The organism is Paenibacillus sp. GCM10027626 (genome assembly GCF_042676285.1).
GTDB lineage: Bacteria > Bacillota > Bacilli > Paenibacillales > Paenibacillaceae > Paenibacillus_Z.
In genome coordinates this window covers 1-461,373 of record NZ_JBHTHC010000001.1, presented here as the reverse complement: position 1 = coordinate 461,373, position 461,373 = coordinate 1, and the positions used below count along the sequence as shown (strand labels likewise).

Genomic DNA, 461,373 nt, shown 5'->3' with positions numbered 1-461,373 from the left:
GGTTACTTAGAATAATCTGCTGCATCTCCAGCATATCCTTTTCGGCATGCTCTTCTTTAATTTCCTTAATCTCGGTATGCAGCCGCTCCATTCGGTGATCGAGGGCGGTTGCTGTATCGGCGGCAATTTTCAGCTCCTCGGTCAGCTGGCTTGGCACGGCCCGGTCAAATTTGTAAAAGATTTTGTGCTCCAGGCTTGCCCAGAAATCCATCGCAATTGTGCGAATCTGCACCTCCACGCAAACCCGTTCCTGATGATCCGACATAAAGACCGGCACTTCAATCAACAAGTGAAGACTGCGGTAGCCGTTTGGCTTAGGATATTTGATATAATCCTTCACTTCTACAATTGTCAAATCATCATGATTGCTCAGCATCTCGCTCACACGATAAATATCCGAAATAAACGAGCAAGTAATACGCAGACCCGCTATATCTCTTATATTTTGACGTATGCCGGCAAGTGAAACTTCATAATTTTTCCGGTATAGCTTTTTCATGATGCTTTCCGGCGATTTCAAGCGGGACTTCGTATGCTCAATCGGATTATAATCATGCAGCAAATGGAATTCTTCCTTCAAAATCTCAACCTTGGTCTCCATCTCCTGGAGGGCAAATTTGTAGCTCATCATAAATCTTGTCAGCTTATGTCTGAAATTAGCCAATTGATCCAAACGCAATTCAGTGTTCATGCCCGTTCTCCGTTTCCTACTATGTATTGATGTGAAAAGTACATAACAAAAGGATAATACAAATGTTTGCCAGATGCAAACATACGCTCTGTCTGCGCAAAAAAAGCCCGGCAATGTTTATCAACGCGGGCAGCAACAAAATTTACGCCTGAACGGCCTTTTACTCAAGTTTTCTTGCAGAAAGCCATTCATCTTCGTCCAGGCCAAACAAAAAACAGGCTATTTGCGGCCTGCACCGCAAGCCGATCAAAGCAGTAAAGCCGCACAGCGCTCCAATAAGCGGCTCCAGCCAACCAATAAAAGTGACGTATAAAGACCAAAAAAACAATAATGACAAGTTTATTGTAATATAGTCCATTACTTTTTTCATAACGCATCACCCTGTAATAGTGTATGCCTCAGCGACCGTTTCTGCTCATCTCATCGTTTTGCGGAGAGGTGCCACCTCCTAAAATTGAAAAAGGACACCCCCGGGGTGCCCCCGGGGTGTCCTTTCTTCTTCCCCCTTTTCGCTTATTTGCCGGCAACTGCTTTCATCAGCATTTCTTTCCACGATCCGAACGAGCTTATGCTTTTAATAAAACTGTCCAGTTTGTCCACCGGAATATTTTTGAAGTCGAGCAAGCTGCTCACGTCAAACCCGCTTTTTTCAATAAATGTCTTCACGGAATCAAGCTTTGTATTGTTTGCGATAAAGGTATCAGTAATAATGTCGGCCAGATTCAGATTGTCCAGATCCAGCTTTCCGCCTGTGAGATCTCCTGCCATTTTGGCCAGCTTCCCGAAGTCCATCGTTTTCCCTCCCAAAGTATGTAACGAAAAATTAGCATCTATTAGCATACCATGGGACAGCAGCGAAGAACAGTTCTGAAAGTCGCGGTTTAAACAGGAATAAGGGTAAACTCGTACACTCCGGAATGAAGCTCGACAGTTACGCCTTCCCGCTCCGCCGAGCAGCCAGTGATGCCTTGCGGCAGGCTTGCAGCCGTACCGTTAACAGCATTCCAAATGGTGGCGCCTCCCTCGTAAATCTGCGCAAACTGCATCCCGCTTGCTAATCCAGGCTTAAATTGCGCCGTCATCCCGGCAGGCAGATTTAGACTCAGGCTGATCTCTCCCGATTGCCGGCGCTCCCACTTCACAGCCACTTTTCCGCGTACTGTTGCGATGCTCGCTTCGGCGAAGGTGAGCTCGCCAGTGAAATACGGACGAATTAACGCTTTGGCAAAACCGGGTGCCGCGGATTGAATACCAGCGACATACTCCTGCAATAGACGCGCAGGATAGCCGTTCCAGGCATGACAATGGGATTCGATATCGTCCCAACCCTCCCACATCGTCTTCGCGCCCTGTGCGATCATATAGCCCCAGCCCGGATATTCTTCTTTGCCGATCAGACGGAAGGCTGTCGCCGCATGCCCGTTTTCAAACATCATCCGCAGCAGCGGCAAGGATAATACGGTTTTGGCTTCCCAGTCTTTCGCAGCCGTATAATCGATTACGGCCTGACGGTCCTCTTCGCTTACAAGTCCTGAGAATACCGCCAGTCCATTCACACCCTGGTGCGCCGCGGCCGATTCCGAGCTGTCGCGGAACCGCTTTGCGCCCTCATCGAACAAATGGGTTAAAATGCTGCTGCGCAGCGCAGCGGCTTTTGCTGCATACTCCGCCCCATCCTGCTGGCGTCCGGTCTTGCGGGCAATCTCCGCCACAATCGTTATCGCTTGCCACAGCTTCACCTGCTGTACGGTCAAATATTCGCCGGCATGGTCGACAGTCGGATAAGGCCAGTCGCTTATATGCCAGCCCTTGCCGAGCGGCACTAGCCCGGTTTCCGCATTTTTCGTGCTATAGTAGTAATCAATCATCTCGCAGGCTGGCTTGTAGTTCATCTCCAGTAAGCGTTCATCCCCTGTTGCCATGTACACCTTCCACAGCAAGGTGGCAAAATGCAAATCCCATTCCGGAATTTGCAGATAAAAATCAGGATGCTCGTAGTTGGACGGAAAAACGAACGGGAATGTCCCGTCTTCCAGCTGTCCATCGGCAAAGTCGCTTAATGTTTTTTCTAGCACTTGCCGCGAACCGAAATTATAGAGCAGATTTTCAGCCTGCAAATCTGTATCCGCCAAATATTGCGCCTGCTCTCTGTGCGGACAATCGACCGGTTGACCGAGCGTATTGTTTTTCTGCGTCTGAATGCTCGCTGCGAACATATCGTTGAGCAGTTGGCTGGAGCACTGGAAGGCGCCTTCCTGCGTCATATTGGTGTAAGCAAGCTGGATGCCCAAATTTGCGCCTGCGGCAATCGTTTGCGGATAACCGGTCACTTCTATATAGCGGAATGCTTTGTAGGAGAAGTCCGGCGTCCACATCTCGCACTCATCGCCGCGCATCGTATATTGGTCAAAGTAATTACCGGAATACTCGTTGCAGACATTGTGCTTTACGCGGCCATGCTCGTCCAAGTCTTCGGAATAACGCAGCTGGACCGTTACGCCCGCTATTCCTTTGAGTGTGAGCCGCGGCCAGCCGGATACAATTTTTCCCGTATCGAAAACTTGCACGTACTCGCCCTCAGCGACAGACGCCGCAGGCACTTTCAGCTCAATCGGCGTAATGTCCTCCTCGACAGCGCCTTCCGGAATCGGCTGCCAGCACATCGGCCATTCATCTTGTCCGATAGCGGCCTTAACGGCAGCCGTACAGCGCTCAGCGGCAAAGCCCGCCGACAGCCACGCCGGGTCCAACATCCGCGCATCGTAATCTTCGATCGCCGACATGCGGCGATGTTGCTGATAGCGTGTAACCGGCCGATGCGGCATTTCCTTCAAAGCCTGCCACGACGTATCCGTTTTGACCAGCAGTTCCTTGGCTCCATCTGCATAAGTTACATGCAGTTGCAGGCGGAAGCCCGGCAAGCCGTTGACATAGTTTTGGCCGCTGCCTCCCAAATAGTGAGCGGCTGCTGCAATGCAGTTCATACCCTGGTTCAGTTCAGCCGCAACATCGTACGCGACGTAATATTTGCGCCGCTTGATCTCTGTCGGAGCCGGTGTTCCATTGCCGCTTAGACGTTTTCCGTTCAAATAAACTTTCATAAAGTTATGCGCGGAAGCAAACAGCTTCGCTTCGACTACTTCGCGCTCAAGGGCAAACTCTTTGCGCAAATAGGCAAAATCGTTGACGAAAAGCCGCTTCGTCCTCCAAATCCAATCGGCCTTCCAATCCGCTCTGTACAATCCCGTATCAAAATAATCCGCGGCAGATTCCGCATATTGGCCGCTCTCATCCCATACCGCCACTTTCCACCAGTAGCGCGTGCAGCTATTTAGCGGCAGGCCGCTATAGTCCAGGTGAACCATGGCGCCCGTTTTTTGGCCGCTGTCCCATAACCGGGAGCCGCCTTCCAGCAAATCCTGCTCTGTTAAGGCGATCCACACCCGCGATGCCGCCGGCATGCAGCCGCGCTCTTTGCTTTGCAGATCCCACGAAAAACGCAGTGACGGAACATCGAGCCCCAGCGGCCTGATCAAGCCATTTACTTGTATATTCGCAATTGTGAGCATGCTCTTCCTCCGTTGATAGGTGATTGTTACAAGCCAAATTGTTCTTGCTAATCCAAGGATAATACGCGGTTTAGCGCAAAAAAAGGGAGCGTTATGGTATATTTATAGGTGGATCGCATCCTTAATGGGGGATAAACTGTCACTATGTCAAAAACTACTTACCTGCTGGAGGGCAAGATCTACTGGCGAACAGATATGAAGCTCAGTATTACACGGGAAAGAGAGTTCTTTTCTTTGCCGCTTCATGTGCATGACTTTATTGAAATTCATTATGTCGCCGAAGGGCGTGGCCACCATTATATCGGCGAGGAATGTTTTGTCGTCGAGCAAAAGGATATTTTCGTTATACCGATTGGCACTGCGCATGTGTATCGGCCGCTCTCCCCGGAGTCGAAGGATGAGCTGATCGTATACAATTGTCTCATCGGGCCAGAAATGCTGACAAAGTTGCAAGAATCCTGGCCATTGCCCGATGAGCTGCACGGCCTGTTCGGCACGAGCAGCGGGCACAGCTACCGACGTTTCAAGGACAATGCCGGCGAAGTGCGGCGGATTATGGAGGGACTGCATAAGGAGCATATGCTGCGGCAGCCCGGTTACGAAACGTTCATGTGCGGGCATCTCCTCCATCTGCTGCTCACGCTTCATCGGCTGAACACTTGCGAAGGCGCGGCCTCTTTTGCCTACTCGGAAATCGGGGTTGTATTCGATTACATTGACCGTCACTTCGCCGAGGCGCTGACGCTCAAGGAGCTTGCGGACCTGATCCCGATCAGCGTCAGCCATCTGCAGCGTCTGTTCAAGACCGCTACCGGTCAGCCGTTCACTGAATATCTGCAAAATTTGCGGATCGAAAAAAGCTGCGACCTGCTGCTCCAGTCCAGTATGAGCGTTGCTGAAATCGCAGCCCGGGTCGGCTACAAAGATATTAAGTTTTTTCACGCGCTCTTCAAGAAGAAGACAGGCATGCCGCCGCATCAGTACCGGAAGCGTGAACGTGTACGGCTGGTATAGTAAAAGGGCAGCGACGCCACAACAGGTCCGCTGCCCTTCATATTTTATACCAATGCGGCTGGAATTGTAAGGAAGTATAGAGTAAAATAGTTGTATAAAAGTGAAACTTTGTTTCGTCTATCGAAACAAGCCAAAGGTCAGGTGAGTGTACAGTATGACTTATCAATTCTATGGGCTGGATCATGTTCAACTGGCAGCGCCAGAAGGCTGCGAAGCGGCGGCACGGCATTTTTTTGAGACGATTTTAGGCTGGAAAGAGATACCGAAACCTGAACAATTACAAAAGCGCGGCGGCATCTGGTTCCAATGCGGGATACACCAGGTCCACATCGGCGTCCAACAGGATTTCGTTCCAGCCGCTAAAGCTCATCCCGCCTTCCAGGTGCAAAATCTGGATGAGCTTCGCAGTAGACTGCTTCTGCAAAATGTGAACATAATAGACGATGAGGCTCGATCTGATGAAGGGATTAAACGCTTTTACGTTAACGATCCTTTCGGCAATCGGTTGGAGTTTTTAGAGTGGCAATAAATATAAAAGAAGAAGCGGCCTGACGCTTCTTCTTCATGTCGTTCGCACATTTATTTGATCTGCTTGCTTAGTTGCTCCACCTTTTCCTTCACAAGCCCTGTGACCTCTACTACTAGATCAATATCCATCCCTTTACGCAGCATATTGATGGCAGCTTTCCCCAGTCCTTGTTCTACGCCTTGCTCGAGTCCCTTTTCGAGTCCCTGCTCAAGTCCCTTTTCGAGTCCCTTTTCAAGTCCCTGCTCAAGTCCCTGCAAAATAGCTTGCTCCCGAATCCATTCCAAATTACGTTCCAGATTGGAGATCACGACACTCATTCCTTTCTTATAAATTTGTTCCACCATGTGCTGGACTTCAGCTTCCTCGCCTTTATTTTTCATCAATCTCCGCAAGATATGCTCAAACCAAGTGGCAAAAGCTTGGCGCTGCTCAACCGGAGTTTTATCAATGGTCGGAGCTAGTTTTTTAAACAAATCGACTAGTTCATCAACTTTCAAATGTGTATTTTGTTCAATAAGAAAAACTGTTCCGATCAAATTCGATAGCTTTTCCAAATCCTCTGTTGTGTACCGACAGACATCTAACAGAAAATATGAGAAATTCAATAAATGTTCGCCTTCAAATAAACCATCATCAGCTAAAATTCCACGGAATTCAAGAGGCACTGACCAAGAATCGCTTCCGTTATACAATACTAGCGGGACAATTACAGGTAATCTGAATCCCTTGCGCTCCTTCTCTGCGCGGGGCGTGTCTCGCATGATTTGCCGCCATATTTCCACTTGGTAAGAAAGTAAGCGCCATGGCATAAGCGTATCAACTGTTGATTGGAGTTCAATTAAAATATAGAAAATTACTTCACGGTCTCTAATTTTTACTCGGTAAACCAGATCCGCTTCTTTACCGCTGAAATCTTGCAAGATGTAAGACTTATCGACTTTTATAATATTTGCTTCATCGATCTGATCGACCCATCCCCGTTTAACAAAAGACCGTAGCAACTCAAGGAAGATTTGTTTGCTTGACAATAGATGCTTATAGCCGCGGTCATGTGGATGGCGGACAAATTCACTACGCCGTTTTCCCATCCCTGATCCTCCTAAGCAAATTTCATGTATAAGCTTTATTATACCATAACAAGCAATAATCACACATTTAATTCGAGCACAAATAAGCCTGCTAAGACTCAAGTCTCGGCAGGCTGTATTGCCCTCCTATAATATTCCATTTTGGCCGCCGTACATGAAAAAAAGTTGGTGGCTTACAGTCCGTCGAACTAACGAAACGGAGGAGGCTGTCGATTTTCTATGGACAACGTTTTTTGGTCGCAGGTGCAGGCAAATATGAGCCATGTGGACACAGGATCCGTTATTTGTCGAAATCCGGCTCATTCGGAGGCTTCGCGGACACACGATCCGTTATTTGCTGGTTTTGCCGGGTTTTCGTGATGTTTTGAGGCAAATAACGGAACCAAGGTCCGCCGCCCTGCCGTTTTGGCACATTTGTTCACAAATAACGGATCTACGGTCCGCTCAGGTCTCTCAGGTCTCTTGCCCACGTTTGCCAGTTTCGTCAGCCTCAGCCAAACATTATTTGAATTGCTTCAAAAATTGCACCGCTTTGGCAATATCCTCTTCCGGATTTGTCCCGACCTCGCGCTCAATCGTCAAATAGCCTTTGTAGCCGATATCTTGCAGCGCTTGGATGTAAGCAGGCCAGTCTACTTTGCCTTCGCCCAGCGGCACTTCGCGGAAGAATTCTCCGCCGGTAGCCATTTCAGCCAGCTTCTCATGGCTCAGCGGCTCGAAGCCCAGGGAGCCATAGATGATGCGCGGATCTACCTGATGCAGGCGGATGCCGTCTTTTGCATGTGTGTGCACGATGTAATCCTTCAAGTTATGCACGCCTACGACCGGGTCATCGCCAGTAACCATAACCATGTTGGCCGGGTCGAAATTGACTGACAAGCCGTTGGTGCTCAGCGTATCGAGGAAGCCCTTCAGATGTGCCGAAGTTTCCGGGCCGGTCTCAATGGCAAAGTAAGCATTTAAGCTTGTTGCATAGTTGCTCAGCTCTTCACACGCCGTTTGCATCGAATGATAGATCTCACCGTTCACATCGTCCGGCACGATACCGATATGAGTCGTAACGATGTTCGTCCCCAGCTCTACAGCGAGGTCGAGAATCCGTTTCGACTTTTCTATTTTCCAGGTATTTTCGTTTTTATCCTGGAAGCCGTGACCGGCCAAGTCGCCAACGAGTGCCGAAATCTCCAGCCCCAGTGATGCGATATAGTCTTTCAATTCTTTACGCTGAGCAGTGGACAGATTGTCTGGATCCATCTCGCCACTCACTGCATAGATTTGCACGCCATCTGCGCCTACTTTTTGCGCTTTAACAAGTCCTTCACGGACTCCTACTTTAAAGCTGTCAACGATAACACCGATTTTATTGGGAATCGCCATCTCTTATAACCTCCGCATACTTTGTAAATTATGAATAGCCTTCAACTGCAAGCAATGCCGCTTAACATAAAGATAAGCAGCATCGCAAGCTAATATTCTACACTTCGTCCCAGATGCGGCGGACATTTTCCAGGCCGATCTCGGAGCCGAGGCGGCAATCTTCCATACCTTCAAATTCGATGGACAAATAGCCGTCATATCCGGATTGCTTTACAGCGCGCAGTACGCCGCGCATATCGATATCGCCTTGTCCGGCGATGGCGCCGCGCAAGTAGTTGCCCGCTGTAGTCGGGAACCAGCCGCGGCCCGGATTTTCATTGGCCGGACGCAGGTAGAAGTCTTTAATATGCACCATGGAAGCGATCGGCAAGTTTTTCTTCGTAGCAGCGACAGACTCCTCGTCCGCACACATGAAGTTGCCGATATCAAGCGTTGTACGGAAGTTAGGACGGTTTACCGCATGGACCAGCGCTTGCACCCGGTCGCTCGCTTGAATGTAATAGCCGTGGTTTTCCACGCTGGTCGTAATGCCGTATTGAGCGGCATGATCCGCGATGCGGCGGCAGGCTTCAGCCAGCTTGGGCAGGTCTGCCATAAAATTGCTCACCGCTACATCAGGACGCGAAGCAACGTCGTGACGCATCAGCTTAACACCAAGCGCGGCAGCGTTGTCCACTTCTTTCATTACGCGGGCAATTTCTTTTTCATATTCTTCTTCGCTGTCTACAGCGAAGTTCGCACCAATGCAGTAATTGGACAGCTCAATGCCCACTTGCTCGGCATGATTGCGAATTTGCTTAATCATTTCAGGGTCCAAATCAAATCCAAACGGCACGATTTCAATATGCTCTCCGCCGTGCTCCTTCACCCAGGAGATGGCGTCGAAAATGGTCATTTCATTCGCTTGAATGGCGCGGGACAAACTGTAGGAGCTTAATCCGAGTTTCATCTTTGCTCTCATCCTTCCTTGCTGCCCGCTTGTAGACAGCAAATAAGTTATTCGCGGGAATCAAGGCGATAGGCAGCGCAAAACAGGTTTGCTTATCTGTATATCGCCTTTCACTTCCTTTTTTTAGATCGGTCTCAAAATTGGCTTAGTTAAAGTGCACTTCAGCGCCGGTTTGTGCAGATTCATAAATGCCGCGCAAAATTTTCATAATTTCCACGCCGTCTTCAACCGGGCTGATTGGCTCGCTGCCCGTTTTGATGCAGTTAACAAAATGATCGATTTCGCCTTGGAAGGCGCGCGCGAAGTCGAAGCCCTGGGCATCCACCTGCGGATCAATGTTAAGAATCGTGTTGTATTTTTCCGTGATGATGCTGATAGCAGGATCGACCTCCAGGCCGCCTTTCGTGCCGAACAGCTTAACCATCGCTTCATCTTTTTTCGCATGAAGCGTGAAGCTGACATCCACCATAATCGAAGATCCATTTTCGAAGCGGATCAGCGCATTCGTCATATCTTCTACTGTATTGAGCTCAGCGTTGTAGTCCGCCGCTTTATAGAAGGACAGATTTTCAATGTGGTTGCGGTTGCCCAGCTTTTTGTAAGTATTGCCGCTTACCGATTTTACTTTTGGACGGCCCATCAAGTACCAGCACAGGTCAATGACGTGCACGCCGATATCGATCAGCGGACCGCCGCCGGAACGCTCCACATCGGAAAACCATCCGCCCGGGTTGCCCAGACGACGGATCGAGGACGCTTTCGCATAATAGATTTCGCCTACATCGCCGTTTTGAATAAATTTGTTCAGCATTTGCGCATTAGGATCATAGCGGCGCACAAAGCCGACTTGCAAAATTTTGCCTGATGCACGAACAGCCTCTTGCAAATCAAGCGCTTCCTCAACCGTGCGGCAAAGCGGTTTTTCTACCAGCACATGCTTGCCGGCTTGTACAGCAGCTTTACTGATTGGGGCGTGCGTATTGTTCCATGTGCAAATGCTGACGGCAACGATTTCCGGATTGGCCAGCAATTCATTATAATCTGTATATACATGAGAAGCGCCGTATTTTTTAGCAGCAGCTTCAGCTCGTTCCTTGTTCAGATCGCAAATCGCAAAAATTTCGACCTCGTTGTTTCCTTTATAGGCGTTCAGATGCGCTTCAGAAATGGAACCTGCGCCGATGACGCCGATTTTCAAAGTACTCATTTCTTGTTATGCTCCTCTCTACTTTTAGACTTTATTGGTCTTATGTCTGTATTATAATAGTTAGGGGATGGAAAACCATGAATTACATTGCTATTGTTTTGTATTATTGTGCGCTTTGAGGTCATCGCCATTACGCTGCAGCCCTCACGAAATAGCCGGACAATCTCTTTAACCGACAACTCCTGTGCGCTCCACGCTTTCCACAAAATAGCGCTGAACAAAGGCGTATAGCACAATCAGGGGCAAAATGGCCAGCAATATTCCGGTATCGATCATTTGCGCGACTACGTTCGGATCCGGCTTGTAGTTCGGATCTCCCAGATATTGCGCGGCATAATAAGATGAAACATTGGGACCGAGAGAAGTAATTTCCGTAGACATCAGGTTCACCTGCCCCATAAACATAGAGCTGTAGAAGGTATCGTTCCATTGCCAGACGAAAGAGAACAACATGACAGTAATAAGCGGAGGCAGAGCATTAGGCAGCATAATAGAATAAAAGGTCCGAATCCCCCCTGCCCCGTCGATCAGCGCCGCTTCCTCGATTTCCTTCGGCATGCCGCGGAAAAACTGGCGAAAAATATAAATATACAGTCCCGATTTTAAGCCGTTGGCCGTAAGGGCCGTAATAATCGTTGGCCAGTACGTATTAATCAGATTGATGCCGCTGTTCCCGGAAAAGAGCCCCACAATCCCCAGCGGGTTAAAGTGGCGGAACTGCAAATACATCGGCACGATCAACGTTTGCGTAGGCACAAGAATGGTCAGAATCACCAGCATGAACAGTATTCCTTTGCCCTTGAACTCAAATCTGGCGAAACCGTAGCCAGCCAGCATGCAGGTGACGGTCTGGAGAATCATCGTCAGGGCGCTTAATGAAAACGTGTTCCGGAGGGTGGAGAAATAGTCCATCACATGGGCGGCCAGTTTGATGTTGTCCAGCGTGAAATGCTCCGGAATGAGGAATACGGTCGGGTTGTAAATATCTTCCTCGGCTTTGAAGGCAACCGACACTTTCAACAAAAGCGGATAAATGATGACAAAACAGATGCCGGCGACAAGCACAGTCCGAAAAACGATCCACAGCCATTCCTTCGGCTTGTTTTTCCACTTTAGCGCTCTCAGCTTGTAATCGATGCGCAGATGCGATGGCGTCACGGACGACTCCCCCTTTCTCTTCTTTGATGGGAATCTGGACAGATTCCTAGTTGTAGTAAAATACTTTACGCGACACAAAAATGCCAACGACGACCAGGATAACGGAAATGACGAGCGTGTACAGCCAGGCCATCGCCGAGCTCAAGCCGAAATTTTGCGCCTCGAAGGCGGTTGAAGTAATCGCGGCGGTCACCTGGCTGCCCGCGAATGAATCGATAATGGTATAGATGATATTCGTCAAAATGAGCGGGCTCACCATCGGCAGCGTAATTTTCCAGAAAATTTCGTAGCCTGTCGCCCCTTCCATCTTTGCTACTTCATACATGGAGCTTGGTATCGATTGCAGCGCGGCCAAAAAAATGAGGATCTGGACGCCGGAGCTGCTAATAATTTCATAGATTTGGCTGACAGCCCCGACGATGTACCCGATAAAAGCTTCCGGCATCCCCGATTCCAGGAGCATCGTCTTCAGCTTCATTCCAGCCATGAGCCCGGCTGCGCCTAGGGTCTCCCCATTTTCGGCCATGGCCGCCGTGTTCCCGTTCATCAATGTCAGCAAACCGGATAATTCGGCCGAAGAAATCGCTCCAGAAGCCAAAATGACTGGCAAAAAGAACAAAGCTCTGGCCAGCGCGCGCCCGCGGAACCTTTGATTGATCAGCACGGCGGAAAATAAACTGAAAAACAAAATCAGCGGAACATTAACCACCATATTCATGACCGATTCCGTCAAAATCCGGTTAAATGCCGGATTGATGTATAACGCTTCGACATAATTATGCCATCCGATAAAGTTAAGATCGAAGCCGGAAACGTTCACCTCCAGCTTGCTAAAACTGAAACGGATCGATTCCATGAAAGGAACCGCAAAAAGGATTACAAAGCCAAGAAGCCAAGGCATAATAAATAGCCATCCGAGCAGCGCTCTTCTCTTGGCCAGCGTCAGCTGCAGCCTGTTCACTGTTTCCCGCCTCCTACCGCGAAGTTCTCCGCACCGACCGAGATACCGTCTAGAGTAACAGCCTGTTTGCCATAATTCACGATGATCGATTTGCCGTTATCGTAAACCGTTCTGTACACATCGTCCCGCAGTTGCTCGTGACCGGTAATGCGCGCGCTGCGGACCTGGCTAAGCGCTCCGTCCAATTGTTCATACATATCAGCGGCGATCTCGAGCCAATCCGCATACTGCACCGAAAACCAGCGGTCGAACTCCGTAAATTTCAGTTTCGACGATGATTGGTAGGAAAACAAAAAGTGCAAACTGGCGCCGTACTCCAGATGCTTCAGCAGTTGCCGCCGCGGGTTCGAATCATCTGCCAAATTGACCGGCGAGCCCGCATAGTCGACAAAGCCATGCAGCACCATTTGATAAAACGGCACGCTTTCATCGGTAAGATTGAAGCCGCTGTCCTCCATCGGCACATCGACGACATGTCGGGCGTATGGAAGCGAGTAACCATTCCCTCCTGCCACAAGCAAATCAGGAATTGTGCCCGCCAGCTTCGTGAGTTCCTCCACGACCGTTTGCTTGGCGGCTTGGCGGTCCAGCACATTTTTTACCCAAAAATCCGAATTCAGCGCATCGCCTAAATCCCTTAAGGACAATCCGGCCATCCCGAGCGGTTCATAGCTGTCCAGAAACTGCTTCACATATTCGGGCAGTTTGGCGGGAGACAACAAATAATAGCTGCTTTTCGCAGCATCCTGCCTCATCCTGGCCAAATCGTAAGGGTTCCGCTCCGCCACTTCCCGCGTTACCAGACGGGCGGCGTCTTTGGACGGTTGAAATCCCCCGGAATTGTGAAACACATGTTGAAACGCGACATCAGGGTACAGTCCGCCCCCTTGCTTTTTCATGCGCAAGTCTAAATTTTGCATACCGGACTTGCCGCCCAGTTTACGGTCAAGCGCCACTTTGACAGGGATGGAATGATTGACGCCGCCGTTGAACCATCCAAGATAGCGCATTTGGATTGGGGCCGCATTTCGTTCATGCAGCTTATCGACGATCCGCTCCGCTTCTGCAAACGTCGTCATCGCCTCCAGATCCTCATACGGTACGCCGAGGAACGATTTTTTCTTTGGTATCGAACCAATCAAGTCGATATACAGCGGCATCGCTCCGTCAAGGCTGCGCTTCTGCAATCCGTAACGGTCGATCAGCACCTGACGATACTGGTCGGCCATACCTGATAAGTCTGCCTCCCCGCCGGCCATAAAACCGTACCTCACTGTGATGTCTCCCTGGTAACGGTCGGGCGAAACGATCGGCATACTTGACATATTTCGCCCGCTCGGCATCAAGACCGAATCGACCGTGCGCAACTTAAAACTGCTGTACACGTAATTGTAGCTATTTTTCTTGCCGCTGACGTCGGCACGGATGCTGGCGAGCGCATCGCCCTGTTCGATCATGCCGATCAGCGCTTGATCCCCTGATTTTATGCCAAATACGGGGAGACGTGCGGTTTGAATGATTGGCGGCTGTCTGCGCGCGCTGTTCGTCTGATCGAAGCCGTAAAGCGGCTGGAAGTACGGGTCCTCCTTGATTTTGCCGTTATTAAGCCGGATCAGGCTTCCCGAGCCGTCAGGAACGAATAGATAGCCCTCGTCCGACTCCCCGGCGGCTCCGAAATACATCAACATATCCAGACTAAGCAATTGGACCTTTTCCGATTCTGCAATCTCATCCGCCGGGATGGTCGCAAGCAGCTCGCCGCCGTCCAATATATATTCGATTGGCACGAAAAATCTCGGCTTCGCCGACGCCGCTTCGCCGCTTGCTCCATTTTCAGCGTTGTCGCGCTGCAAATCCTCTTCCGTATAACCGGCTTTCTGGAAGGCGGCGAGCACTTTGTTCAAGACGAGCACGCTGGAGAGCGCTTTGTCCATCCGTTCATATACGGCCTCCTCCTTCAGCAGTTCATATCGGCGTGTAATATACCGCTGCTCGCTCTCCTCCAGCTTGCTGAGGACGGCTGACTCCATTCGTTCCTTGCTGATCCGTTTCGGCAGCGCTTCGATTCCTTTGGACATGTCTCCAAGCGTATATTCGACCCTTAAACCTCGATCGATCGACAAAATTTGGAATTGCTTTTTCTCAATACTGTCGTTGAAGTTGAGCATCGTACCCTCGATCTTTTTCGTATCCAAATAGGTAAGGGCAAATTGGGATGAAAGCGCGCCTTTTTCATAAGGGGAAGCAAGACGATCCGCATCGCGCTCCCCGGGATTCGTCGACCACAGCTTGCCGCTCCGTTTGTCGCGGATAGCAACCTCCGTCGTCTCCGGGTTTATATACAGAGCCAGTGTCTCGTTCTGCGCGGCAAGCTCCATTCCTTCCACCCGATTCGCGCTGCCAGCCGTTAGCGGCCGAAAGGGCGTCCCCTTCGTCTTCACCTCAACCGCTGTACCTGCCGCCGCAGCGCTCGCTGAAGCAGCTGATTCTCCCTTCCCCTTGGCTCCGCCCGGGATGAGCCAAGGTCCAGCGACCGCGCTTGCCGCGATGATAACCGTTGCCGCCGCAAGGATGATTGAACGTTTCATTTCGCTCCCCCTAGTTTCTTAACGTATATTCCTTGTATAGATTAAAAACGAAGTCCGTCATTTGCTGAACAAGATTGATAAACAGCAAACCGAGGAAAATAATGATCCCCATCACCACAACCGTCAGCGCCATCGTAATTAACGTTTTGCTTACAGTAAATTGATGAACAGTCATCGTTCCAATAAATAGGAGCCATACAAACCAGATCACCGCAACGGTATGAAACAGGTAATAAAAGCTCGTTTCCTGCGGAGTCATGAAATTGCTGATGAGCGTGCTCGGCAAAAAAATCAATATCATGGGAAGGAGAGCGTAAGCCGTAGCCATCACAATATTGCGGAATGTTCCTTCGCCATCCATCAGCGTCGTCAGGGACCAATTCGAAACCGTCCATAATGCAAATGGGATAAGGACATATAGCATCTCATTGAGGCTGTTAAAGCTGCGCGGGTCTGCGAAATTGACCAAAAAACCGCTATACTGACGCATAATGATGATGGCTGCGACAAGCATCAGCAAAATTGAGAGCGCAACCTTCATCCTGCCTTTTCCTTCGTACTTCAGGTCCCAGTAGCCGTCGAATGGATGAAAGATCAAATGAAACGGAAACTTAAGAAAATCTTGCTTCACTTTGCGCCCCCCTCTCTTTTCTCCATTTTCGGATAAACCGGTAAGCGACCGCTGCAGCCGAAAGCAAAGTCAATGCTGTCAGCGCAACGCCAAAATATTCCCTGATCCATTCCTTCCGATACCGTTTGTAGGCAATGCCGTAATACTTCCGGTTCATGCCCAGCTCGAAATATTCCAGCGCTTCTTTATTTTTGCCTTCGCGCAGCAGCGCTTTGCCTATTCCGATGTAGGCGGCATCATAGTTCGCATTAAGCCGCAGCACCTCTTTCCAGATCTCGGCAGCTTCCCGGTCTTTGCCTTCATATTGGAGCGCAGTTGCCTGATTGACGGCCCGTCCGTAGTCGGTTGCTTCAAACGTATGTACCCGTCCGCCCATACGATCAAGCACAAACAACCGTTCGCGGAAAGCCTCGATAGCGGCCGGCGCTTTAAACGTCCCGGCCTGGGCGCCAAGCTGTCCGAAAACATGCAGCAGGTTGCCTTCCTGATCGTATGTGAACACGCGGCCGCGCCGGCTGTCGAGAGCGCTGTACATGCCGCTGCCCGTCACTTTGATATCAACAAAATAGCTCGGACCCTTGAGCGATCCGCTTAAATCATAACGGACATCCCCCTTGACCGGAAAATACCCGAATCGCTTGAGCGTATCCGCTCCGGAAGGATTTAGCCGTTTGATCGGTTCATCCGAGTACGGATCGACGTTGGTCGCATAGACGAACCCGCGGCTGTCGAGATCGAGGTTGGTGAACTCCGTCGGGACAAACAACACCATTTTGTCGCGCTGCGCTTTCGTGGAAATCATCTTCCAGAAATAATCGCCGGCATCGGGACGGACCCTGTTCGTTCCGATATACCCGATAAATTCGCCTTGATCGTCAAATTGCATAATCCCTTCAAATACGCCTTTGGCAACTACATATATGCGTTTGGCCTCATCGGCACCCACCTTGAGCGGCGCAAAAACGAAGCCGGGCGGAAGGACATCGGAAGCCGGCTTTTGAATGATCGTTTCCAGCTGCCCTTTCTCGTCCAGCACAACAACTCGCCCGTTGCCGGTATCGGCCACATAAAGTCCTCCTTCCGGCGTAACAAAGACGCCTCCGGGAGAATTGAAACTGTCTTTGGCCCCATTATGATCGAAGCCGGTCAAGACGTTCAGCAGCTTGCCCCCCCGATCCAGTACGATGATCCGATTGTTGCCGGTATCCGCCACATACAATCTGCCTTCCGCGTCCACGCACATATCCTGGGGTTCCTTAAAATCCCCGATGCCAAGCGAGCGGCCTGTAACCTCCCCTTTGGGTAAATAAGGCGCTGGTGACTTTACATCATTTTTCCAATAGTCGTAGTTGTAGCTTTCGTAAGGGGCTGAAACCCCAATTTCTGTGAAAAGAGGGCTCGAAAGGCCGGTCAGAAACATAGCAAGCAGCAGCCATACGATTCTTTTCTTCAACGCACCCATCCTCCTTAGTCCTTCATTCCTGACGTCGCCATCGTTTCGATGATCCGGCTCTGGAAGAAAACAAACAGAGTAATCGGTACGCTCATCAGCATCAACGCCACAGCGGCGCCAACGCCGGCCCGGGCAATTCCGCCCTGAATGATCTGTCCCAAGGCAAAGTTCAACGTTTTCAGCTGCTCGCTGTAAATAAACCCGTTTCCGTTCGTGCCCCAAAGCATCTGAAACAGCAAAATAATCAGCGTATACCATGCCGGCCTCACGTTGGGCATGACGACGGTCCAGAAAATCCGATACTCGCTGGCGCCGTCAATTTTGGCCGCCTCCAGCAGCGCATCCGGAATTTGCTCCATAAATTGCTTCATTAAATAGAGGCCTAGGGGAAAAGCGAAGGCAGGGATAATAACCGCCCAATAAGTGTCCACGAATCCAAGCCATGACATAATGATATAGTTCGGAACCGCCGTCACCTGCGACGTAAACATCAGCGCCAGTACGACGATCCCGAACATCGCCTTTTTGGCGGGAAAGCGATGCTTGGCAAGCGGATAAGCGGCCGCCGAGGCGAGGAGCACGTGGCCGACAACGCCCAGCCCTGTAATAAACAGCGTATTAAAAATATATCTGGTAAAAGGAACCCATGAGCCGGACACCAAATTGAATAAATCGCTAAAGTTATCCATTGTCGGGTTTCTGACGAAAAAACGCGGAGGAAACAGAAAAATTTCATCCAGCGGCTTAAAGGCATTGTTAATCGCATAAAGAAGGGGCAGTGCCATAAATCCCCCCATGACGGCAAGCAGTACAAATAAGGAAAGGCTGCCGTAAAACGAGCGGTTAACTCTTTTCTTCCTCATTCTGATGATCGCGGCTCTGCCCATTATGACGCACCTACCTTGCGGAGCATTTTTTGAATCAACAGGTTGACGCCGATCATCATGACAAATAAAATTGTCGCAATGGCTGATGCGTACCCCATTTCGAAGCGGATTGTGCCGTAATCGATCAAGTGCGTCACAACGGTTTGGGCCGCGTAGTTCACGCTCGGGAAACCGGCCATTTGAATGGACACATCGGCGACAGCGAAAGAGGTCGTAATTTGAATGACCGCACCGAACATCAGCTGCGGCTTCATCGACGGCAGCGTTATATACCAAAGCTCCTGCCAGCGGTTTCTGACTCCGTCCACCGCCCCGGCTTCATAAAGCGTTTTATCCACCGTCTGCAGGCCGGCGATGAAAGCAAGGAATCCCGTTCCCAAACTAAGCCATAGCTGCACAAGAATAATGATCGCCAGCATATATTTCTCTTCTTTCAGCCATAGCACTGGTTCTTGAAGAAACCCGAACTTGAGCAGGAAACCGTTTAAAATGCCATAGCGGTCGCCAGAAAAAATAGTTTGCCAAATAAAGTAAATGTTCCCTGAAATGGATGGCGCAAAAAAGATAAGTGTCATCAGTGAGCGCACTTTCGGTCCCAGATCGTTGATCATCCACGCGAACAGGAAACAAGCCAAATAACTGACCGGTCCGGTAATGACGGCAAATAATATCGTATTTTTCAAGGCGATCAGAAAAACGTCGTCATCGAGAAAAAGCCGAGTATAGTTTTGCCAGCCGATCCATCTCGGAAATTCCAGCAAATTAAAATAAGTGAAGCTGATGACGATTGAAATGACAACCGGCAGTACTGTAAACAGGCAAAACAAGACATAATATGGACTCATTAGCAAATAAGAATGCTTGTTCCGCTTTAAGTCCTGGAGGATACGGCGCCAAAGCGGCGGGCGAACCGGCAAGGCGGCTGCGGTTTCATGTACCTCATTCAACATCGGGGTACCGCGTTGCACATCGAAAGCCTCCCTTTATTATTCTGGTAAATTAAACTCATTGCGTTTGTGTTTCATTTCCGCTTTAATGTACTGCACCGATTCTTCCAGCGCCTCCCGTGGCTCGACTCCATTATTGATCACTGAATAAAAGGCATTGATCAGATGTCTTCCTGTGAAGTACCCGCCAGGCACCTCCGGAATACCCTGCACCCATTGGGACTGCTCAGACAATTGCTTATAATCCTCTACCGGCCACGGCAAACGGTTAAAGGCTTCCAGATTTGCCGTAGGATAACGGGCTGCGGCTCCCATAAGCCCTTCCATCTCGCGGCCGAATTTCGTTTGCACTGCTTCGCTCGTCCACCATTGCATAAAGGTCCACGCCGCCTCTTTGTCTTTCGCTTGCTTCATCATCATGACCGCGCTTCCCCCGCCCGGTACATCCCGCCGGATCGTGCCATCTTTGAGCCGTGTTCCCGGCACGGGAACAAAGCCCCATAAACCGCGAATTTCCGGGGCGAAAACGGCCAACTGGTTGTACATGGTGAAGTCGGCTATTCCGATCGGCATTTCTCCGGTGCGGAAACGGTTGGCAAAATCATATTCCGGCGTCAGCCGGTAATCTGTGTAATATTCCGTCCACTGCCGGAAAGCCCGCATTGACGTCTCCGAATCGAGCGCGGACAGCTTGCCGCCATCAGCGTAAAACTCGCCGTTGTTCTGCAGCAGCAGCATGGCGAACATCGCATTCGGCTCCAGATTTTGGCCAGCCATGCCCGGAGCGGAAGCAACCGGCTGCGGGAGGCCGAATTCCATATGCCTTTTGCCGAGCACAGGAATGAGGCCGGCAAGCTCCTGCCACGTCTGCGGCACTTGCTGTTCCAGTTCCTTCATAATATCTTTGCGGTAAAACAACATATTGTACGTTTGCGTTTCGGGCAGCGCATAGAAGCCTTTTTCGTATTGAAACGGCACCATTGCACTGCTGCGGAAACGCTTCGCCACCTCTTGAAATCCCGGGAAACCAGACAAATCCGCTACCGCCTGACGCATTGAGAAATTGACAGGTATGCTATTATCGACATTCATCGCAACATCCGGTCCCTCGCCTGACACGGTTGCCGGTAATAGGACATCCATCTGAATCAACTTCAAGTTAACCTTGATTCCCGTTTCTGGCGTAAAAGAATCATCCAACATGGATCGAATGACTTGCGCCTGATCGCGTCCGCTGCCGATCCATACAGTGATCGATTTAGATGCCGAACCGTCTGTCACTTTCCCGATTTCATCGTAATTAATCACAAAGGACATGAAAAACTGAATCAGCATATGCAGCAGCTTTGCCCAAAACGAGGCTCCCTTGGCCGGAAACTCATCTGAAGGCGATGCAATGTAAATGGAGTCGATCTCAAGCGGAAGCTCTTTCACGCTCAACATCCATGTGCCAAGCGCGCCGATATTCGCTTTGAATGAATCGAGTCTCTTATGAATCGTCTCGGGACGCTCGGTAAAATCGGCCAGCTGGTCGGCCAGCGTTTCCAGTACCGCCTGCTTGTCGCTTCGTTTGCCTGTTTGCTGTTCAAGCTCGATTGAAACCGCCTTCAATCTGTCGCTTTCTTCCTGGAACGTATCGAGCAGCCCAGGCAGCTTTTTCTCCAGCTGGTAGTCGCGCATCGGATCGGGAATAGAGCCCGTGATCATCAAAATACGGCGGTAGGCCTCATTCAATTGCAGCAAACTTTGCTCCGCTTTTCTGATGGAGGGTGCCATGTCGCCCAATGCGACTTCCAAACGCAAGACATGCTTGCCTTCAGTCAAGTGAAACAGATAAGGCTCTTCCGTTCTCCCGAGCACTTCGAGACGCCAATCGTTCCCGTAAGCAAACTTCAGGTTGGCGGCCTCCTTAAACGGGATTTCCCCATCTATACGCAAAATCCTAGTCGAGTTCAATCCTCTGAGCAGGTTCTGCTTCACATGCAATCCGATTTTGTACAAACCGGTTTTGGGTACATCAACATTCCATTCGATCCACTCGCCGGGCACGCGCCAGTTGTTGCCCCCAATGGTGTTGATCTTGATTTTGGCGGCATTATAGGGGGTCACGGCTGGACTGGAACGATCTGATAGCGGATATAACGTTGGGGATGAAGTTGCTAAAGGCCGCTCGCCTTGAATTTCCAGCATCGTTCCTTGTGCTGCATCCCGATCCTGCGGATCGTAAGAAGCTTTCAACTGTTCATATGGTAATGGGACATGAACCGGCAACAGCTTGATTTGCCCGATGACCATAGGCTCGCGCTGCGAGATGAGCGTTATCCGATGCCGCCCCTTGGAAAAGTAAAAGGCGAATGGCTCTTCATGAAAGCCTTGGGCGTCTTTCAAGACTTCCTCCTGCCAGGAAGGATGCTCGGCCTGCTCGGGCCGCAAGTCGTTGCCATTGTCATCCTGGGCAATGCTGTCGCGGGCATTGCCCCATACGCGGTGAAACTCAAGCTGAGCCGCTTCGGAAAAAGGCACTTCGCCGTCAATCAACAATGCCCGCTGTATCGATGAACTTTTTCCTTCCACGGGATAATATTGAATAGCGATCCGATACATTCCCTCCTGTTCCACCTCGGCATCCCAGAAGATGGAGCCTTGCTCCCCTGTCCTGACCGAAACGCCCGTTTGCCCTTCATAATCGGCAAGCTTCTCCGGCTGCATACCCTCCGCACCGCCATAATCTTCAGCTGGCAATAGCACTTGAGTGTCGGGACTTTCTTTGGCGGCGTGCTTCCGGAGGTAATCGTCGTAATTGCCGCCTTGAACCGCATCGTACATCACATCGTCAAGCTCAAACGATTCAGCTGCCGTATTGTTTGCCACATATGCGGCATGCGATTTGCCATATAAAGGAAGCAATGCGGTGAAAAGCATCACAACCGCGATCGAACCGACGATCAGGCTTTTTCCGATAAATCCTTTGCTGAACAACAACCGCTCTCCTCCCTTTGGCTCGTTTGCGGTTTTGCCGTCGCAGACCTGATTCCCGCGCCGGCAAAACCGCCAAGGAACCTCTCTGCATATCATTTGGCCTGCTTATACACCGTATCGATGGCGTCCTGCGCCTGCTGCTTATATTTTTCGATCGTCGAAGAAACCGATTTACGATCCTTAATCGTTTCATAAACGACGTTTCCGTACGGATATTTATCGATAGCATAGTAGAACTGCGGCGCTTTCTTCCCCGCTAACGACAGCAAAGTGTCGATGTCTTCCTGATGCTTGAACATTTTTTCCAGCCATGTTTGTCCAGGGTAGTCCTCCAGCTTCGGCAACGTTTTGATTTCCTCGTAAAGCTTGTAAACGATTTTCGGATCTTTGACGCCTTTTGGAATGAACCAGGAGCTTTCATAGCTCGGATATGTAAACTCCTTGCCTTGCGGTCCTTTCGGGAACGGTACAAGGCCAAAATCAAAATTGGTGTACTGGTTTGCCATCCAATCCCATGCATAGGCCATCGCCACATCGCCGTCGGCAAAAGCTCCGCTTTCGCTATAGTCGGTAAAATTGCCGGTTTTCGATTTCACTACTTTATCTTCATTATAAATTTTGTTCATAAATTCAAAGGCTTCCACCGTTTTCGGATCGTCAAGCGTCTGCTTCCCTGCGCTGGCATCCATAATTTGTCCGCCGTTGGAGGCGATTAAGAACAGTCCCATTTCATCTGTCCAGCCGGAAAGCCCCCAGGTGTCGTTCTTGCCGTCATTATTCGTATCTTGCGTGGCTTGTTTGGCGATTTCCAGCATTTTATCCCAAGTCCATTCGCCTTGGGCGACCACTTCATGCAAATCTGGCAGACCGAGCTTCTTGAACAGGTCGCGGTTGTATGCCAAGCCCCCGCCACCAGCGCTGACGGGAATGAAGGAATAATCGGCGCCAAGAATTTGCTCTCCCTTTGCGATAATTTCATTGCTCGTGTTGATGTCGTTTTCCGGTGACGTAAATTCCTCCGCCTTTAGCAATTGACCGTTCAGCGCTGCAGGAAGGGCCCAATTGTAGCCCAGCCAGACGATATCGGCAAACGGTTCTCCGGCAAGCACCGTAGTCGTAAACTTACTCAAATATTCCTCGCGCGGAACATTCAAAAACTCGAATTTTACATTATATTTTTTTTCAACTTCATCGATGCGCGCCAGCTCATCCTTCATTTCCGGCTGCGGCCTTTCATCCCACCAGGCGGCAATACGTATCGTGCGCCCGCCAAGATCGATCGCTGCTTCTTCCGGTTCCTTTTCATTGGAAACGGATTCCTTATTCTCGCTGCCCGATTTACCGGTATCGGCTGGCGAATTGTTATTTAATGACTTATTCCCGCCATTATTGCCGCTGCTGCAAGCAGCAAGTGTAGAAACAATGGCAAAAATCAGAGATACCGTTAAAAGCCCTTTCACTTTTTTCATGAGTGAACCTCCCTTTCAATCCCTTTTAATTGAATTACAGTATAACAGCATGATTTTCCCGTTTGCCTAAATAACGCTTGTTTTACGTTCAAGATTTAGCGCCTGATCGTGCAATTCGGTTGTAGCCGGCCTCACCTCCCTCGAGTAATATCCTCACATGCCGTTAGCGTTGCTACAACAGTGACACCTTCTCTTGATACAGCTTGTGAATCATTAGCGTAGCAGTCCCGATCACCACATTATCCTCACCGATTAAAGCGTTTATGATAAGCTCGTCTTCATAAGCCGGCGGAACGGTAAAGGTGCGAATATGCGCCCGAATGATTTGCATACATTTCGGGGATTGGAGATACCATCCATCCAAAACTACCTGATCCGGACTGATGAAATTAATGAGATCGGCAATGCCTTTGCCAATGAGAAACAACGATCGTTTCAACGCCTGCACCACCCACGGCACTCCCTGCTCATACAATTCCAGCGCATCAGCTATCGTTTCTGGAAGCGGCATATGGCCCCGTCTTAGCGCACGGTTGCGTATTTTGGCCAGACATCCCGGTGTGGACAGCATAGGATCGCGCATCGTTGTCACTTCCCCGGCCATTCCCCGGAATCCAGAGTAAATTTGGCCGTTCAAAATTAAACCAGCGCCAATCCCGTCGCGAATCGAAATATACAACACATTTTTCACATCAAATCGCGTTTTTAAGTAGTATTCCGCAAAAGCAGCGGCGTTCACATCGTTCACTACATGAATTGGGACATTGAAACGCTCGCTTAGCCGTTCTTTGAGATGGAAATTTTCCAGCTCCAAAAAGAGCGAATACGCAATTGTTCCGCTTGACTCTTCCACAATACCGGGCAGGGCAATGCCAATCCCTTTAATTCGTGAAAAGTCTGTCAATCCCGATTTTTCAATCAGCTGATGCAAGCTATGGACGATTACGTCGAATACCTGATCATTGCCTTTGACAGCAGGAAGATCCAAGCGCGCAATCGGCTCGCGGTAGAAATTGCAGAGCATGCAACTGACTTGTTTATTAGACAGGCTGATCGCGATGACAAATCCTTTGTTGCGGTTAATTTGCAGCGCAATCGCTCTCCTGCCTGCTCCGGTCGATGCTTTTTCGCCCGTTTCTTCAATAAAGCCTTCTGCAATCAGTTCCTCGACTAAAGAAGAGATCGTCGCAGGGCTTAAGTTTGTTGTTTTGGCGATTTCCGCCCGCGAAAGCGTAACTTCCCGATGCAACAGCCCGAGTATCGTCGAGCGATTGATCTCTTTCATCAAATGAACGTTGCCTCTAAGGTGCTTCATGAAATTCATCCCCCTCGACACTCTGAAATGTAAACACTTTCATGCCTTCTTTACCCGTATTATATTTGCCAATAATTAATTTGTACAGTAAATTAATTAAACTGAGAAATCGTTCCCTTTTCTGCTTCCCTCTGCTACTATTTAGACGTAGAATAGATTTATAACACTGCTTGATTTTACTATTGTGCGCTTTGAGGTGAAAATTTTGAAAAAGATACTGCCCTTCCGCGAACCGATGGACATGCCGGACCCGTATTTCCCGATCAAAATCCACCGTACCCCCTTTAATGAGTATGGCGCGATTTTGTTTCATCATCACTGGCATGAACATATTGAGTTTCTTTTCTTCATTGAAGGTGAAGCGATGATTGAATGCAATTCGGAGCAAATGCATGTAAAAGCCGGAGATTTAATCGTCTTGAACAGCACAGATTTGCACCACGGGATCAGCCTATCGGAAAATTTGTTCTATTATGCGATTATTGCAGATACCTCGCTCCTGCATAGTCATTCTGTCGACGCTGTTGAAATGAAATATATTACACCGATCACCCAAAACCGCATTTCTTTTCAAAACAAGATTTCCAAAGATAGCGATGTTAACGGCTGCATCTCTTCGTTAATTGAAGAATTTGAAAACCGTGAATTCGGCTACGAGTTGGCCGTCAAATCCTATTTGTACCGGCTGCTGACCATTTTGCTGCGCAAATATATCGTCAGATTGCTTGATCCGAGCGAATACCAGTTGCGGGTTAAAAATCTGGAACGCTTCGACCCGATCTATCAATATATTGAAGAAAATTATTCAAACAAAATCAATGTCGACGATCTGGCCAAGCAAATGAATATGAGCCGCTTCTACTTCAGCCGCCTCTTTAAAGAGTTGACCGGCAAAACGGTATCCGATTATGTCAACTTTGTACGGATCAACAAATCCGAATATTTGCTGCGCAACACCTCAATGAGCATTTCCGAAATCGCCCATGCGACCGGCTTCAACGACATCTATTATTTCAGCCGCCTGTTCAAAACGTATAAAAAGGTTGCCCCCTCCAAAATAAGAAGAGGTCCTGCGGATTTATAATCTGCAGGACCTGCTTGTTAACGATAATCACCCGCGGCACAGGAATGGTTCCCGAGCGTCGACGATCAAAGGCTAGCGGCTTGAGCTTAGATTATACGCTGTAGCCTCCAGCCGTAAATTGTTATATTAATGTTATTTTTACATTTTCTTTTATTTTTCCTAATCTTTTTAAAACATCGTCCACTCGGCTTCCTTTGATGATGATCTGACCGATCCGATCTGTCCCAACCTTGAACTTACGGATTGTTTCTCCGATTTCGTAATCAAACGAAACCTGAATGATGTCTTCCGAAGGCTCATTACTATTCAGCTGCTGTACAATCACTCCGTCCCTCTCGGCGATGAGCAGCTCGCATGCACATGGCGTAGAAGAATGCAGCGGAAAGACCGGGTTCATATGCAGCGCCGCCCTTATCATCTGTTCATAGTAATCGAAGCCGTAATAGGTGGACACAAGTTCAGGCAAGCATGTCGCTCCTGCCCTTCCCCCAATCTCCAGTACATACACATGTTGATCTTTCAAAATAAAATCTGCGTTAATCGCGCAGTTATTCAATCGTAAAGCATGAATGCTCTGATCTAATTGAAATTGAATATCTGCAGTTACTTGATCAGGCAACTCATAGGGTACGTAATGACCGACCGGCACTCCGGCGTCTCCATAAAACATAATATCGCCATGCGGCATCATAAACTGAATTTTGTTATCGTAAACGAATGCCTGCGCTCCAAACTCGGTCCCTTCAATAAACTCCTCGACGATAAAAAAATTCAACTTCGTTACTTTCCTAACTTCGTCAAATGCATAATCCACTTGTGCAGCATCCGAGACCCTTACAATTCCTTTGCTTGCTCCGCTGTCTACCGCTTTAAAGATCAGAGGCGGCGACAAGGTTTTGAAGGCGTGATAAGCCTCCTCTTTCGTACTCACTTTTACAAATTTCGCCGTTCTTACGCCTTGCTCCATAAAAGCCTGTTTCATTTCCCATTTATTTGACGAGAGCTGAGCAGACTCATAACTTATTCCGCTCAGCCCGAGTGTATCTGCAACTTTACCAATCGATCTGACCGCCACATCTGTACCTGTCGTACATATTCCATCAATTTGCTCCATCCGGGCGATTTCCACAATTTTATCTGCGTTCGTTGTATCCTCATAATATACCTTATCTGCCGCAGCAAAGCCCGGGTAGTTTCCTTGTCGGCTTATGACAACGACCTTCAATCCCATTTGTTTCGCTGTTTTGATTAATGGCAGCTGAGAGATACCCGCCCCCAATATCATTAGCTTTTTCATGGCTTAAACTCCCTAATGCGGCTAATGATCCGATCGAGATCTGCATCCGTTACATTCGGATGAATGGGCAGGGTAAGAATTCTTTTCCATATTTCAGAGGATACTGGGACAATTGCTTTTAAATGAATATAGCAGGGGTGAAGATGGCAGGGGTAGTAATGAACACCTGAAGCGATATTATGTTCCTGCAGATGGGTAATCATGCGATCTCTGTGGCTGGCTTCACGAAATTTGATTTGGAACAAGTGCCAAGCGCTGTGGGCATACGGAAGCTCCGGCGGAAGCTCCAACCATTTCAGATCCTTCAGCTCCGCTTTGTAACGCTTGGCAATTTCTCTGCGCCTCCCGTTCAACTGATCCAGTTTTTTCAACTGTACGATGCCCATTGCCGCTTGTACATCGTTCATATGATATTTGTATCCGATTTGATCGACAAAATATTGCCATGCATAAACTTTTTCATGCGTCGTTCGCATCCACGTGTCACGGGAAATTCCGACCCACCGTTTCTCCCGAAGTTTCCTATTCATCCACTCTGCATTGCAGGTAATCGCTCCTCCTTCCCCGGTTGTCAAATTTTTGACAGCATGGAAGCTGAAGCAGGTCACTTCACTGACCGATCCGATACGCCGGCCCTTATATTCCGCACCGCAGGCATGGGCGGCATCCTCCACGACCTTGATTCCTTTCGCTTGCGCCAATTCATGGATCGCGTCCATATCGCAAGGGTGACCGGCCATATGGACAGCAATGATCGCTTTCGTCTTATCCGTAATCTTACGCTCAATGTCCGCTACCGAAATATTCATCGTATCTGGTTCAATATCGGCAAAAACCGGTGTGGCGCCCACATAGCTGACGGCGTGGACAGAGGATACGAAGGTCATTGACGGCACAATGACTTCGTCTCCCGGTCCAATACCCAGAATTTCCAATGCCAAATGAAGCGCAGCAGTTGCCGAATTGAGCCCAACCGCGAAACGGGTGCCCGCAAAATTGGCAAATTCGCGTTCAAACTGCTCTGTCTTCGGTCCGAGGCCAAGCCATCCGGAACGCAAAACTTCCGTTACGGCATCAATTTCCTCCTGACCGATACTCGGCTGTAGAACAGGTATTAGTTTATGCTCCAAGTATAATTTCCCCTTTCTTTGTCCAGCACAATGCTATTCAGACATAAAAATTTGTGTTCGCCATCGATCGGCGCAAACTTCCACCGAAAAGTTTTCCCTTGCCGTTCTTTCCCCATTTTCGACAATTTTCTGCCGCAGCTCCGGTTGTTCGATTAACTCCACCATCGCCTCGTACCAGTCTTCCGCCGTTCCCGAAGCAAGCAATCCGTTTTCTTTGTGCTTGACCCAGTCCTCATAGGCCGGAGCAGTGGAATAAATGCCCGGAATCCGGCAAGCGGCATATTCGCGAAACTTATTATTCGTCTTGCAATCGTGCAGCAGCGAATGCTCCAAAGGAGCCAGACCGATATCCCACTTTGACCGAAAAAGACGTTTCAGAAAGCTGGCATAATCCGCATCATGCTCCTTAAATGATACTTGCCGTTTACCTGCAAGTTCTTCTGGAACATAACCGAAAAACTCAATTCTGATTTTATCTCCATAGGTTTGAATGATACCGCTGAGCGCTTGAATAACCGGATCAAAGGCAGCTTGCTTTCTGCCTCCTTCATAACCGATTACAATTTTATCCGCATGCTTCCTGTCCTTCTCCAACCCGGAAATCAAAGAAAAATCTACGCTTCCCGGGAAATTAACCACTTTATTCAGACTAAAATGCGTCTCCAAATGTTTAGCAAAAAATCCCGAGGCGACTTTCACGATATGAGCGTTTTTCAAAAATTTCACATACGTTTTTCGCTTGTTTGGCTCATGATAATATCTCCCCATATCAGAAGCGGGAGACATCGCCATAAAATGGTCGTCGATGACATAGACCGTCTTTTTTCCCATCTCGCGGGCCAGTTCAAGACATTTATAGGCTTCAGATTGAACCGTGCGAAAAAAGATGACAATATCTGCTGCGGCAAGTCTCGATAAGTGCACGTCATCATCAGGCCTGACATCAAATCGGCAAACGCCGCTTTTCTGCAAATGACGGAGCGGTTGCTCTATTCCGATCTTATAAGAAGGAATTCGATCTGAGCCGATGACGAGTACGTTTATATCCCCTCTTCCACCCATTGTTCGTTTCTCCTTCCAGCCTACGATTTAAAAATGAATTTCTTCCAGTTGTCCATGCAAGTATGCAAAGAAAAGTGCTGTCTTGCCGCCATTTCCGCATTTTCCCTAATCCGCAGCCGCATCGCCGGATTTTCAATCATCGCTTTGATTCCTTCGTACCATCCTTTTTCGGTATGGGGAACGAGGTAGCCTGTTTCGCCTTGGGCAACCCAAGAAGCATAAACGGGAGAATTGGAATAGATGCCGGGAATTCGGCAAGCTCCGTATTCGCGAAGTTTGTTATTCGTTTTGCTCTTGTTAAACGAATTGTTGTCAAGAGGAGCAATGCCGATGTCCCAATTGCAGCGAATTAGCTTTTTCATGAATTCTTTATACTCCATGCCCCCTTCTTCATATTTAACGCTAGGATGATCGGCTAACGAAGCGGGGACATAGCCGAAAAATTCCAGCCGGACAAATCCGCCATAGTAATCGAGTATCTTGTTCAGAGCCGGAATAACAGGAGCAAAATCCTCCTCTTTATTTCCTCCTTCATAGCCGATTACAATTTGTTCATCATCCCGGTCACTTTGCTTCTGTTCATCAAGCCAATCAAAATCGACGCTGGCCGGGAAATAAACAACATTTTTATTAAACCGGTCATGAATATAGGCGCCAAGTTCAGGAGCGTCCACTTTAACGATGTGCGCGGTTTGTAAAAACTTGATGAAAGTCTCCCTGCGGACCGGGTCGGAATAATACTCGCCGACTGGCGTTGTCGGCTTAATCTCCAGGAAATTGTCATCGATGACATAGACAGTCCGTTTTCCAAGCTTCTGTGCGAGTTCCAGCAGCATAAAGGCTGCAGGTTCGACATTGCGTACAAAAATAATCGTATCTGCCGCCGCTATCATCTCATGGCTGACGTCATCTTCCAGCTTCACATCATAGCGCAAATTCTCGCGTTTTTTCAGGCCATCTAATGGTTGAATGACGCCGATCTCAAGCGATGGAATGATGCCGGCCGAGATGACAAGAACATCCGCAGCCGGATGTTCGGGTACTGGGACCGCCGCAGCTGCGGCGGTTTCTGCCCTCTTCGCAGCATCGGCGCGTCCTTTCTCGAAGCCGTCCTGCTTTCCTCGCTCAAAACCGTCTATATGACCCTTCCGGTATGCGCTTAGCCGAATAGAACGCCGCTTTTTGCTTTTCCTGGATCGACTTTTTTTCCTTAAAGGCATCACCTATCAATCTCCTTTATATGCGTCTTGATGGCCAGCTTCCATACCCGCGGCATAGCCGACGTTAAATCCTTCATTGTAAGCTGCATCAAACCCCGCATCATAAGCTTCATTGTAGGAACCGGTTTTTTGGACCGGCGTTCTTTGGACACCTCTGCGGCCTATCCGTCTCTTCCCTCTTCTAATCTTCGTTAACGCTCTTCTGCCTTTTGTCGTCTTTCCGCGTAATTTTGACGACTTAGCGCCGCTTCTTTTACGTTTGATCATGGCTCACGCCTCCTAAAAGTTTTCGCAACAAAGCTTGCTTGTGGAGCCTAAATATTATCAGCCTTGATTACTGGAGGGGAGATAAGGGGAGGACCCTCCTTATATTTATGCAGCTCCTGCTCCGCGACATGCCGCGCTTCATAATGGTCAAGTTTCCAGAATGATAATGCGTGCTTATTGATGAACCGGCGCATCTTTCCCCCTTTATACTGACAAACTGCGCCGTCTGGCAGTCTAATAAGCCTGCCTTCGGCATCCAAGTGATCCCCTGAAGATGCATAAAGCGCGTTTATCCGGCGCTTCACTTCCTCGACTGGGATGGCTTCGCCGAGCTGCCAATTGTGCAAGTCGACCTGGGAAACGCGAACAGCTTGAACGCCTCCGCTGCCATTTATCGGGTAACGATTTCCGTTTTCCAGCCAATAGACTTCCGGTCCCGGTCCCCGCACAATTACACAAGTTGGATAAAAATCGCTTGTTCGATAACCTTTCTTGTTTCTTTGCCATGCAAGAGATAGCATTCCATGAGGATCAGCCCATTTATTGGCATAAAATGCAAGATTCTTTTCATACACCTGATCGAATCCGCCATTTAACGATTTCATGCTCACGCTGCCATAATGATGAATAAAAGTATCTTTAGCGATGACCAGTTGCAAGCCCAGAAGCCGGGCACGCAGCCCGTAGTCGTCATCTTCACAGTTGCCGATCTCAAACCCTTCGTCAAAATAACCTAATCGCCTGAAATCTTCACGCCGGAGCAGCATGCAAAATCCGGTTAACCTTGATGTGGGGGTCCAACGGCTAGTGTTGGATCGATTGTACGCTTCTGAGAATTTCTGCATTTCTGCTATATCCGAATAGTTGGTTTCAATTAATTGTTCCCCGCTAATGTAATTCGTCACAGGACCGACAATTCCGAATTGCGGATTGCTATGCAAGCAGGTTAGCAAGTTGGAGAGCCAGTGAGGCGTTACTACTGAATCATTGTTCAAGATCAGCAATGTTGTCCCCCTCGCCAACATAAGCCCTTGATTTACAGCGCCCGCAAATCCTAAATTTTCTTTATTCACCCAGTAGCGGATTGTGCGAGTAGCTTGAAGATACGCCGCTGTTCCGTCATCTGAAGCGTTGTCGATCACGATCAATTCGTAAGGCTCCAGGGTATGCTTGGTAATACTTTCAATGCACTCTTGTAGATACTCTAACTGATTGTAAGTTGGTATAATAATACTCGTGCCTGCAAATGGGGTTGAAAATCTGGCTGCTCCCGCATCTCGCCCGGCACTGAAACCATCCTCGTATCCCTTGTTATAACCTTTGGCAAATCCGTCATTGTACCCGTCTCTTCGATACGCCATCTTACTCATAAGGTTGACTCTCCATTCACGAATGAATCGGCTAGATGTCCGAAGTCAATCGCAACTTTGCCGAGCTCGGAAGCAATCCGTTGTACGATGACGACGGCAGGAATGCCCGCGCCGACAAGCGCGATATCAAAATTGCGAACCGCGATTTCCCTCATTACTCTCGCGATATCATGCATGCCTTCCACAGGGGCAACAACGCCCGTCACATCAATGCCGCTGTTTACCAGAACATAGGAAAGCCCGGGAGCTGAATTGCCCACAACCAGAACACGGCGGTTTGCAAGCATGCCTCGGAACAAGCCTGCCGTATGCAGCTCATAGTTGATTGTCGATAAAGTGAGCCGCAATTGCCGATAATCGATGCCATGGGCTTTGAATACGGCAAAAGCAAGGGGTTGAAAGTTGGGCAGTCTTAATTTGGGGATGCCTACAATATCCGCTTTTCGTATCGCTTCTACCAATTGATCTCTCGCGGCAAGATCGGGCAGTTGAATGCCGGCATAATTGAGAAAATGGCCTTCTTTCCGGATTTGTTCCATACTCATCACCACATCCTGAGCCAGCGTCAACAACTCTCCGTCTCCCAGACGAGTAACCGATAATGGCGCTCCCGTATCCAAAGCAATCATGATTTCTCCGTTCACTTCCGGTGCGCCAAGAAGTGTATGGAACCGGGAATGCATTGCCGCTATCCCGGCTTCAATAATTTGGTGCACCGAAATCTCGGGAAGTATATCCATATCGGGAAGAATGGAGTCTACGATCCCCTCTCCTCCATCATAAAGCCCCTTTTTGTAATCGAGATCAGAGGTTTTATTCCGGGCTTCCCTGACTACAGGTACTGTTTGGACCGGTTGGGGAGATTGGGCCGGTTGGGGAGATTGGGCCATTTTCAATAAGGCATCGTCATAGCCGGCGTCGTAACCCTGATTATATGAAACTGCCGCTTGAGCCATCGTCTTCTGCAGATTTGAACGCTTGGCCAGCGGCTTTTTGAGCGACATCCTTCTTCTTTTGGGAGAACCACGTCTATAATTGCGTCGCCGCCGAATGGTAACCACCCCATCTCAGTTAAATCAATATATTCTTTAGAAAAGGTTAGGAAACAGGTATAACCATCCATTTTTCTTGAATCGTCAAGGAAAAATAATGCTTAGCATAGTGTTCAAACGTTTATGATAGGTATGATCCCGTCTCGTTCTGCTCATTCCGTTCAAAGCGATCTTCTGTCTCTCTTCTTCATGCTGCAAGTAATAATCAATCTTCTCGATCAGTTCATCGTGAGAGACGTATGTGCCGATTTCCTTACCGGGGACATATACATTGCTCATATCCTGACGAATATCCGACAGCTGAAGCGTCGCGCAGCCGGATATTTCAAAGGTGCGGGGATTGACGGAAAGCGCCTCTATTCTTCTGCCGTTTGAATTGATTGTGTAGTCATCGACAGAACGATGAAGATTGATTACAATTTTGGCGCCATTATAATAATTTGCTGTATCTTCAGGGGTCATCCAGTCGCCGAGCTTGATTTTATCGGATAACAGGGAATAGTTTTGCAGCCGATCCCACCACCAGCCTGCGATTACTACTTTTCGATTCATCAGAATAGGGGCCAGGCGATCGATTAACTCGACACGATTCCAAAAAGCTGTACCAATAAAACAAATATCGGATTGATAGGAAGCCGGCACATGTTTCGGATGAAATACATTCGGATTGACGGCGAATGGGAGATAGTAAACATGCTCACAGCCTAACTTGCGGTAAAAAGGCACACAATTTAATTCAAGCGTAAAAATGTAATCGTATCGGGGCGCTATCGAAATGGTCCAGTCTGTATAATAAGGATCGTCGGTAAACCAGACAGCGGTTTTAATTCCGCTCTGCCGCAGCTGGTTGACTTGATCGGCAGGCAAAACCACTCCGTTCAGCACGAGCACAAGATCCGGTTGAAATTTCCCGGCCAATGCGGCGACATCTTCAGAAGGATTGGCAACCGTTACCGCCCGAACCAAACCTCTCAAACCGTCTATCACCGCCTCATCGAGCGCCGGATACGGAACGCCGATGCCTGCCGTGACGTAGAGGATATGGATATCCTTAACAGGCTCTGCGGCCACAGATTGTCCGCGCATGACGGCATCGCAGAATCCCATCCGGTATCCATCAATGTGTCCCGCCCGAAATCCTGCTTCATGTCCCGCTTTCCTCGCCATTTCATCATCCAACATTAGCGGCCTATTCATTTGGACGGCCCGCCCAACAGTCGGCTGCTTGCTTGATAAAGAGACCGGAATGTACCTGCATCCGTCCACCAGCCGTCCAAAATATCATAGGCAAGCTGCCCCTTGGCCGCATAAACATTATTTACGTCCGTAATCTCCAGCTCGCCGCGGCCCGATGGCTTGATCGACCGAATGATATCAAACACGCCGGCATCATACATGTAAATGCCCGTTACACAATAATCGGATTTCGGTTGTAGCGGTTTTTCTTCAATCAGCAATATTTTCTCTTCCTTTAAAATTGGAACTCCATATCTCCGCGGGTCATGAACTTTCTTCAGAAGTACCCGGGCACCCTCCGCCTGTTTTTGAAAAGACTGGACGAATGCTGCCAAAGAATCCTCGAATAAATTGTCTCCTAAAAGAACAACGAACTTTTCATCTGCTTTGATCAACGGTTCGGCAAGAGACAAAGCTTGAGCGATCCCGCCCGCTTCCTCCTGAATTTTATAAGTGATGTTAACCCCCCATTCCTGCCCGCTCCCCAGCAGCTCCGTATACATGCCTGCAGAATGTTTGCCGATGACGATAAGCAGCTCTTCTATGCCAGCCTTCCGGAACTTTTCCAAGCCGTGACAGATCATCGGAACCTTTCCGACAGGAAGCAGATGTTTGTTTATTATTTTTGTTAACGGATAAAGTCTTGTGCCTGTGCCTCCGGCCAGTATGACGCCCTTCATATAACCATCCTTCCTTTCTGCAAAATCCCCCTAAACATAGTTGATCGGGTCGATCCCCCATTTATCAATAAATTTATGCCGATTGCTCTCAACGAGTTGCTTTACAATACCCTCGTCCTGGCGGTTGAAGCTGGCACTGCCATGATGAAAAACGAATACATCCCCCGCTATCCTCAGCGTATACCCCGCGTTCCTCGCTCGATAACAGTAGTCGTCGTCTTCGAAATGACCGGGAGAAAAGCGTTCGTCCAATAGTCCGATTCGCTCCATTACCTCTCGCTTGAACAGGAAGCATAACCCGACGACCCGATTCGCTTGCCGCCACTTTTTAGCATCCGACTTATTCAGCTGTTCAGCCATTTCCTCCAAATTAGTATAAGGCATATCAATCTGCTGCTGGCCGCTTGCATAATTGGTCAGCGGTCCGACAATGCCGATCTCAGCCCGGCTATAAAGACATTTCAACATGTTTTTTAGCCAGTTACGCGAAACGATGACATCGTTATTTAATAACAGAAGCGAGTCGCCGGAGGCAATTTTCAGCCCCATGTTGCAAGCGGCAGGAAAGCCGGAATTGCCCGCCAGCGAAATGAAGGTAACCCCCTCCTGCCGGCACAGGTCGACTGTACCGTCGGTTGAACCGTTATCGACGACAATGATTTCATGCGGTTCATTCGTATGCCGTTTGATCGAATACAAGCAATCTTTGAGCAGGTCTTTCCCATTATAAGTCGGGATAATAATACTCGTCTTTTTCATACCGTCCACCTTCTAATGCTAGGTTAGCTGCCGATTTCTGATTCGGTCTGGAAACGACATCCGCGGCCCTCTCATATCAAAAGCCGTTTTCAGCGCTTCAATATGATCGCCGATGATCAGTTCAGAGACGGCATTACTCCGCCCAACATTTCGCTTCCGCTGCCGGTTTGTTGATATTACGTCCACACTGGCCGGCGAATTTATTTTCAACCCTTGCTGAATGGCAAGCACCTGCGCTTTTGGAGGTACGGCCAGATTGGCATATCCGATTAATTGTGCGGCTTGTTTCTTCATCGCATGCGGGATTGCGGTAAGCGAATTAGCACCGAGATCCGCTCTGGCCATCGAGCGGTTTATAAATTCCTTCACTATTGTCACATCGTCTCTATTGGAGAATAGACCGATGTAGGGGGAAATATTGTTTAAGGCAATATCCGCCCCTTGCCCGATAGCAGCAATGAAAGGTAAGAGATGCTCAGCGAATACCGGAAAATCGCCATCAAGGAAAAGTAATATTTCGGATTCGGCCAACTTTGCCCCGATCGCTCTCCCGACATCGTGTCCTAAAGCATGGTGGTAATGGACAATTGTCGCCCGGGACTGATTTCGGAGCATTTCGAAACTTTCGTCCGTAGATCCATTGACGATAAAAATCATTTCATGCAATGGCAGTCGATGCAGCTGTTCGAGCACACTTGGAATGGTGTCTTTCTCATTCATGACGGTAACAATTGCCGCTACTGTTTTGTCTGTCGGCAGCAACACCCCGTTTCCGAAATATCCTCCTGCATGCTTGCAATATCCTTCTATAAACTTCGCGGCAGCAGTATGGTAAGCATTCCATGGCAGATGTTTATTGGAATGGTACCAGCGGTTCCAGAGCGCATTCACTTTCCTGAACGGATCGGTTTCTTCCGTCTTTGGCGTTCCTTCGGCAGATGCGGCAAGATAGCCAGCCGTGTAAGCTCTCGCACTCCAAAAGTCAGCCGCTCCGGCTGAAGGCTTCTTGAACTTCCGAGTCCCAAATTTGCGGCCATTTCGATTGATGAACGATTTTTTTTTGTTTGACGCTGCTCTTACCATTCGTCTTGGCTTCCTATTCACTTTTCCATCACCACACGCTCTCTCTGTTTCGCCCAAGATCGGACCGGTTTCCCCGTATATCGGACTTCGAGATCACCCAGTCCAGCGCCTCCAGATGGTCGCCGACTATCAATTTTTCAAGCGGATCGTTGCCCTTTGTTCTGCCTCTTCTCGGGTTTCTCCTACCCACATCCACATAGTGGATACCGCGCACATTCAACCCGCTATATACGGCTATAGCATGAGCTTTCGGAGGGACAGCCAAGTTTTCGGCTCCTATCAAATCTCTCGCTTGACGGCTCATCGCATGCGGAATTGTTGTCAAGGAAGTGCCTTTGAGGGCGGGATTCGAGACGAATAAATTTAGCGTATGCTTGGCAAGCACAACACTGTGAACATGGTGCCTGCCGATCGGCCCCAAATACTTGTTCAATGCCACGTCTACGCCGCCTTCCACGGCTTTCGTCAAAGGTACAAAATCCCGGGTCGGAATCACAATATCGGCATCCGTAAACAGTAAAATGTCGCCCTTGGCCTCTTTGGCACCGACGCTTCGGCCCACGTCGTGGCCTAAGGGATGCGCAAAGCGGATCACTTTAGCCCCGATTTTCTGCGCCAGCTCCGCCGTTCCGTCCGTAGAACCGTTGGCGACGACGATGACCTCCGTCTCGGGATGTACCCGATACGCTTGACGAATGACGGCCGCGATCGTTCTCCTTTCGTTCATAGCAGGGATGATAACAGAAACCTTGGGGGCTGCTGCGTTTCTAATCCTGAACAAGTATCCCCTCGCCTTCTTTCTATTTCGAGGACTCGCATAACCTCGTCTCGGCATGTTTCTCACCTGCCTAGTAAAATTTAATAAAGATTGCTACTTTTATTCTATGTATAAGTCGTTTAACTGCAACGGCATTCGTACCCGAAGGATAGATGTCTAACCCTGGTAAAAAAAAAGGATGAGCAGAATTCAACCGCTGCTAATCCTCTTTATTACTATTACTGGCCATGTTCAAGAAAATGAACGCTCCGCTGCTCCTGCAATCCGCTCCCCAATCGTACAACCCGGGCTTTGCCTTCATACCCTCGGGTCATTCCCCGCGTATCGTATACCAGACGCGCATGGTCAAGAATCAATTGAAGCGGCAGCTGAGAATGGTCTGTAACGATGACTACGCAATCCGCAACCGCCAAATTCTGTGCGCTCAGCTCCTCGCTTTTCAACCGACAGTCGCCGATCGTCACTTCTGGAACATACGGATCATGATACAAAACTGTGGCTCCTTCCTGCATAAACAAAGTCATCAGATTCAAAGCGCTTGATTCGCGCACATCGTCGATATTTCGTTTGTAGGATACTCCGATTACTAGGATAGATTTCCCTGCAAGAGTAGCGTCACCGAGGCAATCCTTTACTCGCTCCACAATATAATTCGGCATCGATAGATTGATAGCTTGGGAATACTCGATAAATTTGCTATTTGCTCCGCGACGGTTTGCACTCCATTGCAAATAAAGAGGATCAACGGGAATGCAATGACCTCCGACCCCTGGTCCGGGATAAAATGCCGAGAATCCGTATGGCTTTGTTTTGGCTGCTGTAATGACTTCCCAAATATCAATATTTAACTGATCGCATAGCATGGCAAATTCATTGATAAATGAAATGTTTACGAATCGGTACGAATTTTCCAGTAATTTTGTCAATTCTGCGGCTTCCGGCGAAGAAACCGGGATCACTTCTGAAAACACCGTAGCGTACAATTCTAATATTTTATCCGTACATTGTTCGGTTATCCCGCTGACAACTTTCGGTATTATTTCCATCGTATAATTCGGGTTTCCCGGATTGATACGTTCAGGAGAATAGCCTAAATAAATATCATTACCGACCTTCAGCCCGCCTTGTTCGAGCAGCGGCATCAGGACTTCTCTTGTCGTTCCGGGATACGTCGAGCTTTCAAGAATAATAAGCTGCCCTTGTCTAAGTACTTTACTTAAAGCGGCCCCAACTTGCAGCAGATACGATAAATCCGGCGTATGATTGGCAGTTAATGGAGTAGGTACACATAAAATAACGGCTTCTGCTTCTGTCAATCGGGCGTAATTTGATGTGGCGATCAGCTTTTTCCCGGTGATTGAGATGTGTACGGCTTCATCGGAAACATCAGGCAAATAGCTTTTTTTGCTGTGCAATGTTTTTATTTTTTGCTCGTTTACATCCACTCCTATTACCGAATAGCCTTGCTGAATGAATGCAAGGGCCAAAGGCAGCCCTACGTAGCCTAAGCCAATAACGCCTATCACACGACTCATGGTCTATCTTCACCTCAACCTTTCCATTCTAAATGAAATCATAGTGATATCTTATGCTGATATAAACCGTTTGGAGTGGATACAACCAACAATTTTCAGATTAAAATGGAAAAATAGACATCGGGCCATATCATGTCAGGCGGTTAAAGACTTTTATATATGGATTCCAATTCCAAGACAAGCTGGCGGGAGTCATAATACTTTTCAATATATTCTCTTCCGGAAATACCAATTTCTCTTCTTAACTCCGGTTTTTTAACCAGCTTCTTCAACACATCGTAAAATGTGTCTTTATTGGCGTTGACGATGGCAAGTCCGGGAGGATAACGTTTAATCATACTGTCCCGGACGTAACATATGACCGGTTTTCCAAGCGCCATCCCTTCAAGGCTTACAACCCCGAAAGAACCTTGCAATAGTTGATCGACGATAATGTCAGCTTTTTGGTATTCCTTGATCGCCTCTTTATGGCTTACATTCGTAATAATTTTGAAATCAAAGTCGAGCCCTTTCCTGCGCAGCCGTTCGATCCCTTGAATGACATATTCCGTCCCCTTCAAATAGTCATTGGTTGGAGCATGAATAATTAAAGGCTTTCGATTGTTCGCAGACGGAGGAGAGAAGGGAAATTTATCCAATGTAATAAACTGCCTCAGAAGGTGGATATGCTTATAGCGGCCTTCTATATAGGAGAGCAGTTCATGGTCGGCAACGATCGCATGATCGATATATTGCGATAATTCTTTTAATTTCTTGACGATTTCCCGTTCCTCTCTTCTTCTCCCGCCTTTTACGCGTACCCCTGCGCTTCCTTCAGCTTTAGCGATGGAAAGCATCCGAACATCGGATCCGCGGTGCTGGACCACCAGCTTTTTTCCGCGCTTTTTGAGATATTCCAGGTCAGAACGGTCTTTATAAAACGTTTGGCCGAAATGAAAATGGAAAACATCGTATTTCTCACATGCTTCCTTCAGAAACTTCTCTCGCAGCTTCTTTCGCTCTCTTCCAGAATGTTTCTCTAAATGAAGGCACAAGTCATAATTCTGATTTCGATCACGAAAATGGCATGCAGTGGCATCTATGCCGATATCGCGAAGGGCAGCGCACATTTCAATCATTTGCCTGCCGACCGGCAGATGAAGCACTCTCATTGTTCACCCTCCTTACATTTTCATTAGTTTCTGTAAGCCTACTCTCCGGACAAATCCCGTTTCCACAACTTTTTTAGTAATTAAAGAATTCATGCCTTGCCCGAGATCAAATGCCACCTTACCGAGATGGTCGGCAATGTATGTTGCAAGAATTACAGCGTTAACGCCAGCTGTTATTAAGGCCAAATCAAATTCGACCCGATCAAGCATCCGCTTAACCTCACTCATTTCGTCAAAAGAATGCAGCGGGATGCAAGCCACAATGTTAAACGGAAATCTTTTCCCCCATCTGCGTTCCAAAGCTTCCTTCACCTTCTCCGCGTTACTCCCGATCAGGACAATTCTGCGATTTCGCAGCATTTTTTTAAACTTTACTTTTTGATTTAAGGGGATAACCCGGCGTATTAATGTTTCGAATACAAAACGGGGCTTAATTCCATAGGCTCGAAACACTTTCTGTACCATATTTCCAGCATAAATATTACGAAGACAAATATTATATCCGACAATATCCGCTTTCCTTACCGCCTCTACCATCTCATCACGAAGCTTCACGTTCGGAAAAGTGAAGCCTCTGTTAACTTTTCCGCTGTTTGTTGTGATTGCTTCTCTATGCCGCATGAACCGTCTCTCTGACAGGACAGTATACTGGGCCATAACATAACTTTCCGTAGACCCAACGGAAACAACAGATAGAGGGGTTTTCTCATCCAGAGCCCGAATGATGCGATCCATTAGCTCTCCGCTGTTTAATACCTTGGCCTTCATTCCTTTTCTCCTTTTAGGTTAAATAAAACATGTAACCAGTCACCCATTGCCCGATTGACTGTCCAATTATTACTGATGTTTTCCCTGCAGCCTTTTTTGATTTCAAAATAGGCTTCCCGATTTTTTACTAGATAATCGATTTTTTCAATAAAATGCTTGGGCTTATCAGTGTCCAGAATAAGCGACCTTGCCTTCTCATGAGCTACTGTCTTGACGTAACCGACGTTAGTGGAAAGCACGGGAACTCCGCAAGCGTAAGCCTCTAAAGCAGGATTAGGCGCGCCCTCGTTCGCTGATGTAACAAGCAGCAAATCCAGTTCGTTATAGAAAGCGGGCATATCGTTGACAGATCGTTGCCCTCTTGTAGATTCCACAAATCTAATATTAGGATTATTTTTATACGCCTCGACAATTGGTAGATAGAGCGTTTGGTAGTTTTTTACCTTTCTCTCTTTATTGCCAACCCAACCGATCGTAAATTTTGCGTTCCGTTCTAGATCCTTCTTCTTTGCAGGTTTGAAAATATTTGTTTCTACGAAGGGAGGAATATATCGAATATCTCGATCAGACGCTATTTTTTTTAAGACTTTAGTCAATTTCAGATTGAACGCTCCCAGTATTCCGATTCTTCTAATTACGTTTTTTACAAAGGCTTCATCGACTATCACGCGATCGCGCCATTCGCGAAACGTATCTTTATTGCGGGAGAAAAAATTATAACCGCCAACTTGGGATGAATCGACCCTAACGTCCCGCTCCAGAAGTTTGGACGAAATCTCCAATCCCATCGCAGAGATGACCCCATATGTGCGATTGATTTTGGAAGCCCCTTCTGTCTTAATTAACTTTCTCATATCATGCAATGAGATGATTTGCAAATTCGGGTGATACTTTTGTATAATCCGGGCCCTATTTCCGAGAACCCACCATTCCAAGTCATAAACGAGGAGATGCTTCTTCATACAATCTCACCCACATCGGTGCATTGGAATGTTGATCCAGCTTTTTTTCCCAGCCCAAATATCTCTTGATACAGTCGACAAATTGCCGCACCCTTATTTCTGTCGTATGATGGGCTCGCGTCATTTTGTAGCCGCGACGGGCAATCGCTCTTCTCTCGTCTTTTTGCTTTAAGTAATACTTTGCCTTCTCGTAATAATCTTTCTCATTGATCTGCACAAATGTTTTTTTGTGAACAAACCCGAGATCCGTTAATTCCTGGGAACCGGTTGCCAATAACAATGTTTTACAAGCCGTTACTTCGTAGTATTTGGCGATCGGGTAATCGTGAACGCAGCTATCGGTAAAAAAAACTTTGGCCCGGTTAATTTCCTTAGCATATCTTTTGCCAATTAACGCAGTATTTCTGTCCTTGCTGCTAAAATATCGATAGCCAGGGTGCATGTGACGAACAAACCCTTTTACTCCTGCCATCTCACGCGCAATAGTTGCCCTTAAAGGATAGTGAGCTTTGCTTACCGCACCCATTAATAAGTAATCAATGGTTCGCTCTAAACCGTAATGTTTAAAAACCGGCGTATATACATGATGAGGAAACCAGACAAGCTTCTTGACAAACTCCGGATAAAAGCGCAAGAAAGCGTCCCGGTATATCGAGAAAATAAGATCGATTTTATTGTCCGTCACAAATTTACCGAAACCGGGATTACCGTGAAGGTCTACGGCTAGCACCCCCTTCGGAATGCCGATACTATCCAAACCGGTGATCACGAGCGATTTTGTCTGCTTCATGTCATCAAAGAAAATAAAATCAGGCGTAAACCCGCTCTTCTTAATTATTTCATCGATTGGCCCGCTCTTGGATACATATGCGACCCGCACATCCGGCAGCTTACTTAATTCGGACTTGAAATATTCCCAATTTTCTTTCACATAATGGGTCTGATCGCCTGTAAAATACAATATTTTCAACTTTCTATTTTCCATGCCTTCCCTCTTCCCTGATCAAATTGCTGTCAACGTTCTTCATATAGTCTCATCCATAGCGGTTTATTGGAACTTTTATGAAGCTTTTCTTTCCATCCCAAGTACCTCTTAATTAAATTGACAAATTGGCGAGCGCGAATGGATGTCGTATGATGGGCTCGAACCATCTTATAGCCGCGATAGGCAATTTCTTCCCTTCGTTTCGTCCGTTCCAAATAATACTTCGCTCGATCTTTGAAATTATTTTTGTCAATTTCTATAAATGTCTTTCGATGTACAAACCCCAGGTCAGTTAATTCAGGCGAACCGGCGCCAACAACTAGTGTGTTGCACGCGGCCACTTCAAAGTATTTGGCAATGGGATAACGATACTTGCTGCCATCGGTAAAAAATAGTTTGGAGCAGTTTATTTCGCGAGCGAAATTTTTACCGATCAATGCCTTTTTCTTTTCTTTTTCACTAAAATACCTATATCCCGGGTGCTTATGGTAGACGAATCCTTTGGTTCGTTTCATCGTGCGCAAGATTTTAGATCGAAGCGGGTATAAATCGCCGCTTACCGCACCCATCAATAAATAATCGATTTGTTTTGGTTGCTTGTAATCTTTAAAGACAGGCGTGTATACATGATGGGGCAGCCAGACGAACTTCTCGGCGAACTCTGGGAAGAAATGAAAAAACGCATCCCGGTAAACGCTGAAAATTAGATCAATTTTATTTTTATTGACAAATTCCCTGAAGAAATCCGGACAGCTTTGAAGATCTATCGTTAGCACACCCTTGGGAATAGAAACCTGATCCAGGCCGGTTACGGCAATCGTTTTTGCCTTTTTAATATCACCGAAAAAAATAAAATCGGGAGTAAAGCCGATTTGATGAATAATATCTTTAATGTCTCCTCCTTGACGGACGTATGCGACCTGTAAATTCGGCATTTTGTTTAACGCGGAATTGAAATATTCCCAATTCTCCTTAACCCAATTGGTCTGATCGACGCTAATATAGAGTATTTTCAGTTTATTTTTGCTCATTGATCCAACCTTCCTCTATTCATTACGTCCAGTAAACCACTGCACGGTCCTCTTTAATCCTTCCTCAAAATCAATATGCGGTTTATAACCTATTAATTGTTCTGCGCATCGAATGTCGGCAAGCGAGTGTTTGACATCCCCTCGCGGTTCAGCATCATAAACCGGAAGCATAGGTTTGTTTAACATCGTTCCGATTTTTTCTGCGACCTCGTTTAGCGTGATCCTTTTCCCGCAGCCTATATTAATCGATTCCCCTTGTACTCTCGGCGCATTCGCAGCGAGCAGATTTGCCGATACGACATTGTCAACATACGTAAAATCACGAGATTTTAAGCCATCGCCATGAATAGTTGGAGGAATATCCCTCATGATTGAGGTAATGAACTTGGGGATGACTGCAGCATATTCAGCATTGGGGTCCTGTCTCGGACCGAATACATTAAAGTAGCGCAGAGATACGGTTTCTAAACCATAAATGCGGCTGAACACTTTGCAGTATAATTCCCCTGCATATTTACTTATAGCATAAGGAGATATTGGATTAGCTTCCATCGTTTCCGTTTTAGGCAGTATCTCCGAGTCCCCATAGACCGAGGAAGAAGCGGCATAAACGACTCTTCTGACCCCTTGGGCAACCGCAGTGTGCAGCACCTGCAACGTACCGTTTACATTGTTAAAATTACTTTTAAGCGGGTTGCGGATCGATTTTGGAACAGAAGGGATCGCTCCTTGGTGAAAGACGACCTCCACACCATCCATCACCTGATTTAGCACGTCCAGGTCCGTTATGCTCCCTTCCACGAATTCGATGTCTGAACGTATTTCTAGTAAATTTTCAATTTTTCCAGTTAGTAAATTATCCAGTACCTTAATCCGGTGCCCGTCTTTTACTAGGCGGTTCGCCAGATGAGAGCCAATAAACCCGGCTCCTCCGGTTATAAGATAAGTTCCCAATATACGTCTCCTCCAAGCCCACTCTCTATTATTTCATTCCAGTTTTATCTTATGCTGTTACTAATGATTTGGTATAGGTACAGACCTGTGGGTAAACGTGGTGTCTGAAAAACTTTTTACGGCATAAACTGTCATGGAGTGATTCCGATGATTCCGATGCCTATCTTCTAGTTGCGAGGTGAAAAAGTGAATTCTTTTTCTTATTTGGAATATGCCGAGTTAGTTCAAAACATTATAGCTTCCCGTCAGTATATGGATTTTAGCGAAGTAAAGCGGGATACAAGAGACTTTATCATTTTGCGGCATGATGTGGAATTTTCGATAGAAAGGGCTCATAAAATGGCGATTCTAGAGAGTATGTTAGGCATACGCTCTAGTTATTTGTTTCAAGTTCGGAATGATGCGTATAATTTATTTTCCACAAGAAATATTCAGGCTGTTCAGAGCATTCACCAGCTCGGCCATTATATCGGCCTTCATGTGCATTTGGGCATGCTGGAGAGTAAGGATCAGCTCCAAAATTTTATTATTCAAGATGTAGAGATGATGGAAAAAATGCTGCGCATTCCGATTGACCGTTTTTCCTATCACCGTCCGTCCAAAGCAATTTTATCACTTCGATTAAAAATTCGAGGTCTGATCAATACCTATGACGATTTATATTTCGAATTTAGAGAGAACGATGTGTTTGATGATTTAACCATAAAATATATAGCCGATTCCAGGCATCAATGGAAGTACGGTTATCCTGACCGGACAATGATAAAGTCACAACCGAAAATTCAGCTTCTTATCCACCCAGATGAATGGAGCATCCCCGGTTACGACTCAAAAAAAAATTTTCAAATGCTCCGGCATGAGAAAAAGATTGAATTTATTAACACATTAAAAACGGAATGTGACCATTTCGATCAAAGTACTCAATTTAACGGAGGACGATGACATGGTCTATAAAGTCGTCATTTTTGGAAACAAATCAACAACGACACAATTTATTGAGTATATTCACCATCAACTCATACCTATTGACCTGATCGTTTCAGTAGACAAAACCAAATATGAACATTCGATATCAGGTTTCAACAATGTTGTTGAATTCGCTCAAAGTCTGAGCATTCCGGTGCTGGTTGTTAACGACTACTCGTTATGCAGCTTGGAATGCAAAGATTTTTTTTCATCTAACGAATTCGATCTTGGAATATCCGTAGGCTGGCAGAGGCTGATCCCGCAAGCTGTACTAAACCGCTTTCGCACAGGGGTATTCGGATTTCATGGCAGTCCGGGTCATCTTCCATACGGAAGAGGCCGCTCTCCCTTGAACTGGTCTGTCATCAAAGGGCATACCCGGTTTCTCAATAACCTCTTTATGTACAACGAGGAGGCGGATAAAGGAGGTATTCATTCCACTAAAGCATTTGAAATTAATGAATTCGATACGATGGAATCCTTGCAGTACAAGACCGTTCTCGTCGGATTGGAGCAGGTTGCCGGGTTGATTAAGGATTACCGCAATCAGTCGATTTGCTTGGAACCGCAAAGATCAAATTTATCGACCTGGTACCCAAAACGAACGGTTGCAGACGGTAAAATATCACTGCTTTCCTCAACTAGGGAAATTTATAATTTAGTCCGAGGGGTATCCCGTCCCTTTCCCGGCGCTTTCTTGTATTCTGCCGATCAAAAGAAATTAACGATATGGGAAGCTGTCCCTTTCGATGCGTTTATAGATACTTCAAAATATTTAGTAGGAGAAATTATCGCTACTTTTGGAACCCAATTTATTATCAAAACCGTCGACGGCTCAATTTTAGTGAAAAAATATGAATATCCTGGGGTAGTTAAAAAAAATATTTTGTTTCATTAGCGCTTGTTCAATTATTTGTTCAGGAGGTGAGCGTTTGTGAAGATGCTCGTTACAGGCGGGGCTGGGTTCATAGGATCTTATCTTGTAAAAAAGCTGATTGAGGCGAAACATACGGTCATTACGTTAGATAATCTTCTTACGGGCAATGTTAATAATCTTGAAGAAGTGATGCATCATCCAAACCATACATTTGTTCAAGGCTCTGTGCTCGATCGTGAATTGCTGAGACGCATCATTGACCAATGCGATGTAGTCTATCACCTTGCAGCAGTACTAGGCATCAAAAATATTGTAGAAAACCCGCTAAGAATACTAGAGGAAAATATCGAGGGTTCGAAGAACGTATTTGGGCTCGCATATCAGCGTAGCTGTAAGGTAGTTTTCGCTTCGACTTCTGAGGTTTATGGCAAGAACGATAATCTGCCCTTTCATGAAAACTCCGACAGGCTGCTGGGGCCGCCTACTGTCCACCGATGGAGCTATGCAACTGCCAAAGCAGTTGAGGAGCATTTGTGCTTTGCCTATGCAGACAAAGGACTTCCTGTCACGGTAGTTCGCTATTTTAACGCTTACGGTCCAAGAGCGACGTCGACCCAATACGGAGGGGTCATTCCGAAATTTGTTACAGCCGCTTTGAAGGGGCTCCCCATTACAATACATGGGGACGGTAATCAAACGCGCTCTTTTACGTTTGTTGAAGATACAGTGCGCGGCACCTTTTTATGCCAAGACGCTAAACATAACGGTCAAGCTTTTAATATCGGCATTGACGAGGTCATTTCCATTAAAGAGCTTGCAGAAAAAATAAAAAAGATTACAGTCTCAAGCTCCCCTATTGTATATATTCCCCATTCGGATGTTTACGGAGAAAACTTTGAGGATACCCCAAATCGGATCCCTGATTTGACGAAATCCCGCACGATCTTAAAATATTCGCCTGCAATTGGACTGGACGAAGGCTTGAGAAAAACCGTGGCCTGGTATAAAGCTGAAATGGATGAAAGAAAGGGAGAGCGTTGACTATTGTTGAGCCGAAGGGAGGTAATATTGATGAAATCTCAGGTAACCGTCTTGATACCTTTTTATAACGCTGGAAGATATTTAAAAGAGGCTATCGAATCTGTCTTTATGCAAACCTATACCAACTGGGAATTGATTCTTATTGATGATTATTCTACAGACCAGTATTGGCCGGTAATCAAACGCTATTTAGACGACAACCGCGTTACACTGCTTCGCCATACAACTAATATGGGCCAGTCCAAGAGCTTGAATACAGGTCTGAAGTATGTTAAAACGCCTTTTGTCATACAACTTGATGCAGATGATTTATTTTATCCTTACACGTTGGAAGTGATGGTAAAAGAAGCGCTGCTCCAACCGAAGAATATAGGAGCACTCTCAGGCAATGCATTTATTTTTAATCAAAATAAAGCGGGCGAAATCGTGCGGACAGAAATTCGCAAAGGTCGATCCTACGATGAAAAATATGATTTCTTGTTAACAAACAGAACATTAATGCCTCGCTTTTACAGAACATCGGCACTGCAAAAAATTAACGGTTGGCCGACTGATGATCCTTACGGGGGGCGGTATCGCGAGGATATGAGGATCCTCTACCGGCTTATTGAGCATTATGATTTTCATTGGATAGACGAATTGTTATATCAGCATCGCAGGCATCAAACCAACCACACGCGGCAAGTAAAAAAGTACTCAGAACTTGTTGAATGGAGTGTTCGCGATGCTCTGAAACGCTGGGGAGATCATTATTCGCCTGTCTTTATAACAATAAGCGATGGATGGAAGAGGGTATCTCATCTGGAACCTAAAAAGTAGCTAGCATAAGGAGAGTATTTCCAATGAACAATAGTCTCGTTACCGTTGTCGTTCCTTCATACAATAAACAAAAATTCATTAAGAATACTTTGAATTCCATATCTATGCAGACTTATAAAAACTGGAAACTTCTCATCATAGACGATGCCTCTACAGATGGAACAGTCCGTATTATTAAAGGAATGATCGATCCGGCAAGATCAAAGCTGATCGAATTAAAAAAAAATAAAGGGATTTGTCATGTGTTAAACACAGCACTTGAACACATCGATACGAAATATTTTGTACAAGTTGACGGTGACGATTGGATAGAGCCGCATACTATAGAAGTAATGCTGAGGAAAATGGAAAACGAGTCAGAAAATACAGCAATGGCCTATGCAAATACCGTTCATTGGATTCATAAGGATGGTGTCGATCGCTTCAACGAATTGAGAAGAAGAAAAGCCTTCAAAGACAGGTATGATTTTATCACTTATGATTCCATGGTGCAGCCGAGGTTTTATCGTACGGACTGCGTTCGCGATTTAGGCGGCTGGGAGATGGACGATCCAAGCAAGGGAAGAATACTGGAGGATCGCCGCATGATGCTGAGGCTTCTCGATAAATATTCACTGCGTCATGTCGACAAGTATTTGTATCATTTGAGAAAAACGGGGGGAAATCTGAGCTCGGATAAGAATGCCCCGGATTACTCTATTGTGATTAAGTATTTTACTGATCGAGCCCTGCTTAGATGGGGAAATAAATACAAGGCAAAGTACAGCCTTTCCCCTTCATTATGGCCAAAGATAGAATTAGAGCGAAATTAGAACGTATAGAGCAAATAAACAACCTCTTGTACCAACATATGAGGTTGTTTTTTGCTTTTCGTACGGTTTGAATTGTTTTTCACGTAAAGGAAACGATATAAAAGAGAATTACACCTAGATTTCATTTTACGAAAAAGGTTGTGTAAGGGGTAATGATGTTACAAAACAACAAATTCCAACGTTTAAACGACGCCTTTGAAATCGGTCTGTATGCCATTTGCGGCTTATCCGCCATTTATTTTATCTTTCAAAAAGTATACGCTAAAAGCTTTCAGGCTATCTTGATCATTTCTGTCTTGCTTCTCATTCGAGGACTGGTCAAATGGAAGAAAAGCGAGTTATTCCCTGCTCTTCGTTTTTCGATCTTGTTTTTCATTATGTTAACTATGCTGCTCGCTAACTTATTCGGTTTATATGGTGTCATACCGTATTTAGATAAAGCAGAGCATCTTCTCTCCGGCGTCATTCTTTGTTTCGTCGGGTTGTTGGTGCTTAGAAAAATGATTCGAACCCAAGGAATATCCGCTTTCCCTTCTCCCATTGCGATCTGGTTTGCCTTGTTTTTTGCGGTAGCTATGGCAGGATGCTGGGAAATTTACGAGTTCGCCACCGACTTCCTGTTCGGGCTCACAAGCCAGAATGGCCTGATCGATACGATGATGGATATTATTTGCGGAACCGTGGGGGCGGCGGGTACAGCTCTTTACCTGGGCTATAAAGCGAAGAGACATCCGCTGTCCGTTCTTTATCCCAACGAAACCCGTCCGTGAGTATCCGACCGTTCTTAACTAGCAAATCGATGATTTGGCGGGAAGAGGCTTATGGCCTGAACATGCCTCTTCCCTATTTTCACGAAAATCGATCAACTTTGTCGCTCTAAATCCCTGCCCAGACGTCCTTGGCATACCGCCCTTCGGTTTGCAGGCCGTCCATCCATAATCCCGCCTCTTGCTCACTGACTCCGTGTATTTCTGCATACGATCTTTGCAGCGTCGCCTCTACATCGGGAGCCATTTTGCTGCCGTCTCCGCAAACATAGAGATGTCCGCCCCGATCCAATACTTCGATTAATTCTTGCGCTTGTCGCTCCATTAAATGCTGGACATACGTCTTCGGCTGCCCTTCCAGCCGGGAAAATGCCGTACGGACGTTAACGAGTCCCTCCTGTTCATACAGCTCAAGTTCTTCGCGGTAGATATAATCATCTTCGTTGCGGCAGCCGAAATACAGATACGCGGCTCCAAGCTGCTTTCCTTCCTTCTTCATTGCGCGGCGCGCTTGAAGAAACCCGCGGAAGGGAGCAATTCCGGTGCCCGGACCGACCATAACGATTGGCGTTTCCGGATCGTCCGGAAGTTGGAAACCCGACTCCGGCGTACGGACGAACAGGAGAACGGCATCGCCTGTCTGCCGCTCCGCCAAGTAGTTGGAGGCTACTCCCCGATACTCGCCTTGTCCGCTCCACGCAGGACCGCGCACAACGCCTACGGTAATGCTGGCCTGTTCCGGTTGTACGCGTGGTGAACTGGAGATCGAATAATACCTTGCTTTCAAGGGGGGCAACAGCTCCAAAAACCGTTCGAACGGCATTTCACAGGCTTCATATTTCTCCAGCAAATCGAGCATCGCAATCCGCTTGCGCAGGACGTTCGCCTTGTAGGCCTCCTCTTCTAACAATGCCTCCAATTCATGCTTATGAGGGGGGCATACGGTAAAGGCCGCAAGTTCTCGCAGTTGGGCGCGCGTCGCAGCTTCTTGCAAATCGACACTGTGGCTCAACAGATCGTATAAACTGACGGGACGATCCAGCGGCAGATGCGCCGCACTGCGTCCGGTCGCATTCAGGATGAGATGATCATTGCCTTCCAGTCCAAAACGGCGCAAGACACGCTCTACAAGTTCAATCCGATTTCGGGGGAGAATCCCCATGTGATCCCCCTCATGATACGTAACCCCTTGCGGGAGCGCGATTTCGATATGCCGGGTGCTGCGCCCGCTGTCTTCCCGCTGCAGCTCGCGATTGTCCGTCACCTTCGCATGAAACGCTTCATAACTTTGAGCAAGCGGCGTACCAGCTAATCCGCTTACGAATTGAACCGTAAGGGTGCTCGTTTCTTTTTCCGCCCTTTGATTCATTTCCAAGCCTAGTGCGGTCATCACCTCCGGCCACATTCGATCGCGCCATATATCTACCTGCTGCTCGAAATCGCCGCTCGCATCCCCCTCTCCATGCGGAGAAAGACGTGCCGCCCCCTTGGAAGCCAGCATCGTGTCAATGAGCCGGGGAATTTTCTGATATGTGCTTCCCCAATTATGATCCCCACAGCCAAAGACCGCGTAGCGCACACCTTCTAATGTACCGGGCTCGGCTTCCTGCAGCCATTCTACGAATTGGCGCGCATTGCTTGGCGGCTGGCCGTTGTAGGATGCCGAAACGATAAATACGGCGCCCTCTGTGGGGAGTTTGCCCACTCGATCATTGAGCGGAGCCACCTCGCTGCGAAAGCCTTGATAACGGGCCTCGTCGGCAAGTCCCCGGGCAATTCCCTCAGCCGTGCCGAGGTTGGAGCCATAGAGCACCAAGAGAGGTGTATTATGGGCTGCCGCCGGATTCACAGCAGCTTGTTCCGCTGCTTGCTGAGCAAGTCTTTTTGCCGGTGCCGCTGCCCCCGTACCCGTGAAAACATAACCGGCTTGTCCGCTGCGGGCGCGAACTCGCATTTTGAAGCCGTCGGGCTTAAGGGTGAGGGTTTCCTTTACCTTTAATTGATAATTGTCATGATCAATAATCTCAAAGTGCTTTAAAACCAACCCAAGTACAAGAGTCGCTTCTTGCAGGGCAAATTGCTGCCCGATGCACGCCCGCTGGCCGTTTCCGAAAGGTTTGTAGGCATGATGAGGAATCTGGCTCGGGTCGGCGAATCGTTCCGGACGAAATTCCTCCACATCCTCCCCCCAAACCGCAGTGTCGCGGTGGAGCTTGGATATCAAAACATTAACGCTCTGCCCCTTTTGCAAAGGATATTGGCCGGCCAGCATCGTATCTTCCTTCGCATATAGGGCAAACGCCGGAGCTGTCGGCCACAGGCGCAGCGATTCATTGAGAATCATGCGGATATACGCAAGTTCCCGCACCTGAGTATAGGACGGAATCGGATCTGTAAGAACGCGATCCGCCTCCTCATATGCCTTTTGCAGTTTATCCGGATTTTTCAGGAGAAAATACAGGGCAAAGGACAGCAACCCACTCGTTGTTTCGTGTCCGGCAATGAGAAAGGTGATGATCTGATAGCGAATATTTTCATCGTCCAGAGCTTGTCCGGTATCGGGATCTTTGCCGTTCAGCATACGAGCTAATAAGTCGACCCCGTCCTGTTCGCCTTGCGCTTTACGCTCGGCAATAATTTTGTCTACCAATGAGAATAAGGCTTGAATATCGTGCTGATATTGCCGTTTGGTAATGACCATCAGTCTTTCTTGGATGCCAAGACGTTGAAGCTGATTCATCGCTTCGTTCAGCGCCCGAACCATGCTAGTAATAAAAGGGTGTGGTTGTTCGCGATAAAAACTGTTAAAACGGTAGTTGAAGCCGCATAATCCGATCGTATCCAGCGTAAGACGAGTCATATCACCGGGTACGTCCACACTCTCATCGGGATTCAGCCGCGACCACTTTTGAATAAGCTGCACCGCGAGATCGGTCATCATATCGTGATATCCTCGCATCGCCGTCTGACTGAAACTTGGAAGAAGAATATTGTGAGCCTTCTTCCAGTTCGGCTCTTGTGTTTCGCTCGTAAACAATCCGTCCCCGGTGAAGGCTCTTACTTTCTGTAAAGGCGCCCAGACCTCCTTGTCAAATCGGGATTCGTCGCAAGCGTCGGCCACTAACTCGTGACCGGAGATAAATAGCTCGCTTCTTCCCGGCAAATCCAGGCGAAAGATGGGGCCGTACTCATAGGACAACTTCACCAATGATTGCACGGGCTCCTCAAGATTTAATTGAGGCAGGTTGCCCAGCGGTCCGAACGTTTTAGGCTGCGGTATCGAGATTGACATGACTTCTAATCCTCCTTGAGCAGTAAAAAATTTGAATCGGCTTCACACCGGTTTAGTATTGGAGAATTTCCCTTAAACTATCCCAATTTCTCATGGATCCGACCGCCATCCCCCGGCTAAATACTTATTTTCGCTTGTTGGGATAACTTATTATTTATGCTTTACATATATTATCTATAAGGTGAAACTCATACTTTCTTATATTTTTAAAAAGGCGGTGGCAGCAATGAAAACGAAGGAGAGTAAAATATTGTCCGAGCGTGATTTACAGTCGATTCGGCATTGGATTTCACGAATGAAAATTTTTCGGCACTTGGGGGAAGAAAAGAAAAAGGTCGTGGCGGAAAAAGCTTTGCACCTGAATTACAAAATGATTGGCAGCGGCAAGACCAGGATCGTATACGATCTGGGCAACGGGTATGTAGTCAAAGTAGCTCTTTCCAAAAGGGGACTGACTAGCAATTGGAAGGAGTATGATCTCTATAATCGCTGTTCTAGCAAGTTGCGTAAGCATCTTTGTCCTGTTATTGAGTATGGCAAAGGATGGATTATTATGAAAAACGTAAAGCGAATGGCAGCGCTGACGGAAAAATACGAGCGAAAACTGCCAAGACTTAGAAGAAGGTTCTCGAGAGAAGGGATTACAGCCCGCAGCCTTCGCAGTAAAAATCTGGCCTTGTCCAAAGCCGATAAAAGAATCATCGTCATTGACTACGGCAGCTTTCGATATGATGGAAGCTAACATATACGATATCAGCTCTCCTTTGATTGTAGACTGCCACGCTCAATTTCCCGTGCATAGCAGTCTACAGTCATCTGGTGTTCACTAAGGCAAGCTTCCTCCTCAATGCAATCCGAGCTCCTTGCCCCAGATGTTGATTTTCTCCAAATAACCTTCCAACAAAAAGGCCGATTTCTGCCCCTCTATGGCCCATTGAAGCTGCAGATATAAGCTGCGTTCCAATACCCGCTGCAAATAAGCCATTTTGTATAATCTGATTGGATCACCATTAAATTGGATACCGTATTTGCTCATTTCTGCGGCATATAAATGTGCGCATCGTTGGATGACGGCTTCCTCCTCATTTCTCCAGTCTTTCCGGTAAGCAAAAAATACACCCATCAAATTGAACATATCGAACCAGCAAGGAGCAAAGCGGGCACCTTCCCAATCGATGAATTTGATATTCCAGTTCTCATCGCCCACATTGCTGCAGCCGATGTTCGGCGTTTGCAGATCGTTGTGAATAATACTTTTCCCCGCTTGAATGAGTTCCAGAAAATAAATCGGTCCCTTCTTCAATATGCTGCGCAACCGGTCATAGCTGGATTCCAGCCGCTGTTTTATTTCAGGCCGCTCCTCTGATTTATCCAAGTATTCCAACGTTCCCTTCTGCATCTTCTGACGTTCCAGGGAAGTTGCTTCCGAATCATATCGAGGCAGCCAGTCAGCAAATGTGTCCCAATGGTTGTAGAAGTTATCATTATAGGTTTGGGCGTGAAGCTTGGCCAAGGAGGGGATAATGCGGTCGAAATGATCCGGCGTAAAGATAATTTGCCCCTTTAATTGCGGGACAAACTCCATAAAAACCCAGATATCATCGCCGTTTATTCCTTCTTCAATCAAAAATATGCTGGGCATCAAGTCCGGCAGAATGCCGCTTGCTTTCCGGTACATGTTTAACTCAGTAAGATCCTGATTGGCAACAGGCCCTTTAAATATCTTAAGAACAATCGGGACAGACTGCTTATTCGCAAATATTTCGAGCCTCCAGATTGCGCTTTTGACCGTTTCTTTCAAGCATTCCATATCCCGGTCGTTTAATGTAACGGATGAACCGAATTTAGCGGTAAGTTTATCGGCGCATTGAAGCTCACGCCATTTCAAACTAATCTCATTAAGGGGAGGGTTATCTTTTAAAGCTTTCGCATCCTCAAGCCCTTTTGCAAATCCGTCTTTCTTCCCCTTTTCAAATCCATCTGCCCGGCCTTTCTCGTAACCGTTCGGATCGTATGCATTTGTCATATTCCGTAATCCTCCACTCAAGGTTCCTTCTGTATCTTATGTAGCAATCCGCAAACGTGACATAAAAAAACCAAGAGCATTTGATCTCATGGTCCATAAGTAAATCGCTTATATCAAACCAACTTGCTTCCCCAATATTTCTATTTTTTTTAAGTAAATTTTCAACAGCTTTGCTTCCTTCTTGCCGGTGACGGCCCATTTTAACTGCAAATACATGCCTCTTTCAAGGATGCGTTTCAAAAAGGCCATCCGGTATAACGTCAAGGGCTCGGTTTTGAACTCAACGCCGTTCTTTTTCATCTCATCGGCATACAAACGAACGGCGCGGCGGGTGATGGCCTCTTCTTTATCTGCCCACTCTCTCCTATACGCCAAAAATACCCCGACTAAATTGACGAGATCAAACCAGCAAGGAGCAAACTTCGCGCCTTCCCAATCGATAAATTTAACCTGCCACTTGCGCTCCTTCAAATTGTGACAGGCCATATTGGCTGTATGCAAATCGCCATGAATGATGCTGAGTCCAGCCTTGCTTACCTCCGGGAAGTATCCCGGCCCTTTTTTCAACAGCTCTCGCAGTCTGGAATAATATGGTTGAACAATCGCCTTGAGCTTGGGCTTTTTCATCGCTTCATCAAGATAATGAAGTGTTAATTTGTTTGTTTCGATTCGTTCTGTAAGCATTCTCGGCGAATCAAAGCGGGGAAGCCAATCCGCAAATATTTTTTCGTGCTGCTCAAACTTTTCGTTCATCGTCGCGGCATGAAGCTTCGCCAGCGCAGGTATGATTTTGTCAAAATGATCGGGATTGTAGTGCACCCGCCCTTTGACAGCTTCGATATACTCCATGAACACCCATAAGTCATGACCGTTGACATTACGCTTAGTCAGATATATTTTCGGCATGAACGGCTGCAGAACTTTCCTTGCTCTGCGATATATGTTTTTTTCTACTGTGCTTTCCGGGCGGGATTTCCTTAATTGCTTCGATATTTTAAGAATAACGGGCATGCTTGTTTGACCGGACTTGATCTCCAGCTTCCAAATGCTGCTTTTATACGAGTCCTTCAAACATTCCATTTTGCGATGGTTTAGTGACACCTCTCCGTTTAATACGTGCTTGAATGTGTCTGCAAAATTCATTTTCCGCCATTTTCTGCGAATGAATCTTTTGGTGATGACTTTTACGCGGCCCATTCGTCCTCATCCCCCTTTCTGCCTTTGTACTATCTTATGTTGAAACAGGTAGCATGATATAGTTCATACACCCTTCGAGACAAACATACCTATCCTCAACGGGCGTATCAGATCGTATAAAAAAAACCGCGAACACTAGCTCGCGGCTTTACTTTCAAACGCTATTATGCACTGCAGCCCTCACACTCAAAGTACGAATCGCCGGAGCCCTCTTTCACTTCGAGCACCTCGCCGACCGTAATATCGTCCAGCTCCGTAAACTCAAAATCGGCAATCTTCTCGTGTACCTTGACGCGCGCTTCCTCCTCCGTTGCCGCCGACCAGCTGAATTCGCCCTTTTTGCCAGTCGATTTCACTTCAAATGCAAACAAATAACGTGCCATCTATGAACAGCCTCCTCGATATTGCAATAATAAGTCACTCTGCTCTACTATTCTACCATAACTCTTTATTCCTCGAACAGCTTCTCGCCGCGCTGCAATCTCCAGGCAATCCGCACCGTATGCGGAAGCTCTCTGGCCGTTGGCGCATGGGCCGCCAAATAGCGCGTACAGGCAAGCAGCATCGTTTCCCTGGCTTCCGCCGCAAAGGCATCCTCGCGCTGCAGCCAATCCTCATACTCCATTACGGCCGCTTCATACATCTGGAAAGTATGAAATTCCGCATCCTCGCGCAGCAAGGCATGGCCTAACGCACTCCACAGCGCGTCATCGTCACCGCCCGCCTCCCGATAATCAGCGACCCACTGAGCGGCCGGCGCAACTTGCTGGCGCTGATCGAGCAGATCCAGCAGTTCTTCGGTATCGTTTGGCTTCGAAGCCGAATCCGGGGACAGCTTCGGCCGCGCAGCGGCAGGCACATTGAGAAACCGGTCCAAATATACGCGCATCGCCCCATGAAAAACAGCCCGCACCAGCAGCGGCTCATCCGAATGCTTCAGACTTTCATGAACAGCATGTGCGTAAGTAAAGGTGTGAAGGACAGCGATCCAGTCCGCAAAATCATTTTGCGTATGAAAACGGACAATGCGCTCAGCCGCGGCCACAGCGACCAGCTGAGCCATATGAGCCGGGGCTGTTCCGGCCAGCAGCGCTTCCTTTATGACCGCGATCGTTTGCAGCGGCTGATCGCCGAGCAGTTGCGCGATCAGTTCCTGCTCATCCGGCGGCGGCGCCTTATGCCCGCTATCCCCTTGAGTCAGTTCAGCGACTGCCTGGAGCACCGGCTCAACCAGATTGATCGGCGTTTGCCACTGATGCAGCTCCTCGCTGCGCGCGGCGCCGCCCATCATCGGCACTAATGCTGCCAGTACATCGCCAGTGTACTGTTCGTCTATGAACTGCAGCGCCTCGAATGCTTTATTATGAAAATCGAATGTATGTCCGCCATCCAGATAAAAATGATCCGTAGCAGCGATCAGCATCATATCGGCAAGCTTCTCCACTGAAACACCCTGCCGCACAGCTGTCAGCAGCACCTTCTCCGCTCCTTGCGTATCCCGCACTTCGATGCAGCTGCGATACCACTGGGCCAGTCGCGCCATCGGCAAATTCGCATCCGGCAGCGCGCCAAGCAAATGGCGGGCTGAACGGCCGGAACTGTTGCGCGCGACATGAACAAGTCCCTGATAGAGCGCAAGCATGCGGCCTTTTTGATCCAGCCGTGGCGCGATCCGCGCCATCGCGGTCAGTATCGTCAGCCCGGAATTCCAGCCGCTGCCATAACGCACCCCATGCAGAATGCCGATGCTGGCAATTTCCGCGACCGGCACATTTGCCTCTAATAGGCCGACAAGCGCTTTTGCGATTACGATGCCGATATTTTGCTGCAGCCCTTCCATTAACCGTTCTTTATAGCGCTGAATACCCGCAGGGGTACGCGGCCTGACATGCACCCAAACCTCGCCCTCTTCAACTTTGACCTCATAAGACGGTACATCGTCAGCCCACGGATCGAGCGTCCCTCCGCTGCAAATATCGAACCGGGCATGGTGCCAGTGACAGGTCAATATGCCATCGCACAAGCTGCCCATATGAAGCGGAAAGCCCATATGCGGACAGCGGTTATCCACCGCATAGACGCGATCCTCATAATAAAATACCGCAATCCCGCCTTTGATGATCGTCTGGCCTTTCGCTTTGATCGACTGTAAACTTCCAGCTGAAATCCATGCTGTTTGTTCCTCCATCATCCTGCCTCCTTCATCTTATTCGATGTCCTCCAGCAGTGCCTATATGTAAATCTATTCCACAGCAAAGCCTGTTTTCCTGCGGCAAAACAGCAAAAGACTACAAGGTATTTTCCACGCAGTCTCTCGCTCTATCAATTACCATTCGGCAAACGAGCCATCCTCATAATAAAGCCGCGGCGTATCCCAATCACCGCCAAACCCCCGTTCCGCCAGCGCTTCCTCATTGACCTCAATGCCAAGCCCTGGCCCTTGCGGCACTGCAATATACCCATCCTGAATGACAAAAGGCTGCTGCAAGTACCCTTCTCCCAAATCCCAGCGCTCCGCCAGCGAAGGGTGCTCTTGAATAAGGAAATTCGGCGTGCAGGCATCAAGCTGGAGACAGGAGGCAAGGGAAATCGGCCCAAGCGGATTATGAGGCGCAATCGATCCGTAATACATTTCGGCCATCGCCGCGATCTTTTTCGCTTCAAAAATGCCCCCGGCGTGACACAGATCAGGCTGTACAATCGAGATCGCCTGCTTCTCCAGTGCTTCGCGGAAGCCCCAGCGCGTAAACAGCCGTTCACCGGCGGCAATTGGCACAGAAGTGGCGCCCGCAATCCGCACCATTGCCTCGATATTGTCAGGCAAACAGGGCTCTTCAATAAACATCGGATAATACGGCTCAAAAGCTTGCGCCAGGCGGATCGCCATCGCCGGACTGACGCGCCCGTGAAAATCGATTGCAATGTCAATTCCGCTGCCGACCGCTTGCCTTATTGCCGCGAGCCTTTTAACCTGGCTTTCCACGAATGCCAGTGTGTCGACTTGACGTACAGGTGCATCCACTCCGATCTTGATCGCGCTGAATCCGGCAGCGACACGGCGCTCCGCATTAGCAGCGCATTCCTCCGGCGTCGTGCCGCCGCTATGACAATACATGCGTATTTTTTCGCGACAGCGCCCGCCAAGCATTTCGTAGACAGGCATGCCGTAATATTTGCCTTTTATGTCCCATAACGCTTGCTCTATGCCGCTTATTGCACTTACAAGCACAGGGCCGCCGCGGTAGAAGCTGCTGCGGTACATCACCTGCCAGTGATGCTCGATTCGGAGCGGATCCTCCCCAATCAGGTACCGCTCCAGCTCCTTTACCGCTGCCGCCACCGTCAGCGCCCTGCCTTCGACAATCGGCTCGCCCCATCCGGCTATTCCTTCATCCGTCTCGATTTTCAGAAACAACCAGCGCGGCTTCACATGAAATAGTTGCATCGCTGTTATTTTCATATCCGCACTCCTCCTTACCTGATGGTTAACCACGATCTGCCCAGACTGGCAGCAGCGCGCCGCCATCCATTTCCAGCGTTGTCCCCGTTATATAACCGGCGCCCTCCGAGGCCAGAAAGACGACAGCTTCGCCGATTTCCCCCGGTGAAGCAAATCTGCCGAGCGGGATACGGGCGGAAATGCTGTCGATAGCCCTATTTACCTGCTGCACCGGTGCTGCATCAAGCCGTTCTATCCTTGTATAACCTGGGGCAATGCCGGCCACGCGAATGCCGTGGACCGCAAGCTCCAGCGCCATATTTTTCGTCAGCTTGTTCACTGCCGCCTTCGCGGCCGCATAGACGGTTGCATGATTCCAGCAGCCGCTGGCATGATTCGAGCTGATTTGAATGATCGTACCCGCGATTCCCTGCTCCACCATTAGCCGCGCTGCGTATTGCGAGCAAAAATAGAGCCCCTTCAAATCCGTGTTCATCACCTCGTCGAACAACGCCGGCGTCGTTTCCAAAAAAGGCTTCATGCGTGTAATTCCGGAATTGTTGACATGAACGTCCAGCCGCTCGAAGCTTGCTTCGAACTGGGCAAACAATGAGGCTACGCCCTCCATTGACGAAATGTCAGCCTGCAGCAGCTCAGCCCGGCCGCCGGCCGCCTCCGCCTCGCGGACAGTGTCCGCAGCCATCGCTTTGCTTGTGTGATAATGCACGCCGACATCGTATCCCGCCTGCGCCAGCTTAACTGCAATCCCCTTGCCGATGCCCCTTCCGGCACCTGTTACCAAAGCTACCTTTCGGCCCATAGGCTTTAAGCCCCTTCCGGCAAAAAATATCACCTGCAGCTATCCCTTCAAACCTGTAAATGAGACCCCGCGTTCAATAAGCTTTTGGCACGAAATAATAATGATCATTAGCGGCACAGTTGCTGCCACAAGGCTGGACATAATAACATTGGCCCCCATGCTCTGCCGGTTCTGGAAATCATTGAGCGCGACAGTAAACGTCCAGACGGAAGGCGAGCGGGCAATGACAAGCGGCCACAAAAATTCATTCCACACCGCAATAAAGGTCATGACCGAGACAACTGTAAAGATCGGAGCCGACATCGGGACGATAAGCCGCCAATAAATGCGAAACTCCGAAGCGCCGTCAATCCGGGCCGCCTGCATAAGCTCGCCGGGCAGTTGCTCAAAGAAGCCTTTAAATAAAAATATGACAACCCCCCAGGCGGTATGCGGCAATATAATGCCCCAAAGCGTATTGACGAGGTTCAGCTTCTCCATCGTCAAATAGAGCGGAACGAGAATGGCAATTTCCGGTATCATGATGGTGGCGACAAAAAATAACGTAAGTCCAACCCCTACCTTGCCGCGGACAAGATGCGCGAGTGCAAACCCTGCCGTGCCGCCAATCAGCAGATGGCTTAAGATAGACCCTGCCGTCACAATGACACTATTCAGCAAGAAATGAGGAAAACCGTACGAGCCGGCCGTCCCGTTCGCAAACTGCGCCAGCACGAAGTAATTGTCAAATAAGCGCTTCCAATCTTTATGCTCGCTAATCGCCGCTACCTGTCCGGCAATCAGATTAGAATCATCCATTTGCTGCTTCACTATAGCTGACAGCTCTTGCAGCTGCTCCGGCAACTGCAGCGTACTCTCGTATGGGACCGCTTGCTCATACCATTCAAATTGCGTAAATTCCCGCTCGCGAATAATCGCCAGCTTCAAGCGCATCATCGCATCCGTAAAGAGCTGCGTCGGCACAATCTCCGGCCGGCCAACGGTAAATTTATAGGAAGGCATTGCGGCCGTATAGACCTTTTTCCCATTTTTAACTCCTGTTACGACAAGCTCGCCGATCGCTTCGTTTTGCATTTTTTTCCACGTAAACCAAATTGCCTTCATCGCATCCAGTTCGTAATCTTCGGCCGCAGCCAAATCCGTACCGTCATAATTCAGCGTAACTTCGACTTGTCTTGGCATCTCGGGAATCCAGGTGGGCGGAAACCGATAGATGGAAATATTGTCCTTCATGGACGAACTGATCATCCAGATCAGCGGAATGACTGATACGATGATGAACAATGCTGCAACAGCGTATGATACTGTTTTCACGGCAATTTCTCCGCGTTCCCTAATTTTTTTACGGGCAGCCATCTACTCCCCTCCTCTTCTGCGAATTTATCAATCGGACTTGGAAAAGCGAATTTGCAAATACGTAATAAAGGCGATAATCACAAACATCACGAGTGAAATTGCGCCAGCAACGCCAAAGCGGAACTCTTTGAAGGAGCTGTTGAACACGAGCATGGACAATGTTCGCGTCGAGTTGGCCGGTCCTCCGCCTGTCATAATGTACATCGGATCAAAGCTGAGAAACACGCCGGAAATAAAGGCGATAAACTGAATGCCGATGATAAACTTCAAGCTCGGAAATACGATGGCTGACATTCTTCGCCATGGGCCGGCTCCATCAATCTTCGCAGCCTCGACATTTTCATTCGGGATGCCCTGCAGCGCCGAGTAATAGATCAGCATGCTCATGCCCGTGCCGAACATGGCAGGAATGACGATCGCCCATTTGGCCATCGCCGGATCGTTAAGCCAGCCGTATGGCCCGAGCCCAACATGCTCCAGCAAAAAGTTAAGCAGGCCATAATCGGGATTGTACAGCCACTTCCACAGCAAATAGCCGGCTACAGAGGGGACGGCCGTCGGCAGCAAGTAAAGGACGCGAATTGTCTTATTCGCCACACGCACCTCATTAAGCAGAATCGCCTGTACAATAGGCACCCAAAAGGTCAGTACAAAGTAAATAATAAAAAAAGCGAACGTATTTTTCAGGCCATTCCAGAACTCCGATGAATGAAACAAATAGCTGAAGTTATCCAGCCCGACGAAGGTGCCTGGCGGGTTAACCACCTTATAATCAAAAAAGCTCATATATACCGCTTGCAATAACGGATAATATTTAAATAACAGGAAACAAACGACAGACGGTGCTAAAAAAAATATCGGGGTCCAGCGAATCTTTAGCTTTTTGCCCCTGCCTACTGCGTACTTCGTCTTCGCCTCGAGAACGGACTTCACATTTGTCCCCCTCCTTTCGAGCAGCATGCAAGGGAAGCGGCTTCTTGGAGACTCGGCTCCCTTGCATGCGGCATATTCCTACTTTAATGCGGCATTATACGCATCGACGACCTCTTTTTGCGCTGCAGCCTGCGCTTTTTCCAGTAAATCCTTTACATCCGATTTCTCATCGGTCAGCGCTTGCTGCACCGCCTTCACCACATACGGCGTCAGCCGTTCTTTCAAAAAGTATTCCAAACGGGCGTCCCCTGCCGCCTTCTTCACGCCGGCAACAAGATCGGCCGGCACATTCTCCGTATATTGACTTGGATCAATATCCTTCCGCACAGACAGCAAATTCGGGAAAATGCCGTTATCGGACTGAAATTGATAAAGCCGCTCCTGCACATCCTTGGACATCATAAAGGTAATGTACTTCCATGCAGCTTCCTGTCTCTCTTTCGATGTTTTCGGATTAATAATCCAGTATGCGCCGCCGATTTGTGACGGGCCTTTGCCCGAAGGGCCGACCGGATACGGGGCAAAGCCGAGATGATTCAAATCCAGACCGTTCGCGGCATAGCCGCCAAAGCTGCTGGAGGAGCCATTCGTCATCGCCGCCCGTCCTTGATACAGATCGTTCATATTATCCTGATAGCTTTGCAGCACATTGCTTTGCACGATTTTATGCGTCCACTTCAAATCTTTGTAATACTGCAGCGCCTTCACGGTCGCATCATTCGTAAAAGTAAGCGTCACTTTGCCGTTATCGTCAACCTCCGTCAGATCGCCTCCGGCCTGCCATACATAATATTCAAACCACCAATCCGCCCACTCCATACCGAGCAGCGTCAAGGCATATTGTTTGTTGGTCTGGTCGGTCAGCTGTTTGCCCATCGTCACCATCTCATCCCAGTTGGCCGGCGGCTTATTCGGGTCCAGCCCCGCCTTTTCAAAAAGTTTTTTGTTCCAGAGCAGACCGGTCACATACATATCGTTTGGCAGGCCATACAGCCTGCCGTCAATTGTGGCTGCCTGCAAGGAAGAAGCAATAAATTGATCCTTATCGGCATATGCATTCCAAAAGTCGGTAATATCCAGTGCCAGTCCTTGCCCGACCCAGTCGCCGATAATCGGAAAATGCGCCGCATGATAGGCATCCGGGCCGTTGCCGCCCGCCATCGCGGTCACAAATACTTCACGGTCGTTCGTCCCTTGCGGCATTTGCTCATGAGTGACTTTAATGTTCGGGTTGGCCGCATCAAACTCTTGAAAAAACTGCTCGCGCAGCGCCTTAATCGGATCATCCGGCTGCGGGGCATCCCAGATGGTTAACTCAACCAGCTTGCCGTTCTCCTGATTCGAGCCGCCAGCAGGAGGCGCTTGATTAACCGGCGTGTTTCCTTCCTGCGAAGCAGGCGTGGAGCCGGTAGTTCCTCCCCCGCTTGAACATGCGGACAGCAGCATGGCCATCGTCAAAGCAGCGGAACATATCATTTTTTTGCGAGCAACATTATGCAACAATTTCGAATCCCTCCTCATTCATCGAACGGCCCTTGTTTTGGTCGCCCTTGTATTGTTACATCGTCAGTATATCCGCCATTGACAACGCTTTCTATGTAAAATTGTAACTTGTGTTTAGCAAAATTTTAACCTCTATCCCCAGCGTATTCTTCTGATCGCAAAAACGTGGTACATTATACCATAACTAATCTTTCTTATATTTTGAGAAGAAACAGCTGTTGCTGGCAATAAAATTCGGGAGGGCTGCATAATGCGTTTTCGTAATAAAATGATCCTCTCTTTCTTCATTGTCATCAGTCTCGCCTCTGTCATTATGGGTTTCTCTTATTATCGAATGATGAGCGACGAGCTGCAGGCATCCACGCTGCAAGGTCTGAACCGCCTTATTGAGCAGACCGCCGATACGCTCGACCTTCACCTGAAAACGGTCAGCATGATCGGGCTCGGTTATTTTTCCGATATTTCTTTGCAAAAGTTTTTGGATACGCCTCCAACCTTTGAGGATCAGCAATATTACAACAACAAGCTTGAAGGGCAGCGGATTCAAAACCCGCTCATTTCTTCCGTGACGATCGCCCGCTTAAATGGCGAGCAGTTTTCCAGCGTCTACTATCAGAAGCCCGAGCTGAGAGCTTTAATGAAACAAGAGCTGCAGCGCGTCGGCGAGCTGGCGCACAAGCTTGAGGGCACGCCATTGTGGGCGGTCTCGCTGACGACAACGAGAAGCTCGCTTTCTCCTGTCAGTACGATCAGCTATGTGCAGCAGCTGCGGCGGATAACGGCAAGCGCGCAGCACCCCGTCGGCCTGCTGAAGATTGATGTCAACCCGGCGGTTCTCACCAATGCGCTGAAAGGTCTGCATGACGAGGAAGGCAGCACTTACTATATCACAGATAAAGCGGGCAGCATTATTTTTGCTGAAAATAGCGAGCTAATCGGCAGCTCCATCGCCGATCAGCCTTTATTTCACGAGTATTTGCAGTCGCTGGGGCGGCACCCTAACCATTTTTCCTTCGCGGAAAATAACGAGCAGTATATCGGCTTCTATCGTCAGCTGGCCAATGCGGACTGGCTCATCTTCGGCCGCGCCCCGCTGCAGCGGATTTCCGACAAAGTAAACAGCTACGGGCAGACGGTGCTGCTGATCGCGCTGCTGAGCTTCTTTATAGCCATGCTGATCGGTTCGGCGATTGCGGCAAGCGTAACCCGCCCGCTCAAGCTGCTAAACAAAAAAATGAAGCAGGTCGAAATGGGCGATTTCCACGCTGTGATCCAAGTGAAAGGGAAAGATGAGTTTTCTACCATCCAGTACAGCTTCAACAAAATGACGACAGAAATTCGCGCGCTGATTACTAAAGTTTATGAAACGGAGCTGCTTAAAAAAGAAGCCGAATTGAAAGCGCTGCAATCGCAAATCAATCCGCATTTTCTATACAATACGCTCGGTACGATTGACAGTATGGCCTCCATTAACGGGGAGCCGCGCATCGGCTACATATGCCGTGCACTAGGAGGCATGCTGCGCTATAACTTGAATGGCGGGAGTACCGCCACTATTCAGGAGGAAGTGACCCATCTTGAGCAATATTTATCGATCTACCGGCTGCGCTTTGCCAGTCAGTTTCAATATACGATTGAAGTCGAGGAGCGGCTCAAGCAACTGACCGTCCCCAAGTTTCTATTGCAGCCGCTTGTCGAGAATGCAATCATCCATGGTCTGGAGCAAAAGATCGGCCCCAAAGAGCTGAGCCTAGCGATTTGTAGCCATGACAACGGCCGGCAGCTGAAGTTCGACATTACAGATAACGGCGCCGGTATGGAGGCGGAAATACGCGATCAGCTGCAGCAGCGTTTGGCAGGCGGGTCCGACTATGCTGAACGGGCGGGAGCAAGACCAATGATCGGTCTAATGAATGTATTTAAGCGAATCGAAATTTATGCCGGGTGCAAGCCGCAAGTAACCATAATGAGCGAGCCGCGGTGCGGAACCTGCATCCAATTTACCATTCCGAAGTTAATAACGGGAGGCGATCGCCATGAAGCTGATGATCATTGAAGACGAGCCGCTAATGCGTCAAGGTATTATTAGCAAGATCGATTGGGAAGCCCTGCAGCTCACCCTTTCTTGTGAGGCTTCCGACGGATTCGAGGCTTTGCGTTTGCTCACCGAATATCAGCCGGATATTGTGCTTACCGATGTGCGCATGCCCGGCATGACAGGATTGCAGTTTATTGGCGAGGCGCGCAGCCGCTATCCTGCCCTGAAGTTCATTATAATAAGCGGATATGACGAGTTTGAATATGTAAGAGAGGCGCTGCAGCATCATGTAAAAGACTATTTGCTTAAGCCGGTTGACCCTGATAAGCTGAATGATTTGTTGACGGAAGTGTGCGCCGAGCTGCGTGCAGAGCGCGAGTCAGCCAGCTATTATGCCTATTTGGAGGAAATAGGCAAGCTCTACCCGCTTTGCGATCTGCGGCCGGATGATCATCGCCATACCCGCTTTTTGCTTGAGCCTCAGCTCAAGCTCGCGCAAGTTCCGGCGGAGCTGCTTGGCTGGCCGCTCTACTGCACTGCAACGGCCAAAATCGCCACAACAATGAACGATGAGAAGGAGCTGGCCTTGGCCAGGTTTTCAGTCCATAATGTCATTCAAAACGGGCTGCTCGCCGACTGCGGCCGCGAGCCGGCTGCTGATGTTGTCGTATTTAATCATATTTATAAACGCGAGGAAGTCGTGGTGCTGATCGGATGTGAGCACAGTGCAATGCTGCAGGAAATTAGCGATCAACTGGAGCGATTGCTGGAATGGGTAAAGGCACGGCTAAAAATCAATCTCTCTATCGGGATCGGCGGCATGAAGGAATCCCCTTATCACTTGGCGCAATCCTACGCAGAAGCGGGTAAAAGATTGAAAAACCGCCTGCTAGCCGGTGACGGCAAACTATTCGGTAGAAGCGAGATTACGGGCGGGCACCAGCCCGCTCCATTCACCGCCTTGCACGAGCCGGCCAAACAAACACTTGTTGCCATGCTTGAGGAAGGGAAAGCAGCCGACTTCGCAGATACAGTTATCCAGCTGATGAAGACGGCGCTATCGCCGGCCTGCTGCTACGAGCATATCGAATATTTTTACACCGAGGTCATTCATCTGCTGCGGTCGTACAGCCGGGAGCGCGGAGTACGGCTGCCGGCTGCCTTTTTGATAGCGCCGCTGACCGATTTGGAGGAGGCCGCCGACTGGACCGGGCTGCAGGCGATTTTGCTGAATCAGCTGCAGAAGCTGGCCGATTTGACGACAGACCGTTTTGGCGACCGGTCATCAGACGCCATCATTAAATCTGTCCGGGAGTATGTTGACGATCACTATGCTGCCGATCTTAATTTGCAATGGGTTGCTGACACTTACTATATACACCCGAATTATTTTTCCAAGCGTTTCAAGCAAACGACTGGCAGCAGCTTTAGCGATTACATCACCTCAGTGCGGATGAAGCGTGCCAAAGAGCTGCTTGCAACGACTTCATGCAAAATCAATATCGTTGCTCAGATGGTTGGCTATGACGATCAAAATTATTTTTGTCATGTCTTTCGCAAAGCCGTTGGCGTAAGCCCCAGCAATTACCGTAAAGAACGGGAAATTGCCGATTGAAGCTGCGGCTTGTAAAGCCGCGAGCCGACCGAGCGCCGAATCCGGCGTTCGGATCGCCTTCAGGCTATCGCCCGGTTATTACGGAGCCGTCTGCATTTTCACCTTTGGCCGCTCCCAGTATTGTTCATTGCCCGGCAAATCATCGAACCATTCCGCATCATCCGGACAATCCAGCACCATAAATTTTCCGTAGTTGTCGTCACGCGACTGATGGTACTTTAAATAGGCTTTTCCGTCCTCGATCGCCAGCACCTCGATTTTGCCTGATGTATGACTCATCGATAGCCTTACACGCTTGCCCAAGCCGGAGGTTCTTGCTTTGGCCTTCTCTACGATGCGATACACTTCTTTCAACGGGAGCACAAAGTCTCTGTTGCCGGCAACCGGCCGGTTAATAAAGAAATAATAGGGAGTAACACCGGCCCACGACAGGCGGTCCAGCAGTTCGCCAAGCACAGCGGGATCATCATTAATGCCTTTCAGCACAGGCGTCTGGTTGACGACAATAGCGCCTGCGTCATGCAGCGCTTTAAAGCCTCTTTTTGCTTCTGGGGTAATTTCACGCGGATGATTAATATGGGCCATGACATAGATGCGCTTTTCTTCATTGGAGTAGGTTCGGATCATTTCGAGCAATGCATCGTCATTGTAGATGCGCATTGGGTTAAAGACAGGAATTTTGGAGCCTAGACGGATAATTTGGACATGATCAATTTCGCGGAGACGCTGGATAATGGCGGTGAGCTTGGCCGTCCCAAGTATGAGACTGTCGCCCCCTGTTAACAGCACATTATTAATTTCCGGGTGTTTGGATATATATTCCAAACCTTGCGTTACATCGGACATCGCTTCCTTCACATCATTGCGGAACAAACGTTTGCGGAAGCAGTAGCGGCAGTAGGCGCCGCAAACCTCGGAGACGATGAGCAGAGCGGTTGTCCGGTACTTATGCTGGCAGCCCGGCACAACATAGTTGGTCTCTTCATCTGACGCGTCCCATCGCCCGTATTCCTTCAGCTCGCCTTCATTCGGAATGACTAGCTTTCTAATCGGATCATGCGGATCGTCCCAGTCGATCAATCCCAAGTAGTAATCATTGACTCGGAACACGAATTTATCAGTGATCGGCTTAAGCCTTTCACGCTCGCTCTCCGGCAGCATGGTCACCTGGTTAATGTTCGTCAAATATTTGGCCTTCTGCATCGTACCCTCTCCTTGTACTCAGATTGGTTGAAACGATGGAGGCCCAGCTCTTGCATCGGATGCCCGTCAAAGTCAGCAGGGGTGAGAAAAACTTCGATCGAAGTTCTTCGAGGATGAGCGGCATGCAGGTTTGCCAAACAAACCCGCTTCGAAAACATGAGACCGCTTTATTGCCAATAAGAATGCTCCATCCCTAAATTTTGGAACGATATACATCCTTTGTGGTCAATAAAGAACAAAAAAGACCCTTGTACAAGGGTCTCTACTGTCATGAAGGCAGTCTCGCACCAGTATTGATTAGACCCATCCATTGCTGACGAGGTTAGCTGACGGACTCGGGTAGATGGTACCCTACATTCACTTCCATGAATGATTCGCCCCAATTGAACTGGTTCCCCCGCTTCTCGAATATTGTGCATATCCGAAAATTAAGCATGGATCCATTTTAATGCATTTTCGCCCGAAAAGTCAAATCGGGCTGTCAGCCTCCTCATAAGGCTTGAGCTTCAGTCCCTCTCCCCGTTCGTTGAGCCTGCCGGCCAGCGCGTCCGCGAGCAGCCGCCGCCGCCAGTTCAGCTCAGTAAGCAGATGCTCGTAGCCTACCCACAAAGTATGCAGGACCGCGCGGGACACTTGACCGACATGCTCCTCGTAAAGCCTCAGCATCTGCTCGGCCTCTGCTTCCCATTGCGGCATTTTCTGCGCCAAAATCTCCGCAATTTTGGCCTGATCACCATAGGATGCGAAAATGAGCGCAATAAACATCGGATGATTGAGGTGCGGCTCTCCCTCCATCTGCTCTAGCAGCAGTCGATGAAACAGCTCTTTTCCCGCATCCGTAATTCGATAGATGGTCTTGTCGGGCCTGCTCCCGCTGCTAATTACTTCGACAGAGGCAATGTAGCCGTCCTTTTTCAATTGATCGATCGCATAATAAAATGTGCCATACTGGATTTTTACGTATTTATGCATTTGCCGGTCCTTCATTTCCCGCACAATTTCGTATGGATAGCTATCCCCTTCCATCAGGAGCCCCAGTATGGCCAGCTTGATAGACATGGCGGTTCACCTCTTCATTTTGCTGCACGTTGCTTGTCATCATTTTAGCATTTCCAAGCAAAATAACAAACAAAATTGCCAGCACGCTCAGCGGTATCATCCACAGAAACACATCTGTAAGCGATGAAGACATCGCTTTCGCCAATTGCTGCAGCAAATCGGGCGGCAGCTGTTCCCTTCCTGCCAGCTGCAAAATGTCTTGCGGCTTGAAGCCGGCAGGAAGATGGGCTTCTGCAAAATATTGCGCCATTCTTGTTGCCTGCAAGCTGCCGAACACCGCGATTCCTAATGTATTACCCAAAGTTTGAGAAAAACGGACGAGGGAATTGACGACTCCCCGTTGCTGGTAGCCAATGTTATGCTGTGCGGCGATGGAGGAAATCGGAAAAGAGGCCCCTATCGCCAAACCGAGAAGAATCATGCAAAGCGTGATTAATCCCCGGCCGCTGTCGACGTTCAGTATGCTCAACAATACCGCGGATGAGACTAAAAAAGCTGCCGACACAAGCATAATGGCGCGGTATGAGAAACGTCTTGCCAAAGTGCCGCCAAGGAAGCTGCTGACAACGACAGCGATCATCATCGGCGTCAGCACCAGTCCCGCATTGGTAGCCGTTCCGCCAATTACCCCTTGTATAAACATCGGGATCAAGGATGCTCCCGTCATTAAAGCCGCCCCGTAAAAAAATCCGATCCCGAGACTTGCTGTAAACAAACGATTTTTGAAAAGCGGCAGCGGCACGATCGGATCGCGATTATAATGTTCGATTATAACAAAAAGGATCAGCAGCAAAGCGGCTCCCGCAAACAGCGACAGCACAAGCGGTGATTGCCAGGAATATTCCTGCCCGCCGAGCTCCAGCGCAAACATGACGGCCAGCACCGCAGCCAGCAATGTTATGGTGCCCAGCCAATCCACCGCTCGTTTGGCGCGTTCAATTTTCTCATGATAGCAGCGCAGCACGAGCCAAAATGCAATCAGCCCAAGAGGCAAATTAATGTAAAAGATCCAGCGCCAATGCAGATGATCGGTAAAAAAGGCGCCAGCCAGCGGCCCGAACACACTGGATAAGCCGAAAACAGCGCCAAACAGCCCCTGTACCTTGCCTCTTTTCTCCTTGGGAAACAGGTCAAAAATAATTACAAAAATAACCGGCATCAAGGCTCCGCCCCCAACCCCCTGCACAGCCCGGTAAATAATCAGCTCCGTCATCGTCCCTGCCGTCCCGCAAAGCGCGGAGCCAATAATAAACAATGCCAGGCCAAGCAAAAAGAACAGCTTGCGCCCGTACATATCGGACAGTTTGCCGAACATCGGCATCCCGGCTGCCGAAGCGATCAAATATGCTGAAAATACCCATACATATTGCTCCAGTCCGCCCAATTTCGAGACAATGGTCGGCACGGCCGTCGCCAAGATCGTCTGATCGAGCGAAACCAGCAGCAAAGCCAGCATAAGCCCGACAATGGTCGGTTTAATGGCTGTAGACTTTTCCTTTTGCTGAACAAACAAGCTCACCACTCCCTATTCAAATTAGAATAATAACTATAGTATATTCAAATTAGAATAGTGTCAAGGCGTTTTCTAACCTGTCTCGTCATGGTATCATAATGAACAAGATGAACTAGCACCACCCTGAGTCGCAGATTGCGAGGGAAGGAATTTTAGCTCATGACTTTTTTGCTGACAGATTCATTTATTAAAGAGAGCTGCGGCCAGCTTGCCTACAATAAAGGGAAAAACCTTTATCGAACCGGAAAAACAGCCTTGATTCACGGCAGTCAAGTGACGAATGACTATACGTTTGATGTTTTCGATGATACTGGCCGCAACCATATTCATATTGCTTTGAACAGCGATTCGGTCAGCGCTAGCTGTCCCTGCTCCCTGCTGCTCGCATTCGACAAGCATTGCAAGCATGTAGCTGCCGCGCTGTTTTCCTTGCGGGAAATGCTGCAAAACGACAGCTTGCCTGCGGCCGAACAGGCAGAAAAGACTAACACAGGCGACGATGCGCTGTTAAACGATATTGTTAAGCTTTTTAGTCCGCAGCGTATGCTGCCAAGCGCGGCCGGCACTTTTTTCGAACAGCGCGCCATGCTGACCGTAGCCTGGGTCTGCAAGCCTGTTCTGCAAAACTACCGCGAGCAAATGTTCGCGCTGGAGTTGAAGATCGGTCTGAAGCGGCTCTATTCCGTTTCCGATGCAAGCGGCTTTTTGCGGCGGCTCCAGCGGCGCGAATCCTGTTATTTTGCCAAGAGCTTCACGTATGAGCCGGAGCTTCACTGCTTCCATCCAGATGACGATGCGATTTTGGCCAAGCTTTGCGAGCTGCTGCAGCAGGATCGGCTCTACTCGCAGGACGCTCAGTCCCGGTACGCCAATTGGGGACTGACGGAACGGCAGCTGCCCATCTCCCCCGCTGCATGGCCCGAGCTGCTGCCGCTGCTGTTGAAAGCGCCGTCTATCCGTCTTGAGGAAGAACATGCTGTCTACGATGGATTACGTCTGTCAACCGAACCTTTGCCTTTGCGCTTCGAATTTGATCATGCGGATTCGGTCTCGGTCCCTGATTCGAGCCGCTATATGCTCGCAGTATCCGGCATGGAGCAAATAACCGTCATGGAAGCTTATAATACAGTAATAAGCAACGGACAATTGCAGCAATTGCCTGCCGAGCAATGCAAGCGGCTCTATGAATTGAAGCGCATGCTCGCCGCTGGAGAGCGAGACCGCCTGCTCATAAGCGGGCAGATGATCGGCGCTTTTATCGAAAAGGTCGTTCCGGGCCTGCTCAAGCTTGGCCGCGTAGAGATTTCCAAAGCTGTATCGGCAAAGATCGTTCAGGCCCCGCTCAAAGCCAAGCTTTTCCTTGACCGGGTTAAAGAGCGGCTGCTTGCCGCCCTCGAGTTTCATTATGGGGCAATCGTCATAAATCCGCTGGAGAGCGGCGATTCGCCCAAGCACGGCGAAGGGCGTATTTTAATACGCGACGATGAAGGGGAAAATACGATAATCCGTCTGATGGAGCAGCTCCCTTTCACCAAGACGGAGAGCGGCTACTTTTTGCATGACGAAGCGGCAGAATTTGAATTTTTGCACACGATTATTCCCCAGCTCGAAAAGCTGCTGACTGTCTATGCAACAACGGCAGTCAAGGAACGGCTCTACGTGGGGCCGCCGCCAATCAGCATCAAGGTAGAAGTCGATGAGCGGACGGATTGGCTTGAGCTGCGCTTCAACATGGAGGAAATTAGCGAAGCCGAAATTCGCCGCCTGCTGCAAGCGATTGAGGTCAAACGCAGATATTACCGGCTGCCGAGCGGCGCCTTGCTCCCGCTGGAAGGAGACGAGCTGCAGCATATCATCCGCCTGCTGAACGATATCGGCATTCGTGCTCTAGATGTTGCCGGCGCGACGATGCGGCTGCCGATCCGGCACGCGCTGGCGCTTAATCCCGGCCAGCAGTACGGACAAACTGCGCAGCTAAGCAGAAACTTGCGCCGCCTGCTGCATGACCTGCATAATCCGGACAATCTGGACTTTCCGCTGCCCGCTCCATTCGACAGCGTTTTGCGCGATTATCAAAAATACGGCTACCAATGGCTGCGCACATTAGCACACTACCATTTTGGAGGTATTTTGGCCGATGACATGGGGCTCGGCAAAACGGTGCAAAGCATCGCTTTTCTTGCCGCTATGCAGGAAGAAATACGCGAAGCCAGGCAGCCGGCTCTAATCGTCGCGCCTTCCTCCCTAATCTACAACTGGCGGGAAGAATTGCAAAAATTCGCGCCGGGGCTGCATGCAGTTGTTATAGATGGCAGTAAAGCGGAACGAACCCGCAGCTGGCTCGCCGCGGCAAGCGCCGATATTATCATTACGTCTTATCCGCTGCTGCGAAAGGACATCAAATCATGCATGAATATGTCTTTTCATACGCTTCTGCTGGATGAGGCGCAGATGTTTAAAAACGATATGACCCAAACAGCGAAGGCAGTCAAGCTGCTGCAAGCAAAATACCGCTTTGCGCTAACCGGAACGCCCATCGAAAATGCCCTGACTGAGCTATGGTCTATCTATGACGCCGTATTTCCGGGGCTTTTCCCTGGAAGGCGGGAATTTGGCGAGTTGTCGCGCGAGACGATTGCCAAGCAGATACGCCCCTTCCTGCTGCGCCGGCTAAAACGCGATGTACTGAAGGAGCTGCCGGAAAAAATCGAATCGACGCAGACGATGCCGCTGCTGCCAGAGCAAAAAAAGCTGTACATTGCTTATCTTGCTAAGCTGCGGCAGGAAACGTTGAAGCATCTCGATGACGACGACTACCAGCAAAACCGGCTCAAAATTTTGGCCGGTCTTACCCGCCTCAGACAGCTCTGCTGCCATCCTGCGCTTTTCGTTGACGGTTACAAAGGAAGTTCAGCCAAATTCGAGCAATTGATGGAGCTGCTCGAGGAATGCCGGGGCAGCGGGCGGCGCGTGCTGCTTTTCTCGCAATTTACAGAGATGTTAAACATAATCAGAAGAGAATTGGGGCAGCGCGGATATCCGTTCTTTTATTTAGACGGGCAAACTCCATCTCCTGAGCGAGTCAAGCTCTGCCACCGCTTTAATAATGGGGAACGGGATTTATTTCTCATTTCATTGAAGGCCGGGGGGACAGGTCTTAATTTGACCGGCGCGGACACGGTTATCCTCTACGATTTGTGGTGGAATCCTGCCGTCGAGCAGCAAGCGGAGGATCGCGCTCATCGGATCGGCCAGCAAAAACGGGTGCAAATCGTCCGGCTGATCGCCAAAGATACAGTCGAGGAAAAAATGTATGCATTGCAGCAGCGGAAAAAAGGGCTGATCGACGAGGTGATCGAACCCGGGCATACCGCCTTGTCTGCTTTATCGGAGCAGGATATTCGCGAACTGCTTGCGCTGCAGAACTGAACTGAACCCAAAAAGACTCCGCGGCCATCCTTTCCCATGCCAGGCGCAATTACTGCTGCCGCTTGGCACGAGGCAAGGCTCGTGGAGTCTTTTTTGATTTACTATTTTACATCCGGCAAACTTCTTTGGGGCAATTTTCACAATGGCATACATCGCGCAGATATTGTACATTCTTAATAACAATATGGCCGTTTTCAAATTCAACGACCTCATCCTTTTTCAGATCGCTCAGCATCCGGTTCACGCTTTCCCGCGTAGCGCCGATCATATCGGCCATCTCCGTATTATTGACCTTCAGATCGATGTGAATATTTCCGTTCTCGTGGGTAATGCCATACGAATTGCTGAGACGGATAAGCAGCGAGCATAGTGCGCCTGTCTTGCCGAACATCATTAAATCCCGGAATTTCGTCTGGGTTAGACGATGCATTAAGCCCATCCATTTCATAAACTCAACAGCCAGATCGCCATGCTGCCACAGGAGAACTTCCAAATCTTTTCTTTGGATAACACCTACCTTGCCATCTTCTGTCATTTCCGCACTAAAGCTATGCGTCGATTCCTGGAAAGGGTCCATTTGCCCGATCAAATCGCCATGCTGATGCAAATACATCGTCAGCGTCCGGCCATTATCCGAAGCCTTGGTCGTCCGTACCCGGCCCTCGATGATATAATACAATTTGTCTGCAGAATCACCTTCCCAGAACAAATAGCTTCCTTTCTCCATATTGCGCGTATACATAATGCTCTCCAGCTTTTCAAAGCTTTCCTGCGATAATACTGGCACAAGACCTTCCGCCCGATCTGGCACAGCCGACATTATTCATCCCCGCTTCCATTCCGTAATCTTCCTATTTATATACTACCTTTCAACGGCAAAAAAAGGTATCGGGGACTTCACTGAACTTTCTTCTGTGAAGTCCCCGATTCCCGTGTGATCTTTGTCACATCTGTGACAAGGAGCCGGCCTTTTGCGCCGCCGAGATAATTTGTCCCGCCCGCATCACCTGCTCCTCTGTAGGAGCGGGTACACCCTCAAGCGGATAAGAGCGGCCGAGCTGCTGCCATTTATATACGCCCATTCGATGATAAGGAAGCAGTTCGAATTTTACAACATTGTCCATACGGCCAATCATCGCGCCGAGCTGCTGCAGGTCAGCCGCATCATCGGTCACCCCCGGTACAAGCACATGGCGGATCCATGTCGGCTTATTCAGACGCTGAAGCAGCTGGGCAAAGCGGAGAATGCGGTCGTTGGGCTGACTTGTAAGCCGCTGATGCTTGTCACGGTCGATTATCTTGAGATCCAGCAAGACGAGATCCGTATATGACAAGAGCTGGGCTGCATGCTCCGGCTCGCAAAACCCCGAGCTGTCGATCGCGGTGTGCAGTCCAAAGCGTTCCTTGCAGGCTGCAAATAATTGAGCGACAAAGGGAGCCTGCAAGGTCGGCTCACCGCCCGTTACTGTAATTCCTCCGCCTGAATTGCGGTAATAAGGCAAGTAAGGCTCGATCTCTGCCAGCACGTCCTCTACCGTCATATGACGGCCAGTACTTGTATCCCATGTATCCGGATTATGGCAATACTGACATTGCAAGGCGCATCCCTGCATAAACAGTACGAAGCGGATACCCGGCCCGTCGACGGTACCGAATGTTTCTATAGAATGAATTCTGCCTTTCATCGGGTCACGCTCCCCCCATTCTCGCAGCAAGACGGCTGCACTTGCCTTAAATCGAGCCGTGGAAGGTCCGATTAATGACGTCCAACTGCTGCTCCCTCGTCAATTTAATAAAATTAACTGCATATCCGGATACGCGGATCGTCAACTGTGGATATTTTTCCGGATGCTCCATAGCATCGAGCAGCTGCTGGCGATCAAAGACATTAACATTAAGATGATGTCCGCCGCTTTGCGTATAGCCGTCGAGCATCGCTGACAAATTGTTGTAACGGTCGTCCGGTTCTTTGCCGAGCGCTCTCGGAATGATCGAGAACGTATTCGAGATGCCGTCAAGGCTGTGCTCATATGGAAGCTTGGCGACAGACGTCAGCGAAGCGAGCGCCCCTTTGCGGTCGCGGCCATGCATCGGATTGGCTCCCGGTGCGAACGGCTCGCCCGCTTTGCGCCCGTCAGGCGTGCTGCCTGTCTTTTTGCCATATACCACATTCGAAGTAATGGTAAGGATCGACATGGTCGGTATCGCATTCCGATATGGCTTGTGCTTGCGCAGCTTGTGCATAAATCCTTCCGCCAGATCAACCGCCAGCATGTCAACGCGATCGTCATTGTTGCCGTACTGCGGATATTCTCCCTCGATCTCAAAATCGACCGCTATCCCCTGCTCATTGCGAATCGGACGAACCTTCGCATAACGGATTGCGCTCAAGCTGTCCGCTACGACAGACAATCCGGCGATGCCGCAGGCCATTGTCCGCACGATATCCCGATCATGCAGCGCCATCTCAATTCGCTCATAGCAATATTTATCGTGCGAATATTTACGTGATGGACAGTCACGGACGATAATGGAAAATTATCAGTAACGGCGCGGGTTTCTGGATTTTTTCGTTGGACATCGACGGACGACGAAAAACAAGGTTTGACACGTTTTTTGTGGGTATCTTGTGGGGAATGTGGGGAAGGGATTATCGCAGGCGCTGCTATTTATGAAGATGAAGCAATATGGATAAACTTAAAGCTCCCAGCCTTTTAATTAGTTGGGAGCTTTAAGTTTATTCTAAGTTCATTGCCATTTTACGGTCCAACAACATGATGCTTTCTGCATACCCATCTTCATCAAACATCGCTGAAAATTGATATGTGTGCTCCATCTCTTCTGGTTTTTGAAAACTTTTTAAATCAGATTCGCTCAGGAACTTTTTCTCATTTTCATTAAAAGCATAGTCTAAATTCTTATTTGTTAATTCAACTGCATGTTTTTTTCCATACAGCCTTTTAATATCTTCTTTCAGCATTCCAGACTCTGCACCACGTATAGCCTTATATACTCCCTTTGAATCTTTATCTAAAGAAATCCCAGCGGCCATATCACCTCTATACCAAATATTAGCTCCTTGATCATATGTAAATAAATTAGCGGAGACCGACTTCTCCCCTTCTCCCAACACCTTCTCGACCTCTGCCCGATCCATTCCATAACACACTTTGGCCTGTTCATCATCCACCTTGACAATGCACATGTCATCTTTTGTGAATGCATCTCCGCCGCCGCTGCTACATCCAGCCATTACCACGATGAATAGAACCATTGACAACAATCTTTTCAGCATTACCTTTTCCCCTTCCACGAATTATCGAGTTGCAACCATTTTACTCTATTAATTGGGATCTGGCGATATGTGGAAGGAGAAGAATAAAAAATCCCCGGATCACATCCGAGACTCAATGTTTACTATTCGCTTAAAATCGATCCACTCATCTCCGGATTCAGCCTGCAGCAGTATCTTGCCGCGGCGCTCATCCACCCTGACGACATACCCCGTTATTTGCTCATCCTCGTACTCATCAAAAAGTGTGACTGTTATCTCTGACTTACACTCCATCGACTCGCCTATCTTGTACACAATGTCTTCAACCTCTTGACTATCCAGTTGAGGCTGTCTGCGCTTCTTTAAGTCGTCCCGGTGCTTGTTCATTGCCTGTTTATGCTCTGGAAGTATCATGCGGCTGCTCTCCCAAAACATATTGCTTCCTGGTGTAAGTTTGTTCATCAATATCCCTCCGTGCGAACGTTTGATCTTATTATATACACAAACATGCGTTTGCGTTCAAGAGGATTTTTTTATGAACAAAAAGAAAAAGCCCCGCCAGCACACGCCAGCGGGGCTTTGTTTTATTTATTTGCAATCAGAATTGTATTAAGCCACAGAAGCTCAGACGCCGTTAGCGTGCCTTTCTCGGCCTTGTCCACCCACGCCTTATCGCTAATCACTTTACGATCCAGCATGCCCTGCAGAGCCTTGACCAGCGTTTCACGCTGATACTTTGATAGTTCCAATTTGTCGTCCTCCTTCTCATTTACATTGTCGCTCGGTTTTATACGAGCCATCGCAGCAGCTTCCTGTGCGGCGGTAGGCCGCTGACCAGCACGAAGCTGAACCGTCGTCAGCCCGAACAACATCTCAAAGTGCGGATAATCCTTAAACGATGTCCAATCCCCGCCCCATGCAAAGCCGAGCTGCTTCGCAATCCCCACGACAGTCATCCAGTCGTTATTAACCGTCCAAGATACATTCTTTCCGTCTGGCAGCAGCAGTGCGAAATCGACAGCTAGGCCGAAATTATGATTGCTGTATCCGCCGCGCGCATTTGTGACAATGCTTCCCGGCTTTGTTCGACCTTGCGCATAGAGTGCGTCTTGCTCCGCGATAGATCGGTATCCCTGCGCAATCAGGATCGGCACGCCCGCGGCGAAAGATCGTTCGATCAACTGCTCGGTTGCCGCTTTAACGACCTTATTCAGCCCTTCAAGCCGCTTGGACGACTTTGCTTTGACTTCTGAGAGGGTAATCATTCGCTTTCCCTCTTTCTGATCTGTTTGACGACCTGGTGTCCATAAACGGAGAAGGAACCGCACAAGATGCCCTGTACAACCGAGTTAGCGCTCCAACCGATGCTTAATCCTGACAATACGATCGCGACGGCAGTAACGATATAAACAATTAAATAGTCCGGAACGCGCGGCGTTTGTTTAACCATTAACCCCACTGACATGCATACAAGTACAATCCCCATCAACCTTGCATCGATATAATCCGGTAATACAAAATCCATAATAAAAGCCCTCCTTTGTTTTATTGGCCGTGCTCCAGCCGATCAAGGCGCTTGTGAGCCTGCTTGACTGATTCTTCCGCCCTTGTAACGCGTTCTGCCAGCGCGTCAAACCTTTGACCCTGTACGCGCTGCTCAATTCGTATTTCCTCTATACCATGCTTGATATACTCCATGTCCGACTGCAGCCTAGCATCCCGGCCCGCATCCTGGGCCGTATCCTGTCGGACTGTGCGGGACCGGCCAAGCCAGCCCAGCACGATGCCAGAGATCGCCGCGGCAACGGATATGATAGCGGTAATAGTAGCTGTATCCATGATCCACCCCCAACAATATAAAAGGCCCCGCAATGTGCGGAGCCATAAATCAATTATTAAGCAGCCAGCGGCTTGCCGTCAGTATCCAGATCCATGACAGCCAGCTCAGCTTTAACAGCCGGCTGCAGGTTGGCTGGTACTTGCTCATATTTTTTAGCGCCTTTGACAATCAACGTAACGTATACAGTGACCATAGTGTTTTCACCTCCTCTCAAGAAAAACAAAAGCAGCCGAATGATGAGATTAAACACCATTGGCTGCTACCTTTAATTGATCTATTTCGGCTTGCATTTGCTCGATTGTTGCTTGCTGATCCAAAAGCAATTCGTATAACTCGGCTGTCGCCAACAATGCATTAGTAACCTCGGTTTCCTTTTGCTCGTAAACTTCCGCTAATCCTAACATTGCCACAGTCGATTCTTCTTCCAGGGCTTCAATCCGCTGCTGCTCAGGCGTCTTTGGTACGGGCGGTCTTGCATTCCATTCTGCATCAAGTTCTGCCTGAGATCGTTCCACCATTTTGCCTTGAACAATCTTATAGCGATACTGGCCGCGATCGTTGTAGAGCTGATAGCAGAAATGCCGGTCAGATTCATTCGGCAGCAAAATGTCATCTACGTCCGGCAGCTCAAACCCGGTTGTATAGCCGTATATGACGATGCCGTTTGTATCAGTCCGTACATAGTGTTGATATCCTCCCATGTCGTTCACCTCCATCATAGCTCAGCATCAGCCGTCCAATGAAAATAATAAGAGGCTGCCTGTCCGGGGGATAAACCGGTTCTTCTCACGCCAGAACCTCTAGAATTTTGAAATGGATAGTTTCCGTTCTCTACAGAAACAAGTTGGAATGTAGAACCATCTATAAAACTACCCACAGTGTTTACCGTACCTGCTTCGGCATAATACGTAATCGTCGGAGCTACTCTTTTCCTTACAGCAAACTGGAAACCAAAATCGGCAACGCCATTACTATCAGCTATCCCTGTTCCAATAGTTTCTCCTTTTAGTGTACTTGTTCCCGGCCTAACCTCTACATCATAACTTTTCTCATAATACCGCTGACACATTGCCAGTTCTTCCGCAAACGTCCGCGGCTGAAATGGTAGAGCAGCTTCACCTGCGCTGACTTGAACTTGAATAATGTCCACCTGTCCTGGTCCGCCAAACCCTTCTTGTGTTGTTGCACCAACGTCTGCCGCATTCGACGTGCCCCAAGCAACTTGAAGAGCAATGCGTAAACGGTCATCACCATTACTACCGAAAATTTTGCCGTCATATGGACCTTGATTAAAAGTAACTGAGTACCTTACCCAATTGGATGTAAGCGTGAAATTTTGCCCGCGTATAGTATTTGGCGCGGACGGCGATCCACCTGTACCATAAGATTGCTGTAAAAACACCCCGATACGCTTATTAGGTATGTTAGTCCTAGCAAAAAAGCTTACCGTGACTTGTGTATTTTTATCTCTTGCTGATAAATATCGGATGCCATTTTCAATGTGCTGATTAAGAGAATGATATACATTTTGACCTAAATTTGATCCGGGTCCATCCCAACCAAGGCGGTAGAAATATCGACTATTTGCCACAGGTGATGACTCTTCGCGTGTATGGGTGATCGCTGGCAACGTCCCGCCATCAGCGTGAGCCATGAAGTAAAAACGATCCGCGGTGTAAGCTCCCATGGCTTCACTCAATATGAATCTGACACCACGCTGCCATATATCAAAATTCCCATTAATGATCGCCTGACGTGCCATGCCATCCGTTACCGCATTATCAACCGTATCCTTGCGAGCAACATGATCCGGATCGATCGGAGCGCCTACTTTAAACTGTCCGTTAGCATCTCGGATAGGCATACGGTTAGCTGTTGCGGCTGCTGTCGCTCCGTGAACACTGGTGAAGCTTTTGTGTGCGTCTAAATTGTCGGAGACGTCCGTAAGTACCGTCTTTATCTCCTTGATCGTCATGGCCGGCAGCGTGCGCCAGGACGACTCTCCTGTAATTGACTTGATCATGTTGGCCAGCCAGCCGAGCAATGTTGAAAGCTTGCCTTTGTCACTTGTTGGCGCCGCAGTGTCGCTGATCGTGCGATCGCCAATCTTGGAGTCGATTACGCTGCCGTCAGGGTGGTCTAGTACCGCTTTAGTGCGGTGTTCGTTCAGATCTTCCTTTGTAGCAAAGACCAGCGATTCGTCGATGATCGCACTGACATTTGTTGCATTGCCCACAATCGTATTGATGTTGTAGATTTGTTCAACAACATCTGGTCCTCCCGTAGGCGGGATATATTCTGCTCCTGCGCCCGCATTCGCATAACAGTACAAGATTTCCCCTTCGTCAGGATCTTTCGCAAATAAGCCCATCTCCCGCAAATAAAATCCGGTTGAAATCCCTTGGTTCGTCAATTTTGTGCTGACAACCGCCCGACCGCCCGGCCTTGTTTTTAGGTCTGTAATTTCAAGGGTCTTTTTAGGGCTTATCAGTCCTGTCAAATCGGCAATACTTTGACTGCCGAGATTGCCATCCCCTACTGCAACGCGAGTGTATTGCAAAGGTGTGCCGATCTGAGCCTTAGCTTGTAGAGCCCGGCCTTTGTTCGTTATATAAAATCCTCCGAGTGCTCCCATTACGTCACCTGCTCACATGTAATTATTGATGCTTTATGAATCGCATTGCCAAAATAAAGGGGCATGTCGTCATACTTTGAAATTTCAATCGCCTCTAACCAGCTGCTCAACCTCTTAGCAGAATTAATCGCGGCAAGAAACTCTTGTGCTCTGGTTGTTGTAGCTTCTGGATCTGATGTCGTTACTTTGAAATATCCGGGCTGCCCTCCGTACTCATACCACTCTGTGACGCTCCCGCTGCCGAATACAGTCGTAATTAATTCCTCTACTGCGGTCGGCGTCCCCTTGATGCGATGCCAGCGCTGAGCGTTATTTACAATTTCACGCTTTTGCTCTAATGGCAGTTCGGGATTGTAAAAGTCGGTATGCTGCTGCCAGGCCAGTTCATCGACCCACGCTTCCGGCAAAGTGTCGATGTTATACATGATGGCCACTTGCGGGATCAGTTCGGTCACGCGGCGGAGTTGTAAGTCAATCGATTCCGCCGCCGCGCGAACCTTTTCATCTTCTCGAAGGTTGGGCGGTACAAGATCGATAAGCCGGACTGCACCTATATCAATCATTCTCTAACCCTCCGTAATCGACCGTAATTTCATCCGCAACGGCCACGTCCGTATCCTCTACCACGGTGTACGTAGGCGATGATACCGCAACTCTCCGCGCTCCTGCATTCATGATGCGGCGGATCAGCTCGGATGGCATGACATCCCTGCCGATCTTTGTTTTCTCCCAGATAACATAATCATTAACGGCCTGCTGCACGGCAGCTTGTATCTGCGTGGCCTCCGTTGCATTTGCCGCATCGATCCAGTAGGTCAGATTGATATCGTAATTGACAACGTTTGGAGCCAATACCGTTACCTTGTCCGTAAGCGGACGCCGGTCCCTTGCATTAAGTGCCTCATATACGGCCTCAAGGATTTCCTGCGATGGAAGCTCACCGTCCCTCATTAGCACCCTGACTTCGACCTCAACGGGAGACGGCGACCATACCTTAACGTTCGCAATGCCGGGATGCGCGGAACGAGCCCAATACTCATAAGCGCCGTCCGGTCCCGCCGTTGAAAACTTCTCCGGCGAAATATAAATGCGCTCCCGATACGGATCATCTTCCTCTGTGTTGGCGCCACCTGATGTTTCGGTTATGTTTTCTACATGATCGATATACGGCAGCGGATCAACCAAGATGTCGATTTGTCCAGGCAAGTACCCATTACCGATTATCCCGGTCTCCAGGCACTCTATCGGTATATCGATATGCAGCACGCCAACAGGTATCTCTGCCACCTTAGATGTAACAAAAAACAGGTCGTTACCAGGGCTCACTCTCGTGCCGGCTGGGATTGTCCTCACGGTCGTTTGTAGTGCTGAAAGGTGAAATCGCTGAGTAGTAAGGGCCGGCGTCGCCTGTAGGCGCGGCGTGAAGCTGGATGCCCCGATATGGTCCAGTATCGGACCTCTCGCATAGCGCAACAGGTTTTGCAAGGCGGTGTCATTGATCAGCACCCGTTGTTGTATGATCATGTCGCAAATCGAATATAAAAAAAGCCGTACCGGATCGCCCGGAAACAGCTTCGTTTTGGCTATGGCTTCATAAACCGTAATCACTTCGTTTTTAATCTTTTCCGGATCCGTATCAACAAGCTGCAGCGGCGGTAAATCATAAATCGTATTCAAATCTCTACCCCCTCCCGCAATGTATATTTGACTGTAGGCACCAATTGCCCCTCATCGTTATCTTGCTCATACTCGATGCTTACAACCTCGACGCGGGGCTCAAAATCATTGATTGCATTAAAAACTACCTCTGTCATCCTTGCCTGGGCGATCGGCGACGGGGCGTCAAGGCCACTGGCATCAAGACCAAAGCCGCGATCCAGCGGAACCGTGTTACGAATCGTTGTTATGATTGTTCGTACATTCTGATGGATGGCTTCAAGCCCGGTAGCTCCGAAAATGATGCCTTTCTGCTTTGTCGTTGCTGTATATTCCAATGTCCTCCCCCCCCTATGCGTATTCTTTCATTGTCACGTCGGCTCCACCCACAAGCAGCCGCCCTTGCCCGTCAAAATAGTCCCAGGTCTCCCCAACAGACTCTATATACCATTTATTTGTACTTAACGGCCTTCCACCTATGATTAAACTTTCGACCGTCCCCCTGTCACACATGAGCATCAGACTGGACAGTTCCTTGCGTGGATTCATCAGATAACGAACATCAAACCGCATTGTAAAGGAGATTTCCGTTTGTCCGGGGCCGAGAAATTCAGATTTCGGCGTATGGAGGTGAATATCGTGCAGCGCCCATCTTGCGGTTGTGGAGCGTTTGAAATTGTCAAATGTGCGAATCTTCTTAGCTGATGCTAAAAAAATCAACTTACCAAAACTACCTATCATCAATCATCACCTACCGTTCCAAGCCAGAAGCCTGTTTCCAATCCGTTTCCGAGGAACAGGCAAAGCACCTGCTCGCCTACAGCCGGCATTTTTATTGACGCCCCTTCGATTGGAGGGATAACAAGTTGTAGCCAGTCCGACACTTGGTCGTCACGGTCCGGGAACGTTGCACGTATCATCTGCTGCCCCGTATCAACTGATGAGACGAAGCCAACTCGAATCACATTTTGAACTAATCCCATTAGTATCCCAACACCTTTCGCAGCTCAATTTGCGTTGTGGCGTTTCCGCCACCCGCTGTATGCTTGGCTGACTCCACGTAATATTTACCATCGAAGCCGCCGAAGCCAGCCACGTTAACAGTCACTCCTTGAGCTAATCTATAATCGCCCATTAGCGTGATACTGCCCCGCTGTGCTTCTTTGTTTTTGTTGCGCAATGCGTTGCGTGCTTTCCGGATCGCTTCCGCTTCGGATGCAACACGCTCATTTATTTTAAGCACCGGCCCTTTAATTCCCGGCGCGTGGAATGTCCCTTTAATTGTCCGCTTCTTCTTTTTTGTCGTTGTCGTGTACGACACTTGGCACGACGCGTAAGTGGAGCCAATGGTTTGCAAATCAAAAGAATATGAGATGATATTCCCGGAGCCGCGCTTAATTGTGGCCACAGCCTTCTGAGACTCGAAATACCGATCATCAAAGACGACAAGCGTTTTGTTGGTTATTTTTAAGCTCAGCCCTTCTTTGTCACAAGTGGATGAGAGAAACGATAAATCCGTTTCTTCCGTCTGGTCCAGCCGGTCATAGCTGATGTCATCGGTACTAAACATCAATTTGTAACCGGCTGCGGCTGCGATCCGGGAGGCAATCTGCTTCAGCGTGACCTTTTCCCATGACTTTGTTCGCCGCTCACCTTTGATGCTGGAATTTCCGGGGTATGAAAGCGCCTGTATGGTCAACTCATCCGGCGGCCCTTTGAACGATAGTCCATCTACCTCAAATGTGCCGCATTTGACGACATTCTTGGTATTAGGCTTCAGCCAATTGTGATAAACGATTTCTACTTTGATATCGTCACCCTTTTTGGGTATCCAAGCCCCCCGCCACTTGTTGTCCCGGTCATCAAGCGTAATGCTTAAATCGTCGGCGTTGCCGTTCCCGTTGTCGGTATAGGTCAGGGAAGACAAAAAAGGCGCGATATCCCGAGAGATATTCACGCCTTTATAGATTAATTTTATTTCAGCTCGTCTCGGGTCCAATTCATTCACCAGCCTTCCACGGCGGCAAGTCTGCGGCCGGCTGCGGCTGCACGTCTGGAGTCTTAAGCAGGACGCCGGATGAAAAGAACACGGTACGGATATGGGCAGGATTTAAATCCATTAGAGCGGTCATTTGTGATGCATCGCCATACAATTTATAGCTGATTCCGTCCCATGTGTCACCTTGAATTGTTACATACTCACCCATTAAAACTCAACCGCCTTTCCTGCCGCATCATCTCCCTGAAACGGCGCTCAAAATCATCCTGCGCCCTACTGAGAGCTTGTGCCAATCGACTTTCCACATCTGATCCTCCGCCCTGTACAGTGATTTGTGGGGCAAATGTGACGTTGTAAGAGCTGCTGCTATCATTACTCGAAGAGCGACCAATTAACCTATTCGCCACGTCGAGCAACGATTGAGATCGCGGTTTGTTGTCGATCGGAATCGCGATTTCTGGCCCAGCTTCCCCAAATATGGATGGTTTCGTTGCAATACCGCCATCAGCGTATTGCTCAAAGCCATTTGTGGCAATGTTGTTTAGTTGATTTTTTCTTTCAGAGAAGGTTGGCATTTCTCCGATTTGTTGCCATATAACAGATATATTGACCGTTTTGTCGATCTCTTTTCCCAGGAGATTATTTGTCTCGCTCAGCTGAAGAATCTTTTCCTGGAACATTCTCTTTTCTTCCTCGCCCATGTACTGGTATTTGGCTATAAGCTCATCTACCGGGGCGCCCATGTCCAATTCAATCAAATCCTTTTGATTCTTGACGACCCCCGCTACGGTTTCCTCGACTTTTGCAATCTCTCCATTTGTCTCCTGCCAATTTTCACGATATTTCTCCATGTCCTTTTGGAAATTGGCTAGTTCTCCACCCAGACCCGCCCCTCCACTACCGTGGAAGGTTTTCCCTGTAGCCGCTTGGATCTCATTAAATAAATCGTTAAATCTTTTCTCTTTTTCAGCCTCAGATTTCGAGGTATGAAGAATGTTCTGGTGCTTATCACTATAGCCTTTAAATTCATAAAACTTCTCCCTTGATTCCAAAAAAGCCGCATTGTATTCTTGTTGTTTTTCTTTCAGTTTGCCATACTCTTCTATCAACCTCGGGAGGTCTTGTTGCTGCTGGATCGTTTGCGATTCAAGGGCACGCTTTTTCTCCTCCACCTCGTAGCCCTTTAACTTGCTGATTTGGTCTAGTTGTGTACGGAAGCTATCGCTTTTGGCGTCCTCCGCTCTCAAGATGTCCGGATTAAGATCAATTAATTCTCTTTCGACATCTGCCAACTTTCGGCGGGCTTCTGTTAATTGAGCTGCAGGCGTTTTGGCGTCTTTAATTTTTGCTGTAAGCCGGTCATATTCCGTTATAAGGTCGTCTACTCGCTTTTTCCCCTCAACAGCGGTCTTATAATCACCTAAGGTTTTATCGAAAGTTTTGTGCATGTTGAGTAGCTCTTGCCTTGCCTTCTCTTGATGCTTTCGGTATAACCACCAGCCGCCTGCCAAAGCGCCCACACCTAATAGCACAGCTCCGACTGGATTGGCTAGCGCCCCAATAGCTGGCCCAACCAAGCTTGCCGATCTCGCCACGAGTCCCATGCTTGAGGCGGCAGTTTTTCCAGCCTTCCCGAAAGAGAATAATCCCTTTGTCGTCTTCCCGATTTTGGCTGCCGGAACACCCAGCGCAGTAGCTGCTAACATACTGGAGCCGCCGTTAAATGACAGGGCTTCTTTCCCGAGTCCCTTAATGCCGCTCCAAAGCAGGCTGCCGGCTTCTTTGCCGATCTTGGACACTAACGCCCTGCCATCGCTTTCCCACCACTTCGATAGTGGCTCGCCGATAAGCTTATTCCAGGATAGCTTAATTTTGCCGAAGAAATCTGCATTCTTCCATTCTGGTCCGGCCATGAGCTTATCTAGTTGCCCCATGGCCTTCGGAATCCAGTTGGCAAGATTGTCAGCGAATCGCCGAATTGTTGGAGCCAACCTTTCGCCGATGCTGATTTTCGCACTCTCAACAGCTGATTCAAGTAACTTCATGGAGCCTGTAAAAGTATCCATTTGAGTGTTGGCCATTTCCATGAGCGCGCCATCTGCAGCTGTTACTTCTTTTTTCAGATTGCCGTACTCGTTGCCCAATCCATCCAGGATGCCGGTGAAAGTTTTGAGATGCTCCTTACCTGCGATCATTGAGATGTACTGCGCCTTTTGGGCGTCGGTCATCGGATCAATCTTGGCTTTCACTTCCCGGAAAACATTTTCCAAGCCTTTGAAATTCCCTTTTGCGTCAAAAGCAGATATTTTCAGCTTTTTCATCGCTTTACCAGATTGCCCCAGACCCGATGTTAGGTTTGTGACAATGGCATTCATCGCCGTACCGGCTTCCGTTCCTTTGAACCCCCTGTTTGCAAGGGTGCCGAGGAGCGATGTCGCTTCTTCCAGCGGGACATTAAATGTTTTGAATGTACCACCAGCAATCAAGAAACCATCCATCAACTGTTCAACGCTAGTATTAGAGCGGCGGGATGTTTGAGCCACTTTATCGAGATAGGCCGGCAAATCCTTAACCCCAAGTCCAAGAGCTGCCATCGAGTCAGTGGCCAAATCTGATGCACGTCCCAAGTCCATTGCTCCGGCTTCTGAGAGCCTCAACACTGGCTCAATACCCGCTAACATCTGCTCAGTGTTCCAGCCAGCAAGCGCAAGGTATTGGAGCCCGTCAGCGGCTTCACTGGCGGTCTTAGACGTTCGCTCCCCCATTTCCCTTGCCTTGGCGGATAGCTTTGCGAAATCCTCTCCAGTCGTGCCTGATACAGCCTTTACGTTAGCCATCGACTGTTCAAAGTTAGCATAGGTCTGCACAATGTCTTTACCGAAACTGACAACCTTGCCCACGGCAAAAGCGCCGGCGAGAGCCCCGCCAGCGACTTTTAGAGAACTTACCATTTTTGAGCCCGCGGTTTGAGTCAGGCTGAATGCCTTCCTTGTTTTCGAAAGGTCATCCCGCATATGTTGGGTCATGTTGGGACGACCTTTTACACCGTTTAGGCCTTTCAGTTGCTGCTGCAATTCCTTGAAATCTTTGGACGCGCCAGAAAAGGTTTTGGCGAATGAAGATTCCATGTCAGCACCAAGCTTAAATTTTATTTCATAATTTTTTGCCATAATGCTACTTCGCCCCTTTCCCGCGTACCTCGCCGGCAACATCTGCCCACTCAACTAACTCTCTGAGCGGTAACGACAGAAAGTAAGGGATTGGCGTATGCAGTTCTTTAGCAAGCTTGGCTGCAAGCTGCATTATTGTTCGCCCGAAGCTTGCTCCGTTTCCTCGGCTCCCACCAAATCCCCATCGAGCAAAAAACGCTGCACCCGGAAGGATACAGCGTTGAAATCTGCCGCTTTTAGTTTCAAGAAGAGATCAACCGGGTGCTTAGATGCAGCGGCCGCTACCAGTGCCTGGTACTCCTTGTATAACTCCTTATACAGCGTGCCTCCCTGAATACCAGGGCCGGACAAAAACTGCCGATCGATGTCCACGATATCGGCACCGGAAAGAGATTCGAAATCAAGATTAATTACCTCTACTTTCACGCCGTCAAATTCAATCGGGGTTAACAGTTTGTATCTCATTGGTAGATCCTCCTACATTCCAAGTTGTTTACGGATTTTTTCCATCAAGTCCTTGCCGTTTACGCGATACACAAAATTAAGCTTGTCAATTTCGACAACTACTTTGCCATCCTGCCAAATCTTGATGTAAGTCACCTCAAGCTCAGTGCTTGTTTCTGTTGCTGCGGCCGGCGCAAAATTGCCGAGCGTGACATTTTTGGCCATAGCTTTGACGGTCACGCGAATGCCCACCGAATCGATTTGCCCGTTCGTAGGGTTGTAGACTTGTTGCGCACCACGGAAATCAAGCGTATTTGCGTCTTGTAAAAGCTCAATCGCTTCGCGGCTGACTGTCCGCCAATTAAGTGTGCAGGTCATACTGCCGAAATGCCCAATAGTGGGAGATTCAATTTCCCCGCCAAGTCCAGCACCCGACAACGTATCGGTTTTTGGTTCGAGGTTGGGTAAAACGATATCTGAATTCCCAAGCCATTGGCTTCCATTTCGAAATACAGTGAAGTTGTTTAATTTATCTGGAATTTGTCTCATTGGCTATCCCTCCCTTTAGGCCCCGAATACTGCAGCCAGGTATTTTGCATCGTACTCGACAATAAAATCGATCTCGCGGGCCGGGCTTGGCGGCGTTGCGTAAACATGGAATTTCACTTTTCCATCCATCAGATCAACTTCTGGATTCTCGGATTCGTTAAATTCCACCCGTCCGCCCAGTAGATAGCCCTGCGCAGCCAAACCGTTGAACCATTGGTTCAGGCTGTCTGTAATCGTTGCAGTGAGACGACGATCGCCCGGAGCATCTACTTTAGACCAATACGTGAGAATGATCGTGTTTTTGATCCAAGTCATCATCCTGCGTACCGGAATGAAGCTGTCTTTAGGGTCTGTGATAGCTGGGTATGCTCCGGTACGGTTGCCCCAAGCCTTCCAGCCTCCGATGAAGTTGAGCGCAGTGACAATGCCCTGTCCGTTGAGGTAAGCGGCCTGATCGGGGCCCAGGAACACCTCTGTGCCATCTTGAAGCACCGCACCGGTAGCCTGCAAGTTTTGATTCGATGGCGATACATACGGGATGTCGTCGTTTGCTGCATCCGTAACCGCCATAATGCCGGCCAGTTGCGTCGAAAGGTGATACTGCTTGTCACCTAGCAGCACTTTTGGATAACCGGCAATCTGCAGCGGAGATGTATAGTTGTTGTCGTTTTTCCATGCCGGCGCCTCTGTGTAGCTCTTTACTTTGTCTGTTGGGATATCCGTTAGCGAGATGGATTCAAAATGGCCGTTGATATTGCTCACCTTGGCTGTCATGACTGCAGCAACGCTCGGATCTGTCGAATAGCCTGGCGCCAGCACCATGCCCGGGACAAATCGGAAGCGCGGAAAGATTTGATCGATCAGTTCCAGGCCGGTATAGTTGCCATCCTTATCGACGCCACCAATGACGTCAGCTGCCGTGACCGCTGACGGGTCGAGCTTGTCGTATTCGACTGACAATGAAGATGTGTTTGCTGGAATCGTTCCGGCCGCAATGCGCTGAATGACCAGATTGCCATCATTGTCAAAATTCGCTTCGTAATCTTTTCCTTTTTCATAGGTTGATGCTTCGTCATCCGACTTTACAATCAATGTACTTGCAATAATCCCCTGTGCCTTCACCGTCGCTACGTCTTTAACAAGCGATACCTTGTCAGCCGGCACGGCCTTCTTCTGTTTACCTGGGTCCAGAACGTTGACCAGGACAACAGGAGAGGCTTCAAAGAGGGAGAAATGAGAGTTCATAAATTCGCATAGCGTAAAGCTCCAGTCATTCGAATAGCCGAATGCTTCTACCGCCTCGCCATAAGTAAAGCAGAGAATTGGTTTATTGACCGGAGCTGCTTCGAGCTTGGTCAGGTTAATGGGAGCTGTACCAAAAACAACCGGTACAATCGCCGCCGAAACGGCTGGAACTACCGCTGACGACACCTCTTGCGTGTAGACGCCATGTTTATATGCCATTAAGCTTCACCTTGCCTTTCAATCAATTTCTGGGCTGCTGCATGCTCAATCGTGCCGGGTGTGCTCACTCGCGCCAGGACTGCCGTGAATACTTCAATAGGGACGATCAAGCGCGAAATATCGGGATTGCTTTTAACAATGTCGTCCAAGTATGAGGGAATGCCCTCTTTAAACACCCGGAAACGAGAAAGTCGGCCACCAGGAAGATTGGGGCCGACATAGATCAGCTGCTGCTGCGTTTTTGTAGTTTCAGGAGTTTTGGCAGTTTCTTTTGCCTTAATCGCTGGTTTTTCGCCAGCTTCCTTGTTCTTTACTTCTTTATCAGACAGGCCATCTGTCGCCATAAAGGTCTACCCCCTCGTTGTTTTGTTGTGTTGCGCTCTGCACAGTCCAAATGGTTTGGGCCTCCCCTACCCACAGCGGGTAAGGTTGTTCTTCCGGGATGCTCCATTTGTACGGGCGCTCAATCCTGAATTTACGATCGATAATCCCTTCCCTAAACAATGCAGTGCGCACATGCTCCATCAGGTTGAGCAGGTCATAGGCGCCGTCCGGATGGATGGGATCATCGTTTGGTTTTATCAGGCGGTGACCGCTATACACACCAAAGGCCAGATCAATCCTGACGGTAGAGTACAGCGCCGCGCTCGGGTCATCAACGGGGTCATCACCATTTACGATGCGGGCCGTAATAAAAGGAAAATCGATATCTTCCCGCCGCGCGTCCTTAAATGGTAAATACCAATCGAATACAGTTGGCGGGACATATCCGCCCGCCGACGATTGAGCTGCAGCATAATCTGCAACAGTTTTACGTAAGAATTCACATAGTGCTCTTAAAAGCAGTGCTGCTGTCACGTTTATTTAAACCTCCCTAAAACGCGGTTAATTTCATGATCCAAGCGCTTATTCATGCCCTCGCTTGCTACCCGATTTAAACTCTCGGCTACGCCGTCATCACCAAGCATGATTGGGACGGCCGGGCCGTAAAGCTCTTTGATCGGATTCCTCTTCTTCGATACCCGCTTGAAAACACCAATATGTCCACTTTTCATTCCCGCGACAAAAGCGCCCGGAATCGCTTTACCACCACTCCGCTTTACTGATGCATTCAGCACATTGGGGCGGCGTTTAGGAGGCTTGGACGGGCGCGTTTTGAAGCGTATCAACGGGATATTTGGGCCTTTTGAAGTTAACAAGAGCTGCAACGTGGATGATTCTGTTTTTGTTACCTTGATGTTCCCATACTTTTTAACATCACTTGCCTTGATATCGTAAGTCTTTCGGATTTCTTTGGAGGCAGCTGTTTTCACTTGCTGACCTACGCGATTAAGCGCAGAACCAAAGGCTTTGGGAATATTCTTTTGGACAAAGTTCAGTCCGATCGTCGCTTGCTTGATCTGCTTGGAATCGATCGATATTTTCATGATTCATTCGCCTCGATGGTGATCTCCAATATACCCATAGCGGATGAAACCTTTGCTACGATATAGGGATAGCTCTTATGAGCAGAGTCGCCCCAAAATAGGGGTTGCCCCTCATCCGGAATGAATCCTAAATCAGCTTCCCGGATAAAGAAGGTTATGGCTGATTGAAATACGCCGGCCGCGTCCGTACCAGCCCGGCCAACCGTATAAAGCCGATCGCGTTCGTTTATCAGGTCATAGTCAATGACAACATCGTATTTTTCGCCATCAATGAATTTCGGCTCACCAAACTCATCCATGTTGATAAAAACCTTGAGATTGTCTTGGGCGACATGATCTTTAAACTTCATTATCGTCAGCCTGGTCGTAAAACTCGGTATATTGCTGGATGCGCTCCTCGGCATTGCTGGCCGGCTCAATCCCAAGCTCTTGCAGCAGCTCTTTTTGTTCGTCGGCCTTCAGCTTTGCAAATTCCTCAACCGAAGGGAGTTCTACTTCTACCTCATCAGGAAGCTCGCTTAAAGGCTCAACCTTTGTTACAAAACCTTTGGACAGCAAGCCCTTTACCTCATGCAGCTCCGCATCAAAAAAGGAGCCCTTTGGAATCAAGGCTCCTTCGTGTTTAACGTATCCTTGCAAGACTTTAAATTGCATGGGTGCTCCTCCTATTTCTGCTTAGTGTTAATGACTGCCCAGGCAGCAACATCCAGCGGTTTCGGAATTGGGCGGGATTTGAGCATTAATTTCTTCACGTCGTCGTCACGGTTGATAGAGACTTTAGGGACGCGAATCGCTTCATAGGTTACAAAATTGTTGGAGTCCTCTGGAATTTGAGTAATGGCACCGTACAAAATCTCACCAAGATCGCGAGAGCCCACAATAACCACATCAGGGTCAATGTATGGCTTGAGTTTTTCGTCAGTATCATCCCAATACCAAGCATCATATTGGAACAGATCAATGCCAGGCTTGCGCAGACGACCGAGATAAGTGTATCCGTTGCCGTTTTTCAAGTTTTCCTGCGGTGCGATGCTGCCGAAATCTGCACGCCGGAAGTCCATGAGCTTCAGAATCGTTTCGTCTTGTAAGAACTCGTCAGCAGCATTCGATCCCAACAACGCAATTGAAGGATCATAGCCGGCCATCCTGACCATTGCGGCTGCATCTTGAAGATCACCAAGCATTTTAGGATTCGCTTGATCCCACTGGCTTGCACCTGTCAGATTGATAATGTTCTCAAATCCATAATCCACCGTGTCCGTCCGAACTTTAGTAGCGGTATCATCTACATAACCTGTAAGAGTTACTTTTCCAGTTTGCAGCAATTCGGCGGACATGACTTCTTCACGACGAGTGATCATGTCATCCAACTCGTTATAATCTCGTTGCATCAATGCCAACGCTCGATCTTCTGGTGTCATCGGGCTGTTAAATACCTGCTCCCCAAACTGGCGGGATTGGAGCAAGTCGACATCAATAGGACGAGAGATATTGATAAATGGAGCAGTGTAAATTTTCGTTTGGAATCCATCACGTTTAACGTTAATAGACCGCGATCCCTCGGCAACCAACGGAGCCACACGCTGACGATTTTTATAAAAATCCATCAAAACATGCTTCGTTGGAAATGTCTCGACACCAGGGAAAAACGTGTCCCGGATCCAAGTTGTGACCGGCAGGCGCTTGGAAAATGGCTGCATTGTGGACTGCGGATCATAAATGTTGATGTTTCCACCTGTTACGGAGGCTGAGTTTTGCGGCGAGCTAACTGCACCGCGAGCGCGGTTGACAAGCTGGCTTTGTTTAATTTTCATAGTTTTAATTCACTCCCTCTTAATAATCTGTTCTGTAGTGGATATTCAACTGGCGCAGCTCATCTTTGTGTGCAGATACCTCATCGCCTTCCGCCACATAAAGCGCTGAATAGTTGAAAATACCTGTTTTGTACACAACAACATCGAGCTCTGAATCATTGTCGGTATCGATCGTTTCCGCCGCCAGAACAAAAGAAGCCTTAGCCGTTGCATCCACCAGCTTATAGGTGTCATCTGCCGCCTTGCCCAGCAGAGCGCCTTTACGCAGGACACCTTGACCTGATGCCAGCTTAACGGACGTTGTTAGTGCTGAAACCTCTGTGCCGGCGAAAAAAGATTGGTTATCAATGCTGCCAAAATCGGTTTTAATTTCGCTCATGATTTGTGTTACCCCCTTGTCATGTTTTGGCGACGCCCAGCCTGCCCTGCTGCTGCAAAAGATGCGTAGATAGCATTGACGTCTTTAAGGTTTTCGAGATCGTATTCTTTATCGCTACCCTGCTGCTGTGCTTGAGCCTGAACATCATCAGTACCGGCTGCTTTGTTAGCCTGCACCGATTGCTCAAACAAGTTTGAATTGAGCATTTTGCCTTCTTTCATCGCTTTGAAAGCCAGTTGTTCGGCAGTCATTGGGTTCTCGCCATATTTGGCTTCGTTAACCAGTTCCGGATCGATATTGGCCGAGATTTCGTCGATCGCTTTCAAACGCGAACGCTCTTGAACAGCCGCGTCAATTGTTGGTGCTGATGCTTGCGGTGTCGCCGCCGGTGCTGGCGTTGTGTTCGCCTGTGGCGAAGCTGGTGCCGGCTGCTGTTGCTGTTGTTGCTGTTGTTGCTGCTGATTGTTTGGATCTTGGTTTTGTCCTGCCATTGTGTTACTCACTCCTTGATTTTTCAGATTTACAAACTCATTTCGAATTTTGGAAATAACCTTATGAGGGATCATTTCCGCGGAGATCGAAGCCACCGCACTGAGTTGGCCATCTTCATCAAACATGATTTCGTCAATAAACCCTTTTTCTTTCGCTTCTTGAGCATTCATCCAGGTTTCGCGATTCATCAGTGCAGTTAATTCGCTCTGTTGCAGCCCAGTCTTCAAACGGTAGGCATTCGCTATGGATGAATCAACAGATTTTAAGAATTCTGCTGTATGCTGATGATCACGCTTATCCCCTTCTGTCCACGTCGAAGCATTATGAATCATAAATTGCCCTGTCGGAGACATCACGATTTTGTTACCGCCCATTGCCGCAACGGTGGCAGCGCTGGCAGCCACACCTACGATCTTCACAGTGACATTAGCCGCATGCTCTTTCAAAGCGGTATAGATTTCAGAGCCTGAGAACACGTCACCGCCACCAGAATTGATAACGACCTCCAATTCATCGCCATTGGCTGCTGCTATCGCCTGTGTTACCTTCTTAGGGCTTGTTGCATCGATTTCGAATAGGTCATAAATCCATTGGTAATCATTCGGGATGATCGCTCCGCGAATCTCAATCTTGGTTGGCATTTGTTTCTTCACCCCCTCTCGCCGTGGTGACCGTTTGTGCCGGTCCTGGTGGCAGATTATTCAGCATTTCCCGCTCGCGGCGCAGCACCTCGATGTTCGAATCCCAATCCATGCCGGTCAGCTCGCTTGTCTCCTTCTCGTGCGTGCTAAACCCGCGGTCGATACGCTTGATCGCTGCATCCACCTCTTTGATCGGGTCGATTTGTCCCGGGCTCGGTCCTACCCAAAGGGCTTGGCTCCACAATTTGCGTTTAATCGGATCATTGAGGAAGCCTGGAGCTTTAATCCGACCTGTTGCCACCGCTTCAAACAGCCATGTCTCATAGACCGGCTGGCAGAAGTCATGAGCAAACCAGTCCCGGCGATCGCGAAAAGCCCTCCACGCTTGCAGCAGGGCCGCGCGGCTGGCGCTGTAGCTTGAATTGAATACACTTAGCAGCACTTCATACGGCATGTCTAGTGAAGACCCTGCGAGTTGTGCCATGGCCTTTGTGAACGAATCAAATCCTGATACCGGATGTTTCGGATCGCCAAAATCGACGCTTTCCCCTTCGCCCAGGACGTTGATAGTTCCTGGTCCCATCTCATAGCTGGCTAGTCGATCTTCCGGAGACAATCCTTGAACCTGATCTTCGTCCGCAATGGACTGACCAAGCGGCATTTCATTTTTAGGGCCGTCTACCGTGATAAAGGCTGTGAAAAAGCTATTGATAATCGCCGCGGCAATCTCAGCTTCCGCATAACGGTTCATCTGCTTCACTTGCTCAATGACAGGCGCCAGATACGGCACGCCGCGGTATTGTTCGGCTCGCTCAGCGTCCATAATAAACATGACATTCGGAAGCCCGCTGACGGGATTGTGTGCAGCCACACGAGCCCAATCGATCGGCTTCCTCGTTGGTAGGAATGAATTAGGATGTTTGTTGCTGATCCAATATGCCACTACTTTGCCGGACTCGTCTGTTTCCACGCCATTTTGGATAGTACCACCGTTTGTAAGATCAACATACTCCGTATAGCCGTCCCCAAAAGCGGCAAAGACCGGTGAATAGCCGTTAAATCGGTCAGGGTTACAAAGCCGATCTGCTTCGAGTAGATGCAGCCGCAGCCGGTACGGATTGAGCCCTGTCGGTCTATCCACGTATTTGGTAACGGAAAGCGAGTCTCCATTGAGCAGCCAGCCGGTTAGCATAATGCGCTGCGAGTCATAAAAGTCTTTCAGCCCGGTATTATCGACCTTTGACGTTGCCCAAAGCTCAAACTCAAACTCCGTCTTTTCTTCCCACTCCTTCGCCGCCTCCGGCGTGATACCGAGCATGCGATGATTGAGTTGACTTTTAAGCGAGAGTCCGGAGCCGAGCACATTGGATTGATTCTTTTTGATTGCCCCGGCCGCGATCCCGCCCGACATATACAAATCACGGCTGCGCTCTCGGAGCAGCTGAACATTATTGCCGATATCCTCCTGCGGGCTCCGGCTGGTACTGTCCCATCCCTGCATTGATTTCTTTTTTCGACTGGCGCCGCTGTGCGAATAGCCGCTGTTCGTAAATTGGCGCATAATCGAGAGTTTCGCGCGTGCCGCTTCACGCTTCAAAGCTCGCTGCGGCGATACAAAAGCGATCGTTTTGTCGATGAAATTCACAAGTCATATCACCCCTTTCAGGGCCCCTACGTTATACACGCGGAGGCCAATTCCATTGCCCGCCTGCATCACCTTGCTTGACATTCAAATTGAAAAATTGTCCTGTTGGATTTAGCACGCACAAATGAACAGTCTCATCATCTACAACACCTGTAATAATGGCCGCCCGTGGCTCACTCTTAAACTCCCCGCCTGGAGTACCGTAGCTTTGATAATGCACAATTCTGCCTACTGATGGTTGTTGACTCATTATGTTTTCCTCCCTATAAATCCCGCGGTATAATCCGGAATGTTTTTCTTTTATTTGGTCCGATACAGTTTTCTAATGCATTTTCCAGCTCGTCCTTGCGGTTCTCAAGATCCTTAATCTCTTCTTTGATGTACTTAAGGTCACCGCGTTTAAGGAAGCGCGTACCGATCCGGTATTCTTGCGCACCGGACAATATGGCTTCTTCCGCCTTGTAATAGGAATCCAGACGTTTCAGCACCACATCAAGCTGCTTTTGCCATCGATCACGCTGCTTTGGATCGCATGCCACGATAATCACCTACCATATGCTTGATTTCTTCGTAAACTTCCGCTTTGTCACTTTCTTGGACGGTACAGGAGGCGGCGAATTAACGGGTACATCCAAATTAGGGTTCAAAATTTCGAGTGCAGCCGTATTGTACACGCGAAGGTCAAACGGTTCATTTCGATCCCGTACTTTAACCCACTGAAAATAAGTCACGCCCATTTTCTTCTTGCGTTCCTTCTTCTCTGCCGTGAGTCCTCGGAAGTAATCCAGGTTATAATTACCACCCAAGGGAAAATGACAATAGCCCGGCTGTCCTGGTTCGGCCTGCAGGCTGGCAAATACTTTCGCCTTACCCTCATCAACGCCCAAACGAAAAAGGACTGCCCTTTCTCGGGGAGTCCTTGAATGTCCATTTAGTAGCGGCACGTATTGGCCGTTAATCGATCCTTGCCCTTTGATTGCATAGATGCGCCGCGTCTCACGAGCAGCGCAAAAGCGGTAAACCTCTGTTGTAAAGTGGCCGCCAGAGTCAACGCATGTGATTGCTATGTTGAACGCTTGACCGTCTTGATTACTCCATGTGCGGGCTAAGAACGCGTCAAGGTCATTCCATATTTGAGCGTAACGCGGATTACCGTGAATGACATGATAAGAGATGCCCCATGACTCCTTGCCCGCTCCCCAGCCGATGACCTCGATTTCAAAGCGGTTGTCCTGGACGTCTACGGCAGCCGTCAGAATCCGTACTTCATCCGGTACATCGGCCGGATAGGATTCACAGCGCTCCATTAGCTGTTCTTCTTCCAGCTTTTCGCCTTCTGCCTCCCACGTCTCACCCAGGACGGTGTTCGTCCAAACCTTGAGAGTTTCAGCGCCGTCACGTTTAGCAACGAGAAATGCTTTCACGATATCCCGCCAAGTTGACCACGGGCTAATAAGTCGGTTGAGATGAAATCCACGACGGGACGAATGTTTTTTCTGGGCTATCCATTTACCTTCGCCGCGCTTCCATTCACGCTCATCATGCAAGCACCCGCAATACTTGCATGCATGCTGTGTGCTGTTTACAACAAATTCACCTGAGTGAGTTTTCTCATATTCGAACTTTATGCGTCCCCACTCGATCGGCTGCAGCTCCTCACAGCTCGGACAGGGTAAATTCCACTGTTCCATCGTGCTGTCATTGTACAACTGTTCGATGCGTGAAGCATCTTTTATGGTTGGCGTGGACACAAATACATGCTTGCGGTTGTAAAAGGTTTCCGTCCGCTGCATGGCCAGCATTATTGGATCGCCTTCGTCGCCGGCAGACACTGGATAACGATCTACCTCATCACAGAGCAATATACGGATTGGGCGGCTGGATAACCCTGCCGCAGAGTTAGCCCCTACAATGGCAATGTAACCGCCAGGAAAACTTTTCTCGGCTATGGTGTTTCCGCTATCCCTGCTCTTTGCTTCGCTAACTTTTTCTTTTAGAACAGGTGAGGCATCAATCATGGTTGAAAGCCGCTTCTTCGAGAAGTAATCAATCAGCTTCTCGTTTGGCAGCATGAGCATGATCGGCGCCGGATCGTAATCGATGTGAAATCCGAGCATGTTGAGCAGGAACTCAGATTTCCCGAGCTGGGCAGACGCCATTATGGCAACTTCTACCGTCTCGAAATTATTAATAGAATCCATAATTTCGCGTTGGAACGGTGCCCGATCAGTCCGCCACGGTCCCGGCTCCGCGCTTGTTTCTGATGTAAGGATGCGGTTTTCATCTGCCCATTGCGATATCGTAAGCTCAGGCAGCGGCTCCCAGAGCTTGATTAGCTTGCGAAATAAACGCTCAGAATGTGGAGCAACCATCAATCAGCCGGCTCCGGTTTATCAGGTTCATATTCAGTCAGTCCGCTCAATGCTGCGTTTATCTCGCGTCTAATAGATGTCTCAATAAAACCCGTTGACTCGTTTTCCAATTGCGGCGCCAACCTCGTTGGGATCGCCTGTAACTTCGATTTGACAGACAAAATCATATTCGCCACAAACTTTTCGACATCTTCGGTTTTGTGAAGATCGCCTCGTAATAGACTAAGCTCAAGAGCTGCCCGCTCCTTCTTCAACCGCTCATGTTCTGTCTTCTCATCTATAAAGCGCGGCTTGTTGTCCTCTTCCTTGCCGCCGCTCACATGTTCAATATAAGCCTGTACAGCGTCGCCAAGAATATACTTACCTCGGCCAACCAGTTTCAAAACACCATCTCGCGTTAGTTGACGGATCCATTGCGGAGTCTTGCCGACAACTGCGCCAAGCTCGCTGGTCAACACTTCTTTTTCATGCAAAGCAACCTCTTTTGCTTTCGCTTGTTTTTTCGGCAACTCCATCACCTCAACTTTCGTTTTGATCGCATTTTATTTGATAATGTTTTTTTATCGACTTAATTCGAAGCGATAAATCAAAAAAGCCCTCCTGCCAGACAACCCAGCCGGAAAGCGAAAGGATTTTTTGAAAATGTAAACTAGCCCTATTTCGGGGTCGCGAGCCCCCTCACTGAAAAATTGACCCCCGGAAGGACCCGTGTTCGCATTTTTGTTCGCATCGCACCATCCGTTTTCAACCTTGACAAACATTTCTCAATTCTATTCAAATGGCAATTGTGGCAGGATTTGCGGCTTTAATTCTCTCTTAATCACTTCATAACCATGTCGAGCTTTCTTCCCGCCAAACGAAATCATTGAATATGATTGATTGAAGTAACAGTTTTCGATACATTTTGTTGTTGGATATTCTGTTCAAGTGTCATAACATAATGTCTGAACGATTTATCTTTTTCGAATAAAAAATACAGCTTGATCATTCCCCACAAAGTAGGAGACGAAAATCTATAGATACCTTTTTGCATATACCATCGATTGTCCTGTTTCCAAAACATTTACTATCATCCTCCTTTGAAGGAAACAAAAAAGCCACTCCTTTAAGAGTGACCAATTCCAAGCCATCGTAAATCACGTTCACGTTCCAGTCTACCTTTTTCGAATTCGAAAGCTTCTCTGGTTGTCATGGCGGTTGTTCTGGCAAGTTCTTTTATTCTTTCACGAAAACAGTTCAAATCAATTTCTGTCCCGTCTCCCTCTCGCAACTTATTTTCTCTCATCACAAAATAATTTATGTCACATTCTAACTTGGTACTCTCTCTGACCCATGATAATAGATGAACATTTGACACCACACCCAATTGCATTAATATCATTCCTCTCTATATGCGTTATTCATGAAAACTCGCAATGGAGTGACCGCTTATATACGTATACAGTTACTAAGTGCTAGTCCTTTAAAACCCTACAAATATCAGTGGATCAAATACGACGTACTAACGCTACGCTCGTACTTAAAAGCATACGTACTTTGCAACTAGAGAGCATTAAAGGCAAGACCATTATACAAAGATTATCGCAAATCCTCCAAATTCGATTAAAGACGAATACATAGAGAGATTGGTAAACATTCGTTCCGATTCTCTCTAATTCTCTGATTACCTCAGTTTCTAGCTTTTGAGTGCAGAAATCAAAGCGTTAAGAGTCGTTGCAACTTCTTCCATTGTTGCTGTTGCTGGATCCGCAATCGGTGTCAACGCCGCAACCTCCGGTTTATTTTTGGTGCGCTCGTTGATAGCTCCGGCCAGTACCGCAGCCGTAATAGCCCGGGCCGTTGCGGCCGTTCCTGCTGTTGCTTCGGCAGCTGTGATAGCCGTCAGATTCTGGCTGCTGGTCCCGGCACCTATCGCCGTACGCGCAACCGCCTGATCTGCTGCCGTCAGGACACTACGGCCAACAGCAGATGCATCGGATATTTGCGCTGCGGTGTGTGTATGAGATTCCGGCGGGAAAGTATTTGGTTTACCAGTCACTCGGGACCAGGCAACAGCGTCAGCTGCAAGCTTTTCTTCTGTTACAGCTCCATCAGCAAGCTTCGCTGTATTTATTGATCCATCCGGTACATCGCCTCCACCGCCGCCCACTATCATTACAGGAAGTGGGTCTTGCTCGGTCACTTTTACAACTTGGCCATTCTTCCAAATCTCATTTACGGACATGCCTTCAACTCCTCCCCTTATTTAGAACTCCAGAAACCTAATCACTCTAGCAGGCATCATGTCACACGGCGTATAAAAGTGTGATCCAATCAACGTTAGTACGCTTGGAAATCCTACAGCTAATCCGAGCGCGCCAACTCGCGTCATATCATCCTTTTTGATCTTGATGATAGTCGTAGGGCTGATCCAAGCTCCGACATAGACATATTCGTCCGTACATATTAGCGAGTAGCAGTTGGACTCGCCCAGTTCTGCCGTGTATACAGATAATTTTTGCATTGTCGTCGGATCAACTTTCGCAACTTTAACTCCAGCGCTAGTGGGAGTAGCAGCGTCTCCGGGTACAGGGGCTATCCCCATGTACAGGTACTGTCCATCCGTTTTTATCGCCCGTCCTTGATCTTCCCCGGTGTCAAATACAAGAGTCTTTATATCTGCCATTCGGTCGGGATCAATCTTTACAAGTCGCGCTGGAGACGTTCCGCAAGCGGCGTACAAGTATCCTCCGCAAAGAGTCATTCCATATATCCTGTCATCTCCGGGAGAGAGTACTAAGCTTCCGATACGCTCCATTGTCTTTCCATGCGGGTCGATTTTTACAATCTTCCCCGGCCCCGTATCGCATCCGACGTACAGATACTTTCCGTCGTATACCAATGCGCGTACTTGTTTGTCGGTAATTGCTTCATCCTTGCCCTCCAAAACGTCGATTATTTTCAGCGTTTTGGTATCAATGCGCGTTAACATGTATGGGTTAGTGAAGCTGCCGTGAATGAGAATATCTCCGGGCAAGCACATCAAAGCGTTAATGCGAGTTTCATCCTGCAAGGTTCCGGAAGGAAGTGTCAGGCTGCCTTCTCGTTGCAATGTGTGAATATTAATCTTCACAATCACTGCTGGAGTAAGATTTAGTCCAACATAGATATGATCTTTTCCGTCATAAGCCATTGCAGTCCCGTAGTTCTCACCCTCATGTAATCTTGTGATTTGTGACAATTGGTCACTTCTATAGGATGACTCCCTAATTATTTGCTTTCTAATTACGCCCATCGCGCATGCTTCCTCCCATAAAAGTCCCCTAATATCAGCGATTTCCGCAAGCTTTTCGAGTATGTCTGCGGACAATTTAGCTGCCGTAACAGCGCCGTCGGCAAGCTTGGATGTTGTAATCGAACCGTCCGGAATTCCTCCGCCGCTGCCACCGCCTATGACTACAACCGGAAGCGGATTATCCATTGTCACTTTGACTGGTCGTTTATCGGATTCGTCCCACACTTCATTAACAGACATCTCAATCCCCCTATGTTTATTCTTTTTCTTGTTCCTCTATTACGACTGTCGCGTTATAGATCAGCACTCGCTTGCCGTTTATATCAAACTTTACTTTATTGCCGTACTCGTTAACCTCAACGTCAAACTTGCCGCTGTATGTCTTGATGACATTGCCGTTCTGGTCGTAGACTTCTGCTTTCCGATCAAGCCCGTTAATATTTGAACCAATATCCTTAACAGCCCGATCCCAGCTTTCACATCCGGACAAAACAAAAATAACCGCTGCCGCGGCTGCAATTAGCATTATTCGTTTCATAGTAAACTCACTCCTTTGGCAAAATAAAAAGCCGCTCGATTGAGCGACTCAATAGGCAACAGGCGGCAATAAGCCGCGGTGAATCGGGTAAAAGCGAACAGCGGGAATCGAACCCGCGTCATTGGAGTGGAAATCCAAGGCACCACCTCTATACCATGTCCGCATAATAAGCAAGAGGCGCTCTCGGCAGCGCCCCTCACTCAAGCTCACGAAACTACACGTCAAAAACAATCTGCATAACGAGGCAAGGATCGGTATATTTGAGTATGCGAGTTTACTCGCTCCTTGCTTGTACGCGGCCGCGGGCCATTCTCCCACGAATCGCCTGACGGCTTTGCTTTTCCGACTCAAACGGCTGAACATTTACCAGGTTGTCAACCCCTACGACCATTAAGGTAGTTCAGTAAACCTTGTGCTACGCGTTCTCTTCCGCCACCGCACGGCGCCCTGCAATGTGTGAATTTGAATGATGTTATTTTTGGTGCTGGTGCCACCAGCCAGAGCAGGGCAGGATATCACAAAAATACTACACGTCTCCTGAGGCCCGCAGTTCGATTTTAAGGCGCTGGCAATCCAGACGGTTGGATTGAGCGATCTACATATGGAACGCCTGTCAAATCGAAAATACGAGCGCCTGTCAACGTTTTGAATGGACAACTAGGCAGGAGCTTTGCACCGAAAATATTTTTGCCAATTTCAAGGCGCCGGCTGTTATTCTGAGCGTTCACGCTCAATCGGTGTCCTGTCTCAATGTCCTTACACTTATAGGTGGCGCTTGCAGGTCAAAAAACCGCACTTTACAATAAAAAACAGTACAAAACATACTTATTCTTGATTATTCTTTACTAAACCAGCAATATCTTCTTTGATGTAGTCAGCAGCTCCGATGATTGCCTGCAAATCTCCAGCATTAAGATAATTTGTACTTATCTCACCATCAAGCGGGCTGCCTCCGCTAGTTTCTGATGTGGATATAATCAAAAACTCAAACCCTGCTTGGATATAGGCTTTGTACTTCGTCTCCACCCTATCCTTATCAACATAAGGCGTGAACTGGTGCTTGGTAACGGCTATGATTTTGGCATAACTTATTTTCTCCAGTCGCTTATTTACAGCATCCCGCAGCACCTGCGGACAATCGGTTAATTCAATACTCATGATTCATCATCCTTCCTACGCTTGCGAATCTCCAGTATTATGTTTAATGTCATTACCGCGGCGAACAGTCCAACAAACCATAGAATACATGTCCCCATACGCTACCTCTTTCGCCGCGGCCGGCAAACTATCCGGCATTTGCCCGCATCGCTATCTTCGTCGATCCGGAACCATACGTCAGTACCAAACATAAGCATCGGGACGATCAGATTTCCATATACCGCATAATCCAGGTGCTTAACCTGTTTTAGTGCACTCATGACCTCTTATACCTCCCAGAAGGCCCCAAAGGGCCTGTGTTATTTGAGGGGAGCGCTAGGCTCCCTGTGTTGGTAACGCAAAGTCATAGACCTCCAACCCGTTAACGCCGCTTATCTTGCGCAACGTGATGCGTTTACGGTGTATTAGGTTGTTTATCCGCATTTCCTCGTCTGTTAACGAGTAGATGCGATCAACCATGTATATTGAACCAAACTGCTCGACTTGCTGATTAAGTTTGTACATATTCATCCACGCTCCCAATGTTTAATATTTGAATCGTCTATGTTAAGATTGGGAGGAGGGAGCGGCTAACTCCCTCCGTTAACTTACTTGTGCTTACGTTGTTGCTGCATCTTAGCGTGCAGGTCGTAAGCGCGTTGCTCGTCATCAGAGAGTTGGAACCTCTCGATGATCTTCGAGCTTTCTTCCCGGAACACTTCCCGAGTCATGCGCCCCAGTCCCAACTGATCGCGCAACACTCGCAGGTAGTGTTCTCTTTTTTGCATTTTTTCAAATGCTCTTCGAGTTGCCTTATCCATTGTTTCCACCCTTTCTGAAAGCTCATCTTTAACTTTCTAAATATATTATAGCATTTCATGAAGATATATGCAATACTTTTCTTTGACATTTTAAAGATTTGCTTTTATACTAGTGGTAAATAATTCGCGAAGGGAAAGATGTATTATGCCGTTCTCGTTTAAGCCTCTCTGGGTAAAATTGGCTCAGGAAGAAATGACCAAAGAAGAATTAAGACAGGCTCTAGGGTTATCGTCAGCAACAATTGCAAAGATGGGGAAAGGGGAAAATGTATCACTTGATGTTATCGATAAGATTTGTTCGCATTTCAATGTGCAGCCTAATGACATTATGGAGCATAAAAAAGAGCAGGAGGGATGACCTCGCTGCTCCTATTCAAAACAACGTCCCCTGCCATCCTGCCGTAACCTTGGCATGTGCCCGCTGTACATACTTATCAACCGCCCCCTTGCTGATCCCGAGCATGTCCGCAATATACGAATGCGGGAAGCACTGTCCGAACGACAGAGTAAAGCACTCGCGCTCTTGTGGGCTTAATATATCCAAGACCTCCCGCAGCCTGTGCGCCTCGTCGTCCGTCAGGCTCGACGGGCTGGCTGCTTTGGTCTGCTGCATGTATGATTGCATCTTGAGCGGATCCATTAGCTTTTCCCGTTGGTATGCTGCTCGGCGCTCGATGCCCCGTTTGTTACCTGGTCGGCGCCCGGTGTGCATCCACATGATTGCAAAATTGATATCCGATATCATGCCGCGGAGTAAGTGAGCGTCCGCCCCGTGTTCTCCGCATTCTTTCAACGCCTGGCGCAGCTGCCAATACGTTTTACGATAAGCCTGCTTAAGTTCCCGGATGTCGGCCAGATAGCCGCGCTCATCTAGCTCTGGCATGCGGTATTTTTTATCACCCACTTTGTCACGCCCCTTTTGTGGGAGGGCTCCGAAGAGCCCCGCTAAATCTATTTAAGTAAAAGTGCTGCGATGCTCCAGCAGATCAGGCAAATTGCCCAGCTGACTACAAGCGCCCAATTGATTCGCATTACCAGTTATCCGGATCTTGCCCAACTCCGGCCATTGGATCAGATTCGTCGTCTTCCAACTTTTCTGGATCGTCGTGTTCCTCTTCCGCCGCGGCGCCAGCTTCCTCCGTCGTCATTTGATCTTGGTCTTTGTCGTCTGATTCTTTTTCCTCAGCTTTTGTAAGTGATTTCGTAATCACCTCATCAGCTGCCTTCGACCTGTTTTCTCTCCACTCATTCCATTTTGCAGCCAGCGGAGCCACTCGCTTGCTATATTCCTCCAGAACTTCGGCCAATTTTCCGCTTGAAAGTTCAAGATCAGAAGCAATACGAAGATAACTTTCACCAGACGCATTCCGATTCAAGATATCCGAAAAGTCATATTCAAGGTCTTCGAAGCGCGGCGCCAGTCCGCTCATGATAAACTCATTGACTACTTCCCGAGATATTTCTGCTTCCTCTTCGATAATTTGAGGTTTCTCTGGTGGAAGTCCCAAATCCATTTCGGCCTGCTCACCCTCAACCTTATATTCACTGACAACGCCCTGATCATCGACTTTGTAGCTGATTACCGGTTCATTAGTCTTTGCATTGCGCTGAATCCGGTAGCTTATCACTTGTGCGTCAAGGCCGAGATTTACATCCTGGTCAATCATCTCGGCAATCGCGTCTAATTCTCCAGCACTCATTCGAACTGATGATTCAAATACAAGAACTTTCTTTCCACCTTTTCTCAGATCAACTTTCAGAAGCTTAGCTTTGATATTTGCAAACATTTATAATTGCTCCTCTCGAATTTGGGTTTTATTTCGCCGTTCCCCTTTTGTTCCGAGAACGTCCGTTTGGTTCAATGGGTGCAGCTACCCGCCAGATCGCCGGTGGCGTCTGTTTTATTTGTTTTCTATTTCATCAGCCAGCTGGTTAACTCTATCAATCCAGCGATCAAAACTTTCTTTACCCGGGCCGATCTGGCCGACACATTCCGGCCGCAGCGGGCATCCGCCGCAGTTCGATTTGTAGTTTTGCTCGCAGATAGATTTGGCTGTCGATGTGAGTTGTTTATACTCCATCGCTTATCTCCACAAACCGCTTTGTACCGTCAGGCAGGCAACCATGGAACATCTCAAACGGTCTCGCCCATAACTGGCCGTATTTGTCCTGATAAATCACCAGTTGCTCTGATGTCTCTGAATGCCAGGCGACGTTTATCACTGTGTACTCGCCGCCTTTATAGTGCCTGTACCGCATCAGATCACCTTCCCGCCGTGCCTTACGTCCCTAGTTGCGTTGTAGGCCATCTTTTCGGCAATCGCTTTGTCGAGATCGATGCCGTTATCTTCGCTGATATACCATACTGTCATTAATACACCGATTAGACATTCTTGTGAGTACCCGGGATGATATTCCCTGAATGCTTTACTTGAATCTGATAATTGCTCATGGACAAAAGATAATTGACCTGGAAGGCTGCTATCAGCAAACCAGTCCTCCGTTTCGTTTTTCAAATGTTCGAAACCTTTTTCTATCTCAGGTTTAAAAACTTCATCCCAATCTTCCTGCATTGCTCCACCCCATCCATACTTGCCAGCGATGTCAAAGATACGAATACAGATGTCGGCCAACTCGGAAGGGATGCCGCAGGGCTTGTATTCGGGAGTGACTTGATAACCAGCATGGTAAGCTACGCGGTCATTGTCACTCTCCTTCTCATACCAAACCTCATCCGGCTTCTTCCTATTCCGGAAGTCCTCCAGCGCTTCGCTGACCTCCGAATGCACCAGTGCGATCAGTTCACCATATGTGCGTTCTTCCTGCCACCAGCCTTTTGATACGGCGTTCTTGTGAGCTGCTCCGACCAATTCAATGATTTTCATTCGTTTATTCCTCACCTTCGTTATATTCATTAATCAAATTCGTTTCTAAGTGAAAATGAGTGCGATCCTCTAAACGATCAATTCGAGCATCCACGTAATCAACAAAAAAGTGAGTGCCTGACAAAGTAATCTGTTGCGCGTAATGATTGATTTCAATGGTATCCACTAACACCAATGCATTATCCGCCTCAGTTTGTCTGAAAAACCGTTGATCAGGCTCTAATTTGATAACGATGCTTTCAAAGTTTGTTTGATTATTCATCGTTTGCCTCCACCTCATCAGGATAATTAATGCCGGGAACATCAAGTCCAAGCATGTCAAGCGTTCGCACGATAGTGATAATTTCCGTTTCCCGCACAGGAGCAATCGAAGAAACTATACTGCTTTTGTGTAAATCATCGAAATACTTCTGTAGCTTGGCGATATTTTCGATGTTTACTTTCAAGTTCGCAGTCTCTCCACTCATAAACCCGCTCATCCCTCCTTTGGCTTTGACACCCAGGCAAATGCCATGCCGATCCTGCCGTTAAAATCCTCTCGGACATAAGCCGCACCTTTCGGCACATATTCGCTCGGGTATATCCGCAAAAGTCCGTAGCTGGTATCAACAGACTCTTTTTCGGCCATACGAGACTGACGACTAACAAAAAGTTTGAAATCTTCAACTCGTAGGCCGGATTTGATATGTGGCTCCAGCGCATCGTGAATCATCTGCATGGCTAATGGATTCATTTCTGATCGCTCCAAGTTACCCGTTTTTGAATGGCTCGACATTAACTATTTTGAAAAAATTCGGTTCATATCCAAATTCCTGCATCCACTCATTGACGACTTTTGTCAGCCGTTCGGATAAAATTTTCTCATGCTCCGACTTAACATCCCGCAAATAATCCTCCGCCGGTTCTCCGCATTCGTCATATATATTTTCGCCGATATCATCCAACACCCGATCGGCGTCGACCGTTACGAACGTCGGGTATGGCTCAATCTGCCCAACATACAGCGTTTCGTAGTCTTCCGGCAGATAATAAGATTTTCCTTCAGTGATCGCTTCCTCTTTCGTGTCATGGTACGATCCAGTTCCCCAAGTACCATCATCTGTATGATTAAACATCCATTGTCCAGCTTTCAATGCCGTTCCCTCCCATTCATTTCAGTCTCTACGCCCTGCGTACAGGAGTAGTGCCTTTGCTTTTAAACGGCGTTGTAGTTTTTTCAGCAACTGGCACATATTCACTTGCTGGCATCCACATCCATTTCCCGAAGCTCTCATCGAATAACAAGAATTGAGTCAATCCATTTTCAAGCTGCTGAACAGCATATACCGTTCGAACAACTGTGTGGTTAAACGACAGATGTACTTTAAACACTCGCTTTTCCTCCTCCTCATGCCTTTCAATTTTGTTCAATCGCGCAAATTCACCATGGTATTTAATAGCAGCTGCGTTGTAAGCTAAAGCAGCCTCTTCCTTAGTAGGGAAACAACCAAGATGAATAGATTTCCTATTCACTCTTATAAGCGCCCTCCAAGATGGATTTTTAGCAGTCTTGTTAAGAAAAACACCCTTGTAACCTGACAAACCATTTCTTCCAGCGGAGTTCATTGCATTCTGTCCACGCGTTGCAAACCTCAGATTGCTTTTTCGATTATCTAGCCTATTGCCGTTAATGTGGTCGATGAACTGGTTTTCTCTGGCCTGCATTATCTCCCGATGCATGAGAATCTTCCAAATCTCACCCTTGCTTCTATCTCCAAGCCTATAAGCATAGCCATACTGTGACTTGTTCCAGGAATATTTAGACAGCAATTCATAATCGTCGTCGTCAACTAGGCATATTTCTCCTTTGCCTAGAATCAATTCCCTCACTGGTCTCACCACCTATTCATTTTGATACCTTGCCTTTAATTTTCATTTTAGAATCTCGGGAAAGCAGCTCCATAATGTCGGCGTCCCCGTTTTCATATGAATCCAACTCATAAGCAAGTCGTTTTTCGTCTGTATCGCATTCTGGTGGATAATAATCGTTCGGCACATCAAGTTCTATCTCGATGGTAACTGTGATTCTAGCTTTCATACGGACACCGCCTATTCATTTTGTTACTTCTTCGAGAATTCGCCATGCGTTAGACGGTCCAGATGAGGACTCGATAACAACGGTAACGCCTGAAACAATGAGACTAGAAAACGTGTAAGTACTCCCCTCTCGCATTACCAAGAACCACTTTTTCGATATATCCATGGCATGCCCCCCCCTATTCATTGAATTACTTTGCCTGAAGATGTGTATAAAGTATCGGATAGGTATTCACCTGTTCCCGTCGACTCTTCCGATCCGCAGCTAGGGCATACCTGAAAATTGGGTTCTTCTGGGATTGCAAAGTGGTATTCACAAGTTTCGCAGATCATAACAGCCCACTTCATAGCCATTTTTCGAACACCGCCCTATTCTGCATTAATCGTTACGATAAACCGCCCATAACCCGCATCCTCGACATGCTCTTCAGTTTGGCAGATCGGGCAAACGGTAGCTGAATGATCAATTTCCTCGTAATCTTCAACCGCAAACTGAGCAAAGCAATAAGTGCATTCGTACAAGTGCATCATTAGTGGCGGTTCTATATCACTTTCACCATGACGCAAAGGCCATTCAGACGGCGATTTTTTACGCTCTCGCGAAATTAAGGTGATGCAAGAACGTTTGGTAATTCCGAGCTGATTTGCTATATCTGCCGGACTCATCCCACTCATAAACAGAGTGTGCAACTGCTCCCGATCGACTTTCTTTTGCATTTCACTCTACCCTTTCTGCTTCTTCGTTCAATTCCCTGATGCACTGGCGGCAGACCGCTTTGCCGTTCCACTGCTGCAGGAAATTGGCGTTCTGCCGGCAGCCGCAGACAAAACACGCTTGCAGGCCGACCACAACGGGCCGTTGTTTAGTTGCTTTCATCTTTCGAACCCTCGCATATTGTTTCAATGTACTGCCTGATCTCTCTAACCTCTTGCAAAAGCTCTCGCAGCGTTGAAGCAGTCGAAGCCATGATTTTGAGCTTTAGAAAGTGCTTGAGCGCATATTCAATCCCTGTGAAATAACCGATCGTTTTGAAAATTTCGCGCTCCTTGCCTTCTGGTCCAACTGTGGTAGCTCCGGTATATTCTTTCAAGATGAACTGCAGCGCATCTGATTCCAGATAAATATTGCCTTCAATTTGGACTTTCATAGACTGACTCCTTTCAAAATAGTTTTTGCTGTACCGCCGCCGTCCGGCGCTCGGCTATATCAATGTACTGTTTGCCGATTTCGATAATCGTACATTCCCGACCAAGGGCATGCGCGACCTTCAATGTTGTGCCGGATCCTCCGAACGGATCGAGCACTTCACCACCTGGCGGCGCGCCGGCCAATATACAAGGCTCAATCAGTTTTTCGGGGAATGTGGCAAAATGTGCTTCCGGGAATGGCTGGGTGGCCACTGTCCAAACGCTGCGCTTGTTCCTCATGCCGTTATACTCAATATCCTCCCGATCTGGGCGGTGCTGATGCGGTTGCCCGGGCGGCGGTGATTCTTTAACAGCTCGAGCAAAAGAATTGGCTTTGATCCGCCCGCGCCTCCTTGTTTCTGCATCTGTCCCATGCCCGAACCCAACTCCGGTACCGACTCGAAAATTCCCGCGGGCTTTTCGCTTCCCGCCTGCCTGGTTGTCAATTGTTTCATTTCCTGTGTAGGATCCGCCCCGGAATCCGTTTGCCCACTCGTCTTGTGCGCCAGGTTCCTTGATCGCCTCTTTGTCGTAGTAATAGCGCTCTGACTTTGACAGTAGAAACATGTACTCGTGGGCTTTAGTCGGCCTGTCTTGGACGCTTTCCGGCATTGGATTCGGCTTGCTCCAAATGTTGTCCATCCTCAGATACCAGCCGTCAGCCTGAAGAGCAAATGCGACGCGCCAAGGAATGCCTATCAAGTCTTTGACCTTGATTCCTGATATCGCTGTCCTTGCTACACTTTGACCCCTTCTGTCAGAATCCCAGCCTGCTACATCTGATTTAGAGCTATGTGTTTTATATCCGGTAGTTGCATAGGCATCGCCAAAATTCATCCAAAGAGTTCCGTCCAGCCTCAACACACGCCATACTTCCCGAAAGACAAGCACAGTATGAGCGACAAACATTTCAGGGGTAGGCTCCAGACCGAGGCAGCCGGTCCATGCGGGCACGGTGACAGGCGGCAGACCGGGCATAGGCGTGTAATTCACTTCCGGCCAGTCGCTCGGCGGGATGCCGTAATCTCTCAGCCCCCAGTATGGCGGGGAAGTTACGCAAGTGTAGAAGCGTTCCGTCTCCAACTTCTGCATAACAAGCCGGCAGTCGCCTTGTAAAATCAATTTGGCATCACACCTTTCCACTGCAACAAAGCCAATCCTCTCCGTTTGCTAGTGCCAATCGACCGCCACCCAGCAGCCTTAAAGCAACATCCTGGGTTTACACTCCGAATCTTTCTAGCATCGACATAAGTAATAATGCCATCAGGTGGCGGCTCTCCCCACTCTTTCACCGTCGCGTAAGTGGCTGCCACAACAAGGTCACTGCTCAGATGCGGGCTCTCATTGCGGAATATAGTACACTCCCATGCCCGCAGCCCGTCGTCCCTGATGCCATCCCACGTTACCCATACGGCATCACCCCAAGCGGTCCGAAGCACCAGGTTCCGCCCAGGCCTACAAAACATATCAGCACCAGGTGTCTGCCGGCTGTAATGTCGGTCGGCCAGTAGGCGGCAAGACCGGTCTCCCTTATGTGTGACAAGCCATGGGCCATACTGCTGAAGATCGAGCATGAGTTGATTCATACAGTTTCACCTGCATTTCGATTTCTAATGACAACCAATATCGCCTCTGGCCGCACCCCATAGCGCCCGCCGTACCACTCCGCGAACTCTTGATCGGTGTAATCTCCGTAAATGCTCCGCAGCTCCAGGATGCTTTTACGGACGTTGACGGCCAGATTTATCTCGTTATGCCGCCTGGAGTATTTACGATAGCGGTAGTCAATGTCTTTGTTTCTGCTAAATTCGGCCATCACTCTATCACCGGGAACTCATCCCATGTTCGCCCGTCCAGCATGCGGCCGGTTATTTTTTTGCCAATTTTCCAAACCCAAGTTTCGTCGTCAAATTGATATTGGTTCCGTTCATCGATTGCCTTTATCCCTACCCAAGAGGCGCCAGGATTACTCCACTCCCCCCACTGCTTGAAGTGAAACGCAACTCCTGCAGCCTGACATTGATCCCGCAAGCTACGCGCCCAGTCCGGATGCATCGGCCGAGCGCCGGGGCCGCTCTCGCCGCCAGTTATTACCCATTGAATATGCTCGTTTGTCGGCTCTGCATCTGGATATCCGTGGATATTGTCCGGGTCGTAGTAGGTAGGAACCCATCCAGGAGTCATAAGCCACATCGAAAGGTTGACCGGGCCTAACAACGGCTCGCAACTCAAGAACCGGACCGCCGCAGGCGTTTGAAGCAGCAGCGGAATCCTTTCATCCGCAGCCTTCTGGTTCTCCACGCTCACACCGAGCCAGACGTTTTTTAATGGCCAGCCTGGTTTGTCCGTTGCTCCGCACTTATTCCGGTTATGAACGTAGTAATTAGCTAGTTCGTCACCAGTTAGCAATTCAGCAGCATGACTCAGTACAGCAGCTGGGCCTCTTGTTTCTAATCCTTGTAAATAGTTCTTCATGCGCTCGGGCCGCTTGGTCAGTACTTGAAATGTATGCCTTGGTGCCAGTGCCATTACAGCAAATACTTTGTCAATGTAATCATCTGGCACATCCTTATGAAACAGATCGCTCATGCTGTTGACGAATATCCGGCGCGGCCGCTGCCACCGTATCGGTTGATCCAGCTTTTCCGGTCGAAGTGTTACTTTGAAGCCAGTTTCAAAATAGTGCCCTAGCGTCCCCTCGAATCGCTCTGTGAAGGACTTGGCATAGCAGTTACGACAGCCCTCGCTGACCTTACTGCAGCCTGTGACCGGATTCCACGTAGCGTCTGTCCATTCGATTTTCGTTTTATCACTCATCGCGGGTATACCTTCCTTTCCTTGTTCTGCATCCTGGCATGCCGTTGCTTCCTCCGGCGTACCAGCTCGGCCTCAGCGGCCTGCCGATCAGCTAACGATGCAAATTTGTCATCGTGCAGGATTACGCGCAGTTCGTAAAGCTTCGCTTTTCGCCAATTCATTCGGATCACTTCTCCCACCGGCCTATTCTGGTCAAATCGGTCATAAATCTTTGCTCATCAAACTGGATAGTTGAAGAATGATAAATCCAGATGCGTTCCCTGAGCATGAAGCTTCCCTTTAGAAAAATCACTGAACCTGTAAAATAGGCGTAATGTTCATCCCTTTCGGTTTGGTAGATGATATTGCCCTTCATCTTGAAATGATTACGGATACGGGTGACAAGGTCTTCCCATTCCTTCTCGGCAAAACTTGTTTCTTCTGTCTTGTACCAATCCATCGCATCATAGTCAGTGGTATCATCTGGATCGGTTGTACTGACTCTCTCCCGATGTTTTCTTTCTAATTGCTGTTTGTAGGTAAGTAATGCTTCTTGATAAATACGAACGTGATAGAAATACCCGTTCCCCTCTGCATTCGGCTTATAGATTTGCATTTACTCAACATCTCCCTTTTAGAACAATGTTTCTTGCTTCTCCTCAGCCGCCGCCTTCGCTTCCTCGCGGGCCTTCTTTCTTTCCCTAGCCTTCTTCTTCTTCTCCTTCGCGATTTCAGGGTGCAGTATAGCTATCAATACTTCTTTCTGATAGCTCGGGTAGTCATTCACAAATGTCTCGCCCTTGTTGACCCGCCAAATCGCTTCGGCTATTCTTGCCAGCACATAAGCGTCAGCGATGTTAAAGGTTGGCGGCTGATCGCCCCAATGAGCCTCTACGGCCGCCTGAACACGCCGCTTCACCTCATCGCCTTTAAGCCTACGCTTCTTACCTGGTCGGTCCGGATCGGGACCATACTCAGAAACATCAACAAAGTTTTTGAGCTGATTCGGCGTGGCAACTTCAAAACTGCCAATTCTCCGATCTGTAGCAAGCCTTGCTGCCCAGTTAAATCCGCTTGAAACCTTGTTTGTGTCGAATGCCTCCATAGCAAAACCTTCGATGCAAACATTGTCGTCTTCCCGCAGGTGGGCATAGACAGAGTTGAAAATCATGTTTATCCGGCGGGGGGCAGTATCGCCTTTTCCCTTAATCTCTTTCCAGCCGATGAGCTTTCCGTCTGGATCGAGGGCGACGATGCCCGTTGTTGTTGCCGGGTCGATCCCCACGTGTCGCATTGCTCTGTCTCTCCTCCTTCAGTTTTTTATAGTCAATCTCCCAATAGCAGTAAATCTCTGCTATCACCCTGCCGGCATCGTCATAGATAACCTCCCATGGATCTCCATCAAAATACGGATCGTACCGGCCGGGCCTCATGCCTTCCGGCTCCAGGGTATGAGCGGGGCAATCTTTTGATAAATCGGACGCGCGTCTATATGGTTCGAAGTTATTTTTTTGGAATAATAGCGTCTGGTTTCTTCCCAAATCACATCCAAGTGCATACTGCATAGCGGCACAAGCGCAAACGTGCCAGTTTTTTGTTTACCACATTCCGGGTAATTACATCGGTGCTTTTGCATCGCGGTTATCCTCCTCTCGATTCACGTTCCCTTCGTTTGTAGTCAAGGACTTGGGCTGCCACGTAATCATAGGTGCGCATTAGTTTGTCGCGTTCAGCACCTTCTAGCAGCGGATCCCCTTCAACCTGATCCAACTCGGCAGCCTTTGCGACCAGCCATTTTAGTGAGGCCTGATACTGCTCCTCATTTTCGATTCTTCTGCCATTGGTTTTTGCGCTCAGTTCTAACCACTTCCTTTTTCTCTAGCTCCTTGTAGCGCTGCAGCCAGCCCTGGAAGAGATAGCGGAATTTATTAGTTCCGATGTTGCGGCCTTTGGCAAAAACGGACTGGATAACCTTACCGCCTTGCTCTGTATCGTCCGGATCGTGCCAGAGGAATTCGACAACGTCCGCATCCTGCTCAATGCTGCCGGACTCTTTCAGGTGGGATAGTTTCGGCTCCTCCGAATTTTCGCTATCCCTTGTCATCTGCGATAGCAGGATAAAGCAGCAATTCATCTGCCTTGCAATCTGCTTCGCTGTCTGAGTTACCCGGCCTATTGCTTGGTCACGGCGCTCCCCACTCTTTTGTGGGATGTTCATGATTTGGAGGTAATCCACGATAATTGCTGCGATTTTCCCATGTTTCTTCTTCAAGCGCCGGACAGTCGAGCGCACTTCTTCGATTGTGACGGCAGCTTTGTCTTGGATATAAATAGGCAATGTTTTCAGTTCTTCATAGGCGTTAATGATTTTTGTACGTTCTTCAATGGTGAAGCCTTCTTCGCCGCCTTTGTTAATGATTCGGTTGTAGCTGACTCCAGACAGATTAGAAATTATGCGGTCAATCAATTCTCGGCGCCCCATCTCCTGCGAGAATATTGCAACCACTCCAGCATTCTTTAGATCAACCAGTATCCGATCGATCTCAGTTCGCTGTCTGGCGATTCCCACGCCCAACTGAAGTGCCTTAGCTGTCTTTCCTACCGATGGACGCCCGGCGATGATGTAAAGCCATCCCCGCCATACCTGCGCCCATTTATCAAACTGGTCGAAACCACTCAGCATCTTCTCCGGCTGTTCCTCTAAATGATCCATGTAGTCGGCTTCCATTTCCTCGAAGCTCATCATGCCTGACACTTCTTGCGGCCGCAGTTCATCGACCATTTCTTCAATTGTTGAAAAATACTCCTCATCGCTTTCGAAGTTATCTCGGGATAGCTCCGATATCTGCCTGCCGATTTCTTCCCCACGCCGTCCAAGCGCCTTGGAGCGAACAATATTGGCGTAATGGACGACACTTGAAGCAGTGGGACAACTGCGCTCTAACTCCATGATGTATTGAATGCTGCCCAGGTCTTCGAGACGGTTACGCCGCTTGTAATGCTCTGTAACCGTCACAATGTCTACAGGATTGTTGGAACGGTATAAGTAAAGCATGACCTTGTAAATGAGCTGGTGACGCTCAAAGGCAAAATCTCTCGGCTCCAAGAACCCGATATCGTCCAGACAGTCAGGCTTGATGAAGATTGCTCCTAAAACAGATTGCTCAGCCTGCAGATCATGGCTGTATTCAACTCCAGTCGAATTCATCCGGATCGTTCCCCTCCTGAACCCATTGTTGGAACGCTACCTCTTTATCCCTTGACTCGATAGCAGCATCGCGAGCTATCTTTGGAGACTGGTTTAAATACTTATCGAAATTCGTCGGTCTGAAAAGCGTATCCGGCCTGAGATACTCAAACATTTTAGGATCGTCGAGCCAATGACTGCATTTTGTATCGATTACGTAAACAAAGTCTTCATAGGTACGTCCTTCATTCAAACGACCGTTAATTAGCTCTCTTGTCGTCTTCACTTTCGAACTATATTTCTTCCCGGTTTTTTCGTTCAAATAATTGATAATTTCGTCGTGAATCCCTTTCTTTAAGGTTTTCTTTAAAACCTTTCTTTCTTGGCCGGCTAATTCGCCGGGGCTACGATGCGGTTGTACCGTCTTTTTAGCCGGGGAAAGACCGTCTAATTCGCCGGGGAAAGAAATCTCATCTTGTACCGTCTTTTTAGCCGGGTCTACGTCTATCCAAGAATCGTAATCTTTGTTAAATGTCAAAATCCGCGACCTCCTTCCAACTGACTCAGAAACGACATGAACTACATTTTTTTGAATTAGAACTTTCAATTCCCGTTCGATCTGACGCTCGTTTATGTCCGTAGCTTCGGCAATATACGAGACAGAAAAATCCGAGCTTTTCCGGCCGAAACCGTATGTGTATCGCCAAATGACAAGGATGATTCGGAACTGAGTACCGTTAAATTTAAACCGCGGGACCTGTTCCATCAGCTCATTAGCGATCTTGGTGTATTTATCCGGTTGCGGATTCGCCATTCACCTCACCCATTCTTTTATTCTTGCTGCCGATCTTCTGCCAGGACTTCACGAGCTTCGACAACGAGCACAGCCGCCAAGGAATCTAATGGAATGCCGCTGGATGTTTCGTAATGCTTCAGTCGCTCCTCGAATCGTTCCCGGAGCTTATCCTCTGTCGTTGGCTCCTCTTCGACCGTGTAGCCGTTGACAATGGCGGGGAGCAGGGTATCTGATGTCTGGAAACTGTGGACAATCTTTAAATCATCAATAGTTCCTTTAGAATAATCACGCCAAAGCATTGTCGTTATATTGGAGTAAGCAATGATTCCATAATCGGATATTCCTATATTTCTCAGGCGTTCTAAGGCATCTGCCAATTCCCTCGGCAGCTTGACCTTCTTGCCTTCGCGTTCTTTCTCCAGTGCGATATTCAAACGCCGGATGCCGTCATTTGCTATAGCCAGCTCTTGACTCAGCTCGCCTTTCTCCCGCTGAAGCTGAGCGATGTTTTCTGCCATACGATCAGCAATTTCCTTACCAGCCTTCTCCAGATCCTTGATGTGCTCCATCATGAACCCGACTACTTCTTTCGGAAATGACTTAGTTCCAGGCATAGATAGCACGTTCTCTATTTTTCTCCGATAGTGATTTGTCATTTTTTCCATCGTTCCACAACCTTTCATCGATTTGCCACATGGACGACGGCGCCCGTCAGCCCTTGTATTTCGCGTTTAAATAGTGCTTCATCGCTGTTTGTGTCACTCAGATGCAGCAACCAAATCTCCTTGACGCTGCTCATGTCATTGGCTCGAAAGAAGTCTTTCACGTTCTCCAGACTGAAATGCGATCGAAGCAGCCGACGTTTCATCCCGGGCGGTACGAGTCCGGCCGCAATATTACTGTCAAGGATCGCAGTCGAGTAGTTGCATTCAACCATAATGTAATTTAGTCCGCTGAACCTGTACTGGATGTAATAGGTATCCGTCGCAAACAGCAGCTTCTCGCCTGCTTGATTCGCCATTAAGAATCCAAGCGGCTCCTCGACATCATGCTCAACCTTGAAAGGCAGGATCGTCCATGTGCCGATAGTAAACTGCTTGCCGGCTTGGATTGGGATCGCCCTATGTCCGGCCAACCCGGCTGCCGCAAACGTTCCCTCTGAAGCGTAAATGTCGATGCCAGCCCGCATAACATCGGCTGCGCCTTTGCAATGGTCAGTGTGTTCATGTGAGATCAAGCAAGCCGCTATATCGGCTGTTTGAAAGTTAAGAGCCCGCCGAATATCCTTGAATCGGATACCGCATTCCAGTAGCAGCCCGGTCTTGCCGTCCGTTACGTGATAGGCGTTACCGGCGCTGCTGGAGCCAATCGGTGAAATAGCGATCATTACCAGTCTTCGCTTTCTGTGGCCTGCGGCTGAGTTTTCTGCTGCGTTGGCTGCTTATCTTGCGGCTGTTCCAGATCCGCCGGCGGCATATCTACTGGCTGCTCACCTTGCGGCGCTTCTGCTGCCGGCTGGCTTGGCGGGATCGGCTCAATATCAATGAAATCCCGATTCGCATTCTCATTAATCTCCTGACGGACTTCATAAGCGGTATCGTCCGTTGCATCAGAGTGAAGCATTTCAACATACGCGCTACCGAAATCTTTCGGAATCTTCTTGACGATGTTGTTCCGAATTTTCCGGATGATCATCGACTCGCGGCTTTGGAACTCCATCCATGCTGGGCTAATCCATTTCTGTAATTCCGGATCGTCCAGTGCTGCCAATCCTAGTCCAGCAGCCTTCTTCAAGAACTCTGCTTTCTTCTCGGCAATCTTCTTGGATTGCTCGGCGTTGGCGTCATAACGGGTTTTGCCAGCCGGTAGAACGCCGAACGTTTCATTCATCATGTTATTGCTAATGTGAGCAATGAGGTTTTTCGCTACATCGTCACGCTCGCCAATAAAATATTGAATGCTCTTGTCTTTGAAGATGATAGGATAGACGATCCGGACAACCTCGCCCTTGCCCTTTGGCGTCCATTTTGGCGGCGACATTTCCAGTCCGCTGAATGTTGGATATTCGAAATCATCGCCTTCTCGCACCAGCCAATATGGGCGGACCTGGTCAACGTTCCGGCCGAAATTGCTGAGGATCGCGTCGTTGCCATCACCCTCGATGCCCATTTCAATCTGCTTTTTCCAAACGTCTTTCCCGTCAACCTTCACCTTTACGTTCCGTGTTTGGAAGTATACTTCCCGCGGGCTTGCAGAAGCATTCAGTTTCAATGCGGCGACCTGCAGCAGCGTCGATGTCAGATTGTTTTTGTCGAGGTTTGGGTCATTAAAGGAAATACCTTTTGCATCCAGAACCCCATTGATAGCTGAGAGAGCGTTCATAACGCATTGCTTTGCGTACTGATCCATATTGATGCCATTTCCAGTTAATTGACTCTGGATCATCGGAAGAAACGTATCGTTAACTTTTGTCAGTCCTGTGGAATAGGTTGTTTGGTTACTCAAGGTTGTCGCCTCCAGATTTAATTTAGTTGTTTGCTACCCGCAATTGCTTATCATCTTTGCTAACGATCAGCCTAATCTGCTGCCCGGCCGTCTCGGCCAGCTGCGTCACTGCCTCGGCGTTGTCGATAAAGATCGGAGCTGCAAGGCCATAATGCTCTGACAGCGTATTGATAATGTCCAAGCCGGCATTGATCTGAGCAGCCCTGTTAAGGCCGTTGCCATAAGGGACCAGGTTCGGGCCGTATAGCGTTTCGCACACTTCGTTGACCGCGCCGTTCACCTGCGTTTCGAAGAGCTTGAATCGAACTGATTTGAATTTCGCATTAATCCTATCTTCCAGCATACGGACTTTGGTACGAATGAACTCTTCTGTCAGATGCAGCTGCATTTCAAGCCCCTCGTATTCCCTTGCCAATTGCTTTTCCTGATCCTTCAGCGCTTCGATACGGGCTTTGCCTGCTCGCACCTGCTCAAACCTAGCAAGATTGCGCTCCAGCGCCTCTGCTTCCGTCCTGAGCTTCGCAAGCTCCATCCGGGACGATTCCAACACTCCGGCAGCGGACGACCGCAGTTCCCGAATCTCTTGCTCTACATCCGATCGCTCCTGCAGCTTGGCTATGTAGGCCGGATCGGTGTCAACGTCTTGTAAAGATACTTGTAAATTTTTAATTATTTCATCTGTCGCGGCAGCTACCGATTGAGCGGACAATAACGCTTCACGATCAACCTTCAGCCTTTCGGTGAGATTGGAAATTTCCTTCTCCCACTCATCAGCTTGGGCTTTCATACCCCGTCCCATTGTCTGGATGTGCTCAAGCTGCTCAGATCGCTGCGAATTAAACTGTTGCTGTGCCTTTTCGATTGAAGCAGCAACCTCATCTTCCGGCAACGCCTGGCCGCATGTTGGGCAGGAGTCGCTGCAGTTGTGGGCAAACTCCCTTTCCTTAACAGCCTTCAAATCGGCTCGGAGCTTATTCCGGCCCTCTACATTCTCAGCCACCTGACGCTGCAGAGACTCGATTTGCCGTTCTGTGCGCTTGATCCGGTCTTCAATTTCAGCCGCCTGCCCTCGCTCTTTTGATAGCACTTGGCGTCGTGCTGCAATTTTCTCAATCCCGCCAGCTTGAATGGTGTTCTTCAGTTGCAGCAACTCGCCCTCGATCTCACGTAGCCGATTTGTTTTAACTGAGATTTCACCGCCCGACTGGATGCGCGTCCGCTCGGCATCTTTTCCTTGGATGCGGCCCCGGAGCGCTTCGAGTTGCTGTTGTGCAGTCTGCTCATCGATCCCGCCTGTGGCCGGCATGCCCCTCTGCACTTCGGATATGCGGACCGGGATGTCAGCCAGCTCCTTATTGACGCGAGTCTGATCGGCTTTGATTTTGTCCCGGTGACGGTCCAGCGTACGGCCTTCCATTAGGCCGGGAAGCGCAGAAAGAGCATCATTGCTCTCAATGACTTCCTGATCCGTCACATCGCCACAAACCTCCAGCAGCAACTGGCGCCGCTTCTTCCAGTCCAACTGCTCGTTGAAATAATGCGGGCTGGTCAGAAGCTTGAATTTGTCCTCGTCGATGATCCGGGCAATCTCGGCGTTGTATTCGCCCTTATTGAGCGGAGCGCCGTCGATAAAATAATCTGTTTTGTGTCCGGTAAACTCGGCCGTTGCAGTTCCGCGCTTCTTCGTCCACTTTTCGGAAAACACCTTCCTGAGCGTTCGGCGTTGGCCGTTGATCAACAGCAAGCCCTCGACTTCGTGTTCCACGCCACTTAAGGGATTGCCGGACTCGTCGAGCGTCTTAATCCATTTCTCCGGCTGCGCCTTATCCCGGCTGTCCTTGTCAAATAGGAGCCAGTAAAAGCCGTCAAAAAGCGTTGTCTTGCCGGCAGCATTGTCGCCGTACACATCTGTGTCCGCTCCGTCTGCCTGCAGGTTAAAAGATATGAGTCCTTTGAAATAGCTGAATTTTAAAGAAAACAGTTCGATGCGGTCCATTGATTGCTTTACCCCCTTGCCGTGAAAGCTTGGAACGGCGTGCCTTTAGCTTTTGCCAGGCGCTTGCGCTCCCTGCGAGTAATAATGCGGCCGTACTCCGCTTTGATCGCCTCCGACACTGCCGACAGACCAAGCTTGCCAGGCTCATACGGCGTTTTCTCAGACTTTGCTGCCTTCAGCTGCCTGCGTGATTTAAAGATAGCGAACTCCTTTGCGGCTGCTGATTGCTTGGCACAACGGAATGCTTGTTTTTTATCTTTGAACATGGGTGATTACCTCCGATTTATATTTTTCTAGTAGTTCTCCTGAGAAACAGGCGCCCTTTACCGGACCGCCACGCTTTACACGCCATCCGGCGCTACAACTTGCATCACCGTTACCGCCCCGCTGGCATTCAGAGCAAGCGACGAACATCATGCCCCGGGAATCAGGCTTGCTATGTTTTGGTTTCATGGAACCTCCTACTGCATTACCTTAATCAAGTCATTAAGCTCGCTCTCACGGTCTGCCAGCAGTGATTTAACAAGTTGTAACACCATATCGTGCAGCCGGGTGCCTTCCCGATCCCATTCATTTGAATGGAGAACGAATGTTTCATTATGAGTTACTGGTACTCTGACTGTGATAGATTCCGGAAGTTTCTTTCCGTCACGGACAACTGCTGTTTTTTTGGATTCCGTCCATTCGATCATTTTCCGCAGGGACTTAATTTCACCGTGCAGTTCCCCAGCTCTTTTGGCGATTGCGATCTTTTGATTAATCAAATCTTCGATTGAATGCATTGAATCGGCTCCCTCCTTAAATAATGAAAGTTTCCGGCTTGCTATCCTTCAAATCCTCCGCAACACATCGGAAGCTGCAGTAAACATCCTCGCCAGCTTTATATACGTTCTGGCCGGCATGGATTGGCGCCTGACAGCTGCTATTGCAGCATTCGTCGATTTGTTCAGAGCGATCATCGTTCATACCCACCACGGCTCCCAAGTGCCGTTTTTCCACATTTGAACAAAACGCTCGAATGTAACGCCGTGTTTCTCATACAAGTTATGATGAACAAAGTAACTGCCCAACCGATCCAAGATTTCATCAGGCATGCACGCTCGCCTCCGTTTCTGTCAGGATGCGGGCAGTCATCGGGCGAATGCTTTCCTGGGCCCGAAAATCAGCAAGTAGTTGAGCAAGCTCTCGACCTTTGAAGACTCTGTCGCTTACAAGTACCGGTCCGGATGTGAGCCCTATAACTGCCAGCATGGCACCAAAGTTTATGTCCCCTTCTCTCATTGCGATTGCTCCTTTCTTAATCGATAAGTACAAGCAAAAACGAATGATCCATGTTACCGCGCGTGAAATCGACCAGTATCCAGCCTTGCTCAAGCAGAGCGTTTACTATAGCTTCATCCTTTGTCTTTTTGATCTGCTTGACTTCTGAGAGGTTATATCCTTCCACTCGCCTTCCTCCTCTCTCTCCACTGCCGGAGGGGAATGGTAGCCGCATGCTGCAGCTATGATAAGGACGGCTACCGTTATGCCGGCTATGCGTAGTCGGTTACGTTTGCGCATCCTATCAAGCCTCCAATAGTTTATTTACAATCCGCTTTGTTGCTGATACAGACAAGATGCAGCTTACTTTCAGATACATCCCATTCGACGCGAAAATGTAATGTGGCACGCCCGGAAACACGAAACTTCCAGTAAGCGTAATTTTCATGGTTCAGACTCCTTTCAGATTGTTATTTGAGCGTTGGCAGCCTCGATCTCCATTAGCAGGTTGTTCGGGGCTGACCACCGATCGATGTAATCCAGCGCCCGATCAAGATCCTTGCGAGCTGTGTTGCACATCGAATTGACTGTGAAGTATTCTTTAAAATCGTTCCAGAGTGCGGAATAAACCTTTCCTCGTAAGCTGCTGTCCCGATACGCTGCCGATAACTTACCGCCAATGATTTGCAGGACTCTCCTGTTAGCGAACTGCTTGAGCGTCTGCTGCTGGCCGTAATCGACCGTTGTGTTGTTCTCCAACTGCTCGACTCGCTGCTCTACCTCTTGGCTGCGCTTGTCGATAATAAATATTGCCTGCATTTCTTTGCTCAAGGAAGCGAATGGAGCAGCTTCAAGGGTAGAGCGCATGCGGTGGAACTCTGAAATGTACTGCTCTTTAAACTCCGTCGCCTTGTGGCCTGTATATCCCATTGCCAACAAAGCGAAGCCTTGCTCTGTCAGGATGTACTTGGGCAACTCTTTGTTCTGCTCCGTCCTGTAAGAGGAGAGCACAAAATGGTGCTGTCTAAATTCTTCACTGCATCCCAGCAGTCTAATATCCTGCATCACTCGTTTATGCTCTTTCGCGAATGATGCGGCCACTGTCAGGCTGTCCGTTACCGTCTTGCCGTTTTCGATGAATACAAGTTTGGTCATCTGTTCATTTCTCCTTTCACATTGATTTTTCCAACTGTTCAATTTGCCGACAGATATCATGCTGCCACTCAACATCGTTCATCGCATAAGCGATCTTTAAAAGTTGATGGAGCTCATCGTGCTTGCGGACGATCTTTGCATTGATGCGAATGCAGTGTTCGACTTCTTTCTGCTCTTGCATCGGAAGTTGCTGCCAGTTTCCGATCCTCAAAGCCTTCTCTGTCAACTCTGCAAGCCGGCGATGCACCGGGTGAATCCCAATACCAATTTGCACTGTAATCACCTCGAATCGATAAGTGTCCGGAGTGATGTTATTCCCCTCCGTCTATCAACCGCTGCTCGTATTCCAGCAGCCACTCGCGCCGGATACGGTGTTCCTGACCTTCCTTATAGCTGCGAAGCTCCCCCGCCTTAATACGACGCCTTACAGTCCGCGTACAGCGCCGCAGATATTGGGCGGATTCGAGCAGAGTAAGAACGGGCGGGAGTTCTGTTGGTGATTGATTCATGCCATTCCCTCTCTTTCTATTTAGTTTTCAAATGGATAGAATCTTGCAGATGTGTTTGATGTGTTCCTGAGCTTTTGGCCCATCTTTCCGACCGCGAATAATATCCGATAGATAAGCATTCGAGATGCCAACTATTTCGGCTAACTCTTTTTGACTCATCTTCCGTCTAAATAACTCCGAACGTACTTTCATGCCCAAATTTTCATTCATGTCAACACCTCGCTTTATTTTCGATTGACGTCGCAATGCCGTTGTAAGCTCTCATTGCCCCTGATGATCGATTACTGATTGTTGATTCGCCACACAACCTCCCATAGTATTTTTTAAGCTAATTTGTTAGCTGATTATTGACAATAAGTATCCAATAGTATACTATTTAGTCATAGCTAAATAAGACTTTGAAAAGCCTGTAAACATTACATTTCACCCGTTCCCCAACGTTAAAAATGTATTTGAATAGGTCATATTTTTAATGTCTTTTTAGCCAACAAATTAGCTTATGTGAACATAATAATACAGTTGGATACCCATGTCAACCAAAAAGTATCCATTTGTATAATTTGTTTACCTAAGCAAGTGAAGGGTTGGTACTATGCTTTTTAATAGAGTTAAGGAATTATCTGAAAAGCGCGGAGAAAATATGAAGGTTGTGGCTCAAAAATTAGGCTTTAGTGAAAATGCTTTTTATAAATGGAAAACACAAAGCCCAAAGTCAGAAACATTAGAAAAAGTAGCAGACTATTTCAACGTATCAGTTGATTACCTGCTTGGTCGCACAGATGATCCGGATACACTAAAGCCGTACTACGCTCTAACTGAAAAAGATGAACGCGACATTGCTTTACAGCTTGAAACGATGATGAGCAACCTGAAGTCAGAAGCGCAATATAATTTCATGGGTGAACCGATGGATGATGAAGATCGTGAACTGCTTCGCATTTCATTAGAAAACACCATTCGCATGTCAAAGGAGATGGCGAAGAAAAAGTTCACACCAAAAAAATACCGAAAATGATATTCCGGGGGCATCGAGATGGAGAAAAAGAAAGCTCGGGAACTCATTCTTACCCACGGAACCAATTCACCTTTAGAGATCGCAGCGCAGAAGAATTACAAGGTTCTGTACGAAGACTTAGGAAAAAACACTTGGGGTTACTTTACTCGCATCAACCGAATACCTTGCATTCACATCAATAACCGCCTTAATTATGAGATTACCATTTTCGCTGGTGCTCATGAGTTGGGGCATGGGATTCTTCATCCAGGAGTTAACACGCCGTTCCTAAGGAGCAATACACTCTTCTCAGTGGACAAGCTGGAACGGCAGGCGAACCGGTTCGCGATCCATCTAATGATTGGCCTCAACGAACCGGAACCTGGTGAGACGAAGCGGCAATTTCTGATCCGCTGTGGCATACCTGAATTATTTCATGATTTCTATTAAACTTTGCGCTTTCCAGTCGCAAGGCTGTTCATTATACGCATTAAACCAAACATATATTCTCGTTTGAGGAGATGAGTAAAACAATGGTCATTGATTTGCAGGCTTACAAGGACAATAAGGCACGTACCCCAAAACCAGCAGTACGCCGAATCCCAGTATTTGAAAGGGTATTCGTGAAAGACGGCAAACTGATCGGGGAGACTGCGAAAGGAACTCAATTGATAATAAAGGATTATGCGAAGGAGGATTCAAATGGCGAAAAAGGAGACTGCTAACGAGAAGAAAAAGAAGAAGCTCCCGCCTGGAGTCCGGGAACGGGGTGGCCGTTATACGTATCGGTATAGCGTCGAGGTTGTTGTGGAAGGTAAAGTAAAGAGGAAACAGAAAGAAACACCGTCATATCCAACGGCCAAAGAGGCCTATGACGCCGGCATTCTGATCGCCGCGGACAAGCAGCGCGGCAAACTGGTCGATGAGAAGAATATAACGTTTGGAGTCTGGAAAGAAAAATGGTTAAAGTCTTATGAGGCCGAACGGGATCCGAGGAAGTATACACAGCGCGGTCGTGAAACAGCCTTGAAATCACTTGAGGGCTATGTAGGGGAAAACAAACGATTGAAAGACATAACAGTTGATGACTATCAGGAATGGTTACTTGAGCTAAAACGAGAGGGGAAAAAGCAGAATACTATTAGACAATACCATGCTGGCGCTAGGATGATGTTTGCCGACGCAGTACGTAAAAACATCATTGCTGAAAGTCCAGCTGAGAAATCCGTTTTACCGGTATTTAAACAAACGCTTGAGGAAATTGAATCCGGAGAGTTTGATGTTCCAAAGTTCTTGGAGCAAAAAGAATTGAAACACTTTCTCCAATTGGTTAGGTTCCGTGGCGAACCGCAAGAATATGCCATATTTGTAACCCTCGCTTACACAGGGATCAGGATCGGAGAACTAATGGCTTTAAAAGTATCCGATTTTAACGAAAAAGAACGTACATTATCAATAACAAAAACACTTACCATCTTATCAAGCGTCAAAAATTATCACCTCGGGCCACCAAAAAGCAAATCGTCCATTCGAAAAGTATCAATTGGTGAAACGGTTATTAAAGCGTTAAAAGCTCAGTTAGCTTGGAGGAACCAAAAAACAAATGATAAGAGGGTCAAGCATGATTCAGATTTTATTTTCTGGAGCCCTAAATACCCTGGATACCCTCTTCGACCAGACGGGATTTGGAGACGTTTCAAGCTGCTTGCCGCGCTCGCTGAACTACCTGATAGTCTTACTCCCCACAGCTTACGACATACGCACGTCTCACTTCTAGCTGCAGGAGGGGAGCAACTGGCAGTAATACAAGAAAGGCTTGGTCACAGGGACGACGGGATTACAAAACGAATCTACCTCCATGTAACAAAGGAACAACAAAAACTTGTGCCTGATCGGTTCGAGAAAATCATGAATTAATATTTTGTGGGTAACTTGTGGGTAAACACATTCCGTTACATAGCCCATTCCGCGTAATTACGCCACTCTTAAAAAGATCAAATATTTATCGTGCATGTAGTGGATAACATTCAGCGTATTCATGTATAAACGTGCGAGCCAATCCTGCACCGTCTCAAATTTTGCCATTACTTCGTCATAGTCGAGTATTTCGGAAGTAATTGGCGCCATTGCCGGGCCAACCTGAACGCCCAGTTTCTCGTCGATCCCGCCATTGATGGCATAAAGCAGCACTTTGGCCATATTGGCGCGAGCACCGAAAAATTGCATCTGCTTGCCGATGCGCATCGCCGATACACAGCAAGCAATACCGTAATCATCGCCAAAATGCGGGCGCATCAGATCGTCGTTTTCATACTGAATGGAGCTTGTTTCCGCTGATACTTTGGCGCAATATTTTTTGAATTTTTCTGGCAAAGCTGAAGACCACAGCACCGTTAAATTCGGCTCGGGCGCAGGCCCCAGATTGTATAACGTATGCAAAAAGCGGAACGAATTGCGCGTTACTCTTGTCTTGCCATTCAGTCCCATACCGCCCACAGCTTCTGTCACCCATGTCGGATCGCCGCTGAACAACTCATTATAGTCCGGCGTCCGCAGGAATTTGACCAGCCGCAGCTTCATGACAAAATGATCGACTAATTGCTGCGCCTCCGCTTCGGTAATCGTCCCTTCCTCCAGGTCGCGCTCAATATAAATATCGAGGAAGCTCGATACCCGTCCAAGACTCATTGCAGCGCCATTCTGCTCTTTTATCGCCGCCAGATAGGCGAAATATAGCCATTGGATCGCTTCTTGCGCATTATGCGCCGGCCCGGCGATGTCGTAACCGTAAGAAGCGGCCATCTGCTTAAGCTCCTGCAAGCTGCGGATTTGCTCGGACAGTTCCTCACGAAGCCTCATCACGTCTTCGGTCATCGCATCAACCTCAAGCAGCAGCAATTCTTCCTTCTTGGCCAAAATAAGCCGGTCGACGCCATACAGCGCTACACGGCGATAGTCGCCGATGATGCGGCCGCGGCCGTAAGCATCCGGCAGGCCGGTAATAATGCCGGCACGGCGCGCCGTACGCATTTCGGTTGTATAAGCATCGAATACGCCTTGGTTATGCGTCTTGCGAATTTCGGTAAATAGCCGCTCCATTTCCTCCGGCAGCTTGTAGCCATAAGCCTCGCATGCATCGACAGCCATTCTGATGCCGCCGAACGGCTGGACAGAACGCCGCAGCGGCGCATCGGTCTGCAAGCCGACAATTTGTTCAAGCTGCTTGTCGATATAGCCTGGCTGATGAGAAGTAATCGTCGATACTGTATCAACATCAATATCAAGCACGCCGCCTTTTTCCCGCTCCTGCCGCATTAATTCGAGAACTTGCTGCCACAGCGCTTCCGTCTCCGGCGTCGGCCCGGACAAAAATTGTTCGTCCCCGTCATAAGGTGTAATATTGCGCTCAATAAAACTGTTCACGTCGATTCCCTTTTGCCATGCCCCTGCCGTAAACCCGCGCCAAGGAGCGCCTGCTTTTTTCTCTCCCATTACGTCTGCTTGATTGATTGCCATTGTGAATGCACCTCCGTTATGTCTTCATCATACTGCGCTACCGCATGCCGGACTATGACATCCGTCACTTTTTCGATCAAGGTCTGAAAATCGGTATTGTGCATGGTCTCACTTTTTACTGCGATTAGTCTAACTAGCGGACCCGATATCTGCAAGCAATCGGTTATAATCCTCTTCATTATGAATGCCCGTCACAAATTTCGGGTCAATCCACCGCTGCCTGAAGTAAGATTCCGGCAAGCCGCGCCAACTTAGCAACTGCAGCAGTTCCGTGATCTGCGATCTGCCTGCATCAAGCAGTTGGCCGATCGTCTCCGAGCAGCGCTTATCATAAATGCCATGTAGTAAATCATCAATCGTGCCTGTCTGCGGCAAAACGGCGTCACAGCCTGTCCGCCGCTTCTCCTCTACCATCAGCTCTGCCGCAGCGGCGGATATACAAGGCATATGACAGCCAACAATCCATACATCGTCATGTTTAGCCAAGGCGAGTCCGGCATGCATGCCGCTAAGCGGCCCTTTGACCGGAAAGTAATCGGTAATGATCCGTACAGAACGGTCGACGATACGCAGCAGTGAAGAAGGATCGGTGGTCACAATTGTAATATCGTCACAGCATTTGCCCAATTGCTGCAATTGCCGTTCTAGAAATGTCTCATCCCCCAGCTTGAGCAACGCCCTGTTTGCCCCATTCATGCCACGGTTCTCCCCGCCTGCCAATAAAACGCCTGATAGCATGGCGATTCGCCCCCTCTAACGACAGCCCTTTCATAAAGCGCCGCGTGTTTTTGCTTCATTCTGTAACTAGCATAATAACAAAAGTCATTGGGCGGCTATGATGTAGGTCACAGTGGAGAAGAAACGGCTGGCTCGTCCCTGTAGCGAAACAAACTGCCTTGGCAAACATCCGTATCGAGTTCACTACGACTAGCCCCAGAATGTTGCATAACGTACACAATTTTCGCCAAAACCGCCTACCTGACCGCAAAATTGTGCATTTCATACAACATTTCCTTCGCAATGTGAAGATAAGCCAAACGCCACTCCTCGTGGCGCTTCAGACAAAAAGCACGCCAGCTTTCCCAAGCGGGAGAAGCGTGACGCGCTTCAAAATCGTATAAGCCGCTTCAATTAATTAGCCGTAACCGTAACGCGGTCAAATTTCGCGCGTCCGTTCTCATTATCTTTCGGGTTGCTGAAGGCAAGGCCGATATGAACATTTTCGTCCATTGCCAGCTCAACCTCCCAAGCCTTCGTCCAATTCTGGCCATTGCCCGACCAGTAACCTGTGAACAAATTCCCACTTCGTTTCAATTTTAACCATTTAGGCACCTTCACGCCTTCGAACATTTCGATCTGCGTATTGCGCTTCTCCTGCTCGCGGTACTGGAAGCCGGCCCCATTGTCCGGATCCGGCGTCAGCAGCATATCAACATGCTTGGCATAGGAGGACAGCGATTCGCGGATCATGACGCCGGCCTTCACCCATTCGCCGGCATTGCTGATTTCCTTGACGCGTGCGACGATCGTGCCGTCTCCCTGCAGCGGCCGGCTCACGTAATAGAAGCTGTCCGCCCGTCCCCATATATCCGATTCGCTACTACGAATGGTGAACGTCCCTGTTGAATTTTGATAACTGGACGATCCGGTACTATTGCGGAAAATCGTTCCCTGCCATTGGCCCGGCAGCACCGCAGCGGCATCGGCTGTATGATCCGGCTGCGGCTCGTCATTTGTCGGCCAGTTGCGCCGCGCCTTAATCACTTGCAACTGCTCTTCCTCCCATTTTCCGTAAACGAAGAAGGACAAGTGCGTGACATCCGGGAACTGCTCTTTAATGCCGCCATACACCTCTTGATACTCTTCATCAAGCCAGTCGTCATCGAGCGTTGGAATGATCGCTGCCTGCGGGCCAAGCTTGGCTCTCGTCTGGCCAAGAATTCCATCCTGTTCATATACCCACTCCGGATCGAAATCCCAATCGTCGAAATAAGCCATCGGCGCGATAAAATCAACATCATCCTTAAACTTGGCTACATCCTGTCCCACCTCGACGAATTCCGGCGGCAAAATGTACACGCCCAGCTCTGCAACCGGTTTAATTTGTTTCATCCCGGTACGCACATCGTGAACATACTGGCCGATTTGCTCGGTCCGCCACTTGTTCCATTGTCTGCGCGCTGCGTTGTCCGTTTCCAAATCAATATTGAGCGGATCGATCCCGTAAGCCGTCATATATTTCGTCCGCGTGAACGTACTCATATCCATATTGTAGTTGTCAAAGCGCAGCCAGTCGAGCACAACCCCGTCCACATCATAATTCGCGACGACCTCGTTAATGATGGAGCGCTGGTAGGCCTGCACGCCGGGATGGAGCGGATTGACGAAATATTCGCTATTGCCGGAGCCTGTAAATGGTACGACAGCGCCGTTAACGAGCGCTTGCATTTGCCAGTCCGGATCCTTGAGCGCGGCTGCCTGATCATGGAATTGCGGAATCCAGGCGCGCACTTTAATGCCGCGGGCATGCGCCTCTGCAATGACAGCAGCCAGCGCGTCGAAATTTTCGTAGCCCGGGGCGATCGGGGCAATTGCGCTCTGATAGAAGACAGAGCCGGACGGCACCTCGTCGTCCTCATCCTGCTTGACGTTCAAATTAATGACTGCCACATCGTTAGCTTGCGCCATATTCATAAACTGCACGACATCGCTGGCGCTCACAAATTGATTGACCGTGCGCACAATAATTTCCGTGCTGAACGGCTGCTGTTCGCCATTCTTGCCCTCTCCAGCCGCCCCCGCTGTACTGTAAGCGGGAAGCAGCAGCGCGCATATGAACAACAGCAACGTCCATCTTCTTAGGCTGATTTTCATCTTTTCACCCCTTCTATGGATTAGACGCCAAGCCAGGCTTAGGCTGCGCGCCTTAATTCCCATTCATTTTTTTCAAATTCGCTTGCCATCTTTCTGTCTTGTACTCCAGCAATTTCTGATAACCGGCCTTCTCGGCTTCTTCTCCCGCCTTGTCGATCAAGGCGATGACTTCCTGCTCGTTTTTGGCATATAAAATTTTTGCCCGCAGCTGATCCAAAATATTGGCGACCCGCTGGTCGATAATCCCTTCCTCTGATTCTGGGAGCGGATTAATATTGCTGAATTGCGTAATATCAAACGAGGTTTTCCATGCCACATTCGTCTGGGATACGGTTGCCCAATCCCGCTGCCCTTCCGGCAGGATCAGCTCATTTTCCGCCTTGGAGCCGTCAATGAAGGCTGTATTGCCTACCCACTGGAACTCATTCCAAACCGCCATATCCTTCGTGCGCTGCTCAACATCGGTTTTATATTTATCGGTGTAGACCGGCGCTCCTTTTTCATTCGTACCCTGCCAATACAAGCCTTCCGGACCCCAGAAAATGATCCGCTGTCCTTCCTCGCCGGTCTGCCAGTCCAAAAATGCGAATATGCCTTCCGGATTTTCCGCGCTCGTCGTAATAACCGCCACATTCCAGCCTAATGAATCGAACTCGTTGACCCACACTTTCTTCGGGTCGACACCTTCCTTATGCAGCGGCCAAATCATCGTATAGCCGCCTTCCGGATCTTTCGCCTTAAGCAGCGTGTTCGCCTCCGTACCGATGACCGTCGTGTTGAATGCGCCCAGCACAGCAACGTTGCCGCTGTTTACTTTTTCTTTGACCTGATCGAGCGTTTGTGTTAGCGCATCCTGGGTAATCAGCTTTTCGCTGAAAAACTTGTTCGCCATTACCATCGCTTCCCGGAACACCGGATCGGCAAAAATCGAGGTCAGCTTATCGCCTTGCGGCATATAGCCGCTCAGCATGTAACCTACCGGATGGTCCTCGGCCATGCCGGCATAGAAGAAATCAATGCCCTGCCCGGCCATTCCTACTTCATAAGGGATGACCTTCGGGTATTTCTCCTTGACCAGCTTCAAATAAGCGTAAAGATCATCGAACGTTTCCAGCTTCGGAGAGCCCAATTCATTATAAATTTTGTTGTTGATTGCATAGCCGCCGTTGCCCATCGGATCTTTCGTATACCAGTTCGGGAACTGATACAATTTGCCATCTTCCGAACGCAGCATATTCAACGTTTTTTCGCCGGCCCATTTTTTCAAGTTCGGATACTTATCCAGATATTCATCAAGCGGAACGAGCTTGCCTGCCTTGCGCAGCTTCTCAATATCGTTCCCCCGGTCCGACCAGATGACGTCCGGCAGCTTGTTGGAGGCGATCATCGTATTGAACTTTTGCAGCGCGGCGCCGCCGGCTTGAACCGCTTCGACCGTCACCTTCTTGTTATCCTGAATCCATTTCGTCGCAGCGTCCTGCCCCCAAGGATACATTGTGTACCAATCATAATTACCGTAGAACGAAAATTTGAGCGGCGTTTCGCCAAATACAAACCCGCTGGCTCCTTCCTGCTTCCCCGTCTGCTCCCCGCCGTTTGACGGATTGCCGCCATTCCCGCTGCAAGCTGACAACAGCAAGCCGGTACCGAGCAGCAGCGCAAGCGCTGTTCGTTTCTTCTTCATTCTTTTCCCCTCCCGATTCTTCACTAATCCTGTAATGCTATATTAAAGCAAGGATGCTTTAACACCAATATCTCTTACTCTTTAATAGAGCCGATCAATAACCCTTTAGTAAAATACTTTTGCAGAAATGGATAGATCGCCAAAATCGGGATCGTCGCCACGAGCATCGTCGCCCTTGTAAGCGATTTGGTCGTCACCTGCTGCATGCTGGACAGTTGGTGCTGTGCCGCGGCATTGGTCTGCATCAGCTGCTCGGACATAATGTTCGAGCTCAAAATCTGCTGCAAAATCGTTTGGATCGGCAGCAGCCGTTCATCCGAAATGTAAATGCTGGCGGTAAACCAGTCATTCCAATGCCCTACCGCAGTGAACAGCGATAAGGTAGCAATAACAGGCCCCGAGATCGGAATAACGATTTTGAAAAAGGTGCCCCAATTCCCGCAGCCCTCAATGCGCGCCGATTCCTCCAGCCCTTCCGGCAGCTCCAGAAAAAAAGTGCGAAAGATAATCATATTCCAGACGCTGATCAGGCCCGGGATAATCATCACCCAAAAGCTGTCCATCAGCCCCAGCTCCCGGTTAACCAGAAAGCTCGGAATAAGCCCGCCGCTGAAATACATGGTGGCGATACAAAAAATCATGTAAAACTTGCGGAACAGCAGCTGGCGCTTGGACATGGCATAGGCAAACACGGAAGTAAGCAAAATGGAGGACAGCGTCCCGACTACTGTTCGCAGCACGGAGATGAAAAAGCCGTTCATCAGCCTTTTATCCTGAAATACCACCTCGTAATTGCTCCATGTGAATTCCCTTGGCCAAAAAGCGACCCCGCCCTTCGCCGTATCGGCTCCCGCATTGAATGAAATGACGATCGAGTTCCAGAACGGGTACAGCATCATAAACGTCGAGACTAGCAAAATAAAGTAAATAGCCGTCATGAACAAACGGTCCGGCACACTATGGCGCATTCATCGCTCACCTGCGTTTCACTTAAAATTTTTACCAGAGACTTCTGCCCATCTTGCGGGCGATGGCGTTGGCAATCGTCAGCAGACCGACACTCAGCACCGCCTTGAACAAGCCAACCGCTGTGGCATACGAGAAGCGCGAGCTTTTAATGCCGACGCGATAGACGTACGTATCTATAACATCGGAAACTTCCTGCAGCACCGGGTTTTTGGCAAGCAGCAATATATCCTCGAATCCCGCACTGAGGATATTTCCCACATCCAGAATCATAAAGATGACGATAACGCCGGTAATACCGGGCAGCGTAATATAGAAAATTTGCTTGAACCTGCTCGCCCCGTCGATCGCTGCCGCTTCATAAATGTCGGGATTGATGCCGGCTATAGCCGCGAGGTACACAATCGCAGAAAACCCGACTTCCTTCCATATCCCTGTCGAAATCAGGATAGCCCAAAAATATTCCGGTACCGACAAGAAATTGATCGGTTCACCGATTGCCCCCAGCTTTTGGAGCAGCATATTGAGACTGCCGTTATCGGTTGCCAGCATCGACATCACCAAGCCGGACACGATGACCCAGGAGAGAAAATGCGGCAAATAGCTGACTGTCTGAAATACTCTTTTGAAGCCCATATGACCGATTTCGTTCAGCATTAAAGCCAAAATAATCGGCGCCGGGAAGCCGACCAGCAACCGCAAAAAGCTAATCACGAGCGTGTTGCGCATTACATACCAGAACTCGGGAGATTCAAAAAAGATCTCGAAATGCTTGACTCCGACCCACTGGCTTTGAAAGAAGCCGTTAAAAATATCATAATCCTGAAAGGCCATCAGAACGCCATACATCGGAATGTAAGAGAAGACAAGTATTAACAGCAGGGCCGGGATTGCCATCAATTGCAAGTCAAGCTGCTTTATAAACTGTTGTCCGAGCGAGCGTTGTTTTTTTCGCTGAATTATTTTCACTGCCTCATTCCCCCACTTCTGATGCGATCGATCGCTGCGATAAACTAAGTGTAAGGGTTGCACGAATTAGAAAAAACTGAAGTATTCAATGAAAAGTGTACATTTTCCATGCTCTTTTAACCGGAGATAACAAATAAGATTGCCACCCACCTCACCGCTATGTTCTAATAAAAGAAGATCATTGTTCAATTGAAATCGGGTGCCTGGAGTGAAAAGCTATGTACAAAGTTTTGCTCGCTGATGATGAAATATTGGATATTCGGGGAATGCAAACTTTTATCCCCTGGGAGCAGCTGAATATGGAGGTCGTAGCTGCTGTTAATAGCGGCTTCGCCGCACTCGATTATATGAATGAGCACCCTGTCGATATCCTCATCACTGATATTCGCATGCCCAACATGTCAGGCCTGGAGCTGACGCGCATGGCGATCGAGCTTAATCCTGAATTGAAAACGATTTTTATAAGCGGATATGAAGACTTTCATTATGTCAAGCAAGCCCTTCAGCTTAATGCCAAAAGCTATGTGCTCAAACCGATCGATGACGATGAGCTGATCGCAGCGCTGGAATCGATCAAGAGCGACCTGGAACGGCAGGCCAGGCTGTCCAAAATCGAAACTGGCTATAAGCTGAGCGGCTCCGTCCTCAAAAATGAGTACCTCTTGCAGTTGCTTCAAGGGACGGTGCCGGCAGAGACGCTCCGCACATTAGAGCAGGATTACGGCGTCTCGCTGGCGCATCGCACGCTGCGGGTCGTCATTATCGAGCTGGACGATCTCGCCTGGAAATTAAGCTCCATGTCCGAGCAGGGACAGGATGCGCTTATTGCCGCAGTCTGCGAGGCGATTGCGCAGCAATGCGAGCTGCATGGCATTCGCACCCTTTGCAGGATTTCTCCCCACCGGCTGGCCTTTATTCTGGAGCACCGGCCCCAGCGCGATATCCCCCTGCTGTCGCAATTCATCGGCCAGATTAAACTGCAATTTCCTTTTACCATTACGATCGGGCTGGGAAGTCCGGTAACTGCCCCCAGGCAGATTGCCGAATCGTATCAGGAGGCCAAAAGCGCGCTGGATTATAAGATGCTGAGCGGGAAGAGCAAAATTATTTCCTTTGATGAACTACAGAAAGACAATGTGAAGGAAGTCAACGATCTGGACATGGCGCTCGATGCCCTGTTTCTGGCGATGTCCCAATATGAGCTTGTGCGCATTCACGATGAGCTGGAGACGCTATTCGCCCTGATCCGCAATATGAAATCAAAGGCAACCGTTTACAATTTCGCGATCCAAATTATTTCCGGCTTGGATGCCTACTTGAACGGCTTGAATGAAAACCTGTTTAAGCTGCTGAATGAGCATGGGGAAAATATCGACATTTTGTTCAAGCTGGAGACAATTGACGATATTCAGGCCTGGCTGCGCAAACGGGTTTTCGAAATATCGGAAATTTTACAGCAGAAAAAACAGAAAAAGAACAGCAAGCTGATCGAATCGGTCTGCGCCTATGTAGAACAACGGCTGAGTGAAAATATTACGCTGCGGGATGTCGGCAACTATTTCTCCTTTTCGCCAAACTATCTCGGTCTGCTGTTTAAAGAAGGAACGGGGAGCAACTTCAGCGATTATGTTATTGAGCGCCGCATGGAGCTTGCCCGCAAGCTTTTGCAGGAGCCGCAAATGAAAATTTTCGAAATCGCCGATCATGTCGGCTATAAGAGCTTGACCTACTTCAGCCGGCAATTCAAAGACAAATACGGGATGTCTCCCGGGGAATACCGCAAGAAATGCTAAGCTGATTATGAATTTTGTAAAGAGAGAAAGAGAGCGGGAGCGGCGATGCGAGGCAAACGACATTTTCCTTTTGGTTATAAGCTGATGATTTCTTATGTGTTGCTGCTGATCGTTCCTGTCGCGCTTGTGGGAAGCATCGCCTATACGACCTTCGTGCAATCGATCAGAGAGCAGACGCGGGCGAATATCGCGGGAACGCTGCAGCAAATACAAGACAATATTACGTATCGGATCGAGGATACCGAGCGGATATCGGGTTTGCTCTATTACGACCGGACGCTCGCCGATTACTTGCGGCGCTACGAGGAAGGATGGTACAGCTACGAAGCGACGACCAAATATTTAATTCCGAAGCTGCAAAATACAATCAATGCAACCGACCGCAACATCGCCCTTGCTGCTTATGTGCAAAATAACGCGCTGCCCGAGATCCATTACACGCATAACGATACCGATCCGCTGCTCGCCAAAGGTAAGCTCTACGAGCTGTATCATCTGGATCGCATCAAGGAAAAACCATGGTACGTGAGCTTGCCTGAGGAACAATACGGCATTACGATGGTTTGGAAGCAGATCGAAGAGGATCAGCAGTTCGGCAATATTTCCTTGCTGCGGCGAATGGTAGATACGAATGACCCGACCAACATCACCCAGATGGGCATGATGCGGATTACAGTCAAAATCGCCGATCTGCTGCAAAGCGTAGACTATCAAAAAATCCGCGAAGGAAGCACGCTCATCATTACAGATGCGCAGCAGGCTGTGCTGCACTACTCCAGCGGCGACCCGGCCTTCCGGCCCGAGCAGCGGAGCAGCTTGATCGCGAAAGGCCATCTGCATATTGAGCATGAGCAGGTCATTCCCGGGCTCGGCTGGAAGCTCTCGGCGCTTATTCCAAGCGATGCGCTGGAGCGGGACGCCAACCGGATTCGCAATCTTACTATTATCATTTGCCTGATCAGCATCGTCTTGTTCAGCTTCGTCGGCATCTTTTTGTCCCGATATTTTGCCAAGCGCGTCACGAAGATCGTAGCGGTGCTCGATGCCTTTCGCGGAGGGGAGTTCCACAAACGGTTCCACTACAGGGGCAATGACGAATTCAATCATATCGCCTCCGCCCTTAACGAGATGGGCGAAAATATGAATCAATTGATTCATGAGGTTTACGTGACAAATTTGCATAAGAAGGAAGCTGAGCTGGAATCGCTGCAGGCGCAAATTAATCCCCATTTTCTTTACAATACGCTGTCCTCCATCAATCGGCTGGCCCAATTGGGCGAAACCGACAAATTAAGGTTCATGGTGAAAGGGCTCGCCAAATTTTATCGGCTGACTCTGAATGAAGGGCGGACGATGATCCCAATCGGGAAGGAACTGCAGCAGGCCAACACTTACATGGACATCCAGAAGATCAAATACGAGGAGCGGCTCAGCGCAAGTTACGATATCGACGAGCGGATTATCGGGTATGACACGGTCAAATTGATCCTGCAGCCTTTTATCGAAAATGTGCTGGAGCATGCCTGGTACGGGGATCGTATCCATATTCGGATAACCGGCCGCCTGGAGGAAGATTGTATCGAATTCAAAGTTATTGACGATGGGGTCGGCATAAGCCAGGAGACGATCGGACAAATTTTTCATCCGCACGGCATGAAGCTGGGCTACGGCATTCGGAATGTCGATCAGCGGATTAAGCTGCATTTTGGCGAGCAGTACGGGGTCACCATTCATAGCCGCCTGGGCATCGGCACTACTGTAAAGATTACGATTCCTGTCTATCGGCATATGGACAATCAGGCTGATTAGATCATGTGATTTCATCGCTTTATGTCCACTATCCCCTTTGCTCAGCTGGGCCAAAAAAGTCAGAGGGAACGGCCGCTATGGCCGCAAATCGCCTTAATACAGCAGGCAGCAACTGCCTTACTGATCAAAGGGGATAATGGCTATAATCGTTGCCAGCGTTACAAGCCAAAGCAACTGAGTAAAAGGGATAGTAGTTATAAGTGGCCAACCAAGAGACAGGCGGACAGAGAACCTATTATTTATAAATTTTGTATGAATTACACTAATTTTGGCGGAAATTTGTCGCAAATAGAGGATCTACGGTCCACCACCTCGCCGTTTTAGCACGTTTGTTCATATCAACGGAACCACGGTACCTGGTCTTAAATGGCTTCAACGGCTCCAATAAAAAAGAGCTACATCGCAAGGCCATAGCTCTCATCATTGCATTGATCATATGTGTAGTGAGGGAGTAGCAAGCAGCAATATACCGCACCCTAAAATAGAAATGGACGAACGACAACCCCGGCTCTACTGCGCCCAATGGTTCCCCTCATCATTCAAGGCTCGGTGGTATGCGTTGAGCAGCCGATCCAGCTCTTGTGACTTTTCTAAAACCTCCTTGTCCCGTATCCCAAAAAGCCTCGCCCGTTCGTTCAATTCCGCACGTGTCTCTTCGATTTTTTCTCGCAGTTTGTGAACTCCTTTCATAGCTCAATCCCTCTCCATCATATTGAATAGGGAATTTCGCTTGCCCAAGCTCTCCCACATTTACAAATTATAATGACGGGATTCCATCAGTTCGGGGAAAAAGAATCCCTGTGCACCTAACGCTTCCGGCGTTTGGTTTCACGCCGTTGTAGGATAATAAGAGTCGTTACCACAATAACAGCGAATATCACCAGGCCAACTCTTCCTTCTACAGACATCTGTAAAATGGCGTTAAAAACCACATCTTCCCTCCTAAAGAGCAAATGTTATGAATGTATAAGAATCCTAGATCATCACCCAAAATGTGAGCATGATATAGCAAGATAGACCCATGTATACGAGTGCCAGCCCCCCATAGCACCATAGCTTCCAGTACCAGGCAAGCGGTTCTTCTTCGACCTCGATCCAAACGGTTCGCGGACGTGGGGGAATCTTGTAATGGAAGCATTTACGGATCGGATGCTTTGACCTCCCATCGTTTTGCCGCACTCCTTTTCCCCCCTTCCCCGCCATACCATCCCCTTTTTATCTAATAAGATATAGATGAAACTATCACCTAAATCGTAGCTCTCTTGTTAAGTCGGAATGCAAATGAACGACGCAAACTGATGAATATCATTTTAGAAATGTTTCGCTAAAACGAACCATTGATCACGATAGCCGCTCGGTTACTTGACGTTACGGCAATAGATCTCCAAAATATCAGCCATTTCACGGCAAACGATATGACATGAAAAATTGCATGAACTAGATTCACTTGCTATCAGCATCTGCTTCATTATACAAAATCATACATATATATACAACAGTTTTTGTGCCATATATAGAAAGTTTTAATTTTTAATAAGCCACATATATACCTGAATACTTTTCAAGTGTTTGTATACACTGATAGGTACAAAGGTATGGTGTGGCTAAATGGAAAAAAATACGTTACTAACGACTGGCGATCGGATTCGCTATTTTCGAAAGTTGAAAGGCTTAACACAAGAGCAGCTTGCAGAGATTGTCGGTACAAACTTTTCTTACATTGGAAAGATTGAGCGTGGACAACACGATGTACGTCTGCAAACACTTGAGAAACTAGCTCAAGCTCTTGATGTACCTTTATCCTCTTTCTTTATGGATTCAGCTATCAATGATGAATTAGTTCAAAATGACCTGCTTGTAGAAGCTGTTGTGATCCTGATGAAACAAACAGAAACGGATCAAAAAAAGGCAGTGGATATTTTGAATGTCTTGTTCAGGACTTAAACAATTGAAAATATGAAAAAAAGCACCCATTCTTCAAAGAGGCCACTGAAGAACTTGTGCTTTTTTCTTTATCGGTTCTTACGAATCACAAAAAGACATCCGTTTCCCGTTTTTCTGGAACGAATGTCTTCTTTTTTGGCCCAAGACTACTGTATTATTTGGCAATTCTTAATCCGTTAACTTTAAGATCCGCTTTAAATTTACGGCGAATATCGTCATCGCACCTTGCAATTGCATGCCAAGCAGACCCGGGGATATAGCGACATCATCCCCGTGCCCATGTTTCAGTTCGCTGTTCTTTGCTTCAATCTTGTAGCGCTCCTTGGATTTTGCTTTGAAATATTCCGTTTCCTGAAACACCACCTGCTCCGTGTGTTCTTTGGATTTAATTGTAACGGAATAGGTTTTACTCTTGGCTCCTTCTTTGTAGCAGCCTTCCTTGAGCGGACATCGCTTGCATTGCTCTACATCAAAATAGTAAGTATCCTGCTGGTTTTGACCCATTCCCTTCTTGCCTTGCCGAGCCTTTCGAATGGCCATGTGACCAGCTGGGCATACGTACATGCCGGCATCCTTGTTGAACAAAAATTCGTCTTCTTTCTTTCGTGCACCTTGTGTAATGAGGGGATTGAGTTTGGCGACAAGTTCAATCTCGTTCGTTTTCGCGTACGTAATGTTATCTTTCTCAGAGTAGGCCGTATCTCCAATGACCGTTTTGACCTGCATGCCAGCTGCTTGGCTTTTTTCGATGAGCGTCTGCAGTTGTTTTCCGTCATTTTTCTCGCCCGTTGTTATGACAGCTGCTGTAATGATGCGCTCCTCGGTCATCGCCAAATGTGTTTTGTAGCCAAAGAAGGCGGAGTCTGCGCTCTTATGCCCCACGCGTGCGTCCGGGTCTGCTGCCAAGCGAAGTTGCTCGACGTCATCCGCTATGGTCTCCTTCAGCAGATTAAGCGGCTCTAGAATTTTTGGCACTTGTGCAATGCCACTCTCGTTTTCAATGAAGTTGACGAGTTTTTGACAATACTCGATTTCGTCTTCGAGTACGTTAGTTGTATTCTTTGCCGGCATTTTGGCTTTGACGGATTCATCCGTGGTGTAAACGACTTTTCGCAATTTCCGTGCACGGTCTTGTAGAATTTCTTGGGGCGTTTTCTGGTTGTAGCGCGCTTTCGTATGCGTCGCGTCAACAATGATGGAGTTGCTCTTCAAGATATTCTGCTCAATAGCAAGGGCTACCGTTTTACCAATGAGCATGTCCAACAGGTTGATGTCTTTCAACCGCAGTTTGCGGAATTTGGTCAGAGAGCTCGGATCGATGACCGGGTCCTCTGGCGCCATGCCGAGGAAGTATTTGAACGACAGGTCATACTTGGAGCGCTCAACAATGTCGACATCAGATCGTTCAAAAATAGCTTTCAGCAGCAAATATTTAAACATGCGAATGGGATCAATTGCGTTACGTCCATTGTCCAAACAATATTTTGCTTCCAGTTCCTCATATATGAAAGTGAAGTCCACCAGTTCGTTGATTTGACGAAGCATATTGTCCTTAGGCACGACGATGTCATACAGAGCCGTGTAAGGACTTAGAACAAAGGTTTGTTGTTGCCGAATCATCCGCTCTCACTCGCTTTTCGTGATGACTCTATTATAAAGCAAAAAAGGTACAGATTCTTCAATTTGTTGAAGGACTGTACCTTTTTCTAAGAGATGGACTTTTTCAGTGGCCTCTTCTTCAAATGGCCGCTTTTCATTTCTCCTTCTTTTTACTATTCATGCAGTACGATAACTTCCAAAGCAAGACAAATCGAGGTTGTCAGTTATATAGGCGACTTCAGGTTCTTGTCCCCCATGTAAATCCTTCCCCTCATACAACCATCTTCAGAGATGCATAGGAGTTTCCCCAACGTCTTTTTTCCTTCTAGGCTCGTAATACTTAGTTATTGGTATCTTCTTGTCCTATAATAAATAGACAACTCTCTCCATTTTGGATATACCAAAGACATAATCCGAAAGCATCAGTCGAAAGCAGCTCCAGGCAGAAATGTCCGGGGCTGCTTCGTTTTTAGTTTCTTGCCTTGCTTTTTCTTTTAAACACTTGTTACCTATCCTTCATTTTGACCAGCTAAGCAGCTTTGTGTGAAAATGAAGTTCAGCGGAGATCGTTTAGAACCAGAGCGGAGCCGCCTAAACGATGGCGGCTCCTTCTCTTACACCTATTTGGAGTTAAATAGCTTCTCTAACGCCTCACGTTGAGGTTCTCGAATATGGATCACAGGTCGAATAGCTTTGGCCATTTTTTCGGCTTCTTCAATCGAAGATGCCTTTCCCAATGTGATGAGGGTGCCAATGGCCACTGCTCCGGTGCGACCCTTGCCGCCTCCACAGTGAAACCCAACCTTTTTTCCAATACGGTATGTTTCAACAACTTGGTCAATGGCCTGACGGAATAAATCTTCTTGCGGAGATTCAGCATGGTCACCAATCCCAACCTTGATCCAGGTTACATTTGAGTCCGGATAGGCGCACTCCGTAGCTTCTTCCCGAAGATCTACGATGACATCGCAGTGTTCGACAGTAACCATATCCTTAACATCTACCGCTCCGCCTATGAAAATTCGATCTTCCACTAATGTGTGATAAGTCTTTGTCATTTTGTTCTCCTTTATTTCTTCCGGAATGAAGTAAACTCTACCGGCATTGGAGCCGCAGGCGAAGCGCAGCAAAGCGATAAGTCACGCGGATCGCCAGCAGACTCAAATTCCGAGTCCTCTTTCGTATGAAAAATTTCCCAAGCATTCCCGTCTGGATCATAAACCCAAACTTTGTCTTGCACAGCATAGCAGCAAGTCGTGTTCATCTCATCAATGAGCAGCAGTCCTGATTGTCGCAGACGTTCTCCCATTGCCAGAACTTCTTCCGTATTGTTCACTTGGAAACCCAAATGATTCAGTACGCCTTTTTTTTCGAAGGACCTGACATTTAACGAAAAATGCAAAGCCGGTTCATCTAACTCAAATTTCGCATAATTGTCTTTCACCTTTGTAGGTTCAACACCAAAGAAGCTCCGGTAAAAAGTTAATGATTTCTCTATATCGGTACAATTTACAGCAACGTGCATTCTTTTAATCATGTCGGCGTCGCCTCCTCTCTTAGATCCCAATTCCAGCCCTAAACCTGCCGCGGTGATGGCCTGGCGATATTTATGGTCTTGAACTTGCCGGTTTGCCGGAATGGATACCCTGGATCTCTTATTTCCCTTCGGTTGCAAATCGTTTGATACGTTCTTCAATCTCGTCCCGCACACGCCGGAAGACACCCCATTTTTCCTCTTCTGTTCCGGTTGCCTTGGCTGGATCATCAAACCCCCAATGGTATCGGGTAACACGATGCGGGGTAATCGGGCATTTGTCGTTTGCGTCACCACAAAGGGTAATCACATAATCGGCTTTATTCAAAATTTCCGGGTCGATTACATCCGACGTTTGCTTGGAGATGTCAATCCCTTTTTCCGCCATTGCTTTGACTGCATTCGGATTCAGACCATGTGCTTCAATTCCAGCGCTATATACCTCGTATTGATCACCAAGATGTTGTTTCCCGAATCCTTCTGCCATTTGACTGCGGCAAGAATTACCGGTGCATAAGAAGTAAACGATTTGTTTGTTAGCTGACATGATGACTCCTCCTGTTTATGTTAGGATGGTTTCTTTGAAAAATACTTTTGTTGAAATCGGAGAGCGACATTGACCAATGCAATCATCACAGGCACTTCCACAAGAGGCCCGATCACGGCCGCAAATGCTGCGCCGGAATGAATACCAAACACCCCAACAGCAACGGCAATCGCCAGCTCGAAGTTATTCCCGGATGCAGTAAAAGCCAGTGTAGATGTAACGGGATAACCAGCTCCAGCTTTTTTGCCCATAAAAAACGAGATCAGAAACATGACGACAAAGTAAATCAGCAAAGGGATCGCGATCCTCACGACATCTAAAGGCAATTGAATAATCATTTCACCTTTGAGCGAGAACATGACGATAATCGTAAACAATAACGCGATCAGTGTAATGGGACTGATCTTTGGAATAAAGACCGTTTCATACCAGGACTTTCCCTTTGCTTTTACAAGCGAATAACGTGTAATCATCCCGGCCAGAAACGGTATTCCAAGATAAATAAACACACTTTTGGCGACTTCCGCCATCGTAATGTCCACAACGACCCCTTCCAAGCCAAACCATCCCGGTAAGATCGTTACAAAGACATAGGTGTAAACGGAATAAAACAAAACTTGAAAGATCGAGTTGAAAGCCACGAGTCCCGCCGCGTACTCCGTATCCCCTTTACACAAATCATTCCAAACGATAACCATTGCAATACAACGGGCTAGACCGATCATAATAAGACCGACCATGTATTCCGGGTAATCCCGAAGAAAAATAATGGCTAAGATAAACATTAAGATCGGACCAATGAGCCAGTTTTGAATCAATGAAAGGGTTAACACCTTCCCATTTCGGAAGACACGGCCAATTTCTTCGTATCGTACCTTCGCCAGCGGCGGATACATCATCAAAATGAGACCTATCGCAATGGGTATCGATGTGGTCCCGACTTGCAATTCATTCAAACCGTCAACAAATTGAGGAAATACAAAGCCAAGCCCAATTCCGATCGCCATAGCAACAAAAATCCATAACGTCAAATAGCGATCCAGAAAAGATAGTCGCTTTCTCCCTTGTTTACTCACTTGTTGTTCCCCCTTCTACTCACATATGACCGTTAGTCCTTGTTCTTCCAATTTCCGCAGCTCCTCGGATATATCCGGCAAATTGGATAAGGCATACCCAATTTCCTCTAACCGTTTCTCGTTGATTGAATAGAACACCCATTGTCCCTTTCGTGTTTCACGAACCAATTCAGCCATTTTCAGGCGGGCTACATGTTTAGAAATAGCGGGTTGGGATATGTTAAAGATGGGAACCAGTTCGCATACGCAGCAATCGCGATTACGAAGCAAAGAAAGGATTTTCAACCTTGTCGGATCGGCAAGAGCTTTAAAAATATCCGCTAACTTTTCAAATTCCAATGTCATTCCTATCACCTCACTCCCAAAACCTTATAACCATATTGTTATTTGTGTATGAAAAAAAGTCAATACCGAAAATGAGCCTTTACGCATCTTTTACAATAGCAACCCACTTTACTCTGCATAAAGCCCTATTCCTCCGTTATTATATTTCATAGTTGATCATTATGATACTTGCAATTTGCAAATGATTATTGTATAACTGTTTCATGAGGTGAAGCACCATGGAAAATGTACGTGAACTCATTCAAATCATGACTCGTCGATTTGGTTTTCTGAATAAAAGTTGCTGTTCTGCAGGCGGCTGCGACATCTCCTTAATTCAAAGCCATATTCTTTATGAGATCGATCACCAGCATAAGCCTTCCATCCAACAAGTCGCCGAGGCATTAGGTACCGACATAACGACGTTTAGCCGACAGGTGCAATCGTTAATCAAGATGAAATTAGTGAAAAAAACGCCTGATCCAGATGACCGGAGGGTGAATATCCTCTCTTTAACGACGGAAGGCAAATATGTTGCAGCGTCGATCGACCAGCAAATGAACGCTTATTTAAGTGAAATCTTCTCGCATATGAACGATTCTGAAAAAGATACCGTTATCCGCTCGATCAAGCTGCTAAATGCAGCGATGGAGAAATCGGGTCAATGCTGTACTACCCCTTTGGGGTAATCTTTTTCATTAATACTTGCAATTTGCAAATAATTGTAGGAGGGGTTAGATGACAGAGGATTTTGATGCAATTGTCATTGGTGGTGGGCAAGCCGGTCTTGCTTCCGGATATTACTTGAAGAAGAACAGGCTGCAATTTTTGATCCTGGAGGCAGGCGAACAGGCATCGGGTTCCTGGCCATATTATTACGATAGTCTAAAACTTTTTTCACCAGCACGTTTGTCATCGTTGCCAGGCATGAGGATACCTGGAGCGAGAACCCATTACCCGCTTAGAAATGAAGTGATTCAGTATCTAAACGATTATGCCCGGCGCTTTGACTTTCCCATCCGAACGAATCAGAAGGTTACTACCGTAGAAACAAATGAAAACGGCTTTTCGATCCGAACACGAACGGGAGACGTATTCCAAACGCGAACGATCATCAATGCGACAGGTTCCTTTCATAATCCTTATATACCAGAAATAAATGGAAGAGAACTCTTTCAAGGGGATATCCTCCACTCTTCTGTGTATCGCAATCCGGATCGTTATAAAGGGCAAAGGGTAGTTATCGTCGGTCGTGGAAATTCTGCTGTGCAAATTGCGGTAGAGCTTGCGGACAGCAGCCATACTTCTTTAGCCGTACTTCAGCCCGTTCAGCTTATGAAGCCAAAAGTGTTGGGGATTGATTTGCATTTCTGGATTAGAAACTTAGGCTTTGACACCTTTCCATTCTGGCGATTCGGTAAAAAACCACCAAGTCCGAGTACCGTTGTCGATTTGAATGATTACAGAGCAAGATTAGAGTCTGGTAAACCGGATCAACGGACGATGTTCACTTCATTTTACACCAATGGCGTCGTCTGGCCAGACGGAACGAAAGAACCGGTAGAAACTATCATCTTTGCGACCGGGTATCGTCCGGATCTCTCCTACCTTCACCCGATCGGGGCGCTGGACACCGAAGGAAAACCGATACAAACAGCAGGTATAAGCTTTTCCGTTCCAGGACTGTATTATGTCGGGTTGGAAGGACAACGTTCCTTTGCTTCCGCTACATTAAGGGGGGTGGGGCCAGACGCGAATTACGTTGTTCGCAAACTTTTGCGTTTCCTGAAAACAGTGCGAGCAAACTGACAACCGTTTCAACTTCTCTTCAGTGCGTAAGTGCATGAGCGTACATCAGCCGATAACAAGCTCAATCCATTTCCTCATAAGTGAACAGTGTAAGTATCATCATTTAAAATAAAGGAGAGATTCTTGTGAAGAATCAAGTTAGTCATGACCAAATTCGCCAAAATGTTCGGAGTCGATACAAAGAAATCGCGATACAGGAAGGCGAGCCGAATTCGTGCTGTCCTCCTGCTCCAAGCTGTTGTGGGTCGGCTCATGATATTTCAGCCCAAATGGGCTATTCATCTGAAGAATTAACAGCTGTTCCGGATGGCGCAAATCTTGGTTTAGGTTGCGGTAATCCACAAGCGATAGCCGAATTGAAACCGGGAGAAGTTGTATTGGATCTGGGCAGCGGCGGTGGTTTCGATTGTTTTCTCGCGTCCCGTCAGGTTGGGGAAACCGGTCAAGTCATTGGGGTCGATATGACACCGGAAATGGTTAGCCGCGCACGATCGAACGCCATCAAAGGAGGGTTTACAAATACGAATTTTCGGCTAGGAGAGATCGAGCATTTACCCGTTCCAGATCAAACGGTGAATGTCATTATTTCCAACTGCGTAATCAATCTTTCACCGGATAAGCAGCAAGTTTTTCATGAAGCGTTCCGTGTCATGCGCCCTGGTGGACGTCTGGCCATTTCAGATGTCGTAACGACAACAGAGCTGCCGGCGGAAATAAAAAACGACCTGGATGTGTTATATTCGGGGTGTATATCCGGGGCCTCGTCCGTTTATGAATTAAAAACGATGCTAAAGCAAAGTGGATTTAAGGATGTGGTGGTCGAGCCGAAAGAGGAATCGAGGACGTTCTTCAAAGATTGGGTTCCTGGATCGAAGGTGGAGGATTATATTGCCTCTGCCGTTATAAAAGCAATCAAACCATAATCGCACGAGTAACAAAGCCCTTATTGAAAGGGCTTTGTTATCTATTATATGGATGCTACATTTAATGCAGTGATAATCTTATGTTCATTGGGATAGTATTAATGGGCCCTTAATACATTAAGTGGAATGAATACTACAGGTACGAGCAAGTGCTTCGAACCAGAAGCACTGGTCCTGTCTAGTTCGCTAATAGACAATCCTCTTAAGTCCCCTAATCGAACTCGTGCTCAAGTATTGAATACTGCAAAGAATCATGCCATTTCCCTTTATGAAACATATGCTCGCGCAAATGGCCCTCGTAGGTCATACCGATTTTTTTCATTACGCCGGCTGATCCAATATTTTCCGGACGGCATGTTGCATAGATTCGATGCAGTCCCAGCTCCAAAAATCCAAATCGCAGCATTGCTGCAGCCGCTTCCGAGGCATAGCCTTGTCCCCAATATTCAGGATGAAAGCAGTAACCAACCTCCCCTTGCAAACCTGAAGCATGGATACCGACGCCGCCGATCAGCTTGCCATTCGCCCTCAATGTTACCGCCAATTCGAAGCCGACTCGCGGAGACTGCCGCTGCATCCCGATCATTCGTTCAATGTACTCTTTTGTTTCTGCTAACGTGTTGGGGCCCCATATCATATGTTCAGTGACTAAAGGATCGGATGCATAGGCATGAACACTATCGCAATCATTGACCTCAAAATCACGTATCAGCAGCCGTTCTGTCAAAAGTTTCATACCCATATCATCCACCTTTCGCAATTACCAATTTTTCTCACCACCAAGTTTGAACCATTATAGTTTCCACCTGTACATTTGTCAATCCTTATTGCGCATCCTCATTTCGCAAATCCTTATTGCGCAAAACAAAAAAACGACCAGCCACTACCGTCCAACACGGGTTAGCAGGTCGTCCACCATTCACGAAAACAAATAATCGATATCCGTCAAAATTTCCTCGGCCAGCGGGAACAAAAATTCTTCCTCCATATGAAAATGCCCCTGCAAAATGAGGCAGGCTTGCGTCAAATGATCGGCCGCCCGCTTGAGCACATCGAAGAAATCATAATAACTGTCTGCAGCGTTGCCGCTGCCATCCTGCTGCAGGTCAGCCAGAATGGAGCAGCTTAGCTCCATAAAGGAATCAAAAAATTGCAATGCCAGCTCATGATCCTTCTCCAGCACCCACATTGAAGGCATCATCGTCGGCTCCATACGGCGTTTGAAGTAATGCATGACAGCCGGAAACAGCTCCTCATCCTCCCACTTGGCATGCTGCTCCAAATCAGCCAGCAAACCGGCAGTCTCAAGGCGCAGTTCCTCCAGCAGCTGCAGACGATTGCCGCGTGAAGTTGCAGTTGCCAGATCAAGGCTGCGTTCATGCAGCCGATGTACTTGCTCCTTCAACCGGTCATGCTCTGCCTTTAATCGGCTTACCATCATCATAAATGTGCTCGAGCGCGCGGAATCGAACGGCTCCAGGCGTTTATCTGCTATGTTCATCATGGCCCTCATCCTTTCACAAGCGTGACCTTTATCGCTATCCTGTACTTCATCTCTCTCTAAGACGACTGTACAATAAAAAGCGAATGATCTCTGTGAAAAGAATCACACTTTGCCGAAGCTCATTGTCTTGGCAAGGTGAAGCGTATTGTTGTTCCGCGCCCTTCCTCCGATTCCACCTCAAAGCGGCCGCCTACAATTCTGGCCCGCTCCTCCATACTTTGCAGACCGATGCCGCGCGGCTTCACAGCCATCGCAAATCCGCTGCCGCGGTCGCAAATGCTCGTCGTAATCGCTGTTTCCGTCTGCAGAATCGCGACTTCCGCCTCGTCAACATCGGCATATTTGGCAATATTGGTGAGCGCCTCCTGAATGATTCGATAAATAGCTGTCTCCGCCTCTCCTCTCAATCGCTGCCGCAAATTGCAATCCAGGCGCACCTTGATGCCGTAATGCGAGCTAAAGTTCTCGATATAAGAGCGTATAGCCGGCACGACCCCAAGATCGTCCAGTACAGACGGCCGCAGTTCCCATGCCAAGCCTCTAACTTCCTCAATCAGCTGCACAGTCTGGTCGCGCAACAGCGCCAGATGGTCGCCGCCTGTCGCGGGCATCGCAATGATGCGATCCAGCTGAATCAGAAAAGAATACAGGCTCTGGCCGATGCCGTCATGCAAATCGCGGGAAATCCGCCGCCGCTCATCCTCCTGAATTTGCATGACTTTGGCCATCAGCATTTCCAAATCCTCGCGCGCTTGCTTCAATGCGGTCACTTCGTTGCGTATAGCTAAGAATTGGTATGGATTTCCGTCATCGCCAAGAAACGGAACGATCGTTGTATGTACCCAATAATAAGTGCCGTCCTTGGCGCGATTTTTAATATCCCCCGTCCACACTTTGCCTGACCGGATTGTATTCCACAAGCCTCTCATAAAGGCTTTGTCATGATAACCGGAATTAATGATACGGTGATCCCGGCCAAGCAGCTCCTCACGAGGATACTTCGAGACCTGGCAAAACTTGTCATTCACATATATTATTTTACCGCGTGGGTCGGTTACTGCAACAATCGACGATTCGTCCAAAGCATATTTGACATCGGTCAGCTGCTTGAGCGAGCGCTTGAGCTCATCGCGATAGCTCTGATCTGTAATCTGCTCATCCAGCCTTGCCAGCAAAGAAGTGATGAGCGGACCGGCACTGCCCGAATCCGTCATATCCCAAGAATTACTCAAAATTAAGCAGCCCCTTTTTTGCAGCGTACTTGACCAGATCCGGACGGGAACGGAGACCGAGCTTTTCCATGACATTGCCCTTATGTGTCTCCACTGTTTTGACGCTAATAACGAGCTGCTCGGCTATTTCCTTATTGCCGTAGCCCTTGGCGGCCAAAGACAAAATTTCCTTCTCCCTGACAGTCAACGTCTCGTATAAATCTGTACTTTCACCATTGCTTAGCCGCTCCAAATATTCGATCATCAATCGCTTCGTGGCAGTAGGATGCAAATAGGCATTGCCGGCAGCGACGGTACGAATGGCATTCACCAGCTCTTCATGGGGAGCGCTCTTCAGTACATACCCGGACGCACCTGCCTGTATCGCGCGGAACAAATATTCCTCATCGTCATGCATCGTCAAAATAAGCACAGCAATTTCCGGCAGCCTTTGCTGCAGCTCACGGGAAGCCGTTAGACCGTCTTTGCCATGAGGCATGCTCAAATCCATGAGAACTACATCGGGCAGCAATTGCTCGGATAAGCGGATTGCTTCCTCACCCTCGGACGCTTCGCCAATGACCGTCATATCATCTCTTGCATCTAGTAGCAGCTTTAGTCCGGATCGAACTACAGCATGGTCATCCACAATGACGATCCTAATCAAAGCTTCACCATCCTTGTCTTGTTCAGCTCCCCCTATTATACCAAATTGCCGCTGTACGTTGAACAGCTCAATCCGTAAGGAAGTAAGGTATAAGGGACGAAGGCAAATTCTGCCTGAGCAAGAGGATAATTAGAACAGAAATTGACAAAATAACGATTGAAGTAATTACTTAATAAGGAGATGTTAAAGAGTTGGGAACAAAAAGAGTGGCTGTTATTACTGGCTCAGGCCAAGGGATAGGCAAGGGAATCGCGCAGCGTTTAGCAAAGGACGGTTTTGCGGTTGTATTAAGCGACCGGGATGAGAAGGTGCTGCAAGCAACGGTACAGGAATTCAAGAGTCAAAATATTGAGGTCGCCTCCTTTATCGGCGATGTGTCGAGGCAAGAAGATCAAACTGCGCTCGTACAAGCAGCCGTAGATCATTTCGGCAGCATCAATGTCTTCATCAATAATGCCGGCATCGAGCAAGTAGCGCCAATTGCCAATATTAAGCCTGCCGAGCTGGAGAAGCTGTTTCAGGTCAACGTATTTGGCGTTGTTTATGGCATTCAGGCGGCTGCTGCACAAATGCAAAAGCAAGGAACAGGCGGCAAAATCATTAATGCCTGCAGCATTGCCGGCCATCAAGCTTTTACGATGCTTGCCGCCTACTCTGCAACTAAATTTGCCGTTCGCGCCTTTACTCAGGCGGCTGCGCAAGAATATGCCAAGGACAAAATTACATGCAACGCTTACTGTCCGGGCATCGTCGGGACTGGCATGTGGGAGCGGATTGATGCCGGCATGGTTGAGTATATGGGCTTGAAGAAGGGAGAAGCATTTGAAAAGTTTGCCGAAGGGATTGCACTAGGACGCACCCAGGAGCCCGCGGATGTAGCAAACTTTGTTTCCTATCTCGCCTCCCCGGATTCTGATTATATGACCGGCCAATCGGTTATGATCGACGGCGGAATCGTCTACAATTAAACAACGAAAAGGGGCTGTCCAAAATGGTTCGAACCATTCGGAAAGCCCCTTTTCCCTTATCCTTTTATCCCTGAAAGCGTCACACCTTCAATAATATATCGCTGCCCGATCAAATAGACGAGCAGCACTGGCAGCAGGGCGATCGAGGCGCCGGCCATCATCAGCGTCCAGTCGGTCGCATACATTCCGCGATACAAATTCAGCATCATCGGAACGGTAAAGGTTTCCGGGCTGTTCAGAAAAATAAGCGGATAGAAAAAGCTGTTCCACATCCCAAGGAAGGTGAATATGGCCAGCGCCGATAATGCCGGCTTGACGAGCGGCAGCATAATGCGGGTGTAGATCGTCCATCTGCCCGCACCATCGATAATTGCCGCCTCCTCCATATCCTTCGGTATTCCTTTGAAAAACTGCCGCAGCAGAAAGACGCCAAACGCATTGAGCAGTGCAGCCGGAACGATTAATGCCAGATGTGTATCCAGCCAGCCGATCATTTTCATAATGAGATACAACGGAATGATCGTCACCTGTCCGGGCACCATCATCGTCGCCAGAAACAAAACGAACAGCGGCTCCCGGAACGGGAAGCGGATTTTGGCGAAGGCATAAGCTGCCATCGAGCATGTAATTAGCTGTGCTGCCACAACGATCACATTGATATACAGGCTGTTCAAGTAAGCTTGCCCAAATGGCAGCGCCGTTAGCGATTCCTTGAAGTTCGACCAGACGAACGGATCGGGAATCCATTTGGGCGGCACGATGAACACCTGGGACAAATCCTTCAATGCGCTCAGCACCATCCACACAAATGGCAGCGCCATCAAACAAGCGCCGGCGGCAAGTACGAGATGGAGCATAATTGCTGCCGGGATATTTTTTCGTTTAGCAGTCGCGGTCCGCATCAGCGCCCCTCCTAGTCCTCATAATGCACCCATCGCTTGGACATACCCATCTGGAATAAGGTGACAGATAAGATCAAGATAAACAAAATAACGGCCGAAGCGGTGCTTGCTCCAAAGGTAAAATCAACAAAGGCTGATTCATAAATGTGAAAAACCATCGTATAGCTCGCCTTCGCCGGTCCACCCGAAGTCATAATAAACGATTGGTCAAACACCTGGAACGAGCCGATTATCGAAATAATGGTAATAAAAAAGGTCGTTGGCGACAGCAGCGGAATTGTAATATGCTTGATCTGCTGCCACTTGCTAGCCCCGTCAATTTGCGCTGCCTCGTAATAAGTAGAAGATATGCCCTGCAATCCGGCGAGAAAAAGCACCATGCTGTTGCCAAGCCCCATCCAAACACTTAACAGCGCAATCGACGGCATCACATATCGCGTATCTGTCAGCCAGCTCGGCCCATCAATGCCGAACCACTGCTTCAAGTACAGATTGATCAGCCCGAAGTCAGCGTTGAACATCCACATAAAGACGACAGCAACGGCAACAGACATCGTAATATGCGGCATGAAATAGATCAGACGGTAAAACACCTTTCCTCTTACTTTATTGAGCCCGATGGCGACGAGCATCGATAAAACGATGCCCGTCGGTACGGTAAGAACGGTGTAATAGAATGTGTTTACAACCGCTTTGCGAAAATTTTCATTTTGAAACTGGTCGGCAAAATTGCGAAGCCCGATAAAGGTTTTGTCCCCGAAGCCGTCCCAGCTCATCAGGCTGAGCACGAAGGCGGAGATTAACGGTATGAGCGAGAAAAGAATGAGGCCGATCATTTGCGGGGCAATAAAGAGATATCCCCATATTGCGTCCGCCCGCTTCATACTTATTTTCCCCGCTGCAGCAGGCTTCGTCTTGGCAGCTGTCGTCTCTTGCATCCTTTCGGATGGTTTAATATCCATCGCCATCCGCCTCTCTGTTCATTTATTTTTTGTTATAGTTGTCAATTTTTTTGTTCGACAGCTCTTCAATATCCTTCATCGCTTTATCGAGATCTTCATTTTTCAGCCACAGCGCCTCAAAACGGTCGGTAATATCTTTGCTCAAGCCCGGAATGCCGGCTTCGGACGGGGTGAGCGCGTAGCCGATTTCACGCGCGTCAAGGAAAAGCTGCGCATGCTCCGGCAGGTTGCCTTCCATCACAACCTCATCTGCGCCAGATACGGACGGAACTGCGTTGCCGCCTCCCTGCAGACGGTATACCTGGCCTTCCTTGCTGACAAATTCGGATAAGAACGTATAGGCGGCTTCTTTATTTTTGGATGCCTTATTCATGACCATATAAGCTGTCGGTATGCCAGCCGGCTCTATTTTCTTGCCCGTGTTAGTCGGCCAAGTTACAACATCGTACTCAAGTTTGGCGTTTTTCTTGAATAGCGGCAAATACCAGCGGCCTGCCCCGACGAAGCCTACCTGATTGGACATAAACATTGCATCACCGCCTTGCCCTTTTGGCAGCGTACCGGAGAACGTAATATTTTTCTGCTTGACATTGTCATATAAGAAACGGAAGGCTTCCATTGCCTTTTCATTTGAATATACGACAGAACGCCCATTCTCATCATAGACCTGCCCGCCATTTGACGTTACCCAGCTATGGGTTGACGCCCAGCCGTTATCTAGCACGTAGCCGTACTTGCCGCTTTCGCGGATTTTGTTTGTCATCGTCTGGAAGGCTTCCCAAGTCCATTTTCCTTGCGCCTGCAGCTCGGCAGGCGACTCTTCAATTCCGGCATCCTTCAGCACTTTCTTGTTATACCAGAGCACCATCGGATTACAATCGACCGTCACCCCGAACACATGACCGTCACGTACCGAAGCGCCCCACAGACCTTCGAAGAAATCCTCTTTTTTGATTACACTGTCCGGCGTATCCATGAGCGGCGTCAGCTCCTCGATACTGCCGTTCTCAATGAGCTTGACCATTGTAGCATCACCTGAATAGAAAATGTCCGGCGCCGTTCCGCCGCTTAGCTGCGTCAATATTTTTTGCTCATATTCGCCGGGGATCGGGATCAGCTCCGCTTCTATATCCGGGTGCTTCGCATTGAAATCCTTCGTAAATTCCTGAAATCTTGTCAGCTCGCCAGGATTGCCCCAGGTCGCCCATTTGATTTTAACTTTCTCCCCTTTCGGTGCAGGTGCAGGTGCGGGATCATTTCCCTTCCCTTCATTTTGCTTATTTTGTCCGCTGTTCGAACCGCCCTCCTTGCCACTGTTGCCATTTGAACTGCAAGCCTGCAATACAGAAGCTACGATGAGTACCATTACTAAAACGAGTAATGAACCTTTAATTTTCTTCATCTTCAACGCCTCCTCAATAGTGGTCAAATGACTGTTGTAAACGCTTTTATTATAAAATGACTGAATATCACATTTACAGGGATTATATTCTTTTTTTGTGTTATGTTTTCAGATGTTTTGGTTCGTTAATCAACCTCGCGCTGCCATAACCCTTGAAATTCTGCCGGCGAGCAGCCGACTATTTTTTTAAATTGCTTGCTGAAATGTTTGACATCATTAAAGCCGGATTGCTCGGCAACTTCATACACTTTGAGAGAGGACGTTTGCAGCAATTGCTTGGCCCGATTGACCCTAAGCGCAATAATGTAATCGATGAAATTTTGTCCCGTCACTCGCTTGAACATCTCGCTGAAATAATTGCGGCTGACATTTGCTTTATCCGCCGCTTGCTGCAGCGTAATTGGCGAAGTGAAATGGGCATCGATATAAGCTGTCGCCTGCTGAATTAGACGCTGATGCAGCGTAGTATCCGGTTTGCCGCCACCGCTCCCGAGAGAGAGATTGCGCTTTTTATACCATTCTACGATTTGCTGATTTTCCCGCTCCTCCTTCAGCTTGGCACGCATTTGACGCAAAATGGCCAGCAGCGCTTCCTCCTCAAGCATCGGCTTCAAAATATAATCGGACGCGCCCAGCCGCACTCCTTCCCGCACATATTCAAAATCACTGTGGCAGCTTAGCAGCAGCACTTTAATCCAAGGGCATTTTTCTTTGGCGATACGCGTTAGTTCCAGACCGTCCATCACCGGCATAGCAATATCGGTAATTAGAATGTCAACCTCGCCCTCGTCGACCCAGCGCATCGCCTTCTCGCCATTAGAGGCTTCGCCTACGAGCTCAAAGCCGCTGGCATCCCAATCGATCACTGCGCGCAGACCCATTCTGGCCATTTTCTCGTCATCAACCAGCAGTACTTTGCACATATTGTTCTCCTTTCGCAAGCGACAGTGTAATGCTGACTTCTGTTCCGACTCCCGGCTCGCTCTTTACGCGCAGCCCATAAGCCGCTCCATAATACAGCTGAACCATCTGATGAACATGGCGGACGCCTATGTTCGTCATGCCGCGCTTGCCGCAATCCTGCTCGCTGGCCAGCAGCTCGCTCACCCGCTCAGGCTCGATGCCGATGCCATCATCTTTAATGCGGATGACAAGATCAGCCCCCTGCTGCTCAACCGTCAACGTAATCTTCCCTTCCGCATCCTTCGGCGCTATTCCGTGGAAGATCGCATTTTCAACAATCGGCTGCAGCAGCATGCGCGGAATCAGCACTCCCATCAACGACTCCGGACATTGAATCTCGAGTACGATCGGATTATCATAGCGGTACTCCTGAATCAGCATATACTTGCGCAGCAGCTGCAGCTCATCGCTCAGCTTCATAAATACGCCATTGCGTCCCAGACTGCCTTCCAATAGCTGAACAAGCGCGGTAACAGCAAGATCGACATCGCTGGTCCGATTCAACTTCGCCATCCAGCGAATCGAATTGAGCGTATTGTACATAAAATGCGGATTGATCTGATAGCGCAGTGCCCGTACCTCAGCCTTTTTCTTCTCCTTCTCCTCCTCGGCAATCCGGTGAATAAGCTGATCGATTTTACCCAGCATTTTATTGAAGCTCCGGCCGAGCTGGCCTATTTCATTGCGGCCGATATTCATGCTGCGCACGCTCAAATCGCCTGCCTCGCCCTTGCGCATTAGCCGGCATAGCTGAACAAGCGGATTGCCGATCTTGCGGGTGACAAAATAACCCATGCCGAGCGCCGCCGCAATACAGCATAAGGCAATCCAGATTGTAAAGTTGCGGATGGAAGCCGAATCGGCGGTCAACTCCTCCAGCGGTACGAGCCCCACCACATGCCAGCCATTGTCCAGCCGGGACGGTATCATTAAGGTCGTGTTATTTTCTCGATGCATCTGCGGCTCGTCATCAGGAGAGGAATTAGTCGACCGCCGGCCGTACTGCTGCGGATCCGGGTGGTAAAAATAACGATTGTCGTCGTCAACAATATAAACGTAGCCAGTGTCGCCAAATTGGACGCGATCCAGTTCAGCAATCAAACTATCCCCCAATATCTCAAATACCATCACGCCAATAACTTTCCCGCTCTCCCAGCTTCGTATCGCCCGCCCAAGTGCGAATATCGGAAAGCCGGTATCAGTATTTTTTACATAGGAGCTGGCAGATAAGCCGAACCAGACTGTGTTCCCATTTGCCTCCAGTATCGCTTTGTACCAGGCGGAATCCCATTGATTGAGGACAGCCATTAAAGAGTCTGCACTGAATACAGAATATTTGCGATTTACGTCAAAAATGTAAATATCTAGTATTTCCGGCGAGTTGATCATAATGGACGTAAGCATCTCCCGCCCCTCCTGCACCTCTTTCGTTTTTTCATACAAACTGCCGCTTGGCTTTTCCAATATTTCATGAATGACCCGGTTGCTAAGCACCATCATGGAGGAGTCGTCGAGCTTTTTGAACAATAAATTTAACTTGTCGCTTACTTGCGTAATGGTGAGTGAGGCCACTTTTCCCACTTGCTCCTCTACAATTTTGGACGATTTGTTGTACGAGAGGAAGCCCATGACCAGGACCGGCAGCGTCATCCCAATAAAGCAGAACAGAAATAACTGCACGACAATCGAATGAAATTTTGTGAAACGCAACATCATGTCTCCCTTCATATATAGTAGCGGCTGAAGCGGCTGCAGCAGCTTACTATGTATTGTATCTCCACCTGATAACGCTTTCAATTGGTTAATTAAAACAACGTACAGAAGCCGAAAAATCGGAAAATAACACACCAAAAACCCCATTTCTCGCTCTTGGCGTGAATGGGGTTTAAGCTTACTGCTATCTATATGCAGTTGTTCTTGTTCCAATCTACGAATAACTACCGCAGCAGTTCTCTTATATCGACGTCACCGTTCTCCATCTCATAGATAGGTGCGTTCTCATACAAGGATTGACGGACATCCATTATAGGCAAGCGGGGATCGACGTAAAAGGTAGTTCCGCTGTAGGAGCACCGATCAAAATCGAATTGCTCGGAAGTAATAATAAGAATACAGTTAATAAACGAACAGCCGATAAAATGATACCCGTCAAACACAATCGTTTCATTTTCAAACACTTGATCCATTACACACAACATCTTAATCATTCAGCTCCTATCTGCAAACGCGAGATAAAGCAAATAGTAGCATATGAAAAATGCGGTGTTTGTCACAATGTGCCAGTCGGACACAACTATTTATCGACATTTCGTCTAGTCGCGGAGCACTGTAATGCCGGCAGGAACTTGCAGATCGGCCTTAAGCTCCCCAGAAGAATTGACCTTCCAGCTGACGGCGATCGGACCATACGGCGTGTTCACGGTGCCTTGACAAGCAGTCAGCTTGCCGGCTGCATGCGGGGCAAAACGGATTTTCCCGAAGCCGGCCTCAAGCGGCTGCACGCCCAGCACATACTCCGTCATCCATTTGACAGGCGTGCTCGACCATGCATGACAAAGACTGATCCGATAAGATTTATAGCCGCTATAAGTCGTTAAGGCATCATGAAAATCATTAGAGCCTTCAATATCCTGCGTGTAGCTTTCCCAAAATGTTGTCGCACCGCGCTCGATCATTCCGCCCCATACATGGGCAATTACCTCATAAGCCCGATCATGCATGCCAAATTTGGAGTAGCATTCAGCGAGCGTAAAAGCTGACAAAGGGGTATACGGATCCCGCAATTCATAGGACTGCAAAAACGCAAGCGCCTTTTCTTCACTTACATAATTACTAATTATCCCGAGTGTTTTCGTGGCCAGCTGATGGCTCTCCGCCATAAATGCGGCTTCATCGAGCTGCGGCAGCGGCCAATTATACGTTATATCCAGCTCCGGGACTGCCGCAACCAGCCGCTCAACATCTTTGCGGGTCAATTTCAAAATCGCCTGCAGTGCCGTATGCTTTTCCTCGTCGGTAAGCGGCGCCCACTCGATCAAAACCCATTTGTCGATAACAAGGCCGCCGCTTTCCTGATCGATGTTGGCTTCCACCCAGCTGATATGGCGGGCTAACGGCTCCTTCATCTCCAGAACAAAAGATTTGTCGCCTGTGTAGAAATAATACTCACATACCGCTTTGATCCACCAAAGCGTATATTCGCAAATACTGTTCATCCATTCGCCGTACGGCGTCCCTACGCCCAGCTCGCGCACCGCCCGCTGAAGCGCCGCATAATCATCCCACAAATAATAGCCCGACCGCGCCGCCAAATAAAAATCGAAGGTCCAATTGAGACGGTCGCGCTTAATGCCATCCCACAAACCGGTCTGATGACAGATTTTGCTTGTATGAGCCGAAGTATCATAAATTTGACCTAACAACGGCGGCGTCGTTTCAATTGTACCGATCTGATTCAGCTCGACATGCACCGACTCAAACCGGATTGATAACTGAAACTGCTCGCCGGCACGGCCAAGAAAATAGCAACGCACATAACGCAAACCTTGAGGCAAAGTCCAAAATGTCTCTCCCGGCCCGACTTCGAACCATTCAGTAATTTGCCCGTCGTAGTGCTCAAGCTCATGCAGCGATTCACCGCCATTCCATAGCAGCTTCACCGGAACAGTTCCTCGATTGGCAACAACTAAACGGGTATTATACTCTTTATATAAATCGAGCGTACATGACGGAAGGCGCTGACAATCAAGCGCTTGCTGCACACGGCGCATTTCCTTCCACTCATTTTGTTTCCGCAAATGATAAAACAGCTCCAGCTGCTTCGCCTTCGGCTGCGGCAAATCATAATCCCCTTGCAGCTCGCCTTGCGCTGTAAGGCGCCCGTCCGCTAAGTCAACCGTCATTTTTGAGACAGCAAGCGATTGCAGTTCTGTTATCGGGTAAGCCGCAATATCGCCGTATCCGCCTTTGACGAACCATTCCGGAGAAGCCGCTAATTCGCCAAAAGGCTCCTCGCCCAATCGGCAAATTACTGCAGCGGGACGGTCGTCCGCAGACCAGCTATTATCCGTTGCCAGCCAGCCATCGGCTGCGCTTAAATAAGCAATCAAGCCAACCCGCCGCTGCCATAAATATTTATTGACGCTGACGATGGGGACAATCGCGCTGCAGTTCATTTCGATTTCCAGCATATATTGGCCCGCCGGCAGCACCGATGGAAAGTCCTCAAGCTTCTGGAATGCCGCCGCATTATTAGCATCTTCAGCAACGATGGAAATTTGCTTGCCATTCAGCCGGATGGCTGCTGCTCCTGTAAAAGCTGCGTAAAGCGCTACATCTGTCCACTGCTCATGAAGTTCAAACACTTTGCTGATCGTCGTTTGTAATTGCCCTTCCCGTTGTTCGTGCCAAATCCATTGTGGAACGCTGCGTTCCTTCGCTGTTGTTACTGCAGACATTTTCTCGCCCCTATACATGATGATATTTTATTAGCAAAACAAAGCTTTCTTGCGCATTAAAACGTTTTTATAAAAACGTTTTAATTACCTGTTATCCTCATCCTACAACGATTATTCCTCCCTGACAACCCCCTTTATAAAAAGAGTGAAACATGATACCCTTATTAATGTAGATCGAGTGGATTCGCTAATCTCCCATCGGCAGCTTATGCATGCAGACATGTCATGCCAAGCTTGGATATGCCGATAGTAAACAAAGTACGGTGATTAAATTTATGTTCGAGAAAGTCAGCGACCAAGAGTTATTTACAATGTATTTTAAAAGCATCGGTGGAGGTATAGACCGCAACTTCATACGGTTGCTGGAAGAAGAGCTAAATTGCAGGAAGTTGTTAGAACGAGGAAAGCGGGAGTTGAAACCATTGAAAAGTTTCGGAAATTCAGAATTGGATTTTTCCCAACTCGTCAAGTATTCGCTGGACACCATTTTCGTGCTGCAGGACGAGGTTGTTATTTACGTCAATCAGGCGGCATTCGATCTTCTTGGCTTGAAGTATCCTGACCAAATTATTGGAGTGAGCTTTCAATCCTTTTTACCCCCCACTTTTCATAGCGCTTTCATCGAGAGGCTGGAACGTGTATGGCAGGGCGAAGTTACTGAAATCATGGAGCAAAAAATGTTCAAAGCGGACGGCGAGACAATCGATGTCGAAATTATGGCCGCGCCATATAAACTGGAGGACCATAACCTGGCACAAATCCGTGTACGGGATATTACGAAGAGAAAAAACACCGAAAACAGACTCTACAACTTAGAAAAACTCTCCTCCATCGGCCAAATGGCTGCAGGCATCGCCCATGAAGTCCGCAACCCCCTTACGACTGTCAAAGGCTTTTTTCAATTGCTGCAAAAGGAAATCAATCATTCCTATTTTCCCATCATCGTAGAAGAGCTCGACAATGCGATCAAAACATTAAACAATCTGCTGCAGGTCTCTAAGCCCGACTTTGATAATGAAAGCAACAGCTCGATCAATCTGTGCTCCGAGCTGGATTCTCTTATATTTCTCTTTCAAGAAAAGCTGTATAATGTCACCGTTACGAAAGACTTTCAAAATAGCGAGCGGGAAATTGTCGGCAAAAAAAATCTGCTGTTAAAAGCGTTCTTCAACCTGATTAAAAATGCAGTCGAGGCCATTGAAGGCAAAGGTGAAATTATAGTTGCGCATTTCTACAAGCGCGGCCGAATTCATATTAAAATTCAGGATACCGGCATCGGAATCCCGAAGGAGCAGCTGCGTATTTTGGGAACTCCCTTTTTTTCTACGAAAGCCGATGGGACAGGTATGGGACTGACTCAAGTATTCACGACAATTCATGAGCATGGCGGCCACATCTATGTCGAAAGCGAACTCGGCAAAGGCACGGTCTTCTATATCGAGTTGCCGTGCAATATATAACCCTTATGCGCTCGATGGCAGAAAGAAACCGGGCGAACTGTTTGACCGCCCGGTTTGGAATATATGAAAGTGAGATTAAAGCACGCGGCGAGCCGTAATATAACGCTTTGAATAAGAGCTGAGGTTGCTGACGATAACGCCGTTTACTTTAGATCCGATTGTATTGTGTATGAATTTTCCGTTTCCGATGTAGATGCCTACATGATTGACCTGCCCCGGCTTGCTGACGCTAAAGAAAACGAGATCGCCCTTTCGCAAATTGCTTTTGCTGACAAACTTCCCTTGCTTGCTTTGCGCCTTCGAGCCCCAAGTCAGTTTTACGCCATGCTTGGCAAATACATATTTGGTAAAGGAAGAACAGTCAAATATGTATTTGGATGGATTGTTGACGCCAAATTTATATTTCACTTTCCCTTTCAGTGCTTGCGCAGTCGAAATGATTCCAGCTGCCTTAGCACTGGTTGAGGTCGCAGCATAAGTTTCCTTTGGCGCAACAATTGCATTCGCCGACAGAATAACGCCAAAACATACCGTTGCTGCAATAATTTTCTTCAAGCTGATCGTTCTCATGATGTGAGAAATCCTCCTCGCACTGGGTGTAGGCCCAGTATAGCATGGCGATTCCCTCCAATTGATAAATATAAGAAAACCCTAATAATCCAATAGTTGGAAATCAATCGACATAAAGTCTGTTTTTTCGACTTTTATCGACGATTGCTAGGACAATCCTCACTTTGACAGTCTTTGCTCTCTACTTGACATCGTTCATTTTGCCTGTTCAAGCTAAAACGAAACGTTAGAAAATTTTTATTTTCTAAACAATGCGGTTACTCTCTATTCTTCAACACGAACTTCCGCCGCTTTGACATGACCGGGCAACTGCTCGTAGGTCCCCATCTCCCTAATGATCGGATAAATTTCCTGCAGAGCCTGCTTGCTCAGTTTGCCGATTGTTGAAACTTTCACCATATCTTTTGATGTAATGCCGGAAAAGGCTCTGGCAAAATGATTTGTCGGCAAGACGGCAGTAATGCCAATGCCGTAGTTGGCTGCCGAAAACGGAGTATATTCGCCAATCAGAATTTCGCCGGCGTTGCGAACAAGCGACAGCACTCGCTCCTCCGTTTCTTTATGGCATGAAACCATTAAATGTTCTGGTGCAAACCAATTGATAAAGCCGCAAGCGAGCTCGACATCGGCTGCGACTATAATTGCTCCTTTACCTGCTGGACTAAAGACATTGCGCAAATAGTGCTTTCTTGTCCCTTCGACCTCATCGATACAGCGCATAAGCTCACGTTCGACATCAGCTGCCAGGCAGCTGGATGTTGTCACCAAAATGGACGAAGAATCCGGACCATGCTCCCCTTCATTGATCAAATCATAAGCAACCCTTCGCGGATCAGCACTGTCATCAGCAAAAACAATGCTTTCCGTCGGGCCGATACCAAGCACACTCTTTTTGCCACAGGTCATAGCGACACTCATAGCCGCAGCGATTCCGCCGGGCCCAGGGCCAAAAATGCCATCCGTCTCAGGGATCGACTCTGTTCCTTGAGCAAAACCGGCAATAATAGCAACACCATTACCAATGACAAATTGATCCGCTCCTGCCATTGCAGCGGCTGCAACTGTTCCCGGGTCACCCAAGCCATTTTCCGCTGGCGGCATGCCGACTACAATTTTTTTCACACCTGCTACTTTAGCAGCTGTAACCAACATAATCGCCGTGGACAGCAGCGGCCCTTTCCGTGCCGGTATCCAAATCCCGACTGAATCCAGCGAAGTCACCTTCTCCCCAATCATCGTTCCTGGCCTCAACTCGGTTTCCCACGTTTTTGGCAGCAGTGCCCTATTTGCAGCCTGCACGTTTTCTATTGCTTGCCGGGCAGCTGCTCGCAGCGATGAGGACAGTCCAGCGACGCTTTGCTCAATATAATTGCCCGGAAGAACAAGCTCTTCCACGATCACCTGATCATGTTGCTTGGTCAGCCTTCTGACCGCTTCATCTCTGTCCATTTTTTGTAAAGCAGAGATTCTTTAAATGTTTAATGTTTACTCTAAAAGCTTTATACTGTAAATATATCGGATTGGAGGTTGGATCACGTTGAGCAACAATGAAACTGCGCCGCTAAAATATCCATTTGACTGCTTGACGGATTTCGTGTTTGTTCCCGAAGAAGAAATCCTTCCATCAGACATTATCCTTATCCCTGGCGGAAGTCATACGATACCGATGACGATAGCATCGGAATATTATCATAAGGGCCTTGCGCCTTACCTGCTGCCTTCCGGCGGATATAATTCAAAAATCAGAAAATCAGAGTGGTCATTTTTGAGGGACATCGCCCTTACGTTGGGAGTTCCGGAAGACAGGATTCTCAAAGAAGACCAAGCAAAAAATACATTTGATAATGCAAGAAACTCTTTGAAGGTTATCATGGAAAGGAAGCTTGAAGTAAAACGCGCTATAATTGTTTGTAAAGCGTATTTCTCGCGGAGAGCGTTGATGACCTATCAGGCCATTTTTCCGCCAAGTGTAACTTTTCTCGTCAAACAAGATGAATCAACCATCAATAAACATAACTGGTACTATGATGAAGCCGGCATTAAAACGGTTATGACTGAAGCAGAAAAAATAGCGAAATATTTCGGCCGCCATATTCCGCGCTGGGTGAAACAGGGGAGGCAGAGCGAATAAGCATCAGCGGCGGTCTGGTGCTTTCAGATCTTGCTCTTATTCCGCAGCCTCCACATGCGCCAGCGTCCTCCCCTGAACTTAGGAGCGCTCCACTTTGCCGAACGTAATTTTCATATTTGCAGCATAGGTTAACAAAGATTCACTGTTAAATTGCTGTGACAGCAGCAGCTCATTGTCATACTGTACACCAGCTTCCTCCGGCGTCGCTCCACGGGCTATGAGCTGGTCGATGAATATCTCGCGATCACCTGGAGCGTCTGCATAACCGCTTTTACGCAAATCGTCATAGAGCTTATGTTTTTCCTCTTGCTCCATGCGAGGATACAAAACATTCACCTTGTCCGATACTCTGCACTGGATTTCCGTTAATCCCAGCTGACTCATATAGAGCGGAAGCTTCAGGCCGATGTTGCCGTCCTTTCCGCTCCGCGCGGCATCCAACTCGTACAGCTTCTGAAGCAGCCCTAGCTGGACATGCTGCGATTGCTCAAATCCATGCAAGTAAAAATTCGCTGCATTGCCAATCCAATGCGGTTCAAAGGCAGCCACCTTGCCGCCGTCCGTAACACAATCGATCATCTTTTGCAAAATATCTAGCGGGTTAGAAACGTGAAGCAAAAAAGCGTGGCACACAGCCAGATCATACTTGCGATCCAGTTGAAGCTGTTGAATATCCCCTTGTATGAACGAGGCTTCATATGGCAGTCTTGCAAACAGCTGCCTAGCCTCCGCAAGTAATTTATTGCCTAGATCAAGTCCGGTATAGGTTGATCCCTGAGGCAGCAGCGGCAGCAGCTTTAACCCCAAGTAACCATATCCGCAGCCAAAATCGACAATATGCACCGGAGCTTCTATCTTCCAAACCATTTTTACTAAAAATTCGAGGTAGTCATCATTATAAAACAAGTCTCTGGAGTTGCGCAGATATTCGATCCGCGTATCCCAGTAATATTCGTCCATTGTTTTTTCCCTCCTCCCGTCAAAATGTTACGCCGTCCATATCCGCCGGATATAAGGGACAGTCTCAGCAAAGGCTAGCTGATAAATATCTGGATTCGAGAGTGCTTCCCATTCAGCAAACCCGATCCGTTCATCAAAATGCTTGAGCACCAGTGAAATCAAATTGCCATGTGATACGATGACGACATTGTTATATCTGCTGTTCAGCACTTCCATGACGACACTGACCGCGCGGCTCATCGCCGCCCTGCCGGATTCCCCGCCTTCATAGCATAACTCCAGATCATCATAGGTTTTGCGCAGCATCTCACGCCAATTTGGATCATTGTGTCCGCACAATGCTCTCTCCATTAATCGATTATCCGTCACAATTTCAATATCGAGCTGGGCCGCCAATGAGGCAATTGTACGATAAGCCCTTTCATAAGGACTTGAAATGATATAATCGATATTTTTATCCATTAAAAGCCCGGTCAATCTTTCGGCTTGCTGCCTGCCGGCAGCCGTTAAGCGGGCATCAGGAGCTTGCCCCTCTGCTTCGCAATGGCGAACGATGAACACATTTTTCATTAGCGCTTCCCCTCTCCGGTATTCGCTGTCGATAAGGAAAATATAATTACATAGGATTCCCTGTCTATTATATAATGAAGGAAATGAATGGTAGTGGGGAGATAATGTATGAGCTACAACGGATCGCAGTTTTACAATAACTCTGCCAATCTGGAGAAATATCTCGAACGACGATCAACGCTGGACAATGCGAATGACACTCTAGAAAAGCCCGTCATATGTGAGCTTATTGGCGATGTCAGCGGCAGCAGAATTTTAGATATAGGCTGCGGAGACGGCAAATTTGCGCTGGAGCTTTTTGATGCCGGTTGTGATGAATATGTCGGTATTGATGGCGCTGAGACGATGTTTCAACTCGCCGTCAGTACTGTAAACGGCTATAATGCCACTATTGTTCATACAACGATAGAACACTGGACTTACCCTGCCGCCGCTTTTGACCTCGTACTTTCCAGACTGGCCGTTCATTACGTCGAAGACATCAGCAGCCTGTTTCGCCAAATTCATCAGTCGTTGATACCCGGCGGAAGGTTTATATTTTCCATAGAGCATCCTGTTATCACTTCGACACTGCAGCCGACCGGAATGCGCATGGACTGGGTTGTCGATCATTATTTTAGCGAAGGTTACCGTGAACAGCACTGGCTGGGAGGAATCGTTCATAAGTTTCATCGCCCAATCGAAGCGTATTATCGCGCATTGCAAGAAGCAGGATTTACCATTGATCATTTGAGAGAATCCGCACCTCAGCGTCAGCATTTTGCATGTGAAGAAACGTATCAGCGCAGATTGAGAATACCGCTGTTTTTGATACTGGGGGCTAAGAAGGAATAAAAGTGCTGCCGGTGCGCGCATGTGATAGCCGGCCGAATAATCGTCGCAAGGTTTCGCGGACCGTGGGAGGCTGTCTATTCTTGAGCGGACCGTAGATCCGTTATCTGTGAACAAACAGGTCGAAAAGGTCTGTCCGCGGACCGTGGTTCCGTTATTCGCCTAAAATCACCGTGAAATTCAGGCAAAAACCGCAAATAACGGATTCTCTGTCCGCGAAAACTTCCAATCCCTGTTTTTCGAGCAAATAAGGGATCGTAGGTCCGCATAGCCAGCTTCACATCGGGAGAAGTACTATCCCATGTAACCTATCATTAATTTTTCAATATACTAAGATATGCCTTCCATGGCCCTACATCCTCCTGGTACCGCTTAGCCATCACCCGCACGATCTGAGAGATATGGGTTAAATCGTGAACTGCCCATGTGGCGAGCAGCTCTTTCAGCTTCACTTCGCCAAACTCCGGGTGCAAGCCTGTCAATTCCAAATGCCGTTCAGGATCAATCAACGTCTTGAGCTTCGTCAAATTTTGCTCCCTGATCGAGATAAACTCCTTTAAGCTTTGTTCGAAGGAGCGTTCAGCCTGCTCATTCAAATGAGCATAACGGTCAAATGGCGGAAAAGGTTTGCTTGTGCCCACTTGAATTATATGTTCCAGCCGCGGCAGCCAATTCGTTCTTTCCGCTTCGATCAAATGATCGATCACTTCCGCAGCATTCCACGTGCCTTCTCCCTCATTGCATTGCACCCAGCCCTCAGACAGATCCGACAGAAAGTATTCCAAAGTGCGCGGTGTGCGCCCCAATAGTTCAATAGCCTCATTAATATTAAAATTCATGCTTATGCTTCCTCCTCTATTGGCATATGGATTCGCTTGACCCCAGTGAGCTTAAGATAGTCAAAGCTAAGCTTGTAGATGTCAGGCATATCTAATTGTCTCCAAAAGGCAAAATCAAATTTTCGGTCGAAGCTGTTCATAATTAACGCCATTAAATTACCATGCGTCCCAACTACAATATTCTCGCCAGCAAAGCGTTGCAATGTTTTCTCTAGCGCCCTGACCCCTCTGTTCTGAGCCGCGTTACTGGATTCTCCGCCCTCCCACTTAAAGGAAAAGTCCTCCCATACTTTAGCTATGGCTGTCTCAAAATCATCAATAGGCTTGCCAGACAATAATCGCTCTCTGAAATCTTTCTCTATCAGGATATCAGCAGACATGATTTCTGCTAAACCTTCGATCGTTTGAATTGCCCTTTTGTATGGACTTGAAATGAACACGTTAACATTTTCGTTTTTTAACGCTTTAGCAACTTTTCTCGCACCTTCTTGCCCATGCTCAGACAATGGCCGATTTAATTCATCTGCAGTATAAATAGAATGAGCATGACGTACAAAATATAGATTTGTAAGCAACAGATCACCTGCCTATCCTATGTCAATTCCATTTTATTGTAGCAGATGCTCACGACGTTGAGCAAAAGCTCGTTAGGATACTTTCACAACTTGTGTTTTTGCGACGATATCATAAAGTGACTGTTTCTTTTTAGTAAAGATAGCAGTTAGAATATATGTAAATATGCTCGTGTAGATAAGTCCACCAATGAGGTAGTAGCGGAATGGCATTTCTCCATCACCGATATCAACTAGTCGATAAACAAGGTAATGCGACATTTCCCACGGGAGAAACTTTATAACATTTCGGAAGATGGCGCGTAGCACCGTAATCGAGTTCCCCTTCTCATCTACGGTCTTGATTCCTACTTTCCTTTTTCCAAACGATTGTCCGCCAAGCACTGAGTCGCAAATGATAAAATAGATCGTGATTGGCAAAGTGACAATGAGAAAACTTGCAAACTGGGCTACAATAAGAGACTTTTGAAAAATATGTTGCAAAGAGGGAGACAGAAATAGGCTCAGAATAACGAGGAATACTAAATATATAAAAATCAGCAGATAATCGATCAAAAATGCTTTTAAACGAAGTAGAAATGTCGCATTTATCTTCGTATCTTTGTCAGCTTTTTGCATCATCCACTCAACCTCCCTATTTTTTCCCGACAATTATCTATTACAACAAACTTTCTAACAGTTCAATATTAATTTCTTTGATATTTTCCACGATACAATCCGCTTGACTCAGATCCTGATGGCCGGAATTTTCATTGATGTAACCAATGCATTTCATTCCAGCCGCTTTAGCTGCTTTGATCCCATTTCTGGAATCTTCAAGTACGATGCACGCTCCCGCTTGCGTCTCTAGCATTTCAGCCGATTTCAAATAGATATCCGGTGCAGGCTTGCCATGCTCTACTTCTTCCCCGCTAATAATAGAGTGAAAATACGATTTTACATTAAATTTATCCAATACAGCTTCGATAAAAGAGCGAGGCGATGAGGAGGCCAGCCCGATCCGCTTGTTCTTTTGCTTCAAAAGTTCCAGTAACGCCACAATCCCCTCTATAGGTTGTTCGTCAGATTCCTTTAGCAGCGTCAGCTTTGTTTGTACTTGCAGATTGATGATCTCTTCCACTGATGCGCCTATCGCATACTTTTCTTTTAGCCTCGTCCACATCTCAGGATTGGTCATCCCGACATACTGCTCCAGTTCGGCTGTACTAATGTCAAATCCGAGTGTATTCATCACATATTTGTCCACTTTGAAATGAAGCGGCTCGCTGTCAATAATGACGCCATCCATATCAAAAATAAAAGCTGTAAACATTAGGTTATCCTCCATATTCATGGATTACTATATTTGAATTTAATATTGCCATGCCTTTCGCCAAAATGTTCTATCTCCTCCACCGTTTGCGTCCCGATCAATATATCGGCCATTATGCCGTTGGAACGGAACCAGCCCAGCCTGCGTTCCTGCTCGTTGAAGAAAAGCGCACAAAACGGGTGGTAATACGTATTAAGTGCCTGGAAAGTACTTTCAAATTGTTGTTCCGCAAGCTTTCTCGCTTGCAACGAAGAAACCAACTCCCCTTTTAATCGCCCTTTGGCGGAATGCTTCATGTGACTGATGGCAAAAATCGCCGCTGTAATCATGACGTTTTCGCAAAAAGATTCCATATTAGGTTCCCAGTACCATGCTCCATCGTCCATAAACATAATTTGTCTCTTTACCGCTGATAACCCAAAGGGAGCTTTTTTTCTCATCCGATAGACGATATTTCCATCAGAGACATGGATCTCGTCAATCGGCAAGTACCGGTCTTTCTTTTTCGAATCTCTGTCGGTCGTCAACAGCGGATCGTTGCCTACGATACGATAATATACGCACAATTCAGCCGGCAATGGAATTCCCAACCTTTCCTCCGCGGCCTCGATTTGCTCTTCCGTGCAGCCATAAGAAACATCGCCGCCATGAACGATATTGCTTAATGTCATCAACCATTGCTCCATGTTCCGGATTTCTTCTTCAGATGCTCCGTGATTTTGCACCAATTGCGGCGCTTTGCCGTCCTTGCCTTCATTCAACACTTCGGTTAAGTAATACGTGCCGTGAAATTGCTTTTTGCCGCAATTATCCACCGTATATGTACCCATTTGCTTAGCATCTGTCATGCAAATTCCTCCTCGCCTTTCATGCGCCTGTAAAAAGTGGGCTTCGTCATACAATGAAATGAAACGTCTTAATACTGTAATTTTAGTACATTTTGCGACGAGATGGAAAGTTGTTCATACTAGCACACGAAGCGCCCCTCTGTTCTCAACAGAAGAGGCGCTTTGCGATCCGGCTATCAGATTAATCGGAAGTTACAACAAAATCATCAATCCAGAACTTAATGTTGTCTGCTCTAAAGCCTGATGCGCCGGCTCTGGTTATCGGCTGTCCCCACCAGGACTGCCAGCCGGGCACCGAATTGTAATAGCCCTTGGAAATATGAGTGCTTAACGTCTCGCCGTTCGCCGCGGTGCCATTGTTATTATCCAGCCATGAAGCGATTAATATATTGTCCCGCCATAGCTGGATTTGCACGGTTCCGCCTGGCTTGTTAACCACTTTCGCTTTAAAATTGTATAACGTAGTTGAATCGTGCGTCAGATTCGGCAAGCCGTGACCGGCCCATGTAATGGCCTGCTGGCCTGCCCCCCAGATCGGCTGTTCATTGTCTGTTACAAGTGAATAGTAGACACCTTTGTTCGAAACAAGATTGGACGGTCCAGACCAGCCTTCAGCAGGCACTTTGCGCTTGGCCACAACGGCGTTGTTCGTTCTGTCAAACTGTAAGACATATAAATTGTATTGCGTCTGGTATCTGAGCCATAAATCTACCGCATCGCTTGATTCAACCGTGTAGCCATCCTGTCCGAAAGGAGCAGAACGGTATTTCCAAGTAACCGTTGCGTCGCCGATATCGAAGTTACGCGTATTCGTACGGAAAAACCAGCGATCTCCCCACTCATTCGGCTTCCCCGAATAACCCCAGCCGTTGTCAGCGACAAATTTGCCAGTGTCCGCCTCCCATAAGGCTGACGGGTTGCCTGGGCCTGATGTGCCCCCATTAGGAAAAGGAGCCCATGAATAAGTCGTATTGTCTGTAATGATCTGTCCGCTCACATAGCTGGAAAAGTCATCCTGGACGAGAATAGTACCTGTCGTTGGATCTGGGTCTGGATCAGGCCCCGGCGTAGTGCCGCCGTCAGCCGTCCACGCCTGCACTTCTACATAGTAGCCGTAAGCATTTGAAGTGCTTCCATTCGTATACAGTCTGATATACCTCGCATTCACAGCAGGGAAAGCAATTGTTTTCCCGCTGCTCGTCTCGGCATATTCCGCATCGCTTCCCGCACCTTGACCGGCACTGTTGTCCGTATCATTGTTGAATACGGTCGATTTCGCTGCAAAGCTGGCATCGTTGGATAGCTGCACGATGACGTCATGGAACGTTCTTCCATCGCCATAGTAATGCCATAGATTAACTTTGTCAATGTCATAGCTCGCTCCAAAATCAATTTGTATCCAGGTAACGCCCGTTGCGACTGACGTGTAATGTGTCGTGGAGGTGTCGCCATCTGTTGTATACGAGGCGCCGTTTATCGCTCCGCTGCAGATCGGCAGCTTGCCTGCCGCTACATTGGTGCTTGCTGCTGTAGCGATCGTTGAAAAATTAAAAAGCAATATTGAAAGCAATGAGATAATGACCGGAATTGCCAAATGCTTCATCTTTTTATCCATGAACCTTTCAACTCCTCAGCTATCAATTTTCACCAGCGAAATGGACGGACGCACTCTTTGTACCACGCATGGAAAGTCGGACTTTAAGGTTAGGCATCAAACCGATATAGTCGAGAATGTTCGCGAGTGCCCCTTGCTGACCGAAACGATTCGCATCCGCATGATTGGTCATATACATCAGCTCGGGCATATTGCCGGCTGCGATGACCAAATTTAAAGTTTCCTGCAGTTTTCCTGACGGAAGCTGCACATCGAGTGTAACGCCTGTCTTTTCTTTGTACATCTCCCAATGAGCCAATCCTTCTTGTAGGGCCATGTTGGATGGGTCTCGGTCAACATCGTAAACGTTTGCTCCTTAAGCGGCTGTTCCTGTTCAGCAGGCGACGTTTCCGCCTGTGGGTTGGATGCCTTCAGCGGCTCTGCATCATCTCCTTCCCCCTTTTACTTGTTAACCCTTAACGGCGATAATACAGCTATATTAAGCAAATTTCCCCAAATGTTACATTGCTTTTTTTCAAGGAATCTATCCCAATCACGGAAAGTGGAATATTTGTCGATCCAGTCATATAATTGCATATCGGCCTCATATTGAGCGCGCTTTCATTTCATCCTGAAGTCGGTTATAATCTGTATATCGTTTCCAGTATTGCTTTATCCTGCTGCCCATTCGAGGCATATCCCACAGTTAAAATAAGGCGGTGCATGATGCTGAATCTTCTTTCCATCACCGATAAGTCAAAATCTTTGCTTATTCGTCTCCTTGCAAGCTTCCTGCTTATCATCTCTTTACTCGCCTCATTCAGCTATTTATCGTTTAACAATTTCCAAAAAAATATATATCATGAAATCGTCAAATATAATGAATTGAATCTTAAAAATACGGTAGACAACTACGAAAACTATTTGGTCTTAATGCGGAATATATTGCTGGGCCAATCCTTCAACAGCAAAATCATTATGCTAAGCAACAATAACGAACCGGACTATATTATGGCCGAGCAGGTTCGCAAGGAACTGGGCGCTTTAGTGGCTGCGGGTTCTTTGCCTAATTATACATACAGCAGCGGCTACGAGAAGCTGGGCGATTATTACTATTTCTACAAAAAAGGCACGGCTTCCAATTTAACCTATCTGAATATCGTCCCGCTCAACCATATTTCCTCGCAAATTTTTCATCTCAAAATGATTTTCATCACGCTGCTTGTCGTTTCCGTCATCATTAGCTTTATCACTTCAGTGTGGTTCTCAGTCAAATTCAACAATCCGAACAAAAAAATTATGGAGACGAATCAAAATTCCCGCTCTGCCGCGCCATTGCAAAGCACCATTAAGGAGTTTGACTTTATAAGCAGCAAAATCTTGGATATTTTGCTTACGAGCCGTGCCATTCAAGAAGATCTTGCTACCAAAAATTCATTAGTCAAATACTACGCTTATATCAATAAACTGAAAAAGATACATACCAGCCTGCACGATATGAATGAGCTGCATTTCGCGGATAAGCCTTTCGTACTTGTTTTGGTTAAATTACACTTCAGATCCGCTTCCAGTGGTTTGTCGGAGACTAATGAAGAGCGAATAAGCTATTATTTCCGGGAATTTATTCATTGCCTGTTTTCTGAGCATTTCAAGAATACGCATACCTTTCAAATCGAAAAAGATCAAATTTTGACCATCCAGTTTTTAGAGGAGCAAGCCGATGTGATGTTTATTCTGCAGCAGATGAAGCAAGTGTTTGATATTGATAAAAATTATTGTACAGCCACGATTGCAGTGAGCCCAGTGGAAAACGACTCCTCGCAGCTGACGATGGCTTACCAGCAAGCGCTGCGGCTTCTGGAACAGCGCCGTCTGATAGACGAGGCGCAAATTATTACAGTATTGGAAGTCAGGCCTGCGAATAGCGAATGGACGGCTGCACAGGAGCAGGAATTTCTTACCAAGCTGCATTGCGGAAATGCAGTGGCCACTGCCGGCATGCTGTTCCGCCTACTGGATCAAATGCTGGAAAAGGAAGCTTCAGCCGCGCAAGTTTATGCTTTTGCCGATATGATTATAGCTAAAGTGGTGAAGGCGGTTCCCGCACTGCAGCTGAAAAGCGAAGAGCGGTTTAAGCAGATTGGCGGGCAAATTGAGAGCTGCCACACACCAGAGGAACTGAAAAAGCTGCTTGAAGCTTTCATTAACATGGCCTCGGACAAAATTGCCGAACGAGAGCCGGAGCATGATCATATTATCCATTTTGTTACCAGTTATTTGAAAGATCATTTGGATGCCGATATATCCCTTGATTTGCTGGCTAAAAAATTGAACATTACCCGCGGCTATCTCTCGACCTATTTTAAAGAAAAAACCGGGAGCAATTACTTGGAATATGTTAACAGTCTCCGGGTTGATCGCGCCAAGCTGCTGCTGCAGGATTATACTTTGCATGTGAAAAAAATCGCCGAAAAGATCGGATATACCAATGTAAACTCCTTCATCCGCATGTTCAAAAAATATACCGGCATCACCCCTGGCGAGTATCGAAAAAAATATTCAGCTTAAACTGAAAAAAGCTGGTTCCTGCATTGTGCGGAGACCAGCTTTTTTTTGACGTTATTTATCTATAGTTACAAAATGCTGCGGATTTGCCCGGATATGTTTACTGATGAATTGCAGACTATCCGGCACGATTGCATGAAATCGCTCGAACAATAAGCTCATCGTTTGCGACAGCTCCCGATCTTGGTCCAGATCTTTAAGCTCCGCATCGCCATAATGGACACCTAGTCTGCCGTTTCTGACATCAATCGCTTCTTTGGTATCCTCAAGCAAGATCAGCATCGATTGATCGTCAAAAAATTGCAAGCTGCCCAATACCCCAGTCCAATAGCCTGGAGTAGCCAGCAGGTAGGATATCCAGGCGTAATATTCCGCTGCCGAATGTTTGGCATGATCATACAGCACTCTGAACATCAACAATGCCTGCTGGCCTTTGTTCAGCCCCGATATTGCTTTTTGTTTGACCGCGAACTCTTTGCCGCGAATTTGCAGAATCGTCGGTTCGACGCATATCCAGCCAAGCCTTTCATCATCCAAAGAATCGAATTGTTCTTTACTTATTGTTACTAATGTCATCTAGTCACTCCTTTTTTTGACTAACATGAATGTCAATTATAAAGGTAAAAAAAATTAAACGCGCATAATCGCTATATCATATCCATAAAACAAATGCTCGTCAATAACGATTCAAACTCGTTGTGCTGGTATACAATCAGCAGCTCACTAGAGAGTACGTCCTGGATTTATATGAAGCGATTAATGAATGACAACAAATAGTTGCACAGTGTAGCTTGATCAGGTACGATGACGATATGGCACATTACAGCCGGTCATCTTTACTAACACCGCATAAATTTCAAAGACAGCGCTTAAATACCCTTTTTCAGAAAATTTATCTCTGTATATCGAGTTCCCGGACGATTGCCGGTTATCTTAAATATAGGGGGATGTAACATGAACCGGGATTTTTATAAATCGAAGCTGTTGCTGAAATATATTTTCTCCTACATACTCATCTTCTTCGTCCCGCTAGCAGTGCTCGCCTTTTTTATTTATCAGAACGCTGTCAACAATTTGCGCAGTGAAATCGAACAGTCTAATACTAACCAATTAAATCAAGTCAAGCTGACGATCGATGCGCGCATGACCGAGCTGCGCGATATCGCAACGCGAATTGCACTGGATGAACAACTGACGCCTTTTATGGTGCGGCATCCATACTATACCCGCGAAGCAATCCAGGCACTGGACAAATATAAGGCGAATAGCGCTATTCTGGACGAGATATTCTTATACTTCCGCGGTGATCATGTCATATATTCCTCACGGGGATTGACAAATCTGGATGTGCTGTTTGGTCAAACTTACTTCTTCAAAGACTGGAGTCAACAGCATATAGTAAAAGACTTGAATGAACTCGACAACCCGATCGTTCGTCCGGCGGAGTCAGTCAACACGAATACGCATATCAAAAAATCTTTGCTGGCCTACCTTGTTCCTATTGCGCCGAACACCTCCTATCCGTATGGAAGCGTTTTATATTTGATGGATGAGTCCAAAGTTACTGGGATGATGGATTCCATCTTGAACGACTTCAATGGCAACAGCTATATTTTTGACCAGGACGGACAAATACTGGCGCGCAATCATCGAGGCGCTTCTATTCCCGCTGATGAAACACAGGTTTTGGCGGAGTTGGGAGCCGGCAGCCATAATTTGATTTTGAATAAAATCCCCCATTCCGTCGTCGCTGTCAAATCAGCTTTCAATGGTTGGACCTATGTAACCGCAATGCCGAGCGATCAGTTTTTCGGACGCATTTTCCATATCCGCTCCTTTTTCCTGTATGCGTTCGCCGTTGTCGTTCTGGCTGGCGTTTTGGCAGCCGTCTTCCTTGCTCGCAGGCAATATCATCCGATTCATCGTTTGCTGGAGTTCGCGAGGCTGAACATCACCGCTTCTCCGCCAGCCCGGACGAGAAAACATGACGAACTGGAATGGATACGGCAAATGTTGCATGAATATAGCACTAGAGCCGATATCCAGGAGCCTTATGCACGCAACCAGTTTCTGCTCATGCTCTTAAAATACGGAGCACATAAAAAGCCGGAATCGGAGCGGATGATGAAGCTGTTCGGCATCGAACTGACCGGCAGTCATTTCGTCATTGCAGTAGCGCTGGATGAATATGCGGGCATGCAGCATTCACTTGATGTCCGCCAAAACATGATTCAGTCGTTGACCGAAGCAAGCTTCCCTGAGTATCAGTGCTATGTTTACGGTGTTGAACTGCCGCATACGGACCAGTTGGCGCTTATCGTCAACATGAATGAAGACAGGGAAAGCAGCCAGCCGCCAGACGGCCGAATGGAGCAGATCGCCGAGAAGCTGCGTCTTCTTGTGATCGAAACTTCGCAGCTCATTCCATCATTCGGAATCAGCAACTCCTACAGAAGTCCGGAAATGCTGAATCAAGCCTACATCGAAGCGATGTCCGCACTGGAATGCCGCATGACGCATGGGAAAGGCAGCACAACCTATTTCGAACAACTGTCCCGGCCATCGAATGATGACTTTTGGATACCGAAGGACGCGATGCTCAAACTTGTTCAAAGCTTGAAGCATGGCAATGACCACGTTGCTGTCAGAATGATTGAAACGATTTTCGCTAATGTAAGAATGCAAGCGCTGTCCATCCCGCTCTTGCGCTGCATTTGTTTCGATATTTTGAACACGATGCTCAAATCTGCAGCCGATCTTGGCATGGATGAATTCATTCACGATATTCCAAACTTGACTTCTTTTGAAACGCTCGAAACGTTGGAACAGCAGCTGTGCACAATGGCAAGCGAAATTTGCAAGCAGTCGGCACAAAATATGGAGTCCGCACAGCATTCGCTGCTGGACGAAATCGTCTCTTATGTCGATGAGGGATATACGGATCACCACCTCAGTCTGGAACAAACCGCGCAGAAATACGCCATCTCCGTTTCATACTTGAGCCGCTGCTTCAAGGAAAAGACCGGCAGCAGCTTCTCCCAGTATATATGGCAGCGCCGCATGAAGGAGGTTATCCGGCAGCTGCTGACGACCGACGACCCGTTGAAAGACATCATCGTGCGGGTTGGCTATATCGATACACCGAACTTTATCCGCAAATTCAAAAAAGAAACCGGATATACGCCCGGCCAGTACCGTAAGCTGCATGCCGCCAACCTCTCTGACAACGAGGCTTAACCTGCGCGCCACCGGCAAACAGGGCTGCCCCGAAAGCCGTATATATGCAACTTTCGGAGCAGCCCTCCGCTTCTTTATTATGAGTTATTGCCGCTCCATTTGTCGTAGGCCGCCTGGTAGATTGCTGCAATTTGCTCGCCGCCCATTTTTTTGCATGTTTCTATATATTTATCCCAGTTGGCCAGCGGCTCTTGTCCGGTTACAAACTTCGCTTCCATCTGTTCCACATATTTATCCAGATCGGAACGGATACTCGATATTTTCGCCTGCTCCTCTTGTGTCAAATAAACGCTCGGAAAAGGCACTTTAGCGATTGGCACAATTTTTTCTTCTGTCTCTTTTCTCACCCAGTCGTCAAATTCGCTGATCAAGCCGCGGCTGACATCCGCATTGCTGACTTTCGGCACTACGACGCCATAATCCGGGGTCAGCGTCGCCCGATACTCTTCGCGGTCGCCTCCTCCCGGGACGTCCAGCCATTTCTTCGTACGATCCTCTTTGTTCACAAACTCCCAAAGGATACCTTCCGGACCGTAGCTAAGCATTTCGGCTCCTTCTGTAGAGTAAAAATAATCGATCCAGCGAATGGTTTCTTCCGGGTACTTGTTGTTGCTTGTAATCGCAAAAGCGCCTTTGGCAAGGCCCGGATGTTTCGCGGCTACCGCCGGAACGTCGCTGTTAACAGGTGCATATAACGGATCAGTCATACTTGGTTCGCTGCCCATTATAAAATAGGCATGATAACTGCCGAACAAGCCTACCTGGTTGTTTTTCCCTTTTGCCGTCTTCTGCTCGTCCGTTTGCGAGAATGTTTCTTTATCCAGCAGCCCCTCGCTCCACAATTTATTCAGGAAAGTCAAATATTCCTTATAGCCAGGCTCCATTGGCGTGTAGTGAACTTTGCCTTCCTTGTCGGCATAAATAACTTCATTGTAAATCCCCCAGGACCCAAGAAGCCACATTCGCAAATCGTTCAGCTTTACAGAAGTGAGCGGAATTTCATCCTGCTTGCCATTGCCGTTCGGATCCTCCTCTTTGACACGCTTCAAGTACGTATACAATTCGTCCACAGTCGACGGTATTTTGTCCATGCCGAGCGCTTTCAAAAATTTTCCATTATACCACAACGGGCTCCGATACCAGACCGCACTCAGGTCTATGCCTGGCAAAGTATAAATATGGCCGTCCAACGTCGTGATCGACTTGCGGATATCCGGATGTTCATCAAAAATTTTCTTCAAATTGGGAGCGTAATTATCGATCAGACCCTCCAGCGGAATCAGCACGCCTTGCCCGCCGTAGTTGACTTCATCCGATGAGGAAAACTGTCCTGAAAAGAAAACATCCGGATAGTCGCCGCTGCCTAATACAAGATTTCTTTTCGTGTCATAACTGTCAATTGGAGCGTTGCGAAATTCGAATTGGATGCCGCTCAGTTCTTCCATCTTTTTAAAAAACGGCATATCTTCCCAATTTTGAATGCCGACATCTTGCCCCAGCATCGTCAGCGTAATCGGTTCTTTTACGATCGGGAAGCCTTCTTTGTTCAAACTATTGTTGTCTGGTTCTTCGCCAGCCTTGGCCCTGTTCTCGCTTTTGTTCTTGTTCTGATTGTTGCCGCCGGTTTCGGCAGACGGATCAGCAGAATTGCTGCCGCTGCTGCAAGCGGACAGCGAGGCGGAAATCATCGCCAAAGACAATAGAAGACCCCATTGTTTTTTCAGTTTTTTCATTTGTATATCCTCCCCTTATATTTTTCCTCAACCTTTGACCGATCCGATCATAACCCCTTGCACAAAATATCGCTGCAGGAACGGATAGACCACGATGACCGGCAGTGACGAGACGATAATAACCGCATATTTGACCAGGGCCGCAATATCCGCTTTGTTGTTCAGCGCGGAGGCGACAGAGGCGCTTACCGCCGCTCCTGTTGTCTCGGCCGTCATTTGCTGCAAGACAAGGATTTGGCGCAAAATCAATTGCAGTGGGTATTTGCTCTCTTCATTCAAATAGATCAATGCGCCGAAGTAACTGTTCCAGTGGCCTACCCCATAAAATAAAGCCATCACAGCAATAATCGGAGCAGACAGCGGCAATACAATCTTGACAAATATCCCTGAATTTGTGCAACCGTCGATATGCGCCGCCTCTTGCAGCTCCTGTGGTATCGTCGATTGAAAAAATGTTCGCGCTACGATAATGTTCCAGACGGAAGCTGCTCCCGGCAAAATAAGCGCCCACATCGTGTTGACCAGCCCCAAAGCTTTCGTCAGCAAATAGCCCGGCACAAGTCCGCCGCCAAAAAACATTGTGAACAGGAACATCGCCATAAAGAAGCTCCGGCCTTTAAAATCTTTTCGGCTGAGCGCATAAGCGGCCGGTAAAGTTGCCGCCAGATTGACCGCCGTGCCTGCCAGCGTATAAATGATTGTATTTTTATATCCGGACCATATTTTTGCATTATCAAATACCCTCAAGTAGCCTTCGAACGTAATGCCTCTCGGCCATAGCCACATTTCTCCCGAACCGACCAGCTTCGGATCGCTGATTGATGCGCTGACAATATAAATGATCGGATAGGCTACAATTACGAAGGCCAGCAAGAGATAAGCATAGTTGCAAGCCATAAAAATTTTGTCCGCCTTGGTTTCTTTCACGAGTCCAGCCACACCCCCATTCTTCTACCATAAACTTGTTTCACTTGTGCGTCGCGCAATCCGGTTAACGACAACGAGCAAGACGGCATTCACTACAGAGTTGAACAGTCCGACAGCAGTGGAAAAGCTGTACTGCGCATCGACAAGGCCGGCACGGTATACAAAGGTCGAGATGACGTCCGACGATCCCATGTTCAGCGGATTTTGCAGAAGCAGTATTTTTTCAAAGCCTACTCCCAAAATGCTGCCCATGTTCAAAATAAGCAAAATCGTAATCGTAGGCACGATAGTCGGAATGTTAATATGCCATATGCGTCGAAAACGATTCGCTCCATCCATAACGGCCGCTTCATGCAGCTGCGGATCAACGCTGGACAAGGCAGCCAAATAGATGATCGTTCCCCAGCCCGTCCCTTGCCAGACGCCGGACAGCACATACATCGTTTTGAACCATGCCGGATCTGTCAAAAAGTCAGGCGCATTGATGCCCAGTGCTGTTAACAGATGAATGACAATCCCCGAAGAAGGCGATAAAAATGTAATAATCATGCCGGCCATGACCACGACAGAAATAAAATGCGGCGCGTATGTTACTGTCTGTACGGTTCTTTTGAAAAAACCATCCTTGACTTCATTAAAAGCCAGCGCCAAAATAATGGGGAGCGGAAAACCGATCGCCAACTCATACAAGGAAATGCTCAGCGTGTTCCATAACAGGTCCCAAAAATAATAAGAGTTGAAAAATCGTTCGAAATGGTCAAATCCTGCCCACGGACTGCCCAATATTCCTTTGACCGGAATAAAATTTTTGAATGCAATCTGCACTCCATACATAGGACCGTAATGAAAAATGAGATAGTAAAAAAATGCAGGCGCAATAAACAAGTATAGCTCCCAATTTTGCAGCGCTTTTCTCCAGCCGCTATTCTTATTGATGAGCAGCTTCGGCTGGATCGAAGCAACGCTCGGCTTATTTTTTTGCATCGTGTCCCCCCTTCTTTTTAACAGTGGTTTGTCAACGCTTACATTTACAATGTTAGTCAAACTTCCATTCTCGCGTAAATATGTCGATTCTGGATTGTCATGTTCGCAACGCGCTACCCCGTATAACTGCTTAAGTCAGGAGATTTAGACAATACTGAAAAAGATATCTGACACATCGGCAAATTGGTAAAATTTACTCTTATCAGGCGGTGTGAAGAAGAATGACAATTGCATATTGAGCATACTGTTTGATAGCCAAGTGGGGCTACAGACGAAATATTAGAGAACATCAATAGAGGATTTAGAGGAGATTACTCTTTTCTGTTTATGTCAAACTCATCAGCTTCAGAAACAGATATGAAGCTATGAAGTCTTGGATAGAAGAAGGTCTACATGTAACTGCCGTTATCCCAAACAATGATTTGATCGCGGTCGGGGTGATTGCCGCGGCGAATGTTCCTATAGAACTGTCGTTTATCGGTTTCGATGATACTGTAGCAGCTGCTTTTCAACAACCCGCCACTAACTACCATTAAGTTATTAAAGCAGCAGGAAGGTATGATGGCGGTAGATATGCTGCTTGATTCTATTAATGAAAAACCAAGCGAGTTGAGACGTTTGGAGACAGAGCTTGTCATTAGAAAATCTGTGTGATTGTTACCAGTTAATGACTCGAACTGCAAAGGTCATGATATCCATAATGACTTGAAGATGAAGATTAAGAGTCTTCTATCCTTATCATGCTTTATTCATGATTAGCATGGGATTTGTCGGTTAACACGATGAATGTCATACCTACCGATACAATCATAATTACAAGCCCTCCGAGTAGACCTAGCATTCTGGGTGACATGATTTCCAGCATAAATCCCGCACTTAGCATCGTAACGCCCATGATGGTGTTATACATAGCGGACATCAGGCCGAAGAATCGTCCCTGAAACCGGCCTGGAACGGCTTGCATGAGCAACGTATGATTACAAGCATTCGCAACGGAGGAACATAACGCTGAACATAGCAATAGGATTATCGCCAGCCCAAAGTTTGGAACCTGACTCATGCCCATATGCAGGACACCTTCCAATATGAAGCCGGTGACAACAGCGATCTTCATATTGTCCATAAACCGAGCCGTCACGCTCGATCCGATCACCATCCCGAACCCTAGCGAGCCATACATCAGTCCAATCCCAAGATCACCTTGTTCGTATACTTGCACCGCATATACACTAAGCAAAATATTAAACACGCCATATCCGATCGGCCACATCATCGAACCCATCATCATCGCACGCACGAATCGTGAGGAACGCCATACAGTAAGCCATTCTTTCCAGGTTTTAGATAATTGAGAACTGCGCTTCTTTGTTGAATGTTGTTGTCCAGTGTCCCCAAAATGAGATTCAGGAAACACGATAGCACCCAGCAAGAACGCAGATAGGACAAACGATACAGCATTAACAATAAAAGAAAACGTCGTACCGACGAACGCCGCCACAACACCTCCGGTGATGGAACCTAGAATCAGCACTAATCCAACCATGCGTTCTTCAAGCCCATTGACGGAGAGCAACCGCTCTTTTGATACAAGGATGGGAATAGACGATGTACGCGTAGGGGCGTAAATGGCTTCGCCTGCTGAGAGAAAGAAAGAACTGACATAGACAATCCAGATGTCGGATGCCTGGTGCACGAATAAGAAAGATAATGCAACAAATGCACGGATGAGATCCGAGAGTACCATGATTTTTTTGCGAGAAAATCGATCAGCAAGCATGCCACCTAAAGGACCAAACACGAGATTTGGAATCAGGCGCACGGCAAAGGTAATTCCAACCGCCATTCCTGAACCTGTCAGGGATAAAATGAGACTTAACGATGCGACTTGAGAGAAGCGATCTCCTAAGCCGTTGACGAGACCCGCCAAGAATAACTGGCGATAGCCCTTTTCCTGTTTTAATAACGAGCTCCGAGAGTTCAAGTTAGTCTACTCCTTTTGATTCGAAATTAAACAATGGTCGTCGTGTCATTGGAATCGGTATCGCATTTAGTCCAGCTTAAAGCTGCCATAATGATCAACATAGACGGATGAAACGTTACATTCGCCTGCATTCTCACAGGCAATAATCGGTCCATAAGCTGGATATCCCAGCTCATCGTCTTCGAATAAATAATGTCACCGTCGATCTGCTTCATTTTTAACAATTCAAGAACCAGAAGTTTTAGTGTGGTGACTGATTACTAGTTAACGGCTTAAACTGCATAGGTCATGTGATATGATATAGTGAATGTAACCATTATATGGAGGTGGGTACAAATGTTTTTTGACCAATCACCCTTTGAAGTTAAGCTCGAATGGGGACAAAAAGGAGCACGAATCGCATCTGACCGTGGAGATATTGTAATCATCGTTGATGTCCTCAGCTTTTCTTCTACCGTCGTGACTGCCGTAGAGTATGGCGCAGAAATATATCCCTACCCTCCGCCAATTAACGATGATGCTAAAGCATATGCAGACCGGATTGGAGCAAAAATGGTTTGGGGGAGGGCAGAGTCCATCAAATATGACGGCCACTCGTTATCCCCTCTTTCGTTTACAGCTTCAGACAAAGGTCAAAAATTTATAATGTGCTCATTAAACGGTGCAGCTTGCAGTCGGATCGCTTCCAAGGTTCCTGCTTTACTCGTTGGCTGTCCTCTTAATGCAACTGCTGTTGTCAATAAAGCTAACTACTTGAGAACGAAGTTAAAGTCCGATATTACTGTAATAGCGTGCGGAGAAAAATGGCCGGATGCCGCAGACAGTGAATACCAGTTACGTCCCGGCATCGAAGATTACTTGGGAGCCGGGATGATACTGGCCAAGTTAAATGGAAGCAAGTCTTCTGAAGCAGAAGTCTGTATCGGAGCTTATGAATATTCAAAAAACAAACTGGCCGAGCTTATATGGGATTCAACCAGCGGCCGTGAACTGCGCGAGCGTGGGTACGGTCAAGATGTCATTCATTGCTCTCAAGTGGATTACTCTGCTATCGTCCCTGTTCTTTGTGGCGACAGTTTTGCAAATGCTTAGTTTAGGAGTCACGCTCGCGTGCGCCGCGGCGCCGCTTCTATATATAGGTTCCGCGGACCGCAGATCCGTTATCTGTGACTCCAAAGCGTGACAAAATTCCGGCAAAAATCGAAAATAACGAATCCTGTGTCCGCCAAACGTCGCAGCTGCTTGTTTTTTGGCGAAATAGCGGTATGTCCACATACCTTTTTGGCAGTCGCTTGAAAGGGCTTATCCCTTTAACTCTTCCCTTAGCGCTGCAAATAAACTAAAATAGCTTCCAACACATGTTCATAGTAGGCTTGCTCATGCGGAACAAAGCGATCTTTTCCGGCATTTTCGCTAAAAAACACCTTTTCTCCGGCCTCATCGATTACGAATCCTTCTACCCTTACTTCCTCTTGAACATGATTCCAAAGTGCAAAAAAATCTTTAAGATTAACCCGTATCATCCCTGCTACTTCTTCCTTTTGCAGCGTAAAATCATCGAAAGTCAATGTGTTATTGGTTTCATATAGAAAAACGTGAGCTAATTCTTTATCTCTGATTTCTTCACTTAGGACACAATAATTCATGACACCTAATGACACGAGATCATTTATCGTTACATCAATACCAATTTCTTCTCTTACTTCCCTGACGCCATCTGCTATCGTCTCATGCGCTAAAATATGTCCGGCGGCGGTAATATCATATAACGAGGGATAGTCTTTTTTTAAATCGCTGCGAATCTGTAAAAAAATGTAGGCCTCGCCTGCTTCTCTAGAAATGAACCAGCAGTGAAATGTTTCATGCCAGTAGCCAGCTTTATGCACTTCACTTCTAGTGGCTGTACCTATGGGCCGATGATTTTCATCAAAAATTTGTAGCAATTCATTTTCCACTTGTTCTTTTTCCCCTCACTTGATACTCCGTGATGTTCAGCGATACTTAATCGCGTCTTAAACGTTATCTTTTAACGCAGTCAAGAGAGCTCCTCCCACCGGGCCCACATTTCCGGCGGATTCAGCTCATAGATGTCATTCTCCCGAAACATGAACTGATGCATGATAAACTCCCGGCGGATCGTCGCAAAATCATCATGGAAACGCTTGATGAATTCATTAATTTCCCGCTCGCTGTACTTCCGCCCTTTTTCCAGCTTCAATACGATATGTTCCAGCACAATAAGCTTCTTCTTCAATTGGGCGGGTATATTTTTCAATCGGCCCTCTGTAGTAAAGAAATTTTTAACGACAGACTCCTTGATCTGTTTAAAGCTATTATCCAAATCGCTTGACCCTCCTTCGTTTGACCGGTAAATAAGCTGAACTGCGGCGTTGGCGTTATTTTTAATGAAATAGTCATTTAAGGAAAAATAAATCGTATTTTTATCTCTGCGCTCGTTGATTAGACTAGCTTGTCGCAATTTCGCAGCATGATGCGTGATGGTTGCAGGTGTTATTCCCAGCTTTTCAGCCAGAACCTGTCCATTCAGTTCCCCTTCGGCAAGCAAAATTAACATCTTAATTCTCGTCGGATCCGCAAGCGCCTTATGATAATTGACCACCTTATCCAACTGCATAATTTCCCACTCCTTAAATTAGATAATAATCTAATTAGTTGAATATCTAATTAGATGTTAATGCAACAGGAGCAAATTGTCAACTCTTTTGAACAATGCAAAAAAGAAACAAAAAAGACCAGAGCAACAGCTCTGATCGAGTATCCGTAATCCTAGATCTGCAGTATAATTAGTCAAAAACAGGTTAAGAAGGGATATAACCATGAAAGTAATAACATTATGCGGTTCTACAAAATTCAAAAAGCAATTTGAACAAGCTAATGCGTATCTTACTCTTCAAGGAAATGTAGTTATCGGATTAGCCTTCTTTGAACAAAGTGAAGGTTTTCAAATCACGCACGAACAAGCTGAATTACTCGGGAACATTCATTTTAAAAAAATTGATCTCTCAGATGAAATCTTCATTATCGATGTTGATGGCTACATAGGCAATAGTACAAGGAAAGAAATCGAATATGCAAAAAAGAAGGGTAAGGCAATCCGCTATTATTCAGATGGGGAAATTCCAGCCGAGTTTTCAGTAGTCCCCCCTCATTCTTGTTAGAGGCACAGGCCTGTTGATTAGTCAACAGGCCTGGCCGCTACTCCCTTCTCTTGTATAGGAGCCGGCACATACTTAAAAAGCAGCCGCAGCAGCGGCGGGATCGCAAACATAATAAAAAATGTGCGGAACAGCTGATAACCCGTTACGATCGACAAATCGGCGTTAATTTCATGGGCAAGCAGCCCCATCTGATCCGATCCGCCAGGTGCAAGACTAAGCAGACTTGTCGATGGCGAAATAGCAGACTCCAGGGCGGTCAAAATTCCGCTTAACCCCCAAGCCCCCAGCATAAGCAGAAAACCGCTTAAAATGGCTAGTACAAGTATACGAACCTTGCCGTTCATTCCCTCCGGTTTCAACATCAGCCCCACATAAACGCCCAGCATCAGCTGCGCAGCTTGCAGAAGTATCGGCGGAAGCGCGGCTGCCTCCAATCCAGCGGCATGCAAAATGGCGGTTCCGATCACAGGGCCGAGCAAAAATGCGGTCGGCAGTTTGATTCTGCTCCCTCCGATCGCGCAGACGATGCAAACTAAAGCATAAATGATCATACTTGGTGTCAAGCCGCTCCAGGCGGACGCTTGAGCGGGCAGCTCGGCATAGGAAGCAGCAGCGTGTGTTTCGCCAAAGATCGGACTAAAAATAAGGAACGGCACACTTGCAATAATAATCATTAGCCTAATGACCTGGGTGACTGTCACAACCATAAGATTGATTTCTTTGGTCTCCTCAGCAAGGGTAAGCACTTGCGTCATCCCCCCAGGCACGCTAGCCAGAAGCGCCGTTCTGTAATCGGTTTTCGCCATCTTGGACATAACAAAGGCGATCAAGCCGCAAAGCAGCAAAAGCAAAACTGTCATTAGCAGCATATAGGGCAGCTGGCGGGCCATCTCCTTTAAGGCTGCTGCCGTCATCGATAGGCCAATTGTGTAACCTACCACGATCATCCCGGTATTTCTAATTTGTGTTGGCCATATGAATCGTTGTTTCACCTTGTGCGGCATAATAGCCACTGCCAGCATCGGGCCTAGCAGCCAAGGGATCGGCGCATGCAGCAGCCTTAGTACGTAAGCACCGATAATAGCCACCGCAAGCGTGAGTAAAATACCGGATATTTTTTTAGTCACCATGAGCTTATCCCCATTCTTTACGGACGATTGCGAAATGTGACAATGCCTTGATATTCGTTCAGACTAGTACAGGAGATCTCCAGCTCGCTTACTTCCGTTACTTTTTTCTGTGCTGCAGCTATAAATTTGTCTACTTTTTCAAATAACAATTTGCCTGCAATCCCCAGCTCCTTCGTTCTGTAATGCATCGGAATGGCAATGGCGGGCTGCAGCTGTTTCATCACTTCGGCAGCTTCAGCACCGTTAATCGTTTTGCCCCCTCCTGTCGGCACCATCAAAACATCGATCTTGCCGATTGCCTCCTTCTGCTCTGCTGTAAGCAGATGGCCCAGATCACCGCTATGACAAACGGTCATTTCATCAGCTTGGATGACAAATACAATATTTTCTCCCCGCTTCGCGCCGTTTTGCTTGTCATGATAGGTTTTGACGCCATGAATCGTCACATCATTCTTGTTGTAAACTTCCGGACGATTGACAAGCAAAAAATCCCCCGATGCCGCTTGAAGCTGGTTATGATCCCGATGATCATGCGTCACGATCACAATGTCAGCCTCAACAACAGGCATATGGTATCCGAGCAAGCGATGGAAAGGATCAATCAGTATGCGCGTTCCTCCTTGGGTCGTAAGCAAAAAACTGGATTGGCCGTACCACTTTATTTTCATCTCAATCACTCCTCCATATAATATGTGCTATTTTTTGCTCAATTTAGAACAAAAAAATTTAATCAATTAAATCAGCAAGCGTGTAATTCCCCAGCACCTGATATACTTTTGTATTTATGTCTGTCATCAGCTTCTGGAACGATTCATTGACCTTCTGGCCAAACAGATGATTGCCTGTCGTATCAAGCATCCGATCCCAAATCGGTTCTTTATCATGCAAGGAGCTATAGATCTTAGCCAACGTAATTTGATCAGGCGCATACATGAGCTGATACCCGCCCGATCTGCCTTGCTTAACCTCGATAATTGCCGCTTCTGCCAATTGGGATAATATTTTGCGGAGCGACGTAGGCTCGCACCGGATTTGCTCTGCAATCTCGGCACTTGAGTATTGCTCCTCCGAATTTGAAGCCAATACAATCAATGCTTGAAGACCAAAGCCAAAACGCTTTAGTTGCGCCATTGCAGCTGCAATCCTCCTGCTTTTAATTTTAATATGTGCAAATTATAGCACATATAATGCGTGATGTATACCCCATTTTTGGCATGTAAACGCGGGCGAAGCGGACCTGTGCGGACCCTGGTTCCGTTATCTGTGAACAAACGTGCCAAAATGGCGGAGGCGTGGACCGTGGTTCCGTTATTGCCCTCATATTGGCCGCGAAAATCAGGCAAAATCCGCAATTAACGAATTCTGTGTCCGCCAAAACTTCCAATCGACTGTTTTCGAGCCAATAACGGATCCTAGGTCCATATGCTACAAAGCTCCCGCCCGGCTGACTGCTCAAAACCGTCGCTTTGGCCTCATTTTGCTATTTTTTTACTGGCTTTTTCGTCAAGTTAATATGATCCAAATCATTGTCTTTATTAAAAATAAAGGAGAGCACGTAATCTCCGCGATTATAGACTACCTTCTTTTGCACCAGCTTGCCGTTTTTGATCGTAGTCGTTGCATTCGGCGCTCCCCAATGTTTCTTCAGCATACTGAGGGTAATGCCGCCGATATTAGTCTGCCGCTCCACATTTGTGCCAAAATACCGTATTTCGCTTATCCGGCCCGACTTGTTGTATGCAATAGCGTAGCCAGGATGCCCCATTTCCGCATGATACACATCGAATCCGCCGGCATTTTTGGCAGGTTCCTCCGGCTCGCCGATTTTTTCTATTACATCCTTACGTGTGCTTACGCCTACAGTCAGCCCTTCCACTGAACCGGGAAATTGCCCTTTCAATGCCGGTTTATAGAAGCTGTTCAACGTTTTCAGCGCTAAGGCCTTGGCAGTTGCATCCTCAGACTTGCTGACAGCAGCCGCCGCTGCCGCATCCGCCTGAACAGCGATGCCGGACATCCCCGCTGTACTAACCGCAATAACAGCTGCAATTGTTACATAACGTGCTGATTTTCTCAACGGTTGAAAAACATTCATTTTGCATCCTCCTCAGTTGTCCGTCCACAATGCTTTTGACGAAGCAAATCTTGAAAAAGTTGCTGCACGACCATTTCACCAATTAAGGATTCGGATATGCCGCTCTAAGAAACTCCACCGACTGATTAATTAATTTCCTCAAAACATCAACATCGATGTCTGCAACTTTATTGATGTAGACGCATGCTTTTCCTGCTGTATGTTTCCCTAGCTCCTGCAATAACGCCTCCCGCTCCGTATCACCCGTCGCAAAATACAGGCTGACCTTGGCCTTCCGAGGTGAAAAACCAACTAGCGGCGCATCCCCTTCGTGACCGGATTCATATTTATAGTGATACGAACCGAAACCAATTATGCTTGGCCCCCACATTTTCGCAGAATATCCCGTCGTTTCAGTAAAGATGTCCAACAGCTTATAGGCGTCTTCACGCTTTTTCGGATTTTCGACCTGTTCAATAAATTCAATTACACTGTGGTCATTTTCCTTTGTTTTCAGCTCATACATTAGTGAACGCTCCTTCTTCCCTCCGGCTAAGACAATTCGTCTGTATAGATCCTCCTGTAAGACTCCCGATATTCAGTCCCCTCACCTTCAAGCACACAAACGACGTAGTCCCCGTACTCCTCTTGATACTGAAAATGAACATTTGATCCGCTATTTAAAAAGGCAATAATTGTGTCATAGCCTGTACATATTTCAATCATCTGCAGCCCAATTTGTTCTGCGTATGTTTTAAAATTCCCCCAGAAATTAATTTCAGTTCCCTTGAGAATGTCCTCTTTGCTTTGATTATTGTGATTGCCCACAAACTTTACATTTTCCCCGATCAATTTCTGATCATCATCATAAAAGACTTCTAACAGCCAATTTTTAAAATTAAAACCTAAAATCGTACCAGATATTCCGCTGTGACTTTCTTTGCTGCTGCATTTCAGTAGTAAATCATTAAAGGTGTCACCTCCATTACCTGGAAGATTAAAAAATCCGCCATGTTTTAAATAGTTGGCCAAGGAAATATTCATGCTTTCCATCTCAATAATGAAAGGCTCTAAAAGAGCTGCATTCATGATCCTTTTGTTCCCGAACCTGCTGGTGATCTCACTGATCAAAAAATCATCATGGTCCTTGGAGAAATGAAAAGCTACACGCAATCCGTTGCTTAATGTAGCTCTGATACTGTTTTTCGTTTGAGTGGTTTTACTGATCTTCAAGCTCTGTGCCGTAGCATAGCTCTCAAAATTACTCCAAAAATTCACATCGCAGCTTTTCAATATCTTATCCTTGCTGGAGATTCGTCCAAGCCGACTAAAATCAAGTCGTGATCCATAGTAATGATTATTGTGATATATAATGGTCAAGTCGCATTGTTGAAATTCAAAATCCAATCTTATCCCTTTCTCGCTTCTGCTGCTAGCATGACAGGCCAGCAATAACTCGTTAAAGGTCAATGGTTTATTTTCAGGTATTTCCGTAAAGCCGCCATACTTCATAAAATCATTCAGCTTATGAAAGCTGTTCAATTTTTCTTTGGATCGAATACGTAACACCTCTATCGCTAAGGCAAGTCTCAAAATAATTATACACCATCGTCATGGAAGAATATAATCCTCATGTTTGATTTGTCTTGCTATGTGGTAGAATGTAGAAAATAATATCAAGATCGGAGTGTGACAAGCTTGCAAGGACATAATTCGTTCGTCATTCAAAGTGACGCCCCCTATTCCTTGAATTTTTTAGTCTATATTCAAAATGCATTTTTGAACAGCAGGAATGAAAGAGGTGATCATCCAAAATTCCCTTATACCGATGTATCGCAATGGGCATTAATTGAGGAGGAGCTGTTTTTAAGGCGATTTCAAGAAGTATGGGAACAAGTCATATACCGCCTCTCTAATAATGATGATTTTACCCATGAGGGAAATTTGGCGATGAATACGTACATAAAATGTTTGTTTCAGAACAATGAAGATGGTGAAAGAGGTTATGACGAAAGCAGCAAATCCTTTAGAGCCTGGTGGGGCAGTATGGCGGGACAGATCGCTGTTGAACGCTTAATTGGAGATCATATTTATGAGGATATTTACCAAAAGCTGTCCGCTACCATCAAAGAAGACAAGCGTTTGCGGATCAGGTTGGTATACGATAAATTTTCTTTAGCTACATTAAATACTTTGCCTTGGCACGCGGTGCTTCCAATAGAAGATGTCTTTCTTTATAAGAAGAAAGACACCGTATCATTGCTATTAAGTTGTTGCGGCCATTGACCATGTTCCGCCACTTCGCCTTTCTTAGAGTTTGAACATGGGGTAAATCCATACTGCCAATACAAAAACCAACAGAATTACCAATAATACTCCACGAGCTGTCCAAAACGCTTCCCAAAAAGTCAACTCCTTGAGTTTCTTTCCGGTCCGTCGAAAAGGATAAAAGCTCATCAGTAAGACCTCCAATCTCTTTAAATCTACATTATAAATTTTTATTTTTGTACACGGACATTGATAGGCACCAAGATAAAAGCAATAAAATAAAACTAACACTAAGCACCCATAGCAAAACTGATATGCTATCCGAATTCAGCAGATTGAGAAGGGATGAGCCCATGTCCACATTTGTCCATTCCAATATTCGTATCGCAAACAATCCGATGCCCCCGAGCGAGAAGATAACGATTAAGTCGAGTACTTGTACAAGACGTGAACCTGTAGCGAAAAATAGCGGAAAATAGATAGCGTAAAACACGAAAAGGATCAGAATGGTCATAATCATTGACTGCGTACTGAACCAAGGCAATTCCTGAACAGGCAGCACAAACCCGGCCAGCCAACGCCACAATGAAGTGAGTAAAAACGAAATGCACATAAACATAATAATTCCCACATATTTGGAAGTCACAATATCACTTCTTCGCAACGGGAAAGAAGCGAGCATACGGCCATTATTATTTTTTTCATCCGACTTGCTCGCTACCACAATCAGAAAATGACTGAATATCGCGGCGGGGACGGACAACGGCAATCCTTCAAATGCGCCGAGAATAAAAAAGAAGAAGCCGACAAACACGAACCCGAGCGCAATAAACTTCTTTTGAATTCGAATATCTTTCACAAGCAGTTGAACCATCTATTTCTCCTCCCTCGTGTAGAAAAGGATATCGTCCAGAGACGGCTTCTCAACAATTACCTGATTGCCAAAAGCTTCTTCAGAATAGCTTGCTTTGGCGACCAACGCTTCAAATCCCAATGCACTTTGCTGTAAGCCCAGAAAAGTGTTTTCAAAACGGGTTGTTCGCAACCATTCTGAAGGCCCCTTCACCAACACATAAGAATCAATCAGTTCTTCCTTGCTTCCGCAAAATCTAAGTTGTCCGCGGCGAATATAGACAATGTAATCCGCGATGCGTTCCAAATCCGTACTGATATGAGTTGAGAAAAGAACGGATCGCGTTCCTTCGTGAATATATTCGCTTAATATGGACAGCACTTCTCTTCGGAAGACCGGGTCCAGCCCCGATGTCGGCTCATCCATGATCAGCAAGTCGGGTTCATGCGCCAAGGCAGCGGCTAACGCGAATTTTGTTTTCATCCCTTTCGATAAATCGCGAACTATTCGGCGTGCAGGCAGTTGAAAATCATCTAAATACTTCCTAAACGCCGTCTCATTCCAACTAGGATAGAACGATGAGACGATTTTCTTCATCTCATTTAAAGTCAGATGATTGTAGAAGAAATCCTCATCATAAACGAAGCCGATTCGACGTTTAATGTCCCGTTCCTTGTTCCGATAGGATTGATCAAAAACTAGAACCTCTCCGGAATCGGGTCGAATCAGGTTCATTATGGAGCGAATCAATGTCGTTTTGCCCGATCCGTTCGGACCGATCAACCCGGTAATATACCCGCTATGAATAGGAAAGTTCAAATTTTTAAGGGTAAACTCTCCGTTTCGTTTAAAGAATTGGCGGAACTCAATGACATTCATGACTCGTTCTCCTCCCCGTACAAGATTGTGATCAAATTGAATAAATCTTTTCTTGTTAAACCAATATTACGGCTATCTTTGATTGTTAATCTGATCTGGTCTTCCAAAGCGCGGTATTTAATCTCCCGTATCGACTCCTTGTTGTTGCCTGAAACAAACGTCCCCTTGCCGGAAACGGAAGTTACCAACCCTTCCTGCTCCAATTCGTCATAGGCCCGTTTCGTCGTGATGACGCTAATCTTTAAGCTTTGGGCAAGATTACGAATTGAAGGTAAAAGTTCTCCGTCTTGAAGCTGTCCAGTTAAAATTTGATTTTTAATTTGTTCTTTGAGTTGCAAATAAATCGGTTCTCCTGATGTAAGGGATACGGAGAGATGCATGTTTTCCCTCCTTCCATCGGTGTATATATCGTATATTAACAGTATATATGTTTAATAAAATGCTTTCAAGTCCTATTTTCATGGCTATAGGAAATGTTCGGCATGTTCAGTAACGAAAAAGAGCATCCCACTAAGGACGCTCTTCTGAATCTCGAATATGCGGACATTCAATTACTGTTCATGCAGCTCTTGCAGCTTTAGCTTACTATAATGTTGACATATGCGCTTCAGTTCGTCCCGCACTTCCATCAAAGCAAATCCCGCCCAATTTTGTCCTCTCCATGCCAGCGGATTATTAATTTCTTTCTCCCCCGCAGCCAGCCCAATACCCCAGATTTCATCGTGTAGGCTAACGGCCACCAGCACTTTATCGCCGGTCTGCAATAAAATATGCATCAGCTTCTCATTCTGAAGAAACTTGGCCAAATTGCCATTCAAAGCGACTGAGTAGCGCTTGTTTGCCCATTTTTCTTCCGTATAACATTCTTCATCAAAAAGCCTTGCTTTCTCAGCCGCCAAATATTGCTCTATAGAGGCGAAAGCATCTGTCTCCATTTCAAACTCCGCTTCCCACCCGTGACTCAAACAAGCTTCTGCAATAGGGCCGCCGCTGCCAGACTGCAATTCTCCAAAAAATAAATACTCCATATTCTCATTGTTCCGCCGCTTCTCCTTCAGCCGCGCTAACGTATAAACCGGCATTCCATCCTGGTTCCAGAGAAGATCTCCCTCATCATCATAATGATCATCATCAACATAAGGTTTCTCGTACCAGCCAAGCCAGCCCTTCGGGGGAGGAAACATATCGCGAAACTTATTTTTGTCCTCAGCGCTTAAAGCAGAGAACCATTCTCCGAATTGAGTCTTATAATGCTCGCCAAATCCCATTCTCCAGCCGATGCTGTATCTGCTAATAAACGGATACATAAACCATAGAGGAGCCATCGGATTGTCAATATCATATGAATTGTTCAATTTGCTTCCTCCTTTGCCAGCCATTCATTAATTCCTCATATTCCACAATTGTATCATCGAGAGATAGGAATTCACAATTCAAGTTGAAGGTCCGTCAGCTTTTCCATTACTAAGAAAAGAAAGGATATATACTTTCGCTGCCGAATATATTCAATTCCAATAAGTTAGCGGGAAGGTGCCCCTATATGAACATAAAGTTTCGCCATATTGCACGAGCACTTATCATTGATAATGATCAGATTTTAATTGCTCGCATGAAAGGAGCACATTCATTTTTGCCAGGGGGTGGCATTGAACTTGGAGAAGGAGCGCAGACTGCTCTGATAAGAGAAATAAAAGAAGAGTTAGGTGTTAGTTCTTGTGATATCATCCGTTTTCTTGGGGTCATTGAGTATGGTCGAGAAGAAGAAAATGATTATTACCATGAGATAACCCACTTATTCGAAATTAGAAGCAAAGAATTAACTTCGAATGCAATCCCGCTTTCCTTAGAATCGCATCTTGAATTCTATTGGCTTGAGCCTACTGCGGACAATCTTAAGAATAATAACGTCTTGCCCGAATTATTACATAAAATGATTCCCCAACTTTTTAGTGAAAACAAACCACTCTGGGTCAGCAATATGTGAGTTATCTGAAGGAGGGGCGCCTGCAAAGCGGTTTCGTCTAACGGAAGCCACGGACCTTATTTCGTCAATTACCTTCCTTTTTGAAATCTAACGGAAGTGAGTGATCTTAATTCGACGTTCTCTTGCGAAATCGGGCTCATCATCATCAAATAGGGGCTCACAGTTCCGTTACAATTTCAAATCGGTCGAATTTTCGCAAATAGCGGCTGTGGTATCCGTTAGATTAGGATACTATTAAAAAAGAGGGGCTGCACCCCTCTTCATTGGTTAATTGCAAACCTGGACAACCGGCAGCCCTCTAATTCTTTCATCTGCACTTGATCGACAATCTCATTTGCGGCCAAGCGGCTAATTACAGGTGCAAGTGTGATAGCGGAATGCATGACCGACAGATAAAGACCCTTGATCCCATCATGAAATCCAACGATCGGGTAACCGTCCGCGGGCATGGGCCTCATTCCTACCTGGATACTTTCCAGCTGCAAATGCTCTCCGCCTGACAAATCTTGGCGAAGCGCTTCGAAGGCCCGTTTCGCGATGGCTTCCGGGCCATTTTCTTCCGACTCGTCGATATAATCCTCCGCCGCTATTAAAATATCATCGGTTAGTTGTCTTGCTTCAAACCGGGAGTTGGAGATCAAAGTCCGGATTAGCTTTGCTGGCGATTTCATACGAACGATGATGCATGGCGAAGGAGCTACGGGAACCTCGACGCCTAATGGCTTGCAAAGCTCAGGCACAGCTGCGCCCGCTGCCAATACAATCACATCCGCCTCGATAAACCCATTCGAGGTGTGGACACCAACAGCCTTATCACCCTCTTGTTTGATTAGTGAAACTTTGGTATTAAAAAGTAGAGTCGCTCCATTTTCAGCAGCTTTTTTTAGCAGCAGTTTGGTTGTCCATACAGGATCAACAGCAGCTTCATCAAAAGCAAAGAGCGCTTCCTCCGGATACTCCTTCAAATTAGGTTCCAATTCCATGAGCTGCTGCCGATTTATTTTTTTAATATGTGGTCTCTCTATATTTGCCAGAACGTCCCATATAAGTGCACCGTGCCAGTTTACTTTTAAATCAGGCAGCTCTTTTTCCAATTCGCGATATTCCGCTAATGTCGCATCATATAAATGCCGAAAATGCTGCAAAACCCGTCCCGACGGATTTATCCAAGCGAATGATTTTTCTGTCACTTCACAAGCTACTGCCTCATTACTCTCAATTACGGCAACATCCTGATTTCGCATTGACAAGTAATAAGCCATGGTTGCGCCAACAAATCCTGCGCCGACAATTACAATCTTTCGTTTTTTACTCATTTACACTCCCCTTAAATGTGCAGCCACCACACGCCCGCGCACTCCGGAACGGTCTTAAGTTGTTCCTGCTTCACCCTGTCTGCTAATGCATCGCCAAAGAAAAATCGGGTCAGTTCTTCAGCCTGCTCCGTATTTTCGAAAGTATAATCCATACGAATCCATTTATACGAAAAATGATATTCTTCCTGCAGCCGCTTATAGTAATTTTTAAGAATAGCCGGCGGATTAGGCTGCTTCTCGCCTGTTCCCATCGTTTCAAATATAATAATCGTTCCGCCAGGCCGCAGCACCCGCTTCATTTCCGCAATCGCCGCATTCAGGTTGCCTTCTCCATCCTCCACTTCATCATTGGCCAGATAGGCAATCGTCCAGCCCGCTACTACAAGATCAGCACTGGCATTCTCCAGCGGCAGCTTGCGATGCTCGGCCACGATCGTCCGCCAATTGCCAAGCCCCAGCTCTTTTAGCCGCTTCGCATTGACTTCCAGCATTCCAGCCGATTCATCTATAGCTATGATTGATCTTGCCTTTGAGGCCAGCACTGCTGTCAGCCTGCCTGTTCCGGCACCGACATCGACAATGTCAAGTCCTGTTGTTGGTCTAACTTCCTCAATAACATCATGAAGCAGCGGCTGTTTGGAAATAAGCAAATGATATTTTTCCGCTTCCTCTATATAAATTCGTGCATGATCCGGCATGTTCATTCTCTCCTTTACGCTATGGCCCAAACCCATTGTACCATATGTTGGAATATGAGCGAACTGCCCAAGTATGGTATTCGTGCCCTCCCTATTGCTCATTCCAATAAAATGGGTGTATTATGAATACAAACAGACCCAATGCCAAAGATAATCAATGACTTTTTTCAATAATCCCTTAAATTTAAAGGAGACTAATGCCGATGGACCAGATTGACAAAAATATTTTGCACCATCTCCAGACTCAAGCCAGAATTTCTATGACCGAGCTTGGCAAAAGCGTCGGATTATCCCAGCCGGCCGTTACGGAAAGAGTAAAGAGGATGGAGGAAAAGGGAATTATCGAGCACTATCGCACCATCGTCTCTCCTGAAAAAATCGGGAAGCGCACCATCGCCTATATGCTTTTTCATACCAGGGCTTGTTACGAATTCCTTGACTTTATCCGCGAATCTCCGGAAGTGGTCGAATGTCATCGCATTAGCGGGGAGTATAACTATTTGCTGAAAATCATGACCGATTCCACGCGTTCTCTTGAAGATTTTGGCATTCAGTGTGATAAATATGGGACCTATACAATATTAATCGTGCTGTCATCACCCATTGAACATAAATCTCTCCTTCCTATGCTCGAGGGTGAAGACATGCTTGCCGATTCCAAATAATTCTTGATCATTCTTCTGTTATTCGGGAAACCCGTGTTCTTTGGAACGCCAACTGACGAGCAAGGCAAGAAGCAGCAATATCAATAATATCCAAGGGAAAGTGGACGTGCCCAACGTTTCGAGCAGAATGCCGCCGATTATACCGCCGCCGCCAATCGCCAGGTTCCATGCCGTTACCAGCATCGATTGGGCTACATCGGCGTTATCTCCGGCGGCTTCGGCAATCGCCGTCTGCAGCAGCGTCCCCGCGCCCCCGTAAGTTAGCCCCCACAAGGCAACAGCTAAATAGATAAGAATCGGCTGTCCGCTCCCGATGCCTAGCAAAGCCGATGCAACCGCGAACACAGCCAGACTAATCAAGACAAGACGCCGCAGCCAACGGTCGATCAGCAATCCGGTTAACCAAATGCCAGCGACCGATGTAATGCCGAATATGAGCAATGCCAGGTCAACTCGTTCACCCAGTCCGATACGGGCAAGGAACGGTGCAATATAGGTGTAAAGAATACTATGCGCCAGCACCCAGACCAACACGATAAACAGTACCGCGCGCACTCCCGGTGTAATAAACACTCTATGCAGCGGAAGACGTTTGTCGGCTGCCTGACCGGATAAGTCTGGCAGCTTCCAGAGCACCAAGACGGCAAGCGCCAGTGCTAGCAAAGAGATGATCCAAAAGACCGCCCGCCAGCCTACAAGGGCGCCAAGGAATGTTCCGGCCGGTACGCCTAGCGACAAAGCGAGGGGTGCGCCTGCCATCGCCACCGCCATAGCCTGTCCCTTTAGCGATTCATGAACCATTCGCCGGGCATATCCTGCTGTCATTCCCCATAAGACACCTGCAGATACGCCCGCCAGGAAGCGTGCAGCCAAAGTGAGGATATAGGAGGATGATAACGCAGTAATTGTGTTGAACACAAAAAAGCCAATAATACACATTAGCAGCAATGGCCGGCGCCGCCACCCGCGCGTCGCAGAGATCAACGGAATTGCGGCTGCCAAAGAGCCGATCGCGTACAATGTAACGAATTGACCGACAAGGGCCTCAGAAATTCCCAACCCTTCGCTAATCTGGGGCAGCAATCCGGCTGGAAGTGTCTCCGTCAAGATACAAATAAACCCGGCCATCGCCAAAAGCAGCAAGCCAGCCCATGGCAGACGATCCGTTGCAGCATTGTCAGCGACACGCTGTATTGAAGTTAAGTTTTCGTTCATTCTGTAAACTCCTCTTATTTGTGATTTAGGATCAGCTGATCCGCCATCTGGCGATTGTTTCGCATGCTAGAGTTAGTTTACAGAATCCATTCCCTATTTTACATGGATCATTATAAGTTTTGTTGTAGAATTTGCTTTATAATCATTTTATTTATTGCTTTTTACTTTTAAAATAAAACTATGCATCCCCTCATGATACAGGCCGCGGATCATTTATTCGAATTTATTTCCGGAGTCGATAAAGCCTCCAGTCCCCAGACTGAACCCGCTTTAAGCCCTTCGCCTTTTCATCCGGGTACACATAGACAAACGCCTTAGCCCTTCCTTCATCCATATAGACCGTTTCCACAACCCGCAAGTAATCGTTATCCTGTTCTGCGCCGTGATAGTCCTCCAATTCATCAAGCTGGCGCAATGTATCGGGCGTAACCCGGTATAGCTCACCATACACCTTGCTGCCGTGCGCTAATGTCATGGCCGGGTAACCAAGTCCCGTATCGTACAAAATGCCCTCGACATAGCAATAATCGGCGAGCTGCTCAGCATCGGCCAAGAAGCCGAAGTTGTCTTCATCCTTTCGCAAGCTTCCATAGACAAACACAGTGGGATTTTCATTAATCATTGCACTTAAATGCTCCTTCTTAAAATTTCAAAACGGTTTGAACTCCAAATTTTTCAAAACCGCGTTGTTCGCAATTAGCGCTTCCCCATCAAAGGTTGTCAATAATACTTTATCTAAATTGGCGTTTATGCCCCATCCCACAGGCCTTGAAACAGGTATGTCACTTTCGTGGAGAACATTCAATAAGTGATATTGAAAGCGAATATCAGGCTTGGAGCATTTGTTCCATACTTTTAATACATAGCTCTCATTGGCAGAGTTAAGCTTTATGACTTCAGCTTCAAAGCCTTGATCCATTGGATGCGTGCTTAAGGCTGCTTCCCGCTTTAATAAAGCATCCAGCGTTTCAGTTCTATCTATCCAGTCCACATTGCCGATAGAGGTTTCCAATCATTGCTCTTCCTTCCGTATGGTTATTCATTAATTATAGAATCCATTGCCTTTTTTAGTTCTTTTGGTTTTTGAGTACCGATCACCACGGTTTGATTTCTTAATTTCAACTGCAGTCCTTGTTTCCCATTCATAATGTAAGCCGTTTCACCATTAAAATTAACACGAATCCCCCAACCGCCAAAACGGTTTAATGGATTGTAAATGATTGGTTCATAGTGTGTTATATCCTTATACAAAAACTGCCTGTATTGCGCGTGAAAAGGAATAAATCGAATATAAAGACCATCACCACGAACTTCAATTATCAGTTTTATCAATCTAAGCATAATGATCGGAAAAGCAATCCCAAAAAGAAACCAAAGAGCAACCAAAACCGCATCTGGAGCGGGTTTACTGCCGAATGGAATCCCGAGAATAATTTGTTGAATGAAGCCATACCACATAAAAACCGTAACCAGTAAGACCAACAGCCACCACAAAAATTGTCGTGGTCTTTGAACTTCTCTATATATCACTTTAGTTTGATTTTTTATTTCTGCCACTCCTTATGATCGAATATTTTTTGACACATTCCATTTATTAATTATATATCATTTCATTCTTTCTCAATAACAACAAAGTTTAATGAAACAGCCTTTTGAGAAAAAACGGCTGACGACGTCCTTATTGCGGAACAAGGTTTTTCTTCTATCACCGGAGTTCGGGGGGCAAAAGCTCTGAAGGAGGGTCGCCTGCAAATCGATTTCATCTAGACGGAAGCCACGGACCTTATTTCGCCAATTCCTTTCCTTTTTGAAATCTGACGGAAGTGAGCGCTCTTAATTCGACGTTTTCTTGAGAAATCGGGCTCATCATCATCAAATAGGGGCTCACAGTTCCGTTACAATTTTAGATCGGCCGAATTTGCAAAAATAGCGGCCGTGACATCCGTTAGCATTCGCTCATCACGAACCTAGCGGACCCGAGCGGACCGTGGATCCGTTATCTGTGAACAAAACAGCAAAACGGCATCCTCGCGGACCGTAGATCCGTTATATGCCTCAAATCACCGCTAAACTCCAGCAAAATCGGCTAATAACGGATCGTGTGTCCGCGAAACCTCGAATGAGCCGGGGTTCGACAAAATAGCGGATCGTAGGTCCACATGACCCTCCGGTTGCCCGCTTCCCCGGAAAAAATCGCTGTCCGCAGAAAATCGACAGCCTGCACAGTTCCGTTACAATTTTAGATCGGTCGAATTTGCGAAAATAGCGGCCGTGACATCCGTCTAGATTAGGCAACACTAGCCTAGAGTTTATTAACTCTATACGATTCAAAAAAACGGCCTCTCCACAAAATCAATGTGGATCGGCCGTTAACTCTTTCTATTTTAGCGCTTCAAGCCCAACTAAACCTAAATCGGCAATATCGATGTTGCCATCGCCATTCAAATCCATATGACGATTGCTATCATTCACTTCAGCACCTATATACTTAGCCAGCATAATCAGATCATCTTTATCAACCCGGCCATCCTTATTAATATCTGCCGCTGACCCGGCAGTACCGATGCGGATCGTCAAGCTGGTATCCGTACCAAGGTGATGCGTAACGCCTGTGACGTCTCCGTCAATACGTATCGTCTCTGATTCTCCTAACAGCGTTAACTTTGCATCTGGATTGTTCTTTTTGGCTACCAACTGAATATGCGCCGCTGCCAGATTGCCGTCAAAGCTGCTGTCCTTCACTTGTGTACCGACAATCGTAACATCGCTGCCATTCGCAGACCAGGTCACAAGCCCTTCTGCATTCCATTGCTCGGACCCCGTAATACCTTTAATTTCCCATTGCGCGGGATCAATTTTGAGCTTTGCCTTAAACCCGTACAGCTTATTGGCCTTATCAAGCTCAAGATTAACGGTAATTGGCTTATTCAATTCAGCCGCATCAGGTCCCGTTAGTTTTAATTGTCCGGCATGCTCATATTTCTCACCTGAGACAGCGATCATTTGTAAGCTTCCCATGTCAGTGGCGTCCGCGAAGTAAATATTTTCATTTCCGTCCGCATCCTCGGCAAGCGTCATAAATTTCACTTCCATACTCTTTTCAAACAGACGAACAAATTCCATGTTTTTGGGATTTACTACGGTAATGCGATCGGCTAAATCGATGTACAACAGACCGTCTTTTCCCCAATGAGGATGGTATGGGCGCCACATGCCATACGTGCTGCTAATATCCGGATAAATCAACTTATAATCGATAATATCATAGTTAGTCGGATCCATTTTAAACAGAATGCCATTTACTCCGCCCCAAATGTTGCCATCCGGTCCGACAGTCAGACCGCTAATCATCGCTGGATTGTTTAGACCTGGAATATTGGGGGTAAATTCGGCCACTTTGCTTTTTTTGGCAACATCCCATACAAACATTTTCGCGGACCTTTCCGTAGCTGTTACGCCAAGACCGCCATGTATCGTTGTCGAACCATAAATAAGACCGTCTTTATAAGCGAGACCTACGATGCTTTGATTCTGCACAATGTTGCGAAATACCTCATGCTCTCTTGTAGCCGGATCATAGATCGTAAGCGCGCCACCCAGCTCGCCATAGCCTGGAATAGTCCCCATCATAATTTTATCTTCCATGACTTTCATAATATAAGGACGATCCTGCTTTTCGCCAATTGTAAACACCTTCGAAGCAACCGGCGTGCTGAGCGTCGTATCAATTTTATAAACATGACCGCCAGGATACATGCCTAAATACATATCCTTGCCATACGCCACCATACCTTCGGCCTGCTCCATCACCAGATTTTTTCTTTCGGAGGTGCGCGGGTTATATACTGCCCCTAATCCTGCAGGATAAGCAGACATATACAGATTGCCGTCCGGCCCCGCTTCAATATTATGAATCGGACTCGGTGCGCCTTCCAGGACGGACAGCCTGGTCATTACCGTTTTGGCATCTACATTAAAAATCACAATATCTCCGTTAGCCTTCATCGAAACTAACGATTTGCCCTCATAGCCTTCAAGATCATCAAACTCTACCCAAGCCGCTCCCCTTAATGAGGTTCCATAAGGAATAAGCGGAGTAGCTTCGAAAGTCACAAGATCCAATTCCGTCAAATGTCCATTCGCAGGGATATACACTTTGTTGTCGCGGGTAACTAATTGGGCGAAGCTGAATACACCGGCTCCTGTCCCGCCATTCGCTGTATCTTTGCCGATCATATGATCGAGCCAGGTTTGCGTTTTCAAGTCATAGATCAGCAGCTTATAAAGCTCGCCTGTAAATTTCACGAACAGATAATCGCCAACTACAGACATATCATAGGCAAAAGGCACTTGTGCCGCCGGAACGCCGAGCAATTCAGGCACTTTAGCGGCAATGCTCTGTTTAAAACCTTTAGTAGCGTCCGTCACACCAAGCTTAATAACATCACCTACCGTACCAATCCCTGCATAAATATATCCATCGTGATACGCAATAGAACGAACGTATTCCTGACCGGCAACCATCGTTCCGTAGTCCGTAAATTTTTTGGCAACCGGATCGTATTTGAACACCTTGCCCGACTGGAACGTGCCGCCATACACATTCCCTTGGTCATCTGTCGTCAAGCTCCAGATCGACTTTTCGCCCGGAATCGGCTCGCCCAGCTCGACAAGCTCATGCGTCTTCGGCGAATATTGCCACAAAATCCCCCTCGTTTCTCCGGAAGTGCGGATGCCGCCAATATATACCGTTCCGTCGGGAGCAATGACATGGGCCCAGGCTTGCTGTGTCCTTGACATTGGCAAGCTATAGAGCAGCTTATTCGTTTTAATATCAACGACCTGGAACAATGCCAGCTCCGCATTGACTGTCGTGTAAAAAACCGGGCGGCCGTCTTCTTCACCTACAACCGCACCTGCAATTTCTGCCTTTATAATCGGTGTATCGATCTTTTGCGGTTCTCCAAATACTCGTCCCTTGAAAGTAATACGGTTATCTTGGCTCGCATTTACTCCCTGTGGAGCAGTTGTAAGGACGAGTGAAGCGATTAAGCTGCATATAAGCGCGAGCAGCATACACCTTTTTCGTATGTTACGCATCGTAAACCTCCTATTGAAATGGATGTTAGTAAGCGGCCAGCGCCTGGGCAAGCAGACCGACATCAACGATATCGATCTTCCCATCGCCATTCAAATCATAGTATTTGGTTTCGCTGTCCAGCTCCGCCTCGACATGCTTGGCTACGAGCAGCAGATCGACAAGGTTGACGACACCGTCATGATTTACATCTTCCATGTACTCCATAATCGAAATACGGGCTCTTAAATCATTCGGGAAGGTTTTACTTTCCACTGCACCATCTTTATAGGTTTTTAAGATAGAGCCAGCCTTAAGTGCTAGAATCGTGTTTCCCTTATTGCCCTTTACCTTGAATGTCACATTGACAATACCAATATTTCCGTTTACAACCTCATTTCCTTTTCTCGTTGCTTGAATGGCAAGCACCCCATCAGTAACATTAGAAGTTAAAGTTGTATTTTCATTTGTGCCGAAATCCGGGTGAACAGCCGCTTCGACAAATTCAAACGCCTGGGCGTCAAAGGCCAGCTTCAAATCAGCCCCAGTAAGGAAGGCTGCATTTTCTGCGCCTAATTGTACTGTAAATGTTTGATTTTTTACAACATTTTCCGGAACGGCGATATCAAGCTTCATTAGTTCGCGCTCATAAGTGAACATAAAATCGTCGTAATAAACAATGCCTTTATTGTAGCGGTTGACCAAGGCAAACACTTTGGCATATTTGGTGTCGGCAGGAGCGAGCCCTTTTACTTCCGCTTTATACCATTCGTTAATTGGCGCTCTGTAATGCTGCAGGACGTCTTCTCCCACTCTAACATTTTGTTCATTGAAAAAGCGAAGCAGCAAAGTTGCTCCCGTAGTATCGGGGTCCTCAATATTCATCATCGCTGAAGCGGTATACGCCACGCCTGGCTTAACGGCCAAAGGCATGCTTTCAAGAACAACGTCCTGATCGTCGGCCAAATCGGTAATTTTCAGACTATATTTCCCTGCATACACTTTTTGGGACGACCGCTCATACTTCGCCGTCGCCGTAGGGGCGCTCCACGCTCGCCAGCCTTGGATCGTTCCATCGCTCATCAAGTTTCGCTCGAAGCCCGCATTCGGAACAGGGATACTTACGACTTCCTTGAAGCCGTCAGAAGCAATCACCTTTTCGGACAAATCTTCTTCCCCTTCTTCTTCGACAGACGTATCCGATCTGTAAGTAAGCGTAAAATCATCGAAATACGTATCCCCTACCCAAACAGGTGTAATGGAAGCCGATACGGTCACATATTTTGTTCCTGCCGGCGCTTCCAGCTCGAGACTCAGCGCAACAAATTCCGCAAATTTATTGGTCGTAGAGTAATCCGCCCGATTTTTCTCTTTCGCTTTAACCTCTTCTCCATTTGCATCGTAAAAATTCATATAAATCGATCCGCCTCTGGTGCCAGAAACTGCTGCCTTAGGATCATTCGGAGAAATCTGCACCGTGGCCTTATAAAACTTACCGGCAGCCGCTTCATACTTATCGCTTGTAATGAGAACCGATTCTGTATTGGAGTAATCCTTCAAATGCAAACTGTAATTTCCTGATTTCACCTGTTCACTGCTTACCTGGTGAGAGACGTTCGCCGATGGCGTGTAAGCTACATTCCAGCCCGGAATTTTTCCGTCCTCGCCCACCTCATCTTCAAAGCCCGGGTTGACCATCGCGATCTCGGCTTGCTGTACCGGATTATCCTGCGCCGAAACCGGGATGGCCGGCATGCCCGCTATCATTGCTGAGAGCAATAACGTGACGACAGCGAATATAGCAATTCTTCTTCTCATTATCTTCACATCGGCTCACTCCTTATTGTCGTTCGATCAGCCGCAGCAACATGACAGCCGCGTCTGCCCGTTTTGCACTTGCTTGCGGCTGCAGCGTATTTTTGCCAACGCCTTTAATTAGCCCGCTTGCCTTCGCCTTGTAAACGGCCTCCTTAGCCCATTTGCTAATAGCAGCATCATCGGCAAATTTGGCTGCGGCTGCCGCTTCCTCATTGAGCAGCCCGGCATTGACCAGCATGACCGCCATCGCCTCACGGGTCAGTATGCCGTTCGGGTTGAATTTGGAGCCGTCGCCTTGAACAATTCCCGCTTTTTTCGCAGCATAGACTTCCCCTGCATACCATGCTTTGGCATCGACATCGGCAAACGAACCCGCTTCACTGCCAATCGGCTTCAGGTCAAGAATACGAACCAGCAGCGCAACGAATTCTGCTCTGGTAATCTCTTTATCAGGCGAGAACTTATCTTCGCTCGTGCCGAACATATAATGCATGGCAGTAAGCGTTTCAATGGCATGCTTCGCTTCTTGATAAACCTTTCCTATATCTTTGAAATGGACGGAGTATTCCATAACGGCGTACATCCCCGGCTCATTGGCAACAAGTTCAAACTTCCCATCCAGCCGCTTGGCCTGGCGCACATAGTCCCATGAAGAAGTCTGTTCATTCCACATATATACACCAAGCTTATGGACTTCTTTACGGTTCGCATCATAATAAAGCGATAGATGCAGCTTTCCTGCCGGTTGAGAAATGGCGGCGGCCTCTCCATTCGCTTTCAAGACTTGAAGCTGAAGTCTGGAAACAAAGGTATAATGCTTGCCGGTCTTTTCTCCCGCTTGTGTGGTCACAGCTGATAAATGGAGCACAGTCGACTGATCTTGCAGTAGTACATCTGATGAAATAATTGCTGAACCTTGAGCTCTTTCAAGTACAAGGGCCATTTTATGCTGATCCAGCAGCTTAGCTTGCTCAGCAGTAATATGTAGCGCGGAATAACCGTTATCAGAAAGCTGCACATGAACACCCTTGCTTGCCGGCAAATTCAAATGATTGCCTGCCGCGAGTGCCGCAAGGTTTTCCAGCGCTTGCACAGCTTTCATCAGGGAATTGTTTTCAAACAAGTTGGCTTGGGCCGATGAATCAGCCGTTGTCAATACACTATTTTCTAACTGTCGCTGCAGTTCCTCAGCCAGTTCCTGCAGTTTTTTCATTTCAAGCTCTGTAAATTTCGCCGTACCACCGGAGAGAAGAGTCTTTAATTGCGCCAGCGCTTGTTCAGTATTGCCGGAAGCAAGCCTTTTCTCCAGCTCCTTTAGCTCTTGCTCGACACTGGGACTTCCAGTTGACGGTTCAGGAAATATAATTGTGGACGGGTTAACAATTTGTATCGTTAAAGCCTCTCCAGCAATCATAGCCAGCTCCGCCAAATCCTTAAGGTCATGTTCATTCATAAAACTTTTACTCGAAACAGCTTTAAGCCCCTGAATGGTAAGACTCGCTTCGCCAGCGCTTTGTGCCGTAAATTTCAACTGTGCTATTGTCAACACGGAGAGCGGCGTATTTGAGGAAGAAACACCCTCGCGTAATAGCGGCAGCAAAATTGTTCCTTTGCCAGGATCCGTTTTGATTCCGCCAAAATCATTATAATTTCCTTTAGCACTTGCGCTCTTTAATTCCAGCTTTGATTGATCATACTTAACTTCAAATTGAACGCCATATAAATCGGTAACATCGCGAACAACGACATTAACTGTAACCTCATTCCCTTTCGTTACGGATTGATCATCATACTCCAAACGGATTGTTGCCGGCTTTGTCTCTGCAGTCTCTTTTGCAAGCGCATACATCGGCATGTTTAAGATGAGACAAAAAATGAAAAGCGGCATTATTAGTCGCTTATATTTCATGCTGTCATTCTCCTCTCCCCACTAAAATTAAACTCACCATCTGACTCTCAAGAAGAAACGGCTGACGCCGTCCCTTGCGCGAGGCAAGTTTCTTCCCTTAGAAATATAAGCTGTGTATAAGGTGAAACTTATACTTTCTTATATTTTAACAGATGATGATACCATCCCTTTTCAACAAGTAACGATCTAGATAAGTAACATATTTTCCTTTGGCACAATATAAATATTGGCTTTCCCCCTCCTCTATGCACTTAAAAATCATATTCTCCTTATTTATTTCATTTTTCCTGTTGCTTATCTAGTTCATAGCTGATTATAATCGAACAAAGAAGAAACTGTCAATGAGAATCGGATGCGCTTTCACGATATCCCTTTTTGCGCTATGATATGTTCATCGTCACCGATAACTTTATGATATAATTAACCATTGAAGGATTATTTTTCAATCGAGGTGTTTGGAGAATGAATACAAGACCGAAGCGTTCTACTTTCCGGAATCGCTATGAGGATATGATGATCACATTAAGAAATGAAATAATAACGAATATATGGGAAGAGGGAAGCTACCTGCCCTCCGAGTCCGATCTCGCCGATCGGTTCGAACTCAGTAAAAATTCAGTACGTAAAGGCTTGGAGCTTTTAGCTCGTGAAAATTTCATAGAAAAAATCCCCAGAGTAGGAAATCGCATTTTAAAATCTCCTGCAGGGGTCACTATAAAGTTTGGCTATTATCCATCTTTAATGGAGGAAGCACAACTGAGCGAATTGGTGGACGAATTTCACAAACAGCATCCTCTAATCCGTATCAATATGATTCCTATGCCTTATAATCATACAAAACCAACGATGAAAGACTACATGGAATCTGACAACATCGATGTCATGTCCATTAACAACCAAAACATTGAGCTATTTACGAGCACGGACGCCCCGCCAAGCATGCTGGAGCCTCAGGAAGAGAAAGAAGGCATTTATCCGATTCTAACGGAGCCCTTTATGCATGATGGCAAGCTATACGTCCAGCCCTTCATGTTCTCGCCAGTCATTCTATGCTACAATAAAAAACATTTTTCCGAAAATAATGTGCCGGAGCCGGACAGCAGCTGGACATGGGATACCGTCAAAAAGGCTGCCCATCAATTATCAACCGGTAACGACAGATACGGCTTTTTCTTTCATTTGCTGTCAGACAACCGGTGGCCCATCTTTTTATTACAAAACAATTTTGTCTTTAAGCGCGGAAAAGAAAAAAGCAGCAGTCTGGAGCTGGATAAAGCAGCGCTTAAAGACAGCTTCCAAACTTTAATTGATATAAGCGAGGAAGTCTTTCCACCGTTCCTGTCAGAAAGCGATGACGATGTAGACATGCTATTTCGCAGGCAAAAAGTATCGATGATTATGACATCGTACTTTCTGCTGAATATGATTGAGGACGTCGATTTCTCATATGATATTTCACCTTTGCCGTACCAAGGAACTCCCAAAACTTTGATCATTGTAATCGGACTCGCGATTAACAAAAATTCCAAGCACAAGCAAGCCGCGCAAACCTTTATTAATTACATGCTGTCTCATGAAGTTCAGCTTAAATTAAGACAAAACACACTGAGTCTTCCTAGTCTGAAAAGCGCGGCCGAATGGAACGGGCCTGTCAATGTTAAACAGCCGGAGCGCTATTTTATTTTTCGCGAAACGTTCCCTACATTCCGATATCACACCGATCTTAATGTAACCTTTTCGGAGCTCGAGGAAATCCGGCAAAATATGAAGCTCTACCTATCTAAAATGGGAGAATTGCAGATGCTTTCGTAACGGTGTGAGCTAACTAGTGAGAGGGCTGCGCGGTCCGCGAGTCTGCGGTCTGCGCCGGTGATCAAGCGGACACACGATCCCTTATTTGCTCGAAAAACAGGCGGTTGTAAGGTTTCGCGGACAGAGAATCCGTTATTTGCGAGTTGTGCCTGATTTTCAAGGCGATTTGAGGCAAATAACGGAACCAGAGTCCGCGAAACCATCGTTTGGGCTGTTTTGTTCACAGATAGAGGATCTACGATCCGGCAAGCTGCACAACAAGGCGCCGCTAGCCAAGAATCTGCTTCCAGAGATGATCTGCGCGGCGGCAAGCAGTTTCTCGTGCCGGAACAAAGGTGACTGGAAAATGATGGTTTACAAGTATTTTCGAAGTAAATATTAGCATATATCCAAAATGAATAAAGATCGCTCCCCCAAAGTACGATCTAACATTTTAGAAACTTAATTAGTAATCCAAAACCTTTTTACAACATTACCGTTACCCTCCGTAAAGCTTGTGTCCGGCATGCCGCCATTTTTTAATATTGTTTTCTCTGAAGCGATATTACTTTCATCACACACTACTAGAATTTTCCCAATTCCAAGTTCTTTTGTTTTTTCCAATGCCATAGAAAGCAGCTTAGTCGCATAACCTTTACGCCTCTCGGCAGGACGAATCCCGTATCCGATATGACCGCCACAATTAAATAATTTCTCATTCAAGCTATGTCTGATATTTACTGCCCCGACGACCCTTTTGCTGGCGGTTACCAGCCAAAAGGTCGAGCTCGGCACCCAATTCTCTGAGAGAGCTTCCTGATTTTCACTTTCAAGCAAAAATTGAAGCATACCCTCAAAATCAGACGGGTCCTTGCTCACTACCCAGGGAACAATCAATTCCCCACTCGTCTTCCATTCCTCATAGAAATCAAGGTATTCAGCTTGATACTCGATACTAGGCTTTACCAAAAAGACCGTTTCCACAAACGCTCCCCCCAATGATCGTGTTCAAAATAAAGAGGCTGCCCCGCGAGTCATTTTATTAATAAAGCCTCCGTTCCACTATAAACGCAGAACTGGAGGCTTCATTCCACTAATGCGGGACGCGGGACTTCCCGTCAATGATTTCTTTTATAATAGGTGACCGCCAGCGCAAGTGCAAGCACCGAGCCTTTTACAATATCCATCGCGTAATAAGGAACAGACAGCATAACAAGCCCATTGGACAAAATGCCGATTAATACTGCACCGGCAAACATGCCAAGCGCGTTAGGCTTGCCTGCGCCAAAAACCGAATAACCGATAAATGCCGCTGCCACTGCATCCATCAAATAAGGCGCTCCAGCGTTCACCTCTGCGCTCATGACGCGCGCGCCAAGCATAATGCCGCCAATTCCGGCAAATAACGCTGAAATCAAGTAGGCGGTCAAGCGGTATTTGCTGACGGGAATGCCGGACAGCTTAGCGGCCTCTGCATTGCCGCCAATCATATACATATAGCGGCCATGCTTCGTATAGGTCAAAAACAGATGAACCAGCGTAACAACGACAAGCATGATCGCAATAATCCATGGCGCTTGTCCAAGCTTGCCAAACAATTTGGGAATGACGCCTTCAGCAAAATCTCCGTTCGGCATAATCATATTTTGCGAAATGGTAGCGCCTCTCGTATACGTCAATGCTACCCCTTGAAAGATAAACATGGTCGCAAGCGTCATTAACATATCCTGAATTTTAAAGAAAATGACGAGGCACGCATTAATTAACCCGACGATCAGACAAACGGCCAGCGAAACAAGAATGCTTAATCCGACCTGCTGCCCGTGCCAGACAAACATCGAAATGACAACCGCATTCGCCAGCGACGCCGTCGATCCGACTGACAGGTCGAAGCCGCCGACAGCAAGCGAGACGGTGAGGCCAATTGCAATAATCGTAACTATGGAAATGGAACGTAAAATATTAATTACATTCGAGCCGCTTAAAAAATTGTCTGTAGCTGTCCCAAAGACGGCAATTAATAAAAGGATCGTAATTAAAGTACCGTATTTATAAAAAAATTGAAAAAAGCTATTCCCGCTTTTAGAAGCTTCAGCTTTTATTACCTTAGCAGCACTCACGCCATCAAGCCCCCCGTACTATATAACAGTATCTCTTCTTCGTTTGTTGCTTTTGTGTCCAGCTCTTTCAAAATTTTGCCGTCATACATGACATAAATGCGATCCGTTATGCCGATCAGCTCCGACATTTCGCTGGACGCATACAAAATACATTTGCCTCGGCTGGCAAGCTCGGCTACCAGCTCATAAATATCGCGCTTTGCCCCGACATCGACGCCTTTGGTCGGCTCATCAAACAAATAGATGTCTGCGTCTACGAGCAGCCATTTGCCGATCGCTATTTTTTGCTGATTGCCGCCTGACAAATTTTTCAGCTTAGCCTCCTGATTCGGCGTTTTCACACCAAGGCTCGCGATGATCTGGTTTGCTGCAAGCTTTTCTTTAGCTGCGCTCAGCCATGTCCCCCATTTGGTATAACGGGACAGCGCAGCAACAGACAAATTGACGACTACCGACTCCTCTACAAAAATCCCTTCACGCCGCCTTTCTTCCGGCACCAGTGCGATGCCGCTGCGAACGGCTTGGTGGGGCGATGCGATGCGCAGCTTTTTTCCATTTACATAAATATCGCCCGCGGAAGCAGGCGTTGCGCCGAACAATGTACGGCACAGCTCTGTTTTCCCCGCACCAACAAGCCCTCCCAAACCGACAATTTCGCCCCGGCGGATATTAAAATTAATTTCCCTCAGCTTGCTTCTATCGTGTAAATGACGCGCTTCGAAACCTACTTCTCCAATAACAGGCTCTCTGTCCGGGAACTGGCCCTCAAGCTTTGCGCCCAGCATATGCTCCACAACTTGCTGCTGTGCAACATTGGCAATGGCTTCGCGCACAACAAGCTGCCCATCGCGCATAATTGTAATGTCCTCACAGATCTCATAAAGCTCCGGCAGACGGTGCGAAATGAAAATAATGCCTACTCCTTGCGACTTCAACAGCCGCACCAGCCGAAAAAGCTGTTCGGTTTCACTATGGCTCAGCGGCGCTGTCGGCTCGTCCAATATTAAAAAGCGGCATTGCAGCGAAACAGAACGGGCAATGAGCACCATCTGCTTTTCCGCCAGCGTCAAATCTTGAACAAGCTTGCTCGTGGAAACGTTAACCTCCATCCGATCCAGTATCGCCCTTGCCTCCAGATGGAGCTGCTTCCAGCCGACCAATTGCTTGCCCTTCATCCCATGAACCATCTGCTCCAGCATAATATTTTCACCAACGCTCAGGTTGGGAATAAGCGCAGTATCGACCTCTTGATAAACGACCTGTATCCCCTGTTCCTTGGCCGCTTTGGGCGAGCGGATTTGGACCGGCTTGTTATCGATTAAAATTTCGCCTGTATAATGATCATGAGCGCCGGCCAGCACCTTCATCAGCGTTGATTTTCCGGCGCCGTTCGCCCCGATTAAAGCATGCGCCCGGCCTGCCTCGCTATAGAAATCAACATTTTTCAGCGCCTGCACGCCAGGAAAGGAGATGGAGATGTCTCTCATCTCTAAAGTGCCTGCTGCTGTTTCCTTCATTTGTATTTTCTCCCCTCTTAACAGGATGAGCGCCCTCATCCTAGGATAAAGGCGCTGCATTTTTAAGTGATATAGAATTTATAAACTTTTAGCTGATAAATTCTAAGTATCACCCTGAGAAACGCACCCGTCTAATTAAAGACGGTGGAACCGTTTCTTCTTGGGATGCACTTTATTTGGCATTGGCAGCTTTCAAAGCTTTCATCCAATCCTCTTCAAACGCGTCAGTCGTTCCCCAGCCTTTAATAATATCCGGCAAGGTCGCCAGATTGACAGTCTCGCTAGCACCTTTCAAGCTTTCTTGGGTAATAAGCGATGCTTCCAGGTTATAGGTTGCCGGCGTCTCTTCTCCTGCCAGTTTTTTCGCGAGCAGCCTTGCATCTACTGCGCCTATCATCTTTGCATCAACCGCCGCTGTCGCTACCCAAGGGCTGTTCTCTTCCTGAATAGTTTGCAGATCCGCGTTGGATACATCAATGCCGTAAATTTTAATTTCCGTCCGCCCCGCTTCTACTAATGCTCTGGCAGCGCCAATCGCAAAAGCGTCCCATGATGCATAAATGGCGTCAATTTCACCCTTCGGATATTTCGTCAGCATTGCCGCAACCGCATTTTGCGTTTCTACTGAAGTATTTTCAGAAGCGACGCCAAAACGCTCCAGTTCCTTCAGCCCGGGATATTTGACCAGCGTGTCCTTATATACCGCATTACGGCGAACCATCGGCGGGAAGCCGTCTACCCATAAGTATATAATGTTGGCTACCTCGCCCTGCTCTTTCACAAGCTGATCCAATGCATACTGGGCAAGTGCTTCATCATCCTGCGATGTCAGCGTTACGCCCGGAATATCAGCCAGTTCGCCAACAGAGTCAAACGCAACGACCTCAATGCCTTTATCGCGCAGCTTTTTCACAGCCGCTACTGTTGCCGGATCATCACCATGAGAAATAATGACGCCATCTACATTGCTGTCAGCAGCCTGCTCAAGCGCATCAAGAAATTTGGCCGTATCATTTTGCGCCGAAAAAGTATCTACTTTGAAGCCAAGCGCTTCACCCTCTTGCTTTGCGCCCGCCAAAAATTGTGCCGTATGATCATCCCCGCCGATTTTGCGGATAACCTTTATATTAATTTGCTCCTTCTCTGCGATCCGGGCCGGCAAATTTTCAACTTTCTTTTTAACATTTTCTTCTTTTGCTCCGCAGCCGGCGATTAGCACAGCCACCGCTAATACTAGCATCATTGTCGTTTGAAATTTTAATCGTGATTTGGTTCGTATCATTCGTGTTCTCCCCCTCTAGTTCTAGCAATAACAAAAACCGTTAATACCAAGTGATTTTATAGGAATTGATCTCGCGCGTCAATAGCTTTTGCAAAAATTTAATCCTATTTGCTCCTTTCATGCCTCTTTTGCCCGCGGCTGCAGCCCCAAAAGAAAGACGCCAGGGCGATGTTCCCCAGCGTCTAAACTTTCATTTTCGCCTGAAAAGCTCTTAATTGGGACGCTCGATAGAAAATAGTTTTCCTAACGTAGAATAATAGCTTCCCGCCATTCGGCTAACCGGATTTAATTGTATGGGGTCGATATGCCCCTCCTTATAAAGCTCCTCATCAAAATGAAAACGAACCACTCTCGCAATCAGCAAATCGCAGGCAGGAGTTTCAGCCGATCCGCCAAGCGGAATCGCTTGCTCCAGCTCACATTCCATGCGAATCCTCGCTTCGCTTACACCGGGTACAGAGATCATATCGCTGACGACCGGAGTCAAGCCTGCCAGCGCGACTTCACTTTCATGCGGAGGCAGGCTTGCCGCTGTTTGATTGACGGCTGCAATCAATTTCTCGTCTACGATATGCACGACAAGCTCCCCTTTTTCGAGCGCATTCCTCGCCGTATCCTTCCTGCTTCCTTTATTGCGCTGCACCGCGATCGAAAGCAGCGGCGGATTGCTGGAGACGATCGAAAAATAACTGAACGGAGCCGCGTTCAGCACCCCCTCAGGGGATAGCGTCGTTACAAAAGCGATCGGTCTTGGAATAATGCTGCCAATAAGCAGCTTATAAATCTCCCTATCGCTCTTCTGCGCCGGATCGATGACGATCATAACGATTGCTCCTTTAGCCAGGCAGCAGCAGCTTCCACTTCAGATGCCGTCAGCTGATGCCCGCGCCGTTCCCAGTGAACCGTTACACTAGCGCCTGCTTTATCAAGCAGCTGCTGCAGTTCTTCCGTTTCTGCCGCCGCGCATATCGGATCATTCTCACCGGCGCCAATAAAAACAGGCGTGCCTGTTAAATCGGGGAGCTCAATCCCCCGCCGCGGAACCATCGGATGATGAAGAATAGCACCCTTCAATGCATCGCTGTAATGAAAAAGCAAACTGCCTGCCAGATTGGCTCCATTGGAATAACCGACAGCGATTAACCGGCTGCGGTCAAAAGAATACTGAGCCGCGGCCTGCTGCAGAAACTGATAAACCTCCGCAGTTCGGAAAATCAGATCCTCCTCGTCGAACACCCCTTCCGCCAGCCGTCTAAAAAATCGGGGCATGCCGTTCTCCAAAACATTTCCCCGCAAGCTTAAAACAGACGATTCGGGGGAAATGATCCTTGCCAGCGGCAGCAAATCATGTTCAGTGCCACCGGTTCCATGAAGCAAGACGAGAGTTGGCGCCTCTGGGCGGGAGCCTTGCTTAAAAAGATGTCTCAAATCCGATCCTCCTCCAATACTCTGACTTGAATGGCAGTCAAATTCGCCTCAATCTGGGAACGGTACGGCTCAAACCACTCCGGCAGCATTAAATGATGGCCCAGTTCTGCCGGCTCTTCATCGCGGGCAAAGCCTGGAGGATCTGTCGCAATTTCAAACAAAATACCTCCGCCTTCGCGAAAATAAATCGCATTAAAATATTGCCGGTCAATAATATCCGTCGGTTCAAAGCCATGCCGCGCCGCCAGGCTGCGCCACTCGGCATGCTCCGTGAAATCTTTGGCGCGCCAAGCGATATGATGCACGGTACCGGCACCTCCCGCACCGTGTGCCATGTCGGCATGCGGTACATCAATGATGTTGCCAAGCTCGCCAGTCGCTTGGTAGCGCGTATATTCCTGATCCTCGCCCGTTTTTTTCAAGCCAAGCGTGCTTTCAAGCGCTTGTCGTGTTTGTGCCGCATTTGTACTGAACAGAACGGCGCCGCCAAAACCTTTAATCGCCTTTTCCCGTGGAATGCCGCCGAACGCCCACTCGCTCTCGGCCCCTTCCTCTCGCTCGACGAGCTCCAGTTGCAGCCCTTCATTGTCTGTAAATTGCAAATATTTTTCCGCAAACCGGGTTTGCATCTTGGTGGAAATGCCAAATTTCTGTAAGCGATCTTCCCAAAATCCGAGCGCTCCCGGCGGAACGACATAAGTGGTTACACCGACTTGGCCGCCGCCAACCCGGCCTTTGCGCGAGGTAGGCCATGGGAAAAAGGTGATAATCGTTCCGGGGCTTCCCGCCTGATCACCAAAATAAAGATGATAAACTTCTGGAGCATCAAAATTGATCGTTTTTTTAACCAGCCGTAAACCTAACACTCCTGCATAAAAATCGACATTCGCCTGCGGATCTCTGGCAAAAGCGGTAATATGATGAATACCTGATGTTTGTAAAGACATAAATCCTCTCTCCTTTTATGGTTCAAAATGAAAATATATGAAACAGACCCGAACGGAGTCCGCGAAACCTCGCTTTGATGGGCGAAGCGGCCCAGAGCGAACCGTCGATCCGTTACCGGTGAACAAATGTGCCTCAAGACCCTCGCCTACAAAGCATTCAAAGCCATGGATTTTCTGCTAAGGATAGCTTTTCCTTACACTTACCTCATGATTCATATTTCTGTTAGTTGATCAGAGAATCGAGGGAATAAGCGCCTGCTCCAATCATAGCGACACCTATGACTACGACAAGCAGCACAAGCGGATATTCGAAACCGTTAGCTGTCGACCAAAGCCCATTGCGAATGTGAACCTTCACAATAGCTCCGAGCATTGCCAGGGTCAGCAAAAGTGCAGCCAGTGGAGTCAACAGTCCTAGGGCGAACAGAATCCCGCCGATAAACTCCATTAATCCGGCCAGAACAGCCATTAATACTCCCGGCTTAATGCCAATGGATTCCATCCAGCCCCCGGTTCCTTTAGGTCCATAACCGCCAAACCAGCCAAATAGTTTCTGCGCGCCATGACCGATAAATAAAAGCCCAACCACCAAACGTATAATTAACAAACCTGCAGCCATCATAATAATAAACACTCCTTCATTAATTCAAATTATAAATTCTTAATTTTAAGATAAAATACAAAAATTTTTGGACTCCAATTTTTATTCTACTACTTTTATTTTTGAAACCCAGATCGTAACTGATCATTAATTCTGCCAGACATTAGCTCATTCCTCCTCTTAAATCTTTAATTTAAATATCTTGAATTAAAGATAATATAAAAATTCTTCTTTGTCAACTGCGAAAATAAGTAAACGGATGCGGCCAATTGTATTTTGCATTATCGACAAATTTCCTCCATACTAGACATGAATAAAAGATTTTGGAGGTCACGATTGATGGGACAAACGGATGCGGCAAGGGAAGAATGGTGCCGGCTCTTTGAAACCGCAGTCAAGTTTAAGAAGCTTGCATGTTGGAGTTGGATGTCAAATGACGATTATTTCGTCGTAACTGATCCGGAGACCGGCGAGATCGGCTATTGCGTCGTATTAGGGGGCGGCGGAATCGACTACGGCTTGAACGTGTATCTCGGGGCGAATGCAGGACTTTTCTTGCAGGCAATAAACGATAGCTTTGACGGGGTATTTGCTGATGATAACGATGAGCTATTGTTCAGCACGAAAGCGATCTCTTTGAACTTTGAGGATCGGGGAGCGCTGGATAAGAAAGATTTGAGCCTCATCCGTGAGCTCGGCTACAAATTTCGCGGCTCCGGGGAATGGCCGCTATTCCGCAGTTATGAACCAGGTCTTTCCCCGTGGGGCTTGAATGGGCAGCAGGTAAGATTTCTCACGGTGGCACTGGAGCAGGCTATCCATGTCGGTGAACGCTTTCGCGAGAATCCCGATATGTACTTCGAGCATGACGAGGCGGATGATGGAGTCGGCGAGAAACGTCTGCATCGCGTTCCGAAAGTCAATGAAAACGGCATCGTTTGGCGGGATGAATGGCTTCCCTGGCACATGAGCGGGAGTTTACCTGAGCCCTATACATATACAGATGAAATCCGCCTCCAAAAATTGAAAAACTTAAAGAAATCGAAAGAAGTTTGGGAAACCGACTTCCAATATGCCCCCGTCCTGTTTGGCGAGAGAGGGGAACGTGCGTTATACCCTCGCCTTTGCCTATGGGTGGAGCAAGAAACGGGCATGATTATGACTGCTGAATTAATGGATAGCGCAGACTGCCGGAAGCAATACGTGGAACAGCTTCTTGACTTGCTGGGGCAAGCCGAATACAGGCCTGCGCGAATCTTGACCGGCTCGAACAAAGCATTCCTCGCATTGAAGAATAGTGCGAAGAAGCTCGGCATCCCTCTCCTCTTTAACCCCCACCTTGATGCCTTGCTGGAAGCGAAAGAGGCGATCATCGAAAGTCTGTAAGGCTTTGCAATAGCGAAACGAGGACAGGAAGCTCCGAATTAAATCATGAGATCGTAGCCCGCGGCTGGTTTTTTACGAACGAAATGTACTAACGGGAAATCGTCTGGGACGAGCATCACGGTTCGGTAGAGGAGATCGCGAAGAGAATCATTTCGTTTTATGTGGCGAGGCTTTTTTGTGTAAGGAAAGAAGACGTACAACAAAAGCGGCACTCAGCTCGAGCTGAGTGCCGCTTTTTCTATCCATAAATAGATGTGCTCAGCTCAAATTCCTTGACCTTGTTGCGCAGATGAATCTCGCGGGCAAGCCGGGCTTCCAGCGATTTCCCCCTATGTGCGGGCCGATTCTTCCTTCGCCATCGAGCGGATATAGAAATAGCCCGGCACCGAACAAAGGAGAAACGTAAAAAACGCAATGGCGGAGGCTTGCTCGCGCTCGCCGAACACGCCGAAAACTTGCTGCATCGCCACGCCGAGCATTTGCGGAGCATTCTCGCCTATGAGGAACGGCGCAGTGAATGATCCGATGACGCCCATGAAAACAAACGTAAACGCGACCAAAAACGTTTTGTAAGACAAAGGCAAAATGAACCGGAAAAAGATGCTTAACCGGCCTGCCCCGACGTCCTTGGCGCTTTCGATGACCGAGTTCGGAATGCCGGCGATCGCGGAGCTGAGCAGCATCGTCGCGAACGGAATGTTGAACCACAGGTTCGCAATAATGAGCCCTTTCGGATCAAATATAATCCTTGGCAGCTCCAGGCCGAGCGGAAGCAGCAGACGCGCCAGCCAGCCATGGTTGCCGAGCAAATTCATGAGACCGTAAGTCGCGATGACGCCCGGAATAAACATCGGAATCATGTAGGTCTTGCGGATCCATTCGACGATCCTGCCCGAGCTGAAGCGCAGGTACAGCGCCATCGCATAACTGATTGCCAATACGAGCGCGCAGGAGACGATTGTGATTTTGAGCGTATACACGATGTTTGCGCGCATCCCAATGTCCGTGAACAGCGCTTGGTAGCGGCTGAAATCGTAACCGCCCGATTCGCTCTGCAAGCTTGCGATAAAGGACTGCGCAATAGGCAACACGACGATGACAAGCAGGAGCAGGAAGGCGGGGCCGACAAGCGTCAGCCCCAAAATCGCTTGTTTGGTGTTTTTGTTCATTGGGCAGCGACTTCGCTTTGCCAGCGTTTGTTAATTTCGTTACCCAAATCGCCAAGGTTGAACGCACGGAAGCCATCCGCTACCCCGCTGAACTTATTCTGAACGTCTTGGGACATGTGCGAAAGCTCGATGCCCGGAAATCCGTTCATTTTATTTACGATAACCTCTTGCGCTTCCGGGGAAAGAACGAAGTTGAGGAATTGATAGACCGCTTCCTTCTTCTCGGACAGCTTGTTCACCATCAAATAAGTCGGCCCGCCGTTAAAGCCCGGCGTAATTTGCTGCAGCTTCACACTTTCTGGCAGCAGCTTCTCGTTCAATTGCTGAAGCGCCATATCGGACCAAGCCGGAATCATATCAACCTCGCCGTTTTGGAGCAAATCGAGCGTGCCTTGATTTTTTTTCGGATAGATGCCTTTGCCGTACACGTAGTTCCCCAGATCCTTAAGCACCGTAAAGCCTTTATCCCATTCGGACATGATCGACGGGTCGCTGTTATGAATCGCTTCTTCCGGCAAGCCGTTATAAAGCACCGTCGTGACGAACGAGCTGCCCGCTCCCCCTGTGGACGGATCGTTATAGGCGAATTTGCCGGGATTGCTGCGGATCCACTCCAGCAGTTCGTCCAGCGTCTTCGGCGGGTTAGCCACCTTCTCACTGTTGTAGGCAAGCACGACCGCAGAGGAACGGTAAGGAATAGCCATTTGGTTCACATCCTGCATCGTCTTCCCTTCGACATTCGCCAAGTTTTTGATCGCGTCGGTCGAAAGCGTCTCCCATACGTCGTCTTTGCCGCCCTGGGTTACGACGTTAATCCCATCCTCGTACAAATCGATGCTGCCGGAGCCTTTCCCGGCTTTCTTCGCCGCGAGAATACGATCGTACGTCGGCTGCGCGCCCGTGCCGGACGGAAGGTAAACCGCCTGCACGTCGATTTCCGGATTATCCTTCTTGAACATCGGGATCAGCGTATCCCACAAATCTTTGACGTTCTGCGAGCCGGAGAAATAGAAGCTGAATGTGACCGGGTCCGCGGCGACGGCTGCCGGCGAATCAGCTTTTTTGTTTTCGCTTTGTGTCCCGCAGCCAGTCAACGCCACTAAAGAAACGGTTACTGCGCAAGCAATTTTCATCAGTTTTTTCAAGGTTTCTCTTCCTCCCGAATGATCTCTTTTTTTGTCAAGCGCATGGATAAGCTAACGTTTTGGAATAGTCGACTTGCACTTGCTGTCCGACGGCCAATTCACGGACCGCTTCCTTCGGTTGGAAGCTTCTGACCGTGAAGCCGTCCTCCAGCTCGATCGAAATCTCCGCATAATGCCCAAGCACCATCATCTGTTTGATGACTCCTTGCAGCCCTTTCCCGCTCTTCTGCTCAAAATGGATCAACACGTCCTCGGGTCTTGCGGCGACCATCACCTTGCCGGCCAATCCTTTTGGGTTCGGGAAATCGCTTCGTCCCGCCCGAATGACGTTTTGCTCGGCCACCCCCTCCATGAAGTTCATTTTGCCGATAAATTCGGCCACATACAGCGTCTCCGGCTCATCGTAAATATGCCTCGGGTTTCCGACCTGCTCGATATGACCGTGGTTCATGACGACGATTCGGTCGGACAGCGCAAGCGCCTCTTCCTGGTCATGGGTGACGAATACCATCGTTAGCCCTGTCTGCGACTGAATTTCCCGCAATTCCTGCCGCATCTCCTGCCTCAGCTTCGCGTCGAGCGCGGAGAACGGCTCGTCGAGCAGCAGCACCGCCGGCTTAAGCAGGAGCGACCGCGCAAGCGCGACGCGCTGCTGCTGCCCTCCCGAAAGCTGGCTCGGAAGCTTCTTCTCAGCGCCGGGCAGCCTTACTAAGCGAAGTGCGGCAGCTACAGCCTCGCGTATTTCCGCTTTTTGCATCTTGCGTATATGAAGGCCGAATGCCAAATTGTCAAATACGGACATGTGCGGCCATAAATTGTAGCTTTGAAACACCATGGAAGTCGGCCGTTTCTCCGGGGGAAGCTTTACAACGCTCTGTCCCTCGATCAAAATATCCCCGGAGTCCGGTTCCAGAAATCCGCCGATGCTTCGCAGCACCGTCGTCTTGCCGCAGCCTGAAGGGCCGAGCAGCGTAACAAGCTCGCCTTTGGCGACATCCAGGTTGATCCCAGTCACGCCTTCGCCCGTTTTATATCGTTTGGAAAGATTTTGTATGGAAAGTTGCATGCTACTGTTTACCTCCGATTCCGGATTGTTCGGTTTACTTGACTTGGAATCCGCTCGCGAGCACATCCGCGCTCACTAGTCGCTGCGCCGCAAGAAGCAGAATAAGGGTCGGCGCCGTCAAAATGATCGAGAATACGGCACCCGCGCTGGCGGGAAAATCCGAAACAATCGAATACATGACGATCGGCATCGTCTTGTAATCCGGTATGCCCACAAGGAACGTGCCTTGCGCCTCGTCCAGCGAGTTGAGAAACGTGAAGACGGAGGCGACGAGAATGCCCGGCATCGCCATCGGAAGCGTAATGCTGCGGAAGACGCGGAACGGAGAAGCGCCTACGTCTCTCGCGGATTCTTCCTGCGCGGCGTGCACGTTGCGGAAAGCCGCCGTCGGGATCCAGGTCATAAACATCAGAACGTTAATCATATGAATCAGCACGACGCCCAATAACGTGTTCATCAGGCCGAGCCGATAGAAAAGAACGGCGATGGCTACGTACAACCCCATCTTGGGAAAGGCGTGCGTCAATAGAAACGAAAACAGGAACACTTTTTTGAACGGAAACCGGATACGGGCAAATGCATAAGCCGCGGGTATGCAAAGCACGATCGACAAGGCGGTTACCAAAGCAGCGATTAAGAAAGACAAGCCGATGGACGCAGCGATATCCTCCTTGCTCAAGACGAAGCTCCACCACTTCAGCGACCATTGCTGCGGCAAAGCATCGGGATAGGACCACCCGCCGCTAAACGCCAGAACGGCGAGATTCAGCAGAGGTCCGGCGAAAAAAACGGCAAATACGGTCAATAAAATAAACTCGACAATTCTGCGAATGCCGACCGCACGGAAGTACCACAACACGATTCGTTTCTCCTTTCGTCATGAACGGCGAGCCGTTATATATTCTCGTTTCGTAGATTGCCTCACGATCAGCTCGCTCGGGTATCTGTTAAGCTTAGGCACGTTCTGCTCCTTGCGGATCAGCCTGTCAAGCAAATCGACCGCGTCCCTGCCCATACTCGCCGTGTCGATTTGAACCGTCGTCAGCCCGGGCGCGTACATCGCTGCGTAATCGATATTGTCGAAACCCATGACGGAGGCTTGTCCCGGAACGGCAATCGAATGCTCCAGCAGCGCCTTCATCGCCCCGAGAGCCAGCATGTCATTCGTGGCCACTAAAGCACCGCTTCTTCCTCCAGAGAACCAAGCCAAATGCTCCTTCATCAGCGCGTATCCTTGCTCGAAAGTCGATTCCCGGGACGAGACGATATCCAGCGTCTCTGCTCCCCCAAGCTGCTGCAAGCCGCGTTTGAACCCTTCCAAGCGAAGGTTATGGCTGCGATGCTCCTGAGGCCCCGCGATTATGAGAAAATGCCGGTGGCCAAGCCCGCACAGATGTGAAGCCGCCTTAGCCCCTCCCTCCTCGTCGTCGCTGACGAGATGAACGACCTCCGGATCGTCCGTAGATCCATTGACCATCAGGTACGGCACGTTAAACTTCTTCACGTAATCGATGACGTTTTTGCGCAGGCGGCTGATCAGAATGAGACCGTCCACCCGCTGCTCGAGCAAATAATCGGTCGAACGAAGCGACATTTCTCGGTCCGTCTTCAGAAAAATCGAGTAGCCTTTCGCTTCGGCTTGCATTAGGACAGCGTCGATGAGCTTGCTGTACAGCGGGTGGGAGACGATCGGCAACGTCTCGCGAAAGACGATGACGCCGATATTATGGGTCCGCTGCGACACCATCGCCCGCGCCACGGCGCTAGGCTTGTATTGCAGTTGCTCCACGATCTTCATAACGCGCTCCCGAACTTCGGGACTTGCATACCCGTTCCCGGATATGACGCGCGACGCGGTCGATCTGGACACGCCTGCCAGAGCCGCGATCTCTTTGATGTTATATCCCATTTACGGACGGATCTCCCTATTCCAATTTGACTTCACCGCCTGAACAATATCGACGGCCCGCGTCGTAATCGAACTTACGCCCAGTTCTGCGCAGCGCCTCATCTCCTCCGCTTCATCGACGGTCCAGACGTACAAGAGCAATCCGGCGGCTTCGGCGATTTCCTTCATTCTGCCGCTTAGAACAGGGTACGGCACGTTCAGACCGAAGCACCCGGCATCGAGCGCTTCTTTGCACGCCCGGCTCACCGCTTCCTCGTATGCCATCGTTCGAAAATGTTGCACATTCACGTTGAGGAGCTTCCGCAGTTCGGGCACCACGCTCTTCGCCTTAAGCGCACGCTCATACAAGCAGCCGGTCATAAAAACGCGATCAGCCATATCGGTCCGTCTAATAAGACGGGAGACCGGCTCAAGCGCCTCGTCCGTTTTCATATCCAGATTAATCATCGCAGCAGAGCCTTTGACAAGCATCAGCAGCTCCTCAAGAGCGGCAACTGGCGTTTCGGTATGCTCTTGCAGCTCCCGATAGGTCATGCCGGAGAGGCTTGCCGTCTCTCCCTTCGCCGTTCGGATTTCGTCGTCATGGCTAAGGACGAGTATTCCGTCTTTGGTCGCACGTATATCGTCTTCGATAATATCGACGCCGAGCGCTAACGCGACGCGTCCGGACGCCATTGAATTATCTGGCGTTCCCATGCATCCCGTATGCGCGGTAATCAGCGGAAATTCATTCATACCCTGCCTCCCGGTCAAAATAAATGGCGTTCGTAAAAGCGATCAACGCATGTACACCGCGTACGTTTCCCCAAAGCTCGGCTCTGATCCAAACAGGGCGCTTCTCGCTTGATCCAAGCCCGATTTCGTAATGGTTGTCCTCCGCTCCGATGCTCATTTCGGCGAGGCCTCCTTCGCTGCCGTTGACAACGAGCCGGTACGACTGGGCCGGAAGCTGCCACATCCCTTCCCGGACGGAAAACGAGACGCGAACACGAGAGGTATAGCACTCCTTTTTGTCGGGATGGCCTGCGGGAACCGCGGCGCCAAGCCCATAAGCTGCTTCTCCCGCTTCGCTGCATACCTCCATCGTGACGAGTGGGCCGATCGTGACGGCGACCCGGCCTTCTTTCAGGGCGTTCACCGCCGATTCCTGTATGGAAGCAGATTCTTCTTCCCTCAGCCCAAGATAGGTAACGGACAAGGGGTCCTCCGTTTCCTCATGGCGATGCCAATCACGCCCGGAAGTGGCCGCGATGCGTACTCCTTCGTTCAGAAGTTTCGTCCATAATGCAAAAGCCCGTTGGTTATCCTGCTTCACCGGCGCAAAGGTCGTCGACCACACCTCGATATAATCGAAATCGTTCCAGTCGCGAATATTGAATTCCCAGAAACAGCCCGTACAGACGGGCGTACCGATCCGGAACGGATGAGCTAAACCGGCGACCCCTCCTTGTTCATGCACCCCCGCTACACTGGCATGAATCGTGTTCGGCTCCGCTTTCCGCCAATCGACGAATGTTTCCAAGCCGACGGTTACCATATGCCCGTAAAATGTCGTCCACTCCATCCCCGGAAGTACGGCAATGCCCGTTTCCTTTTCGACTTCCTCTTTCCCTTGCAAGCCCGACATCGTGTTATGGTCGGTCAATGCGATACAGTCGAAGCCGAGCCGTTTTGCTCCCAAAGCAAGCTCGAGCAGCGTTTGTTTACCGTCGCTATGGACCGTATGGGTGTGAAGCTCGCAAGCCAGCCATTTCATTCGGAATCCTCCTCGTCCGCCCAAACCCGGAGCCGGTACGTGCAGCTTTCCGTCACGACGGAATGGACGCTGATCGTGACGGCCCACTCCCCCGTGCCGATCGGCCCCTTCATCAAGCCGGGAGAAGCTTCCTCTGCGGCAAGGAATAGCCGCTGGACCGAATCGTGCCGGTGGCATGCGCCTCGATAGCCGTCTGGTGCGTCCACGGATACGGTCAATAAATTCGAAAGCGTCGTATCGCGCTCCAAATGACGTCGTGCCGCAGCTCTTCGCTCGGGTTCAAAGTAGCGATCGATGCATGCCGCCATGAACTCCTTAGCGCGCTCCCCGTCCGCAAGCAGCTTCGGGGAATACGAAAATTCAATGTGAAGCTTGGATTTCGGCCGCAAGAGCTCGAACTTGCTGCTCGTATGTTTACTTGTATCGAGAGGCGATAAGGTTTGCATCTTATCGATCAGCATCGTCGATCATATCCTTTCCTCTTGAGTGTGGGAACGATCTCAGATGGGATCGTTCTCACATCTCCAATGTACATCCGAAATGTTCGACTTTTGTTATCCGGGTTAAAATATTTTGTAAATGGTCGCTGCTGAAATCGAAATAAAAAGCTTGAGACATCAGTAACAAACAATGCTTTTTTAGTCATGGTCGAAGCCAAGCGGACATGCTGCAACAAGTCACCTGCGCCCAGCAAACCGGGTTGGCCCGCTTCGAGTTAAATCATGAGCTCGCAGCCGCGGCTAGTTTTTCGGTGAAAAAAGAAAGCGAAAAAAAAGCGGCAGCTCGAGCGAGTGCCGCTTTTTCTAACAGTTAAAACTTTATTCGTCCCGCAATGTATGCCTTCACCTCGGCGATCGGCATGCGCTTCTGCAGTCGGATACGGTCCATTTGATACCGAGCGACAGAGACCACGCCAATATTCGACCACTTGGGATCTTCACCCGGCTTGCAGAAAATTTCCAGCTCCAACTGTTCAAAATTCGCCGTGCCGTGGCTATCGCGGCTACCTGTGAGAAAAACGCCTGACGGCGTCCTTAGTACTATCGCCGGCAGCGCTGGCCAGTGGTTTGAGCCCCGAAAAAGCGGCAAGCCGCCCAAGCGATTTCCTCTACCGGAAGTCACAGACGTTATTTCGCTAATTACCCTTATTTTTGGACGGAAATGAGCGATCTTAATTCGACGTTTTCTTGCGAAAGCGGGCTTCTCATCATCAAATAGCGGCGCACAGTTCCGTTACAATTTCAGATCGGTCAAATTTGCGAAAATAGCGGCCGTGACTTCCGTTAGCCTCGTTCGTTCTTCATGGACAGAATCGGACCCGAGAGGACCGTGGATCCGTTATCTGTGAACAAACGTGCAAAAACGTCTCGCTTGCAGATCGTCTGTCCACTTGGCTTAAGAAAACACTTCACCCTAGGCCGCACCAGCAGAAATTTTATAAATTCTGAGATGTCGTTAGAAAAAGGCATAAAGCCCTTCTTCAAAATATCTATACTCTTCAATGGTAATTATCTTTTCCCCATAACCATCAAAAAAAGCGTTATGGTCTTCAATTGCCTGGAATATATTGGGTTTCAATCTGATAGCTAAGGATACATCATAACGCGGGTCTCCATAAGCTCCACCGCTCCAATCAATAATGCCCGATATTTTCCTCTCACGAACCAAAACATTGTCTATCGTAAAATCACCATGAATGAGAACTTGCTCAAGATCATCCGGCCTGTTATTTTTTAATTTCTCAAGTAATGCAAAATTGCCATCAACCTTATAGTGTTCCAAATTATATTCAGCCTGTTTGATCATTTGATCAAGCCATTTACCGCCATACTTAAGTTCAATTGGACAAGACGTTGCATGGAGTTCTCTTAAATTTCTTCCAAAATCAGAAATTATTTCGGACCTTACCGCGGAGTCATTTTCACGAGTGAGAACGTTTCGTAAGGTTTCCCCTTGCAAGAACTCCATTAGCAGCCAACATTCAATACTTTCATTTTCTTCTATCTGAACAAATTGATAGGCCTTAGGGACGGGAAGATGGGTTTGAGACAAACAATCTAAAATGTATGACTCTCTTTTCAACCACTCTGAAAATTGCTTCCCCCTCGTTCTCTTTAAGACAACGAGCCCTTTTTCACAATCAATGATTCCGACATCAGAGGTATGGCCCTGCCGCGGGAAAGTAATATTGTTTATAATCCCTAGCTTTTTCATTACCTCGCGCGGAATTTCCTGATAAGATATTGGCATCGTCCTAATCCTCAATCTCCCACTCTGGATTCCAAACTACTTCCCATAAATGCCCGTCCGGATCTAAGAAGTGGCCCGAGTAGCCTCCCCAAAAAGCATCATGCGCGGGGTCCGTTATTACGGCTCCTGCCTTTTGGGCTTGTTCCATAATTTTATCCACCTCTTCTTTACTGCCTACATTGTGACCAATCGTTATTTCCGTCGAACTCGGCGATGTCAGAGGAACCTTTGCTTCATGGGCCAGATCCCGGCGATTCCAGATCGCCAGTTTTACCCCTGCTTGCAAATCGAAAAAAGCAACCGCCCCATGTTCGAACTCTTTGCCAACTATCCCTTGTGTCGGCAAGCCCAGTCCATCACGGTAAAAGCTCAACGATCTTTCCAAATCGTCTACACCTAATGTAAGTACTGAAATGCGCGGTTTCATCATTAAATCATCTCCATAAATTTTTTATTTTCCCTTATCACAGATGATCCCATCTTTAAGTTAATTAGTATAGTAAAAAACGGACTTATTCAGTCCGTTTTCGGCAGCTGCGTCGGCAATAAGCCGTAGAAGCGTTTGAAGCTCTTAATAAAATGCGATTGATCATAATAGCCGTATTTCATCGCAATCGCGGCGAAACTGTAAGTTGCGCTATTGTGCAGCTCTTGCAGCATGCTTTGAAATTTGACAATGGATGCGATTTCCTTTGGACTTACACCCAGCTCGCGCTCGAAGGTTCTTCTGATGTGCCTTTCACTGAAACTCAGCTTGTCCGCCAGCGCCGACACTGAAAGAGTCCCATTACTGGCATACAGGTACTGCATGCCGGCATGCAGCAGCTGATTAGCGGGTTCGTCGTTTTTGGAGAGCAAACGAAGGAATGTACGGTCTGCAACGCCGATCATATCGCGATCGGTTGACGCCAACAGAATCTCTTCAATCATCTCCAGCGCTTCGGCTCCCCAAACTTCCTCCAGAAAGAGACGATGACCGATAAAAGCGGTAACTGGACACTTTAGCAGCGTCTGCGCCTTTTCCGCATAAAAACGGATGCCAAATAGAGATTGCGGCTCCGAAAGGCTTATTTCGTCATAACGGGTCATTAAGCCTTCGATAAACGCGGCCCTCCAGGGAGACGGGGAGTATCGGTCGATAATAATGTCTACGCAGCCGTCCGGTATGACCCGGTTCACTGCGGATACACGCGACTCTATTGTCCAATAACAGGCAATATATGCAGCCAGCTTCTCGCAAGGCGGGTATTCCCGATAGCTGAATCCTGTATGAAGCATATTACGCTCAAGTCTAGGCGGTTGCAGTGGTCGGTATCGCAGCATCATACTTGCACATCCTTTAAGTTCCCGGTTACGCTATATTCCGATATGTTGAGCGCCACATTGATGTTGAATTGCAAATCAATTGTCTGCTCATGAAATATTATTGTATAAGTGACCACGTATGGAGTTTCGATGTAGAAAAGAGTAAGTTGCAACGTCATTTCATCTTGCCATGAAGCAAAAGTAACCACCTCTTGAAGATGCAAGGATAAATCTTTGTGGAACACATCCTTAGCATGCACCGCTTTCGTAAAATTAAAGGGCAAAATGTTGTCGCGATCATCGCCATAAAAAGCTTGAAGTTCCAAATGTTCTGCCTTCAAATGAAAAGATAGTTTTTTAAGTCCGCGAGGATTTTCATTCATGACATAACTACAAGTATTTTCGATTGGCAGGTTTTCGGGTACAGGGTTAAGCGCAGGAACAGCATTAGGAAAATTAGATAATAGATTACGCAGTTCGAAATGGTCTTCAGGAGAGTAAAAAACATTGCTGTCTAATTGGTCGAAAATATGCTCATAAATTAAATCTAAAAGTGTCTGCAATGACTTCATATTTTTGAAGCTTGAGGTTGCCGCAATGACGATCTTTTCTTTTGGGACTACAAAACATAATTGACCAAAAGCGCCATCTCCCCGATAACAGCCGCGGCGGCACAAATGAAATTGGTACCCGTAACCTTGTGCTGAATCTATTCTCTCCGCTCCTGCCCGATTATCACTTTGTTCTGTTGTTGCCAACCGAATGTATTGCTCGGAAACAATTCTCTTCCCTTCATAGACTCCTTTGTTCAAGAGCATAAGACCAAATTTGGCTATTCCTTCGGTTGATATGCTCAATCCCATTCCGCCTGCAGTAATGCCTAGGGGGCAAGTTTCCCATGATGGCCTTGGTATCCCTAAAGGTTCAAATAATCTAGGCATTAAAAAATCAACCATGTTTTGACCTGTCACTTGTTCAATAATTGCAGACAACATATAGGTAGCATGGGTGCTGTAACGATAGTAACTTCCCGGTTCATGTTCAACATCTAATGATAAAAAAGTCTTCACCCAATCCTGTTCCTTCGCCACGGCAGCATAAATATTATCATGATGTCCTGCGTTCATCGATAACAGATGATGTACAGTCATTTTAGCTAAGTTTGGAGAAATATTTCCCGGCAATTTTTCAGGAAAAAATGATATGACCTTATCATCTAAATCTAGGAATCCATTATCCCATGCAATTCCTGCAGCAATGGAAGTAAAGCTTTTGCTCAGCGAATATAATAGCTGCGGATGATCTTTACGATACGGCGGGCGCCAAAATTGGGCTGTAACTTTGCCATCTTGCAGCAAAATAAAGCTGTTTACTTCCAATTTTAACTGCTCGATTCGTGTGAAAAACTCTACTAATGCCTTCGAAGAGAGTCTGTGATTTTCAGGAATATCCATTTGTAACTCCAAAGTCTAGACCTCCTGCTGGATCATCTGAAGTTAACTAATTCTATAATTCACCTCCGTTTACCTCCTTCCCGTTTGCTTTTACTCCATTCGCCATCCAGCAAAAAAAATAGCTCCCATAGAAACAGGAGCTAATCTTTTATCATTTTCCTTTGCCATACAATTCTCGATATAATTCCCTCACCTTGAGAACATGCTCGTCAGTTACGCCCTCCCATTTGAGACCGATATCCGGAACCGGATTACCCATCCCCAAATATCCGTCCAGTTCCAAATCAACGCTGAACTTGTAAAAATCGCGAATCGCTTCATTCTTTACTTCCAGATCCAATCCCTCTTTGCCAATCGTAACATCGCCAATATGACAGATCGGGTAACCTTCGCGTTTCCACTTTATCATGAGTTCTTTAGATATCGCTTTTTTCTCTTCGGTTTCGGGCGATTCGCTTTCACAAACCCAATAGTTCCAGGGGACAAGCCACCAGTTTTTCTCTGGCAAAATATCTGGATAGATAAATGTCTCATACCCATAAGAATGAATAACGACGCCGACGACTCCCTTATATCCGATTTCGTCCAATACTTCGCGAACCGATTTCAGATTGGTTTCGTAATAGTAACGCAGCATCTCACGCGCCTCGTCAGACCATATAAAGCTTGGTTCAAGACCGATTCTTCTACAATGCTCGGCCGCTTCTGGGCTGTAGTGATATTGATCCGGCACCTGTTTCCCTTGCTCATTCGCCCAAGCCGGGTAAAGTGCCTCCACTGCTGCAGATTTCGCCCCTTCAAACTCCAGAAACAAATAATCGATGCCGGGGAATTCGGTTAACAACTCTTTGATAATTTCCTTCATTCTTGTTTGATACTCAGGCGCTGTGAAGTCAGCAATGCGATTCGGTCCGTCGGTTAGCGCGCAGTTTCTCAGATCCCACTCATCAATGGACAATTCACTTTCCCAAGTATTCTCCTCATAGGTCAAAAATTGGAGCATGGCACCTACTGAAATCCCATTGCTATGAAGATGAGAGATCATCTTTCTTCCCCATTCATTGTTCGTTTTCACATTTGATGACTCAGGGTGATTGTAAAGATATGGGAGATTGGATTTTATCCCGTTCGTATACCATTTCGTATAAAAGGTAAAATGATTAAATTCAATATCTTCTCGCAACTCATCGATCATCCTGATCACAGTTTCTTCATCCTGTTTCCAAAACTTGCTTACATGATCCTGACTGGGTACCCAATGATCCATAAAACCTCTCAACATCGCTCGCACCTCTTCCAATTATCGTTGTGTTTTCTTCCACTTCGCCGTCAGTTCTCTAACGAGCCTGGACATCGGCTCATTGCCTTCCTTCGTCAAGATAAAGCCTTCTTCGATCCGATTCGATCCGTTCGGGTGTCCGAACAAACTGATGTCCGTATTTACAGTCATTCCTTCCTCAAACAGACCTGTCGTACTCTCATTCGGATAGGGCATCTCAGCCTCAGCTACGCCGCAGCCATGCAATGGCGGATACAAATCATAGGCATCTATACCTTGCTCGCGAAAATAACTTTTGACCGCACCGACCATATCGCCCTGGCGAACGCCCGGCCGAATCATAGGCAGCGCCCGATCGTTTGCTTCAATTAAATAGTTGATAAATTCCCGCTGCTCCGGACTGCTCTCTCCGACAACGAATGGAAAATTAATCGTGGCCACATAGCCTTCAAATTGCACGGCCAAAGCTGCCATCAGCATATCGCCGTTTTCTACCTTTTTGCGCGTCGGCCTCCCGATAATCGTATTTACTCTTGCCCCGCTGGATACCAGGCAAAAAGGAACATTCTCCGCCCCTTCGCGCATACATACATAGTAAGCCGCCGCCGCAATTTCCAGTTCGGTAGCGCCAACGTTCGCCGCTTCCATGAGCGCTCTGTAGCCTTCATCCGCAATACGAGCGGCCTCCTTCAAACAATGAATTTCGTATGCGGATTTTTTTAACCGCAGCGCAAACAGCAGCTCATTGGCATCGACGATTTCCACATCTGCCGCATTGGCGGCGATCGATTCGTACACCTGCTTCGCCATCGCGTCCATGCCTGCAATACCAAGGCGTATCAGCCCATACTTTTCTTTCAGCTCGTGAATCACTTTCTTGAAATCCGTATATTGTGCATGCGGATATTCAATCTCATCAGGAACCGTTACACAATTGAAGTCCGGAATCAAACGAATATCGGACCAGATTGACATTTCATGGCACACGAGTTCCCCTTCGGGCGCAGCCAGCACGATCGGGTCTCCGGCCATAGCCACGATTACTGCACCGCGCTCGAAGATCGGCCAATAATTGCTTATATAACGTAAATTTTCTTTGCGATATTCATCCCCGTAGATCAAGCAAGCATCAATTCCCCGCTCCTTCATCAAAGTTCTCAGCTTATCTACTCGCTCCGCAAACTCTAGCTCCAATTTATTGTTCATTTGATCGTTTCCTCCATCATCATGATCCCGAAGCATCGCGGCCCCGAAAACCCAGATTTAAATGATTGACATCCGAAATCAATCCTGGGACTGTCGTATTAAGCAGCAGCGCTTCTCCGTATTTCACGCCAACCTGAGCGCCCCTCGTTAGCGCGCGTCCTTCAATTTGCTGCAACGCATCCGACACGACAGCATCGCACTGCGAAGCATAAGCACGCATAGCTGCAACCTTGTCCTCATAAGTATCCGTTATATCAACAACGAAAGAGTTTTGCGGCATGAGCTGAATGACTTCGAAATGATAGAGCCCAGAAGCTTTCCAAGGCTGCCCAAGCTCCAACGAGCAAGACCATCCCGCCTGCCAAAACGCCTCTTCCGTAATGGAAGCCACCGCTTTGTGCGTACGGTATTCATTCCAATAGTGGGTGAATACGACGTCAGGGCGATACGTGCGAATTGCTTTAATGCACATCTTATAAGTGACATCGTCTTCCGGTATCGCAAAATCTCCATAATCATAAGCTTCATAATGCGATATGCCGAGAATTTTCCCGACCTCTTCGCGCTCTTTGCGGCGTATATCGACGATCCGGTTTTTGTCTTCCAGCCGGGTGTAGCCTTCATTGCCGTTTGCAAACATGAGAACCGAAACTTCAGTGCCTTGGTTCGTTAATTTTTTGATCGTTCCGCCAATTCCGAGCACCTCGTCATCAGGATGACAGCATATCACTAAAGCGCGTTGTATTTTCATCTCACAATTCTCCTAATCAAATTCATTTATCCTTTGACACTGCCCAGAACAATGCCTTTCATAAAATACTTTTGTAAAAAAGGATAGACCAACAGGATCGGCAGGGAGCCGACAAATATTTGCGCAGCTTTGCTTGTACGCTCATTCACTTCAGCCAGCGCACCCAAGTCGCTTCCTATGGTAAGCATCAATTCCCGATTGATTACAACCGTATACAAATAGCTTTGCAGCGGATAGCGCTCCGGAGCGTTCATCAGAATCAGACCGTCAAACCAAGTATTCCAATGGCTAACTGTCGCGAACAAGGCAATTGTCGCCAGTCCCGGCAATGATAGCGGCACGAATATTTTCCACAAAATCGTCCATTCCCCGGCACCGTCAATATTGGCTGCTTCATGCAGTTCCTTCGGCAATCCGCGAAAAAAGTTCAGCAGCAATACAACATTAAATACAGGAACTGCTCCCGGCAAGATAAGCGCCCAAATCGAGTTTAGCAGCCCATACGCGTGGATCGTCATATACCAGGGAATCAGTCCGCCGTTGAACAAAATAGTGAAAATGAAGAACCAGGCATAGACGCTTCGAAAGCGAAAAGCGCTTGTTTCCTTCGCTAACGGATAGGCGGACAAGACTGTCAGCAGCATGTTGACGCTCACGCCCAGAATGACGCGCTCCAAAGTAATTCCGATCGACCGCAAAAACTCCGGCTTGCTCAGCACGAATTTATATGAACTGATCGTGAAGTCGACTGGCCACAGTTTGACGAATCCGCCTGCCGCCGCACTGCTGGAGCTTAAAGATACTGCTAAAATGTGAACAATCGGCAACAAGCACAGCAGCGATATCCCGCTTAGAAAAATATAATTAAAAACGACAAAGAGCTTCCGACTCGGCGAGTAAGCTGTATGCATGATTACGATTCACCTCCTCAGAAGATGCGGTAATTCGCTAGACGATAGGCGAGAAAATAAGATAAGGAAATTAACACAAGCGAGACAAGCGATTTGAAAATGCCGACTGCCGTCGCCAAGCCGTATTGCGCTTCGATCAAACCGAGGCGGTAGACGAATGTATCGATAATGTCCCCGCTTTCATATACTTGCGGACTGTATAAATTAAATACCTGCTCAAAGCCCGCATTAAGCGTATTTCCAAGACTGAGCGTGGCAAGCAAAATAATAATTGGCAGCATGCCCGGTAATGTCACATGTATCGTTTGTTTGAAACGATTTGCGCCGTCGACGATCGCGGCTTCGTAAAGTGCAGGGTTGATCGCTGTCAAAGCTGCCAAATAAACGATCGTATTAAATCCAAATTCTTTCCATAAATCCGAAAAAACAAGCACATAAGGAAACCAACGGTTGTCTCCAAGAAAATAGATGGGCGAGATGCCAAACCAGCCGAGAAATTGATTGACAATTCCTTTCATAGACAAAATATCGATTAATATGCCGCCCAAAATGATCCACGATAAAAAATGCGGCAAATAGATAAGGGTCTGTATACCGCGCTTAAAAAACGCTTTGCGAACTTCATTGAGCAATAAAGCAACTAGAATAGGCACAATTAATCCCGCTACAATTTTCATCGATGCAATAAAGATCGTATTCCACAAAATCTGCATCGTATTCGGCAAGTTAAGCAGATAATGGAAATTGTCAAGTCCAATCCACTTGGAGCTGAAGATGCCTTTAGCAGGAATAAACTTTTGAAACCCGATAACGATTCCAAACATAGGTACATAACTAAACAAAACGAGTACAAGCACCGCGGGAAGCAGCATCAGATGAAGTGAGGTTTCTCGTTTCCACCGGGACTGCCGATTCACTCCAGCCTGATTACTCATGTTGGCCATTCGGATCATCCCCTCCTAATTAACGGCACAAACTGACAATATGCGGGGAAGGAGGGAATAATCGTCTTCACTTCCCCCGTGATTCACCAGTTTACTTATTATCGTTGTACCACTCATTTACTTCCTTTGTAATTTGGGTGCCGCCCAGTTTCATCCAGTTTTCCACGAAAGTATCAAACTCCTCAATCGGAGCTCCCATAATGATCCTTGTAATCGCTTCCTGTTCAAGCGTCTTTAACGACTCACTCTTCTCAATCCATGTTTTTGTCGAAGTGCCCGCAAATTCATTTCGGATCAACCGATTATCGGCAATATAATTGCTAATCACTTCGTAAGAGGAGCCTTTGTCGCCAAATACTCTGTCGTACCCCCAATTTGACGCTTCTTTTCCTGTTTCACGGTAGGTCTTGATCCGCTCATAAATATCTTTATCTTCTGCATTCAGGGAGGAAACGTCAGCTTCACCTTTCAGCACTTTCGCAATATTAATGTGTTGATCCATGTTTTTTCGGTAAGGCCATAATGTAAACGGCGCATATTTGAATGTCTCGATACCATTATTTACGAAGTAAATGCCTGGCTCTGACTTTTCACCCCAGCCCTTCTCCACGTATAAATTAACCATCTTGATTCCCGCTTCAGGATTCGGCGTGTCTTTTCTGACGACCAAATAATTGTTTACAGCAAAACCTAATTGTTTCGTCAGAGCCGGTTTATCGTCGATCGAAACGATCGGATACGGATTCCAATCTGCATTCGGATCATTAGCCTTACTCTCGTTAAGCGGCCAGAGTGAGTTGGACATTGTACCGTATATCAGGCCCGCCTTCCCGGAAGCCATCCATTCCGATGCTTTCACCGCATCTTTGACTCCGAATTCTTTGTCGATATAGCCTGCCTTATACATCTCCTGCAATTTAAGCAGCGCCGCTTTCATCTCCGGTTGAATATTGCCATAAACCAGCTGACCGGAGTCGTCTTTAATCCAAATGCTAGGGTAGGCATGATACCCATTGAAAAATCCTTCCAAATCGGCAACCCCAGCTGTCAAATCCTTGTGAATCACTAGACCGACCGTATCGTTCTGATTATTTCCATCAGGATCTTGCGTTGCAAACGCTTCAGCTATTCGAAGGACATCATCCATCGTTTGCGGAACAGGCAAATTCAGTTTTTCCAGCCAGTCCGTGCGAATCCATAGCATCTGGGCGTTATCGATCGTTGATGTCGCTGCCGGAATCCCCATAAGCTTGCCATCGATCATGGCAGACTCGAGCGCCCGGGGACCGTCTTGCGTCATGATCTTCTTCGTTAACGGCGAAGCATATTTATCGTAAGCTTCGGTCAAATCCATAATCAAGCCGGCTTCAGCCAGCTGCTCCATCTGGGTTGCTGTCACAGTCATAAACTGCGGAATGTCTCCCGATGAGATGGCCAAATTCGTTTTTTGTGCGCCTTGATCGCTGTTTACGACCCAGTCATATTTCAACTTGATGCCAAGTTCGTTTTCATATGCTCTTGTCCATACATTGTTGCTAATATCGTCGCCTTCAGCATATTTATAAGCAGTGCTCACGACGCGTACACTCGTAATTTCGATCGGAGGATCGTACTTGCCGAGCGGATCTTCATTTTCGCTGCCGGAATTCTCAGCAGGCGGCTTCCCTGAGTTTTCCGAGTTTTTGGAGCCTGTAGACGGTGCTGCTTGCTTCCCATCCTCCTTATTGTCCGCGCATGCTGACAGAATCAGGATCAGGATGAGAATGATAGCCAGACTAAACCTGTTCTTCTTCATAGTGTCATCTCCTTGCCTTGGCTGTTGTAAGCTTACAATCAAATTATAGTCAGCCCGCAATCAAGCCGCCATCGCACAATTTATACAATATGCGACTTATTTAAACGCAAATTCGGCTGACAGGTTACAATGGCCGTTTTTCCCGGTATTCCTGCGGTGTCATTCCTTCATTGCGTTTAAACAAACGAGCAAAATAAGTCGGGGATTCAAATCCGACACTGCGGGCGATATCGTGAATTTTGGCATTCGTTTCAATCAACGCTTGTTTGGCTTTCTTGAGCCTAACTTCGTTAATATAATCAACCAATCCGGTCCCGGTCGATTGCTTATAAAGCCGGGATAAATAAACAGGATTCAAATAAACGATTTCGGATAAGCGATTCAATGACAGCTCTTTATCGATATTCTCTTCGATATATTGTTGCAAAATATGAACCACTTGATGAGTGTGTTGACACTGTTCAATTTCTTTCTCGCGAATTAACGCCGCCGCAATCCGAATAAATTCATCCAGTACGTGCGTATAGGGGCGATTGACTTCGAATTGCTCAAACATGGTCATCTTCAGCGTAATCGTGTTCGTCTCCCAACGATTCATAAAGGAGATCAGATTGGAAGCGATCGAAAAATAGATTTCCGTAAATAAAGAAGGATCATACGACGCGTCAAGGCATTCCTTGAGGCGGGAAATCATATCTGCGAACTGCTCATGCTGGGCAGCGCTCGAAAACTCAATATCCGCGATTTTCTGCAGCAAATTTCTGGCGACGCGATGATGATGATTCGTATTTGTCTTCTCCGCACCGTGCAAAGACATTTCCGCCGTCAAAATCATTTCATTGCCGGGAATCCGCATCAGCAGCTTGCGCAAACTTTCGAAATGAAGATGCAATTCATGCCAGATAACAGGCTGATGCCCGATTGAAAAAGAAACGCTCAGCTTGAGTAAGCGGCCAATGACCGGCTGCACTGCTTCCAGTATGCCTTTAACAAAAGTGATGACCCGCTCCCAGCGGCGTTCTGCCGCATCTTCATCGCTCTCCTGTCCGTCGTCAGCCGGTTGCACGAACACGGCGAAATAAGATTTATCCACAGCGGCGAATTGGAAGTTATGGTGATTGAAAAATTCAGCCAAAATATTTTCAACGGCATGCGTCATTAACGCCCGGTCAGACTTACTTTCGTAATGCCCCCAATCGTCGATACGGCCTATTACCGGAAGCACATTCGCCGAAACGTCCATGCTGACCTGCATGTCTTGAAAGGCCGCGGCCGATATCATATGACGCGGAACCGTACCATCATGAATGCTTGTCAAATAATCTTTGCGCAGCAAAGGGAGAGCCAGATGCATCTGCTTTTTTGCCCGTTCGATCAAATCTTTATATCCCTGATCTTCCTCCAAGCTTACTAGCGCTTTACGAACGCCGGCGATAATTTTATCGTCCTCTTCCGTCTTCAGAATAAAATCCGCGCTGCCATTACGAATGGCTGTCTGGGCATAATGGAAGTCATTATGGCTCGTCAAAAAAATAAATTTGCTATGCGGCCAAAGCCGGCCGGTTTCCTTCTGCAATTGAAATCCATCGATTTTCGGCATCCCAATATCGCTTATTACGATATCTATTCGCATTCCCTCCATCAGCTTCAAGGCTTCCTTGCCCGAATAAGCCCGGTAAACCTCCAAATTGGACATATACTGCTCTTGAAATAGTTCGAACATACCGTCAACAATAACCGGTTCGTCGTCTACAATCAGTAATCTGTACATCATCTTCTGTTCCTCTCCTTTACTTATCCTTATCTATAGGTATCATTAATTCAGCCTTGAGACCTCCCAGGGCGCTGCGGGAAAATTTCAACCCTCCCCGCTCCTTATAATGGATTTGCACTCTCCGGTGGACATTGAACAGGCCCAGCCCCTCCTTGAGATTATTGTTTATGGTCAAACTATGTTGAAGCTTGAACAATTGATCTTCGCTCAAACTCGTTCCGCTGTCCTCAACGGCAATCATTAGCATTGAACGATCCTGTTCCTCATAAAAAGACACCTTAATCCTCCCTTCCTCGTCTTCATCGGCCAAACCGTGTTTATAGCAATTTTCCAGCAATGGCTGTACAATCAGCCGCGGAACGATCTGTTCATTCCAACATTCAGGCAGCTTCGGAAAATCAACATGGATGCGCCGGCCGAAGCGAACGTTCTGGATGTCAACATAAGAGCGCACAAAGCTGATCTCCTCGATAAGCGGCACTTCCTGGACGCCGTCGCGCGTTATGAACTGGAAGTAATGCCCTAATGATTTCGTAAAGGCCATCACTTGGTCCAACTTCTCCATCTTGGCCATGCGATAAAGCGTAAAGAAACTGTTATACAAAAAATGCGGATTGATCTGCAATTGCAGCTGTCTTAATTCCGAAAGCTGGATGCGGTACTTCTGCTCATAAACTTCATGAATCAGCACCCTTACTCGCTCGATCATCTTATTGAACTGCAGGTACAGATAGGAAAATTCATCTTGAAATTTGTACTGTATTTCGCCATCCAGTTTCCCTTTCTCTACCTGTTTGAAAGCTCTGACCAGCGTACGCAGCGGCTGATGAATCAATTGATAAATCGCATATGAGAATACGGCGATGATGACTAGAGATAAGGAAGATAACCACCAAATTCCGCTGCGATACTTTTGCAGTGGCCCCAGCACAACCTCTTCCGGCACATACGTTAAAATCATTGAATCAAGACGTGCAGACTTTTCGAAGATAACAATATATTTTTCCCCTTCCCATTCCATATACCTGATGCCGGAATCTTCCGCGTTGTTGTCATATAACTTATAGGCTAGTTCGGCCAGCACAGGCTGCATATCCGCATCCGTCATATTAACGATCTGCCATCTCTTCTTATGATCGATCATGATCGATCCGCCTTGCACGCTTTCCCCGAACAAACCGATGGCTGATTTGATTTCGGCCTTATCCACCTCGACACCGATCACATATTGCGTACCTCCCTGAACGGCAATCTCAGGATAAGGAAGACTGATGTATAACTTATCTCCTTGCTGAATAAAAGGCGATGCAAGACGGTCCGTCGGCGTGGAGAGTGCGTTGAACAATTCGCCGTCAATAGATCCAATCGTTTGATCCGTAGATAAAGTGCGCCCGATCGATGCAATCGATATATGAACATTGCGAATATAAGGACTTGAAGCTTTCAATACCCTAATGCGATTAAGCAGGCTGGTCAGCGCCTTATTCCTTTCAATATCGGTTATAATCGAATTGAAATCGCTCAGCTGCCGTAAGTACTCGTCATTGGCATACTCCTGCTGCAAACGGATCGTCCTCGTGAAATCGGTTTCAAGCACATACAAATAAAAATGGACGCGTTCCCGCATCGATTTCGTGATCTCGCTCCTGACGTTATCCGCGCTCGACTCGTTCAACTGCAGACTTAGCGCGTAGATCGGAATGAGCACAAGCAAAAAGGTAACAACCAGCTTCGGATAGATGGACAACGGTATTTTCCCTAACAATGCACCCATTTCAGCACCTCTTCATTTTATAAGCTTAGTCCTAAGTATTATCGATCTGCCAGACTTTGTCTACTATGCTTATGAAATAGCCAGTGCCCCATGGTCAAGCCCCAGCCGGCCTCGAAATCATAAAGGCGAATGTCCAATGCTTGGGTGACTTTCCCATAGCTCAGAACCATATGTAAAGCAATCTTACAGTTTACTCGAAAAGGGGAGTTGTGGTACTTTTAAGAGGATTTGAAATACTGATTGGATTCCAAAAAACAGACATTAATTTACTTATTTTGGAATTATTGCCTAGTGGGGGGGGGAGAACCAGCAACTGAACGACAAAGCGCAATTGGCTCAAATAATGGAAATCAAACCGATTTTCAGCGGAGGGCGTCGGGTAGGATAGGCTCCTCGCGGAGCCATTTCCCTTTGCGTAACTCGTTACTCTAAAATTTTCTTTGGTTTAGCGGCCAATATTATTATTCCTGTGATAATAAAGAATATATTTGGTATGGCCGCAAACAACGAAATAAAACAGCTCGCGACTGATAATATAATTAGCATCCATCCTACAAGCTTCTGATTCCGATTGCTTTTCAATAAATAGATAGCCAGTATCCCTAATACAAGACCAATGATTCCAGGTAGAACAAACATCGTCCATGCTTGACTCAACTGATCAAGTGTATAATCATTTTGGCTTTTACTCCAGTTATCATCCAAATATTTCAGAAAAACTTCATTATCTTTGAGGTAAAAAAAAACAAGCCCTGTTCCTATCATGAGAACATTCCCTATAACTCCAATAATATTTAATACATTTTCTACAATTCGTTTCATACGACTATCCCCTTCTGATATACGTTGTACGTTGATAATAATGGTCAAGCTACTTCAAAATCATGAATTCTATTCTGTATAGATAATCGGATAGATTATCGGCCCCTGCGCCCTCCGGACCACGCCAAGAAGGGGCAGGAACCACAACACGGGGGCACATGACCGGCACATGGTCGGGTCAGCCGGTGCGGCGGGAGCGGGCCAGAGTTATCCCAGCGAGGAATATGCTAGTCAGCCCCAACACGATGGCAATGATGGCTCCGACTCGCCCGTCACCTGTGCCGGGACCACCAGGGAATATGGTCACATGCACACCAGCGTAGGTTATGACGATCAGCCCCGCCACCATGGCCACGATGGCCCCACGCCGCCCGCTGCCGGTGCCGAAACGACCGGCGGAGCGGGCCAGAGACAGCCCGGCGAGGATCGCGCTGATCAACCCCAACACCGCGTCCGTCGTGGCCCAGAGTCGCCCGGAGGTTAATTCGTATCCGACATTACCATTGATCATTTCAGCAGAAGCAATCGTTGGCACAAATAGAAAAGAACAAAATACTACGAATAAAACTAGCTTCATTTTCATTGGTTAATTCCTCCTTTATTGTTTTTGCATCACACATAATCCGCAGTTCCTTCCATTTTCAAAAATTACGTTGCCCTGAATCCAATCCTCCAGATTAATTATTCTTCTTGTTCTTCTCGGCTGCTTCTCACCTTTCACAGCCAGTTTACATTGCAAATGTCGAGAACTTATGCAGATCTTCCACTCTTTGCGTGGATTTCTTTAAGATCCACCAAATCACGGTATTGGCATCAGATATAACTGTCGACTTTTCGTCGCTGAGCGCCTTCATCCGGGCATCATAAGCCATCCGCGCCGCGGCATCCTGACTTAAAAATTCCAGCGTATCCATCGCTTTTTTCAGCATCGGTTCATTCATCGTCAACACCTCCCAGTTGGATTTGTCCACCTAATTTGACACAGTCATTGCCATTATATATTGACGCAAAAGTGAATAGTGTGTATATTATGTATATACGGTAGTCACTCTATTGACAACAGCGAGGTGATAGACCCTGAAAATAATAATATCCAACGCATCGAACGATCCGATTTACATACAGATCATGAACCAGATTAGACAGAGTATCCTGAGCGGTGATTTGCGTGCAGGCGACAGCCTCCCCTCCATCAGGCAGCTGGCCAAGGATTTGCAAGTTAGTGTCATTACAACCAAGCGCGTGTATGAGGAGTTGGAGAAAGAGAAGCTAATCGACTCAGTCGTAGGCAAGGGTTGTTTCGTATCAGGAGCAAATAAAGACTTTATTCGGGAGCAGCGCATGAAACGTTTAGAAGAGAAAATGATAGAAATCATTCAAGAAAGCAAAGAATTAAGCATGAGCCAACAAGATTTAATCGATCATCTAACTTTATTGTTCGAGGAGGAACAGACACCATGAATGCCATAGAATTACGAAATCTAACGAAAACATACCCTGAATTTACTGTTGACAATGTATCTTTGGATGTGAAACAAGGCTACATTACCGGACTCATTGGTCCGAATGGCGTTGGTAAAAGCACCTTGATCAAGATGATGCTCGGCATGATTCGTCCTGACTCCGGGAGCGTCAAAATACTAGGCTGCGATATGCCTAAAGAAGAAGTTGACATTAAGCAGCGCATCGGCATTGTGTCGGATGACTGCTTCTATTACGAGCATCTTGCGATTCGTGACACGATGAAGATGATCGGACCTTTCTACAAGAAATGGAACGAGAAGAAGTTTAACAGCTATCTAGAACAATTTGAGTTGTCCCCCAAGAAGAAGATACAAGAGTTATCCAAGGGTATGAAAGTCAAGTTTTCTCTTGCGGTCGCCTTATCGCATGAGGCTGAGCTCTTAATTATGGATGAACCTACCTCTGGACTTGATCCTGTGTTTAGAAGGGAAATGCTTGATCTGCTTGCGGATATGATGCAGGACGAGAGCAACTCGATTGTCTTCTCGACCCATATCACAACAGATTTAGATCGAATTGCTGACTACATTGCTTTCATCAATCGCGGAAAACTTGTATTCAATGAAACGAAAGATGAAGTGCTCGAGAGATACGCAATCGTCAAAGGCGACTCACAACTGCTCGATTCAGATGTTCGAAACAAATTTGTCGGGATTCGCGAAACAGCTGTTGGTTTTGAGGGATTGGTAGATAACAGGCAGGAGGCTGAACGGTTGTTTGGGAATTATGTTGTTTTTGACAAACCATCCTTAGAAGACATCATGTATTTCACCGCCAAGGGAGGACGCATTCATGCTTAACTTGCTTCGTAAAGACTTCGTCGCTTTAAAAAGCACACTATGGATGAGTATCCTGTATCTTGCTGTCTTTAGTGTCGCTTTTATACCAAAACTTTCATCGTCTATTCACCTTGTGGGGATCTATACAGCTTTCGCCTTACTTAATCACGGTACGATGATAGATATCAAGAACAATAACCATCATTTTCTGGTCACGCTGCCCATTAAGCGCAAACATATTGTGCAAGCCAAATACATAGCTGCCATCATCTATACCCTTTTTGGAGTCCTTGCTTCTTACGGGATTCACTGGCTCGTTAAACTAACAATCCTAGAGCTTAATAAGCCAGACTATTCGGTCATGGACATTCTGGTTCCAGTAGGCATAGTGCTTGTTCTAACTTCCGTCTATTTGCCGCTTTTTTACACACTTAGTAAAAAAGGAACCGCTATTATCAATATCGTATTCTTGATCATACTACTTGCTCTGGCGCAGCCTACAGCTATGCTTATGAATATGGTGAATGAGAATGGTTTTAGCATTGACCAAGTGTTTTTGCTTATCCTGATCCCTATCGTGCTATTATTCATTGCTTCCTACTACTTAACTATAAATCTGTTTACTAGAAAGGACTTGTAAGGGTCGCACAGGTAAACACTAACATGCTAACGCTCTGCATAAAAGGTGTATAGCAAAAAAACGCTATAAACCTTTTATACAGGGTCTATTGGAATGTCCCCCTTATGCTTCTTTCACGGATCCTGGAAAATTTCATCCCAACGTTCAAACAACAAGTTGGCTGATGATCTTATCCGCGGCGTAGGACGCCATAGTAAACGAAAGCGGCGTTGGACGCGCTTTGGGCAATCTTTTTTATTATTCAACCCATTCGATTACTACTAAGTTATCAACTTTTTTTCCATCTGAACTCCATATAATAACATTACGGCCTTTGCTGAATACTTCACTTTTCTGTGAAATAAAATCAGAATATGTTATTTGCTCATAACGTTGATGTTCGCCAGAAATTGTACTAAAAAAGTAGTCTATTTTATCATAGCAAACATATAGGCGACTGTCGGATGTTATTTCAAATTCCATAAGTGTTCTCTGTTCTGATGCACTTTGAATACTTTTTTCAACCGTCAGTATAGAATCCTTTGATTCGACAAACTTTCCGCTAAGATAAAATGGGGTTTCAATAAATCCCTGAACAAGTTCTCCGTTTTCCACAGTAGTTTCCTTTGGAGATATTAAAAATAAATCTGTATTGTTAACAAGTAAAATACCAAAGGCAATGCTTCCTGAAATAATTACCAAGGTTGTCATAGAAGCAAGAAATGATAAATTTGATTTTGACTTTTTCTTCATAGCGATAAATAGCATATATCCGATTATAGTCCCGAATGTATTAAAAATTAAATCATCAATATCAGTGCTTCCCAGGCCAAAAATATACTGGATTATTTCGATGGACGCGCTAAAGATAATGCCACCTAAAATAACATTTCTGCTTTCTCTTTTTAAAATAACTGGCAGTATTAATCCAAAAGGAATGAAAATAACAATATTTCCAATAACATTTTCCAATATTCGTGTTATTGAAACGTTACTACTAATCATTTCAAAAATTGATTTGAAAGGAATGATACTTACTGTTCGCTCGCTTGCGCCTATGGCAGCAAACAAATTATAGATGCTTGCTTGTTTAAAAAGTGTAATGCGAAGCAAAAAAATAATATAAAGTGTGAAAAGTCCATATATGCAATAACGCAATACTTTTTCTTTTGTACTACTTTTATTATTCATAATTCCTTCCTCCATTTGTAGGGTCCCACATAAAAACGGTTCGTTTTATTTAGTGATTGTACTAAATAAAAGCAAACCGTTGATTTTTTATTCTTTTCGAGAATCTTATTTTTTTCTTATCCTACTTCTTAATTATTGATAGGCAAGGTAAGAGTAAAAGCAGTAGTTTCTTCAAAACTTTCTGCGGAGATTGCTCCATTGTGCATTCTCATAATTTCCTTTGCAATTGCTAATCCTAGCCCCGCACCGCTTTTACCAGAGTTTCCGGATTCATCGGTGCGATAAAATTTATCAAATATACGCTCCAACTTATCATTCGGTATGGTTTCTCCACGATTTTTAATGTTTGCAGTTATATGCTCACTTGATTTCTGCACAATAACATCAATAATGCCTTGGGGGAAGCTATATGTAATTGCGTTTTTTAGGACATTGTTAAAGACTCTTGCAATTTTTTCGGCATCAACAAAAACGAATAAATGATCGGGGATATCCAAATTGAGCTGAAGCTCTTTTTGTTGCAGTAATGGGTAGAATTCATCAGATATTTGCTCAATTAAAAAGCATAAATCAACTTCCTTTTTAACTACTGCCTTGTCTGATAGACTGTAACGTGTTATATCAAAAAATTCATCAATCAAGTTTTCAAATTTCAATACTTTTTCAAATGCTATCTTTATGAACTTGTTCCGTTGTTCTGATGGCATATCCGGCGATTCACATAAAAGGCTTAAATATCCGACAACGGAAGCAAGAGGCGTTCTTATATCATGAGCAAGATAGGTGAGAGTGTCAGATTTTTTTTGAGCCTCTATTTCCATTAAGTGTTGTTGCTCTCTATTTTTCGTTTTTATAAGATTGAGCCGGTTTTGCAAATCGGAAAACTCTGCAGGCAATAAAATATCGTCTGCTGAATTGTCTAAAATACAGTCCAGACTGTCCATTATTTTCATAATTTTTCGTGAAGAATTCCATTCGATCCCAATCCATATCAGAAATTGTGAAATTGCAATAACAAATAAGATAACGCCCGGTTCGTAGCCATGAATGAAATAAGCTATATTACGGCCCAGCATTTTTTCAAGAATGATATAAAAATTGTCTGGATACGCAATCTTTACAATAAAATAGCTGATTGCAAAAACAACGAATGCGGCAATTGCCCCTACTAAATGCCGTAGCCATAATGTTTGTTTGTATTTCTTTGAAAATTTCTTATTCAATGATATATCCCACTCCCCATATAGTTTTTATAAATTTTGGATTTTCTACAGAATCGTTTAGTTTCTCTCGTATATGTCTAATTTGAACCATAACTGTGTTTCTACTATTTTTGAAGTATTTCTCCCCCCATATTTGCTGAAAGAGTTCATCCGCACTAAAAACTGTTCCTCTGTTTTTGCACAAAAGCCATAATATAGAGAATTCCAAGGGAGTCAGCTTAATTTTTTTACCATTTAAATTACATTCATGAGATGTTTTATTAAGAAAGAGGCCTGTAACCATAAGGGTTTCTGATGTATTGCTTTCTTTTCCGTCATAAAGCTGTACTCGTCTTAATTGAGCCTTTACACGCGCCACTAATTCAACTGGCAAAAAGGGTTTAGTAACATAATCATCTGCCCCCAGGGATAGTCCAGTAACACGGTCGATACCTTCTATTCTGGATGTAAGTATAATTATAGGATAAGTGTATTTCTCTCGAATGAACTTGCACAATTCAAATCCATTTCCATCTGGCAACATAACATCTATAATAGCTAAGTCAAAGCTTTCGTTTTTAATAAGCATAAGGGCATCCTGTGAAGAATAGCATTTGGATACTTGAAAATTTTCATTTTGCAGAAACAACTCTATTAAATCGGTAATTTCCTTTTCATCATCAATTATTAATATTCTGTTCATATGATATCACTCTTTCTTTTTTTGACTTCCTCATATCGAAATATATTCCAAATGGCTAATCCTCCTGTATTCATACAATAATATTATATACGGTCAACGGAATGATTGCTTTATTGAATATATCAGACTTGGTATCTAACGGCGCGCAGAATAGTGGATTCCACGTTGACTCGAAGGATATATTTATTACATCAGGCGTTACACTTAATAGATTATCCTCCCCGAAAATGGGCATAAAAAAAGCTCTCCGTCAGGAGAGCGGGCGCATGAACAGCGCAGCACGGGTGAATTATCGTTCGTGCTCCCGCTGGATGCAATAAAGCAACAAGAGAAACGAGAACAATGGACAATTTAGACGGATTTAATAGAGTTAACACCGAAAAAGTAGCAGCCCAAATCCAGCAAGGGATAGCATCAGTGTTTTGGGCGCCCCTAAATTAAGGATTTCCAGCCTTATTGTCTTCGTAGCAACACTATAGCCTCGACATGTCCCGTCTGCGGAAACATGTCCACCGGCTGCACCCACTCGATATGGTAGCCGCCGTGGAGCAGTGTCGTGCAATCCTTCGCCAAAGTCGACGGATTGCACGATACATACACGAGCCGCCGCGGCTTCGCGCGCACGATCGCCTGCAGCAGCGGCTGCTCGCAGCCTGTCCGCGGCGGATCGACGACGACGACGTCTGGCTTGATGCCGCGGCCCACCCATTCCGGCAGCAGCTGCTCGGCGCGCCCTTCGTAGAAGCTCGCATTGTCGATCCCGCTGATGCGCGCATTTTCCCGCGCATCGCGCACTGCTTCGCCGATCAGCTCGATACCGCGCACCTCCCGGGCATGCGGAGCGAGCCACAGGCCAATCGTTCCCGTGCCGCAGTAAGCGTCCACGACCAGCTCCGATCCGCTTAACGCAGCCGCCTCCTCTACCACCCCATACAGCTTGACCGTCTGCTGCGGATTGAGCTGAAAAAATGCACGCGGCGACAAGGCGAAGCGGATATTGCCGAGCGTTTCTTCCAGGCGTTCCTTGCCCCAAAGCACAATTGTTTTGTCGCCGAAAATAAGCGATGACTGCCCTTTGTGAATGTTTTGGGCGATTGTTACGACCATCGGCAGCGCCTCCCGAACCCGCTGCACAAAGCGCCGCGAATCCGGCAGCTTGTCCGCCGCAGTAATGAGCGTCAGCTGTACTTGCCCGCTCGCTTCGCTGATCCGCGCGACGACAGTCCGTACCACCCCTGTACGCGCACGCTCATTATAGATCGGAATGTCCAGCTCAGCCAAAATCGTTTTGACCTCGCTGATGACGCGGTTGATTACCGGATGCTGCACCGTACAGCCGCTAATATCGATCAGGCTGTGGGAGCCTGCCGCATAGAGTCCAGTGACAATTTTGCCGCCTTCGCGCCCCGCCTGCAGCTGCGCTTTATTGCGATATCCCCAAGGCTCAGCCATCCCGATAATCGGTCGCAGCGGCAGCTCTTCAAGCCCCGTATAGCGGCGAAACGCCTCGCGCACGAGCTCCTCCTTGGCCTCCAATTGCCCCTCATAAGTGATGTGCTGCAATTGACAGCCGCCACAGACAGCATAAACCGGGCATTGCGGCTGCTGACGGTGCGGCGAGCGCTTCTCAATCTCCACGATCTCGGCCGTGAGGAAGCCTTTTTCAACTTTGGACACACGCGCCTTGATGACCTCATTCGGCAACGCGCCGTCGATAAAGACCGCTTTGCGCTTGAAGTAGCCCACTCCCTCGCCGTTAATGCCGATCCGCTTGATCGTAACGACGATCCGTGCGCCAACCTTGATTTCTTCAGCCGAAGCCGGGCTCGCAGCGGCACCTGCTGCCGAACCCGGCCTCCTCCTGTCCCGTTTGTTCCAGTCTTTTACACTCCGTTTCTTCTCTTGCTGCTGCCGCGGCTTCTGCCCTTCCTGCATCATTAGCTGATCTCGCTCCGTTTCCACCATTTATTTCTTTCACTATATCACAAGTAACGAGCGATCCCCAACTAGGAAGGTACATTTCTGCATAACTATACTTCTACTGCAGGACGGGCGCTGCGCACTTTTTTCTCCTTCGGCAAAAAGATCGTCAATAAGCCCAGCAGCGGCAAATACGCACAGCAGCGAATAACGAAATCGATACTGGTCGCATCCGCCATATTGCCAAGGATTGCCGAACCGACGCCGCCAAGGCCAAAGGCAAGCCCGAAGAAAATGCCGGACACAAGGCCGACCTGACCGGGCAATAGCTCATTGGCGTATACCATAATAACGGAAAAGGATGAAGCCAGAATGGCCCCGGCAAGAAAAATCCAGACGATCGACAAAGCCAGATTCGAGTAAGGAACAAGCAGCGCAAACGGCGCCGTGCCCAAAATCGAGAACCAAATCAGCGCGATGCGGCTGAAACGATCGGCCAGCCAGCCGCCCACCAGCAGGCCGACGACATTGGCTGCCAGGAAGACGAACAAAATGATTTGCGCTTGCTCCATTGTGACGCCGAAACGCTCAATCGCAAAGAAGGAATAATAGCTGCTGATTGCTGCTACATACAAGTTTTTGGAGAAGACGAGAATCATCAGGATCGTAATCGCCAGCCAGACCCGGCCTTTGGACAAGCCGGTATAGGGCGATGTTACCTTTTTCCCTTTATTTGTATCGCTTGCATCCGCAAGCTGGCCATTATACCATTTGGCAACATAAAATTGAGCGGCAAACCCGATCGCAATGACGATCGAAAGCCATACAAGACCGCGGTGCCCGGTTGCAACGAACCAGAAGGCCGTCAAGATTGGCGCAATTGCCTGCCCCATAAAGCCGCCGAATTGGAAGATTGACGAAGCCGCCCCTTTTTTATCTCCTGCCGCCAGAAAAGAGACGCGCGACGATTCGGGATGAAACACCGCCGAGCCAAGACCGATCAGCATGACAGCCAGCATGACGATCCAGAAGCGGTCCGCATAGGCCAAAATTACGACGCCCAGCATAGTAAACAGCATCCCGATCGGCAGCATCATCGGCTTGGGCCGGTTGTCGGTATAAATGCCTATAGCCGGCTGCATAATGGCTGCGGTCAAATTAATCATAAGTGAAATAAGGCCAATTTGCGCAAAACTTAGCGATAAGGATGATTTTAAAATCGGAAAAAGCGAAGGGACAATAAATTGAATCGTATCATTCAATAAATGCACCATGCTCACTGTAATTAAAATGGGATAAATCGTTTTCGCCGCAAATGACGACGATTGAATGGTGTTTTGCTTTGTTGACATGTTGATTACGCTCCTTCTCTCTGTATCGTTTCTCTCCTGAAACAAGTATTTGAATGCAATATATTGCATATTATATTCTGGCACTGACAAAAAAAGCAATCTCTTTTTTTGGGCTTAAGAAAAACGCCTGGCGGCGTTCTTGGTACTATCGCCAAGTTTTTTCTTCTAACACTGGAGTTCAGGGGGCAAAAGCTCTGAAGGAGGGTCGCCTGCAAAGCGGTTCCGTCTAACGGAAGCCACGGACCCTATTTCGTCAATTACCTTCCTTTTTAAAATCTAACGGAAGTAAGCGATCTTAATTCAACGTTTTCTTGCCAAATCGGGCTCATCATCATCAAATAGGGGCTCACAGTTCCGTTACAATTACAAATCGGTCGAATTTTCACAATTAGCGGCTGTGGCATCCGTTAGCATTCGTTCATCACGAACGAAGCGACCCCGAGCGGACCGTGGATCCGTTATCTGTGAACAAACCTGCAAAACGGCTTCCTCGCGGACCGTAGCTCCGTTATTGGTCTCAAAACGCCGCGAAAACCCGGCAAAACCAGCAAATAACGGATCCTGTGTCCGCGAAACCTATGAATTGGCCGTTATTCGACAAAATAACGGATCGTGTGTCCGCATGCCCACAGTGGCCCGCTTCTGCAGCAAAAATCGTTGTCCACAATTAATCGCCAGCCGCCCCAGGTTCGTTATACCCGGAGCAAGCCGATTTTTCGGCTAATAGCGTGTTTGAGGTTCGTTAGCCCTAATCGTCAACATAGGGAGCGTGATGATGCCGCGCAGTAACATGGGGGAGCAACGAACTGCATTTTATTTTGTTAGTTACTGGGGATTAGCAGACGATTTGTTTCATTGCTTTCAACCGGCAGATGCGATATATTAAAGTTTAAAATATTGCTAGAGGATGAATTGAAATGCCCATTCCTACTAATTACGAGACGCCGGTGCGCACCTCGGCCAAAGATCGCGCCTTATCCCAGCTGCAAAAATGGATTATCGACGGTACGCTGCAGCCGGATGAGAAGCTGAACGATGCCGAGCTTGCAGCTGCGCTAGGCGTTAGCCGCACACCGGTGCGCGAGGCGCTGCAATTGCTGGAAGTCCAAGGCCTGGTGCAGATGTATCCAGGCAAAGATACGCGGGTCACAACCATTGACAAAGAAATGATTGGCAAGCTATATGCTACACTTGGCGCCCTGCATGCCCTCGCGGCCGAAACAGCCGCTCAGCTTATCGAACCCGGGCAAATTGAGCAGCTGCGCGAGCTGAACGCCGCTTTTGCGCGCGCGATCAAAGCGAAAGATATTTATCAGGCGCTGGAGTATGATGAGGAGTTCCACAACTTAATTGTCGAGCTGTCCGATAATCCCTATACGGTATCCTTCTGCTCGTCCCTGCAAATGCATATCCGCCGCTTCAAATTCGTCTTTCTCAAGCAGCCGCTCGGCCAGACGATGGCAGCGGCCGAGGAGCATGAGCAAATTATCGATGCATTGGAAAAACGCGATGCCCAGGCGGCCTCCCGGCTTATAAAGCAAAATCTTTCCCGGCCGTTGGAAGAGTACAACAAGCTGCCATAACGGCAACAAACCTCCTGAAGGAAGGGCAATAAAGCCTTTCTTTAGGAGGTTCGCTCATTTTTAACCTGATTTTTTCAGTTGTCGGTTATACAAATTGCTGTAAAACCCGCCCCGCGCCAGCAGCTCTTCATGCGAGCCTTGCTCAAGTAAACGTCCTTCCTTCAACACTAAAATTTTGTCGGCCTGACGAATCGTATTCAGACGATGCGCAATAACAAAGCTCGTTCGGCCCTGCATCAGCCGCTGCAGCCCCTCTTGAATTTTGATCTCCGTCACCGTATCGATACTGCTGGTCGCCTCATCCAGAACCAGAATGGAAGGATTGGCGAGAATCGCCCGCGCGATCGCCAGCAGCTGCTTTTGTCCTTGACTGATGCCGCTGCCGCCTGCAAGCAGCTTTTTGTCATAGCCTTCTTTGAATCTGGCGATAAACGAATGGGCATTGGCCAATCTGGCCGCCTCCTCAATTTCCTCGTCCGTGGCATCCAAGCGGCCGTAACGGATATTTTCGCGGATCGTGCCCTCGAATAAGAAGGAATCCTGCAGCACAAAGGCCATCTGCGAGCGCAAGCTTTCTCGCTGAATCTGAGAAATCGGATGACCGTCGATCAGTATTTCGCCGCTGTTCGGATTATAGAAGCGGGAGATGAGCTGAATTAAGGTCGTTTTGCCGGCTCCTGTTGGTCCGACAAGGGCGATCATCTCTCCCGGTTTCGCCTCAAAGCTAATATCCTCCAGCGTATCGCCACCCTCTTCATAGGAAAAGGAAACCCGGTCGAAGCGAACCGCGCCGGCAATCGAGGACAGCTTCTTCGCTCGCCGTTCGTCCCTCACTTCAATCTCTTCATCCAGCACCTCGAACACGCGCTCCGCGCCGGCGATGGCCGATAGCAAGGTGTTCCATTGGTTGGCCAGGTCATTCAACGGGCGGGTAAATTGCCGCGAATATTCGACGAAAATGATAATCACACCGACTGTGACCGTGCCCGAGCCTGTAATCGCCAAAACGCCGCCGACGCCGGCAACAATGGCGAAGCTAAGGTTGTTCAGGCTGTTCATCAGCTTCGGAATGAAGCCGGAGATCGTCTGTGCCCAGAAGCCCGACTGTCTAATCTGTTCATTGCGGGCTGTAAAGTCGCGCATGACGCGCTCCTCCTGCGAAAAAGCTTTAATGACGCGCTGACCGGACAACGTCTCCTCGATATAGCCGTTCAAATCGCCCAAATTGCGCTGCCGCTCCTTGAAAAGCGGCCCCGTGCGGCGCGTAATCCAGCGCATCCCGCCAGCCATTAACGGCACAATCAGAAAAGTAAGCAGCGTCAGCAGCGGGCTGAGCCACAGCATCACGGTCAAGGTGCCGATCAAGGTGAGTACGCTCGAAAAGATTTGAATCGCCGAGCTGTTCAGCGTTGCGCTTACATTTTCAATGTCATTCGTTAGCCGGCTCATTATTTCGCCCTGCTGTCTCTTGCCGAAGAATGGAATCGGCAAACGATGCAAATGAGTGAACAAATCCGTGCGCATGCGGTACACCGTTTTCTGGGCAATGCCGATCATCCAAATATTTTGTAGCCAGGATGTAAGTGAGAAAAAAATATAAGTCATCGACAAACCGAGCAAAAATTGGCCCCATGCCCGGCCGCCTTCCCCTTCCAAATAGTCGTCAATCGCAACACCGACCAGATAGGGGCCGAGCAGCGCCAGCCCGGAGCTGACCATGACCATCAACAGGACGGCGATGAGTCTTTTTTTATAGACTGCCAGATAGCTCCACATTCGTTTCATTGTGACGTTAACGTTTTTGGCTCTTGCTTTCTTTTTCCGCTCTGTCTGCTGCTTGCCTGCTTCTGGCAGCTTGGGAGCTGGATGCTGAAAAGGTTCAAGAAGTGCTTTGAGCATGCATGGCCTCCTCTCCATACTGCGACTGATAAATTTTCCGGTACAATGCGGACTCCTTCATCAGAGCAGCATGACTGCCCTGCGCGATCAATTGCCCTTCATCCAACAGCAGGATGAGGTCGGAGGATACGGTAGAGCTGATTTTCTGCGTAATCATAATGGTCGTGCAGGAAAGCCCATCGAGCTCCGCGAGCAGCGCCGCTTCTGTCCTTACATCTAAGGCGCTTGTGCTATCATCCAAAATAAGAATCGCCGGCCGCCTGACAAGTGCGCGCGCAATTGATAACCGCTGCTTCTGTCCCCCAGACAGGTTAACCCCGCGCTGACCGAGCATCGTATTGTAACCATCCGGCAAACGTTCAATCGTCTCGTGGATTTGCGCTTGCTTCGCCGCGGTGACGATTTGCTCCATGCTGGCATTCTCCATCCCCCAGGCAATATTATCCCGCACTGATCCGGTAAAGAGCAGCACCTCCTGCGGCACATAGCCGATTGACTCCCGCAGCCGCCCAATATCCCATTTATCCGCATCGATGCCGTCGACCTTCATTGCTCCCTCATCCTCGACATAGAGCCGGGTGATTAGCTGCACGAGCGACGATTTCCCTGCTCCGGTCGCCCCCATAATCGCCACGCGCTGACCCGCTGCCACCCGGAACGATATGCGCTCGAGCGCCTTGCTGTCGCCGCCTGGATAGCTGAAGCTGACATTTTGAAACTCCACTGTCCCTTTTACCGCAACGGCTGCTTTGGCTGACGGCTGCTTGATCAGATCACTGCCCTCGGTCTCCATGACATCCTGTATCCGTGCAGCTGAAGCGCGCGCCCTTGATAAGGTCGCGACAATCCAGGAGAAAGCGGATAAAGCCCCTACTGTGCGGAGCGAGTAATTTACGACGGCTACGGTCTGCCCGACTGTTGCATCGCCGGAAGCGATATCGATTCGGCCAAACCAGAGGACGGCAATAATGCCGGCATTAATGATCAGCATGATGAACGGCATCGTCGTCTCGGTAAGACGCAACGCCGAGATCGTCCCTTGCATCAGCCCGGCTGCCGAGCGCGAAAACCGCTCAATTTCGTGCCCCATCCGTACAAATACGCGAATGAGACGGATCCCGGTTAAATTTTCCTGAATGACGCCATTGACCCGATCAAGCTGCAGCTGCACACTTTTGAACAGCTTCGCCGACTGCTTCATCACCATGATGACGAACACGAGCAGCAGCGGAACTGTCAACGTAAGCAGCAGACCGAGCTTAAAATGAACGACCAACGCCATAATGATGCTGCCCGTCACAACGAGCGGGACGCGCGTCGCAAAGCGCAAGCTCATAAACACCATATCTTGCACCTGGGTTACATCTCCCGTCAGCCTCGTAATGAGCGAGGAGGCGGCAAAGCGGTTGAAGACCGGATAAGTAAACGATTGCACGCGTGCATACAGCTTCTCCCGCAGATCGTAACCGAAGCCCTGACTTGCATGTGAGGCAAAAAAGGAGCTGGCGATCCCGCATACAAAGGCCACTACAGCGCTTCCAGTAAGCACGCCGCCCCACAGCCAGACGACCTGCAGATTCTCCTCGCCTATGCCGTCATCGATAATTTTGGAGATCATCATCGGCTGGGTCAGCTCCACTGCGAGCTCAACAAGCATCATAAACAGCGCGGCAACCGCCGCGATGCGATACTTTTTCAAATAGGCGAACACAATGGCCAACAAGCTTCCTCCTTTCTGCTGAAAAGCAATTATTTTGTGAACAGCTATTTCCCCATTATACCAACAAGACGAAAAAAAAGCCCGCCAAGGCGGACTTTAATTCAGGCCAATCAGTGGCCCATCATCATACTGGATTCTGCCGCATCCTGTTCGGGACCGGCTTGCGGCTTTGCTGCCGGTTTGCGCAGCAAAAATGTCAGCAGCAATCCGGCAACTGCAATACATGAGGCGACTAAAAACGTATCCCCGTAAGAAAGGACAGCAACCTGCAGCGGATTGCCCGCCTGTTCCGGGTCGGCAGCATGGACAGTCATACGGGAGGTCAAATAACCCGTCAAGCCGGCAATCGCAAACGACACGACAATTTGCTGCGCAGCCGCTGTAAGCGGCGTTACCCGGCTTACCAATTGCCGCGGCGCCGAATTAAGCACATGCGTGTTGAGCGGCATCATGGACAGCCCCATGCCCATGCCCATCATGATCAGGCAAAGTATAATTTGACCGTTGGCCGTATCGGAGGTAATGCCGGAAAGCATATACAGCGCTGCAGTAATGACCGTTAGGCCGGCCATCGCCAGCGGCTTGGCGCCGAATTTATCGAACAGTTTGCCGCCAATCGGCATCGCCACACCGGATGCGAGTGCTTGCGGAAGCAGCAGCAATCCAGTTTCGAGTGGAGTAAGACCGCGAATATTTTGCAAATAAAGCGGAATGAGCAGCATCGCTCCGAACAAGGCGATTTGCGTGACCCACAACAGCAAAATGCCGCGGGTAAAATCCGTTGAACCGAATACGCGCAGCTCCAGCAGCGGATACTTCTGCCGCAGCTCAACGATAATAAAGACAATAAGCGCTGCACCGCCAACCGCCAAACCGGTTATAGTCGAGGCTGAGGTCCAGCTCTCACTTCCTTCACTTACGCCATACACAAGCATCGCAAAGGCAATCGGCGCAAGGATCATCCCCCACAAATCGAGACGCACCGCTTCCTGTCCTGATCCGCCTGGCAAAAACTTCAGCCCCAGCCATACCGCTACGAGACCAACCGGGACATTAATGAGAAAAATCCAGTGCCAGGTCGCATATTGCACAAGATAACCTGACAATACCGGGCCGAGTGCCGGTGCGAGCAGCATCGGAATGCCAAGCATGCCCATAATGCTGCCGCGGCGCTCAGGCGGTGCCAGCTTGAACACCATCGCCATCCCGATCGGCGCGACCATACCGCCGCCAAGACCTTGAATGATACGGTACAGCACGAGCTGCTCCGGGGTTTGCGCAAGCGAACATAGTACCGAACCGAGCGTGAACAACACGATTGTGAGTACAAAAATCCGTTTGGCTCCGAATTTATCTGTCATCCATCCAGCAAGCGGAATTACCGCGGACAGTGCCAGTGTGTAGCCTGTAATCGTCCATTGAATCGTCTGCAAGCTCGTCTCAAAATACTTCACAAGCTCAGGTACCGCAACATTGACGACCGTTCCGTCAAGAATAACCATGATCATACCGGCAATAATCGCCATCATTGGCGGTATAATTTTTTTCAGCGAAAATGTTTCCTCTGACGAATCGCCGCCAGTCAAAGCAGGCTTCTGCATCCGTGAAATCTCCTCTCGTTTTCTCTGTCTTCGTCACATTGCACTATTATATAACGGAAATATGAACCGAATATGTACTGACTTATCGAATATTATTTATCGTTTATCATTAATTTTATATTGATTTTCGAATAAAACGATGCTAAACTCATGAGCAACAACGCAAAAAGGAGTTTTGTTTATGAAGAGTCGCACAGCACAACCGCCGGCAGCTTCCCCCGGCCGCAAAACCTTTCACGGCCTGTACCGTTTGCTGCAAGTTCTGTTCTGGGGAGGCGCAATTGTATTTATAGCATTTTTTATTCGCGATTTATGGATTAGTCTGAAGCCTGAATCCGCCTTCTCTGCGGAAAAAGGCATTGCCCATTGGGCTTTTACCGTTCACTTATCTGATACAATGAAAACGTCGGTGCTTGTGCCCTTTACTCTTTTTCAGCCAATTAATCCATCCATGTTCAGTCCGAAGGCTGCCTATGTCGTATCGCAATTAACCGTAATCATAACCGGATTTGCCACTTACCTCTATTCGATCTGGCAAATTCGCCATATAATAGGATCGATCAGGAATGGCGAAACGCCCTTTCAATCCGTTAACGTGCTGCGGTTGAAAAGGCTTGGCATTGTCCTTATTTTGCACGCTGTATTTTCCAAGCTGATCTTGAACATCCTGTGCTGGCTGCTCGTCAATCATATTTTCTCAATTAATCTCGGGGGCATTTCACTAATCGGGATATTGACCGGAATGCTCGTCCTCGTCATCGCCGAAGTGTTCCGGCACGGCGTCCTTTTGCAAGAAGAGCACGATACTACTATTTAACCGGGAGGCCATCCAATGCCGATCATTATCCGTCTCGACCGCGTGTTGGCCGACAAAAAAATGCGACTGAACGACCTTGCCGATCGAGTCGGCATCTCCAATGTCAATCTGTCCAATTTAAAAACAGGCAAAGTGAAAGCGATCCGCTTCTCGACCTTGGAGGCGATCTGTCATATTCTTGATTGTCAGCCGGGCGATATACTTGAATATGTTTCCGATGGGGTGGCGCCGAGCGATGATGCACAGACATGAGAACATTCATATGGATAGAGAGGTTGTGTTCGAGGAAAAGATTGCGGTTTTTCGCGAACATGAAATGCATACGCATGATGCTCTGGAGATTAGTGTCCTGCTGGAAAACGAGGCGATCTACCGGCTGGCCAGCCGCGATTACTTAGGCAAACCGGGCGATGTATTCATCTTTCGTCCCTTTGAGCCGCACTGGACGCTGATGAAAAATCCGGACCGCCCTGTCGGCTGGACGATGATTTTGTTCTCTCCTTCCTTTGTTCGCGCTATTCCCGGAGGCTATAAGCTGCTTGCCCCTTTTTATGCAATGGATTTATTTCAGCCGCTCATCGCGGGCAGCAGCTCCTATGCGCGGGAAATCCATCAGGCAGCCCGCCTCGGGCTGCAGGAAGAGAACAATCGCATACCAGGCTGGCAAGCAGTACAGCATGCGATGCTCGTCCAGGTGCTGGCAGCGATTTACCGCTGTTATCTGGAGAGCCGCGCTCAAGCCGATCCCGCTGACAGCGAGCTCGAAGACGGCATCATTCGCGTCATCGAGCATCTGCTGCGCCATTATGCCGAGTCAGTAGACGGTTCGTTGTTGATTAGCTTGTCTGGAGTCGGCAAAACGAAGTTTTATCAAACCTTTCAGGCGATTACCGGGCTGTCGCCCAACGATTTTATTACGTATCTCCGCCTGCAGCATGCCGCTCACCTGCTCAAGTTCAGCCAGCAGCCGATCACCGAGCTTGCCTTCGAATGCGGCTTCAACTCTATCAGCTACTTCAACCGCGTATTTAAACAAAACAAGGGCGTTTCTCCCCGAGAGTACCGGGGGGCAGCCCAGCGCTAAAAGCAGCAGGGGCGATTATAAGGCTGATGTCACGCTCCCGCTTTGCGCGGTGCAAGCAGCTCCCGATCCGACAGCAGCTTGCCTGTCGATGCGTAACGACAGGAATAAGCGGCTGCCTGGAAGGCAAAGGCGCGGCGCGGCTGGTCTGTCCGGTTTTCCTTGCTATGGTGCAGCGTCTCGCGATGAAAAATAACCGCATCACCAGGCTGCATCGGCTGGCACGGAATGCCATTTGCCGGCTCCGCGGCGCGGCGATGCTCCGAGCCTGCAGCATTCAAATCCGGCTGGCGGCCCAGCAGATGAGATCCGGGCGCGATCCACAGGCCGGCATTTTCCTGTGTAATCTCATCCAGTGCAATGAACACATTCAGCATATGGCCGAGCACATGTGTATATTGATTGTCCTGATGCCACTCCAGCCCTTTGCCGTACGGCGGCACTACGGCATACATCCCGAGCCACAGCCGGACGCCATCGCTTAAAATCCCTTCCAGCGTCTCGACAATTTCCGGATGCTGCATCATCTTCACCGTCTCAGGAAATTGCCCGGCATGCTCGTCAAAGTGGGTAAAGCCGCTTGATTTCCATTCGCCAGCCTTCGTTTTGGCATCCTGCCGGTTTGCGAACGCTTCGTGCTCGCGGTTAAGCGCATCGACCGTTTGCCTGTCGATAAATTTCGGCGCATAAATATAGCCTTCTGTATAGAAGGTTTCCACATCTTTTTCCGATAACTTAAATTGCGACATCGTCCTTGCCATCGTCATCTTCCTCTTCCTCCTTATAGCTGCCAATCTACTTGTAGTATAGAGTGAAGAGAACACGCCCGCTTCCTGGAGAAGAAGAAAAAGTTGCACTTTTGTTCGCGGGACTATTGTAATTTCTTGGCGTAGCAATCTCTTGGCAGCCCGCCGTACATCGTTCGCGAAAATTGATAGGTGAAGCCGCAAGCCTCCAAATTGCGCAAGCTCGCTTTATTTTCCGGATGAACGGTAGAGTATAAATGCAAGCAGCCGTATTGGCGTGCAACCTGCTCTCTATGCTCATGGAATTTCCGCTGCAGGCCATTTCCGCGCGCCGATTCATGCACAACAGTGCCATCAAGCGATGCTACACGCAGCAGCTCATGCTGCGGCACACCGAACGAAGCGCCCAAATTATTTTCGCCAATGCCGGGAAAAATGATCGCAGAGTAGGCCACCAGCCGTTCATTCATAAAAGCGCCATACATTTCGCCCCGGTGGCTGATCAAAGCATGCAAATAATTGGCATCGTCGCCCGCATACAAGACCCGGTCCGGCAGCCTTGAGGCTACATCCTCGATAAAAGAGCACACAGCTTCCACGGCGTCGTGGCCCAGTCTGCGAATTTCAATTGTCATTTCTGTCAATCCTTTCAATGAATAAATAACAACAGCAAGCTTGCAATAAAAATGATAAAATAAAGAGTAATAGACGGGTTGACTTCATCAAACCCACAGCGGATGTACGCTGAATTCAACTCACAATGATGAAAGGCGGAACATTTATATGCGCGAACCATTTCTCATTCAGCCTACCACCTATACTGCCTTTGAGAATGAAACAGATATGATCGAGCAATGCAAACAGTGGGGATTGCTTTCCGAGAAAGCTGTCCGTGCCAAAACATTTTACTACAAAGGAAGCGGCATGAACACGCCCTGCACAATAATCGGCATCGCCGACCCGATAACAGCCGTGATCACGCTTGAGGATGGACGCGAGCATTGCATTCATCCTTCTTATTTGAAAGAAATGCAGGCATCGGCCTATGGACAAAAACAAACCAGCTTCCAAGCTGCTGCTGAAGACCAGATTGACAACGATGCTCCGGCAAGCCCGGCTGCTGAAGTGCCTGCAGTAGCGCCCAAACCCGCAGCTAATGACGCTCCATCCGCTACGGCTATTATCGCTCCGTCCGCTGCCGCTGCTCCTGAGCCCAAGCCGGCTGCAGCGCCCAAAAAAGCGCGAATTCCGAAGCTGCAATTGCCGGAAGGCAAAGTGAAAATGACAGCAACGGTCAAGGAGTTCACGACTGTGCCGAATCATTTTGCCGATCAGGATGATGAAGTCGTCGTATACGAAGCCGTCTCCATACTTGAGCCCGAGCCGCTGGAAGTTGGCGATGCGTGGTCCAGCTTTAGCGCCACCTTGAAAAAGCTTGAACTGCAGGAAGGCGATGTGCTCGTATTTGACTGCAAAATCGTCGCCAAAAAGCTGACCCGTCATCCGGTACCGTACAAAATCAACAATCCGGCAAAAATTCAAAAGCAAGAGCAAAACTGAATAATTTTATAATGACCGCTGGCACTTCTGGTGCCGGCGGTTTCATACCGACAAAAAAAAGCTGCCCCAGTTAAACAAACAGGACAGCCCGGTTCATTTTCAATTCGTATCTCCCACATAGCGTCTCGAATAGTCGCCGTTCATAAGCGCCTTGACCAGCCCGGCTGGATAGAGCCGAATTTGATCAAGCTGCCGCAGCTCAATCCATTCAACCCCCACCTGATCCTCATCGGGATTGCTGCTTCGCCACTCGCTTGCTTCAATCTCTTCCCCGTCGAGCTCGCACTCAAAGTAAAACTCGACCTGATGAAGGTCGCCATCCCACTTGGCAAACTGATGATTTTTGGCAATGTATTCCCGCACAAACAGCAAATCCTTTACGATTACCTTGCAGCCGACTTCTTCCATACATTCACGGACTACAGCATCCTTCAGCTCTTCCCCCTTTTCCTGACCGCCGCCCGGAAACAAATAAAAATATCCGTCCCGATCCTCATTTTTCGTCAATAGCACTTTATGATCGTGAATAATGACTGCTTTGGCCGAATTGCGAATCGGTCGTCCATTGCTTTCCATCTTCTCCTTCTACTCCCTTCGTTATTGATCTCTGACTCAATATAACATTAACGAGGGGCGTTGTCGTCAACCCAAGGCTTAATTGACTGACAACCTGTCAATTTATTTCTCCTCCAGGCCGACTTGCACCGGCACCTCGCTTCGCTTCACTTCCTGCCAATAGGTAACGCCGCGCAGCGGTGCGTCATACAGCATAATAATCGCGCCTTGATTCAGCTTTATGCCTGTTGTGAAAGATAACGTCTTCTCTTTCCCCTGCTCGCTGTAGGCCGTTACTTTATACTCGTAACGGTTGTTTTGATCCTGCTTTGCTTCTGTCTGACTAATCCGGGTGTAGTATACCGTCTTTCCTGCCGGATGATCCGGCCTTAGCTGGTCCGGGTTGTAGAAATAGATAGCTGCTGCTATAGCAACTGTCCCAATAACTGCGGTAATTGCGAGTATTTTTTTCATAAAAGTAACCTCCTTCAATAAAATCATTTATGCGATAACGTCCGTTGATTTCAGTTTGCGAATAGCTGCAACGGAAACGATAAATAAAAATATAACGTTCATTACGACGAACAGGCCGCTTTCCGAGGCGCTCAGCGGTTCCTGGCTTAATGCGCCCATTCCGATCGTCAGCAGCGAATACGGAAAAAACATGCCTGCCTTGGCGACATACATGCCCAATCCGACAAACACGGCACAAATGCTGATGCCAATGGGTACAGCAAAGCTGCGAATACGCAGCGACAGCCATAACTGAATCGCAGCAATCGTTATCGATGCCAGCCACCCTCTGGCGACCCAGCCGGCGATTTCCCCAGGCAGCGGGAACGATAGACCGAACAGCAGGCCCGCTCCGGCATAGAGCGCTGTAAAAAACAAATGCACAACTAACAGCAGCAGCGTCACGACGACAAGCTTGGCGATAAATACAAAGGATACAGGCAGCGGCGCCGTCATGACCGCGTTCCAATTTTTATTCACATGCTCCAGCCGGCATACAAACGCGCAGCATATCGCAATTAATACCGGCAAGAAAAATTCGCCGTAGAACAGACAGACCTGGGTCCATAGACTGTACCAGCCATTTTGCAATGCTTGCTGGTTGAAATAGTAGTTGACGGAACCGATCATGACGCCAATGAGCGGTAGTATGAACAATATAAGCCACATGCGGGTACGGCGCAGCTTCAGCCATTCGGCGCGTATACATCTCGTTAGCATAAGAGACCCTCCTTCACCTTATACATCCTGCCGGGAAACATGAAGCATCCCCGCTGCATAGCATACCAGCCCTGCCGCTATTACGATGATGAGCAATTGGCCATCTATCTGCCGGCCGATAATATGCATCGTCTCCTGCTCGTAGCTGTATGCTACCGGACTAAGACCGGTATAGTAAGTCCAAATAAAGATACGGCGTACAAATAGCGGAAACATATCGGCCGTCATGCCGATAAACCCGCCGATCATCCCGAGACACAGACCGAAGGCTTGATTTTTGACCGCTAATGCAAGCCATTGCTGCAAAGCCAGCACGACCATCGACGTCAGCAGCGTGCCGGCGACAAACCTTAGCAGCAGCATAGCCGGCAGCACTTGTTCAAAGCCGTTCACAAGGCCAAAGCTGGCGATTCCAGCCGTTTGCACGACTATGGCCAGCAGCATGAGCAAGCAGGCACATCCATATTTCGCCCCATAGATATGGCCGCGTTTGACGGATGCCGCCAGCAGCATTTTCCATGTATCCCCTTTGTGCTCCATATCGCACACCCGCGAGGCAACGACTGCGGCAATAATCGGGAGGAAAAGACCATTCATCGAAGAGACGGTCACTAGTACGATCTCCCAGCCTGCACTGTCCGGATTGCGGGAAAGCGACATCGTCACGGAAATGAATGCCCATGCCAGTTCCACCGCGAGAAACAGGAGGATCATCGGAATAATACGCTTTCTCCGCAGCTTGTAAAATTCGAGCCCGATCCATTTCATCAGAGGCTTTTCTCCTTTCCCGTCAGTTCAAGAAAGATGCTCTCCAGGCTTTGCTTATGCTCCTCAATGCGAACGACATCGATGCCTGCCTGCACGAGCAAACGGTTGGCCCGGGCCGCCTCGCTGTCTGTCATGCCATTGAAATGCATGGCCGGCTGCTTGCCGATTATGCCGGCCAGCGGCACGATGCCGCTGTCAAACAACAGCCGCGCCGCTGCTGCATCATTCATCGTGCGAATCGAAATCGCGGATTGCTTCTTGCTGCGCAGCTCCTCCATGCTGCCCTGGAACAACAGCTTGCCATTGCCTATAATACCGACCGAGGTGGCGATTTGCTCGATTTCGGACAACAGATGGCTGGAGATCAGCACCGTAATGCCGTAACGCTGCGGCAGCGACCGGATCAGCTCGCGAATTTCGCCGATACCGGCCGGATCGAGACCGTTCGTCGGCTCATCGAGAATAAGCAGTCGCGGAAATGCGATCAGCGCCATAGCAATTCCGAGCCGCTGCTTCATGCCAAGCGAATATTGCCCGACCTTTTTATCCTTATGCTTGTCCAGACGGACAATCTGCAGCGCCTCCATTACATTTTTATCCGGTACGTTGCGTAGCTGCTGCATGATGCGCATATTTTCCAGACCTGTCAGATGTCCGTAATAAGAAGGCGATTCGATCAGTGAACCGGTCTCCTGCAAAATTTTTCGGCGATTGCTGTTTAACGCTTTGCCGAATATGGCAATCTGTCCCGATGTCGGTTTCGCCAGTCCGAGCAGCATTTTCAGCGTAGTCGATTTCCCCGCTCCATTCGGCCCGAGGAAGCCGTATACTTCACCTTCGTAAACGGTGAGATTGACATGGTTAACCCGATATTCGCCATCATATCGTTTGCATAAATCTCGGGTAGCTACAATTGTGTTCATCCGCTCGCTCCTATCTTTGTTTGTTTGCATCCGCCTTCAGTTTCTCACCGTTACCCTACAGCCCCCTGAAGGCTGCCTTACGCTAACCTTAAATATGGGCAGCTGGGCAAAGACAGACTGAAATAACGGCAGTTAAATTGGTATAATGGATGAAGGAGGGAGTTATCATGGTGGAGGATATGAAGTTTCGCAAACTGTTAATCGTAGACGATGAACCGGAAATCCGCAATATGATCGACAGCTATTTGCGCAAGGAAGGCTTCTCGCGCATTTTTCATGCCGCAAGCTGCAAAGAAGCAATGGCTGTTTGTCTCTCTGATAAGCCTGATATCGCGATCTTTGACATTATGCTGCCGGATGGCGACGGGTTTGAATTGTTGACAGCGGTACGCCGGCACTCTAATATGCCGGTGCTCTTCCTTTCTGCCAGAGGAGAAGATGAGGATCGGCTGCTGGGGCTTGGTTTGGGGGCTGATGACTATATGGTGAAGCCGTTTTTGCCCCGGGAGCTGGCCCTGCGTCTGCTTATGATTTTGCGCCGGGTGTATGCCGTCCCTGTGATGGAGAAGCAGCCGATCTTCTCCCTTGGACAATGTACCGTTGATCTTGAAGGAGCGGTCGTGCGCAGCGAACGGGGAGAACAGCCTTTTACGGCGAAAGAGCATGCGCTACTGCTCAAGCTCTATGAAAACAGGGGGAAAATTGTGACGAGCGATGCTCTGTGCCAGGCGGTATGGGGAGATGACTATTATGGCTATGAAAATACATTAATGGTGCATATTCGCCGCATCAGGGAAAAAATCGAGGCAACGCCTTCTTCGCCTGTTTCGCTGCTTACCGTCCGCGGATTGGGTTACAAGCTGGCGAAGGAGGAATCGTAGCATTGAAAGGAACGGTTCGCGTTATCCGCCGTTTTGTCGGCGCATCCCTCATGATTTCCATTTTGCTGCTGCTGGTGAACATCGTCGTGCTGGGCATCTTTGTGTTCAAGGGGATGGACAGCGGAGAGCCGCCTGTCAAAGTGATCAAGCAGGTTGCGGCAGGGCTGCAATATAACGCGAACAGCAACAGCTATCAACTGTCGCCAGCAGCCGGGCAATTGCTGACCGACAACGGCGCCTGGGCCATGCTGCTCAATGAGCAGGGACAAGTCGTGTGGAACGAGGCGCTGCCTGCAGCGCTGAACCGCTCCTATACGCTGGTTGAGGTGGCGCAGTTTTCACGCCATTATTTGCAGCATTATCCGGTGTTCATCTGGGAACATCAGGCAGGACTCTTCGTCATGGGCTACCCGCCGGACAGTCTCGCCAAATATCCGCTCATTTTCACGGTCAGTTGGCTGCAAGACTTGCCGTTTCGCTCCATAGCCCTATTGATCGGCAATCTTATGCTCGCGCTGCTGCTGTCGCTTTGGATCGGCGCACGGCTTAGCAAATCCGTTACGCCGCTTGCTGCCGGCATCCACGCTTTAGCTGAGGAGCGTCAGGTCAATGTCGAGCCCAAAGGCGTATTAAGCGATCTGGCCAGTAGCATTAATCATACGTCACATCTGCTCCAGCATAAAAACAATTCACTGAAGGCAAGAGACGAAGCCCGCTCCAACTGGATCGCCGGCATTTCCCACGATATTCGCACCCCGTTATCGATCATGATGGGCTATGCCAGCGAACTGGAGGAAACAGTGTCCCTTGCGCCGGAGCAGCAGCGAAAAGCAGCAATTATCCGAACACAAGGCGAAAAGCTGCGTTCCCTTGTCCAGGATCTCAATCTCGTCTCCATGCTCGAATATGAAATGCAGCCTTTGCAGCGCAAACCGCTGCGCCTGTCGGCATTAGCCAGGCAATCGGCATCCGACTTTTTGAACAACGGGCTTGAAGAACCGTTTACTTTAACATTGGATATTCAGGACGAACAGCTCTTCGTACACGCCGATGAGAAGCTGCTGCTGCGGGCCATCGCCAATCTCATCAACAACAGTATGGCCCATAATGAGCAAGGCTGCCATATTATGCTGCAGGTGACGCCTGCACTGGACGATGACGAGTGCCGTCTTATTGTGGCAGATAACGGGAAAGGCATTGCCGCCGAAGAGCTGCCGGATTTATTGGAGCTTCCCTATGCCTCTACAAGAAAACGGAAGCTTGCCCACGGTCACGGGCTGGGCTTGCCGATGGTCGCCAGAATTGCCAAGGCGCATCAAGGCAGGCTGATTTTGACCAGCGATGCAGGCAGCGGCTTTAGTGCCGAGATGATCCTGCCTCGCGCCAGAGAAATACCGAATATCCGGATCAATTCAGATGATGATGTAGCCCGTGTAAGCCAGTAATATCCCTAATATGTAGCTGCCGAACAAATTGATGCCCAGCGGCAGCCATTTTTTTTGGCGCAGCAGCTGAATGTTTTCTACATTAAAGGTCGAAAACGTCGTATATGCTCCCATAAATCCGACGCCGAGCAGCAAGTAAGCCGAACCGCCGCTTCCCAGTGCCGCCAGCATCCCAAGAGCAAATGACCCGGACAAATTTATGACCATAATGACATAGGCGCTTGCAGCAGCCATTTGTTTTTTGACCCACAAGACGATCCCGTAGCGGGCGGCCGCACCGCAAAATCCGCCAAGCGCCACTAGCATTAGTGAAACCATCATAGCCGTGCCGCCTTTCCCGTCCGGTTCAGCCTGTCGGCTGCGCTAAATCCGAGCCAGGCAAACAACAATCCGCCAATCATGCTCATCAGCGTATAAAGCAGCGCTAAACCAGGCATGCCGTCTCTCATCAGTCCGATTGTCTCCACACTAAACGTAGAAAAAGTCGTAAACGAGCCGATCAAGCCGGTTCCAATGCCTAACCGCCAGCCTTCCGCCAGCCTAAGCCGATCCGCTAAATAGGCAGAAAACAGACTGAGCAGCAGACAGCCGGCCAAATTAATGAGCAGCGTCCCCCATGGAAACGGTGCCGCAAGCCAGTCCCGCATGCCAATGCCGATCAAGTAGCGCAAGCTGGCGCCGAGCATACCGAACAAGCCGACAATCATTATATTTTTCACAGCTGTGCACCTCCTGCCCCGAAATGAATTCATGGTACCAAAAAGGGCAGCAGGCGTCAACTTCAAACATTTTTTCACTTAATTAAAATTTCGGCCCACAAAATGCTGCACATTAATCGGCAGCTGATTCAAAATTTCTACACGATCGCCGTACTTGCCTAATGTTTTCTCCACAACGACATAATCCAAGCCCGGAATGACAATATCGTTCCATTGATTGCCTACCCCGCGCACCGCTACATCAAGCATGGTCACGATTTGTTCGCCCAGCGGCTCGTGCGAGTTCAACGTTATGGCGCCATAAAACTCCTGACATTCCGTATAGCCTGCATTATGCGTGCCGGTGTATGGCTTTTGCTTGGCCAAGTTGACCGGGCGGCCGATTCGCCTGGCCACTTCTTCCTCCCGGCTGGTAAAGTAGTCGACCAGCGCCTGTTCCTGCAGCTTTGCAGGCAATTTGTTGAGCGCCACATGCTTGTAGGCATCCAATCCGACTTTGAACGCTTCTTCGACAAAATCGATCCAAAACCGCTGATCCGGTGTAATATCGCGCGGATTTTTAACACAGACAACCGATGCCCGCTCACAGGCCGTCAAGCCGTCCCTCTTCGGCGCAACCCCGATATGGACAATATCTCCCTCCCGGATTTGGCGATTCAGCGCTTTGCCGATCAAGGTCCGGTTGGCAACGCCCGATGTGACCATAATGTCGAAGCCCATTTCTTCTACGCCCAGCTCATAGGCTATTGCGTAGCCCCACTGCGCAACCTGCGTTTCGTACATTCCCGGCCGCAGCACTGACAGCATCCCTTCCAGCATGACGCTCGCCAATTGGCTCGCTTCCTTAATAAGCTTCATCTCGGCGTCGGACTTCTCATATTTGATCTTGTAATAAAGCTCCTGGGCATCAACGATACGTTCTTCGCCGCCAGCATACTCGCGCAAAAATTCAAACATGCTGACAGGCAGCACTTCACGCGGAGTAAGCAGGCCGATCCGTTCCGGCTTTCCGCCGGCAGCTTTTTCAATGACATCCTCTACCCGCACCGCATCAATCGGATAATCCTCATCCGCCAGCTTGAGCATTTCAACCTTGTGCACTTCGCAGCCAGAACGATCCGCAAGCTGCTCGGCGATGTATCCGCCCTCAAGTCCGGCAAGAATAAAGAAGCCGTTTTTGCCGATGACGCCGGCAACCGGTTCAATGGAAATATTCGTATTGCCGCCCAAGTAAGGAACATCGCCATTGTAATGCTCATCGGAATAAACGACTGCACAACTCAGACCGGCCGCCTCCAGCGCATTGGCCACCTTCTGTCTGCGCGCTTGAAACTCTTCCTTGCTGATCCGAAATTGCTTGTCGAATTGCGGCGCATCCTGCAGCACCCCGGCAATAATTTCCGCTTCCCTTTTCCACTCTGTCATTCTGAACATCATCGGTACCTCTCCCGTCTGCTGGCATATTAGGCCAGTTTTTTCTTTTGTCTGCTGTAGTAATCCATCCAGACAGCGAATACAAGAATCGCGCCCTTCACAATGAATTGCCAATACGTATCCAAATTCATAATGCTCATGCCGTTATCCAGACTGGCCATGACAAGTGCGCCAATAATAGCTCCGGCGATCGTTCCCGTGCCGCCCATCAAGCTCGTGCCGCCGATAACACAAGCGGCTATGGCGTCGAGCTCATACGTATTGCCGGCATTCATCGTAGCCGCATTCAGTCTCGCCGTCAGAATAAGACCGGCGATAGCCGCTAACGTGTTGCACAATATAAACACCAGCAGCAATCTTCTTTTGATCGGAATACCTGACAGCCTTGCCGCCTCGGCATTGCCGCCAATAGCATAAATATGCCGGCCAAATACGGTGCTTTTGGCAATGAATGTAAAGAGCAGCGCGATACAAATAACAAACACAAATGGCACCGGGATGCCCAAGTATTGGTTCATTAACAGAACAAAGCCCAGAATGAACACGGTGTAGCCGATTGCTTTGATGATGTTGACCGATACAGGCTCCACTTGAAAGCCATACCGCATTCGCGACGCGCGCTTGCGGATCATCCCGGCAATGGCCAGCAGGACGGCGACTGCACCGAGCGTCATTCCGAGCGCAGGCGTGACATAAGCTGTGCCGATCGCCTTAAAGTCAGGCGACAGGCCGGCTACCGTCTGGCTGCCGCTAATGCCGAGCAAAATTCCCCGGTAAATCAGCATCCCGCCTAACGTTACAATGAAGGCCGGCACCGCCCGGTAAGCGACCATCCACCCTTGAAACAAGCCGATGACAGCCCCTAATGCGACTACGATAATAATTACGGGAATGGTGTTCCAGTCATACCACACATTGAGGATCGCGCTGACGCCGCCGGTCAAGCCGACAATCGAGCCGACCGACAAATCGATATGTCCGGCGACGATGACGAGCACCATTCCTATGGCAAGTACAGAGGTGACCGACATTTGCAAAAATAAATTCGATAAATTTCGCGGCGTCAAAAAAGAATCGTTCAATATGGTGAACAGCAGCCAGATCAGCACAAGCGCACCAATCATCGTATAGGCTCGCATATCGAGCTTGAGCCATTGCAGGCGTCTGTCAGCCTTGACCTCGCGCTGCTCCACGCCAGCTATTTTTGTATTCATTTTACAGCTTACCTCCTCCCCCGCCTGTAGCCGCGGTCATAATCCGTTCTTGCGTCGCTTCTGCATGCGCAAACTCTGCGGTGCATTTCCCTTCACTCAGCACCAAGATGCGATGACTCATCCCAAGCACTTCCGGCAGCTCAGAGGAAATCATAATGATGGCCACTCCTTCGCGAATCAGCTCATTCATAATGTTGTAAATTTCAAATTTCGCTCCGACATCGATGCCGCGTGTCGGCTCATCCAGAATAAGCACTTTAGGTCTTGTCATCAGCCATTTGCCAATGACCACCTTTTGCTGGTTGCCCCCGCTTAAAGTGCCGACTGTCGTCTCGATCGAGTTGGCCTTCACGCGCAATGACTGAAAATAAGACTGCACTGAACGCACCTCTTGATTCGTATCGACGATCCCCCAGCTTGAGAGCGCCTTCAAACTTGATAAAGCAATATTTTGCTGAATGCTCATGCCCAGAACGAGCCCGTACTTTTTACGGTCCTCGGAGACGAGCGCAAGGCCCGCTTCTGTCGCTTGCCCGGTGCTGCGAATGCGCACCGGGCGGCCCTCGATTTCCACCTCTCCGGTTGCCCCGGAGCCATAAGCGCCAAACAATCCCATCACCAGCTCAGTGCGGCCAGCGCCCATTAGACCGGCAATTCCTAATATCTCCCCTCGCCGCACATGAAAAGATACGTTATCCACCTGCTTTTTGCCCGGGCGATCCGGATCGAGCACCGAAAAATTGCGCACCTGCAGCACGATATCGCCAAGCTGCGGTTCGATGCGAGGAAAACGTTCCTTCAGCTCCCGTCCGACCATTAAAGAAATGACCCGATCCTCATTCAGAGCGGCAGCGCGCTCGGTAGCAACCGTGCAGCCATCGCGCAAAATGGTAATCGTATCGGCGATCTCGAACACTTCGTTCAATTTATGCGAAATGTAGATGCAGCTGACGCCACGCTGCCGAAAATCTTGCAAAATCGCCAGTAAAATATCTACTTCTGTCTCCGTCAAAGCTGCAGTCGGCTCATCCAGAATGAGAATGCTGGCCTTTTTGGATAACGCCTTCGCGATTTCCACAAGCTGCTGCTGCCCGACACCGAGCGAGCCGGTAATCGTGTCCGGACTAACGCCCTTTAGCCCCACTTCAGCCAGCCAGCGCTCACTCTCCTTATAGACGCGATCCCACTCGACCATTCCATATTTGACCGGCTCATTGCCGAGAAACAGATTTTCAGCCACGGTCATTTCTTTCACGAGCGCCAGTTCCTGATAGATGATGGCGATTCCTGCCTGCTCCGCATCTTTAATATGCTGAAACTGCTTCAGTTGGCCGTTAATTCGAATTTCTCCCTCATAGGTTCCTGCAGGATAAAGACCGCTCAACACCTTCATCAACGTCGATTTGCCGGCGCCGTTCTCGCCGCAGAGCGCGTGAATTTCCCCTTTCTCAACCTTAAACGTTACTTCATCGAGCGCCTTCACTCCGGGAAACTGCTTCGTGATTTGCCGCATCTCCAGCGCTTCAGCCATCAGAAAAGCCTCCTTACTTTACATTTTTGTAAACATCGGCTTTGGAGTGGAACTCATCGGCAATTACGGTGGCATCGATGTTGTCCTTGTCAACCGATATCGGCTCAAGCAACAGCGTCGGCACGTCGATTTTCCCGTTATTCGTCGTCGAATTTGTCTCGATTTTCTCATCTTTTGCTAATTTGATGGCTAATTCGGCAGCTGTGGACGCCAAGTTTTTGATCGGCGTATAGATCGTCATCGTCTGGGTGCCTTCTACAATACGTTGACAAGCAGCCAGCTCGGCATCCTGACCGGACACCGGAATTTTGCCGGCGAGATTTTGCGCTGTCAGCGCCTGAATGGCGCCGCCAGCCGTACCGTCATTGGTGGCAATAACCGCATCAATCGCATTTTTGTTCGCGGTCAGCGCATTTTCCATGTTGGCCATGGCCACCGCCGGGCTCCAGTCCTTCGTCCACTGATCAAAAACAATTTGAATATCTCCCTTGTCTACGAGCGGCTGCAAAATATTCATTTGTCCTTCTTTGTACAAATGAGCGCTATAATCGGTATCCGCGCCTTCGATAAGCACATATTTGCCTTTCGGCACTCGCTCGACAATCGCCTTCGCCTGCATCTCCCCGATCATGATGCTGTCGAAGGAAATGTACAGATCGACATCCGAATTTTTGATGACGCGATCGTACGCCACTACTTTTACGTCAGCTGCATGTGCCTTCTCAACAATTGCGGCAGCCGCTTCAGAATTGTGAGGGATGACAACCAGCACGTCGACTCCCTGGCTAATCAGGTTTTCCGCTTGGGCAATTTGTTTGGCATCATCGCTGTTAGCCGACTGTACAAGCACCTCTGCCCCAAGCTCTTCCGCCTTTTCCACAAAATAATCGCGATCGCGTTGCCAGCGCTCCTCCTGCAGCGTATCCATCGAAAAGCCGATTTTCAGTTTCTTGTCGGCGCCACCCTCACTCTTTCCAGTTTGCTTAGATGTCTTGCTGGCCGCTCCGTTGCCGCTCTGTTCGCCTGTCGTGCACGCTGTCACTGCCAGCAGGAGCACTAACGCTGCAGCTAAAAGATTAAATGCTTTCATATAAATCCCCCTTCCCTCAAACATCGTGTAGTTTTGGATTGCCTCTTTACTGTAACAGGGATCTCCAAGATGTGTACGCGCTTTCAATAGTACTTTTTTGCGAACGCTAGCATTTTTTAGCGCCCGACCTTGTTACGGTATTCAGTAGGGGAGATTCCGCAGTGCCGCTTAAACGCCCTGCTAAAATAATTCGGATCGTGATAACCGACCTCAATCGCGATTTGCTTCAAGCTTTTATCCGGATCTTGGATGAGTTGTTTCGCTTTGTTCATCCGGCATTCGGTCAAAAATTCAATATAGTTCACGCCGAACCGTTCTTTAAACAGCTTGCTCACATAGTACGGACTGCGCTGCACATGCTCAGCTATCGCTTCCAATGACACTGTCTTATGTGCGTTGTGCTGTACATATTGCCTCATCGTTTGATACAAGTCAGACTCCTCTTCTGGACTCGCCGCCCGGCAGCATTCCATCATCGACCCATATTTCAGCCCGGCGATGTCTTCATGTTCATAAAAACAATGACCGGACGGCAAATCCGGATTTACAGAAGCAAGCAGCGCTTCCTGATAAGATTGCATGATCGTATTAAGTGAAGGCTGCATCCGGCCGATTCCCACAAACGCTTTGTATTGCCCCCGCTGCGCGCCAAACAGCTGCAGCAGCAGCCGCACAGCCGAGGCTGCCTGCGAGCGCCATGACTGTCCTTTTTCTGCAAACATAATGATCGGAATTTGCCTTCCGGACATGGCGCCGACCCAACCTTGATGATCCCGAAGAAAACGCGCTTTTATCCGTCTATATAACTGATCAGCCTCTTGCTTCTCTTCTTCAGCCTCTCCTTTCCAAGCAACCGAAACGACCATCACAAAGGCTTGCTCTGTATAACGCTTGCCAAACCAGGTAAGCAGCTCTTCCCGCTGCACTTCATGGACATGACCAAACAGCAGCTGAGCCACAAGATCAGCCTCGACAATTGGGTAAAGCTGCTTATGCCGCCGCTGCTGCGCTTGATCGGCCTGCACGCGCTCTAGGACTTGCCGGACAGTCGCAACAATCGCCGCAGGTTTGCTTGGCTTCAGTATATAGTCTCTCACTTCCATTTGCAGAGCTTGCCGGGCATAATCGAAAGTGTCGTAAGCGGACACGATAATAATCGCCAGCTGCGGCTGCGTTTCGCGAATTTGCCGAATAGCCGCCAGGCCGTCCAGGCCGGGCATTTGTATATCCATTAGTACCAGATCGGGCTGGAGATCCTTTGTCAGTTCGACTGCCTGGCGGCCATTTTCCGCTTCCCCGACGATTTCTACATCCGGCAGCTCTTGCTCCAGTATGCGGCGCAAGGCCATCCGCTCAATTTGTTCGTCATCGGCAATTAATAGTCTCATCATTGCGAATGCTCCTCCTTATTTTTCGGCAGCAGCAGCCGAATACAGGTCCCGCCTGATCGCCGCTGTGCAATCTCAATGACATCCTGCCTGCTGTAAAATAGCCGCAAGCGGCGAATGACATTGGCAATGCCGATACCGGTCGAATGTCCTTTATACGGACGCGGCTTGCTCTCCTGCGGCTCTTCTTGATCGTGAAGCAGCGCCGCGACGGTCTCGGGAGCTATGCCCGGGCCAGTATCCGAAATTTCTACGATAACCTGCAGCGGCTGATCGCGAATTTCCACTTTGATCGCACCGCCCCCCTCAAAAGGTTCAATCGCATGAATGCAGGCATTTTCCACAAATGGCTGCAGCGTCATTCCCGGCACGGCAAAATCAAGCGCCTGCTCATCGAAAAGCAGCGAATACTGAACGCGCTCGCCGAATCTCGCCTGCTGTATGGCAAAATAGTCCTCCAAGCCGCTTAGCTCACTTCGCAAAGTCACTGCCGTATCAAGTGTTTTCAAATTGTAACGCAGCAGTCCGGACACCGCTACAATCAGGTCGCTCGTCTCCTGCGCCCCCTCCAAAAAAGCCTTTTTCGACAAAATATTTAATGTGTTAAACAAAAAATGCGGATTAATTTGATTTTGCAGACTTTTCAGCTCACTTTCTTTCAGCAGCAGCTTGTGCGCCTGCAAATCCCGCTCAATCTGCGCTTTTACCCTCATCTCATCAATGAAGCTGCGAATATTGCTGCGCATGCGATCGATCGTATCCGCCAAAAATTGAATTTCGTCATTTGTTCGCACTTGGATGTTGCGATCAAAATTGCCGCGGGCAATTTCCCTTGCGGCAACTGTCAGCTGCAACAGCGGTCCTGTAATATTACTGGAAAATTTATAGAATAGGAGCAGCACCATAAACAACGTCACCGCCACTGTTCCAAAGCTCATCATTCTTAGCTTGCTGCTCTGCCGAATCATATTCTCATAAAAGGAATTATAGGTCGTCAGCTCACGGCTGAGCAGGGATAAGGTCGTTTCTGAGATGTAATTCGATATTTTAGCCGCTTCCTCTAGATGCATCTCCGCAATTGTACTCTGCTTTTGCCTAAATGCAGACATCGTCAGCTCCATTTCCTCCATCTGACTAGTCATCATCCGATCATAATTTTTTAAGAGAATGGCATTATCGGCATTTTGCAGCTCCGGCAGCTGCGCTTGAGCGGCAGCAATCGCTTTACTCGTTGCCTCGATACCTGATTCTGCGCCAATATCCGGATCGCTCAATAATTTGTTCAAATCTGCAATCGCTTGTTTACTTAGCTGTGACAGCTGATTCATCAGCATATAGCGCTGTAAAATATGATTGTAGTTTTCAACTGTTTTCTGATTGGAGTAGCTCATCAGCAGCCAGACGAGCAGCATAATAATCCAAATAACTGCAAGCAAAAAGATGATTTTTTTACGGATTGAGTTCATCGCTGTTCGCCTCGCGTCATCATTTTGACAGGTGTGTAGTAGTTCAGAGCGAGCGGCACCGTTCGCCCTTCCAGCCAATCGAGCAGCAGCTGAACGCTTTTGGCGCCGATCTGCTGCGGATGCTGCTGCAGCATCGCCGAGATCAGACCGTCCTGCAGCCCCTTTGTCATCTCCGGACTTTCATCAAACACATAAATCGCAAAGTCTTGCAGTCGCCCCCTAGTTTTTACGATTTTCATAATGCTGCTGCCCGCCTCCGCCGTAAGTCCGATAAATGTCCGACATTCCGGATATTGATTGAGCAGTTCATTTGTTTCATAATCGCTTAAATTGCCCTTTACTTCTTTATAGGCAATCTTTTTGAGTTCCATATCCGGGTGTTTGGCAAACGCCTCCTTTAGCCCTTGTTTACGCAATTGCTGAAAATTTGCCGCTTTGCTTCCATTCACAATCGCTACCATTCCTGTCCCCTTCAGATCAGTTGCAATTCGCTCGCCAAGCGTAACACCTTCCCGAAAATGGTCAGCGCCCACATATGTTTTGCGCAAACTATCCGGTGCATCAGTCACGACTGTTATTACGGGGATACCTTTTTGCGATGCCTTGCTTACCATTTGCACAAACTCAGGCGTGTCCTCTCCCTGCACAATAATGCCGTCCACTTTGGCGGCAATCGACATATCCATTTGCTTCAAATATTCACTGCTGCTTGCCGGAAAGGGCTCACGAAAATCGATGGCGATCCCCTGCTTCGCCGCGGCCCCCGCCACTCCCTTCCTTACTTCATGCCAGAATGGACTTCCCGCATCGCCCGAAATAAAAACGAGTCGAGATCCATTCGTCTGTAAGGAGACTTCCTGACGCGGAACAATGACCGAGTAGCCCTGAAGCGCCTGCCACGTAATGTGAACAAATAGCAGCAAAGCTGCTGCGCTGCCGGCAACTAACGCCGTTAAAATTATTTTTTTCAACTGGCTGCTCCTTTCTTTTTCTTCATGAATGCGGTTTCATTTATTATGCTTGAAAACCTATTCTAGTCAGGATACAAAAAAACCTCCACTCAGCTGCAGAGGCTTAACTTACATTAGTATTCGTTTTTCCAATTGCGCGCACCATAAGCAATCCTGACAATGCCGCGAGCAGCAAATGAATCCCCGGCTGCACAATGATGGTGACAAAAAGAGGCCCGTCTAGTCCGTACCACTCGTACCAGTTTATAGTCGGAATCAACACAAGGGCCATCAGCATGACCGTTGGCAGCAGCAGATGCCATTTAATTTGCCAAGATCGATTCATGAGAGCATATAACGCCCGCCACTCCATTAAAGCACCAAATAGAAATCCCCATATATTCAATTTAGTAAAAGATACATGTGGAAACATCGTCTGCCGTGCAGATTTCTGAAGTTCAACATACGTCTGACTCATCAGTACAAGTAACACTCCCATGCCGATAATAACAAACCCGGCAAAGACCGCTTTTTTCAATTTAACACCTCCATCTATTACCATATTAACAGAATACTTGTTTTATTGTGTGTAAATAAGTGTGTTTCTCGCTTTATCTCCATTATCCCATCGCCTCAGTTTAACAATCCACTTGAAAACAGGAACAAATGTTTGATATAATAGGAACGTTAGTTCCCATTTCTCTGAAGTAAGAAAGGATTGTAAACTATGAGTATATCCTACGAGCAATTTTGCCAGCGCTTCAGTACCGAGAAAGAATGCGTTTCTGCTTTGTATCAGTTAAAATGGCCAAACGGCTTTCACTGCCCGCGCTGTCAGTCTGCCTCGTATACGCTTATTTCGACGCGCCGGCTTCCACTTTACGAATGCCGCTCCTGCTTGCACCAAACTTCATTAATCTGCGGTACCGTTATGGAAGGCAGCCGCACCCTGCTGCAAAAGTGGTTCCGTGCGATCTTCCTCATTGCCTCACCTTCCAGCGCAATCAATGCCGTTAAACTCGCCGAAATCATCGAGGTCACCTATAAAACCGCATGGCTCATCCTGCATAAGCTCCGGCATGCTATTGGCCACCACAATGCTAATCAGCTCCTGGAAGGCATCATCAAAATCAATGCCACCACATATGGCAAGCCTTACAATCCAACGATCTTCCGCCATCCACAGGAGCATCCTTTGCTTGGCGGCGCGTCCATCAATGCGCAAGGCGCCATCACCCATCTCAAAATCCAGCAAGTCGAGGAGCGCTTTTTAGCTCCGAACAGTAGCCATGTCCTGCCTGCAGGCGTTGCCCATTTTCAAGAGCACTGCGTCGTGCCGAATCCTGTCGATGTCGTTTCCTTCACTGGAAAACGGGCGAAGCTGCTTTATCAGCCGCTCATTCAGCTTTGTAAAGAAGCTTACTATTGGCTCAATGATACGTTTCATGGCATTGGCGGCAAACATTTGCAGGCTTATTTGCACGAGTTTTGCTTTACCGTCAATTACGCTCTCCAGCAGCAATGCCCTTTCACGCAGCTTTGTCAATTAAGCGCAACGACAGCTCGCATTACCTATAAACGACTGACTCACAAAAATACGTCTGCCGCTGCCAAGCAACCTCTCGCCGCATAGAAAAGATGTTTTCCAGAAAAGCTTGGTTTATTTGAGCTGCTTGCAATTCGCTAACACAACTTTTTCAAACAAAAATCCCCTCAACTGAGTCAAGGGGATAATGGGACAGGGGGGCCAGTCGCACAATCTTAGCCACTGAGTCGTGGGGATAGTGCCCATAAGAGGCAAATCCTCAATTCCACTGCCATTTATGCGTTTAACCCTCCCTTTCGAGCCCATATTTGCATCCAAAAACACCTGAGCTAACGGGATAACGCACATAAGGAGCAAAACCACCACTACATCCCAATATAAAAGGGGATCAGTGCTATAAATTACTCACTAATCCCCTTATAAGCCGCAATAAACAACGACGGCTCCGAATCTACCGGGTAACTAAATACACCGCGGCTCGTATGCAAATATAAAAAGCCTCCGGCATCGCCACCCATGCGCCGAAACGACACATCCAGCACCTCGCGCAGCTCGAACCGCCGATGCCTTGTCTCAATCCGATCCTTATAAAGCTGCATCGTACGCAGCTCCTTGACGGTACGTTGCCCGCTAATATCGATCTCCCGCCGGATTTTGTAATAACACTGCTCTGCAATAATATGCATGCCTTATTCGGCTGCTGCTTCCTTAATGGTTACAGTCACTGGCGACCATTCGCCTATAACCGTCTGTCCGTGGACGGACACGCTGCCTTCCGGCGACAAATCCTTTTCCGTCATAATCCCGAGCGCGATCGTAAAAGCATTAAACTTAACCGGCACTTCCCGTTCCCGGCGCACTTCTTCGCCATTCAAATAAAAACCAACCTCATCCTTAGCACGGTTGTACGTAATCTGGTACGTGTTAAACTCCCTCGGCTTGAAATTAGTATCTTCTTTAAAAATACTGAAATAACGCGTCTTATCCGTCTCTGGCACTTTGACGCCCGGAAATGGCAGAACAGCGTATACACTTGCATACTTGTCATTGCCGGCAAAAAAATCAAGAGCCGCACCTGTCGAAAAGTCGAGTAAATTCCAGGAGACATAGCCGTCGTACAAGTCCCCCTCAGCCGTGTTTTGCGTTCTAGCGCGAATCTGCACTTCAAAGCTGACTTCTCCTTGCTCCGGTACCTTTACATCCTCAACCGAAAAATACATATGCTTCGCATTATCCAAAATTTGAATTTTATCATGCTGCCGGCTTAACGGCGCCCGTACATACAAAATACCGTTTCGTACGATTACGACCGCTTCCGGTTCGCGATACGACCAGAATGAACCGTCTGGCAGCGGAAAGCCGCCTATCTTCCATACTTCGCCCTCTGACAAAATCGTATGAAAATCTCCAAATACTTTTTGCTGGTCCATTATACATGCCTTCCTTTCAGTTCCCTTAAGAAACTATGAATGTAAAATAAAACCCTGGATGAGCAAAGCGATTGCCATTAAGCCCCCGCAACGAATCGATGCTTGCAACGATGCTCCCATAAGCGGCAAATATGCGGCCGAAGGATTCGTCTCCTTCAAAGTCGCATAAACACGGTAAAGCGGATAAGCTGTCAACAAGGCAATTAATGCATACCACGGCAGCACATCAGCAATAGCACAGACGACAAGCGACAAATAAGCGAGTACAGCTAAAAACTTTGAAAAGGATAGCGCCCTTTTCTCTCCCCAGACGACAACCAGCGTATTTTTCCCCGCCTTCTTGTCGGCCTGCCAATGTAAAAAATGATGATTAAACAGAATTAATGTCGTTAACAATCCGATCGGGAGCGACAAGAGCAGCGGCCGGTAGCCAAACTGCTGCACTTGTACGTAATAAGTTCCCATCACAGGCAGCACACCAAAGGAAAGCAAAATTGCGATTTCGCTATAGCCCTTGCCGCGATAGCCGAATTTTAACGGAGGGGCGACATAAAAATAAGCAATAAGACCGCCTAGTCCGCCAAAAATAAGCGCCCACCAGCCGCTCAGCAGACTAAGCGCAATACCGCAGCCGGCAGCGATCGCCAGCATCAGCCAGGTTGCCGCGGCAAACAGCCGCTGACTCATGACGCCGCCAGCCAAAAAACCAGAGTTTGTCGAGATAGCATCTACGGTCTCTTTCGCCGCCTCGTCAACCCCATTGCGGTAATCCCATAGATCGTTAATCATATTGGAAAATAAATGCGCCGCGGCTGAGCCGAGCAGCGTAATTAGAAACAATCCGGGATAAAAGACACCGTTCCATGCGAATGCGCCCAAGCCGCCTAGTACGACTGGGATCGCCATGACTGGCAATACGCGAAAGCGGGAAGCCTTCATCCACAATTTAAGCTTGTCCATCCATCGATACCCTTTCCCTTCAGCTTATACAACATTTTCATATCATATCCTTATATTATAGATCATACCGCAAGCAGACGGGTATACCTATTTGCCAGTTTCGACAAATCGCCACACTTCTACACCACAAATAAAAAGCCCGTACACAAGATGCAGACCTTTCCTGCTTCCTGTATACGAGCTGTCTAAACCGATTAACTTTCTACGAGTCGTACAGTTGCCGTCGAAGATGAGAGCGAGTTGACTGCCGCTTTAACCCCGTCTGCAACTGATAAAACATACACGCGGTACGTAACGTTGTATGTTAGCGGCGCGCCATTGACATCAACACTGCCGCTAGTCAGCAAAGCTGCGCGCGAAGAGCGCTGCACTTCCGTATAATTGCCTTGCTTGTAATATTCAGTGGCTTTGCTTTCCGACAAGCCATACGCCGGCTCCGGTACAAGCAGAACCGCATAATGCGCAACGCCTGTATCGTTGCTACTTGCAAAATTTACAGAAACCGTCATCGTTTGCCCTACCTGAGAAGCTGAGACATTTTGCACCTCAGGCGCCGCGGTTCCTGACAAATAAAATACATCCGATGGCGCGGACAACGCATTGAGCGAGCTATTTTTAGCTATAGCAAGGACAAAAGCGCGATAGCCGCCGGCTCCATTATTGCTATAACCGATCGTATAGCCTTGGCTATCCAGCGTTGAAGAAGTCAGACGCTGAGTTAGCGTTCTGCCGTCTTTATCTACCTTAGTAGTGTAGCCATAAGACAAAGCCCGCGTCGCCTCCGCCAATCCGAAAGAACCTGCCAAATGATTAGGTACAACGATAATGCGATACTCCAGTATATCCGATTCTGAGCTTGAGCGGCTGAAGCTTACCTCCAGATCGCTGCCGTCCCCTTTACTTCCTTTGAGCGCCACTTTGACATTGCTTGGCGCGCTAACAGCGGAAGATTGCTTTAACGTAATTTCGGATGAAGGAGCCGACAGTACATTTGATCCGTAGTACCCTCCATCGCGAACTGAAAGGACAAACACTTTGTACCGTTCATCGTTTTTAATCAGCGAGCCATTCACATCGCGCGTATACTGCGTTAAAGTTGTACTAATATTTTCGCCTTTTTTGTAGACGACCATATAATTGTTCGGATTGTCGATCGCATTGGCGTTCGACACCTTAAAGCTGCTGGCATTGCTCGATTTCACTACAAAAATGCGATAATGATTGATCTGGCTTTCATCGGCTGCTCTCGTAAACGTTACGAGCATGTCGCGGCCATCGTTATAGTCGCTAACATCCGCCGCTTGCACATTTGTTGCAACCGCTCTGCCGGTATTATCCGACAATGTAATCTCATTCGAGTAATCGGACAGCAAATTGTTGTTGTTCTGCCCCGTATTGCTGACCGCCATAACAAAGACGCGATAGCTGACGCCGTTGCGAATTGTGGAGCCATTTACATCACTGGCGCTGGACGACAGCGTCGTCGTAATATTGCTGCCTGTTTTATTTACTTTCGTATAATTGCTCGAGCCAATTGCATTAGCATTCGACAGCTTGAAGCTATCCGCATTGCTGGATTTCACCACGAAAATCCGATAGTGGTTTACACTGCCTTCATCGGCCGAACGATTGAATGAAACCTGCAAATCCTGGCCATTGCCATAATCGTTGACATCGTATACACTCGTAATCTTTGGAGTGTTCGCTCCGCCGACAGAAAGCGTAATTTGCGATGAAGGCGCAGACAGCAGATTCGGATAACTGGAACTATTGCTGGCAACAGCCATAACAAATACCCGATAGCCCACACCATTCGAGATATAATTGCCATTCACATCCTTCGCCGAGCTGGTGAAGGTAAGACTTTGATTGCTTCCATTTTTGGAAACCTGCGTGTAGCGATCTGACGACAACTTATTGGCATCACTCACACTAAACTTGCTGTAATCCGCTTCTCTTACTACAAACAGACGGTAATAAGCAACATTCGTCTCATCCTGTACCTTGTTGAACGAAACGAACAGATCCCGGCCGTCGCCATAATTGTTAACATCAGCAATGCCGGTGACGAGCGGCGCCATTTGTGAGTAATTGCCAAGCGTTACAGAAGCCGAGCCGGACGACAGACGATTCGCTGTGCTTGAACTGTTAGTCACCGCAAGCACAAAGGCTGTGTACGGAACGCCATTTTTGATCCAATCCCCGTTCACATCGCGCGAGGAGGAGCTGAATTGCGTCGATAACGTGCTGCTGCTTGACTTATATACTGTATTATAATAACTGCTGGAAACATCATTTGCAGCGTTCAGATCAAACTTGCCAGCATCCTTGGTCTTCACAATCATTACCCGGTAGTTGGAAATGTTGCTGTCGTTGGCCGCTTTCGTAAAGCTGACCGCCAGATCCCGGCCATCCCCATAATCACTTACATCGCTGATCACTACATTTGTTGCGCTGTTTGTCGAATCAGCCTGACGCACCACAGCCGACGGCTGCGACAATGCATAGCTGTCTGCGCCTACAGTGAGGACAAATACGCGATAGCTTTGATCCGCGCGCAGCGTCGCTCCATCAACATCGCGGGCATAAGCGCCCATAGTCGTAATCTTTCCTGCAGTGTATGGCTGGACTGTCGTATAATTCGCCGAGCTTACCGATTGGGCCTTCGCCAGATTAAAGCTGGCTGCAGCGTTCTCCTTCACGGCCAAAATGCGATATTCCTTCACATTATCCTGATTGCTCGGAGGTGCGAACATTACCCTCCAGTCTCGGCCGTCGCCGTACTGATAATCTGCAATGACATTGACATACTGGGCTGCTCCTACCTCTCTCTGCTTGAAAGTAGTAATGAGCACGCTATTCAATTTCTTGCTCCACTCCACCTTCTCGCCGAGTGATTCACTTACAAAACGAATCGGCACCATCGTACGACCGTTGATCGCTCTCGCATAAGCGTCAAGCGCAACCGTCTCGTCATTAATCGTTGCCGTTTTGGCGCCGATCTTTAGTACGATGGTCACATTGCCTTTTACAGCCTTTACTGTCTGCGCTTTTTGATTCCAGTAGACCACCGCATCCAATGCTTCGAATATCCCCCGCAGCGGCACAAATACACTGCCATTAATGGCCACAGGCGGCTGATCCGTCGCTAATGTCTCGCCGTCGATCACAATTTTGATCGCCGATGCGGCACTGGCGGGCGGAAGAAGCAACATGCTGAACAACATCACAGACGCAACGATTGTGGCTAGAACTTTCTTCACTTCATTCATCCTCCTATAATTTTCACTTGCACAGCTGATACTTTGACGCAACAGACAGGCCAAATGTTTCTCTCATCGATATGAAATTAGCAAAAAATTTACCGCAGCAGACGATAAAAGCCTCCGAAACGAAATTAAGCCGCTTCGGAGGCCGAGGCCGTTCACCATCAATGCTCGTCTGTCAAACTGCTTTCCTTCAAAATAACGTCATGAGCGCCGCCTTCGACTAGGCTTGTTGCCGATACTAGCGTAATGCGCGCATTGCGCTGCAGCTCGGCAATCGTCTTGGAGCCGATGTTGCACATCGTTGACTTGATTTTGCCGAGCGTTTTATCCAAGTTCTCACGCAAGCTGCCAGCGTAAGGCACATAGGAATCGACGCCTTCCTCAAATAACAGCCCGGATTTGCCGCCCGTATCGTAACGCTCCCAGTTGCGCGCACGGTTCGAGCCTTCGCCCCAGAACTCCTTCACAAAGTTGTTGCCGACCTTCAGCTTGCGGGTCGGGCTCTCATCAAAACGGGCAAAATAGCGGCCCATCATGACAAAATCGGCGCCCATCGCCAATGCAAGCGTAATATGATAGTCGTGTACGATACCGCCGTCCGAGCAGATTGGCACATAAATACCAGTCTCGCGATAATATTGCTCCCGCGCTTCCGCAACCTCAATGACAGCCGAGGCTTGTCCGCGGCCGATCCCTTTTTGCTCGCGCGTAATACAGATTGAACCGCCGCCAATGCCCACTTTAACGAAATCAGCGCCTGCTTCTACCAGATACAAGAAGCCTTCGCGATCAACGACATTGCCCGCGCCGATCTTGACATCGAAGTTCGCTTTCACATATTCAATCGTCTCGCGCTGCCACTCACTATAACCGTCCGAGGAGTCAATGACGAGCACATCGACGCCAGCCTCTACAAGCGCCGGCACGCGTTCCTTGTAGTCTTTGCTGTTGATGCCTGCACCTGCGATGTAGCTTTTGTTCGCATCAAGCAATTCATACGGATATGCTTTATGTGCGTCGTAATCCTTGCGGAATACCAGGTAGTCTAATCTTCCTTCTTCATCAACGACAGGCAGACAGTTAAGCTTATGCTCCCAGATCAAATCGTTCGCTTCAGAAAGCGTAATGCCCGAGCGGCCAAAAACAAGCGAGTCAAACGGCGTCATAAAGCTGCTGATCTGCTTGTCGCGCGGATCGCGGCTCAGACGGTAGTCGCGGCTTGTCACAATGCCGAGCAGCTTGCCGTTCGGCGTACCGTCGTGCGTAATCGCTACAGTGGAATGACCGTTCTTTGCTTTCAGATCCAAAACATCCTGCAGCGTATGTTCAGGCGTTAAATTGGAGCGGCTCACGACAAAACCGGCTTTATAGCTTTTTACTTTGCGCACCATCTTGGCCTGCTCCGCAATCGGCTGCGATCCGAAAATAAACGAAATGCCGCCACAGCGCGCCAATGCGACAGCCATATTGTTATCCGATACCGACTGCATAACGGCAGAAGAGAACGGAATGTTGAGCGAGTAAGCAGGTTTCTCGCCCTTACTGAACTTTACAAGCGGCGTCACCAGACTGACATTTGCTGGCGTATTCTCCTTCGTCGTTAAATTCGGAATAAGTAAATACTCGCTGAATGTTCTAGACGGTTCATTGTAATACGTGGCCATAATCTTGCCTCTCCCTGCCCTTCGAATTGGGTAAATTTTTTCAATTCTATCATTCGAAAGCTGAATTGGTCAATGGCAAAATCTTTTTTATTCCGTAAAACAAAAACAACCGGCCTATCCTTTCACCGCTGCGCCGCTTTCCTGTCCATTCCTTTTCCTTGCCGCGCCAAAGCCTTGACGGCCAAGAAACAGCGCGGAGAGCAGCTGCGATTTGGAGAAAATCCAGGCGAACCCCAGCGGAACAACAACTCCAATGACAGTGAACCAGAAAACCCCGTACTCCATGCCGACCCCATACTTCAACAAAATATTGACCGGTATGTGCAAATACATAATCGTAATCGTTACAGTGCCTAAAAAAGCCAGAACATCAGTTGCCTTCCAGCGGGAAATCCAATAACAAATTTGCAGCACTGCAAGCACACAGGCCAGCGGGACAAGCAGATCGATCAACGGCTGCGTGTATACCTTCATCTTCATATCCAGCTGGAATTTCCAAACCCCGCTCTCGTACAAGCCGGCCGCGAGCGCGGCAATTAACAGCGCCGGAGCAAAGGCTCTGCCAGACTGCAGCCATCTGGAGAGCAAAGCTTTACAAGAATAGCCGATAAAAAAGTACACAATCGCCATTAAGGCTACATCCGCATTCCAGGGAATATCCCATTTGGCCAGCGGACTCATACTGACAAGATGCGCCAGCACGTAGCAGACGAATACAGCTTTCCATTGAACAGAAAAAGAAAAGCGCGTTAAAAAGCCCATCAGCAAGTGAACAAGCAAAAGACAAGTAATAAACCAAAATACCCCGTACCAGCCGCCTAAAACCGTTCCGCCATAAATCAGCAGCAGCATATCATTCGGCACCGACATGGGGTCCCTTAAGCGAACAGCGACAAGCAGCGCTATACAGATGCCGTATGCAAAGTACGGCACCATAAAATAGCGGATTCTGGCAAGCGCCCACTGCGTATACCGCTCCCGAGGCACCTCCTTGAACAGCAGGCCGCTAACCAGAAAAAACAACGGCATGCGAAACCAGCCTAAATAATAATCGATCACTTCATTGCCGGAATGCCCCATTACGACTAGAATGATGCTGAGACCGCGGGCAACATCAATCCATTTCTTTCTTTCAGTCACAAATTCCCTCCTAGCCTGTTGTTAAAATAGAATGCACCATTAACATAAACGAACGGACGAAGGAGGAACATAGGCGAATACGTTCAAATACATAGGTCTTGTGATTGAAATCAGCTTCTGCGAATAGAGGCACGCGAAAAAACACCCTGAACCAATCGGGCAAAAGACCGATGTCTGGGTGTTTTTTACTGGTTTGTGCGGACTGGGATTAGGCCGTCTCCTCCGCAGTCTTCTCCTCATTGCGCAGCAGATGAAGCGCGGTCTGCAGTTTATCGATATAGGCCGGATCGCCGCTGGTGCACATAAATTTTACCTGTCCGCTGCCTCCTCCTTCGGCGATGCCGTAACGGCTGAGCAGGGCAGTCAAACGGCGTATCGTGCCTGCACTTCCATCAACGATCTGAATGTGCGACGGCAGCAGCTCGCGCAGCAGCTTTGTATAAAAAGGATAATGCGTACAGCCAAGCACAACGATGCCGTACTCATCTAAATTATACGATGAAAGCTTCTCCATAAAATATTGCTCCATAATATGACGATCAAACTGCAGCGCCTCGCAATAATAAACAAGCTCAGGAAGCGGCAATGAATCGACGATGCCTTGCTCATCTACCCGCGATACAAGCGCATAATACTTTGGCTGCTGCAAGGTGAGCTGCGTTGCGAATACAAGCACCCGCTTGCCCGTCGCCCGATTCATCTCCACAGCGGGCTTAACCGCCGGCTCCATGCCGACGATCGGTATCGAATAGCGCTCGCGCAGTTCAGCGACCGCAATACTTGTAGCCGTATTGCAGGCAATAACCAAAGCATCGAGATGCTCCGTCATCATCGACTCGACAGTCTGCATAATAAAGTTCCTTACATCTTCCTTCGACTTTGTTCCATAAGGGACATGAAGTGTGTCCGCCATATAAAGATAATCCTGGGTTGGGAGACGTCGGAGCGCTTCTGCCAATACGGTCAGGCCACCGATCCCTGAATCAAAAAAGCCGATTGTCATGTGTCAACGTATCCTATCATATGTAATTATAGTATTATCCATTTGTCATTTTACCACACTAATGGCCTGATCACGCTATCAAATTTTCGCCAGTGCAAAATTATGAAAAAAAAGGGGTCGCGAGCGCGATGCGCACCCGTAACCCATATATGCTTTACAAAATCGGCTAACGCCCGACCGCCGCCTCGCGGGCTGATTTTTCCGGCGCTTTGCGGCGCGGCAGCAGCGGCACCATAATGATTCCAATAATGGCAATAATAAACAAAACGACAAATACATCATGCAGCGCACTTACGAGGATATCGCGCAATGAACTTTGTACTTCGGCAGGCAGGGCGCCTGCCGCGTCCGGATTAATCAGCTGGTTCATCTGGTCGACATTTAAACCGGCAGCCGCTTCCTTCCCGTCATTCATCGCCTTCGATACCTGTGAATTAAAATAAGTGCCGAAAACCGCGACGCCGATCGTTTGGCCTAATGTCCGGAAAAACATATTGGACGCCGTGGCCGTGCCGCGCAGCTGCCAACCCACCGCGGATTGCACCGTCACTGTACAAAGTGTAAAGACGATGCCAAAGCCGATGCCGAGCAGCGCGGATACCGCATAAAAGTGAATCGTGGACGACACCTTCCCGATAAAGAGCAGCCAGCCGGCGCTTACCGTCAATACCGCCATCCCAAGCAGCGTGCTGACTCTCGCTCCCCGCTTCATCATCAGCTTCCCGCAGTAAAAAGAGCCCAGCATCCACGTGATCGACATCGGCATAATGACGATGCCTGAAATCGTAGCGCCATAGCCTGATACGCCTTGAATCCACATCGGAATGTAAACCATCAGTCCGATCAGCAAGGCGCTTATCAGCAAGCTGACCGCATTGGAGGCCGAAATGCCTTCAATCGTAAACAGCTTTAGCGGCAGCAGCGGCTCCTTCGCCTTCGTTTCAATCCAAACAAATAATCTGATAATGACAACCGCCGCCACAACCAGCGAAATGACAAGCGGCGACGTCCAGCCGCCGTCCTCTCCGCCTTTTTGCAGCGCAAAGAGCAATGCCAGCATGCCGACCATAAACGTAATGGTTCCCCAATAATCGATTGGCTGCTTTTTCTTCACCAATGATTCATGAAGCGACATGCCGATCATGATCATCGCAATCCCGCCAAACGGAATATTCATATAGAATATCCAGTGCCATGTCATCTGATCAACAAAAAAACCGCCGACGAGCGGGCCGGCAACGCCGGCGATCGCCCACATCGTACTGATCAGCCCGATCATCTTTGCCCGCTTCTCGTGCGGATAAATATCCGCCATGATCGTAGACGTAATCGGGAGTATGGCTCCTGCCCCGATTCCCTGCACGGCGCGAAAAACAATCAACTGCTCCATCGTTTGCGCTAATCCGCATAACGACGAGCCGATAAGAAAAATGACCGTTCCGATCATAAATATACGCTTCCGGCCATACAGGTCGGACAACTTGCCGAATACCGGAACGGTGACCGCCGATACGAGCAGGTAGACGGCAAACACCCAATTCATTAATTTGATCCCCTGCAGGTCGCTTACAATTTTCGGCATTGCCGTACTGACAACCGTACCTTCGATAGCCGTCAGAAAAGTCGCAACAAGCAGCGCAAGCGTCACCACTCGCGTGTTCGTCTGTTTAGCTTGAATCGTTCCCACCCCTTCAAACAGCTTTCGCGCGCCCTTAATTAACTTAACATACACTAAAGTATAGTAACATACATATGGGCAATTGAGAACAAAAATAACGCCTTGCCGCCGCTTCTAAGCATGATCAGCAAGACGTATTTTAACGGAGCTGTGTTTTGTCCGCTTCTCTAAAAGCGGATATGCTGAAACTTGACCTTCCAGCGATCGAGCCTTTTGCGCAATGCGCTGCGATTGTCCGGCTGCAGCTCGACGCCCGCTAATTGCGCAATGCGCTCCGCCGTCTCGCTGACCGTCCACTTCTCGGTATCGAGCCACGTGGCAAAGAGCGGATCGGATAATGCCGCGACACAGCGGTCAATCTGCTGCGCAGGCCAGGACTTGCTGCCGTCTCCGCGGCTGCGCAATCTGCCGAGCAGCGTCTCCCTGGACGCCCCCAGCACAAAATGATGCAGCGCAATGCCTTTGCGGCGCGGCTCGCCAATAAGCTCATCAAAATATTGCGGATGGACAACCGTCATCGGAATAATGACAATGCCGTCAAAATGCTGCGTGATATAAGACAGCATCTCCGTATTGATTTGCCGCCACATCGCGTAGTCCTGAAAGTCATCCTTCGCCAGTGTCGAAGGCAGATTTCGTCTGATATAAAAGCCGGCATTTTCAGGGTCGAACACGATCGATCCCGGCAATCTGTAGTGCAATTCGTAGGCGGTCTGCGTCTTGCCCGCCCCGAACGCTCCGTTGATCCAAATCATCATTATGCTTCACCTACACCTCAAGCGGGCCAAATACTGGCAGCGGTATCCCCTTCTCGTCGCGAATATTGACCGTCGGGTTGAGGCCGCGGCCGTGCCATAATTGCACATCAAGCGGAGCAGGCTGCTCCGGCTTTACCACAATGGATACACCATCCGCTCCAAGATGAGCGGTCAATGGCAATCTCTCGCTTTCTTGCATTAGCGTGAGCGAAAATACGCGATCAACTGCGCGCAATTTTCCGTTGCAGCCGCTCAACTGCAGCGTAAGCTCCGTGCGCGTCTCGTTCCACACAGCTTTTTGCAGCCGCGGGCCGCTGCTGTCCGCCGCTGCGCCATGAACAAGCCGCAACGCCGCCGCGGCCATCCGTTCTCCAATGTCCCGCAGCGAGCCGGCATCCGGGTGTATGACATCTGCAAGCACCGCATCGATTGTCGGCACCATTTCAGCGCGTCCCAGCACGTTTTCCAAGCGCAGCTGATCATCTTGAACCCTATTCCACGGTTCCTCCGCAGGCCAACCCATAACAACAGAAATTTGCGCATATATAAACGGCAGCTCCGGATCGTTCAAATCCTGCCGCAATCGTTCCACCCATTTGAGCGTCTTGTCATAATATTGCTCAGCTGTCGGCATATCGACAGTATCGCTCTCGCCTTGATACCAGAGACAGCCCTTTACCTTGCCGCCGGCCGCATGAATGACCCGAAGCATCGCGCCATACAATGAACGGCCGCCTTCACCCGCTAGCGCCGCGTCCCATTGATCCATCGATGTTCCGCCATGCGCCGTCATAAGCAGGCCAACGGGTATCCCGGTATGCTGCAGCAGCTTTTTGCCGAATGAAAGGCCAAGCCCCGCACCCTGCACCCGGTCACGCCGGGCAGCAGCAATGTATTGCCCGCGCCGCTCCTCAGTCATCTCCATTCCTTCCGGGAATCCCATCCAATGAACCGGGTCATTCGATTCAGCCAGCCAACAGAGCGGCTCTTCGGCCATAGCCCAGCGATCCCCCAAGTAGAAGCAGCTGACTCCCTCGCAAGGCGTGTCAACATCGATCAATCGGCCGCAGCCCTCCATATTGGACTGACCTGCCAGAATCCATAAATCCCCTACAAAAACCGGCCCGATTTGTCCTTCGGCAAGAACAACTGCCTGTTCAGCTACTAGACGGGCATGAATCGTGTGCTTGCCGACCGGAACAGAAGATAGCGTTACCTCCAGCCCGCCATCTTGGCCCTGCTCCACAGCAGTCCATGCGCTGCCGGACCTTCGGATTTCCAGACGGCCCTGCAAGCCTTCGGGAATCACTACCCGGAAAGTCAAATTTGCCGTATCGTCAGCTTGGCGCTGATAGACGCGGTGCGGCTCCAAGCCTGTTATTATTAAAGCTTGCTTCTCCATAGCGGCTGCTCCCTCAATTCGCAATAATTTGAGGCGAACTTGTCATCGCCTCTTAGTGGAAATAGTTTCAACATTTTGCGCTCATTTCCCTGCTGACTACCATGAGTATATTACATATCGTAGAGGAAATCAGAATAATTTTCTGTCCAGCTATGGCATGACGAAAATGACGGTTTCCAGCTTAGTGGGACTGCTGCTTCCCCCTTTAGGCTCTTTACTGACCGCGATATTATCGGACACCCCGATTTGCGTTTCCTTCACATACAGATGCGCTCTGCCGTCATGAATTTGAAACAGCCCCATGCTGATGGGACGATTGTTGCGTACCGTCCACGCCTGATAGTCGAGGCGGTCATAGGCCGGCGGCTTCTCCAGCAAAATAAACGCTTCTTTCGTCTGGCTGTTGATCCAGATGTAGCCGTTATTCAACGCTTCATTCATAATCCGGTACGATACCGTTGCCGGATTTTGCATAATGGTCACCGCTTGCGGCTCATGCTCTTCAATAAAGCTTTCCAAAGGATCGGCTCTCTCCTCCGAGATTTTATTCAAGCCGATGAGCAGGATCAACACCAATGCGCCTGCCGCCGCGATCGTCCCAATCGTTCTGCCGCGGGGAATCCGCCTCATCAAGCGCACTTTTCGCACCTCTCTGCGCAAGGACTGCTGCAGCTTAGCATCCGGGTATGCCTCCCCGGTCCGTTTATCGTCCGCCAGCAGCAGCTCCCATTCTTCTGCTAACTTCTGACAGACTCTGCATACGGCTAAATGTCCGCTCATCTTCAAAGACGTCTGCTCGTCCGCCGACTTAAGTATATAATCAGCCCACTGCTCTTCCGTATAACAATTCATGATTTCTCCCTCCTCTCATCTGTCCAGCCTCGTTTTTCCATTTCTTTGCGTAAATGATTCAAGCCGTATCTGACCCATGATTTGACTGTTCCCAGCGGAACCTGCCAGCTGTCCGACATCTCCTGATGGGTTCGATTATTAAAAAAGGATGAGGTTACCGCCCGCTGTTGTGCGGCTGGCAGCCGCCCCATCGCTTCGTGCAATGCCTCACGCTGCATTTTTTGCACCACCTGCTCTACAGGGCTGGCCGCATGCGCCGCCGTCTCTGCATCCGCCCGTTCCTCTCCGGTCGGAGTGATTACAACTTTTCCGGTACGCCGCAGCCGGTCCAGACATCTGCTCCTAGTCATTACAGCCAGCCATGCTTCTATGGAGCCTCTCGTCTGGTCATAAAGCTTGCGGCGATGGAGAATTTCGACAAACAGATCGTGACAAATGTCCTCCGCTTCCATCCGCTCGCCCAGCATCCGTAAAGCAATCTTCATGACGAAAGGAGCATAGCGTTCATAAAAGCGGTCAAAAGCCGGCACCGAACCGTCCAGCATTTGCTGCAAACATGCAATCATCTCGTCCTGCCTCTCCATTTTCCCCCTCCTCTCCGAACTTTCTATTACCATTTGTTTTACCAGAAATTCCTGCTTGAAGAAACAAAAAAATTTTTCTGCTTCAGTAAATCCAAGCGCAGTTGATAAACGTATCCTTGATGACTGCGCCGTCATAAGGCCGCTTACATTCACTATTTCAAGGAGGGGATTTGCATGCGTCAAGCATGCCGCAACGGGGGCATCACACTATTGTTATTCTCAATCATACTGATGGTCAGTGGAGGGCTGCTGCCCCAACAATCTTACGCCGCAGCAGCGGTCGAGCTCTTTACCCCCTATACGGATTTGTCCGCGCCTCCGGGGGATTCGATCAATTACAGCATTGATTTGATTAACCGCACCGACTCCACGCAAAATTTACAAATTTCGCTCGATACAGGCGGCCATGACTGGAAATATGAGCTGACTGCAGGCGGCCGCGCTATCCGCAGCCTGGCTGTAAAGCCCGGAGCAGAACAATCGATTAATTTGCAAATCGACATCCCGCTTAAAGTAAACAAGGGCAGCTATACCTTTACGGTAATTGCCAAAGGAGCAGCATCGCTGCCACTGACGATCAACGTGAATGAGCAAGGCACTTTCGCCAGCGAGCTGACGACCGATCAGCCTAATATAGAGGGCCATGCCGATTCCACCTTCACCTTCAGCACTACGCTTCGCAACCGCACTGGGGAGCAGCAAACGTACGCGCTCGCCGCTGCTGCGCCGGCCGGCTGGGATGTGCGCTTCAAATCCGGAAGCAACAACGTCACCTCCGTTACGGTAGAGCCGAATGCTACCCAGTCTATCGAAATTGAGGCTGTTCCCGCGGAAAACGCCAAAGCGGACACTTACAAAATTCCGATCCGTGCAGCAAACAACTCGACCTCGGCCGAGGCGACAGTCGAAGCGGTCATAACCGGTTCGTACGGGGTCAAGCTCACTACTGCAGACGAGCGTCTCAGTACAGATGTAACCGCCGGCTCGACGCGTACCCTTGATCTGGTCGTCGCAAACACAGGTACTGCCGAGCTGCAGGATGTAAATCTGTCCTCGCAGACACCGGCCGATTGGGAGGTTACCTTTGAGCCTTCCTCCGTCCGATCGATTGCACCGGGAAAAAGCGCGCAAGTTAAAGCGACTATCAAGGCGAGCAAGGAAGCGCTGCCGGGCGATTATGCGCTCAATCTATCGGCATCGACTTCCCAGAAATCGTCAAGCGCCGCCATTCGCGTCGCTGTCGAGTCCTCTGTCCTGTGGGGCTGGATCGGCGTTCTGATCATCGTCGTTGTCATCGGCATCATCGCATTTCTATTCCGCAAGTATGGGAGGCGGTAATGGTGGAAACAGCTTCGCGCGAACAGACGGATCCAATCATTGACCTGCGCGGACTAACGAAGCGATACGGCGAGCATCTGGCTGTCAACCAACTCGATCTTTCCGTGTTCCGCGGGGAGATATTCGGCTTGCTCGGCCCTAATGGAGCCGGAAAAACGACCACCATTCTCATGATGCTCGGCTTGACCGAGCCTTCCGGAGGCACAGCGCGCGTATGCGGGCTGAACCCTGTGCGCGATCCGCTGCTGATCAAGCGCAAGGTCGGCTATATGCCGGACGACGTCGGGTTTTACGAGGACCGGAGCGGGCTTGACAATCTGCTGTTCACCGCTCGGCTTAATCGCCTGCCTGAACGTTTGGCGCGCGAGCGGGCGGCCGAATTGCTGGAAAAAGTCGGACTGTCCGATGTAGCCAACAAAAAAGCCGGCACGTATTCCCGCGGGATGAGACAGCGCTTGGGACTTGCAGATGTATTAATAAAGCAGCCTGAAGTCATCATCCTCGACGAACCTACGCTCGGCATCGACCCGGAGGGCGTCCGCGAGCTGCTGCAGCTCATTTCGGATCTGAGCCGGCTGGGCGGATTGACTGTCCTGTTGTCTTCCCATCACTTGCATCAGGTACAGCAAATATGCGATAGGGTCGGTTTGTTCGTCCAAGGCGAGCTAATTGCGAGCGGCGATATTGAAACCTTGTCCCGGGAGCTCGACCAAGAGGGTATTTTGACGCTGGAAATGGAAGTATCAGGTTGGGATGAGAAGCTTGCAGCAAGCATAAGGGCGATGGAAGGAATCGGTGAGGTGCAAGTCCGGGAAGCAGGGCAGCCGTTCGGCATCCATACAGTCACGATCAGAAGTTCGCAGCAGACCATTACGCCGGACATCGTTCAGCTGCTTGTACAATCGGGTGCGCAGCTGCACCAGCTTCGCCAGCAGCAGTACGGGCTTGATGACATTTATCATCGCTTTTTCCAAGGAGGTGGACAGCGTCATGTTTAAAGCCTTCAGCTTGCCCGCGTTTTTCACAAAGCCGGACAAGGAACGGCTTCCGAGCCCGTTTTGGACCATCGTTCAAAAGGAAATCGGCGACCATATGCGCAGCTGGCGCTTCGGCATTTTGCTGTTTATTATCGCGCTCGCCTGTATAGGCTCCGTCTATGCTGCTGTCGTTGCCCTGCAAGCGAATGCCGCGGCGCCTGACAGCGACAATTCCTTTCTCTTTCTAAAAATGTTCACCGCATCTGACGGCACACTGCCAAACTTCATCACCTTTGTCAGCTTTCTCGGGCCGCTGATGGGGATCGCGCTAGCCTTTGATGCTGTAAATACAGAACGAAACAAAGGGACGCTGAGCCGGCTCATTTCTCAGCCGATCTATCGCGACGATTTCATTACCGCCAAATTTACGGGGGCTTTGCTGCTGATTAGCGTCTCGATCCTTTCGCTTGGCCTGCTCGTTATGGGGCTCGGTCTCGTCACCATCGGCTATCCGCCTACGCCTGAACAGTTTTGGCGCGTCCTTCTGTTTTTGATTGCCGCTATTATTTATATCAGCTTTTGGTTAGCGCTGTCGCTGCTGTTCTCGATTCGCTTTCGCCAAGCCGCAACATCGGCGCTGTCAGGCATTGCAGTATGGATTTTTTTCACCGTTTTTTACGATATGATTTTAAATCTCATTGCGAAAGCGCTAGTGCCGCAAGGGAGTGCCAGCGATGCTCAGCAGCTGATGCAGTATCAGCAGTTGCTGATAGGGCTAAACCGCCTCTCGCCGGCGCAATTATTTTCGGAAATTACAACAACCTTGCTAACCCCGGAAGTGCGCTCGCTTGGGCCGATGACGATGAAGCAGGTCATTGGCGCCATTCCGAGCCCGCTGCCGCTCGGCCAGAGCCTTCTGCTCATATGGCCGCAGCTAACCGGGCTGTTGGCTGCAACGCTGATCTGCTTTGCCATTTCCTACGTGCTGTTTATGCGCCAGGAAATACGTTCCAGATAACAATCAACCTCCAGAATTTGCGGATGATGCCGCTTATTTCTGGAGGGTTTTTTTCGACCTGAGCCAGGTCATCGCCAGGGCCAGCGCCAGACACAATCGTCCGCTACTTGCTGACAAATGTGATACTCCTTTCCTCAAAGGCCTTATTCGCATAAGCTTGCGCCACGCCCTGAGCTTTTATTTCGTCCCTGCTTACGCTTTTGTAACGCAGATTTGTCTTGAAAGGTTCATGAAAGGGAAAAACATGAACAGCTACAGTTTGCTCATTTTCCCAGCTTGCCATAACTGGCTTGCCGGCCGCAAAATGAAATCGATCCGAGCCGATTAAGCCGCTTCTATACCAGGGATGCTCATTCTCCTTATCCACGCCGGGTTCATTAAGGCAAACGTACAGCGACAAATGATCGCAAAACTGCAGTATCTGCAAATGAAACTGCAGCTCCTCTGCCTGGTGCGGAGCGGATCTGCACAGCTCCTCCTGCAACTCCGCTTGCCGCAAACGTTCTTTACCGATAAAGGCCCGAATGGCCGGGTGCGGCTCCGGTTCGAGCAATGCAGTAAAATGCATGCTGCACAGTAAAGCGGCATAGCGGCTGTGCTGGGCTACTTCCTCGATCCCTTTACCGTAGTAGGTCAGCTTAGGCAGCAAGGGATAGTCCATGAACGAAAAAACAGTTCCGGTACGATCATTCCAGATCGGCTGATCGTCCAACTCAATCCAGCCGCGGTCATGCTCATAAGCCGCATAAATTAGCTCTTCCCGGCGGGCGGCGCCAGCGAGCCACTCGTCCTTCCAATGTTTGGCAAGCTCGCCGGACAGAAAACCATGGTTGTGTTGGGGAATAAATATTAGCTCATTATGCTTCTCGCGGATAATCATGCTTCCACTCCTTTCCTGCTCACCCCTTATTGTAAACCTTCCGATCAGCAAAAAGAAGAGGCAGCCCCTGCGCTCGTCACAACAGTGACTTGCCCGGACTGCCTCTCTCGCTCTTATTCCCCGGCACTAAAGCCCTGAATCGTAAACAACCGGTTCGCAGGCGTCTGCCAATTGATGGCTACATTAAGCGCATCTGCGACAACATCGTTGCGGGATACGATATCCGGATGCTCCCATGATCCTGCCGAGAGCCGAATATGATCCGTACCCCGGCTGAACAGGGCATCGCCGTTTTTGAGCATCCGCACCTGCGTAGCCGGGTCAATCTCCAACCCGTCGCCCGCTACAGTTCCGGTTTTATCGAACATGCAGACGAGCTGCAAATAAATATTCGGCGTCTCCTCCGAAACGACACGTAAGGCAACTCCATCCTCCAGCATCGTCAAACGTACCATAATCGGCAAAATTTGAACATGCGTTTTGGCCCGCAGATGATTGGGCATATCCGCATATCTGCCGTTCAATCCTTCGGTATGCGCCCGCGGCAGCGGAGCAAAATAGCAGCCCTCCAGCTCAATGTCGAGCTCATATTCCGAACGCACGGCAGTTTTGCGAATGGTCGGGAAAGCAATGCCTGCTACCCCGAACCATCCCGCCGTCAGCTTGAGTCCGATCATTCTTGCCGCTCCATATTGAATGGCCAGCAGATTCGTCTGGCCGGCCATCGCCGTCACGCTTAATTTGCCGTTCCGGTGCCGCAGCACGGAAGCGCCATGCGGAAATCGTTCACGCTGGCCCAAATATGGAATTTGAGTCGGAACAGCCGTCTTCACCCCTTCGCCCAGCAGCACCGTGTAACGATCGCTCAGTGCCGGAGGGTCGTGCAGCTCCATTCGTTCCTCCTCCAGCAGCCAATAGGCCAGCGCAAGCCAGCCCTTCGCCGAAGACAGCTCTGTAATCGCAGCAAGTGCCGCCAGCTGATCATCCTTGTAATAGGAGGCCATAAGATGGCTGGCTATATAATAGGTGTCTCTGAACCTTTGCACGGTGCCCAAATCTTGCCGGCCGGAATAATCCGTTACAATGGTATGATCATCGTGCAGCATATATCGCATCATAAGCAGATTGTGACGAATCGCTTCTAGTATCGGTTCATGGCCAAAAATCGTGCCGGCATGATAAAAATGCATCGCAATCTCGCCGTTATAAAATGCATTGCTTCGTTCCGTCCATTCCCCGTCGGCCGTCAAATCAAGACCTTCATCGATATATTGAAAAGCCCGCTGGCGATAGCGTTCATCCCCGCCGGTAAATTCATACATCTTGGCCAGCGCGCCGGCCATAACCCAGCGATGGTTGGGCGTATGGATGCCCCCGGTCAGCAAGCATGGCTCCGCCCGCTTCAGGAAAAGCGCCAGCGCGTCTTTTACCTCTCTCAGGCAAGCCGTGTCCGGTCCGAAACGGTCTGCCAGCTGATAGAGCACGGCAATCGCATGAACGGCAAACGCAGTATCCGGCGGAGAATCAATATTGCAATTGGCAAGCGATATGCAGCCGCTCGCATGCTGCGAGGCCAGCATGCCGGCAGCACCCATGCGCAGCTCCTCCTCGAGCGCTTTACTCGCATAATAGCTGGAATGGCGATTACAGTATAGCGGCAATAAATTGCCGATCGTCCCCCGGCCGGGCCGTTCTTCCAGCTTCCCCGTTGCGCTCGCGGCAGCACGGGCCGCATAGTGCTTTTCAAACTCATTTGTAACCGTTTGCAAACTGTCGTTTCGTTGCGATTTCATTGTCTCTTCACCCGCCTCTGGCATTTTAGTTGATGACTGTCTCACATTATAGGTTGTTAGCTTCAGCCGCTCCATTATAAAATTTTGTCCTTATATTAGCTTTCTTGACGATCGTCCATCGTACATTGACAGTGTCTGCAGGAATGGTTAAGGTAATAATTACATTACATAACCATATTTACACCTTTAAGGAGGCCTCCTATGGAACAAGATACTTTAGCCATGTTCCGTGCGCTGACCGAGATGCACGGCGCGCCGGGCTATGAAGACGAAGTCAGGCGCTTTATGCGCTCCGAGCTTGAGAAGCACACCTCCGAGCTTGTCATGGACCGGCTCGGCAGCCTGTTCGGAGTGCTTCGCGGAGACAGCAGCGGCCCGAAAGTTATGGTCAACGGCCATATGGATGAAGTGGGCTTTATGGTAACGGCCATCATGGATAATGGCATGCTCAAGTTTAAGCCACTAGGCGGATGGTGGAGCCAGGTGCTGCTCGCGCAGCGGGTAGAAATCAATGCCAAGCAGGGCAAAATTATCGGTGTCATTGGCTCTACTCCACCCCATCTGCTTGATGAAGCGCAGCGCAGCAAGCCAATCGACATTGCTGCTATGTTTATCGATATTGGAGCAGATAACAAAGAGCATGCCATCGCGATGGGCGTCCAGCCAGGTCAATCGATCGTTCCGGTATGCCCGTTCACACCGCTTGCCGGGGGCAAAAAAATACTTGCCAAAGCCTGGGACAATCGCTTCGGCGTGGGACTTGCGCTCGAATTAGTGAAAGATTTGAAAAATGAGAAGCTCCCGAACATTTTATATGCAGGCGCAACCGTTCAGGAGGAGGTTGGACTGCGCGGCGCCCAAACAGCCTCTGCGCTTATCCAGCCCGATATTTGCTATACGCTGGATGCGGGCCCGGCCAACGATACGGGCGGCGACAAATATGCGTTCGGCCGGATCGGCGAAGGCACGCTCATCCGCATTTTGGACAGCTCTATCGTGCCGAACCGCAGATTGACCGAATTTATTCTGGACATCGCCCATACCCACCGCATTCCGTATCAATACTTTGTGTCGCCAGGCGCGACAGACGCCGGGCGCGTCCATCTGTATGGACAAGGCGTTCCTACAGCTGCTCTAGGTCTGAGCGCGCGCTATATCCATACAGCAGCCTCGATGATTCATACCGATGATTATGCCGCTGCCAAGCAGCTGCTGGTCGAGTTGGTCAAGCAGTCGGACCGCAGCCTGCTGCAAACATTAACTTCATTCGAATAACTTTATAGAAACAGCGTGACCGGCATGGAGCCGGATTGCGCTGTTTTTTTATTTTTTTGAGCCGCATATCTATATTAGCCCGTATAATAATAAATAGAAGAAGCTACAGGCTGTGGAGGTTCAATGTTATGGATAACAATCGCGCATGGTACAACCGCTTCAAACTATTTTTTCTCAACAACCGCTTCGTCCTATTTCTGCTAGTCCTGTTGCTGATCGGTGTGAATATTTTTGTACTGACGAAAATCTCGTTCGTCTTCACGCCGTTCGTCGTCCTCGTGCAGACACTTCTGCTGCCGCTGCTGCTTACTGGCGTCGTTTATTATTTGCTTAACCCGCTAGTTGATTTTCTCGAAAGGAAGGGCATTAAACGCGTTTTTGCAATTCTTTCACTCTATTTGCTGCTAATTGCTATTATCGCGCTAATCGTGCTGGCAGTAGTACCGCTTATCCGCGAGCAAATCAACGGATTGCTCGAGAACTTGCCGGCCTACGGTATAGAAGTCGAACGGCAGTTCCGTGAATTGATCGGCAGCAAGTTTTTCAATGAAGTACAGTCTGCTTTGGGTGTAGAGAGTATTGATATTACTGCTAATATCAGCAAATGGGCGACCGCTTTATTGCAGAACACCTGGACGCGGCTAGGAGGAATATTGGGTGCTGTTACCGAAGTTGTGCTCGCCGTCGTCACTGTGCCTTTCGTGCTGTTCTACTTGCTTAAGGATGGCAAGAAGCTGTCGGGCTTCATATTATCCTTTATTCCCAATGCGCTGCGCGCCGAGACCGGAACCATCCTGAAAGAAACGAATCACCAGATCAGCTCCTATATCCGCGGACAAATTATTGTCAGCTTTTGTATAGGAACGCTCCTTTATATCGGTTATTTGATTATCGGACTGGATTATTCGCTTGTTCTCGCAATCACAGCAGCATGCACCAGCGTAGTTCCGTACCTTGGTCCGGCGATCGCCATTACACCCGCACTAATTGTTGCCTCAGTAACCTCGCCGGCCATGCTGTTGAAAATGATCGCAATCTGGACAATTGTTCAGCTGATTGAAGGCAAATTCATATCGCCGCAAATTATGGGCAAAACACTGCGCATTCATCCGGTCACAATCATTTTCGTCATCCTGACCGCAGGCAAGCTCTTCGGCATCTTTGGCATTATTCTTGCAGTCCCGGGTTACGCCGTGCTCAAGGTCGTTGTGTCACATATTTTTCAATGGTTCAAAATTCGCTCCAGACTTTACGAAACTGAAAGTACAAATAGGTAGAAAAGCCGTCTTCTCCGCAGCTGCGACTGCTGGGAAGACGGCTTTTCATTTGGCAAGCTATTTGGCTGTGCTCAGACTGTCTAAAAACTGATGAATAAATTCGGTATCGCTAAGCTGCCGCTGCACATCCTCCGACCATCGGTTCCCCTCAAGCAAGCGCCAAAGCTCTTTGCCATAGAGCGCCTCTATTTGCCGGCGCTCTACAGTATAGGCAGCATTTTCGAATTGATAGCGGATTGTCTGCAAATTGCCGATCAAGGCAAAGTTGGCCGTTGAATTATAGAGCAGCGCTTGCTCGACAAGCTCCTGTCCAATTGATGCCGCATCGCTCGCAAACTTAATGTTAATTGCCAGCCGTTCAGAATCTAATGAATAAGTGCGGTCAACATAACCGAGCGGCAGCTCGCTATTTAGCCTCGTAATATTCGCAGCATTTCCCATATTATCATGTCGATATTTCAGTACTTCCTCGATATGATGCGTCTTCGGCAGGCGCTGCTCCTTGGCTAATTGCTGCTCGCGCGATTCTACACCGGGTGCAATGCCAAGCTCAATCAAGATGAGACCGATTAAACCGCAGGTAAATAGCGCAATTATGACAATATTGACTCGCTTCATAGGATCCATCGTCTTCATTTCTCCTCATTTTGACTGAATAACCGGCAAGCTTTATAAATGAGACAAGCAGTTTAGGTCAAGTTATTTTCGTGCAGAAAGCCAGGCTGATATTTGCTGTGCAGCTTGAACGCCGGCATGACGAATATAGAAATGGGCTTGTGCCCCGCCGGAGGCAAGAGCTACACGGAAAGTAGCCAGCCTCCGTCGGACCTGGAACGGCGATTGCGTCACCTGATGCCATTGAATGCGCTGTTTCGGCATTAGAGCCGTTTGTCTTGTAAAACCGCCCATACGCACTGCAAGCTGGTTGTCATCGAGCGACCAGCCGGCCTGACGGAAGCGGAGCACGCTCCACCAGGCCGCGATTAGCGGCAGCAGAAGCGAGAGCCAGCCCCAGTGATCCGGTATGAAAACGATCGGGGCAATGATGACGAGCAGCGATACAGTGACCGGTATCAGCAAATAATTGCGCAACGCGCGCCGCTCGATCGTATGCCACTTTGCGGGCGTAATCGCTTGCGGGACAAACCGGCTTAAAAATGCTTCGACCTCGGAAGTTTTTATAACCGGAAACAGCAGTCCGGTCTTGCCGTCCTTCCCGCCGTAACCTGCCGTAACGACTCGAATGCAGACATATCCGAAGGGACGGCGCAGTATATTTTCTACGAGATGAACGGCTTGAATCCGCTCAAGCGCAATTGTAATATGCTTGCGCTCCAGCAGCCCTTTTTCAATGACCAACTTGTCATCCTTTAGTGTCAACGTGTAATTGTACTCTGTCATCACGGTGGCTATAAACGCGGTCACCCATGCAAGCAGCAGGACGATCACCGCAACCCAAATCCCCCATGTCGGGCCAAAAAAGCGCTGCATAAAGCCCCACAAGTCTATTCCCTTCAGCAGCTTATCCAGCTGCGAAAAAACGGTACCGAACACAGCAAGCACGATCCCGATCTGCCCGGAAGTTGAGCTGTAAACGAGCAGATCTTTGAGCGGGATTACAGACCTGACCTGGTCCGCCGCCGCTTCCAACTTATGAGCAGCCGGCGTTTCGGCTGCAGGATCAGCGGTCTGTCCGTTCAGCCGCTCATCCATCTCATTCGCCGGCTTCTGAGCTGCTGCCATCCGCGGCAGGACAAGCTCTGCCCGAATTTGTTCCGCCTGCCCGGCCGCAATCGCCGACAATATCGCTTCCGGCTTTTTGCCTCCTGCCGTTTCAACTTGCAGCTTAACTAGTCCGAATGGGCGATGAAAGAGCCCGGCGCTTGTATCGACCGATTGGACACGATCGCGGGATATCCATATTTTTTTCCGGACCCAGACGCCATGCTCCACCTTTAATGCCCCGTTTTCAATCATATAGCCGAAACGGAGCCACTGCAGCAAGCCCATTACTATAAGCAAAACAGCAAAAAATGTGATCATTGCGACAAGCCAAACAAAATTAACCTCTCCGCGAAAAACAGTTGTGACCAGAAAGGCGATTAACGGATAGACCAGATCTTTGGCTGATTTCACTATAAAAAACAGAATGGAAATGGGATGAAGACGGCGCAGCTGCTGCAAGGATTGTTCATCAGATCTCTTCATCGGACAACCTCGCCAAGTGTGCTATTCGCTGCCGTACCTCTTCCGCAGTCCGCTCAGTCAATGCCGGGATTTCATGGCTTCCGGCTGCGGTGGAAAAGGTGACAGACGCCAGGCCAAAAGCGCGCATTAGCGGCCCTTGCTTCGAGTCGACATGCTGAATGCGAATCATCGGAATTAACGTCCGCTTGCGCACAATAATGCCGTGCCGCAACGAAATTTCATGCTCGGTAACCAAATAGCGCCATTGCCTGTAACGAATCGGCGGAATAACGCCAATCTCAAAATAAGCTCCTATAACAGCTGCCAGCGCTGCTGCTATTACAATCCAAATCGGCCAATCGAACCGCCACGTGAGGACGAGCAGTACAATGACAATTACGGCATATACGCCTGCGGAAATCCATCCTGATAGCCGCCACACCCGCAAAGCTCGTTCGTCTATTTTGTGCAGCTGCGCCTCGTCGCTAGTATTTTGTTCATAGTCAAGCTTCACCGGTATCCCTCCAGACTGCTCTTTATATTTATCTTTTGTTACAATAGCATATCTCAGCAAGTATGTTAACTGTCTGGAGAGGTAAAAAAATACTCCCCCACCTCGCGCTTTGCAAATGCAAAACGTGAAATGAAGGAGTTTTTTACATCGTTATTTCAATCCGCTTGGACCATACAGTTTCGTCAAGCTTAATTGCCACGCCTTGCTCCTGCCTGTATTCCGCCAGATCGGCCTCAATGCCATTGATGGTCATTTTGCTTACACCGGTCATTTTTCCTTGCGGATTGTAGACTGTAATGTGGAATTGCGCATTGCCAAACCGGTAATTAACCGAATATTCCGGCCAGCTCCGCGGAATGCACGGACGAATAAACAGCTGATCGGCCCGTCTTGTGACGCCGAGAATCGATTCGAGGCCTACCTGATACATCCAGCCCGATGCTCCGGTGTACCATGTCCAGCCCGCATGCCCCTTCAATGGGTCCGTTGTATAGACGTCGGCAGACATGACATAGGGCTCGCCTGCATAACGCTGAACCTCGCCCGCTGTTCTTGTATGTGTGATCGGATTGAGCATATGGAACAGCTCGAAAGCTTTATCGCCCTCCTCAAGCTCGGACCATGCAGCGATGCTCCACAGCACCCCATGCGTATATTGGCCGCCATTCTCCCGCAATCCAGGCGGGTAGCCTTGAATATATCCGGGGCTTGGATCCGACTGATCAAAAGGCGGCGTCAGTAAAGCAACGACGCCCAGACTGCGGTCGACCAGCTCACGATCAAAGGACTGCATCGCCGTTCTGACTTTATCCGGCTCGCCTGCCCCGGATAAGGCAGACCATGATTGGGCAATAGCGTCGATGCGGCACTCGGCTCCTGCTGCGCTGCCGAGCCACTCGCCGCTATCGTGGAAGGCCCGCCGATACCATTGTCCATCCCAGCCGTGCACATTAATCGCCTCAGCGACCTTGGCCCGTTCGGCGCGGTAGCGCTCTGCCCGCTCCAGCTCTCCCCTCTGCTCGCAAATCGAAGCAAACCGCTGCAAAATATCGCTCAAGAACCACCCTAACCATACACTTTCACCGCGGCCCTCAATGCCGACGCGGCTCATCCCGTCATTCCAGTCTCCGCAGCCAAATAACGGCAGGCCATGCTCGCCATAAGTGAGACTGCGCTCGATTACGCGGATGCAATGCTCATAGACCGGCCCCGAATGGCCTGATTGCACCGTGGCTTCATACCGTTCTTGCTCCCCGTCCTGCAGCGTTTCGCTCGTCAAGTAAGGGGCAAGCTCGTCCAGAATGGAATGATCGCCTGTATGCTCTACATACCTGGACACGGCGTACGGCAGCCACAGCAGATCATCCGAGAAGCGAGTGCGGATACCGCGCGCTGTCTCTTCATGCCACCAGTGCTGTACATCGCCTTCCACGTATTGATGCGAAGCGTGAAGCAAAATTTGCGCTCTCGTAATGTCCGGCTTGCTGTGCAGCATTGCAAGCGAATCCTGGAGCTGATCGCGGAAGCCATAGGCGCCTCCGGCCTGATAGAAGGCGGTGCGGGCCCACATCCGGCAGGCGAGCGTCTGATACAGCAGCCAATTGTTCAACATCAAATCCATTTCACGGCTCGGCGTCGCTACTTGCACCTGCTCAAGCGCAGCTGTCCAAAACTGCTGCAGCTCTTTAAAAGCACTCTCGCATGCGTCATAGGTGCGATAGCGGTTGACCAGCCGGCCCGCTTCATCAGGCGATGCGGCGCAGCCAAGCAAAATATAAACCGTACGCGACGCTCCCGGAGCAAGCTCAACGGTCGTCCGAATCGCCCCGCAGCCGTCAGACTGCGTGCCGGCCTGGTTCGAGAGGTTCGCCCTCCCCATTGCATCAGGACGCTCAATGGCGCCGCCGCGCCCGATAAATTCGCCGCGGTCGGAAGAATACGACACCTCCCCAAGCTCTTCAGATGCGCCAAAGGCCAGAAAAGCTGTCGCTTCCCGGAACGTATCCTGAAAACCGTTGCGGGCCATCAAAATCTGCTCCCCCGTCCACTCCGTTACAAGAAACGCGGCATTGCCTTCACGGCGAACGCCCAGCACCCATTCCGCGTAATAGGTAAATGATACTGTGCGCGCCGCCGAGCCGTAGTTCGTCAGCTCGAGCCGCATCAATTTGACCGGATCATGGAGCGGAACATACATTGTCAGCTGCTGCTGCAGGTCGTTAAAGGCTTGACTGAACCGGCTATAACCGCGGCCGTGCACCACCTGATATGCCGGAAACTCCCCGCCTCTGGCCATCGCGAACGGCCAGTAGGCGCCGCTGCTCTCGTCGCGAAGGTAGCAGACTTCACCAGGCTTGTCCAAGGCTGTATCGTTAGACCATGGCGTCAGTTTGCACTCGCGGCTGTTGCGCCACCAGGTATAGCCCGTTCCAAGCTCCGACACAAATGTGCCAAAGACCGGATTGGCCATTACATTTATCCATGGCGCGGGCAAATAACGCTTTGCCTCTACCGCGATCGCATATTCTTTCCCGCTTGGCTTGAAGCCCCCCCAGCCGTTAAAAAACAACAGCGACTTCTCGTCCAGCTTGACCTGCTGGCCGCTTTCAAGCGGCATCCGTGCCGGCATGGCCGCCGGCTCAGCAAGAATCCGCTCAGGAAACGCCACACGCAGCTGCGCCTTCAAGCTTGGACCATCTGCGCGCAATATTGCTTTTGACACTGCAGTGAATAAATCCCGCTCCTCCACAGATAGCCGGTCCAGCGGTAGTAAGACCACTGTTCCCGCGTAATGGTCATGCTGGCTTGAAATCTGCTCTCGCGTTCGCTGCAGCGCATCATGCAATTCCTGCTGATAGCTATCATTGGAGGCAATCAGCACGACCAAATCAAATGCAATACCCATCCGGCGCAAATATTGATGGCCCTGCAGCAGCTGCGTTACGAACGGCATCCCTGTCGCATCGGCAATTCTCACCTGAATAATCGGCCGTTCGCCGGATATTCCGTGCGCCCATAACCCCGGCTGCCCTTGCTTGTTCTTCCTCAAACTGACTTGCTGCTCCCTGCTGAGCGGCGCCGCATATAAAACTCTTCCTGCGAGCCGCTGGAATAATACTGCATCGGCAGAACTGATATTGAGATGCCGCTGTTCAATCTTGTTGCGCGTCCAGCTGGACTGAAATGCGCGTTCAATTTGATAGCTCTGCGACAGGCCCCGGGCCATTGCGAGCGCGTCGTCGCGGCTATAGGCAGCCCCGGTAATCATATACAGCTGCACCGATGCTCCCGGCGCTACAGATATCCGTCTGCGCATTATAAGTGCCGGATCGGCGACTGCGCCGGTTATTCCCTGAAGACGGCTGCCGATGCCTTGCGGCTCTGCCATCGTATTGCCGCGCCCGATGAAGCGGCTTCTGCTCGTTTCAAACTCTGCCGGACCCACCGCTCTGCCATCCACAGAGAGCGCATGGACAGCCCACATTGGCCGATCGCTGCTTTCGCGCGGACGTCTGCGCGCCAGCAATGTTTCTTGCTCCCGCACATATTCGGTCTCGATAAACAGCTTGCTGAACGCTTGATGCGACTCGTCTGCAACAGGGCTGGTCAGCACTACTTCCACATATGTTGTTACCTCCAGCAAACGTTCCTTGCTGCCGCCATTGGTTAGCGTCAGCCGCCTGATCTCCGCCCGAAAGTCAGCAGGTACACTAATCTCCAGCTTCGTTCTTATATCGCCGTCTTTGCGTGTAAACTGCGCTTTTTCTAATGTAAATTCGATATGCTGCTCATCCGGCGCGCTTTTGCATGGCTGGTAGGAAGGCGACCACAAGCGGTCTGCATCCAGGTCGCGGATATACAGGAAGCTCCCCCATTGATCCATCACCGGGTCCTCGCGCCAGCGCGTAACGGCAATTCCATCCATCATATTGAAGCCGCCCCCGCTGTTTGTCACCACTGAAGAAAAGCTGTCATTTCCATAAACAGCTACCTCAGGCAGAAGCGTCTTGGCCGAACTGAAATCGCGCAACGGCGCTGTCGGCTCATGCACGGCCGAACGAACATGCGGACGCTGCACCAGCCGCTTGATAACCGAAGCGCTTCTTGCCGGAATGCGTTCCTTCAGCAGCAGCTCTGCGGCCTCGACCCGTTTATCGGCATGGAAGCGATCGTACATTTTTTTCGGCAGCAATAGATTGGCCAGCGTCAGCAAGCTCATTCCTTGATGATGCGCCATATAACTGCGAATCGTTTTATACTTGTGTTCTGCTGGCATTCGGGCGGCAGTGAAATCAATCGCCTCATAAAATCCATATTGGCCGCGCGCGCCAAGCTCCTCCATCTGCTCCAGGGCAGACATGCCTTCCTCAACCGCATAAGGGAGCGACATGATCGCCGCATAGGGAGAGAGCACAAGATCCTCTTCCAGTCCGCGCTTGAAGCCAAGTCCGGGTACGCCGAAAGCCCTGTACTGATAATTCATCTGGTGGTCAAATGCATAATAGCCGGATTCCGAAATCCCGTACGGTACCCCGTGCTCTCGCCCATATTCAATTTGGCGCTTTACAATCCCGCGATAGGTGCTGTCCCAAATCGTCTCCTCATAAGTGCGCATGAGCAGCCATGGCATCATATATTCAAACATCGTCCCGGACCAGGACACTAATGTTTTGTATGGTCCCTGCTTAATAATGGAGCGGCCCAGCCGAAACCAATGGGAGACCGGAATCTGGCCCAAGGCGATCGCTACAAAGCTCGTTTGTCTGGCCTCGGATGCCAGCAAATCGTAAAGTATGGTCTCACGGGTTCCAGAATCGCCATGGAAGCCGAGGGTGAACAAATGGGAACGGCCATCGTATAATGCCTGAAAATCTGTGGCAGCAATGAGCGCCTCCAGCCTTTCAATCAGCAGCTCGGCGCGCTTCATCCAATAGGCGGACAGCAAATCGGCATCAGACGACGCCTCCGGCGACAATTCGACGGCAAATTCCGCAAGCCCGGCAGCGGAAGCGGGCTGCATGCCGCCTCCGTACTCCGGACGATCATGTTTCAACCATTCCAGTACGCCTTGCTTGACAGCTATAAGGCTGGCGACGAAGTTGCCGGAATCGACAGTAGAAACGTAGCGCGGCGGAAGTGGCGCAAGGGTCACCGTGTCATACCAATTGTAAAGATGGCCGTTCCATTTTTCCATTCGCTCAATCGTGCCGATCGTTTTTTCCAGGCGGTCAATCATTTCATGCGTGCGGATAAAGCAAAAATCCCGCGCACTCAAAATGGCCGTCAGCAGAAAACCGATATTGGTCGGAGACGTGCGATGGGCAACTCCGTTAGGCGGATCAAGCTGTACATTATCCGGTGGCAAATAATGATCGCGCGGTCCTGCATAATCGGCGTAAAAGCTCCAAATTTGATGCGCGAGCTCAAGCATTTTTGTTTGATGCTCGGGTCTTAGCACATTCTTCCGCTCAGGGATCGGCTGATCCAGCCATTTGGCGCACAGTGGTGCGAAAGCCCATATCAGGCACAATGCCCAGCCGGCTATGCGCCAGCCGATAGCTGGCTGGGCGAGCACGGCGATCGCGAACAGTGCGATGAAGGTATAGCCCCCCGGCATACCGTTCAATACAGGTTGTCCTGCGCGGCGATTGCGCCGCTCCACATCGGCCGAACTGACCCATTCCAGCAGATGACGCTTGCTGATCGCTAACCGGTAGACGGTTTTACTTACCGCATTAACCAGTAAAGCCGATTGGAAAGGCAGCATCCAGGCGGCAACGACAACATGCGACAAGCCGGACAGCAAATGCCTGCCCTGCCAGCCCGCTCTTGGCAAATCCGCCAGCTGGCGAATGATCGGCAGCAGCATCGTCAGACCTATTAAGGCAAACCATGAGCCGGGATTACCCGGCAGCACTGTTAAGCCCAAAGCCAGCAAGACGAAATAAACAAGCGGCATCAGGCTCCGCCGCAAATTGTCCACCATCTGCCAGCGCGTTACGAGCGGGAGATCGACGGGGCGCGGCACACCGTTTCGGTCGCATACCCGCGGCGCCAGCCAGCAAATCAATTGCCAGTCGCCGCGTATCCAGCGATGCTGTCGCTGCTGATAGGTATTAAACTTCGCGGGATGATCATCAATCAATTCAATATCGGCCAGCAAGCCGGTGCGCATAAAACCGCCTTCCAGCAAGTCATGGCTTAGTACCCGGTTTTCCGGTATTCGCTCATGGAGCAAATGGGCAAAGATTTCCACATCAAAAATACCTTTTCCTGTAAATATCCCATGACCAAAAGCATCCTGATACGGATCGGATACGGCAAAGGCATAAGGATCAATTCCCGGATCGCCCGACCACAGCCTCGTCAATCGCGATTGCCGCGCCCCTTCATAGCTGATGGCAATTCTCGGCTGCAGCATGCCGTAGCCTTCCACGACCCTTGTCCCGGACTTGTTCAGACGCGGGCGGTTATAAGGCAAGTGCATGGTGCCGATCATGCGCCCCGCACTGCCTATCGGCAATTGCGTATCCGCATCCAGCGTAATCACATAGCGGATCGCCGCCAGTTCCTCGGCTGATGCGGTAGTTACCGTGAAACTTGTACCCGCTCCGCGTCCTTGCAGCAGCTCGGCAAATTCTGCAAGTTTTCCCCGCTTGCGTTCCCACCCCATGAACACATTCTCAGCTTCATTCCACTTCCGCTCACGGATAAAAAAGTGAAACGCCGGCTTATCCTCGCGCGGATATCGCCTATTAAGTCTCTGAATCTGCTCGGTCGCATATTGCAGCAATTGCTCGTCGCCAGGCATGACAGCCTCGGGCGCATCAGTGTAATCGCCAAGAATGGCAAACTGGATATGCGGATCCCGATTCGCCAAGTAGTGCAGCTCCAGCCGGCTGACGGTTTCGTCTATTCCTTCACGCGAAGACCAGATGACCGGAATAACGACCATCGTTGCCGCCTCCTCAGGGATACCGGCTGAAAAGTTGTAGCGAAGCAGCGGTTTGGGACGAATGGTGCAGCCAATCGCGTAATGGAGCCAGACGACTGCCCATTCGCTTGCAGGAAAAATCAATGCCCCGACAATGGCGGCTGCTCCGGCAATCGATAATGGAGCAGCAGCGCTGCCCATCCAGAGAGCCATCGTAAATAAAGCCAGTCCGAAAAAAAGTCCAAGCATTGAAAAATAAGTTCTGACCGGATACTTTGAGGGACGGAACCCTTGGCCGCGATCCGGCTCACTATATGTGCGCAGCGTCTGCCGCAGCTGATGCAGTCCATCAGCTTCGTGCAAGTAATAGGCTAGAAACGTATTGCGCGGCAGCAGCTTTCGGGACGAATCGGCAGCAACAGCCTGATCGGCGAGTGCAAGGTCGCGCGCTTTGCGCGCCAGCAAAACGATTTGCCGCGCAATCTGCGGCTCAGGCACACGAAGTCTTGCCGCGATGATCCCAACTCGCTTGCGCAGCTGATCGCGGCTCGGAGCGTCAAGCAAAGGATAGTCGCCGGAAGCGTCCTCCTGCAACGTTTTCTCAACAAGACTGATGCGCCCGAACATCATCTCCCAATCCAGACGCTCCAGCTCGCGCATGCCGCCAATCAGACGACCGGCTTTGAGCTGGAAGCCAGCCTGCAGCTTATGCTCGTAGGACATAATCCGGTTCAAATCCTCCGAGCCTTTCTCCAGTTTGTAAAGCAGCCATTCACGCACGCTTGCGGCGTCGTCTGCCCACTCGCGCAAATGGCTGATTAAATGAACGACCCACGGTCCGGATAGCGGATGATGCTGGCCGGCCTCGTCGAGAGCCGCAGTGAGCTGTTCCGAATCAAGCTTGCTTGGCTCAATATGCTGCAAAAACTGCTCAACCGAAAGGCACGCCTCCTTCCGCTCGCGCACGGCTTCCATTAAATCGGAAAGGCGGCCGATCATCGTCATGCGCATAATAAGCGGCAGCGCCCACACCTCTGCCAGCGTCAACACCGAGACTTCCTGATAGGCGTTCATATAAGTCACAAATGTATTTTCATCAAACATATTATCTACCGAATCCAAATAAGCCCGGCAGGCAGCTTCTATGCGCAGCGCTCGTCCATCCTTATTGCGCAGCACCGGTAATTCGCGCAAGCTTGCATCGGTCAGACGCTCTTTGATGCCGATCGCTTGTTCTTCCAAAAATTCTGCATTGTCGAGCAGCCACTCCTCAGCGGATTGCGCACAGCCGGGGGGGCTTTCATTCAGCAGACGGACAAACGATTCCAGCTGATCCATATCGTCATAAAAGGCTTTCCACAGCGGTCTAGAAGCCAGACGGCTCTGTACAGGAGTATGTTGAAGTGCAAGCTCTCTCGCATTCTGACGGAGCTGTTCGTCGTAAGAAACCATAGATGCCTCCGTATAGTGTAATGTGTTGCCTTATTCCTTTGCTTTCAGCGGCAAGGAAATATGTAGTAGTCTGAATGATTGTTTCCTAATCGGGGGTTTTTTATTCGACGGCGAACGAAGAGACTGATGATAAGCTCATCAGCCTAAAGAAGCGGAGCGATTATATTTTTCATTTCATACCGCCCATTTTATTGGGGCAAGTGCCCTTTTTTCAGGTTTAGCATAATATGGGATATGACGAAAGGGAGGTTTCTTATGACGATTTCAAATCCGAATCCAAATTTAAACCTGCAACACGCATACAGTACTCACGAGGGAGATTGCCATTGTCATCATCACGATTATCATCACGGCCACCACCATGGTCATCATCCGGAAATGGTCATGCCAGCCACATATGAGTGTGCCCCGGCGATGGTTCATCCCTGGGACGGCTGCATGCCCGCAATGGTTCATCCTTGGGAGTGCGAGCCTATGATGGTTCATCCTTGTCATCCGTGGGAGCATGAATCTATGCCTATGATGTATGACCACTTGAGGCATGAATATGAATTTATGATGATCCACCCTTACGAGCATGGCTATATGCCATTTACTCATGACGGCTGTTCATCCTGTTCTGATGGCATGCATGACCCTTGGATGTAAACATAAATGCCGCTGCGCCAACGGCCGAATTTGATGGTATATATTCGGCCGTCGGCGTTAATCCGGTTCAACGGCTCAGGCTCCCTTCCAGTCGCAAACGCTGCCGGAAAGCGCCCACCGGTACATAAATAAGCCCGGTCATCCCGCGTGAAAACAGGCGGTAAATCGCATCACTTGCCGGCACGTCATAGCCTAGAAGCGGCCTCCCTCCAAGTCCAGCGGCAGATGCAGCAAGCAGCAAGCGTTGGACAAGCATTCCCACCTCCATCTGCTGAATACGATAACCGCGATAACCAAGCTGGCGGGCAAGCTGCTCCCGGCTGCCGGCAACATGGAAGCTGAGCGGCACCTGGAAAGTATTAATATTAGGTATAGACATCGTTTGGTGCACCAGGAAGCGCAAATCTCCTGTTCGCAGCTGCTCGAGTCGATGCTCTTCGGCATCGTAGCAATAGGCCCCGTCAGCAATGCCTTCAACGCCATAGAAACAGCCTGTCAGCTGTAGGCGAGGCTCCCGGTTGAAAGCAAAACCGTCCAGATCATTGCGGTAAACAAACGATTCCGCCGTCTCTCGCAGCAGTTGGGAGAGTAGAGTTAGGCTGACCGGCTTCCGGGTAAATTCTACTTCCGGCGAGAAGCGGTTCCGGCAAGCATCCGCCAAATCATAGGACATCCGTTCGGCATGAGGCAAAACAACTGAAGCAGAGGCGGCATTCCTAAAACGTGAGTGCCCTTCTCTCATCATGCCAATGTCCCGAAACTGGCGGGTCGATTCCAGCCGCGCTGCCTTATTCGCCTGCAACAGCATCGGGCAGTCCACGATTTGTCGCGAGCGGATGTACTGTGTATGTTGAACCTCGTCAATTTCCTGGCATAACGCCGAAGCAGTAACTTCTGTCCCTCCATCCCGCTCATCGGGGGGAGCTTGCCGGAAAGCAGCACCGTCAGAGGCCAGCGGAATGACTGCGTATACCGCCTCCTCCTGATCTGAGAGACCGAGCAAGTGATTTACCGCCCTATCGAGAAATTGAAAGCATACTGCTGTCTCAAACCCAAACCGCTTGGCTACTTCCAGGAGCTGGCCGATGACGATTCCGGCATCCAATCCTTGCAGACGATAAGAGAAATTGTGATATTTGAAAAAATTTTTCCAATAAAAAGTTGAAATGAATACAGCGCCAAAGCAGCGGCTCATTTCACAGCGGTCTCCGAGCGCCTTGCTCAAGTAATCGTCAAATCCGCCCTCGCGCAGCATAACAAGCCGATGGTGAGCGGCATCATAATGGTAGAGACCTGCCGGCAAATCATCTATTTTCAAATAGATATAAAGCTCGCTCGGATACAGCCCTCCGCCAGAAGGGACGAAACGCCGGCAGCTTTGCAGTATGCTCTCTCCAGCTTCCCCATACGCTGAGAAACCGGGCAGAACAGACTGGGTCAATTGTGTCAGGCCGAATACATAATAGAGAAAATGTCCAACTGTGCGAAGATCGGGCAAATTTTGCAGTTCTGGCTGCTCTTTCTCCTTAAGCGTGAACGGAATCTCTCTTGATAGCGGAATTATCGGCAGGCTGCGATAGAGCTTATATGGAAGCGGCGCATCCTCCCAGTCCGGCATCCAATCTGCAGGCTTTATTTGATCCGGCTCATCATGCAATTGGCGTAAAAAAGCATCGAGCAACATAGGCTGCCTCCTTCCCGAAAATGCCGGAATCAACTTCTTATGGAAACGGATGCGGATACGGATTCAAAAGATCGGGGGTCAAAGATTCCGATGTATAGCCCAATTGCGCCGGCACCGTCAACGCCCGCTCCAATCCTTCGAGCCGGACTAAACGATGTCCGAACGTCATCGGAAGCATGCCGGGGATGAGCACTTTCACACAATGCAGCCCGTTTCGCAGCGTTTCCGGCGCCGTTTGGTCCACAACAATGACATCCAGACCGGATTGGGTTAATCGGTGCAGCAGCGCCTTTAAGTCGTCGGTCAGATCCGCATTGCGTGCCGGCGCGGCAAATTCCTCCGCAAACGACCGCAACGGCCGGTTATCGTCCAGTAGAAAGCGGAGCCGCTCCTCCGCCTGCGGCAAGCCGTACAGCATCGAATGATCCTCCATTTCCGTAACCAGAAAAGGATCGTCCAGCATGCTTTCATACTGCTGACGGCTCTGCTCGAATTTTTCGCTTACCGTCATCAGCATGCCGGCGATTTCGTGAATCGCGCTTTTTGCCGCCCGCAACGGATCGGGATGAGCGCCCGCCGCACAAACAAGATTTACCCCTGTTTGCTTCCGGTTTTTTGCGATTGCCCACAAGCTCGGAATGCCGGTTTCCATCGTCGAATTGAACAGATGAATATCATAACCTGCCACTGCCTGCAAGCGGTCCAGCATCAGATTCATTTCCAGATCGCCGGATGAATACGGATCGATGCGCGGCAGAGGCAGCTGTGCGTACCAGGTCAGCAGGAACGAATCGCGCTCCACAACCTCCAGTATGCCGTAAAAGATGGCCTCTTCCAGACTTCCTCCCATGGCACAGCCGTTGGATGTTTCATAGACAAAGCCGTGCCCGCAGCCTGCGCTGTAATAGGCCAGCAACTCGGGAACGAGGATCGGCCGCTCCTCTCTAAAAGAATAGCCCCATACCCAATCCATTATTTTGTCAGCATCAAACGGTTGAAATGGAAAATGCGGAGCCTCGTACTGTTCCTTCGAATGTACGCCTACCTGCAATGGATTGAGCGCATCCTTGCTTAGATTGCGGTAACTGTCGCGGACAACGCTTCTTTTACCCCGCGGGGACAGTCCGCAGTAACGCTCCAGCCCTTCCAATATGGCCGTCATTTGACTGTCTTCATAGCAATTTGTCCGGCCTGCGCAGCCCTCGTCTCCTGAAAATAACGGCAAATTAATGCTGGCATCGGCGAATGGCGACACCAGGTCGATCATTTTCACATTAAGAAACCCCGACCGTGCATCCAAATAATCCGCTTCAAGCACTTTTTTCAACTGATCCATCGAACGTACGCGGTAGCGCTCTTCACTGATCTTCGGGTTTTCGCGCAAAACGATGCGGGCCGCTTCTTTGGAATCATCGGGTATACTGCTGCAGAATCCACAGAGCGGGTCAGGTAAAAAGAAGTGCGAGGAACACTTCAACGTTTGCATTTGCAGCAGCAGCATCCGGTCTGCCCGCGCCGGGTCATCCCCCTGCAGATAACGACGTGCCTCTGCGCCGATCATGCTCGCCATCTGCCGCAGCCCGTTGTCGGTCGCCCAGCAATCCCGCTGGACCCCGCCTTGCGCCGACATCCTCCGCTGCAGCGCCCATGTCTCTTTACGGTCGCTGCCAGCCATCAAAAGCCGCATATCTGCGCATTGTGAGCATCCCTGGCTATTTGGGCGGACGAGCGGTCCGATTATTCCTTCGCCAAAAGCAATGAAGCCTCGAAGCCATGGCGTCCCCTTCTGCCGACAAATGGTTTCCGCTTCAAGATGCAGGGCAGGCTTCCAGCCGTCGCTGACCACCAGCACCAAATCGGCAGCATCTGCCGACAGACCGTCGCTAAAGTCTTCTTGACGCACTAAAAAATATTTCCCTGCAGAAAAAGAGCCCAGTTCCTCAGCAACCAGCTCGGCAAGCGAGCCTGATCCAACAATTGCTACAATCGCGCTCAACTGGATGCCTCCTCTCCCAATGACACTGCAAATACGCCGGCCAGTTCCTCCTTCAGAAACGGTTCAACCGATATATCATAAACTTGAAGCCGCATTCGCTCCCGCTTTATTACTTGCAAAGCAGACTGCAGTGCCATGCCATGTTCGCGCGCATCATAGGCCCCGATTGTCAATACTTGCGCCGGCACCTCCTCGATCTTTACGCCCGCGGCAGGCAGCTGAACCATATGTCTTCCAGTAGAAGATACGCCGTTCTGGGCTTGCTGCAGCGCTTGCCGCAGCGCCATGTTCAACGCTGCCGTACAGTTCCAGCCTATACCGCCATACCAGCTGCCGTTTGTACCGACCCAAACTGTCGGGAAACCGGCAATATCCGCGCCGCGGCCTATCATCGGCGGTCCCTGCATGGTTGCCAAGGAACGCAAATAATAGTCACTGTGCTCATCCTCAGCCTTGTACACCTGCACAGGATAAATGGAAGGCCTTTCGCTCTTCGCTCTTCTTTCGAATTCCTCACTCAGTGAGTGGAGCAGGCCGCGGCAAATCCCCTCTTCCACAGTCTCCCCTGCGCCGATCCCCCAGCCCGTCGGCATACGCGGCAGCAAGCCCTCCTCTGCAAGCCAAACCGCAAGCCGCGACGCATAGGATTCAATTCCCGCCATGCCGGCTTCCCGGCGCACTTCGTGATGTGTCAATCCGGCGCATATCAGTTCCGGCAGCAGCGGGGCCGGCTCAGCCGTTAACGGATCTACGGCCTGCACGCGGCACTGCGAAAGCGGAAGCTGCCTCGTATCCCCTTCGTCCCATCTGTGAAAAATGCCAGTCGCCCTTGATGTTAACCCGCTGAAATAAGCCAGCAATTTATCTGGCGAATCGGCTGTCCTACCGCCGGCAGCGGGCAGCTCGAAAGCGGGCAGCGCTTTAATGGCCGGAAGCTTGCTCACTAATGGATGAGGGTGAAAAGGATGCCATGCCCCTTCCAGCGTCTCCGCATCCATTAAATAAAAGGAATGATTAGGTTCGGTCCCCATAATTCCGGATTCCAGCTTCATCCCTTCAAAGACAATGATGTTTGCCAGCATCGCTTCAACCGTAGAGGAAGCTGGGGAAGCTGCTTCCGCTTTTTGCTCATCCCCCAATAAGTCACGATGGATGCGGCGCCATGCCGATTCCCAGCAGCCCGGTGAATCAGGCCGGACCACCGGACCTGCCATTGCCGCTTGCCGCAAACAAAGCGCAGGGATCAGAGCTTTCTGCTCTGCGCGGCACGCTTCGTGGAGCGCCCTTAAAGCGGAGAGCTCCTCCTCATGCGAAACATACAGCACTGTGCTGAAAGGCCGGATTGCCTCCTGCCAATTCGAACTTGTACTCAAACTGCGATCCGCCGGCCACTGAGCCTCCTCGAGCTCAACCGTACTGTCTGTCAGCCGCGCGTGCGCAGCAAGATCAGCAATTCGCTGCCGGTCTGTTTTTGCCGGATCCGTAATCAACATGCGAAAACGCGGCATTCCGGATGTAAGCAGCGCCGCAACAAGAGAGACAAAGATCGGGCCAGAACCGACCGCAAGCAACTTGGCCTGCCTGTAGGACTGAAACCGCGCTGCCCCTGAACCGCCCGTACTGTCCAGAAACTCAATTTGCCCCGCATACTTCCGCAGCGTCTCCGCAGAAAGCTCATGCGCTCTGTCCAGGCTCGTATCCTGGACAAAACCGTTGTTTAACAATACTCCGGCAATCGTTTCAACCCGTTCGCGGTACAGGGGAGGCAAACCGTCTGTCAGCTCTCCCATCGTATATTCCCCGTTCAGCATCGGCAGCAATTTTTCAATCCATTGATCGATCGAATCGCCATCCATCCTGAACGATCCCGTATTGTTCCGAAAATAGACGCCGCCATTCTCGTCGGGGAGAAAAAAAGTGTCTCCTTTCACTTTCAATCGTGCAGAAGGGTTCAAGCGCTATTCCTCCCAAAAATTTATTTGACCTACGGCCAATAATCGCAAGCCAGCCGCTCCAAACTCATTATCCCTTTCATGATATGTAGCCCTATTTGTCCTTCATTCCTGCATCTTGACGATCGCTGCAGCCGGAACAAAAAAGGAATAGCCCCGGCAGGTCTGCCAGGGCAAAATCGGTTCAGAAGCTATGCAGTTGTATCAGGCCGCTTCCTGAGCCTCTTTCTCACCCTAACGGCAGCGAGCGCAGCCCCCACAACGGAAGCAGTTCGAACAATTGAAGCAATTCGAACAACGGAAGCAGTTCGAACAACGGAAACAGTTGACGCAAGAGCAAAATCCTGTGCAAAATCCGGTACAAAAGAAGCAAATGCCTATGCCTACACACAGCCGCGGATCTCCCTGGCCTAGCTGAGCTTGCTGAAATTGCCCTGGGGCGGGCGTTAATCCGCTCGCATTAAATTGTCCTACGTTTAATCCTTGCAGTTCGTTTTGAAATTCATTCATCACCAATACCTCCATTTATAAGCTCAGCTAATGTTTAGCCGAGTAGTCTGAACGCCGATTTCCGCCTCGACACGATATTTTTATGATCAAACCTCCGCATGTGTTACTAAGTCAGATGCCTATAACGAAAAAAGGACCGAGCCCTCAACAAAAAACGTCAAGGGAGCAGTCCTTTTTACATCCAATCTACACGATAGAACTGAAATGATATCTGCCGGAAGCGACCAAATATGCACTTCTTTCCGGCCCCCGCTTATGCAGCTGTACGCCCGAAGACTCATGCGCGAGCATGCCGCTCTCCAGCACCTCGGAGCCTGCTATCGACGGGATAGCTACTTCGGCTGTCGTATTCGCAGGAATCGTAAGTTTCATATCGAAAGTATTGCCTTGCCGCCTCCATTCCACTTCGATTGCCCCGTAGAGTGAGTCGTAGCAGCAGCTGGCCGATGTCAAACCGCCGCCAAGCTTCGGATCGATCCGTATCTTTTTATACCCCGGCCCACTCGGGTCAAGATCGATGCCGCCTATGTGGCGATACATCCATTCACCGACAGACCCGAAAGCAAAATGAGAAAATGAGTTCATTCCCGGCCGCTGGAAGCCGCGCTCATGTGTCCAGCCGTCCCAACGCTCCCATATTGTTGTCGCGCCTTGATGTACAGAGTAAAGCCAGGAAGGATACTGCTCTCTGAGCAGCAGCTCATAAGCAAGCTCCGTGTAACCGTAGTTTGCCAGCATATTCATCATAAACTTCGTACCGTGGAAACCGGTCGTCGCCATGCCGGCCGTTTTAATTTTTTCGATAAGCCGGTTCAATACTTGGGGGCGCAGCTCCTCCGGCAGCAGCTCCATCTCCAGCGCCATCGCATAAGCCGTCTGCGTGTCGCCTTTAATTTTGCCGTCGGCGGAGACGAATTCCGCTGTGAACGCTTGGCAAATATGAGCAAAACGTACCAACAGCCGCTCCCGTTCCTCATTCTTGCCGAGCACTTCTGCTATGTTGGCCAGCAGTTTGGCATTGTAGGCCATGTATGCAGTAGAGAAAATATCATATGGCGTGGTAGAGTGGTGGCTGACCATCCGGCCAAATTCAGCGATCACTTCCTCGAAGGGACGCTCGTTCACGGACAGCCAATCGCCATATTGCGGAATATCCCGGCGAATGCCGTCCGGATGCTGCCTTTCATTGAATGCTACCCAGCGCCGCATCGCATCGTAATGCTTGCTCAAAAGCCGCTTGTCGCCATAGGTTTGATACATCGCCCAAGCAATGATAATCGGCGCATCCGCCCAGCCCGAAGATGCAGTGTGCGTATACGTAAAATCATTATTAAATTCCGTCTTCGGCCCAAAAATAAAAGGAGCAAAGTCTGTAAATGCGCCTGTTGGCTGCTGCGCATCCTCAAGATCGACCATCCACTTGGCAAAGAAAGCCGATACATCCATATTGTAAGCCGCGGTTGCCGCGAAAATCTGCGCATCTCCCGTCCAGCCATGACGTTCGTCGCGCTGCGGGCAATCTGTCGGCACGCTCATAAAGTTCGCTCTTTGCGTCCAGCGGACGTTGCTAATGAGCTGATTCAGCAGCGGGTTGGACGTTTCCAGCTGCCCCGACTGCGGAAGATCGGAATGAACGACGATTGCCTCTACGTCTTCGATAATGAAATCGCTGCCGCTCACTTCGACATAGCGAAAGCCGTGATACGTAAAGGAGGGCTCGAATATTTCGCTTCCGCCGCCCCGGCAAATATAGCTGTCTGTCTGGCGGGCAAAGCGCAGATTTTCCGTATAAAGCTCGCCTTCGGCGTCCAGCACTTCGCCAAAGCGGAACGTACAGCCGCTTCCAGCTTCTCCAGTCAACGTTACTTTAATCCATCCGGCCATATTTTGCCCAATATCGATCAATACGCGTCCGTCCGGCAGCTTGCTGACTGACTTCGGCTTGCGCCGCTCAGTGACCCGGATCGTACGGGAAAGCTGCGAGACGAGCCAGCCGCGGTAATCGTACATGAAATCGACTGGCGCCCAGCCGTTCTCATTGCAGCCGATATTGTTCCAATCGGGAATCTCCTTTCGCGCATCGATCGTTTCTCCCATTTGCAGATCGGAGCATATAATCTTTCCGAAGGAGGCCCGCCACGCGGCATCCGTTGCGACGTTAGCCGTCGTCCCATCCTCATATTCGATGTTAAGCTGCATCATAAAGGACGGATCCATGCCATACTTCTGGTATCCGTACATGCCGATATAGCCGGCATACCAGCCCTGACCAACAATCGCCCCGACGGCATTCTCACCCTGCTGCAGCATGGCGCTGACGTCGTAGGTCTGATACTGCACCCGGACATGATAATCCGTCCATTCAGGAGAAAAAACATCATCGCCTACGCGCTCGCCATTCAGGTAGAGCTGATAGACTCCCAGAGCGGTTGCATATACAGTTGCCCGCCTGATCGCCTTCGTGACTTGGAACCCGCGGCGCAAATAGATCGTCGGCTTCGGCTGCTCCTTAGTCGGCCGATGGCTGGTTTTCCAGCCAATCCACATTCCTTGCCACTCATCGCGGGCCAGCAGTCCCATCGACCACATCGCAGCTTCGCTCCAGGCTCCCGAAAGACCGTTCTCATCCCATAGCCGAACCTTCCAATAGACTTGCTGCTCAGAAACAAGCGGCAGTCCGCTGTATTCAATATGCTGCGATTGGTCGGTATCCACTTTTCCGCTATCCCACAAATCCCCTTCATCGTGAGACAGCTTCTCCAGAGATGTCGCTGCGAGGATGCGGTATGCTGTCTGGCTTGCGCCTCTGCGGCCTTGACCGTCTGCGATCCAGCCGAGCCGCGGCTCGGTTACATCAATTCCCAGCGGATTATCCAAAAACTCTGTGCGCAATCGCAGCGCTTGCAATGCTTGCATCGCTTCCATATCAGATCCTCCCATTCACTGAATGTTCAATCTACCCTTTCACGCCGCCTGAAGCAACGCCTTCCAGCACTCTGCCGGAAAAAATAAAAAAGAGAATCAGGACCGGGACTGTTGCAGCCACAGAACCGGCCATAGCTAAATCAAGATTGAACATCAAGTTATTCGTAAATTTCATTATCATTAACGGAATTGTTCGCTTGCTGTCGCTTTGCAGCATAATAAGCGGCACAAAAAATTGATTCCAGATTTGCACGGACATGATGATGCAAATGCTGTATACAACCGGACTGGCAAGCGGAAACATTACCCGGTAAAAGGTCTTCCACTCGTTCGCGCCGTCAATTTTGGCCGATTCATAGAGATCCTTGGGCAGCTTCTCAAAAAAAGTCGTCAACAAAAATACAGGCAATGACAAGCCGGAGGCTAGTACCAGCACGACCCCCCATTGAGAATTGAGCAAGCCGAAATCACGGATGAGCAAAAAGATCGGCACGATGCCAAGCTGCACCGGAAACATCAATCCGATAAGAAAATAAAGCAGCACCACGCTTTTTAAACGGAATTGGTAGCGGCCAATTCCATAAGCGACGGTCGAGGCAAGCAAAATGACGATCGCCAGCGTTGCGGCGAGTATCCAGGCACTATTTAAAAAATATCGAAAAAAATCCGCTTCTATGAACAGCTTTTTGAAGTTGGCGAAGTTAAACACGTCCGGCAAGCCGAATGTATTCGACAGTAATTCCTTTTTGGAACGGAACGCCTGATAGGTCATATAGATAAGTAAAAGCAAAGTGCATATTGAATACGCCCATAATATTGCAGAGCTTATATAAGCCCGTTTCGGCCTCAAGTTCATAGTCAGTCCTCCGATCGGCGATATGTGATCATCACCTGAATAAGCGCTACGAGAAAAATGACAGCAAACATGACACAGGCGATTGTCGTACCCATCCCCATTGCATTCACATTCGTCGTACCCCCGACAGCGCTATTATCGCCAAAGGCAATCCGGTAGAAGAACAAAGCCATCACGTCGACGCTGCGGTTGATTCCGCCGGAGACGCCGCCCAATATAAAGCTGAAATCAAACATCGTCATCGCGAAGATGTAAGTCAAAATAAGCATATTCAGCACGGTCGTTTTTATTTGCGGCAGTACAATACTGAAAAACCGCCGCCAGTAAGAAGCGCCCTCCAAAAAGGCCGCTTCCATGACTTCATGCGAGATCATCTTCATCGCGCCAAGGAAGAAAATCATGCCGACGCCGATGCCCGACCAGGCAACCATCGTCCATACAACAAACATTCCGAGCTCGGGAAGCCCCAGCCATGGACGGGCTAAAGAACCCAGCCCTGCCATCTCCAGCAGCTTGTTGAAAACTCCGATATTGCCGTCAAAAATTAATGTCCCCATAAAAACAATGACCGGCGTTGCAATAAATTGCGGTGAGAAGATCATTGCCTGGAAAAAACGATGCCCTTTGATACCGCTATACAGCAAGTAAGCCATATAAAGCTGGGCAGGCAGTACAGCAAGCGCATTCAATAAAAACAAAACAGCACTATTCAAAAAAGCGCCGCTTAACTGCGAGAATAGCTCCTGGTTCGTAAACAGCTCGACATAGTTGTCAAAGCCGACAAAGGTTTTGGCGCCGATACCGTCCCAGCGGTTGAAGCTAATCTGTAAAGCGGAAAAGATCGGGTAAACCGAAAATAACGAATACAGCAAAAAGCCGGGTAATATAAACCATAGAAACGGCCGTTTTTTGATCCATGCCATATGCGTGCACCCTCTTTGCTTGGACAAACGGTCAAGCAGCCTTAAAATACGCCGCTTGACCGTCTGACTAAATAATAGATCAATTATTTGCCCGGGTAGTTAGCCGCCTTATCCAGCGCAGCCGCCGCTTCTTCACCGGTAGCCGCACTTGTCATCAGCTTAGGAATGACGTCCTTCATCATAATGTCCGCCACATTCGACTCCGGTGTCGACAATGCAGTCAGCACAGAATAAATGTTCACACCCGCCTCATCGAATACGGCCAGCTCTTGAATGCCTTCATCTTTAGGCTTGATATCCTTCAGCGTCGGCACAAGGCCTACAGAATCCTCAATTATTTGCTGCGCCTCCAGCGAGTTGAGGAATTCCAAATATTTGACCGCCTGATCCGGATGCTTGGAGCCTGAAGAAATGGCATAAGTCATGAAGTTGCTGTAGCTCGACTGCACAATTTTTTTGCCGTCCTTGTTCGGAACCGGGAAGCGGCCCAGATTGATGCCGGAATCGACATAGGTCGCATTCGCCCAAGTGCCGTCAATGATAGCGCCGGCCTTGCCGTTCATGAAAGCAAGCTGAGCCGCTGCATAATCTTGGGCGACAAAGTCTTTGCCAAAGTAGCCGTTATCTACGAAATCGCGATAGGTTTGGAACATCTGGGCGATGGACGGATCCGTCAGTTTGCCTGTACCGTTCTGCGCGGCTGTCAATGCGTCATTCGACATGGCTGGCGCGAAGGCAAAGATGGGCCAGGCGCGATCCCACTCACTTTTGCCGGCCAACGTAATTGGCGTTATACCGGCAGCCTTGAGCGCCTCCAGCCCCTGCACAAACTCATCCCAGTTGTTCGGTGCCTTCAGGCCGTTCTGCTCGTACAGATCTTTATTGTAATAGACGACGTTCGTATCAAAGAAGGACGGCAGCGAGCAGTACAATTTGCCGTCAATCATCCCGTAGGCCTTCTCCGTTTCCGAGAAACGGCTTATATCCATATTGTATTCATTCAATTCTCTAATGAAGCCGTTTCTGACCATCTCCGCCATTTTGGACGTCTTGTCGCCCTGTACCCAGAACAGATCGGGCAGCTCATTGGCCTGCAAGGCAACGTTCAGACTTTGATCATTTTGCGCGAAATCATATTCCAGCTTAATGTTCGGATATTTATCCTGGAAGGCGGCATTAATTTTTTTGAATGGCTCTTCCAATGTCGCTTGATTGCCCAGATCGCCCCATACTTTCAATGTGACCTTTTCTTCATTGCCGCTTCCGCCTTTATTGCCTTCCTCGGTTGTCGTGCCGGCCGGCTCCTTTGTACCGGAATCCGGCTCGCCGTTTTTGCCGCTGCAGCCTTGCAGCATAGCGCCGGACAACGCCGCCAATGATAGAACAACCAGCAATCGTTTCAGCTTCATTAGAACCCCTCCATCTGTTTATTTGCTATCATTGTAAGCGATATCACACGCACCCTTCCATGCACGATAAACCGGCAAATATGCCAAAAGATATGATGTTCATCTGCTCCCCCTGATGAATGTTCAAAATTTTACGAACTTGGTGCTATTTTTTACGCCCGCTTAAAAACGCTGCTTGAATTGCTTTACCGTTTGTCCGGTTTCTTTTTTGAAAACCTTAATAAAATAATTCGGATTCGTATAGCCGACCCGCGCAGCTATCTCCTCTGTCGAAAAATTCGTCTCCTGGTACATGCGGACCGCCTCGCGTATGCGAACGCGCGTGACATAATCCGAAAAGGGCTCTCCCGTCTCCTGCCGGAAGCGATGGCTGAAATGGCTTGCACTGAAGTTGGCCCGATCGGCCATATCCTCAAGCCTGATGACTTCTCCGTAATGCTTTTCCACATAATCCTTTACCTGCTGCACCCAGCCGCTGCGCTGCAGGTAGGCTGTAATCATCTCCTCCGCGATTGCGGTCATCCTGCGGACTAATTCGGCCAGCTCGGCTGCAGATTGAACCTTTTTGACCGCTTCTGTCAATGGCCACATCGTCCCATAGCGCTCTTGGATGCGTTTTGCATCAAAATCGTAGCGCTCGACCAGCAAGTTCATAACCTGACTCGCGATCGTCTCGCCGATCCGCAGCCATTCCGACGGATACAGCCTGGCTCCTTCTGCCTTAAGCAGCTGCTTCTCCAGCGCACTTGCCAGCGGCTCGAATTGCAAATAATCGAATTTGTTTTTTACTCGCTTATACCATTCCAGCCACTCCGCTTCACCGATCTGTTTCCACTGCCGATCGCTAAAATACAGGCCGGCTCCCGTATAAAAGGCGCAAAGCGCAGCCGCATTGGCCTCCTCTTGCAATTGTTCCAGCTGATTCGTAGCCCCTCGCTCGCTTACGCCGACAATTGGACTAATGTTCAGGTTTTTGGCCCATGCATTCATCAGTTCCTCGGCAACCTGTTCAATCTGCCGCCGCTCCTCGGCCTCGGCTGTAGACTCATCCTCAACAACATAAGCGCCAAACAACAGCTCCCCTTGCTCCCCCAAATAGCTCAGCTGCTTCAGACGTGAAAAAATTTCTTCGGCCTGCAGTGTCATCGCTTTGCGTTCAGCCTGCGAATAGTCGGTATCTCTGGCCGCCGGCTTCATACAAATGACCCTTAGGCAGCACTCTTCGGCCAGATTATGACCGCTCGCAGCAGAAACTGCCGGCAGCAGCTCCGCCTGTAAAGCGGAGGAAGCGTGAGAAAAGTCCAAAGCATCCAGCACACGCAGCAGCTCCTCCGGTTCCATTTCATATTTGGAAATATAATCCTTCACCCCGAGCTGAATGGCCCGCCGCGTATATTCAAAATCGTTGTAGCTGCTTAATATAATGACATGGACATGGGGGGCAATCACTTGCAGCCGTTCGGTCAGCTCCAGCCCGTCCATCCCGGGCATCCGAATATCTGTTAAAATAACGTCAAAGTGCTGCTTGTGCGCAGCCTCCAGCGCTTCAATCCCATTTTTAAAGACGCCGGCAATGCGATAACCCCGCTCTTCCCATTCAATAATGGACTGCAAGCCTATGCGAACCAGCGCCTCGTCATCGACAATCATCACGTTCCGCACCGTTTTGCTCATCTTCCACCGCGCCCCCTTCTACCTGTAACGGCTGCTGATCACCTTGTATCAACGGCAATTTGACCGTAATTTGCGTTCCATGCTCTGGCGAGCTGCGAATTGTCAGACCGAACCTGCTGCCATAATGCAGCTGAATTCTCTCGTGTACACTATGCAGGCCGAAATGCTGCTGCGGATTCCTCAGGCCGTGTTCAACTTCAGACAATCTTTCCGGCTTCATGCCGATACCGTTATCGCTTACAATAAGCTGCAGCAGATCGCCCTGCGCCTGCGCCTCTACTTTGATTTCGCCTGTATGATCCGCAGGCGCGATGCCATGAATTAAAGCATTCTCAATTAAAGGCTGCAGCAAAAATTTCAGCACTTGACTCTGTTCCAGCGCGGCAGGCACCTGCTCAATATATTCAAAATGCCGGTAACGCACCTTTTGAATCGCTGTATAGTTGCGCAGCATCGCCACTTCATCGGCCAGCTTGACAGGCCCGTCCGGGCCGCGGAGCGCATAAGTTAACAAACGATTAAGCGAATCGACCATTTCTTTAATATTATCCTGCTTTTGGATCATCGCCATCCAGCGGATCGAATTTAACGTATTATATAAAAAATGGGGTGAGAGCTGATTTTGCAGCACGCGAATTTCGGCATCCTTTTTCTTTTTCTCATGCCTTGCGACCTCGTCGATCAAATGTTCAATTTCATACATAACGGAAATAAATGTTTCATTCATTTCTACAACTTCCAAAGCCCCGTTGAAATGCTTGAGCTGCCCTGGCTTGCCTCCCTTTATGCCCATCTTCATATTGTTCATCAGCCGTTTAATCGGGATGACAAGGTCGAGGGCGAGCAGATGGGTGACAACTAGGCTGAGCAAGGTGCATATTACGACCATTAATAAAGCTATACGGACATTTTTATAGATCGGCTCGTATAATTGCTGCAATGGCAGCTGAGCAGACAGCCGCCAGCCCATTTCGAGCTGCTCTTTCGAATAGGACAGCAGCTGTTTCTGATTTTGGGCGATCTCCACGCCGTTATGAAGCAGCACTGCACCGCCGGATGCCAGCAGCTTGATTGCTGCAGTCTCTTGAAATCTGGTTTGCTTAAATATGTCGGTAATCGCCTCAACCTCAACGACGATCGTCAGCGTGCCGACCGGAACCAGACGCGAGTCGCGAATGACGCGCCCGAGCCGGATTGCCTGGAACTGTTCATGCCCTTCGGTAAACGCTTCCGGCTCAAACCAATATACGCCGCCTTGCTTCGATGAGACCCGATCACGATAGCTGCGCTCCTGTATTCGGTAATCGCCATAGGCGTTTTTGCCATAGGTATACAAATTTTTGGGTGTTTCAATTTTGATTGAACGCACATATTGATTTTGGTCGGCGCCAAGCCACAGCACATTCAGCTTTTCATTCAGCATACTTTCCACTTTGAATTTGTCATACGAAGTTTCTGGCTCTGTTTTTAGCAAGCGAATCAAATCGCCATCGGTCATAATTTGCTTGCTAAGCTGCTGATAGCTGCGCATGCGATCATCAATCTTTTGTACCATTAAAGTGAGCAAATCATTCGCATACTCCGCTGTCCGTTCTTTCGATGCCGTTGTGTAGCTATCCGTTACATAGTAGATTCCTCCGAGAACGGGCAGCAAAATAAGCGGCATATAAACAAGCACAAGCTTGTACGGCAAACGCAGATTCCGCCATAACGGCAGCGACCACCGGCGCTTCGCACCCATCCGCGATCCCCTTTCTTATCTACAAAAATTATTTTCTTCATCATAACATGTAAAGGGGGCTTTTTGTCATGAATAAGCATGCTTTACGGGACGAGCGCTTTTAAGGAGCCTGTCTATGAAATAGATTGCTCCCGAAGTCAGATTACCCCCCCATTTGGCTGGGGATTTATTCATATTGACCGACTAAATGGATTTTCTGCAGTTCGTTTTTTGTTTGTTCGCTAAATAGTCGGATTAGATGGAAAACCTACAGTTAGAATGGGTGATAGAGATGGATAGACTCGATTTGGCCCGAACTAGTTGGATAATTTCCAGTTAGACCGCAAAAATCGTCTGTTCTGGGGTATTTACCTACATAAAATCCAGTTAGTTTTGGGGAAGAGGAAGTCAAGCGCAGATTCTAAGGTTGAGCCCTATGTATTACTTTTTCTGGATAATCAACAGACATGCATTATTTGAATCATTATGCCGCAACCTCTATACAGTTTGCTGCGTCTATCAATAAAGACAAGATTAATGAAAAGAGGGACAAAATGAACAACCTGACGAAGATGAAAATTGAAAAGCCGGCACATGAGGTGTTTGAAGCTTTCGTCGATCCTGCAAAAATCGGCAACTTTTGGTTCACGTCCAGTTCCGAACGGTGGGAAGCGGGCAAAACGATCAAGCTGCGCTACGAGGAGTATAACGCAGAAGGCGAGATCACGGTCAAGGAAATCGTCAAAGACCAAAAAATCGCCTTTGAATGGGATTATGGCAATGTGCACCTCGTCACTATAACATTTACGCAGACAGATGGGATGAGCACGATTGTAGAAGTGAATGAAGAGGGATTTATCGAGAGCGACAACTTGATTCCGCTGCTGGTTGACAACAAGGAAGGCTGGGTGTATATGTTGACCTGTCTGAAGGGATATCTGGAGCACGGAATTACAACATTGCGGGCGGCGCTGGTGCATGAGTGAGCGGCGGCCTGCCGCTATGAAAAACGGCGGCTCGCAGCTGGCATTCCTGATGTCCGGGGCCAAGGGGTATTTGTCACAATAGTTTACAAAAATAAATAAGCGCGATTAGCAGAAATTGCTGCTGACCGCGCCCATGCAGATTCGTTTTGCTGGAGACACCTATGACCCGCGCTTGGGCGTCACCAGCATTTTTCACTTGTCAAACAGCCCCGTCTTGTGTCCAACCTTTATAATGCCGTCAATAATTTCAGCTACATCCTGCTCTGTCAGTAGCGGACTAATCGGCAAGTAGACGGTCCTCGCAATGAGATCGACTGCCCGGGGGCACATCTGCTCCTCATATACGACCGGATTGCGGAAAGGATAATTGAATGGAAAACCGGACGCATCTGCTGTCCGCTGATGGAACAGCTGTGGAATCATATAGACCGGCTTCCCGCCATATAGCAGCTGCACATTAATGTTTTCGGCGACCAGCGCGTGAGTGAGCGCCATCGCGTCTTCCCTGCTAGCCATAATCATCCCCAGATTGGAGCCAATATCCCCTTCCGGATCGCTGCAGCGACGATAGTTAATTTGTGGAAAGGCGGCGCTTAATGCCGTCCTTATCGTCTGATTATGGCTTTTCATCGCGGACACAATACCGGGCAATTTGTCCCATTGCTGGACCATAACCGCGCCGGCCAACTCGCTCATCCGATAATTTTGCCCCATAAAAGCGGCTTCCTCTTCGCTGGAATCGATCCCGTAACGCGCCTTTTCCCGAAATATTCCTTGGTCATGATAGCGTACCGCCCGTTCAAAAATGCGGGGATCGCGGGTGACTACAGCGCCGCCCTCACCTGAGGTAAGCACTTTATTCATCTGGAAGCTATATACCCCGACATCGCCAATCGTCCCCGCATAGCTTCCTTTGTACATCGTTCCGCAGGACTGGGCAACATCCTCAATGACATAGACGCCATGCTTTTTGGCAAATGCCATAACCGGTTCCATATCTACCGGATTTCCTAAAATCGGCACCACGATAATCGCCTTCACTTCGTCGTCGAAAACGCGCAGCAAATCGGCCGGATCTATATTCAAGCTCTCATCGACATCAGCGAAAACCGGCACCGCATTGCAAGCGACAACAGCTCCTGCAGTAGCCAAAAAAGTGTTGGCAGGGACAATCACCTTATCTCCGTAGCCGATCCCCAGCGCCTTCATGGCGACGATTAAAGCAGCCGTGCAGGACGATACGGCCAGCGTATACGGAACGCCAAGCTGCGCGGCCATTTTATTTTCGAAGGTTTGCACCGCATTTTGGCAATCAGGGCCGTAATAGCGAAAGGGTGAACGTCCATAGATCACTTCGGCCACCTTTGCCGCTTCCTCCTCGCCCATCACCATCGCCCCGGGATAGTTTGGCGGCAAAGGCGCCTTTCGCGCCGGAACACCGCCTTCAATCGCTAATTTTTCCAACTGGCTCCCTCCTCTCGGGTGGCGTGCTTGCGGCATGCTACCCCATATTGAACCTGTATTTCTTCTCCTTGATCCGGTCGGTAATCCGCTGCAACCGGCTCCCAAATGACCGCCCCCGGGATCGGCTTCTCGACGTTGAACGCCGCACCCGCTTCCCCGCATGCTGTAATCCGCATCTGTCTTCTCGCTCGTTCCCAACGGTTAATTTGCTCCGCTGTCCAGAACGTAAAGCCGCGCTTGCGCGCTTCATGAATGACTTTTCGGAAGGCAGCGCGCACAGGAGCTGACTGGTGAATGTGAACCTGGTGGAACAGAAAATGAGCCACCCCGCGCACCTCTTTTACCCGATCCAGAAAAGGAATGACGACCGTGCTGTCCGACCAATATTGCGACAAGTCAAGATCTTGCGTCAAAAAGCCGATTTCAACGACATCGTACATCCGGTTCTTCTCATTGGACCATGCAATCGGGAAATAAGGGTGACAAGTACCGAAAATAAATCCGACATTGCCTTTTTTGCTAGGGCCTCGGGTCTGATCAGATTGGATACGATTTTTCTCGCACCAGGCAAACAGCTCTCCCCAGCCTTCGTAACGGGTATAGTGATTTTTGTTGCTTGTCACCGCCGTCAAGCCCGCCGCCTCTTTGAGCCAGGCTACTTGCCGGTCAAACTCCTCCTCTGACCAGTTGCCGCCCCCCTGCTCCAAAGCGTTATAGTGAAAAGCGAGCTCATGGCCGGCAGCCTTTACTTGATCGTAGATTGAAGCCGAATAGCCCGGCTCAATCATGCACCATGATGAATTGACCTTGCACTCATCAAGTAAAGCAAGTGTTGACTCGGCATGAATATCTTCATTAAGATCGCTGTCATGCGATATCATGGCAATCTGTTCGATACCATCCGGCCAATAACCGACGAAAGGCAGTGTCATTCCTTTTGCCAACGCCGCTTGCAACAGGCGGCCAATAAACTGCTCCCGCCATAAATCGGCATAGGGATAAGCAAAATAAGGCATGCCTGTCTCTGTAAACAGCCGGTCATGCTCCCAATCCATTGCACAGCGGTCGTCTGCCTTCAATATCCCTTCATTCAGCGGAGCAGATCCGTCGGGAGCCGGAGTCGCATCATCGAGCACCGGTCCTGTACCTTGCTGCAAATTTACGATCGCACCCGTAATGTCGACCGACCAGCGCTCCAGACTTCCTTCTCCGATCTTAAACAGCTGCCATACAGCTCCAAGCGCTTCTCCCTGCGGCTTCTCCTTGCGCAGCTCGCCATCTTGCCGGATCAAACAGGTGCTGGCCCCATCCGCTGCCCGCCATATTGCAGCTTGAAAATAACGAAGCGGCCGGGTACAGCCCGAAAGGCCGGCAGCATATCCTGTTTGCGGAGAGTTTTCCGGAAACATTCCCAACTTTGGCGCCAAAGCATGCAGCTGCGAGCAAAGAATGACAGTTCCGCCGCGCTCGGCATAGTCCCAAACTAATGCGGCCGTGCGCTGGTCGTCCGGTACTAAAGCGGCAATCACGATGTCGTCTTGACAATTCGCCAATTGCCCGACATCGTTCATTACCTCGTAAGGGACCGCTGCTCGCGACAAAACCTCTTCCATGTAATATTCAAAGCTGTTCAACCCATAGGTCCAGCGTCGCTCGGCGGTGCTGCGATCTAACAATAGAGACAATTTAGCTATTTTCATAAGTAGGTAATTCCTTTCGAAATGAAGACGTATCATACTTGTATTGCTTAAAGACTTTTATTACAATTACGAATAATGAATAATATTACGCATGACGCAGATTGGATGATCCCATGAAAAGAGATACGGAATTTCGTTACTCTAAATTAGCTGCTATATTAAGAGAGCAAATTTTATCCGGTTATATAAAGCCAGGCCAATATTTAATGTCGGAAAACCAGCTTTGCAAGCATTACGGCCTAAGCCGCACCTCTGTGCGGAAATCATTGGACGAGCTGCTGAAAGAAGGCCTGATCATTAAAAAAATGGGGCAAGGCACGATCGTATCTCCCGATGTTATCGTACCCGATGACAAGCGCCGGACGCTGCGCGTGCTGGCAACGTCCCCCTCGTACTTTGCGGACTGCAGCATGCAGGACTTGATCGACGCCTTTCAGGCGGAGCACCCCGATGTAGAGGTGAAATTGCTTAATTTTCCTACACAAGGTTTCTGGGATGCCGTCCGCACTTGCCGCGAGCTCGGTCTTTCGCCTGATTTGATCTATATCGCCGACCAGCAATATTTTGAAGAAGAGGATTACGATTCGTTCATCGATCTGGGAAAACCGCTTGCCGATCGCCTTGGTGCCATCTATCCGCGCATTATCGAGCCTTTCCGCCGCAACGAGGCCATTCTCGCCGTGCCGGTAACGTTCTCAACCGTCTACTTGGCTTATAACCCTGTGTTATTCGCGAAATATGGCATAGCCGAGCCGCAGCCTGACTGGTCAATCGAAGATTTCATCCGGACAGCGCAAAAATTGACGGTTGATACTAATGCAGACGGAATTGTCGATCAATACGGCTTCTCTATGTCCTCTTTCTTTAGCAGGTGGCCGATATTCGCCATTCAAAATGGCTTTCTGTTCGACGAAAACTCGGATATGGAACAGATCCGCCGGGCCTTCACCTTTATTCACGATCTGCTTTACCGTTACCGTGTCGCTCATCTCAGCTCACATTATCCCTTCTCCACCGATGCGTTTCTGCACGGCAAATCCGGCATGGTGCTGACCTCTTCGATCGAGCTTGCCGGCTGGCGCAATGAGCAGATGGACTTCGAGCCCAAAATTGCGGCAATGCCCTTCGGTCCCGAGCAAGGAACATTGCTGCTGGCCAACGCCTTCATGATACCGTCCGACTGCGGCGATGCGGAGCTGGCTCAGCAATTTATCCGGAAGGCGCTAAGTGTGGAGATGCAGACAAAATTCAGTCAGGATAACAAATTTCTGTCCGTCCTCCCGGAAGTAAATGAAGCGCTGTGGGACCACGCCACATTGGAAACTTTGAACATTTCCAACGAGCAGTCGGCAAATAACTATTTTCACTTTGAATTGTTCCGCGATATTGATTTTTTAGACAACCTGCAAGCGGATATGCAACTTTTTTGGAACGGTCTTGAAAGTGTAGACGACGCCGTCAATCATTTGCAAAAATGGCTAAAAAGAAATGATTAGCTTTACTGCCGGGTCCGCTGCTGCTGCAGACATGCAACTTTCAGCAGCGGCTAGCGGGCCTGCTGCGAATAATAACTCGCCACCTTGCGAATCGCCGCTCCCATTTCCTCAATATCTTGCTCCGTAAAGCATTCCCGGATCTCCACACGGACTGCAGTGCGCAATATTGCCTCTGCCTCCGGACAGATGCCCCGTTCGTAGGAGACGTCCGACAGCTCAAACGGAAAATGCGATCCCGCATATGCCTCGCGCTTCTGGAAAAGCGGCTGCATGTATACGACATCCGGAATGTAGCCCGCCGAGCAGGGAATCCCTTCGGCGCGCAGCGCATCGCAAAACGCTTCCCTCGTCGTACCAAGCTGCTGTTCATTGATTCGGAACATATAAAACCAATACGATGATTCGTTTTCTGCCGCTACATATGGAACGGCAATTCCAGGCAATCCGGCAATAATCTCGCTTAGCCGCTTGCCATAGCGGGAGCGTGCCGCGCAGATTGCCGGCAGCTTGCGCAGTTGAGCGATACCAACCGCCCCTTGCAATTCCGTCATCCGGTAATTGGGCGCCAATGCATTCAAATCGCGAATGACCGTGCCGCCGAACCGTCTATAATTTTTATCCGCGAAGGCATGAACCGCATAATATTCCGCTTCATCGCCAGAGTTGACCGTTACAATGCCGCCGTCTCCGGTTGATATATGTTTAAAATCATTGGTGCTGAAGCATCCGTAATGACCAATCGTTCCTACGAGCCGTCCCTTGTACCTCGTCATATAGCTTTGAGCGCAATCCTCGATCACTTGCAAATTATGCTTGCGGGCAACAGCCATAATCCCGTCCATATCACAGCTATTGCCGGCCAAATGAACAACGACAATCGCTTTCGTGCGCGGGGTAACACGCGCTTCTACAGAAGCCGGATCCAGATTATAGCTATGCGGCTCCAAATCGGCAAACACCGGAATTGCATTCTGATACAGGATACCTACAAGTGTCCCTTGATCGGTTATCGGGCTCGTAATGACCTCGTCCCCTACTGTGACGCCGGCTGCTCCTAATGCAATATGAATGGCAGCCGTCCCGGAAGATGCAGCTACACTGTAGCGGACGCCGTACAATGCGTTAAAATTGTTCAAAAATGTCTTTACCTTCTGCCCGGCATGGTAGAAAAGCGTATTTTGCTCGAGCGCTTCCTTAAGCTCCTGCAGCTCATCTTCGCCGAATCGCATTGCTGTTCCGAATGGAACCGTTTTCGTTTTCGGCCCTCCATCTATCGCCAGCTGATTGTTCATGAAGGCAACCTCCTTCTTTAAAAGTACCAAAAAAATCAACAATACCTGTATCTTACTTGTATTATAATTCTTTCGAAGTAATTTGCAACCTTTTTTTGCAGCAAAAATGAGAAAAAGCTGCCAAGACGCGCGCTCACGCCTGACAGCTTTTTCTTTGTTTTATTGATATGGGCTATGGATGGCAAGGAATGCCTGCATATTCGCAAGCGGCACTAATATCCGCTATAATATCCGCCGGATCCTCCAGACCGATATACAGGCGAACATGCACCCGATCGCTATTTGCTCCAGTCGCATTGACCAGTACAAGACTTTCATAGCCGCCCCAGCTTACACCGATGCGGAACAATTCCAGCTTGTTCGCCCACTGCTTCATCCGCTCTGCATCAATCTGTGTCTCAAAGCAAAAGACGCTGCTAAAGCCGCTCATCTGCTGCGTGGCAAGTTGGTGCTGCGGATGCGAAGGCAGCCCGGGATGGCTGACCGAAGCTACCCAATGCTGACGCTCCAGAAAGCGCGCAATTTCCAGCCCGCTCTCCTGATGCTGCTTCATGCGCAGCGGCAATGTCCGCAGTCCCCGCATAATGAGTGCAGCCGTCTGCGGCGCCATAATGCTGCCGAGTAAAAGAAATTCATTATGGAACAGCCCCTCCATCAGTTCCTTGCGTCCCAGCACCGCGCCGCCAAGCGCATCGCTATGGCCGCCAACATACTTCGTTAAGGAATGAATGACGAGATCGACACCTAGAGCCAATGGATTTTGATTAATCGGCGTCGCCCACGTATTGTCGATCAGCACAAGCGCGCCGGCTTGATGCGCAATGTCGGCACATGCCTGTATATCCTGCAGTGCAAACAGCAGACTCGACGGGCTTTCCAGATAGACGAGGCTCGTGTTGGGCCTGATCGCAGCCCGCACCGCCTCCACCGATGTACCGTCCACGAAGGTTGTAGCCACTTGAAATTTAGGAAGGTACTCGGTCATAAAGCGCTTCGCGGGACCGTAGGCCTGGTCGACACATACGATATGATCCCCGCACTTGACGACGGATAATATTGCCGAGCTGATGGCCGCCATGCCTGATGCGAAGCAGCGCGCTGAATCCGCTCCTTCCAGGGCAGCAAGCTTCTTTTCCAGCTCATATACGGTCGGATTATTGCCCCGCGTATACACATGACGGTTCATTTGGTCAAGTGAAGCATTCTCATATGCTGCTACAGTTTCAAACGTAAACAGACTGTTCTGATAGATCGGCGGTGTGACAGCGCCGTGATGCCGCTCGTCATGTGCATCGTGAACGAGTTGTGTTTGCAGTGATTTCATGCTGGTTGTGTTAGTTTTGAGAGTCAATTTGTTGTCATCCTCCATCACTTTCAAAGGCAGCTAAGTGCTTCTATAAAAACTGCTGCAGGTTGCGCCAGCTGATGGCCAGACTTTCGAAAGGATCGCGCTGGCAATCATCCTGCTCAACAATGTACCACTCTACACCTGTGTCACGGCAGGCTTGAATAATTTTGGAAAAGTCCAGATTGCCTTCGCCAATCTCGGCATATACCTGCTTGTTATCGATGATTGCCATATCCTTGAGATGAATTACCTTCATGCGGCCATCGACCTTGTAAATCCAGTCCACCGGATTCGCTCCGCCGGCTTGTACCCAATATGTATCGATTTCAAATCCAAAGGCCGCTTTATCGCTATGCTGAAGCAGCCGCTCCATCCCTGTGACGCCCTCGAATTTTTGAAATTCAAAATGATGATTATGATAAATAAACTGCAGCCCATACTCCTGCAGCCGCTTGCCGATCTCCGACGCTTCCTTGGCAAACGCGTCATAGCCGCCCCCGGTACGATACTCATTCGGAATACCACCCAGACCTACATATTTGCAATTCCAAAGCTGATGCTGTCTAACGACTTCTTCGAGCTCCTGCTGCATGCTTTCATAGCTTACATGCGTAGCACAAATTGTGAGGCCAAATTCATCGGCGCATGCTTTGACATCCTCATGACTAATCGGACCGATTCCCGACACTTGAATCGCCTGGTAACCAATCTCCTTTACTTTACGCAAAGACTCGCGCAGAGCTTCTTTGGTCTGGCAAAAATCTCTTAATGTGTAAAGCTGCACCGCAATGCGTGACGCTTCCATACTGCGCACCTCCAACAAAACATTTCGATATAGTTATGCTCTTCCATTATGAGCGCTAACCTACTATTCGTAAAGATGAATTTCTATACTGACGCTGTCTATGAAGAGTATGTTACAATAGGGAAACTGACTTCGTCTTTTGCACCATTACTGTGGAGGAATTGTTCAAAATGTACCATGCACCAACGTTAAAACGCAAGCTGCTTTTGTTTCTCGCCATTCTCGGCCCGATCGTCGTCACCCAAATCAGCTATATCGCTATGAATGTGTTGGATACGATGATGTCCGGCCGCGCGGGAACGGTCGATCTGGCTGGCGTAGCCGTAGGCTCGAGTCTGTGGATGCCGCTAATGACCGGAATTAATGCGCTGCTGCTCGCAGTTACGCCGATTATCAGCCATCTGATTGGCGAGGGAAAAGACGAACAAATTGCCAAACCGGCAACACAGGCTCTATACTTATCTGTTATTTTATCGCTAGCGATTATCGGAATCGGCGCGATCGCCCTTGATCCGCTGCTGGCAGCGATGAAGCTCGAACCGGACGTCGCCTACATCGCCAAGCATTACCTGATCGGCATCGCCTGGGGCCTTGTTCCGTTTTTCGCCAGCTACGTCATACGCTACTTTTTTGAAGCGCAAGGATTTACCCGCATTACGATGTATATTATGCTCGCTGCTGTTCCCATTAACGGCTTTCTCAATTACGGCCTTATTTTCGGCCATTTCGGTTTTCCGCGGCTGGGCGGAATCGGCTCGGGCTATGCGACGGCGATTACGTTCTGGTGCATTTTTGCCATCAGCATTTGGATGACCTTTGTGAATCCGGTTATTCGCCGTCACCGCCTGTTTGTCCGCTGGTACGCTCCTTCCCTTAAGCTGTGGAAGGAACAGCTCGCCATTGGAATTCCGATGGGACTGTCCACTTTTTTTGAAGCCAGCATTTTTGCTGTCGTGACTTTATTTATGGGAATGATGTTCGATACTTCTACGATCGCAGCGCACCAGGCGACATTGAACTTCGCTTCGCTGCTGTTTATGGTGCCGCTCAGTATTTCAATGGCTCTTACCATTCTGGTCGCCTATGAAGCCGGTGCCGGCAGAAGAGAACATGCCCGGCAATACGGCATATTAGGCGTCAGCATGGCTGTCGGGCTGATGGGGCTTGGCGCCTGCGCGCTTTTCTTCATGCGGGAGCCGATCGCCTGGCTGTACACCGAAGACGCTCATGTAGCGGAATTGATCACGCATTTTCTCGTCTTCGCGCTTGTGTTTCAATTGTCCGACGCTTCACAAGCCTCCCTGCAAGGCGTGCTGCGCGGCTATAAGGATGTAACCGTCCCCTTCGTCGTCGCATTGATCTCCTATTGGATTATCGGCATCCCGCTCGGATATGCGCTTGCCGATTTTACAGCATTGGGCGCATACGGTTTCTGGGTCGGCATTACTGCCGGTCTCACCTTCGCCACAGCCGGTTTCTTCCTCCGCCTGCGCCTCATTCAGCGGCGGGCGGCGCCGCTGCCAACCGGGGCGTCCTGAAAAGGACGCCCGCGTCTGGTTGCCCGCAAAAAAAGACCCCTGTCGGTTGAACAGCGAGTCTCTTCCCTTTAGCCCTATATTCTCGTTCGATACTCTGACGGACTGTAGCCGATTTCCCTGCGGAACGTTTTGGAAAAATGATTGGCATCGTCGAAGCCAATATGGGCAGCGATTTCTTTAATGCTTAAGCTCGTCGTCTTCAGCAGTTGCTTTGCCTTTTCCATCTTTTTGCGGCTGACATATTTTAATGGGGAAAGACCGAAATGCTTTTTGAAATATTTAATAAAATAATTCGGATGCAAATGCAAATGCGCGGCCATGCTCTCCAGCGTAACCTCCTCGTGAAGATGCGTTTCAATATAATGCTGGATTGCGGTCAGACGTTCCATTTCCTGCGTATGCTTGCTGTGTATGCGCGGCGTCGCCCGCTCCAGCAGCTGCGACAAGATGGTCAGCAAAAGCGCTTTTTCCTGCAAGCGCGCCGTTAGCGAAACTTCACGATGCGCCTCTGTCAACTGGCGAAATAGCCGCATCATCATCTCCTGGTCCAGCCCCTCATAGCAATGCGGCATTTGCAGCCATTGAAAAAAATCCAGTTCGCCAGCCGGCGCAGTGAAATGACACCAATATTTTCGAAAGGCATTGTCGTTAATTGCCGAATAGGACTGCAGTGTATGTGCCGGCATCAAAAAAAGCTGGCCGGGCTTTGGCCAATATTCCCGGCCGTCAATTTCCAGCCATCCTTCCCCATCCACGATATAATACAGCTTGTTATATGCCGGCACATAATTAAGATCCTGCCATTCCGGCCAGCATTGTGTGTATTGCGCCGTAAGAATATGAACCTGCATATTGCGTATCATGTCATGAATCGTTGAACCGGCGTCGATCGAATTCATCCGTGCACTCCTGATAAAGTTAATTTTATACCCGCATAGGTTAGCTGGTGATCTGTCCATTATACCATATCATTGCTACACTTTAAGAGTCGGTTCACGATAACAGCACTTTAGGAGGATGATCAGCAATGTCGGCTAACAAGCTTGTACAGGAACGTACGGAACGGACAGAATGGTTCCGCTATGACCGCTTTGGCATGTTTATTCATTGGGGCTTATATGCCATTCCGGCGCGAGGCGAATGGGTGCGCAGCACCGAGCAGTTGACAATTGAGGATTATCAGCCCTATTTTGAACAATTCAACCCGGATCTTTATCAGCCGCGGGAATGGGCAAAAGCGGCCAAAGCTGCCGGTATGCGATATGCTGTACTTACTGCCAAGCACCATGACGGATTTTGCCTGTTTGACAGCAAATTGACAGAGTACAAATCGACGAATACTCCGGCAGGCCGGGATCTTGTCCGTGAATTTTTGGAAGCCTTCCGTGCCGAAGGGATCAAGGTCGGCCTCTATTATTCGCTGATCGACTGGTATCATGAGGATTATCCGGCCTATGGCGATAAGGCGCATCCGATGCGGAACAATGAGAACTTCAAGCGCGACCCGCAAACCTTCGATCGTTACCTGGATTATATGCATGGACAAATACGCGAGCTGCTGACCGGCTATGGCAAGCTTGATATTATGTGGTTCGATTTTTCCTATGATGAGATGTGCGGTGAAAAATGGCGTGCCACTGAGCTGATGACGATGATCCGTTCTTTGCAGCCGCATATTATTATCGACAATCGGCTGGAAGGAAGCGGCGATCTGGCCGGCAGCATCTACACCGCTGAACCGTCGATCTATGCTGGAGATTTTGCCTCGCCGGAGCAAATTATTCCGCCGGAAGGCGTCACCAACAATGCCGGCGAACCGATTCCATGGGAAGCCTGCATTACGCTCAACAATAACTGGGGCTACTCTGCGGCCGACAATTGCTACAAAAATGCAACAACTATTATACGCAAGCTAGTAGAATGTGTAAGCAAAAACGGCAACATGCTGCTCAACGTCGGCCCGGATGCCAGAGGCGAAATACCGCAGCAATCGCTGGATATATTGGCAGAGGTCGGCAGCTGGATGAAGCGCAACGGCGACAGCATTTATGGCTGCGGCAAGGCGGATTACGACAAGCCGGAATGGGGGCGTTTTACACAAAAGGGCAATAAGCTGTATGCCCATGTATTCGAGCAAAGCATCGGGCCGATCAATCTGACCGGTCTGGAAGGCAAGCTAAAAAGCGCGCGTCTGTTGGCTGACGGCTCTGAAGTATTTATCAGCCGCCCATGGAGCGCAGCATTGTTCGAGAATAACGCCTTTATCAGTCTCGCCAAGCCGGAGCATTTCACCTTCCCGCTCCCCGATGCCCGCAATACGGTAATCGAGCTCGAGCTTGAATGAAGTAAAGCAAGTAAAAAACAGCGCCTCACCGCCGAGATTTACCGTTCGGTGAGAGACGCTGTTTTTTATTGTAATCCGGTAAGAGAGAAGCCGACGACCTCTGCCTTCGGGGGCAAATCAAGCTTGGAGACCCGCAGCAGCGATTTTGCCGAGCCGTGCGCAAAGGCCGCATCATGGTCGATTTTCGCCGCCCCCTCCTCCTCCAGCAAAGGATGAGCCGCAATATGGATAAAGGGAGACTGTCCGTCCTGCTCTTCAACCCAGCGCAGCTGATCAACCGTAAAACCGGCCGCTACAGTCGGGTGCTTCCCGCCGCTAACGAGCAAGTAGTAATCTTTATCCGTCTCCTGCAAAATATATCCGCCCGGGGCGGCATTTTGCAATTGCTCATAGCTTACCTTTACTGCGTCGTCGGCAAGGAGCTCATGCCTGGCCGACTCATTCAGCACTTCAAAGGTGACAGCCTGGCCTCGTCCCCTTCCGCCCTCTTCTTGCAACAACGAAGTCTCCTGCCCGTTCTGCTCTTTATGCTCTTTATGCTCCGCACATCCGCTCACAATTACCGCGCTGCATAGCAGCGCAGCGACAGCGATTCCGGCGATCATCTGTTTTCTTCGCTTATGGTTCAATGACTTTCCTCTCCCTTCTATTCAAGTCGGTAAATCGACAAGTTCCATGACGGCCAGCTGCCGCGCTCCTTCTCGGACGCCTTCATCCGTACAATCAATTCCTGCAATTCGCCCCATTCCGGATTCCGCTGCTGCAGCTTCATTAAAGCCGGAGCAGCATCTGCCGACAAGGTTCCAAGATAATCGATATCGATGACACCAGTACGCTCGTAGCGCTCGATGTTGTTTACAGCTATGCGTGCGTCTATGTTGATATAATTCATAATAACAAATGCCAGCACAGATAGTCCAATATACACCTTTGTAAGCGATAGCCGTACTCGCCATATACGGATGAAGGATGCGGTCAGCAAGCTGCCCAAATAAATCATAAAGCCGTGAACGAGCAGCCTGGTTTGCGTAAAGCCGTAAGCTTCCTCATATAAGGACAATCTGCTAAACGCCGAAATCAGCATGACAAATGTGCATAAAACAAGCATGCTTAGCAGCAGCTTGCGGAATCGTTCAGCCTTACGGCCGGCGGGCCTGACTACATGCAGACCGACATGAAGCAGTCCCATATTAATGACCGCCACGAGCACCAACTCACTAAACCCGCGGCGGGCATAATCCGCGTAAGCCTCTCCTTCGGGAAGCATGCCCTGCGCCGCGCCGAAAAAATAAGAAAATTGAATGACTGCAAACAAGAGATAAACGATATTGACAGTCGTAAACAACGTGCCCGCTGTGACCGGATCGAGGGAAACCAACGGCTGTTCCGCCACAGCTCCCCCCTCTGCACGGCTGCGTACTGCGCGCATATCATCGCCATTATGGAACAGCAGCCCCCACAAAAAACAGAAGATATAGAGCGATAGAACGGCAGCAACCAATATGCGGACACCGCTGCCCCCAACCGAAAATCCGCCGAACCAGCCCGGAATCTCAACTAGCCAGGAGAGAAAAATACCGTCGGCTGCCGCCAGCAGAGCGATCACTACAATTAAGACCGGCGCTGCCAGCAGCAGGCCAAGCAAAACGCTGCGCAGCTTTCCATTAACCGAATAGGAGGCTTTGGCCGGCATCAGCTTACTGCCGATCAATTCAAACGGCACTGCAATATACGAGATCGGTTTGGCGATCGCCCGGTTGAGCAAGTCGCCGAAAAAGACTGCCTTATACCACGGGTATGGGCTGGAGCGAGTCAACAGAAGCGCCTGGGCAATCATCATCGCCGGCAACACAACCGCGTTCAAGGTGCGAAACAGACTGTTCGCAAACAGCATATACGTCAAAGCCAGCAGTCCGATCGGAATAAAGAGCAGCCAGCCCGACTTCGATTGCCCCCGCCACTGCTCAAAGCCGCCGATGCGCCCGCGGACCGCATAAAAGAATACAGCGTAATAGCCGATAATAAACAGAATAACCGAAACACCCGGGTCATTGCCGACAAATAAATATTGGCCTGCCAAGCCTAGCAAAATCGAATACAGCAGCAGCCGGTCATATCTTTTTTGCCACGGTGCCGGATCTCTCATGGCCTTTCACTCCTAATTTGCTTATGTATACCTCTCTATTGTAACCTATAAAACAAGAAGAAAAAGTGCAAAATGAGGTTTATAAATTTCATGTTTTAAGACGAGGAGGGTTGAAATGAAGCTGCGCCGGCAATATTTAGCTTTATGGCAAGCCTATTTGCCTGAGTCGCCCGGCACTTCGTACGAGGTTACAATTGAAGAACTGGCTGCGATTATGGAATGCACCCCGCGCAATATGGTACTGCTGCTGCGCAAAATGGAGGAACAGGGCTGGCTGCGCTGGCTTCCCAAAAAAGGAAGGGGCAATCGCTCAACGATTGTACTGCTCGCTGACGGCACACCGCTGGCCATGCTGGAGGCACAGGAAATGGTGGCAAAGCAAAGCCTGCAGGATGCCCTGCAATGGGTACATGCCCTTCAGCCGCAGTTGCGTGTGCAGGATCCGTTTCAACATTGGCTGTCCGGGCATTTTGGCCTGCACTCCATCGTACATGGCCGGCAGCGAACTGATATTCTGCGTTTTCCATTGCCGCAAAAGATCCACTCACTCGACCCGGCGGCTCTTCACTATAGCGGCGAGGCTCACCTCGTAACGCAATTATTTGACGGGCTCGTCCGCATGGATGCGGCGGGCAGCGCCATTCAGCCCCATTTGGCGCATGGCTGGGATGTCGACGAATCGCGGACAGAGTGGATTTTTTATTTGCGCAAAGGGGTGCAGTTTCATCATGGGCGGGAGCTGCTCGCCTCTGACGTAAAATATACGCTGGAGCGCCTGCAGCAGCTTGCTCCACATGGCTTGTTCAATTGGGCGTATGCGAATATTTCTAAGATTGAGGCGATCGACGATCGCACGATTCGGATTACCCTGACTGAACGCAACGAAACCTTTCTCCCTTTTCTAACGACAAATCGCGCTTCTATTGTTCCGCAAGACTATTGTGAGCAGCATGATCAAGCATTCGGTGAATTTCCGGTTGGAACCGGCCCATTCCAATTCATCCGCAAAGAGCACGGTGTATGGATTTTGGACGCTTTTTCGGCTTATTTTCTGGGACGGCCTTTTCTGGACCGCGTTGAAGTATGGGAGCTGCCGGAAGGACAGCAGGTCGTGAATACGGCAGAGCAACCCGCCTTTCAAATTATGCATAACGTGCGCATCTCCGATATGGCAGCGGAGCAATGGCAGCAAATCCGGCAATCGGGTATGACTTGCAAATTTTTAACTGTCAATGAATCAAAGCAGGGCTTGCTGGCTGCAGCCGCTATGCGTCAGCTTCTTAATGAAGCCATAAACCGCGACGGCCTGCTAAAGATGCTCTCGGGCGATGTCATTGAGCCATGCGACAGTTTTTGGCCCCATAAAAGCAAATTGACAGCGCACACGAACTGCTCTCCCGTTCACTTGCAGGACAAGCTCGCTGCTGCAGGCTATCGCGGCGAAGTACTGCTGCTGGCTACGATTCCGCAGTATAAGGCCGATGCCGAGTTGATCGGGCAGCTCTGTGCACGGGCAGGCATTCAATTGCAAATTCAGCTGCTCCCTGCCGAGAAATTTAAAGGAGAGGCCCGCATGTCCGCCGATTTGCTGCTTTTTGCCACTATGCTTGATGAACATCGGGATCTGCGGTTAATCGATTTATTTAAAAGCATGCAGCAGCATATGCTGCCAAAAATGAAGCAGGAGCTGGAGCTCGCTCTTCAAGGCGTGCTCGCCGAGCCCGCAGCGGAGCGAAGAATGGAGCGGCTTATGCTTATCGAAGAGCAGCTCAAAAAGCGGGGCTTACTGCTCTTTCTTTACCGCAAGCATTTAAAAACCGCCTTCCATCCGTCAATCAGGGGGATTTCTCTCGAATCGCTCGGGTGGGTTCAATTTCGCGATATATGGTTCACTTCATAACTATAAAAAAGCTTTAGGAAATTGCCTCAGCTGCTCCAAATCAACCGCATAGCCGACCACTGAGCCATAGGGATAATGGCCATAAAAGCACAAAAAAGAACCGTCCAGCATCCGAAACCGGACAGTTCATTCATTATTAGGAGGTGAGATTCAACAATAAAGGCAACCGTGTCACACCAAATATCATCCAGCTATCTTGCCGTTCGAGCTGATACGAGGGATCGCACTGATAATCCGGGAAGCGCTGCAGAAAGGCTGTCAGAGCAGCTTTAGCCTCGATTCTGGCAAGCTGCGCGCCAAGACAAAAATGAATGCCGTGCCCGAATGCCAGATGGGCGTTCGGACTGCGATGAATATCAAAGCGCTCCGGATTGGCAAATTGCTCCTCATCATGATTGGCCGATCCGATCGCTACATTTACAAATTGTCCGGCCTGGAAAGACTGACCGCACAACTCCACATCCCGCGTTACCATTCTCGATGTCATTCGCACAGGCGAGCAATAACGCAGCGTCTCTTCTAGCGCTTGCGGGATTAAAAGCGGGTTGCTCAGCAATTGTGCACGCGCCTCGCGATCACAATCAAGACAAATCAGTGCAGAAGTAATCAGATTGGTCGTTGTTTCATTGCCAGCCACGAGCAGCAAAATACAAAACCCAATAATCTCCAGATCGCTCAGCTGTTCGCCCTCTATGGTCGCCTGTACAAGCTCACTAACAAGATCATCCTGCGGCTCACGCCTCCGCGCATTCATAATATCGCCAAAATAGATACTCATTTCGCGCTGGCATTCATAGTATCGTTCCCTATCGTTACCAACGAGAGAATCCGACCATTGCTTGAACTGCTGGCGATCGCTCGCTGGAACGCCGAGCATCTCTGCAATTACAGTAATCGGCAGCGGGCTGGCGAAGTCATGGAGCGCATCAATCGCGCCTCGCCGCTCTGCTTCATCGCATAATTGATGCGCAATTGCATCAATCTTTGGCTGTAAAGATTCGATCATGCGCGGCGTGAACGCCTGCGATACAAACCGGCGCAGCTGTCTATGCTTCGGCGGATCTTGGCGCAAAATGCTCGAATCGATTGGATCTTGATCATTTTGCTCCCCTTGAGACGAGAAATTCTCGTGATCCAGTAAAATCTTTTTCACAGGCTCATATTTGTATATATCCCAGTAACGATGTTCGGCATGAAATGAAAATGGCGAGCTTGCTCTCAACTGCTTATAATGATTCAATTGCAGCAACTCATTAAACGTCCCCCAATTCATTGTAACATCAACGCCTCCGCTCCTTTTGTACTGACCAGTCAGTTCTGGTTGGTTTTATGGTAACACTTGTTAAAAAGTCTGTCAATGCCTCCTTCTGAAGAAATAGATCATGCGCGACCATCATGAACTGGATTGACAATCTAGAAACAATCGGTTATATTATAACCAACGGTTAGTAACCTGTGGTTACAATTATGAAGGAGCGAACTACTCATGTCTCGTAAACAAGAACTACGCGCTGAAGAAACAAAGCAGAGCATACTCGCCGCAGCTACCCAGCTATTTGGCGAAAGAGGGTATGACACGGTGACGATGCGAGAAATCGCCAAGCAAGCCGGCTGCTCTCATACAACAATCTATATTTACTTTCATGATAAAGAAGCGCTGCTCCATCTGCTCTCCATGCCTCCGCTTGATCAGCTAAAGCAGCAGCTTACGGACATCCTGCACACCGCCCAGCAATCCGCCGAGCAGAAATGGAAGGCAATTTGCAAAGAAATGGTGCGCTTCTGCTTCATGAATAAAACGATGTATCCAATCTTTTTTAATGTGCGCGCTGTACGCGTCGATGAACAGGAGCCGGAACTCCCCATCAATAAGCTGCGCAATGAATTGTTCGCCCTGCTCACCCGCGCTTTGCAGCAATGCTTGCAGATCGACTCCAATGATGAGCGGCTGCTCGCCTTTAGCCGAATCTGTTACTACACCATGCATGGAATTATTGGCACTTATACTCATTCTGAGGAATCGGCCGAACAACTGCTGGAACGCCTGTCCACAACCTTTGATACCGCCTTTGAAACACTGCTGTTAGGCTTCCGCCAAAAATTACACCAAGGAGACAATCATCATGAAAATCACACAACTGTCTGAACATATTTGGAGCTTAAAAACATGGATGCTTATCCCGATACAGGTTTGGATCGTCAAAGACCGGAAAGGAGTCACCCTTGTCGACGCCGGAATACCTATGATGGCGGACGGCATTCTCTCCTTTATCGAACGGCTGCAAGCGGGACCGCTGCACACAATTGTTTTGACACACGGTCATTCGGATCATGTCGGCGCCATTCCGCGAATTTTGAAGAGAACGTCCGTTCCGGTTTATGTACATCGAACGGAGATTCCCTATATGCAGGGCGAGCTTCCTTATCCGCGCCGCAAGAAAGCAGCCGTTTCACTTTCGCCGGGCATCGCACAGCCTCTGCCTGAAGATACAGACAGCAATCTTGAGCAGATTGGCTCCTTGCGCCCCTATTTCACGCCCGGACATTCCCCAGGCCATGTCGTCTACTATCATGAGCAAGATCAAGTGCTGCTGGCCGGCGATCTTTTCACTTCCAAGAAAGGAAAGATGCGCAAGCCGATGGCGATGTTTACTGCTGATATGGAGCAGGCTGTGCAAAGCAGTGTTATTGTGAGGGATTTAAACCCGAAAAGGCTGGAAATTTGTCACGGAACCAGCGTGATGCAGCCCGCCCGGCAACTTGATGAATACTTGAAACTGAATCACCTGCAAACTGCTCAATAATTTCATTTTAATCGCGCGCCGCAATATAGCGCGGTCGCGGCTTTTGCCCCGAATAAGGCGCAACCAGCTTATTAGCCGTACTATTATATACGAGAAAAACATTGCTGCGCGGGAATGGAGTAATATTGCTGTTGGAGCCATGCATAATATTGCAGTCGAACAGCACGACCGAGCCAGCCCGGCCTACGGGTGTGTCGATCCCGTTCGCAGCAGCAAGCCTCTCCAGACTCGCATGATCAGGCACGCCATATTCCTGGCGGCGCAGCGACAGCTTGAAGTGATCATCAGGCGTCCGTCCAACACAGCTGATAAATTGCTTATGCGAACCTGGCATGACCATTAGCGGGCCATTATAATGAAAGTTATCTTCGAGCGCGATCGAGCAGCTAAAGGCGCGCATCGCCGGCATCCCATCCTCGACATGCCAGGTTTCAAAATCAGAATGCCAGTAAAACTCCTTGCCCGAAAAGCCTGGCTTGTAATTAATGCGCGACTGGTGAATATACGTCTCAGAACCGAGCAAATATTCCGATATTGCCTTCAGTCGCGGATGATTGGCCAGCCCGGAAAATATTGGATTGTTGGCATGAACGGCAAAGATCGAGCGCACCTCGTTGCTATCCGGCTCGCGAATGACGTGGCCGACCGCCTCACCGCGCGTCTCTTCGTTCAAACGCTTGAGCTCGGCTTTCCAGCCGCTAATTTCTTCAGCAGAGAAGAAGTCCTCCAGGTGTAAATACCCATTCTCTTCATAGTATTTACTTTGTTCTTGCGTGAGCGGGCTCTCTGGCGTCCACTCCGAGTAGATTACCGGTTCCTTGCGTTCCAGCACTTGCGGCCGGTCAGCCACCCGGGATGGATATCGGTCTGCAGTCGTCGAATTTATACTCATAACATCATCGCTCCTTTTACAAGCTAAGTTAGGATTCGTCCAGCGGATATACCCCGTTTTCGTCATGCACCTCTGCGCCCGTCACTGGGGGATTGAATACACATACCATACGCATTTGCTTCGCGGCACGCAGCAGATGCTTTTCATGGCCATTCAGAGCATAAAGCGTTCCCGGGCGGATTGGATACGTCTTGCCGCCAATGACTTCAATCTCGCCCTCGCCTTCAATACAATAAACAGCTTCAACATGATTTTGATACCAAATCAACGTTTCCGTCCCAGTCTTAATAAGCGTATCGTGCAGCGAAAAACCTATTCCATCCTTCTTGAGCAGCAGCCGGCGAGAGTTCCAAGTTTCTGTATCTACATCATCTCTTGTACCAATCACATCATTCAAATGCTTGACAATCATTATGATCCGCTCCTTCAATCTTTACTTGGCCAGTGACAGTTTTCCGCCGGAACGCTCCTGCTCTACCACCGCATACAGCGCCTTCTCCACTATAAAAAGGCCGCGCTCCAGCACCTGCGGTTCGATCGTTAGCGGAGGCATAATCTTCGCCACTTCGTCATGCGGGCCGGAGGTTTCCATAATAAGCCCTCGTTTGAACGCTTCCGCACATAGCGCAGACGCCCATTCCGCCTTGTGAAAAACAAGCCCCTGAATAAGCCCTTTGCCCCGCACCTCAGCGATTGTCTCCGGTGCGCCGGCTGCCAGCTTTTTCAGCTTTTTGCGGAGCTGATTCTCCTTCTCGGCCAGTCCCTGGCGGAATTCCTCCGAAGTCCAATAATGCAGCGCTTCAGCAGCAGCAATAAACGCCAAATTATTGCCCCGGAAGGTACCGTTATGCTCGCCCGGCTGCCACACATCATATGCGGGCTTGATTAAAGTTAAAGCTAGCGGCAGCCCGTAGCCGCCAATGGATTTGGACAAGCAAACGATATCCGGCTCAATGCCCGCATCCTCAAAGCTAAAAAAAGTGCCTGTGCGGCCGCAGCCCATTTGCACATCATCAACGATCAGCAGCATGCCATGCTTGCGGCAGATCTGTTCCACCCGCCTCAGCCAGTCAGCCCCGGCCGTGTTCAGCCCGCCTTCACCTTGCACCGTCTCCAAAATGATTGCTGCCGGCAAATCAATTCCGCTTCCTGGGTCGTCAATCATTTTTTCCAATATCATGGACGTGTCGACCGATTGGCCAAAATAGCCGTCATAAGGCATAAACGTCGTACCATTCAGCTTCATCCCTGCTCCGTTGCGCTTAAAGCGGTTGCCGGTAGCGGCAAGCGAGCCTGCCGACATTCCGTGGAAGGCGTTGGTAAAGCTAATAATATTCGTTCTTCCAGTTACTTTACGGGCGATTTTCAATGCGCTTTCCACCGCATTTGTCCCTGTCGGACCCGGGAACATCACTTTATAATCCAGCTGGCGAGGCTCCAAAATAAGCGCTTTGAATGCTGTTAAAAAATTTTTCTTGGCTTCCGTCGCCATATCCAGGCTGTGTGTAACGCCATCCTCCATCAAATAACGGATAAGCTGCGAGCGAATGCGTGTATTGTTATGACCATAATTGAGAGCGCCGGCTCCGGCGAAAAAATCAATATATGATTTTCCGGCCACATCCCACATCATCGCATTGCTCGCCTTGGCAAAAACCGTCGTAAAGCTGCGGCAATAGCTGCGCACCTCCGACTCCAAGTTTTCAAAAACCTTCATATCCGTGGCAGCATGTTCGTTCTTATTCACAGAATCCCTCCCGGTTAAGTAAATTATTTGTTTTCTTCGTAAGCGGGCCCACCCGATAAAGCAGCTCCGCCTCATGATTCATAGCAGCAGGAAACATCTCCTCACCATATTTAGGTGTAATGTGACATGCAGTATCTAGGCCCTCTGCCAATCTTAAAAACAGGCGGATAGATGGCTCATTGGCCGGACCAATCGTCGCCTCAACATATTGAATCTCATGTACCGCCTCCCTTGAAAGCAGCGATTGCAGCATCTTTTTGCCTATGCCTTGACCGCGCCGGGACGGTGCTACCGCAACCTGCCATACGAATAAGGTATCCGGCTGATCGGGCCTGCGGTAGCTGGATAAGAAACCGCATAGATCCCCTTCGCATTCTGCAATGACGCAAGTGTCACGGAACATATCACAAAGCATGATATAACAGTAGGTTGAGTTGATGTCGAGCTGCCCAGCTTCACGAATGAATTGCCAGACTGCTATCCCATCTTCCGCTCTTGGCGTGCGTAATTTCATCACTGCCTCCCTTTACAAAAAACGATGTAAAAATTGCTGCAGCCGTTCACTTTGCGGATTTCCGAAAATTTGCTGCGGATGACCTTGTTCGACAATTAAACCGTCTGCGCCAAATATAACCCGATCTGCCACATCGCGAGCGAATTCCATCTCATGTGTAATGAGCATCATCGCCATTTCACTTTCGGCGGCAATTTCTTTAATGACATCCAGCACCTCGCCTACCAGCTCCGGATCAAGCGCTGATGTCACTTCATCAAACACCATCACTTTCGGCTGCATGACAAGCGCCCTTGCAATAGCAACCCGCTGCTTTTGTCCGCCGGACAGCTGTGCGGGATACATTTCCAATTTGTCGGACAGTCCGACTTTGCGCAGCATCGTCTCCGCTCGTTCATGCGCTTCATCCTTCGACAAGCCGAGCACAGAACGCGGCGCCATCGTCACATTGCGAAGCACAGACATGTGGGGAAACAGATTAAAGTGCTGGAACACCATTCCGACCTTGGAACGAACACGCCGCAAGTGCTTGTCGCTTGCCCGTACCCGCTTGCCGCCTGACTCCATATGCCATAACGGTTCCGAATCGATATAGATCGATCCGTCTGTCGGTTCTTCAAGTGTCATGAGCATGCGGCCAAGCGTTGTCTTGCCCGAACCGCTCGGGCCAATGACAGCCATCTTTTCACCCGGATAAATATCAAGATCGATTCCTTTTATTACATGCAGATCACCAAAGTATTTCGTAACCCCTTCATAGCGAACAACCGGATCGCCCTCACGCTCAAGCGTTGCTGCCGATCTTGGCTCTAGCTTTACTGTCACTAGCCTCTCCTCCTTTCCGTTCATATTTGCGTTGCAAGAAGCGCCGCTCCAGCCATTGAAACCCATATGAGAAAATAAGGCTCACGACAATAAATAGGATGCCGACAACCGTATACGGTTCAAACACACGATAAGTAGCCGACACTTCGTTTTTCGTCGCCATCAGCATTTCGCCCAGCGTAATCGCCATAAGGGCTGGCGTTTCTTTAAAGATGACAATCAAATAATTGCCCATTACGGGAATGACAGGCGGAATGGCTTGCGGCAATATAATAGACAGCCATATTTTGCGTTTGGATAGATGCAAAGCAGTCGCTGCCTCCCACTGACCCTTCGGGATAGCGTCAATACCAGAACGAAATACTTCAGACAAATATGTGCCATAGTGCACACCTAGTGTAATGATCCCGGTTACAAATGCACTAGGGGCAATTGGCAGCACCTGCGGCAAAAACATGAACAGAAAGAACAATTGTACAAGCAAAGGTGTGCTGCGAATAAATTCGACTACAGCCCGAACGCTGTAGCGAAAAACGCGATAACGCGATCGACCTACGATTGCCAGCAATAATCCCATTGCTATTGACAGCAAAAAACCGAGCAGCGTTACGCCAACCGTTGTGCGAAAGGCTGGAAGCAATTTAGGCAACAGGCCGGCGGCGTAGTCCCAATCCCACATACGCTCAATGTCACCTCCAAGCCGTAATCCTGCGTTCAAGCAAGCGAATGGCCAGCGTGACGCAAGAAGATATCAGGAAATAGATCACCAGCAGCAAGGCAAATATGAGCAATGTCCATGAATTGAAGTTATTGCGCAAAATGAGCGCTTGATACGTAAGATCTGATAACGTTATAAAATATACTAGCGAGGTCGATTTCACCAATTCAATCAACAAATTGCCAAACGGAGGAAGCATACGGGCGAAGGCTTGAGGCAATACGATGCGGAACATACGCTGCGTGTCCGACAAATTCAAGGCAACGGCCGCTTCCCGCTGACCGGCCGGTACGGCCATAATTGCGCTCCTGACGATTTCAGCGCCATATGCGCTAATGTTTAACCCGATTGCCAATACGCCTGCTGCCAGCTTGGATAGCTCAATACCGATGAACGGCAAGGCGAAATAAGTCCAGAACAGCAAGACGAGCAGCGAACAAGAGCGAAACAGCTCCACATAAATTTTCGCTATTCCCCGGACAATCATGAAGCGGGATACTCTGGCCAGCCCGACCGCAGCTGCAATCAACAGCGCGACGATCGCCGATAGTACTGACACTTGGAGTGTAACGACAGCGCCGTCGAGCAGCAACGGCCACCATTCTTTCCACGGGACATTCATAAGACTATTGGCAGAGCTGCTCTGCCGTCATATCTCCCGGCAGTTCCTGCTCCGTAAAACCGAATTTGCTCAATATTTCCAGCAGCTCGCCCGACTCCTTCATTTTCTCCAGCTCTGCATTGAAAGCATCGCGGAACGCTGTATCCTCCATGCGAAAGGCAGTGGCCCCATAGCCGCGAACACTTGCCCCATCAATGATCGGCTGTTCAAAGTCCATGACGCGCGCGATCCCAGGCTCCTTTGCTGAATCCAATCGCGATTGCAAAGCGGGCCCAGTCATCGTCATCGCATCAGCCCGGCCGGACTTTAGCGCATCAATCGCAGTATCCTGATTCGGAACGATGACGAGCTGTTCCTCCGGCACGCCAGAAGCCCGCAAATAATCCAGCTCGACAGCGCCGGCCATAACAGCCACCTTAGCATCGGCATTTTTGGCAATCGCTTCGTAGCTCGTTAATTGCAGCGGGTTGCCCGCTTTAACGGCCAGCGCCTCCCCAATGCTGTACTCCGGATTTGCAAACAACACAGCTTGGCAGCGATCCGGGTTAATGAACATCCCCGCTGTTATGAGATCAAATCGTTTGGCGCCCAATCCGGCAATTAAGGAATCAAACTCAGTCAGCTCGCCCTTCACCTCATTGATGCCGAGCCTTTGCAATATGACGCGCGCGATCTCAACCGCTTCCCCTGTCAATTCGCCGCTGGCATCCTTGTAAGCATACGGGTTTTCATTGGCAAAGCCGATCGTAATGGAGCCCTTTTCTTTCGCACGCTCTAAAGTGCCTGTGCTCTCCGCTTTGTCTGAATCCGGCGTATCGCCTGACTCCGGGGCTTTGACCGCATTGCCGCATGCCGCCAGCAGCAGCATAGGAAGCATGAGCAAGATCCCCATCCATCTCTTCACTTGTTCTCACAACCTTTCTCAAATTTTTAATACTCTATAAGGCTAACATCTATCCCGCTTGTGGTCATTTCCAGAATTGCGCAAAAATTCGGCATATAAAAGTCTCTCCTTACGAGCTGACCGGTCAGCGTCCTCTAATTGCAAATTACTCCCATATCCTCCCCGATCATACACAGAATGTTCGTTTACGAACCGGCCTCACTATGTTATATAACATTTTCTTATAATAAATCCAATTCGCACTATTTCCATTTTTTATCACTAACCGACTGTGAAACGAGTATAAACAAGCATTCTACACACTTCGACATCTTCATTCAACTATAGCCGACATAAAAATTATTATAAAGTAAACTTATAATATATCCGTTTTCACAGCTAAACAAAAGGACATCCCACTGCTGCACCGGCAACAAAGGAGATGTCCTCTCAGACTGGTTATTTGGCCCTACTGGATTTTAAAGCCGTCGCTTTTTTGCGGATTTTGGCGGCAATGATCAGAATAAGCGGTACGAAGATCGCTACCAAGGAGGCGTAAGGCATCCAGGCCGTATTGGCAAAGCGAGTGCCGAACACGATGTCTGGATAGACAATTTGGGCATAAACAACAGCAGCTATTCCGATCGGGATCAACACCGATTGGTATTTCGGCAGCCTCAACAACTGCGAAAGACCTTTTGCCGTCACATAGAATGTTACCGTCGTTTTGAAAAAAATTGCTAAAAACCAGAAAATCGCCATCAGCGCCTCGATCCGCTTCAAAAACTGGCCAATATTGATTTTTTTCGATAAAGTAAAGCTCGGATATACATTTCGAACCGTTAAGAGAGGCCCAAGCACCGAAAGGGTAAGAAATGTGACAGCAACGACGATCAATCCCCCGATCAGCCCGGCAATGATGAAGGCCTTCTTTCTTTTGTCCATACCGTCCACGCTGGGCAAAATGAGCAGAAACAGCACAAGCTCCATATAGGGAATGCCGACAAAAACAAGCGAGCCCCGCACTACAGGGGCAAACCCGTTAAACAGCACCGGCTGAAGATTGGACAAATCAATCTGTGCGATAACTGTACCGGCCAGCACAAGGAACAGCAGGATCAGCCACGGAAAAATATATTCGGCCGTACGCGAAAAAGTTTCCAGACCGTATGCGACAGCCAATACGATGATCGCAACAAACATAATAAGAATGGCTTCGATCGGTGTTTCCGGCATAATTTGCGTCGTCATGAAATCACCGATAAAACGCAGCATAAACACCGAAAGCATAAAAGCATGGATAACAAAGACGGCAGCAAGCGCTGTCCCTATCCATTTTCCCAATAAAAATTGGCACGCATCCACAAAGCCCTTTTGACCAATTTGCTTATCATAAGCATTAAACAGCATGATGACAGCACAGCCGAGCAACACGCCAACAATTCCTGCAATCCAGCCATCCTGCTTCGCGTGTCCCGCCAATGCTGCCGGAACTAACAGTACTGAGCTGCCTAAACAAAACAAAATGACAAGTATCGCAAACTGGTGTGCCCCAATTTTTTCCTGCTGCATATCATCGAGCCTCCCTTATGAAAGCAGTTTGTTGATCCATTCTCCTGCGGGCAAAAACACTCTGTTCAACCAAATAACCGGATTAAACACCGGCAGCTTGGCGGTATAAGCAAGTGCCAGGCTGGAGCTTAAAGTCATCAAAATGATGAAAGCGTACCGTTCCCGCTTCGTACCTTTTTTGGAGATGATCATTAATTGTAATGCGGTCATGACAGCGATGGCTATTGATAGACTCAGTATCGCCCACATCAGCCATCACTCCTTCACACTCTCTTGGAGCGGGTTTGTAATCGTTCCAATACGCCGTAAGCGGTAATCGACATCAATATGAACCGGCACAGACTCAAACAGCTTTTCCCAGTCCTTCTCCATTTTCGCCCAAGCTGAAGGTTGTTTTTTTCGCAGCGAATCGCCAAAACCGAGAAAATCCGTCTTAAATTTATGTTGTGCCGCATTTACCGCTTTTTGAACCAAATTTGCCATCACAGCATTGACTTGCTTGTTCAGCTTCGGAATTGTTGCCGGGTCGTTCAAATTCACATGACAGGCTACTTCCTTAATGTTTCCTTCGGCGGATATATGGATAAAAATCTCGGGAGCGCCATTGATTATTTTTGACGTCAAGTTTGTATGGGCGCGGACGACATCGCTCGCGAGACGCCCTCCATCTTCACATTCAATATGACCCAGCGTTTGTTTGACATGGCCTTGAATATAGTTGTACCCCTTGCTCTCATCGCTGCTTAGCCAGCCGATCAAACGATCGCCGTGCAAAACGCCAATTCCTTCATAACTAAGCTCTATGGGCGGTTTAATTTTATTCACAATCGAAGTTGAATTCTGTTCTTCCTCTTCGTTTTCTTTATTTTGGCCAAGAATGCGCACACCTGTAATAGCCGGACTTTTACCTCTAGCAGCTAGTCCGTTTAGAAGTTCATCCAGAAACAGCCCATGTGTCGGCGCCCAGTAGTTGGCTGATGTTTGCAGCGAGGAATAAAGGTTATTGGCTGGTATCTTTTCCAGCGGCGTCAATATACTTAAAATTTTCTCTGCAGAAGTATCGCGGGCAATCGCAAAATAGAAATCCGTCCTTGTCTCATTGTCGCGGGATAAAAAATCAAGCGCATCACCAATCCCGCTGCGGGCAAGCTCCTCCCCAAATATGACGATGCGCAGATGAGCTAGATAAATGGTTCTCGGAGCAACCGTAGTCATTTTGCGCAGCGCCTCGGATACACTTTTCCCTGTCGAACGGTATAAGGTCACCGGCACCCGATTCGTCCCCCCCATCGATTTCGCCGCGGCCTGGGAAGGATCGACCACTTGCGCGGACACAAAATAGCGGTCTCCTTTTTTATCAATGCCAAGCCCTAGCGTTATCGACAGCTCATTTAGCTCATGCCGGCTCCAACAGCCAGTGAGCAACACTATGATGCTGCATAATAACAGCAAGACCAGCCCTTTTGGCTGCATGGCGCACTCCTCCGATCTACCGTTCCTGCTAATTGTTTTGTTCACCCTCTGAAACGTTGTCATTCATACGCCTTTGATTTTTGGGACTCAAAAATGGCGGCCGAAATTTCTGCCAATAGATTGGAAAGCGCAACCAGCTATCCCGCAGACCTGAAAAAGACATAGGCGCAAATGGAGACATAAACGGCACGCCAAAGGAGCGCAAGCTGCACAAGTGAAGGAGCAATGCCACTAAACCGGCCGATATGCCAAAAAAGCCAAACGTAGCGGCCAAAATCATAAATATAAAGCGCATCATACTCACTGCAAGCGCCAAATTGTAAACCGGAATGACGAAGTTGGAAATCGCCGTCAGCGAGACGACGATGACCATCGCCGGCGACACAAGTCCGGCCTGTACAGCCGCTTCGCCAAGCACCAGGGCGCCGACAATCGACACCGCTTGTCCAATCGTCCGCGGCATCCGCACACCGGCCTCCCGCAAAATTTCGAAGGTGATCTCCATGATAAGCGCCTCCACCAGCGCCGGGAACGGAACTCCTTCACGCTGGGCGGCAAGACTAATCAGCAGTGGGGTCGGGATCGCCTCCTGGTGAAAGGTCGTAAGCGCGACATATAACGACGGCCCCAGCAAGGAGATGCCAAAGGCAAACATACGCAAAACACGTAAAACACTGAAAGTATATCGATTATAATAATCCTCCGCCGCTTGAAAAAATTGAATAAAAAACACCGGCACCATTAATACGAACGGCGTGCCGTCAACAAAGATCGCAACACGCCCTTCAAGTATGCCGGACGCAACGACATCCGGTCGCTCAGTACTAATGATAGTCGGGATAACCGAGGCTTTTCGGTCCTCAATCATCTCCTCGATATTTCCGCTTTCCAGTATGGCATCGATATCAATCGCATCAAGACGAGCCCGTACTTCTTTCACGACTTCCTCTTTGGCAATCCCATTCAAGTACATAATTGCCACATCCGTTTGCGAAATACGGCCAATCTGCCTATTCTCGATCCACAGATTGGGATTTTTTATTTTGCGCCGTAAAAGCGCAAGATTGGTTTCAATACTTTCAGTAAAGCCTTCGCGCGGCCCGCGGACAACCGTTTCTGTAGCAGGCTCACTTACTGGGCGACGTTCTCCGCCGCTTACATTAACAGCAAGGCATTGCCTGCTGCCTTCCGCAAGTATGAGCAGCTGTCCGGACAGCAAATAAGCAGTCATCTGCTCCAAGCCGGCTATTTGCTGCGAATGCGCTGCCGGTACCGCCAGCGTCCTTAACAGACCGCCTTTTTCCTCCAGAAAAGTGTCATACGCAGATAACCGCTGCTGCCCCATCGAGAGCTGCAGCGCTTCTGCAATGCCATTTATCTCATTCGTAGCGGTAATGCCTTTCATATACAGTAAATGAAGCTGCAATTGTCCAAACTTGCCTAAAAATAGCTCCGTATGAACAAGGTCACTACTATTGCCCAACTTCTGATTTAGCAGCTTCAGCTTCTCCGCTGGGCTCAATCCATCAAACGGCTCCGTAATATAATTAGACATGCTTGAACCACCTGTACCGATAACGTTTTACCTATTATTTGATTGCGGCGTAAAATTATGTATTGCCGCTGGAAAAAAGTTCATCGTTCATCATACATCAGTACATCATGATAGCCGGCCCGCGGGAAACACGGTCACAATGAAACCGTCGACATTGTTGCCGGATAGCTGGTAATAACTATTTAAATCAACGGGCAGCAAAGTTGACTCCCCTTCCTTCGCCGCTACAAAATAAATCATAATGGGGGCTGTTTCGGTCGGAAACACGAGCGGTGTAAACGGGGAATAAAGTCGCAGCATCGTGATGTATTCTTCCAAACATAGCCCTCTCTGTTCCATAATAATGGCATGGGGATAGCCCACATAACGAAAATGCCATGGCTCGCAATCGATGCCAGTTAACGATTTTTTCTCCTCTTTATACCGTTGAATAAACCCATAACTTGCGGCAAGCTGCTTAAAACGTAGACAGGCCGCCTCATCCGGGAATGACGGACAGAGCAGATCGACTTGCTCCTTGTATTGCCCTACATCAACAGCCAGTCCAGTCTGATGCTCACTTTCATGCGGTCTGGCAACAAAACGCGCTGTAAAATCAGCTCCATTATCTAGCAGCGACTGTTCATAAATTTGCTGCTGCTCCTCTACTGACCGATAGCCACTCACAACAATGATCTCTCCGTCAGCCGCACTTTCCTTCATTAAGGCCGACAGATGCTGCAAGCTGCTCTTCTCCAATTGAATCGTCTGCTGCTGCTGAACATGCTCAGCTTGTTCATGCGTCCAAACTTCAAGCGTATGTGGCTGAAATGAGGTTGGCAGCGGATGCTGATTATTGACAAGCAATAGATGTCCTTGATGCATATGTGATCGATGAACACGAATAGCCAAATAAAAAACCCCCTGTTTCTTAAGAAGCGATAGCTTTATTGCTTCATCTTACGAAACAGGGTTTGAGTTTTACTATCGATATAATAACGAACATATTACGATTCTATGAAAGAAACTTACAATAATAGGGTGGATCCATTATAATAATGTTGTGCCAGAACGAAGGGATGCGATTAATAATGAAGAAATATAAGATCGATCGTTTTACCGGCGTCAGTGAACCGATCCGGACTCCCATAACGAAATTCGGAGGACAGCCAGTATGGCTAACAGAACCAATTGCCGAGTTTTTTGTGATGAAAAATAAAAAAGAAGCCATCTCAAAAGTAGACGCTCGCTACTGAGAGATGACTTCTTATCCAGGACTTCCGCCGGTTAATCCGTTACCGCACGATCCCGACAAGCCCCAGCCGGCAGTTCGTTCCCGTACAACTCAGCCCGTCTCCATGAATAACTTCCATTTCAAAATGATGATTTCCACTCGGCAAATCTTCGACAGCTGTATAAATCCGATACCAGCCATCATTCCCGCACCATTCAGGACGTTCCCGCTTCGATACTTGCCACTCTCCGCCGTCGACCCGATAGCGGATTTCCGAAGAAGTTCTGCCGAAATCAAATCCGAGCGCTACGCCGCGACCTTCAAAAGCAAATGACAATCGCGCTCCGACAGCTGCGGTCTCCAGCACTTGATCGATCCAAATATAATGCAGCCAGCGTCTTATTATCCACGGCCCTTCTGTCACAATCTCAGAAAATGAGAGCGGATAAGCTTCGCCCCAGTGCTGCGGATTAAACGGTTCCGGCAGGCTATAATCGTCTGCATGTCCTTTCTCATTCTGCACGCGAGCCATTTCCCGTTCCAGAAATGCAATAACACTTTGTGAGTAGCTCAAGCTGCCGCGCTCAGTCGGATGCAAGCCGTCAGGCAGCCATTCTTCCCAGCGCATCCGGCCGCGTTTAACCTCTTCCAGCGCGTATAGCCCCATGGAGACCGAACCAATATGATAATGGTCGGCCAGCTTTTCAAAATCTGCAATCGATTCCGGCAGTTGTCCTGCATTCATCTCAGCAAAAAAGTCTTGACGGAATGTATGTACAAGTACAACATCTCTTTGCCCATCCTTTAGCAATTTGCGCAGCAATCCTTCACGTGTACGCATCCGCCGCTCGGACGGCTCTTCGCTATCATTCACCGCATAATCGACAAAAACGATGTCGCATTCACGATCAATCAAATCGCGCTCTGCACGGAATACGGCCAGTTCGCTCCCCGTTGCCCCGATCGCTGCATTCTCTACATACAGCCGTACATCCGGATAAGTTTCCTTGAGCCACGCCGCTACCCCTTCCGGCCAATTGTGGCGTGGACGGCCATCGGTAATAGAGCCACCGATAAAGCCCACTCGCAGTACGCCGGTTTCAATTGCTTTAGCCAGTCTGCTTAAAGGTTTTCGATGCTGCCAAACGTTCTCATTCATCGTCAATCCCTTTCCTTCCATTAGTAAATTTTATCCATCATGGCAAATGTTTCTGAACGCACTTGAACGCCTCTCAGCACGGCAGGGCAGTATTGCCGGTTCCCGCAGTCCGCCTTCAAACAGGCTTTGATTTTTAGCCCGCAGAAATTACCAGCACTTCCACCATAATATAGATCCTTCGTTTCATCAAGAAAAATTCGTGACTCCATAGAAGAACCATTATCGCCGAAAAAAAGACAACTGAATTTTCGTCCATACCGCGCAGATAATGAGTGGGACCATACGTCGGGTATTGCGGGCGTGCTGCTTTCAATTACAGGCATCGTGAATTTGAAAAGTGCCGTGCATTTGTTTGATTCAGCCTGGGTTAGTATGTAGTGTTTTCTACACCTTATGGCCATTATCCCAAACTCTCAGTTCTATTTTTCCCTTGATAACAGGAACGTATGTTTGGTATAATTTCAACATAGAATGTATGTTCCTATTCATTGTTATGAGGAGGGAATCGCCGATGTCTGTTCAGCTATCCTACGAGCAATTTTGCCAGCGCTTCAGTACCGAGAAAGAATGCGTTTCTGCTTTGTATCAGTTAAAATGGCCCAACGGCTTTCACTGTCCGCGCTGTCAGTCTGCCTCGTATACGCTTATTTCGACGCGCCGGCTCCCGCTTTATGAGTGCCGCTCCTGCTTGCACCAAACTTCATTAATCTCCGGTACCGTTATGGAAGGCAGCCGCACCCTACTGCAAAAGTGGTTCCGTGCGATCTTCCTCATTGCCTCGCCTTCCAGCGCAATCAATGCCGTTAAACTCGCCGAAATCATCGAGGTCACCTATAAAACCGCATGGCTCATCCTGCATAAGCTCCGGCATGCTATTGGACACCACAATGCTAATCAGCTCCTGGAAGGCATCATCAAGATCAATGCCACCACCTATGGCAAGCCTTACAATCCAACGATCTTCCGCCATCCACAGGAGCATCCTTTGCTTGGCGGCGCGTCCATCAATGCGCAAGGCGCCATCACCCATCTCAAAATCCAGCAAGTCGAGGAGCGCTTTTTAGCTCCGAACAGCAGCCATGTCCTGCCTGCAGGTGTTGCCCATTTTCAAGAGCACTACGTCGTGCCAAATCCTGTCGATGTCGTTTCCTTCACCGGAAAACGGGCGAAGCTGCTTTATCAGCCGCTCATTCGGCTTTGTAAAGAAGCTTACTATTGGCTCAATGATACGTTTCATGGCATTGGCGGCAAACATTTGCAGGCCTATTTGCACGAGTTTTGCTTTACCGTCAATTACGCTCTCCAGCAGCAATGCCCTTTCACGCAGCTTTGTCAATTAGGCGCAACGACAGCTCGCATCACCTATAAACGACTGATTCGCAAAAATACGGCTTCCGCGGCCAAGCAACCTCTCGCCGCATAGAAAAGATGTTTTCCAGAAAAGCTTGGTTTATTTGAGCTGCTTGCAATTCGCTAACACAACTTTTTCAAACAAAAATCCCCTCAACTGAGTCAAGGGGATAATGGGACAGGGGGGGGGGCCAGTCGCACAATCTTAGCCACTGAGTCGTGGGGATAGTGCCCATAAGAGGCAGATCCGCTATATTACAACCATTTATGCGATTAACCTTTCCCTTCAGAGTCTTATTCTCATCCAAAACAGCTGAGCAAACGGGATAATGGGCGTAGCGAGCGACAGCAACACCACATCCCCCTCTATATCAGGCGTTCCTCTACCTCTGCAAGAGTTGGCATGCCCGCTTGAGCGCCAAACTTGCATACGGACAACGAAGAAGCAGTTACCGCAAACTTCACGCAACGCGCAAGCTCCCAACCATTTTGCAGCCCAAATGCCAATGCGCCGTTAAAAGCGTCTCCCGCTCCTGTTGTATCGCGCACTTCCACCTTAGGAGCCGGCACCGTACAAAGTCCGCCCTCTCCAATATAAGAACAGCCGGCAGCGCCGCGCGTAACAATAATTTTACTGCCATAGCTTGCTTCCCAATCACGCAGGACAGCCTCGAGGGCTGCATCATCATCTATTTTTTGCCCGCTAAGCGCTTCAAGCTCAGTCTCATTCGGAGTAATATAGTGCGCCATTTTCAACATGTTGACAGGCAGCTTGGCAGCCGGCGCGGGATTCAAAATAATCGTTACCCCCTTTGCATGCGCAATCTCCATGGCCCGCTCTACGGTAGGCAACCCGATCTCCAGTTGAACGACAAGCACTTTCGCTTGTTCAATATATTGCTGCCGCGATGCCAGCTGTGCCACATCGAACGCTCCATTCGCCCCTGGCACAACAACGATGCAATTATCGTCCGGCGTATGAATAATCGAAGCAATGCCTGTCGACTCGGGAAGCACGGCCAGCTCGCTCGTATCAATCTGATGATCCTCCAGCTGTTTGACAATCGCTTGCCCATAAAAATCATCCCCCACTGCACCCAGCATCATGACAGATGCGCCCAGCTTGGCACATCCTACTGCCTGATTCGCGCCCTTGCCGCCAGGGATTGTATGGAAGCCCGTTCCGCTTATCGTTTCGCCGACCTCCGGCATCCGCTCTGCACTTGCCACCAAATCCATATTCAAGCTTCCCACTACAACAATATTTGCACGTTTCATTTCATTCGCACCTCTACTCAGTTAGTGTTGTTTGACGAATAAGTAAATGAACATCCAGTTCATACGTTCTGCGAGTCACCGGTTCTTTTTGTATCATTTTCATTAAATACCCCGTTGCCTGCCTGCCCATATCAGTAATCGATTGCGCGACCGTCGTCAATTCAGGCACTACCGTACTTAACGCAATGCCGTCAAAGCCGATCAGCTTCACTTGCTGCGGCACCTTGCGGTCGGCTTTATAAAGCGCCTTGAGCGCACCTACTGCCATTAGATCATTGCCGGCAAATACACCGTCGAGATCGGGATGCCGTTCAAGCAGCAGCAGCATCGCATCATATCCGCCCTCAATCTGAAACTGGCCGCCAGCTATTAGACTTGGGACGAATAACCCCCGCTCCTGCATCTCTTCCTCATAGCCCAAAGAACGCTCGCGTGCTGCCGTGACGTCAATCGGACCGCTCAAGTGAGCAATCTTACGACAATCCTGCTCAAGCAGATGCCGAACAGCAAGCTTCGCGCCTTCGCGGTTTTTGGAAACGAGCGATAAAATCGGCAAATCGGGATATTGATTGTCGATTACTACAACCGGAATTTCTTGCTTCTGCAAAGCTAACAATTGATCAGGGCGAATCGTATTCGAAGCGATGATGATCCCGTCAATCCGTCTGCTGGCTAAAACTCGAAAATAATTTTGCTCCTTCTCTGCATTGTAATCCGAATTGCAAAGAATAACCGTATATCCGCGCTCCTGCGCCTCTGCTTCAACGGCACGGGCCAGTTCAGGAAAAAACGGATTTAAAATATCCGGAACGATCAGCGCGATCGTTGCAGAGTTTTTACCAGCAAGACTGCGCGCCATACCGCTAGGAACATACTGCAGCACAGCCATCGCCTGACGGACCTTCTCCTCAGTCTCTTTATTGACATATCCGCTTTGATTAATGACCCGCGATACGGTCGCAACGGATACGTTGGCTAATTTGCTTACATCACGAATGGTTGGCATCTCCACCACCCCTTTTAATATGATGTAACCTGTTACATATGTTTTTAATATACAAGCCATATAAAAACAAAACCATGTGGTACCGGTTACACATCCTGACGATTCAAATATATCACGCCAACATAAAACCCGTCAACACCGCAAGCTTCCAATTGATGCCGAGCATAATGCCGAAGGCGCCGCACAAAGTCATAATGGTAATAAACAAATCCTCCGGGCCGTGGTGGTAGATCTCGCCGATATCCATCAAATCATTCGTCATCCGCGACACAAGATGGCCAGTCTTCGTATTATCAAAAAAACGGAAGGACAGCTTCTGAATATGGGCGATAGTACGCAAAAAAACGGCGCAGCTTGAAATAGCTTGAAATCCCCCTTTTCTCCATAACAACAAAATTAGCTTTATGTCTTGCTGCGGGCCAGCAAATAAAGGAAGTACGGCGCACCGATGACCGCCACCACAATTCCGGCCGGAATTTCCTGCGGTTGAATGATTGACCGGCCAAGCATATCGGCGGTTAATACGAGCAAGGCTCCCACCATCGCTGCAGTAGGCAGCAAAATTTGATGCCGCGGTCCGACAAGCCGCCTTGCCAAGTGAGGCCCGATAAGTCCGACAAACCCGATGCCGCCGCTTACCGCCACGCAGGATCCCGCCAAACCGACTGCGGCCACCAGCAGCTTGAAGCGTTCTCTTTCTACAGGAGCGCCAAGCCCAGTCGCCGTCAGGTCGCCCAGATTCAGCACATTCATCGAGCGGGCCTTAACGATAACATAAGGCAGCAGCACTGCAATCCACGGCAGCAAAGCCAATACGAACTTCCAGCTCGTTCCCCAAATGCTCCCGGCCAGCCAGGTTGCCACGAATTGATAGTTTTCCGGACTTAAGCGTAGCGTCAGGACGATCATCGCCGCACTAATTCCCGCAGCTACTGCGATTCCGGTCAAAAGCAGCCGCGTTGGAATCAGCCCTTCATGCCGTTTATAAGCAAGCGAATAAATAAGTGACGCAGTTGCACCAGCGCCAAGCAATGCAAGCAAAGGAAGCATATAGACAGGCGCAGCGCCTTTCGATGGAAAAAAGGAAATGAACATCATCACCATCAAGCCAGCCCCGGCATTAATGCCCAATATGCCCGGGTCTGCCAGCGCATTGCGCGAAATTCCTTGCATAATACAGCCGGACACTGCAAGTCCTGCGCCAATCAAAACCGAAATTACAATTCGCGGCAAGCGAAACTCAAACAGAATCAGCTCCTGCTTATCTGTCCCCATTCCGAACAAGGTGCGCAGCAGTTCCAGCGGCGTTAGACGGCTAAAGCCTGTACTCATGCTGACGATAAAGATGACAACAATAAGAACAGCAAAACTGAATAGAACGAATGCATCACGCTTGCGCTTGCGCTGTTCCGCCGCAGAAAGCGAGCCAATCATCGTTATAGCGCCCTCCTTTCATTACGGGCAAGGTAAAGGAAGAAAGGAACCCCGATTAGCGCAATCAATGCACCGATAGGTGTTTCATATGGCGGATTTATCATGCGGGCGGCCAAATCGGCGAATACGACCAGCAAACTTCCTATTACAGCAGAGCAGGGAATAATCCAGCGATAATCGACACCGACCAAATAACGCGTCAAATGCGGAATAATGAGACCGACAAAGCCGACCGCACCAACTACAGATACCGCTGCGCCTGCAAGGATGAGAACGATAAGCGTTCCGGCAAGCTTGATTAATCCAGTGCGCATGCCCAGTCCCTTCGCGATATCTTCGCCAAGGCTGAGCATGGAGATCGAGCGGGACAGCATAAGCGCCCCGATGAGCGCCGCTGCAACCCAAGGAAACATCACCTTTAGCTGAAACCATTTCGTCCCGGCTACGCCGCCTGCATACCAGAACGCCAAGTCTTGTCCGACCCGGAAATAAAGCGCAATTCCTTCACTTAAGGCAGACATTAGGGCACTGAGCGCAGCTCCTGCCAGCACTAGCCGCACAGGCGTCAGCCCCCCTTTGGCGAGCGAACCGATCCCATAGACGAGCAGCGCCCCCATTCCAGCGCCAAGAAAGGAGTAAAGGATTAAATACATAAACGGCAATCCCGGAAAAAATGCAAAGCATACCGCCAACATAAATCCGGCACCGGAATTTAAGCCGAGCAGCCCGGAATCGGCGAGCGGATTCCGCGTCATGCCTTGCATGATGGCCCCCGCTACTGCGAAACAAGCGCCAACCATCGCTCCGCCAAGCACGCGGGGCAGACGAAGCTCCTGTATTATTTGATGCTGTGTCAAATCAGGATTGAAATGAAAGATCGCATCCCACACGATAGACAATTTAATATCGGCTGCGCCGAAGACCACCGATAATGCCATTCCGAACGCCAGAGCAATGACGCCACCCACAAGAATTAGCGTCGCAGTCAATGGCCGCGATCTGAATTTAACAACATACGATGTCGAAACTGAGGTCGAAGTTGAGGTCGATGTCGTCACGTATCTCTACTGCTCCTTCCAACACTAATTGTTGATATTGAGTCTCATTCGCAAATAATGCAAAAACACAGTTTTCGGAAAAAGCGCAATAGACAAATCAGATTGTTTTTTTGTACAAAAGCGACAGAAGCAGAAGCCGCTTGTCAGGCAGCTCCCGCCTCACTTATCAGGAAGTTATTGTCCAGCCGCTCGCCATCTGCTGCCTACTCCACAACCTCGCATAAAGGCCATTGCGCGCCAGCAGCTCATCGTGCTTCCCGCACTCCGCCACCCGACCCGCACTCAGTACAATAATTTGATCGGCGTGGCGAATCGTTTTCAAGCGGTGAGCGATCACGATAACGGTCCGGCCGTGAACAAGGCGGTCTATCGCCCGTTGAATTTCCGCCTCATTCTCGGGATCAAGCGACGCTGTCGCCTCATCGAGCAGCACAATCGGGGCATTTTTCAAAATGGCGCGGGCAATCGAAATCCGCTGCTTTTCACCCCCGGACAGCGTGCTGCCGCCCTCACCAACGACAGTGTCATACCCTTGCGGCAGTGCCATTATGAAATCGTGACAGCATGCCTGCCGGGCAGCCTCCTCCACCTCCTCCTGCGTCGCGCCGCTGCGGCCGAAACGGATATTGTTGCCAATCGTATCCTGGAACAAATATACATCCTGAAACACCATCGATACCTTTTGCAATAGCGCTTCCGGGTCAATATCGCGAATATTGACATCGCCCAGCCGCACCTCGCCTTGAGCCGGATCATAAAAACGGGCAATCAAGCGGAGCATCGTGCTTTTCCCGCTCCCGGAAGGACCGACCAACGCCGTAAAAGAACCGGAAGGCATCGCCGCGCTTACATTTTTCAGAATCGCTTGGCCAGTATAGCCGAAAGTAACATTGTGAAACGCAATCGTTGTCTGTTCGGGAGCCGCCGAGCCGCCTGCCATGACGGGCTCCTGCAGCAGCTGCACGATCCGTTCCCCTGCCTGCTCGTGGTATCTGAATTCCGCATAGTTTACCAGTGCAGACGTAAGCGGATCGAAAATACGCGTACCGATGAGCAAAAACGTAACGAACACAAGCAAATCAAGCGTTCCGCCAAGCAGCAGATGAACGCCAACGATCGTCATCATCGTCAGCCCCGCGCGAACAATGATGATAGCAATCAGCACAACAGGACCGAGCAGTCCTTCGAGACGAATGCTTTGGTGCATCAAATTTTTAAAAGCATGCTCAAGACGCACGAACCGCTCGCCCGTCAAGTTATACGCCTTAACGACGCGAATCCCATTCAAATACTCCTGCAGTCGATTAGCCGCATATAGTTTGGCCTGCATATGGCTCGCTCCCAGCCTGCGCTGGAGCCCCGAAGTCAGCCAAATAAGCAGCACTGCGGCCGGCAAAGCGGCGAACATCGCCAGCGCCATCCGCCAATCCAAGACAGCCAGGCCGCCCAAAGCGATGACCGGCATAATAATTGCGCCGATCATTTGCGGGACGAGATGAGAAATCCCGTGCTCCACCAGCGTAAAGTCGCCCATCATCATATTGGCCAGATCGCCGGGGTCCCGTTTATTTAAAAAGCCGAGCGACAATTTGCGCAGATGCTCAGCAAGCTTGGCTCTGCCCTCGGCCGCAACCGTATAGGCGCCGCGGAACTGGCTGCGGTAAGCCGGAATTTCCAGCAGAAACAGGACGATCATCGCCGCGATCATCCCGCCGCATATCCACCACAGCAGGGCAATATTCGTCGCTGTCCCAGGATAAACATACGGCTCGAATACAGCCCGCGCCGCCGCAACAAGCAGCGCAAACGGCAAAATCGACGCAATATTGGCAAGCGTTGTATAAATAACCGGTTTTAACAGCTTGCGAGGGCAGCCTGCGGTAATATGATTCATCCATCTCATAGGCGGCTTCCCTCCATTCCGAGCTGCCACTGGCCGGCATCCATATAGGCATCCCACATCCGGGCGTATTTGCCCTTCGTCGCCAAAAGTTCCTCATGGGTTCCCCGCTCGGACAGCCTGCCGTTTTCCAGAACGATAATTTGATCCGCATCCCGGATTGACGCGAGCCGGTGAGCGATGACGAGCACCGTCTTCCCTTTCATGAGCTGCCCCAGCGCAAGCTGCATTTCATATTCGTTTTCCGGGTCGGCAAAGGCGGTCGCTTCATCCAGCACAAGAATGGGCGCGTTTTTCAGAATGGCGCGGGCAACCGCTATCCGCTGTTCCTCGCCGCCTGACAAGTATACGCCGCCCTCACCGATCAACGTATTGTAGCCTTGCGGTAATTTGGCGATAAACGCATGGCATTGCGCGGCCTTGGCCGCCGCATGCACCTCTTCTTCCGTAGCATCCGGCCGGCCGATGGCAATATTGTTGTAAAGCGAATCATAGAACAAAAAGGACTCCTGAAACACAAAAGCGACTGTATTCATCAACTGCTCGGTACCGATTTGCCGAATATCGACGCCGCCGATCGTAATACGACCACCAGTCACATCCCAAAAGCGCGGCACCAAGCTGGCTACCGTCGATTTTCCCGAGCCGGAGGGCCCCACGAGCGCGGTCACTTTATTATGGGTGGCAGTAAAGCTAAGCCGCGAAACGGCTTCCTGCTCCTGTGAACGGTACGAGAACGACACATCATGGAACTGAATATCCCAGCCCTTCGGCGTAAGCGGCCGCTCCGTCTCCGGTACAGGCCGCTCCGCCAAAATCCGGTCGATCCGCTCCACACCTTCGTTAATATCGCGCAGCGTCGAAGCGAGAAACATCATTTTCAGCATCGGTGCCGATACACCAGGCGCCATGACCAGAAAAAACAGCAGAACGGCGGCGAATGCGGCGCTCCCCGGATTTCGCTCCAGTAAAAACACGCCCGCCGGTAAAACAAACGCCGCGAACGAGCCTAATAACACTTTGAATGACAAATAACCGTTTTGAAACGAATCGGTATACTTCACACAGTAATCGCGGTATTGGACCATATCTTCATAAAATTTTTTAAAGGAGTGCACGGATTGTCCAAACACTTTAATGGCCGGCATTCCCCGTACATATTGTACTGCCGACCCGTTCATCCGTTCCAGCGAATCATGGTACCGCTTCACATTTTGTCTCGCCTTCTCGCCCGACATCAGCTTCATCTGCACGGTAAAGCCGAGAATAATCGGCACGGCGCATGCCAGCGCCAGCCAAATGTTCAAATATAGCATGACCGCAATCATCAAAACAGTTGTAGCCGCTACATGCACCAAATCGGGCAGTTGATGCGCAATAAAGGTTTCCACCTTCTCTACGTTTTGCTCCAGCGTTTTTTTGACTGCACCGGTTGAAGTGCCGTTCAAATAACCGAGCGGCAGCCGGCCGATATGGGCGGACAGCTTCACCCGCATCCCGAATAAAATACGAAATGCCGCAATATGGGCAGCCATTCCGCCAGCATACATCGTTGCCAAACTGCCGATCAGCCCGATCAGCGCGATGATCCCCCAGCGGATCATTAACGCCCCGTCCGCTGCCGCCGGATTCGCTGCATGCTCCAGCAGCTCTCGCAAAATGATATAAATCGAAGCATATGGCACCAGCATCAAAATCGCGCTGATCGCCGACACGACCGCTGCAGCTATAAGCATCCCCCGCTTCTCGCCGGCAAGCTCGAGCAGCCGGGCAATTCCTTTGTTCCCCGACATCGCTTACTCCCCCTTGAAACATCATTGAGAAAGATTATCATCAACAAGGCCGCGCCGTCCACCAATCGCCGGATTTTTATGGCAGTTGTACGGATGGCGCGGCTTAACGGCGGCCTTACTTTTTGCGCAAAGCTTCCATAATATAATCGATACCGTCTATTTTCGCCAAAGCCATCGGCCCCGGCAAGGACGGATCTTCCAAATAATAAACCTGCTTGGCCTTCACCGCCTGCATGCTGTTCCAGACCGAACTTTCCTTCAAAGCCTCCTGCACGCCGCCGGCAATTGGCGTCTGCCAATTATTAATAATAAACAGATGATCCGGATTCAGCTCCGCCAGACTTTCCAGCGATAACTGGCCGGTGCCCTCCATATTAGGCAAAGGCGTTAAGCCCAGACCGTTGTAGAAGGGATCAAACCGCCCGTCATTCCAGGTTGTGAACTGATCTTTGCCGCTATACATAGCGAACATAACCGTCTCGCCTTTTCTAAAAACGAGCTGTTCCTTATATTCCGCTGATTTGCGGTCGAATTCAGCCAACACCGCTTTCGCCTTGTCCTCTTTGCCAATCGCCTCGGCAATTTGCTGCAGTGTCTCGCGCCAATCGCCAGCCTGCGGGAAAATGACTGTCTTGGCAATTTGACTGAGCTGGTCATATTGCTCCGTCATATCATCCGCCGCCAAGATTAGATCCGGCTCAAGGGCGAGAATTTTTTCCAGACTGGCCTCCATGCCCAAATCCGCCACTTCTTTTCCTTGCAGCTTTTTACTAAGGCTTGGGAAATTGGCTCTAATAATCTCTACGCCCTGTGCGCCAATCGGATATTCGTCCAGCACGGCAAGATAATCGACAAAACCAATGTACGGCGTAACGATTTTCAGCGGCTTGGACTCAATAACGGTTTCACCGCCTATATGTTTGACCGTTCTCGGAAATGCCTGCCCCATGGACTCGCTATTACTTTGATTTTGCGGGTGCGCTGTACGGTTTGCTTCTGGATTTGAACTTGAACAGCCTGCTGCCAGCACGGTAATCATAACCGCCAATGCTAACAACCATAATCGCATGCTTACTGGTTCCCCCGACTTGCTTCTCACCATCATTCTCCTCCTGCTGCTGCTCACTTAAATTATTGATAATGCTTATCATTATCAATAACAGCATCATAGCGCGCCTTGACGCTTTATTTCCACCTGCAGGCGGAGCGATATTGGCGGTTAGCCGGAGTCAAACCTTACTGCTCCTGCTTATCGCGCCTTGCCAGTCTTTGCCGATCTTTTCCGGCTCAATACACCCGGATTGACGCCATATTTTTCGCGAAACGCCTCTGCGAAATAACTCGGATTCGAATAGCCGACTGCGCAGGCCGTCTCATTCACATTGCTGCCGCCGCTCTGCAGCATAATCAGTGCCTGCTCCAGGCGATAATCCCGCAAATAACCGAATACTGTAATGCCAAACAGCTCTTTGAAGCCTACCTTCAGTTTGTAATCGTTCATCCCGATCATCCGTGCCAGCTCCATCAGCGTCGGCGGGTCAATCATATTGCGCTGCATAATTTGCTTCGCCTGATATAGCTTGTCGCAATCGCTTACTGACAGCTCCACCTGTTGCGGATGCTCATCAAACAAGCAAGAACGGCATGATTCCGCCAACAGCTCAAGCATTAAACATTCCAGCTCCAAATTGCGCGCTCGTCCTGCCCGAACCGCCTCCAGCAAACGGGAAGCAATCCGCTCTCCAACTGGTCCGCAAGGAAATTGAAAGGCGCGAAAAGGCCGTGCGCCTACAATTTGGGCAAAATCCAGTGTTCGCTCTCCATTGCCGCTAGCCATGAGATGCTGGAAAGTGGCCACCGGCATGGCGATCGACAGCATTTGAAACCGGCTTTGCCCGGTAAATCCCAGGCGGCTCTCGGTTGGCGTCACAAACTCCAGCGAACAGCTGCCTGCTGTCGCTTCATGCTGTACGCCGGGCATCGTAACTTCCCGGCTCCCTTGAAGCAAGCAGTTCAGCTCCACCATCGCCGATACCGGTTGAAGCCCGATATGCCGTTCCCGCTGAACATCATAATCCGAGACGACAAGCTCCATATCCGGACGAGGCTGCAGCCGCCAAAACCCGCTCGGCTCTGCCTGGACGCCGCTTTTCGATAGCTGCTCGAAAAATAAATCAAAATTGTGATGAAAATCAGGTAAGCTCATCGATCATTCCGCTCCATCTTTATGCAGCATCAACCGCATTTATTTGATAATGGTTCTCAGTCTGCATTATAGCGGAAGCAACCGCATTTGACTATCGCTTTTTGCCTGTAAGTCCGCCTTCCGCTATTCCTCATTCATCCCGCCTGCTGTATGCCGCTCGGCAAGCACCCCCTTGAAGCGGTACTGCAGCGGCGACGCATGATATACTGATTTGAACAGCTTGGAAAAGTAATAAAGATCCGCATAACCTACAGCATCGGCAATTTGCGTCACGGTCATCGCCGTTTCGGCGAGCAATTCCGCTGCCCGTTCCATTCTGGCCTGCGTAATATAGATTTTCAACGAGTAACCCGTGTATTGTTTGAACATGCGGCTCAAATAGCGCGGCGAGCATTCAAACAAATCGCCTATGATTTGCGGGCTCAGCTTTTCACGCATATGTAAGCGGATATAGTCGGTAATTTGCTGAATACGCTGGCGGTTCATTCTGGAGAGCGGAGTTTCATATTGCTGCCGCTCCCGCTCCCTGGCAAGTCCGATAAAAACCAGCTTGAGCAGCAAATCAAATTCTTCTGCCCGCCACTTCGTCTCCCAGCGGTCAACTTCAAGTGCACGCTGCAATAACGCTTCCAGCCACTGGGGTTCCTCAACCAGCAAGGGACGGAAGCCATTAATGGACACGCCGCTTTCTGTCTTTCCCAGCCAATTGAAATGGATATAAATAACGGTCAGGCGATTGTGCGGATCATGCCTTGCTTTAACGCTGTCGCCCGGACACAAAAGTGCAAATACGCCGCGCCGCACCGCAAACGGCTCCCCGTTAATTTGCAGCTCGCCTTCCCCGCCGCAGACATACCATATATCATAGTCCGAGATCGGGGCGCGCGGCTCCCACTTCCAATCCGGCTCGCATAAAGCTTTCCCGCAATGGTTATTGCTGCAAAACTCCACTACATCCATCAATACCAATCCCCCATTTGCAGCGATGTGCAGTTTCCTACAAATAATAACCGGTTGCCTCCATTTGGTTAGCTTGCGAATTTCGCTATTGTAATAATAAAGCGTGGCATCATTGCGCAATTAATGTAATAGGAGTGAAGCCGCTTGAAAAAGTTGAATGAAGTGGATCCGCAGCAAATAAATGAACGCCTGTATCCGGTAGGTCCGATTTATGAAGCATTAAGCAGCCCCGATCAATTTACGGATGACCATGTGAGACTATTTTGGCAGCAGGGCTTTTTGGCTATCGAGCACTTGTTGAATAAGGCGGAAATCACTGCTGCAACGGAAGCGATTTCAGATATCATTGCTCATCCCGGACAATTAGGACGAGTTGAATTTACTAAACCGCGAGCTGAAATCGAAGCCGCCGAGCTTGAATTATCTGTTCGCAAAGTGTACCAGTTCGCCGCTGACGAGCCCCGCCTCGGGGAATTGACGCGTCATTCGGTGCTGGTCTCGCTCATTGAGCGGCTGCTGGGTGAACGTTCGAAGCTGGTGCAAGATATGGCGTTGCTCAAACCGCCTCACGGCGGCGGTGAAAAACCGTGGCATCAAGATATGGCATATGGCCCGCTCGCTTTTAATAAAGCGGTGATCGGAGCGTGGATCGCGCTCGATGAAGCCGGCGTGGACAACGGATGCATGCATGTTATCCCGTATTCGCAGCGCGAAGGCGCAACACCGCATTATGCAATTCGCGACTGGCAAATATGTGACACAAGCGTACCTGTGAACCGCAGTATTGCTGTTCCGCTCAAGCCAGGCGGCGTTCTGCTGTTTCATGGCCTATTGTACCATGGAACTCCATACAATTTCTCCACAAAAAGGCGGCGCGCCTTGCAATTCCACTATGCCCCGGAATCTGCCGTGAAGCTGGGCCCCAAAGAATATAAGCAATTTTTCACGAACGAAATGACAAATGCGGAATGCTAAATGCAAAAAAGCCATCCCTTGCGGTTGGTAGCTGCTGCCGCAAGGGATGGCTTTTTCTCACTTGATTTGAATGACGAACGGGACCGTTATAACCTGGTTATTGTACTGGAACTGCCCCCAAAGCTTATACATGCCCTGCTCGGGAAAAACGGTCATAAATGTTGCAGTCGCATTTTCCAGCTGATCATTCATCGCATGGACATGCAAATACTGCTCTGCATCGGCCGACAGGATGACGACATGACCGACCGCGCCTAAGTACGGCTGCAAATGATCAATTGGCTGTTGTGTACGGGCATCCGTAAATTTGAACACGAGCTGCGCTTCATCGCCCGCATGCTGTGCTTCCCAAGCGAGCTCAACCTTTAGTCCGCCGACCGTCTTGGCCAACTGCTTATCCGGCGTCAACTTCTGTAAAGGCGTTTCCCCGGGCCCGGCCTCGCCCTCAGCCCGGTCACTATCCCCCTTTACATGAACCTCAGTCGTTGCCGTCACAGCGGCTCCGCCACTCGGCACAAAGTCAGCGAACAGCTTGTAATCGCCGCCACCCGGAAAGGCCGTCGAAACTTCAAAACGGCCATCCCCTACATATTGCGGATGGATATGATTGAAGTAGGACAAATCCTTGCTCAATACAATCATATGCATCATTTTCTCATGCTGGACATCGAAGCCGGTGATTGGTGAATGATCCGCTTGCCGCAATTGCAGCAGCAGCGTCATGTTCTTTTTCGCATACAGCCTATGCTCATTTCCTGCATCATCTGCAGCCCACGACCATAAAACTTCGACTTGCTCCTCTTTATGAGGGTGATGCTCGCCCGCCAATGTCGTTTTTGTGCCGTACACAGTAGTCAATGCCATCATTAAAGCAAGGAGCACCGTCCCGCCCATTGTCCTCATCCTATCGTTCCCTTCCGATCCACTAGACTTTGTTGCCCATCGTTTTGCGGATCATCGCAATCGCATCCGATATACTGTTCAGATCGGCCCTCGTTTTTTTCAGCCTGCGCCGGCAGCTCTACAGCATAAGAAGCCATCAGTTTACGCATTCCTGCAAGTATAGTGTGCCCTTCTACTACGGCTTTAATTCCAAAACCAGGCAATGCTTCAAATTGCTCCACGTCCGGCAGCACGATGCTGCGAGCAGCAATCCCGGCAACGAATCGCCTCGGCGAGCGGATGCTCGCAGAGCGCCGGTCGCGGATTGCTAAATCCCTCCCGGCGCTTGCCTGCAACGAGTGAGCTTACTTTACATCGTAGCCTTGATCCTCAATCGCTTCTTTGATGGCATTGATTGACAACTTGCTCTCATCATATTGCACCGCAACCTTCTTGCTTGCCAAATCGACCTTGCCAGAAGCACCAAGCTCTGTCAGTGCTTTTTCGATCGAGGTGACGCAGTGGCCGCATGACATGCCTTCTACTTTTAATTGCACATTTTGCATCTTGAACGGTTCTCCCTTCATCAATGTTCTTTCGATATCCCTGTACTTTCAATATTTATTTCATTAATTTATTCATTGTCGCCAATAATTCAGCGATCACTTCTTGGTCGCCTTCCTGTATCCGCTCTACAACACAGCTCTTCATATGATGCTCCAGCAGCAATTTGCCGACGCCATTCAAAGCGGCTTGAATAGAGGAAATTTGATTAAGGACGTCATCGCAATACGTATCTTTCTCAATCAGTCCTTTAACGCCGCGAATTTGCCCCTCGATCCGATTGAGCCGGCTAATAAGATTTTGTTTGGTTTTATCCGAGTGATGGCTTTTGCGCTCGTGCGTGCTGCATGATTCGTGCGTCATCGATTCGTTTGTCATCATACTCCCCTCCCCTTTACTTCCTATTGTACCATATGTGCGTTTCTTTATACAAATAGGGTAAGGGGGTATCTCATTCAAAAAGCTGATCATCGGTTTTTCCTATCTTCACCATAACGGATCTGTATTGGCCTTTTTCGCAAATACTCTATATGATGAAGACACAACACCGGTGAACACATTGACTGATAGGGGTTTTATTTATGAAATGGCTGCGACAATCCGGTCCTGGTTTGCTCTTTGTCTTTTTGCTCTCGCTGTTCTCGACGTGGCTCGGATCATTAATGCCTATTATCGGAGGTCCAGTATTCGGCATCGTCCTTGGCGTCATTATTAACAATTCAATTGGCAAACCGCAATGGACGCACGCTGGTATTCAATTCAGTTCCAAAAAAATATTGCAATGGTCGATTATTGCGCTCGGCTGCGGTTTAAGTCTTACGCAAGTGTGGCAGACCGGCTCGGAATCATTTTTGCTTATGATCATTAGTCTTATCGCCTCGTTTATCGCGGCGTATATATTTGGCCGTATATTAAAGGTGCCGGATCGCTTGCGAACCTTGATCGGAGCAGGCACCGGCATTTGCGGGGGCTCGGCAATTGCGGCGGTCTCCCCCATTATTGAAGCGGAAGAAATTGAAATTGCTTATTCCATCTCGACAATATTTTTGTTCAACATTGCTGCTGTACTGCTGTTTCCATCGATCGGCCATTGGTTTGGCATGTCGGACAGCGCCTTCGGCCTCTTGGCAGGCACAGCCATTAATGATACTTCCTCAGTCGTTGCGGCAGGATATATTTACAGCAATGAAGCCGGGGATTATGCTACAATTGTAAAGCTGACTCGCACGACAATGATTGTGCCGATTTCGCTTCTGCTGGCAGCCTTAATGGGCATACGCAAGAAGAAGGCCGCAGCCGCGGAGCAGGCGGTCGAATACAGCTTCACCAAAGTATTTCCCTGGTTTATTTTGTGGTTTCTCGTCGCTTCGCTTCTTAACACGATGGGCTTATTCAGTCAGCAAGTGTTGGAAGTGCTAGATATGATCGCCAAATTTATGATCGTCATGGCACTAAGCGCTATTGGCCTTAGCGCAGACTTCCGCAAAATGATGAAATCCGGCGTAAAGCCGATTTTGCTTGGATTAATTGTATGGTTCGTTGTCACTGTTGTCAGCCTGGTTGTATTATGGGCAAGCGGTAAAATTTAAGCAGTCCGATGCCTGATGCTGCCGTATTGGAGGATATAGCAATGATCGTTGAAACATTACGCGTATATGTTGCAGTAGTCGAACAAAGTAATTTTTCCCGCGCTGCCGAACTGCTTAATTTATCGCAGCCTAGTGTGAGCCAGCATATTCGCAATTTAGAAAATGAGTTCGGTGTAAAGCTTATGCACCGATCTCCCCATCATGTGAAGACAACCGAAGCCGGCAATATTTTATATACACGGGCAAAACATATTCTTTCCACTTATGAAGCAGCTAAGGAAGAGATCAACCTGCTGCGTGATGAAGTATCGGGCTCCTTGAAGATTGGAGCAAGCTTTACGATCGGTGAATATATTTTGCCTCATTTGCTGGCCGAGTTCGTGCTGCAATATCCGCATGTCGATATTCAGGCGAAGATTGCCAATACGGATGAAATTTCGCAGGGAGTACGTTCCAATACGCTCGATATTGGCTTGGTGGAAGGCAATGTCGAGTCCTCCGAAATATTAGAAACCCCTCCCTTTATGGAGGACGAAATGGTGCTCGTTTCCCCGCCTAATCACCCATTGGCGTTACATAAAATTGTTGAAGCCGCTGCGCTGCAGGATCAGATATGGGTGTTTAGGGAGCCGGGGTCAGGAACGCGGGCCTTTAGCGATCAATTTATCGGAGAGCTTGGGCTCAATCTAAAGCGTTCCTTTATTTTCAACAGCAATCAAGGGGTGAAAGAAGCCGTACTCGCCGGACTTGGCCTCTCTCTCTTATCCCGCTGGGTAATACGCAACGAGCTGCAATCGGGGGAGCTGCTTCCGCTCTCTGTGAAGGGGCAGCGGTTCGTGCGCTATTTTTCAATTTTACGCGATCCTAAGTCTACTTCAGACACGATGGCGGCCCGAATGTTCATTCAAAAGCTGCGTCAGTTCAAAATGTAAACTGCTGCCAATTTTCCTACTGCAAAAAGGCAGCCCATGAATGCACCCCTGTCCGGAGAGTGTTCACGGGCTGCCTTTTCAGGTTCAGGCCGATTTTGATTCGGACTGTTGGCTGCTCTTTGGCAGCGCACGATCCGATAAAGCAACAGCCAGGCAGCAAATGAAGCAAATGCCAAACAAAATACGCAGCGGCTGCTCATATGTATCCGCATCGGATAAGGCGCCGGCTGCCCCCATTGAGCCAACAAACAGCGTTGCCAGCCCGATACCGCCAATTTGCCCCAAGTACCGTACAAGTGCAAGCAAACTGCCTGCCAGACTGCTTTTGGAAGATGGCGCTGCGCTCATAATTTCCGCATTATTCGTTGCATGGAACAAGCCAATGCCAATTCCGAACACAGCAAGCTGCAGACCGATGCTAATAATGCCGATTGTCGGCAAGCAGACTACGAATAGCATCGAGCCTGCACATAAGAACGCGCCGGCAATAATAGGCGAGGAACCGCCATATTTATCGCGAAACCAGCCGGCAAACGGGGAGACAATTCCCATCAGCAGCGGCTGTATCATAAGCAGCGCGCCGGTCGTCCAGGCGGAATAGCCCAGCTCGCTTTGCAAATAAAAGGTTAGCGGAATTAAAGTCGCCGTCTGTGCAAGATTAATCAGGAAAGAATTGGCGTTGCCAAGCCGCACCTTCCGATAGCGAAATAGCTCGCGGTCGATAATGCCGTAATCAATTTTGCGCCCTTGCAGCCATAGGGCGGCCAAACACGCCATACCAACGATTCCCTCAGCAATGACCACTGGCGATGACATTCCAGACGATTTAACCCCTTCAGCCGCCATCATTAACAGACAAGCGCCCGCTCCGAGCAAGCATGTGCTCACGTAGTCAAAAGGAGTCTTGGCACCTTCGCTCTTGCTACTGGGGAACCAGCGCAAGCCCAAAATACACGCCGCAACCGCTATCGGGACATTAATCCAAAACAACCATGGCCAGCTGACAAATTTCAGCAGCAGCCCGCCCAGCGCGGGGCCGGCCAGCGTCCCTGCCGATATGACGATTGCGTTAATGCCGAGCGCTCTTCCGCGTTCATGATCCGGAAATACTTGGCGAACCATCGCCTGGCTATTGGCCATAATCATCGTAGCGCCGAGTCCCTGCAAGCAGCGCGATAAGAGCATCGCAGTAAAGCCATGCGATAAAGCAATGCAGAGCGAGCCAAGACCGAAAATAAAAAAACCGCAGCTGTATACTTTGCGCCGCTCGGTCCGGTCGGACAGCTTGCCCATGAAAGGCAGCAGCACGACCATAGTAAGCAAATAAATCGTCGACACCCACTGGATTTGTCCGAGAGAGACCGAGAACTGATCGGCCATGACTGGCAGCGAGACATTGACGATCCCGACATCCAGCGTCGAAATCAATGTACCCATGTTGATGATTTGCAATATGCCCCACTTGTTTGCCGATGTTGCAGACATGCCAAGGCTTCCTTCCCGAGATTCACCGTTTCGAATGCAAGCACTCCAATCCCAGTAATGATTGTACCCTGGTCACGAAGGTTTGAAAAGGTCTTTGGACGATTTAGTCCGTCTCCGCAGCGCAAAACCGAGCATTAAAAGCAAGGGCAAAAGAACACTGAAGGTCATATCGAGAAATGGCCAGTATTTGGCTGAATATGTACTGTAAAACGACAGATTTGGCGCTACAATGATGGACATGCCGATGAGCAGCGGCCCTGTAGACAACAGCGGCATTCGATATTCCTGCAGGCGGAATAGCTGGTTCAACCCTTGACTAAAGCTGTAATAATAAATGGTTAACTTGAAAAACGTCGTGACAATCCATATCAGCCCCAGCACAGCCTCGATACGCTCAATAAATTTACCTATACTGATCCGTTTCGCCAGATCATACCCTGGATACGTAAACAGTGCCGCAGGATCCGCGCCTAAAATTAATACTGTCAGCGCAATTGTAGCGATCAATATGATACCGCCGATTGTGGCGCCAATGAGCATATCCCGCCGAATATGCTGCGTTTTATTGACGTGCGGAAATATCATGATGAAGACTACAAGCTCCATAAATGGATAAGAAAAACAAGCAATTGAGCCGCGGATCGAGGGCTTGATGCCATTTTCAAACACCGGAAGCGCCTTACTTATATCTGCGTCCGGTATCATCGCGCAGACAATCAGCAGAAAAAATAGAATGATCCAAGGAAAGAGCAGCTCAGCAACTCGCGTGAATGTCTCGAGTCCTTGCCGGACTGCAAAAATAACGAGCAGCAGCAGCAAAATATGAACAGCTTCAATCGGCGTATCCGGCATAATTTGCGATACATTGAAGTCGCCCAGTTCCCGCAAATGCGCACTTAATGAAAGGAGGATGTAAAATAGAAAGGCAATGGAGAAGACACCGCCTATCCACTTGCCAAAAACATGCTCATTCAACTGTACAAGCGACAGCTTAGGCGACAGCTTGCTCACCGCTACCAGCAGCCAAACAATTAACAAGCCGATCGCTAGGCCAATAATTGCGGAAACCCATGCATCGCGCTTCGCTTCCATTGCAGGCACAGAAGGGAGAACTAAAATGGAATCCCCAATGGTCACTAATGCCGCCAATATCTTGAGCTGGCGGGAACTGATTTTCACAGGATTAGACACTAAATACCCCTTCTTTCATCAAAAGCATTCACTTCAACAGCGGCATGACGCCGTTATATATCGGGCCATATATATAACTTAGTATCTGAAGCAAACTCGGCAATGGCATGTGAAGGAATGTAGCAACACAGAGACTGACGCCAGACAACAACAGCACAGCGAAAACGCAAATTTCTCTGATCGATTTTCTTTTCAGCATGGGCGGCAATTCGATCCAAATAATCGCTATTGTGCCGACGATTATATAGATGAGCGGTTTCATTGTGTTCTACTCCTTGGTTACGTCATAAAAGGAATTATTCATCGTCCCTGTGTTACGAATGCGCAGTTCGGTTTGGATATGAACCGGAATCTCGGGAAATCGCCTGTCCCAATCATGCTTAAGCTTTTTCCATTGTTTTGGATACTTCTGATGAAACCTTTCTCCAAAGCCGAACACATCCGTCTTCAACTCGCGCTGTACCTTATCCAGTGCAGCCTGCACAACAGCGCGCAGCCTCTCTCCGCCCAAGCGCTCCAGCTCGCGCAGATTCGCCTGTTCGCTCAAATCCATTTTGCATTGGAAATCGGCAATATTGCCTTCCAGCCATAGCGAAATGTGGATTGACGGTTCTCCCTTCTCCATCTGAGCGGTTACTTGTGTACGGGTTCGGATCACATCGATCGCCACATTGCCGCCGCCTGGACATCTGTAATGTCCGGCCGTTTTAACAACCCGGTTCGTAATATAGTTATAACCCTTGCTCTCCTCCTCATTTAACCAGCCCACAAGCCGATCCTTATAAAATACACCGGTACCGTCAAACTTTAAAATCGTTGGCGAATCTACAGTTTGCACATTTTTAGTCGAATCCCCCTTCCCTTTTTTGCCTGCCGCCATAATTCCTGACATGGCCGGATACTTGTCCCCTGAAATCAAATCGTACATGATATCTTCTAATTTCGTCGCAGAGGTCGGAGCCCAATATTTATCCAGCGTTTTCATTGCATTGGCTATTTTGGCAGCCGGAATTTTGTCCAGATGCGTCAACACCTTTAACACATCCTCAGCCCTGCTTCCTTTAGCAATCAGCACATACAAGTTTTCTTCCCGGATTTCCCGATCGCGTACAAGAAAGTCCATCGCTTTTCCAATACCGTTTTTCGCCAGACTCTCGCCTATTATAATCGTTCGCAATTGGGCCAAATATACTTTGCGCGGCGCGGTTATCGTCGCTTTGCGAACGGCCTCCAACAGCGTCTTTGCTGTTATTGTATAGACGGTTACGGGAGTTTGATAGCCGCCGCCTCCCCCCATCTTGGCGGCTACCTCGCCCGGATTGACAATTTGCATCGATACTCGAAACTGATCCCCCTCCTGATCAATGCCAATTGCTGAAGCGATGGCCAGCTCATTAAGCTCCCTGCGGCTCCAGCAGCCGGTTAACAGCTGGGCGAGCATCAGTAAAATTACGGCAACCATCATTTTTCTCAGCATAACTTGCCTCCTTTCCGCGTCGTTCTATTGATCCTTCTCAGGCGGCCTTGGCTCGCTTGTCCTTTCCCGTACACTATTATTTTCCCCAACAAAATGCGGGCGGGTCTTCATTGCCCATCGCGGCAGACGCACTAACGTATCCTTTATGTCTTCCATAACGAGCGGTGCCATTGGGCTCATATAAGGAACGCCAAAGGAACGCAAACCGCACAGATGAAGCATCAATACAAGCAAACCGACCAGGATGCCCAACAGGCCGAACGAGGCGGCTAATGCCATTAGCGGAAAGCGCAAAATGCGAATCGGAATCGCCATATTGATCGCCGGAAAGACAAAATTAGAAATCGCAGTAATCGAAACGACAATGACCATTGCGGCTGAGACCATCCCCGCATCTACCGCTGCCGTTCCTACGACGAGGGTGCCTACGATTGAAACGGCTTGACCTATTGCGCGCGGCATGCGAATTCCCGCTTCACGCAATATTTCAAAGGTTACTTCCATAATGAGCGCTTCCACGAAAGCCGGAAAAGGAACACTCTCCCGCTGCGCAACAAGACTGATCAGCAGCTCTCCGGGGATCATTTCCTGATGAAAGGTGGTAATCGCAATATAGAATGACGGTCCCATCAACGCTATAAAAAAGCATATTAGACGAAGTATCCGCAGCAGTGATGAAAACTCCACCCGGTAATAGTAATCCTCTGCCGCTTGAAAAAATTGAATAAAAACAGCAGGGACGATCAGCACAAAGGGCGTGCCGTCCACCAAGATCGCAATCCGTCCCTCCATTAAATCTGCAGCGACCACATCAGGACGTTCGGTGTTATACATGGTCGGAAAGGGCGTCCGTGTAGCATCCTGAACCAGTTGCTCAATATATCCGCTTTCCAAAATACCGTCAATATTAATTCTGTCCAGCCGTTTGCGTACTTCCTCTACCGTTTTTTCGTTGACGATTCCTTTTATGTACATCAATGCAACGTTTGTTTTGGACAGCTTTCCAATTTTCCTGCTTTCCAGCCATAAATTTGGATTGCGAACCTTCCTGCGGATCATTGCTGTGTTTGTACGCAAGTTTTCGATAAAGCTTTCCTTCGGACCGCGGATAATCGTCTCTGTTGAAGCTTCCGTGACACTTCTATTTTCCCACCCCTTTAAGGAAATAATGATCCCTTGCCGATAACCGTCCAACAACAGCAGCACATCGCCTGATAGCAGGGCATCGAACAGCTCCCCGAAATGATCTACATCCTTAATCTCCCCGACAGTCAACACTTTACTTTTAATCAGCTCCACCATATTTTGCCGCTCATAAGCAATATCATCCGCAAACTCGAGCAATATGGGGCCCAGCAGAAAATGATTAATCGACTTTGAATCCGCAAGACCGTCTGTATAAATAACAGCAGCTTTTATATTCCTTTGAATCTCCACTTCCCGAATGACAATATCATCGGAATTTCCCATTTTGCTGCGGACATAATCCAGATTTTTTTTCAAACTTGCTTCAAGCAGCTTTATGCTGTCTTCATTATCTTTCGTCTCTTCTTTTTTTTGAGAACCGATTTTCAATCGACGCTTATATGCCATAGCCGTCTCCTTTCTGCTGGATGCCAGTTAAAGTATGTCCCGGACAGCTTTCTTTCACTCATCTTTCTTACAATATTGAAAGGTTTCCGTAAGACAGATCAATGGCAGGCAAGCGGCAGTTTCCTTTAATGTATAAAGTAACGAGACTGTTCAATAAGGAGCGTGTATCCCCATGTTAGAGGTACGCAATGTTTCAAAGGTTTATGGAGGAAAAATCAATTATCGGGCTTTAGCCAACTTGAACTTAACGATAGAGCAAGGCAAATTCGTCGGTGTAATGGGACCGTCCGGCAGCGGCAAAACAACGCTGCTTAATGTCGTTGCCACGATAGACAAGCCAACCGTCGGCGAAGTGCTGATCGACGGCAAAAATACAGCTCAGCTCAGCAAAAGGCAGCTGGCCTTGTTCCGCCGCAAAGAGCTTGGTTTCGTCTTTCAGGATTTTAATCTGCTGCCAACGTTAACGGTTAAAGAAAACATCGTATTTCCCTTAACATTAGAAAATGTCAGCATCAAGGAGCAGGACAGGCGTGTTCAGCGCATTGCCGACAAGTTGGGCATAACACCGCTTCTTGATAAACGAACCTATGAAATTTCCGGCGGACAGTGCCAGCGGACAGCCATCGCCCGCGCTATCGTTCATGAACCAAAGCTTATTCTGGCTGATGAGCCGACAGGAAATCTGGATTCAAAATCGGCGAGGGACGTGCTGGAAACATTACAGCGGCTCAATCAGGAGGAAGGCGCGACGATGATGATGGTTACCCATGACGCGAAAGCGGCCAGCTATTGCGACAGAGTCATTTTCATTAAAGACGGCAACCTGTATCAGGAGCTGGACCGCACCGGCAACCAGCAAAGCTTCTTCCAGGAAATCATGCAAATCATGTCGATGATTGGAGGCGCAGACGATGAATTTTCGGCAGTTCGCCTTTAAAAATGTGTTCCGCAACAAGCGGCTCTATGCCGGCTATTTTTTCAGCTCGGCCTTTTCTGTCATGATTTTTTTCGTCTATTCCATGCTGGCCTTTCATCCGGCACTCAGCTTCTCCGACCAAGGCTCGTACGGCAAAGGCGCTCAAGTTAGTATGGACGTCTCGCAATATATTATTTATGTTTTTACCTTTTTCTTCATCCTCTACTCGATGAGCGTCTTTCTGAAATCGCGCAAAAAAGAATTCGGCATTTGCATCATGCAAGGCATGTCGGACTTCCAACTGCGCCGTCTGGTCTTTTTAGAAAATGTAATTATTGGCTTGGCTGCTACAATTACCGGCATTGCGGCGGGACTGCTGTTTTCCAAAGGCATGCTGATGCTGGGCACAGAGGTGCTTGCGCTGGAACAGCCGCTTACCTTTTATTTTCCGGTCAAGGCAGCCACACTGACTTTTGTCGCTTTTGTTCTGCTATTTTTCTTTATTTCGCTTTTTACGGCGATTATTTTGCGCAGCAGTGCATTAATTGATTTGTTGAAGGGTTCAACTAAACCTAAACCGGAGCCAAAGGCTTCGCCAATACTCGCTTGGCTGGCCGCATTATTAATTGCTTTGGGCTATGTAACGGCTTTTATCGTCGAAGGCCCGCTCGTCTTATTCGCCCTGCTCCCTGTCGTCATTGTCGTCAGCATCGGGACATACTTTTTGTTTACTCAGCTTAGCGTATATGTCATTCATAAACTGAAAAAACGGACGAAGCTTTATCGCAGCAATACGAATATGATTACGCTGGCCGATCTGTCCTATCGGATGAAGGACAATGCCCGTATGTTTTTTCTTGTTGCAATGGTGTCGACAGTCGCTTTTTCGGCAATTGGGACATTAGTGGGGATGAAATCGATGATCACGGAAAATGTCAGCTCCTTTTCCCCGCCCTTCAAATATGAGTCGTATTCTGATAATAAACAGCAGGAGGCACATACAAAGCTGATCGAGCAGACCTTGCAAAAGGCTGGCATTGCCTATACACCGGTCGTAGTTGCCAAAAAGCCTAATCAGGATCAAAACCGTCATCGCTACACCTTTATTGCCGTCTCGTCCTATAATGCCTTTATGGGCGAGCAACTGACCGTTGGGGATAATGAGGCCATCGTTTATAATCCGGACAATAAAGGATTCGATAATAGAAAGCTGCCAAAAACTGGGGAAGAAATTATATTGCCGGAGGGACTAAAGTTTCTGATCAAAGATAGTGCACAGATGCCTTCGCGGTTCCAGCAGGTCGAGTTTTCGCAGGTTGCGATCGTTTCCGATCAAACTTTCCAGGCACTGCCCGCTTCCAAAGCAAGCAGCACCTCCTTTATTTATGATGTAAGCAACTGGGAAAGCACGTTGGCCGCAGGAACGGAGCTTAACAAGCAGCTCGACAATCGTTCCAGTACACATAGCTTTTTTGCCAGAGCCTATGATCTGAATAACGCCAATCAAACATTCGGTCAAATTTTGCTTACCGGACTATTTATCGGCGCGGTTTTCTTTGTTGCTGCTGGAAGCTTCCTGTATTTCCGGCTCTATGCCGATCTGGATCAGGACCGCGTTCAATACCGTGCCATTACAAAGCTGGGGCTGACTGAAAAAGAGCTTGCCAAAATCGTCTCTACGCAAATCGGTTTGCTGTTTTTCGTCCCTATTCTTGTAGCGGTTATTCACGGAGCTGTTGCGCTGAATACGCTGCATAACACGTTTAAGATCAATCTGCTGGCTGAATCGGCTCTCGTCCTAGGTTCATTCTTTATCATTCAAGTCATCTATTTCCTCTTCATTCGCGCCAATTATGTAAGGAAATTAAAAGCAGTCCTGTGAGTCGCCCGTAAATGGGGAGTTCGCCACCGTCATTCGTCTTTATTATTGACCGAGAATAACCTTGTAGGAAGCTCCTGCCTGGCACTAATCAGGCAGGAGTTTTTCTCACCGAAAAAAGCCCGGAAAACCTCCAAAACCTCCAAACTGATTATTGAAGGGCCCCCCGAAGCCGAATGGCCCTCCGATGCCGCAGCCGCTGGAAGAAGTCACCCCGATGGCCAATAAATCAAACAATACAAGTGGAAGCACAAACCCCTTCGTCCGTACCTTCTTTCCGTTGTCTGGCGCTAAAAACAAACGCTGCCCTTGAATTTTAAGCAGCTTGCCACGAATGACAGAACCATCCTTCTTTACTGCATAAATCCGCTTGCCGCACAGTTTCCTTGCTTGCTCCCTGCTTACTGCCATGCGATCCATCCTCCCTTCATCATCTTTGCAAAGCAGCCCGCTTTCCTTGTCTGCTTCCTATTAATCTATGTAAAAAAAGTAGAATGTGACTGTGCTTACATAGAAATGGCCGATCACCTTTATCTATGACAAAAGCAGCCTCTTTCGCAGATGTGCCAATCCACATCACGAAAGAGGCTGCTTTTATGCTATTTCTTCTTCTGGAAAGTTGTGCAGAACAATAACGCTCCTGCAACAATGGCAGCTGCTGCCAGCATTGTTATCTTGCTATAAAATCCGGGATATGCATCCCCGAAGGAAGGCCACCACGAAAGAGCGGCGACCCGGTTTGTCAAAAGACCGCCTATAAACGCTATTCCTACGCCTTCAGCCAAAAAACAGGCGAAACTAAGCAGTCCCATGCCCGAACCTGCTTGCCGTTCAGGCAGCGAGCCGGCTGCACTTTCCGAAATCGCCGTCTTGACAAAGGACAAACCGCCGAACATAACAACCAGAGCCGCACTGCCAATCCAAGGCGACCACTCCATCAGCGCCGCAAGCGAGACGAGCGCAACGACAATTGCAGCCGCCCCGGTTAGCAGCACCGTCCGGCTGCCTTTTTTATCGACCATATGGCCCCCAATATAGCCAAACAAAATGACGCTGAGCGTACCAGGCAGCAAAACGCCGCTGCCAATAGCTGCTGTAGAAAGCTGGTGCAATTCCCGCATCATATAAGGGACCATGGAAATAAATCCAGCAACCGTTCCCAGCAATATACAGCCGCTTGAAACAGCTGCAACAAATTTACGGTTCGTAAACAATGCAGGCTCCAGAAAAGGTTGGTGGACGCGGCGAATATGCCAGCCGAACAAAATCAGCAAGCAGATAGCACCGCCCAAGTACATTCCATGATAAGTCGTCGTAAACAAGGTGAACATAATAATGCCGGCAGCGATTACTAACGCTCCAATGCGGTCAACCGCTCCGGCACGCAGACTTTCACGCGGCAGCACCCGCAATATAAAGGGCAGCGGAAGCAGCGTAAAAATCGGCAGTGCAAATAAATATGACCAATGCAAATATTGGGCAATGACGCCGCCAAGCGCCGGCCCCGTTCCTTCTCCCAATGCTACGACAGAGCCGATAAGTCCGAACGCCTTGCCCCTATGCTCGCCTGCGTAGCGGGCGACCATCACCATAATAAGCGCAGGTACCGCCGCAGCTCCCGCACCTTGGATAAAACGGGCGGCAATCATGACCTCGTATTGCGAATGCAAAATGAATCCGATGAGCGAACCGCCGCTATAAGTAAATAAGCCAATTACCAGCAGTTTTTTAAGCGGGTAAAAATCGGCGAGCTGCGCATACAAGATGGAGCCGATCGCGAATGAGAGCAAAAATGCGGTGTTAATCCAATTTGCCTGACCTGGAGTTATTGCGAATTGTACAGCTATATCGGGCAAAGAGACATTAAATACCGTTTCGTTCAACACACTAAAAAAAGCTAAAAAGCCAAGCCAGCCTAACGCTTGCTTAAATTGTTCATGTTGTGCCATGTTGCAGAAGCCCCTTTCGATTATCGAAGGGAGTTCACGCAGTTAATAGGGCTATGATGCGCATTCCCTTTTTGAACAGGCCCTGTTATCGATTACGCACTTCATAGTTACGCCTCCTATATTTTTATGGTGTACATTATATCATAATCTTGATAGCGTGTTCACGATCATTATTGATTATAATTGAATTTGCCCGTCCCTTTGCTTGGCTTATTTTGCAGCAGCAGATATACTGGGTATACTTAAATAAAATGGAGTGTTCATTATCGCTACTATAAAAGATGTTGCTCGCGAGGCCGGTGTCTCGATTTCAACCGTTTCATTTGCCATTAACGGGACAGCACCTGTTGCTGCCGACACTAAAAAACGCATATTTGAAGTGATCGAAAAATTGAATTACAAGCCGAATTCAATCGCCCGCGGACTCGTAACGCAAAAATCCAACAATATCGGCCTCTACTGGCCGAGCCTCAACTCCGAAATGTTTCAATTCTCGGAAAACAATTTGTTTCTTCATCTGCTGCAAGGCGTTGGCGATGTTATTGATCAGCATGGCTACAATTTATTAATGGCCTGGAATAGCGCAAAAGCAATCAACCCGAATAAAATTGTAGAGATGGCCGAAAGCCGCTCTGTCGATGGCTTATTGCTCGTTACGCCCCATCAGGATGATCATGTGATTGATAGCCTGATCCGTCTCCGCCTGCCATTTGTGTTTCTGGGAACTTACATTGACAATGATGCGGTGAGCTCCGTCGATGTTGACAACAGACAAGCGGCCTACGATGTTACCGCACACCTGATAAAGCAGGGCCATCGCCGAGTCGCCTTCATCAGTCCGGCTCCAATGAATCATTTTGTCAGCCAGACCCGTTATCAAGGTTATCAGCAGGCGCTCAAGGACGCCGGACTCCACGCCCCCTCCGGCTATTTATATATCGGTGACAATCTGCAAGCCAGCGGCTACTCTGCAGTGGACGCGTTTTACAAGCTGCCCGAGCCGCCTACAGCTATTGTCGCCGGGCGCGATATTATTGCTGTAGGCATAATGCAATATGCTGCAGAAAACGGGCTCAGCATACCGGGCCAGCTTGCAGTCGTCAGCTTCGAAAATTCAAAATTGGCGGAGGAGCATAAAATTACATCCGCTTCAACCAATTTGTATCAAATTGGCAAACAGGCCGCGCAGCTCATATTTGACAAATTGGGACTGACAAACCGCCCGTCCGCAGCTACGCAGCAGCTCTTTATTCCCTCTGAAATTATCGTTAGGGAAAGCTCAGACAGCAAAGCCAATAACGCCACCTAAATGTGGACTGTTATTGGCTTTTTCAATATAAGTAGAATAGTTGTAATCGGCTTGTAGAGCATGTATAATAATCTGGTATGCAAACATATGTTTGCTGCCAATAACGAATGACGGAGGCACTATGAAAGGAACGACTCATCTGGCAATCGGCGTGGGGATTGGATTGGCCGCTGCTGCATACTATCCATTCACGCCAAATAACGCAGCACTCTATATTACAGTAGCTGCCTTCTCATCTTTGAGTCCGGATCTGGATGGCAACAGTATGCTGAGCAGCAAGCTGGGCAAAGTCTCGAAGCTGGTGCGCGAGCTGCTGCTGTGGGGCGGAGTTGCACTGGCCATCGGCGTAGCCTATGTATATTATGATCAGCGCATTCTGCACCAGCAGCTGGCACTGACCGCTGGCGCAGCCTTTCTGCTCGGCTTTATCGCCAAGGAAGGCAGCATCCGCAATATACTGGTCAGTCTGATCGGCGGGGCCGTGCTTTATTGGGGGATGATGAACAATATAACGTGGATGATTGGCTTCGGTTTGTTCGTTGCGATCGCTCCATGGATGCATCATCGCGGACTTACACATACTTTATGGGCTTTAATTGCTTGGGGTGCCATCGGCGCCGCCCTGGAAAGCGAGCTGCAGTTAGAAGGAATATCCAACGTGGCGATCGCAGGCTATCTCTCTCACTTAATTACGGATACAATGACACCGGCCGGCGTTAAGTGGCTTTATCCCCTCTCCAAAAAATCCATCAAGATCATGCACTAATAACTCGAATGAACTTTCGAAAACAAACAATAAGCGATCCGCTGTCGGCCAAGAGCCAGACAGTGAATCGCTTCATTCCGTTTTCCATGCTTTACACATGAATACCGTTATTTTCAATGTACCGCTCACATTCAAGGGCCGCCATACAGCCTGATCCGGCTGCGGTAATCGCCTGCCGGTAGCGGCGATCCTGAACGTCGCCGCATGCAAAGACGCCATCAACATTCGTCTTCGCCGTACCTGGCTCCACCAGCAAATAGCCCAGATCATCGATCTTCAGCTGCCCATCAAGAAAAGCCGTGTTTGGTGTGTGGCCAATAGAGACGAAGATGCCATCAACCTCAATAATCTCCTCTTCTCCTGTTGCATTGTGACGAATTTTCAGCCCTTTTACACTGTTGCCGTCACCGATTACTTCCAGCGGGGTGCTGTCCAGACTCCAACGAATCTTTTCATTTGCCCTTGCCCGGTCTTGCATAATTTTTGAGGCTCTCATCTCGCCGCGGCGGTGAACGACGATTACTTCTGACGCAAAGCGAGTTAAGAAATTGGCTTCTTCCATCGCAGAATCCCCTCCTCCAACAACGACGATTCTTTTGTTGCGGAAGAAGAATCCGTCACAGGTGGCACAAGTGCTTACCCCGCGGCCTACATATTCCGCTTCACCCGGAATTCCTAAATATTTAGCCGAGGCCCCTGTCGAGACGATTACCGTTTCAGCCCGAATTTGCCCCGCTCCTTCTATCGTAACCACAAACGGACGCTGAGACATATCGATATTCGTTACCCAGCCAGTGCGAAACTGCGCGCCAAAGCGTTCTGCTTGCTTGCGCATATTCGCCATCAATTCCGGCCCCATAATGCCTTCTGGAAATCCCGGAAAGTTTTCAACCTCTGTAGTCGTCGTCAGCTGACCGCCGGGCTCGGCTCCTTCAATCACGAGCGGCTGCATATTCGCTCTCGCCAAATATATCGCTGCCGTCAAGCCCCCGGGGCCAGTTCCGACTATAACAGTTGGGTAAATAGTGTCCGTCATTCTCCTCATCCTCCACTCATCGCTATCAGTTGTATCTGTATATCCATGATAGCACCCGCTCTCCAGCGTTTCATGAAGGTTTCATGAAGACATGATGAAGGTGTGATGAAGAATTCCATCAGTTAATCGGCAAATCGGTAGCCGACGCCTCTCACCGTCTCAATATACTGCGGCTTTTTCGGATCGTCGCCTAGCTTCTGCCGCAGGCTCTTAATATGCACATCTACAGAGTTGCTGCCGCCAAAATAGGTATCACCCCAAATTTGCTCCATAATTTCCTGGCGGGTGCGTACTCGTCCTTCACTGGCCATTAGTAGCTGCAGCAAATCAAATTCCGTTTTTGTAAGCGATACATGCTCATTATTGCGCCTGACCTGCACTCTCTTCAAATCCATGACGAGATCCTTCATCGCGATAAAATCGTCGTCTCTGCTTGTAGCCGCCAACTGCTGGCTTGCCTGCTGATTACGCATTGCAAGCTGTTCAATCTGTTCCAGCGCCTGCTCCACTGAACCAGGCCACTGCAACTGTGCATAAGCTGCCGCGCGATCAATAGTGTCAACCAAACACAATAAATGGCTGGCCGGAGGCTCAAACATGGACTGCTCAGCAGGCTGCCCGAATCTCCGATCGACAATGAACAGATCGGCCTGCAGCAGCGGCAAGGTGGCATCATGCTCATGATGGAACAGAAGAACATCATAGCATTTCATCGTAAGGTGCGAGATCAAGCTGCGCAATGAGGCCGGCAGCGGACTAACAATAATAATTCTTAATGTAGAAGCGCAGAAATCTCCTTCTGTATATAACTTGCTGTCAGCGGCAAGCTCACTTACAGCAGCACGCTGCTCAAGTTCAGAATGGGCGAGTTCAGGATGCTTAACATCGTTAATTGTCATTGCTCACACCCCTCCTCATTCGATCCGATTATGATTTGTTATGAATAGGATAATCAAGAACAACGACATTGTCCAGTATGCCTTCAAGCAGGCTGACAAATTGCTGATGAGCAGGATGATATATAGGAAAGAACCTCCGGAACCGCGCCAAGGCGCGGACAGGAGGTTCAATGCTTTTGTACTGCTAATTAATCCAATACTGCGGTCATATGTTTAGTTGTAATCGACCAGTGCGATGTATTCCAGATCGACTGCTTGTCCTTGAACAATATAATTTGCGGTGATGCGTGCTTGACGCCCAGATCCTCCGCAATTTGATTTGAGACAGGACGCGATTCGATTACTTTGACCAAATAATAATCGACATTCGGGTTTGGCAGCTTGGCCAAATAGTTTTCATACTCTTCCAGAGCGCTCGCGCTAACCGGACATGCGGTGCTATGCTTGAAAATAATCGTTTGCTTATTCGCCGATTGCTCCAGCAGTTGCTCCCATTCCTGAACGGTTGTAATTTCCTTCCACATGCTTTAACGCTCCTTCCATCCATCTATATTAGCCTTCAAGCAACAAGGTTTCTGGATCTTCCAGCATCGATTTCACGCTCACCAGGAAACGGACGGCTTCAGCTCCGTCAACAATTCGATGGTCGTAAGACAACGCAATGTACATCATTGGACGGTTTTCGGATCTTTCAGCATCAATTGCGACAGGACGCAGTTGAATTTTGTGCATACCGAGAATACCGACTTGCGGAGTATTCAGTATTGGCGTGGACAACAGTGAACCGAACACGCCGCCATTTGTAATTGTGAATGTTCCGCCTTGCAGATCGCTAAGTCCAAGCTTATTGTTGCGTGCTTTGCCAGCAAGATCGGAGATTTCCTTCTCGATCGCCGCGAAGCTAAGACGATCCGCGTCACGTACAACCGGAACAACGAGGCCTTCTTTGGCAGATACGGCTATGCCGATATCATAGAATTTCTTAACAAGAATGTCCTCGCCTTGAATTTCCGCATTGAGCAGCGGGAATTCTTTCAATGCGCCGACAACCGCTTTTGTAAAGAAGGACATGAAGCCCAGGCCCACATCATGCTTTTCTTGGAACGATTGTTTGCGGCGTTTGCGAATATCGAGAATTGCCGTCATATCGACTTCGTTGAATGTGGTCAGCATTGCCGCTGTATGCTGCGCTTCTACGAGACGGTTCGCGATTGTAATCCGGCGGCGCGACATCGGCTTACGTTCGATTGGTTTGCCTGGCACTTCAACGGCTGCTTGCGCGCTAGCTGCAGGTGCAGACGGCGCCGCGGCTGGCTTGCGGTCAGTATGCTGCTTCACATCCTCTTGGCGGATACGGCCGATTGGATCAGCTGTAGCCACTTGCCCAAGATCGATGCCGCGCTCGCGCGCCAGTTTGCGCGCTGCCGGGGAAGCAGCATAACCTGAAGCATCGCTGGAAGGAGCGGCTGCAGGTGCAGACGGCGCCGCGGCTGGAGCTGCGGCTGGCGCGGCTGGAGCAGGAGCTGCGGCTGGAGCCTCGGCTGCAGGAGCTGCCGCGGCAGCTCCTTGACCTTCGCCAATACGTCCAATAACTTCCCCAATCGCTACTGTCTCGCCTTCAGCATGCAAAATTTCGGTCAACACGCCGCTTTGCTCTGCACTGATTTCAATATTAACTTTATCAGTTTCCAATTCGGCCAATACGTCGCCTTGATTGACGGCTTGACCTACTTGTACGATCCATTTCGCAATTGTACCTTCTGTAATCGACTCACCCATCGCGGGTACTTTAATCTCGCTCATGCCGAATCCTCCTTGTTATATGGGAGCGCCTCATTATTAATGACGGCGCAAAGCTTCTCCAATAATCCGCTGCTGTTCTTTTTGATGAATTTCCTGAAATCCTGTAGCCGGGCTGGAACGCTTTGGCTGTCCGACATAGCGCACCACAGTGCCCCAAGGTGCTCTAGAAATAATTCTCGGCTCAACATAATTCCAGGCTCCCATATTTTGCGGCTCTTCTTGAATCCACAGCACTTCCTTCAAGTTAGGGAAGCTGCTAATAATCTTCTCGATCTCCACTTTCGGGAACGGGTACAGCTGCTCAAGACGAGCGACATGCAGCCAGCTCCAGTCACGCTCTTCTTGCTCGCCCTGCGGTTCCATCGCTGCAGCAAGATCTACGCCGATTTTGCCGCTGCAGAAGACAAGACGCTCAACCAATTCCGGCTTTTCAGCTGGCACCGGCTCAAGAATCTTCTTGAAGGAGCCTTCGCTGAACTCCTCTGGCGCGGAAGCTACGCGTGGATTGCGAAGCAAGCTTTTTGGAGACATAATGACAAGCGGCTTGGCTTGATCTGTCTCGGTCAAGGCAGCTTGACGGCGCAGCAGATGGAAATATTGCGCAGCAGTCGTCAAATTGGCTACCGTCCAGTTGTCGTCAGCCGACATCTGCAAAAATCTTTCCAGCCTTGCACTGGAGTGTTCCGGCCCTTGCCCTTCATACCCGTGCGGCAGCAGCATGATCAGGCTGGAATATTGCGACCATTTGTCGCGTCCTGCAGAAATAAATTGGTCGATAATAACCTGCCCGGCGTTAGCGAAATCGCCGAATTGCGCCTCCCAAATAACCAATGTTTCCGGCGAGTACACGTTATAGCCATATTCAAAGCCGAGGACAGACGCCTCAGACAATGGGCTGTTATGGATTGCGAAGGACGCGCGCGCTTGCGGCAAACGGTGCAGCGGGCAGAATGTTCCCCCTGTCTCCGGATCATGCAGCACAAGATTGCGATGAGCGAATGTGCCGCGCTCCGAGTCCTGTCCGGTAATCCGGATCGGCTTGCCATCCGCCAAAATAGTAGCGAATGCCATCGTTTCCGCCAAGCCCCAGTCAACCTTTCCGCCGTCTTCAAACATGCCTTCGCGACGCTTCAGAATACGCTCCAGCTTGCCGTAAACTTTGAATTCCTCCGGCCATTTGAGCAATTCGCGATTGATTTCACGCAGCTTGGACAACGGTATAGCCGTAGCAATTTCCGGCGCAGGGCGTTTGGTGCGTTTTTCACTAATTTCGGCCGCTTTTTGCTTCTCGCTGCCATTCTTCACATCATCCAAAGCAGCCTGTAGACGCCCTTCCACTTCGTTTTTCATCTGTTCGAATTGCTCAGCGCTAATCAGGCCTTTGCTGATCAATTGCTCTGCATACAGATTGCTGACCGTCTTATGGTCGCGCAGCTTTTTATAGAAAATTGGCTGAGTCGTTTCCGGATCGTCGGTCTCATTATGTCCATGACGGCGGTAGCCGACCAAGTCGATAAGAAAATCTTTGCGGAACCGGTAACGGTACGCGCAAGCCATACGCACAACCGCCAGGCAAGCTTCCGGATCGTCGGCATTCACCCGCACAATCGGAATATTAAAGCCTTTGGCAAGATCACTTGCATAGTGCGTTGAACGTGAATCCTTACTTTCAGTCGTGAAGCCTATCCGGTTGTTCACGATAATATGGAGCGTTCCGCCATTCTGATAACCTTCAAGCTTCTTGAAGTTCAGCGCCTCCGGCACGATGCCTTCACCGGCAAATGCGGCGTCGCCATGCATAATGATCGCTGCTGCCGAGCCAAAATCCGTCTTCGGATAGCCCGCCGAGCTGCGGTCATCCTGAGCGGCGCGCGTGAAGCCTTGAACGACCGGGTTGACATACTCCAAGTGGCTCGGATTGTTGGCCATTGTAATGCGGGTCTCGATTGTTTCCCCTTCTTTGACCGAACGATGCGCACCCAAGTGGTATTTAACGTCTCCCGTCCATCCGAAGTTAATGCCTGTCGAGCCCTCAGAAGGCATAAGCTCCTTGTTAGGGGCGTGCTGGAACTCAGAGAAAATAGAGCCGTAAGGCTTGCCAAGCACATGCGCCAGCACGTTCAGGCGACCGCGGTGGGACATCCCCATTAAAATATTTTCCGCACCGTCATGCGCTACTTCGCGAATGATCTCATCCAGCATCGGAACCAATACATCAGTCCCTTCAATGGAAAAACGCTTCTGCCCGACGAATGTACGCTGCAGGAACGTCTCAAAATGCTCGACTTCAATCAAACGGTACAACAGCGCTATCCGTTCTTTCGTATTTAAAGGCTTGCCTGCCATGCCGGATTCCGCATGGCTATTCAGCCACAGCCGCTCATCCTCTTGATGAACATGACTAAATTCAAAACCGAATGATTGCGTGTATATGCGTTTTAGTTCTGTAATCGCTTGCCAACCGTCTTTAACCGATACAGGCGCATCCTCCCAAATCAGCGAAGCCGGAAGTGCAGACAAATCTTCTCGAGTCAGTCGGAATGTTTCCGGCTCAAGCAAGCGGGTATCGTTTTCGACCCCAATGCCAAGTGGATTCGTGTCCGCAGCCAAATGCCCGTACGCACGAATATTCGACACCAGCTTGCCAGCGTCGACCAGTTTTTTATAGAAAGCCGGGTCAGCGAGCTTTCCGGCTGCCACTGGCAGCTGTACTTGTTCGGATAACGTGTTCTGTACCGCTACTGGCGCACCCCATTCCTCGAACATCGCTTTGTAAGAGGGATCCACAGATGCAGGATCTTGCAGATAACGCTCATACTGTTCTTGGACATACCCCAAGTTGGGACCAAAATAGAGCTGCCAGGGCGACTGGCGGTTAGTTTGATCTACCGACATGTACTTTTACCTCCGCCTCATCATTGTCTTAGCATATCAGTTCTTCTAATTGGTTAACCATAATCATTACGATCATACACGAATCTCCAAAAGTTTTCAAAATTTCGCAAGACCGTTCATTGACCGTCATTAATATAGTCTAAGAAAGTTCACATAGCATGACAAATAGTTAATTTCGATGCGATTGATCTCGATACAAGATCGATTTCGATAAATTTATAAAATTCGCTCATAATTGCCCCTTACTAGAGCATTATCCCCGTTTCTTTGCTTTTCCTTCCAAATTGCGACGAAATTTCTCTCTATTCGAGCAAAAGCCGGTAACTCTTCACTGGCAGAGTCACCGGCTTGCGCTTAATGCATGCAATTAGTTGAAAAATTTAACCCGCTCTTCAATCGGCATAAATTGTTTTTCGCCTGGCTGAGCTGTCGGTTTGCCGAATGGCATCTGTGCGAGCAGCTTCCACTCTGCCGGAATGTTCCATTCTTGCTTCACTTGATCATCGATCAATGGATTGTAATGCTGCAGCGATGCGCCGAAGCCTTCCAATTCAAGCGATGTCCAGACAACAAACTGCAACATGCCTGCAGAATGATTAGACCAGACAGGGAAATTATCTTTATAAGTGGCAAACTGCTCTTGCAGTCCTTTAATAACAGCCTGATCTTCAAAAAAGAGTATAGTGCCGTAACCATTGCGGAATCCGGCCATCCGGTCGGCGGTCGAGCTGAACTGCTCTTCATTATTAATAAGCTTTCTCAGCGTTTCCTTCGTCAGATCCCACAGTTTATCGTGTTGCTCGTTAAGCAGGATAACAACACGCGAGCTTTGCGAGTTAAAAGATGACGGAGTATAGTTAACAGCTTCAGAGACAACTTCACGAATACGGTCATCAGAGACAACCTGCTCTTTGCTGATGCCATAAATTGAACGGCGATGTTTAATTGCTGCATTAAAATCCATAGACATTAACAGACACATCCTTTATTGTTTGTTGTAAATCCTTCAGTTTAAGTAACTTACTTTTTTATTGTATCATTATTTTCTGAAAATGCAACTTCTAATTGCTCAAGCATGCGCAATATTTTTTGCCGGACAACCGTTTATTATACAAAATGAGAAGAAACGGCCGACGCCGTCCTTGGTGCGCGGCAAGTTTCTTCCCCTGAAATTTTATAGAATTTATCAGGTAAAACATATAAATTCTATAAAATTGAGAAAAAGGACTGCCTCAACAACCGCCGATCAAAATCGGAATTTGTTGAGACAGTCCTTGCATGAATGTTATTTATTTGGCGAATACATGCTGGCCGATTTTTTTTATTACCTTTAGCGACCAAACCCACTTCGAGGTGGCGGTATCGGGATTATAATAGTACAGGGCGCTGCCTGTCGGATCCCAGCCCTTCACAGCTTCCTTAGCGGCCATCAATGCTGTCTCATCCGGCTCCAGCCAATATTGCCCGTCATTAATTGCAGTAAATGCCCAAGGCTCGAAAATAATACCGGCAATCGTATCAGGGAATTGCGAAGATTTCAGCCGATTCATCACAACTGCGCCTACAGCGACTTGTCCAATATACGGCTCCCCTCTTGCTTCACTGTAAATGACCCGGGTCAGCATCCTCATTTCCGGCTCATTTACCGAAACCTTCTTCAGCATTTTCCACGTATTTGTGCCTGCAATTCCGTCTGCCTGCAAACCGTAGTCCCTTTGAAAGTTCAGCAGCGCATTGCGAGTTACAGCGCCAAAATTATCCGTCACCGCCGCGTTAAAATAACCGATGGATTGCAAGCGATACTGCAGATCCATAACATCGCTGCCTTTACTTCCATACTGCAGCGTTTGCGGCGCTGCGGCCGCCGCTTGCAACGTGCCTGCAATCAAGGAGATTATGAGTACAATTGCCAGCAGCGTCACAGAGCGATAATGTTTGTTCATGATGTCTTTCCCCTCCATGGTAGTATCTGTAATTTAGCCATCATTCTACCATGAGCGAAAGAACGGGATCGTAATTCATAATAATCTTTAATAATGTTAATTATCACCACTCACCCTTGTGGACCATCCTCCAAAAGCAGCCGGATTTCCTCCAGCCGCTCCAGCATCGTTCTTAATTCAATGGCGAGAAAGTCCTCGCCGTTGCGCCCGAAAGCCTCCTTCACAAGCTGCAAACGATCGATCGCTTCAGGCAAAAGGGAGAACGCTTCCTCTGCGTGCTGATAGTAGCTATGAACTGGCATCTGTATGTCTCCTCTCAAGTAAGAATATAGGGTTCTTATGTCTTGCATAAAACGCAAAAACACCACCTCGTCTTAATGGTGATGTCCAAATACTTTATATGTATTCTATTGTAGCATAACTTAACAAGGCTGCACACCGCTCAATAAAAAAATCTGCTAGTATTCAAGCCTTGCCAAGCCGCCACAATCCTTCTCCTCCATTTGTTCGCCCACTTCCCGATAGACGATTGCAGCTGTCTTTTTCCGCCAAGCTTTAAGCTTCCCGGTTCCATCGATCATAAGATCGGCCCGAATCCCATTCGGCTGTCCATCCTTTCAATTCCGCAACTGCATCAATTGCAAGCAGCTCACGGGAATATCTAATCCATTCGCGTACTTCTTCAAATTGCTCGAAGGTTTCCAAATGTTCAAGTGCCGTCTCCAGACGAGCAAGCTCGTGAAAGTTACCTTTCGCTACCACTTGCCGGGTAAGCACGTAGAGGCAATTGATAAAAAAGGCTTGTGCCGGGCAGGATTCATCGCCAGCCAGCTCAATTAACAGCGGTAAATTGTTCAAATCGTTCAAGGTCAAAGCCCAATGAGGATGCGGCTGCCCCTCCCCGCTGTATGCCCACGCTCTAATTTCTCGATGAGACGGATTCCAGATATCATGGATCATCTAACATTCCTCCTTTCTTATATTTGCTTCCGCTGTCACCGGAGAGTAAAATATAGTATTCTATTTATGCCATCATTATATGCAATCTTTGCTATCGCAATGCTAACGCAAAGTTAAGATTTTGCAAAGCGGCCGATAAACATAACGCGCCTGCTTCAATCATTCCATCCCTATTACTGAGAGGTTGATTACTATGGATCTTGGCCTGCTCATGATTTTTTCCATCGCTGTACCGATTATAATTCTGCTGAGCATTATTATTGCGAAAATGATCCGCAGACAGGAAATTCCCGATAGCCGCTATACACCATTCGACTACATCACCGGCCATTCCAAGGTCGAATTTCACGAGCAGAAGGAAGTGAAAGAGGAGAAGGATGAGGAAGGCGACGATAAAAATAAAAACAAGCGCGTCAGATAGCATGTGTTTATTATAACGCAAATACGCTCTCATTTGTTACAATTTTTCGAATTTGCAGAAAATTTATTGCAAATGCCTCCTCATTATCCCCCACTCATGCTCGACTGCAAGCCCTGCTTGTTCCCATTCATCAAACCCGATGCTCGGAAGGCCGTCCCTCCTTAGTGAGCCTGAATCTCTTATGGTACAATAAAACGAGCGAACGACATGGAGGTAGTGCACTGTGAACATCATCAAAATGAAAGACCGTCAGGAGCTGGATCGCAGAACACCGGTTATGCCCTGGTATATCGAACAATTTATCAATTACAAGCTGCCTGACCTTTCCCCTTCTTCGCTGCTGGAATATGTGAGAGATTATGAAACCTTTTTAACCTGGCTGCTTGCTGAAGGGCTCGCTCAAGGACCGGCTATGAAGGATGTTACTTTGCAGGAGCTGGAGACGCTCCATATGGACAGCATCGATAACTACAAAATGTTTTTGGCTACTAATCAGGCGCATATGAACGGGCGTACGACGATTTCCCGCAAATTGTCCTCCTTGCGCTCATTGTTTCATTATTTAAGTCAAATTGCTGAGGATGAGCAATTTTATCCGCTGCTCAAACGGAATGTAATGGCCAAAGTATCGATCAAGCGCACGCACAAGCCGAAAGATACCGCCGCCAGACTGGATGGCAAGCTGCTTCAGGACGAAGAAATCGACGAGTTTATCCGCTACATAAATGAGGATTACGGCACGGACATCGCAACGAACAAGCAAGCGCTCTACTCCTATGCCATTAACCGGGTGCGGGATACATGTATTGTCAGCCTTATTCTCCACTCCGGCCTGCGCGTATCCGAGCTTGTGAATATGAATATTGACGACCTGGACATAAAAAAGAGAGTGCTCTATGTTTACCGCAAGGGCGCAAATGACGATACATTCAAAACGCCCGTTTATTTCCGCTCTGAGGCGCTGCGGGATCTGCAAGCGTATCTTGATTTGCGCGAAGCGCAATATAAAGCCCCGAAACGGGAAAAGGCGCTTTTTCTTGCGCTTGCCAACGGAAAATCGGAAGGCTCTCGCATGACAAAGCGGGCGATTCAAGAAATGGTGATAAAATACGCCAAACGGTTCGGCAAGCCGTATTTATCTGTACATAAGCTGCGCCATTCCTTTGCGACGGACTATTATTTGCGTAACGATTTATATAAAACGCAGGAGCAGCTTGGCCATGCGTCGCCCGAGACGACGCAAATTTACGCCCATCTGACGGACCGGACGATGGCCGAAGCGATTGAGCGCGAGAAGAATTAGCGCCGCTATGGTTCATAGATCATCTTTTTGGTCATGCCGCCATCGATTGTCAAATTTACACCTGTCACAAAATCGTTGCCTGCGGCCGTAAAATACATACAGGCCTGTACAATGTCTTCTGGCCGGCCGACTCTGCCGGCGGGGTGCTGTCGGTGATCGGCTTCCCGAAGCTCATCGTAGCGGCCTGTCTCAATCCAGCCTGGGCTAATGCAGTTAACAGTAATGTGCAGCTCGCTGAACGATACGGCGAGCGCATGGGTCAAGGCGACAATACCGCCCTTGGACGCTGCGTACGCTTCACTGTCCGGCTCTGACATCGCCGCTCTGGTAGAAGCAATGTTGACAATACGTCCGCCTCCGCTTTCCTTCATCAGCTTAGCCGCTTCTCTAGTGCACAGAAACGTTCCGCGCAGGTTTACATTGATAACTTGATCCCACTCGGCAACCGTCAAATCGAGCGGCGATTTCCATATACCGAAGCCGGCATTATTAATTAATATATCGAGTGATTGAAACTGCTGCCGCACAGCTTCAAACAACCGCTCGATCTGTTCTGGCTTGTTGAGATCCGCCTGGACAAAGACCGCTTCGCCTCCCGCTGCAGCAATCTCCGCTGTCACCTCTTCGCCAAGCTGTTTATTCGAGTCAGTCAATACAACATGCGCGCCTGCCGCGGCATAAGCAGCTGCTATCCGTTTGCCGATCCCTCCCGTGGCTCCGGTTACAAGTATCGTTCGATCAGCATAGCTTTCCATACAGCTTCCCCCCATAGATTAGTTCCTGTTATTCAGCCGCAGCTGAATCTCACTGACCAGTTGGCTGGTGGCCACCTTCTCCATCATAGCAGTTCGTGCTTTCAGCTCCACTACTCCTTCCTCTGCAGCTTTGCCGACGACGACCCGCAGCGGCAATCCGATTAAATCCGCTTCCTTCAGCTTTACACCCGGGCGCTCCGTACGATCGTCATACAGCGTTGCTATCCCCTCTGCCTGCAGACAGGCATAAAGCTCATCAGCAATGCGGCGCTGCCTCTCATCCTTGGCGGACATCAGGATTAGATGCACGGAGAACGGGGCAATTTCCTGCGGCCAAATCATCCCGTGCTCATCGTGACTCTGCTCGATAATTGCCGCCAGAAGACGGGTAACGCCAATGCCGTAGCATCCCATGACAATCGGACGCTCCCTGCCCTCCCGGTCGACAAAATATGTCTTCAGCGGCTCGCTGTATTTGTCGCCAAGCTTGAAAATATGCCCCACTTCAATTCCCTTTATCGCTTCAAGCGGAGTCGAGCAATGAATGCAGACCTCCCCTGCCTGTGCAGTGCGCAAATCGCCGACAAGCGCGATGCTGAAATCGCGTTCCGGCACGACATGCTTAAGATGATAGTCCGGCTCATTAGCCCCGACGATCGCTTCATCCATTTCGGCGGCGTGCCGATCGGCAATGATGGTTATTTTTTCTCCCTGCATAAGAGGCAAGTTTACCGGTCCCACAAATCCGATCGGAGCGCCGACTGCTGCGAGCACCTGCTCTGCACTTGCAAGCTCGAGCGAGGCCGCGCCGAGCAATGTTTTTATTTTCGCCTCATTAGCTTCACTATCCCCACGCATCAGGACGGCTATCAGCTTGCCGTCAGCTGTATAAAGCAAGGTCTTAATGAAGGCCGCCGGCGGCAAATCATGGGCGGCTGTCAATTCGCGTATCGATTTTAGCTGAGGGGTGAACCAGCGCTCCGACTCGGGCACTTTTGCCTTGTCAGCAGTGCTTTCCTTTAATGCCGGAGCCGATTCCGCCTTCTCAACATTGGCCGCATATCCGCAACCAGGGCATGCCATAATCGTATCCTCTCCAGTATCGGACAGAGCCATAAACTCGTGCGAGCCGCCTGAACCGCCGATTGAGCCGGCATCTGCCTCTACCGCCCTGTATTGCAGGCCGCAGCGCTCAAAAATCCGCTTATACGCCACGTACATCGCTTCATATTGGTTCGCCAGTTCCTCCTCATTGGCAGAGAAGGAATAAGCATCCTTCATGATAAATTCGCGGCAGCGCAGCAAGCCCGATTTTGGACGCCGCTCATCGCGAAACTTGGTTTGCAGCTGAAACACCGAAAACGGAAGCTGCCGATAAGAAGCAATTTCACCGCCGATTAGCGCGGTCACCGCCTCCTCATGCGTCGGCCCCAAGACGAAGCCGCGGCCGCCGCGATCCTGCAGCCTGATCAGCAGCGGCCCGTAATGCTCGTAGCGCCCGGATTGCTGCCATAGCTCGGCCGGCTGCAGCGAAGGAAGCAATATCTCTTGTACGCCTGCCCGCTCCATCTCCTCGCGCACAATCGCTTGCACCTTTGCTAATACCTTGTGGCCTAATGGCAGGAAGGAATATACTCCCGAAGCCAATTGACGAATAAAGCCGCCCCGCAGCAGCAGCTTGTGACTAATTGCCTCTGCATCGGCAGGCGCTTCGCGCAAAGTCGGTATCAATAGATGCTGTTGTCTCATGTTACAATCCCTCCTTGAAGTACATATTCAACGCAAAAAAGCACACCCAATCCCCGGCCAGGGACGAGCGTGCTCGTGGTACCACCCAAATTCAATCAAACGCTGCCTGTAAGCCGGCAGTATCCGATCCTCTTGTTCCGTTAACGGGGAATAGCCGGCCGTCAAATAATAGGACACCGTTACAGCGTCGGTTCCTTGCGGCAACTACAAGGCGGGAAGCAGCTACCTCTGCCGGAGCCTCTCAGCCTGGGGCTCCTTCTCTGGATGCAGCAAAGTATGCGGCCTTTCCTTGATCATCGTTTTGACTATATTCAAGTTAAAATACACCAAATTGTCAAACAAGTCAACAAAATCGGCGTTTTTTTCCTTATAGACTCCGGTATACTCATACTGGCAGCACTACTGGCTAGCTTGCCTATCTGTATGCATCGGAGGTAATTGTTCATGGCATTAAACACTCCAGTCGGACGGTTTCGGGTTGTCAGTCTGATTGAAGGCATTTCATTTCTTGTCCTGCTCTTCATCGCCATGCCGTTGAAATATTGGGCCGATTCTCCGCAGGCGGTCGCGATTGTTGGCACTGTGCACGGTGTTTTATTCGCCCTGTACTTTATTGCGCTGGCTCATGCCTGGATATCGGCACGCTGGCCGATAACCCGTATTCTGGCTGCGATCGCAGCTGCATTCATCCCTTTCGGCACCTTTATATTAGATGCCCGCATACGCAAAAATCCATGAAGCCGCCCTCCTCGGGGGCTTTTTATTTTGCCTATTATACTATTTCTTCATTCCGCGTGTCGCAAACCGGCCTTTACCGGTTAAATGCGTTGCCGTCATTCGATCCGCCCTGGCTTTTTCCGCGTTTAATCAACAGCAGAGCGCCAAACATGTCGACTTCTGCGCTTTCCCGGGAAATCCGCATCATTTCCCGCCCGGCAGCCGCGTGCAAACCAAGGTACTATATAAAAATGGTACTGCCGTTATTTTCACATTCTTGTACAATGGTATACATAACAGCAACGCTCCGCGCCTACAAGGAGGAATGAACATGCATGCACGCCATGCTATGATTCTCGGAACCGGCAAATATTTGCCCCAAAGACGGGTGACCGCTGCCGAGATGGATCAAATGCTACACGTTAAGGACGGGTGGGTACTTAAAAAATCGGATGTGCATACCCGCTATTTTATAAAGGATGAAACCGCCTCCGAAATGGGAGCCAAAGCGGCCTATGCCGCCCTCGAAGCTGCCGGCCTCACCTTCGCCGATATCGACTGCATTGTCTGCACAAGCGGTACGATGGAGCAGCCTATTCCCTGCACCGCCGCCTTGATCCAGCGGGCGATGGGACAGCAGCAATCGGGTGTTCCCGCCTTTGATATCAATTCGACCTGCCTTAGCTTTGTCGCCGCCCTTGACGTTATGTCCTATCTGATTGATGCCGGCCGCTATCGCCGCATATTGCTGGTCTCTACTGAAATTGCTTCTATCGGACTCAATTGGTCGCACAAGGAAAGCGCGGCATTGTTCGGCGACGGCGCTGCGGCAGTCGTCATAGGCAGATCCGGGGAAGGAAGCCCTTCGCGCATCGTCCATGCCGCGATGCAGACATTCAGCGAAGGCGCGGAGATGTCCGAAATCCGCGGCGGCGGCACGAAGCAGCATCCGCGGGAGCATCGGGCCGACAATGCGGACGATTATTTATTTTCGATGGACGGCTCTGCGATCTTCAAGCTCGCTGCCCGCAAGCTGCCGCAATTTGTAGACGAGATGATGAAAGCTGCCGGAACGTCCATGTCGGAGATCAAGCTGGTTATTCCGCATCAAGGAAGCGCAATGGCCATGCGGTTGATTCAGAAGAAGCTGGCTATACGCGATGAGCAAATGATGTATATTACACCCGATCATGGAAATACGATCGCCGCCTCGATCCCGATGGGATTGCATGAGGCAATTCGCCTGCAAAAAATAAACCGGGGCGACCGCGTCCTATTGCTTGGCACCTCGGCAGGCGTTTCGCTGGGAGGAGTCATTTTTGACTATTAGCAATATTTTGTTGACCGGCGGCAGAGCGCCGGCTGCACTCGAGCTTGCCCGGCAGTTTGCTACCGCGGGACACCGCGTGTTTGCAGCCGAAAGCTCGCGCTATCATCTTTGCCGGGTTTCCGCAGCCGTAGAACGCAGCTTTTCAGTGCCGTCGCCCAGCAAGGAACCGCAAGCCTATATTGCCGCATTGCAGGCCATTATTATCGAATGTTCCATCGATATGCTCATCCCGACTTGCGAAGAAGTCATGTATATTTCACAAGGCCTTGAGCAGCTAAGCGCTTATTGCCATGTATTCGTCCCGCCGCTTGAACTTATGAAGCAGCTGCATCATAAGTTCGCTTTTATCCAGCTGGCACAGCAGCTAGGATTTATCGTGCCTGCGACCGTGCTGATCAACAGCGACAATGACTGGAATGGTATCCGCGATAAATTCAATGCGCCCTTTATACTAAAACCGGTCTATTCCCGCTTTGCTTCCCGCGTTATGCTTTTCGATCCGCTCAAGCTCAATCGGGGCGCAGAGTGGCGGGCGGTAACCGCAACTCCGCAGGGAGATAAATTGGCGGGCTCAGACGCTTGGGTCGCCCAGCAGTTTATCGCAGGAAAACAGCTATGCACCTATAGCGTTGTCCATAATGGCAAAGTAACCGCTCATGCAGCCTACTATACAACGTATCGCGCCGGGCTTGGCGCCAGCATTTACTTTGAACCGGCAGAGCATGCGGCTGCGGCAGAATGGGTCGCAAAATTTGTAAAATATATCCATTTTACTGGGCAAATTTCCTTTGATTTCATTGAAGCTTCTGACGGGACGCTTTTCCCGATCGAATGCAATCCAAGAGCGACGAGCGGAGTTCACTTGTTCGATGCCGGCAGGCAGCTTCCCGACTCATTTTTGAGACCGGATCATATCGTGGAGCCGATTGTTCCTTGCCCGGAGCACCGTACGATGCTTTCAATGGCCATGTTGTTATTCGGCCTTCGGCAAAACCCGTCATGGCGCGGACTAAAGATGTGGTGGCGGCATTTCCGTCAGGCAAGCGACGCGGTCTACCGCCGCGACGACAAGCAGCCGTTCTGGGAGCAGCTCAGGTTACTGTGGGATACGAGAGGCATCAGCAAACGGAAGCGGATTTCTTTGTTGGCAGCCGCAACTTATGATATTGAATGGAATGGTGATCATGACAGCACTTAGCGCACTAGTAACCGGGGGCACGGGATTTCTTGGCGGCCAATTGGCGCGGCGGCTTCATCAGCTGGGATGGAACGTCGCGGTCATTGGCAGGAATGAGCAGGCCGGGTATGCCTTGCAGGCTGCCGGCATCCGCTTTATTCAAGGCGATCTGCGCGACCAGGCTGCAGTAGAAGCGGCTTGCAGCGGCATCGATACTGTTTTCCATTGCGCTGCCCTCTCTTCCCCGTGGGGAAGCTACCAGTCATTCTACAGCTGCAACGTAGAAGCAACTGCTCATGTCATCGCCGGTTGTCAGAAAAAAGGAGCGGCGCGCCTTGTTAATGTATCGACGCCCAGCATTTACTTTAACGGCCGCGATCAGCTCAACATTCGCGAGGATTACCCGCTGCCCGCGCGACCAGTCAATGCATATGCCGCTACCAAACGGTTGGCCGAGGAGGCAGTCGCTGCCGCACACCGCCCTTCCGCAGGACTCGTCACGATTACGCTGAGGCCAAGAGCCATCTTTGGCCCCGGCGATTCGGCCATCCTGCCGCGCCTGATTCGCGCCAATAACAGCTCAGGCGTTCCTTTGTTCCGCAACGGAAACGCGATGCTCGACCTAACCTACATCGACAATGCCGTAGATGCACTGATTGCCGCAGCTGCCGCTCCTGTCGAGGCGGCAGGGCAAGCGTACAATATAACGAACGGTGAGCCTGTTCAGTTGAAAGAAGCATTGAATCAGCTGTTCAAGCTGCTCCGGGAGCCGATGCGCAGCCGCCGCATTCCATTCCCTTTGGCCAAATCGATGGCAGCATTGCTCGAAGCCGCTGCATGGCTTCGGCCCGGAAGACCGGAACCGGTAATGACACGCTATACAGTGAGTTTGCTTAGCATTAGCCAGACCTTTGATATTGCGGCAGCGCAAAAAAAGCTCGGCTATGCGCCTCGCATATCGATCCAAGAAGGGCTGGAGCATTTTGCCGAGTGGTGGAGAAACAACTGAAGATGTGCGCTATTAACTACTGAAGGTGAACGACGATGAAGCAACTGCAACGAATACGTACATTCCTTGGCCATTACGCCAATGCGCGGTATTTGCGCCACTGGAAAGATCGCGAACAGTTCGAGAGCTGGCAGGAAAAACGCATCCTGCGCCATTTACAATATGTCCGGGCTCATTCTCCTTTTTACCGCGAGCTGTGGCAAGGGCTTGCCGATCAGCAGTGGCGCAGCTTTCCTCTCATTAATAAACAGATTATGATGGACAACTTCGACCAGCTCAACACTGCCGGGATTAAAAAGGCAGAAGCTTTCGAGCTCGCTTTTCAAGCTGAGCGGACAAGAGATTTTACACCGACGGTCAATGGCATTACAATCGGCCTCTCCTCCGGCACCTCCGGCAACCGCGGCCTCTTTCTCGTCAGTCCTGCCGAGCAGCACGCTTGGGCCGGAACTGCGCTAGCGAAGCTGCTGCCGGGATCGCTGCTAACGTCTGAGCGCATTGCGTTCTTTTTACGCGCAGACAGCAATTTGTATCGATCGGTTCAAGGAAAAAGAATACAATTTTCCTTTTTTGACCTGCTGGATCCTTTGGAGCAGCATATCAAGCGGCTGCACGACTATCAGCCAACGCTGCTTGTCGCGCCGGCATCGATGCTGCGGATGCTCGCAGACGCTGCAGCCTGCGGCCGTTTGCGCCTGCCGCAAGCGCCGCGCAAAATTATCGCTGTCGCCGAAGTGCTCGATGTGCTTGACCGGCAGCATATTGAAGCCGCCTTTGGCCAGACCGTACATCAGGTTTATCAATGTACGGAAGGTTTTTTGGCTTCCACCTGCCGCTATGGCGTCCTGCATTTGAATGAAGATATTGTTGCCATACAAAAGCAATATATCGATAAAAACGCAGGTAAATTCGTTCCGGTTGTAACCGACTTTTCCCGTACAACCCAGCCGATTATTCGCTACCGGCTCGACGATATTTTAACCGAAGCGCCGCCCTGCCCCTGCGGCTCGGTCTTTACAGCGCTTCAATCCATTGACGGCCGCTGCGACGATTGTTTTTACCTGCCTGACCGCTGGCGGCATGACAAGCTGATTCCCGTCTTTCCTGATTTTATCGCACGGGCAATTATCGCCGACCCGCAGGTGACCGCTTATCATGTTCAGCAGCCGGCGCCGGAGAGGATTATCGTAAGACTGAAAACTGCAGGCGAGGATTGGGCTGCCGCCTGTGCGGCTGCAAAAGCGGCACTCACCGCCCTGTTCGTGCGGGTGGACTGCACGATTCCCGCGATCAGTATAGAGCCTTTACAGCCTTACGAGCCAAATCAAGCGTATTCGTATCGCAAGCAAAGACGAATTGAAAGGAGCTTTACGATCGATGCGCCTTTATGACCGCCATAACATTGATGAGCTGCGCTGGCCGGAGACGGCCAACGGGCAGTATGCCAAACAGTATTTAATGCCATTAATCAAAGGAGATACAGCTCACGCTATCTCTAATGCGAAAACCAAGGTTTATGTACTTGCCGCGGGCGACGAGCACATATTGCCGATCACTGTTAATGAAGCGGAATACGGCAACTCTTACGTCTGCTCGCCTTACACGCACTATGTCAGCTACGCGCGCGAGGAGCTGCAGCTGCTCGGCAGCCGCGCTGCCCGCGGCGCCTTGTCTCTGCTGCTTTATGGCGTAGGAGCATTTCTGCGCAGCACGCAGATCAACCGTACCGTTCACGTCAACAACTGGCTGCTTTCTACTAACTTGTACCCGCAATTGAATAGAGCGCAGGCCACAGCTATACTGCAGTTTTTGCAGCAGCAATTTCCGAAGCACTCGATCGTTTTCCGTTCTTTGAATGAAACAACAACCAGGGAGCTGTTGGATCGTCTGCGTCAGCAAAATTGCCGAATGGTGCCGAGCAGACAAATTTATTTGCATCATCCACACAAAGCAGATGCAATGAATGCCAAAGCGCGCTGGCTGCTCAAGCGCGATTATGCGCTTATCGAAAAAAACGGCTACCAAGTCGTCGAGCCGGAGCAATTTTCTGAGGAGGATCTGCCAAGAGTGCTGGAGTTGTACAACGATCTTTACTTGCGCAAATACTCACTGTACAATCCGCAATTCCAGCTGCCTTTCATTCGTCTAGCCTGGCAGGAGCAGACGCTGCACTTATATGGCCTGCGTAAAAATGGTAAGATTGATGCTGTGCTGGGTTATTTCAGCCGTGACGGCGTAATGACAACGCCATTGTTCGGCTACGATCTCTCCATGCCGCAGCAGCTCGGGTTATATCGCATGCTGTCGGCCTTGTTAATGCAGTTAGCCGCCGCTAATGGTCAGCTGCTGCATGAAAGCTCGGGAGCCGCTCAATTCAAACGAAACCGCGGCGCAGTCGCCGAAATCGAATATAGTGCTGTCTATGACCGTCATCTGCCCTTTTACCGCCGTTCAGGCTGGATACTGCTAGAAAATTTGATTGGAAAAATTGGAGTGCCCATCATTCGCAAGTTAAAATTATAAGACCGATTTGTGAGGCAGGAGGGAATAAACCTGAAGGAACGATCACAGCAAAACAAAAGCAGAGTGGCTTTCATTACAGGCGCTTCCAGCGGAATCGGCATGCTGACCGCGGTGTCGCTGGCGGCTGCCGGCTGCAAGGTCATTGCAACTATGCGCAATCTGGAGAAGCAATCCGCCCTGCTCGAGCTGGCTGAACAGCGCGGGGTGGCCAATCAGATTACCTGCATGGCGCTCGATGTGACAAATGAACAGCAGGCGGCACAGGTCGTCCAGACCGTTATTAACGCCGAGGGACGGATCGATCTGCTTGTCAACAATGCCGGCTTCGCTGTCGGCGGGTATGTCGAGGAAGTGCCTATGGAAGCTTGGCGCAGTCAGCTTGAAACGAACTTTTTCGGTGTTGTCGCCCTTACCCGTGCAGTCATTCCGCATATGAGGAAACAGATGAGCGGACGGATCATCAATGTCAGCAGCTTGAGCGGACGTTTCGGCTTTCCCGGTTACGCCCCCTATGCCGCCTCCAAATTTGCCGTTGAAGGCTTGAGCGAGGCGCTTCGCCATGAGCTGCTGCCCTTCGGTATTCAAGTCGTACTAGTGGAGCCTGGCGCTTTCAAAACATCGATCTGGCAAAAGGGCTTTGAGCAAATCCATACAACCGAGCATTCTCCCTACCGCAAAGGGATGGAGGCTGTGCTCCGCTATTCGCGCAGCGCAGCCGAAAATGCGCCCGATCCGCAGCTTGTCGCCAATCTCGTGGTGCGTATTGCAAACGAACGCGCGCCCAAGCTACGCTATCCGATCGGCAATGGCGCGCGCAGCGCACTGCTCGGCAAAGCGCTGCTGCCGTGGAAATGGTTTGAACGCATCGCGCAACGCGCCATGCGTTAATGCTCATCGTCCCAGCAGCGGATAGCTAATATTGCGCAAAATGCTCCATGCCGACTTGTAAGCCTGGTCGGCCTCCTCTCCGCCTTCCCGGGCCAGTACAGTCAACGCTGCAGCGCGGGCCAGATTCGCTTCCAGCCCCGGATAGTCCGCCCTGCGCGGCGATTGCTCACAGCTTGCCAGCAATGCCAGCAGCTTCGCCAGCTCTGGCGATACTGCCGGCGCAGTCTCCTCGGCTGCTGCGGGCTCGGCTTGCGAAGCTTCACTTTGCTGCTGCTCTCTGCCCTTGCCTGGCAAGCTTGCTGCCCTTAATTGCTCCACTCTCGCTTCCAGCGCATGCCTCCGCCGCTCTTCCTCCTCCCGCTCTGCCTGCTCTTCCTGTAGCAATTCATATAAACGCGAGCGATAGCCCTGCAATAGCAATTGTTCTTTTGAGCGGAACAATTGCAGCATCGTCTCGCCGGTCATATGGAGCCATTGCACATCCACATCGAGCAGATGCGATAGCGGCAGCTCGCACGGCTCAAACAGCAAGCGTCCCCAGCGCGGATCACTCATCTGAAAGCGGATCAAAATCGCTTTCTCGCGAGGAACATCCAAGTAGACAAGGCTGTGCACGGCCGCTTCCATCGCAAGCGGCGGCATCGCCAGCTCCTTTTGCCACAGCTCATCATAAGGGTTATCCGGCGTCCGCATCGCCAGCTCTGCCTTATTGACCGCTACATAAGCCGATTCTGTTATGGACAGCCAGCTGCGGTCGAGCAGAAAGAGCGGCTTGAAGCCGTGAGCGCGGTAACACGCCAGCTTAGCCAGCAGCTTTTTGTAATAAGCGGCGTCTCCTTTTAGGGTGACGACATAATCGATCGCCCAGCGATCGCCATTGTCTGCATTTATGACAAAATCCGGTACAACGCGCAGTTCCTTTTTATACAAATATCCGTCCGTAAATGTAAAATGCTCCCCTTGCAGTGCAGCCAGTTCACGCCGAAGCAGCTCCTTGCCCTCCGCATGCCTGTCTGCCAATTCAGCAAGCTTTTCCCGGTTAACGGCATAGCGTGCATAGTTGCGCTCACCGGCGCAGGCTTCACTGTCATAATGGCGGAACAGCGCTTTGTCGGCATAGAGCACCATCACGACTCTGCCATCGCAGCAGATGCATTTGAAAGCAGCCTTTTCTCTCGAATAGACGCGATAATGCTCTTCCAATTCAGCCCGCGCCGCTTCTAATGACGCGCCGCGGCGAATGGCTGCCAGCCGCTCGCGCTCGATATCGATTGTGAGATGATGCAGCTTAGCGCTTTCCATCGTTACCCAGGCCTCCTTGCGGTCAAAACCGTTATCTGTTGTTTATTCGTCGCCAATCCGTCTGCTCCTGCCTGCTCTTTTAGGGATATTCCGAGGGCAAAGACAGGAAAGCTGCTTTCTCATGTATGTTTTAGGCCTTTTAGGGAAGGATGCTACTGAATTTATTTTTGAGGAGGCGTTCACATATGCTAAGGCTGCAAACTGATCTGGAAGGAAGGCAGGTTTGCTTTGGCGATGTGCAGGATGAACTTTGCAAACACGGATATTGTCTGGGGAGCAATTGGGAATACGACCGCGGAAGCTTCGACTCGATTTTATGGCAGGAAGCCGGAGAAACCATTTACTTGCGACTCCCTTTCTATGTGACTGACGGAAGGCTCGACAAATACGATACTTCTATCGTATTTCAAACACCTTATGTGATCAAACATATCGTCAATATCGGCTTGGACAAGGATATCAATTCCTTATTAAGCACTACGGGAGCCGACCAATTCCAGACTCCTCTGGATACGGACGGACATATCAGGCAAAAAAGCAAATGGGAAGAAGCTGGCGAGCAAGCCATCCAGCAAGTTATCGGTTATTTGCAATAAAGCAAGGCGAGTCGCAGCATGTTGATCCATGCATAGACTCGCCTTCTTTTTACGGCTCGATGCGCGTTACCTGCACATCGCCCTGCAGCCCGTCGGGCACGCGAATATCCAGCTCGATTCCGGCAGGAGCCGTCACGCGAAGGCTCATGGAGTCCCCGTTCACCCGCCAGTCTACCTCAATGCGCCCGCCCTGCGGCAACGGCACACGTCCGGTCGCCCAGCTTAAACCGCATGGCTGCGGCGCAATCGCTACCTTGCTCCAGCCCCGATCCATACGATTAACGCCAAGCACCGTTGTTCCCAGGAAGTAGCCCGGTCCCGCCGACCATGCATGGCAATGGCTGCGCGTCAATTGATCCGGGTTTGCCCGGTTTTCGGCGAAGTTCGGATACATTTCCCAGCAAGTAGTCGCATCATGCTCAACCATTAGTCCGTAATGCTTACGGATGTCGGCAAGCATATGCTCATATTGTCCTGCCCCAGCCAGTGCTTCATAGTAGAAGAAGGACATAAACGGACTGCCGATTTGTACAAAATTAGCTGGCGGATTCAGCAAATAACGGTCAATTGTTCCTTTGCGCTCCCCTTCAGCAATTCCGCATAATGTAGCGACAACCTGTGTCTGCATACTAAAGATCGCCGAGCGACGTCCATCGACATGGATACAATCCAAATAAGCCTGCTGCCGCTCATCCCATAGGCGCTCATTAATGGCCGCCTTCAGCGCATCTGCAGCCGCTGACAAATCTGCATATTGGTCTTCGCCGATCCCTGCTGCTCTCGCCAGCTCCCCCGCCACGCGCAGCGCTTTGCATAAAAACATATTTTGATGGGTTACGATGCCGTCATTCGGCTGATCGATCGGTGCCCAATCAAGCAAATTCCAGCCCTTCATATTGAGCAAGCCGGAATCGTCGATATTTTGCAAGTAATGAACCAATGTATGGCGCACTGCCGGCCAGATCGAGGCGGCGAAAGCTTCATCCCCCGTATGCTGCACATATTCTTCGCATGCGATAACCCAGAAGAAGGTCCAGTTCGGAATGACGCTGTTCCAGCCGCTCGGCACTTGGTCCAAATAGAGCGGGTTGACATCGCTTGAGCCGGGAACGAGATTCAGGCAGCGTTTTACAATGTCCAGGCTGCCGTACACATAGTAGTTGACCAACGCTTCATTGCGGCTGTCGCCGACCCAGAACACCTGCTCATAGGACGGGCAATCGACAAAGGTATCCTCCATGCACAACCTGGTCGTATGGCGGCTAATTTCCCAAATTTGATTGAGCAGCGGATCGGCGCTGCGGAAGGCGCCTGCTTCAGTCACCGGGTAATTGCTCTGATTTACATATAGCTCATACAGCTTGACCGGACGCTTCGCTCCGCGGACAGTGACGATTAAATAGCGGAAGCCGCGGCGCACGGGGGATAAATATTGCTGTCTGCCCTCGCGGCAGCGATAACGGATTGTATTGTCAAGTCCGTAAGTGTGCTGCCGGTACTCGCCGCGTACATATTCAATTCCGTATAAATCGACTACGGTGCCTTCAGCCGCATCCAACTCGAAACCGATAAAACCGGACCATTCTTTACCAAAATCGATCAGCAGCTCGGTATCATAGCCGTCATATACCGGAAGCTCCGCAAAATCGCTTGAAGCGATCAGGCCATGCTCCAATGATGGCGCGGCTTGCATTTCTACGGCCTCCGTCCGCCAGATGCTGGCCCCCATCACGTCTTGCGCACTGTAGAGCTGGGTATCAAGCGGCTTCAGCCACTCGGCAAATGCGGCAAGCTCTTCGCGATTGGCCGTCCCGGCGGCGCGCAAGTAATCCGGATGCTCCCGGTTAAGTGAAGCTGTCTCTTTATGGTCCAGGTGCATTACCGCATCGAACGGCCCGACAAGCGCAAACGGTGTCGCTGTCCGCTCCCCTTCAGGCAGCGGGGAGCGCAATGCAAAATTGCTCGCACTATCGATAGCAATATGGAATCCGCCGCCATGATCGCCCGAGGTGATATCAATCAGCAGCAGGTGCTCGCCGGCCTCCAAATGTACCGTACAGTAATGCTCCGGCCTCACGCCTTGCCAATTTTCACAGCGCCGGCCGCTTATCCACACGCGGTCGTTGCGTATTCCGCAAGGGAAGCCAAGCGTAACATCGCCTGCTGTCTCCAGATCGATAATAGCAGCCAGATAGCCCGCATAACTGACATGATTGGCATGCTCAACCGAATCCGGCACGAACGCCGCCCGCAAATCAAGCGCCGCCGTCCATGCCGGGGGCTTCACTTTACTCAGTGTATTAATGCGGGACGGCATCATTTTTTCTTCTGTCAAAAAAGGAATATCCCGCGGGATCAATGACTTCCACGGACCGCTGCCTGCAGCGCCCACCGTCTTCGCCTGCTCCCACGCCGCATCGTTATACTGCCCTTCCTTCCACGCAGCATCCCACGAGGTCGCATCATAAATTTCGGCAAAGCCTTGTTGGCAGGACATCCGGGTCGATGTCTTGTCATACCCTGTCATGACACTTGTTTTCCACGAGCCGTCTGTCACCAGCACAGCCCGCTCACCGTTACCCGAAGCGGCAGTCAGCTCTGCAATCAGACCGCCTTGTCCGCGCAAATAGTAAAAGTTCGTAACGCCAAAATGAAGAACGTGAACAGCTATCGTATTTTCCCCTGCAGTCAGGAGGTGGTTAACTTCATAAGTATCATAAAACTGCTCCTTCGGCCAGGAGCGCACCGGCCCGCGTCCTACCTGCTTTCCATTCAAATAAAGCACATAGCGGGAATCAGCGCTAATATGCAGAAGCGCCTCTCCTGCCTGAGGCGACCATTCGAATGTCTTGCGAAAGCATCTCCATTCATTGCGCGGACTTGCCGTCTCTCCGCCCCAAATCCATTCGGCTTTCCACTGTCTGCTCACCGTAACCCAACCTTTCTACTACGTTATACGTCCATTGTAAGCGAATAAACACGAGAAAAAACGGTTGTTCCTGCCAATTAAAAGGGGGTATACTGACATTACGAAGCAATAAAGAAGGAGACGGCATGCAGCTATGGTGCAAAAGCATATCGATTTAACGACATGGACCAATCTTGATGAGGAGTCCTTGCCTTTTTACTTCAATCGGGCGACGGAGTCCTTTCATCTGCTTCAGCACCGGCATGATTTCATGGAGCTGGCTTATGTTGCAGAAGGCAGCGGCTTTCATTATATCGACGATCAAATTATTCCTGTCTCAAAAGGCGATTGGTTCATTTTGCCGCTTGGCGTATCGCATGTTTTTCGTCCAACCGGCGTCCGCCCCAGCCATCCGCTTATCGTGAACAATTGCACCTTCAAACCCGAACGCCTTTTCGAGGAGCTATCGTCTATTCCCGGGGCAACATCACTGCAATATGCGCTGCACCTGCTGCAGCTGACGCCGAATATTGAACCGGTCTGGCAGCATTTGCGCGATCCTGACGGACGATACGGGGATTGGTTCCGCTTATGCCAGCATGAGTATACGCAGCGCAAGCCAGGTTTCGCAGCCCGGCTGTACAGCATGTTTATTGAGCTCGCCGTCATGCTTGAACGGCAGCGCCCTACAATTGAGTCATCACAAGGCAAGCGGACCGCCGCTGCCGCCGGATCGCTGGAAGCCGCGATCCATCATATCGATCGCCATTTCACCGAGCCGCTTCATGTCAAAGAAATTGCAGCGCATTTTCAGATGAGCGAAAGACATTTTCATCGATTGTTCAAGCAGCAAATTGGGTTAACTTTCAGCGCCTACCTCCAGACCAAACGAATCGAGCAAAGCTGCCGGCTGCTGCTCACTACGAAATTGCCGGTTCAGGAAATTTCCCAGCAGGTTGGCTATCAGGACAAAAAGTTTTTTTTAGCGCTGTTCAAAAAAATAACCGGGCATACGCCGCGGCAATTCCGTCACCTGAACGCCGCCATGCCGGGGCCTGCAGATAACGTAAATATTTGATAAAGCTTTGGCCCGTTTCCCTCTTGAACAGTTGGCTCAAATAACTGGGCGACAAATAAACCTGCTCCGCCACAAGCTCCAGGCTTGAAATCGTTTCCCGGATTGGAATCTTGTATACCGATTATATAAGAGATATTGTATAAGGAGGAAATCAATAATAAATGGGGGATCCATATGGTCGAAGCGATCGCAAGCTTTGCAGCAATCCTTTTATTTGGCATCAGCCTGCTTCATATCTACTGGGCTTTCGGCGGAAAATGGGGCAAGCATGCAGTCATACCCGAGCAAGGGGGGCAGCGGGTCTTTACTCCAGGTGTTCCCGCAACACTGCTGATAGCCGTCTTAGTCAGTGCCGCCGGCATGCTTCTGCTCCTTGAAGCCGGCCTGTTCACCTTGTTTTCCGGAGGGGAATTCATCATCCGCTCTGGTTCGTGGATCTGCGCTGCCGCCTTCTCGCTGCGGGTTGTAGGGGAATTTAATTACTTCGGAATTTTCAAGAAAAAACAAATGACGAGCTTTTCACGAATGGACAGTTATCTATATATCCCGCTTTGTGCATTCCTGTCGTTTGCTTTTATTCTGGTTCTCGTAACTTGACATCCTCCCCTGCCTACGCTTTGCTTAGAGGCGGGTGGATTCCCCCTTACTCGCCTCATTAGCGTGAATTTCACAACGATTCAGTCGATTAAAGCTGGCTGATGAATGATGTGATAAAAATGCAACATGAAAGGGTGACTTATTGGGGATTACTACATCATATCGAGATTTACGTATCAAACCTCAAAAATTCGTCTGATTTCTGGGGTTGGTTCTTGTCAGAGCTTGGTTACAAGCCTTTATTCTTGTATGTACCTAATTTGCAGAAACTTGCTCTATCCCCGCCATTCGCCATTGCATTTGTTCCAGCAAACACAATAGCAGATGAACTTCCCTTATTCTACCACCCAACAAGCAGCACCGGCAACCTCCACTACCGCGGCTGTGCCGTTCTCGCAGACTTATCTCCGATCGAGCCGCTCGCATTCTACCAGCTCCGTCTTCGGCGGCACAGGGGGACGTTTGCCGCGCTTAAGCTGTGCAATAGAAAGGCCAAAGCTCATCCAAAGATGCGGGTAGTCGCGAATTGCTCCCAATCCCCGCCCCACTTGAAGCCAAGCTCCTTGGCAATCTCGACGAACTCCATCCAATCCGCCTTGCCGTTCTTGTTGCCGTCATACCCATGTCCCATATGATATCGCCGGCTTTTGTCTTTAAAGCAAAATCGATCGCCAGCCCATAGTTATGATAGGATTGGCCGACGTCGTTTCTCCCCTGGTTTTATAACCTGTCCTGGTTCTCTATGCTGCGAAACCCGTTTATAATGGCGAATCCGAATGCCGCGCTTGGCTGCCCGTTTGATAAGCTCATCCTTTTTTTCCGCCACAACTGGATGCAACTCTTCACAAGGCAGTTCACTCACCGTAAGATACAGAAGAAATATTATGGCCGCGGTAAATTCTATAAAATCAAGAAAAAATGGCATTCGAACAGATGATGATGGTTCGAATGCCATTTTCTCGAAAGGCAGCGCTTCATAAGCGGCTCGCTGTGCCGAAATCCAGCGGAATCCGTTCTAACAAACGCTCTCCATACAGTTTGGACAATTGCAGCTCCGGCATGTGAATATAGCCAATATAACAATCGCATACTTTCATGCGGCAATCTCTTTGCCTGGACAAGCCTTCCAGACCGTCGCGATAAAGATGACCGATCACAGCGCGATCCTTGTAGCAGCGCTTTACAATACCTGAGGTTTGCACATAAAAAACATTGCAGCCTGTCTGGCAGCTTCGCCCCATGCTCTCATAATCGACGGCATTAATGCCGAAATGCGGATCTATAGCTTGCAGCTCTGCTATATCTGCTTCATCGTAGTAGTTTTTCTGATCCTTGAACGCATTCACCCACATATAGACATCGGACGGCAGTGCACGGCGCAGCGAGTGAAGCTTGTCAAACGCACTCTTCACGCCTACGGAACCGACACTGAACGGAATACCGCGCCGATGCAACTGATAGCATTGCGACAGAAACGCTTCTTCCTTCGTCTGGCCGGGATGATAGGATACCCAGAAGGCAGCCTTGCGGGGATTTAATTCCTCCGTCCAGTCCAGACGGGCTGACAGATTCGTCTGAATCGCCACTTTGTCAACATGCTCCATATGCGATAAACGGACCATTGCAGACTTGTACCAGCGATGAATCAGCCCTTCACCGTATGGATTAAAAAAGATGGACAACCGATGCCCATGCCCGGCCTGATCCTCCACCCAATTGACAAACGTCTCTACATAGCCGCGGTCTTTGGCCAAGGTGGCCGCACTATCTTTGTTTTTACTGAAGGGACAGTACGGACAGTCATAATTGCACGAGGTCAGACTGCCGCGGAAGTACAACGAGGCCTTCATTTGAATTCGAATCCTTCCATTAAGGTACGGATCTGCGGCGAGATCATCCAGTCGCCGATCGCATCGGAATATGCCAGCCCTTCATCTGTCAACTGCAAAATATCCCCATTCAGCACCGCCAATTTCGCTGCGAGCAGCTGGCGCAGTTCAGCATAATCTTCAAACGGTGAGCGGCCGAAGCGTTCCTCATAGGAATGAAGCGCCAGCCCCTCGCGGTGCAGGAGCGCCTTTAAAATAAATCTGCGCTGCTGCTCTTCTATATTTATACGAATGCCGTAATCGACCAAATCATATCGCTCTGCCGCAACAAAATCGGAAATGATGCTCGCTGTCGCCTTCCTCCCTACCGCATAATGAGACGAGTAGTGGAAATCACGGGTATATGAGCGCGCCCCGCAGCCGAGACCGACCATTCCTTCCTCCTGACAACTGAATGGCAGCAACGCTTTGCTGCCGCCGGCATCAGCTTTGGCAAATCTGCGCATGGAGGATTGGATATACCCTGCCGCATGCAGCCGGTCGCGGGCCGCTTTATAGCATTCCAGCCGGATGTCCGCCCCGCTTGCCTTGATTTCGTCAGGCTTGACAATGGTATGGCCCCGTGTATATAGCGGATAAATAAAAATTTCCGCCGGATCATACGAGAGCGCGCGTTCTAATGAATATAGCCAGCTGTCAACCGTCTGCCCCGGCAGCCCGTATATTAAGTCGAGATTCAAAATTGGAAACGGATACTGCTGCAGCAGTTCAAGCGCCCGCTCCACCTCCTGCGGCATTTGCGGCCGGTAAATTGCCGCCGCCTCCGCTTCAATAAAGCTTTGAATTCCCATGCTAATCCGGTCAACCCGGCGATCTGCCAAAATGCGCATTCTCTCATGCGTCACCGTTTCCGGCGAGGTTTCCACTGAAATCGATGCTTGCTCGGCATTAAGCCCCATCGTCCGCTCGGCTATATCAAATAAACGCTCCAGCAAAGCGGGCTCCAGTAAAGTCGGTGTTCCGCCGCCAATCGCAAAGCGGGCGAACGGCTTATGTCCCACATGCGGCGCCCATTGCTTGGCTTGACGCTCCAGTGCATCTACATATTGCTCATGAGCGGATACGCGCTTGTCAGGCAATGTAAACAGATTGCAAAAGCCGCAGCGCGCGCCGCAAAAAGGAATATGCATGTATAAAAAGAAGGTTTCCGCCGTTTCTTCAGCCCATAGCTCCGACAGCGGCACCTTGCGGCTCAGTTCGCGATAAGCCGTTTTATGCGGATAGGAGTATAAATAAGAACGATACGGGGCAGACCGCAAGCCATCCGCCCAATCCTGAAGCTCCTTAGAGGGCTTGTTCTGCTCCGCCGCCAACGATTGTGTCATCCGCTCCTTCACTCCCTTCCCAATTGTTACAAAATAAATTCCCGGTACGGTACCGTCCATACAGCTTCATGTGCAAGCCGATGGCCTTCGTAGCCATCCTCGCCGTAGCAGGTTCCATGATCGGAGAAGGCCAGACAAAACACTGGCCGCTGCCGCGCCCGAAACGCCTCGAACAAGCGTCCCAGTTGACCGTCTACATAACGGAGCGCTGCGCGTTGTGTCTCCACGGAGTCCTTCTTGGCCCCAGGAACAAAATAATGATTCGGTCCATGGATCGCTGATACGTTAATAAACATAAAAAGCTTCTCGTCCAGTTCTGACTTGTCTAACAGCTTAAGCGCGTGATTTACTTGATGCTCAGTTGATCGATTATTGGTAACGCCGAACGTCATTCGCCAATAGCTCTCCTGAAAGTAGCCTGGCAGCACACGCGCTAACGGTACCTTCTTCGTAAAAAAGATAACACCGCCGATACAGATCGTCCGATACCCTTCAGCCTGCAACCCAGATACGATATCAGGCGTATCGAACAACCATGTATGAGGGTGTGTCTTCAGTCCTGTATGTTTGGAATGAAAAAGCCGAATATGCTCTGCTTTGTTAGTCGTTGCGGGCGTGGGCAAAAAACCGCCAAAAAAAGCGTGATGCGCCGCATAGGTAAAGCTCCCCGGCGTATGCCGCTTTTCCCAGCCGCCGTCTCCGCACAGGTTCGGGCAATTGCCCTCCTCCAACACAGCCGCATCATAGCGGAGCGTATCCAGTGTGATCATCAAAATATCATGGCTGCCGACAATCTTGTTCATATCCATTGCATGCGCCCCTCCCATTAACGTCGTTGGCTTGGCTGCATTTTCTCCGTGTCGGGACGCCTCGTTACTTAATGCTGCTCGCTTAGCTGCCGCAGTTCCCAATCATAAGTTCCGCTACCTTCGTATTGAACGCGATAAATCAAATCTCCGAATGGATTCACATCAATAATATAAGGCCGCTGTCTCTGTGAATCTATAATGACATCGATTCCCGCAACCCGGGAACCGGAAAATGCCGCCAGCGCCTTTTCCGCGCTGTCCCGTATGGCTGTCAGCGCAGCTTCATTCAAGCCGAGTCGGGTCAATTCCATTCTTTTGCTCCGCAAATGCAGATTGGTTATCGGCGTACGGCTGACGCGGGCAATGCTGTGGCAAGCTTTACCGCAGACGACCAGCTGCCGGATGTCAAATGCGTCTCCCTTGTAACATGACTTGGCAATCCACCTCTCCACGTGCGCGCCATGCTTCAGCAGCCAATTGACCAGTAAGCTTATATCCGCCTGTTCGGTATATCGCCGCGGCTTCAGCAAATTAAAAAAGCTTGGCGGCCTGGCGATATGCCGCTTGATCTCCATTGTCGTTACAGCCAGCTCGGCTCCGGTACGCGGATTCAGCTGGTAAGCGATAACACCGGAAGCTCCTGAGCCTGAGGCCAGCTTAACAAAAACCCGATGCATGCGCTCCTTCATCATCGCTTCCTTCAGCGCCTCATAATTGGCAATAGGCGCTCCGCCACTGAGAAGCAAAGGCGCGACCGGCACGCCGGCCTGCTGCAAAACACGATGTGTATGCCGCTTATCGAACATAGCCAGCACGTCAGCTGGCGTATTCAGCCAGTTGACGTCTGCTTGCCAGCAGCTTGCCGCTTCTTGCTCCAATCTGGCAAGCAAACGGCCGAATCCCCGAAACCACTGCGACGGATGATAAAGCCGGCCGTGCTGCTCGCGCATGCTGAGTGCCGCATCCCAAGAAATCGGCATCGGGTCGGGACGATCTCCATAAGGCAGCAGCCGGTCTTCCGAATGGCCTGCCTGCGGACAATCGGGCGCTCCAAGCGCAATTAAAGCCCGCTCGACGACAAAGCTCTCTCCCGGCGCATCGAGCCGGAGCAAGGGCGGCCATCCGCCCTTGTTCCAGCCGCAAGCTTTCGCCGCCTCCGCCAGTCCAGCCTTTCCATGCAGCAAATCGGCATAAGATACAACAAGCGCCGGCGGCATGCCGAGCCTGGCTCTGGCCTCCTGCAAGCCGGCCGTGCGCCGGTTTCCGGGATTGCCGATCACGATCATTCGTTCCGGCATTATTCCGTCAAGGATGGATAACGATAATCGTCTTCATCCTGTTGATCGCTAATATCAACGTTCATTCCTGATTGCTTCCACTTCTGCATCATGCCGTCGGACATGTAGTGATGGTTCAGATCGAGAAATTGCAGCTTCTTGATTCGCTCGCTGTCAAGCAGTGCTTGCGCCCCACTGTCACTCAATGTACCCAGCGACAGGTCAAGCGTATGCAGCTGATCCAGAATCGGGGCATTTGCGATCGCGATTGCAATTTCATCCTGCAGCTCGCTATCCTTCAAGCCGAGATAGGTAAGCTCCGGGAACAAGCCCGGCTCTGCCACTTGCATAATATCTTGCAAATCGCCATCAAAGCCATAATTTTCTACGCCTATGTACAGCTCCAGCTTCTTCAACCGAGGGAAGGCCCCGCCCCGGATGCTCGCCAGCACATCCTTGCCGAGCCCCCCGCAAATAATGACCAGTTCTTCCAGTTGCTCATGTCTGGCCGGCTCCAGCTCCAGGTCCGTACTTCCTTTGATCGTCAATGATTTCAAGTTCGGAAAAGCTGGCAGCAGCGGGGCAAGATTGCTCTGCGTAATCCATGAAACTTCACATTCCTCATAGTCCATATCGCCAATAAACAACTTCTGCAAGGAAGGAAAGCGATCCTTTAGCCGTACAAGTGCCTCGACAATACTTGAAGAATCATTCTCATAGGAACCGCCCCAGTCTCCAATAATGAGACTCGTAAGACCAGCAGCCTCCGGGCCATTAGCAAGCTCCTCAATTAGCGAGGACATTTGTATTCCTTCTTCGTAGCCGTCATAATCAATAGATAATTTCACTTCAGACATCAATAATCCCTCCATTAGAAAATTCCCCATCTCTAAAATAGCACATATGTTCCCATACATGCAATACATCCGCTTCTTAAATTGTTCGCTTCAAATTCGACAAATTCCTTTATACGCAGCAAAAGCAGGCCTATTGGCCTGCCAGAGATAGGTTTATGGTTCCGAATTGTTGGACGAAAGGGGCAATTTCCGGATAAATCTTACGCTGCTCTAGCTTTGAGACAGCTCATACAGCGCCTGCAAACAAATTTCACCATGCCGCATTAACGAATCAATATGGACAAACTCATCCGCCTGATGCATTTCTTGTCTTGTCGAATATTGTTCACAATTTTACAATTAATTTATATTATAATGAATGTGTTTACGTATCATCGGATCGGAACCCATTTATTCTGCCGCTGGCTGAGGTGCATTCATTTATTAAGAGTATGGAGTTGAACGATGCTTACTAAATGGAAAAAGTTTTTACCTTTGACGACAATGCTCGTTTTTCCTTTTCTCGGAATGCTGTATGCTTGGATGAACAAGCCGCTGGAGCAAGTATACCGGCTGGACACCCCGATCGACGACGCCATTCCGTTTATCAGTTTTTTCGCAGTGCCTTATTCGGTTTGGATTGTCTATATTTACATCTGTCTCGTGTACTTTTTTATCAAAGATCCGAAATTTTATTTTCGCGGCCTCATTACATATACAGTCTGCGCACTGCTCTGTTATGTAATCTATGCCTTCTTCCAAACGACAGTATCCCGGCCGCAATTAACGGGCAATGATGTATTTACACGTCTTATGCAGTACATTTATAATCGCGATCAGCCGTACAACTGCTTTCCGAGCATCCATTGCTTTTCCAGTTATATGGTGATGAAAGCACTGTTTACGAGCGGCTTCCGCAACCGCTGGAACCAGATCTTGATTTACGGCACGTCCTCACTCATCATCGCCTCTACGCTGTTTATCAAGCAGCATGTCATTATGGATGTCATTGGCGCCATTGTGCTTGTCGAAATTGTCTACCACATCATCGTCAAGCTTGAACAAACGGTAGCCAAACCTTACTCCTGGCTGTCGCCTAAGGAACAGACCCGATTCCCGGGCAGCCCCTAGGCGGCTGCCACCGTCCCTCCTATCGCGCCAAATATCCGCCATCCACGACCAAATCCTCCCCTGTAATAAAGGAGGCGTCCGCTGAAGCGAGAAATGCGACTGCCCCTGCCACTTCATCCGCTCTGCCTTGGCGGTTTAACAGATGAAGTTTAGAGACTCGCCGATCTTCCTCTTCAACATCAATCCCGAGCTCATGGCAGCTGTTCTCGAAGGCCTTAGTACGAATATATCCTGGACAAACACTGTTCACGCGGATGCCGTCAGCCGCCAGATCGACCGCCCAGCATTTGGTCAGGCCGCGAATGGCAAACTTCGTGGCATTGTATGTTGCGAAATTCGCCTGTCCGATGAATCCGCTTACAGACGACAAGTTAATGATCGCTCCATGACCGCTTTGCCGCAGCAATGGCAAGCAATGGTCTGTGACCATTGTCGTGCCGACCAAATTGACATCGACAATTTTATGCCAATCCTCAGCTGTTGCATTCGTCCCTTTGAAGACAAAGACTGCTGCATTGTTCACAAGAATATGAATTTCGCGATGCAGCTGGCCAATACGCTGAAACAGCTCATCGAGCCGCTCTTTATTGGATATATCCACTTGCGCCCAATGAACGGTACGGCCTGCCGCCGCTTGCATTTGATCAGCTGTCTGCTGCACCCCTGCGCTGCGGTCCAACAGCCATACTACACAGCCTTCTTCACTCAAGCGTTGAGCGATCGCTGCCCCCAATCCTTGGGCAGCTCCAGTGACAACAGCAATTTTTCCCGTTAACCCTCTCATATTGCACCTCCAAACAGATGAACAGCTTCACATCGATGTTACCTCCTCCGATTTAATATGTCAATATATCTTTAATCCAATCACATATCCAATATTACATCCCTTTGAGAGCCTGATCCAAATCTTCAAGTAATGAATCGGTATGCTCCAAGCCAATCGATACACGCACAAGCCCTATAGGCACGCCGGTTTTCTGCGATGTCTCCTCATCGATCCATAACCCCGGCGTATTAATCAAGCTTTCAAATCCGCCCCAGCTCGGGCCTTCCTGAAACCAACGCAGCCGCTGCACAAATTCGCGGATTTGCGCCTTGCTGCCTCGCGGCACAAAGCTGAACAATCCGGAGCAGCCGGCCATCTGCTCCTTGGCCAGCTCATATTGCGGATGGCTGGCCAGCCCCGGGTAAAGAACGCGCTCGACCAGCGGATGCTCTTCCAGAAATTTTGCCGCCTGCATTGCACTCTGCTGGTGCTGCCGCATCCTGACAGGCAGCGTCCGCAAACCGCGAATGAGCAGCGAGGCTTGATGCGGATCCATAACCGCGCCGAACAAGCCGCGTTCCTGATGTGTCACCTTCTCCATCGCTGAGCGGCTGCCAACCATTACACCCGCCATCACATCGCTATGCCCGCCCATATATTTCGTGGCAGAATGCACGACCAGATCGATGCCGTGTGTCAGCGGATTTTGATACAGCGGCGTCGCCCATGTATTGTCCGCGATCGTAACAATCGAATTCGCTTTGGCCAGCCGGGCGATCGCCCGCAAATTTTGCAGCGTAAACACATTCGAAAGCGGTGTCTCCAAATAGATCGCCTTCGTCTGCGGCCGCAGCGCCTGCTCAATTTCCTCCACACTATCCCCCGCGATAAAGGTTGTCTCCACGCCGAATTTAGCCATATAAGTTTCCAAAAACACCTTCGTCGGCGCATAAACATTCAAAGGGCAAATGACATGGCAATCCTTCTCCATTACGCTCATCAGCGCGGCCGTTATTGCCGCCATGCCGGAGGAAAAGCAGCGCGCCTCCTCGCCTTCCTCCAATGCCGCTATTTTCTTTTCGGCCACTTCTGTCGTCGGATTGGATACTCTCGTATACGTATAACCATGATTGACATTTTTGCGCGTGAAGAGCGAGCTTTGGTAGATCGGCGGTACAATGGCTCCTAGATGACGGTCATACTCATCCCCATAATGGGTACAAATTTCTTCCTTTGTCAGCTGTTCCGGCCGCAATGGGTCCATCCTCCTGCCTCCTGTCGAAGGGCAGAGAAGGTGTCCCCGTATAACAGGGCCACCTTCCTCGCCTTTATAGTGAAAAATGATAGCTTGCTTTAAAGCTGGCACTCTTGCCTTGCCGTCTTACCATGACGCCCCAACGGACAAGATCAAGCTGATGCTCATAGCCTTTGAAGCGGTATATCGTTGTGCCCGGCGCCCCCTCCATGCGGAGAGTAACTGTCTTGTCCGGCAGTATCCAATGCAACTCCCATGCCTCATCTGTCCGGCAGCACGCGGTTTCCAGCATGAGCTGATAGCCATCGGCATCGCCCGGAGGTTCGGCCCGCACAAACGTTAAAGAAGATTGCAGCTCTCCCGAGCAGTGAAAGAGCCAGTCAAATTCATGCGAGTCCTGATGATCGCCGGCCGGCTGTACAGTAAACTCATCCAGCAGCCGGTCAGGAAACAATTGCAGTTTGCGGGCAAAGCCGAGGCCCGGATATACTTCATCAGCCGCGCCATGGAACAGATTGTTCTCCGGCTGAAATTTTACGACGCGCCCCATAGGACGGTTCGGCTGATTTTGCCGGTCGACCATCAACGAATTGTGCGCAATCGTCTTCCGCTGCCACTCTCGGAACAGCTCCGAGCCATAGCCGCTATTGGATATATCGCGCGATACTGTTTCATCCCGCAAATACAATTCAAAATTCATCATATCGGCATGGGAATGCTCGCGCAGTACATAGCCATACTTCAGAAACACAGCCGCTTCTCCGCTTTGCAGCAGAGCAAAGCAAATATCTTTATCGACTCTTGATAAGCCGTCAGGCAGGCCGCTATCCACTCCCTCTGCGGTTCCGGCTGTGCTGAATGCAAATTGCTCCCCGCTCCAATCTTGGCCGAAAAGCAACCGGTTCGCCCCGCCCTCGCCATCCCCTGTGCCTGATCGCTCATAGCACTGGGCAAGCGCATAGCGAAATGGCAATTCATCATAAACGTTGCGAATCCATTCATATTGATGAGCGTATTTGCCAAAGCTGAGCAGCGGCCACCCGTCATTCGGATTCGGGAACGCCCCATTCGAAAAGGCATATTTAACCGGATAGCGGTACATCCTTAGCACAGCATCCTCCAGTTCAGGAAATGCATAATCGTAAATTTTGCAAAATGCATAATAATACGTTAACCCTTCCGCACAATAGAAATGATAATGGAAGGAGGCCTCGTACCAGAAGCCCTCAGGAAGCAGGCCCTCCTCAAGCTTGCGCTTGATCCCGTACTCGCCATCGCCTGCCCGTTCGCACCAGATACGTTCATTGAAAAACAGGCCAATCATGCCGGCAGCAGCCTTCATCCAGCATATAATATTCGGCGTACAGCCAACCTTGCGGATGAGAAAGTCAGCCTCCGGAATAAAAAACTTTTCTTTATAGTATCGGAGCTCTTCTGCAGTGAACTGCTCCTTGACTAATTCCATCCCGTGAAGCATCCAAATAACAGCTACCGCATCGCATAAATCGGTCCCGCAGAACATCCCTTCCTGACCGGGAGGCGTGCGCGCCCCAAATGTGCCGTAATGATCGCTATAGAAGCGCAGCACTTTGCGGATATAGGCCATATAAGACGGATTTCCGTCGAGCTGATGCAAAATAGCGGCATGAAAGAGCATTGAACTTGCCGTTGAACGATGGATATAACACCAAGCATCATTTGCTTCCTGGGCGTCGCGCAGCTTGCCGCAGCCGCTGCAGCGGTGCTCGGTCCGCTTTTCCGGATCGAAAATTAACGCCGCAAAGCATTCGTCGCAAAAGTAGTGATGGCCCCAGCCGGCTACTCGCTCCGCATCGTCTTCATAGATGGCAATCCACGCATCGGTCTCTTGCTTCAGCCTGCTCATGCTTGCTTGCGCCCATGTATGCGCCTTTATTTTTTCGTGAATTGCTTGCCAATCGCTTACGAGCTGCATCGTTTTGTTCATCGCTGATCAGATCCTTTCCGAAGTTCTATTCCTGCGGGCTACAGGTGCTTGCGGCCTTCTACCAGCATTAAGAGCGCCATCGCCTGCCCATAAGGCATCGGACATCGCGGAATATCGCGGTAATATTGCCATGTATCGCCGACACAGGTGCCATACGATACCTCATGAACGAAACCGGCCGAATCGATACGGCTACTAACGGCCTCCAGCGCTTTCTGTCCGCTTTCCCGAAACGTTTCCGGCAAGTATCCTTTGCGCACAGCCTTCAAAATCCCATAAGCAAACCCGGCTGTGGCCGAGCTTTCGACGTAAGCGTCAGGATCATCAAGCAGCGTCCGCCACATCCCTTCCTCCGTCTGCAGCGGAAGCAGCGCCTCGGTCTGTCGTCTAAGCGAGGTCAGCAAAAACTTGCGCACCCCTTCCGGAACGGGCACCATATCCAAATAATCGATCAGCCCCGCCGTATACCAGGCATTGCCTCGCCCCCAGCGGGCGCCGCCAAAATGATGATTTTCCAGAAAGGTCCAGCCATGATAGAACAGCCCTGTGTGCACATCGGTCAAATATTTCAAATGGACGAGAAATTGATGGATACTTTCCTGAACGTATTGTTGCTGATCAAGCAGCACCCCCATGCGCCCCAAAAATAATACAGTCATGTATAACGTGTCGTCCCATAGCTGGCCCTCGTTCTCGCTTGTTACTGTCAGGTGGGAAATGCCGCCCTCGGGCGTACGCGGCATCTCCGCATACACATAAGCTGCCCACTCCTTGCATATTTCCAAAAAATCTTCTCTGCACAATTCCTCGTACAAAAAGCTCATCGTAAGCAGCGGACATACCGTGTTGACGTTTTTTCCCGGAAGCCCCTGGGCCAGGTGGCGGTCAAACCATGCCGTTAATTCATCCAGCAGTTCCCGCTTTCCGGTTTCTTTATAGAACAAATAGATCGCAAACAGCCCGACTCCTTGTGACCAATCCCATACATCCATTGATACGATACTGTCTTTTACATTTTCTTTAAAGGCCGGCTTCAAGCTTTTCATCCCTTGCAGTACACGGCCTATTCGTTCGTCAATCGCATCATTGGACCGGGTATCACTCATTACCGCCAGCTCCTTTCTTGCCCATAATGGTACTTATTTTACAAGAAAGAAAGCGGTTTTCTATTACACATTTTTGTGAATATATTAGCTATCTTGCTCAGGGGCTAGCACTCATAAAGCCCTTGCTCATCAAAATGCTGCAAGCATTCCACCAGCATAAGCAGGGTCATCGATTGTCCGTATGGCGTCGGGCATTGTGGAATTTTTTTATAAAATTCCAGCGTCCAGCCGATCCGCGTCCCGTAGGAAACACCTTGTACAATACCGCTGCTGTCGATTTTTTCAATGACGGCAAAGAGCGCCCGCAGCCCCGTTTCCCGGTAATCCTCGCTTATATAGCCCTTGCGGACCGCCTTTAGAATGCCATAGGCAAAGCCCGCGGTCGCCGATGTTTCCTCATAGGCAGTCTCGTCATTAAGAATTGTCCGCCACAGCCCATTCGCGGTTTGCAGCATATGCAGCGCCTGAATTTGCCGCTCCAGCGACGATAGCAGAAACATCTCGATCCCCATCGGGGGTCTGACCATATCGAGAAAGTCAACCAGTCCCGCCATATACCAGGCATTGCCCCTCCCCCAGAAGGCGCCTGCGAAATTATGCTGGTGGATAAATGACCAGCCATGATAGAACAAACCTGTCTTTTTGTCCGCCAAATATTTCTGATGGACGAGAAACTGGCGAATGCTCTCCTGAATGTAATAATCGCGCCGCAGCATCACGCCCATCCGTCCAATAAACAGCACGGTCATATACAGCGTATCGTCGCGCAGCTGATCGTCACTGCAGCTCTCAAGCGTCAAATGCGGAATGCCGAACTCCGGCGTACGCGGCATTTCATCCACGGCGTAGCAGACCCACTCCTCACATATTTCCAAATAATCCGGCCGCCGCGTCTCCTCATACAAATAGCTCAAAGTTAGCATCGGGCACATCGTATTTACATTTTTAGGCGGGAGTCCTTCTCTGATACGATGATCGAACCATTCTGACAAATAGTGCAAAATCGACCGGTTTCCTGTTTCTTTGTAGTACAAATACAGCGAGAATAAGGCCACACCTTGCGACCAATCCCACTGATTCATCGAAATAATGCTTACAGGTGTATCTTCCTCAATCGTGATGGTCAAATTTTGCAGCCCTTGGATTACTTTTTCGATTAAAGCCTCGATGTGCTCTCGCTTCAAATGGGTCATCGTCATACGAACTCCCCCTTTATGTGTAAGCGTTTTGCTGATTAGATTTCTCGGCTTTTGTTTTTATACTCCTTTGGCGAAAGGCCTTCGATTTTTTTGAATACTTGATAAAAATAAGCGTATTCCTTGTAGCCAACCAACTCGCCCACTTCATTCACTTTATATTTCGGATCCATCAAAAGCCGTTTTGCCGCTTCTATACGCACTGTGCTCACTAAATCAACAAAATTGATGCCGGTTTCCGCCCGCAGAAGACGGCTCAAGTAACCGGAGCTTAACCCCAAATAATCGGCGACAATGGTCAAGTTGATGTTTTCGGCAAAATGGCTGTTTATGTAATCAACCGCTTTTTTAACGACAAGGCTGTACTCCTTGTCATCCGCCTCCAGCTTACACTTGACTGTATATACCAGCTCCTGCAAATAAGCAGCCGCTTCCTGCATACTGGATAAGCTGTAAATGCGCTCCGTCATTTCGTCGATTCGGTAATCTAATCCGAATTCGTCTCCCGTGGCCCGAAAATAGTAGCGCGCCGTTCCTAAACCGATATCGAGCAGCAGCCCTTTGGCGACTAATATATTGCCGGCACAGTAAGCTGCAATGCGTTCCAAGAGCTGTCCCAGATAATAATCGATTTCCTGGCTGCCGGCGTAATCCAGCTTTTGATAGAACTGCTCCAAATCCCGCAAAATCGAGAACTGTCCCATGTGATCCGCCCCTTTGCTGCCATCCGGAAACAGCACAGGTTCGCCGCTGCGAAAAAAGCTGCTCTCCATTAAAGCTGCAGCCTCCTGAAAGGCTTGGTCCAAATCCTGCAGCCGCTTGTAATTGGGGCTTACGGCGATGCAGCAGACGAAGCTGTATTCCCGCCGCATCGTTTCAATAAAATCAACGCAAAAATAGTTCAATCGTTTATGTACGTCACGCACCGTCAACATTTTGGGAAACAAACTGACCAAGACAAGCTCGCCGTTCTGGACGGAGTCGATGACGACAAACTGCCGCTGCTCTGCCAGCCGTCTCGCCATTGCTGCCAGTCTCGCACAGATATCAGGCTGGACAGCTAATTTGATTTTGCCAGCAGAAGCGCGCTTCAGCCGCACGATCAGAACGGAACAGCTGCTGCAAACCAGCCCTGGATTGATAGCGGTTTCATTTTTATTTTTTTCAAGCAGCACCATGCCTCTAAGCAGCCCGGATACATGTCCGGCCCGGGGACTTTGCAGGCCGTGCTCCAAATTCAACAGCGCTGCAGAACTGCGCTCGCTATGGCCGGAATCGGATTGCCGCTGAATTAACAGCTTGTTGCCAATTGCAACAACATTACTTTTCAATTGCGATCCCCTCCCTATAGACTCGGTATGTATGCTTCATCATAAGGGTGCAAAAAAAGCCTCTGATCTTCGTCCAAACGCTGCTGTCGAATCAGAGGCTGTCCATATGCTTTATACACTTTTTACTTTAAACAAATTGCTTATCGAGCCGCCATATATATTTTTGCTCACAGCTTCTGCCAGCAGCGGGGCCACCGAAAGCACCTTCACATGAGGAGGATACGGCACTGCAAGCGGCAGTGTATCTGTGATCACCAATTCCTTAATATTCGGATGACTCAGTTTTTCCAGCGCCGCCCCTGAAAACACCGGATGGGTCGCGCATACATAGGCGTCCTCCGCCCCGCGTTCCTTCAACCCTTCCACAACTTTGACGATCGTCGAGCCCGTATCGATCAAATCCTCAATAATAATCGGCGTGAAGCCGTCCACCTCGCCAATAACATGGGTAATGACCGCCTCATTATGAGCTGGCCGCTTCTTCACCATAATGGCAAAGGGACAATCCAAATAATTGGCCAAAATTTCGGCAGTTTCCACGCGGCCTGCATCCGGCGATACAATAACCGGGCGGCTGATGTTCTTCGACTTGATGTGATTGCAAATCAAATCGAGCGCCGTCATATGATCGACCGGTATGTTGAAGAATCCTTGAATCGCCGGAGCATGCAAATCGATCGTAATCATGCGCTGCGCCCCTACCGTTGTCAGAACATCCGCTACCATCTTGGCCGAGATCGGTTCGCGCGGCGCACTCTTTCTTTCTTGTCTCGCATACCCGTAATAGGGAACGATAACGCTGATGGTTTTGGCCGATGCCCGTTTAGCTGCATCAATCATGACGAGCAGCTCGATGAAGTGATCATTGACCGGGGGTGAAAAGGATTGCACAATGTAGACATGCCGATTGCGCACTCCCTCTTCATAGTTGACATAAATCTCCCCGGATTTAAACCGAGAGCAGTTTACCTGACCAAGCTTTAAATTCAAGTGCTTGCTTATTTGCTCCGCAAGCTCCGGGTTGGATGACCCTGAGAATATCGCAATATTTTCGGCCAACACATTTCCTCCTTCATCCTTGCAGCCTTGTTCCTCTATTGTACCATAAATTTCAAGCGAAGCCTCCCCATATCGCATCAAGTGTAAGCGCAAGATTAGAGCCGCGTTCGGGATGCACGTATTTCTCCGAGCTGCAGAAGTAATGCGGATGTCCGCCAATGAGCGTAATCGTCTCAATTCGGCCCGGGGCATGTTTATGCTTATTCCAGTATGGAAGACCGTTCCTTCCCTTGCTCCAGCCGCCCCAGCTGCCCAGCCGCGCCACCCGGTCGATCTCCTTCCCTTGCTCGTCAACGGCAACGATATAGGTGATCTGCTTACGCAATTCTTCCGCAAAGCGCATCTTCGGCGAGCCTACTTGAATAATATGGAATTCCGTCTTAGTTCCCCAGCGGCGCAATTGCACCGCTGTGCGATAAGCGGCGATCCCGCCGCCGCTATGGCCGATTAAGAGCAGCTTTCGCCTGCCCGGCAGCCGCTCCTTAATATAGCTCGCAGCTTCTTGAACCCCGCTGCCGTGCTTGCGGGACAGCATGTCCCGCCGTACCTGCCAAACCTGCTTCACCAAGCTTTCCTCATGAAAGCCGTAGGGGAAAAACTCCCCCGCTACGACGCTATTTTCTTGACCGCGATGACGACGATCAAGCTCGATTCTGCATTCCTGAAACATATTGGGTCCCGTGGCGACGCCAGCAAATAAATAGATATCAAATATTTTATCTGACCACTGTGTCATCTTGTCACCGTCCTATCCCTTATACTGTCAAACATTAGTATCAACGATCTGAACGGTATTCATCCAGCGGCAGCTTGCCAAATATGAACTGTAAGCTTTATTTCTTCGCACGAATTTCCGCCGTCAGCAGATCTATAAATGCTTGCAGCTCCATTTCGCCTTGTTCTCCCTCGCCGCGCTTGCGGATGGCCACTGACCCCCGGGCGCGTTCGTTCTCGCCGACTACAACCATATATGGCGCTTTAGCAAGCTGCGCTTCACGAATTTTATAGCCGAGCTTCTCATTGCGCTCATCCAGCTCAACTCTAATTCCCGCTCTTACTAGCCGCCGCTTTACCTCATAGGCGTAATCATTATAGCCCGCCGATACCGGCAGCAGCTTGACTTGGACCGGCGCAAGCCATAACGGGAAGTGACCGCTGTAATGCTCTGTCAGAATGCCGATAAACCGTTCAATCGAGCCGAACACGGCGCGGTGAATGACGACCGGGCGATGCTTCTGGTTGTCTTCACCAATGTAGCTGAGATCGAATTTTTCCGGCATTTGGAAATCTAGCTGGATTGTTGCGCACTGCCAGCTCCGCTTCAAGGCGTCAAAAATATGAAAATCGATTTTCGGCCCGTAGAAGGCTCCGTCTCCTTCATTGATCCGGTAAGCAATCCCGCGCAGGTCAAGCACCTTTTTCAATGCGTTCTCCGCTTGATCCCACAGCTCCTCCGAGCCCATCGAATCGTCCGGACGCGTCGACAACTCGATCGCATAGCTGAACCCGAATACGGCATATATTTGATCGATTAACGCAATGACACGGCCAATTTCATCCTCAATTTGATCCGGGCGGGCAAAAATATGAGCATCATCCTGGCAAAATGTCCGAACGCGCATCATTCCATTCAACGCTCCGGAAAATTCATGGCGGTGCACTTGGCCGAACTCAGCCATCCGGATCGGCAGTTCGCGATAAGATCGGCGGCTGTCTTTGAAAATAAGCATATGCCCGGGACAGTTCATCGGCTTCAAAGCGAAAGCATTGTCGTCGACCTCGGTAAAATACATATTGTCCCGGTAATGCTCCCAATGTCCGGACTGCTCCCACAGCCGGCGATTCATCATAAGCGGTGTCCGCACTTCCTCGTAATCCTGCTCATGCTGCAAAGAGCGCGAGAAATTTTCCAGCTCTGTGCGGATCGCCATCCCTTTGGACAGAAAGAAAGGCATGCCCGGCGCTTCTTCTGAGAACATGAACAGCTCCATCTCTTTGCCCAATTTCCGGTGATCCCGCTTCTTCGCCTCCTCCAGCAGAAACAGATGCTCGTCAAGCTGCGCTTTTTTCGGAAATGCCGTGCCATAAATTCGCTGCAGCATCTTGTTATCGGAATTGCCCCGCCAGTAAGCGCCGGCTACACTTAGCAATTTGAATGCTTTGATGCGGCCAGTCGACGGTAGATGCGGCCCGCGGCACAAATCGACAAATTCGCCCTGCTCGTAAAGCGTAATGACCGCATCCTCCGGCAAATCGCGAATCAGCTCCAGCTTAAGCGGATCTTCCAGCTCCTCAAAGCGGGCAATCGCCTGCTCGCGGCTGACGGCCTGGCGCGAAATCTCAATATTTTCCTGGACGATGCGCTCCATCTCTTTCTCGATCGCCGCCAAATCATCCGTCGACAAAGGCTTAACGATATCGATATCGTAATAGAATCCGTCGGCGATTACCGGGCCAATCCCCAGCTTTACTGCCTTTTCGCCGTAGATCCGTTTGATCGCCTGCGCCATCAAATGCGCTGTACTATGCCTATATATCTCCAGCCCCTCTGCGCTGTCGAGCGTTATAATTTCTATTGCTCCGTCTTCTTCAATCGGCCGATGCAAATCAATCATCCGCCCGTTAAGCTTGCCGGCAACCGCCGCTTTTTTCAGCCCCGGGCTGATCGATTCGGCAACCTGCTCCGTCGTTGTGCCGAAATTAAAGCTTTTCACTGCTCCGTCCGGAAACGCAAGTTGAATTTGGTCATTCATGTGAATCCCTCCGCTTTTATAAAATTGAACGCAAAAAAACGCCTCTCCTCAAGGGACGAGTGCGTTCAAGCTCGTGGTTCCACCCTTATTCAACCTGCCGATCCTAGTAGCCGGCCGCAGCGGGCTGGCGGCAATAGCCGATTAGCAGATCCTCATTCGTAAATCCTGGCATCCGATAACGGGGACTAACCGGCATCGCTTACTAATGCCGCTCATACAGGCTCCCGGCAAATTCAACGATACAGCTACAAAGGGGTAACTCCAGCCCAGCACTGAGGAAGATTTCAGCAAGCTCTTCCCTCTCTGTACAGTCAAAAGTTGAAATCATGTCTTTGATAATCGCTTATTTATGGTGCATATTATACCCCCGATCCGATTGCAGGTCAAACAGATATTTGAAAAATTTCGATTGACAACCTGTCATTAACAATGATACTTTCTTGTTCCTTTCACTTTTAAAACGTCAGGAGGCGAGGACAGTTTTGATTACAGTAAATGGCATAAGCAAGTCGTTCAAGGTGGCCAGGCGGTCAGCCGGGTTTCGTCATGCGTTCAAAGCATTATTTCAGCGTGAATACAACTATGTAGAAGCGCTAAGCGACATTTCCTTCTCGATTCAAGCAGGGGAAATCGTCGGTTACATCGGCCCTAATGGCGCCGGAAAGTCAACAACGATCAAAGTGATGAGCGGCATTCTCGTTCCCGATTCAGGCACATGCTCCATTATGGGATATACGCCGTGGCTGGAGCGGGTGCCTTATGTGAAGCGGATCGGCGTCGTCTTCGGACAGCGCTCGCAGCTGTGGTGGGATGTTCCTGTCATCGATTCTTTTGAATTGCTGCGCGATATTTACAAAGTTCCTCTGCATGAATATCGCAGCAATCTGAATTTGCTGGCAGATACACTTGACTTGAACGAGCTGATCAACACCCCTGTCAGACAATTAAGTCTCGGTCAACGCATGCGCTGCGAAATTGCCGCCTCATTGCTACACAGCCCTTCCATTCTGTTTCTAGATGAACCAACCATTGGCCTTGACGCTGTTTCCAAGCTGGCCGTTCGCCGTTTTATCCAGACAATTAACAAGGAAAAAGGCGTAACCGTCATTCTTACAACCCATGATATGAGCGATATCGAAGCGCTGGCGCAGCGCATTATTCTTATCGGCAAAGGCCGCAAATTGTATGATGGCGCGCTTGCCTCCCTTCGCAGCCGCTTTGGCACGCGCAAGACGATTACTGTCGACCATCGCATACATACAGGCGCCATTAACCTTCCAGGCGCTGATGTTATATCATCGACAGCAGAACGAGCCGTGCTGAGCGTTGATACCGAACAGGTCGATATGTCAGCGATGTTGGCGCGCCTGTCCGAACAGTTGGCCATCGTCGATGTCACGATTGACGCTCAGCCGATCGATGACATTATCGTTAAATTATATCGGGAGTACCAAATATCATGAGGATGTATTTATCCGTATTCAAGCTGCGGCTGAACAATGGCCTGCAATATCGCGCGGCTGCATTGGCCGGAGTCGCTACACAGTTTTTCTGGGGATTTATGATCATTATGGTCTATGATGCGTTTTACAATCAAGCGGCAGTCAATGCCTCCATATCGCTTTCGCAGCTCGTTACTTATATTTGGCTGCAGCAAGCCTTTCTCTCATTCATTATGCTGTGGTTTCGCGATAATGAATTGTTCCAGCTCATCACGACCGGCAACATCGCCTATGAGCTATGCCGACCTAGCGGCATCTATCCGTTCTGGTACGCCAAGCTGTTAGCGCAGCGGCTGGCAAGCGCAGCGCTGCGAAGTCTGCCGATACTGGCAGTGGCGCTCTTTTTACCGCAGCCGTATCGTTTGTCGCTGCCGCCCGACATGGCAACCGCACTATTATTCGTTGTCACCTTGCTGTTTGGACTGCTCGTACTAGTCGCAATTTCGATGTTCATCTATATTTCGGTGTTCATTACGATGTCGCCTGTCGGCTCGCTGCTGCTGTTTGCCGTGCTTGGCGAATTTTTCGCCGGATCGATCATCCCGATTCCGCTTATGCCGGGCTGGATGCAGACAATCGTCTCCTGGCTCCCCTTCCATCTGGCAGCCGATCTGCCGTTTCGCGTCTATTCCGGGCATATTCCGCAGGACGGGGCGCTCGCCGGCATCGGCATTCAACTCATTTGGCTCGCCATTCTCGTGACAGCAGGCGTGTTTGCTATGCGTAAGGCGCTCCGCCGCGTTGTCGTGCAGGGAGGTTAACCGTTATGCAGCTTTATTTTAAATATTTGCTCATTTTATTCAAATCGCAAACCCAATACCGCGCTTCCTTTTGGCTGCTGACGACCGGGCAATTTTTCATTCCGTTTTCCGTCTTTGCCGGACTTTATTTCCTGTTTGAACGCTTCGGGCAAATTGAAGGCTGGTCCTTTTTCGAAGTGGCGCTCTGCTTCGGCGTTATTCATATGGCTTTCGCCATTAGCGAATGTTTCGCCCGCGGCTTTGACTCCTTCTCCAGCCTGATCGTGAAAGGAGAGTTTGACCGCCTCCTTGTTCGCCCCCGCAGCACCGTCCTGCAGGTGCTCGGCTCCAATTTCGAGTTTACGCGCTTCGGCAGGCTGCTGCAAAGCGTTGTTGTGCTTGGCTGGGCGATCAGCCAGTTGTCCATTGAATGGACTGTTTTAAAAAGCGTTGCTTTGCTGCTTATGGTTACTAGCGGCGTCTTTATTTTCACCGGCATTTTTATGCTGGCAGCCACCCTTAGCTTCTGGACGATTCAAGGGCTCGAAGTCGCCAACATCTTTACCGATGGCGGCCGCGAAATGGCGCAGTACCCGCTCAATATTTATCAGAAATGGGTTTCCCGCTTTTTCACCTTTGTCATCCCGTTCGGCTGCGTCAATTATTTGCCGCTGCTCTACCTGCTGGATAAACCAGAGGGGCAGCATCCTGCGTATGCTTTTGCGCCGCTGGCCGGCTTGCTCTTTATGCTCCCTTGTTTGCTAGTCTGGCATTTTGGCGTTCGCCACTATCGCTCGACAGGCTCGTAGCATTGGTCGTACGCCGCTGACAGCTGTAAGCATTCAGCCTGCCGGCATTCTTGGCACGAAAAAAGGTTGAGCATCTATTCTGCTCAACCTTTTGATATCAGATGAACATCCCGTCACAAGCTCATGAACTGACCGCTGAATGCCGTATCATCTGCAATTTTCCCGTTATAGCACCGCCGCTTTGCCGCCGTCTATATTCACCGATGTACCCGTCACATAAGAGGCTGCGTCCGATACTAGAAACGCGATGACATTAGCCGCTTCCTCCGCTTCCCCGATCCGGCCGAGCGGAATATCATGACGGGGATCTACGGCAAATTGCTCCCACGTCAGCTCAGGAGCCTTCGCTTGCCAAATCCGCTCAATCTGGTCGCTGCGAATGCTGCCAATGCATACCGCGTTTACCCGAATGCGGTCAGCCGCTAAATCTTTGCTCATCGCTTTCGTCAATGCCAGGCCGGCAGCGCGGCTGACCGAGGAGGGCAAAGACGAAGCACCCGGCGTTTTGCCGCCAATCGCCGTTACATTGACGATGGCTCCGCCGCCCGCTTGCCGCATATACGGCAGCGCTGCGCGCGAGAAATGCACGGCGCCGAGCAGCTTCAGATCAAGATCGGTCTCCCATACGCTCGCTTCAATGTCCGCGAATGGCTTCGCCGCCGCTGTGCCTGCATTGTTGACGACAATATCGATGCCGCCGAAATGTTCGGCTGCCGCCTTCACTGCCCGCTCGACATCACCCTCTACTCCGGCATCCGCCGCTATAATAAACGGCTCGGAGCCGGTTTTCTCCTTAATTAGAGCCGCGGCCCGCCGCAGACCGTCTTCATTTCTGGCTACGATCGCTACCTGCGCCCCTTCAGCCGCAAGCAGCTGCGCACTCGCCAAGCCGATTCCTTTGCTGCCGCCGGTAATAATTGCTGTTTTCCCTTTTAGACCAAGCTCCATCTTTCACGCATCCTTTTTTAGCTTCATTATTCCATGAATACCGCAGGTTGTCCACATCGGAATAGTCGTCATTATGAATTGAAGGAGCGCAGCACCAGAGCGGCATTATGGCCGCCAAAGCCGAAGGAGTTGGCCATTCCCACGCTTATTCGCGCCTGCCTGGCCTCGTTAGGCACATAGTCAAGATCGCAATAGGGGTCGGCTGCCTGTTGATTGATTGTTGGCGGAATGATACCAGCTTCCATGCTTTGCAGCAGTGCAATTGCCGCCGCTCCTCCTGCGGCGCCCAGCATATGGCCAAGCATCGATTTGTTCGCCGTCACAGGAATTTGCCGGGCCCGTTCGCCGAATAATCGCTTGATGGCTGCTGTTTCCGAGCGATCCCCAACATCGGTGCTCGTTGCATGGGCGCTAATGACATCAATTTCGCCCGGGTGCAAGCCGGCATCGGCAAGCGCTGCTTTCATCGCCAGAAACGCCCCCTCTCCTTCCGGATGACTGGCCACCATATGATAAGCATCAGAGCTGGCGCCATAGCCAACAACCTCGCCATAAATAACTGCGTTGCGCCGCAGTGCATGCGATAACGATTCTAATGTAAGCAAAGCCGCCCCCTCGCCCAGCACGAAACCGTCGCGCTCGCCATCAAAAGGCCTGCTCGCCAGCTGCGGCGCTTCATTGCGCGTCGAAATCGCTGTCGCATTGCCGAAGCTGGCAAGCGCAATTTCTGTTATTGCCGCTTCCGCACCGCCGGCAATAACAACATCGGCAGCGCCTGTCTGAATGAGCCTCGCCGCCTCGCCAATCGCGGTGTTGCCAATCGAGCATGCCGTTACCGGGGCGAGCGTCGGCCCTGTAATGCCATAATGAATACTGATCGTGGCAGCCGCCATATTGGCAATCATCATCGGCACGAGCAGCGGGCTTACCCGGTCGGCGCCGCGCTCCTGCAGCAGCTTCGCCTGCTCCATCAATGTGCCGATGCCCCCAATACCCGAACCGACATATACAGCGACGCGTTCCCGGTTTATTTGCTCCAGCCTGAGTCCCGCCTCGGCAACCGCCTGCTGCGCCGCCGCCAGCGCATATTGGCAGTAACGGTCCATGCGGCGCGCTTCCTTGCGCCCGAATCTGCCTTCGGCATCGAAGTTTCGTACCATTCCTGCAATTTTACATTTTAATTTGGACGTATCAAATGTATCAATTGCCGTAATGCCGGACTGACCGGCCCGCAAATTTTCCCAAAAGGTTGTTACATCATTGCCCAGCGGCGAAATAATTCCTCTTCCTGTGATGACTACTCTTTCCATACACGATCGCCTCCAGCTTCGAAATTTAATAGGGCCTGAGAGTAATATTCCCATATACTTTATCCTATTACAAGTTGTTGTTTATACTAGTATAATAACTACTATGCTAAACTAAGCTGGGAGGTATCTTATCATGTCGCTTCATCAACCAACCCGACTTCAAGCATTGTCGGCCTTCCTCAAGCAGCAGCGGGCCAAAATTTCACCGCAGGCGGCAGGCCTGCCTGCCGGCAGCAGGCGCCGGACCCCCGGACTGCGGCGGGAGGAGGTGGCGCAATTAGCCGGAGTAAGCGCCACATGGTATACATGGCTTGAGCAAGGGCGCGATATTAATGTGTCGGCCTCTGTGCTCGATGCGATCGCGGGCGCGCTGCAGCTCACTGCCGATGAGCGCAAGTATTTGTACGCGCTCGCTTTAGAAAGCGGCGGGACAAGCAGCTTCGCCCGTACGGCAGATTCACAGCCGGAAATCAGCCCAGCGCTTGCCCGTATTTTGCGGGAGCTGCGCACCTGTCCGGCGATCGTTTCCGACCGCCGCTGCCAAATCGTCGGCTGGAACGAGGCGGCCGCGTATGTATTTCTCGATTTTGAGCAAATACCGCTCGAACAACGCAATTTGCTTCGGCTGATTTTTACTCGGAAAGAACTTCGGCGGCTTGCTGTCAATTGGGAGCATTTTGCTAGCGGCTATCTCGCCATCTTCCGTGCTTACTACGGCCAATATGTGGAAGATCAGTGGTTTGAGCAGTTTTTGCAGGAAATGCGCGGCGCGCATCCTGATTTCAATTCCCTTTGGGAGCAAAGCCGCGTCAGCTCCGCCCCTGAAGTAGTAATCGAATTCCGCCATGCTAAAGCCGGCAAGATGCATTTTCATCTGACCTCGCTGCAAGTTCAGGGAGACACAGATTTGCGCTGCAGCATCTACACCCCCGCTGCAGACACGACAACCGAACATAAACTGGCGCAGCTCATGCAGCGTTAAATGAAATAAGAAGAAACGGCTGACGGCATCCTTGAGGCGCAGCAAGTTTCTTCCCCTGAAATTTTATAGAATTTATCAGGTAAACATATAAATTCTATAAAATCAACAAAAGGAACGAACGCATCTCTCATAACAAGATGTCGTTCGTTCCTCTCTATCGGCACTAATTTATGGATGAACCGGTGTATGTACCAATTCGCTTGCTTAACGATTTTTTCTCGGGATCGCCGCCAACTTCCTCGCGCAGCTTCGCAAATGCATCGATCAGCTGATCTTTGTTCGCGAACATATACGGGCTCTTCCAGTCGCTCTCCAGCGGCAAAAAGGTCAGCCGGTCCGGCTTCAGCTTGCGGAAATTGTAAATCCAATTGCGCAAATTATCGACCGGGATATCTGTCTTGACATTGTTGCCGACAATATCAAGCACATTACCCCATTGCGTCATGCCTTCGAAGGATGCCAGCTTGTCCATCACCTGACTAAGCACCATCTGCTGCCTGTGATTGCGCGCCGGGTCGGTCGACTCCGCTGTCCCTCTGTTGGACTTGCGGTAGCGTACGAAATCCAGCGTCTGCTTGCCATCGAGATGCTGCAGCCCTTTGCGCAAATTGATGTCGGTGCCGTCTGCAGAATCTACATAACGCATATCCATATCAACATCAATATCGAGTCCGCCTACTTCATCCACGACTTGACGCAGGCCGTCAAAATCAATCATTACCATATAGTCAATCGGCACTTCGAACAGCTCGGAAAAGAATTGCTTCGTATTTTCCATTGCCGTTGTTTTATCCTTGAGGAAATTATGAGCATAGTAATAATTTGCTTTATGGTCGCTTCCCTGATCGCTTTCAATCCGCAAATCGCGCGGCACTGACAAAATGCTCGCTGACCTAGTATCGGGATTAAAGCTGGCCAGCATCATGACATCAGTATTGATCGTACCCCCGCTGCCGTCACGGCTGTCAATACCGCTAAGCAGCAATGTCATCGGCTTCAGTAATCTTTTGTCCTCATCCGACAAATCAGGGACAGCCTCATTCGTTTGTTGTTTCTGTTCCACTTGCTGCGGGTTGGCAGCAATCTTCTTCAGTGTCGAATCCGTCTTATTCGCTAAAAATCCGGCATAAGCGCCTACAGCAATTAATGTCGTCCCTGCAGCAACTGCACATCCGATCAAAACACGTCGAATGATGGTCTTTTTTCTTAATTGTTTTTCGTCCACTGTATCCTCCATCGCATGACAACATATAGAATTCGCAAATTATACCGTTATATTTTACGTGAAAACGCTTCGATTGAACAGTTAAATTTTTCTTAGAAATTGTCGAATAATGTTTAATCCCGTCTTTTCACGCCAAAAAGCAGGGCCGCTTCGGCAACCCCGCTGAGTGAAAATTAGCTTACGCTGTACGGTTGATTTCCAGTCGTTCTCTCTGCCCGTCCGGCGCACCTAGTGCAATATATGCTTGCGCAGCGGCGATTCTGGCCAGCGGAATGCGGTAAGGCGAGCAGCTGACATAGTCCAGCCCTACCTGATAGCAGAAGAAAATTGATTCTTTATCCCCGCCATGCTCTCCGCATATGCCTGTTTTGAGCGACGGCTTCGCAGCCCGCGCACTGTTGACTGCCAGCTCGATCAACTGGCCTACGCCGTCTGCATCCAGCACTTGAAAAGGATTATGCGGCAGCAGCTTTTGATCGACATAATGCGCCAAAAATTTATTTTCTGCGTCGTCGCGGCTATAGCCGAATGTCATTTGCGTCAAATCATTCGTCCCGAAGGAGAAAAAGTCGGCATGCGCCGCAATTTGCTTCGCCGTCAGTGCAGCGCGCGGCACTTCAATCATCGTCCCTACCGTATAATGGATCGGCGCACGATCCGGTTGCCCGGCGCGCTCAATGACCTTCGCCGCCACCTGTTCGACGCTCTCGCGCAGCATTTTCAGCTCATTGGCATGCCCTACTAGCGGGATCATAATTTCCGGATGGACGGTTATGCCCGTTGCCTGGCAGCGGAGAGACGCCTGAACGATGGCCTCCACCTGCATATCATAAATTTCCGGATAGACGATGCCTAGCCGGCAGCCGCGCTGCCCCAGCATCGGGTTCACTTCGTGCAGCTCCCGTACCTTCCGCAGCATCTGGGCGACTAGCTGCCGCTCCCGGCCTGTGCCGTCCTGGCTTGCCTCCCCAAGTTCGGCAAGCCGCTCCCCCAGTTCCTGCTCGCTTGGCAAAAATTCATGAAGCGGCGGGTCTAGCAGGCGAATCGTGACCGGCAGCCCGTCCATGGCGCGGAAAATCCCCTCAAAATCTTCCTGCTGCATAGGAAGCAGCTTTTCCAGCGCAGCCTTCCGCTCTTCCGGAGAGGAGGCCAGTATCATCTGCTGTACAACAGTCAGCCGCTCCGGCGCGAAAAACATATGCTCTGTGCGGCAGAGGCCGATTCCTTGAGCGCCGTATTGTCTAGCCGCCTGCGCATCTGCCGGGTTGTCGGCATTCGCATAAACCTTCAATGTCCGAATTTCGTCGGCCCATTGCAAAATAGCTTTCAGCTCTTCCGTCATTTCCGCTTCCCGCAGCGCCGCCTCGCCAATTATGACACGGCCGGTCGTGCCGTCCAGCGTCACCCATTCACCTTCGCGCACCGTTATTTGATCGGTTTCCATCCGTTTTTCCTCCGGCAAAATGCGGATCGCCTCGCAGCCGCACACACAAGGCTTGCCCATTCCTCTGGCGACAACCGCTGCGTGGCTCGTCATGCCGCCGCGGCTCGTCAATACGCCCTCGGCGCCAAGCAGCCCGTGGATATCTTCCGGCGTCGTCTCCGGCCGGGCCAAAATAACCCGCTTTCCGGAACGGCTCATCTCCGAGGCAGCGTCAGCGTCAAATACTAGGATGCCGGCCGCCGCTCCCGGCGAAGCCGGCAAGCCGGCAGCCATCACTTGCAGATCGCCGTTGTCCTGCAAGCCGCGGTGCAGCAGTTGATCCAAATGAGACATCTCGATTCGGGAGACGGCCTCCTCTTTCGTAATCTTGCCTTCTCTGACCAACTCAGCCGCGATCCGCAATGCCGCTTGCGCCGTTCTTTTACCGTTGCGGGTCTGCAGCATGTACAGCCTTCCGGCCTCAACAGTGAACTCAATATCCTGCATATCGCGATAGTGATCTTCCAGCTGCTTGGCTACTTGACTAAGCTGCTCGAACAACGCCGGCATCGCTGTACGCATCACTTCAATCGGCAGCGGCGTTCGCACGCCCGCAACAACATCCTCGCCTTGGGCATTGACCAGGTACTCGCCGAACAAGTGATTTTCTCCGGTCGACGGGTTGCGGGTAAACAGTACACCGGTCCCTGAATCATCGCCTTTATTGCCGTAGACCATGCTCTGGATGTTGACCGCCGTCCCTTGGTTGTCCGGAATGCGATTCACTTTGCGGTATACCTTGGCGCGCGGGTTGTTCCATGATTTGAAGACCGCCTCCACCGCCAGCCGCAGCTGCTCATGCACATCTTGCGGAAAAGGGCGACCGGCCCGCTTCATATAGCATTGCTTATACTGTTCAATCAGCCGCTGCCAGCCTTCAGCAGATACATCCTGATCCTGGCTTGCACCCGTCTCCTGCTTCATTTTGCGCAGCAGCAGCTCGAAATCATGCGACTCGATGCCGAACACTACATTGCCGAACATCTGAATGAGCCGGCGATAGCAGTCATACGCAAAACGCCAATCGTCAGTACGGCTGGCCAAGCCCGCCACCGTCTCGTCATTCATGCCCAGATTAAGGATCGTATCCATCATCCCCGGCATGGAAGTGACCGATCCGGAGCGGACGGAGATGAGCAGCGGATTGCGCGGATCGCCAAAGAGCTGGCCCTTCATCCGCTCGAGCTCCGCCAGAGCCTCACTCATCTGCTGCTCAAGCCCTGCGGGCAGCCGGTCTCCCGCCTCGAAATACCCGTGGCAAGCGGCTGTCGATATGGTAAATCCGGGCGGCACCGGCAAACCGGCCAATGTCATTTCCGCCAGATTGGCTCCTTTCCCGCCCAGAATATTTTTCATTTTTGCGTTGCCTTCACGGAATAGAAATACTAGCTTCTCCATTATCGTTTGCTCCCCCCAGCTTGATCGAATGGCTGCATTCATTGTCTATACATTGCCCATAAAAGATTTTCACGCCATTCGTCGGGACAGTCGCAATTAATTCACCGCAATTCTTGCAAAGTAAGGATCCCAACTCGTTCACTTTGTGAGACCCTCTCACATCCAACGCTTCATTATGCATCGTCTCATCACTCCTGTTATCGATTTGAAATCCGGCAAGTGCGGCTCTCGCTGCTTGCTGCGCCCGCTTCCCGGCCACGCCATTCGCCATCGGCTTCAGGCTGAATGCTCGCTTTCATTTGTATGACATAAATATAATACAACTCCGTTTATGATGCAACATATATTTTTATATAGTGTATCATATTTTTCGTTAAACGTAGTTTGATTCAAGCAAACAGACAATAATACATATAAATAATATGCACTTTATAAGCAGCTGCATGACTCCGCTTCGATGTAGACAACGATTTTCGGCTGCAAATCGCGTATGAGAGGGGAACTGTGAGTCATGCGGACATACGATCCGTTATTTTGTTGAAAGCTGGCTCATTCGGAGGTTTCGCGGACACGATCCGTTATGTGCCGATTTCGCCGGGGTTTAGCGGCGATTTTCTGCCAATAACGGATCAAACGGTCCGCGAGCAACCCGTTTTTGCTGATTTGTTCACAGATAACGTATCCACGGTCCGCTCAGGTCCTCTAAGTCCCGCCGCCGTTCTCGGCACGACAAAAAAACAGCCCGGTAAGCCGACAAGCTTACCAAGCTGTTTATTTTGCATTAGGACAGTAATCCGCTCCCGCTCCGGCAGCACATATTTTTGCGCCGCTTGCTTGAATGGCGCTGACACATCTGCAGTTGAATCCAGCTCGGCTATGCACGCCTCCAAACGCGGCGCAAAAGCAATATCATAGCTTTCAGCGGCAAGCAGGCGATGATCGATCTGTGACGCCGTCTGATGAATTTCGGCCGCAGTCCGCGCAATTTTCGCGACCAGCTCTGCAGACAAAGGGTAGGCATCAGCAAGCGTCTCCACCTCGTTATAATGAAATAGCACAATCGTTGCATCATCCAGTTCGGTCTGAAATTGCCCTGAACGCGCCTTGAGCGGATACGTCATTTTGGCAAACAAACCCTGATGATACAAGTGCCAGGTTAATGGCAAGTAGTAAGGAAGCCTCTCAACATTGGCCCGCTGTCTGTCATTGCGGCGATCGAACAATCTCAAGTAATAGCGCATGCCGTCACTACACTGCAGCCAGTACGAATATGCCGAGTCTCCTTTGGGAATAAAGTGGATGCTTGCAGCCTGCAGGCCGTAATGGTCATACAAATGACGAATCAACAAGCGATCTTCAAGGGCAAATCTCACCTTCACCGCATTCCAGCTCCTCCCGTCAATTTGGACGCTTTTTCCCTATAGAGGCGGACCGCCTCCATTATGAGCGCGATGATCGTGCCTAGTATCAACCCGTTGCTGAGCAGCGAAGAAAACAAAGGCGGCAAGGAAGAAAAGCTGCCGGCCGGGATTGCCATTACACCGATACCGGCAAATAACGGCATGCCCACCCTTGCTATAATTTGTTCCGCACTTGCCGCTGCGAACCATTCCCGCAAACCAAGCATCATCATTCCCGAAAAGATCGGAAACACCGCAGCATAGCCTACCGCTGGCGGCAGCGCCGCTATCCAGGCGATAGCCGGCGCAAAAAAGCTGAGGACAATAATCGCCAGCGAAGCAATGATAAACGGAACTCTGCTTGTAACTTTGTTAGCAGCAATAAATCCAGCCGCACCGGAAATCGGCACCGAGCCTACTGCAGAGAGCATTCCGCCCAGCAGTTGACTTATTCCCATAAAAAAACCGGCCTTCCGCGGAGATTGCTCCTGCGCCTCTTCGGCTGCCCCTAACCGGCTCATGACTCCCTGCACAACTTTAATTGTAGCAAGCATGTTCGTAATAAGCAGCAGCGTAACAAATATTGTCGTCGGAACTACGCTCCATTCCATCCGCGGCATCCCTAGCGCGAACAGCTCCGGCACGATGAACAAGGTATCAGGCAGCTGCGGCAGCTCACCATAACCGCACAGCGCGAAAAGAGCCCAGCCCACAGCAATGCTCAAAAGAATGCTGACCGTATTCCATCTTCTGCTTCGTGTCATAAGAAAGGACAAGCTGATGGTCACGAATGACAAACCAACAATCGGCAGCGACACTTCTCCTGTTCTGTCAATACCGAGCAAGCCGCGGACAAAAGCGCCGCTGAGCTGTGCTACTAGCAAAATCATATAAATCCCTACAACAAAAGGCGTAAACAGCATTGTCAGCTTGTCTATGAGACCTGTCAGACTCAAAATAATCGTAATAACGCCGCTTACGAGCAGTGCAAACTCCAGCACGCGCAGCGTTTCCTCCGCCGATCCGAAGAGCGCCAGCCCGAGACCGGCATAAAGGCTGAAAAATCCCCACCACAGCCCGGCCGGGCCTTCATTGATGGGCAAACGATGCCCGAAGAAGGTCTGCAGCAAGCCGGAAACTGCCAATACAAGAAATGTGCGTGAGATGAAAGCCATCGCAGCCTCCCCTTCAAGCCCAAAGCTTGCCGCGAGCGTCACCGGCACAACAATGCTCCCTGACAAAATAAAAATTAGCCATTGCAACGACGGCAGTATTTGTCTCACTACCTTCTCCCCCTTCTCGCCAACACCGCTGGACACAGAAAACGCCCTCCGTTCATCAACTGAGGGCGGTGATTGATATGTAGATATCTCCCTGCTTAAGCACAAAAAACCTACTAAATCGTAGCAAACCCGCTCGCCAAAGTCAATCATATATCCCCTGTCAAATGCATATGCAGCATTTCACCTGACATGGCAAATGTACCTGGAGGACGAACACCTAAAACACTTAAACAAGTTTCTGCATAAGCTAGAGAGGAAAGACCAATCAACCAAAAGGAGATTGATAAAGTATGGAACCCAACCAAAACTTCATTAGTCCGGCAGCAGTAGGCGGCGCCTTATGCCCTGAAGCTCCGCCGATCGTCGCACCTACTAACTATGTTGTACAAGACATTTGCCATCCGCAAATTCAGCCTATCATTCACCCCACTGAACTCATCAAACAGCACCACTGCGTACCTGTTCCAAAACATATTTGCACATTTTCTTCCAAAGACGTCTTCATACGCAGCGCTCGCAAAAGCGGTAAAACTAGCAGAGCCAGTGTCCGCAGCCGCAAGAAAAAATAAGGCAATTGTCAGCTTGGCTGGTAGTCGCCCCAACGACTATCAGCCCCTTTTTTTACAGCCTCTTAATAAAGTTGAGAATCAGTTCTTTGCCACTTATAACGAGCCCTCTCGCTGCTCTCAAGACGATCAATGTCCGGACCCGTCAAAAGTACATATCTACCTATGTGATGATTCTCTTTTTAGGCAGCGCAAAAAAAGAGAGAGCATCCGCTCAGCATCATTTGCTAAGCATGCTCTCTCTTTCCTTTTTATCCAGCTTGATCAAGGACGAATGGCAATTTTAATAACCTGTTCTGTACGCTGCTCGAACAGCTTGAAGGCTTCCTGCACTTCATTAAGCGACATACGGTGTGTAATCAATGAACGCAGATCAATTTTTCCGTTTTCAATCAGCTTCACCAGCTTTTTCATGTGACCCAGATAGGAGAGCCCCATCTCGATACGCAGGTTTTTCATAAAAGCCTCGTGAAGCGGGAAGGAAACCGGCTGGCCAAAAATCCCCACCAATACGACCCGGCCGCATAGTGCCGCGCACTTAACCGCTTGTTGGAAGGTAATTTCCGCGCCTGCCGCTTCAATAACTGCATCGGCTCCCTTGCCGCCTGTCAGCTTGCCGATCACTTCAAGCACATCCTGCTCCTTGGCATTGATGGTATCCGTAGCGCCGAGTTTCAGCCCTGCTTCAAGCCGGAAAGGATCAATATCGACTAGAATGATCCGTTCTGGATGGAACAGCTGTGCGGATTGAACGGCACATAAACCAACTGGTCCTGCACCGAATACAACGACAGTGTCGCCGTGAGCAATCGCAGCCTTTTCCGCCGCAAAATAACCCGTAGACAGTATGTCGCCCACGAATAGAACCTGTTCATCCTCCAATTGCTCCGGAACATGTACAAGATTGACATCAGCATAAGGAATGCGCATATATTCGCCCTGTGCGCCGGACAAATTGCCAAATTCGGGACCGCTGCCATGAACGCCGCCGTTCATACAATGCATAATATCCCCTTTAAGGCAGCGTTCGCACTGTCCGCAATACGGAGCCGCTGGGCCGATTACCCGGTCCCCAGGCTTGAACTGGGATACTTTGCTCCCTACTTGCTCCACAATGCCGACATATTCATGTCCAAGCACATAACCCGGTGTCGTCGGAATATGGGCATGGCAGAGATGGACATCGCTGCCGCAAATGGTCGTCAGCGTCACGCGAATCAAAGCATCGGTATCGGCCAGCAACATTGGCTTTTCCACTGTTTCCAGCGCCACCTCATGCGGCCCGCGATAAACAAGTCCCTTCATTGCATTTCACCATCCGTCATATTTTTGTCAATTCACTTCTAGTGTAACAAAAATCCCGGATTTTTCCTGTATCTAACTTGTTTCTAAATTGTCAATATTTTGTGAACATTGTCCTCGCAGCAGCTTTCCGATAATAATTCCTGCCTGCTTCGCCCCGAGATGAAGAACAGCTGGCGTCTTGCAGAACAATCCCTTTTTGCCACTGTCATCACCGCATTCGTTTTATTTTGCTCCCGCTTGCTCTATATAAGTTGAACTAAAGATTAGAAAACAATGGTAAGGATTTAGCTTCTGCATGTCGAAATAATTAGGAAACCACTTAGACAGGCAGGAAATCAGAATGGAAAACACAGTTGCATTTCAAGAAATCGAAACCGCGATGAAAAAAGCAAAGGATCGTCGGATGTACGAACGATACCAG

At 49.1% G+C, this 461,373-nt stretch carries 439 protein-coding genes, 1 tRNA gene, 6 pseudogenes and 1 riboswitch (1 of these 447 only partly in view); of the genes and pseudogenes, 90 read left to right on the top strand and 356 right to left on the bottom strand.

Annotated features, from left to right (window positions below):
* From ACFQ0N_RS02235 to ACFQ0N_RS02220, 4 genes are all read right to left on the bottom strand, one after another.
* A protein-coding gene (locus ACFQ0N_RS02235) for a GTP pyrophosphokinase (RefSeq protein WP_379322712.1) crosses the window boundary here: on the bottom strand, positions 1-691 show its 5' portion. The gene continues 56 nt to the left of window position 1, outside the view; only the first 691 of its 747 coding nucleotides appear in the window; it begins with the start codon at positions 689-691; its stop codon lies off the left edge, out of view.
* A gap of 160 nt (positions 692-851) precedes the next feature.
* The gene (locus ACFQ0N_RS02230; RefSeq protein ID WP_379322711.1) at positions 852-1,061 is read right to left on the bottom strand and encodes a hypothetical protein; all 210 of its coding nucleotides are present in this window, start codon (positions 1,059-1,061) and stop codon (positions 852-854) included.
* A 143-nt stretch (positions 1,062-1,204) separates the two neighbouring features.
* Entirely contained in the window at positions 1,205-1,483 is a 279-nt protein-coding gene (locus tag ACFQ0N_RS02225; RefSeq protein ID WP_379322710.1) for a hypothetical protein, read from the bottom strand.
* 89 nt (positions 1,484-1,572) lie between these two features.
* Positions 1,573-4,260 (bottom strand): family 78 glycoside hydrolase catalytic domain, encoded by a 2,688-nt coding sequence (locus ACFQ0N_RS02220; RefSeq protein WP_379322709.1) that lies wholly within the window; start codon positions 4,258-4,260, stop codon positions 1,573-1,575.
* A 144-nt stretch (positions 4,261-4,404) separates the two neighbouring features.
* Between ACFQ0N_RS02220 and ACFQ0N_RS02215 the strand changes: the two genes are divergently transcribed.
* Complete coding sequence (locus ACFQ0N_RS02215) at positions 4,405-5,274, top strand: helix-turn-helix domain-containing protein (RefSeq protein WP_379322708.1); 870 nt, start codon at positions 4,405-4,407, stop codon at positions 5,272-5,274.
* A gap of 154 nt (positions 5,275-5,428) precedes the next feature.
* Positions 5,429-5,803 (top strand): VOC family protein, encoded by a 375-nt coding sequence (locus ACFQ0N_RS02210; protein WP_379322707.1) that lies wholly within the window; start codon positions 5,429-5,431, stop codon positions 5,801-5,803.
* A 50-nt stretch (positions 5,804-5,853) separates the two neighbouring features.
* Here ACFQ0N_RS02210 and ACFQ0N_RS02205 read toward each other — a convergent pair whose 3' ends face one another.
* From ACFQ0N_RS02205 to ACFQ0N_RS02140, 14 genes are all read right to left on the bottom strand, one after another.
* Positions 5,854-6,891, bottom strand: a complete 1,038-nt coding sequence (locus ACFQ0N_RS02205) for an Rpn family recombination-promoting nuclease/putative transposase (protein ID WP_379322706.1) — start codon at positions 6,889-6,891, stop codon at positions 5,854-5,856.
* Positions 6,892-7,392: 501 nt separating this feature from the next.
* Positions 7,393-8,268 carry a sugar phosphate isomerase/epimerase family protein gene (locus ACFQ0N_RS02200; protein ID WP_379322705.1) on the bottom strand — a complete coding sequence of 292 codons (876 nt, stop codon included), beginning with the start codon at positions 8,266-8,268 and terminating at the stop codon, positions 7,393-7,395.
* Positions 8,269-8,365: 97 nt separating this feature from the next.
* Complete coding sequence (locus ACFQ0N_RS02195; RefSeq protein ID WP_379322704.1) at positions 8,366-9,217, bottom strand: sugar phosphate isomerase/epimerase family protein; 852 nt, start codon at positions 9,215-9,217, stop codon at positions 8,366-8,368.
* A gap of 145 nt (positions 9,218-9,362) precedes the next feature.
* Positions 9,363-10,424: a Gfo/Idh/MocA family protein gene (locus ACFQ0N_RS02190; RefSeq protein ID WP_379322703.1), complete on the bottom strand. Its 1,062-nt coding sequence runs from the start codon at positions 10,422-10,424 to the stop codon at positions 9,363-9,365.
* A 168-nt stretch (positions 10,425-10,592) separates the two neighbouring features.
* The gene (locus ACFQ0N_RS02185; RefSeq protein ID WP_379322702.1) at positions 10,593-11,582 is read right to left on the bottom strand and encodes a carbohydrate ABC transporter permease; all 990 of its coding nucleotides are present in this window, start codon (positions 11,580-11,582) and stop codon (positions 10,593-10,595) included.
* 46 nt (positions 11,583-11,628) lie between these two features.
* The gene (locus ACFQ0N_RS02180) at positions 11,629-12,543 is read right to left on the bottom strand and encodes a carbohydrate ABC transporter permease (RefSeq protein WP_379322701.1); all 915 of its coding nucleotides are present in this window, start codon (positions 12,541-12,543) and stop codon (positions 11,629-11,631) included.
* Entirely contained in the window at positions 12,540-15,131 is a 2,592-nt protein-coding gene (locus ACFQ0N_RS02175) for a DUF5696 domain-containing protein (RefSeq protein WP_379322700.1), read from the bottom strand. The genes ACFQ0N_RS02180 and ACFQ0N_RS02175 overlap by 4 nt, the downstream gene beginning before the upstream one ends.
* A gap of 10 nt (positions 15,132-15,141) precedes the next feature.
* Positions 15,142-15,762 carry a Yip1 family protein gene (locus tag ACFQ0N_RS02170; protein ID WP_379322699.1) on the bottom strand — a complete coding sequence of 207 codons (621 nt, stop codon included), beginning with the start codon at positions 15,760-15,762 and terminating at the stop codon, positions 15,142-15,144.
* A complete protein-coding gene (locus tag ACFQ0N_RS02165) occupies positions 15,743-17,224 on the bottom strand; it encodes a gluconolactonase (RefSeq protein ID WP_379322698.1) in 1,482 nt (493 codons plus the stop codon). The genes ACFQ0N_RS02170 and ACFQ0N_RS02165 overlap by 20 nt, the downstream gene beginning before the upstream one ends.
* Before the next feature lie 5 nt (positions 17,225-17,229).
* Positions 17,230-18,102: a carbohydrate ABC transporter permease gene (locus ACFQ0N_RS02160; protein WP_379322697.1), complete on the bottom strand. Its 873-nt coding sequence runs from the start codon at positions 18,100-18,102 to the stop codon at positions 17,230-17,232.
* Positions 18,102-19,052, bottom strand: a complete 951-nt coding sequence (locus ACFQ0N_RS02155) for a carbohydrate ABC transporter permease (RefSeq protein WP_379322985.1) — start codon at positions 19,050-19,052, stop codon at positions 18,102-18,104. Before ACFQ0N_RS02155 ends, ACFQ0N_RS02160 begins: the two co-directional genes overlap by 1 nt.
* A 36-nt stretch (positions 19,053-19,088) precedes the next feature.
* Positions 19,089-22,031, bottom strand: a complete 2,943-nt coding sequence (locus ACFQ0N_RS02150) for an extracellular solute-binding protein (RefSeq protein ID WP_379322696.1) — start codon at positions 22,029-22,031, stop codon at positions 19,089-19,091.
* Between the two features lie 89 nt (positions 22,032-22,120).
* Positions 22,121-23,497 carry an extracellular solute-binding protein gene (locus ACFQ0N_RS02145; RefSeq protein ID WP_379322695.1) on the bottom strand — a complete coding sequence of 459 codons (1,377 nt, stop codon included), beginning with the start codon at positions 23,495-23,497 and terminating at the stop codon, positions 22,121-22,123.
* Between the two features lie 172 nt (positions 23,498-23,669).
* Entirely contained in the window at positions 23,670-24,812 is a 1,143-nt protein-coding gene (locus tag ACFQ0N_RS02140; protein ID WP_379322694.1) for an ROK family transcriptional regulator, read from the bottom strand.
* Positions 24,813-25,017: 205 nt separating this feature from the next.
* On the opposite strand from ACFQ0N_RS02140, the gene ACFQ0N_RS02135 reads away from it, so the two are divergent.
* Positions 25,018-25,896: a helix-turn-helix domain-containing protein gene (locus ACFQ0N_RS02135; protein ID WP_483874976.1), complete on the top strand. Its 879-nt coding sequence runs from the start codon at positions 25,018-25,020 to the stop codon at positions 25,894-25,896.
* Between the two features lie 121 nt (positions 25,897-26,017).
* Here ACFQ0N_RS02135 and ACFQ0N_RS02130 read toward each other — a convergent pair whose 3' ends face one another.
* From ACFQ0N_RS02130 to ACFQ0N_RS02040, 19 genes are all read right to left on the bottom strand, one after another.
* Positions 26,018-27,193, bottom strand: a complete 1,176-nt coding sequence (locus ACFQ0N_RS02130) for an ATP-grasp domain-containing protein (protein WP_379322692.1) — start codon at positions 27,191-27,193, stop codon at positions 26,018-26,020.
* Positions 27,190-28,323 (bottom strand): DegT/DnrJ/EryC1/StrS family aminotransferase, encoded by a 1,134-nt coding sequence (locus ACFQ0N_RS02125; RefSeq protein ID WP_379322691.1) that lies wholly within the window; start codon positions 28,321-28,323, stop codon positions 27,190-27,192. Before ACFQ0N_RS02125 ends, ACFQ0N_RS02130 begins: the two co-directional genes overlap by 4 nt.
* 33 nt (positions 28,324-28,356) lie before the next feature.
* Positions 28,357-29,385, bottom strand: coding sequence for a glycosyltransferase family protein (locus ACFQ0N_RS02120; RefSeq protein ID WP_379322690.1), 1,029 nt, complete (start codon positions 29,383-29,385; stop codon positions 28,357-28,359).
* Positions 29,386-29,405: 20 nt separating this feature from the next.
* Positions 29,406-30,605 carry a glycosyltransferase family protein gene (locus tag ACFQ0N_RS02115; RefSeq protein WP_379322984.1) on the bottom strand — a complete coding sequence of 400 codons (1,200 nt, stop codon included), beginning with the start codon at positions 30,603-30,605 and terminating at the stop codon, positions 29,406-29,408.
* A gap of 6 nt (positions 30,606-30,611) precedes the next feature.
* Entirely contained in the window at positions 30,612-30,872 is a 261-nt protein-coding gene (locus tag ACFQ0N_RS02110; protein ID WP_379322689.1) for a hypothetical protein, read from the bottom strand.
* Positions 30,873-30,919: 47 nt separating this feature from the next.
* Positions 30,920-32,242 carry a glycosyltransferase family 2 protein gene (locus ACFQ0N_RS02105; protein ID WP_379322688.1) on the bottom strand — a complete coding sequence of 441 codons (1,323 nt, stop codon included), beginning with the start codon at positions 32,240-32,242 and terminating at the stop codon, positions 30,920-30,922.
* Positions 32,239-33,246: a GT-D fold domain-containing protein gene (locus ACFQ0N_RS02100; RefSeq protein ID WP_379322687.1), complete on the bottom strand. Its 1,008-nt coding sequence runs from the start codon at positions 33,244-33,246 to the stop codon at positions 32,239-32,241. Before ACFQ0N_RS02100 ends, ACFQ0N_RS02105 begins: the two co-directional genes overlap by 4 nt.
* A gap of 132 nt (positions 33,247-33,378) precedes the next feature.
* A complete protein-coding gene (locus tag ACFQ0N_RS02095; protein ID WP_379322686.1) occupies positions 33,379-34,491 on the bottom strand; it encodes a CgeB family protein in 1,113 nt (370 codons plus the stop codon).
* Complete coding sequence (locus ACFQ0N_RS02090) at positions 34,488-35,210, bottom strand: sugar phosphate nucleotidyltransferase (protein WP_379322685.1); 723 nt, start codon at positions 35,208-35,210, stop codon at positions 34,488-34,490. Before ACFQ0N_RS02090 ends, ACFQ0N_RS02095 begins: the two co-directional genes overlap by 4 nt.
* A 30-nt stretch (positions 35,211-35,240) precedes the next feature.
* Positions 35,241-35,969 (bottom strand): glycosyltransferase family 2 protein, encoded by a 729-nt coding sequence (locus ACFQ0N_RS02085; RefSeq protein WP_379322684.1) that lies wholly within the window; start codon positions 35,967-35,969, stop codon positions 35,241-35,243.
* A gap of 18 nt (positions 35,970-35,987) precedes the next feature.
* Entirely contained in the window at positions 35,988-37,052 is a 1,065-nt protein-coding gene (locus ACFQ0N_RS02080) for a glycosyltransferase family 2 protein (protein ID WP_379322683.1), read from the bottom strand.
* Between the two features lie 28 nt (positions 37,053-37,080).
* Positions 37,081-37,887 (bottom strand): glycosyltransferase family 2 protein, encoded by an 807-nt coding sequence (locus ACFQ0N_RS02075; RefSeq protein WP_379322682.1) that lies wholly within the window; start codon positions 37,885-37,887, stop codon positions 37,081-37,083.
* Between the two features lie 161 nt (positions 37,888-38,048).
* Positions 38,049-39,365 carry a nucleotide sugar dehydrogenase gene (locus ACFQ0N_RS02070; protein ID WP_379322681.1) on the bottom strand — a complete coding sequence of 439 codons (1,317 nt, stop codon included), beginning with the start codon at positions 39,363-39,365 and terminating at the stop codon, positions 38,049-38,051.
* Positions 39,366-39,508: 143 nt separating this feature from the next.
* Positions 39,509-40,516, bottom strand: a complete 1,008-nt coding sequence (locus ACFQ0N_RS02065) for a glycosyltransferase family 4 protein (RefSeq protein ID WP_379322680.1) — start codon at positions 40,514-40,516, stop codon at positions 39,509-39,511.
* Positions 40,517-40,528: 12 nt separating this feature from the next.
* Entirely contained in the window at positions 40,529-41,284 is a 756-nt protein-coding gene (locus ACFQ0N_RS02060; RefSeq protein WP_379322679.1) for a GT-D fold domain-containing glycosyltransferase, read from the bottom strand.
* The gene (locus ACFQ0N_RS02055) at positions 41,281-42,246 is read right to left on the bottom strand and encodes a glycosyltransferase family 4 protein (protein ID WP_379322678.1); all 966 of its coding nucleotides are present in this window, start codon (positions 42,244-42,246) and stop codon (positions 41,281-41,283) included. Before ACFQ0N_RS02055 ends, ACFQ0N_RS02060 begins: the two co-directional genes overlap by 4 nt.
* On the bottom strand, positions 42,221-43,231 hold the full coding sequence (locus tag ACFQ0N_RS02050) for a glycosyltransferase (protein WP_379322677.1): 1,011 nt from the start codon (positions 43,229-43,231) through the stop codon (positions 42,221-42,223). Before ACFQ0N_RS02050 ends, ACFQ0N_RS02055 begins: the two co-directional genes overlap by 26 nt.
* Positions 43,232-43,260: 29 nt before the next feature.
* Positions 43,261-44,262 carry a glycosyltransferase gene (locus ACFQ0N_RS02045; protein ID WP_379322676.1) on the bottom strand — a complete coding sequence of 334 codons (1,002 nt, stop codon included), beginning with the start codon at positions 44,260-44,262 and terminating at the stop codon, positions 43,261-43,263.
* Positions 44,263-44,277: 15 nt separating this feature from the next.
* On the bottom strand, positions 44,278-45,216 hold the full coding sequence (locus tag ACFQ0N_RS02040) for an SDR family oxidoreductase (protein ID WP_379322675.1): 939 nt from the start codon (positions 45,214-45,216) through the stop codon (positions 44,278-44,280).
* 186 nt (positions 45,217-45,402) lie between these two features.
* Here ACFQ0N_RS02040 and ACFQ0N_RS02035 point away from each other — a divergent pair, with 186 nt between their 5' ends.
* The 6 genes from ACFQ0N_RS02035 (at position 45,403) to ACFQ0N_RS02010 (ending at position 50,501) form a co-directional block, all read left to right on the top strand.
* Positions 45,403-46,158: a hypothetical protein gene (locus tag ACFQ0N_RS02035; protein WP_379322674.1), complete on the top strand. Its 756-nt coding sequence runs from the start codon at positions 45,403-45,405 to the stop codon at positions 46,156-46,158.
* A 1-nt stretch (position 46,159) separates the two neighbouring features.
* Positions 46,160-47,080: a methionyl-tRNA formyltransferase gene (locus tag ACFQ0N_RS02030; protein WP_379322673.1), complete on the top strand. Its 921-nt coding sequence runs from the start codon at positions 46,160-46,162 to the stop codon at positions 47,078-47,080.
* Positions 47,081-47,122: 42 nt separating this feature from the next.
* Positions 47,123-48,100, top strand: coding sequence for an NAD-dependent epimerase/dehydratase family protein (locus ACFQ0N_RS02025; RefSeq protein ID WP_379322983.1), 978 nt, complete (start codon positions 47,123-47,125; stop codon positions 48,098-48,100).
* A 30-nt stretch (positions 48,101-48,130) separates the two neighbouring features.
* A complete protein-coding gene (locus ACFQ0N_RS02020) occupies positions 48,131-48,919 on the top strand; it encodes a glycosyltransferase family 2 protein (protein WP_379322672.1) in 789 nt (262 codons plus the stop codon).
* Between the two features lie 23 nt (positions 48,920-48,942).
* Positions 48,943-49,731: a glycosyltransferase family 2 protein gene (locus ACFQ0N_RS02015; protein WP_379322671.1), complete on the top strand. Its 789-nt coding sequence runs from the start codon at positions 48,943-48,945 to the stop codon at positions 49,729-49,731.
* Between the two features lie 152 nt (positions 49,732-49,883).
* Positions 49,884-50,501 carry a DUF2238 domain-containing protein gene (locus ACFQ0N_RS02010; protein ID WP_379322670.1) on the top strand — a complete coding sequence of 206 codons (618 nt, stop codon included), beginning with the start codon at positions 49,884-49,886 and terminating at the stop codon, positions 50,499-50,501.
* 106 nt (positions 50,502-50,607) lie between these two features.
* On the opposite strand, the gene ACFQ0N_RS02005 is transcribed toward ACFQ0N_RS02010, so the two are convergent.
* Positions 50,608-53,790 (bottom strand): bifunctional cytochrome P450/NADPH--P450 reductase, encoded by a 3,183-nt coding sequence (locus ACFQ0N_RS02005; protein ID WP_379322669.1) that lies wholly within the window; start codon positions 53,788-53,790, stop codon positions 50,608-50,610.
* Between the two features lie 226 nt (positions 53,791-54,016).
* Here ACFQ0N_RS02005 and ACFQ0N_RS02000 point away from each other — a divergent pair, with 226 nt between their 5' ends.
* A complete protein-coding gene (locus tag ACFQ0N_RS02000; RefSeq protein WP_379322668.1) occupies positions 54,017-54,532 on the top strand; it encodes a hypothetical protein in 516 nt (171 codons plus the stop codon).
* A 102-nt stretch (positions 54,533-54,634) separates the two neighbouring features.
* On the opposite strand, the gene ACFQ0N_RS01995 is transcribed toward ACFQ0N_RS02000, so the two are convergent.
* From ACFQ0N_RS01995 to ACFQ0N_RS01955, 9 genes are all read right to left on the bottom strand, one after another.
* Positions 54,635-55,816: a phosphotransferase gene (locus ACFQ0N_RS01995; RefSeq protein ID WP_379322667.1), complete on the bottom strand. Its 1,182-nt coding sequence runs from the start codon at positions 55,814-55,816 to the stop codon at positions 54,635-54,637.
* Positions 55,817-55,924: 108 nt separating this feature from the next.
* Positions 55,925-57,013, bottom strand: a complete 1,089-nt coding sequence (locus tag ACFQ0N_RS01990) for an aminoglycoside phosphotransferase family protein (protein WP_379322666.1) — start codon at positions 57,011-57,013, stop codon at positions 55,925-55,927.
* A gap of 164 nt (positions 57,014-57,177) precedes the next feature.
* Positions 57,178-57,396, bottom strand: coding sequence for a hypothetical protein (locus ACFQ0N_RS01985; RefSeq protein ID WP_379322665.1), 219 nt, complete (start codon positions 57,394-57,396; stop codon positions 57,178-57,180).
* A gap of 65 nt (positions 57,397-57,461) precedes the next feature.
* On the bottom strand, positions 57,462-59,201 hold the full coding sequence (locus ACFQ0N_RS01980; RefSeq protein ID WP_379322664.1) for a Rieske (2Fe-2S) protein: 1,740 nt from the start codon (positions 59,199-59,201) through the stop codon (positions 57,462-57,464).
* Positions 59,202-59,339: 138 nt separating this feature from the next.
* Positions 59,340-60,473 (bottom strand): galactonate dehydratase, encoded by a 1,134-nt coding sequence (gene dgoD / locus ACFQ0N_RS01975; RefSeq protein ID WP_379322663.1) that lies wholly within the window; start codon positions 60,471-60,473, stop codon positions 59,340-59,342.
* Between the two features lie 25 nt (positions 60,474-60,498).
* Entirely contained in the window at positions 60,499-61,272 is a 774-nt protein-coding gene (locus tag ACFQ0N_RS01970) for an SDR family NAD(P)-dependent oxidoreductase (RefSeq protein ID WP_379322662.1), read from the bottom strand.
* Positions 61,273-61,311: 39 nt separating this feature from the next.
* Positions 61,312-62,628: a carbohydrate ABC transporter permease gene (locus ACFQ0N_RS01965; RefSeq protein WP_379322661.1), complete on the bottom strand. Its 1,317-nt coding sequence runs from the start codon at positions 62,626-62,628 to the stop codon at positions 61,312-61,314.
* Positions 62,629-62,655: 27 nt separating this feature from the next.
* Positions 62,656-63,561: a carbohydrate ABC transporter permease gene (locus ACFQ0N_RS01960; RefSeq protein WP_379322660.1), complete on the bottom strand. Its 906-nt coding sequence runs from the start codon at positions 63,559-63,561 to the stop codon at positions 62,656-62,658.
* 78 nt (positions 63,562-63,639) lie between these two features.
* Positions 63,640-65,064 (bottom strand): sugar ABC transporter substrate-binding protein, encoded by a 1,425-nt coding sequence (locus tag ACFQ0N_RS01955; protein ID WP_379322659.1) that lies wholly within the window; start codon positions 65,062-65,064, stop codon positions 63,640-63,642.
* A 250-nt stretch (positions 65,065-65,314) separates the two neighbouring features.
* Here ACFQ0N_RS01955 and ACFQ0N_RS01950 point away from each other — a divergent pair, with 250 nt between their 5' ends.
* Positions 65,315-67,120, top strand: a complete 1,806-nt coding sequence (locus ACFQ0N_RS01950) for a cache domain-containing sensor histidine kinase (RefSeq protein WP_379322658.1) — start codon at positions 65,315-65,317, stop codon at positions 67,118-67,120.
* Complete coding sequence (locus ACFQ0N_RS01945; RefSeq protein ID WP_379322657.1) at positions 67,101-68,717, top strand: response regulator; 1,617 nt, start codon at positions 67,101-67,103, stop codon at positions 68,715-68,717. The genes ACFQ0N_RS01950 and ACFQ0N_RS01945 overlap by 20 nt, the downstream gene beginning before the upstream one ends.
* Before the next feature lie 78 nt (positions 68,718-68,795).
* Here ACFQ0N_RS01945 and ACFQ0N_RS01940 read toward each other — a convergent pair whose 3' ends face one another.
* The 3 genes from ACFQ0N_RS01940 to ACFQ0N_RS01930 form a co-directional block, all read right to left on the bottom strand.
* Positions 68,796-69,920, bottom strand: coding sequence for a KamA family radical SAM protein (locus ACFQ0N_RS01940; RefSeq protein WP_379322656.1), 1,125 nt, complete (start codon positions 69,918-69,920; stop codon positions 68,796-68,798).
* A 296-nt stretch (positions 69,921-70,216) separates the two neighbouring features.
* A riboswitch (cyclic di-AMP (ydaO/yuaA leader) is annotated at positions 70,217-70,365 on the bottom strand.
* 23 nt (positions 70,366-70,388) lie between these two features.
* Entirely contained in the window at positions 70,389-70,979 is a 591-nt protein-coding gene (locus ACFQ0N_RS01935; protein ID WP_379322655.1) for a PadR family transcriptional regulator, read from the bottom strand.
* The gene (locus ACFQ0N_RS01930; protein WP_483874978.1) at positions 70,933-72,435 is read right to left on the bottom strand and encodes an MDR family MFS transporter; all 1,503 of its coding nucleotides are present in this window, start codon (positions 72,433-72,435) and stop codon (positions 70,933-70,935) included. Before ACFQ0N_RS01930 ends, ACFQ0N_RS01935 begins: the two co-directional genes overlap by 47 nt.
* 216 nt (positions 72,436-72,651) lie before the next feature.
* Between ACFQ0N_RS01930 and ACFQ0N_RS01925 the strand changes: the two genes are divergently transcribed.
* Positions 72,652-75,921, top strand: a complete 3,270-nt coding sequence (locus tag ACFQ0N_RS01925) for an SNF2 helicase associated domain-containing protein (RefSeq protein WP_379322653.1) — start codon at positions 72,652-72,654, stop codon at positions 75,919-75,921.
* A gap of 106 nt (positions 75,922-76,027) precedes the next feature.
* On the opposite strand, the gene ACFQ0N_RS01920 is transcribed toward ACFQ0N_RS01925, so the two are convergent.
* The 44 genes and pseudogenes from ACFQ0N_RS01920 to ACFQ0N_RS01705 all read right to left on the bottom strand — a co-directional run bounded on the left by ACFQ0N_RS01920 (position 76,028) and on the right by ACFQ0N_RS01705 (position 107,492).
* Entirely contained in the window at positions 76,028-76,741 is a 714-nt protein-coding gene (locus ACFQ0N_RS01920) for a Crp/Fnr family transcriptional regulator (protein WP_379322652.1), read from the bottom strand.
* Positions 76,742-76,865: 124 nt separating this feature from the next.
* Positions 76,866-77,606: a pyruvate formate-lyase-activating protein gene (pflA, locus tag ACFQ0N_RS01915; protein ID WP_379322651.1), complete on the bottom strand. Its 741-nt coding sequence runs from the start codon at positions 77,604-77,606 to the stop codon at positions 76,866-76,868.
* 46 nt (positions 77,607-77,652) lie between these two features.
* Positions 77,653-78,423: pseudogene (locus tag ACFQ0N_RS01910) on the bottom strand (pyruvate formate lyase family protein); the annotation flags it as partial.
* 235 nt (positions 78,424-78,658) lie between these two features.
* Positions 78,659-79,216, bottom strand: coding sequence for a hypothetical protein (locus ACFQ0N_RS01905; protein WP_379322650.1), 558 nt, complete (start codon positions 79,214-79,216; stop codon positions 78,659-78,661).
* Between the two features lie 99 nt (positions 79,217-79,315).
* Positions 79,316-79,657 (bottom strand): YolD-like family protein, encoded by a 342-nt coding sequence (locus ACFQ0N_RS01900; RefSeq protein ID WP_379322649.1) that lies wholly within the window; start codon positions 79,655-79,657, stop codon positions 79,316-79,318.
* A 122-nt stretch (positions 79,658-79,779) separates the two neighbouring features.
* Positions 79,780-80,460 (bottom strand): M15 family metallopeptidase, encoded by a 681-nt coding sequence (locus ACFQ0N_RS01895; protein ID WP_379322648.1) that lies wholly within the window; start codon positions 80,458-80,460, stop codon positions 79,780-79,782.
* Complete coding sequence (locus ACFQ0N_RS01890) at positions 80,457-80,720, bottom strand: phage holin family protein (protein ID WP_379322647.1); 264 nt, start codon at positions 80,718-80,720, stop codon at positions 80,457-80,459. Before ACFQ0N_RS01890 ends, ACFQ0N_RS01895 begins: the two co-directional genes overlap by 4 nt.
* 20 nt (positions 80,721-80,740) lie before the next feature.
* Entirely contained in the window at positions 80,741-81,034 is a 294-nt protein-coding gene (locus ACFQ0N_RS01885; protein ID WP_379322646.1) for a hypothetical protein, read from the bottom strand.
* 56 nt (positions 81,035-81,090) lie between these two features.
* Positions 81,091-81,228: a CD1375 family protein gene (locus tag ACFQ0N_RS01880; protein WP_379322645.1), complete on the bottom strand. Its 138-nt coding sequence runs from the start codon at positions 81,226-81,228 to the stop codon at positions 81,091-81,093.
* Positions 81,229-81,277: 49 nt separating this feature from the next.
* Positions 81,278-81,736 carry a hypothetical protein gene (locus tag ACFQ0N_RS01875; RefSeq protein WP_379322644.1) on the bottom strand — a complete coding sequence of 153 codons (459 nt, stop codon included), beginning with the start codon at positions 81,734-81,736 and terminating at the stop codon, positions 81,278-81,280.
* A 14-nt stretch (positions 81,737-81,750) separates the two neighbouring features.
* Complete coding sequence (locus ACFQ0N_RS01870) at positions 81,751-83,670, bottom strand: phage tail-collar fiber domain-containing protein (protein ID WP_379322643.1); 1,920 nt, start codon at positions 83,668-83,670, stop codon at positions 81,751-81,753.
* Positions 83,670-84,233, bottom strand: a complete 564-nt coding sequence (locus ACFQ0N_RS01865) for a phage tail protein I (RefSeq protein WP_379322642.1) — start codon at positions 84,231-84,233, stop codon at positions 83,670-83,672. The genes ACFQ0N_RS01870 and ACFQ0N_RS01865 overlap by 1 nt, the downstream gene beginning before the upstream one ends.
* Positions 84,226-85,347, bottom strand: a complete 1,122-nt coding sequence (locus ACFQ0N_RS01860; protein WP_379322641.1) for a baseplate assembly protein — start codon at positions 85,345-85,347, stop codon at positions 84,226-84,228. The genes ACFQ0N_RS01865 and ACFQ0N_RS01860 overlap by 8 nt, the downstream gene beginning before the upstream one ends.
* Positions 85,344-85,664: a GPW/gp25 family protein gene (locus ACFQ0N_RS01855; protein ID WP_379322640.1), complete on the bottom strand. Its 321-nt coding sequence runs from the start codon at positions 85,662-85,664 to the stop codon at positions 85,344-85,346. Before ACFQ0N_RS01855 ends, ACFQ0N_RS01860 begins: the two co-directional genes overlap by 4 nt.
* A gap of 13 nt (positions 85,665-85,677) precedes the next feature.
* Complete coding sequence (locus tag ACFQ0N_RS01850) at positions 85,678-86,067, bottom strand: phage tail protein (RefSeq protein ID WP_379322639.1); 390 nt, start codon at positions 86,065-86,067, stop codon at positions 85,678-85,680.
* Positions 86,067-86,309, bottom strand: coding sequence for a phage baseplate assembly protein V (locus ACFQ0N_RS01845; protein WP_379322638.1), 243 nt, complete (start codon positions 86,307-86,309; stop codon positions 86,067-86,069). The genes ACFQ0N_RS01850 and ACFQ0N_RS01845 overlap by 1 nt, the downstream gene beginning before the upstream one ends.
* Positions 86,309-87,325 carry a phage late control D family protein gene (locus tag ACFQ0N_RS01840; protein WP_379322637.1) on the bottom strand — a complete coding sequence of 339 codons (1,017 nt, stop codon included), beginning with the start codon at positions 87,323-87,325 and terminating at the stop codon, positions 86,309-86,311. Before ACFQ0N_RS01840 ends, ACFQ0N_RS01845 begins: the two co-directional genes overlap by 1 nt.
* A 1-nt stretch (position 87,326) precedes the next feature.
* A complete protein-coding gene (locus ACFQ0N_RS01835) occupies positions 87,327-87,533 on the bottom strand; it encodes a tail protein X (protein ID WP_379322636.1) in 207 nt (68 codons plus the stop codon).
* Positions 87,526-90,495, bottom strand: coding sequence for a phage tail tape measure protein (locus tag ACFQ0N_RS01830; protein WP_379322635.1), 2,970 nt, complete (start codon positions 90,493-90,495; stop codon positions 87,526-87,528). The genes ACFQ0N_RS01835 and ACFQ0N_RS01830 overlap by 8 nt, the downstream gene beginning before the upstream one ends.
* A 4-nt stretch (positions 90,496-90,499) precedes the next feature.
* Positions 90,500-90,628, bottom strand: coding sequence for a hypothetical protein (locus ACFQ0N_RS01825; RefSeq protein WP_379322634.1), 129 nt, complete (start codon positions 90,626-90,628; stop codon positions 90,500-90,502).
* Positions 90,628-90,960, bottom strand: coding sequence for a phage tail assembly protein (locus tag ACFQ0N_RS01820; protein WP_379322633.1), 333 nt, complete (start codon positions 90,958-90,960; stop codon positions 90,628-90,630). Before ACFQ0N_RS01820 ends, ACFQ0N_RS01825 begins: the two co-directional genes overlap by 1 nt.
* 12 nt (positions 90,961-90,972) lie before the next feature.
* Positions 90,973-91,488 (bottom strand): phage major tail tube protein, encoded by a 516-nt coding sequence (locus ACFQ0N_RS01815; RefSeq protein ID WP_379322632.1) that lies wholly within the window; start codon positions 91,486-91,488, stop codon positions 90,973-90,975.
* Positions 91,489-91,503: 15 nt separating this feature from the next.
* A complete protein-coding gene (locus tag ACFQ0N_RS01810) occupies positions 91,504-92,952 on the bottom strand; it encodes a phage tail sheath family protein (RefSeq protein ID WP_379322631.1) in 1,449 nt (482 codons plus the stop codon).
* Positions 92,952-93,296 (bottom strand): hypothetical protein, encoded by a 345-nt coding sequence (locus tag ACFQ0N_RS01805; protein ID WP_379322630.1) that lies wholly within the window; start codon positions 93,294-93,296, stop codon positions 92,952-92,954. The genes ACFQ0N_RS01810 and ACFQ0N_RS01805 overlap by 1 nt, the downstream gene beginning before the upstream one ends.
* Positions 93,274-93,810, bottom strand: coding sequence for a hypothetical protein (locus tag ACFQ0N_RS01800; protein WP_379322629.1), 537 nt, complete (start codon positions 93,808-93,810; stop codon positions 93,274-93,276). The genes ACFQ0N_RS01805 and ACFQ0N_RS01800 overlap by 23 nt, the downstream gene beginning before the upstream one ends.
* Positions 93,811-93,812: 2 nt before the next feature.
* Positions 93,813-94,379: a phage tail protein gene (locus ACFQ0N_RS01795; RefSeq protein ID WP_379322628.1), complete on the bottom strand. Its 567-nt coding sequence runs from the start codon at positions 94,377-94,379 to the stop codon at positions 93,813-93,815.
* Positions 94,376-94,729 carry a hypothetical protein gene (locus ACFQ0N_RS01790; RefSeq protein WP_379322627.1) on the bottom strand — a complete coding sequence of 118 codons (354 nt, stop codon included), beginning with the start codon at positions 94,727-94,729 and terminating at the stop codon, positions 94,376-94,378. The genes ACFQ0N_RS01795 and ACFQ0N_RS01790 overlap by 4 nt, the downstream gene beginning before the upstream one ends.
* Positions 94,719-95,033 carry a hypothetical protein gene (locus ACFQ0N_RS01785; RefSeq protein ID WP_379322626.1) on the bottom strand — a complete coding sequence of 105 codons (315 nt, stop codon included), beginning with the start codon at positions 95,031-95,033 and terminating at the stop codon, positions 94,719-94,721. The genes ACFQ0N_RS01790 and ACFQ0N_RS01785 overlap by 11 nt, the downstream gene beginning before the upstream one ends.
* 11 nt (positions 95,034-95,044) lie before the next feature.
* A complete protein-coding gene (locus ACFQ0N_RS01780) occupies positions 95,045-96,193 on the bottom strand; it encodes a major capsid protein (protein ID WP_379322625.1) in 1,149 nt (382 codons plus the stop codon).
* Positions 96,194-96,212: 19 nt separating this feature from the next.
* A complete protein-coding gene (locus tag ACFQ0N_RS01775; protein ID WP_379322624.1) occupies positions 96,213-96,572 on the bottom strand; it encodes a head decoration protein in 360 nt (119 codons plus the stop codon).
* A gap of 8 nt (positions 96,573-96,580) precedes the next feature.
* Positions 96,581-97,705, bottom strand: coding sequence for a head maturation protease, ClpP-related (locus tag ACFQ0N_RS01770; RefSeq protein WP_379322623.1), 1,125 nt, complete (start codon positions 97,703-97,705; stop codon positions 96,581-96,583).
* On the bottom strand, positions 97,689-99,350 hold the full coding sequence (locus ACFQ0N_RS01765; RefSeq protein ID WP_379322622.1) for a phage portal protein: 1,662 nt from the start codon (positions 99,348-99,350) through the stop codon (positions 97,689-97,691). Before ACFQ0N_RS01765 ends, ACFQ0N_RS01770 begins: the two co-directional genes overlap by 17 nt.
* A 31-nt stretch (positions 99,351-99,381) precedes the next feature.
* Positions 99,382-99,600 (bottom strand): hypothetical protein, encoded by a 219-nt coding sequence (locus tag ACFQ0N_RS01760; RefSeq protein ID WP_379322621.1) that lies wholly within the window; start codon positions 99,598-99,600, stop codon positions 99,382-99,384.
* A gap of 13 nt (positions 99,601-99,613) precedes the next feature.
* Positions 99,614-99,889, bottom strand: coding sequence for a hypothetical protein (locus tag ACFQ0N_RS01755; RefSeq protein WP_379322620.1), 276 nt, complete (start codon positions 99,887-99,889; stop codon positions 99,614-99,616).
* A 9-nt stretch (positions 99,890-99,898) separates the two neighbouring features.
* A complete protein-coding gene (locus tag ACFQ0N_RS01750; RefSeq protein WP_379322619.1) occupies positions 99,899-101,722 on the bottom strand; it encodes a phage terminase large subunit family protein in 1,824 nt (607 codons plus the stop codon).
* Positions 101,722-102,231 carry a hypothetical protein gene (locus ACFQ0N_RS01745; RefSeq protein ID WP_379322618.1) on the bottom strand — a complete coding sequence of 170 codons (510 nt, stop codon included), beginning with the start codon at positions 102,229-102,231 and terminating at the stop codon, positions 101,722-101,724. Before ACFQ0N_RS01745 ends, ACFQ0N_RS01750 begins: the two co-directional genes overlap by 1 nt.
* 596 nt (positions 102,232-102,827) lie before the next feature.
* On the bottom strand, positions 102,828-103,094 hold the full coding sequence (locus ACFQ0N_RS01740; protein ID WP_379322617.1) for a hypothetical protein: 267 nt from the start codon (positions 103,092-103,094) through the stop codon (positions 102,828-102,830).
* Positions 103,095-103,397: 303 nt separating this feature from the next.
* Positions 103,398-103,946 (bottom strand): hypothetical protein, encoded by a 549-nt coding sequence (locus tag ACFQ0N_RS01735; RefSeq protein WP_379322616.1) that lies wholly within the window; start codon positions 103,944-103,946, stop codon positions 103,398-103,400.
* A 21-nt stretch (positions 103,947-103,967) separates the two neighbouring features.
* Positions 103,968-105,236 carry a YncE family protein gene (locus tag ACFQ0N_RS01730; RefSeq protein ID WP_379322615.1) on the bottom strand — a complete coding sequence of 423 codons (1,269 nt, stop codon included), beginning with the start codon at positions 105,234-105,236 and terminating at the stop codon, positions 103,968-103,970.
* 16 nt (positions 105,237-105,252) lie between these two features.
* Complete coding sequence (locus ACFQ0N_RS01725; protein WP_379322614.1) at positions 105,253-105,534, bottom strand: DUF5052 family protein; 282 nt, start codon at positions 105,532-105,534, stop codon at positions 105,253-105,255.
* Between the two features lie 92 nt (positions 105,535-105,626).
* Positions 105,627-105,697: transfer RNA gene (locus ACFQ0N_RS01720), tRNA-Gly, on the bottom strand.
* 662 nt (positions 105,698-106,359) lie between these two features.
* Positions 106,360-106,692: a hypothetical protein gene (locus tag ACFQ0N_RS01715; RefSeq protein ID WP_379322613.1), complete on the bottom strand. Its 333-nt coding sequence runs from the start codon at positions 106,690-106,692 to the stop codon at positions 106,360-106,362.
* Between the two features lie 101 nt (positions 106,693-106,793).
* Positions 106,794-106,952 (bottom strand): hypothetical protein, encoded by a 159-nt coding sequence (locus ACFQ0N_RS01710; RefSeq protein WP_379322612.1) that lies wholly within the window; start codon positions 106,950-106,952, stop codon positions 106,794-106,796.
* 327 nt (positions 106,953-107,279) lie between these two features.
* A complete protein-coding gene (locus ACFQ0N_RS01705; protein WP_379322611.1) occupies positions 107,280-107,492 on the bottom strand; it encodes a hypothetical protein in 213 nt (70 codons plus the stop codon).
* Positions 107,493-107,637: 145 nt separating this feature from the next.
* On the opposite strand from ACFQ0N_RS01705, the gene ACFQ0N_RS01700 reads away from it, so the two are divergent.
* Positions 107,638-107,850 carry a helix-turn-helix domain-containing protein gene (locus ACFQ0N_RS01700; RefSeq protein ID WP_379322610.1) on the top strand — a complete coding sequence of 71 codons (213 nt, stop codon included), beginning with the start codon at positions 107,638-107,640 and terminating at the stop codon, positions 107,848-107,850.
* Between the two features lie 15 nt (positions 107,851-107,865).
* Here ACFQ0N_RS01700 and ACFQ0N_RS01695 read toward each other — a convergent pair whose 3' ends face one another.
* The 36 genes from ACFQ0N_RS01695 to ACFQ0N_RS01520 form a co-directional block, all read right to left on the bottom strand.
* Positions 107,866-108,396 carry a sigma factor-like helix-turn-helix DNA-binding protein gene (locus ACFQ0N_RS01695; RefSeq protein ID WP_379322609.1) on the bottom strand — a complete coding sequence of 177 codons (531 nt, stop codon included), beginning with the start codon at positions 108,394-108,396 and terminating at the stop codon, positions 107,866-107,868.
* A 127-nt stretch (positions 108,397-108,523) separates the two neighbouring features.
* The gene (locus ACFQ0N_RS01690) at positions 108,524-109,279 is read right to left on the bottom strand and encodes a 2-methylcitrate dehydratase (protein ID WP_379322608.1); all 756 of its coding nucleotides are present in this window, start codon (positions 109,277-109,279) and stop codon (positions 108,524-108,526) included.
* Positions 109,280-109,393: 114 nt separating this feature from the next.
* Positions 109,394-109,573 carry a hypothetical protein gene (locus tag ACFQ0N_RS01685; protein WP_379322607.1) on the bottom strand — a complete coding sequence of 60 codons (180 nt, stop codon included), beginning with the start codon at positions 109,571-109,573 and terminating at the stop codon, positions 109,394-109,396.
* Positions 109,563-109,751 (bottom strand): DUF1653 domain-containing protein, encoded by a 189-nt coding sequence (locus tag ACFQ0N_RS01680; RefSeq protein ID WP_379322606.1) that lies wholly within the window; start codon positions 109,749-109,751, stop codon positions 109,563-109,565. Before ACFQ0N_RS01680 ends, ACFQ0N_RS01685 begins: the two co-directional genes overlap by 11 nt.
* Positions 109,751-110,377 carry a nucleoside triphosphate pyrophosphohydrolase family protein gene (locus ACFQ0N_RS01675; protein ID WP_379322605.1) on the bottom strand — a complete coding sequence of 209 codons (627 nt, stop codon included), beginning with the start codon at positions 110,375-110,377 and terminating at the stop codon, positions 109,751-109,753. Before ACFQ0N_RS01675 ends, ACFQ0N_RS01680 begins: the two co-directional genes overlap by 1 nt.
* A 4-nt stretch (positions 110,378-110,381) precedes the next feature.
* Positions 110,382-110,639, bottom strand: coding sequence for a hypothetical protein (locus tag ACFQ0N_RS01670; protein WP_379322604.1), 258 nt, complete (start codon positions 110,637-110,639; stop codon positions 110,382-110,384).
* On the bottom strand, positions 110,632-110,856 hold the full coding sequence (locus ACFQ0N_RS01665; RefSeq protein WP_379322603.1) for a hypothetical protein: 225 nt from the start codon (positions 110,854-110,856) through the stop codon (positions 110,632-110,634). Before ACFQ0N_RS01665 ends, ACFQ0N_RS01670 begins: the two co-directional genes overlap by 8 nt.
* Positions 110,853-111,110 (bottom strand): hypothetical protein, encoded by a 258-nt coding sequence (locus ACFQ0N_RS01660; protein ID WP_379322602.1) that lies wholly within the window; start codon positions 111,108-111,110, stop codon positions 110,853-110,855. Before ACFQ0N_RS01660 ends, ACFQ0N_RS01665 begins: the two co-directional genes overlap by 4 nt.
* A 16-nt stretch (positions 111,111-111,126) precedes the next feature.
* Positions 111,127-111,510: a hypothetical protein gene (locus ACFQ0N_RS01655; protein WP_379322601.1), complete on the bottom strand. Its 384-nt coding sequence runs from the start codon at positions 111,508-111,510 to the stop codon at positions 111,127-111,129.
* A gap of 28 nt (positions 111,511-111,538) precedes the next feature.
* Positions 111,539-112,246, bottom strand: a complete 708-nt coding sequence (locus ACFQ0N_RS01650) for an HNH endonuclease (RefSeq protein WP_379322600.1) — start codon at positions 112,244-112,246, stop codon at positions 111,539-111,541.
* Between the two features lie 16 nt (positions 112,247-112,262).
* Positions 112,263-112,454, bottom strand: coding sequence for a hypothetical protein (locus ACFQ0N_RS01645; RefSeq protein WP_379322599.1), 192 nt, complete (start codon positions 112,452-112,454; stop codon positions 112,263-112,265).
* A 368-nt stretch (positions 112,455-112,822) separates the two neighbouring features.
* A complete protein-coding gene (locus tag ACFQ0N_RS01640) occupies positions 112,823-113,170 on the bottom strand; it encodes a hypothetical protein (RefSeq protein ID WP_379322598.1) in 348 nt (115 codons plus the stop codon).
* 1 nt (position 113,171) lies between these two features.
* Positions 113,172-113,330 carry a hypothetical protein gene (locus tag ACFQ0N_RS01635; protein WP_379322597.1) on the bottom strand — a complete coding sequence of 53 codons (159 nt, stop codon included), beginning with the start codon at positions 113,328-113,330 and terminating at the stop codon, positions 113,172-113,174.
* Positions 113,317-113,601 (bottom strand): hypothetical protein, encoded by a 285-nt coding sequence (locus ACFQ0N_RS01630; RefSeq protein WP_379322596.1) that lies wholly within the window; start codon positions 113,599-113,601, stop codon positions 113,317-113,319. The genes ACFQ0N_RS01635 and ACFQ0N_RS01630 overlap by 14 nt, the downstream gene beginning before the upstream one ends.
* Before the next feature lie 13 nt (positions 113,602-113,614).
* Positions 113,615-114,763 (bottom strand): DNA-methyltransferase, encoded by a 1,149-nt coding sequence (locus tag ACFQ0N_RS01625; protein WP_379322595.1) that lies wholly within the window; start codon positions 114,761-114,763, stop codon positions 113,615-113,617.
* On the bottom strand, positions 114,760-115,227 hold the full coding sequence (locus ACFQ0N_RS01620; protein WP_379322594.1) for a hypothetical protein: 468 nt from the start codon (positions 115,225-115,227) through the stop codon (positions 114,760-114,762). The genes ACFQ0N_RS01625 and ACFQ0N_RS01620 overlap by 4 nt, the downstream gene beginning before the upstream one ends.
* Positions 115,224-115,457: a hypothetical protein gene (locus ACFQ0N_RS01615; protein ID WP_379322593.1), complete on the bottom strand. Its 234-nt coding sequence runs from the start codon at positions 115,455-115,457 to the stop codon at positions 115,224-115,226. The genes ACFQ0N_RS01620 and ACFQ0N_RS01615 overlap by 4 nt, the downstream gene beginning before the upstream one ends.
* The gene (locus ACFQ0N_RS01610) at positions 115,457-116,458 is read right to left on the bottom strand and encodes a DUF5131 family protein (protein ID WP_379322592.1); all 1,002 of its coding nucleotides are present in this window, start codon (positions 116,456-116,458) and stop codon (positions 115,457-115,459) included. The genes ACFQ0N_RS01615 and ACFQ0N_RS01610 overlap by 1 nt, the downstream gene beginning before the upstream one ends.
* Positions 116,455-116,619, bottom strand: coding sequence for a hypothetical protein (locus ACFQ0N_RS01605; protein ID WP_379322591.1), 165 nt, complete (start codon positions 116,617-116,619; stop codon positions 116,455-116,457). Before ACFQ0N_RS01605 ends, ACFQ0N_RS01610 begins: the two co-directional genes overlap by 4 nt.
* A gap of 5 nt (positions 116,620-116,624) precedes the next feature.
* Complete coding sequence (locus ACFQ0N_RS01600; RefSeq protein WP_379322590.1) at positions 116,625-117,053, bottom strand: hypothetical protein; 429 nt, start codon at positions 117,051-117,053, stop codon at positions 116,625-116,627.
* A gap of 18 nt (positions 117,054-117,071) precedes the next feature.
* Positions 117,072-117,731: a hypothetical protein gene (locus ACFQ0N_RS01595; protein WP_379322589.1), complete on the bottom strand. Its 660-nt coding sequence runs from the start codon at positions 117,729-117,731 to the stop codon at positions 117,072-117,074.
* Positions 117,732-118,256: 525 nt separating this feature from the next.
* Positions 118,257-119,645 carry a replicative DNA helicase gene (locus ACFQ0N_RS01590; protein ID WP_379322588.1) on the bottom strand — a complete coding sequence of 463 codons (1,389 nt, stop codon included), beginning with the start codon at positions 119,643-119,645 and terminating at the stop codon, positions 118,257-118,259.
* Positions 119,626-120,438: a conserved phage C-terminal domain-containing protein gene (locus ACFQ0N_RS01585; RefSeq protein ID WP_379322587.1), complete on the bottom strand. Its 813-nt coding sequence runs from the start codon at positions 120,436-120,438 to the stop codon at positions 119,626-119,628. The genes ACFQ0N_RS01590 and ACFQ0N_RS01585 overlap by 20 nt, the downstream gene beginning before the upstream one ends.
* Before the next feature lie 17 nt (positions 120,439-120,455).
* A complete protein-coding gene (locus tag ACFQ0N_RS01580; RefSeq protein WP_379322586.1) occupies positions 120,456-121,085 on the bottom strand; it encodes a hypothetical protein in 630 nt (209 codons plus the stop codon).
* 14 nt (positions 121,086-121,099) lie between these two features.
* Positions 121,100-121,807, bottom strand: coding sequence for an MBL fold metallo-hydrolase (locus ACFQ0N_RS01575; RefSeq protein WP_379322585.1), 708 nt, complete (start codon positions 121,805-121,807; stop codon positions 121,100-121,102).
* A complete protein-coding gene (locus tag ACFQ0N_RS01570) occupies positions 121,807-122,925 on the bottom strand; it encodes a hypothetical protein (protein ID WP_379322584.1) in 1,119 nt (372 codons plus the stop codon). The genes ACFQ0N_RS01575 and ACFQ0N_RS01570 overlap by 1 nt, the downstream gene beginning before the upstream one ends.
* 22 nt (positions 122,926-122,947) lie before the next feature.
* Positions 122,948-124,921 carry a hypothetical protein gene (locus tag ACFQ0N_RS01565; RefSeq protein ID WP_379322583.1) on the bottom strand — a complete coding sequence of 658 codons (1,974 nt, stop codon included), beginning with the start codon at positions 124,919-124,921 and terminating at the stop codon, positions 122,948-122,950.
* An 8-nt stretch (positions 124,922-124,929) separates the two neighbouring features.
* Positions 124,930-125,187 carry a hypothetical protein gene (locus ACFQ0N_RS01560; protein WP_379322582.1) on the bottom strand — a complete coding sequence of 86 codons (258 nt, stop codon included), beginning with the start codon at positions 125,185-125,187 and terminating at the stop codon, positions 124,930-124,932.
* A 195-nt stretch (positions 125,188-125,382) separates the two neighbouring features.
* Complete coding sequence (locus ACFQ0N_RS01555; protein WP_379322581.1) at positions 125,383-125,703, bottom strand: hypothetical protein; 321 nt, start codon at positions 125,701-125,703, stop codon at positions 125,383-125,385.
* Positions 125,704-125,719: 16 nt separating this feature from the next.
* Positions 125,720-125,887, bottom strand: coding sequence for a hypothetical protein (locus tag ACFQ0N_RS01550; protein ID WP_379322580.1), 168 nt, complete (start codon positions 125,885-125,887; stop codon positions 125,720-125,722).
* Positions 125,884-126,015, bottom strand: a complete 132-nt coding sequence (locus ACFQ0N_RS01545) for a hypothetical protein (protein ID WP_379322579.1) — start codon at positions 126,013-126,015, stop codon at positions 125,884-125,886. The genes ACFQ0N_RS01550 and ACFQ0N_RS01545 overlap by 4 nt, the downstream gene beginning before the upstream one ends.
* Before the next feature lie 203 nt (positions 126,016-126,218).
* The gene (locus ACFQ0N_RS01540) at positions 126,219-126,368 is read right to left on the bottom strand and encodes a hypothetical protein (protein WP_379322578.1); all 150 of its coding nucleotides are present in this window, start codon (positions 126,366-126,368) and stop codon (positions 126,219-126,221) included.
* Positions 126,369-126,643: 275 nt separating this feature from the next.
* The gene (locus ACFQ0N_RS01535) at positions 126,644-127,336 is read right to left on the bottom strand and encodes an ORF6C domain-containing protein (RefSeq protein WP_379322577.1); all 693 of its coding nucleotides are present in this window, start codon (positions 127,334-127,336) and stop codon (positions 126,644-126,646) included.
* Between the two features lie 16 nt (positions 127,337-127,352).
* A complete protein-coding gene (locus ACFQ0N_RS01530; protein ID WP_379322576.1) occupies positions 127,353-127,610 on the bottom strand; it encodes a DUF7667 family protein in 258 nt (85 codons plus the stop codon).
* Between the two features lie 37 nt (positions 127,611-127,647).
* Positions 127,648-127,845 carry a helix-turn-helix domain-containing protein gene (locus ACFQ0N_RS01525; protein ID WP_379322575.1) on the bottom strand — a complete coding sequence of 66 codons (198 nt, stop codon included), beginning with the start codon at positions 127,843-127,845 and terminating at the stop codon, positions 127,648-127,650.
* A gap of 27 nt (positions 127,846-127,872) precedes the next feature.
* A complete protein-coding gene (locus ACFQ0N_RS01520; RefSeq protein ID WP_379322574.1) occupies positions 127,873-128,055 on the bottom strand; it encodes a helix-turn-helix domain-containing protein in 183 nt (60 codons plus the stop codon).
* Between the two features lie 382 nt (positions 128,056-128,437).
* On the opposite strand from ACFQ0N_RS01520, the gene ACFQ0N_RS01515 reads away from it, so the two are divergent.
* From ACFQ0N_RS01515 to ACFQ0N_RS01500, 4 genes are all read left to right on the top strand, one after another.
* The gene (locus ACFQ0N_RS01515) at positions 128,438-128,860 is read left to right on the top strand and encodes a helix-turn-helix domain-containing protein (RefSeq protein ID WP_379322573.1); all 423 of its coding nucleotides are present in this window, start codon (positions 128,438-128,440) and stop codon (positions 128,858-128,860) included.
* An 18-nt stretch (positions 128,861-128,878) separates the two neighbouring features.
* The gene (locus ACFQ0N_RS01510; protein ID WP_379322572.1) at positions 128,879-129,289 is read left to right on the top strand and encodes an ImmA/IrrE family metallo-endopeptidase; all 411 of its coding nucleotides are present in this window, start codon (positions 128,879-128,881) and stop codon (positions 129,287-129,289) included.
* 83 nt (positions 129,290-129,372) lie between these two features.
* The gene (locus ACFQ0N_RS01505) at positions 129,373-129,564 is read left to right on the top strand and encodes a hypothetical protein (RefSeq protein WP_379322571.1); all 192 of its coding nucleotides are present in this window, start codon (positions 129,373-129,375) and stop codon (positions 129,562-129,564) included.
* Positions 129,542-130,756, top strand: coding sequence for a tyrosine-type recombinase/integrase (locus ACFQ0N_RS01500; RefSeq protein ID WP_379322570.1), 1,215 nt, complete (start codon positions 129,542-129,544; stop codon positions 130,754-130,756). The genes ACFQ0N_RS01505 and ACFQ0N_RS01500 overlap by 23 nt, the downstream gene beginning before the upstream one ends.
* A gap of 81 nt (positions 130,757-130,837) precedes the next feature.
* Here ACFQ0N_RS01500 and ACFQ0N_RS01495 read toward each other — a convergent pair.
* The 6 genes and pseudogenes from ACFQ0N_RS01495 to ACFQ0N_RS01470 form a co-directional block, all read right to left on the bottom strand.
* Positions 130,838-132,355: pseudogene (locus ACFQ0N_RS01495) on the bottom strand (pyruvate formate lyase family protein); the annotation flags it as partial.
* Positions 132,356-132,484: 129 nt separating this feature from the next.
* On the bottom strand, positions 132,485-133,093 hold the full coding sequence (gene mobA, locus ACFQ0N_RS01490; protein ID WP_379322569.1) for a molybdenum cofactor guanylyltransferase: 609 nt from the start codon (positions 133,091-133,093) through the stop codon (positions 132,485-132,487).
* Positions 133,094-133,486: 393 nt separating this feature from the next.
* On the bottom strand, positions 133,487-135,229 hold the full coding sequence (locus ACFQ0N_RS01485) for a family 10 glycosylhydrolase (RefSeq protein ID WP_379322568.1): 1,743 nt from the start codon (positions 135,227-135,229) through the stop codon (positions 133,487-133,489).
* Between the two features lie 52 nt (positions 135,230-135,281).
* Positions 135,282-136,913: an extracellular solute-binding protein gene (locus ACFQ0N_RS01480; protein ID WP_379322567.1), complete on the bottom strand. Its 1,632-nt coding sequence runs from the start codon at positions 136,911-136,913 to the stop codon at positions 135,282-135,284.
* Between the two features lie 74 nt (positions 136,914-136,987).
* Positions 136,988-137,881 (bottom strand): carbohydrate ABC transporter permease, encoded by an 894-nt coding sequence (locus ACFQ0N_RS01475; protein WP_379322566.1) that lies wholly within the window; start codon positions 137,879-137,881, stop codon positions 136,988-136,990.
* Positions 137,882-137,912: 31 nt separating this feature from the next.
* Positions 137,913-138,776, bottom strand: coding sequence for an ABC transporter permease (locus ACFQ0N_RS01470; protein ID WP_379322982.1), 864 nt, complete (start codon positions 138,774-138,776; stop codon positions 137,913-137,915).
* A 290-nt stretch (positions 138,777-139,066) separates the two neighbouring features.
* Between ACFQ0N_RS01470 and ACFQ0N_RS01465 the strand changes: the two genes are divergently transcribed.
* The gene (locus tag ACFQ0N_RS01465; protein ID WP_379322565.1) at positions 139,067-140,641 is read left to right on the top strand and encodes a response regulator; all 1,575 of its coding nucleotides are present in this window, start codon (positions 139,067-139,069) and stop codon (positions 140,639-140,641) included.
* A 45-nt stretch (positions 140,642-140,686) separates the two neighbouring features.
* Positions 140,687-142,450 (top strand): sensor histidine kinase, encoded by a 1,764-nt coding sequence (locus ACFQ0N_RS01460; protein WP_379322564.1) that lies wholly within the window; start codon positions 140,687-140,689, stop codon positions 142,448-142,450.
* A 510-nt stretch (positions 142,451-142,960) separates the two neighbouring features.
* Here the strand turns inward: ACFQ0N_RS01460 and ACFQ0N_RS01455 are convergent.
* Entirely contained in the window at positions 142,961-143,140 is a 180-nt protein-coding gene (locus ACFQ0N_RS01455) for an aspartyl-phosphate phosphatase Spo0E family protein (RefSeq protein WP_379322563.1), read from the bottom strand.
* A gap of 918 nt (positions 143,141-144,058) precedes the next feature.
* Between ACFQ0N_RS01455 and ACFQ0N_RS01450 the strand changes: the two genes are divergently transcribed.
* A complete protein-coding gene (locus ACFQ0N_RS01450; RefSeq protein ID WP_379322562.1) occupies positions 144,059-144,394 on the top strand; it encodes a helix-turn-helix domain-containing protein in 336 nt (111 codons plus the stop codon).
* 168 nt (positions 144,395-144,562) lie between these two features.
* Here ACFQ0N_RS01450 and ACFQ0N_RS01445 read toward each other — a convergent pair whose 3' ends face one another.
* The 6 genes from ACFQ0N_RS01445 to ACFQ0N_RS01420 all read right to left on the bottom strand — a co-directional run bounded on the left by ACFQ0N_RS01445 (position 144,563) and on the right by ACFQ0N_RS01420 (position 149,495).
* Positions 144,563-146,014 carry an IS1182 family transposase gene (locus ACFQ0N_RS01445; RefSeq protein ID WP_379322561.1) on the bottom strand — a complete coding sequence of 484 codons (1,452 nt, stop codon included), beginning with the start codon at positions 146,012-146,014 and terminating at the stop codon, positions 144,563-144,565.
* A 599-nt stretch (positions 146,015-146,613) separates the two neighbouring features.
* Positions 146,614-147,051, bottom strand: coding sequence for a protein-tyrosine phosphatase family protein (locus ACFQ0N_RS01440; RefSeq protein WP_379322560.1), 438 nt, complete (start codon positions 147,049-147,051; stop codon positions 146,614-146,616).
* Between the two features lie 11 nt (positions 147,052-147,062).
* On the bottom strand, positions 147,063-147,530 hold the full coding sequence (locus tag ACFQ0N_RS01435) for an ArsI/CadI family heavy metal resistance metalloenzyme (protein WP_379322559.1): 468 nt from the start codon (positions 147,528-147,530) through the stop codon (positions 147,063-147,065).
* Positions 147,531-147,648: 118 nt separating this feature from the next.
* Positions 147,649-148,074 carry an arsenate reductase (thioredoxin) gene (gene arsC / locus ACFQ0N_RS01430; RefSeq protein WP_379322558.1) on the bottom strand — a complete coding sequence of 142 codons (426 nt, stop codon included), beginning with the start codon at positions 148,072-148,074 and terminating at the stop codon, positions 147,649-147,651.
* A 20-nt stretch (positions 148,075-148,094) separates the two neighbouring features.
* Positions 148,095-149,150 carry an ACR3 family arsenite efflux transporter gene (gene arsB / locus ACFQ0N_RS01425; RefSeq protein WP_379322557.1) on the bottom strand — a complete coding sequence of 352 codons (1,056 nt, stop codon included), beginning with the start codon at positions 149,148-149,150 and terminating at the stop codon, positions 148,095-148,097.
* A 15-nt stretch (positions 149,151-149,165) separates the two neighbouring features.
* The gene (locus ACFQ0N_RS01420) at positions 149,166-149,495 is read right to left on the bottom strand and encodes an ArsR/SmtB family transcription factor (RefSeq protein WP_379322556.1); all 330 of its coding nucleotides are present in this window, start codon (positions 149,493-149,495) and stop codon (positions 149,166-149,168) included.
* Positions 149,496-149,713: 218 nt separating this feature from the next.
* Between ACFQ0N_RS01420 and ACFQ0N_RS01415 the strand changes: the two genes are divergently transcribed.
* The 3 genes from ACFQ0N_RS01415 (at position 149,714) to ACFQ0N_RS01405 (ending at position 152,206) form a co-directional block, all read left to right on the top strand.
* Positions 149,714-150,163, top strand: a complete 450-nt coding sequence (locus ACFQ0N_RS01415) for a MarR family winged helix-turn-helix transcriptional regulator (protein WP_379322555.1) — start codon at positions 149,714-149,716, stop codon at positions 150,161-150,163.
* 49 nt (positions 150,164-150,212) lie between these two features.
* Positions 150,213-151,283, top strand: a complete 1,071-nt coding sequence (locus ACFQ0N_RS01410) for a flavin-containing monooxygenase (protein WP_379322554.1) — start codon at positions 150,213-150,215, stop codon at positions 151,281-151,283.
* Between the two features lie 125 nt (positions 151,284-151,408).
* Positions 151,409-152,206: an arsenite methyltransferase gene (locus ACFQ0N_RS01405; RefSeq protein WP_379322553.1), complete on the top strand. Its 798-nt coding sequence runs from the start codon at positions 151,409-151,411 to the stop codon at positions 152,204-152,206.
* A gap of 211 nt (positions 152,207-152,417) precedes the next feature.
* On the opposite strand, the gene ACFQ0N_RS01400 is transcribed toward ACFQ0N_RS01405, so the two are convergent.
* The 4 genes from ACFQ0N_RS01400 to ACFQ0N_RS01385 all read right to left on the bottom strand — a co-directional run bounded on the left by ACFQ0N_RS01400 (position 152,418) and on the right by ACFQ0N_RS01385 (position 155,588).
* Positions 152,418-152,942, bottom strand: coding sequence for a GNAT family N-acetyltransferase (locus tag ACFQ0N_RS01400; RefSeq protein ID WP_379322552.1), 525 nt, complete (start codon positions 152,940-152,942; stop codon positions 152,418-152,420).
* Between the two features lie 183 nt (positions 152,943-153,125).
* Positions 153,126-153,710: a hemerythrin gene (locus ACFQ0N_RS01395; protein WP_379322551.1), complete on the bottom strand. Its 585-nt coding sequence runs from the start codon at positions 153,708-153,710 to the stop codon at positions 153,126-153,128.
* Positions 153,711-153,829: 119 nt separating this feature from the next.
* On the bottom strand, positions 153,830-154,924 hold the full coding sequence (locus ACFQ0N_RS01390) for a PAS domain-containing sensor histidine kinase (protein WP_379322981.1): 1,095 nt from the start codon (positions 154,922-154,924) through the stop codon (positions 153,830-153,832).
* Positions 154,925-154,934: 10 nt separating this feature from the next.
* Positions 154,935-155,588 carry a response regulator gene (locus ACFQ0N_RS01385; protein ID WP_379322550.1) on the bottom strand — a complete coding sequence of 218 codons (654 nt, stop codon included), beginning with the start codon at positions 155,586-155,588 and terminating at the stop codon, positions 154,935-154,937.
* 191 nt (positions 155,589-155,779) lie between these two features.
* Here ACFQ0N_RS01385 and ACFQ0N_RS01380 point away from each other — a divergent pair, with 191 nt between their 5' ends.
* Complete coding sequence (locus ACFQ0N_RS01380; RefSeq protein ID WP_379322549.1) at positions 155,780-156,556, top strand: acetoin reductase; 777 nt, start codon at positions 155,780-155,782, stop codon at positions 156,554-156,556.
* A 56-nt stretch (positions 156,557-156,612) separates the two neighbouring features.
* Here the strand turns inward: ACFQ0N_RS01380 and ACFQ0N_RS01375 are convergent, their stop codons facing one another.
* From ACFQ0N_RS01375 to ACFQ0N_RS01345, 7 genes are all read right to left on the bottom strand, one after another.
* Positions 156,613-157,458 carry a carbohydrate ABC transporter permease gene (locus ACFQ0N_RS01375; protein ID WP_379322548.1) on the bottom strand — a complete coding sequence of 282 codons (846 nt, stop codon included), beginning with the start codon at positions 157,456-157,458 and terminating at the stop codon, positions 156,613-156,615.
* An 11-nt stretch (positions 157,459-157,469) separates the two neighbouring features.
* Positions 157,470-158,342: a carbohydrate ABC transporter permease gene (locus ACFQ0N_RS01370; protein WP_379322980.1), complete on the bottom strand. Its 873-nt coding sequence runs from the start codon at positions 158,340-158,342 to the stop codon at positions 157,470-157,472.
* A 100-nt stretch (positions 158,343-158,442) separates the two neighbouring features.
* Complete coding sequence (locus tag ACFQ0N_RS01365) at positions 158,443-159,822, bottom strand: ABC transporter substrate-binding protein (RefSeq protein WP_379322547.1); 1,380 nt, start codon at positions 159,820-159,822, stop codon at positions 158,443-158,445.
* A gap of 125 nt (positions 159,823-159,947) precedes the next feature.
* A complete protein-coding gene (locus tag ACFQ0N_RS01360; RefSeq protein WP_379322546.1) occupies positions 159,948-160,745 on the bottom strand; it encodes a response regulator transcription factor in 798 nt (265 codons plus the stop codon).
* Entirely contained in the window at positions 160,723-162,498 is a 1,776-nt protein-coding gene (locus ACFQ0N_RS01355) for a sensor histidine kinase (protein ID WP_379322545.1), read from the bottom strand. Before ACFQ0N_RS01355 ends, ACFQ0N_RS01360 begins: the two co-directional genes overlap by 23 nt.
* 224 nt (positions 162,499-162,722) lie before the next feature.
* Positions 162,723-162,983, bottom strand: coding sequence for a hypothetical protein (locus tag ACFQ0N_RS01350; protein WP_379322544.1), 261 nt, complete (start codon positions 162,981-162,983; stop codon positions 162,723-162,725).
* Positions 162,984-163,097: 114 nt separating this feature from the next.
* Entirely contained in the window at positions 163,098-165,242 is a 2,145-nt protein-coding gene (locus tag ACFQ0N_RS01345; RefSeq protein ID WP_379322543.1) for an alpha-L-rhamnosidase C-terminal domain-containing protein, read from the bottom strand.
* Between the two features lie 422 nt (positions 165,243-165,664).
* On the opposite strand from ACFQ0N_RS01345, the gene ACFQ0N_RS01340 reads away from it, so the two are divergent.
* Complete coding sequence (locus tag ACFQ0N_RS01340; RefSeq protein ID WP_379322542.1) at positions 165,665-166,702, top strand: two-component system sensor histidine kinase NtrB; 1,038 nt, start codon at positions 165,665-165,667, stop codon at positions 166,700-166,702.
* A gap of 75 nt (positions 166,703-166,777) precedes the next feature.
* On the opposite strand, the gene ACFQ0N_RS01335 is transcribed toward ACFQ0N_RS01340, so the two are convergent.
* Both ACFQ0N_RS01335 and hisD read right to left on the bottom strand, forming a co-directional pair.
* A complete protein-coding gene (locus ACFQ0N_RS01335) occupies positions 166,778-167,272 on the bottom strand; it encodes a C40 family peptidase (protein ID WP_379322541.1) in 495 nt (164 codons plus the stop codon).
* A 264-nt stretch (positions 167,273-167,536) separates the two neighbouring features.
* Positions 167,537-168,721, bottom strand: coding sequence for a histidinol dehydrogenase (gene hisD, locus ACFQ0N_RS01330; RefSeq protein ID WP_379322540.1), 1,185 nt, complete (start codon positions 168,719-168,721; stop codon positions 167,537-167,539).
* Positions 168,722-168,809: 88 nt separating this feature from the next.
* On the opposite strand from hisD, the gene ACFQ0N_RS01325 reads away from it, so the two are divergent.
* Positions 168,810-169,403, top strand: coding sequence for a YdcF family protein (locus ACFQ0N_RS01325; RefSeq protein WP_379322539.1), 594 nt, complete (start codon positions 168,810-168,812; stop codon positions 169,401-169,403).
* A 78-nt stretch (positions 169,404-169,481) separates the two neighbouring features.
* Here ACFQ0N_RS01325 and ACFQ0N_RS01320 read toward each other — a convergent pair whose 3' ends face one another.
* Positions 169,482-170,363: a class I SAM-dependent methyltransferase gene (locus ACFQ0N_RS01320; protein WP_379322538.1), complete on the bottom strand. Its 882-nt coding sequence runs from the start codon at positions 170,361-170,363 to the stop codon at positions 169,482-169,484.
* Positions 170,364-170,390: 27 nt separating this feature from the next.
* Entirely contained in the window at positions 170,391-170,933 is a 543-nt protein-coding gene (locus tag ACFQ0N_RS01315; RefSeq protein ID WP_379322537.1) for a histidine phosphatase family protein, read from the bottom strand.
* Between the two features lie 108 nt (positions 170,934-171,041).
* On the opposite strand from ACFQ0N_RS01315, the gene ACFQ0N_RS01310 reads away from it, so the two are divergent.
* A complete protein-coding gene (locus ACFQ0N_RS01310; RefSeq protein ID WP_379322536.1) occupies positions 171,042-171,767 on the top strand; it encodes a class I SAM-dependent methyltransferase in 726 nt (241 codons plus the stop codon).
* A gap of 311 nt (positions 171,768-172,078) precedes the next feature.
* Here the strand turns inward: ACFQ0N_RS01310 and ACFQ0N_RS01305 are convergent, their stop codons facing one another.
* From ACFQ0N_RS01305 to ACFQ0N_RS01275, 7 genes are all read right to left on the bottom strand, one after another.
* The gene (locus ACFQ0N_RS01305) at positions 172,079-172,603 is read right to left on the bottom strand and encodes a DinB family protein (protein WP_379322535.1); all 525 of its coding nucleotides are present in this window, start codon (positions 172,601-172,603) and stop codon (positions 172,079-172,081) included.
* A 2-nt stretch (positions 172,604-172,605) separates the two neighbouring features.
* Positions 172,606-173,178 carry a histidine phosphatase family protein gene (locus ACFQ0N_RS01300; protein WP_379322534.1) on the bottom strand — a complete coding sequence of 191 codons (573 nt, stop codon included), beginning with the start codon at positions 173,176-173,178 and terminating at the stop codon, positions 172,606-172,608.
* 72 nt (positions 173,179-173,250) lie between these two features.
* Positions 173,251-173,796, bottom strand: coding sequence for an RDD family protein (locus tag ACFQ0N_RS01295; protein WP_379322533.1), 546 nt, complete (start codon positions 173,794-173,796; stop codon positions 173,251-173,253).
* A gap of 37 nt (positions 173,797-173,833) precedes the next feature.
* On the bottom strand, positions 173,834-174,487 hold the full coding sequence (locus ACFQ0N_RS01290; RefSeq protein WP_379322532.1) for an HAD family hydrolase: 654 nt from the start codon (positions 174,485-174,487) through the stop codon (positions 173,834-173,836).
* Positions 174,488-174,504: 17 nt separating this feature from the next.
* On the bottom strand, positions 174,505-175,335 hold the full coding sequence (locus tag ACFQ0N_RS01285; RefSeq protein ID WP_379322531.1) for an SMI1/KNR4 family protein: 831 nt from the start codon (positions 175,333-175,335) through the stop codon (positions 174,505-174,507).
* A 181-nt stretch (positions 175,336-175,516) separates the two neighbouring features.
* Positions 175,517-176,950 (bottom strand): discoidin domain-containing protein, encoded by a 1,434-nt coding sequence (locus ACFQ0N_RS01280; protein ID WP_379322530.1) that lies wholly within the window; start codon positions 176,948-176,950, stop codon positions 175,517-175,519.
* 22 nt (positions 176,951-176,972) lie between these two features.
* The gene (locus ACFQ0N_RS01275; protein WP_379322529.1) at positions 176,973-177,266 is read right to left on the bottom strand and encodes an extracellular solute-binding protein; all 294 of its coding nucleotides are present in this window, start codon (positions 177,264-177,266) and stop codon (positions 176,973-176,975) included.
* Between the two features lie 389 nt (positions 177,267-177,655).
* Between ACFQ0N_RS01275 and ACFQ0N_RS01270 the strand changes: the two genes are divergently transcribed.
* Complete coding sequence (locus ACFQ0N_RS01270) at positions 177,656-179,497, top strand: helix-turn-helix domain-containing protein (RefSeq protein ID WP_379322528.1); 1,842 nt, start codon at positions 177,656-177,658, stop codon at positions 179,495-179,497.
* Between the two features lie 51 nt (positions 179,498-179,548).
* Here ACFQ0N_RS01270 and ACFQ0N_RS01265 read toward each other — a convergent pair whose 3' ends face one another.
* Entirely contained in the window at positions 179,549-180,070 is a 522-nt protein-coding gene (locus ACFQ0N_RS01265) for a hypothetical protein (RefSeq protein ID WP_379322527.1), read from the bottom strand.
* A gap of 378 nt (positions 180,071-180,448) precedes the next feature.
* Here ACFQ0N_RS01265 and ACFQ0N_RS01260 point away from each other — a divergent pair, with 378 nt between their 5' ends.
* Positions 180,449-182,731, top strand: coding sequence for a helix-turn-helix domain-containing protein (locus tag ACFQ0N_RS01260; protein WP_379322526.1), 2,283 nt, complete (start codon positions 180,449-180,451; stop codon positions 182,729-182,731).
* Between the two features lie 77 nt (positions 182,732-182,808).
* Here the strand turns inward: ACFQ0N_RS01260 and ACFQ0N_RS01255 are convergent, their stop codons facing one another.
* From ACFQ0N_RS01255 to ACFQ0N_RS01245, 3 genes are read right to left on the bottom strand one after another with little or no spacing between them, the layout of a single operon-like run.
* Positions 182,809-184,464 (bottom strand): extracellular solute-binding protein, encoded by a 1,656-nt coding sequence (locus ACFQ0N_RS01255; protein ID WP_379322525.1) that lies wholly within the window; start codon positions 184,462-184,464, stop codon positions 182,809-182,811.
* A gap of 27 nt (positions 184,465-184,491) precedes the next feature.
* Entirely contained in the window at positions 184,492-185,403 is a 912-nt protein-coding gene (locus ACFQ0N_RS01250; RefSeq protein WP_379322524.1) for a carbohydrate ABC transporter permease, read from the bottom strand.
* 12 nt (positions 185,404-185,415) lie between these two features.
* Complete coding sequence (locus ACFQ0N_RS01245; protein ID WP_379322523.1) at positions 185,416-186,375, bottom strand: ABC transporter permease; 960 nt, start codon at positions 186,373-186,375, stop codon at positions 185,416-185,418.
* 501 nt (positions 186,376-186,876) lie between these two features.
* Between ACFQ0N_RS01245 and ACFQ0N_RS01235 the strand changes: the two genes are divergently transcribed.
* Positions 186,877-187,029 (top strand): substrate-binding domain-containing protein, encoded by a 153-nt coding sequence (locus tag ACFQ0N_RS01235; RefSeq protein ID WP_379322978.1) that lies wholly within the window; start codon positions 186,877-186,879, stop codon positions 187,027-187,029.
* A 91-nt stretch (positions 187,030-187,120) separates the two neighbouring features.
* On the opposite strand, the gene ACFQ0N_RS01230 is transcribed toward ACFQ0N_RS01235, so the two are convergent.
* Together ACFQ0N_RS01230 and ACFQ0N_RS01225 are read right to left on the bottom strand one after the other, a co-directional pair.
* Complete coding sequence (locus ACFQ0N_RS01230) at positions 187,121-188,356, bottom strand: MFS transporter (RefSeq protein WP_379322522.1); 1,236 nt, start codon at positions 188,354-188,356, stop codon at positions 187,121-187,123.
* Between the two features lie 26 nt (positions 188,357-188,382).
* A complete protein-coding gene (locus ACFQ0N_RS01225; protein WP_379322521.1) occupies positions 188,383-188,571 on the bottom strand; it encodes a hypothetical protein in 189 nt (62 codons plus the stop codon).
* A 121-nt stretch (positions 188,572-188,692) separates the two neighbouring features.
* On the opposite strand from ACFQ0N_RS01225, the gene ACFQ0N_RS01220 reads away from it, so the two are divergent.
* Positions 188,693-189,448, top strand: coding sequence for a 2-phosphosulfolactate phosphatase (locus tag ACFQ0N_RS01220; protein ID WP_379322520.1), 756 nt, complete (start codon positions 188,693-188,695; stop codon positions 189,446-189,448).
* 230 nt (positions 189,449-189,678) lie between these two features.
* On the opposite strand, the gene ACFQ0N_RS01215 is transcribed toward ACFQ0N_RS01220, so the two are convergent.
* Entirely contained in the window at positions 189,679-190,311 is a 633-nt protein-coding gene (locus tag ACFQ0N_RS01215) for an NUDIX hydrolase (protein WP_379322519.1), read from the bottom strand.
* A gap of 80 nt (positions 190,312-190,391) precedes the next feature.
* Positions 190,392-190,991 (bottom strand): DUF2087 domain-containing protein, encoded by a 600-nt coding sequence (locus ACFQ0N_RS01210; protein WP_379322518.1) that lies wholly within the window; start codon positions 190,989-190,991, stop codon positions 190,392-190,394.
* A 202-nt stretch (positions 190,992-191,193) separates the two neighbouring features.
* On the opposite strand from ACFQ0N_RS01210, the gene ACFQ0N_RS01205 reads away from it, so the two are divergent.
* On the top strand, positions 191,194-191,535 hold the full coding sequence (locus ACFQ0N_RS01205) for a hypothetical protein (protein WP_379322517.1): 342 nt from the start codon (positions 191,194-191,196) through the stop codon (positions 191,533-191,535).
* A 17-nt stretch (positions 191,536-191,552) separates the two neighbouring features.
* Here the strand turns inward: ACFQ0N_RS01205 and ACFQ0N_RS01200 are convergent, their stop codons facing one another.
* The 6 genes from ACFQ0N_RS01200 to ACFQ0N_RS01175 form a co-directional block, all read right to left on the bottom strand.
* Positions 191,553-192,665, bottom strand: coding sequence for an AbrB family transcriptional regulator (locus ACFQ0N_RS01200; protein ID WP_379322516.1), 1,113 nt, complete (start codon positions 192,663-192,665; stop codon positions 191,553-191,555).
* A 17-nt stretch (positions 192,666-192,682) separates the two neighbouring features.
* Positions 192,683-193,333 (bottom strand): MBL fold metallo-hydrolase, encoded by a 651-nt coding sequence (locus tag ACFQ0N_RS01195; RefSeq protein ID WP_379322515.1) that lies wholly within the window; start codon positions 193,331-193,333, stop codon positions 192,683-192,685.
* 58 nt (positions 193,334-193,391) lie between these two features.
* Positions 193,392-193,796, bottom strand: a complete 405-nt coding sequence (locus tag ACFQ0N_RS01190; RefSeq protein ID WP_379322514.1) for an Rrf2 family transcriptional regulator — start codon at positions 193,794-193,796, stop codon at positions 193,392-193,394.
* Between the two features lie 349 nt (positions 193,797-194,145).
* Positions 194,146-194,760, bottom strand: coding sequence for a YjgB family protein (locus ACFQ0N_RS01185; protein ID WP_379322513.1), 615 nt, complete (start codon positions 194,758-194,760; stop codon positions 194,146-194,148).
* An 82-nt stretch (positions 194,761-194,842) separates the two neighbouring features.
* A complete protein-coding gene (locus ACFQ0N_RS01180; protein WP_379322512.1) occupies positions 194,843-195,265 on the bottom strand; it encodes a DUF1801 domain-containing protein in 423 nt (140 codons plus the stop codon).
* A 26-nt stretch (positions 195,266-195,291) separates the two neighbouring features.
* Positions 195,292-196,332: a hypothetical protein gene (locus ACFQ0N_RS01175; protein WP_379322511.1), complete on the bottom strand. Its 1,041-nt coding sequence runs from the start codon at positions 196,330-196,332 to the stop codon at positions 195,292-195,294.
* A 105-nt stretch (positions 196,333-196,437) separates the two neighbouring features.
* On the opposite strand from ACFQ0N_RS01175, the gene ACFQ0N_RS01170 reads away from it, so the two are divergent.
* Positions 196,438-197,025 (top strand): hypothetical protein, encoded by a 588-nt coding sequence (locus ACFQ0N_RS01170; protein WP_379322510.1) that lies wholly within the window; start codon positions 196,438-196,440, stop codon positions 197,023-197,025.
* A 202-nt stretch (positions 197,026-197,227) separates the two neighbouring features.
* On the opposite strand, the gene ACFQ0N_RS01165 is transcribed toward ACFQ0N_RS01170, so the two are convergent.
* From ACFQ0N_RS01165 to ACFQ0N_RS01150, 4 genes are all read right to left on the bottom strand, one after another.
* Complete coding sequence (locus ACFQ0N_RS01165) at positions 197,228-197,881, bottom strand: ABC-2 transporter permease (protein ID WP_379322509.1); 654 nt, start codon at positions 197,879-197,881, stop codon at positions 197,228-197,230.
* Positions 197,882-198,739 carry an ABC transporter ATP-binding protein gene (locus ACFQ0N_RS01160; RefSeq protein ID WP_379322508.1) on the bottom strand — a complete coding sequence of 286 codons (858 nt, stop codon included), beginning with the start codon at positions 198,737-198,739 and terminating at the stop codon, positions 197,882-197,884.
* Complete coding sequence (locus tag ACFQ0N_RS01155) at positions 198,736-199,119, bottom strand: GntR family transcriptional regulator (RefSeq protein ID WP_379322507.1); 384 nt, start codon at positions 199,117-199,119, stop codon at positions 198,736-198,738. The genes ACFQ0N_RS01160 and ACFQ0N_RS01155 overlap by 4 nt, the downstream gene beginning before the upstream one ends.
* A 171-nt stretch (positions 199,120-199,290) precedes the next feature.
* A complete protein-coding gene (locus ACFQ0N_RS01150) occupies positions 199,291-200,094 on the bottom strand; it encodes a riboflavin biosynthesis intermediates N-glycosidase (protein WP_379322506.1) in 804 nt (267 codons plus the stop codon).
* A 185-nt stretch (positions 200,095-200,279) separates the two neighbouring features.
* On the opposite strand from ACFQ0N_RS01150, the gene ACFQ0N_RS01145 reads away from it, so the two are divergent.
* On the top strand, positions 200,280-200,723 hold the full coding sequence (locus ACFQ0N_RS01145) for an NUDIX domain-containing protein (RefSeq protein ID WP_379322505.1): 444 nt from the start codon (positions 200,280-200,282) through the stop codon (positions 200,721-200,723).
* Positions 200,724-200,983: 260 nt separating this feature from the next.
* Here the strand turns inward: ACFQ0N_RS01145 and ACFQ0N_RS01140 are convergent, their stop codons facing one another.
* Positions 200,984-202,039: an NAD(P)/FAD-dependent oxidoreductase gene (locus ACFQ0N_RS01140; protein ID WP_379322504.1), complete on the bottom strand. Its 1,056-nt coding sequence runs from the start codon at positions 202,037-202,039 to the stop codon at positions 200,984-200,986.
* Positions 202,040-202,050: 11 nt separating this feature from the next.
* A complete protein-coding gene (locus ACFQ0N_RS01135) occupies positions 202,051-202,737 on the bottom strand; it encodes a class I SAM-dependent methyltransferase (protein WP_379322503.1) in 687 nt (228 codons plus the stop codon).
* A 203-nt stretch (positions 202,738-202,940) separates the two neighbouring features.
* Here ACFQ0N_RS01135 and ACFQ0N_RS01130 point away from each other — a divergent pair, with 203 nt between their 5' ends.
* Entirely contained in the window at positions 202,941-203,402 is a 462-nt protein-coding gene (locus ACFQ0N_RS01130) for an Lrp/AsnC family transcriptional regulator (protein WP_379322502.1), read from the top strand.
* An 18-nt stretch (positions 203,403-203,420) separates the two neighbouring features.
* Here the strand turns inward: ACFQ0N_RS01130 and ACFQ0N_RS01125 are convergent, their stop codons facing one another.
* The 7 genes from ACFQ0N_RS01125 to ACFQ0N_RS01095 form a co-directional block, all read right to left on the bottom strand.
* A complete protein-coding gene (locus ACFQ0N_RS01125) occupies positions 203,421-204,617 on the bottom strand; it encodes an MFS transporter (protein ID WP_379322501.1) in 1,197 nt (398 codons plus the stop codon).
* Between the two features lie 223 nt (positions 204,618-204,840).
* Entirely contained in the window at positions 204,841-205,239 is a 399-nt protein-coding gene (locus tag ACFQ0N_RS01120; RefSeq protein WP_379322500.1) for a gamma-glutamylcyclotransferase family protein, read from the bottom strand.
* Positions 205,240-205,266: 27 nt separating this feature from the next.
* Entirely contained in the window at positions 205,267-205,629 is a 363-nt protein-coding gene (locus ACFQ0N_RS01115) for a phosphotransferase (RefSeq protein ID WP_379322499.1), read from the bottom strand.
* Positions 205,630-205,652: 23 nt separating this feature from the next.
* Entirely contained in the window at positions 205,653-206,165 is a 513-nt protein-coding gene (locus ACFQ0N_RS01110; RefSeq protein WP_379322977.1) for a DUF6141 family protein, read from the bottom strand.
* Between the two features lie 831 nt (positions 206,166-206,996).
* Complete coding sequence (locus ACFQ0N_RS01105; protein ID WP_379322498.1) at positions 206,997-209,717, bottom strand: dockerin type I domain-containing protein; 2,721 nt, start codon at positions 209,715-209,717, stop codon at positions 206,997-206,999.
* Positions 209,718-209,742: 25 nt separating this feature from the next.
* Positions 209,743-211,512 (bottom strand): dockerin type I domain-containing protein, encoded by a 1,770-nt coding sequence (locus ACFQ0N_RS01100; protein WP_379322976.1) that lies wholly within the window; start codon positions 211,510-211,512, stop codon positions 209,743-209,745.
* Positions 211,513-211,534: 22 nt separating this feature from the next.
* A complete protein-coding gene (locus tag ACFQ0N_RS01095; protein ID WP_379322497.1) occupies positions 211,535-213,421 on the bottom strand; it encodes an S-layer homology domain-containing protein in 1,887 nt (628 codons plus the stop codon).
* Between the two features lie 462 nt (positions 213,422-213,883).
* On the opposite strand from ACFQ0N_RS01095, the gene ACFQ0N_RS01090 reads away from it, so the two are divergent.
* The gene (locus tag ACFQ0N_RS01090; RefSeq protein ID WP_379322496.1) at positions 213,884-215,233 is read left to right on the top strand and encodes an extracellular solute-binding protein; all 1,350 of its coding nucleotides are present in this window, start codon (positions 213,884-213,886) and stop codon (positions 215,231-215,233) included.
* A gap of 441 nt (positions 215,234-215,674) precedes the next feature.
* Here the strand turns inward: ACFQ0N_RS01090 and ACFQ0N_RS01085 are convergent, their stop codons facing one another.
* From ACFQ0N_RS01085 to ACFQ0N_RS01050, 8 genes are all read right to left on the bottom strand, one after another.
* The gene (locus tag ACFQ0N_RS01085; RefSeq protein ID WP_379322495.1) at positions 215,675-216,196 is read right to left on the bottom strand and encodes a GNAT family N-acetyltransferase; all 522 of its coding nucleotides are present in this window, start codon (positions 216,194-216,196) and stop codon (positions 215,675-215,677) included.
* Between the two features lie 134 nt (positions 216,197-216,330).
* A complete protein-coding gene (locus ACFQ0N_RS01080; protein ID WP_379322494.1) occupies positions 216,331-217,332 on the bottom strand; it encodes an ABC transporter permease in 1,002 nt (333 codons plus the stop codon).
* On the bottom strand, positions 217,329-218,849 hold the full coding sequence (locus ACFQ0N_RS01075; RefSeq protein ID WP_379322493.1) for a sugar ABC transporter ATP-binding protein: 1,521 nt from the start codon (positions 218,847-218,849) through the stop codon (positions 217,329-217,331). Before ACFQ0N_RS01075 ends, ACFQ0N_RS01080 begins: the two co-directional genes overlap by 4 nt.
* A gap of 172 nt (positions 218,850-219,021) precedes the next feature.
* Entirely contained in the window at positions 219,022-220,131 is a 1,110-nt protein-coding gene (locus ACFQ0N_RS01070) for a sugar ABC transporter substrate-binding protein (protein ID WP_379322492.1), read from the bottom strand.
* 211 nt (positions 220,132-220,342) lie between these two features.
* Positions 220,343-220,954: a flavin reductase family protein gene (locus ACFQ0N_RS01065; protein ID WP_379322491.1), complete on the bottom strand. Its 612-nt coding sequence runs from the start codon at positions 220,952-220,954 to the stop codon at positions 220,343-220,345.
* Complete coding sequence (locus ACFQ0N_RS01060; protein ID WP_379322490.1) at positions 220,951-221,559, bottom strand: alpha/beta hydrolase; 609 nt, start codon at positions 221,557-221,559, stop codon at positions 220,951-220,953. Before ACFQ0N_RS01060 ends, ACFQ0N_RS01065 begins: the two co-directional genes overlap by 4 nt.
* Positions 221,556-222,506: a ring-cleaving dioxygenase gene (locus ACFQ0N_RS01055; RefSeq protein ID WP_379322489.1), complete on the bottom strand. Its 951-nt coding sequence runs from the start codon at positions 222,504-222,506 to the stop codon at positions 221,556-221,558. Before ACFQ0N_RS01055 ends, ACFQ0N_RS01060 begins: the two co-directional genes overlap by 4 nt.
* Positions 222,507-222,729: 223 nt before the next feature.
* Positions 222,730-223,128 (bottom strand): DoxX family protein, encoded by a 399-nt coding sequence (locus ACFQ0N_RS01050; RefSeq protein ID WP_379322488.1) that lies wholly within the window; start codon positions 223,126-223,128, stop codon positions 222,730-222,732.
* Positions 223,129-223,446: 318 nt separating this feature from the next.
* On the opposite strand from ACFQ0N_RS01050, the gene ACFQ0N_RS01045 reads away from it, so the two are divergent.
* Positions 223,447-224,493, top strand: coding sequence for a DUF7309 domain-containing protein (locus tag ACFQ0N_RS01045; protein WP_379322487.1), 1,047 nt, complete (start codon positions 223,447-223,449; stop codon positions 224,491-224,493).
* Between the two features lie 329 nt (positions 224,494-224,822).
* Here the strand turns inward: ACFQ0N_RS01045 and ACFQ0N_RS01040 are convergent, their stop codons facing one another.
* The 8 genes from ACFQ0N_RS01040 to ACFQ0N_RS01005 are packed head-to-tail and all read right to left on the bottom strand — an operon-like array spanning position 224,823 to position 231,999.
* The gene (locus tag ACFQ0N_RS01040) at positions 224,823-225,662 is read right to left on the bottom strand and encodes an ABC transporter permease (RefSeq protein WP_379322486.1); all 840 of its coding nucleotides are present in this window, start codon (positions 225,660-225,662) and stop codon (positions 224,823-224,825) included.
* Positions 225,659-226,795, bottom strand: coding sequence for an extracellular solute-binding protein (locus ACFQ0N_RS01035; protein WP_379322975.1), 1,137 nt, complete (start codon positions 226,793-226,795; stop codon positions 225,659-225,661). Before ACFQ0N_RS01035 ends, ACFQ0N_RS01040 begins: the two co-directional genes overlap by 4 nt.
* Positions 226,796-226,841: 46 nt before the next feature.
* The gene (locus ACFQ0N_RS01030) at positions 226,842-227,873 is read right to left on the bottom strand and encodes an ABC transporter ATP-binding protein (RefSeq protein WP_379322485.1); all 1,032 of its coding nucleotides are present in this window, start codon (positions 227,871-227,873) and stop codon (positions 226,842-226,844) included.
* A gap of 34 nt (positions 227,874-227,907) precedes the next feature.
* Positions 227,908-228,732 (bottom strand): ABC transporter permease, encoded by an 825-nt coding sequence (locus tag ACFQ0N_RS01025; protein ID WP_379322484.1) that lies wholly within the window; start codon positions 228,730-228,732, stop codon positions 227,908-227,910.
* 18 nt (positions 228,733-228,750) lie between these two features.
* Positions 228,751-229,782 carry a LacI family DNA-binding transcriptional regulator gene (locus ACFQ0N_RS01020; protein ID WP_379322483.1) on the bottom strand — a complete coding sequence of 344 codons (1,032 nt, stop codon included), beginning with the start codon at positions 229,780-229,782 and terminating at the stop codon, positions 228,751-228,753.
* Positions 229,783-230,517, bottom strand: a complete 735-nt coding sequence (locus tag ACFQ0N_RS01015; RefSeq protein WP_379322482.1) for a glycerophosphodiester phosphodiesterase — start codon at positions 230,515-230,517, stop codon at positions 229,783-229,785.
* Complete coding sequence (locus tag ACFQ0N_RS01010) at positions 230,510-231,538, bottom strand: CehA/McbA family metallohydrolase (protein ID WP_379322481.1); 1,029 nt, start codon at positions 231,536-231,538, stop codon at positions 230,510-230,512. The genes ACFQ0N_RS01015 and ACFQ0N_RS01010 overlap by 8 nt, the downstream gene beginning before the upstream one ends.
* A complete protein-coding gene (locus ACFQ0N_RS01005) occupies positions 231,535-231,999 on the bottom strand; it encodes a hypothetical protein (protein ID WP_379322480.1) in 465 nt (154 codons plus the stop codon). Before ACFQ0N_RS01005 ends, ACFQ0N_RS01010 begins: the two co-directional genes overlap by 4 nt.
* Positions 232,000-232,202: 203 nt before the next feature.
* On the opposite strand from ACFQ0N_RS01005, the gene ACFQ0N_RS01000 reads away from it, so the two are divergent.
* Entirely contained in the window at positions 232,203-232,352 is a 150-nt protein-coding gene (locus ACFQ0N_RS01000; protein ID WP_379322479.1) for a hypothetical protein, read from the top strand.
* On the opposite strand, the gene ACFQ0N_RS00995 is transcribed toward ACFQ0N_RS01000, so the two are convergent.
* The 16 genes and pseudogenes from ACFQ0N_RS00995 to ACFQ0N_RS38275 form a co-directional block, all read right to left on the bottom strand.
* Positions 232,349-232,636: a hypothetical protein gene (locus tag ACFQ0N_RS00995; protein WP_379322478.1), complete on the bottom strand. Its 288-nt coding sequence runs from the start codon at positions 232,634-232,636 to the stop codon at positions 232,349-232,351. The genes ACFQ0N_RS01000 and ACFQ0N_RS00995 overlap by 4 nt on opposite strands.
* A gap of 357 nt (positions 232,637-232,993) precedes the next feature.
* The gene (locus ACFQ0N_RS00990; protein WP_379322477.1) at positions 232,994-233,788 is read right to left on the bottom strand and encodes a phosphotransferase family protein; all 795 of its coding nucleotides are present in this window, start codon (positions 233,786-233,788) and stop codon (positions 232,994-232,996) included.
* Positions 233,789-233,792: 4 nt separating this feature from the next.
* A complete protein-coding gene (locus tag ACFQ0N_RS00985; protein ID WP_379322974.1) occupies positions 233,793-234,215 on the bottom strand; it encodes a VOC family protein in 423 nt (140 codons plus the stop codon).
* Between the two features lie 89 nt (positions 234,216-234,304).
* Positions 234,305-235,114: a DUF6597 domain-containing transcriptional factor gene (locus ACFQ0N_RS00980; RefSeq protein WP_379322476.1), complete on the bottom strand. Its 810-nt coding sequence runs from the start codon at positions 235,112-235,114 to the stop codon at positions 234,305-234,307.
* Positions 235,111-236,559, bottom strand: coding sequence for a serine hydrolase domain-containing protein (locus ACFQ0N_RS00975; RefSeq protein ID WP_379322475.1), 1,449 nt, complete (start codon positions 236,557-236,559; stop codon positions 235,111-235,113). The genes ACFQ0N_RS00980 and ACFQ0N_RS00975 overlap by 4 nt, the downstream gene beginning before the upstream one ends.
* A gap of 139 nt (positions 236,560-236,698) precedes the next feature.
* Positions 236,699-237,829 (bottom strand): hypothetical protein, encoded by a 1,131-nt coding sequence (locus tag ACFQ0N_RS00970; protein WP_379322474.1) that lies wholly within the window; start codon positions 237,827-237,829, stop codon positions 236,699-236,701.
* Positions 237,830-237,847: 18 nt separating this feature from the next.
* Positions 237,848-239,032 carry a M24 family metallopeptidase gene (locus ACFQ0N_RS00965; RefSeq protein ID WP_379322473.1) on the bottom strand — a complete coding sequence of 395 codons (1,185 nt, stop codon included), beginning with the start codon at positions 239,030-239,032 and terminating at the stop codon, positions 237,848-237,850.
* A 19-nt stretch (positions 239,033-239,051) separates the two neighbouring features.
* Positions 239,052-239,783, bottom strand: coding sequence for a PIG-L deacetylase family protein (locus ACFQ0N_RS00960; RefSeq protein ID WP_379322472.1), 732 nt, complete (start codon positions 239,781-239,783; stop codon positions 239,052-239,054).
* 26 nt (positions 239,784-239,809) lie between these two features.
* A complete protein-coding gene (locus ACFQ0N_RS00955; protein ID WP_379322471.1) occupies positions 239,810-240,694 on the bottom strand; it encodes a carbohydrate ABC transporter permease in 885 nt (294 codons plus the stop codon).
* A 17-nt stretch (positions 240,695-240,711) separates the two neighbouring features.
* Positions 240,712-241,638 (bottom strand): ABC transporter permease, encoded by a 927-nt coding sequence (locus ACFQ0N_RS00950; protein WP_379322470.1) that lies wholly within the window; start codon positions 241,636-241,638, stop codon positions 240,712-240,714.
* A gap of 91 nt (positions 241,639-241,729) precedes the next feature.
* Positions 241,730-243,433, bottom strand: coding sequence for an extracellular solute-binding protein (locus ACFQ0N_RS00945; RefSeq protein WP_379322469.1), 1,704 nt, complete (start codon positions 243,431-243,433; stop codon positions 241,730-241,732).
* Between the two features lie 124 nt (positions 243,434-243,557).
* Positions 243,558-245,207 (bottom strand): response regulator transcription factor, encoded by a 1,650-nt coding sequence (locus tag ACFQ0N_RS00940; protein WP_379322468.1) that lies wholly within the window; start codon positions 245,205-245,207, stop codon positions 243,558-243,560.
* A gap of 16 nt (positions 245,208-245,223) precedes the next feature.
* On the bottom strand, positions 245,224-246,981 hold the full coding sequence (locus ACFQ0N_RS00935; protein WP_379322467.1) for a sensor histidine kinase: 1,758 nt from the start codon (positions 246,979-246,981) through the stop codon (positions 245,224-245,226).
* A gap of 423 nt (positions 246,982-247,404) precedes the next feature.
* Positions 247,405-247,803 carry a DUF4064 domain-containing protein gene (locus ACFQ0N_RS00930; protein WP_379322466.1) on the bottom strand — a complete coding sequence of 133 codons (399 nt, stop codon included), beginning with the start codon at positions 247,801-247,803 and terminating at the stop codon, positions 247,405-247,407.
* Positions 247,804-247,981: 178 nt separating this feature from the next.
* On the bottom strand, positions 247,982-248,386 hold the full coding sequence (locus ACFQ0N_RS00925; RefSeq protein ID WP_379322465.1) for a DUF6223 family protein: 405 nt from the start codon (positions 248,384-248,386) through the stop codon (positions 247,982-247,984).
* 238 nt (positions 248,387-248,624) lie between these two features.
* Positions 248,625-248,771, bottom strand: a pseudogene (locus ACFQ0N_RS38275) (Rpn family recombination-promoting nuclease/putative transposase); the annotation flags it as partial.
* A 160-nt stretch (positions 248,772-248,931) separates the two neighbouring features.
* On the opposite strand from ACFQ0N_RS38275, the gene ACFQ0N_RS00915 reads away from it, so the two are divergent.
* The 3 genes from ACFQ0N_RS00915 to ACFQ0N_RS00905 are packed head-to-tail and all read left to right on the top strand — an operon-like array spanning position 248,932 to position 250,746.
* Positions 248,932-249,264 (top strand): GntR family transcriptional regulator, encoded by a 333-nt coding sequence (locus tag ACFQ0N_RS00915; RefSeq protein ID WP_379322464.1) that lies wholly within the window; start codon positions 248,932-248,934, stop codon positions 249,262-249,264.
* A complete protein-coding gene (locus ACFQ0N_RS00910) occupies positions 249,261-250,127 on the top strand; it encodes an ABC transporter ATP-binding protein (protein WP_379322463.1) in 867 nt (288 codons plus the stop codon). The genes ACFQ0N_RS00915 and ACFQ0N_RS00910 overlap by 4 nt, the downstream gene beginning before the upstream one ends.
* Positions 250,120-250,746: an ABC-2 transporter permease gene (locus tag ACFQ0N_RS00905; RefSeq protein WP_379322462.1), complete on the top strand. Its 627-nt coding sequence runs from the start codon at positions 250,120-250,122 to the stop codon at positions 250,744-250,746. Before ACFQ0N_RS00910 ends, ACFQ0N_RS00905 begins: the two co-directional genes overlap by 8 nt.
* A gap of 237 nt (positions 250,747-250,983) precedes the next feature.
* On the opposite strand, the gene ACFQ0N_RS00900 is transcribed toward ACFQ0N_RS00905, so the two are convergent.
* The 5 genes from ACFQ0N_RS00900 to ACFQ0N_RS00880 form a co-directional block, all read right to left on the bottom strand.
* Entirely contained in the window at positions 250,984-251,916 is a 933-nt protein-coding gene (locus ACFQ0N_RS00900; RefSeq protein WP_379322461.1) for a VanZ family protein, read from the bottom strand.
* A 128-nt stretch (positions 251,917-252,044) separates the two neighbouring features.
* Positions 252,045-253,139 (bottom strand): sensor histidine kinase, encoded by a 1,095-nt coding sequence (locus ACFQ0N_RS00895; RefSeq protein ID WP_379322460.1) that lies wholly within the window; start codon positions 253,137-253,139, stop codon positions 252,045-252,047.
* Positions 253,132-253,821, bottom strand: coding sequence for a response regulator transcription factor (locus ACFQ0N_RS00890; RefSeq protein WP_379322459.1), 690 nt, complete (start codon positions 253,819-253,821; stop codon positions 253,132-253,134). Before ACFQ0N_RS00890 ends, ACFQ0N_RS00895 begins: the two co-directional genes overlap by 8 nt.
* A gap of 453 nt (positions 253,822-254,274) precedes the next feature.
* Entirely contained in the window at positions 254,275-255,759 is a 1,485-nt protein-coding gene (gene rlmD, locus ACFQ0N_RS00885; protein WP_379322458.1) for a 23S rRNA (uracil(1939)-C(5))-methyltransferase RlmD, read from the bottom strand.
* 92 nt (positions 255,760-255,851) lie between these two features.
* Positions 255,852-257,093 carry an MFS transporter gene (locus ACFQ0N_RS00880; protein ID WP_379322457.1) on the bottom strand — a complete coding sequence of 414 codons (1,242 nt, stop codon included), beginning with the start codon at positions 257,091-257,093 and terminating at the stop codon, positions 255,852-255,854.
* A gap of 917 nt (positions 257,094-258,010) precedes the next feature.
* Between ACFQ0N_RS00880 and ACFQ0N_RS00875 the strand changes: the two genes are divergently transcribed.
* The gene (locus ACFQ0N_RS00875) at positions 258,011-258,676 is read left to right on the top strand and encodes a GntR family transcriptional regulator (RefSeq protein WP_379322456.1); all 666 of its coding nucleotides are present in this window, start codon (positions 258,011-258,013) and stop codon (positions 258,674-258,676) included.
* A 60-nt stretch (positions 258,677-258,736) separates the two neighbouring features.
* Here the strand turns inward: ACFQ0N_RS00875 and ACFQ0N_RS00870 are convergent, their stop codons facing one another.
* The 3 genes from ACFQ0N_RS00870 to ACFQ0N_RS00860 all read right to left on the bottom strand — a co-directional run bounded on the left by ACFQ0N_RS00870 (position 258,737) and on the right by ACFQ0N_RS00860 (position 263,896).
* Complete coding sequence (locus ACFQ0N_RS00870; protein WP_379322455.1) at positions 258,737-260,575, bottom strand: ABC transporter ATP-binding protein; 1,839 nt, start codon at positions 260,573-260,575, stop codon at positions 258,737-258,739.
* On the bottom strand, positions 260,556-262,295 hold the full coding sequence (locus ACFQ0N_RS00865; RefSeq protein WP_379322454.1) for an ABC transporter ATP-binding protein: 1,740 nt from the start codon (positions 262,293-262,295) through the stop codon (positions 260,556-260,558). Before ACFQ0N_RS00865 ends, ACFQ0N_RS00870 begins: the two co-directional genes overlap by 20 nt.
* A 110-nt stretch (positions 262,296-262,405) precedes the next feature.
* Positions 262,406-263,896, bottom strand: coding sequence for an MDR family MFS transporter (locus tag ACFQ0N_RS00860; RefSeq protein WP_379322453.1), 1,491 nt, complete (start codon positions 263,894-263,896; stop codon positions 262,406-262,408).
* A 181-nt stretch (positions 263,897-264,077) separates the two neighbouring features.
* On the opposite strand from ACFQ0N_RS00860, the gene ACFQ0N_RS00855 reads away from it, so the two are divergent.
* From ACFQ0N_RS00855 to ACFQ0N_RS00845, 3 genes are read left to right on the top strand one after another with little or no spacing between them, the layout of a single operon-like run.
* Entirely contained in the window at positions 264,078-264,713 is a 636-nt protein-coding gene (locus tag ACFQ0N_RS00855; RefSeq protein ID WP_379322452.1) for a DUF2975 domain-containing protein, read from the top strand.
* 15 nt (positions 264,714-264,728) lie between these two features.
* Positions 264,729-264,965 carry a helix-turn-helix domain-containing protein gene (locus ACFQ0N_RS00850; RefSeq protein ID WP_379322451.1) on the top strand — a complete coding sequence of 79 codons (237 nt, stop codon included), beginning with the start codon at positions 264,729-264,731 and terminating at the stop codon, positions 264,963-264,965.
* On the top strand, positions 264,949-265,797 hold the full coding sequence (locus ACFQ0N_RS00845; protein ID WP_379322450.1) for a helix-turn-helix transcriptional regulator: 849 nt from the start codon (positions 264,949-264,951) through the stop codon (positions 265,795-265,797). The genes ACFQ0N_RS00850 and ACFQ0N_RS00845 overlap by 17 nt, the downstream gene beginning before the upstream one ends.
* A gap of 29 nt (positions 265,798-265,826) precedes the next feature.
* On the opposite strand, the gene ACFQ0N_RS00840 is transcribed toward ACFQ0N_RS00845, so the two are convergent.
* Both ACFQ0N_RS00840 and ACFQ0N_RS00835 read right to left on the bottom strand, forming a co-directional pair.
* Positions 265,827-266,561: a phytanoyl-CoA dioxygenase family protein gene (locus ACFQ0N_RS00840; RefSeq protein ID WP_379322449.1), complete on the bottom strand. Its 735-nt coding sequence runs from the start codon at positions 266,559-266,561 to the stop codon at positions 265,827-265,829.
* Between the two features lie 104 nt (positions 266,562-266,665).
* Complete coding sequence (locus ACFQ0N_RS00835; RefSeq protein WP_379322448.1) at positions 266,666-267,175, bottom strand: GNAT family N-acetyltransferase; 510 nt, start codon at positions 267,173-267,175, stop codon at positions 266,666-266,668.
* A 148-nt stretch (positions 267,176-267,323) separates the two neighbouring features.
* Between ACFQ0N_RS00835 and ACFQ0N_RS00830 the strand changes: the two genes are divergently transcribed.
* A complete protein-coding gene (locus ACFQ0N_RS00830; protein ID WP_379322447.1) occupies positions 267,324-268,100 on the top strand; it encodes a hypothetical protein in 777 nt (258 codons plus the stop codon).
* Positions 268,101-268,199: 99 nt separating this feature from the next.
* Here the strand turns inward: ACFQ0N_RS00830 and ACFQ0N_RS00825 are convergent, their stop codons facing one another.
* The 5 genes from ACFQ0N_RS00825 to ACFQ0N_RS00805 all read right to left on the bottom strand — a co-directional run bounded on the left by ACFQ0N_RS00825 (position 268,200) and on the right by ACFQ0N_RS00805 (position 271,579).
* Positions 268,200-268,676 (bottom strand): NUDIX domain-containing protein, encoded by a 477-nt coding sequence (locus ACFQ0N_RS00825; RefSeq protein WP_379322446.1) that lies wholly within the window; start codon positions 268,674-268,676, stop codon positions 268,200-268,202.
* Between the two features lie 102 nt (positions 268,677-268,778).
* Entirely contained in the window at positions 268,779-269,129 is a 351-nt protein-coding gene (locus ACFQ0N_RS00820) for a YxeA family protein (protein ID WP_379322445.1), read from the bottom strand.
* 27 nt (positions 269,130-269,156) lie between these two features.
* The gene (locus tag ACFQ0N_RS00815; RefSeq protein ID WP_379322444.1) at positions 269,157-269,888 is read right to left on the bottom strand and encodes an ABC transporter permease; all 732 of its coding nucleotides are present in this window, start codon (positions 269,886-269,888) and stop codon (positions 269,157-269,159) included.
* 18 nt (positions 269,889-269,906) lie between these two features.
* Positions 269,907-270,656 carry an ABC transporter permease gene (locus ACFQ0N_RS00810; protein ID WP_379322443.1) on the bottom strand — a complete coding sequence of 250 codons (750 nt, stop codon included), beginning with the start codon at positions 270,654-270,656 and terminating at the stop codon, positions 269,907-269,909.
* Positions 270,656-271,579 carry an ABC transporter ATP-binding protein gene (locus ACFQ0N_RS00805; RefSeq protein WP_379322442.1) on the bottom strand — a complete coding sequence of 308 codons (924 nt, stop codon included), beginning with the start codon at positions 271,577-271,579 and terminating at the stop codon, positions 270,656-270,658. The genes ACFQ0N_RS00810 and ACFQ0N_RS00805 overlap by 1 nt, the downstream gene beginning before the upstream one ends.
* 170 nt (positions 271,580-271,749) lie before the next feature.
* Here ACFQ0N_RS00805 and ACFQ0N_RS00800 point away from each other — a divergent pair, with 170 nt between their 5' ends.
* Together ACFQ0N_RS00800 and ACFQ0N_RS00795 are read left to right on the top strand one after the other, a co-directional pair.
* Positions 271,750-272,460 carry a response regulator transcription factor gene (locus ACFQ0N_RS00800; protein ID WP_379322973.1) on the top strand — a complete coding sequence of 237 codons (711 nt, stop codon included), beginning with the start codon at positions 271,750-271,752 and terminating at the stop codon, positions 272,458-272,460.
* A 2-nt stretch (positions 272,461-272,462) separates the two neighbouring features.
* A complete protein-coding gene (locus ACFQ0N_RS00795; RefSeq protein ID WP_379322441.1) occupies positions 272,463-273,905 on the top strand; it encodes a sensor histidine kinase in 1,443 nt (480 codons plus the stop codon).
* On the opposite strand, the gene ACFQ0N_RS00790 is transcribed toward ACFQ0N_RS00795, so the two are convergent.
* The 10 genes from ACFQ0N_RS00790 to ACFQ0N_RS00745 all read right to left on the bottom strand — a co-directional run bounded on the left by ACFQ0N_RS00790 (position 273,873) and on the right by ACFQ0N_RS00745 (position 284,235).
* Entirely contained in the window at positions 273,873-274,226 is a 354-nt protein-coding gene (locus ACFQ0N_RS00790; protein WP_379322440.1) for a fluoride efflux transporter FluC, read from the bottom strand. The two genes, ACFQ0N_RS00795 and ACFQ0N_RS00790, sit on opposite strands and share 33 nt — an antisense overlap.
* The gene (gene crcB, locus ACFQ0N_RS00785) at positions 274,223-274,624 is read right to left on the bottom strand and encodes a fluoride efflux transporter CrcB (RefSeq protein WP_379322439.1); all 402 of its coding nucleotides are present in this window, start codon (positions 274,622-274,624) and stop codon (positions 274,223-274,225) included. The genes ACFQ0N_RS00790 and crcB overlap by 4 nt, the downstream gene beginning before the upstream one ends.
* A 78-nt stretch (positions 274,625-274,702) precedes the next feature.
* On the bottom strand, positions 274,703-276,061 hold the full coding sequence (locus tag ACFQ0N_RS00780) for a M24 family metallopeptidase (protein ID WP_379322438.1): 1,359 nt from the start codon (positions 276,059-276,061) through the stop codon (positions 274,703-274,705).
* A 26-nt stretch (positions 276,062-276,087) separates the two neighbouring features.
* Complete coding sequence (locus tag ACFQ0N_RS00775) at positions 276,088-277,272, bottom strand: sugar ABC transporter permease (protein ID WP_379322437.1); 1,185 nt, start codon at positions 277,270-277,272, stop codon at positions 276,088-276,090.
* 1 nt (position 277,273) lies between these two features.
* Positions 277,274-278,803: a xylose ABC transporter ATP-binding protein gene (locus ACFQ0N_RS00770; protein ID WP_379322436.1), complete on the bottom strand. Its 1,530-nt coding sequence runs from the start codon at positions 278,801-278,803 to the stop codon at positions 277,274-277,276.
* A gap of 13 nt (positions 278,804-278,816) precedes the next feature.
* A complete protein-coding gene (gene xylF / locus ACFQ0N_RS00765; RefSeq protein WP_379322435.1) occupies positions 278,817-279,893 on the bottom strand; it encodes a D-xylose ABC transporter substrate-binding protein in 1,077 nt (358 codons plus the stop codon).
* Positions 279,894-280,009: 116 nt separating this feature from the next.
* Complete coding sequence (locus ACFQ0N_RS00760) at positions 280,010-281,284, bottom strand: response regulator (RefSeq protein ID WP_379322434.1); 1,275 nt, start codon at positions 281,282-281,284, stop codon at positions 280,010-280,012.
* The gene (locus tag ACFQ0N_RS00755; RefSeq protein WP_379322433.1) at positions 281,281-282,747 is read right to left on the bottom strand and encodes a sensor histidine kinase; all 1,467 of its coding nucleotides are present in this window, start codon (positions 282,745-282,747) and stop codon (positions 281,281-281,283) included. Before ACFQ0N_RS00755 ends, ACFQ0N_RS00760 begins: the two co-directional genes overlap by 4 nt.
* Positions 282,744-283,718, bottom strand: coding sequence for a substrate-binding domain-containing protein (locus ACFQ0N_RS00750; RefSeq protein ID WP_379322432.1), 975 nt, complete (start codon positions 283,716-283,718; stop codon positions 282,744-282,746). The genes ACFQ0N_RS00755 and ACFQ0N_RS00750 overlap by 4 nt, the downstream gene beginning before the upstream one ends.
* A 103-nt stretch (positions 283,719-283,821) precedes the next feature.
* A complete protein-coding gene (locus ACFQ0N_RS00745) occupies positions 283,822-284,235 on the bottom strand; it encodes a hypothetical protein (protein WP_379322431.1) in 414 nt (137 codons plus the stop codon).
* A gap of 189 nt (positions 284,236-284,424) precedes the next feature.
* Between ACFQ0N_RS00745 and ACFQ0N_RS00740 the strand changes: the two genes are divergently transcribed.
* The gene (locus ACFQ0N_RS00740) at positions 284,425-285,330 is read left to right on the top strand and encodes a transposase (protein ID WP_379322430.1); all 906 of its coding nucleotides are present in this window, start codon (positions 284,425-284,427) and stop codon (positions 285,328-285,330) included.
* A gap of 314 nt (positions 285,331-285,644) precedes the next feature.
* Here the strand turns inward: ACFQ0N_RS00740 and ACFQ0N_RS00735 are convergent, their stop codons facing one another.
* The 12 genes from ACFQ0N_RS00735 to ACFQ0N_RS00680 form a co-directional block, all read right to left on the bottom strand.
* On the bottom strand, positions 285,645-285,929 hold the full coding sequence (locus ACFQ0N_RS00735; protein ID WP_379322429.1) for a hypothetical protein: 285 nt from the start codon (positions 285,927-285,929) through the stop codon (positions 285,645-285,647).
* 3 nt (positions 285,930-285,932) lie between these two features.
* On the bottom strand, positions 285,933-286,673 hold the full coding sequence (locus ACFQ0N_RS00730) for a DUF6081 family protein (RefSeq protein ID WP_379322428.1): 741 nt from the start codon (positions 286,671-286,673) through the stop codon (positions 285,933-285,935).
* A gap of 33 nt (positions 286,674-286,706) precedes the next feature.
* Positions 286,707-287,633 carry a prenyltransferase gene (locus ACFQ0N_RS00725; protein WP_379322427.1) on the bottom strand — a complete coding sequence of 309 codons (927 nt, stop codon included), beginning with the start codon at positions 287,631-287,633 and terminating at the stop codon, positions 286,707-286,709.
* 194 nt (positions 287,634-287,827) lie between these two features.
* Positions 287,828-290,896, bottom strand: coding sequence for a copper amine oxidase N-terminal domain-containing protein (locus tag ACFQ0N_RS00720; RefSeq protein WP_379322426.1), 3,069 nt, complete (start codon positions 290,894-290,896; stop codon positions 287,828-287,830).
* A gap of 167 nt (positions 290,897-291,063) precedes the next feature.
* A complete protein-coding gene (locus ACFQ0N_RS00715) occupies positions 291,064-292,566 on the bottom strand; it encodes an IMP dehydrogenase (RefSeq protein WP_379322425.1) in 1,503 nt (500 codons plus the stop codon).
* Between the two features lie 114 nt (positions 292,567-292,680).
* Positions 292,681-293,706: an acyltransferase family protein gene (locus ACFQ0N_RS00710; RefSeq protein WP_379322424.1), complete on the bottom strand. Its 1,026-nt coding sequence runs from the start codon at positions 293,704-293,706 to the stop codon at positions 292,681-292,683.
* 208 nt (positions 293,707-293,914) lie between these two features.
* Positions 293,915-294,709, bottom strand: a complete 795-nt coding sequence (gene murI, locus ACFQ0N_RS00705) for a glutamate racemase (RefSeq protein WP_379322423.1) — start codon at positions 294,707-294,709, stop codon at positions 293,915-293,917.
* Between the two features lie 166 nt (positions 294,710-294,875).
* The gene (locus ACFQ0N_RS00700; protein WP_379322422.1) at positions 294,876-296,396 is read right to left on the bottom strand and encodes an MDR family MFS transporter; all 1,521 of its coding nucleotides are present in this window, start codon (positions 296,394-296,396) and stop codon (positions 294,876-294,878) included.
* 158 nt (positions 296,397-296,554) lie between these two features.
* Positions 296,555-297,145 carry an AAA family ATPase gene (locus tag ACFQ0N_RS00695; RefSeq protein WP_379322421.1) on the bottom strand — a complete coding sequence of 197 codons (591 nt, stop codon included), beginning with the start codon at positions 297,143-297,145 and terminating at the stop codon, positions 296,555-296,557.
* A gap of 10 nt (positions 297,146-297,155) precedes the next feature.
* Complete coding sequence (locus ACFQ0N_RS00690; RefSeq protein ID WP_379322420.1) at positions 297,156-298,547, bottom strand: sialate O-acetylesterase; 1,392 nt, start codon at positions 298,545-298,547, stop codon at positions 297,156-297,158.
* 150 nt (positions 298,548-298,697) lie between these two features.
* Positions 298,698-299,399: an anti-sigma factor gene (locus ACFQ0N_RS00685; RefSeq protein WP_379322419.1), complete on the bottom strand. Its 702-nt coding sequence runs from the start codon at positions 299,397-299,399 to the stop codon at positions 298,698-298,700.
* Complete coding sequence (locus ACFQ0N_RS00680) at positions 299,396-299,983, bottom strand: RNA polymerase sigma factor (protein WP_379322418.1); 588 nt, start codon at positions 299,981-299,983, stop codon at positions 299,396-299,398. The genes ACFQ0N_RS00685 and ACFQ0N_RS00680 overlap by 4 nt, the downstream gene beginning before the upstream one ends.
* A gap of 174 nt (positions 299,984-300,157) precedes the next feature.
* Between ACFQ0N_RS00680 and ACFQ0N_RS00675 the strand changes: the two genes are divergently transcribed.
* The 3 genes from ACFQ0N_RS00675 to ACFQ0N_RS00665 are packed head-to-tail and all read left to right on the top strand — an operon-like array spanning position 300,158 to position 303,316.
* On the top strand, positions 300,158-301,321 hold the full coding sequence (locus ACFQ0N_RS00675; RefSeq protein ID WP_379322417.1) for a COG1470 family protein: 1,164 nt from the start codon (positions 300,158-300,160) through the stop codon (positions 301,319-301,321).
* Complete coding sequence (locus tag ACFQ0N_RS00670) at positions 301,321-302,319, top strand: ABC transporter ATP-binding protein (protein WP_379322416.1); 999 nt, start codon at positions 301,321-301,323, stop codon at positions 302,317-302,319. The genes ACFQ0N_RS00675 and ACFQ0N_RS00670 overlap by 1 nt, the downstream gene beginning before the upstream one ends.
* Entirely contained in the window at positions 302,312-303,316 is a 1,005-nt protein-coding gene (locus tag ACFQ0N_RS00665) for an ABC transporter permease (RefSeq protein ID WP_379322415.1), read from the top strand. The genes ACFQ0N_RS00670 and ACFQ0N_RS00665 overlap by 8 nt, the downstream gene beginning before the upstream one ends.
* Before the next feature lie 103 nt (positions 303,317-303,419).
* Here the strand turns inward: ACFQ0N_RS00665 and ACFQ0N_RS00660 are convergent, their stop codons facing one another.
* Positions 303,420-304,196 (bottom strand): DUF3891 family protein, encoded by a 777-nt coding sequence (locus ACFQ0N_RS00660; RefSeq protein ID WP_379322414.1) that lies wholly within the window; start codon positions 304,194-304,196, stop codon positions 303,420-303,422.
* Positions 304,197-304,309: 113 nt separating this feature from the next.
* Positions 304,310-305,989, bottom strand: coding sequence for a hypothetical protein (locus tag ACFQ0N_RS00655; RefSeq protein ID WP_379322413.1), 1,680 nt, complete (start codon positions 305,987-305,989; stop codon positions 304,310-304,312).
* A 201-nt stretch (positions 305,990-306,190) separates the two neighbouring features.
* On the opposite strand from ACFQ0N_RS00655, the gene ACFQ0N_RS00650 reads away from it, so the two are divergent.
* Positions 306,191-307,264 carry a M42 family metallopeptidase gene (locus ACFQ0N_RS00650; protein WP_379322412.1) on the top strand — a complete coding sequence of 358 codons (1,074 nt, stop codon included), beginning with the start codon at positions 306,191-306,193 and terminating at the stop codon, positions 307,262-307,264.
* A 128-nt stretch (positions 307,265-307,392) separates the two neighbouring features.
* The gene (locus ACFQ0N_RS00645) at positions 307,393-308,541 is read left to right on the top strand and encodes an AI-2E family transporter (RefSeq protein WP_379322411.1); all 1,149 of its coding nucleotides are present in this window, start codon (positions 307,393-307,395) and stop codon (positions 308,539-308,541) included.
* A 57-nt stretch (positions 308,542-308,598) separates the two neighbouring features.
* Here the strand turns inward: ACFQ0N_RS00645 and ACFQ0N_RS00640 are convergent, their stop codons facing one another.
* The 4 genes from ACFQ0N_RS00640 to ACFQ0N_RS00625 form a co-directional block, all read right to left on the bottom strand.
* Positions 308,599-309,168: a DUF4825 domain-containing protein gene (locus ACFQ0N_RS00640; RefSeq protein WP_379322410.1), complete on the bottom strand. Its 570-nt coding sequence runs from the start codon at positions 309,166-309,168 to the stop codon at positions 308,599-308,601.
* Positions 309,169-309,240: 72 nt separating this feature from the next.
* Positions 309,241-310,749 (bottom strand): PH domain-containing protein, encoded by a 1,509-nt coding sequence (locus ACFQ0N_RS00635; RefSeq protein WP_379322409.1) that lies wholly within the window; start codon positions 310,747-310,749, stop codon positions 309,241-309,243.
* Complete coding sequence (locus ACFQ0N_RS00630; protein WP_379322408.1) at positions 310,736-311,242, bottom strand: PH domain-containing protein; 507 nt, start codon at positions 311,240-311,242, stop codon at positions 310,736-310,738. The genes ACFQ0N_RS00635 and ACFQ0N_RS00630 overlap by 14 nt, the downstream gene beginning before the upstream one ends.
* A gap of 142 nt (positions 311,243-311,384) precedes the next feature.
* Positions 311,385-319,628 carry a glycoside hydrolase family 94 protein gene (locus ACFQ0N_RS00625; protein WP_379322407.1) on the bottom strand — a complete coding sequence of 2,748 codons (8,244 nt, stop codon included), beginning with the start codon at positions 319,626-319,628 and terminating at the stop codon, positions 311,385-311,387.
* A gap of 255 nt (positions 319,629-319,883) precedes the next feature.
* Between ACFQ0N_RS00625 and ACFQ0N_RS00620 the strand changes: the two genes are divergently transcribed.
* Positions 319,884-320,276 (top strand): hypothetical protein, encoded by a 393-nt coding sequence (locus tag ACFQ0N_RS00620; RefSeq protein WP_379322406.1) that lies wholly within the window; start codon positions 319,884-319,886, stop codon positions 320,274-320,276.
* 67 nt (positions 320,277-320,343) lie between these two features.
* On the opposite strand, the gene ACFQ0N_RS00615 is transcribed toward ACFQ0N_RS00620, so the two are convergent.
* The 10 genes and pseudogenes from ACFQ0N_RS00615 to ACFQ0N_RS00570 form a co-directional block, all read right to left on the bottom strand.
* The gene (locus ACFQ0N_RS00615) at positions 320,344-321,960 is read right to left on the bottom strand and encodes a SagB family peptide dehydrogenase (RefSeq protein WP_379322405.1); all 1,617 of its coding nucleotides are present in this window, start codon (positions 321,958-321,960) and stop codon (positions 320,344-320,346) included.
* A gap of 37 nt (positions 321,961-321,997) precedes the next feature.
* Positions 321,998-323,956 carry a TOMM precursor leader peptide-binding protein gene (locus ACFQ0N_RS00610; protein ID WP_379322404.1) on the bottom strand — a complete coding sequence of 653 codons (1,959 nt, stop codon included), beginning with the start codon at positions 323,954-323,956 and terminating at the stop codon, positions 321,998-322,000.
* Positions 323,953-325,911, bottom strand: coding sequence for a putative thiazole-containing bacteriocin maturation protein (locus tag ACFQ0N_RS00605; protein ID WP_379322403.1), 1,959 nt, complete (start codon positions 325,909-325,911; stop codon positions 323,953-323,955). Before ACFQ0N_RS00605 ends, ACFQ0N_RS00610 begins: the two co-directional genes overlap by 4 nt.
* A gap of 321 nt (positions 325,912-326,232) precedes the next feature.
* Positions 326,233-326,418: pseudogene (locus ACFQ0N_RS00600) on the bottom strand (hypothetical protein); the annotation flags it as partial.
* A gap of 186 nt (positions 326,419-326,604) precedes the next feature.
* Positions 326,605-329,343: a glycoside hydrolase family 78 protein gene (locus ACFQ0N_RS00595; RefSeq protein ID WP_379322402.1), complete on the bottom strand. Its 2,739-nt coding sequence runs from the start codon at positions 329,341-329,343 to the stop codon at positions 326,605-326,607.
* Positions 329,344-329,374: 31 nt separating this feature from the next.
* Entirely contained in the window at positions 329,375-330,199 is an 825-nt protein-coding gene (locus tag ACFQ0N_RS00590; RefSeq protein WP_379322401.1) for a carbohydrate ABC transporter permease, read from the bottom strand.
* 2 nt (positions 330,200-330,201) lie between these two features.
* Positions 330,202-331,122 (bottom strand): carbohydrate ABC transporter permease, encoded by a 921-nt coding sequence (locus tag ACFQ0N_RS00585; protein ID WP_379322400.1) that lies wholly within the window; start codon positions 331,120-331,122, stop codon positions 330,202-330,204.
* An 83-nt stretch (positions 331,123-331,205) separates the two neighbouring features.
* Complete coding sequence (locus tag ACFQ0N_RS00580; RefSeq protein ID WP_379322399.1) at positions 331,206-332,531, bottom strand: ABC transporter substrate-binding protein; 1,326 nt, start codon at positions 332,529-332,531, stop codon at positions 331,206-331,208.
* A 162-nt stretch (positions 332,532-332,693) separates the two neighbouring features.
* Positions 332,694-334,205, bottom strand: a complete 1,512-nt coding sequence (locus ACFQ0N_RS00575) for a response regulator (protein ID WP_379322398.1) — start codon at positions 334,203-334,205, stop codon at positions 332,694-332,696.
* Complete coding sequence (locus ACFQ0N_RS00570; RefSeq protein WP_379322397.1) at positions 334,168-335,946, bottom strand: cache domain-containing sensor histidine kinase; 1,779 nt, start codon at positions 335,944-335,946, stop codon at positions 334,168-334,170. Before ACFQ0N_RS00570 ends, ACFQ0N_RS00575 begins: the two co-directional genes overlap by 38 nt.
* 533 nt (positions 335,947-336,479) lie before the next feature.
* On the opposite strand from ACFQ0N_RS00570, the gene ACFQ0N_RS00565 reads away from it, so the two are divergent.
* Complete coding sequence (locus tag ACFQ0N_RS00565; protein ID WP_379322396.1) at positions 336,480-336,911, top strand: SRPBCC family protein; 432 nt, start codon at positions 336,480-336,482, stop codon at positions 336,909-336,911.
* Positions 336,912-337,103: 192 nt separating this feature from the next.
* On the opposite strand, the gene ACFQ0N_RS00560 is transcribed toward ACFQ0N_RS00565, so the two are convergent.
* Together ACFQ0N_RS00560 and ACFQ0N_RS00555 are read right to left on the bottom strand one after the other, a co-directional pair.
* Positions 337,104-338,375, bottom strand: coding sequence for a DegT/DnrJ/EryC1/StrS family aminotransferase (locus tag ACFQ0N_RS00560; protein WP_379322395.1), 1,272 nt, complete (start codon positions 338,373-338,375; stop codon positions 337,104-337,106).
* Positions 338,363-340,075 carry a polysaccharide deacetylase family protein gene (locus ACFQ0N_RS00555; RefSeq protein WP_379322394.1) on the bottom strand — a complete coding sequence of 571 codons (1,713 nt, stop codon included), beginning with the start codon at positions 340,073-340,075 and terminating at the stop codon, positions 338,363-338,365. Before ACFQ0N_RS00555 ends, ACFQ0N_RS00560 begins: the two co-directional genes overlap by 13 nt.
* Before the next feature lie 113 nt (positions 340,076-340,188).
* Here ACFQ0N_RS00555 and ACFQ0N_RS00550 point away from each other — a divergent pair, with 113 nt between their 5' ends.
* Complete coding sequence (locus tag ACFQ0N_RS00550; protein WP_379322393.1) at positions 340,189-341,571, top strand: extracellular solute-binding protein; 1,383 nt, start codon at positions 340,189-340,191, stop codon at positions 341,569-341,571.
* 50 nt (positions 341,572-341,621) lie between these two features.
* On the opposite strand, the gene ACFQ0N_RS00545 is transcribed toward ACFQ0N_RS00550, so the two are convergent.
* The 3 genes from ACFQ0N_RS00545 to ACFQ0N_RS00535 all read right to left on the bottom strand — a co-directional run bounded on the left by ACFQ0N_RS00545 (position 341,622) and on the right by ACFQ0N_RS00535 (position 345,016).
* Positions 341,622-342,863 (bottom strand): DegT/DnrJ/EryC1/StrS family aminotransferase, encoded by a 1,242-nt coding sequence (locus ACFQ0N_RS00545; RefSeq protein WP_379322392.1) that lies wholly within the window; start codon positions 342,861-342,863, stop codon positions 341,622-341,624.
* 172 nt (positions 342,864-343,035) lie between these two features.
* Entirely contained in the window at positions 343,036-344,214 is a 1,179-nt protein-coding gene (locus ACFQ0N_RS00540) for a trans-sulfuration enzyme family protein (protein ID WP_379322391.1), read from the bottom strand.
* A 43-nt stretch (positions 344,215-344,257) separates the two neighbouring features.
* A complete protein-coding gene (locus ACFQ0N_RS00535; protein WP_379322390.1) occupies positions 344,258-345,016 on the bottom strand; it encodes a sugar phosphate isomerase/epimerase family protein in 759 nt (252 codons plus the stop codon).
* Positions 345,017-345,186: 170 nt separating this feature from the next.
* On the opposite strand from ACFQ0N_RS00535, the gene ACFQ0N_RS00530 reads away from it, so the two are divergent.
* Complete coding sequence (locus tag ACFQ0N_RS00530) at positions 345,187-346,554, top strand: MATE family efflux transporter (RefSeq protein WP_379322389.1); 1,368 nt, start codon at positions 345,187-345,189, stop codon at positions 346,552-346,554.
* Positions 346,555-346,628: 74 nt separating this feature from the next.
* On the opposite strand, the gene ACFQ0N_RS00525 is transcribed toward ACFQ0N_RS00530, so the two are convergent.
* Positions 346,629-347,453, bottom strand: a complete 825-nt coding sequence (locus tag ACFQ0N_RS00525; protein WP_379322388.1) for an AraC family transcriptional regulator — start codon at positions 347,451-347,453, stop codon at positions 346,629-346,631.
* 128 nt (positions 347,454-347,581) lie between these two features.
* Here ACFQ0N_RS00525 and ACFQ0N_RS00520 point away from each other — a divergent pair, with 128 nt between their 5' ends.
* Positions 347,582-348,898 carry an alpha-L-fucosidase gene (locus ACFQ0N_RS00520; RefSeq protein WP_379322387.1) on the top strand — a complete coding sequence of 439 codons (1,317 nt, stop codon included), beginning with the start codon at positions 347,582-347,584 and terminating at the stop codon, positions 348,896-348,898.
* Between the two features lie 65 nt (positions 348,899-348,963).
* Here ACFQ0N_RS00520 and ACFQ0N_RS00515 read toward each other — a convergent pair whose 3' ends face one another.
* Together ACFQ0N_RS00515 and ACFQ0N_RS00510 are read right to left on the bottom strand one after the other, a co-directional pair.
* On the bottom strand, positions 348,964-349,527 hold the full coding sequence (locus ACFQ0N_RS00515; RefSeq protein ID WP_379322386.1) for a hypothetical protein: 564 nt from the start codon (positions 349,525-349,527) through the stop codon (positions 348,964-348,966).
* Positions 349,528-349,544: 17 nt separating this feature from the next.
* Complete coding sequence (locus ACFQ0N_RS00510) at positions 349,545-351,044, bottom strand: DUF4153 domain-containing protein (protein WP_379322385.1); 1,500 nt, start codon at positions 351,042-351,044, stop codon at positions 349,545-349,547.
* A 115-nt stretch (positions 351,045-351,159) separates the two neighbouring features.
* On the opposite strand from ACFQ0N_RS00510, the gene ACFQ0N_RS00505 reads away from it, so the two are divergent.
* A complete protein-coding gene (locus tag ACFQ0N_RS00505; RefSeq protein ID WP_379322384.1) occupies positions 351,160-352,944 on the top strand; it encodes an ABC transporter substrate-binding protein in 1,785 nt (594 codons plus the stop codon).
* A 136-nt stretch (positions 352,945-353,080) separates the two neighbouring features.
* On the opposite strand, the gene ACFQ0N_RS00500 is transcribed toward ACFQ0N_RS00505, so the two are convergent.
* Positions 353,081-354,217: a cytochrome P450 gene (locus ACFQ0N_RS00500; RefSeq protein ID WP_379322383.1), complete on the bottom strand. Its 1,137-nt coding sequence runs from the start codon at positions 354,215-354,217 to the stop codon at positions 353,081-353,083.
* A gap of 213 nt (positions 354,218-354,430) precedes the next feature.
* Between ACFQ0N_RS00500 and ACFQ0N_RS00495 the strand changes: the two genes are divergently transcribed.
* Positions 354,431-355,090 (top strand): TetR/AcrR family transcriptional regulator, encoded by a 660-nt coding sequence (locus tag ACFQ0N_RS00495; RefSeq protein WP_379322382.1) that lies wholly within the window; start codon positions 354,431-354,433, stop codon positions 355,088-355,090.
* Complete coding sequence (locus ACFQ0N_RS00490) at positions 355,068-355,748, top strand: MBL fold metallo-hydrolase (RefSeq protein WP_379322381.1); 681 nt, start codon at positions 355,068-355,070, stop codon at positions 355,746-355,748. Before ACFQ0N_RS00495 ends, ACFQ0N_RS00490 begins: the two co-directional genes overlap by 23 nt.
* 7 nt (positions 355,749-355,755) lie before the next feature.
* Here the strand turns inward: ACFQ0N_RS00490 and thpD are convergent, their stop codons facing one another.
* From thpD to ACFQ0N_RS00425, 13 genes are all read right to left on the bottom strand, one after another.
* The gene (gene thpD / locus ACFQ0N_RS00485) at positions 355,756-356,640 is read right to left on the bottom strand and encodes an ectoine hydroxylase (RefSeq protein WP_379322380.1); all 885 of its coding nucleotides are present in this window, start codon (positions 356,638-356,640) and stop codon (positions 355,756-355,758) included.
* Positions 356,641-356,668: 28 nt separating this feature from the next.
* Entirely contained in the window at positions 356,669-357,052 is a 384-nt protein-coding gene (locus tag ACFQ0N_RS00480; RefSeq protein WP_379322379.1) for an ectoine synthase, read from the bottom strand.
* 21 nt (positions 357,053-357,073) lie between these two features.
* Entirely contained in the window at positions 357,074-358,357 is a 1,284-nt protein-coding gene (gene ectB, locus ACFQ0N_RS00475; RefSeq protein ID WP_379322972.1) for a diaminobutyrate--2-oxoglutarate transaminase, read from the bottom strand.
* A 22-nt stretch (positions 358,358-358,379) separates the two neighbouring features.
* Positions 358,380-358,901: a diaminobutyrate acetyltransferase gene (ectA, locus tag ACFQ0N_RS00470; protein ID WP_379322378.1), complete on the bottom strand. Its 522-nt coding sequence runs from the start codon at positions 358,899-358,901 to the stop codon at positions 358,380-358,382.
* Positions 358,902-358,913: 12 nt separating this feature from the next.
* On the bottom strand, positions 358,914-359,726 hold the full coding sequence (gene ehuA, locus ACFQ0N_RS00465) for an ectoine/hydroxyectoine ABC transporter ATP-binding protein EhuA (RefSeq protein WP_379322377.1): 813 nt from the start codon (positions 359,724-359,726) through the stop codon (positions 358,914-358,916).
* Positions 359,686-360,405 (bottom strand): ectoine/hydroxyectoine ABC transporter permease subunit EhuD, encoded by a 720-nt coding sequence (gene ehuD, locus ACFQ0N_RS00460; RefSeq protein ID WP_379322376.1) that lies wholly within the window; start codon positions 360,403-360,405, stop codon positions 359,686-359,688. The genes ehuA and ehuD overlap by 41 nt, the downstream gene beginning before the upstream one ends.
* 10 nt (positions 360,406-360,415) lie before the next feature.
* The gene (ehuC, locus tag ACFQ0N_RS00455) at positions 360,416-361,066 is read right to left on the bottom strand and encodes an ectoine/hydroxyectoine ABC transporter permease subunit EhuC (RefSeq protein ID WP_379322375.1); all 651 of its coding nucleotides are present in this window, start codon (positions 361,064-361,066) and stop codon (positions 360,416-360,418) included.
* A gap of 4 nt (positions 361,067-361,070) precedes the next feature.
* The gene (ehuB, locus tag ACFQ0N_RS00450; protein WP_379322971.1) at positions 361,071-361,958 is read right to left on the bottom strand and encodes an ectoine/hydroxyectoine ABC transporter substrate-binding protein EhuB; all 888 of its coding nucleotides are present in this window, start codon (positions 361,956-361,958) and stop codon (positions 361,071-361,073) included.
* Positions 361,959-362,408: 450 nt separating this feature from the next.
* A complete protein-coding gene (locus ACFQ0N_RS00445; protein ID WP_379322374.1) occupies positions 362,409-363,521 on the bottom strand; it encodes a GerAB/ArcD/ProY family transporter in 1,113 nt (370 codons plus the stop codon).
* Positions 363,522-363,536: 15 nt separating this feature from the next.
* On the bottom strand, positions 363,537-363,770 hold the full coding sequence (locus ACFQ0N_RS00440) for a hypothetical protein (RefSeq protein WP_379322373.1): 234 nt from the start codon (positions 363,768-363,770) through the stop codon (positions 363,537-363,539).
* 6 nt (positions 363,771-363,776) lie between these two features.
* Positions 363,777-364,994: a Ger(x)C family spore germination protein gene (locus tag ACFQ0N_RS00435; protein WP_379322372.1), complete on the bottom strand. Its 1,218-nt coding sequence runs from the start codon at positions 364,992-364,994 to the stop codon at positions 363,777-363,779.
* A gap of 28 nt (positions 364,995-365,022) precedes the next feature.
* Positions 365,023-366,549 carry a spore germination protein gene (locus ACFQ0N_RS00430; protein WP_379322371.1) on the bottom strand — a complete coding sequence of 509 codons (1,527 nt, stop codon included), beginning with the start codon at positions 366,547-366,549 and terminating at the stop codon, positions 365,023-365,025.
* A 105-nt stretch (positions 366,550-366,654) separates the two neighbouring features.
* Positions 366,655-367,440, bottom strand: a complete 786-nt coding sequence (locus tag ACFQ0N_RS00425) for a D-alanyl-D-alanine carboxypeptidase family protein (RefSeq protein WP_379322370.1) — start codon at positions 367,438-367,440, stop codon at positions 366,655-366,657.
* A 179-nt stretch (positions 367,441-367,619) separates the two neighbouring features.
* Here ACFQ0N_RS00425 and ACFQ0N_RS00420 point away from each other — a divergent pair, with 179 nt between their 5' ends.
* Complete coding sequence (locus tag ACFQ0N_RS00420; protein ID WP_379322369.1) at positions 367,620-367,784, top strand: hypothetical protein; 165 nt, start codon at positions 367,620-367,622, stop codon at positions 367,782-367,784.
* A 39-nt stretch (positions 367,785-367,823) separates the two neighbouring features.
* On the opposite strand, the gene ACFQ0N_RS00415 is transcribed toward ACFQ0N_RS00420, so the two are convergent.
* Positions 367,824-368,921 carry an SGNH/GDSL hydrolase family protein gene (locus tag ACFQ0N_RS00415; protein ID WP_379322368.1) on the bottom strand — a complete coding sequence of 366 codons (1,098 nt, stop codon included), beginning with the start codon at positions 368,919-368,921 and terminating at the stop codon, positions 367,824-367,826.
* A gap of 511 nt (positions 368,922-369,432) precedes the next feature.
* On the opposite strand from ACFQ0N_RS00415, the gene ACFQ0N_RS00410 reads away from it, so the two are divergent.
* The gene (locus tag ACFQ0N_RS00410; protein WP_379322367.1) at positions 369,433-370,344 is read left to right on the top strand and encodes a transposase; all 912 of its coding nucleotides are present in this window, start codon (positions 369,433-369,435) and stop codon (positions 370,342-370,344) included.
* 293 nt (positions 370,345-370,637) lie between these two features.
* Here ACFQ0N_RS00410 and rbsK read toward each other — a convergent pair whose 3' ends face one another.
* The 10 genes and pseudogenes from rbsK to ACFQ0N_RS00360 all read right to left on the bottom strand — a co-directional run bounded on the left by rbsK (position 370,638) and on the right by ACFQ0N_RS00360 (position 381,906).
* Positions 370,638-371,549 (bottom strand): ribokinase, encoded by a 912-nt coding sequence (gene rbsK / locus ACFQ0N_RS00405; RefSeq protein WP_379322366.1) that lies wholly within the window; start codon positions 371,547-371,549, stop codon positions 370,638-370,640.
* A gap of 13 nt (positions 371,550-371,562) precedes the next feature.
* On the bottom strand, positions 371,563-372,555 hold the full coding sequence (locus tag ACFQ0N_RS00400; RefSeq protein WP_379322365.1) for a LacI family DNA-binding transcriptional regulator: 993 nt from the start codon (positions 372,553-372,555) through the stop codon (positions 371,563-371,565).
* A gap of 130 nt (positions 372,556-372,685) precedes the next feature.
* Positions 372,686-372,949, bottom strand: a pseudogene (locus ACFQ0N_RS00395) (ABC transporter transmembrane domain-containing protein); the annotation flags it as partial.
* Positions 372,950-372,957: 8 nt separating this feature from the next.
* The gene (locus ACFQ0N_RS00390) at positions 372,958-373,989 is read right to left on the bottom strand and encodes a FecCD family ABC transporter permease (protein WP_379322364.1); all 1,032 of its coding nucleotides are present in this window, start codon (positions 373,987-373,989) and stop codon (positions 372,958-372,960) included.
* Between the two features lie 2 nt (positions 373,990-373,991).
* Positions 373,992-375,047, bottom strand: coding sequence for a FecCD family ABC transporter permease (locus tag ACFQ0N_RS00385; protein ID WP_379322363.1), 1,056 nt, complete (start codon positions 375,045-375,047; stop codon positions 373,992-373,994).
* A gap of 166 nt (positions 375,048-375,213) precedes the next feature.
* Positions 375,214-376,950, bottom strand: a complete 1,737-nt coding sequence (locus ACFQ0N_RS00380) for an ABC transporter ATP-binding protein (RefSeq protein WP_379322362.1) — start codon at positions 376,948-376,950, stop codon at positions 375,214-375,216.
* The gene (locus ACFQ0N_RS00375) at positions 376,947-378,740 is read right to left on the bottom strand and encodes an ABC transporter ATP-binding protein (RefSeq protein WP_379322361.1); all 1,794 of its coding nucleotides are present in this window, start codon (positions 378,738-378,740) and stop codon (positions 376,947-376,949) included. Before ACFQ0N_RS00375 ends, ACFQ0N_RS00380 begins: the two co-directional genes overlap by 4 nt.
* Before the next feature lie 115 nt (positions 378,741-378,855).
* A complete protein-coding gene (locus ACFQ0N_RS00370) occupies positions 378,856-379,809 on the bottom strand; it encodes an ABC transporter substrate-binding protein (protein WP_379322360.1) in 954 nt (317 codons plus the stop codon).
* 180 nt (positions 379,810-379,989) lie between these two features.
* The gene (locus ACFQ0N_RS00365; protein ID WP_379322359.1) at positions 379,990-380,946 is read right to left on the bottom strand and encodes a helix-turn-helix transcriptional regulator; all 957 of its coding nucleotides are present in this window, start codon (positions 380,944-380,946) and stop codon (positions 379,990-379,992) included.
* Positions 380,947-381,069: 123 nt separating this feature from the next.
* Positions 381,070-381,906 (bottom strand): AraC family transcriptional regulator, encoded by an 837-nt coding sequence (locus ACFQ0N_RS00360; protein ID WP_379322970.1) that lies wholly within the window; start codon positions 381,904-381,906, stop codon positions 381,070-381,072.
* A gap of 144 nt (positions 381,907-382,050) precedes the next feature.
* Here ACFQ0N_RS00360 and ACFQ0N_RS00355 point away from each other — a divergent pair, with 144 nt between their 5' ends.
* Positions 382,051-382,881 (top strand): phytanoyl-CoA dioxygenase family protein, encoded by an 831-nt coding sequence (locus tag ACFQ0N_RS00355; RefSeq protein ID WP_379322358.1) that lies wholly within the window; start codon positions 382,051-382,053, stop codon positions 382,879-382,881.
* Positions 382,882-382,938: 57 nt separating this feature from the next.
* Here the strand turns inward: ACFQ0N_RS00355 and ACFQ0N_RS00350 are convergent, their stop codons facing one another.
* From ACFQ0N_RS00350 to ACFQ0N_RS00335, 4 genes are read right to left on the bottom strand one after another with little or no spacing between them, the layout of a single operon-like run.
* Positions 382,939-383,784 (bottom strand): hypothetical protein, encoded by an 846-nt coding sequence (locus tag ACFQ0N_RS00350; RefSeq protein ID WP_379322357.1) that lies wholly within the window; start codon positions 383,782-383,784, stop codon positions 382,939-382,941.
* Positions 383,781-384,119, bottom strand: a complete 339-nt coding sequence (locus tag ACFQ0N_RS00345) for a hypothetical protein (protein WP_379322356.1) — start codon at positions 384,117-384,119, stop codon at positions 383,781-383,783. The genes ACFQ0N_RS00350 and ACFQ0N_RS00345 overlap by 4 nt, the downstream gene beginning before the upstream one ends.
* 9 nt (positions 384,120-384,128) lie before the next feature.
* On the bottom strand, positions 384,129-384,329 hold the full coding sequence (locus tag ACFQ0N_RS00340; RefSeq protein ID WP_379322355.1) for a copper ion binding protein: 201 nt from the start codon (positions 384,327-384,329) through the stop codon (positions 384,129-384,131).
* A 55-nt stretch (positions 384,330-384,384) separates the two neighbouring features.
* On the bottom strand, positions 384,385-384,705 hold the full coding sequence (locus ACFQ0N_RS00335; protein ID WP_379322969.1) for a metal-sensitive transcriptional regulator: 321 nt from the start codon (positions 384,703-384,705) through the stop codon (positions 384,385-384,387).
* Positions 384,706-384,908: 203 nt separating this feature from the next.
* On the opposite strand from ACFQ0N_RS00335, the gene ACFQ0N_RS00330 reads away from it, so the two are divergent.
* Both ACFQ0N_RS00330 and ACFQ0N_RS00325 read left to right on the top strand, forming a co-directional pair.
* Complete coding sequence (locus ACFQ0N_RS00330) at positions 384,909-385,916, top strand: YeiH family protein (RefSeq protein WP_379322354.1); 1,008 nt, start codon at positions 384,909-384,911, stop codon at positions 385,914-385,916.
* Between the two features lie 41 nt (positions 385,917-385,957).
* On the top strand, positions 385,958-386,848 hold the full coding sequence (locus ACFQ0N_RS00325; RefSeq protein WP_379322353.1) for a LysR family transcriptional regulator: 891 nt from the start codon (positions 385,958-385,960) through the stop codon (positions 386,846-386,848).
* Positions 386,849-386,932: 84 nt separating this feature from the next.
* Here the strand turns inward: ACFQ0N_RS00325 and ACFQ0N_RS00320 are convergent, their stop codons facing one another.
* The 4 genes from ACFQ0N_RS00320 to ACFQ0N_RS00305 form a co-directional block, all read right to left on the bottom strand.
* Positions 386,933-388,333: an MFS transporter gene (locus ACFQ0N_RS00320; RefSeq protein WP_379322352.1), complete on the bottom strand. Its 1,401-nt coding sequence runs from the start codon at positions 388,331-388,333 to the stop codon at positions 386,933-386,935.
* Positions 388,334-388,405: 72 nt separating this feature from the next.
* Complete coding sequence (locus tag ACFQ0N_RS00315) at positions 388,406-389,524, bottom strand: GerAB/ArcD/ProY family transporter (protein WP_379322351.1); 1,119 nt, start codon at positions 389,522-389,524, stop codon at positions 388,406-388,408.
* A gap of 268 nt (positions 389,525-389,792) precedes the next feature.
* Entirely contained in the window at positions 389,793-391,001 is a 1,209-nt protein-coding gene (locus tag ACFQ0N_RS00310; RefSeq protein ID WP_379322350.1) for a Ger(x)C family spore germination protein, read from the bottom strand.
* Positions 391,002-391,025: 24 nt separating this feature from the next.
* Entirely contained in the window at positions 391,026-392,594 is a 1,569-nt protein-coding gene (locus tag ACFQ0N_RS00305) for a spore germination protein (protein ID WP_379322349.1), read from the bottom strand.
* A gap of 172 nt (positions 392,595-392,766) precedes the next feature.
* Here ACFQ0N_RS00305 and ACFQ0N_RS00300 point away from each other — a divergent pair, with 172 nt between their 5' ends.
* On the top strand, positions 392,767-393,531 hold the full coding sequence (locus tag ACFQ0N_RS00300) for an ABC transporter ATP-binding protein (protein ID WP_379322348.1): 765 nt from the start codon (positions 392,767-392,769) through the stop codon (positions 393,529-393,531).
* Positions 393,506-395,392 carry an FtsX-like permease family protein gene (locus tag ACFQ0N_RS00295; protein ID WP_379322347.1) on the top strand — a complete coding sequence of 629 codons (1,887 nt, stop codon included), beginning with the start codon at positions 393,506-393,508 and terminating at the stop codon, positions 395,390-395,392. The genes ACFQ0N_RS00300 and ACFQ0N_RS00295 overlap by 26 nt, the downstream gene beginning before the upstream one ends.
* A gap of 105 nt (positions 395,393-395,497) precedes the next feature.
* On the opposite strand, the gene ACFQ0N_RS00290 is transcribed toward ACFQ0N_RS00295, so the two are convergent.
* Both ACFQ0N_RS00290 and ACFQ0N_RS00285 read right to left on the bottom strand, forming a co-directional pair.
* Positions 395,498-395,800: a hypothetical protein gene (locus ACFQ0N_RS00290; RefSeq protein WP_379322346.1), complete on the bottom strand. Its 303-nt coding sequence runs from the start codon at positions 395,798-395,800 to the stop codon at positions 395,498-395,500.
* Between the two features lie 188 nt (positions 395,801-395,988).
* Positions 395,989-397,338, bottom strand: coding sequence for an MFS transporter (locus ACFQ0N_RS00285; protein ID WP_379322345.1), 1,350 nt, complete (start codon positions 397,336-397,338; stop codon positions 395,989-395,991).
* 256 nt (positions 397,339-397,594) lie between these two features.
* Here ACFQ0N_RS00285 and ACFQ0N_RS00280 point away from each other — a divergent pair, with 256 nt between their 5' ends.
* Together ACFQ0N_RS00280 and ACFQ0N_RS00275 are read left to right on the top strand one after the other, a co-directional pair.
* The gene (locus ACFQ0N_RS00280) at positions 397,595-398,647 is read left to right on the top strand and encodes a LacI family DNA-binding transcriptional regulator (RefSeq protein WP_379322344.1); all 1,053 of its coding nucleotides are present in this window, start codon (positions 397,595-397,597) and stop codon (positions 398,645-398,647) included.
* A 121-nt stretch (positions 398,648-398,768) separates the two neighbouring features.
* On the top strand, positions 398,769-399,413 hold the full coding sequence (locus ACFQ0N_RS00275; RefSeq protein WP_379322343.1) for a metal-dependent hydrolase: 645 nt from the start codon (positions 398,769-398,771) through the stop codon (positions 399,411-399,413).
* A gap of 91 nt (positions 399,414-399,504) precedes the next feature.
* Here the strand turns inward: ACFQ0N_RS00275 and trxB are convergent, their stop codons facing one another.
* From trxB to ACFQ0N_RS00230, 9 genes are all read right to left on the bottom strand, one after another.
* A complete protein-coding gene (gene trxB / locus ACFQ0N_RS00270; RefSeq protein ID WP_379322342.1) occupies positions 399,505-400,449 on the bottom strand; it encodes a thioredoxin-disulfide reductase in 945 nt (314 codons plus the stop codon).
* Positions 400,450-400,571: 122 nt separating this feature from the next.
* Entirely contained in the window at positions 400,572-401,348 is a 777-nt protein-coding gene (locus ACFQ0N_RS00265) for a winged helix-turn-helix domain-containing protein (RefSeq protein WP_379322341.1), read from the bottom strand.
* A gap of 188 nt (positions 401,349-401,536) precedes the next feature.
* Positions 401,537-401,872, bottom strand: coding sequence for a bacillithiol system redox-active protein YtxJ (ytxJ, locus tag ACFQ0N_RS00260; RefSeq protein ID WP_379322340.1), 336 nt, complete (start codon positions 401,870-401,872; stop codon positions 401,537-401,539).
* Between the two features lie 28 nt (positions 401,873-401,900).
* Complete coding sequence (gene odhB, locus ACFQ0N_RS00255; RefSeq protein WP_379322339.1) at positions 401,901-403,151, bottom strand: 2-oxoglutarate dehydrogenase complex dihydrolipoyllysine-residue succinyltransferase; 1,251 nt, start codon at positions 403,149-403,151, stop codon at positions 401,901-401,903.
* 36 nt (positions 403,152-403,187) lie between these two features.
* On the bottom strand, positions 403,188-406,046 hold the full coding sequence (locus ACFQ0N_RS00250; protein ID WP_379322338.1) for a 2-oxoglutarate dehydrogenase E1 component: 2,859 nt from the start codon (positions 406,044-406,046) through the stop codon (positions 403,188-403,190).
* A 367-nt stretch (positions 406,047-406,413) separates the two neighbouring features.
* Entirely contained in the window at positions 406,414-407,016 is a 603-nt protein-coding gene (locus tag ACFQ0N_RS00245; protein ID WP_379322337.1) for a nitroreductase family protein, read from the bottom strand.
* Positions 407,017-407,335: 319 nt separating this feature from the next.
* Complete coding sequence (sleB, locus tag ACFQ0N_RS00240) at positions 407,336-407,989, bottom strand: spore cortex-lytic enzyme (RefSeq protein WP_379322336.1); 654 nt, start codon at positions 407,987-407,989, stop codon at positions 407,336-407,338.
* Between the two features lie 110 nt (positions 407,990-408,099).
* Positions 408,100-408,291, bottom strand: a complete 192-nt coding sequence (locus ACFQ0N_RS00235; protein WP_379322335.1) for a hypothetical protein — start codon at positions 408,289-408,291, stop codon at positions 408,100-408,102.
* A gap of 253 nt (positions 408,292-408,544) precedes the next feature.
* Positions 408,545-408,949, bottom strand: coding sequence for a hypothetical protein (locus ACFQ0N_RS00230; protein ID WP_379322334.1), 405 nt, complete (start codon positions 408,947-408,949; stop codon positions 408,545-408,547).
* A 193-nt stretch (positions 408,950-409,142) separates the two neighbouring features.
* Between ACFQ0N_RS00230 and ACFQ0N_RS00225 the strand changes: the two genes are divergently transcribed.
* Positions 409,143-409,370: a DUF3951 domain-containing protein gene (locus tag ACFQ0N_RS00225; RefSeq protein WP_379322333.1), complete on the top strand. Its 228-nt coding sequence runs from the start codon at positions 409,143-409,145 to the stop codon at positions 409,368-409,370.
* Between the two features lie 223 nt (positions 409,371-409,593).
* Positions 409,594-410,673: a tyrosine recombinase XerS gene (gene xerS / locus ACFQ0N_RS00220; RefSeq protein ID WP_379322332.1), complete on the top strand. Its 1,080-nt coding sequence runs from the start codon at positions 409,594-409,596 to the stop codon at positions 410,671-410,673.
* Between the two features lie 5 nt (positions 410,674-410,678).
* Here xerS and ACFQ0N_RS00215 read toward each other — a convergent pair whose 3' ends face one another.
* Positions 410,679-411,428 carry an SDR family NAD(P)-dependent oxidoreductase gene (locus ACFQ0N_RS00215; RefSeq protein WP_379322331.1) on the bottom strand — a complete coding sequence of 250 codons (750 nt, stop codon included), beginning with the start codon at positions 411,426-411,428 and terminating at the stop codon, positions 410,679-410,681.
* Positions 411,429-411,446: 18 nt separating this feature from the next.
* Complete coding sequence (locus tag ACFQ0N_RS00210; RefSeq protein WP_379322330.1) at positions 411,447-413,177, bottom strand: proline--tRNA ligase; 1,731 nt, start codon at positions 413,175-413,177, stop codon at positions 411,447-411,449.
* Positions 413,178-413,621: 444 nt separating this feature from the next.
* Between ACFQ0N_RS00210 and ACFQ0N_RS00205 the strand changes: the two genes are divergently transcribed.
* The 7 genes from ACFQ0N_RS00205 (at position 413,622) to ACFQ0N_RS00175 (ending at position 420,821) form a co-directional block, all read left to right on the top strand.
* Positions 413,622-413,915 carry a DUF3817 domain-containing protein gene (locus tag ACFQ0N_RS00205; protein WP_379322329.1) on the top strand — a complete coding sequence of 98 codons (294 nt, stop codon included), beginning with the start codon at positions 413,622-413,624 and terminating at the stop codon, positions 413,913-413,915.
* A 310-nt stretch (positions 413,916-414,225) separates the two neighbouring features.
* Positions 414,226-415,224 carry a beta-ketoacyl-ACP synthase III gene (locus ACFQ0N_RS00200; RefSeq protein ID WP_379322328.1) on the top strand — a complete coding sequence of 333 codons (999 nt, stop codon included), beginning with the start codon at positions 414,226-414,228 and terminating at the stop codon, positions 415,222-415,224.
* Positions 415,214-416,422 (top strand): ATP-grasp domain-containing protein, encoded by a 1,209-nt coding sequence (locus tag ACFQ0N_RS00195; protein WP_379322327.1) that lies wholly within the window; start codon positions 415,214-415,216, stop codon positions 416,420-416,422. The genes ACFQ0N_RS00200 and ACFQ0N_RS00195 overlap by 11 nt, the downstream gene beginning before the upstream one ends.
* Positions 416,409-417,410, top strand: coding sequence for an NAD-dependent epimerase/dehydratase family protein (locus ACFQ0N_RS00190; protein WP_379322326.1), 1,002 nt, complete (start codon positions 416,409-416,411; stop codon positions 417,408-417,410). Before ACFQ0N_RS00195 ends, ACFQ0N_RS00190 begins: the two co-directional genes overlap by 14 nt.
* A 35-nt stretch (positions 417,411-417,445) precedes the next feature.
* Positions 417,446-418,801, top strand: a complete 1,356-nt coding sequence (locus tag ACFQ0N_RS00185; RefSeq protein WP_379322325.1) for a F390 synthetase-related protein — start codon at positions 417,446-417,448, stop codon at positions 418,799-418,801.
* Positions 418,788-419,933 carry a GNAT family N-acetyltransferase gene (locus tag ACFQ0N_RS00180; protein WP_379322324.1) on the top strand — a complete coding sequence of 382 codons (1,146 nt, stop codon included), beginning with the start codon at positions 418,788-418,790 and terminating at the stop codon, positions 419,931-419,933. The genes ACFQ0N_RS00185 and ACFQ0N_RS00180 overlap by 14 nt, the downstream gene beginning before the upstream one ends.
* A gap of 63 nt (positions 419,934-419,996) precedes the next feature.
* Complete coding sequence (locus ACFQ0N_RS00175) at positions 419,997-420,821, top strand: SDR family oxidoreductase (RefSeq protein ID WP_379322323.1); 825 nt, start codon at positions 419,997-419,999, stop codon at positions 420,819-420,821.
* A gap of 3 nt (positions 420,822-420,824) precedes the next feature.
* On the opposite strand, the gene ACFQ0N_RS00170 is transcribed toward ACFQ0N_RS00175, so the two are convergent.
* A complete protein-coding gene (locus tag ACFQ0N_RS00170) occupies positions 420,825-422,123 on the bottom strand; it encodes a hypothetical protein (protein WP_379322322.1) in 1,299 nt (432 codons plus the stop codon).
* Positions 422,124-422,308: 185 nt separating this feature from the next.
* On the opposite strand from ACFQ0N_RS00170, the gene ACFQ0N_RS00165 reads away from it, so the two are divergent.
* Complete coding sequence (locus ACFQ0N_RS00165; protein ID WP_379322321.1) at positions 422,309-422,719, top strand: YugN family protein; 411 nt, start codon at positions 422,309-422,311, stop codon at positions 422,717-422,719.
* A gap of 49 nt (positions 422,720-422,768) precedes the next feature.
* Here ACFQ0N_RS00165 and ACFQ0N_RS00160 read toward each other — a convergent pair whose 3' ends face one another.
* Positions 422,769-425,648: a family 78 glycoside hydrolase catalytic domain gene (locus tag ACFQ0N_RS00160; protein ID WP_379322320.1), complete on the bottom strand. Its 2,880-nt coding sequence runs from the start codon at positions 425,646-425,648 to the stop codon at positions 422,769-422,771.
* Between the two features lie 133 nt (positions 425,649-425,781).
* Here ACFQ0N_RS00160 and ACFQ0N_RS00155 point away from each other — a divergent pair, with 133 nt between their 5' ends.
* Both ACFQ0N_RS00155 and ACFQ0N_RS00150 read left to right on the top strand, forming a co-directional pair.
* A complete protein-coding gene (locus tag ACFQ0N_RS00155) occupies positions 425,782-426,705 on the top strand; it encodes an AraC family transcriptional regulator (RefSeq protein ID WP_379322319.1) in 924 nt (307 codons plus the stop codon).
* 174 nt (positions 426,706-426,879) lie between these two features.
* On the top strand, positions 426,880-427,302 hold the full coding sequence (locus ACFQ0N_RS00150) for a DUF3995 domain-containing protein (protein ID WP_379322318.1): 423 nt from the start codon (positions 426,880-426,882) through the stop codon (positions 427,300-427,302).
* 401 nt (positions 427,303-427,703) lie between these two features.
* Here the strand turns inward: ACFQ0N_RS00150 and ACFQ0N_RS00145 are convergent.
* From ACFQ0N_RS00145 to ACFQ0N_RS00120, 6 genes and pseudogenes are all read right to left on the bottom strand, one after another.
* A pseudogene (locus ACFQ0N_RS00145) lies at positions 427,704-428,227 on the bottom strand (M15 family metallopeptidase).
* A 49-nt stretch (positions 428,228-428,276) separates the two neighbouring features.
* Positions 428,277-429,152 carry an STM4011 family radical SAM protein gene (locus ACFQ0N_RS00140; protein ID WP_379322317.1) on the bottom strand — a complete coding sequence of 292 codons (876 nt, stop codon included), beginning with the start codon at positions 429,150-429,152 and terminating at the stop codon, positions 428,277-428,279.
* Positions 429,149-430,516 (bottom strand): STM4012 family radical SAM protein, encoded by a 1,368-nt coding sequence (locus tag ACFQ0N_RS00135; protein ID WP_379322316.1) that lies wholly within the window; start codon positions 430,514-430,516, stop codon positions 429,149-429,151. The genes ACFQ0N_RS00140 and ACFQ0N_RS00135 overlap by 4 nt, the downstream gene beginning before the upstream one ends.
* Positions 430,517-430,542: 26 nt before the next feature.
* On the bottom strand, positions 430,543-431,325 hold the full coding sequence (locus tag ACFQ0N_RS00130; RefSeq protein WP_379322315.1) for an STM4013/SEN3800 family hydrolase: 783 nt from the start codon (positions 431,323-431,325) through the stop codon (positions 430,543-430,545).
* A gap of 68 nt (positions 431,326-431,393) precedes the next feature.
* The gene (locus tag ACFQ0N_RS00125; protein WP_379322314.1) at positions 431,394-432,623 is read right to left on the bottom strand and encodes an STM4014 family protein; all 1,230 of its coding nucleotides are present in this window, start codon (positions 432,621-432,623) and stop codon (positions 431,394-431,396) included.
* On the bottom strand, positions 432,623-433,459 hold the full coding sequence (locus tag ACFQ0N_RS00120; protein WP_379322313.1) for an STM4015 family protein: 837 nt from the start codon (positions 433,457-433,459) through the stop codon (positions 432,623-432,625). Before ACFQ0N_RS00120 ends, ACFQ0N_RS00125 begins: the two co-directional genes overlap by 1 nt.
* 444 nt (positions 433,460-433,903) lie before the next feature.
* Here ACFQ0N_RS00120 and ACFQ0N_RS00115 point away from each other — a divergent pair, with 444 nt between their 5' ends.
* A complete protein-coding gene (locus ACFQ0N_RS00115) occupies positions 433,904-434,569 on the top strand; it encodes a phosphatase PAP2 family protein (RefSeq protein WP_379322312.1) in 666 nt (221 codons plus the stop codon).
* 19 nt (positions 434,570-434,588) lie between these two features.
* On the opposite strand, the gene ACFQ0N_RS00110 is transcribed toward ACFQ0N_RS00115, so the two are convergent.
* From ACFQ0N_RS00110 to thrS, 9 genes are all read right to left on the bottom strand, one after another.
* Positions 434,589-435,353 carry an SDR family NAD(P)-dependent oxidoreductase gene (locus tag ACFQ0N_RS00110; RefSeq protein WP_379322311.1) on the bottom strand — a complete coding sequence of 255 codons (765 nt, stop codon included), beginning with the start codon at positions 435,351-435,353 and terminating at the stop codon, positions 434,589-434,591.
* Between the two features lie 94 nt (positions 435,354-435,447).
* Positions 435,448-436,599 carry a trans-sulfuration enzyme family protein gene (locus tag ACFQ0N_RS00105; protein WP_379322310.1) on the bottom strand — a complete coding sequence of 384 codons (1,152 nt, stop codon included), beginning with the start codon at positions 436,597-436,599 and terminating at the stop codon, positions 435,448-435,450.
* A 64-nt stretch (positions 436,600-436,663) separates the two neighbouring features.
* Positions 436,664-438,556, bottom strand: coding sequence for a heparinase II/III domain-containing protein (locus tag ACFQ0N_RS00100; protein ID WP_379322309.1), 1,893 nt, complete (start codon positions 438,554-438,556; stop codon positions 436,664-436,666).
* A gap of 38 nt (positions 438,557-438,594) precedes the next feature.
* Positions 438,595-439,662 (bottom strand): beta-galactosidase BglB, encoded by a 1,068-nt coding sequence (bglB, locus tag ACFQ0N_RS00095; protein WP_379322308.1) that lies wholly within the window; start codon positions 439,660-439,662, stop codon positions 438,595-438,597.
* Between the two features lie 104 nt (positions 439,663-439,766).
* Positions 439,767-440,861 (bottom strand): glycoside hydrolase family 88/105 protein, encoded by a 1,095-nt coding sequence (locus ACFQ0N_RS00090; protein WP_379322307.1) that lies wholly within the window; start codon positions 440,859-440,861, stop codon positions 439,767-439,769.
* A 35-nt stretch (positions 440,862-440,896) separates the two neighbouring features.
* Complete coding sequence (locus ACFQ0N_RS00085) at positions 440,897-442,189, bottom strand: helix-turn-helix transcriptional regulator (RefSeq protein ID WP_379322306.1); 1,293 nt, start codon at positions 442,187-442,189, stop codon at positions 440,897-440,899.
* A 111-nt stretch (positions 442,190-442,300) separates the two neighbouring features.
* A complete protein-coding gene (locus tag ACFQ0N_RS00080; protein WP_379322305.1) occupies positions 442,301-443,251 on the bottom strand; it encodes a ribose-phosphate diphosphokinase in 951 nt (316 codons plus the stop codon).
* Between the two features lie 49 nt (positions 443,252-443,300).
* Positions 443,301-443,984, bottom strand: a complete 684-nt coding sequence (locus ACFQ0N_RS00075) for a hypothetical protein (protein WP_379322304.1) — start codon at positions 443,982-443,984, stop codon at positions 443,301-443,303.
* A 97-nt stretch (positions 443,985-444,081) separates the two neighbouring features.
* Positions 444,082-446,001, bottom strand: a complete 1,920-nt coding sequence (gene thrS / locus ACFQ0N_RS00070; protein ID WP_379322303.1) for a threonine--tRNA ligase — start codon at positions 445,999-446,001, stop codon at positions 444,082-444,084.
* A gap of 482 nt (positions 446,002-446,483) precedes the next feature.
* Here thrS and ACFQ0N_RS00065 point away from each other — a divergent pair, with 482 nt between their 5' ends.
* The 3 genes from ACFQ0N_RS00065 to ACFQ0N_RS00055 are packed head-to-tail and all read left to right on the top strand — an operon-like array spanning position 446,484 to position 449,052.
* Positions 446,484-447,464 carry an ABC transporter ATP-binding protein gene (locus ACFQ0N_RS00065; RefSeq protein WP_379322302.1) on the top strand — a complete coding sequence of 327 codons (981 nt, stop codon included), beginning with the start codon at positions 446,484-446,486 and terminating at the stop codon, positions 447,462-447,464.
* The gene (locus ACFQ0N_RS00060; RefSeq protein ID WP_379322301.1) at positions 447,461-448,264 is read left to right on the top strand and encodes an ABC transporter permease; all 804 of its coding nucleotides are present in this window, start codon (positions 447,461-447,463) and stop codon (positions 448,262-448,264) included. Before ACFQ0N_RS00065 ends, ACFQ0N_RS00060 begins: the two co-directional genes overlap by 4 nt.
* 5 nt (positions 448,265-448,269) lie before the next feature.
* Complete coding sequence (locus tag ACFQ0N_RS00055; RefSeq protein ID WP_379322300.1) at positions 448,270-449,052, top strand: ABC transporter permease; 783 nt, start codon at positions 448,270-448,272, stop codon at positions 449,050-449,052.
* Positions 449,053-449,217: 165 nt separating this feature from the next.
* On the opposite strand, the gene ACFQ0N_RS00050 is transcribed toward ACFQ0N_RS00055, so the two are convergent.
* Together ACFQ0N_RS00050 and fabF are read right to left on the bottom strand one after the other, a co-directional pair.
* Complete coding sequence (locus ACFQ0N_RS00050) at positions 449,218-450,000, bottom strand: SDR family NAD(P)-dependent oxidoreductase (protein ID WP_379322299.1); 783 nt, start codon at positions 449,998-450,000, stop codon at positions 449,218-449,220.
* A 71-nt stretch (positions 450,001-450,071) separates the two neighbouring features.
* A complete protein-coding gene (gene fabF, locus ACFQ0N_RS00045) occupies positions 450,072-451,310 on the bottom strand; it encodes a beta-ketoacyl-ACP synthase II (RefSeq protein WP_379322298.1) in 1,239 nt (412 codons plus the stop codon).
* Positions 451,311-451,443: 133 nt separating this feature from the next.
* Here fabF and ACFQ0N_RS00040 point away from each other — a divergent pair, with 133 nt between their 5' ends.
* Complete coding sequence (locus tag ACFQ0N_RS00040) at positions 451,444-452,292, top strand: helix-turn-helix transcriptional regulator (RefSeq protein WP_379322297.1); 849 nt, start codon at positions 451,444-451,446, stop codon at positions 452,290-452,292.
* A gap of 163 nt (positions 452,293-452,455) precedes the next feature.
* Here ACFQ0N_RS00040 and ACFQ0N_RS00035 read toward each other — a convergent pair whose 3' ends face one another.
* The 5 genes from ACFQ0N_RS00035 to ACFQ0N_RS00015 all read right to left on the bottom strand — a co-directional run bounded on the left by ACFQ0N_RS00035 (position 452,456) and on the right by ACFQ0N_RS00015 (position 459,081).
* Positions 452,456-453,517 carry an LCP family protein gene (locus ACFQ0N_RS00035; protein WP_379322296.1) on the bottom strand — a complete coding sequence of 354 codons (1,062 nt, stop codon included), beginning with the start codon at positions 453,515-453,517 and terminating at the stop codon, positions 452,456-452,458.
* 178 nt (positions 453,518-453,695) lie between these two features.
* Positions 453,696-456,398 (bottom strand): pyruvate, phosphate dikinase, encoded by a 2,703-nt coding sequence (ppdK, locus tag ACFQ0N_RS00030; RefSeq protein WP_379322295.1) that lies wholly within the window; start codon positions 456,396-456,398, stop codon positions 453,696-453,698.
* Positions 456,370-456,669 carry a hypothetical protein gene (locus tag ACFQ0N_RS00025; RefSeq protein ID WP_379322294.1) on the bottom strand — a complete coding sequence of 100 codons (300 nt, stop codon included), beginning with the start codon at positions 456,667-456,669 and terminating at the stop codon, positions 456,370-456,372. The genes ppdK and ACFQ0N_RS00025 overlap by 29 nt, the downstream gene beginning before the upstream one ends.
* A 358-nt stretch (positions 456,670-457,027) precedes the next feature.
* A complete protein-coding gene (locus tag ACFQ0N_RS00020) occupies positions 457,028-457,777 on the bottom strand; it encodes a protein kinase family protein (RefSeq protein WP_379322293.1) in 750 nt (249 codons plus the stop codon).
* Complete coding sequence (locus tag ACFQ0N_RS00015) at positions 457,774-459,081, bottom strand: purine/pyrimidine permease (protein WP_379322292.1); 1,308 nt, start codon at positions 459,079-459,081, stop codon at positions 457,774-457,776. The genes ACFQ0N_RS00020 and ACFQ0N_RS00015 overlap by 4 nt, the downstream gene beginning before the upstream one ends.
* A gap of 290 nt (positions 459,082-459,371) precedes the next feature.
* Here ACFQ0N_RS00015 and ACFQ0N_RS00010 point away from each other — a divergent pair, with 290 nt between their 5' ends.
* Positions 459,372-459,650 carry a hypothetical protein gene (locus ACFQ0N_RS00010; RefSeq protein WP_379322291.1) on the top strand — a complete coding sequence of 93 codons (279 nt, stop codon included), beginning with the start codon at positions 459,372-459,374 and terminating at the stop codon, positions 459,648-459,650.
* Positions 459,651-459,911: 261 nt separating this feature from the next.
* Here ACFQ0N_RS00010 and ACFQ0N_RS00005 read toward each other — a convergent pair whose 3' ends face one another.
* Positions 459,912-460,952: an alcohol dehydrogenase gene (locus ACFQ0N_RS00005; RefSeq protein WP_379322290.1), complete on the bottom strand. Its 1,041-nt coding sequence runs from the start codon at positions 460,950-460,952 to the stop codon at positions 459,912-459,914.
* Positions 460,953-461,373: the final 421 nt, after the last annotated feature.

Excerpts from the sequence above, each read along its gene's own strand:
- ACFQ0N_RS02230 (WP_379322711.1), bottom strand. The coding sequence starts at position 1,061 with ATGAAAAAAGTAATGGACTATATTACAATAAACTTGTCATTATTGTTT.
- ACFQ0N_RS02225 (WP_379322710.1), bottom strand. The coding sequence starts at position 1,483 with ATGGACTTCGGGAAGCTGGCCAAAATGGCAGGAGATCTCACAGGCGGA.
- ACFQ0N_RS02220 (WP_379322709.1), bottom strand. The coding sequence starts at position 4,260 with ATGCTCACAATTGCGAATATACAAGTAAATGGCTTGATCAGGCCGCTG.
- ACFQ0N_RS02215 (WP_379322708.1), top strand. The coding sequence starts at position 4,405 with ATGTCAAAAACTACTTACCTGCTGGAGGGCAAGATCTACTGGCGAACA.
- ACFQ0N_RS02210 (WP_379322707.1), top strand. The coding sequence starts at position 5,429 with ATGACTTATCAATTCTATGGGCTGGATCATGTTCAACTGGCAGCGCCA.
- ACFQ0N_RS02205 (WP_379322706.1), bottom strand. The coding sequence starts at position 6,891 with ATGGGAAAACGGCGTAGTGAATTTGTCCGCCATCCACATGACCGCGGC.
- ACFQ0N_RS02200 (WP_379322705.1), bottom strand. The coding sequence starts at position 8,268 with ATGGCGATTCCCAATAAAATCGGTGTTATCGTTGACAGCTTTAAAGTA.
- ACFQ0N_RS02195 (WP_379322704.1), bottom strand. The coding sequence starts at position 9,217 with ATGAAACTCGGATTAAGCTCCTACAGTTTGTCCCGCGCCATTCAAGCG.
- ACFQ0N_RS02190 (WP_379322703.1), bottom strand. The coding sequence starts at position 10,424 with ATGAGTACTTTGAAAATCGGCGTCATCGGCGCAGGTTCCATTTCTGAA.
- ACFQ0N_RS02175 (WP_379322700.1), bottom strand. The coding sequence starts at position 15,131 with ATGAAACGTTCAATCATCCTTGCGGCGGCAACGGTTATCATCGCGGCA.
- ACFQ0N_RS02165 (WP_379322698.1), bottom strand. The coding sequence starts at position 17,224 with ATGGGTGCGTTGAAGAAAAGAATCGTATGGCTGCTGCTTGCTATGTTT.
- ACFQ0N_RS02160 (WP_379322697.1), bottom strand. The coding sequence starts at position 18,102 with ATGGGCAGAGCCGCGATCATCAGAATGAGGAAGAAAAGAGTTAACCGC.
- ACFQ0N_RS02155 (WP_379322985.1), bottom strand. The coding sequence starts at position 19,052 with ATGTTGAATGAGGTACATGAAACCGCAGCCGCCTTGCCGGTTCGCCCG.
- ACFQ0N_RS02145 (WP_379322695.1), bottom strand. The coding sequence starts at position 23,497 with ATGAAAAAAGTGAAAGGGCTTTTAACGGTATCTCTGATTTTTGCCATT.
- ACFQ0N_RS02140 (WP_379322694.1), bottom strand. The coding sequence starts at position 24,812 with ATGAAGCACCTTAGAGGCAACGTTCATTTGATGAAAGAGATCAATCGC.
- ACFQ0N_RS02130 (WP_379322692.1), bottom strand. The coding sequence starts at position 27,193 with ATGAAAAAGCTAATGATATTGGGGGCGGGTATCTCTCAGCTGCCATTA.
- ACFQ0N_RS02120 (WP_379322690.1), bottom strand. The coding sequence starts at position 29,385 with ATGGGTGGAAGAGGGGATATAAACGTACTCGTCATCGGCTCAGATCGA.
- ACFQ0N_RS02115 (WP_379322984.1), bottom strand. The coding sequence starts at position 30,605 with ATGCCTTTAAGGAAAAAAAGTCGATCCAGGAAAAGCAAAAAGCGGCGT.
- ACFQ0N_RS02110 (WP_379322689.1), bottom strand. The coding sequence starts at position 30,872 with ATGATCAAACGTAAAAGAAGCGGCGCTAAGTCGTCAAAATTACGCGGA.
- ACFQ0N_RS02105 (WP_379322688.1), bottom strand. The coding sequence starts at position 32,242 with ATGAGTAAGATGGCGTATCGAAGAGACGGGTACAATGACGGATTTGCC.
- ACFQ0N_RS02100 (WP_379322687.1), bottom strand. The coding sequence starts at position 33,246 with ATGTCGCTCAAAAAGCCGCTGGCCAAGCGTTCAAATCTGCAGAAGACG.
- ACFQ0N_RS02095 (WP_379322686.1), bottom strand. The coding sequence starts at position 34,491 with ATGAATAGGCCGCTAATGTTGGATGATGAAATGGCGAGGAAAGCGGGA.
- ACFQ0N_RS02090 (WP_379322685.1), bottom strand. The coding sequence starts at position 35,210 with ATGAAGGGCGTCATACTGGCCGGAGGCACAGGCACAAGACTTTATCCG.
- ACFQ0N_RS02085 (WP_379322684.1), bottom strand. The coding sequence starts at position 35,969 with ATGAAAAAGACGAGTATTATTATCCCGACTTATAATGGGAAAGACCTG.
- ACFQ0N_RS02080 (WP_379322683.1), bottom strand. The coding sequence starts at position 37,052 with ATGGTAAGAGCAGCGTCAAACAAAAAAAAATCGTTCATCAATCGAAAT.
- ACFQ0N_RS02075 (WP_379322682.1), bottom strand. The coding sequence starts at position 37,887 with ATGCCGAGACGAGGTTATGCGAGTCCTCGAAATAGAAAGAAGGCGAGG.
- ACFQ0N_RS02070 (WP_379322681.1), bottom strand. The coding sequence starts at position 39,365 with ATGAGTCGTGTGATAGGCGTTATTGGCTTAGGCTACGTAGGGCTGCCT.
- ACFQ0N_RS02065 (WP_379322680.1), bottom strand. The coding sequence starts at position 40,516 with ATGAGAGTGCTTCATCTGCCGGTCGGCAGGCAAATGATTGAAATGTGC.
- ACFQ0N_RS02060 (WP_379322679.1), bottom strand. The coding sequence starts at position 41,284 with ATGAAGGCCAAGGTATTAAACAGCGGAGAGCTAATGGATCGCATCATT.
- ACFQ0N_RS02055 (WP_379322678.1), bottom strand. The coding sequence starts at position 42,246 with ATGAAGAAGCATCTCCTCGTTTATGACTTGGAATGGTGGGTTCTCGGA.
- ACFQ0N_RS02050 (WP_379322677.1), bottom strand. The coding sequence starts at position 43,231 with ATGGAAAATAGAAAGTTGAAAATATTGTATTTTACAGGCGATCAGACC.
- ACFQ0N_RS02045 (WP_379322676.1), bottom strand. The coding sequence starts at position 44,262 with ATGAGCAAAAATAAACTGAAAATACTCTATATTAGCGTCGATCAGACC.
- ACFQ0N_RS02030 (WP_379322673.1), top strand. The coding sequence starts at position 46,160 with ATGGTCTATAAAGTCGTCATTTTTGGAAACAAATCAACAACGACACAA.
- ACFQ0N_RS02025 (WP_379322983.1), top strand. The coding sequence starts at position 47,123 with ATGCTCGTTACAGGCGGGGCTGGGTTCATAGGATCTTATCTTGTAAAA.
- ACFQ0N_RS02020 (WP_379322672.1), top strand. The coding sequence starts at position 48,131 with ATGAAATCTCAGGTAACCGTCTTGATACCTTTTTATAACGCTGGAAGA.
- ACFQ0N_RS02015 (WP_379322671.1), top strand. The coding sequence starts at position 48,943 with ATGAACAATAGTCTCGTTACCGTTGTCGTTCCTTCATACAATAAACAA.
- ACFQ0N_RS02010 (WP_379322670.1), top strand. The coding sequence starts at position 49,884 with ATGATGTTACAAAACAACAAATTCCAACGTTTAAACGACGCCTTTGAA.
- ACFQ0N_RS02005 (WP_379322669.1), bottom strand. The coding sequence starts at position 53,790 with ATGTCAATCTCGATACCGCAGCCTAAAACGTTCGGACCGCTGGGCAAC.
- ACFQ0N_RS02000 (WP_379322668.1), top strand. The coding sequence starts at position 54,017 with ATGAAAACGAAGGAGAGTAAAATATTGTCCGAGCGTGATTTACAGTCG.
- ACFQ0N_RS01995 (WP_379322667.1), bottom strand. The coding sequence starts at position 55,816 with ATGACAAATGCATACGATCCGAACGGTTACGAGAAAGGCCGGGCAGAT.
- ACFQ0N_RS01990 (WP_379322666.1), bottom strand. The coding sequence starts at position 57,013 with ATGGGCCGCGTAAAAGTCATCACCAAAAGATTCATTCGCAGAAAATGG.
- ACFQ0N_RS01985 (WP_379322665.1), bottom strand. The coding sequence starts at position 57,396 with ATGGCACGTTATTTGTTTGCATTTGAAGTGAAATCGACTGGCAAAAAG.
- ACFQ0N_RS01980 (WP_379322664.1), bottom strand. The coding sequence starts at position 59,201 with ATGGAGGAACAAACAGCATGGATTTCAGCTGGAAGTTTACAGTCGATC.
- dgoD (WP_379322663.1), bottom strand. The coding sequence starts at position 60,473 with ATGAAAATAACAGCGATGCAACTATTTCATGTGAAGCCGCGCTGGTTG.
- ACFQ0N_RS01970 (WP_379322662.1), bottom strand. The coding sequence starts at position 61,272 with ATGGGCCGAAAGGTAGCTTTGGTAACAGGTGCCGGAAGGGGCATCGGC.
- ACFQ0N_RS01965 (WP_379322661.1), bottom strand. The coding sequence starts at position 62,628 with ATGGCTGCCCGTAAAAAAATTAGGGAACGCGGAGAAATTGCCGTGAAA.
- ACFQ0N_RS01950 (WP_379322658.1), top strand. The coding sequence starts at position 65,315 with ATGCGTTTTCGTAATAAAATGATCCTCTCTTTCTTCATTGTCATCAGT.
- ACFQ0N_RS01945 (WP_379322657.1), top strand. The coding sequence starts at position 67,101 with ATGAAGCTGATGATCATTGAAGACGAGCCGCTAATGCGTCAAGGTATT.
- ACFQ0N_RS01940 (WP_379322656.1), bottom strand. The coding sequence starts at position 69,920 with ATGCAGAAGGCCAAATATTTGACGAACATTAACCAGGTGACCATGCTG.
- ACFQ0N_RS01935 (WP_379322655.1), bottom strand. The coding sequence starts at position 70,979 with ATGTCTATCAAGCTGGCCATACTGGGGCTCCTGATGGAAGGGGATAGC.
- ACFQ0N_RS01930 (WP_483874978.1), bottom strand. The coding sequence starts at position 72,435 with ATGCTGGCTTTGCTGCTGGTTTCGCTCGATCAGACGATCTTGGCGACG.
- ACFQ0N_RS01925 (WP_379322653.1), top strand. The coding sequence starts at position 72,652 with ATGACTTTTTTGCTGACAGATTCATTTATTAAAGAGAGCTGCGGCCAG.
- ACFQ0N_RS01920 (WP_379322652.1), bottom strand. The coding sequence starts at position 76,741 with ATGTCGGCTGTGCCAGATCGGGCGGAAGGTCTTGTGCCAGTATTATCG.
- pflA (WP_379322651.1), bottom strand. The coding sequence starts at position 77,606 with ATGAAAGGCAGAATTCATTCTATAGAAACATTCGGTACCGTCGACGGG.
- ACFQ0N_RS01905 (WP_379322650.1), bottom strand. The coding sequence starts at position 79,216 with ATGCTGAAAAGATTGTTGTCAATGGTTCTATTCATCGTGGTAATGGCT.
- ACFQ0N_RS01900 (WP_379322649.1), bottom strand. The coding sequence starts at position 79,657 with ATGAACAAACTTACACCAGGAAGCAATATGTTTTGGGAGAGCAGCCGC.
- ACFQ0N_RS01895 (WP_379322648.1), bottom strand. The coding sequence starts at position 80,460 with ATGATTACCCTCTCAGAAGTCAAAGCAAAGTCGTCCAAGCGGCTTGAA.
- ACFQ0N_RS01890 (WP_379322647.1), bottom strand. The coding sequence starts at position 80,720 with ATGGATTTTGTATTACCGGATTATATCGATGCAAGGTTGATGGGGATT.
- ACFQ0N_RS01885 (WP_379322646.1), bottom strand. The coding sequence starts at position 81,034 with ATGGATACAGCTACTATTACCGCTATCATATCCGTTGCCGCGGCGATC.
- ACFQ0N_RS01880 (WP_379322645.1), bottom strand. The coding sequence starts at position 81,228 with ATGGTCACTGTATACGTTACGTTGATTGTCAAAGGCGCTAAAAAATAT.
- ACFQ0N_RS01875 (WP_379322644.1), bottom strand. The coding sequence starts at position 81,736 with ATGGGAGGATATCAACACTATGTACGGACTGATACAAACGGCATCGTC.
- ACFQ0N_RS01870 (WP_379322643.1), bottom strand. The coding sequence starts at position 83,670 with ATGGGAGCACTCGGAGGATTTTATATAACGAACAAAGGCCGGGCTCTA.
- ACFQ0N_RS01865 (WP_379322642.1), bottom strand. The coding sequence starts at position 84,233 with ATGATTGATATAGGTGCAGTCCGGCTTATCGATCTTGTACCGCCCAAC.
- ACFQ0N_RS01850 (WP_379322639.1), bottom strand. The coding sequence starts at position 86,067 with ATGATAGGTAGTTTTGGTAAGTTGATTTTTTTAGCATCAGCTAAGAAG.
- ACFQ0N_RS01845 (WP_379322638.1), bottom strand. The coding sequence starts at position 86,309 with ATGGGATTAGTTCAAAATGTGATTCGAGTTGGCTTCGTCTCATCAGTT.
- ACFQ0N_RS01835 (WP_379322636.1), bottom strand. The coding sequence starts at position 87,533 with ATGGGTGAGTATGTAACAATTCAAGGTGACACATGGGACGGAATCAGC.
- ACFQ0N_RS01830 (WP_379322635.1), bottom strand. The coding sequence starts at position 90,495 with ATGGCAAAAAATTATGAAATAAAATTTAAGCTTGGTGCTGACATGGAA.
- ACFQ0N_RS01825 (WP_379322634.1), bottom strand. The coding sequence starts at position 90,628 with ATGCAGCTTGCAGCCAAGCTTGCTAAAGAACTGCATACGCCAATCCCT.
- ACFQ0N_RS01820 (WP_379322633.1), bottom strand. The coding sequence starts at position 90,960 with ATGAGATACAAACTGTTAACCCCGATTGAATTTGACGGCGTGAAAGTA.
- ACFQ0N_RS01815 (WP_379322632.1), bottom strand. The coding sequence starts at position 91,488 with ATGAGACAAATTCCAGATAAATTAAACAACTTCACTGTATTTCGAAAT.
- ACFQ0N_RS01810 (WP_379322631.1), bottom strand. The coding sequence starts at position 92,952 with ATGGCATATAAACATGGCGTCTACACGCAAGAGGTGTCGTCAGCGGTA.
- ACFQ0N_RS01805 (WP_379322630.1), bottom strand. The coding sequence starts at position 93,296 with ATGGCGACAGATGGCCTGTCTGATAAAGAAGTAAAGAACAAGGAAGCT.
- ACFQ0N_RS01795 (WP_379322628.1), bottom strand. The coding sequence starts at position 94,379 with ATGAAAATATCGATCGATTCCAAGCAGATCAAGCAAGCGACGATCGGA.
- ACFQ0N_RS01790 (WP_379322627.1), bottom strand. The coding sequence starts at position 94,729 with ATGAAGTTTAAAGATCATGTCGCCCAAGACAATCTCAAGGTTTTTATC.
- ACFQ0N_RS01785 (WP_379322626.1), bottom strand. The coding sequence starts at position 95,033 with ATGCAATTTAAAGTCTTGCAAGGATACGTTAAACACGAAGGAGCCTTG.
- ACFQ0N_RS01780 (WP_379322625.1), bottom strand. The coding sequence starts at position 96,193 with ATGAAAATTAAACAAAGCCAGCTTGTCAACCGCGCTCGCGGTGCAGTT.
- ACFQ0N_RS01775 (WP_379322624.1), bottom strand. The coding sequence starts at position 96,572 with ATGAGCGAAATTAAAACCGATTTTGGCAGCATTGATAACCAATCTTTT.
- ACFQ0N_RS01770 (WP_379322623.1), bottom strand. The coding sequence starts at position 97,705 with ATGCCAACCAAGATTGAGATTCGCGGAGCGATCATCCCGAATGATTAC.
- ACFQ0N_RS01760 (WP_379322621.1), bottom strand. The coding sequence starts at position 99,600 with ATGAGTCAACAACCATCAGTAGGCAGAATTGTGCATTATCAAAGCTAC.
- ACFQ0N_RS01750 (WP_379322619.1), bottom strand. The coding sequence starts at position 101,722 with ATGGTTGCTCCACATTCTGAGCGTTTATTTCGCAAGCTAATCAAGCTC.
- ACFQ0N_RS01740 (WP_379322617.1), bottom strand. The coding sequence starts at position 103,094 with ATGCAATTGGGTGTGGTGTCAAATGTTCATCTATTATCATGGGTCAGA.
- ACFQ0N_RS01735 (WP_379322616.1), bottom strand. The coding sequence starts at position 103,946 with ATGTCCGTAAATGAGATTTGGAAGAATGGCCAAGTTGTAAAAGTGACC.
- ACFQ0N_RS01730 (WP_379322615.1), bottom strand. The coding sequence starts at position 105,236 with ATGTCTGTTAATGAAGTGTGGGACGAATCCGATAAACGACCAGTCAAA.
- ACFQ0N_RS01725 (WP_379322614.1), bottom strand. The coding sequence starts at position 105,534 with ATGAAACGAATAATGCTAATTGCAGCCGCGGCAGCGGTTATTTTTGTT.
- ACFQ0N_RS01715 (WP_379322613.1), bottom strand. The coding sequence starts at position 106,692 with ATGAGTATTGAATTAACCGATTGTCCGCAGGTGCTGCGGGATGCTGTA.
- ACFQ0N_RS01710 (WP_379322612.1), bottom strand. The coding sequence starts at position 106,952 with ATGAGTGCACTAAAACAGGTTAAGCACCTGGATTATGCGGTATATGGA.
- ACFQ0N_RS01705 (WP_379322611.1), bottom strand. The coding sequence starts at position 107,492 with ATGGATAAGGCAACTCGAAGAGCATTTGAAAAAATGCAAAAAAGAGAA.
- ACFQ0N_RS01700 (WP_379322610.1), top strand. The coding sequence starts at position 107,638 with ATGCCGTTCTCGTTTAAGCCTCTCTGGGTAAAATTGGCTCAGGAAGAA.
- ACFQ0N_RS01690 (WP_379322608.1), bottom strand. The coding sequence starts at position 109,279 with ATGTTTGCAAATATCAAAGCTAAGCTTCTGAAAGTTGATCTGAGAAAA.
- ACFQ0N_RS01685 (WP_379322607.1), bottom strand. The coding sequence starts at position 109,573 with ATGGAGTATAAACAACTCACATCGACAGCCAAATCTATCTGCGAGCAA.
- ACFQ0N_RS01680 (WP_379322606.1), bottom strand. The coding sequence starts at position 109,751 with ATGCGGTACAGGCACTATAAAGGCGGCGAGTACACAGTGATAAACGTC.
- ACFQ0N_RS01675 (WP_379322605.1), bottom strand. The coding sequence starts at position 110,377 with ATGAAAATCATTGAATTGGTCGGAGCAGCTCACAAGAACGCCGTATCA.
- ACFQ0N_RS01670 (WP_379322604.1), bottom strand. The coding sequence starts at position 110,639 with ATGAATAATCAAACAAACTTTGAAAGCATCGTTATCAAATTAGAGCCT.
- ACFQ0N_RS01665 (WP_379322603.1), bottom strand. The coding sequence starts at position 110,856 with ATGAGCGGGTTTATGAGTGGAGAGACTGCGAACTTGAAAGTAAACATC.
- ACFQ0N_RS01660 (WP_379322602.1), bottom strand. The coding sequence starts at position 111,110 with ATGAATCCATTAGCCATGCAGATGATTCACGATGCGCTGGAGCCACAT.
- ACFQ0N_RS01645 (WP_379322599.1), bottom strand. The coding sequence starts at position 112,454 with ATGAAAGCTAGAATCACAGTTACCATCGAGATAGAACTTGATGTGCCG.
- ACFQ0N_RS01640 (WP_379322598.1), bottom strand. The coding sequence starts at position 113,170 with ATGCAAAAGAAAGTCGATCGGGAGCAGTTGCACACTCTGTTTATGAGT.
- ACFQ0N_RS01635 (WP_379322597.1), bottom strand. The coding sequence starts at position 113,330 with ATGAAAGCAACTAAACAACGGCCCGTTGTGGTCGGCCTGCAAGCGTGT.
- ACFQ0N_RS01630 (WP_379322596.1), bottom strand. The coding sequence starts at position 113,601 with ATGAAAGTCCAAATTGAAGGCAATATTTATCTGGAATCAGATGCGCTG.
- ACFQ0N_RS01620 (WP_379322594.1), bottom strand. The coding sequence starts at position 115,227 with ATGAATCAACTCATGCTCGATCTTCAGCAGTATGGCCCATGGCTTGTC.
- ACFQ0N_RS01615 (WP_379322593.1), bottom strand. The coding sequence starts at position 115,457 with ATGGCCGAATTTAGCAGAAACAAAGACATTGACTACCGCTATCGTAAA.
- ACFQ0N_RS01610 (WP_379322592.1), bottom strand. The coding sequence starts at position 116,458 with ATGAGTGATAAAACGAAAATCGAATGGACAGACGCTACGTGGAATCCG.
- ACFQ0N_RS01605 (WP_379322591.1), bottom strand. The coding sequence starts at position 116,619 with ATGAATTGGCGAAAAGCGAAGCTTTACGAACTGCGCGTAATCCTGCAC.
- ACFQ0N_RS01600 (WP_379322590.1), bottom strand. The coding sequence starts at position 117,053 with ATGCAAATCTATAAGCCGAATGCAGAGGGGAACGGGTATTTCTATCAC.
- ACFQ0N_RS01595 (WP_379322589.1), bottom strand. The coding sequence starts at position 117,731 with ATGCGACACGTGGGGATCGACCCGGCAACAACAACGGGCATCGTCGCC.
- ACFQ0N_RS01590 (WP_379322588.1), bottom strand. The coding sequence starts at position 119,645 with ATGAATTCGACTGGAGTTGAATACAGCCATGATCTGCAGGCTGAGCAA.
- ACFQ0N_RS01585 (WP_379322587.1), bottom strand. The coding sequence starts at position 120,438 with ATGGCGAATCCGCAACCGGATAAATACACCAAGATCGCTAATGAGCTG.
- ACFQ0N_RS01580 (WP_379322586.1), bottom strand. The coding sequence starts at position 121,085 with ATGGAAAAAATGACAAATCACTATCGGAGAAAAATAGAGAACGTGCTA.
- ACFQ0N_RS01575 (WP_379322585.1), bottom strand. The coding sequence starts at position 121,807 with ATGATCGCTATTTCACCGATTGGCTCCAGCAGCGCCGGTAACGCCTAT.
- ACFQ0N_RS01565 (WP_379322583.1), bottom strand. The coding sequence starts at position 124,921 with ATGGACCGCATCGAACTGTTTTCTTTAAAATTCAGCTATTTCAAAGGA.
- ACFQ0N_RS01560 (WP_379322582.1), bottom strand. The coding sequence starts at position 125,187 with ATGTTCAAAGATAAAAAACAAGCATTCCGTTGTGCCAAGCAATCAGCA.
- ACFQ0N_RS01555 (WP_379322581.1), bottom strand. The coding sequence starts at position 125,703 with ATGCATTCAATCGAAGATTTGATTAATCAAAAGATCGCAATCGCCAAA.
- ACFQ0N_RS01550 (WP_379322580.1), bottom strand. The coding sequence starts at position 125,887 with ATGAACGATGATCGCTCTGAACAAATCGACGAATGCTGCAATAGCAGC.
- ACFQ0N_RS01545 (WP_379322579.1), bottom strand. The coding sequence starts at position 126,015 with ATGCCTGATGAAATCTTGGATCGGTTGGGCAGTTACTTTGTTCATCAT.
- ACFQ0N_RS01535 (WP_379322577.1), bottom strand. The coding sequence starts at position 127,336 with ATGACCAAACTTGTATTCATCGAAAACGGCAAGACGGTAACGGACAGC.
- ACFQ0N_RS01525 (WP_379322575.1), bottom strand. The coding sequence starts at position 127,845 with ATGAATCAATCACCAACAGAACTCCCGCCCGTTCTTACTCTGCTCGAA.
- ACFQ0N_RS01520 (WP_379322574.1), bottom strand. The coding sequence starts at position 128,055 with ATGAATGAAAATTTGGGCATGAAAGTACGTTCGGAGTTATTTAGACGG.
- ACFQ0N_RS01515 (WP_379322573.1), top strand. The coding sequence starts at position 128,438 with ATGCTTTTTAATAGAGTTAAGGAATTATCTGAAAAGCGCGGAGAAAAT.
- ACFQ0N_RS01510 (WP_379322572.1), top strand. The coding sequence starts at position 128,879 with ATGGAGAAAAAGAAAGCTCGGGAACTCATTCTTACCCACGGAACCAAT.
- ACFQ0N_RS01505 (WP_379322571.1), top strand. The coding sequence starts at position 129,373 with ATGGTCATTGATTTGCAGGCTTACAAGGACAATAAGGCACGTACCCCA.
- ACFQ0N_RS01500 (WP_379322570.1), top strand. The coding sequence starts at position 129,542 with ATGGCGAAAAAGGAGACTGCTAACGAGAAGAAAAAGAAGAAGCTCCCG.
- mobA (WP_379322569.1), bottom strand. The coding sequence starts at position 133,093 with ATGCTATCAGGCGTTTTATTGGCAGGCGGGGAGAACCGTGGCATGAAT.
- ACFQ0N_RS01485 (WP_379322568.1), bottom strand. The coding sequence starts at position 135,229 with ATGAAAATCAGCCTAAGAAGATGGACGTTGCTGTTGTTCATATGCGCG.
- ACFQ0N_RS01480 (WP_379322567.1), bottom strand. The coding sequence starts at position 136,913 with ATGAAGAAGAAACGAACAGCGCTTGCGCTGCTGCTCGGTACCGGCTTG.
- ACFQ0N_RS01475 (WP_379322566.1), bottom strand. The coding sequence starts at position 137,881 with ATGCGCCATAGTGTGCCGGACCGTTTGTTCATGACGGCTATTTACTTT.
- ACFQ0N_RS01470 (WP_379322982.1), bottom strand. The coding sequence starts at position 138,776 with ATGGCAATCCCGGCCCTGCTGTTAATACTTGTCTTCTCTTACATTCCG.
- ACFQ0N_RS01465 (WP_379322565.1), top strand. The coding sequence starts at position 139,067 with ATGTACAAAGTTTTGCTCGCTGATGATGAAATATTGGATATTCGGGGA.
- ACFQ0N_RS01460 (WP_379322564.1), top strand. The coding sequence starts at position 140,687 with ATGCGAGGCAAACGACATTTTCCTTTTGGTTATAAGCTGATGATTTCT.
- ACFQ0N_RS01455 (WP_379322563.1), bottom strand. The coding sequence starts at position 143,140 with ATGAAAGGAGTTCACAAACTGCGAGAAAAAATCGAAGAGACACGTGCG.
- ACFQ0N_RS01450 (WP_379322562.1), top strand. The coding sequence starts at position 144,059 with ATGGAAAAAAATACGTTACTAACGACTGGCGATCGGATTCGCTATTTT.
- ACFQ0N_RS01445 (WP_379322561.1), bottom strand. The coding sequence starts at position 146,014 with ATGATTCGGCAACAACAAACCTTTGTTCTAAGTCCTTACACGGCTCTG.
- ACFQ0N_RS01440 (WP_379322560.1), bottom strand. The coding sequence starts at position 147,051 with ATGACAAAGACTTATCACACATTAGTGGAAGATCGAATTTTCATAGGC.
- ACFQ0N_RS01435 (WP_379322559.1), bottom strand. The coding sequence starts at position 147,530 with ATGATTAAAAGAATGCACGTTGCTGTAAATTGTACCGATATAGAGAAA.
- arsC (WP_379322558.1), bottom strand. The coding sequence starts at position 148,074 with ATGTCAGCTAACAAACAAATCGTTTACTTCTTATGCACCGGTAATTCT.
- ACFQ0N_RS01420 (WP_379322556.1), bottom strand. The coding sequence starts at position 149,495 with ATGACATTGGAATTTGAAAAGTTAGCGGATATTTTTAAAGCTCTTGCC.
- ACFQ0N_RS01415 (WP_379322555.1), top strand. The coding sequence starts at position 149,714 with ATGGAAAATGTACGTGAACTCATTCAAATCATGACTCGTCGATTTGGT.
- ACFQ0N_RS01410 (WP_379322554.1), top strand. The coding sequence starts at position 150,213 with ATGACAGAGGATTTTGATGCAATTGTCATTGGTGGTGGGCAAGCCGGT.
- ACFQ0N_RS01400 (WP_379322552.1), bottom strand. The coding sequence starts at position 152,942 with ATGAAACTTTTGACAGAACGGCTGCTGATACGTGATTTTGAGGTCAAT.
- ACFQ0N_RS01395 (WP_379322551.1), bottom strand. The coding sequence starts at position 153,710 with ATGATGAACATAGCAGATAAACGCCTGGAGCCGTTCGATTCCGCGCGC.
- ACFQ0N_RS01390 (WP_379322981.1), bottom strand. The coding sequence starts at position 154,924 with ATGACGGATTCGGGCAGTGCCGGTCCGCTCATCACTTCTTTGCTGGCA.
- ACFQ0N_RS01375 (WP_379322548.1), bottom strand. The coding sequence starts at position 157,458 with ATGCGGACCGCGACTGCTAAACGAAAAAATATCCCGGCAGCAATTATG.
- ACFQ0N_RS01370 (WP_379322980.1), bottom strand. The coding sequence starts at position 158,342 with ATGAAGCGGGCGGACGCAATATGGGGATATCTCTTTATTGCCCCGCAA.
- ACFQ0N_RS01365 (WP_379322547.1), bottom strand. The coding sequence starts at position 159,822 with ATGAAGAAAATTAAAGGTTCATTACTCGTTTTAGTAATGGTACTCATC.
- ACFQ0N_RS01360 (WP_379322546.1), bottom strand. The coding sequence starts at position 160,745 with ATGTGCAAAGTACTGCTGGTTGATGACGAGAAAATGGCCAGAATGGGT.
- ACFQ0N_RS01355 (WP_379322545.1), bottom strand. The coding sequence starts at position 162,498 with ATGTTGCGTTTCACAAAATTTCATTCGATTGTCGTGCAGTTATTTCTG.
- ACFQ0N_RS01350 (WP_379322544.1), bottom strand. The coding sequence starts at position 162,983 with ATGTTGTGTGTAATGGATCAAGTGTTTGAAAATGAAACGATTGTGTTT.
- ACFQ0N_RS01345 (WP_379322543.1), bottom strand. The coding sequence starts at position 165,242 with ATGTCTGCAGTAACAACAGCGAAGGAACGCAGCGTTCCACAATGGATT.
- ACFQ0N_RS01335 (WP_379322541.1), bottom strand. The coding sequence starts at position 167,272 with ATGAGAACGATCAGCTTGAAGAAAATTATTGCAGCAACGGTATGTTTT.
- hisD (WP_379322540.1), bottom strand. The coding sequence starts at position 168,721 with ATGGACAGAGATGAAGCGGTCAGAAGGCTGACCAAGCAACATGATCAG.
- ACFQ0N_RS01320 (WP_379322538.1), bottom strand. The coding sequence starts at position 170,363 with ATGGACGAATATTACTGGGATACGCGGATCGAATATCTGCGCAACTCC.
- ACFQ0N_RS01315 (WP_379322537.1), bottom strand. The coding sequence starts at position 170,933 with ATGAAAAATGTGTTCATCGTTCGCCATTGCGAAGCAGAGGGGCAAGCT.
- ACFQ0N_RS01310 (WP_379322536.1), top strand. The coding sequence starts at position 171,042 with ATGAGCTACAACGGATCGCAGTTTTACAATAACTCTGCCAATCTGGAG.
- ACFQ0N_RS01305 (WP_379322535.1), bottom strand. The coding sequence starts at position 172,603 with ATGAATTTTAATATTAATGAGGCTATTGAACTATTGGGGCGCACACCG.
- ACFQ0N_RS01295 (WP_379322533.1), bottom strand. The coding sequence starts at position 173,796 with ATGATGCAAAAAGCTGACAAAGATACGAAGATAAATGCGACATTTCTA.
- ACFQ0N_RS01290 (WP_379322532.1), bottom strand. The coding sequence starts at position 174,487 with ATGTTTACAGCTTTTATTTTTGATATGGATGGCGTCATTATTGACAGC.
- ACFQ0N_RS01285 (WP_379322531.1), bottom strand. The coding sequence starts at position 175,335 with ATGACAGATGCTAAGCAAATGGGTACATATACGGTGGATAATTGCGGC.
- ACFQ0N_RS01280 (WP_379322530.1), bottom strand. The coding sequence starts at position 176,950 with ATGGATAAAAAGATGAAGCATTTGGCAATTCCGGTCATTATCTCATTG.
- ACFQ0N_RS01275 (WP_379322529.1), bottom strand. The coding sequence starts at position 177,266 with ATGGCCCTACAAGAAGGATTGGCTCATTGGGAGATGTACAAAGAAAAG.
- ACFQ0N_RS01270 (WP_379322528.1), top strand. The coding sequence starts at position 177,656 with ATGCTGAATCTTCTTTCCATCACCGATAAGTCAAAATCTTTGCTTATT.
- ACFQ0N_RS01265 (WP_379322527.1), bottom strand. The coding sequence starts at position 180,070 with ATGACATTAGTAACAATAAGTAAAGAACAATTCGATTCTTTGGATGAT.
- ACFQ0N_RS01260 (WP_379322526.1), top strand. The coding sequence starts at position 180,449 with ATGAACCGGGATTTTTATAAATCGAAGCTGTTGCTGAAATATATTTTC.
- ACFQ0N_RS01255 (WP_379322525.1), bottom strand. The coding sequence starts at position 184,464 with ATGAAAAAACTGAAAAAACAATGGGGTCTTCTATTGTCTTTGGCGATG.
- ACFQ0N_RS01245 (WP_379322523.1), bottom strand. The coding sequence starts at position 186,375 with ATGCAAAAAAATAAGCCGAGCGTTGCTTCGATCCAGCCGAAGCTGCTC.
- ACFQ0N_RS01225 (WP_379322521.1), bottom strand. The coding sequence starts at position 188,571 with ATGAAGCAGATCGACGGTGACATTATTTATTCGAAGACGATGAGCTGG.
- ACFQ0N_RS01220 (WP_379322520.1), top strand. The coding sequence starts at position 188,693 with ATGTTTTTTGACCAATCACCCTTTGAAGTTAAGCTCGAATGGGGACAA.
- ACFQ0N_RS01210 (WP_379322518.1), bottom strand. The coding sequence starts at position 190,991 with ATGCAGTTGGATAAGGTGGTCAATTATCATAAGGCGCTTGCGGATCCG.
- ACFQ0N_RS01205 (WP_379322517.1), top strand. The coding sequence starts at position 191,194 with ATGAAAGTAATAACATTATGCGGTTCTACAAAATTCAAAAAGCAATTT.
- ACFQ0N_RS01200 (WP_379322516.1), bottom strand. The coding sequence starts at position 192,665 with ATGGTGACTAAAAAAATATCCGGTATTTTACTCACGCTTGCGGTGGCT.
- ACFQ0N_RS01195 (WP_379322515.1), bottom strand. The coding sequence starts at position 193,333 with ATGAAAATAAAGTGGTACGGCCAATCCAGTTTTTTGCTTACGACCCAA.
- ACFQ0N_RS01190 (WP_379322514.1), bottom strand. The coding sequence starts at position 193,796 with ATGGCGCAACTAAAGCGTTTTGGCTTTGGTCTTCAAGCATTGATTGTA.
- ACFQ0N_RS01185 (WP_379322513.1), bottom strand. The coding sequence starts at position 194,760 with ATGAATGTTTTTCAACCGTTGAGAAAATCAGCACGTTATGTAACAATT.
- ACFQ0N_RS01180 (WP_379322512.1), bottom strand. The coding sequence starts at position 195,265 with ATGTATGAGCTGAAAACAAAGGAAAATGACCACAGTGTAATTGAATTT.
- ACFQ0N_RS01165 (WP_379322509.1), bottom strand. The coding sequence starts at position 197,881 with ATGGTTCAACTGCTTGTGAAAGATATTCGAATTCAAAAGAAGTTTATT.
- ACFQ0N_RS01160 (WP_379322508.1), bottom strand. The coding sequence starts at position 198,739 with ATGAATGTCATTGAGTTCCGCCAATTCTTTAAACGAAACGGAGAGTTT.
- ACFQ0N_RS01155 (WP_379322507.1), bottom strand. The coding sequence starts at position 199,119 with ATGCATCTCTCCGTATCCCTTACATCAGGAGAACCGATTTATTTGCAA.
- ACFQ0N_RS01145 (WP_379322505.1), top strand. The coding sequence starts at position 200,280 with ATGAACATAAAGTTTCGCCATATTGCACGAGCACTTATCATTGATAAT.
- ACFQ0N_RS01140 (WP_379322504.1), bottom strand. The coding sequence starts at position 202,039 with ATGAGTAAAAAACGAAAGATTGTAATTGTCGGCGCAGGATTTGTTGGC.
- ACFQ0N_RS01135 (WP_379322503.1), bottom strand. The coding sequence starts at position 202,737 with ATGCCGGATCATGCACGAATTTATATAGAGGAAGCGGAAAAATATCAT.
- ACFQ0N_RS01130 (WP_379322502.1), top strand. The coding sequence starts at position 202,941 with ATGGACCAGATTGACAAAAATATTTTGCACCATCTCCAGACTCAAGCC.
- ACFQ0N_RS01125 (WP_379322501.1), bottom strand. The coding sequence starts at position 204,617 with ATGAACGAAAACTTAACTTCAATACAGCGTGTCGCTGACAATGCTGCA.
- ACFQ0N_RS01120 (WP_379322500.1), bottom strand. The coding sequence starts at position 205,239 with ATGATTAATGAAAATCCCACTGTGTTTGTCTATGGAAGCTTGCGAAAG.
- ACFQ0N_RS01105 (WP_379322498.1), bottom strand. The coding sequence starts at position 209,717 with ATGCGTAACATACGAAAAAGGTGTATGCTGCTCGCGCTTATATGCAGC.
- ACFQ0N_RS01100 (WP_379322976.1), bottom strand. The coding sequence starts at position 211,512 with ATGAGAAGAAGAATTGCTATATTCGCTGTCGTCACGTTATTGCTCTCA.
- ACFQ0N_RS01095 (WP_379322497.1), bottom strand. The coding sequence starts at position 213,421 with ATGAAATATAAGCGACTAATAATGCCGCTTTTCATTTTTTGTCTCATC.
- ACFQ0N_RS01090 (WP_379322496.1), top strand. The coding sequence starts at position 213,884 with ATGAATACAAGACCGAAGCGTTCTACTTTCCGGAATCGCTATGAGGAT.
- ACFQ0N_RS01075 (WP_379322493.1), bottom strand. The coding sequence starts at position 218,849 with ATGAAGGAAACAGCAGCAGGCACTTTAGAGATGAGAGACATCTCCATC.
- ACFQ0N_RS01070 (WP_379322492.1), bottom strand. The coding sequence starts at position 220,131 with ATGATACGAACCAAATCACGATTAAAATTTCAAACGACAATGATGCTA.
- ACFQ0N_RS01065 (WP_379322491.1), bottom strand. The coding sequence starts at position 220,954 with ATGATCGTCATCGATCCGGCGCAGAAGAGCGATAGGGAGATTTATAAG.
- ACFQ0N_RS01055 (WP_379322489.1), bottom strand. The coding sequence starts at position 222,506 with ATGTCTTTACAAACATCAGGTATTCATCATATTACCGCTTTTGCCAGA.
- ACFQ0N_RS01050 (WP_379322488.1), bottom strand. The coding sequence starts at position 223,128 with ATGATGGCTGCAGGTTTGTTAATTATACGTTTGGTGGTTGGGCTTTTA.
- ACFQ0N_RS01045 (WP_379322487.1), top strand. The coding sequence starts at position 223,447 with ATGGGACAAACGGATGCGGCAAGGGAAGAATGGTGCCGGCTCTTTGAA.
- ACFQ0N_RS01040 (WP_379322486.1), bottom strand. The coding sequence starts at position 225,662 with ATGAACAAAAACACCAAACAAGCGATTTTGGGGCTGACGCTTGTCGGC.
- ACFQ0N_RS01035 (WP_379322975.1), bottom strand. The coding sequence starts at position 226,795 with ATGAAAATTGCTTGCGCAGTAACCGTTTCTTTAGTGGCGTTGACTGGC.
- ACFQ0N_RS01030 (WP_379322485.1), bottom strand. The coding sequence starts at position 227,873 with ATGCAACTTTCCATACAAAATCTTTCCAAACGATATAAAACGGGCGAA.
- ACFQ0N_RS01020 (WP_379322483.1), bottom strand. The coding sequence starts at position 229,782 with ATGGGATATAACATCAAAGAGATCGCGGCTCTGGCAGGCGTGTCCAGA.
- ACFQ0N_RS01015 (WP_379322482.1), bottom strand. The coding sequence starts at position 230,517 with ATGAATGAATTTCCGCTGATTACCGCGCATACGGGATGCATGGGAACG.
- ACFQ0N_RS01010 (WP_379322481.1), bottom strand. The coding sequence starts at position 231,538 with ATGAAATGGCTGGCTTGCGAGCTTCACACCCATACGGTCCATAGCGAC.
- ACFQ0N_RS01005 (WP_379322480.1), bottom strand. The coding sequence starts at position 231,999 with ATGCTGATCGATAAGATGCAAACCTTATCGCCTCTCGATACAAGTAAA.
- ACFQ0N_RS01000 (WP_379322479.1), top strand. The coding sequence starts at position 232,203 with ATGCTGCAACAAGTCACCTGCGCCCAGCAAACCGGGTTGGCCCGCTTC.
- ACFQ0N_RS00990 (WP_379322477.1), bottom strand. The coding sequence starts at position 233,788 with ATGCCAATATCTTATCAGGAAATTCCGCGCGAGGTAATGAAAAAGCTA.
- ACFQ0N_RS00985 (WP_379322974.1), bottom strand. The coding sequence starts at position 234,215 with ATGAAACCGCGCATTTCAGTACTTACATTAGGTGTAGACGATTTGGAA.
- ACFQ0N_RS00980 (WP_379322476.1), bottom strand. The coding sequence starts at position 235,114 with ATGATGCTGCGATACCGACCACTGCAACCGCCTAGACTTGAGCGTAAT.
- ACFQ0N_RS00970 (WP_379322474.1), bottom strand. The coding sequence starts at position 237,829 with ATGTTGAGAGGTTTTATGGATCATTGGGTACCCAGTCAGGATCATGTA.
- ACFQ0N_RS00965 (WP_379322473.1), bottom strand. The coding sequence starts at position 239,032 with ATGAACAATAAATTGGAGCTAGAGTTTGCGGAGCGAGTAGATAAGCTG.
- ACFQ0N_RS00960 (WP_379322472.1), bottom strand. The coding sequence starts at position 239,783 with ATGAAAATACAACGCGCTTTAGTGATATGCTGTCATCCTGATGACGAG.
- ACFQ0N_RS00955 (WP_379322471.1), bottom strand. The coding sequence starts at position 240,694 with ATGCATACAGCTTACTCGCCGAGTCGGAAGCTCTTTGTCGTTTTTAAT.
- ACFQ0N_RS00950 (WP_379322470.1), bottom strand. The coding sequence starts at position 241,638 with ATGGCCAACATGAGTAATCAGGCTGGAGTGAATCGGCAGTCCCGGTGG.
- ACFQ0N_RS00945 (WP_379322469.1), bottom strand. The coding sequence starts at position 243,433 with ATGAAGAAGAACAGGTTTAGTCTGGCTATCATTCTCATCCTGATCCTG.
- ACFQ0N_RS00940 (WP_379322468.1), bottom strand. The coding sequence starts at position 245,207 with ATGATGTACAGATTACTGATTGTAGACGACGAACCGGTTATTGTTGAC.
- ACFQ0N_RS00935 (WP_379322467.1), bottom strand. The coding sequence starts at position 246,981 with ATGGGTGCATTGTTAGGGAAAATACCGTTGTCCATCTATCCGAAGCTG.
- ACFQ0N_RS00930 (WP_379322466.1), bottom strand. The coding sequence starts at position 247,803 with ATGAAACGAATTGTAGAAAATGTATTAAATATTATTGGAGTTATAGGG.
- ACFQ0N_RS00925 (WP_379322465.1), bottom strand. The coding sequence starts at position 248,386 with ATGAAAATGAAGCTAGTTTTATTCGTAGTATTTTGTTCTTTTCTATTT.
- ACFQ0N_RS00915 (WP_379322464.1), top strand. The coding sequence starts at position 248,932 with ATGAACCAGATTAGACAGAGTATCCTGAGCGGTGATTTGCGTGCAGGC.
- ACFQ0N_RS00910 (WP_379322463.1), top strand. The coding sequence starts at position 249,261 with ATGAATGCCATAGAATTACGAAATCTAACGAAAACATACCCTGAATTT.
- ACFQ0N_RS00905 (WP_379322462.1), top strand. The coding sequence starts at position 250,120 with ATGCTTAACTTGCTTCGTAAAGACTTCGTCGCTTTAAAAAGCACACTA.
- ACFQ0N_RS00900 (WP_379322461.1), bottom strand. The coding sequence starts at position 251,916 with ATGAATAATAAAAGTAGTACAAAAGAAAAAGTATTGCGTTATTGCATA.
- ACFQ0N_RS00890 (WP_379322459.1), bottom strand. The coding sequence starts at position 253,821 with ATGAACAGAATATTAATAATTGATGATGAAAAGGAAATTACCGATTTA.
- rlmD (WP_379322458.1), bottom strand. The coding sequence starts at position 255,759 with ATGATGCAGGAAGGGCAGAAGCCGCGGCAGCAGCAAGAGAAGAAACGG.
- ACFQ0N_RS00880 (WP_379322457.1), bottom strand. The coding sequence starts at position 257,093 with ATGTCAACAAAGCAAAACACCATTCAATCGTCGTCATTTGCGGCGAAA.
- ACFQ0N_RS00875 (WP_379322456.1), top strand. The coding sequence starts at position 258,011 with ATGCCCATTCCTACTAATTACGAGACGCCGGTGCGCACCTCGGCCAAA.
- ACFQ0N_RS00870 (WP_379322455.1), bottom strand. The coding sequence starts at position 260,575 with ATGCTCAAAGCACTTCTTGAACCTTTTCAGCATCCAGCTCCCAAGCTG.
- ACFQ0N_RS00860 (WP_379322453.1), bottom strand. The coding sequence starts at position 263,896 with ATGCAGAAGCCTGCTTTGACTGGCGGCGATTCGTCAGAGGAAACATTT.
- ACFQ0N_RS00855 (WP_379322452.1), top strand. The coding sequence starts at position 264,078 with ATGAAGAGTCGCACAGCACAACCGCCGGCAGCTTCCCCCGGCCGCAAA.
- ACFQ0N_RS00850 (WP_379322451.1), top strand. The coding sequence starts at position 264,729 with ATGCCGATCATTATCCGTCTCGACCGCGTGTTGGCCGACAAAAAAATG.
- ACFQ0N_RS00845 (WP_379322450.1), top strand. The coding sequence starts at position 264,949 with ATGATGCACAGACATGAGAACATTCATATGGATAGAGAGGTTGTGTTC.
- ACFQ0N_RS00840 (WP_379322449.1), bottom strand. The coding sequence starts at position 266,561 with ATGACGATGGCAAGGACGATGTCGCAATTTAAGTTATCGGAAAAAGAT.
- ACFQ0N_RS00835 (WP_379322448.1), bottom strand. The coding sequence starts at position 267,175 with ATGACAATTGAAATTCGCAGACTGGGCCACGACGCCGTGGAAGCTGTG.
- ACFQ0N_RS00830 (WP_379322447.1), top strand. The coding sequence starts at position 267,324 with ATGCGCGAACCATTTCTCATTCAGCCTACCACCTATACTGCCTTTGAG.
- ACFQ0N_RS00825 (WP_379322446.1), bottom strand. The coding sequence starts at position 268,676 with ATGGAAAGCAATGGACGACCGATTCGCAATTCGGCCAAAGCAGTCATT.
- ACFQ0N_RS00820 (WP_379322445.1), bottom strand. The coding sequence starts at position 269,129 with ATGAAAAAAATACTCGCAATTACCGCAGTTATTGGGACAGTTGCTATA.
- ACFQ0N_RS00815 (WP_379322444.1), bottom strand. The coding sequence starts at position 269,888 with ATGCTAACGAGATGTATACGCGCCGAATGGCTGAAGCTGCGCCGTACC.
- ACFQ0N_RS00810 (WP_379322443.1), bottom strand. The coding sequence starts at position 270,656 with ATGAAATGGATCGGGCTCGAATTTTACAAGCTGCGGAGAAAGCGTATT.
- ACFQ0N_RS00805 (WP_379322442.1), bottom strand. The coding sequence starts at position 271,579 with ATGAACACAATTGTAGCTACCCGAGATTTATGCAAACGATATGATGGC.
- ACFQ0N_RS00790 (WP_379322440.1), bottom strand. The coding sequence starts at position 274,226 with ATGATGGTTTCACTAATGCTAGTGGCGCTTGGCGGATTTTGCGGTGCG.
- ACFQ0N_RS00780 (WP_379322438.1), bottom strand. The coding sequence starts at position 276,061 with ATGATGTTCAGAATGACAGAGTGGAAAAGGGAAGCGGAAATTATTGCC.
- ACFQ0N_RS00775 (WP_379322437.1), bottom strand. The coding sequence starts at position 277,272 with ATGAATACAAAAATAGCTGGCGTGGAGCAGCGCGAGGTCAAGGCTGAC.
- ACFQ0N_RS00770 (WP_379322436.1), bottom strand. The coding sequence starts at position 278,803 with ATGGCTGAAGCGCTGGAGATGCGGCAAATCACGAAGCAGTTTCCCGGA.
- xylF (WP_379322435.1), bottom strand. The coding sequence starts at position 279,893 with ATGAAAGCATTTAATCTTTTAGCTGCAGCGTTAGTGCTCCTGCTGGCA.
- ACFQ0N_RS00760 (WP_379322434.1), bottom strand. The coding sequence starts at position 281,284 with ATGATGAGACTATTAATTGCCGATGACGAACAAATTGAGCGGATGGCC.
- ACFQ0N_RS00755 (WP_379322433.1), bottom strand. The coding sequence starts at position 282,747 with ATGAACTCAATCCGTAAAAAAATCATCTTTTTGCTTGCAGTTATTTGG.
- ACFQ0N_RS00740 (WP_379322430.1), top strand. The coding sequence starts at position 284,425 with ATGAGTATATCCTACGAGCAATTTTGCCAGCGCTTCAGTACCGAGAAA.
- ACFQ0N_RS00735 (WP_379322429.1), bottom strand. The coding sequence starts at position 285,929 with ATGCATATTATTGCAGAGCAGTGTTATTACAAAATCCGGCGGGAGATC.
- ACFQ0N_RS00730 (WP_379322428.1), bottom strand. The coding sequence starts at position 286,673 with ATGGACCAGCAAAAAGTATTTGGAGATTTTCATACGATTTTGTCAGAG.
- ACFQ0N_RS00725 (WP_379322427.1), bottom strand. The coding sequence starts at position 287,633 with ATGGACAAGCTTAAATTGTGGATGAAGGCTTCCCGCTTTCGCGTATTG.
- ACFQ0N_RS00715 (WP_379322425.1), bottom strand. The coding sequence starts at position 292,566 with ATGGCCACGTATTACAATGAACCGTCTAGAACATTCAGCGAGTATTTA.
- murI (WP_379322423.1), bottom strand. The coding sequence starts at position 294,709 with ATGACAATCGGCTTTTTTGATTCAGGGATCGGTGGCCTGACCGTATTG.
- ACFQ0N_RS00695 (WP_379322421.1), bottom strand. The coding sequence starts at position 297,145 with ATGATGATTTGGATCAACGGAGCGTTCGGGGCGGGCAAGACGCAGACC.
- ACFQ0N_RS00690 (WP_379322420.1), bottom strand. The coding sequence starts at position 298,547 with ATGGAGAAGCAAGCTTTAATAATAACAGGCTTGGAGCCGCACCGCGTC.
- ACFQ0N_RS00685 (WP_379322419.1), bottom strand. The coding sequence starts at position 299,399 with ATGAATTGTTATACGGAAGAGCAGTGGGCTGATTATATACTTAAGTCG.
- ACFQ0N_RS00680 (WP_379322418.1), bottom strand. The coding sequence starts at position 299,983 with ATGGAGAGGCAGGACGAGATGATTGCATGTTTGCAGCAAATGCTGGAC.
- ACFQ0N_RS00675 (WP_379322417.1), top strand. The coding sequence starts at position 300,158 with ATGCGTCAAGCATGCCGCAACGGGGGCATCACACTATTGTTATTCTCA.
- ACFQ0N_RS00670 (WP_379322416.1), top strand. The coding sequence starts at position 301,321 with ATGGTGGAAACAGCTTCGCGCGAACAGACGGATCCAATCATTGACCTG.
- ACFQ0N_RS00665 (WP_379322415.1), top strand. The coding sequence starts at position 302,312 with ATGTTTAAAGCCTTCAGCTTGCCCGCGTTTTTCACAAAGCCGGACAAG.
- ACFQ0N_RS00660 (WP_379322414.1), bottom strand. The coding sequence starts at position 304,196 with ATGATTATCCGCGAGAAGCATAATGAGCTAATATTTATTCCCCAACAC.
- ACFQ0N_RS00655 (WP_379322413.1), bottom strand. The coding sequence starts at position 305,989 with ATGAAATCGCAACGAAACGACAGTTTGCAAACGGTTACAAATGAGTTT.
- ACFQ0N_RS00650 (WP_379322412.1), top strand. The coding sequence starts at position 306,191 with ATGGAACAAGATACTTTAGCCATGTTCCGTGCGCTGACCGAGATGCAC.
- ACFQ0N_RS00645 (WP_379322411.1), top strand. The coding sequence starts at position 307,393 with ATGGATAACAATCGCGCATGGTACAACCGCTTCAAACTATTTTTTCTC.
- ACFQ0N_RS00640 (WP_379322410.1), bottom strand. The coding sequence starts at position 309,168 with ATGGATCCTATGAAGCGAGTCAATATTGTCATAATTGCGCTATTTACC.
- ACFQ0N_RS00635 (WP_379322409.1), bottom strand. The coding sequence starts at position 310,749 with ATGAAGAGATCTGATGAACAATCCTTGCAGCAGCTGCGCCGTCTTCAT.
- ACFQ0N_RS00625 (WP_379322407.1), bottom strand. The coding sequence starts at position 319,628 with ATGGTTTCTTACGACGAACAGCTCCGTCAGAATGCGAGAGAGCTTGCA.
- ACFQ0N_RS00620 (WP_379322406.1), top strand. The coding sequence starts at position 319,884 with ATGACGATTTCAAATCCGAATCCAAATTTAAACCTGCAACACGCATAC.
- ACFQ0N_RS00615 (WP_379322405.1), bottom strand. The coding sequence starts at position 321,960 with ATGTTGCTCGATGCTTTTTTACGCCAATTGCATGATGAGCCGGATCAA.
- ACFQ0N_RS00595 (WP_379322402.1), bottom strand. The coding sequence starts at position 329,343 with ATGGAAGCGATGCAAGCATTGCAAGCGCTGCGATTGCGCACAGAGTTT.
- ACFQ0N_RS00590 (WP_379322401.1), bottom strand. The coding sequence starts at position 330,199 with ATGAACTTGAGGCCGAAACGGGCTTATATAAGCTCTGCAATATTATGG.
- ACFQ0N_RS00585 (WP_379322400.1), bottom strand. The coding sequence starts at position 331,122 with ATGGCATGGATCAAAAAACGGCCGTTTCTATGGTTTATATTACCCGGC.
- ACFQ0N_RS00580 (WP_379322399.1), bottom strand. The coding sequence starts at position 332,531 with ATGAAGCTGAAACGATTGCTGGTTGTTCTATCATTGGCGGCGTTGTCC.
- ACFQ0N_RS00575 (WP_379322398.1), bottom strand. The coding sequence starts at position 334,205 with ATGAGCAAAACGGTGCGGAACGTGATGATTGTCGATGACGAGGCGCTG.
- ACFQ0N_RS00570 (WP_379322397.1), bottom strand. The coding sequence starts at position 335,946 with ATGGGTGCGAAGCGCCGGTGGTCGCTGCCGTTATGGCGGAATCTGCGT.
- ACFQ0N_RS00565 (WP_379322396.1), top strand. The coding sequence starts at position 336,480 with ATGAACAACCTGACGAAGATGAAAATTGAAAAGCCGGCACATGAGGTG.
- ACFQ0N_RS00555 (WP_379322394.1), bottom strand. The coding sequence starts at position 340,075 with ATGAAAATAGCTAAATTGTCTCTATTGTTAGATCGCAGCACCGCCGAG.
- ACFQ0N_RS00550 (WP_379322393.1), top strand. The coding sequence starts at position 340,189 with ATGAAAAGAGATACGGAATTTCGTTACTCTAAATTAGCTGCTATATTA.
- ACFQ0N_RS00545 (WP_379322392.1), bottom strand. The coding sequence starts at position 342,863 with ATGAACAATCAGCTGGCGATAGATGGAGGGCCGAAAACGAAAACGGTT.
- ACFQ0N_RS00535 (WP_379322390.1), bottom strand. The coding sequence starts at position 345,016 with ATGGAAGCGTCACGCATTGCGGTGCAGCTTTACACATTAAGAGATTTT.
- ACFQ0N_RS00530 (WP_379322389.1), top strand. The coding sequence starts at position 345,187 with ATGTACCATGCACCAACGTTAAAACGCAAGCTGCTTTTGTTTCTCGCC.
- ACFQ0N_RS00525 (WP_379322388.1), bottom strand. The coding sequence starts at position 347,453 with ATGAATTCGATCGACGCCGGTTCAACGATTCATGACATGATACGCAAT.
- ACFQ0N_RS00520 (WP_379322387.1), top strand. The coding sequence starts at position 347,582 with ATGTCGGCTAACAAGCTTGTACAGGAACGTACGGAACGGACAGAATGG.
- ACFQ0N_RS00510 (WP_379322385.1), bottom strand. The coding sequence starts at position 351,044 with ATGAGAGATCCGGCACCGTGGCAAAAAAGATATGACCGGCTGCTGCTG.
- ACFQ0N_RS00505 (WP_379322384.1), top strand. The coding sequence starts at position 351,160 with ATGAAGCTGCGCCGGCAATATTTAGCTTTATGGCAAGCCTATTTGCCT.
- ACFQ0N_RS00500 (WP_379322383.1), bottom strand. The coding sequence starts at position 354,217 with ATGAATTGGGGGACGTTTAATGAGTTGCTGCAATTGAATCATTATAAG.
- ACFQ0N_RS00495 (WP_379322382.1), top strand. The coding sequence starts at position 354,431 with ATGTCTCGTAAACAAGAACTACGCGCTGAAGAAACAAAGCAGAGCATA.
- ACFQ0N_RS00490 (WP_379322381.1), top strand. The coding sequence starts at position 355,068 with ATGAAAATCACACAACTGTCTGAACATATTTGGAGCTTAAAAACATGG.
- thpD (WP_379322380.1), bottom strand. The coding sequence starts at position 356,640 with ATGAGTATAAATTCGACGACTGCAGACCGATATCCATCCCGGGTGGCT.
- ACFQ0N_RS00480 (WP_379322379.1), bottom strand. The coding sequence starts at position 357,052 with ATGATTGTCAAGCATTTGAATGATGTGATTGGTACAAGAGATGATGTA.
- ectB (WP_379322972.1), bottom strand. The coding sequence starts at position 358,357 with ATGAAGGTTTTTGAAAACTTGGAGTCGGAGGTGCGCAGCTATTGCCGC.
- ectA (WP_379322378.1), bottom strand. The coding sequence starts at position 358,901 with ATGAAATTACGCACGCCAAGAGCGGAAGATGGGATAGCAGTCTGGCAA.
- ehuD (WP_379322376.1), bottom strand. The coding sequence starts at position 360,405 with ATGTGGGATTGGGACTACGCCGCCGGCCTGTTGCCTAAATTGCTTCCA.
- ehuC (WP_379322375.1), bottom strand. The coding sequence starts at position 361,066 with ATGAATGTCCCGTGGAAAGAATGGTGGCCGTTGCTGCTCGACGGCGCT.
- ehuB (WP_379322971.1), bottom strand. The coding sequence starts at position 361,958 with ATGGGGATCTTGCTCATGCTTCCTATGCTGCTGCTGGCGGCATGCGGC.
- ACFQ0N_RS00445 (WP_379322374.1), bottom strand. The coding sequence starts at position 363,521 with ATGCAGCAGGAAAAAATTGGGGCACACCAGTTTGCGATACTTGTCATT.
- ACFQ0N_RS00440 (WP_379322373.1), bottom strand. The coding sequence starts at position 363,770 with ATGTGGGCGATACTGAGTCTATCAATAGCCATCGCTGTCATGACCGCA.
- ACFQ0N_RS00435 (WP_379322372.1), bottom strand. The coding sequence starts at position 364,994 with ATGCAGCCAAAAGGGCTGGTCTTGCTGTTATTATGCAGCATCATAGTG.
- ACFQ0N_RS00430 (WP_379322371.1), bottom strand. The coding sequence starts at position 366,549 with ATGTCTAATTATATTACGGAGCCGTTTGATGGATTGAGCCCAGCGGAG.
- ACFQ0N_RS00420 (WP_379322369.1), top strand. The coding sequence starts at position 367,620 with ATGAAGAAATATAAGATCGATCGTTTTACCGGCGTCAGTGAACCGATC.
- ACFQ0N_RS00415 (WP_379322368.1), bottom strand. The coding sequence starts at position 368,921 with ATGAATGAGAACGTTTGGCAGCATCGAAAACCTTTAAGCAGACTGGCT.
- ACFQ0N_RS00410 (WP_379322367.1), top strand. The coding sequence starts at position 369,433 with ATGTCTGTTCAGCTATCCTACGAGCAATTTTGCCAGCGCTTCAGTACC.
- rbsK (WP_379322366.1), bottom strand. The coding sequence starts at position 371,549 with ATGAAACGTGCAAATATTGTTGTAGTGGGAAGCTTGAATATGGATTTG.
- ACFQ0N_RS00400 (WP_379322365.1), bottom strand. The coding sequence starts at position 372,555 with ATGCCAACCATTCGTGATGTAAGCAAATTAGCCAACGTATCCGTTGCG.
- ACFQ0N_RS00390 (WP_379322364.1), bottom strand. The coding sequence starts at position 373,989 with ATGATTGGCTCGCTTTCTGCGGCGGAACAGCGCAAGCGCAAGCGTGAT.
- ACFQ0N_RS00380 (WP_379322362.1), bottom strand. The coding sequence starts at position 376,950 with ATGAGATGGATGAATCATATTACCGCAGGCTGCCCTCGCAAGCTGTTA.
- ACFQ0N_RS00375 (WP_379322361.1), bottom strand. The coding sequence starts at position 378,740 with ATGTCGGGGAACAAAGGAATTGCCCGGCTGCTCGAGCTTGCCGGCGAG.
- ACFQ0N_RS00370 (WP_379322360.1), bottom strand. The coding sequence starts at position 379,809 with ATGCGATTATGGTTGTTAGCATTGGCGGTTATGATTACCGTGCTGGCA.
- ACFQ0N_RS00365 (WP_379322359.1), bottom strand. The coding sequence starts at position 380,946 with ATGAGCTTACCTGATTTTCATCACAATTTTGATTTATTTTTCGAGCAG.
- ACFQ0N_RS00360 (WP_379322970.1), bottom strand. The coding sequence starts at position 381,906 with ATGGATGTAGTGGAGTTTTGCAGCAATAACCATTGCGGGAAAGCTTTA.
- ACFQ0N_RS00350 (WP_379322357.1), bottom strand. The coding sequence starts at position 383,784 with ATGAGGACAATGGGCGGGACGGTGCTCCTTGCTTTAATGATGGCATTG.
- ACFQ0N_RS00340 (WP_379322355.1), bottom strand. The coding sequence starts at position 384,329 with ATGCAAAATGTGCAATTAAAAGTAGAAGGCATGTCATGCGGCCACTGC.
- ACFQ0N_RS00335 (WP_379322969.1), bottom strand. The coding sequence starts at position 384,705 with ATGACAAACGAATCGATGACGCACGAATCATGCAGCACGCACGAGCGC.
- ACFQ0N_RS00330 (WP_379322354.1), top strand. The coding sequence starts at position 384,909 with ATGAAATGGCTGCGACAATCCGGTCCTGGTTTGCTCTTTGTCTTTTTG.
- ACFQ0N_RS00325 (WP_379322353.1), top strand. The coding sequence starts at position 385,958 with ATGATCGTTGAAACATTACGCGTATATGTTGCAGTAGTCGAACAAAGT.
- ACFQ0N_RS00320 (WP_379322352.1), bottom strand. The coding sequence starts at position 388,333 with ATGTCTGCAACATCGGCAAACAAGTGGGGCATATTGCAAATCATCAAC.
- ACFQ0N_RS00310 (WP_379322350.1), bottom strand. The coding sequence starts at position 391,001 with ATGCTGAGAAAAATGATGGTTGCCGTAATTTTACTGATGCTCGCCCAG.
- ACFQ0N_RS00305 (WP_379322349.1), bottom strand. The coding sequence starts at position 392,594 with ATGGCATATAAGCGTCGATTGAAAATCGGTTCTCAAAAAAAAGAAGAG.
- ACFQ0N_RS00300 (WP_379322348.1), top strand. The coding sequence starts at position 392,767 with ATGTTAGAGGTACGCAATGTTTCAAAGGTTTATGGAGGAAAAATCAAT.
- ACFQ0N_RS00295 (WP_379322347.1), top strand. The coding sequence starts at position 393,506 with ATGAATTTTCGGCAGTTCGCCTTTAAAAATGTGTTCCGCAACAAGCGG.
- ACFQ0N_RS00290 (WP_379322346.1), bottom strand. The coding sequence starts at position 395,800 with ATGGCAGTAAGCAGGGAGCAAGCAAGGAAACTGTGCGGCAAGCGGATT.
- ACFQ0N_RS00285 (WP_379322345.1), bottom strand. The coding sequence starts at position 397,338 with ATGGCACAACATGAACAATTTAAGCAAGCGTTAGGCTGGCTTGGCTTT.
- ACFQ0N_RS00275 (WP_379322343.1), top strand. The coding sequence starts at position 398,769 with ATGAAAGGAACGACTCATCTGGCAATCGGCGTGGGGATTGGATTGGCC.
- trxB (WP_379322342.1), bottom strand. The coding sequence starts at position 400,449 with ATGACGGACACTATTTACCCAACTGTTATAGTCGGAACTGGCCCCGGG.
- ACFQ0N_RS00265 (WP_379322341.1), bottom strand. The coding sequence starts at position 401,348 with ATGACAATTAACGATGTTAAGCATCCTGAACTCGCCCATTCTGAACTT.
- ytxJ (WP_379322340.1), bottom strand. The coding sequence starts at position 401,872 with ATGTGGAAGGAAATTACAACCGTTCAGGAATGGGAGCAACTGCTGGAG.
- odhB (WP_379322339.1), bottom strand. The coding sequence starts at position 403,151 with ATGAGCGAGATTAAAGTACCCGCGATGGGTGAGTCGATTACAGAAGGT.
- ACFQ0N_RS00250 (WP_379322338.1), bottom strand. The coding sequence starts at position 406,046 with ATGTCGGTAGATCAAACTAACCGCCAGTCGCCCTGGCAGCTCTATTTT.
- ACFQ0N_RS00245 (WP_379322337.1), bottom strand. The coding sequence starts at position 407,016 with ATGTCTATGGATTTTAATGCAGCAATTAAACATCGCCGTTCAATTTAT.
- sleB (WP_379322336.1), bottom strand. The coding sequence starts at position 407,989 with ATGAACAAACATTATCGCTCTGTGACGCTGCTGGCAATTGTACTCATA.
- ACFQ0N_RS00235 (WP_379322335.1), bottom strand. The coding sequence starts at position 408,291 with ATGCCAGTTCATAGCTACTATCAGCACGCAGAGGAAGCGTTCTCCCTT.
- ACFQ0N_RS00230 (WP_379322334.1), bottom strand. The coding sequence starts at position 408,949 with ATGATCCATGATATCTGGAATCCGTCTCATCGAGAAATTAGAGCGTGG.
- ACFQ0N_RS00225 (WP_379322333.1), top strand. The coding sequence starts at position 409,143 with ATGGATCTTGGCCTGCTCATGATTTTTTCCATCGCTGTACCGATTATA.
- ACFQ0N_RS00215 (WP_379322331.1), bottom strand. The coding sequence starts at position 411,428 with ATGGAAAGCTATGCTGATCGAACGATACTTGTAACCGGAGCCACGGGA.
- ACFQ0N_RS00210 (WP_379322330.1), bottom strand. The coding sequence starts at position 413,177 with ATGAGACAACAGCATCTATTGATACCGACTTTGCGCGAAGCGCCTGCC.
- ACFQ0N_RS00205 (WP_379322329.1), top strand. The coding sequence starts at position 413,622 with ATGGCATTAAACACTCCAGTCGGACGGTTTCGGGTTGTCAGTCTGATT.
- ACFQ0N_RS00200 (WP_379322328.1), top strand. The coding sequence starts at position 414,226 with ATGCATGCACGCCATGCTATGATTCTCGGAACCGGCAAATATTTGCCC.
- ACFQ0N_RS00190 (WP_379322326.1), top strand. The coding sequence starts at position 416,409 with ATGACAGCACTTAGCGCACTAGTAACCGGGGGCACGGGATTTCTTGGC.
- ACFQ0N_RS00185 (WP_379322325.1), top strand. The coding sequence starts at position 417,446 with ATGAAGCAACTGCAACGAATACGTACATTCCTTGGCCATTACGCCAAT.
- ACFQ0N_RS00180 (WP_379322324.1), top strand. The coding sequence starts at position 418,788 with ATGCGCCTTTATGACCGCCATAACATTGATGAGCTGCGCTGGCCGGAG.
- ACFQ0N_RS00170 (WP_379322322.1), bottom strand. The coding sequence starts at position 422,123 with ATGGAAAGCGCTAAGCTGCATCATCTCACAATCGATATCGAGCGCGAG.
- ACFQ0N_RS00165 (WP_379322321.1), top strand. The coding sequence starts at position 422,309 with ATGCTAAGGCTGCAAACTGATCTGGAAGGAAGGCAGGTTTGCTTTGGC.
- ACFQ0N_RS00155 (WP_379322319.1), top strand. The coding sequence starts at position 425,782 with ATGGTGCAAAAGCATATCGATTTAACGACATGGACCAATCTTGATGAG.
- ACFQ0N_RS00150 (WP_379322318.1), top strand. The coding sequence starts at position 426,880 with ATGGTCGAAGCGATCGCAAGCTTTGCAGCAATCCTTTTATTTGGCATC.
- ACFQ0N_RS00140 (WP_379322317.1), bottom strand. The coding sequence starts at position 429,152 with ATGAAGGCCTCGTTGTACTTCCGCGGCAGTCTGACCTCGTGCAATTAT.
- ACFQ0N_RS00135 (WP_379322316.1), bottom strand. The coding sequence starts at position 430,516 with ATGACACAATCGTTGGCGGCGGAGCAGAACAAGCCCTCTAAGGAGCTT.
- ACFQ0N_RS00130 (WP_379322315.1), bottom strand. The coding sequence starts at position 431,325 with ATGGATATGAACAAGATTGTCGGCAGCCATGATATTTTGATGATCACA.
- ACFQ0N_RS00125 (WP_379322314.1), bottom strand. The coding sequence starts at position 432,623 with ATGCCGGAACGAATGATCGTGATCGGCAATCCCGGAAACCGGCGCACG.
- ACFQ0N_RS00120 (WP_379322313.1), bottom strand. The coding sequence starts at position 433,459 with ATGTCTGAAGTGAAATTATCTATTGATTATGACGGCTACGAAGAAGGA.
- ACFQ0N_RS00115 (WP_379322312.1), top strand. The coding sequence starts at position 433,904 with ATGCTTACTAAATGGAAAAAGTTTTTACCTTTGACGACAATGCTCGTT.
- ACFQ0N_RS00110 (WP_379322311.1), bottom strand. The coding sequence starts at position 435,353 with ATGAGAGGGTTAACGGGAAAAATTGCTGTTGTCACTGGAGCTGCCCAA.
- ACFQ0N_RS00105 (WP_379322310.1), bottom strand. The coding sequence starts at position 436,599 with ATGGACCCATTGCGGCCGGAACAGCTGACAAAGGAAGAAATTTGTACC.
- ACFQ0N_RS00100 (WP_379322309.1), bottom strand. The coding sequence starts at position 438,556 with ATGAACAAAACGATGCAGCTCGTAAGCGATTGGCAAGCAATTCACGAA.
- bglB (WP_379322308.1), bottom strand. The coding sequence starts at position 439,662 with ATGAGTGATACCCGGTCCAATGATGCGATTGACGAACGAATAGGCCGT.
- ACFQ0N_RS00090 (WP_379322307.1), bottom strand. The coding sequence starts at position 440,861 with ATGACGATGACCCATTTGAAGCGAGAGCACATCGAGGCTTTAATCGAA.
- ACFQ0N_RS00075 (WP_379322304.1), bottom strand. The coding sequence starts at position 443,984 with ATGACACAGTGGTCAGATAAAATATTTGATATCTATTTATTTGCTGGC.
- thrS (WP_379322303.1), bottom strand. The coding sequence starts at position 446,001 with ATGAATGACCAAATTCAACTTGCGTTTCCGGACGGAGCAGTGAAAAGC.
- ACFQ0N_RS00060 (WP_379322301.1), top strand. The coding sequence starts at position 447,461 with ATGAGGATGTATTTATCCGTATTCAAGCTGCGGCTGAACAATGGCCTG.
- ACFQ0N_RS00055 (WP_379322300.1), top strand. The coding sequence starts at position 448,270 with ATGCAGCTTTATTTTAAATATTTGCTCATTTTATTCAAATCGCAAACC.
- ACFQ0N_RS00050 (WP_379322299.1), bottom strand. The coding sequence starts at position 450,000 with ATGGAGCTTGGTCTAAAAGGGAAAACAGCAATTATTACCGGCGGCAGC.
- fabF (WP_379322298.1), bottom strand. The coding sequence starts at position 451,310 with ATGGAAAGAGTAGTCATCACAGGAAGAGGAATTATTTCGCCGCTGGGC.
- ACFQ0N_RS00040 (WP_379322297.1), top strand. The coding sequence starts at position 451,444 with ATGTCGCTTCATCAACCAACCCGACTTCAAGCATTGTCGGCCTTCCTC.
- ppdK (WP_379322295.1), bottom strand. The coding sequence starts at position 456,398 with ATGGAGAAGCTAGTATTTCTATTCCGTGAAGGCAACGCAAAAATGAAA.
- ACFQ0N_RS00025 (WP_379322294.1), bottom strand. The coding sequence starts at position 456,669 with ATGGCGAATGGCGTGGCCGGGAAGCGGGCGCAGCAAGCAGCGAGAGCC.
- ACFQ0N_RS00010 (WP_379322291.1), top strand. The coding sequence starts at position 459,372 with ATGGAACCCAACCAAAACTTCATTAGTCCGGCAGCAGTAGGCGGCGCC.
- ACFQ0N_RS00005 (WP_379322290.1), bottom strand. The coding sequence starts at position 460,952 with ATGAAGGGACTTGTTTATCGCGGGCCGCATGAGGTGGCGCTGGAAACA.